This window comes from Aquimarina sp. MMG016 (genome assembly GCF_018100805.1).
GTDB lineage: Bacteria > Bacteroidota > Bacteroidia > Flavobacteriales > Flavobacteriaceae > Aquimarina.
This window is the reverse complement of record NZ_JAGJEA010000004.1, coordinates 1-461,373: the sequence shown is the minus strand read 5'-3', so window position 1 is coordinate 461,373 and position 461,373 is coordinate 1. Positions and strand designations below refer to the sequence as shown.

At 33.8% G+C, this 461,373-nt stretch carries 408 protein-coding genes, 3 tRNA genes, 1 other RNA gene and 3 pseudogenes (1 of these 415 only partly in view); 213 read left to right on the top strand and 202 right to left on the bottom strand.

What is annotated here, in order from left to right; genetic code table 11:
* The 5 genes from J8M14_RS11100 to J8M14_RS11080 all read left to right on the top strand — a co-directional run.
* Positions 1–7,197, top strand: the 3' portion of a protein-coding gene (locus J8M14_RS11100) for an FG-GAP-like repeat-containing protein (protein ID WP_211074683.1). The gene continues 1,368 nt to the left of window position 1, outside the view; 7,197 of the gene's 8,565 nt are visible here — the last part of the coding sequence; its start codon lies beyond the left edge, outside the window; the stop codon is at positions 7,195–7,197.
* Positions 7,198–7,370: 173 nt separating this feature from the next.
* Positions 7,371–9,902 (top strand): hypothetical protein, encoded by a 2,532-nt coding sequence (locus J8M14_RS11095; protein WP_211074682.1) that lies wholly within the window; start codon positions 7,371–7,373, stop codon positions 9,900–9,902.
* A gap of 373 nt (positions 9,903–10,275) precedes the next feature.
* The gene (locus J8M14_RS11090; protein WP_211074681.1) at positions 10,276–14,427 is read left to right on the top strand and encodes a M60 family peptidase N-terminal accessory domain-containing protein; all 4,152 of its coding nucleotides are present in this window, start codon (positions 10,276–10,278) and stop codon (positions 14,425–14,427) included.
* Positions 14,428–14,702: 275 nt separating this feature from the next.
* Entirely contained in the window at positions 14,703–19,736 is a 5,034-nt protein-coding gene (locus tag J8M14_RS11085; protein ID WP_211074680.1) for an immunoglobulin-like domain-containing protein, read from the top strand.
* 46 nt (positions 19,737–19,782) lie between these two features.
* The gene (locus J8M14_RS11080; RefSeq protein ID WP_211074679.1) at positions 19,783–20,481 is read left to right on the top strand and encodes a hypothetical protein; all 699 of its coding nucleotides are present in this window, start codon (positions 19,783–19,785) and stop codon (positions 20,479–20,481) included.
* A gap of 427 nt (positions 20,482–20,908) precedes the next feature.
* On the opposite strand, the gene J8M14_RS11075 is transcribed toward J8M14_RS11080, so the two are convergent.
* Complete coding sequence (locus J8M14_RS11075; protein WP_211074678.1) at positions 20,909–21,118, bottom strand: hypothetical protein; 210 nt, start codon at positions 21,116–21,118, stop codon at positions 20,909–20,911.
* A gap of 184 nt (positions 21,119–21,302) precedes the next feature.
* Here J8M14_RS11075 and J8M14_RS11070 point away from each other — a divergent pair, with 184 nt between their 5' ends.
* The 30 genes from J8M14_RS11070 to J8M14_RS10925 all read left to right on the top strand — a co-directional run bounded on the left by J8M14_RS11070 (position 21,303) and on the right by J8M14_RS10925 (position 63,956).
* On the top strand, positions 21,303–21,815 hold the full coding sequence (locus tag J8M14_RS11070) for a hypothetical protein (protein WP_211074677.1): 513 nt from the start codon (positions 21,303–21,305) through the stop codon (positions 21,813–21,815).
* 534 nt (positions 21,816–22,349) lie between these two features.
* On the top strand, positions 22,350–26,753 hold the full coding sequence (locus tag J8M14_RS11065) for a LamG domain-containing protein (protein WP_211074676.1): 4,404 nt from the start codon (positions 22,350–22,352) through the stop codon (positions 26,751–26,753).
* Positions 26,754–26,852: 99 nt separating this feature from the next.
* Positions 26,853–27,737 (top strand): T9SS type A sorting domain-containing protein, encoded by an 885-nt coding sequence (locus J8M14_RS11060; RefSeq protein WP_211074675.1) that lies wholly within the window; start codon positions 26,853–26,855, stop codon positions 27,735–27,737.
* Positions 27,738–27,916: 179 nt separating this feature from the next.
* Complete coding sequence (locus J8M14_RS11055) at positions 27,917–31,447, top strand: immunoglobulin-like domain-containing protein (protein WP_211074674.1); 3,531 nt, start codon at positions 27,917–27,919, stop codon at positions 31,445–31,447.
* A 316-nt stretch (positions 31,448–31,763) separates the two neighbouring features.
* Positions 31,764–34,271 carry a tail fiber domain-containing protein gene (locus J8M14_RS11050; RefSeq protein ID WP_211074673.1) on the top strand — a complete coding sequence of 836 codons (2,508 nt, stop codon included), beginning with the start codon at positions 31,764–31,766 and terminating at the stop codon, positions 34,269–34,271.
* A 2-nt stretch (positions 34,272–34,273) separates the two neighbouring features.
* On the top strand, positions 34,274–35,149 hold the full coding sequence (locus J8M14_RS11045) for a hemagglutinin protein (protein ID WP_211074672.1): 876 nt from the start codon (positions 34,274–34,276) through the stop codon (positions 35,147–35,149).
* Positions 35,150–35,418: 269 nt separating this feature from the next.
* Complete coding sequence (locus tag J8M14_RS11040) at positions 35,419–39,249, top strand: glycoside hydrolase (RefSeq protein WP_211074671.1); 3,831 nt, start codon at positions 35,419–35,421, stop codon at positions 39,247–39,249.
* Between the two features lie 1,051 nt (positions 39,250–40,300).
* A complete protein-coding gene (locus J8M14_RS11035) occupies positions 40,301–42,343 on the top strand; it encodes a sensor histidine kinase (protein WP_211074670.1) in 2,043 nt (680 codons plus the stop codon).
* 1 nt (position 42,344) lies between these two features.
* Positions 42,345–42,980 (top strand): response regulator transcription factor, encoded by a 636-nt coding sequence (locus J8M14_RS11030; RefSeq protein ID WP_211074669.1) that lies wholly within the window; start codon positions 42,345–42,347, stop codon positions 42,978–42,980.
* A 167-nt stretch (positions 42,981–43,147) separates the two neighbouring features.
* Positions 43,148–44,713 carry a hypothetical protein gene (locus J8M14_RS11025; protein ID WP_211074668.1) on the top strand — a complete coding sequence of 522 codons (1,566 nt, stop codon included), beginning with the start codon at positions 43,148–43,150 and terminating at the stop codon, positions 44,711–44,713.
* Positions 44,714–45,190: 477 nt separating this feature from the next.
* Positions 45,191–45,844, top strand: a complete 654-nt coding sequence (locus tag J8M14_RS11020) for a hypothetical protein (protein ID WP_211074667.1) — start codon at positions 45,191–45,193, stop codon at positions 45,842–45,844.
* The gene (locus J8M14_RS11015; protein ID WP_211074666.1) at positions 45,838–46,743 is read left to right on the top strand and encodes a hypothetical protein; all 906 of its coding nucleotides are present in this window, start codon (positions 45,838–45,840) and stop codon (positions 46,741–46,743) included. The genes J8M14_RS11020 and J8M14_RS11015 overlap by 7 nt, the downstream gene beginning before the upstream one ends.
* Positions 46,744–47,139: 396 nt before the next feature.
* Positions 47,140–48,522, top strand: coding sequence for a hypothetical protein (locus J8M14_RS11010; RefSeq protein ID WP_211074665.1), 1,383 nt, complete (start codon positions 47,140–47,142; stop codon positions 48,520–48,522).
* Between the two features lie 497 nt (positions 48,523–49,019).
* The gene (locus tag J8M14_RS11005) at positions 49,020–51,002 is read left to right on the top strand and encodes a type IV secretory system conjugative DNA transfer family protein (protein WP_211074664.1); all 1,983 of its coding nucleotides are present in this window, start codon (positions 49,020–49,022) and stop codon (positions 51,000–51,002) included.
* A gap of 13 nt (positions 51,003–51,015) precedes the next feature.
* Positions 51,016–51,621 (top strand): M23 family metallopeptidase, encoded by a 606-nt coding sequence (locus tag J8M14_RS11000; RefSeq protein WP_211074663.1) that lies wholly within the window; start codon positions 51,016–51,018, stop codon positions 51,619–51,621.
* A 14-nt stretch (positions 51,622–51,635) separates the two neighbouring features.
* On the top strand, positions 51,636–52,802 hold the full coding sequence (traM, locus tag J8M14_RS10995; RefSeq protein ID WP_211074662.1) for a conjugative transposon protein TraM: 1,167 nt from the start codon (positions 51,636–51,638) through the stop codon (positions 52,800–52,802).
* Position 52,803: 1 nt separating this feature from the next.
* Positions 52,804–55,152 carry a TraG family conjugative transposon ATPase gene (locus tag J8M14_RS10990; RefSeq protein ID WP_211074661.1) on the top strand — a complete coding sequence of 783 codons (2,349 nt, stop codon included), beginning with the start codon at positions 52,804–52,806 and terminating at the stop codon, positions 55,150–55,152.
* A 3-nt stretch (positions 55,153–55,155) separates the two neighbouring features.
* Complete coding sequence (locus tag J8M14_RS10985; protein WP_211074660.1) at positions 55,156–55,995, top strand: DUF4138 domain-containing protein; 840 nt, start codon at positions 55,156–55,158, stop codon at positions 55,993–55,995.
* A gap of 1 nt (position 55,996) precedes the next feature.
* The gene (locus J8M14_RS10980; RefSeq protein ID WP_211074659.1) at positions 55,997–56,506 is read left to right on the top strand and encodes a hypothetical protein; all 510 of its coding nucleotides are present in this window, start codon (positions 55,997–55,999) and stop codon (positions 56,504–56,506) included.
* Positions 56,507–56,526: 20 nt separating this feature from the next.
* Entirely contained in the window at positions 56,527–57,138 is a 612-nt protein-coding gene (locus J8M14_RS10975) for a hypothetical protein (RefSeq protein WP_211074658.1), read from the top strand.
* A gap of 21 nt (positions 57,139–57,159) precedes the next feature.
* A complete protein-coding gene (locus J8M14_RS10970; RefSeq protein ID WP_211074657.1) occupies positions 57,160–57,711 on the top strand; it encodes a hypothetical protein in 552 nt (183 codons plus the stop codon).
* Positions 57,712–57,744: 33 nt separating this feature from the next.
* Positions 57,745–58,317 carry a hypothetical protein gene (locus tag J8M14_RS10965; protein ID WP_211074656.1) on the top strand — a complete coding sequence of 191 codons (573 nt, stop codon included), beginning with the start codon at positions 57,745–57,747 and terminating at the stop codon, positions 58,315–58,317.
* On the top strand, positions 58,304–58,894 hold the full coding sequence (locus J8M14_RS10960; protein ID WP_211074655.1) for a hypothetical protein: 591 nt from the start codon (positions 58,304–58,306) through the stop codon (positions 58,892–58,894). The genes J8M14_RS10965 and J8M14_RS10960 overlap by 14 nt, the downstream gene beginning before the upstream one ends.
* A gap of 10 nt (positions 58,895–58,904) precedes the next feature.
* Entirely contained in the window at positions 58,905–59,786 is an 882-nt protein-coding gene (locus tag J8M14_RS10955; RefSeq protein WP_211074654.1) for a hypothetical protein, read from the top strand.
* A gap of 20 nt (positions 59,787–59,806) precedes the next feature.
* Positions 59,807–60,091, top strand: a complete 285-nt coding sequence (locus J8M14_RS10950; protein WP_211074653.1) for a hypothetical protein — start codon at positions 59,807–59,809, stop codon at positions 60,089–60,091.
* Between the two features lie 50 nt (positions 60,092–60,141).
* Positions 60,142–60,519: a hypothetical protein gene (locus J8M14_RS10945; protein ID WP_211074652.1), complete on the top strand. Its 378-nt coding sequence runs from the start codon at positions 60,142–60,144 to the stop codon at positions 60,517–60,519.
* Between the two features lie 138 nt (positions 60,520–60,657).
* Positions 60,658–61,290 (top strand): hypothetical protein, encoded by a 633-nt coding sequence (locus tag J8M14_RS10940; protein ID WP_211074651.1) that lies wholly within the window; start codon positions 60,658–60,660, stop codon positions 61,288–61,290.
* Positions 61,291–61,292: 2 nt separating this feature from the next.
* Entirely contained in the window at positions 61,293–61,745 is a 453-nt protein-coding gene (locus tag J8M14_RS10935) for a PH domain-containing protein (protein ID WP_211074650.1), read from the top strand.
* 104 nt (positions 61,746–61,849) lie between these two features.
* Positions 61,850–62,812: a hypothetical protein gene (locus J8M14_RS10930; protein ID WP_211074649.1), complete on the top strand. Its 963-nt coding sequence runs from the start codon at positions 61,850–61,852 to the stop codon at positions 62,810–62,812.
* Between the two features lie 220 nt (positions 62,813–63,032).
* Positions 63,033–63,956, top strand: coding sequence for a hypothetical protein (locus J8M14_RS10925; protein WP_211074648.1), 924 nt, complete (start codon positions 63,033–63,035; stop codon positions 63,954–63,956).
* 129 nt (positions 63,957–64,085) lie between these two features.
* On the opposite strand, the gene J8M14_RS10920 is transcribed toward J8M14_RS10925, so the two are convergent.
* Positions 64,086–64,757 carry a hypothetical protein gene (locus tag J8M14_RS10920; protein WP_211074647.1) on the bottom strand — a complete coding sequence of 224 codons (672 nt, stop codon included), beginning with the start codon at positions 64,755–64,757 and terminating at the stop codon, positions 64,086–64,088.
* Positions 64,758–65,293: 536 nt separating this feature from the next.
* On the opposite strand from J8M14_RS10920, the gene J8M14_RS10915 reads away from it, so the two are divergent.
* The 5 genes from J8M14_RS10915 to J8M14_RS10895 all read left to right on the top strand — a co-directional run bounded on the left by J8M14_RS10915 (position 65,294) and on the right by J8M14_RS10895 (position 70,756).
* The gene (locus J8M14_RS10915) at positions 65,294–66,532 is read left to right on the top strand and encodes a phage integrase SAM-like domain-containing protein (protein ID WP_211074646.1); all 1,239 of its coding nucleotides are present in this window, start codon (positions 65,294–65,296) and stop codon (positions 66,530–66,532) included.
* 6 nt (positions 66,533–66,538) lie between these two features.
* On the top strand, positions 66,539–67,624 hold the full coding sequence (locus J8M14_RS10910) for a hypothetical protein (RefSeq protein WP_211074645.1): 1,086 nt from the start codon (positions 66,539–66,541) through the stop codon (positions 67,622–67,624).
* Positions 67,625–67,717: 93 nt separating this feature from the next.
* Entirely contained in the window at positions 67,718–68,056 is a 339-nt protein-coding gene (locus J8M14_RS10905; RefSeq protein WP_211074644.1) for a helix-turn-helix domain-containing protein, read from the top strand.
* Complete coding sequence (locus tag J8M14_RS10900; RefSeq protein ID WP_211074643.1) at positions 68,053–68,994, top strand: BT4734/BF3469 family protein; 942 nt, start codon at positions 68,053–68,055, stop codon at positions 68,992–68,994. Before J8M14_RS10905 ends, J8M14_RS10900 begins: the two co-directional genes overlap by 4 nt.
* Complete coding sequence (locus J8M14_RS10895) at positions 68,954–70,756, top strand: DUF3987 domain-containing protein (RefSeq protein WP_211074642.1); 1,803 nt, start codon at positions 68,954–68,956, stop codon at positions 70,754–70,756. The genes J8M14_RS10900 and J8M14_RS10895 overlap by 41 nt, the downstream gene beginning before the upstream one ends.
* Positions 70,757–70,955: 199 nt before the next feature.
* Here the strand turns inward: J8M14_RS10895 and J8M14_RS10890 are convergent, their stop codons facing one another.
* Together J8M14_RS10890 and pafA are read right to left on the bottom strand one after the other, a co-directional pair.
* Complete coding sequence (locus J8M14_RS10890; protein WP_211074641.1) at positions 70,956–71,852, bottom strand: YihY/virulence factor BrkB family protein; 897 nt, start codon at positions 71,850–71,852, stop codon at positions 70,956–70,958.
* A 10-nt stretch (positions 71,853–71,862) separates the two neighbouring features.
* Positions 71,863–73,506 (bottom strand): alkaline phosphatase PafA, encoded by a 1,644-nt coding sequence (pafA, locus tag J8M14_RS10885; RefSeq protein WP_211074640.1) that lies wholly within the window; start codon positions 73,504–73,506, stop codon positions 71,863–71,865.
* Positions 73,507–73,662: 156 nt separating this feature from the next.
* Between pafA and J8M14_RS10880 the strand changes: the two genes are divergently transcribed.
* The 6 genes from J8M14_RS10880 to J8M14_RS10855 all read left to right on the top strand — a co-directional run bounded on the left by J8M14_RS10880 (position 73,663) and on the right by J8M14_RS10855 (position 83,281).
* The gene (locus tag J8M14_RS10880; RefSeq protein WP_211074639.1) at positions 73,663–75,114 is read left to right on the top strand and encodes a CotH kinase family protein; all 1,452 of its coding nucleotides are present in this window, start codon (positions 73,663–73,665) and stop codon (positions 75,112–75,114) included.
* A 157-nt stretch (positions 75,115–75,271) separates the two neighbouring features.
* A complete protein-coding gene (locus J8M14_RS10875) occupies positions 75,272–75,850 on the top strand; it encodes a hypothetical protein (protein WP_211074638.1) in 579 nt (192 codons plus the stop codon).
* A 45-nt stretch (positions 75,851–75,895) separates the two neighbouring features.
* Positions 75,896–77,119: a Pycsar system effector family protein gene (locus J8M14_RS10870; protein ID WP_211074637.1), complete on the top strand. Its 1,224-nt coding sequence runs from the start codon at positions 75,896–75,898 to the stop codon at positions 77,117–77,119.
* Positions 77,120–77,127: 8 nt separating this feature from the next.
* Positions 77,128–78,663 carry a GH3 auxin-responsive promoter family protein gene (locus J8M14_RS10865; RefSeq protein WP_211074636.1) on the top strand — a complete coding sequence of 512 codons (1,536 nt, stop codon included), beginning with the start codon at positions 77,128–77,130 and terminating at the stop codon, positions 78,661–78,663.
* Positions 78,664–78,668: 5 nt separating this feature from the next.
* Positions 78,669–82,379, top strand: coding sequence for a metallophosphoesterase (locus J8M14_RS10860; protein ID WP_211074635.1), 3,711 nt, complete (start codon positions 78,669–78,671; stop codon positions 82,377–82,379).
* Positions 82,380–82,387: 8 nt separating this feature from the next.
* Complete coding sequence (locus J8M14_RS10855; protein WP_211074634.1) at positions 82,388–83,281, top strand: DUF6268 family outer membrane beta-barrel protein; 894 nt, start codon at positions 82,388–82,390, stop codon at positions 83,279–83,281.
* Positions 83,282–83,285: 4 nt separating this feature from the next.
* On the opposite strand, the gene cls is transcribed toward J8M14_RS10855, so the two are convergent.
* Complete coding sequence (cls, locus tag J8M14_RS10850) at positions 83,286–84,707, bottom strand: cardiolipin synthase (RefSeq protein ID WP_211074633.1); 1,422 nt, start codon at positions 84,705–84,707, stop codon at positions 83,286–83,288.
* A 129-nt stretch (positions 84,708–84,836) separates the two neighbouring features.
* On the opposite strand from cls, the gene J8M14_RS10845 reads away from it, so the two are divergent.
* Entirely contained in the window at positions 84,837–85,253 is a 417-nt protein-coding gene (locus J8M14_RS10845; RefSeq protein WP_211074632.1) for an ArsC/Spx/MgsR family protein, read from the top strand.
* A gap of 368 nt (positions 85,254–85,621) precedes the next feature.
* On the opposite strand, the gene J8M14_RS10840 is transcribed toward J8M14_RS10845, so the two are convergent.
* Both J8M14_RS10840 and J8M14_RS10835 read right to left on the bottom strand, forming a co-directional pair.
* Entirely contained in the window at positions 85,622–85,804 is a 183-nt protein-coding gene (locus J8M14_RS10840; protein WP_211074631.1) for a hypothetical protein, read from the bottom strand.
* Between the two features lie 31 nt (positions 85,805–85,835).
* Positions 85,836–86,000 (bottom strand): DUF1328 family protein, encoded by a 165-nt coding sequence (locus J8M14_RS10835; RefSeq protein WP_211074630.1) that lies wholly within the window; start codon positions 85,998–86,000, stop codon positions 85,836–85,838.
* A 210-nt stretch (positions 86,001–86,210) separates the two neighbouring features.
* Here J8M14_RS10835 and J8M14_RS10830 point away from each other — a divergent pair, with 210 nt between their 5' ends.
* The 3 genes from J8M14_RS10830 (at position 86,211) to J8M14_RS10820 (ending at position 88,902) form a co-directional block, all read left to right on the top strand.
* Positions 86,211–87,254, top strand: a complete 1,044-nt coding sequence (locus J8M14_RS10830; RefSeq protein ID WP_211074629.1) for an AraC family transcriptional regulator — start codon at positions 86,211–86,213, stop codon at positions 87,252–87,254.
* A gap of 177 nt (positions 87,255–87,431) precedes the next feature.
* Positions 87,432–88,454, top strand: coding sequence for an AraC family transcriptional regulator (locus tag J8M14_RS10825; protein WP_211074628.1), 1,023 nt, complete (start codon positions 87,432–87,434; stop codon positions 88,452–88,454).
* 133 nt (positions 88,455–88,587) lie between these two features.
* Positions 88,588–88,902, top strand: coding sequence for a hypothetical protein (locus J8M14_RS10820; protein WP_211074627.1), 315 nt, complete (start codon positions 88,588–88,590; stop codon positions 88,900–88,902).
* Positions 88,903–88,908: 6 nt separating this feature from the next.
* On the opposite strand, the gene J8M14_RS10815 is transcribed toward J8M14_RS10820, so the two are convergent.
* The gene (locus tag J8M14_RS10815) at positions 88,909–89,610 is read right to left on the bottom strand and encodes an SOS response-associated peptidase family protein (RefSeq protein WP_211074626.1); all 702 of its coding nucleotides are present in this window, start codon (positions 89,608–89,610) and stop codon (positions 88,909–88,911) included.
* 242 nt (positions 89,611–89,852) lie between these two features.
* On the opposite strand from J8M14_RS10815, the gene J8M14_RS10810 reads away from it, so the two are divergent.
* Positions 89,853–90,863 (top strand): AraC family transcriptional regulator, encoded by a 1,011-nt coding sequence (locus J8M14_RS10810; RefSeq protein ID WP_211074625.1) that lies wholly within the window; start codon positions 89,853–89,855, stop codon positions 90,861–90,863.
* Positions 90,864–91,069: 206 nt separating this feature from the next.
* On the opposite strand, the gene J8M14_RS10805 is transcribed toward J8M14_RS10810, so the two are convergent.
* A complete protein-coding gene (locus tag J8M14_RS10805; protein WP_211074624.1) occupies positions 91,070–91,519 on the bottom strand; it encodes a PA2169 family four-helix-bundle protein in 450 nt (149 codons plus the stop codon).
* 378 nt (positions 91,520–91,897) lie between these two features.
* Here J8M14_RS10805 and J8M14_RS10800 point away from each other — a divergent pair, with 378 nt between their 5' ends.
* The 4 genes from J8M14_RS10800 to J8M14_RS10785 all read left to right on the top strand — a co-directional run bounded on the left by J8M14_RS10800 (position 91,898) and on the right by J8M14_RS10785 (position 93,047).
* Positions 91,898–92,110, top strand: coding sequence for a DUF2945 domain-containing protein (locus J8M14_RS10800; protein ID WP_211074623.1), 213 nt, complete (start codon positions 91,898–91,900; stop codon positions 92,108–92,110).
* A gap of 4 nt (positions 92,111–92,114) precedes the next feature.
* Complete coding sequence (locus J8M14_RS10795) at positions 92,115–92,345, top strand: hypothetical protein (protein WP_211074622.1); 231 nt, start codon at positions 92,115–92,117, stop codon at positions 92,343–92,345.
* A 45-nt stretch (positions 92,346–92,390) separates the two neighbouring features.
* On the top strand, positions 92,391–92,495 hold the full coding sequence (locus J8M14_RS10790; RefSeq protein WP_211074621.1) for a YqaE/Pmp3 family membrane protein: 105 nt from the start codon (positions 92,391–92,393) through the stop codon (positions 92,493–92,495).
* 207 nt (positions 92,496–92,702) lie between these two features.
* Positions 92,703–93,047, top strand: coding sequence for a hypothetical protein (locus J8M14_RS10785; protein ID WP_211074620.1), 345 nt, complete (start codon positions 92,703–92,705; stop codon positions 93,045–93,047).
* A gap of 24 nt (positions 93,048–93,071) precedes the next feature.
* On the opposite strand, the gene J8M14_RS10780 is transcribed toward J8M14_RS10785, so the two are convergent.
* The 5 genes from J8M14_RS10780 to J8M14_RS10760 all read right to left on the bottom strand — a co-directional run bounded on the left by J8M14_RS10780 (position 93,072) and on the right by J8M14_RS10760 (position 97,264).
* A complete protein-coding gene (locus tag J8M14_RS10780) occupies positions 93,072–94,103 on the bottom strand; it encodes an AI-2E family transporter (RefSeq protein WP_211074619.1) in 1,032 nt (343 codons plus the stop codon).
* Positions 94,104–94,137: 34 nt separating this feature from the next.
* The gene (locus J8M14_RS10775; protein ID WP_211074618.1) at positions 94,138–95,019 is read right to left on the bottom strand and encodes a mechanosensitive ion channel family protein; all 882 of its coding nucleotides are present in this window, start codon (positions 95,017–95,019) and stop codon (positions 94,138–94,140) included.
* A 16-nt stretch (positions 95,020–95,035) separates the two neighbouring features.
* Positions 95,036–96,133, bottom strand: coding sequence for a DNA topoisomerase IB (locus tag J8M14_RS10770; RefSeq protein ID WP_211074617.1), 1,098 nt, complete (start codon positions 96,131–96,133; stop codon positions 95,036–95,038).
* Between the two features lie 25 nt (positions 96,134–96,158).
* Positions 96,159–96,593, bottom strand: coding sequence for a hemerythrin domain-containing protein (locus tag J8M14_RS10765; protein ID WP_211074616.1), 435 nt, complete (start codon positions 96,591–96,593; stop codon positions 96,159–96,161).
* 89 nt (positions 96,594–96,682) lie between these two features.
* Positions 96,683–97,264, bottom strand: a complete 582-nt coding sequence (locus J8M14_RS10760; RefSeq protein WP_211074615.1) for a hypothetical protein — start codon at positions 97,262–97,264, stop codon at positions 96,683–96,685.
* Positions 97,265–97,590: 326 nt separating this feature from the next.
* On the opposite strand from J8M14_RS10760, the gene J8M14_RS10755 reads away from it, so the two are divergent.
* The 6 genes from J8M14_RS10755 to J8M14_RS10730 all read left to right on the top strand — a co-directional run bounded on the left by J8M14_RS10755 (position 97,591) and on the right by J8M14_RS10730 (position 102,662).
* Positions 97,591–98,310, top strand: a complete 720-nt coding sequence (locus J8M14_RS10755; RefSeq protein ID WP_211074614.1) for a flavodoxin family protein — start codon at positions 97,591–97,593, stop codon at positions 98,308–98,310.
* 9 nt (positions 98,311–98,319) lie between these two features.
* Positions 98,320–99,600, top strand: a complete 1,281-nt coding sequence (locus J8M14_RS10750) for a DUF2254 domain-containing protein (protein WP_211074613.1) — start codon at positions 98,320–98,322, stop codon at positions 99,598–99,600.
* A 22-nt stretch (positions 99,601–99,622) separates the two neighbouring features.
* Positions 99,623–100,225, top strand: a complete 603-nt coding sequence (locus J8M14_RS10745) for a DUF2652 domain-containing protein (protein ID WP_211074612.1) — start codon at positions 99,623–99,625, stop codon at positions 100,223–100,225.
* 150 nt (positions 100,226–100,375) lie between these two features.
* Positions 100,376–100,882: a DNA starvation/stationary phase protection protein gene (locus J8M14_RS10740; protein WP_211074611.1), complete on the top strand. Its 507-nt coding sequence runs from the start codon at positions 100,376–100,378 to the stop codon at positions 100,880–100,882.
* Positions 100,883–100,924: 42 nt separating this feature from the next.
* Entirely contained in the window at positions 100,925–101,392 is a 468-nt protein-coding gene (locus tag J8M14_RS10735; RefSeq protein ID WP_211074610.1) for a hypothetical protein, read from the top strand.
* A gap of 205 nt (positions 101,393–101,597) precedes the next feature.
* Positions 101,598–102,662: a response regulator transcription factor gene (locus J8M14_RS10730; RefSeq protein WP_211074609.1), complete on the top strand. Its 1,065-nt coding sequence runs from the start codon at positions 101,598–101,600 to the stop codon at positions 102,660–102,662.
* 2 nt (positions 102,663–102,664) lie between these two features.
* Here J8M14_RS10730 and J8M14_RS10725 read toward each other — a convergent pair whose 3' ends face one another.
* Genes J8M14_RS10725 through J8M14_RS10715 form a run of 3 tightly spaced genes read right to left on the bottom strand, consistent with a single transcriptional unit; the run spans position 102,665 to position 103,552 of the window.
* Complete coding sequence (locus J8M14_RS10725) at positions 102,665–102,868, bottom strand: DUF6327 family protein (RefSeq protein WP_211074608.1); 204 nt, start codon at positions 102,866–102,868, stop codon at positions 102,665–102,667.
* A 7-nt stretch (positions 102,869–102,875) separates the two neighbouring features.
* Positions 102,876–103,223, bottom strand: a complete 348-nt coding sequence (locus J8M14_RS10720) for a hypothetical protein (RefSeq protein WP_211074607.1) — start codon at positions 103,221–103,223, stop codon at positions 102,876–102,878.
* Complete coding sequence (locus tag J8M14_RS10715; protein ID WP_211074606.1) at positions 103,223–103,552, bottom strand: YtxH domain-containing protein; 330 nt, start codon at positions 103,550–103,552, stop codon at positions 103,223–103,225. Before J8M14_RS10715 ends, J8M14_RS10720 begins: the two co-directional genes overlap by 1 nt.
* A 280-nt stretch (positions 103,553–103,832) precedes the next feature.
* On the opposite strand from J8M14_RS10715, the gene J8M14_RS10710 reads away from it, so the two are divergent.
* The 5 genes from J8M14_RS10710 (at position 103,833) to J8M14_RS10690 (ending at position 107,903) form a co-directional block, all read left to right on the top strand.
* A complete protein-coding gene (locus tag J8M14_RS10710; RefSeq protein ID WP_211074605.1) occupies positions 103,833–103,985 on the top strand; it encodes a hypothetical protein in 153 nt (50 codons plus the stop codon).
* Positions 103,986–104,053: 68 nt separating this feature from the next.
* Positions 104,054–104,512, top strand: a complete 459-nt coding sequence (locus J8M14_RS10705; RefSeq protein ID WP_211074604.1) for a hypothetical protein — start codon at positions 104,054–104,056, stop codon at positions 104,510–104,512.
* Between the two features lie 42 nt (positions 104,513–104,554).
* The gene (locus tag J8M14_RS10700) at positions 104,555–106,294 is read left to right on the top strand and encodes a thiamine pyrophosphate-dependent enzyme (RefSeq protein WP_211074603.1); all 1,740 of its coding nucleotides are present in this window, start codon (positions 104,555–104,557) and stop codon (positions 106,292–106,294) included.
* A gap of 72 nt (positions 106,295–106,366) precedes the next feature.
* Positions 106,367–107,278: a mechanosensitive ion channel domain-containing protein gene (locus J8M14_RS10695; RefSeq protein WP_211074602.1), complete on the top strand. Its 912-nt coding sequence runs from the start codon at positions 106,367–106,369 to the stop codon at positions 107,276–107,278.
* 241 nt (positions 107,279–107,519) lie between these two features.
* Complete coding sequence (locus tag J8M14_RS10690) at positions 107,520–107,903, top strand: DoxX family protein (protein ID WP_211074601.1); 384 nt, start codon at positions 107,520–107,522, stop codon at positions 107,901–107,903.
* 458 nt (positions 107,904–108,361) lie between these two features.
* Here J8M14_RS10690 and J8M14_RS23390 read toward each other — a convergent pair whose 3' ends face one another.
* The 12 genes from J8M14_RS23390 to corA all read right to left on the bottom strand — a co-directional run bounded on the left by J8M14_RS23390 (position 108,362) and on the right by corA (position 116,110).
* The gene (locus tag J8M14_RS23390; RefSeq protein ID WP_348772841.1) at positions 108,362–108,778 is read right to left on the bottom strand and encodes a type 1 glutamine amidotransferase domain-containing protein; all 417 of its coding nucleotides are present in this window, start codon (positions 108,776–108,778) and stop codon (positions 108,362–108,364) included.
* A 107-nt stretch (positions 108,779–108,885) separates the two neighbouring features.
* On the bottom strand, positions 108,886–109,044 hold the full coding sequence (locus J8M14_RS23385; RefSeq protein WP_348772840.1) for a hypothetical protein: 159 nt from the start codon (positions 109,042–109,044) through the stop codon (positions 108,886–108,888).
* Positions 109,045–109,048: 4 nt separating this feature from the next.
* Positions 109,049–109,348: an HPF/RaiA family ribosome-associated protein gene (locus J8M14_RS10680; RefSeq protein WP_211074600.1), complete on the bottom strand. Its 300-nt coding sequence runs from the start codon at positions 109,346–109,348 to the stop codon at positions 109,049–109,051.
* 22 nt (positions 109,349–109,370) lie between these two features.
* Positions 109,371–110,207: a formate/nitrite transporter family protein gene (locus J8M14_RS10675; protein ID WP_211074599.1), complete on the bottom strand. Its 837-nt coding sequence runs from the start codon at positions 110,205–110,207 to the stop codon at positions 109,371–109,373.
* A 7-nt stretch (positions 110,208–110,214) separates the two neighbouring features.
* Complete coding sequence (locus J8M14_RS10670; RefSeq protein WP_211074598.1) at positions 110,215–110,655, bottom strand: nucleoside deaminase; 441 nt, start codon at positions 110,653–110,655, stop codon at positions 110,215–110,217.
* A 245-nt stretch (positions 110,656–110,900) separates the two neighbouring features.
* Positions 110,901–112,103 carry a GAF domain-containing sensor histidine kinase gene (locus J8M14_RS10665; RefSeq protein WP_211074597.1) on the bottom strand — a complete coding sequence of 401 codons (1,203 nt, stop codon included), beginning with the start codon at positions 112,101–112,103 and terminating at the stop codon, positions 110,901–110,903.
* A gap of 275 nt (positions 112,104–112,378) precedes the next feature.
* Complete coding sequence (locus tag J8M14_RS10660; protein ID WP_211074596.1) at positions 112,379–112,531, bottom strand: hypothetical protein; 153 nt, start codon at positions 112,529–112,531, stop codon at positions 112,379–112,381.
* A 259-nt stretch (positions 112,532–112,790) separates the two neighbouring features.
* Positions 112,791–112,919, bottom strand: coding sequence for a hypothetical protein (locus J8M14_RS23290; protein ID WP_282100254.1), 129 nt, complete (start codon positions 112,917–112,919; stop codon positions 112,791–112,793).
* Between the two features lie 813 nt (positions 112,920–113,732).
* Positions 113,733–113,981: a hypothetical protein gene (locus J8M14_RS10655; RefSeq protein ID WP_211074595.1), complete on the bottom strand. Its 249-nt coding sequence runs from the start codon at positions 113,979–113,981 to the stop codon at positions 113,733–113,735.
* Positions 113,982–113,990: 9 nt separating this feature from the next.
* Positions 113,991–114,488, bottom strand: coding sequence for a DNA starvation/stationary phase protection protein (locus J8M14_RS10650; protein WP_211074594.1), 498 nt, complete (start codon positions 114,486–114,488; stop codon positions 113,991–113,993).
* Between the two features lie 19 nt (positions 114,489–114,507).
* A complete protein-coding gene (locus tag J8M14_RS10645; protein WP_211074593.1) occupies positions 114,508–114,822 on the bottom strand; it encodes a LapA family protein in 315 nt (104 codons plus the stop codon).
* A gap of 199 nt (positions 114,823–115,021) precedes the next feature.
* On the bottom strand, positions 115,022–116,110 hold the full coding sequence (corA, locus tag J8M14_RS10640) for a magnesium/cobalt transporter CorA (RefSeq protein WP_211074592.1): 1,089 nt from the start codon (positions 116,108–116,110) through the stop codon (positions 115,022–115,024).
* A 115-nt stretch (positions 116,111–116,225) separates the two neighbouring features.
* Here corA and J8M14_RS10635 point away from each other — a divergent pair, with 115 nt between their 5' ends.
* Positions 116,226–116,747, top strand: coding sequence for a DUF3124 domain-containing protein (locus J8M14_RS10635; RefSeq protein ID WP_211074591.1), 522 nt, complete (start codon positions 116,226–116,228; stop codon positions 116,745–116,747).
* Positions 116,748–116,758: 11 nt separating this feature from the next.
* Here the strand turns inward: J8M14_RS10635 and J8M14_RS10630 are convergent, their stop codons facing one another.
* The 3 genes from J8M14_RS10630 to J8M14_RS10620 all read right to left on the bottom strand — a co-directional run bounded on the left by J8M14_RS10630 (position 116,759) and on the right by J8M14_RS10620 (position 118,533).
* Positions 116,759–117,178: a pyridoxamine 5'-phosphate oxidase family protein gene (locus J8M14_RS10630; RefSeq protein ID WP_211074590.1), complete on the bottom strand. Its 420-nt coding sequence runs from the start codon at positions 117,176–117,178 to the stop codon at positions 116,759–116,761.
* A gap of 661 nt (positions 117,179–117,839) precedes the next feature.
* Positions 117,840–117,913 (bottom strand) — tRNA-Arg (locus J8M14_RS10625).
* A gap of 122 nt (positions 117,914–118,035) precedes the next feature.
* Positions 118,036–118,533: a TlpA disulfide reductase family protein gene (locus tag J8M14_RS10620; RefSeq protein WP_211074589.1), complete on the bottom strand. Its 498-nt coding sequence runs from the start codon at positions 118,531–118,533 to the stop codon at positions 118,036–118,038.
* 68 nt (positions 118,534–118,601) lie between these two features.
* On the opposite strand from J8M14_RS10620, the gene J8M14_RS10615 reads away from it, so the two are divergent.
* Entirely contained in the window at positions 118,602–119,114 is a 513-nt protein-coding gene (locus tag J8M14_RS10615) for an adenine phosphoribosyltransferase (protein ID WP_211074588.1), read from the top strand.
* Between the two features lie 60 nt (positions 119,115–119,174).
* On the opposite strand, the gene J8M14_RS10610 is transcribed toward J8M14_RS10615, so the two are convergent.
* From J8M14_RS10610 to J8M14_RS10590, 5 genes are all read right to left on the bottom strand, one after another.
* The gene (locus J8M14_RS10610; protein WP_211074587.1) at positions 119,175–119,987 is read right to left on the bottom strand and encodes a hypothetical protein; all 813 of its coding nucleotides are present in this window, start codon (positions 119,985–119,987) and stop codon (positions 119,175–119,177) included.
* Between the two features lie 322 nt (positions 119,988–120,309).
* Positions 120,310–120,573, bottom strand: a complete 264-nt coding sequence (locus J8M14_RS10605; protein WP_211074586.1) for a hypothetical protein — start codon at positions 120,571–120,573, stop codon at positions 120,310–120,312.
* Between the two features lie 32 nt (positions 120,574–120,605).
* Entirely contained in the window at positions 120,606–121,070 is a 465-nt protein-coding gene (locus J8M14_RS10600; RefSeq protein WP_211074585.1) for a hypothetical protein, read from the bottom strand.
* Between the two features lie 135 nt (positions 121,071–121,205).
* Complete coding sequence (locus J8M14_RS10595) at positions 121,206–122,822, bottom strand: M56 family metallopeptidase (protein WP_211074584.1); 1,617 nt, start codon at positions 122,820–122,822, stop codon at positions 121,206–121,208.
* Positions 122,823–122,825: 3 nt separating this feature from the next.
* Positions 122,826–123,182: a BlaI/MecI/CopY family transcriptional regulator gene (locus J8M14_RS10590; protein ID WP_211074583.1), complete on the bottom strand. Its 357-nt coding sequence runs from the start codon at positions 123,180–123,182 to the stop codon at positions 122,826–122,828.
* A 181-nt stretch (positions 123,183–123,363) separates the two neighbouring features.
* Here J8M14_RS10590 and J8M14_RS10585 point away from each other — a divergent pair, with 181 nt between their 5' ends.
* Complete coding sequence (locus J8M14_RS10585; protein ID WP_211074582.1) at positions 123,364–124,317, top strand: calcium/sodium antiporter; 954 nt, start codon at positions 123,364–123,366, stop codon at positions 124,315–124,317.
* 103 nt (positions 124,318–124,420) lie between these two features.
* Here J8M14_RS10585 and J8M14_RS10580 read toward each other — a convergent pair whose 3' ends face one another.
* On the bottom strand, positions 124,421–125,446 hold the full coding sequence (locus tag J8M14_RS10580; RefSeq protein ID WP_211074581.1) for a glutamine synthetase beta-grasp domain-containing protein: 1,026 nt from the start codon (positions 125,444–125,446) through the stop codon (positions 124,421–124,423).
* Between the two features lie 219 nt (positions 125,447–125,665).
* On the opposite strand from J8M14_RS10580, the gene J8M14_RS10575 reads away from it, so the two are divergent.
* From J8M14_RS10575 to J8M14_RS10540, 8 genes are all read left to right on the top strand, one after another.
* A complete protein-coding gene (locus tag J8M14_RS10575; protein WP_211074580.1) occupies positions 125,666–127,852 on the top strand; it encodes a glutamine synthetase III in 2,187 nt (728 codons plus the stop codon).
* A 334-nt stretch (positions 127,853–128,186) separates the two neighbouring features.
* The gene (locus J8M14_RS10570; protein ID WP_211074579.1) at positions 128,187–129,725 is read left to right on the top strand and encodes a hypothetical protein; all 1,539 of its coding nucleotides are present in this window, start codon (positions 128,187–128,189) and stop codon (positions 129,723–129,725) included.
* 85 nt (positions 129,726–129,810) lie between these two features.
* The gene (locus J8M14_RS10565; protein WP_211074578.1) at positions 129,811–130,323 is read left to right on the top strand and encodes a hypothetical protein; all 513 of its coding nucleotides are present in this window, start codon (positions 129,811–129,813) and stop codon (positions 130,321–130,323) included.
* 15 nt (positions 130,324–130,338) lie between these two features.
* Positions 130,339–131,058 (top strand): CsgE family curli-type amyloid fiber assembly protein, encoded by a 720-nt coding sequence (locus J8M14_RS10560; RefSeq protein ID WP_211074577.1) that lies wholly within the window; start codon positions 130,339–130,341, stop codon positions 131,056–131,058.
* A gap of 6 nt (positions 131,059–131,064) precedes the next feature.
* The gene (locus J8M14_RS10555; RefSeq protein WP_348772839.1) at positions 131,065–131,469 is read left to right on the top strand and encodes a curli production assembly/transport component CsgF; all 405 of its coding nucleotides are present in this window, start codon (positions 131,065–131,067) and stop codon (positions 131,467–131,469) included.
* A gap of 6 nt (positions 131,470–131,475) precedes the next feature.
* Positions 131,476–132,951, top strand: coding sequence for a CsgG/HfaB family protein (locus J8M14_RS10550; RefSeq protein ID WP_211074576.1), 1,476 nt, complete (start codon positions 131,476–131,478; stop codon positions 132,949–132,951).
* A gap of 11 nt (positions 132,952–132,962) precedes the next feature.
* Positions 132,963–134,450, top strand: coding sequence for a carboxypeptidase regulatory-like domain-containing protein (locus J8M14_RS10545; RefSeq protein WP_211074575.1), 1,488 nt, complete (start codon positions 132,963–132,965; stop codon positions 134,448–134,450).
* A 67-nt stretch (positions 134,451–134,517) separates the two neighbouring features.
* Positions 134,518–135,699 carry an AIR synthase related protein gene (locus J8M14_RS10540; RefSeq protein ID WP_211074574.1) on the top strand — a complete coding sequence of 394 codons (1,182 nt, stop codon included), beginning with the start codon at positions 134,518–134,520 and terminating at the stop codon, positions 135,697–135,699.
* Between the two features lie 77 nt (positions 135,700–135,776).
* On the opposite strand, the gene J8M14_RS10535 is transcribed toward J8M14_RS10540, so the two are convergent.
* The 3 genes from J8M14_RS10535 to J8M14_RS10525 all read right to left on the bottom strand — a co-directional run bounded on the left by J8M14_RS10535 (position 135,777) and on the right by J8M14_RS10525 (position 136,999).
* Positions 135,777–136,274, bottom strand: coding sequence for a peptide-methionine (S)-S-oxide reductase (locus J8M14_RS10535; RefSeq protein ID WP_211074573.1), 498 nt, complete (start codon positions 136,272–136,274; stop codon positions 135,777–135,779).
* Positions 136,275–136,318: 44 nt separating this feature from the next.
* Entirely contained in the window at positions 136,319–136,516 is a 198-nt protein-coding gene (locus tag J8M14_RS10530; protein WP_211074572.1) for a hypothetical protein, read from the bottom strand.
* Between the two features lie 96 nt (positions 136,517–136,612).
* On the bottom strand, positions 136,613–136,999 hold the full coding sequence (locus J8M14_RS10525) for a hypothetical protein (protein ID WP_211074571.1): 387 nt from the start codon (positions 136,997–136,999) through the stop codon (positions 136,613–136,615).
* A gap of 119 nt (positions 137,000–137,118) precedes the next feature.
* On the opposite strand from J8M14_RS10525, the gene prfA reads away from it, so the two are divergent.
* The gene (prfA, locus tag J8M14_RS10520; protein ID WP_211074570.1) at positions 137,119–138,195 is read left to right on the top strand and encodes a peptide chain release factor 1; all 1,077 of its coding nucleotides are present in this window, start codon (positions 137,119–137,121) and stop codon (positions 138,193–138,195) included.
* A gap of 75 nt (positions 138,196–138,270) precedes the next feature.
* Here the strand turns inward: prfA and lgt are convergent, their stop codons facing one another.
* The 4 genes from lgt to folE (J8M14_RS10500) all read right to left on the bottom strand — a co-directional run bounded on the left by lgt (position 138,271) and on the right by folE (J8M14_RS10500) (position 141,789).
* Positions 138,271–139,212, bottom strand: coding sequence for a prolipoprotein diacylglyceryl transferase (lgt, locus tag J8M14_RS10515; RefSeq protein WP_211074569.1), 942 nt, complete (start codon positions 139,210–139,212; stop codon positions 138,271–138,273).
* Between the two features lie 94 nt (positions 139,213–139,306).
* Positions 139,307–139,573 (bottom strand): membrane protein insertion efficiency factor YidD, encoded by a 267-nt coding sequence (gene yidD, locus J8M14_RS10510; RefSeq protein ID WP_211074568.1) that lies wholly within the window; start codon positions 139,571–139,573, stop codon positions 139,307–139,309.
* Between the two features lie 6 nt (positions 139,574–139,579).
* Complete coding sequence (gene cysS, locus J8M14_RS10505; protein WP_211074567.1) at positions 139,580–141,076, bottom strand: cysteine--tRNA ligase; 1,497 nt, start codon at positions 141,074–141,076, stop codon at positions 139,580–139,582.
* Positions 141,077–141,111: 35 nt separating this feature from the next.
* Complete coding sequence (gene folE, locus J8M14_RS10500) at positions 141,112–141,789, bottom strand: GTP cyclohydrolase I FolE (RefSeq protein ID WP_211074566.1); 678 nt, start codon at positions 141,787–141,789, stop codon at positions 141,112–141,114.
* Between the two features lie 272 nt (positions 141,790–142,061).
* On the opposite strand from folE (J8M14_RS10500), the gene J8M14_RS10495 reads away from it, so the two are divergent.
* Positions 142,062–143,567 carry a T9SS type B sorting domain-containing protein gene (locus J8M14_RS10495; protein ID WP_211074565.1) on the top strand — a complete coding sequence of 502 codons (1,506 nt, stop codon included), beginning with the start codon at positions 142,062–142,064 and terminating at the stop codon, positions 143,565–143,567.
* Positions 143,568–143,625: 58 nt separating this feature from the next.
* On the opposite strand, the gene J8M14_RS10490 is transcribed toward J8M14_RS10495, so the two are convergent.
* Complete coding sequence (locus J8M14_RS10490) at positions 143,626–145,140, bottom strand: transporter (protein ID WP_211074564.1); 1,515 nt, start codon at positions 145,138–145,140, stop codon at positions 143,626–143,628.
* A gap of 32 nt (positions 145,141–145,172) precedes the next feature.
* Positions 145,173–146,255 carry a hypothetical protein gene (locus J8M14_RS10485; protein WP_211074563.1) on the bottom strand — a complete coding sequence of 361 codons (1,083 nt, stop codon included), beginning with the start codon at positions 146,253–146,255 and terminating at the stop codon, positions 145,173–145,175.
* Positions 146,256–146,354: 99 nt separating this feature from the next.
* Between J8M14_RS10485 and proS the strand changes: the two genes are divergently transcribed.
* The 4 genes from proS to rpsT all read left to right on the top strand — a co-directional run bounded on the left by proS (position 146,355) and on the right by rpsT (position 148,408).
* The gene (gene proS / locus J8M14_RS10480; RefSeq protein ID WP_211074562.1) at positions 146,355–147,833 is read left to right on the top strand and encodes a proline--tRNA ligase; all 1,479 of its coding nucleotides are present in this window, start codon (positions 146,355–146,357) and stop codon (positions 147,831–147,833) included.
* 79 nt (positions 147,834–147,912) lie between these two features.
* Positions 147,913–147,984: transfer RNA gene (locus J8M14_RS10475), tRNA-Glu, on the top strand.
* A 68-nt stretch (positions 147,985–148,052) separates the two neighbouring features.
* A tRNA-Glu gene (locus J8M14_RS10470) sits at positions 148,053–148,124 on the top strand.
* Positions 148,125–148,159: 35 nt separating this feature from the next.
* Complete coding sequence (rpsT, locus tag J8M14_RS10465; protein WP_211074561.1) at positions 148,160–148,408, top strand: 30S ribosomal protein S20; 249 nt, start codon at positions 148,160–148,162, stop codon at positions 148,406–148,408.
* A gap of 91 nt (positions 148,409–148,499) precedes the next feature.
* On the opposite strand, the gene J8M14_RS10460 is transcribed toward rpsT, so the two are convergent.
* From J8M14_RS10460 to J8M14_RS10450, 3 genes are all read right to left on the bottom strand, one after another.
* A complete protein-coding gene (locus J8M14_RS10460) occupies positions 148,500–149,741 on the bottom strand; it encodes a glycosyltransferase (RefSeq protein WP_211074560.1) in 1,242 nt (413 codons plus the stop codon).
* Between the two features lie 66 nt (positions 149,742–149,807).
* Positions 149,808–150,584 carry a C4-type zinc ribbon domain-containing protein gene (locus tag J8M14_RS10455; RefSeq protein WP_211074559.1) on the bottom strand — a complete coding sequence of 259 codons (777 nt, stop codon included), beginning with the start codon at positions 150,582–150,584 and terminating at the stop codon, positions 149,808–149,810.
* A gap of 3 nt (positions 150,585–150,587) precedes the next feature.
* A complete protein-coding gene (locus tag J8M14_RS10450; RefSeq protein WP_211074558.1) occupies positions 150,588–151,682 on the bottom strand; it encodes a Nif3-like dinuclear metal center hexameric protein in 1,095 nt (364 codons plus the stop codon).
* A gap of 81 nt (positions 151,683–151,763) precedes the next feature.
* Between J8M14_RS10450 and lpxK the strand changes: the two genes are divergently transcribed.
* A complete protein-coding gene (gene lpxK, locus J8M14_RS10445; protein ID WP_211074557.1) occupies positions 151,764–152,783 on the top strand; it encodes a tetraacyldisaccharide 4'-kinase in 1,020 nt (339 codons plus the stop codon).
* 88 nt (positions 152,784–152,871) lie between these two features.
* Here lpxK and J8M14_RS10440 read toward each other — a convergent pair whose 3' ends face one another.
* Genes J8M14_RS10440 through lipA form a run of 3 tightly spaced genes read right to left on the bottom strand, consistent with a single transcriptional unit; the run spans position 152,872 to position 157,030 of the window.
* Positions 152,872–155,094, bottom strand: a complete 2,223-nt coding sequence (locus J8M14_RS10440) for a response regulator (RefSeq protein WP_211074556.1) — start codon at positions 155,092–155,094, stop codon at positions 152,872–152,874.
* Positions 155,095–155,125: 31 nt separating this feature from the next.
* Positions 155,126–156,130 carry a type I glyceraldehyde-3-phosphate dehydrogenase gene (gene gap / locus J8M14_RS10435; protein ID WP_211074555.1) on the bottom strand — a complete coding sequence of 335 codons (1,005 nt, stop codon included), beginning with the start codon at positions 156,128–156,130 and terminating at the stop codon, positions 155,126–155,128.
* 27 nt (positions 156,131–156,157) lie between these two features.
* A complete protein-coding gene (gene lipA, locus J8M14_RS10430) occupies positions 156,158–157,030 on the bottom strand; it encodes a lipoyl synthase (protein ID WP_211074554.1) in 873 nt (290 codons plus the stop codon).
* A 478-nt stretch (positions 157,031–157,508) separates the two neighbouring features.
* On the opposite strand from lipA, the gene J8M14_RS10425 reads away from it, so the two are divergent.
* Positions 157,509–157,760 (top strand): hypothetical protein, encoded by a 252-nt coding sequence (locus J8M14_RS10425; protein WP_211074553.1) that lies wholly within the window; start codon positions 157,509–157,511, stop codon positions 157,758–157,760.
* 65 nt (positions 157,761–157,825) lie between these two features.
* Here J8M14_RS10425 and J8M14_RS10420 read toward each other — a convergent pair whose 3' ends face one another.
* From J8M14_RS10420 to J8M14_RS10405, 4 genes are all read right to left on the bottom strand, one after another.
* On the bottom strand, positions 157,826–158,401 hold the full coding sequence (locus tag J8M14_RS10420; protein ID WP_211074552.1) for a sigma-70 family RNA polymerase sigma factor: 576 nt from the start codon (positions 158,399–158,401) through the stop codon (positions 157,826–157,828).
* A gap of 41 nt (positions 158,402–158,442) precedes the next feature.
* Positions 158,443–158,649, bottom strand: coding sequence for a membrane or secreted protein (locus J8M14_RS10415; RefSeq protein ID WP_211074551.1), 207 nt, complete (start codon positions 158,647–158,649; stop codon positions 158,443–158,445).
* Positions 158,650–158,805: 156 nt separating this feature from the next.
* Entirely contained in the window at positions 158,806–159,819 is a 1,014-nt protein-coding gene (murB, locus tag J8M14_RS10410; RefSeq protein WP_211074550.1) for a UDP-N-acetylmuramate dehydrogenase, read from the bottom strand.
* Entirely contained in the window at positions 159,816–161,009 is a 1,194-nt protein-coding gene (locus J8M14_RS10405; RefSeq protein ID WP_211074549.1) for a pyridoxal phosphate-dependent aminotransferase, read from the bottom strand. Before J8M14_RS10405 ends, murB begins: the two co-directional genes overlap by 4 nt.
* A 219-nt stretch (positions 161,010–161,228) precedes the next feature.
* Here J8M14_RS10405 and J8M14_RS10400 point away from each other — a divergent pair, with 219 nt between their 5' ends.
* Positions 161,229–162,482: an aspartyl protease family protein gene (locus J8M14_RS10400; protein ID WP_211074548.1), complete on the top strand. Its 1,254-nt coding sequence runs from the start codon at positions 161,229–161,231 to the stop codon at positions 162,480–162,482.
* Positions 162,483–162,533: 51 nt separating this feature from the next.
* Here the strand turns inward: J8M14_RS10400 and J8M14_RS10395 are convergent, their stop codons facing one another.
* A complete protein-coding gene (locus tag J8M14_RS10395) occupies positions 162,534–162,941 on the bottom strand; it encodes a DUF1573 domain-containing protein (protein ID WP_211074547.1) in 408 nt (135 codons plus the stop codon).
* Positions 162,942–163,067: 126 nt separating this feature from the next.
* Between J8M14_RS10395 and J8M14_RS10390 the strand changes: the two genes are divergently transcribed.
* Positions 163,068–165,698, top strand: a complete 2,631-nt coding sequence (locus tag J8M14_RS10390) for a valine--tRNA ligase (RefSeq protein WP_211074546.1) — start codon at positions 163,068–163,070, stop codon at positions 165,696–165,698.
* A 61-nt stretch (positions 165,699–165,759) separates the two neighbouring features.
* Here the strand turns inward: J8M14_RS10390 and J8M14_RS10385 are convergent, their stop codons facing one another.
* The 6 genes from J8M14_RS10385 to rsfS form a co-directional block, all read right to left on the bottom strand.
* Positions 165,760–166,026, bottom strand: a complete 267-nt coding sequence (locus tag J8M14_RS10385) for an acyl-CoA-binding protein (RefSeq protein ID WP_211074545.1) — start codon at positions 166,024–166,026, stop codon at positions 165,760–165,762.
* Positions 166,027–166,031: 5 nt separating this feature from the next.
* Positions 166,032–166,679: a phosphatidylserine decarboxylase family protein gene (locus tag J8M14_RS10380; protein ID WP_211074544.1), complete on the bottom strand. Its 648-nt coding sequence runs from the start codon at positions 166,677–166,679 to the stop codon at positions 166,032–166,034.
* A complete protein-coding gene (locus J8M14_RS10375; RefSeq protein WP_211074543.1) occupies positions 166,669–167,472 on the bottom strand; it encodes a phosphatidate cytidylyltransferase in 804 nt (267 codons plus the stop codon). Before J8M14_RS10375 ends, J8M14_RS10380 begins: the two co-directional genes overlap by 11 nt.
* Position 167,473: 1 nt before the next feature.
* Complete coding sequence (locus J8M14_RS10370; RefSeq protein WP_211074542.1) at positions 167,474–168,085, bottom strand: LUD domain-containing protein; 612 nt, start codon at positions 168,083–168,085, stop codon at positions 167,474–167,476.
* 118 nt (positions 168,086–168,203) lie between these two features.
* Complete coding sequence (gene ftsH, locus J8M14_RS10365; protein WP_211074541.1) at positions 168,204–170,153, bottom strand: ATP-dependent zinc metalloprotease FtsH; 1,950 nt, start codon at positions 170,151–170,153, stop codon at positions 168,204–168,206.
* 14 nt (positions 170,154–170,167) lie between these two features.
* The gene (gene rsfS, locus J8M14_RS10360; protein ID WP_211074540.1) at positions 170,168–170,539 is read right to left on the bottom strand and encodes a ribosome silencing factor; all 372 of its coding nucleotides are present in this window, start codon (positions 170,537–170,539) and stop codon (positions 170,168–170,170) included.
* An 89-nt stretch (positions 170,540–170,628) separates the two neighbouring features.
* Here rsfS and J8M14_RS10355 point away from each other — a divergent pair, with 89 nt between their 5' ends.
* Complete coding sequence (locus J8M14_RS10355) at positions 170,629–171,360, top strand: biotin--[acetyl-CoA-carboxylase] ligase (protein WP_211074539.1); 732 nt, start codon at positions 170,629–170,631, stop codon at positions 171,358–171,360.
* Here the strand turns inward: J8M14_RS10355 and J8M14_RS10350 are convergent, their stop codons facing one another.
* Positions 171,361–171,753 carry an SRPBCC family protein gene (locus tag J8M14_RS10350; RefSeq protein ID WP_211074538.1) on the bottom strand — a complete coding sequence of 131 codons (393 nt, stop codon included), beginning with the start codon at positions 171,751–171,753 and terminating at the stop codon, positions 171,361–171,363.
* Positions 171,754–171,768: 15 nt separating this feature from the next.
* Positions 171,769–172,410 carry an orotate phosphoribosyltransferase gene (gene pyrE, locus J8M14_RS10345; protein WP_211074537.1) on the bottom strand — a complete coding sequence of 214 codons (642 nt, stop codon included), beginning with the start codon at positions 172,408–172,410 and terminating at the stop codon, positions 171,769–171,771.
* Between the two features lie 8 nt (positions 172,411–172,418).
* Here pyrE and J8M14_RS10340 point away from each other — a divergent pair, with 8 nt between their 5' ends.
* On the top strand, positions 172,419–173,027 hold the full coding sequence (locus tag J8M14_RS10340) for an NUDIX domain-containing protein (RefSeq protein WP_211074536.1): 609 nt from the start codon (positions 172,419–172,421) through the stop codon (positions 173,025–173,027).
* On the opposite strand, the gene J8M14_RS10335 is transcribed toward J8M14_RS10340, so the two are convergent.
* Positions 173,019–174,764 carry a M14 family metallopeptidase gene (locus tag J8M14_RS10335; protein WP_211074535.1) on the bottom strand — a complete coding sequence of 582 codons (1,746 nt, stop codon included), beginning with the start codon at positions 174,762–174,764 and terminating at the stop codon, positions 173,019–173,021. The two genes, J8M14_RS10340 and J8M14_RS10335, sit on opposite strands and share 9 nt — an antisense overlap.
* 141 nt (positions 174,765–174,905) lie before the next feature.
* Between J8M14_RS10335 and J8M14_RS10330 the strand changes: the two genes are divergently transcribed.
* On the top strand, positions 174,906–176,504 hold the full coding sequence (locus J8M14_RS10330) for a SulP family inorganic anion transporter (protein WP_211074534.1): 1,599 nt from the start codon (positions 174,906–174,908) through the stop codon (positions 176,502–176,504).
* A 235-nt stretch (positions 176,505–176,739) separates the two neighbouring features.
* On the opposite strand, the gene J8M14_RS10325 is transcribed toward J8M14_RS10330, so the two are convergent.
* The 7 genes from J8M14_RS10325 to J8M14_RS10295 form a co-directional block, all read right to left on the bottom strand.
* Positions 176,740–177,561, bottom strand: coding sequence for a class I SAM-dependent methyltransferase (locus J8M14_RS10325; RefSeq protein ID WP_211074533.1), 822 nt, complete (start codon positions 177,559–177,561; stop codon positions 176,740–176,742).
* Positions 177,562–177,779: 218 nt separating this feature from the next.
* Entirely contained in the window at positions 177,780–178,109 is a 330-nt protein-coding gene (locus tag J8M14_RS10320) for a hypothetical protein (RefSeq protein ID WP_211074532.1), read from the bottom strand.
* Positions 178,110–178,421: 312 nt separating this feature from the next.
* The gene (locus tag J8M14_RS10315) at positions 178,422–179,615 is read right to left on the bottom strand and encodes a DUF1501 domain-containing protein (RefSeq protein WP_211074531.1); all 1,194 of its coding nucleotides are present in this window, start codon (positions 179,613–179,615) and stop codon (positions 178,422–178,424) included.
* A 13-nt stretch (positions 179,616–179,628) separates the two neighbouring features.
* Positions 179,629–181,026, bottom strand: a complete 1,398-nt coding sequence (locus J8M14_RS10310) for a DUF1800 domain-containing protein (RefSeq protein ID WP_211074530.1) — start codon at positions 181,024–181,026, stop codon at positions 179,629–179,631.
* 54 nt (positions 181,027–181,080) lie between these two features.
* Complete coding sequence (locus J8M14_RS10305; RefSeq protein ID WP_211074529.1) at positions 181,081–181,473, bottom strand: VOC family protein; 393 nt, start codon at positions 181,471–181,473, stop codon at positions 181,081–181,083.
* Between the two features lie 6 nt (positions 181,474–181,479).
* Positions 181,480–181,935: a pantetheine-phosphate adenylyltransferase gene (coaD, locus tag J8M14_RS10300; RefSeq protein WP_211074528.1), complete on the bottom strand. Its 456-nt coding sequence runs from the start codon at positions 181,933–181,935 to the stop codon at positions 181,480–181,482.
* Between the two features lie 54 nt (positions 181,936–181,989).
* The gene (locus J8M14_RS10295) at positions 181,990–182,967 is read right to left on the bottom strand and encodes a D-alanine--D-alanine ligase (protein ID WP_211074527.1); all 978 of its coding nucleotides are present in this window, start codon (positions 182,965–182,967) and stop codon (positions 181,990–181,992) included.
* Between the two features lie 158 nt (positions 182,968–183,125).
* Between J8M14_RS10295 and J8M14_RS10290 the strand changes: the two genes are divergently transcribed.
* The 15 genes from J8M14_RS10290 (at position 183,126) to J8M14_RS10220 (ending at position 201,219) form a co-directional block, all read left to right on the top strand.
* Positions 183,126–183,647: a PASTA domain-containing protein gene (locus tag J8M14_RS10290; RefSeq protein WP_247672615.1), complete on the top strand. Its 522-nt coding sequence runs from the start codon at positions 183,126–183,128 to the stop codon at positions 183,645–183,647.
* 11 nt (positions 183,648–183,658) lie between these two features.
* Complete coding sequence (locus J8M14_RS10285; protein WP_247672614.1) at positions 183,659–184,702, top strand: RluA family pseudouridine synthase; 1,044 nt, start codon at positions 183,659–183,661, stop codon at positions 184,700–184,702.
* 228 nt (positions 184,703–184,930) lie between these two features.
* A complete protein-coding gene (locus J8M14_RS10280) occupies positions 184,931–185,122 on the top strand; it encodes a cold shock domain-containing protein (protein ID WP_066314082.1) in 192 nt (63 codons plus the stop codon).
* A gap of 157 nt (positions 185,123–185,279) precedes the next feature.
* Complete coding sequence (locus J8M14_RS10275) at positions 185,280–185,681, top strand: VOC family protein (protein ID WP_211074525.1); 402 nt, start codon at positions 185,280–185,282, stop codon at positions 185,679–185,681.
* Positions 185,682–185,773: 92 nt separating this feature from the next.
* Positions 185,774–186,535 (top strand): peroxide stress protein YaaA, encoded by a 762-nt coding sequence (yaaA, locus tag J8M14_RS10270; protein WP_211074524.1) that lies wholly within the window; start codon positions 185,774–185,776, stop codon positions 186,533–186,535.
* A 95-nt stretch (positions 186,536–186,630) separates the two neighbouring features.
* Entirely contained in the window at positions 186,631–187,134 is a 504-nt protein-coding gene (locus J8M14_RS10265; RefSeq protein WP_211074523.1) for a TRAP transporter small permease subunit, read from the top strand.
* The gene (locus tag J8M14_RS10260; protein WP_211074522.1) at positions 187,134–188,495 is read left to right on the top strand and encodes a TRAP transporter large permease subunit; all 1,362 of its coding nucleotides are present in this window, start codon (positions 187,134–187,136) and stop codon (positions 188,493–188,495) included. Before J8M14_RS10265 ends, J8M14_RS10260 begins: the two co-directional genes overlap by 1 nt.
* A 26-nt stretch (positions 188,496–188,521) precedes the next feature.
* Positions 188,522–189,652: a TRAP transporter substrate-binding protein gene (locus J8M14_RS10255; RefSeq protein ID WP_211074521.1), complete on the top strand. Its 1,131-nt coding sequence runs from the start codon at positions 188,522–188,524 to the stop codon at positions 189,650–189,652.
* A gap of 189 nt (positions 189,653–189,841) precedes the next feature.
* A complete protein-coding gene (locus J8M14_RS10250; protein ID WP_211074520.1) occupies positions 189,842–193,294 on the top strand; it encodes a pyruvate carboxylase in 3,453 nt (1,150 codons plus the stop codon).
* Positions 193,295–193,426: 132 nt separating this feature from the next.
* A complete protein-coding gene (locus J8M14_RS10245) occupies positions 193,427–194,149 on the top strand; it encodes a hypothetical protein (protein WP_211074519.1) in 723 nt (240 codons plus the stop codon).
* A 242-nt stretch (positions 194,150–194,391) separates the two neighbouring features.
* Positions 194,392–195,906: a lipase gene (locus J8M14_RS10240; RefSeq protein ID WP_211074518.1), complete on the top strand. Its 1,515-nt coding sequence runs from the start codon at positions 194,392–194,394 to the stop codon at positions 195,904–195,906.
* Entirely contained in the window at positions 195,896–197,182 is a 1,287-nt protein-coding gene (locus J8M14_RS10235; protein ID WP_211074517.1) for a GDSL-type esterase/lipase family protein, read from the top strand. The genes J8M14_RS10240 and J8M14_RS10235 overlap by 11 nt, the downstream gene beginning before the upstream one ends.
* On the top strand, positions 197,166–198,824 hold the full coding sequence (locus tag J8M14_RS10230; RefSeq protein ID WP_211074516.1) for an MBOAT family protein: 1,659 nt from the start codon (positions 197,166–197,168) through the stop codon (positions 198,822–198,824). Before J8M14_RS10235 ends, J8M14_RS10230 begins: the two co-directional genes overlap by 17 nt.
* 162 nt (positions 198,825–198,986) lie before the next feature.
* Positions 198,987–199,640, top strand: a complete 654-nt coding sequence (locus J8M14_RS10225; protein ID WP_211074515.1) for a uracil-DNA glycosylase family protein — start codon at positions 198,987–198,989, stop codon at positions 199,638–199,640.
* Positions 199,641–199,956: 316 nt separating this feature from the next.
* Positions 199,957–201,219, top strand: a complete 1,263-nt coding sequence (locus tag J8M14_RS10220; protein WP_211074514.1) for a hypothetical protein — start codon at positions 199,957–199,959, stop codon at positions 201,217–201,219.
* A 4-nt stretch (positions 201,220–201,223) separates the two neighbouring features.
* Here the strand turns inward: J8M14_RS10220 and J8M14_RS10215 are convergent, their stop codons facing one another.
* From J8M14_RS10215 to J8M14_RS10170, 10 genes are all read right to left on the bottom strand, one after another.
* On the bottom strand, positions 201,224–201,475 hold the full coding sequence (locus tag J8M14_RS10215) for a DUF6576 domain-containing protein (protein ID WP_211074513.1): 252 nt from the start codon (positions 201,473–201,475) through the stop codon (positions 201,224–201,226).
* Between the two features lie 95 nt (positions 201,476–201,570).
* A complete protein-coding gene (trpA, locus tag J8M14_RS10210; RefSeq protein ID WP_211074512.1) occupies positions 201,571–202,332 on the bottom strand; it encodes a tryptophan synthase subunit alpha in 762 nt (253 codons plus the stop codon).
* A gap of 59 nt (positions 202,333–202,391) precedes the next feature.
* Complete coding sequence (trpB, locus tag J8M14_RS10205) at positions 202,392–203,573, bottom strand: tryptophan synthase subunit beta (protein WP_211074511.1); 1,182 nt, start codon at positions 203,571–203,573, stop codon at positions 202,392–202,394.
* 126 nt (positions 203,574–203,699) lie between these two features.
* The gene (locus J8M14_RS10200) at positions 203,700–204,329 is read right to left on the bottom strand and encodes a phosphoribosylanthranilate isomerase (RefSeq protein ID WP_247672613.1); all 630 of its coding nucleotides are present in this window, start codon (positions 204,327–204,329) and stop codon (positions 203,700–203,702) included.
* Between the two features lie 17 nt (positions 204,330–204,346).
* Positions 204,347–205,132, bottom strand: a complete 786-nt coding sequence (gene trpC / locus J8M14_RS10195; RefSeq protein ID WP_211074509.1) for an indole-3-glycerol phosphate synthase TrpC — start codon at positions 205,130–205,132, stop codon at positions 204,347–204,349.
* Positions 205,133–205,225: 93 nt separating this feature from the next.
* Positions 205,226–206,224 carry an anthranilate phosphoribosyltransferase gene (gene trpD, locus J8M14_RS10190; RefSeq protein WP_211074508.1) on the bottom strand — a complete coding sequence of 333 codons (999 nt, stop codon included), beginning with the start codon at positions 206,222–206,224 and terminating at the stop codon, positions 205,226–205,228.
* A 91-nt stretch (positions 206,225–206,315) separates the two neighbouring features.
* Positions 206,316–206,885, bottom strand: a complete 570-nt coding sequence (locus J8M14_RS10185; RefSeq protein ID WP_211074507.1) for an aminodeoxychorismate/anthranilate synthase component II — start codon at positions 206,883–206,885, stop codon at positions 206,316–206,318.
* A 170-nt stretch (positions 206,886–207,055) separates the two neighbouring features.
* Positions 207,056–208,453, bottom strand: a complete 1,398-nt coding sequence (locus J8M14_RS10180; RefSeq protein ID WP_211074506.1) for an anthranilate synthase component I family protein — start codon at positions 208,451–208,453, stop codon at positions 207,056–207,058.
* 228 nt (positions 208,454–208,681) lie between these two features.
* Positions 208,682–209,248, bottom strand: coding sequence for a YceI family protein (locus J8M14_RS10175; RefSeq protein ID WP_211074505.1), 567 nt, complete (start codon positions 209,246–209,248; stop codon positions 208,682–208,684).
* A gap of 43 nt (positions 209,249–209,291) precedes the next feature.
* The gene (locus J8M14_RS10170; RefSeq protein ID WP_211074504.1) at positions 209,292–209,744 is read right to left on the bottom strand and encodes a MarR family transcriptional regulator; all 453 of its coding nucleotides are present in this window, start codon (positions 209,742–209,744) and stop codon (positions 209,292–209,294) included.
* 237 nt (positions 209,745–209,981) lie between these two features.
* Between J8M14_RS10170 and J8M14_RS10165 the strand changes: the two genes are divergently transcribed.
* The 4 genes from J8M14_RS10165 to J8M14_RS10150 all read left to right on the top strand — a co-directional run bounded on the left by J8M14_RS10165 (position 209,982) and on the right by J8M14_RS10150 (position 211,978).
* Complete coding sequence (locus J8M14_RS10165) at positions 209,982–210,503, top strand: TlpA family protein disulfide reductase (RefSeq protein WP_211074503.1); 522 nt, start codon at positions 209,982–209,984, stop codon at positions 210,501–210,503.
* Positions 210,504–210,516: 13 nt separating this feature from the next.
* Positions 210,517–211,143 (top strand): thioredoxin family protein, encoded by a 627-nt coding sequence (locus tag J8M14_RS10160; RefSeq protein ID WP_211074502.1) that lies wholly within the window; start codon positions 210,517–210,519, stop codon positions 211,141–211,143.
* A 109-nt stretch (positions 211,144–211,252) separates the two neighbouring features.
* Positions 211,253–211,567: a rhodanese-like domain-containing protein gene (locus J8M14_RS10155; RefSeq protein ID WP_211074501.1), complete on the top strand. Its 315-nt coding sequence runs from the start codon at positions 211,253–211,255 to the stop codon at positions 211,565–211,567.
* 9 nt (positions 211,568–211,576) lie between these two features.
* Complete coding sequence (locus tag J8M14_RS10150; protein ID WP_211074500.1) at positions 211,577–211,978, top strand: rhodanese-like domain-containing protein; 402 nt, start codon at positions 211,577–211,579, stop codon at positions 211,976–211,978.
* A gap of 19 nt (positions 211,979–211,997) precedes the next feature.
* On the opposite strand, the gene J8M14_RS10145 is transcribed toward J8M14_RS10150, so the two are convergent.
* On the bottom strand, positions 211,998–213,341 hold the full coding sequence (locus tag J8M14_RS10145; RefSeq protein WP_211074499.1) for a HAMP domain-containing sensor histidine kinase: 1,344 nt from the start codon (positions 213,339–213,341) through the stop codon (positions 211,998–212,000).
* A complete protein-coding gene (locus tag J8M14_RS10140) occupies positions 213,331–214,680 on the bottom strand; it encodes a sigma-54 dependent transcriptional regulator (RefSeq protein WP_211074498.1) in 1,350 nt (449 codons plus the stop codon). The genes J8M14_RS10145 and J8M14_RS10140 overlap by 11 nt, the downstream gene beginning before the upstream one ends.
* 205 nt (positions 214,681–214,885) lie before the next feature.
* Between J8M14_RS10140 and J8M14_RS10135 the strand changes: the two genes are divergently transcribed.
* From J8M14_RS10135 to J8M14_RS10090, 10 genes are all read left to right on the top strand, one after another.
* A complete protein-coding gene (locus J8M14_RS10135; protein ID WP_211074497.1) occupies positions 214,886–216,136 on the top strand; it encodes an HlyD family efflux transporter periplasmic adaptor subunit in 1,251 nt (416 codons plus the stop codon).
* A 24-nt stretch (positions 216,137–216,160) separates the two neighbouring features.
* On the top strand, positions 216,161–216,838 hold the full coding sequence (locus tag J8M14_RS10130; RefSeq protein ID WP_211074496.1) for an ABC transporter ATP-binding protein: 678 nt from the start codon (positions 216,161–216,163) through the stop codon (positions 216,836–216,838).
* Between the two features lie 50 nt (positions 216,839–216,888).
* The gene (locus J8M14_RS10125) at positions 216,889–219,288 is read left to right on the top strand and encodes an ABC transporter permease (protein WP_211074495.1); all 2,400 of its coding nucleotides are present in this window, start codon (positions 216,889–216,891) and stop codon (positions 219,286–219,288) included.
* Positions 219,289–219,316: 28 nt separating this feature from the next.
* Positions 219,317–221,722, top strand: a complete 2,406-nt coding sequence (locus J8M14_RS10120) for an ABC transporter permease (RefSeq protein WP_211074494.1) — start codon at positions 219,317–219,319, stop codon at positions 221,720–221,722.
* A gap of 64 nt (positions 221,723–221,786) precedes the next feature.
* Positions 221,787–224,219 (top strand): ABC transporter permease, encoded by a 2,433-nt coding sequence (locus J8M14_RS10115; protein ID WP_211074493.1) that lies wholly within the window; start codon positions 221,787–221,789, stop codon positions 224,217–224,219.
* 51 nt (positions 224,220–224,270) lie between these two features.
* A complete protein-coding gene (locus tag J8M14_RS10110; RefSeq protein WP_211074492.1) occupies positions 224,271–226,670 on the top strand; it encodes an ABC transporter permease in 2,400 nt (799 codons plus the stop codon).
* 194 nt (positions 226,671–226,864) lie between these two features.
* The gene (locus J8M14_RS10105) at positions 226,865–229,219 is read left to right on the top strand and encodes an ABC transporter permease (protein WP_211074491.1); all 2,355 of its coding nucleotides are present in this window, start codon (positions 226,865–226,867) and stop codon (positions 229,217–229,219) included.
* A gap of 39 nt (positions 229,220–229,258) precedes the next feature.
* Positions 229,259–230,002 (top strand): head GIN domain-containing protein, encoded by a 744-nt coding sequence (locus J8M14_RS10100; protein ID WP_211074490.1) that lies wholly within the window; start codon positions 229,259–229,261, stop codon positions 230,000–230,002.
* Positions 230,003–230,054: 52 nt separating this feature from the next.
* A complete protein-coding gene (locus J8M14_RS10095) occupies positions 230,055–230,723 on the top strand; it encodes an ABC transporter ATP-binding protein (RefSeq protein ID WP_211074489.1) in 669 nt (222 codons plus the stop codon).
* Positions 230,724–230,735: 12 nt separating this feature from the next.
* Positions 230,736–232,160, top strand: a complete 1,425-nt coding sequence (locus J8M14_RS10090) for a TolC family protein (RefSeq protein WP_211074488.1) — start codon at positions 230,736–230,738, stop codon at positions 232,158–232,160.
* A 128-nt stretch (positions 232,161–232,288) separates the two neighbouring features.
* Here J8M14_RS10090 and J8M14_RS10085 read toward each other — a convergent pair whose 3' ends face one another.
* Together J8M14_RS10085 and J8M14_RS10080 are read right to left on the bottom strand one after the other, a co-directional pair.
* Positions 232,289–238,192 carry a glycoside hydrolase family 9 protein gene (locus tag J8M14_RS10085; RefSeq protein ID WP_211074487.1) on the bottom strand — a complete coding sequence of 1,968 codons (5,904 nt, stop codon included), beginning with the start codon at positions 238,190–238,192 and terminating at the stop codon, positions 232,289–232,291.
* Between the two features lie 486 nt (positions 238,193–238,678).
* A complete protein-coding gene (locus J8M14_RS10080; RefSeq protein ID WP_211074486.1) occupies positions 238,679–242,548 on the bottom strand; it encodes a two-component regulator propeller domain-containing protein in 3,870 nt (1,289 codons plus the stop codon).
* 795 nt (positions 242,549–243,343) lie between these two features.
* Between J8M14_RS10080 and J8M14_RS10075 the strand changes: the two genes are divergently transcribed.
* From J8M14_RS10075 to J8M14_RS10015, 13 genes and pseudogenes are all read left to right on the top strand, one after another.
* Positions 243,344–245,068, top strand: a complete 1,725-nt coding sequence (locus tag J8M14_RS10075; RefSeq protein WP_211074485.1) for a carbohydrate-binding protein — start codon at positions 243,344–243,346, stop codon at positions 245,066–245,068.
* 229 nt (positions 245,069–245,297) lie between these two features.
* Positions 245,298–245,996 (top strand): GTP cyclohydrolase I FolE, encoded by a 699-nt coding sequence (gene folE / locus J8M14_RS10070; RefSeq protein WP_211074484.1) that lies wholly within the window; start codon positions 245,298–245,300, stop codon positions 245,994–245,996.
* A gap of 213 nt (positions 245,997–246,209) precedes the next feature.
* Positions 246,210–246,620, top strand: a complete 411-nt coding sequence (locus J8M14_RS10065) for a hypothetical protein (protein ID WP_211074483.1) — start codon at positions 246,210–246,212, stop codon at positions 246,618–246,620.
* Positions 246,621–246,659: 39 nt separating this feature from the next.
* A complete protein-coding gene (locus tag J8M14_RS10060) occupies positions 246,660–247,685 on the top strand; it encodes a ligase-associated DNA damage response exonuclease (RefSeq protein ID WP_211074482.1) in 1,026 nt (341 codons plus the stop codon).
* Positions 247,682–249,300, top strand: a pseudogene (locus J8M14_RS10055) (ATP-dependent DNA ligase). Before J8M14_RS10060 ends, J8M14_RS10055 begins: the two are co-directional and overlap by 4 nt.
* 4 nt (positions 249,301–249,304) lie before the next feature.
* Complete coding sequence (locus J8M14_RS10050) at positions 249,305–251,770, top strand: ligase-associated DNA damage response DEXH box helicase (protein ID WP_211074481.1); 2,466 nt, start codon at positions 249,305–249,307, stop codon at positions 251,768–251,770.
* Positions 251,771–251,781: 11 nt separating this feature from the next.
* A complete protein-coding gene (gene pdeM, locus J8M14_RS10045) occupies positions 251,782–252,423 on the top strand; it encodes a ligase-associated DNA damage response endonuclease PdeM (protein WP_211074480.1) in 642 nt (213 codons plus the stop codon).
* A gap of 89 nt (positions 252,424–252,512) precedes the next feature.
* Positions 252,513–252,653 (top strand): DUF2256 domain-containing protein, encoded by a 141-nt coding sequence (locus J8M14_RS10040; protein ID WP_211074479.1) that lies wholly within the window; start codon positions 252,513–252,515, stop codon positions 252,651–252,653.
* Entirely contained in the window at positions 252,647–253,948 is a 1,302-nt protein-coding gene (locus J8M14_RS10035; protein WP_211074478.1) for a DASH family cryptochrome, read from the top strand. The genes J8M14_RS10040 and J8M14_RS10035 overlap by 7 nt, the downstream gene beginning before the upstream one ends.
* Before the next feature lie 3 nt (positions 253,949–253,951).
* Positions 253,952–255,484: a cryptochrome/photolyase family protein gene (locus tag J8M14_RS10030; RefSeq protein WP_211074477.1), complete on the top strand. Its 1,533-nt coding sequence runs from the start codon at positions 253,952–253,954 to the stop codon at positions 255,482–255,484.
* A complete protein-coding gene (locus J8M14_RS10025; protein ID WP_211074476.1) occupies positions 255,474–256,964 on the top strand; it encodes a deoxyribodipyrimidine photo-lyase in 1,491 nt (496 codons plus the stop codon). Before J8M14_RS10030 ends, J8M14_RS10025 begins: the two co-directional genes overlap by 11 nt.
* Position 256,965: 1 nt before the next feature.
* On the top strand, positions 256,966–257,244 hold the full coding sequence (locus J8M14_RS10020; protein ID WP_211074475.1) for a TIGR03643 family protein: 279 nt from the start codon (positions 256,966–256,968) through the stop codon (positions 257,242–257,244).
* A gap of 3 nt (positions 257,245–257,247) precedes the next feature.
* Complete coding sequence (locus J8M14_RS10015; RefSeq protein ID WP_211074474.1) at positions 257,248–257,646, top strand: DUF2452 domain-containing protein; 399 nt, start codon at positions 257,248–257,250, stop codon at positions 257,644–257,646.
* Positions 257,647–257,831: 185 nt separating this feature from the next.
* On the opposite strand, the gene ssrA is transcribed toward J8M14_RS10015, so the two are convergent.
* Positions 257,832–258,231, bottom strand: a transfer-messenger RNA (tmRNA) gene (ssrA, locus tag J8M14_RS10010).
* 156 nt (positions 258,232–258,387) lie between these two features.
* On the opposite strand from ssrA, the gene J8M14_RS10005 reads away from it, so the two are divergent.
* The 3 genes from J8M14_RS10005 to J8M14_RS09995 all read left to right on the top strand — a co-directional run bounded on the left by J8M14_RS10005 (position 258,388) and on the right by J8M14_RS09995 (position 261,541).
* Positions 258,388–259,596, top strand: coding sequence for an NAD(P)-dependent oxidoreductase (locus J8M14_RS10005; RefSeq protein WP_211074473.1), 1,209 nt, complete (start codon positions 258,388–258,390; stop codon positions 259,594–259,596).
* A gap of 31 nt (positions 259,597–259,627) precedes the next feature.
* The gene (gene pyrF, locus J8M14_RS10000; protein WP_211074472.1) at positions 259,628–260,449 is read left to right on the top strand and encodes an orotidine-5'-phosphate decarboxylase; all 822 of its coding nucleotides are present in this window, start codon (positions 259,628–259,630) and stop codon (positions 260,447–260,449) included.
* Between the two features lie 306 nt (positions 260,450–260,755).
* On the top strand, positions 260,756–261,541 hold the full coding sequence (locus J8M14_RS09995) for a helical backbone metal receptor (protein WP_211074471.1): 786 nt from the start codon (positions 260,756–260,758) through the stop codon (positions 261,539–261,541).
* A 280-nt stretch (positions 261,542–261,821) separates the two neighbouring features.
* Here J8M14_RS09995 and J8M14_RS23380 read toward each other — a convergent pair whose 3' ends face one another.
* Positions 261,822–262,688: a VOC family protein gene (locus J8M14_RS23380; protein WP_348772838.1), complete on the bottom strand. Its 867-nt coding sequence runs from the start codon at positions 262,686–262,688 to the stop codon at positions 261,822–261,824.
* 12 nt (positions 262,689–262,700) lie between these two features.
* Complete coding sequence (locus tag J8M14_RS09980; RefSeq protein ID WP_211074469.1) at positions 262,701–263,258, bottom strand: SRPBCC family protein; 558 nt, start codon at positions 263,256–263,258, stop codon at positions 262,701–262,703.
* A 145-nt stretch (positions 263,259–263,403) separates the two neighbouring features.
* Between J8M14_RS09980 and J8M14_RS09975 the strand changes: the two genes are divergently transcribed.
* Entirely contained in the window at positions 263,404–264,519 is a 1,116-nt protein-coding gene (locus tag J8M14_RS09975; RefSeq protein WP_211074468.1) for an AraC family transcriptional regulator, read from the top strand.
* 3 nt (positions 264,520–264,522) lie between these two features.
* On the opposite strand, the gene J8M14_RS09970 is transcribed toward J8M14_RS09975, so the two are convergent.
* Complete coding sequence (locus tag J8M14_RS09970; protein ID WP_211074467.1) at positions 264,523–265,239, bottom strand: DUF4197 domain-containing protein; 717 nt, start codon at positions 265,237–265,239, stop codon at positions 264,523–264,525.
* 38 nt (positions 265,240–265,277) lie between these two features.
* On the opposite strand from J8M14_RS09970, the gene J8M14_RS09965 reads away from it, so the two are divergent.
* A complete protein-coding gene (locus J8M14_RS09965) occupies positions 265,278–266,234 on the top strand; it encodes an MBL fold metallo-hydrolase (RefSeq protein WP_211074466.1) in 957 nt (318 codons plus the stop codon).
* Here J8M14_RS09965 and purU read toward each other — a convergent pair.
* Positions 266,229–267,083 (bottom strand): formyltetrahydrofolate deformylase, encoded by an 855-nt coding sequence (gene purU, locus J8M14_RS09960; RefSeq protein ID WP_211074465.1) that lies wholly within the window; start codon positions 267,081–267,083, stop codon positions 266,229–266,231. The genes J8M14_RS09965 and purU overlap by 6 nt on opposite strands.
* Before the next feature lie 294 nt (positions 267,084–267,377).
* Here purU and J8M14_RS09955 point away from each other — a divergent pair, with 294 nt between their 5' ends.
* The 3 genes from J8M14_RS09955 (at position 267,378) to J8M14_RS09945 (ending at position 273,623) form a co-directional block, all read left to right on the top strand.
* A complete protein-coding gene (locus tag J8M14_RS09955; protein ID WP_211074464.1) occupies positions 267,378–270,812 on the top strand; it encodes a methylmalonyl-CoA mutase family protein in 3,435 nt (1,144 codons plus the stop codon).
* Positions 270,813–270,902: 90 nt separating this feature from the next.
* On the top strand, positions 270,903–272,021 hold the full coding sequence (locus J8M14_RS23375) for a sigma factor-like helix-turn-helix DNA-binding protein (RefSeq protein ID WP_211074463.1): 1,119 nt from the start codon (positions 270,903–270,905) through the stop codon (positions 272,019–272,021).
* Between the two features lie 93 nt (positions 272,022–272,114).
* Positions 272,115–273,623 (top strand): alanine/glycine:cation symporter family protein, encoded by a 1,509-nt coding sequence (locus J8M14_RS09945; protein WP_211074462.1) that lies wholly within the window; start codon positions 272,115–272,117, stop codon positions 273,621–273,623.
* A gap of 2 nt (positions 273,624–273,625) precedes the next feature.
* Here the strand turns inward: J8M14_RS09945 and J8M14_RS09940 are convergent, their stop codons facing one another.
* Positions 273,626–274,006 (bottom strand): hypothetical protein, encoded by a 381-nt coding sequence (locus tag J8M14_RS09940; RefSeq protein WP_211074461.1) that lies wholly within the window; start codon positions 274,004–274,006, stop codon positions 273,626–273,628.
* Between the two features lie 112 nt (positions 274,007–274,118).
* On the opposite strand from J8M14_RS09940, the gene J8M14_RS09935 reads away from it, so the two are divergent.
* Positions 274,119–274,571, top strand: coding sequence for an Lrp/AsnC family transcriptional regulator (locus J8M14_RS09935; RefSeq protein WP_211074460.1), 453 nt, complete (start codon positions 274,119–274,121; stop codon positions 274,569–274,571).
* A gap of 203 nt (positions 274,572–274,774) precedes the next feature.
* Complete coding sequence (locus J8M14_RS09930; RefSeq protein WP_211074459.1) at positions 274,775–276,190, top strand: hypothetical protein; 1,416 nt, start codon at positions 274,775–274,777, stop codon at positions 276,188–276,190.
* 629 nt (positions 276,191–276,819) lie between these two features.
* Here the strand turns inward: J8M14_RS09930 and J8M14_RS09925 are convergent.
* Positions 276,820–277,572 (bottom strand): DJ-1/PfpI family protein, encoded by a 753-nt coding sequence (locus tag J8M14_RS09925; RefSeq protein ID WP_211074458.1) that lies wholly within the window; start codon positions 277,570–277,572, stop codon positions 276,820–276,822.
* Positions 277,569–278,792 carry an MFS transporter gene (locus J8M14_RS09920; protein WP_211074457.1) on the bottom strand — a complete coding sequence of 408 codons (1,224 nt, stop codon included), beginning with the start codon at positions 278,790–278,792 and terminating at the stop codon, positions 277,569–277,571. Before J8M14_RS09920 ends, J8M14_RS09925 begins: the two co-directional genes overlap by 4 nt.
* A 135-nt stretch (positions 278,793–278,927) precedes the next feature.
* Here J8M14_RS09920 and J8M14_RS09915 point away from each other — a divergent pair, with 135 nt between their 5' ends.
* Complete coding sequence (locus J8M14_RS09915; protein WP_211074456.1) at positions 278,928–279,542, top strand: DUF1684 domain-containing protein; 615 nt, start codon at positions 278,928–278,930, stop codon at positions 279,540–279,542.
* Between the two features lie 60 nt (positions 279,543–279,602).
* Here the strand turns inward: J8M14_RS09915 and J8M14_RS09910 are convergent, their stop codons facing one another.
* From J8M14_RS09910 to J8M14_RS09895, 4 genes are all read right to left on the bottom strand, one after another.
* Entirely contained in the window at positions 279,603–280,700 is a 1,098-nt protein-coding gene (locus J8M14_RS09910; protein WP_211074455.1) for a porin, read from the bottom strand.
* Positions 280,701–280,960: 260 nt separating this feature from the next.
* Positions 280,961–281,299 carry a P-II family nitrogen regulator gene (locus J8M14_RS09905; RefSeq protein WP_211074454.1) on the bottom strand — a complete coding sequence of 113 codons (339 nt, stop codon included), beginning with the start codon at positions 281,297–281,299 and terminating at the stop codon, positions 280,961–280,963.
* Between the two features lie 33 nt (positions 281,300–281,332).
* Entirely contained in the window at positions 281,333–281,698 is a 366-nt protein-coding gene (gene crcB, locus J8M14_RS09900) for a fluoride efflux transporter CrcB (RefSeq protein ID WP_211074453.1), read from the bottom strand.
* A 96-nt stretch (positions 281,699–281,794) separates the two neighbouring features.
* On the bottom strand, positions 281,795–282,832 hold the full coding sequence (locus J8M14_RS09895) for a GyrI-like domain-containing protein (RefSeq protein ID WP_211074452.1): 1,038 nt from the start codon (positions 282,830–282,832) through the stop codon (positions 281,795–281,797).
* A 93-nt stretch (positions 282,833–282,925) separates the two neighbouring features.
* Here J8M14_RS09895 and J8M14_RS09890 point away from each other — a divergent pair, with 93 nt between their 5' ends.
* The gene (locus J8M14_RS09890) at positions 282,926–284,977 is read left to right on the top strand and encodes a dihydrofolate reductase (protein ID WP_211074451.1); all 2,052 of its coding nucleotides are present in this window, start codon (positions 282,926–282,928) and stop codon (positions 284,975–284,977) included.
* Positions 284,978–285,039: 62 nt separating this feature from the next.
* Here the strand turns inward: J8M14_RS09890 and J8M14_RS09885 are convergent, their stop codons facing one another.
* The 5 genes from J8M14_RS09885 to J8M14_RS09865 form a co-directional block, all read right to left on the bottom strand.
* On the bottom strand, positions 285,040–285,465 hold the full coding sequence (locus tag J8M14_RS09885; protein WP_211074450.1) for a hypothetical protein: 426 nt from the start codon (positions 285,463–285,465) through the stop codon (positions 285,040–285,042).
* 172 nt (positions 285,466–285,637) lie between these two features.
* Positions 285,638–286,264: a response regulator transcription factor gene (locus tag J8M14_RS09880; protein ID WP_211074449.1), complete on the bottom strand. Its 627-nt coding sequence runs from the start codon at positions 286,262–286,264 to the stop codon at positions 285,638–285,640.
* The gene (locus tag J8M14_RS09875; RefSeq protein WP_211074448.1) at positions 286,261–288,147 is read right to left on the bottom strand and encodes a sensor histidine kinase; all 1,887 of its coding nucleotides are present in this window, start codon (positions 288,145–288,147) and stop codon (positions 286,261–286,263) included. The genes J8M14_RS09880 and J8M14_RS09875 overlap by 4 nt, the downstream gene beginning before the upstream one ends.
* Positions 288,148–288,242: 95 nt before the next feature.
* A complete protein-coding gene (locus tag J8M14_RS09870; RefSeq protein ID WP_211074447.1) occupies positions 288,243–288,785 on the bottom strand; it encodes a hypothetical protein in 543 nt (180 codons plus the stop codon).
* A 99-nt stretch (positions 288,786–288,884) separates the two neighbouring features.
* Positions 288,885–289,379, bottom strand: coding sequence for a hypothetical protein (locus J8M14_RS09865; RefSeq protein ID WP_211074446.1), 495 nt, complete (start codon positions 289,377–289,379; stop codon positions 288,885–288,887).
* Positions 289,380–289,748: 369 nt separating this feature from the next.
* On the opposite strand from J8M14_RS09865, the gene J8M14_RS09860 reads away from it, so the two are divergent.
* The gene (locus J8M14_RS09860; RefSeq protein ID WP_211074445.1) at positions 289,749–290,135 is read left to right on the top strand and encodes a nucleoside triphosphate pyrophosphohydrolase family protein; all 387 of its coding nucleotides are present in this window, start codon (positions 289,749–289,751) and stop codon (positions 290,133–290,135) included.
* Between the two features lie 71 nt (positions 290,136–290,206).
* Here J8M14_RS09860 and J8M14_RS09855 read toward each other — a convergent pair whose 3' ends face one another.
* Entirely contained in the window at positions 290,207–291,274 is a 1,068-nt protein-coding gene (locus J8M14_RS09855) for a branched-chain amino acid aminotransferase (RefSeq protein WP_211074444.1), read from the bottom strand.
* A 168-nt stretch (positions 291,275–291,442) separates the two neighbouring features.
* Between J8M14_RS09855 and J8M14_RS09850 the strand changes: the two genes are divergently transcribed.
* From J8M14_RS09850 to J8M14_RS09840, 3 genes are all read left to right on the top strand, one after another.
* Positions 291,443–291,949, top strand: coding sequence for a DUF4920 domain-containing protein (locus J8M14_RS09850; RefSeq protein WP_211074443.1), 507 nt, complete (start codon positions 291,443–291,445; stop codon positions 291,947–291,949).
* Complete coding sequence (gene mnmD / locus J8M14_RS09845; RefSeq protein WP_211074442.1) at positions 291,949–292,635, top strand: tRNA (5-methylaminomethyl-2-thiouridine)(34)-methyltransferase MnmD; 687 nt, start codon at positions 291,949–291,951, stop codon at positions 292,633–292,635. Before J8M14_RS09850 ends, mnmD begins: the two co-directional genes overlap by 1 nt.
* A 102-nt stretch (positions 292,636–292,737) precedes the next feature.
* Complete coding sequence (locus J8M14_RS09840) at positions 292,738–293,640, top strand: TIGR01777 family oxidoreductase (RefSeq protein WP_211074441.1); 903 nt, start codon at positions 292,738–292,740, stop codon at positions 293,638–293,640.
* 69 nt (positions 293,641–293,709) lie between these two features.
* Here the strand turns inward: J8M14_RS09840 and J8M14_RS09835 are convergent, their stop codons facing one another.
* Positions 293,710–294,381, bottom strand: a complete 672-nt coding sequence (locus J8M14_RS09835) for a YceI family protein (protein WP_211074440.1) — start codon at positions 294,379–294,381, stop codon at positions 293,710–293,712.
* Between the two features lie 161 nt (positions 294,382–294,542).
* On the opposite strand from J8M14_RS09835, the gene J8M14_RS09830 reads away from it, so the two are divergent.
* The 13 genes from J8M14_RS09830 to J8M14_RS09770 all read left to right on the top strand — a co-directional run bounded on the left by J8M14_RS09830 (position 294,543) and on the right by J8M14_RS09770 (position 306,665).
* Positions 294,543–295,091, top strand: coding sequence for a nucleotide exchange factor GrpE (locus J8M14_RS09830; RefSeq protein ID WP_211074439.1), 549 nt, complete (start codon positions 294,543–294,545; stop codon positions 295,089–295,091).
* A gap of 4 nt (positions 295,092–295,095) precedes the next feature.
* Positions 295,096–296,211, top strand: a complete 1,116-nt coding sequence (dnaJ, locus tag J8M14_RS09825) for a molecular chaperone DnaJ (protein WP_211074438.1) — start codon at positions 295,096–295,098, stop codon at positions 296,209–296,211.
* Between the two features lie 240 nt (positions 296,212–296,451).
* The gene (locus J8M14_RS09820; RefSeq protein WP_211074437.1) at positions 296,452–297,378 is read left to right on the top strand and encodes an ABC transporter ATP-binding protein; all 927 of its coding nucleotides are present in this window, start codon (positions 296,452–296,454) and stop codon (positions 297,376–297,378) included.
* Complete coding sequence (locus tag J8M14_RS09815; RefSeq protein ID WP_211074436.1) at positions 297,371–298,669, top strand: ABC transporter permease; 1,299 nt, start codon at positions 297,371–297,373, stop codon at positions 298,667–298,669. The genes J8M14_RS09820 and J8M14_RS09815 overlap by 8 nt, the downstream gene beginning before the upstream one ends.
* Positions 298,670–298,673: 4 nt before the next feature.
* On the top strand, positions 298,674–299,567 hold the full coding sequence (locus J8M14_RS09810) for a mechanosensitive ion channel domain-containing protein (protein ID WP_247672611.1): 894 nt from the start codon (positions 298,674–298,676) through the stop codon (positions 299,565–299,567).
* A 25-nt stretch (positions 299,568–299,592) separates the two neighbouring features.
* The gene (locus J8M14_RS09805; protein ID WP_211074435.1) at positions 299,593–300,492 is read left to right on the top strand and encodes a hypothetical protein; all 900 of its coding nucleotides are present in this window, start codon (positions 299,593–299,595) and stop codon (positions 300,490–300,492) included.
* On the top strand, positions 300,492–301,655 hold the full coding sequence (locus J8M14_RS09800) for a sigma-54 dependent transcriptional regulator (protein WP_211074434.1): 1,164 nt from the start codon (positions 300,492–300,494) through the stop codon (positions 301,653–301,655). Before J8M14_RS09805 ends, J8M14_RS09800 begins: the two co-directional genes overlap by 1 nt.
* Positions 301,656–301,699: 44 nt before the next feature.
* Complete coding sequence (locus J8M14_RS09795) at positions 301,700–302,221, top strand: hypothetical protein (RefSeq protein ID WP_211074433.1); 522 nt, start codon at positions 301,700–301,702, stop codon at positions 302,219–302,221.
* 9 nt (positions 302,222–302,230) lie between these two features.
* Complete coding sequence (locus tag J8M14_RS09790; protein ID WP_211074432.1) at positions 302,231–302,746, top strand: hypothetical protein; 516 nt, start codon at positions 302,231–302,233, stop codon at positions 302,744–302,746.
* Positions 302,747–302,805: 59 nt separating this feature from the next.
* The gene (locus J8M14_RS09785) at positions 302,806–303,684 is read left to right on the top strand and encodes a PPK2 family polyphosphate kinase (RefSeq protein ID WP_211074431.1); all 879 of its coding nucleotides are present in this window, start codon (positions 302,806–302,808) and stop codon (positions 303,682–303,684) included.
* 92 nt (positions 303,685–303,776) lie between these two features.
* Positions 303,777–305,165 carry a M20/M25/M40 family metallo-hydrolase gene (locus J8M14_RS09780; protein ID WP_247672610.1) on the top strand — a complete coding sequence of 463 codons (1,389 nt, stop codon included), beginning with the start codon at positions 303,777–303,779 and terminating at the stop codon, positions 305,163–305,165.
* Positions 305,166–305,187: 22 nt separating this feature from the next.
* Positions 305,188–305,946: a peptidase E gene (locus J8M14_RS09775; RefSeq protein ID WP_211074429.1), complete on the top strand. Its 759-nt coding sequence runs from the start codon at positions 305,188–305,190 to the stop codon at positions 305,944–305,946.
* A gap of 23 nt (positions 305,947–305,969) precedes the next feature.
* Positions 305,970–306,665, top strand: a complete 696-nt coding sequence (locus J8M14_RS09770) for a cyclase family protein (RefSeq protein WP_211074428.1) — start codon at positions 305,970–305,972, stop codon at positions 306,663–306,665.
* An 8-nt stretch (positions 306,666–306,673) separates the two neighbouring features.
* Here J8M14_RS09770 and J8M14_RS09765 read toward each other — a convergent pair whose 3' ends face one another.
* Together J8M14_RS09765 and J8M14_RS09760 are read right to left on the bottom strand one after the other, a co-directional pair.
* A complete protein-coding gene (locus J8M14_RS09765) occupies positions 306,674–307,117 on the bottom strand; it encodes a hypothetical protein (protein WP_211074427.1) in 444 nt (147 codons plus the stop codon).
* Positions 307,118–307,226: 109 nt separating this feature from the next.
* Positions 307,227–307,592 carry a hypothetical protein gene (locus J8M14_RS09760; protein ID WP_211074426.1) on the bottom strand — a complete coding sequence of 122 codons (366 nt, stop codon included), beginning with the start codon at positions 307,590–307,592 and terminating at the stop codon, positions 307,227–307,229.
* Positions 307,593–307,688: 96 nt separating this feature from the next.
* Here J8M14_RS09760 and J8M14_RS09755 point away from each other — a divergent pair, with 96 nt between their 5' ends.
* From J8M14_RS09755 to J8M14_RS09730, 6 genes are all read left to right on the top strand, one after another.
* The gene (locus tag J8M14_RS09755) at positions 307,689–309,068 is read left to right on the top strand and encodes an MATE family efflux transporter (protein ID WP_211074425.1); all 1,380 of its coding nucleotides are present in this window, start codon (positions 307,689–307,691) and stop codon (positions 309,066–309,068) included.
* Positions 309,069–309,209: 141 nt separating this feature from the next.
* The gene (locus J8M14_RS09750) at positions 309,210–310,301 is read left to right on the top strand and encodes an OmpA family protein (protein WP_211074424.1); all 1,092 of its coding nucleotides are present in this window, start codon (positions 309,210–309,212) and stop codon (positions 310,299–310,301) included.
* 67 nt (positions 310,302–310,368) lie between these two features.
* Positions 310,369–310,599 carry a hypothetical protein gene (locus J8M14_RS09745; protein WP_211074423.1) on the top strand — a complete coding sequence of 77 codons (231 nt, stop codon included), beginning with the start codon at positions 310,369–310,371 and terminating at the stop codon, positions 310,597–310,599.
* 3 nt (positions 310,600–310,602) lie between these two features.
* A complete protein-coding gene (locus J8M14_RS09740) occupies positions 310,603–311,166 on the top strand; it encodes a phosphatase PAP2 family protein (RefSeq protein ID WP_211074422.1) in 564 nt (187 codons plus the stop codon).
* A gap of 109 nt (positions 311,167–311,275) precedes the next feature.
* Positions 311,276–311,692, top strand: a complete 417-nt coding sequence (locus tag J8M14_RS09735) for a hypothetical protein (RefSeq protein ID WP_211074421.1) — start codon at positions 311,276–311,278, stop codon at positions 311,690–311,692.
* 110 nt (positions 311,693–311,802) lie between these two features.
* Positions 311,803–315,045: a VIT domain-containing protein gene (locus J8M14_RS09730; RefSeq protein WP_211074420.1), complete on the top strand. Its 3,243-nt coding sequence runs from the start codon at positions 311,803–311,805 to the stop codon at positions 315,043–315,045.
* Here J8M14_RS09730 and J8M14_RS09725 read toward each other — a convergent pair whose 3' ends face one another.
* Positions 315,046–317,289, bottom strand: a complete 2,244-nt coding sequence (locus J8M14_RS09725) for a transglycosylase domain-containing protein (protein WP_211074419.1) — start codon at positions 317,287–317,289, stop codon at positions 315,046–315,048. It abuts the gene before it with no gap.
* Positions 317,290–317,748: 459 nt separating this feature from the next.
* Here J8M14_RS09725 and J8M14_RS09720 point away from each other — a divergent pair, with 459 nt between their 5' ends.
* Positions 317,749–318,033 (top strand): hypothetical protein, encoded by a 285-nt coding sequence (locus tag J8M14_RS09720; protein WP_211074418.1) that lies wholly within the window; start codon positions 317,749–317,751, stop codon positions 318,031–318,033.
* A 129-nt stretch (positions 318,034–318,162) separates the two neighbouring features.
* On the top strand, positions 318,163–318,597 hold the full coding sequence (locus J8M14_RS09715; protein ID WP_211074417.1) for a VOC family protein: 435 nt from the start codon (positions 318,163–318,165) through the stop codon (positions 318,595–318,597).
* A 62-nt stretch (positions 318,598–318,659) separates the two neighbouring features.
* On the opposite strand, the gene meaB is transcribed toward J8M14_RS09715, so the two are convergent.
* Positions 318,660–319,736: a methylmalonyl Co-A mutase-associated GTPase MeaB gene (gene meaB, locus J8M14_RS09710; protein WP_211074416.1), complete on the bottom strand. Its 1,077-nt coding sequence runs from the start codon at positions 319,734–319,736 to the stop codon at positions 318,660–318,662.
* 58 nt (positions 319,737–319,794) lie between these two features.
* Positions 319,795–320,349, bottom strand: coding sequence for a DUF2911 domain-containing protein (locus tag J8M14_RS09705; protein WP_211074415.1), 555 nt, complete (start codon positions 320,347–320,349; stop codon positions 319,795–319,797).
* Between the two features lie 90 nt (positions 320,350–320,439).
* On the opposite strand from J8M14_RS09705, the gene J8M14_RS09700 reads away from it, so the two are divergent.
* Positions 320,440–322,038 (top strand): NAD(P)/FAD-dependent oxidoreductase, encoded by a 1,599-nt coding sequence (locus J8M14_RS09700; RefSeq protein ID WP_211074414.1) that lies wholly within the window; start codon positions 320,440–320,442, stop codon positions 322,036–322,038.
* 15 nt (positions 322,039–322,053) lie between these two features.
* On the opposite strand, the gene J8M14_RS09695 is transcribed toward J8M14_RS09700, so the two are convergent.
* Positions 322,054–322,275: a hypothetical protein gene (locus tag J8M14_RS09695; protein WP_211074413.1), complete on the bottom strand. Its 222-nt coding sequence runs from the start codon at positions 322,273–322,275 to the stop codon at positions 322,054–322,056.
* Positions 322,276–322,580: 305 nt separating this feature from the next.
* Here J8M14_RS09695 and J8M14_RS09690 point away from each other — a divergent pair, with 305 nt between their 5' ends.
* The 4 genes from J8M14_RS09690 (at position 322,581) to J8M14_RS09675 (ending at position 326,106) form a co-directional block, all read left to right on the top strand.
* Positions 322,581–323,072 carry a sigma-70 family RNA polymerase sigma factor gene (locus J8M14_RS09690; RefSeq protein WP_211074412.1) on the top strand — a complete coding sequence of 164 codons (492 nt, stop codon included), beginning with the start codon at positions 322,581–322,583 and terminating at the stop codon, positions 323,070–323,072.
* On the top strand, positions 323,056–323,664 hold the full coding sequence (locus tag J8M14_RS09685) for a hypothetical protein (protein ID WP_211074411.1): 609 nt from the start codon (positions 323,056–323,058) through the stop codon (positions 323,662–323,664). The genes J8M14_RS09690 and J8M14_RS09685 overlap by 17 nt, the downstream gene beginning before the upstream one ends.
* The gene (locus J8M14_RS09680; RefSeq protein ID WP_211074410.1) at positions 323,648–325,051 is read left to right on the top strand and encodes a hypothetical protein; all 1,404 of its coding nucleotides are present in this window, start codon (positions 323,648–323,650) and stop codon (positions 325,049–325,051) included. Before J8M14_RS09685 ends, J8M14_RS09680 begins: the two co-directional genes overlap by 17 nt.
* A gap of 428 nt (positions 325,052–325,479) precedes the next feature.
* A complete protein-coding gene (locus tag J8M14_RS09675; protein ID WP_211074409.1) occupies positions 325,480–326,106 on the top strand; it encodes a hypothetical protein in 627 nt (208 codons plus the stop codon).
* 61 nt (positions 326,107–326,167) lie between these two features.
* On the opposite strand, the gene J8M14_RS09670 is transcribed toward J8M14_RS09675, so the two are convergent.
* A complete protein-coding gene (locus J8M14_RS09670; protein WP_211074408.1) occupies positions 326,168–326,545 on the bottom strand; it encodes a DUF6249 domain-containing protein in 378 nt (125 codons plus the stop codon).
* A 156-nt stretch (positions 326,546–326,701) separates the two neighbouring features.
* On the opposite strand from J8M14_RS09670, the gene J8M14_RS09665 reads away from it, so the two are divergent.
* The 4 genes from J8M14_RS09665 (at position 326,702) to J8M14_RS09650 (ending at position 329,774) form a co-directional block, all read left to right on the top strand.
* The gene (locus tag J8M14_RS09665) at positions 326,702–327,289 is read left to right on the top strand and encodes an RNA polymerase sigma factor (RefSeq protein WP_211074407.1); all 588 of its coding nucleotides are present in this window, start codon (positions 326,702–326,704) and stop codon (positions 327,287–327,289) included.
* On the top strand, positions 327,273–327,668 hold the full coding sequence (locus J8M14_RS09660) for a hypothetical protein (RefSeq protein ID WP_211074406.1): 396 nt from the start codon (positions 327,273–327,275) through the stop codon (positions 327,666–327,668). Before J8M14_RS09665 ends, J8M14_RS09660 begins: the two co-directional genes overlap by 17 nt.
* Before the next feature lie 82 nt (positions 327,669–327,750).
* Complete coding sequence (locus tag J8M14_RS09655) at positions 327,751–329,079, top strand: NAD(P)-binding domain-containing protein (RefSeq protein ID WP_211074405.1); 1,329 nt, start codon at positions 327,751–327,753, stop codon at positions 329,077–329,079.
* The gene (locus J8M14_RS09650; RefSeq protein ID WP_211074404.1) at positions 329,079–329,774 is read left to right on the top strand and encodes a peptidoglycan DD-metalloendopeptidase family protein; all 696 of its coding nucleotides are present in this window, start codon (positions 329,079–329,081) and stop codon (positions 329,772–329,774) included. Before J8M14_RS09655 ends, J8M14_RS09650 begins: the two co-directional genes overlap by 1 nt.
* An 18-nt stretch (positions 329,775–329,792) precedes the next feature.
* On the opposite strand, the gene J8M14_RS09645 is transcribed toward J8M14_RS09650, so the two are convergent.
* On the bottom strand, positions 329,793–330,371 hold the full coding sequence (locus J8M14_RS09645; RefSeq protein ID WP_211074403.1) for a DUF4377 domain-containing protein: 579 nt from the start codon (positions 330,369–330,371) through the stop codon (positions 329,793–329,795).
* A gap of 75 nt (positions 330,372–330,446) precedes the next feature.
* Between J8M14_RS09645 and J8M14_RS09640 the strand changes: the two genes are divergently transcribed.
* Positions 330,447–330,818 (top strand): PadR family transcriptional regulator, encoded by a 372-nt coding sequence (locus tag J8M14_RS09640; protein WP_247672609.1) that lies wholly within the window; start codon positions 330,447–330,449, stop codon positions 330,816–330,818.
* Complete coding sequence (locus J8M14_RS09635; protein WP_211074402.1) at positions 330,815–331,423, top strand: hypothetical protein; 609 nt, start codon at positions 330,815–330,817, stop codon at positions 331,421–331,423. The genes J8M14_RS09640 and J8M14_RS09635 overlap by 4 nt, the downstream gene beginning before the upstream one ends.
* A gap of 71 nt (positions 331,424–331,494) precedes the next feature.
* Here J8M14_RS09635 and secA read toward each other — a convergent pair whose 3' ends face one another.
* From secA to J8M14_RS09615, 4 genes are all read right to left on the bottom strand, one after another.
* On the bottom strand, positions 331,495–334,851 hold the full coding sequence (gene secA / locus J8M14_RS09630) for a preprotein translocase subunit SecA (protein ID WP_211074401.1): 3,357 nt from the start codon (positions 334,849–334,851) through the stop codon (positions 331,495–331,497).
* A 232-nt stretch (positions 334,852–335,083) separates the two neighbouring features.
* On the bottom strand, positions 335,084–335,305 hold the full coding sequence (locus J8M14_RS09625) for a DUF2795 domain-containing protein (RefSeq protein ID WP_006989959.1): 222 nt from the start codon (positions 335,303–335,305) through the stop codon (positions 335,084–335,086).
* A gap of 140 nt (positions 335,306–335,445) precedes the next feature.
* Positions 335,446–336,021 carry a cob(I)yrinic acid a,c-diamide adenosyltransferase gene (locus tag J8M14_RS09620; protein WP_211074400.1) on the bottom strand — a complete coding sequence of 192 codons (576 nt, stop codon included), beginning with the start codon at positions 336,019–336,021 and terminating at the stop codon, positions 335,446–335,448.
* Positions 336,022–336,189, bottom strand: coding sequence for a hypothetical protein (locus J8M14_RS09615; RefSeq protein WP_211074399.1), 168 nt, complete (start codon positions 336,187–336,189; stop codon positions 336,022–336,024).
* A gap of 248 nt (positions 336,190–336,437) precedes the next feature.
* On the opposite strand from J8M14_RS09615, the gene recR reads away from it, so the two are divergent.
* From recR to J8M14_RS09600, 3 genes are all read left to right on the top strand, one after another.
* A complete protein-coding gene (gene recR, locus J8M14_RS09610; protein WP_211074398.1) occupies positions 336,438–337,058 on the top strand; it encodes a recombination mediator RecR in 621 nt (206 codons plus the stop codon).
* Between the two features lie 27 nt (positions 337,059–337,085).
* On the top strand, positions 337,086–338,213 hold the full coding sequence (locus J8M14_RS09605; protein WP_211074725.1) for a glycosyltransferase family 2 protein: 1,128 nt from the start codon (positions 337,086–337,088) through the stop codon (positions 338,211–338,213).
* Between the two features lie 90 nt (positions 338,214–338,303).
* Positions 338,304–339,641 carry a dihydrolipoamide acetyltransferase family protein gene (locus J8M14_RS09600; RefSeq protein ID WP_211074397.1) on the top strand — a complete coding sequence of 446 codons (1,338 nt, stop codon included), beginning with the start codon at positions 338,304–338,306 and terminating at the stop codon, positions 339,639–339,641.
* A gap of 104 nt (positions 339,642–339,745) precedes the next feature.
* Here J8M14_RS09600 and J8M14_RS09595 read toward each other — a convergent pair whose 3' ends face one another.
* Genes J8M14_RS09595 through J8M14_RS09565 form a run of 7 tightly spaced genes read right to left on the bottom strand, consistent with a single transcriptional unit; the run spans position 339,746 to position 345,646 of the window.
* Complete coding sequence (locus J8M14_RS09595) at positions 339,746–340,375, bottom strand: glutaredoxin domain-containing protein (RefSeq protein WP_211074396.1); 630 nt, start codon at positions 340,373–340,375, stop codon at positions 339,746–339,748.
* 59 nt (positions 340,376–340,434) lie between these two features.
* Complete coding sequence (locus tag J8M14_RS09590; RefSeq protein WP_211074395.1) at positions 340,435–341,595, bottom strand: metal ABC transporter permease; 1,161 nt, start codon at positions 341,593–341,595, stop codon at positions 340,435–340,437.
* Positions 341,588–342,718: a metal ABC transporter permease gene (locus J8M14_RS09585; RefSeq protein ID WP_211074394.1), complete on the bottom strand. Its 1,131-nt coding sequence runs from the start codon at positions 342,716–342,718 to the stop codon at positions 341,588–341,590. Before J8M14_RS09585 ends, J8M14_RS09590 begins: the two co-directional genes overlap by 8 nt.
* Positions 342,719–342,720: 2 nt before the next feature.
* Positions 342,721–343,464, bottom strand: a complete 744-nt coding sequence (locus J8M14_RS09580; protein ID WP_211074393.1) for a metal ABC transporter ATP-binding protein — start codon at positions 343,462–343,464, stop codon at positions 342,721–342,723.
* A 20-nt stretch (positions 343,465–343,484) separates the two neighbouring features.
* Positions 343,485–343,856, bottom strand: a complete 372-nt coding sequence (locus J8M14_RS09575; RefSeq protein WP_211074392.1) for a four helix bundle protein — start codon at positions 343,854–343,856, stop codon at positions 343,485–343,487.
* Positions 343,857–343,897: 41 nt separating this feature from the next.
* A complete protein-coding gene (locus tag J8M14_RS09570) occupies positions 343,898–344,812 on the bottom strand; it encodes a zinc ABC transporter substrate-binding protein (RefSeq protein WP_211074391.1) in 915 nt (304 codons plus the stop codon).
* 39 nt (positions 344,813–344,851) lie between these two features.
* Complete coding sequence (locus J8M14_RS09565; protein ID WP_211074390.1) at positions 344,852–345,646, bottom strand: transporter; 795 nt, start codon at positions 345,644–345,646, stop codon at positions 344,852–344,854.
* Positions 345,647–345,697: 51 nt separating this feature from the next.
* On the opposite strand from J8M14_RS09565, the gene J8M14_RS09560 reads away from it, so the two are divergent.
* The 5 genes from J8M14_RS09560 to J8M14_RS09540 all read left to right on the top strand — a co-directional run bounded on the left by J8M14_RS09560 (position 345,698) and on the right by J8M14_RS09540 (position 349,471).
* A complete protein-coding gene (locus J8M14_RS09560) occupies positions 345,698–346,384 on the top strand; it encodes a metal-dependent transcriptional regulator (RefSeq protein ID WP_211074389.1) in 687 nt (228 codons plus the stop codon).
* 81 nt (positions 346,385–346,465) lie between these two features.
* A complete protein-coding gene (locus tag J8M14_RS09555; RefSeq protein ID WP_211074388.1) occupies positions 346,466–347,245 on the top strand; it encodes a 3'-5' exonuclease in 780 nt (259 codons plus the stop codon).
* A 24-nt stretch (positions 347,246–347,269) separates the two neighbouring features.
* On the top strand, positions 347,270–347,881 hold the full coding sequence (locus J8M14_RS09550; RefSeq protein WP_211074387.1) for a fumarylacetoacetate hydrolase family protein: 612 nt from the start codon (positions 347,270–347,272) through the stop codon (positions 347,879–347,881).
* Positions 347,882–348,220, top strand: a complete 339-nt coding sequence (locus J8M14_RS09545) for an Hpt domain-containing protein (RefSeq protein WP_211074386.1) — start codon at positions 347,882–347,884, stop codon at positions 348,218–348,220.
* Between the two features lie 3 nt (positions 348,221–348,223).
* Complete coding sequence (locus J8M14_RS09540) at positions 348,224–349,471, top strand: competence/damage-inducible protein A (protein ID WP_211074385.1); 1,248 nt, start codon at positions 348,224–348,226, stop codon at positions 349,469–349,471.
* A 2-nt stretch (positions 349,472–349,473) separates the two neighbouring features.
* Here J8M14_RS09540 and J8M14_RS09535 read toward each other — a convergent pair whose 3' ends face one another.
* From J8M14_RS09535 to J8M14_RS09525, 3 genes are all read right to left on the bottom strand, one after another.
* Positions 349,474–349,878 (bottom strand): hypothetical protein, encoded by a 405-nt coding sequence (locus tag J8M14_RS09535; RefSeq protein ID WP_211074384.1) that lies wholly within the window; start codon positions 349,876–349,878, stop codon positions 349,474–349,476.
* 70 nt (positions 349,879–349,948) lie between these two features.
* Positions 349,949–350,353, bottom strand: coding sequence for a hypothetical protein (locus J8M14_RS09530; RefSeq protein ID WP_211074383.1), 405 nt, complete (start codon positions 350,351–350,353; stop codon positions 349,949–349,951).
* Between the two features lie 130 nt (positions 350,354–350,483).
* On the bottom strand, positions 350,484–351,944 hold the full coding sequence (locus J8M14_RS09525) for a hypothetical protein (RefSeq protein WP_211074382.1): 1,461 nt from the start codon (positions 351,942–351,944) through the stop codon (positions 350,484–350,486).
* 346 nt (positions 351,945–352,290) lie between these two features.
* On the opposite strand from J8M14_RS09525, the gene rpmB reads away from it, so the two are divergent.
* From rpmB to J8M14_RS09500, 5 genes are all read left to right on the top strand, one after another.
* Complete coding sequence (rpmB, locus tag J8M14_RS09520) at positions 352,291–352,530, top strand: 50S ribosomal protein L28 (RefSeq protein ID WP_211074381.1); 240 nt, start codon at positions 352,291–352,293, stop codon at positions 352,528–352,530.
* Between the two features lie 29 nt (positions 352,531–352,559).
* On the top strand, positions 352,560–352,742 hold the full coding sequence (rpmG, locus tag J8M14_RS09515) for a 50S ribosomal protein L33 (protein WP_140595061.1): 183 nt from the start codon (positions 352,560–352,562) through the stop codon (positions 352,740–352,742).
* Positions 352,743–352,749: 7 nt separating this feature from the next.
* On the top strand, positions 352,750–352,902 hold the full coding sequence (locus J8M14_RS09510; RefSeq protein ID WP_201922289.1) for a DUF4295 domain-containing protein: 153 nt from the start codon (positions 352,750–352,752) through the stop codon (positions 352,900–352,902).
* Positions 352,903–353,021: 119 nt separating this feature from the next.
* Positions 353,022–353,975, top strand: coding sequence for a signal recognition particle-docking protein FtsY (ftsY, locus tag J8M14_RS09505; RefSeq protein ID WP_211074380.1), 954 nt, complete (start codon positions 353,022–353,024; stop codon positions 353,973–353,975).
* Between the two features lie 90 nt (positions 353,976–354,065).
* Positions 354,066–355,736 carry an amidase family protein gene (locus tag J8M14_RS09500; protein ID WP_211074379.1) on the top strand — a complete coding sequence of 557 codons (1,671 nt, stop codon included), beginning with the start codon at positions 354,066–354,068 and terminating at the stop codon, positions 355,734–355,736.
* Here the strand turns inward: J8M14_RS09500 and J8M14_RS09495 are convergent.
* Positions 355,733–356,833: a serine hydrolase domain-containing protein gene (locus J8M14_RS09495; protein ID WP_211074378.1), complete on the bottom strand. Its 1,101-nt coding sequence runs from the start codon at positions 356,831–356,833 to the stop codon at positions 355,733–355,735. The genes J8M14_RS09500 and J8M14_RS09495 overlap by 4 nt on opposite strands.
* A 141-nt stretch (positions 356,834–356,974) precedes the next feature.
* Here J8M14_RS09495 and rimO point away from each other — a divergent pair, with 141 nt between their 5' ends.
* Positions 356,975–358,276: a 30S ribosomal protein S12 methylthiotransferase RimO gene (gene rimO, locus J8M14_RS09490; protein ID WP_211074377.1), complete on the top strand. Its 1,302-nt coding sequence runs from the start codon at positions 356,975–356,977 to the stop codon at positions 358,274–358,276.
* Positions 358,277–358,294: 18 nt separating this feature from the next.
* Here the strand turns inward: rimO and J8M14_RS09485 are convergent, their stop codons facing one another.
* The 9 genes and pseudogenes from J8M14_RS09485 to J8M14_RS09445 all read right to left on the bottom strand — a co-directional run bounded on the left by J8M14_RS09485 (position 358,295) and on the right by J8M14_RS09445 (position 365,186).
* A complete protein-coding gene (locus J8M14_RS09485; protein ID WP_211074376.1) occupies positions 358,295–358,723 on the bottom strand; it encodes a response regulator in 429 nt (142 codons plus the stop codon).
* Positions 358,720–360,201, bottom strand: coding sequence for a PAS domain-containing sensor histidine kinase (locus J8M14_RS09480; protein WP_211074375.1), 1,482 nt, complete (start codon positions 360,199–360,201; stop codon positions 358,720–358,722). The genes J8M14_RS09485 and J8M14_RS09480 overlap by 4 nt, the downstream gene beginning before the upstream one ends.
* Before the next feature lie 553 nt (positions 360,202–360,754).
* Positions 360,755–361,690 (bottom strand): alpha/beta hydrolase, encoded by a 936-nt coding sequence (locus tag J8M14_RS09475; RefSeq protein ID WP_211074374.1) that lies wholly within the window; start codon positions 361,688–361,690, stop codon positions 360,755–360,757.
* A gap of 4 nt (positions 361,691–361,694) precedes the next feature.
* Entirely contained in the window at positions 361,695–362,267 is a 573-nt protein-coding gene (locus J8M14_RS09470) for an SdpI family protein (RefSeq protein WP_247672608.1), read from the bottom strand.
* A gap of 91 nt (positions 362,268–362,358) precedes the next feature.
* A pseudogene (locus J8M14_RS09465) lies at positions 362,359–362,610 on the bottom strand (autorepressor SdpR family transcription factor); the annotation flags it as partial.
* 108 nt (positions 362,611–362,718) lie between these two features.
* The gene (locus J8M14_RS09460; protein WP_211074371.1) at positions 362,719–363,495 is read right to left on the bottom strand and encodes a hypothetical protein; all 777 of its coding nucleotides are present in this window, start codon (positions 363,493–363,495) and stop codon (positions 362,719–362,721) included.
* Positions 363,496–363,547: 52 nt separating this feature from the next.
* Positions 363,548–363,934 carry a DUF1801 domain-containing protein gene (locus J8M14_RS09455; protein WP_211074370.1) on the bottom strand — a complete coding sequence of 129 codons (387 nt, stop codon included), beginning with the start codon at positions 363,932–363,934 and terminating at the stop codon, positions 363,548–363,550.
* Positions 363,934–364,482, bottom strand: a complete 549-nt coding sequence (locus J8M14_RS09450; RefSeq protein WP_211074369.1) for a hypothetical protein — start codon at positions 364,480–364,482, stop codon at positions 363,934–363,936. The genes J8M14_RS09455 and J8M14_RS09450 overlap by 1 nt, the downstream gene beginning before the upstream one ends.
* On the bottom strand, positions 364,479–365,186 hold the full coding sequence (locus tag J8M14_RS09445) for a hypothetical protein (RefSeq protein WP_211074368.1): 708 nt from the start codon (positions 365,184–365,186) through the stop codon (positions 364,479–364,481). The genes J8M14_RS09450 and J8M14_RS09445 overlap by 4 nt, the downstream gene beginning before the upstream one ends.
* Before the next feature lie 249 nt (positions 365,187–365,435).
* On the opposite strand from J8M14_RS09445, the gene J8M14_RS09440 reads away from it, so the two are divergent.
* Positions 365,436–366,506: a hypothetical protein gene (locus tag J8M14_RS09440; protein ID WP_211074367.1), complete on the top strand. Its 1,071-nt coding sequence runs from the start codon at positions 365,436–365,438 to the stop codon at positions 366,504–366,506.
* A gap of 13 nt (positions 366,507–366,519) precedes the next feature.
* Here J8M14_RS09440 and J8M14_RS09435 read toward each other — a convergent pair whose 3' ends face one another.
* The 6 genes from J8M14_RS09435 to J8M14_RS09410 form a co-directional block, all read right to left on the bottom strand.
* On the bottom strand, positions 366,520–367,353 hold the full coding sequence (locus tag J8M14_RS09435) for a glycosyltransferase (protein ID WP_211074366.1): 834 nt from the start codon (positions 367,351–367,353) through the stop codon (positions 366,520–366,522).
* Positions 367,354–367,357: 4 nt separating this feature from the next.
* Positions 367,358–367,981 carry an acetyltransferase gene (locus J8M14_RS09430; protein WP_211074365.1) on the bottom strand — a complete coding sequence of 208 codons (624 nt, stop codon included), beginning with the start codon at positions 367,979–367,981 and terminating at the stop codon, positions 367,358–367,360.
* A complete protein-coding gene (locus J8M14_RS09425; RefSeq protein WP_211074364.1) occupies positions 367,981–369,060 on the bottom strand; it encodes a DegT/DnrJ/EryC1/StrS family aminotransferase in 1,080 nt (359 codons plus the stop codon). The genes J8M14_RS09430 and J8M14_RS09425 overlap by 1 nt, the downstream gene beginning before the upstream one ends.
* 109 nt (positions 369,061–369,169) lie before the next feature.
* The gene (locus J8M14_RS09420; RefSeq protein WP_211074363.1) at positions 369,170–369,835 is read right to left on the bottom strand and encodes an outer membrane beta-barrel protein; all 666 of its coding nucleotides are present in this window, start codon (positions 369,833–369,835) and stop codon (positions 369,170–369,172) included.
* Positions 369,836–369,938: 103 nt separating this feature from the next.
* A complete protein-coding gene (locus tag J8M14_RS09415; RefSeq protein ID WP_211074362.1) occupies positions 369,939–372,101 on the bottom strand; it encodes a M3 family metallopeptidase in 2,163 nt (720 codons plus the stop codon).
* Between the two features lie 94 nt (positions 372,102–372,195).
* A complete protein-coding gene (locus J8M14_RS09410; RefSeq protein ID WP_211074361.1) occupies positions 372,196–374,676 on the bottom strand; it encodes a M14 family metallopeptidase in 2,481 nt (826 codons plus the stop codon).
* Between the two features lie 215 nt (positions 374,677–374,891).
* Between J8M14_RS09410 and bshC the strand changes: the two genes are divergently transcribed.
* On the top strand, positions 374,892–376,487 hold the full coding sequence (gene bshC, locus J8M14_RS09405) for a bacillithiol biosynthesis cysteine-adding enzyme BshC (RefSeq protein ID WP_211074360.1): 1,596 nt from the start codon (positions 374,892–374,894) through the stop codon (positions 376,485–376,487).
* 32 nt (positions 376,488–376,519) lie between these two features.
* Positions 376,520–377,539, top strand: coding sequence for a ThuA domain-containing protein (locus J8M14_RS09400; RefSeq protein WP_211074359.1), 1,020 nt, complete (start codon positions 376,520–376,522; stop codon positions 377,537–377,539).
* Between the two features lie 49 nt (positions 377,540–377,588).
* Here J8M14_RS09400 and J8M14_RS09395 read toward each other — a convergent pair whose 3' ends face one another.
* The 14 genes from J8M14_RS09395 to xerA all read right to left on the bottom strand — a co-directional run bounded on the left by J8M14_RS09395 (position 377,589) and on the right by xerA (position 389,914).
* Positions 377,589–377,837, bottom strand: a complete 249-nt coding sequence (locus J8M14_RS09395; protein ID WP_211074358.1) for a hypothetical protein — start codon at positions 377,835–377,837, stop codon at positions 377,589–377,591.
* 4 nt (positions 377,838–377,841) lie between these two features.
* Positions 377,842–378,237 (bottom strand): nuclear transport factor 2 family protein, encoded by a 396-nt coding sequence (locus J8M14_RS09390; RefSeq protein ID WP_211074357.1) that lies wholly within the window; start codon positions 378,235–378,237, stop codon positions 377,842–377,844.
* Between the two features lie 225 nt (positions 378,238–378,462).
* Positions 378,463–379,236 (bottom strand): hypothetical protein, encoded by a 774-nt coding sequence (locus J8M14_RS09385; RefSeq protein ID WP_211074356.1) that lies wholly within the window; start codon positions 379,234–379,236, stop codon positions 378,463–378,465.
* A 98-nt stretch (positions 379,237–379,334) separates the two neighbouring features.
* Complete coding sequence (locus J8M14_RS09380) at positions 379,335–380,039, bottom strand: tetratricopeptide repeat protein (protein WP_211074355.1); 705 nt, start codon at positions 380,037–380,039, stop codon at positions 379,335–379,337.
* 188 nt (positions 380,040–380,227) lie between these two features.
* Positions 380,228–380,608 carry a hypothetical protein gene (locus J8M14_RS09375; RefSeq protein WP_211074354.1) on the bottom strand — a complete coding sequence of 127 codons (381 nt, stop codon included), beginning with the start codon at positions 380,606–380,608 and terminating at the stop codon, positions 380,228–380,230.
* A 196-nt stretch (positions 380,609–380,804) separates the two neighbouring features.
* Positions 380,805–382,328: a S41 family peptidase gene (locus tag J8M14_RS09370; RefSeq protein WP_211074353.1), complete on the bottom strand. Its 1,524-nt coding sequence runs from the start codon at positions 382,326–382,328 to the stop codon at positions 380,805–380,807.
* A gap of 211 nt (positions 382,329–382,539) precedes the next feature.
* Positions 382,540–382,971: a hypothetical protein gene (locus tag J8M14_RS09365; protein WP_211074352.1), complete on the bottom strand. Its 432-nt coding sequence runs from the start codon at positions 382,969–382,971 to the stop codon at positions 382,540–382,542.
* Entirely contained in the window at positions 382,968–383,339 is a 372-nt protein-coding gene (locus tag J8M14_RS09360) for a hypothetical protein (protein WP_211074351.1), read from the bottom strand. Before J8M14_RS09360 ends, J8M14_RS09365 begins: the two co-directional genes overlap by 4 nt.
* Before the next feature lie 200 nt (positions 383,340–383,539).
* On the bottom strand, positions 383,540–384,622 hold the full coding sequence (locus J8M14_RS09355; RefSeq protein ID WP_211074350.1) for an FAD-dependent monooxygenase: 1,083 nt from the start codon (positions 384,620–384,622) through the stop codon (positions 383,540–383,542).
* Positions 384,623–384,688: 66 nt separating this feature from the next.
* Positions 384,689–385,225: a Crp/Fnr family transcriptional regulator gene (locus J8M14_RS09350; protein WP_211074349.1), complete on the bottom strand. Its 537-nt coding sequence runs from the start codon at positions 385,223–385,225 to the stop codon at positions 384,689–384,691.
* A 200-nt stretch (positions 385,226–385,425) separates the two neighbouring features.
* Positions 385,426–386,088, bottom strand: coding sequence for a DUF4145 domain-containing protein (locus tag J8M14_RS09345; protein ID WP_211074348.1), 663 nt, complete (start codon positions 386,086–386,088; stop codon positions 385,426–385,428).
* 6 nt (positions 386,089–386,094) lie between these two features.
* On the bottom strand, positions 386,095–387,267 hold the full coding sequence (locus J8M14_RS09340; protein WP_211074347.1) for a hypothetical protein: 1,173 nt from the start codon (positions 387,265–387,267) through the stop codon (positions 386,095–386,097).
* A 167-nt stretch (positions 387,268–387,434) separates the two neighbouring features.
* On the bottom strand, positions 387,435–388,172 hold the full coding sequence (locus tag J8M14_RS09335) for a DUF6882 domain-containing protein (protein ID WP_247672606.1): 738 nt from the start codon (positions 388,170–388,172) through the stop codon (positions 387,435–387,437).
* A 611-nt stretch (positions 388,173–388,783) separates the two neighbouring features.
* The gene (xerA, locus tag J8M14_RS09330; protein ID WP_247672605.1) at positions 388,784–389,914 is read right to left on the bottom strand and encodes a site-specific tyrosine recombinase/integron integrase; all 1,131 of its coding nucleotides are present in this window, start codon (positions 389,912–389,914) and stop codon (positions 388,784–388,786) included.
* A 125-nt stretch (positions 389,915–390,039) separates the two neighbouring features.
* On the opposite strand from xerA, the gene J8M14_RS09325 reads away from it, so the two are divergent.
* Both J8M14_RS09325 and J8M14_RS09320 read left to right on the top strand, forming a co-directional pair.
* Entirely contained in the window at positions 390,040–390,411 is a 372-nt protein-coding gene (locus J8M14_RS09325; protein WP_211074345.1) for a hypothetical protein, read from the top strand.
* A 77-nt stretch (positions 390,412–390,488) separates the two neighbouring features.
* Positions 390,489–391,004 carry a hypothetical protein gene (locus J8M14_RS09320; protein WP_211074344.1) on the top strand — a complete coding sequence of 172 codons (516 nt, stop codon included), beginning with the start codon at positions 390,489–390,491 and terminating at the stop codon, positions 391,002–391,004.
* A gap of 684 nt (positions 391,005–391,688) precedes the next feature.
* Here the strand turns inward: J8M14_RS09320 and J8M14_RS09315 are convergent.
* From J8M14_RS09315 to J8M14_RS09280, 8 genes are all read right to left on the bottom strand, one after another.
* Positions 391,689–393,122 (bottom strand): SUMF1/EgtB/PvdO family nonheme iron enzyme, encoded by a 1,434-nt coding sequence (locus J8M14_RS09315; RefSeq protein ID WP_211074343.1) that lies wholly within the window; start codon positions 393,120–393,122, stop codon positions 391,689–391,691.
* Between the two features lie 63 nt (positions 393,123–393,185).
* Entirely contained in the window at positions 393,186–394,208 is a 1,023-nt protein-coding gene (locus J8M14_RS09310) for an adenosine deaminase (RefSeq protein ID WP_211074342.1), read from the bottom strand.
* A 41-nt stretch (positions 394,209–394,249) separates the two neighbouring features.
* Positions 394,250–396,256 carry an excinuclease ABC subunit UvrB gene (uvrB, locus tag J8M14_RS09305; RefSeq protein WP_247672604.1) on the bottom strand — a complete coding sequence of 669 codons (2,007 nt, stop codon included), beginning with the start codon at positions 396,254–396,256 and terminating at the stop codon, positions 394,250–394,252.
* Positions 396,257–396,363: 107 nt separating this feature from the next.
* Positions 396,364–397,500, bottom strand: a complete 1,137-nt coding sequence (locus J8M14_RS09300; RefSeq protein WP_211074341.1) for a T9SS type B sorting domain-containing protein — start codon at positions 397,498–397,500, stop codon at positions 396,364–396,366.
* Between the two features lie 18 nt (positions 397,501–397,518).
* The gene (locus tag J8M14_RS09295; protein WP_211074340.1) at positions 397,519–398,844 is read right to left on the bottom strand and encodes a hypothetical protein; all 1,326 of its coding nucleotides are present in this window, start codon (positions 398,842–398,844) and stop codon (positions 397,519–397,521) included.
* Between the two features lie 89 nt (positions 398,845–398,933).
* Entirely contained in the window at positions 398,934–402,350 is a 3,417-nt protein-coding gene (locus J8M14_RS09290) for a T9SS type B sorting domain-containing protein (RefSeq protein WP_211074339.1), read from the bottom strand.
* A 171-nt stretch (positions 402,351–402,521) separates the two neighbouring features.
* Complete coding sequence (locus J8M14_RS09285; RefSeq protein WP_211074338.1) at positions 402,522–403,361, bottom strand: ABC transporter permease subunit; 840 nt, start codon at positions 403,359–403,361, stop codon at positions 402,522–402,524.
* Positions 403,362–403,365: 4 nt separating this feature from the next.
* Positions 403,366–404,265: an ABC transporter ATP-binding protein gene (locus J8M14_RS09280; protein ID WP_211074337.1), complete on the bottom strand. Its 900-nt coding sequence runs from the start codon at positions 404,263–404,265 to the stop codon at positions 403,366–403,368.
* A 298-nt stretch (positions 404,266–404,563) separates the two neighbouring features.
* Between J8M14_RS09280 and J8M14_RS09275 the strand changes: the two genes are divergently transcribed.
* Positions 404,564–405,631, top strand: a complete 1,068-nt coding sequence (locus tag J8M14_RS09275) for a hypothetical protein (protein ID WP_211074336.1) — start codon at positions 404,564–404,566, stop codon at positions 405,629–405,631.
* 89 nt (positions 405,632–405,720) lie between these two features.
* Here the strand turns inward: J8M14_RS09275 and J8M14_RS09270 are convergent, their stop codons facing one another.
* From J8M14_RS09270 to J8M14_RS09225, 10 genes and pseudogenes are all read right to left on the bottom strand, one after another.
* Positions 405,721–407,142: a hypothetical protein gene (locus J8M14_RS09270; protein ID WP_211074335.1), complete on the bottom strand. Its 1,422-nt coding sequence runs from the start codon at positions 407,140–407,142 to the stop codon at positions 405,721–405,723.
* Between the two features lie 329 nt (positions 407,143–407,471).
* Positions 407,472–408,530 (bottom strand): nucleoid-associated protein, encoded by a 1,059-nt coding sequence (locus J8M14_RS09265; RefSeq protein WP_211074334.1) that lies wholly within the window; start codon positions 408,528–408,530, stop codon positions 407,472–407,474.
* A 94-nt stretch (positions 408,531–408,624) separates the two neighbouring features.
* Positions 408,625–409,140, bottom strand: a complete 516-nt coding sequence (locus J8M14_RS09260) for a hypothetical protein (RefSeq protein ID WP_211074333.1) — start codon at positions 409,138–409,140, stop codon at positions 408,625–408,627.
* 45 nt (positions 409,141–409,185) lie between these two features.
* Positions 409,186–410,220 (bottom strand): COX15/CtaA family protein, encoded by a 1,035-nt coding sequence (locus tag J8M14_RS09255; protein ID WP_211074332.1) that lies wholly within the window; start codon positions 410,218–410,220, stop codon positions 409,186–409,188.
* Between the two features lie 5 nt (positions 410,221–410,225).
* Positions 410,226–411,665, bottom strand: a complete 1,440-nt coding sequence (locus tag J8M14_RS09250; RefSeq protein ID WP_211074331.1) for an HD domain-containing protein — start codon at positions 411,663–411,665, stop codon at positions 410,226–410,228.
* Positions 411,666–411,672: 7 nt separating this feature from the next.
* Positions 411,673–411,852: pseudogene (locus J8M14_RS09245) on the bottom strand (Sua5/YciO/YrdC/YwlC family protein); the annotation flags it as partial.
* A gap of 56 nt (positions 411,853–411,908) precedes the next feature.
* Positions 411,909–412,895, bottom strand: a complete 987-nt coding sequence (locus J8M14_RS09240; protein ID WP_211074330.1) for a glycosyltransferase — start codon at positions 412,893–412,895, stop codon at positions 411,909–411,911.
* Between the two features lie 212 nt (positions 412,896–413,107).
* Positions 413,108–413,677: an L-threonylcarbamoyladenylate synthase gene (locus J8M14_RS09235; RefSeq protein WP_211074329.1), complete on the bottom strand. Its 570-nt coding sequence runs from the start codon at positions 413,675–413,677 to the stop codon at positions 413,108–413,110.
* Positions 413,677–414,663, bottom strand: coding sequence for a glycosyltransferase (locus tag J8M14_RS09230; protein WP_211074328.1), 987 nt, complete (start codon positions 414,661–414,663; stop codon positions 413,677–413,679). Before J8M14_RS09230 ends, J8M14_RS09235 begins: the two co-directional genes overlap by 1 nt.
* A 24-nt stretch (positions 414,664–414,687) precedes the next feature.
* The gene (locus J8M14_RS09225) at positions 414,688–415,329 is read right to left on the bottom strand and encodes a class I SAM-dependent methyltransferase (RefSeq protein WP_211074327.1); all 642 of its coding nucleotides are present in this window, start codon (positions 415,327–415,329) and stop codon (positions 414,688–414,690) included.
* 108 nt (positions 415,330–415,437) lie between these two features.
* Between J8M14_RS09225 and J8M14_RS09220 the strand changes: the two genes are divergently transcribed.
* The 3 genes from J8M14_RS09220 (at position 415,438) to J8M14_RS09210 (ending at position 418,048) form a co-directional block, all read left to right on the top strand.
* Positions 415,438–416,388, top strand: coding sequence for a hypothetical protein (locus tag J8M14_RS09220; RefSeq protein WP_211074326.1), 951 nt, complete (start codon positions 415,438–415,440; stop codon positions 416,386–416,388).
* A gap of 10 nt (positions 416,389–416,398) precedes the next feature.
* Positions 416,399–417,199 (top strand): glycosyltransferase family 2 protein, encoded by an 801-nt coding sequence (locus J8M14_RS09215; protein ID WP_211074325.1) that lies wholly within the window; start codon positions 416,399–416,401, stop codon positions 417,197–417,199.
* A 72-nt stretch (positions 417,200–417,271) separates the two neighbouring features.
* Complete coding sequence (locus J8M14_RS09210; protein ID WP_211074324.1) at positions 417,272–418,048, top strand: lipopolysaccharide kinase InaA family protein; 777 nt, start codon at positions 417,272–417,274, stop codon at positions 418,046–418,048.
* 7 nt (positions 418,049–418,055) lie between these two features.
* Here J8M14_RS09210 and J8M14_RS09205 read toward each other — a convergent pair whose 3' ends face one another.
* Positions 418,056–418,817, bottom strand: a complete 762-nt coding sequence (locus J8M14_RS09205; RefSeq protein ID WP_211074323.1) for a glycosyltransferase family 2 protein — start codon at positions 418,815–418,817, stop codon at positions 418,056–418,058.
* A gap of 76 nt (positions 418,818–418,893) precedes the next feature.
* Here J8M14_RS09205 and J8M14_RS09200 point away from each other — a divergent pair, with 76 nt between their 5' ends.
* Positions 418,894–419,715, top strand: coding sequence for a glycosyltransferase family 2 protein (locus J8M14_RS09200; protein ID WP_211074322.1), 822 nt, complete (start codon positions 418,894–418,896; stop codon positions 419,713–419,715).
* Here the strand turns inward: J8M14_RS09200 and J8M14_RS09195 are convergent.
* Both J8M14_RS09195 and J8M14_RS09190 read right to left on the bottom strand, forming a co-directional pair.
* A complete protein-coding gene (locus J8M14_RS09195) occupies positions 419,684–420,775 on the bottom strand; it encodes a glycosyltransferase family 9 protein (protein ID WP_211074321.1) in 1,092 nt (363 codons plus the stop codon). The two genes, J8M14_RS09200 and J8M14_RS09195, sit on opposite strands and share 32 nt — an antisense overlap.
* Positions 420,776–420,846: 71 nt before the next feature.
* The gene (locus tag J8M14_RS09190; protein WP_211074320.1) at positions 420,847–421,662 is read right to left on the bottom strand and encodes a 2,3,4,5-tetrahydropyridine-2,6-dicarboxylate N-succinyltransferase; all 816 of its coding nucleotides are present in this window, start codon (positions 421,660–421,662) and stop codon (positions 420,847–420,849) included.
* A 127-nt stretch (positions 421,663–421,789) separates the two neighbouring features.
* Between J8M14_RS09190 and ruvX the strand changes: the two genes are divergently transcribed.
* From ruvX to yidC, 5 genes are all read left to right on the top strand, one after another.
* On the top strand, positions 421,790–422,200 hold the full coding sequence (ruvX, locus tag J8M14_RS09185) for a Holliday junction resolvase RuvX (RefSeq protein ID WP_211074319.1): 411 nt from the start codon (positions 421,790–421,792) through the stop codon (positions 422,198–422,200).
* Positions 422,201–422,224: 24 nt separating this feature from the next.
* Positions 422,225–422,815, top strand: coding sequence for a peptide deformylase (def, locus tag J8M14_RS09180; RefSeq protein WP_211074318.1), 591 nt, complete (start codon positions 422,225–422,227; stop codon positions 422,813–422,815).
* 89 nt (positions 422,816–422,904) lie between these two features.
* Entirely contained in the window at positions 422,905–423,333 is a 429-nt protein-coding gene (locus J8M14_RS09175; RefSeq protein ID WP_211074317.1) for a DUF5606 domain-containing protein, read from the top strand.
* 207 nt (positions 423,334–423,540) lie between these two features.
* On the top strand, positions 423,541–425,175 hold the full coding sequence (locus J8M14_RS09170) for a CTP synthase (protein WP_211074316.1): 1,635 nt from the start codon (positions 423,541–423,543) through the stop codon (positions 425,173–425,175).
* Between the two features lie 99 nt (positions 425,176–425,274).
* The gene (yidC, locus tag J8M14_RS09165) at positions 425,275–427,167 is read left to right on the top strand and encodes a membrane protein insertase YidC (protein WP_211074315.1); all 1,893 of its coding nucleotides are present in this window, start codon (positions 425,275–425,277) and stop codon (positions 427,165–427,167) included.
* A 55-nt stretch (positions 427,168–427,222) separates the two neighbouring features.
* Here the strand turns inward: yidC and J8M14_RS09160 are convergent, their stop codons facing one another.
* Positions 427,223–428,209 (bottom strand): fasciclin domain-containing protein, encoded by a 987-nt coding sequence (locus tag J8M14_RS09160; RefSeq protein ID WP_211074314.1) that lies wholly within the window; start codon positions 428,207–428,209, stop codon positions 427,223–427,225.
* Positions 428,210–428,481: 272 nt separating this feature from the next.
* On the opposite strand from J8M14_RS09160, the gene J8M14_RS09155 reads away from it, so the two are divergent.
* The 3 genes from J8M14_RS09155 (at position 428,482) to J8M14_RS09145 (ending at position 431,475) form a co-directional block, all read left to right on the top strand.
* A complete protein-coding gene (locus J8M14_RS09155) occupies positions 428,482–429,165 on the top strand; it encodes a hypothetical protein (RefSeq protein ID WP_211074313.1) in 684 nt (227 codons plus the stop codon).
* Positions 429,166–429,277: 112 nt separating this feature from the next.
* Positions 429,278–430,468 carry a tRNA 2-thiouridine(34) synthase MnmA gene (gene mnmA, locus J8M14_RS09150; RefSeq protein WP_211074312.1) on the top strand — a complete coding sequence of 397 codons (1,191 nt, stop codon included), beginning with the start codon at positions 429,278–429,280 and terminating at the stop codon, positions 430,466–430,468.
* Between the two features lie 62 nt (positions 430,469–430,530).
* Positions 430,531–431,475, top strand: coding sequence for a nitronate monooxygenase (locus J8M14_RS09145; RefSeq protein WP_211074311.1), 945 nt, complete (start codon positions 430,531–430,533; stop codon positions 431,473–431,475).
* 16 nt (positions 431,476–431,491) lie between these two features.
* Here the strand turns inward: J8M14_RS09145 and J8M14_RS09140 are convergent, their stop codons facing one another.
* Positions 431,492–432,775, bottom strand: coding sequence for a hypothetical protein (locus J8M14_RS09140; RefSeq protein WP_211074310.1), 1,284 nt, complete (start codon positions 432,773–432,775; stop codon positions 431,492–431,494).
* Positions 432,776–432,898: 123 nt separating this feature from the next.
* Here J8M14_RS09140 and mazG point away from each other — a divergent pair, with 123 nt between their 5' ends.
* A complete protein-coding gene (mazG, locus tag J8M14_RS09135) occupies positions 432,899–433,672 on the top strand; it encodes a nucleoside triphosphate pyrophosphohydrolase (protein ID WP_211074309.1) in 774 nt (257 codons plus the stop codon).
* A 73-nt stretch (positions 433,673–433,745) separates the two neighbouring features.
* Here mazG and J8M14_RS09130 read toward each other — a convergent pair whose 3' ends face one another.
* The 20 genes from J8M14_RS09130 to thrS form a co-directional block, all read right to left on the bottom strand.
* Complete coding sequence (locus tag J8M14_RS09130; RefSeq protein ID WP_211074308.1) at positions 433,746–437,192, bottom strand: starch-binding protein; 3,447 nt, start codon at positions 437,190–437,192, stop codon at positions 433,746–433,748.
* A gap of 305 nt (positions 437,193–437,497) precedes the next feature.
* On the bottom strand, positions 437,498–438,124 hold the full coding sequence (locus J8M14_RS09125; RefSeq protein ID WP_211074307.1) for a class I SAM-dependent methyltransferase: 627 nt from the start codon (positions 438,122–438,124) through the stop codon (positions 437,498–437,500).
* Positions 438,125–438,130: 6 nt separating this feature from the next.
* Entirely contained in the window at positions 438,131–440,176 is a 2,046-nt protein-coding gene (locus J8M14_RS09120) for a DUF349 domain-containing protein (protein ID WP_211074306.1), read from the bottom strand.
* Between the two features lie 142 nt (positions 440,177–440,318).
* On the bottom strand, positions 440,319–441,050 hold the full coding sequence (locus J8M14_RS09115; RefSeq protein WP_211074305.1) for a shikimate dehydrogenase: 732 nt from the start codon (positions 441,048–441,050) through the stop codon (positions 440,319–440,321).
* On the bottom strand, positions 441,047–442,075 hold the full coding sequence (locus J8M14_RS09110; protein ID WP_211074304.1) for a DUF368 domain-containing protein: 1,029 nt from the start codon (positions 442,073–442,075) through the stop codon (positions 441,047–441,049). Before J8M14_RS09110 ends, J8M14_RS09115 begins: the two co-directional genes overlap by 4 nt.
* A gap of 3 nt (positions 442,076–442,078) precedes the next feature.
* On the bottom strand, positions 442,079–442,999 hold the full coding sequence (locus tag J8M14_RS09105; RefSeq protein WP_211074303.1) for a DUF368 domain-containing protein: 921 nt from the start codon (positions 442,997–442,999) through the stop codon (positions 442,079–442,081).
* Positions 443,000–443,075: 76 nt separating this feature from the next.
* Positions 443,076–444,467: a tetratricopeptide repeat protein gene (locus J8M14_RS09100; RefSeq protein ID WP_211074302.1), complete on the bottom strand. Its 1,392-nt coding sequence runs from the start codon at positions 444,465–444,467 to the stop codon at positions 443,076–443,078.
* A gap of 328 nt (positions 444,468–444,795) precedes the next feature.
* Positions 444,796–445,995: an aspartate aminotransferase family protein gene (locus J8M14_RS09095; protein WP_211074301.1), complete on the bottom strand. Its 1,200-nt coding sequence runs from the start codon at positions 445,993–445,995 to the stop codon at positions 444,796–444,798.
* 33 nt (positions 445,996–446,028) lie between these two features.
* Complete coding sequence (locus tag J8M14_RS09090; protein ID WP_211074300.1) at positions 446,029–447,915, bottom strand: OstA-like protein; 1,887 nt, start codon at positions 447,913–447,915, stop codon at positions 446,029–446,031.
* Between the two features lie 123 nt (positions 447,916–448,038).
* Positions 448,039–449,310 carry an adenylosuccinate synthase gene (locus tag J8M14_RS09085; RefSeq protein ID WP_211074299.1) on the bottom strand — a complete coding sequence of 424 codons (1,272 nt, stop codon included), beginning with the start codon at positions 449,308–449,310 and terminating at the stop codon, positions 448,039–448,041.
* A complete protein-coding gene (locus tag J8M14_RS09080) occupies positions 449,310–449,777 on the bottom strand; it encodes a transcriptional repressor (protein WP_211074298.1) in 468 nt (155 codons plus the stop codon). The genes J8M14_RS09085 and J8M14_RS09080 overlap by 1 nt, the downstream gene beginning before the upstream one ends.
* Positions 449,778–449,807: 30 nt before the next feature.
* Positions 449,808–452,012, bottom strand: coding sequence for a RelA/SpoT family protein (locus J8M14_RS09075; protein ID WP_211074297.1), 2,205 nt, complete (start codon positions 452,010–452,012; stop codon positions 449,808–449,810).
* Positions 452,013–452,181: 169 nt separating this feature from the next.
* On the bottom strand, positions 452,182–453,414 hold the full coding sequence (locus tag J8M14_RS09070; protein ID WP_211074296.1) for a M48 family metallopeptidase: 1,233 nt from the start codon (positions 453,412–453,414) through the stop codon (positions 452,182–452,184).
* Between the two features lie 94 nt (positions 453,415–453,508).
* On the bottom strand, positions 453,509–454,315 hold the full coding sequence (locus J8M14_RS09065; protein WP_211074295.1) for an RNA methyltransferase: 807 nt from the start codon (positions 454,313–454,315) through the stop codon (positions 453,509–453,511).
* 41 nt (positions 454,316–454,356) lie between these two features.
* Positions 454,357–457,137, bottom strand: a complete 2,781-nt coding sequence (locus J8M14_RS09060) for an ATP-binding protein (RefSeq protein ID WP_211074294.1) — start codon at positions 457,135–457,137, stop codon at positions 454,357–454,359.
* 8 nt (positions 457,138–457,145) lie between these two features.
* Positions 457,146–457,550 carry a hypothetical protein gene (locus J8M14_RS09055; RefSeq protein ID WP_211074293.1) on the bottom strand — a complete coding sequence of 135 codons (405 nt, stop codon included), beginning with the start codon at positions 457,548–457,550 and terminating at the stop codon, positions 457,146–457,148.
* 172 nt (positions 457,551–457,722) lie between these two features.
* Positions 457,723–458,067 (bottom strand): 50S ribosomal protein L20, encoded by a 345-nt coding sequence (gene rplT, locus J8M14_RS09050; protein ID WP_211074292.1) that lies wholly within the window; start codon positions 458,065–458,067, stop codon positions 457,723–457,725.
* Between the two features lie 112 nt (positions 458,068–458,179).
* Entirely contained in the window at positions 458,180–458,377 is a 198-nt protein-coding gene (gene rpmI / locus J8M14_RS09045) for a 50S ribosomal protein L35 (RefSeq protein WP_027394180.1), read from the bottom strand.
* Positions 458,378–458,452: 75 nt separating this feature from the next.
* A complete protein-coding gene (infC, locus tag J8M14_RS09040) occupies positions 458,453–458,962 on the bottom strand; it encodes a translation initiation factor IF-3 (RefSeq protein WP_348772844.1) in 510 nt (169 codons plus the stop codon).
* 73 nt (positions 458,963–459,035) lie between these two features.
* Complete coding sequence (thrS, locus tag J8M14_RS09035) at positions 459,036–460,982, bottom strand: threonine--tRNA ligase (protein ID WP_211074291.1); 1,947 nt, start codon at positions 460,980–460,982, stop codon at positions 459,036–459,038.
* Positions 460,983–461,373: the final 391 nt, after the last annotated feature.

Here is a 461,373-nt window from a genome sequence, read left to right as displayed (position 1 = left end):
TATAAACGCCCTTTAGGGGGTTGCAATACCAATACCAATTTTACCTTTAAAGTACAAGCGATAGATCATAGTTTTACTGGGTCGGTTTTTTCTACCGAAGGAAGTTTTAGTATTGGAGATACGACAAAACCAACGATAATCACACAAGATATCACGGTACAATTAGATGCTTCGGGAACTATAACTATTACTCCAGCACAAATCGATAATGGTTCCTCAGATAATTGTGGTATTCAATCAATGAGTTTAGATACAACTACATTTAATAGTACAAATATAGGAACCAATACAGTTACGCTAACCGTAACCGATGTTAATGGTAATTCAGACTCTAAAACAGCGACGGTAACGGTACAAAATATATTTACAGAAGACACCACTATCAATATGCCAGGTGCTTATAATGGAGATGTAACCTGGGGAGATTATGATAATGATGGCGATTTAGATCTATTACTAACAGGTAAAAAAAGTATTTCTGGAGTTCCAGATCCTATCACAAAACTCTATACAAATAATGGAGGTGTTTTTACAGAGGTAACTTCTGCTAATCTAACTCCTGTCCAATGGGCAGCAGTAGATTGGGGCGACTATGATAATGATGGAGATTTAGACCTTCTCCTAACTGGTTTAACCTTTGGGAATATAAATGTAACAAAAATCTATACGAATGACAATGGTACATTTACAGAGTTAACTACGGCCAATCTTCCAGGAATATCTTATGGAGATGCAGCGTGGGGCGACTATGATAATGATGGAGATTTAGATATTGCTTTAACTGGATCAGGAATTTCAAAAATATACACCAATACTAACGGGGCATTTAAAGAGCTTTCTACTGCAAATCTATCTGGTGTAAGTGCTAGTGCTTTAGCCTGGGGTGATTATGACAATGATGGAGATTTGGATTTGTTGCTAACAGGCTCATTAGGCGGAACTACCCCAGTATCAAAAATATATACCAATACAGAAGGAAGTTTTACAGAACTTACTTCTGCAGGTTTGGTAGGAGTATATAATAGCGCAGTTGCTTGGGGTGATTATGACAATGACGGGGATTTAGATATTGTATTATCTGGATTAATGGGCAGTTTCTCAATATCTAAAATATATACCAATACAGGAGGTAATTTTGCAGAACTAACAGACTTACCTAGAACACAAGAAGGTTCTCTAGCTTGGGGCGATTATGATAGTGATGGAGATTTAGATATTTTAATAAGCGGAAGTTTAAGAACTGAAATATATGTTAATACTGCAGGTGTTTTTACACAGCTACTAGTAAAAAACTTACCTCAAATAGCAGGTAGTGATGCCACCTGGGGTGATTATGATAATGATGGCGATTTAGATATTGCATTAACTGGTTTTGCCACTACTTCATTAGTTTCAAAAATATTTACAAACAATAGTAGCATCGCTAATACGGCTCCAACGGCACCTACAAATCCTACAGCAGTAGTAAACGGGAACGAAGTAACCTTGAGTTGGACAGCTAGTACCGATACAGAAACACCAAACAACGGATTAAGTTATAATGTATATATAAAAGATGCTTCGGCAAGCTCTGCATACGAAGTTACCCCAATGGCACAAGAAAATGATGGATGGCGTAAACTTCCAGCTATAGGTAATTCAGGACAAGGTACTAATTACACCTATAAATTTCCGGCTGCCTGTGTGGCAAATTATATGTTTAAAGTACAGGCTATAGATCATAATTTTGCAGGATCCGCTTTTTCTGCAGAAGGAAGTTTTAGTACGGTAGATACCACCAACCCAACGGTAGTTACCCAAAACATCACTGTACAATTAGATGCTATAGGAACTATAACTATTACTCCAGCACAAATTGATAATGGTTCTTCAGATAATTGTGGGATTCAATCGATGAGCTTAGATGCTACTATTACTGCTACTACTATTACTTTTGATTGTACTCATATTGGAACAAATACAGTAACCTTGACGGTAACTGATGTGAATGGAAATTCAGACAGTCAAACCGCTATAGTTACTGTTGAAGATAATGCACCTCCTGTTTTTCCGTATACAGCAGGTGAAGGAACAATGGCGAAACCATTTGTTAGTTTAGCTCCTGAAGAAATAGGAGGAGTGCCAAGCGGTGTATATTATTTTGCATTCGATGGAATTACTTTTAGAGGTGCACTAGATGTTGATAGTGCCGGGAGAAGTTGGTTGATGATATTAAATTATGTGCACCAGGGAGGAGTCAATACTGATTTAGATGTAAAAAACACAGACGTTCCTCTGCTAGGTTCTTCAACTTTAGGAGATCATGAAGGAGGAACTGTAAATTGGGGACATATAGGGAATACATTAGCGGCAACTCTTGATTTTTCTGAAATGCGGTTTTACGGAGAAACTTCGGGGCATTCTCGTATCTTAAGTTTTACTACAGACTACATCTCTGCCTTGAACCATGTAAAAACAGGAATGGGGACTTTTGATGGTATTGAAAATAATTTTACTGCATTAGCTAACCATACGGCAAATCACCCAGGTGATGCCGTCAATGATTTTCCGAATTTAGGAGATTATGCACTTACCGAATATCCATTTTATAGAAGCGGATCAGCTGGATGGGGAATTCGAGGAAGAGGATTTCGATGGGAGATGGATGATTTTACCAATCATGGAGATAATAATACCATACATAGAGTATGGGCACGAGGAGATTTATCCCCTTCAGAAACTATAGAAAGTACTTTTGTAACCGTAATATTAGATGCGACTAATCAAGCTACAGTAGCCCCAGGAGATTTTGGATTGACCATACAAGAATCATGTTTAAATTCATTAACTCTAAGCAAAACCGATTTTAATTGTAATGATATTGGTTATAATACGGTACAACTAACAGCTACCGATATTAGCAATAATAACACTACCATAGATGTAACCGTTATTGTTAAAGAATTTGTACCTCCAGTAGCTAATTGTGTAGCTCCTTTTACTGTTCAATTAGATGCTACTGGAAAGGCTACTATCTCTGCTTCTGATATTAATAATGGTAGTACAGACAATTGTCAAATTGCATCTACTAGTATTGATATCACTGATTTTAATTGTACCCACGTTGGAGCAAACACCGTGACGTTAACGGTTACAGATACTAGTGGTAATATCAATACGTGTACTACAGTTGTCACTGTAGAAGATACTATTGCTCCTACTATAATTTGTCAAAACATTACAGTAGCATTAGATATTACAGGAAATGCAACAATTACCCCGGATCAAATTGATAACGGTTCTATCGATAATTGCGGAATAGCTACAATAACGCTTAGCAAGGATACTTTTGATTGTACAAATGTTGGAACAAATACCGTAAGCCTAATAGTAACCGATGTAAATGGAAATAGTAACTCTTGTGATAGCACAGTTACTATAGTAGATACTATACCTCCATTATTTCCTAGTGCTTGGGGAACAGGTACTCAAACAGACCCTTTTACAACAATCTCTCAGGATGTATTAAAAAACGTTCCTAGTGGAAGATATTACTTTAACTTCAATAACAGCACATTTTTAGCAGAACTCGATAATGACACTGATGGAGGTGGTTGGTTATTAGTGCTTAATTATGTGCGTGCCGCTGGCGAAAACCCAGATGTAGAAATACGAAATTTAAGCCTACCGTTGATTAATTCTTCTACATTAGGAGATAATGAAGTTGGTACTGCTAATTGGGGGCATATAGGAAACACATTGGCTTCTGCCATAAATTTTAATGAATTACGTTTTTATGCCAAAACAACCGGACACAATAGAGAAATCCATTTTAAAACCGAATACACAAATGCAATAAACTATGTAAAAACAGGTACAGGTAATTTTCATGGAATGAATAATGGAAACTTTACCGCACTTGCAGGACATACTTCTAATCTTCCACAAAGTATGAATGGAGGTTATAGTGATCAGGCAGACTTAGCTTTAACTAGCTTCCCGTTTTTTAGAGGAAATGCGTATCACTGGGGAATTAAAGGAGCAGGAAGACGTTGGGAGGTTGATGATTTTTCAATAAATGCAGAAAGTACCATTCATAGCGTATGGATACGCAGCAATGAAACACTTTCGTTCACTGCTCCTGTTGTAACAATTGGGTTGGATGCTACCGGAAATGTTACACTTACTCCTTCGGATTACAATTTAACTCCAATAGAAAATTGCGGAGGGACAATTATCCAAACCCTTAGCAAAGAAAACTTTGATTGTACAGAAATAGGAGAACATATTCTACAGTTAACTGCTACAGACGCAAGTGGAAACTCAAGTACTATTGACGTCAAAGTAATTATAGAAGACAAACTTGCACCAACAGTAATCACCCAAGATATCACTGTACAATTAGATGCTTCAGGAACTGTGAGTATTACAGCTGCTCAAATCGATAATGGTTCCTCAGATAACTGCGGAATTCAATCAATGAGTTCAGATACAACTTCTTTTGATTGCACCAATGTTGGAGCTAATACGGTAACCTTAACAATTACCGATGTCAATGGAAATTCAGCTTCAAATACGGCAACAGTAACTGTAGAAGATAAAGTTTCTCCAACAGTAATCACTCAAGATATCACAGTACAATTAGATGCTACAGGAAACGTAAATATAACTCCAGCGCAAATAGATAATAGTTCTTCAGATAACTGCGGAATTCAATCGATGAGTTTAGATATCACTTCATTTGATTGCAGCAATATTGGAACAAGCACCGTAACCTTAACGGTAACTGATGTCAATGGAAATGCAGATAGTCAAACTGCTACCGTAACGGTTGAGGATAAAATCAATCCAACTGTTATTACTCAAAACATCACCGTACAATTAGATGCTACAGGAAACTTAAATATCACACCTGCTCAAATCGATAATGGTTCTTCAGATAACTGCGGAATTCAATCCATGAGTTTAGATATCACTTCATTTGATTGCACAAATGTTGGAGCAAACACCGTAACCTTAACGGTAACTGATGTCAATGGAAATTCAGACAGTCAAACTGCTACAGTAACGGTTGAAGATAAAATCAATCCAACAGTTGTAGCTCAAGATATAACGGTACAATTAGATGCTACAGGAAACGTAAATATCACACCTGCTCAAATCGATAATGGTTCTTCAGATAATTGTGGCATTCAATCCATGAGTCTAGATATCACTTCTTTTGATTGTAACGATGTTGGAACAAATACAGTGAGTTTAACAGTTACTGATGTCAATGGAAATTCAGATACTAAGACCGCTACAATAACTGTTGAAGATAAAGTTGTGCCAACTGTTATTACTCAAAACATTACTATACAATTAGATGCTACAGGAAACGTAAGTATAACTAATACTCAAATAGATAACGGTTCCTCAGATAATTGTGGAATTCAATCCATGAGTTTAGATACAGCTTCATTCGATTGTACCAATGTTGGAGCAAACACGGTAACCTTAACGGTAACTGATATCAATGGAAATTCAGATACTAAAACTGCTACAGTAACTGTTGAAGATAAAGTTGTGCCAACTGTTATTACTCAAAACATCACCGTACAATTAGATGCTACAGGAAACGTAAGTATAACTAATACTCAAATAGATAACGGTTCCTCAGATAATTGTGGCATTCAATCCATGAGTATAGATACCGCTTCATTCGATTGTACCAATGTTGGTGTAAATACCGTAACCTTAACGGTAACTGATGTCAATGGTAATTCAGATAGTCAAACTGCTATAGTAACAGTGGAGGATATAATAGTTCCAACTGTTATTACTCAAAACATCACCGTACAATTAGATGCTTCTGGAAATATAAGTATCATACCTGCTCAAATCGATAATGGTTCTTCAGATAACTGTGGAATCCAATCCATGAGTTTAGATATCACTTCATTTGACTGTACCAATGTAGGTTTAAATACAGTAAACTTTACAGTAACTGATGTCAATGGTAATTCAGATACTAAAACCGCTACGGTAACAGTAGAAGATACTGTTGTACCAATAGTTGTCACACAGGATATCACCGTGCAATTAGATGCAGCAGGAAATGCGAGTATCACCCTAGCACAAATAAATAATGGTTCTTCAGACAATTGTGCTATTCAATCCATGAGTTTAGATACAACTTCATTTGATTGTACCAATGTCGGAGTTAATACAGTAATCCTAACGGTAACTGATGTCAATGGAAATTCAGCTTCAAATACAGCAATGGTTACTGTTGAAGATAAGGTTACTCCAACTGTGGTAACGCAAAACATAACAGTACAATTAGATGCTTCAGGAAATGCAAGTATTACTCCAGCACAGATAGATAATGGTTCCTTAGATAACTGTGGAATCGAATTAATGAGTTTAGATATCACTTCTTTTGATTGCACCAATATTGGAACCAATACCGTGATGTTAACGGTAACCGATGTCAATGGTAATTCAGATACTAAAACAGCAACGGTTACTGTTCAAGATATTATACAACCTGTTGTAGTTTGTCAGGACATAACGATTCAATTAGATGCTACCGGAAATGCAACCATTGCACCTGCTGATATTGATAATGGTTCTAGTGATGCCTGTGGAGTTGTTTTGACCTTAAGTAGAACTCAGTTTTCATTAGTAGATGTAGGAGTACAAACGGTAACCCTGATAGGAACCGATCCTTCCGGAAATACTAACCGTTGTACTGCATTGGTTACAGTCGAAGATAATATCCCACCTATTATTACGCTAATAGGTGATGATCCTCAAACTATTGTAAAGGGCTCCGGTTACGTTGAGTTGGGAGCAATTACTGACGATGGATCTGAAGTAATAATTGATAGCTCTGATTTTATAGATGCTACCGGTACCTATTACATCACATATAATGCTACGGATAGAAATGGTAACAACGCGGAGGAAATTGTTAGAACTGTAATAGTGACTAACCCTAATCCTATTTTGGAAGTATTTCCTAACCCTGCTTCTGACTATATAAGAGTTTTAAATTTTGAAAGTCTTGAAGGCATAGAGATGTACGATATGACCGGAAAGAAAATTCATCGATTTAATCAACAACAATTACAAGAAGATATAAAAGTCGACCATTTACCAAACGGAATATATTGGTTAAAAGGATATTTTTTTTCTAATGGATCTGTATATAAAAAGATAATGATTAAGCACTAACATATAAGACAGTAAGGTAAATAGATATTTATGATTTTATTAGGCTATCCATTTGCCGAACTAAAAACCTATTACATAAAACTTTTCAACTCACAAAAAATAAATAGGGTATATCTACACTTAGCTGTATTCCTAATAACGAACAATAAAATTTCAAAATAAATACTATAAAAATGAAAAAAATTACCCCTTTGATCCTTATGATGCTATCCGGTCTTTTTGGATTTTCACAATCTTTTAATTATCAAGCAGTAGTAAGAGATGCTGCTGGTGATCCTGTAAGTAATCAATCAATTGGTGTACAAGTACAAATATTAGAAGGTGCGGCACCGGATACCGTAGTATATACCGAAACCCATACGGTAACTTCTACAGCGCAAGGAGTGATTTCTTTGTCTGTTGGAGCCGGAACAACTTCAGATATGTTTAACGCAATCAATTGGAGTCAGCAAAACCAGTGGATTGGAATTGCGGTTGATGTAACAGGAGGAACTACTTATGCAAGCATAGGTGCTTCTAAGTTACAGCAAGTGCCCTATGCATTGTATGCTGCCTCATCTGGGGATCAAGCTTTGAGCACAACTAATAATGTGACTAGTAATGCCCCCGGTGAAACCACAACTGACGATTTTGTTTTTGGTAGTTCACAATTAGATAATAATACCAATACGTTTGATGATGATTATAGATTCTTTTTTGATAAAGGACAAGGTGCTTTTAGAGCGGGAACGGCTCGTGGAGATCAATGGGATGCTAGTAAAGTTGGATTTGCGTCTATCGCATTAGGATTTGATAATGAAGCGTCAGGAGGTCGATCTATCGCATTAGGATCCAATAATGTGGATAGTGGAATTGGAAGTATAACCATAGGAAATGATTTGATCAACGCACAGTCAAACCAGATTACTATTGGGTCTGGAAATACCATAGATCCTTCCGCTTCTGCTGGTATAGGAGCAACTAGCAGAATTTTTGTTATTGGAAATGGAAATGATATTAGTAGGAGCGATGCCTTGGTAATGCTAAAAAATGGAAGTACTACTCTTAATGGTCAATTGACGATTGATGGAGATAATGTAGGAGTGGGAGCAGCATATACATTACCAGCACAAGATGGAACAGCCAATCAGGTGATGAGTACAGATGGATCAGGAAATGTGTCCTGGATTAACCAACCTGCAATACCTACTACAGCATTTTCTACGTCTGCTAATGTGACTAGTAATGCTCCGGGAACCATTGCAACTGATGATTTTGTATTTGGAAGTACCCAATTAGATGATATCGAAAATAATGTAAGTGATGATGTTAGAATGTATTTTGATAAAAGCAAAGGAGCCTTTAGAGCAGGAAGTGCAGTAGCTTCAGATGGATTTTCGGGAGATTGGAATACTGGAAATACCGGATCATTTTCTGTTGCAATGGGTCGAGGAAATCTTGTACAAGGTACTGCTGCGACTGCTTTCGGTAGTTACAATAATGCTGGAGGAGAAAACGCCTTTTCTATAGGATTTAATAATTTAGCTTCTCGTCCTTCTACGGTTGCACTAGGTGCTAATAATAGTGTTTCTGGATTTTATGCGGTAGGTATAGGTCGAGGAACACAATCGACTACTTATGGACAACATACCATTGGATTATTTAGTGAATTTGTAAATGGAAGCGATGCTGCCTATGTAGCTACAGATCCACTATTCATTATAGGAAATGGAATTGACGATAGTAATAGAACCAATGCATTAGTAATGCGTAAAAATGGTAACACCACTTTAAACGGTCAATTAACCATTGATGGAGATAATCAAGGAGCGGGTACTTCATATACGCTACCAGCTCAAGATGGAACAGCAAGTCAGGTAATGAGTACCGATGGATCAGGAAATGTGTCCTGGACTACAGTAAACTCAGGAACTACACTACCAGCAGGAGGTAACAATGGAGATAAATTAACTACGGATGGCGCTGGAAATTATAGCTGGACAACGGATGCTGTAAATGATGCCGATGCAGACCCGAATAATGAAATCGAATTACCTACTGGCGGAACTAATGGACAAATCTTACGTACCGATGGTAGCGGTGGTTATAGTTGGGTAAACGATGCAGTGAATGATGCCGATAATGACCCCACCAATGAGATCGAACTACCAGCAGGGGGAACCAGTGGACAAGTATTAATTAGTAATGGTACCGGAGGATCACAATGGACATCTAATGTATCTGCTGCTACAGTCACTACTCCTGCATTAACTGTAACGGGGCTACCAAGTTTCTGTGCAGATCTAAGCGGAACACTGGTATTATCAGGAGCAGGTGGTTTTGTAAAAGTTCCTACGTGGACTACAAGCAATCCCTCAATAACCAACTTACACGATAATGGGAATCACTTTAATGAGGCTACAGGAGCTTTTACTGCACCTGTAAATGGATTATATTTCTTTTCTGCACAGATACGTTTTGATGGAGTTAATTCTGGTTTTTTTAGACTGCTCGTAGGAGTCGAAGGTGCATTAAGTTTAGATAATGGAATGCATGCTATTTCTGAAGGAGACGCTTCCACAAATTTTCATACCCTAAGTGTTAGCGGAGTATTGAAGTTATCTGCAGGAGAAAAAGTACACGTTAATGTTATTTCTAGCACTGACACTTCCTGGAGCTTGCAATCCGAAAGTGGATTTAGTGGATACTTGATCAGTAGACTATAGCTATAGAAATTGCTATAATTTCTAACATTTCTAACCACTCTTTTTATAAATTATAGAAGAGTGGTTTTTCTTTTTATTTCAATATACTCATCGTAACAGAATTTATTCATTTCACCTATAAGACTTATAAAAGATAAGACTTACGGAATTGTATGTATACATATTCCTTAAAGGTAATAAAACTCCAATATTTTTGGAATACCTAAATTTTAAACCTATGAACTCCTTAGTTTTTATCGCCTTTAGAAATACTTGTTTCATCTTTTTCAAAGCACCTCCAATTAATATTGAAAAAAAATAAAAATAGGGTAGTCGAATACTTAACTGTACTAGTAGTAAGATTACTAAACGCCTCTAACTAATAAACCTACTTATGAAACAAAATTACTTTGCTACCCCAGGTAAATTATTGTTCCCTTATGTGATTTTGATGCTTATGACTAACGTCCTTTGCGGCCAGGTAGTCCACTATCCTCTAGATGGTAATCTAGATGACACCTCCAATGGTGTAAGCGGAACGTTTATAGAATGGGTAAATGAGACCCCAACATCTTCAACACCTTCCTATGTTGCTACTCCTTCAGGAGGACAAGGAATTGATTTGGTAACGAACCAATATATGTTAATGGATGATTCCTTTCAATCTTTAATAGCAAGTGATGATTCCTTTGAATTAGACATTAATTTTCGATATACGTATACAAGTACTGGTAATGGACGTAAACCTATTTATGGCTCCAAACGCACAGGTAACGCTAGTGCTGGATTAGTACTAAATGCAGTTAGAAATAGTGCTACTACATTCAATATCTTTTTAGGGTTTTCAGACGGTAATTTTGATACTGCTGCTTTTTTTAGAGTGAATACCTCTCCTCTCAATACAAATGAGGAAATTAATCTAAGCTTAAAGATAGATTTTGAGGCAAGATCGTGGTTTTTTAAAGCCAATGATACCTATAATTTTGATTTTTTCGCTGAAGGTTTTGATATGAATCTGTTTAAGAATACCCTTCAAACTCTTCCAGCCTATATAGGTTGGCAAGAAGGTCATGGTTGGGATATGGATTTTCATAATTTTGATGGAACTATGATCATTGATCATTTTAAGTTGCACGTTCCAGCAAGACCTGCAGATATTGTTGCTTATAAGACAGCTTTGCAAGAAATGACGGATGATATTATGGGGAATATTACTTTAACTCAGGCAGAAAAAGATACCCATACCACTACAATTATTGTTAACTATCAAAATAGTTATAGTAACGCACAAACAGAGATAGATACTTATTTAGCCGCCTTTGAAGCTAATTTCGATGCATTATTTACTAACCGTGCCGCAACACCTAGTTTGTCAGGTTTATCGAATGAAGAGCGTATAGCTTACTTCTTAATGCAAGATATCTTTGATAATGAATTTGTAGCAGGAAATATGGCAAATATGGCTGGTATGAGTTTTAGGGAAGGAAATGTTTATCCTGGCCCAGTGAGTAGTACAGCACCTCGTGTAAATAACGCTCAGGTAGCAATAAATAGCACCTATAGTAAAGATCCAGGAATACAATTGGTAGATGGTCATCTAGGTGTAATAAGACCAACAGGGTATTATGCTGCACCAGGCGAATTAATAACCGTTACTGTTCCTGCAACTTTGGTGAATAGGGGAATAAAAATTATTGCCGGAGCGCATACAGATCAATCTTCTCTTGAAGGAATGCAACGTTTTCAGCGTATTTCTAAAGTCATTGAAATTACATCTACAACAACACAAATAGCGAATCCTTTTGGAGGCGCTTTATATTTAAAAATTCCTCAAGAGCTAAATGAAGGTTGGCAAACAGTAACCATAGATGGTGCTGTAAAATCGCCATATTTTAGAATGCTATCTGGGCAACCTCAAAATATAAACGAATGGATTACCGATATAAATAATGGGTATGTAAAATGGGTAGATATAGAGTCCGATAAAATGATGTTTACATTACCAACAAGTATGATTGGTGTTACAGACCTTACCGACATCATGTTAAAATGGGGTGAAATGATAGATTTAATTAATACCGTTGCAGGTAGGCCATTACATCCTGTTCGTGCAGAATATGTTCTAGCAGATTGTATAGGAGGAGTAGGTAGTGCTGGCTATCCTAAACTGATGCATGAAAATACGTATGATCAAGCATTACCATCTACATATTGGAGCCCACTACGTATTTTAGAAGAAGACTTTGTAGAAACCAACCAAGGATTTATTTTTCATGAGTTGGGACATAATATGTTATTCCCAATTCCAAACGGACACGCAGAAACCGTAGTACAAATGTTCTCGGTACCAAGCTATTTTGTATTAACCAATGATCTTGAAAAGTCAATTAGTTATGTAGAGGATGAAACCTATGGAAGAGATACTGGAGCTATTGCTTGGATGATTACGCCAGAATTTAGGAATAATATGCGTATGCAGGACGAACATGCAAAATATCAAGTTAGAGGTGGTGCAAAATGGTTTGATATCGTAGACCTGTTTAGTTGGGGAGATCTAGGAAAACTTAATAAATTCTTTTATGATAAATGGACAGTTGAAGGAGGCTCTCCACTCGGAGACACCTATGTGTTAGATTCAGACTATTTGCAAGCTGCAACAGAGCGAATAGGATTTAATATGACCCCTTTATTAAACTTTTGGGGTATGATTCCTTCAGCAGGAGAAATTGATACCTATGCAGCCTACTCTCAAAGTTGCGAAATTTATGATCGTTTGGTCTATTATCGTAATCTGGTTCCACAAACACAAAGCGATTTTTTACCTTGGAAAGACTTTTTGTTAGCAGAAGTTGATCCTTATCATCATGCAGAAATTAATGATATATATACAAATTATGATGCCCAAAATATAGGTGCTCAAATTATCGCTCAAATCGACTCCTTACTAGCAACGTATTATCCTAATGGAGCTTGCCAAACATTTCAAAATGATGTCAGTTTACGCGCCATTAATAGTCCAAACGCTTCAAAAACAATTTGTGGTGATATTTCAACACAATTACTAATAAGAAATAATGGAATAAATGATATAAGTGAGATTACAATTATGTATGGTGTTATTGGAGGTGAAACCCATAATCATACTTGGGATGGGATGCTACAATCTGATGAAGAAATAATTGTAAATCTATCTTCAATTTCAGTGGGAACCGGAAATTTTACATTAAATGTTGAAGTATCTATACCCAATGACGAGAATAATACCAATGATAACCTTTCACAAAACTTTAGTGCAAATGCATCAGGGGATTTTAATGTGATAAATTCTTTTGAAAATGTTGAGGATGAATTAATTGTTCAAAATGGTGTTTGGGAACGAGGTGTTCCAACGGGTTCTCTCTTAAATAATGCAGCAACAGGAACTCAGGTTTACGGTACTAATCTATCTGGTAATTATCCTGCAGATGCAAATGCAAGTTTGCAGTCATATTGTTACGATTTTACACAGATTGTTAATCCAGTACTTAAATTTCAAATGGCTTATGACCTTGAGGAAAATTGGGATTGGGCAAATGTTCAGTATTCGATAGATAGTGGGGTAACATGGGAAAATTTAGGAACTATAGATAGTCAGCCAAATTGGTATAATAGTAATAATGATGGCAGTGGGTTTGGTTGTCTAGATTGTCCAGGAGCGCAATGGACTGGAACAAATACAACGATGACATCGTACGGATATGATTTTACAGAAAACGCTGGCTTGGGAGAAACTGATCTTACTAATGAAGATAATATTATGTTTAGAATGACATTACACTCTGACAATATCTTTCATGAAGAAGGTATTGTTTTGGATGATTTTGTAGTTGAAGGCTTTCCAGTAAAGATTATATTGAGCCCTAAAGTATTCTTACAAGGCGCGGCAATGAATCCAAATGCAGGAGAAGAGTCTTTGATGCGTGATGATCTTAGAGTTGCAAACAGTATCCCAACGACAAGTCCTTATGGAGATGGAGCAACTTGTAATTCATCTATTTTCAATACAACAGGAGCGAATGCTATTGTAGACTGGGTATGGATAGAACTTCGGGATGCAACAGATAGTACCATTGTTATTGATAGTCAATCTGGTTTATTAGCACGTAATGGTAGTGTTGTGGGGGTAGATGGTATTTCAAATTTAGAATTTAACATCCCTAGTAAAGATTATTATATAGCTATTAAGCACCGTAATCACTTGAGTGTACTTTCGGCTACAACCTACTCTCTGTCATCCACTTCTATAATGGTAGATCTTTCTGCATCAACTAGTGTATTACAAGGCGGATCAAATGCAGTGATCGATATGGGTAACGGCATTTTTGCGATTCCTGTAGGAGATTATGATGGTAATGGTCAGGTACAAAATTCGGATATCAATCAGGTAATTCAATTGTTAGGAGGCTCTGGCTATAACAATGCAGATATGGATATGAACGGACAGATACAAAATACTGATATTAATAATTCTTTAAATCCAAATGTAGGTAGAGGAGAACAATTCTAAGCACCTGTCTATAAAGTGTTTAATTATTTTGTAGGGGTATTTGTAGGGGTAGTTTTTTAGCATATAGAACAACAATAAAATACTTTTACACCACCCAAATTTTAAAACCTTATAACCTATGGACTTCTTATTTCATTACTCTTTTTTTACTGCTATGAGATTCTTTATAGCGCCTCGTGTCGAAAAATTGCAACTAAAAATAGGGTATACTGAAAGTTACCTGTATTAGATACGAAACAACAATTAAACAATTAAATTTTATAAACCCCTTAATTATGAAAAAACTACTACTATTGTTATTGACATCTTTATGTTTTGTCTATAACGTACAAGCACAATGTGGTCCTGGAGAGGATGCACAAGCACCAGTATTTGGAAACGCTGGAGATGGAACCATGGCAAATCCGTTTAAAAACTTATTACAATCAACAGTAGGTAGTGTGCCTAGTGGTACCTACTATTTTAGTTTTAACGGGAGCACTTTTCAAGGAGCACTAGATAACGACACCGATGGCGGTGGTTGGCTAATGATATTAAATTATGTGCATTTGGCAGGAGATAATACGGATCTTACAATTAGAAATACAGACCTTCCGTTATTAGGTTCTTCGACTGTTGGAGACAACGAAGCAGGAACAGCTAATTGGGGACATATGGGAAACACATTAGCGGCAGCCATCGATTTTGAAGAAGTACGTTTTTATGGAGAAACCACAGGACATAACCGTGTGATAAACTTTAAAACGTCTTACACTAATGTGTTAACATATCTCAAAACGGGTTTAGGCAACTTTGCTAGCATTATGAATCCATCAAATTTTACTGCGCTTTCTGGACATACAGCTAATATACCAGCACAAGCTATAAATGCATTCTCAAGTCAAGGAGATAAAGCTTTAACAGAGTTTCCGTTTTTTCGTACTGGGCAATTTCATTGGGGAATTCGTGGAACAGGAAACCGCTGGGAAGTTGATGATAGTGCATTAAATAGCCAAAGTACAATTCACCGCGTTTGGGTTCGTGGCGATCTTTCACCAACAGCTACGACAACATTAACAACGGCTTTAGATGCTACAGGAAATATAACTATAAGTCCAACTGACTTTGGATTTACTATTACAGATAACTGTAGTGCTGAAGCCAATATTAACTTAAGTCTAAGTCAAACAGATTTTACCTGTGCAGATTTAGGAGATAATGTGATACAATTAACAGCTACAGACGATCAAAGTAATAGTGTAACAATAGATGTCACAGTAACTATTGTAGAATCACCTCCAATAATAACGTTACCTCCAACATTTCCGTTTTTTGAGGTAGCATTAGATAGTAATGGAGAAGTAACATTAGATTTAACAATATTAAACACAACCGTTACAGACGATTGTGGTATCGCAAGCACGACTATTAGTCAAACAGACTTTAATTGTGATAATATAGGATTTAATTCGGTAGCCATTTCGGCAACAGATGTACATGGAAATGTAACAAATGACAACTTGTTTTTTGTTCTTACAGATCCAGTACCACCAGTGATACAATGTGTAGCGCCTTTCTCTGTCGAGTTAGATGCCACAGGAAGTGTAACATTAGATCCAAATAGCTTATTAGCGAGTTTTACAGATAACTGCGGATTAGGAAATGTTACTTTAGACAAATCGGTATTTACGTGTGCAGATATTGGAGATAATTTGGTAACAGTAACGGCAAGTGATCAAGGTGGTAATGAAGCGACATGCACTGTAACAGTTACGGTAACTATTCCTTCTTGCCCTGGCAACTTAACACTAGAACCAGGTTTAGATTCATGTGGAGTTGTATATGATTACCCTTGTGCTTCAAATAGTACTTCTGGTCCCGTAAGTGGAACCTTATTAGCAGAAGGAACAACAACTACGTTTACCTATGATATCCCGAATAATACAGGTGGTATCGATAGCTGTAATTATACGGTTACCATTGATGATACGCAAGGACCAACATTTCTGGCTCAGAATCAAACGTTGATTTTGGATGCAGCAGGAACCGCTTCATTAACAGCAAACGATCTTGTAGGACCAGATCCTTTAGCTGCTGATTATACGGTGGATCAAACAGGAACCTTTAACAGAGAAGATATTTCAGCTACAGGTACAGAAATCATACTTGGTGATGATGAGGTTTCGGATGCATTACCTATTGGTTTTGAATTTGCATTTTATGGTAACCTTTATAATAATTTTTATATTTCTTCTAACGGATTTATCACATTTACAGACAATAGTGATGATGGTTGTTGTGAAGGGCAGGTACTTCCTGATACTTCTGTGCCAAACAATTTAATTGCTTTCGATTGGGATGATTATGATCCTACAGAAGGAGGAACTGTTCGTTACGAAACTATTGGTATGGCACCAAATCGTATTCTCATTATGGAGTTTGATAATATAGCACATATTGATGATATTACGCAAGGAAGTACCACACAAGTAAAACTCTTTGAAACAACCAATCGTATTGAAATTCATACAACTAATATTCCAGATGTAAGTAATATCAAAACACAAGGTCTTGAAAATATAGATGGTACAGCAGCAATTACAGTAACTGGGCGTAATGGAGATACATGGTCTGCTACAAATGATGTAGTTGCTTTTGTACCTGTTTCTGGAATTCTAGATGGTTGCGGTGTCGATACATTAATAGCTTCTCAAACAGATTTTGATTGTACAGATTTAGGAGCAAATATGGTAACACTTACCGCTACCGATCTTAATGGTAATGTTTCGCAGCAAGTGGCAACTGTTACTGTGACCACTACAGATACAACGGCACCAGTGATTACGCTAACAGGAGATAATCCCCAAGAAATCGAGCGGGGCGATATGTATGCAGAATTAGGGGCTAGCGCAGATGACGGATCCATGGTAATGATTGATGCATCTTCCGTAGATACAAATGAGGTAGGAATTTACAACGTAACTTACAATGCAAGAGATTTGTCTTGTAATGATGCCGTAGAGGTAATCAGAACTGTAAATGTGGTAGATACAACAGCACCTGTAATTACATTAACAGGAGCAAATCCACAAGTAATAGAATTAGGTGATGGATATGCAGAACTAGGAGCAACAGCGGATGATGGATCAGCAGTAGTAATCGATGCAAGTACATTTGTAGATGCAGTAGGAAGCTACGCTGTAACTTATAATGCTACAGATGCGTCAGGTAACAATGCAGTAGAAGTAATCAGAACGGTAAATGTAGTAGATACAACAGCACCTGTAATTACATTAACAGGAGCAAATCCACAAGTAATAGAATTAGGAACTGGATATAGTGAACTAGGAGCAACTACTAATGATGGTACAGCAGTAGTCATTGATGCAAGTGCATTTGTAGATGCAGTAGGAAATTATACAATTACATATGATGCTACAGATGCATCAGGAAATATAGCTGCCCAAGTAACTAGAACGGTGAATGTAGTAGATACAACAGCACCAATAATTACATTAACAGGAGCAAATCCACAAGTATTAGAATTAGGTGATGGGTATACAGAATTAGGAGCTGCTACAGATGATGGATCAGCAGTAGTTATTGATGTAAGTGCATTTGTAGATGCAGTAGGAAGCTACGCTGTAACTTATAACGCTACTGATGCTTCAGGTAACAATGCAGTAGAAGTAATCAGAACGGTAAATGTGGTAGACACAACAGTACCGGTAATTACATTAACCGGAGCAAATCCACAGACAATAGAATTAGGAGCTGGATATAGTGAACTAGGAGCAACTACTAATGATGGTACAGCTGTTGTGATTGATGCTTCTGCTTTTGTAGATGCAGTAGGTAACTATACGATAACTTATAATGCTACTGATGCATCTGGTAATACTGCTGTAGAAGTAACGAGAACTGTAAATGTGGTAGACACTACCGCTCCAATAATTACCTTGCTAGGAGATAATCCTCAGGTGATTGAATTAGGAGCAGGGTACACAGAATTAGGCGCAACAACAGATGATGGGTCTATAGTAGTAATTGATAATTCTGATTTTGCAGATGCTGTAGGCAACTATACGATAACTTATAATGCTATTGATGCATCAGGTAATACTGCTGTAGAAGTAACGAGAACTGTAAATGTGGTAGACACTACCGCTCCAATAATTACCTTGTTAGGTAGTAATCCTCAGGTGATTGAATTAGGATCTGGATATACAGAATTAGGCGCAACTGCGGATGATGGATCGGCTGTAGTAATTGATAATTCTGATTTTGTAGATGCTGTAGGCAACTATACGATAACTTATAATGCTATTGATGCATCAGGTAATACTGCTGTAGAAGTAACGAGAACCGTTACAGTAGTAGATACCACTGCTCCAGTAATCACGTTATTAGGAGATAATCCACAAACCATAGGAATAGGTGAAGGATACATAGAACTAGGAGCAGTTACAGATGACGGTTCAGCAATAGTAATTGACACATCAACTTTTGTAGATGCTTTAGGGAGCTATAGTATCACTTATAATGCAACAGATGCATCAGGAAATAATGCTGCAGAGGTTATCCGAATAGTCAATGTCATTGAAAGATGTCCTTTAGAAAATCTACCATTTGATAATTTCCAGGTACAAGCTTTAAGTGAAACCTGTACAGACAAAAATAATGGGATTATTACGATTGATACTATGGAATCCCAAAACTATATCGCGACGATTAATAACGAAATTTATGCGTTCACATCAAATCTTACAGTTAATGATCTTCCTCCGGGAACATACCCTGTATGTATTGCAATTGATGGGTTTTCTGATTGTGAACAATGTTTTGAATTAGTAATTGAAGAAGCTTCTATATTAAACGGTAGAACCAGTATAGATAACAATGACAGAGCTAGTCAGATTTTTGTGCAAATTGATTCAGGAACGGCTCCTTATACAGTAACGGTTAACAAAGAAGTGATCGGAGAATATGACACTAACAGTTTTGCGATACCGGTTCAAAATGGAGATGTAGTTGAGGTTGTATCCAGTCTCGCCTGTGAAGGAAAGCTGTCCAAAACGATAGAAGGATTTAAAGAAATCTCATTGTATCCTAATCCAACCAAAGCAAATGTAACAGTTACCATACCTGGTACAGGTAGTGATGCGATTGCCATTAATATTCATAATACATTAGGTGTGATGGTATCTTCAAAAATATATCCTATATCAGGAGGTAAAGTAGTATTGCCAATGGAGGATTTAGCTGTCGGAGTCTACTTTGTTAGTATTAATGATGCAACTTCTAAAGTATATAGAATCATAAAAGAGTAGCTATTATATAGCTAATTTGATTACATAATTTAAAATAATGAAACAGATGAAATACATATATATCCTAATATTCAGTTCGATACTTTTTATCTCTTGCAGTAATGAAGAGTTTCCTGAAAATGTTATCCAGATTCCTGATACAGAAAATAATATCCCTTCGATTCCAGGTTTGATATTTCCAACTAATAATTTAGAATGTACTAATTTTAATTTAGTATTTGAATGGAGTAGAATAATAGATATCGATGGAGATGCAATTGCTTATAAGATTGATTTGGCATATGATAATACATTTTCGAATATATTATTTTCGATAACAACCTCAGAGCCTACCTGGACTTTTAATCTTGAAAAAGGGACGACTTATTTCTGGAGAGTAAAGGCTATTGACAGCGAGCAAAATGAAAGTCAATACTCAGAGGTTCAATCTTTTTTTACAGAGCCTGATGCTGGGGTGAATACTATACCTTATGGCCCAGAAATCATATCTCCGGCTCTAAGAGCAACCGTGTCAGGGAGTACAGCAACTTTAGATTGGAATGCAATAGATATTGATCAAGATCCATTGTTGTTTGATGTATATTTTGGAGAAACCAATCCACCTTCGCTAGTAGCAGAAAATATAGAAGTATCTACTTTTGATGTTGCAGTCTCTGCTAACAAAACTTATTATTGGCGAGTTGTGGTTAAAGATGATCAACAAGGAGTTGCTATAGGCAGAGTGTGGGATTTTAGAACAAATTAATATCGCTTTGGCGAGCCATGTGTGTGAAGTAAAAACTACTCTTTCTATACTGTTGAAAGAGTAGTTTTTTGGATATTTCTATATAGCCAAACATCTATTTCAGATATACTTTTTACCTATTCATATAATAGCTCATAACCATTTCTGAGATGGTTTAGTCCTATGTCGCTAATAGGTAGGAACTATTACAGAGTTACCTCTGAGCTATGTTTAAGATAGTTCATAACTATTTCTGAGTTACCTCAGAGCTATGTTTCTAGTGGGTAGGAGCTATTTCCGAAATAGCCTTGACCCCTCAACAAGACTCTTTAATAGTATGACAGCAAGGGTTGATGGATATGACAAAGATCTGACAGAACCCTTTATAAGATGGCTTTGACCCCTCCTGGGTATGGGTATGAACCCTAATCAATATACCTCCTTATCATCAGAAAAATGGTAGTTTACCATTACGAACATACTTCTGAGGTATTTCTAACATAATGGCAACCCCTGCGTGAATATCATTATAATTGTTAAAATAATGAAGAATTGTCAATTTGTAAGGGTTGTTATAATGGTTTTGTTGTGTATGTAAATATTTGGTTGTGATATCGTTAAGGCTGAAATATGTTTTCAGTTTTTTTTGAAAATTCAAATAGTTGAAATTTTGGAACAACTCTTGACCAATATATGGCAGTAAAGTTGATATCACATTCAGCGATATTGATTGTTAGTATCCATTGTCTGGACGCATTCGATAGATACCAGGGGTTGTATTAAAGAAAGTGATGGTAGACTTTACAAAGTGAAATCAATTATTAATTAAAAACTTTTAAAGTATGTCATTAAAAAATTTAATCAACGTAAGTTTTACTGAGGAAGAAGTAACTGCGTTAACAGGACATTTAACAGGGATTGAGCAAATTCTTGAAGGAAAAACAGTGAATCTTACAGCAGAAGAGCGTACTAAGTATGGCCGTATTGCCAATCAGAATAAGCTGTTAGTGGATAAAGCAAAGAACTATATGAAACAACATCCTGATTGGATTCCGAGCTTTTTGGATAAAGACAGGTTTGATAGAGATTATGTAACTCGGGGGCAAGTAGAGGAGATGATTCAGTTATTAGAGAATTATACTCAGCAGCTGGTAGATACCAAAACATTATTAGATCACGATAATTATTCTAATGCGTTAAGTTTTCATAGAAAGATAAGATTTTTAGCAGAAGAAGATGAACCAGGATCTAAAACGGTTTATAATGATATGAAACTATTATTTAGGAGCCGTAGAGGGAATACTACCATATCCGCAGATGAAGGAGATACCACTTCAGAAGAAGAGGTTGCTTAATATTAATAATTCATGGAGTAAGAAGCCGCATTATGCGGCTTTTTTTATGCCTGTAATCTACTGATATAGCTAGAAAATAAGCTTTGTAGGGGTATTTGTAGGGGTAGTTTTTTAGCGTATAGAACAACAATAAAATACTTTTACACCACCCAAATCTAAAAACCTTATAACCTATGGACTTCTTATTTTATTACTCTTTTTTTACCACTATGAGATCCTTTATAGTGCCTCTTATCGAAAAATTGCAACTAAAAATAGGGTATATCAAAATTGAACTGTACTACCTATAATGAGATGATCTAGAATCACTTCATCACAAGAATAAAATTGAAATAATCATAAACTAATGCCCCTAGTATCATGAAAAAAATTACTCCTTTAGTATTTGTAACAATCTTTAATGAGTTCTTCAACAAGTTTCTGTTGATGCATAGCACTATATTTTCAAATAACAGATACCAATTAATTAAGCATTGATTACCGTAGAATATTAAGACCTACATATAAACCTCAAATTTAATCCCCTTTTTTATTATGAAACAATTTTATCAACAAGTAGTTGCCTTTAGAAAAGCATATTATATGATGCTGCTTCTATTAGCAGGAACCTTCAGTACTTTTGCGCAAATTATTTCTGAAGTCGAGCCAAATAATACTGTTACTAATGCTGTTGCAAGTTTACAATCTCGCATTTACCAACCATCTATCATTTCCGGAACCATATCTTCAGGTGATGATGACTACTGGTTAATTGGGTATGATTTTTCTATGAATTTTGGTGGAGACAATCGATGGTGGGTGTTTTTTGATGGAGACATCCCTGCTGGAATAACTGTAGAAAGAGGAGTCATTGGTAACCCTACAGGAGTGTATGCTGGAACAGAATCTACTTTTTTTGCGCCTCCTTTTTCCGAATGCGCTGCTTTTGAGTACACATCTTCTTTTACTGGTGCCTATACATATTTAAGAATACGATCAACGAATCCAACACCAACAGTTTATTCTATAGGAATTACAGAAAGACCACCAGCTGCTGATGCTTGTGGATTTCCAGGTGAACCCCGAGAAAATGTTATAGTGCCTTGTAATGCACCAACAATATCCGCACTTTCGGGTACTACACGGACAAGTGCTACCAGTCTACAATTAAATAGCTTTCCGGCTGTAAGTGATGCCGATGGTTATATTGTTCAAATTTCTGATAACAATACGTTTGTTCATCTATTTGATCAATACGATGAAGCCTATACAGGTACACCAAATACTGTATTTGGGGGTTCAGGAAATCAGGTAGTAGCAAACCTTACTTCTCCTGGCATAGTTAATGTGTCTGGCTTAAGTCAAGGTACGAATTATACGTTCAAAGTAACGCCGTATACAAACTGTTTGAGTTTACATAAAATGGGTACTGGTACCACAACTACTCCGTCTCAGACTTGTGGTGTCACTCCTTCCGCTCCAACAAGCGTTACAGCTATTTCACCATCATCAACCTCAATTACCTTACAATCGATTGGAGCAGCTTCTAGTGGAGCAACAGGTTATATAACCTACCTTAATGATACCAATACATTTATAGCACCAACTGCTATACCTACTACTAGCACTACTTATAATGGAACTGGGCAGCAAGCCATTTATGCAGGAAACACTACTGCTCCTAATACAACGATTAGCGGAACAGGGATTATATCAGGAAACACGTATTATATCAAAAGTTATTCATATGAAACGTGCGGTGGTATTAACTATATAGAAACAACAGGAGTAAGCACTTCACTAACTATCTGTGCAGGTGCTCCAACTTCTCCCACAGCACTTTCGCTAACAAATGCAAGTCATAGTTCTATAAACCTATCTTCAGTTTCTAATGTAGTCGATGCTGATGGATATATTGTACTAATGAATACAACTAATAGTTTTACAAATCCTGCTGATGGAGTATTGCCAAGTGCAAATACAGTGTATGCAGGAAGTGGTGAACAGGTAGTCTATGTGGGAACTTCTTCAACTATTAATACTTTAATCACCAACCTTGATAATAGTAATGGAGGAGTAACCTATTACTTCAAAGCATTTGCATACAGGAATTGTGCAGGAAGCGGTAATTTTGAGTCAACGGGTGTAGAAGCCAATGCAACAACACTGGGCGCGGTACAGACCATAGCAAGCGACGCTATCTTCTTTGAAGTTGGAGATACATTTATGGACTTCAAGTCTTTTACAAGTGCAGCTGGAGCAACGGGACATATAATCAAAATGAATACAACTAATTCTTTCACTACTCCAGTAGATGGAAGCGGATCTCTACCTGGCACTAGTACAACTTATGGTGGAGGTGAACAAGTTATTTATGCCGGAACATCGGTACTACCAAATATTCGAATTTCTGGATTATCGGCATCCACTACGTACTACTTCACGATTTACACGTATTCAACAATAGATGGTGCAATATTTTATAATACTGCAGCTTATGCATTTTCACAACAAAATATAAAGCCTAGCCCGACACTAACTTTTGATGACATCATAAAAACATACGGAGATGCAGCTTTTAATGCAAATGCTTCTACAAATTCAGCAGGAGATCTTACATATTCTTTAGTAAGTCAAACCAACGGAGGAAGTGCTGTATCTACTAACGGTACAGTTACTGTAGGTAATTCAGGGACTGTAACTATTCAGGTAGATCAAGCTGCAAATGCTAATTACAATCCTGGCACGGCGCAAGCTACCATGACCATTAATAAAGCGGACCCAATTATCCAGTTTGATCCTGTTTCTGTTTCTTTAGGTGCTCCAGATCAGATACTTTCAGCTACAGCTCAAATTGTGGGGTCAGGAGCAAGTGCTTCTACAGGTACCATTAGTTATACGATACAAGGAAGTGCACCAAATGGTAATACGTTATCTGGGGCAAATAATTCAATATGGACAGTAGGTGATGGAGGTACTTTCACTATTAGAGCTTCCATTACCGAAGATGCTAACTATACTATGAATACCAAGGATGCATTATTTACTGTAATTGCACCTGCACCTGCATTGCACTTTGAACAAGCAATAAATTTTACAGAATATGATTATTTATCTGTACCTGATGATAATTCATTAGATTTTACAAATCACTTTACCTATGAGGCATGGGTTAATTTTGATCAATTGAATGTGCTAAATGCTGGGTTTGGCTGGAGAGCGCTATTTGCAAAATCAAGATACACAGATAGCTATGGTCTAATGGTATATGCAGGTAATAAAACAATGCGTTTTTATCATCCTGGTTTTGGTGCAGGATTTACAGATTATATTTGGTCGTCTTTAACTTCTGGGAACTGGCATCATGTTGCTGTAAAGTTAGATGGTACCAATGATAAAGCATCTATTTTAATTGATGGTGTAGAAGTAGCCTTTAGTACAGGTGTAGGTGCATTATCTGCTAACACAGAACCATTGTTAATAGGAGCAAGTAGAAATGCAAATAGTGACCCTTATCCGTTTGACGGAGCAATGGATGACGTTAGATTTTGGAATGTAGCCAGAACAGATGCAGAAATTAATGACTATAAAAATGTAGAGCTTCAAGGCTCTGAAGAGGGACTTGTTTTGTATTATAACTTCAATGAAGGAACCATTAACAGCGATAATACAGGAATAACACAGGTACCCGACCAAAGTATTGCTGGGAATCATGCGACTTTCAATAGGTTTGCATTAACCGGAACAACAAGTAACTATGTAGATGGTTCTGAAATTGGATTTGTTACTCGTGTACCACAAACCATTACTTTCAATGCATTAACTGATAAAACCTTTGGAGATACAACATTTGATTTGACGGCGACTTCAAGTTCTGGTTTGCCTATACGCTATGAGAGTTCAGATACTTCGATAGCTACTATTTCTGGAAATACAGTAACGATTGTAGGCGCAGGAAGTATTACTATTACAGCTATACAAACTGGAGATCCTAGTTATTTGCCTGCACCGAATGCAGTGCAGAGTTTGACAGTAAATAAAGCTTCTCAAGTTATCACTTTTGATGCGTTGGCAGATGTAGCTTTTGGTGATGCAGATTTTGACCTTGCGGCAACCGGAGGAGCTTCAGGCAATACAGTTACATTTGTGAGCTCTGATACCAATGTGGTAACAATCTCCGGAAATACAGTAACGATAGTTGGCACCGGAACGGTAAGTATCACCGCTTCCCAGATCGGAAATGCTAATTACGATGCTGCCGCAGATGTGGTACAATCTCTTACTATAAATGCAGGTATGATAGTAATGACTCCAAAAATATACTTACAAGGAACGTTTACCAATCCAAATACTGGTGAAGAAACATTGATGCGTGATGATTTGCGTATAGCCGGAATGATCCCTACTACTAGTCCTTATGCTGATGGACTTACAATAGATGCAGCTGTATTGAATACTACAGGAACTAATGCAATCGTAGATTGGATTTGGGTAGAACTAAGAGATGCTGGTGATGCTTCAGTAATCATCGAAGGCAAATCCGCCTTGCTACAACGCGATGGGGATATTGTAGATACTGATGCAGTATCACCATTTTCTTTCGTTCAACAAGCTGATGATTACTATATAGCGTTCAAACATCGTAATCACTTAAGTGTACTTTCTGCTAATACCTATAGCTTATCATCGATGAATACGGTTGTAGATCTTTCTGCTTCTGTTACTTCTTTACAGGGCGGATCGAATGCAGTGATTGATATGGGTAGTGGGATCTTTTCGATTCCAGTAGGAGACCAAGATGAGAATGGGCAAGTACAAAACGCAGATATCAATGCCGTAATACAGTTATTGGGTGGATCAGGATACAATAAAGCAGATATGGATATGAATGGGCAGATCCAAAATTCGGATGTCAATACGCTTATGAATCCTAATCTTGGAAAAGGAGAACAGTTCTAAACTAATTAAAAACACCATGGATAGCGGGTTGTATACTACATAAATATAACACCTGCTAAAACCGGAAATGAAAAACACCTCTTTTAAAAATCCAGAAATATGAAACATATTAATTCAATAAAATCGACATGTCTATTCATAGTAACATTACTAGTTACTTCAATGAATGTGAAGGCTCAGGATATCCACTTTACGTTTGCTAATGCGCAAAAAACCATTGAAAATGGAGAGTACTACTATGAAGTAGATGTTATGATCCAAAGTTCAGAAGCTTTTAAATTAGGTTCGGGACAACTATACCTTACGTATAACCCAGAAGCTTTTGGAGAAAACATTTCCAAAGCAAGAGGCATTGAATACAATCATGAAGCTGGATACATTGTTGGAGAAAAATATACTTTTCCTGCATACAAAAGTTTTGTACAAAACGATAATACAAAGGCAAGAGTTTCTTTTGCTTTCCAACAAGGAGTCAGTGCCGAATCAATGACCAGAGAAAACGTAACCCCAACTCCACAACCTCTTTTTCATGTAAAAATGAAATATGTTGATCTTACTAAAGATCCTATGGTGGCTTTTGCAGAAGGTGACGTATATCAAAATCAATTTTTCACAGCCTGTGGCAGTATGCTTAAGAGTGGAGTAAAAGCTGGTTTCCCGGATTGTGCAAATCTACCGGGAGAACAATTACACCTAGATACATACGATTCTTCTGGAGCATCATTAAAACCTGCACCTATTGAAGAAGAGCTAAATACATTAAATCTATACCCAAATCCTGCCCAAGAATATTTTATAGTAAGAGGACTAGATGCTACCACCATGGATATAAATATCCTGGACATTAACGGTAAACTAATTAAACACATCCCGAATTATAACCTTGAGGATACTATTACAGTATCCGAATTACAGGCCGGTGTTTATTTCGTGCAGATACATGCAAAAGGAATACAGAAAAATTACAAACTAATACGCCAGTAACCTCATCCTTTTTTATTGCTTTTTTCCTATGAGACGATACAGTTTAGGTCTTTAATCGAAAAAATGAAAATAAAAATAGGGTATCCTAAAACTTAGCTGTACTAACCAATGAAGAAGGTAGTAAAACCGCTTAAATATAAATAAACCATAAAACCTATAACCCCTTAAATGTATATACAATGAAACAAAATTATTACAGATTTATTAAGAACTTAACCTTGGCACTAGCCCTTGTGTCAGGATTGATAAGTGTTCAGGCACAGGACATCAATTTTACCTTTGCCAACGCTCAAAACACCAATGATGGTGTAGATGACTTCTATGAAGTAGATGTGTTGATTTCTAGTACCGTAGATTTTAAACTAGGATCAGGACAGTTGTATATCAATTATAATACAGCTGCCTTTGGAACCAATGTTTCTGCTGGAGGAAATCTTGAATATACACAGCCTAATGGCTCTATTTTGGGAGCAGTAGTAGGTAACCCTCCTTTTCAGGTAACTGTATATAAAGATTTTATACAAAATGATAATGTGGATTCCAGAGTTTCTTTATCCTTTCAGCAAGGAGTAAGTGCAGGATCTATAGTTGCAAACAATGTAACTGCTACACCTACTCAGTTATTTCATTTAAAAATTAAATATGCTGATATTAGTCAGGATCCTATGATTACTTTTGAAACGGGTGCTGTATTCTTAGACCAATTCTTTACAGCTTGTGGTCCTAGTTCTGGAGGATTCCCTGATTGTACTAATAATCCGGGAACTCAATTGTTTAATGACACTTTTGATTCTTCCGGAGCAGAAATTGATACGACTCCACCTGTAATTACTCTTTTGGGTAATGCTACTGAGACTGTTGAGGCTGGTAGTACCTATACAGATGCAGGAGCAACTGCCAGTGATAATGTAGATGGAGATATTACCGCTAATATAGTAACAGTAAACCCGGTAAACACTTCAATACCTGGAGTATATACAGTAACATATAATGTAAGTGATGCTGTCGGAAATGCAGCAACAGAAGTAACCAGAGAGGTAACCGTAGTAGATACTACAGGGCCTACAATTGTGTTAAACGGTGCTGCTACCGTAACTGTAGAGGCAGGAAGCACATATACTGATGCCGGAGCAACAGCTAGCGATATCGTAGACGGAGACCTTACCGCAAGTATTGCGGTAGTAAATCCTGTAAATACATCGGTGCCTGGAGTGTATACCGTAACTTATAATGTAAGCGATGCAGCAATGAATGCTGCAGTAGAAGTGACCAGGGAAGTAACCGTAGCAGATACAACAATTCCTGTGATTACTTTAAATGGTGCAGCTACGATTACCGTTGAAGCCGGAAGCATTTATATGGACGCTGGTGCAACAGCTAATGATTCGTTTGATGGTGATATCACAGTAGATATCGTAACCGTAAATCCAGTGAATACAGCAATACCGGGAGTATATACAGTAACCTACAATGTAAGTGATGCAGCAATGAATGCCGCAGTAGAAGTGACCAGAGAAGTAACGGTAGCAGACACTCAAATTCCTGTAATAGCTTTAAATGGTTCAGCTACTGTGGCAGTAGAAGCAGGAAGTACTTATACTGATGCTGGAGCTACTGCCAGTGATTTTTTTGATGGAGATATTACTGCGAGTATTGTAGTTGTAAATCTAGTAAACACTGCGGTACCTGGAGTCTATACAGTAACCTATAATGTAAGTGATGCAGCAGGAAATGATGCTGTTGAAGTGACAAGAGAAGTAACTGTATCAGATACCACAGTTCCTGTGATTGCTTTAACTGGTTCAGCGACTGTAACGGTAGAGGCAGGAAGTACATATAACGATGCGGGTGCAACAGCTAGCGATTCTTTTGATGGAGATATCACAGCAGATATTGTAACTGTGAATCCAGTAAATACTGGAGTACCAGGAGTATATACAGTAACCTATAATGTGAGCGATGCAGCAGGAAATGATGCTGTAGAGGTAACCAGAGAAGTAACGGTAGCTGATACAACAGTTCCTGTGATTACGGTACTAGGTAGTCCGACAGAGGTTATTGAAGGGGGAAGTATTTATAACGATGCAGGAGCAACTGCTAGTGATTCTTTTGATGGCGATATTACAGCAAGCATCGTAACAGTAAATCCAGTTGATACTTCTGTGTTAACGAGCTACACTGTTACCTATAATGTAAGTGATGCAGCAGGAAATCCAGCTGTACAAAGAACCCGTACGGTAATAGTACAAGATAATACTGCACCTGTAATTACTTTAAATGGTGCCGCAGCAATCACTGTAGAAGCCGGAAGTACATATACTGATGCAGGTGCTACAGCAAGCGATTCATTTGATGGAGATGTTACAGCAGATATTGTAGTCATTAACCCGGTTAATACTGCAATACCAGGAGTATATACGGTAACCTATAATGTAAGTGATGCCAATAGTAATGATGCGATAGAGGTAACCAGAGAAGTAACCGTATCAGATACCACGATTCCGGTGATTGTTTTAACTGGTTCAGCTACGGTAACTGTTGAAGCAGGAGGTACTTATACCGATGCTGGTGCTACCGCTAGTGATTCATTTGATGGAGATATCACAGCAGATATCGTAACAGTTAACCCAGTGAATACAGCTGTACCGGGAGTATATACAATAACCTATAACGTTAGTGATGCAGCAGGAAACGACGCTGTTGAGGTTACTAGAGAGGTAACTGTATCAGATACAACAATCCCTGTGATTGCTTTAACTGGTTCAGCGACTATAACAGTAGAGGCAGGAGGAACCTATAGCGATGCCGGTGCAACAGCTAGCGATTCTTTTGATGGAGATATCACTGCAGATATCGTAACAGTAAATCCAGTGAATACTGCAGTACCAGGAATATATACAGTAACCTATAATGTAAGCGACGCGGCAGGAAATAATGCAGCACAAGTTACCAGAGAAGTAACTGTAGCTGATACAACAATACCAGTGATTACTTTAAATGGTGCAGCTGCTATCACCGTAGAAGCAGGAAGCACCTATACAGATGCAGGAGCGACAGCTAATGATTCATTTGAAGGAGATATTTCAGCAGATATTGTAGTAGTAAATCCTGTTAACACTTCGGTGCCAGGAGTATACACAGTAACGTATAATGTAAGTGATAACGAAGGTAATGATGCTGTTGAGGTAACCAGAGAAGTAACCGTTGCAGATACCACAGCTCCGATGATTACGTTGTTAGGCGCTAATCCTGTAGAAGTAGTTTTAGGAGAGCCATATACCGACGCCGGTGCTACCGCTACTGATTCATTTGATGGAGACCTTACTGCTAGTATTGTGGTGGTGAATCCTGTAGATACTTCTATCGTTGGTTCTTATACTGTAACGTATAATGTTACTGATGCTGCTAGTAATGCTGCAGTACAAGTAACAAGAACCGTAAATGTGGTACCACCATTAGGAATAGATGATAACAAGTTAGAATTGGTGAAGCTATATCCAAACCCGGTATCGGACAGATTTGCAATATCAGGAATCTCTGAGCCAGTAGATCTTGTTGAAGTCTATAGCATAGAAGGAAAGTTGATTAAGAGCATTAGTGAATATAACTCAGAAACCATTGACGCCTCAGAGTTTCAAGATGGTGTATATATAGTAAGAGTTACATTAGGCTCTGCCATAAAAACGATACAATTCTTAAAGAAAAAGTAATCACTTTTTTAAATGCGCAAATACTAAAATGTTTAGAGAAGTCACCAACCTGTTACTAGCAGGTTGGGACATTTCTAAAAGCCTTAAATCCCCATAATAAATGAAAAAGATGATAGCGAAATATAGGTTGAGTCTTACCCTGGTCGCTTTATATACCTCACTATTTCTTGGAATACTTGAAATACTAAAAGGATAAATAACAACATATCACGGAAATAAGGGGCCGTGATACGCAATAACAATGCGGGATATAGGGGTTGTATCATAGCAACCCCATATATCTAAAACTAAAAGAAACATTATAAACATATACAACATGAAAAAAATTATATGCTTTTTAATAGCTGTGGTATGTTATGGTATTGGGTTTTCTCAAAACTTTAATTATCAAGCAGTAGTAAGAGACGCTGCCGGTGATCCGGTAGTAAACCAATCAGTAGGCGTCTTAGTACGAATTATAGAAGGAAGTCCATCCGGTAGTGTAGTTTATAACGAAGTACATACTGTAACATCCAATGACCAAGGTGTGATTACATTCTTAGTAGGAGGAGGAACATCCGGAGCCAATTTTCAGGCAATCAATTGGAGTACACAAAACCAGTGGATTGATGTTCAGGTAGACATCACAGGAGGAACAACCTATACCCAAATTGGAACTTCAAAATTACAATTCGTTCCGTATGCTATGTATGCATTGAATAGTAACAACGCAACTAACGCCGGTCCTTTTGATTATACCAATAACGTCATCAGTAACAGCAACGGAGACATAACCACGGACGATTTTGTTTTCGGATCATCACAATTAGATAACAATGGTTCCTTTAATGCAGCCTTTGGAAATAGAATGTTCTTTGATAAAAGTAAAGCAGCATTTAGAGCAGGATATACATCACAAACTCAATGGGATGAAGCTAATGTAGGAACCTATTCTACAGCCTTTGGAGAAGGTGGTAGAGCCAGTGGAACCAATTCTTTTGCAGTAGGTCGTAATGCCAACGCTACTGGAAATGAATCATTTGCTTTCGGAACCAACGCAGGTGGTTTTGGAGATTTCTCAAGAGGTTTTGGTATAAATGCCAGAGCTAATGGGGTAAATTCTACTGCAATAGGAAGACAATTGAATGCAAATTCCATGGCCGAAATTCAATTAGGTCAATACAGTAATTTTGTTTCTGGTTCTTTAGATACTTGGGTGCCAACAGATCGTTTATTTGTAATTGGTAATGGTCAGGAAGATATCAACCTTGCCTTAAATAGTGATGCTTTGGTGATGCTGAAGAACGGTAATACTACGTTAAATGGTACTTTAACCATTGATGGAGATAATCAGGGAGCGGGAACAGCTTTTACTTTACCAGCACAAGACGGTACTGTCAATCAAATTATGCAAACGGATGGTTCTGGAAATGTAACTTGGGTAACTCCAGCGGCAGATGCCATTCCTAACGGAGGAAACAATGGAGAAGTCCTTTCTACCGATGGTTCAGGAGTATTATCCTGGATAAGCAATGATATATTACCCGCAGGAGGAACCAATGGATTTGTATTGAGTACAGATGGTTCGGGAAACTATTCTTGGGTAACTACCGATGATGCCGATGCAAGTGCTACCAATGAAATAGAATTACCTGTTGGAGGTAACAATGGTCAAGTACTGGCAACAGATGGTAGTGGTGTATATAGTTGGATAGATCAACCTGCATTACCAGTAACTGTGTTTTCTACGGTAAGTAATGTAACCAGCAATGCGCCTGGAGATATCGCTACAGATGATTTTGTATTTGGAAGTACACAATTGGATAATATTGCTGGAGCTGATGACAATTCCAGAATGTTTTATGATAAAAGTAGAGGAGCATTCAGAGCAGGAAATATGGTAGATGGTATCGGTGGTTTTGACGAAGCTAATTTAGGGCTATTCTCAGTTGGTTTTGGACAAGTAAATAGAGCAACCGGATGGTATTCTGCAACAATGGGTCTAAATAATACTTCATCTGGATTGGGTAGTTTAACTGCTGGAGATACGAACGTTGCTTCAGGAAGTCAATCAGTAGCACTCGGTAGTCGAAATACAGCCTCTGGAAATAACTCGATCGCTTTAGGAATTGGAAATACCGCCTCGGGATCAGGATCGGTAACTTTGGGTGGTAATCTTACTGCAGAGAGTGCCGGACAGATTAGTTTGGGATATTTAAATACGGCTGCAGCAGGAGATCCAAATGTTATCATAGATACAGATCGTTTATTTGTGATCGGTAATGGAGAATTTGATATGAATGGACCTGTTAATTCTGATGCGCTAGTAATGTTAAAGAATGGAAACACGGCTTTTTCAGGAAATGTCGGAATAGGAACCACAACACCAGAAACTACCTATGCATTAAATGTAAACGGAGATCTAAATTATACCGGAAACCTGACGAATATCTCAGATCGTCGTTACAAAAAGAATATTCAACCACTAAACAATAGTTTAGAAAAAATCGTACAAACCGAAGGTGTTCAATACGAGATGCGTAAAGATGAGTTTGCGGAGATAAATTTTGCGGACGGAACTCAATATGGTGTGATTGCTCAGGAAATCGAAAAGATTTTTCCAAATCTTGTAACCACAAACAAAGAAGGTTTTAAAAGTGTAAACTATACTGGATTAATACCTGTGTTGGTTGAAGCTATCAAGGAACAGCAAAAACTAATTGAAAAGCAAGAAACAGAAATCTCAGAATTAAAAGCAGAAACTTCTGGGATGTCTTCATTAGAAAAGCGTTTGCAAGCCTTAGAAGCTGTGATGAAAAGTCAGGTAACTTATAATAAGAACTAGGTATGAAGAAGATATTTCTAACTATCATAGCCATAGGTACTTTGATCAGTACCCAGGCACAAAGCATAGAAAGACAAGTAATCAGTTCAGGAGGGAACACCATCACTAACGGTGGTGTTACCCTTGATTTTACTATTGGAGAATTGGCAGTTACCACCATTACCGATGGAACTACTACACTCAACCAGGGATTCCAACAAGGAAACATTCAGTTAGCGATCAAGATCAACCCTATTGTGTTTTTACAGGGAGCAGCTATTAATCCAAATACAGGAGAAGAAAGTTTGATGCGTGATGACTTACGCGTGGCAACGGCAATTCCTACAACTTCACCTTATACAGATGCGGGAACAGCTAATGCAACTGTTTTTGATGTAACAGGAACAGACGCGATTGTAGACTGGGTTTGGGTAGAGTTACGTGATAAAAATGATGCGAACCAGGTATTGGCTTCACAATCTGCATTACTCCAACGTGATGGAAATATTGTTGGCACGGATGGGGTTTCTAACCTCGAATTTGATCTGGCCGCAGATAATTATTATGTAATGGTATCTCACCGTAATCACTTGGCAATCCTTTCAGCTAATACAGTGACATTATCCTCTACTGCGGCAACCTTAGATTTCAGTAGTTCTAATACTGTTGCACAAGGTGGCGCCAATGCAGTTATAGATTTAGGAACTGGTGTATTTGCTATGTTGGGTGGTGATTTTGACGAAAATGGACAGGTACAGAACTCTGATATTAATTCGGTGATATTATTATTAGGAGGATCAGGGTACTCATTAGCTGATATGGATATGAATGGACAGATTCAGAATACAGACATCAATAATGTGATGAACACAAACCTTGGTAAAGGAGAGCAGTTTTAATACTATAAAATGTAAAGCAGTATCTTGATTGATATCTATACATTTTCAACTTTATGTAAAAAAGACTTCTAAAAAATGAAGTTTGGATAATCATATGGAGCTTTTCGAAGTGGCTGGAAACTATAATTCGCTTCGAGAAGTTCAATATGATAGCTTGAAACCCTCATATAATTAGGATCTAAAATCTCGTAGGACATCTCAAACTGACCTTTAGAGCATTGTGTAACCACATTTCATTCAAATTGTTTGCTAACCCCAAATCTGACATTATGAAAAAAATTACTTTATCTATAGTGTTATTCTACAGTGCTATGACTATAGCACAGTTCAATCCTAATGCTCCCTGGATGCAGGGAATCCAACAGAAAAAGAGTGCTGGGAAAACCACTTTTTCTGAAATCCAACAAGCGTTTGATACGTATTGGAAAACACATGATAAGGATGCTAAAGGTAGTGGATACAAACCATTTAAACGATGGGAGCAATTATGGGGGAGACAGGTAAAAGCTGACGGCAGTCTTCCAACAGGAAAAGATATGTGGGAAGCCTGGGAGGCACATCAACGTTTTGGCGCCAGTGCTAAAAGTGCAAAGATGGCAGACCTTAGTAATTGGCAACCTATGGGTCCATATAATCACGTGCAGGCCAATGCACAACCCTCAGGACAAGGACGATTAAACGCTATAACTGTTGATCCAAATAATAGTAGTATTTGGTACGTAGGATCTCCAAACGGAGGACTCTGGAAAACCATAAATGCAGGATCTAATTGGACACCTATGACAGATAATTTGCCCAGATTAGGAGTCTCAGCTATTGCAGTAGATCATAACAATTCAAATATCGTTTATATTGCTACAGGCGATGATGATGCAGATCAAACTCCCACGATCGGAGTAATGAAATCTTTGGATGGCGGAGTCACCTGGAATCAAACAGGGTTAAATGTGAATACCCTCGGAAACATAACCCAACTGCACGAACTATTTATAGACCCTAATAATTCTAATAAATTGGTGTGTGCTACAAGCGATGGTGTTTTCACTTCTTCAGATGCCGGAGCCACCTGGTCGCAAACATTGAATGGAAATAATATTAAAGATTTACGATTAAAACCTGGAGATGCCAGCGTAGTATATGCAGTGAGTCTTACAGCATTCTTCCGTTCTGCAGATGGTGGTGGTAGCTTTACACAGGTAACTAATGGGGTACCAACCAATACATTCAGGATGGTTATCGACGTAACGCCCGCAAATCCTAACTATGTATACATTTTTAGCTCTGATGGGGCAGATAATCGTCAACACGGAATATATAGATCTACCGATAGCGGACAAAGCTTTACTACCAGAGAAGTAGATAGTTATACCTTGATCGGAAATGGCCAGGTTTGGTATAATATGGCGATGGGAGTTTCTGATACCAATGCAGATGAAATTTATGTGGGAGTCATGGACGTTTGGAAATCAACAAACGGTGGGCAAAGTTGGACCAAATTAAACCGCTGGGATCGTTTAACTGAAGCCTATACGCATGCTGATATTCATAGTATTCGTGTCGCAAACGGAAAAGTATTTGTCGCCTCAGATGGAGGGATATACTCAAGTGAAGATAACGGAGTCAATTTTACCCCACACTACCAGGATTTACAGATTGGAGAATTTTTTAATGTAGCTGTAGCCAAAGGTAACCCGGATAATATTGCCGGAGGATTACAAGACAATGGAGGTTTTGGAGTAGGAGTTAATGGAGAATACAGAGCATATCACCCTGGAGACGGTGTAAACAGCTTAATTACTCCTGCCGATGATAATACCTACTATGGATTTATTCAAAACGGTGGACGCTTATACATTTCTAATCGTGCAGATGGATTTGATACCTGGATTTCAAAACCTGGGGGAGCAGGTAATGGGGTTTGGGTAACACCGCTTTCTGCCGATAGTAATGGCGAGGTCTATGCTGCCTGGGATAACCTTTTTAAACTGAACAGAACAAACGAAAGCTGGGAGCAAGTCGGAGCGTGGAATGGCTATACGAATGTTTTAGAAATTGCACCTTCAGATCCTAACAGAATTGTGTCTTCAAGCCACCAGAACCTTCGAGTTAGTAGTGATGGAGGACAAACACTGGACTTTAATACCAATGTAGTAGGTAATTCTATAACAAGTATCGAGATCCATCAGGATAATGCTGATATTATGTGGATTACAACTGATGGGGATTATGCCAATAAAGGAATCTTTAAAACAACAGATGGAGGATATAACTGGACCAATATTACAGGTAACTTTCCTGTGGCTACAGAATACCCTGCAGAGATTGTACATCAGGGTAATCATCCATTGAATCCAATCTATGTTTCAACAGATTTAGGAGTATACCGTTTGGATGATAGTAGCCCGGATTGGGAGCCTTTTATGACGGGGCTTCCGAATACAAAAATTGAAGATCTCGAAATTAACTTAACCAACAATACGCTAACTGCAGGCACATATGGTAGAGGAATCTGGCGAACATCCATCCCAGTTCAATTATTAAATGATGATGTAGCTATTACTGCGATCACGAGTCCTAATAATTCGTCAAGAGGATGTGGAAGTGTTGTACCTCAAATTAGAGTACGAAGTAATGGCGAAAATGAAATCACAACGATCGATATTACGTATACCATCGACAGTGGAACAGCAAATAATTATACGTGGAATGGTTCCTTACTTTCTAATCAGGAAATAGCGATTGATTTACCTGAAATTACTCCTTCAGGAGGCGCGCATACGATTACCATTACAGTAAACATACCTAATGATGAAAATGCACAGAATAATCAAAGTGCTACTTCATTTACAATGAACGCTCCGGGAGAAGTCAATACTATAAATACCTTCGAAAATCAATCTGATGAATTAGTTGTAGAAAATAATGTTTGGGAAAGAGGGATTCCAAATGGAGGTACTTTGAATACCGTTTCGAGTGATACACAAGCGTATGGGACAAATCTGGGAGGTAATTATCCGGAGAATTCCAATGCTTTTCTGGTGACTCCGTGTTTTGATTTTACAACGATTCAGAATCCGGTATTAAAATTTCAAATGGCTTATGACCTTGAACGAAACTGGGACTGGGCCAATGTAGAATATTCTCTAAACGGAGGACAGTCCTGGGAAACATTGGGATCTGTCAATAGTCAACCCAATTGGTATAACAGCAGCCGTACAGAAGGTTCAGATTGTTTTGGCTGTCCTGGAGCACAATGGACAGGAACCAATGCAACAATGACCGAATACGGATATGATTTTGCTGCAAATGCATTGCTGGGAGAAACAGATCTCACCACAGCAGACAATATTTTGTTCAGAATAGGATTGCATTCTGATGCAGTAATAAATCAAGAAGGTCTAGTGATTGATGATTTGGTCATGGAAGGTATTCAAACCAGTAGTAAGATCAATCCGATCGTTTTTTTGCAAGGAGCAGCTACCAATCCTAATGTAGGAGAAGAAAGTTTAATGCGAGATGACCTTAGAGTAGCTTCAACGATACCTATTACATCACCCTATACAGATGCTGCAACAACGAGTGCAACTGTTTTTAATACTACGGGAACCAATGCCGTTGTAGACTGGGTTTGGGTAGAGCTGCGACAAGCAAGTGATGCTACCTTGGTAGTGGATGGTAAAAGTGGATTATTACAGCGTAACGGAACCATTGTAGACAGTAATGGAACCGACCCCATAAGTTTTAATGTTCCTTATGGCAATTATTTTGTGGCAGTAACCCACCGTAATCATTTAGGAATTGTATCTGCTACTACCTATGGATTAACTTCTACACCTGCGGATGTGGATTTAAGTTCAGCAGATTCAGTGGTTTTGGGCGGAACGAATGCAGTAATTTTATTGGCTAATGGTAAATATGCTATGATTTCGGGAGATCATGATAATAACGGCCAGGTACAAAACTCAGATATCAATGCAGTAATACAATTACTGGGAAATTCAGGATATCAGAACGCTGATATGGATATGAATGGTCAAATTCAAAATACTGATATCAACAATATGATGAATCCTAATCTTGGTAAAGGAGAGCAGTATTAGATATAATCTTTAAATACTTGAAAATGTTAGGTTGTAGATATATATTACGGAGATAAGGGGCTGTGATATTCCTAATTTACAACACTATAAACCACTCAAGAAATTGGGTGGTTTTTTAATGATGTACTACATACTTAATAGTGTTAGACAATAAGCTATTTTTACACAAACAAAAGGGGTTAAACTTTAATTTTATTGTGATAATTTGATTATAGAGTGACATAGGTAGGATTCATTTCATCTTTCTTGACAAAACTCCGCTTTAAGATTCACAAAAAGAATCACTTCACTTTATTCCAAAAAAGAAGCGAACTTCATTTCTGAAACTCACTTGTAATTCACATTTTTGTGATTTATTCGTGATCCGATCCCTCAGAATTCAAACTTTTTGATTTCCGTATTCAAGAATATTGAAGAGTACGTTAAGGAGTATTTACTTTAGAATAGTCTACTGTTTTAACAATTTCAGCTTTCCAGCCTCTTAACCAGAGATAGCGGTACTAAATACTTCTATACCTATTTTTAGTAAATCAAACATACAAGAAAACTTGGTAATCGTAAACTATTAAATTTTGAAGTTTTAGGTTACATATATTAATTAATTAGAATAATGACTTATTCGCTTACCACACTAACAGACTAAAATAACTATACTTTGTCAAGCTACTATAACAATGATTTTCTTCCTCGTAACAAAAAATGAAGATAATAATCATCTTTAATTTCAGGAAATAGTTAGAAAAATTTCACTTTTAAAGAGATTAAAGCTACAGTTTTTCAAATATATAAGTCATTCCAAATCATTTAAGATCATTGAGCTTATAATACCTATATTTTTAGCTCAATGTTACATTTGAAAAATGCATACCTAAAACCCAATTTCTTTTATGGAATCTATTGTTTTATTGAAAAATTATTGTAAAAAAAGTAAGTATTTCATTAGACCTTTGACTACTTAGGAACAAAATACAAAATATTGCTAATAAATAGAGTAGTCCTTCATATTATAGCTTATTTGATTTAATACTAGGTGATTATAATTTTAAAACCGATGATTTTTAACTTTTTACATAAAACAAGATTCCACATAAGTTTTCACATTCTTTTACTATTCTTTCCATGTCTTTTTTACGGTCAAGAATCATTGGATGAACATATTAATATAATTAATGACACGAATACTTCTACTAAATTAAAAATAGAAGCGTATGAACATATTTGCAATGTCACATTTCGTAAAGAAAATAAAACCCATATAACCTATGCCAGTCAATTTATAGATTTTGCTATCGATATAAAAGAGTTTGATAAAGCAACTTTTAGAACATTACAACTATATGATAGCTATTACAGAGAAAAAGAATTTGACAAAGGTTTACTTGCAGTTAATAAAATGCTTAACTACGAAGATCAGCTTACCATATCCAAGGATATCGCTGGGCTTTACCGCAGATTAGCAACTCATTCCTATTACAAGGAACATGATTTTAAAAAGGCTATAGAGTATTCTAACCAGGCTATTGCTAAATATAAACCCAAAGATTCCATTTTTATAAATGATGCAATCGTTTTTAGAGGACAAGCATATCATCTTGATGGAGAATCTATTAAAGCTATTCACGATTATGAAAAGGGAAAAGCTTTTTATGAAAGAAATAAAGATCTCGAAGGTATAGCCAGAACCAATCAAAATTTAGCCGCTCTTTTTGCCTTAAATGGTTTTTTTAAAGAAGCAGAAGAGGTAAATCAGAAAAACCTGGCATATTATCTTGAAAAGAAGAACTATTATAACGCCGCGAGAATTGCTTATAATATGTCGTTAAATGCAAGGAGTGATAAAAAAATTGATAAACAAGAAGAATATATTCTTAAAGCGGAAAAGTACATTAAACTATCCGAAAGAAAAATAAATGATGTCGCTGGGTTATTACCCTTGTTAGCCTCAGAACTATACGCTAAAAAGGGAAATCTTGAATTGGCGGTTCAATATATCCAAAAATTTGATACCCTAAATAGTAAAATTAGGAATAGTAGATTTGTTCAGGAACAGTATAATTTAGCCAAAATTTATATCGAAGAATTAAGGGAAAATTATGATGTAGCATTATCAATTCTTAAAAAACAAGATACGCTATATAAAGGAAATAGAATTACACATATTGGCATTCTTCATAAGAAATTATACTACAAATTGTATAAAGCAAAAGGTAATAATAGTAAAGCGCTAAAATATCTTGAAAAATATCGATATTTAAGAGATTCCATGTATAGTATCCAGAAAGAAAAAGCATTACTATATTATCAGGATCGATACGAATCCGAACGTAAAGATCGAAAAATTGCCAAAAAAGAAGCTAATATTCTGTTATTAGAAAAAGACAATACCATTAAAAACAACCTGATGATTTTTGGGGGAATAGGGCTTACACTCCTTTTTGGATTTTTCTATTCTGTAATTGCGAAGTTATATGCTGATAGAAAAAAGAAAATGCAGCAGAATTATTCTCAAAACCTAATCCTAACCCAGGAACAAGAACGTAAACGTATTGCTTCAGAACTACATGATGGTGTAGGACAACAGCTATTACTTATTAAAAACCAATCTATCCTTAACGACTTAGATGATATTAAAAATATTGCCAATCAAACCATTAGTGAAGTAAAATCAATTTTGTCCGACTTGCACCCTTACGAATTGAAGGAATTTGGTCTTACTACAGCAATATTCAATATTATGGAAAAGTTTGAAAAAAATTCTTCAATTTTTGTTTCATACGAAATCGAAAATATAGACAAACTATTTAATGACAAACAACAAATTAATATCTATAGAATCATACAAGAATCTGTAAATAATATCATAAAACATTCAGAAGCTACAGCAGCCAGAATAGACATAAATAAGTTCGAAAAACATATACAATTGATTATAAAAGATAATGGTAAAGGCTATGAAGTCTCTGAAGCATATAAAAGCCAAAAGAGTATCGGGTTAAAAACCATGCAAGAAAGAATTAACCTTTTAAAAGGTTCTATGAGTATCAATACCCAAAAAAACAAAGGAACTCAGATTGAATTTTTAATACCCGCATAAGATGAATAGATCCACTATATTTATTGCAGATGATCATCCTTTATTGCTAAAAGGGATGCACATCTTTTTAACAGACAAAGGCTTTGATGTTGTTGACACTTCTTCTGACGGATTATCGGCTTATAATAATATCATTAGGCTAAAACCAGAAATAGCATTGCTAGATATTCAGATGCCTAAATTGACCGGTATAGAGATTGCCCGAAAATGCCTTCAGAATAAAATCAATACCAAAATTATTCTGCTTACCCTGCATAAAAATGAAGAATTTTATTTCGAATCTAAAAATTTAAATGTGTATGGTTATTTATTGAAAGAGTTTGCACTTGAAGAAATAGAACACTGTCTAAAAAAAGTAAGTAAAAATGAAACTTATCAAGGAAAAGACATTCAAAAACTTCTCAATGTATCTGCAGATAGCTCTTCGGGTATATTAAAAAAATTAACCACTACAGAGCGAAAAGTCCTTTATCTCATTGCCAAAAACAAAACCTCAAAAGAAATAGCAGCAATGCTTTTTGTAACCATTAAAACTATTGAAAAACATCGAGCCAATATTAGAGTAAAACTTGGACTAGAAGCCAAAACGCATAGTCTTCTAATTTGGGTAAAAGAAAACTACAAGCTTTTTTTATAAGGTAAAAACGTAGGGTTAACACTAATTGTTTTTGTCTGTATTATCTATAAACTTTGTATCAATAGTTTTTACAACACTTGTTTAGTTAATGGAGAACTAATCAAACATACTACCCTTTACCCCCATAATAATGTTTCTGAGGTTCTCCATTTTTTATTTTATAGAAAATGGTACATACAGAAACACAAAAATTCTCAGAATCCGATTTATGGCAACTCCAAAGGCAATATTTCCAAGAAACTAATATAGATGCCTGGCAAGATGGTGATGTTCCTCATTATGCTACTAGTAACCCATATATGGCAGATACCTATGCAGAGTTGCTTATCGGTATTTTTAGAGATAGAAATCTTTTAAATGAATGCCAACAACCCATCTATATCGTCGAGCTAGGAACGGGCTCCGGACGTTTTTCTTTTCATTTGCTACAAACACTAAGCACTAAATTACATCAACTAGGAATCGACAAGATGCCTTTCATATATGTAATGACCGACTTTGTAGAAGAAACATTAGCATTTTGGGATCAACATCCAAAACTTCAATCTTTTTTTGAACAAGGAATATTAGACTATGCCCTATTCGATGTCGAAAAAGATACTATGTTGCATTTGGCAAAATCCAAGATCATAGTTGATCAAAATCAGGTAGAAGAACCTATAATCGCCATAGCTAATTATTTTTTTGACTCTATACCTCAAGACCTGTATTATTGTAATGAAGGAAACATCTCAAATGCACTGGTAAAACTTGAAGGACACGATTTTAATATTGACATGTCCACAAAAGAGATTATAGAAAATCTTGAAGCTACGTATATTCTGGAACCTGTAGCGTCCAATCCGTATGCCAATGATCGTCAAAATCAACTCTTAGAGTTTTATCAACACAACTTATCTGACAGTTATGTGTTATTCCCCCATATTGGGATTCGATGCATTGATCGACTAAAAAAACTATCAAAACAAGGACTGGTACTCATTACTGCAGATAAAGCTGCTCATGAACTGGATGATTGGCAATATCGATTACCCCCTTTTATTGCCAAGCACGGTAGTTTTTCGATCACAGCAAATTATCACGCTATTAAAGAACACTGTCATTTATCCTCTGGGAAAACACTATTTCCCGAACATCCTGTGTCTAATATTACCGTCGGACTATTGTTTTATGTAAATAATCCAGAGCAATACAAAGAATCTCAACAAGTATATCATAATAAAGTATTCGACTTTGGACCAGATGATTTCTTCAGTATAAAAAAACATATCGAAAAACAAATCCCCGAATTAGGCATCAAAGAATTATTTACCTATATCAGATTGAGCAACTATGATGCAAGGCTTTTTCAGCAATTCTTATTTCGATTTCAGGAGCTGTGTCAGGATTTTACCGATGAACAGCGACACTACACGCTGGAACTGGTGCATAAAGTATGGCAAGGGTATTACCCAATGAAAGAAGAGCAAAATATCCCGTATCAATTAGGGGAGCTACTTTATGAATTACGTTTTTATGAGCAAGCCATCGATTTTTTCAAACATTCTGAAGACATTTACGGTACTAATGAGAATACAATCTACTGTGTTGCGGTTTGTTATTATATAATGGAAGAGGATGAGACGTGTCTTTCCATTCTTGATGCGCTCATAAATAAAAAACCTGATTTTGAACCTGCCAAAACACTATACAATAACCTTACAGCAGCAACTCAACGCATCAGTTTAGTATAAAGAAGATATGAACACTATACATCTGTATCATAGAACTTTACGGTTTAGTCAAAACCTTTATTGACTAAAACAATTTATTTTTTACCAAAAAAAATTGCTCTGTAAAACAGAATACCAAAAAGTAGGGGTATCCCTAATTGACTGGCTCTCTAATAAAATAGATATTTATTTCAGAAATAATTCCCTAAAGAGAACTGTTAAAATAGAATAACAAAAATATTGAATACGTTAGAAAATTATTAAAAATTACAAAGAATCGTATCCAACCTAAAAAAACCGATCACATTTAAAAGATAATATTTATAACTAATGGAATCAAAATTCTTTTTTATAAAAACCATAAATTTTAAAACATATCGCTGATTTCCTTTATGTTCATACATCTCCTATTATACAGTAATGGTCATAAGTATTGACTTGCGATAAATCAATAAATTCATTTAAAAAATAATTATTCAAACTAAAATATTTAAGCTTATGGATGCTAAACACCATGATCCCGATAAAAATGCAATAAAATCTTTAAAGGAAAAAATTGCCGAATCTGAAAAGTTATATGCCGCTATTAAAGAAAGAGTAGAAAGTGCAACACTTGCAGGTGCCTCACAAGAGGTTCTCGAAAAATTAAATAAAAACAAAGTTGCCGCGGCTAACGCATTAGAGAGTATTAAAAGTAATAGTCAGATTGACCCTGATTCAAAAGAGTTCAAAGAGCAAGCTGGAGTAATCGCAAAATGTAATATCGATAATAACAATACTATTGAGAAACATTATAAAGATACGGCAGATAGTTTATCAGAAGAACTACAAAAAATATTTACTCAAGAAATACCTCAAAATCAGTATAACAAGTATCCTGGTAAATCAGATAATGAAATTAGAATGTTACAAGCAAGGGACTGTATCGGTAAATGTGCTGCTTTATTATGTTGCACAAATTCTCTGAATGAAGGTTATCATGGAATACGTAGCTTGATAAATTATTCTTTAAACCCGGAACTAGATGTAGCTACAATTGGTGAGATTCAGGATGATTTAAGTCGTGTAAAAAAGACATTAAAAGGGCTTACACAAGGAGAAAAATTCACAAAACTGGAAAAAGCAAAAAAAAAAATTTGGAGTTTTTGTTAGCATACAAATTAACCAATCCATCTGATGACATAAACGTGGCGAAACCAGAACTAAGTTCTGATGAAAATAATTTAGTCAATCAGCTAGGGCCATACTATAAAATAAAAGCTTCTTTAAGAGAAAAACAATGGGAAAATTTTTTTAAAGAAAATTCAAAAATACCATCTTCGATAATGGCTTGTGCCTGTTTTGGTTTAGGTTCAGTCACCGGAACAGTAACTACTAACATTGCTGCTAGATTGGCAGCCAGCGTACTTCCTCCTTTACTAGGTGGAGCTACTGCTTATTTCACTCATAATCTTACCAAAGAAAAAACAGCACAAGCTCTCCTTAGTTCAAGAAGGGGTGCCATAGCATTCAGTACTGGAGCAAGCATTCTTAATAAAGATTATAAATATCATGAAGCCAATAAAAATGTTCTAAGTAAACAAATTGCACAAAGAGCAAAACCAATAATTACCTCGCAACCTGAAAGCGTAAATTCAGATAGTAAAAATCTGGAAAGAACCAGTAATCAAGTTGTCAAAACCGAAAGTAAGTCAAAAGTATTAAAAGAGGGATCTTTAGCTGGTTTTTTAACACCAAGCAATGATGGAAGACTGTTAAAGATTGATGAAGAGTACATATTAAATAATGCAGATCGACTTGTTGACTTTGAGCTAACAGGGGCTTCAAAAAATACCATTGAACAATTAAAAGGAACCGATTTTATTAAAGTTAATAAAATTAACAAAGCATTTGACGCAAAGAATGAAGAAACTTCGAGTAAGGATACTATTACAAAGAAATCTGTCACTAATAGTGATGAAAACATTACAAAACCTGACGAAAAAGCAAGGGATCAAAAAAAAGATCGGAGAGGTAGAGGTATAGGTAAAGATACTGGAAAAGGAAGATAAATTCTAAAAGTAATTGATCCTAAGCTTAATAAAGAAACTTGGAGTTAAGTATATCTTTTCTATTAATGATCAACATCAAGCATTTTGAAGGAATCTTCAAAAAGCTTTTTTATATAAACTCCCAACATCTGAAAGCATAGATAAAATCTAGTTACTGATCGCCTTTTTCTAACATGATTTTTATGTTAGGGCTAAAGTAGCCGAGTAAACAAAAGTGAGGTGCTAGTATTCATTCTCAGTGACATCATTCTAGAAGAAACTAATAATTCCGCTTAACGCAATCCACTCCAAACTGAAAAAGTAGGGTTAACACTAATTGATTTACAGACATTTATAACCCATCTTTATTCAAGTTAAAAAATTCAATTATTTATTAATTTTTAAAATATATATGTTATGCCGGATCATAAAGACACACAAGATCTTGAACAAGGAACTCCTAGACGATCTGCTGATCAAAAACAGGGACAAAGACCAGCTCATGTCAATTCTCCAGTTTCACAAACCACTACATCAGAATCCAAAGATAGACATACGTTACAACGGCAACCAGGTTTTTACCGATTACTAAGACCTACGAATAATCGACAACTTAGCACGATTGTTCAAAGAAACTTAACACCACAAGATCAATCCCAGCAATCAGCAGAACAAACATGGTATTTACAATGTCTTACATCCGGAATGAAGTGGTTAGGTGATGCCTGTTGCTCGGCTACAAAAACCGCTGGAAACATATTAGAATGGACAGGTAATTTTAAAGAAGGACTACTAGAGTTTGGATATTCTAACGCTGATCATATCCTACAAATATTAGAAATACAAAAGGACTTGGATAAGCTTCACGAAACCATTAATGCTACTACAAACTCTGAAAATGAAATGGAAGCTGCAAAATTCTTAGAACTTACCATAGCGACCATATTGCTTAATGATGATATAAAGAGCGGCAAATACAAATTGAATCCGGCTGATCAGGAAATTATCAATAACTTATCTACTCATTATCTTACCTTATCAAAAGTAAACCAAAAAGAGTTCGAAAGTTGGATACACGAAAACCTCAAATTGGGTTCCGGAGTCGTTGCAGGAGTGCTCACCTACCTATCTGAAGAGAGTAATCAAGAGGATCTGGGGAATTTTGTAAAAAATATGTTACTGCCACCAATTGCAGGCATGGCCAGCTATTATGCTTACAAAAAAACAGGTAAGATCATTACACAAGGAGTTGTTCCTACAGCAAATGCCATAAGCGGAGCAAGATTATGGGCGAATTGGCTTAAAGATAGCTTAACCCATTATAAATCGGTATTAGAACAAAATACAGATCAAAAAGCAATAGATATAAAAGGAACGAGCCAAAAAAATCCTGATCTAAAAACGGCAAGTCCAAAAGCTACAGAATCAAAAGAAATAGATATAGAAATTGGAGATGTTAAACATAATAATACTACCAAAAAGTCAGCAGAAATAACAGCCGAACAAGGTCGCGATCTTCTTAATCCCAAGAAAACTGAGGATTTAACGGACCTTTCTGTGGACAAAGAAAATGGAATATTAGATCGTGTTGCACCAGCATCTCCCAGAAAATTAGATCCTAGTAAAGTATATCATGCAAGACAGGAGTTTTCAGGTTATAAAATTCATCCCACTGCGGACAAAGTTCTCAAAGTAATCGCAAATTTACCTGAGAACCTGGCTACGAACTTACATAATCGCTCTCAACAGCCAGAAGAAGCGAAAGAAAAGTCTATAAATATTAAATTAAAAACAACTTAAAGTTTTGAAATCTTTACTCAACCCTATTCTATGATCATAACCATGGGCTTTTTGAAGTAATCTTCAAAAAGCCTTATTTTTTATCTCAATTCTTACCGCCTAATCACTAATGACTTATAAGGCTTAGTTCCCCAACAATTTTTCTTCTTTTGAATATACTTTAATTGATACATAAATTTCGATCACTAACCTGATTTATATTCTTCATTGTTCATCTAGCTATACCTATTTTGATATCCAAAGTTCTCCATATTCCCGGTAACAAAAACTAAAAAATCCCTCATTTCAATCAATTTCAAATTGAAATAGTAGGGTTACCCCTAATTGATTCGCATCCTTTTATAAACCATCTTTACCATAACAAAATATAGCAAGATAAAGTCCCCAAATCAGAAGTCTATCTTTTGTAAAACTGACCTCGAAAAAAAGAAATATAAAAACTGATTTGTTTACTACAACAAATTATTTCTATACGAAAAGTTTAAAAATTTAAAACAATGAAAGACGGTAAATTATCCATAGACATACTGATCATTTTCGCCATTCTGATGTGCGTAGCATTACTATTATCTGATTTGTATGTTACCTATTTGGATGTTTTTAAAGATAATGGTTGGACACAGAATTTTATCAATAAATTTCTGATAAAACTTTATGATGCGGTACCCCTTTTTGAATATTCTATTTTTACCAGGTTGATATGCATCTTCTTATTTGCTTTTGCCTCTTTTGGATTTAGAGTAAAAAAGAAACCAGAAAGCGACATAGAACTGAAATACTATGTAATCGCATTAGTGATCAGTATTCTTTCATTTATCCTAATACCTCTATTAGGATCATCGATTACTATAAATCTTATCGTTAGCATTGCTTCATTTCTTGTATTTGCAGGAAGCTTTGTAAACCTTCGAAGAAGCTTTAGTTTCTATGGGCAAAAAGATGAATTCAACGAAAAGAATCAAATCTTCAAACAAGAAAAAGACGTAAAAGTAAATGAGTATTCAGTCAACTTCAAAACAGACAATGGGGTCATTAATGTAGTCAATCCATTTAGAGCGACCATGGTACTTGGTACACCTGGCTCGGGTAAATCATATTCTGTAGTAGAAGAATATATCAGACAACATATCCAAAAGCAGTTTACCATGATGGTTTACGACTTTAAGTTTCCATCATTAGCCAAAGAAACCTATGCATTTTTTCAATATTACAAAAATCAGTACAAAAAGGAGCCTAAGTTTAGTGTAGTTTCTCTTGATGATATTGAAAAATCAAATTTTGTAAATCCTATCAGTCCAGATCTGATTAGAAAGGCAGCAGATGCTATTGAAGCGGCTCAAACAGTATTGTATAATCTTAATAAAGAATGGATTACCAAAAAAGACTTTTTTGCCCAATCTGCCATATCCTACTTTGCATCTTGCATCTATTTCTTAAAAATATATGAACAAGGAAAATTTTGCACATTACCCCATGCCATTGCCCTTGCCTCTTGTCCTGATGAAAAAGTGTTTAAGATCTTTACGCAATACAAAGAACTCAAATTCTTTATGACTCCTTTTGCTGATGCCCTAGAAAAAGAAGCTTATGAGCAATTATCAGGACAAACGGCATCGGCAAGAATTCCATTATCACAATTAGCCACTAAAGAACTTTTCTGGGTGATGGGGAACAACGTATATCCGGAACTAAACATACCGCTTAGTGTAAATGACCCTGAGAATCCAACGATTATGATCCTGGCTAATTCTCCCGCTACTCAAACTACTAACTCACCCGCTTTAGGATTAATATCAACACAAATATTAAAAGAGATCAATCAACAGAAAAGACAACCTTGTTCAGTGATATTGGATGAGCTACCTACTATGTATTTTATGGGATTAGATAATCTTATAGCTACTGCCAGATCTAACAAAATCTCAACAACTATAGGAATGCAGGATCTGGAACAATTAAAAAGAGATTATGGAGACAAAATTGCCGAAACCATATTCAATATTGTCGGGAACATTTTTAGCGGTTCTGTAAGAAGTGACACTGCATCAAAGCTTCAGGAAATTTTTGGTAAGAAAAAGCAAAAATTAAAAAATATCTCTGTAGATACAGACTCCACCTCTTATAGCATTAACGAAAACTTAGAATACGCTATTCCGGTCGCTACTATTTCCCAGCTATCACAAGGAGAATTTGTAGGTGTAGTTGCCGACAATTTTGGAGAAGAAATCAATAGGAAAATTTTCAGAGGTAAAATCAAAATCGAAGATCGATATGATCAAATAAAATCTGAAATCCCAAAAGTAATTGAAGAAGAAAATATGGAAGCGCTACTTGATGGAAATTTTAATCGCATTGTAGATGAAATAGACATCCTCATCCATAATGAATTGATCAAACTAGAACAAGGAAACGAAATGTATGAGACCAACAATCATGGAGATTTTGAAAATAATATAAGCACTCCTATTACCGAAATATAACAGATCCAAAACAATGATAGCTATAGTATCCTACATAATCAAGAATAATAGAATTAATAGAAATCAACGTCTATTGATCATTATCACTTTTGTTATGATGCTTAATCCGAATATCAGTGTTGTTAATGCTCAAGAACAGCGAGTTGAAGGTCTCATCGCTGAAGACTCAAATAATCTTAAGTATACACCTCTGTTTTTCCCGATAAACAAAGATGATTTTATCAATATATCATCTCATTATGGATATAGATATCATCCCATTGATCATAAACAAAAAAAACATCTAGGTATAGATCTGGTGGCTAAAAAAGGAAAAGCGGTGTTTGCATCGGCAGATGGTATTGTCATAAAATCTGATTACCAAAAAGGATATGGCAATCGCATCATAATCTATCATATAGGAGGTGCCAAAACATTATACGCTCATTTATGGCGCAGTATAGTAAAACCGGGGCAGAAAGTTTCACAAGGACAACGTATCGGTTTTGTAGGAGCTACAGGAAAAGTTACCGGACCACACCTGCATTATGAGGTTTGGATTCAGGACAAAAAAATAAACCCTCTGGTTTTCTGGAAAAAAATGATGAATTCCAAAGGTCAGAAAATGGTTATGAATTAATTGACATTATAATTATGGATAAAAGAAAAAAAATTATTGTTGCGATTGTAGGTGTTCTCTTCTCAGGGATACTGGCAGGTTTTGTCAAACTCGTTGTATTCCCTACAAAAGAACCGAAAAGCAATGAGTTTAAACTAAAAATATCTACTCCTAAAGTCGATGATAACAAAATTGATAGAAAGTCTAAGCTACAGAAATATGCTCAGGAGGAGTTAGATTCTTTAGACCCTAATATTACGGATGCCGTAAAACTTCTTAATAATGACTCTCGTAACTCTCAAAACACGAAAGAGCTATCCATACAAGATCAGCTTAAAGAAGCCATATCAGGAGGTGGGTTAAATCCTCAGGAAGAAGCTACAATTCAAACTCAAAGTGCAAACGATGAGCTAAAGCAAATCTTAGAACTACAAGAAAAATTGTTATCAGAAACAAATACTCAAACTCCTCAACAATCGGTGAATAATGATGTAGAAGATATTCTGAAAACGTATGATCAATATATAGCAAATTACGGCCAACAATCACTTCCCCGTACTATTGATTCTGTGCAGAACATAGCAGCTCCAGGAGGCATCTCTAACGTAGCGCAGCAAGCCAGCCAAGGAATTATTGGAGCGGTACAAAACAAATTACCACAAAAAGACTATTTCCAGGGAGCGGTTTCTTCAAAATCTAATAAAACCACTAAAGATTTGATCCCTGCCGAAACGGTCGATCAGGGAGTCATTGTGAATGGAAGTACGATTGCCATACGTACAAAACAAGATGTAAGAATTCAGGAACCTTCAGTTTTTATACCCAAAGGATCTATTGTGTATGGAACTGTAAATATCTCTACCAATCGATTATTGATTGATATTACTAGTTATAAAAAAGGCAATAAACTATATGTATTAGACTTCAGTCTTTTTGATTTTGATGGCAGAGAAGGAATACATCTGGGTAACCGTACCTGGCCCAAGATTCCTTCAAAAGTGGCAAAAGACGTATATGATTATGCGTATCAACGAGGAACCCAAGCCGCTACTTTTGGTGGCAATAATGACATTCAACTTGACGAGGCTAAGGACGTTGCTATACTATCCGGTGCGAGAGAGTTAAGTAATGAAGTATTCGAAAAAAGAAGAGTATTCATGCCTAGAAAATACCATCTATGGTTTAATATAAAATCAGAGTAATATGAAGAGTGAGAACATAGATAAAGTATTTCCGTTGTATGCGGTAGAAAATGATTTGATTGTTTCCAAAAAAGGTGATATTACTGTTGGGTACAAGCTAAAACTCCCACAGGTATATTCTCTGGATAGAAATGCCATAGATAGAATTAATCAACTCTTTGACAAGATCATACGATCCATGCCGGAGAATACCATAATTCAAAAGCAAGACTATTTCTTTATTGATACTATCAAAGAGGCAATTGCCAAAGGAAAACAAATGCTATCCCGAAGCGATAATAAGTTCTTTTATGAGAAACCCACTTTAAGTCACGAATGTTATTTGTTTTTCACAAAAGATGCCAAGAAAAAAGTAAGCCTATCCAGCAACCCTAAACTATATGAAAAATACCTGGAAGAGGTAGATGACTTCCTAAGAGTAGTAAGTACCAATATATCATTTCTGGCTAAAGAAGAATTTTTTGAAGTTGACAAATTAGATTCAGATACTATTCTGGAAGTCATAGGGAAATATCTGTCGTTGTCTAACAAAGGCGAGCAGTCTCTTAAAGATCTATTTTTTGATGGAAAGTTAAGGGTTGGAGATAAGGTAGCTGAGATTTTTGCAATCACTTCGTATGATCAGCTACCGCTTTCACTTGAATCAACTAAAAAAAACATTGATTTCTCAACACAAAAGACAGATTTTCATATTCCATTTATTCAGCCTATTTGTCTGGGATTAGAATGTAACCATATTTACAACCAAGTCATTTATATAGACAAATCAGATGGGATATTTTCAAAATTAAAAACCAAACTTAACCAATTCAAAAGTTTGGCCATTCTATCCAAAGAAAATGAAGTAACCTACGATCAGATCAACGAACTTGTAAATAACGTGATTGAAAAAGAGTTACGGTTTGTAAATCAGCATTTTAATCTAATCATATGGAATAATACCGAAGAGGAACTCGAAAACAGCAAAAATCAATTGGAAAACTCCTTTAATGAACTCGGTATTATTCCCTACCAGATCAAACACGCCATCAAGGATATTTATCTTAATAATATTCCCGGTGCTACAGTAAATATACCTGAGAACTACAAATTCATAGGAATCTCTGAGCAAACCCCTATTCTATTCAATTTTGAAAGTTATTATGAAGGGAACAAAGATGGAATTCTTTTTTGCGATAGAAAAAATGGAGCTCCAGTGAGGCTTGATCTTTGGGATGAACCTTTAAAACGAGGGTTGATCGTAAACAGAAATCGACTAATTTTTGGTCCTTCGGGAACAGGAAAATCGTTTCTGATCAATCATATTGCCAGCCAATATTATGAACAAGGTCATCATATTGTTATGATCGATATTGGTAACTCCTATAAAAAACTATGTCAATTGGTAAACGGTCAATATTTTGCATATGACCTGGATTCCCCATTGCAGTTCAACCCATTTTATTTTAAACATATAGATGAGATAAACAATGAGAAAAAAGTGTTTCTTATTTCGCTGATCATCTTTTTATGGAAAGGTGATGACCCTTTCAAAAGAGAAGAAAAACAAATTATTGGACTCTATGTTGATGCCTATTACGATAGTTTTTCTAATGGTAACGACGAATTTCCCTGTCTTTCATCTTTCTACAAGTTTGTAGAAAACAACACTACTCTGGATGAAGAAGCTAAATATTTTGACAAAACCAGTTTTAAATTATCCCTTAGAGATTTTCATGATGGAAAATACGATCAAATCCTAAACTCCAGAGAACAAGTAGATCTAATTCAGGAAAGGTTTATAGTATTCGAAATGGATAATATAAAAGATCATCCGGTGCTATTTCCACTAGTTACTATGTTATGTATTGATGTGGTGATGAGTAAGATTAGAAAAATACCAGAAGTAAAAAAGTCCATTTTTATCGACGAATGCTGGAAGCCCATATCCTCTGGTGAAATGGCAGAGTTTATAAAGTACTTATACAAGACTGTAAGAAAATTTTATGGAGAAGTTGCCATTGCAACACAAGATGTAGAAGACATTTTAGATACTCCGGCCGGTCCAGCAATGATCAATAATACGGATACAATGATCCTTTTATCCCACAAAAAGAAAATGGCAACCAAAGATAAGTTTGCCCAGCATTTATCCTTTAGTGAATCTGATCTGGAGAAGCTATTCTCTACTGACAAAAGAGAAGTATTTATTAAAGTAGGAAGCGTGTCTAACGTATACAAAGTAACGGTTTCTCCAGAGCGATACGCTTGCTACTCCTCTAATGCAGACGAAAACAAATTCATATTCGATATGTATAAGAAAAAGAAAAATATGAAACTGGCTTTAAACGAATTTGTAGAAAAACAGTAAAACATGAAAAAGAGCATTTATATCATAGCGCTATTACTTATTAGTAATTATACTCTCCAAAGTCAAACAAATCTGACTCCTATAACGTACATAGATACCTTACAGGTCTCTGATATTAAAACCACACATCTATTATTTGACGATAATATCAAATATCTGGATTTAGGATCCCCCTATTTCGTAGCAGACACATTACAACAAATGGTAAAACTAAAGCATATTGGAGAAGAACTTATTGATCCAAAAAGTCAGTTATCCAACCTAACGGTTATTACCGACAAGGGAAACTACTACTCTATCACATTAAGATATGAACGATATGCAAATCTCGTAACATATGTGGTAAAAGAATCTGATCAAATCGTCCCCTCGTACAGAGAAGAAATAGAAACTGTAGAAAAAAAGACAGGCTATCTTCAATTGCTCTGTTCCAAAATGGAACATATTAATTCTAATGTTCTTATTAAAAACAAAAAAGGACAAGACCTGAATATTCTGGTAAATGGAATATTCTACAATCAAGATAAAATAGGAATACGAATAAAACTCCAGAATACTTCTACAATAGATTTTGATATCGACCAAATTCTATTTAGAACCAAGTTAGACAAAAGAATTTCTGCAGATTATCTATACCAGGAAAGAGTAATAAACCCAATTCATACGTGCAACACAGATTTGGAAATTACAGGTGAGGGAAACATAACTGTAGTCTTGCTATTTGACAAATTCATGCTTAACAAAAAAGAAAAACTCTCCATTGATGTTTTCGAAAAAAATGGAGGTAGATCAGCAATCATAAACATCCCTAGAAAAACTTTATTAAAACCAAGAATCATCTGATATGAGAACACTTTTTATAACAATACTATTATGCTTTGGAATAGCTAACAGCTTTGCACAACCGTATTTGGATTTCTTAACAGCGGGCTCAACATTAGCAGAAAAGCACTACGCCAATGAATCGGAAAAAAAATTTAGAGACTTACCTAGTGAAAGTGCCGTTACACTATTCATTACAGAATATATTGATAATCGATTTACAACTCGTAAACCCACATTAGGTTCTGCTTTTATAAATTATATCGATTACGAGACTATGTGTAATAACTACATCAATCCTTTTAAAAGATCAAAATGTACAGATCGGTATAATTATCTAAAAAACGCACATATCACTGTGGCTACTTTTCTGGTAGCAAACAGAACCACCCTACCTATGAATAATGGTATAAACGATCAGATCCGAGAGAAATATGTAAGTATTACCAATACCATACTTACAGAGCTAGAAATCATGAAAAAAGAAGCAGAGAAAAATGCTTTTCTCCTAAGCTTTTCAAGAGGGAGATAACAAAATTTAAATTATATACTATGAAAAAGAACATACTAATTATAGTGCTTTTTTTGATTACGATACACCTTGGATACGGTCAATTTTGGCATCACCATCATACTCATAATCGCATTAACAATGATGGGAAGACAAGAGGCAAATTAGGTTCATTAATCGGTACTACAGCAGGTAGGAATGCGTCCTTGGGAATTAATAATGGTGCTTTGGCTTCGGCATGGACAGCTCAAACCAGTAAACTGAATCTTCTTTATACTCGTAATCATTTTGACAGAAGAGATAATTTTGTTGCTCAATCTGCACAATCTTCTGCCTTAAGTCTTGCCACCTCAGCACTTAGTAGCTATCCGGGTTTACCTTATATGACATTTAACAAAAGAGAATATCTTAACAGACTTACCCTGGATAAATCGGTATTACTTACACTACAGCTATTGGATGCAAGTACCATTGCCTCTGGTAAACGACAGGAAGTCTACCGTCTGAGAAGCGAACTCATAAGAGAATTTTCTAAAAATGACAGAGACGCCAGAAAGATCATATTCTTTTCGGCCGCAGCTTTGGCTGTAACCAATTACGATCAATTTGCGGAGATCATTCGAGCGATGAAAGCTATAGAAATTACTTTCTGATACATATTAAACAAACAAAATATGAAACATATAATTCTTCTTATAACCGTTTTTATCGGTTGCAATAGTATAGCACAAGTATATCCAAATCTTACTGATTTAGGTTCCTTGTCAGGTTCCATAGCAAATACGGCATTGTATGCTACGCTTCGAAATCAACCTGATGGGATCATAAGAGAGTATAAGGAAAACATTGGGGAAATTACAAAAGAATTCATTTTCGCTGATCCATTTAGTTCCTATATAATAAATAGAGAAATTCAGAATGAAGCTAGAAGAATCACCTCCCGGTATTTAACATTAAGATTGGCAAACGGCCGTCTCCCCTTTTTCAGGTATTCCAGAAAACGTACGAACGAAAAAGATCTCAAAACGGTTTCTAAAATGATATTTAATGTACAGTCCGAAATAGCATCCAGAGGTAATCTTTTTACGAGGAGGGTGATTAAAGGAGAACACATTAATCTTTACCTCAATTCGATGGAAACCATGGAAAAGATAGACAGAATACTGGATATTATTGAAGATAATATTGGCCTTACGAATTCAATGAATACACTGGTTCCAAGATAATACTATGTAATAATAACAAGTAAAAGAAATCATATGCAAGATCTATATAAAAACATAAAATTTAAAGTGATCATGATTATCGCTATACTCATGATACAAGCTGGATATACGCAGATAGTAACAACTTCTTCGAGTACTCAAAATACTCAACATGAAGATATATTATCCCAAAGATCTTATAATGATATTAATAGCAGTAATGCAAAATTGTTGGCAACCACAGGAGCCACAACATTAAGTGATCAATTATTAGTGAATCGATGGGTGAATCAAAATAGAGAACTTATATCATATAATCCTACTTTGCTTTCTACCACTAACGCCATTATTTTTAGTGGATTCGTTGACGGAGTTAATTTTAATCCGGTTAGAGGATATAATAGCTATGGATATATACAAAGAAGATATAGTTTAATCAACCCAACCAAAGTAGCTACCAATCTTGTGATAAGGAGACGATTTCAGAAAAAATTTCTAAAGGAAAAAGAACTTATCCTCAATTATCTCAGACCAGACAATCCTATACCCGAAGGAGAAAGACAATTACTCATACTATCAGCTTTAGAAAAAGTAATCAATATCACTTTAGAAAATGAAGACTATTAATATCATTCTACTACTTTGTATCCTATGTTGGAGTTGGGAAATTGAAGGACAAAGTTCTTCATATTCTGAAACGATCCATGATGTAGTTGTTGCATCTCATAAAGGTATAATTGCTGCCTCTCTCGGGACCGAGATAAGCCTTTTACAAACCAAAAGAGCATGGTTAGATCGATTAGAACGAGTTCAAAGGGACATTTCCGATAGACGTGGTGCTTTAGGAAACTTTAGATCTGCTCCTGTTTTAGCAACGCTAGAATTTGTTTTACTGGATCTAAATCGCCAAATCACTCTTGTAGATCGAAAAATTCAAATTCAAAAATTCGCAACTCTCGGACTAAAACACGGGCTGTATAAACATGAATCTAATTTACGCCGCGAAAGAGAATATCTAAATAAACTAAACCAGCAAAATATCATGATCAAAACCGGGCTGATTAATGCAGGTGGAGCTGGATATAACTATACGGCTGCTATGAAATTATTAAAAAGAGCTATTGATATTAGAGCCAAAGTATTTGACATTGATAAGGACGTAAGCAATCTGATTACCGCAGGTGCTCTTTTATTCACACGATAAAAAAACAAAAATGGATTTAACACAAGCTATAGAACTTTTTCAAGACGCCTTATTTCTGGGAAAAAATGGGCTTCTAGGATTAGGAAGTTATATCTCCGAAATTATCAACTATGCGTATGCCCTTGCGGCTGTCATTATGATCATTTTGGTAGGATCTAAGGTGATGAAATATATGGTAAACCCTTCAAGCAATTTAGATCCATTCGTATTGGTAAGGCCAGTACTAGTGCTGGCAGCATTGTCTCTATATCAACCTCTGGTAGAGAATTTATTAGTAGTCCCTACCAATATTGTAATCGACATTACAGAAGAAGCTGCCGTCAAAGTTACCAGATCCTCCAACATTGTTGATTTTAATAATAGATTTCAGTTAAGTATGGAAAATGTGCAATCCACCGGTGGCGCTGGTGCGGGTATTTATGATATCCTCCAGGTAAATCCGTTTCTAGAGCTCATTCACCTTATTATTCTTTTTATTTCATCTATAGTTGCAGGATATATTTTGCTAAGACAATTGATCTTAAAAAGTATCTATTTTATTCTAGGAGTTTTTGTACTTCCATTCTCATTAATCCCTGGAAATCAAGACATCATAAAGAAATGGTTCCTAGGTTTTTTGTCTGTACTATTATGGATTCCCATACTTAACATATTAAAAACGATCATCGTCATTATTAATAACAATCTAGGAAGCGGATTTAGCAATGTATTACTATCAACTGCATTACAGGTGGTGATGATTTTTGCGGTGTTAAAAGTACCTCAGTATGCGAACATTTTAGTGGCATCAGGCAATGAAACGGATAGCAACTTTGGTTCTGGTATCATTACAAGCCCATTTAAGTTAGCTGCCAATAGAGCTTATAAAAGTGTGATAGGAGGAAAAAAATAACTAAATGAAATATATAAAACATGGAGTATAAAACCCCGAAAGTGTTAGAGAAAAAACCGGTAATTGCTGGACTTGACCTCAAGTCAGTAGTCATCCTTGTAGGCTGCATATTGTTATTTGTGTTTACTGTTTTTTCATCCTTTCTACTATCTCTGGTATTTATTGCCATAGGTATTGGATATGTACATATCAATAAGAAATATCCGAGAAAAGGGGAATTATCAACCTTGTTAAAATACAACTCAAGCACCAAGTGTGTACATATCAATCAACAGATCAAAACACTTATTAAAAGAAATGAATAATAATTTAACCGTAAAACTTTAACTCGATGTTTAACTACAAAATAAAAAAAATGTTACAATTAAAATTAAATCCAGAAAGTCTAAAAAAAATAAATGTACAATCTCTGAGATTACAGATTAGGAAGAAACAGCTCATATTGACTGCACTGCTGATTGTGTTTAATGTAGTATCTCTATTTGCCCAGGATGACGTCGCCGCAAAGGTTGGAGAATGGGGAGACCAGATTAAAACGATCCTAAATGCGGTGGTAGGCGTATTTTCTATTGCCGGAGGTTTTCTGATTTTTATCCAGTATATGCAAGGTAATGAACAGGCCCAGCGAAACTTTATCAGGTTTATTATCGGACTAGCCATTTTTGGTTTGGTAGCCTTGATTGCCAATGTATTCTTACCAGGAGCGAATACTGATGTAGATTGGGACGCATAATCCTCGGGCATCTAAAAACATAAAAAAACCTCTTTTTATTGCCCTGTTCCCCTGCCTGATTACCTTTTTAATTTCTGGTAACAGGTTGGGGGATTTATCAAAGATTCTAAAAAATTTATATAATTAAAATCCAATACTATGGAACTAAAAACATTAAAGGATATCCCAACCAGTTTTGCGCTGGCTAAAAGAGCCGTTTTTTTATGTTTAATTGTCTCAGTCATTGTATCAGCAGGGAGCCTGACATGGGCTTTTTTCACAGCTCAATCGATGAGAAAAACTGCTTATATACTTACTGAAGATGGACAAGCAGCATTGGTGCAAGGTATATATGGTGGTGAGATAGACGCTTATCGTAAGCCGGAGATTATGAACCATATCAAGATGTTTCATACTTCTTTTTGGGAAGTAGATCAATTCAATTACAAAAGAAAAGTCGACCAAGCACTTTATTTGGCAGGAAGGTCTGGCAAGCAACTTTATAAAACACTAGAGGCTAACGGACATTTTGCTAAATTATCTACTGAAAATTTACGACAAAAAATAGTAATTGATTCTATCAAGGTTAATGATAAGTCATCACCTTATCAAGGTAGATTTTATGGCAAGCTAAGAGTTTTACGAACCGATCAGAAAACAGAATCCGTCAACGAGATACGAGCCAAATTTGTATTATATAATGTCTCCAGAACTAACAAAAACCCGCACGGTCTTTTGATCGAAAATTACGATCTGGATTCAAGACCTGTACCTCCAAAAAACCCAATATAACTATGAATATCTCTGGTCAACAACTCGAATTTACCCAGGAAAAAATTCTCTGGAAAGGCACTCCCTCACAATGGACTAATTTTATGTTCTATATGCTCTGTATTCCGTTGCTAATTGTTTTTGGTTTGGGACTTATACTGGCAATTTGGAAATACTTTGAAACAAGGTATAATAAGCTGGAAGTCACTACGCAACGTATTATTGAACAACGTGGAATACTCTCCAGAACAACAGATGAATTAGAGCTTTACAGAGTTAAAGATCTTAAATATGACCAACCCTTCTTACTCCGTATTTTTGGACTCTCCAATATCATACTAAATACTACAGATCATTCTAATTCCACACTAATATTAAAAGGGTTAGATAATGGCAAAGAACTAAAGGAACAATTGAGAACCGCTATTGATATAAGAAGAGATCTTAAAGGAGTTCGTGAGGTAGATATTGCTTAGTAAAAGAATAACCTCATTACTATGTAAGGAGTAACATTATGAAATCTCATTTATATAAAATTTATCCCTAAAAATCTAGTACAACACAAAATAAAAAAAGAATCATGGCTAAGGAAGAAAATACAGCACAACAACCTTTAGATTCAGAAAAAGCATCCAAAAGTATTAAGTCACAGAAAAATGATCCATTTTCGAAATTAGACGATATATCCGCCAAAAGTGAAAAACTTCTAGCAGCAATACTTACAAATAACTTTAAAAACTCTTCTGAAAAAACAAATCAACAGGATGAAGAAACCACGGTAAAGGACGTGGAAAATAACAACGAACTCAACCAGTATGTTAATCGATTCTTAGATATCCAAGAAAACATAAATAATGTAAAGAATCCTAAAAAAAATAAAACATCTCATACAGGAAAAGCAATAAACCCTGTGGAAGAGCAGGAAAAAGAGCTTTCTGAAAATGAGAAACAAGTAAACTCAACTCGTCCGTCCTTATTTAGACTCGATGCAATAGCAGCAGCATTGGATCAGCTTTTGGATGATCTTTTCGAATATTTTGAAAAAAAATCAAAAAACACACAGAAAATTAAGGAAAAGCCGAAGGTTGTCAAGGGAATTATCGAAGAACCAAAACCAGAAAACACACTACAAAAGAATCATAATCAAGGTATAGAGCATATCTTAACTTTGATTAATACCTTAAAACAAGAAGTCACATCTTTAAAAGAACAAATAAGCAAAATAGAAGTACAAAAAAGAGCCAGTGACCTCGTCCTCGGTTCTGATGAAGATACCAACAACGAGCAACAAATAAGCGAGATAGCAAAAAATCTTGGTAATGGAGATTCAAAATTAACCAAAGTTGCTGAAAGTGCTGCTAAGAAAACAAAAGCCCAGGAAAAAGGAAAGAACATAGATTTTACAAAATTTATAAAAGTTCAAAATCGAAGAGTAAAGGCTGTCGAAAAAAACACGAGAAATATGGAAAAAATTAAAAACGGAAAGAAAGTTAAACCCAATATCAACGATAAGTATAAGGGCCCTAAACTAAAAAGAGCATAGACCACTAGGTTACCTCAACAAAATCTATCAATTATTGACAAGCATACATTGAACAATCATCCCTAATTAAATTCTAATCATTTATAATTAAGTATTCAAAAATGTAAAAAACTCAGCTATTTGTATAGTAAAACAAGTATAGATAGAAAGGAAAAACGAATACAATTATCAAATTTAATACGAACCTGTATGATAATCCTCTACAGTAACACATTTCAAGATGGCAAAGAAGAAAAAAGAAGATAGCAAAAAAACAGCTGGCACCACTATAAAAAAAGCAGATTTTAGTAGGCTGATCTCTCCAACCGTTACAAAAGATAAAATTATACCAAAAGTGTCTTCTGGCGATTCTAAAGATACAAAAGCAACTCAACCGAAATCTAAAATCCCTCAGGCTTTGGGTGATATTAGATTGGGAGGTTCGCATCCACAAAATGAACTTATTAAGTTTAAAATGGCCTATAATTTAACAGAGTCTCTCATTAAAGAATTGGATAAAATTCCCGATATAAAAGATAGTTATTCCTTGGGAGGAAGCTATGCGGCAGCTTTAAGAGGAACTTCCAGACCTCCTCAGGATGTAGATATTGATTTGCTAACTCCAGAAAGCTACCAAGCAAGCGTAGCATTGCTCCAAAAAACAACTGGGGCTAAATTAATCAAAGATGATCGCAGTATGGCTACTTTTAATTTTTTGAGACATTTTCAGCGTGAAAAATCTTCAAGAAAAATTGATATCACCTTGAAGATAGAACTGGCCAATATTGTGACTAAAAATATAAATAAAAATGTCAAAGAAGGCATGCAAATTGAACCTAGTACAACCGATCTTCATAGAGGTGTAAAAATACCTACTGTGCCGACAATGATTATCAATTGGATGGAAAGATATATCGAAGCCCAAAAAGCCACTTCCAAAGTAGATAAAGACAAAAGTAAAAATAAAAATGACCTAAGAAGTATTCGAGAAATTACACAAAAACATGGCATCACATATGAACAAGTAAAAGAATATATGAAGGTCGAGAAATCCGAATATAAAGCCATCTGGGATAAAGCAAACAAAGTAAAGAAATCAATTTCAAAAAATGCTAATCCCAAAAAATCGAATGTGAGTAAAAAGAGTGCGTCTTTTCGAAAATAACCTTTTGATTATGAGAAACACATAAAAAAAGTTCAATATTAACAAAACTCTGGATACATAACTGTTTTACTTTTAAAGGTAAAACAGTATCGTATCTGGAAGTAAAAAAATTATGCATCTTTCACAGCATTATTTTCCAATTTTGGGCTCTAACCATAAATATCCCATACACAGCAAAAAGAAAATATACACCCAGATTAGGTTTATAGGTTCTAAAGGGAAACTTTGTTGCTCTTCCGTTTTTGAGGACCGATTGAAGAATTTGCTATTTTTTAGAATTTTGTCATACAATGATTTTGCCTTCCACGCGATAGTGTCAGCCACGAAATAATCCAAAACAGATGTAGTATCTTGTTGTACTGATATCCTACTCCAACCCAATTTCTTAGGGTAGGTTATACCGGTCCATACATTAGGTATATCAATATCTTGTTGCATCGCTATTCGATATCCTTGGTTAATTCGTATCTCTGGTTTCGAAATGGAGGCCTTTAATGTAAATTCATAAGGTTGGTCTTTTATAGCTATCATTGGGCTCTCCTTCCAACTAACATCTACAACTTCCTTTTTACTAATAGTACTTATAAGTTCTGACCATAATTGCTGATACTCCCTTGTTTTTCCTTTTAAAAGGAGTTTATATGTACTTTCTAACACCATAGTCCCAACATTACCTTTACCAAGATATTTATATGCAGATATTATTTCACCAGTAGGATTTGTATGTATAACTTGTAATTGAAATTCATCTTGAAAAACAAAAGGATACTTTGCTATTTTGGTTTTGAGTATTTTAGCCACATTCGTCTCGGTACTTTTTTCTTTTACAAAATTGAAAGCTACTTCATCTTTTCTGGTAAAGCTCCGCTTTAAGATTCACAAAAAGAATCACTTCACTTTATTCCAAAAAAGAAGCGAGCTTCATTTCTGAAACTCGCTTGCAATTCACTTTTTTGTGATTCATTCGTTACCTCGGCAGGATTGGATTTCCTTTGAACTCCGTAGTATAAACCGAAAGCTCAAAATCTTCGATTTCTTATCTTTTTATTTTCATTTCGGTTTGAGAGCAAACTCTCACCTTATTCAAATAAAAAAGCTTACCATTTGGTAAGCTTTCCGTTCTTAAGTGACCTCGGCAGGATTCAAACCTGCAACCTCTTGAGCCGTAATCATGAGAATATAGTGTTGTTTATTATCTTGTTTTTTATAAATACTTTGATTATCAGTTAATTAATTTGTTTTTAGTAATGGTTGTTTATAGGTTTTATATGTTTAATTATTGATTTTGTGTGCAAATTTTGTGCAAATGAATTATGTTTGCACAAAAGAAAATCAGTATGAGTTATAACATTTCAATCTTTCTTGATACCAGACGATCTAAAAAGAGTGGTTTGTATCCTGTTAAACTTCGTGTTTATGCCACTACCTTAAAAAAGGTAAAGTTATATCCTCTTAGTATAGACCTTTCCGAAAAAGACTTTGAAAAAATATGGGAGCGTAATACAAGAGTTAGAGGTACGAATGAGGAGCTTAGAATAGAATTAAGTAGTATTGAAAATAGGGCTAAAGATGAAGCTAAGAAAATTAGTTTCTTCAATTTTGAAGATTTTGAAAGAAAAATGTTTAGAAGATCAACTGATGGCGATAATGTATTCTATCATTTTGATAAAGAGATTAAACGAAACCTTAGACGTAAAAAAATAAATACTGCGGATGGGCACAAGTACACCTTAAAGTCTTTAACTGATTTTTTGTTACACAAAAGTGGTAAGGTAGGAGATAGGTTTCCTTTCGGAATGATAACCCCAAATTGGTTAGAAGAATATGAAGAGTATATGTTGGAAAAGGGAAAGAGTGTAACAACAATTGCTATCTATTTACGGAATTTGAGGGTGGTTTTTAATCATGCGATAGATGATGGCGATATTAATAGGGATATCTATCCGTTTGGTGAGAAGAAATTTCAGATTTCTGAAGCAGGAAAAGTTAGAAAAGCTCTTAACCAACAACAATTATCAGTATTTTTTAATACGAAACCGAAAACTCCTGAACAGAAAAAAGCAAAAGATTTTTGGTTTTTTAGTTATGCTTGTAATGGAATGAATATGAAAGATATTGCATTGCTAAAGTATGCTGATTTTGATGGTAATTCCTTTCGTTATTATAGAGCTAAAACTTTTCAGAAGTCTAAACGAAAAACAAAAATCAATATTTACTTAAATGATTTTGCCAAAGAAATTATCAGAAAGTATGGAAATAAATCTGAGTCGGGATATGTTTTTCCAATATTGCAAAATAACATGTCAGCGGTAGAGATCACAAAACATATTAAAAACTTTAATCGTTTTGTTAATCAACACATTAAGAAAATAGCAAAAAAGAATAAGCTACCGGAGGACATCTCTTTTTATTGGGCGCGACACAGTTTCGCTACAAATGCAGTTCGAAAAGGTGCAAGTATGGAGTTTATAAGTGAAGCTTTAAACCATAGTGATCTAAAAGTTACCAAAGGATATTTTGCAGGCTTTGAAGATGAAGCTAAAAAAGAATTTGCTAAAAATTTAATGGATTTCTAACATTCTATGGCATATCCAAAAGAAGATATAATTAAGGAATTACAAAAGTTTAGTACTATAGCTGAACGGTTGGATTTCTTCAAAAATAGCAAAGAAAAATATTCTAATCTATTTGTTGATTCTACAGAAGAAGCAACGACCAGTTTACAAATCCCTATTGATATTTACAAGCTGTTTTTTGAACATGAAGAAAACACAATAGAATTTACATATTGGTTTTTACAATACAATGCATCTTTGATATTAGAAAACATAAAGAAAGAAAAATATATAATTCAAAAGCTAGAATCTCCTCTACGGGATAAAATTCTAAAAGGAGAATTAAAAAAGATTCAAGATATAGAAGATGGGGCAGAACAATTACTAGAGAATGGTTTTGTAGATATTTATGCTGAACAGATAGACTCAAACTACATTAGAGAAATCGAATATTTACGGATCAAAGCAGACTATTATAAGTCTAACTTTTTACCATCCATAGATTTAGATCCGGAAGTAGTTCATGTTTATGCCACTCACATCTATCTAAAGGACTTTTTAGAAAAAGAACTACAGCAATTTACAGGAAATATTCTGGATGTAATAGCATTGGAAAAACTAGAAAAAGAAGAAAAACCAATTGCTGTAGTTCAGGATAATGAAAATTTTGTAGGTTTCCACGGTGATCACGGATTACCTCCCTTTCGGAAACCTCGAGAACAAGGTCTGCCTATTTTTGAGAAATCTTCTATCATATCATTAGGCGATATTTTAAAGCCTTATTTTTCAGAAAAGGATTTTTACTATTTAGAAACTTTATTGGAAACAGCCAGCCCGCTTCCAAATAAAATATTTTTTCTTTCTGAAGGGAATAAGCTAGCAGATGTCTTTTGGCAATTGTACGAAAACAAACTAGTATTCAATTGTAATAAAATGCAGTTAGAACAATGGATAGCCTCTAATTTTCAATATTTAGAAAGAGGTAATGCCAAGGATTTTACCCTGAAATACCTAAATAAAATTATCTCTACAGATCATCAAACCTGTAAAAATCCAATCTTAGGGATTTATAACGACCTTTCTTCGAATAAAAAACTGTTAAAAGTTACTTAAAAAGAGGTGGGTTTTTATGGGGTAACGATTTACCCCCTTGATACCCTACAAAGCACTCCCATAAAATTGTGGTATAAAATTTAAAATACCGTTATGGAAGAATTATCATTTGATAAATTACCAAAAGCCGTTGCAAAACTTAGCAACGAAATAAGTGAGATCAAAAGAATCTTATTACAAAACAAAGAAGAAACACCAGAAAAAGATCAGTTGTTTAGTGTAAAGGAAGCAGCCACTTTTCTAGAGGTTTCAGCACCTACTATTTATGGGTATGTACAGCGCAAGCAAATTCCGGTGATGAAAAAACACAAAAAGCTCTACTTCTCAAAACTGGAGCTTATTGATTGGATTAAAACAGGAAGAAAAAAAACTATTGAAGAGATACAAAAAGAAGTAGATCGGTCATTAGCCACTAAAAAGAGAAGGTTATGATTAGTAGAAAGCATATCTTGTCCAAAACACATTACGGTATACATATATATGGATATATATTGAAGCAACATTTTCCAGAAGAAGAAATAGTACTATCGGTAAACAATTGTGATTGTAAACCTGTAAACAACCCTTTTTTACCTCAATATCGTGGTAGTTTGAAAATTAGTGTTGTAAACGGTAGTGGTGTTTACCAGGATCTAAAGGACAAGAGTTTTAAGGGAGATGTTTTTGATTTTGCACAGTTATATTTTAAAACTATTACACAAGATGAATTACTTATTCGTATTAATGATGTGCTGCATTTAGGACTGGAATCCAAAGTTTCTGATTATGACACGAGATTAGAACAAATCAATCATGCTTTGGACACAATCCCTGATCAGGAATGGAATCCAAGATTTAGTTATTTTTCAAAAAACCTTTATAATCTCTACGCAACTAAAACAGTAGGGATTTATGAGACCTATAAGATGATTACTGATCCGATTAGGAAATATCGAACAGATACAATTAGAAAGCTTGTTACAGAAGAAGAACAGAAGAAATATAAGAAAAGCTATTTTGATTTTGTCACTTTTTCAGGCACGTTTACACAACGAAATAATACCTCCTTAATAAAGTATTCAGAATTACTTACTGTAGATATAGATAATATAGACAGTGCAAATAATTTGCAAAAGATCAAAGTAGAACTTTTAGAGGATTCTTATTTTCCAACTGAGCTATTGTTTACCTCTCCTAGAGGTAAGGGATTGAAATGGATAATTAAAATATCATTGGAAGAAGTTACCCATTTAGAATATTTCCGAGCAGTTTCTAATTATCTAAAATTAGCTTATAATATACAGGTGGATGTTAGTGGTAGTGATGTCAGTAGAGCCTGCCTTTTATCATATGATCCAGAAGCCTACATCAACCCTAAATACATACTATAATACGATGGAAGAATTTGATGTTAAAGCATTTCTTAATATCCAAGAGAAGACTTTACCAAAAAGCATAAATACAACACCTGTTTATACTATTTCAGATACCAATGACGCAATAGAACTATTAATACAATGGATAGAAACTACAGGAACGGATATGACTTCTAACTATGAAGATTGGTTAAAAATAGGGTTTGCATTGGCAGATGAATTTGGACTGATAGGAGCATCTTACTACCATAGGATAAGTAAGTTTTATCCCAAGTATAAATATCAAGAATGTGAAAAACAGTATAAACGATGCCTAAAAGGAAAAAGGGTGGGAGTAACTATCGGAACACTTTTTCACTACGCCAAACAAGCTGGTTATGTGCAAAAAAAAATAAATTCATACAATACTATTAATAATGAAAAGAAAGAAGTAGTACTCCCAAAGAAAGAGTTAGCTGAGTTTTCAACCTTTATTTTTGATGAGCTACCAGAGTTTTTAAAGAAAGTAGGGCATACAGCTAGTAATTCAAAAGAAAGAGATATACTCCTCCTAGGTGCTTTGACATGTATCAGTGCTTGTTTACCCAATGTTTATGGAATCTATGATCGGTTCACTGTATATCCAAATCTTTTTCTGTTTGTTACAGCACCTGCTTCTTCGGGCAAAGGACGAGTTAATTTATGCAGAAGATTAGTCAATCCCATTCATATACAAAAAAGGAAAGAGACTAGCACTGAAAAAATACAATATGAAGTTGAACTCGCAGAGTATAATCTAAGTAAAAATAAAGATCAAACGCTCGTAAAACCCAATAAACCTCTGGAGAAAATGTTATTTATTCCAGCTAACAGCAGTGCTACAGGAACCTTTGAGTTATTGGCAAATAACGAAGGAGTAGGGTTAATCTTCGAAACTGAAGGAGACACCTTAGCCCAAACCTTTAAAAGCGAACACGGGAATTATAGTGATGGATTTAGAAAAGCATTTCATCACGAATCTATTAGCTATTATCGAAGAACAGACAGAGAATATGTGGATATTGAATGCCCTAAATTGTCTACTGTATTGACTGGAACACCAAATCAAGTAAGGACATTAATGCCGAATTCAGAAAATGGATTATTCAGTCGATTTATGTTTTACCATATGGATCGTCAACGGCAATGGAGAGATGTATTTGCTAATGACGATGAAGAAGAATTGGATTTAGTATTTGATAAATTAGGAGAGGAATTCACGATATTCTATTCACAATTAAGATTGATCTCTAACGGAGTAAAAGTTCATTTGAGCACTGAACAAGCAAGACGGTTTAATGAATTTTTCAGAAAAGAATATGATACCTTTTTATTTCTCCAAAAAAACGGAATGGAAGCTTCCTTGTTTAGATTAGGATTAATATGTTTTAGGATAGTAATGGTATTATCAGTATTACGAATGATGGAAACGGAAAATCTGGATACTGTAAAAGAATGTGAGCCAAGGGATTTTGAAATTGCATTATTTATAATCAAAACATTAATAGTGCATATGGAGAGTGTATTCTTATACCTTCCTAAAGAAAAACTAACGCTTCCTCGTCAGAAGAATATTAAAGAATGTTTTCTAGACGAATTACCATCGCAATTTACGACTCAAGGCTATCGTGATGTTTCAGAAAGATTAAAGATACCTCAAAAAAGTGCGGAACGGTATATTAAACAATTTGTAGAAAAAGGTTACCTGCAACGAAAATCTCACGGTAATTATCTTCACGTCTCTAAAAAAGAATTGTGAGGTTTTTAAGGCTTCCGAGGATATTGAGTGTTTATTATTAATTTCAAAAACTCAGAAACCTTAAAAACCTTAACATCCTAACATTCATTTTTTAAGTTTTTAAGCCCTTCTTTTAATAGCTCACCATTCCTTTTAGAAAAGAAGTATAGATTGAAAGAATTGTAGATATCCTAAATGACAGGAATAAGAATTTATAGGATTAATCAACTTTCTCCGCATAAGAGGCAGGTTGAATTCCTGCACCATATTTGGATGCGAGTATTCGTGTAAATTCTGCTCCAAAAAACAAAATAAGACTAGAATATGAGACCCATAATAGTATCAATATTACAGATCCCGCTGCTCCAAACGTGGATCCGGGATTTACCGTTCCAAAATAAATACCTAAGGCAGATTTGCCAATGCTAAACAGAATCGTTGTGATAAAAGCGCCCAACCAAACATCTTTCCACCTCATTGTAACATCAGGTAATATCTTAAACATGAAAGCGAATAATACAGTTGTAAGTAGTAAGGATAGCACAAAATTAATTACTTGTATCGCATATAAAATGAAATCTGGAAAATGTTGACTGATCCAATCTGTGGTAGCTGTAATTAGTGCCGTTAATACTAAAGAGGTCAGTAATAGAAATCCAATCATTAAGATCAGTCCAAGCGAAAAAATTCGATCTTTTATCATTTTTAAAATTTCGTTTTTTGGTTTTGGTTTCACTCTCCATATAGTATTTAAAGATTTTTGCAAGGCTATAAACATTCCTGTTGCTCCATAAAGTAGTGTAATTATACCAATGATAATCACCAAAGTAGATTGTTCTTGATCTACTGCGTTTTTAAGCATTACTTCTACTGTATTAGCTGCATCAATACCCAGAACTTCAGATATTTCTTTAATAATTTTACCTTTAACTTCTCTTTTTTCATAAAATAGTCCAGTGACCTGAATAATGATGATAAGTAAAGCTGGAAATGAAAACAACGAATAATAACTTACTGCAGCACTCATTTGGAACGGTTCATTAGAGCTCCAGTTTTTGTAAGTTGTGGTTAATATCCTAAAAAATGACTTTATGTTAATTGTTGTAGGTTTTTTCATAACGTAAAATTTAATCAAAAACTTCATTTAGAATGTTGCCTGAAGAAGCATTGGGTAAATTAATATCCAACAATGTGGCAATTGTCGGAGCTATATCTGATACAGTCGTTTTCTTAAAGGTTTTGCCTGGTTTGATACCTCGGCCATAAAATAATAATGGAATATGGGTGTCATAGTTATATCCACTCCCATGTGCAGATCCTGTTCTTGCGTATGCGATAACTCCTGGGTTTAAAATATAACAAACATCTCCGCTTCTTGTAAGATTAAATCCTTTTTGTATCAAACTTCCTATTCCTTCACTAAAACCTAAGGTTTGTAATTGTGTGCGGGTGTATACTTTAGCAATTTTATCTGATTGCAAGAGATGCTTTGCAATCCTTTGTTGAATTTCTTCTGCATCCAGAGCGTTTTTTTTAATGATTCTATAATTTAAAAAAACTTGATTATTGGTAATTGATTCAATAATACTATCTGTTTTATAAAAAGATTTGATATGATTTTTTAGCTCTAAATATACGGTTGCTTCCTTAAAGTATCCTGATGGTACTTTTATAGATTTTAGGTATTGAGGAACTTGCGTGGCTCCGTGATCCGATGTAAGAAAAACAGTGTATTGATTTTTACCTACTTTCTTATCTAAATTCAATAGCAAACGTTCTATGTCTTTATCTAGACGAAGATAGGTATCTTCGACTTCTTTAGAATTTACCCCAAAATTATGCCCAATGTAATCTGTACTCGAAAAACTGATTGTCAAAAAGTCTGTATTATTGTCTTTCCCTAATTCTTCTTCGGTTATGGATGCAACTGCAAAATCAATGGTTAAGCTGTTTCCAAATGGAGTATGCTTTATAATATCGTATTGACTATTAAATTCCTTAAGCCTTTGTAAATTATAAGGAAATATAGCTTTTTCTTTCCCTTTAAAACCTCTTTCAAATTGTGTGTCGTCAGGTCCACTTGAGGTATAAGAGTCAATTTCATATAGAGTATCCCAATCCTTAAAATAAGAATCAATAATGTTTGACTCGTTAAAATCTACAACCCACCGAGGTAGTTTATTCATATAGTATGAAGATGAAATCCAACTTCCTTGTCCTTTTCCTCTAAACCAATAAGCAGCATTGGCAGTATGCCCTCCAGAAAGGATTGCACCTCTGTCTTTGATCGCTATGCTAATCGTTTTACCTCGCATTTGAGTATGTAAACGATTTTGGTCAGCGATAGTAGTATTTTTCAGTTTGGTTGGCGACATTTTACCGTCAAAACTACTTGTGCCAACCGGAGAGACAGTGTTATCTTCAACGCAATATACTTTTTGTTTGCTTATTTTATTATACCAGGTATTACCAATAATTCCATGGTTTTTAGGAGTAGTACCTGTAAAAATGGAAGCATGTCCGGGAGCAGTAGTAGTAGGAATATAGTCAATATGATGATTTTTACAGGAAAAACCATCTTTAATCATTCTTTTAAACCCGCCTTCTCCAAATCGATCATAAAATCGAGTGAGATAATCATAACGCATTTGATCAACAACAATACCAACTACAAGTTTGGGTTTTATCTTTTTTTCACCATTTTCATTCCTTTGTTGAGTACTCGTAGAGAAAAAAAATAGTACGATGATACTTGTTACTCTAAAAATCATAAATTCAAAATCGTTATAAACTTCAAAATAGTCAAAAAGAAGATAAATTGATAGTGATTTATGAATACAGATAAAACTTATAGGGATTGAGTTACATTTTAGTGCTATTTTAATCGATATTCGTATTTTGAGAATAATGTTCACTAAAAAAACTCAATGAAGTTTAAAAAAGAGGTTCTTTTTTTATATGGTTTAACACTTTGCTGTTGCACTCAATTATTATCACAAGATATTGAGATGCTAACTCCGAAAAAAGAGCGTTATGGTATAGATCAAACACACAAAATTATTGTATGGAATTTTAGGATACTGGATACTTGGAATTCTAACAGCAATATGCTAAATATAAACTTTGAAGGAGGCTATGTGTTTTCTTCATCATTAGATAGTTTGTCATATGCAAAAAGTTATAGTGTAAACCACGGGAATGATATATTTAAACTATATATTACACAACTTCCGATTACTAAAATAACTATAGAAGAGGTTGTAAAAGACGATCCAAAGGTTTCTTCTCAATTTACATTTACTAACAAAGATAGTAGTAAGAATGCCTTAGCAGGTATAGAATTGCGAGGTAATATTTCTTTAAAATTTCCGAAGAAATCATATGATTTAGAGTTTTGGGAGGATGCAAAAGAAGAAATATCCATCGATAAACAATTTGGCAACCTTCGAGAGGATGATGATTGGATCTTAGATGGTTTGTATAATGAACCACTTCGTTTGCGATCTTATTTCTGCAATAAATTATGGTTGTCGATTCACAAACCTTCATACTTAAATCAAGAAGAAGATGCAAAAAGTGGCATTGACTTAATGTTTACAGAGGTTTTTTTGGATTCAAAATATATCGGAATATATGCGTTAACTGAACAAGTAGATCGAAAACTCTTACAACTCAAAAAACATAAAAAACGTAAAGTGAGAGGCGAGCTATTCAAGGCGGGAAGTCATAATGGTGCTCCAGCATACAAGATGGCACCAAAGTATAAAAATATTTTTCCACATTGGGCCGGTTACGAAATTGAATATCCTTTTTTGAATTATAAAGCGCAATGGAAAAACATTTATCGATTTACCAAGTTCGTGATTAAATCCAAAGATTCTACATTTAAGAAAAAAATAGCTCAAAAGTTTGATCTGGATAACGCAATAGACTACTTTTTATTTATTAATCTAATTCGAGCTACCGATAATTTAGGTAAAAACTTCTACGTGGCGCGGTACGACAAAAAAACGCCATACTTTAATGTTCCTTGGGACTTAGACGGTGTTTTAGGTACAATTCAAGATGGAAAAAGAATCCCAACTACAGATGATATTTTGAGTAACGGTTTGTTCGATCGTTTGCTAAAAGTAAATCCAGATAACTATCGACAACGCCTTAAAAATCGTTGGTTGAGTCTAAGAGAAGGAGCTTTTAGCGACCAAAATTTATTCAACACTTTAAGAGAAATATATAAACACTTCAATCAGAATAAAGTGTATGAAAGAGAGATGATGATATGGCCATCAGATGTTTCTATGTCAGAACATCTAGAATATATAGAATCGTGGTTGTCCAAACGATTAATTTTTTTAGACGACCATTTTGAAAATCTATGATAGTTTTAAAATATATTAATCAAAAGAGTTACTCTTTCTTTCATATGCATTAAGGTCTACAATAGGGTCTAATTATCTTGCTAAACATAAAATGCAAAGACCATTATTTACGAAAATGATAATTAATAGTCAATTAGTAGTTGCCTTAATCATATGTATGAACTTTTTCACAGATTCAAAAATATACGCTGAAAATAAAATAATTCCGGAGAATATTCTGAAGGAAGTTAATACTGCCTTATCGCATTATCCTGAATTAGGAAAAGTATACATTGAATTTAAATTCAAACCTTCATTGAATAAATCATTCATGAAAGCACAACCGAAATTCTCTACACTTTTAAAATCTAAAAGAAAAAGAAGGTATGTGATCCTTATGAGTAAAGTTTTTAAGATAGACGGATTAGAATTAAAAATCAAAGACGTTCCTTCAGATGTTTTAATAGGTTGGATTGGTCATGAACTTGGACATATCTTAGATTATCATGAGAGAAGTAGTCTGAATTTAATTGCTTTTGGTTTAAAATATTGGCTTTCTAAAAATTATATAAGAGAAGCAGAACGCGTGGCCGACACCTACGCAGTTTCACATAACATGAAGGACTATATATTGGAAACTAAAAGGTTTATACTTAACCATAGTTCGCTATCAGAAAAATATAAAGCACGAATCAAACAGTTGTATTTATCTCCCGATGAAATAATGTTATTAGTTAAAGAACAAGAGAAAGGTTAACTCATTTTGTTCTTACCTTAGATGAAACTAATTAATATAAGAAACATGGAATCAATACTAGAAAAAGCTGAAGGCTACATATTTAATCTTTTTAAAAATGACTTACCAAAGACATTTTTATATCACAATTTTTTACATACACAACGAGTGGTAGAAAGTGTCAAAGAGATTTGTGAAGCTTCTGACGTTAATGACGAAGAAAAAGAAATTTTAATCCTTTCGGCCTGGTTTCATGATGCTGGTTACATAAAGAGCACTGAAAACCACGAAGAGGAAAGTGTTTTAATTATTGAAGGTTTTTTTAGAGATCAGCCAATTGATAAAGCAAAAAAACAAAAAGCAGTTGCTTGCATAAGAGCCACAAAGTTTGATCAGGAGCCAACAACTAAGTTAGAAGAAATACTAAAAGATGCAGATAGTTCACACTTGGCAAAAGATTATTATAATGAAGTAAGTGAATTACTGAGGCAGGAGTATAGTTTACAAGGAATTGCAGACTATTCTTCTGTAGCGTGGAGAAAAGAGAACTTGAAGCTTTTTACTGAAGAGCACAAATATTACACCAGGTACGCAATTGAAAATTGGGAGCCCATTAAAAATAAAAACCTTTTAAAGATTGTAAAGAAAGGTAAAAAAAGAAAGAAGAAAAGGAAAAAAGAGGATTTAAAGGCTAAACTAAAAGCAAAGTATAAAAATGAAAGTCCCGAAAGAGGAATTCAAACGTTATATAGAGTTACCCTAAGAAATCATATTAAACTTAGTGATATAGCAGATACCAAAGCAAATATTCTACTTTCTGTAAATGCAATCATTATTTCGTTGGCGCTCGCTAATTTGATTCCAAAATTAGATGCTCCCTCAAATAGACATTTAATGATCCCTAGTTTGATATTAGTATTGTTTAGTGTGGCGGCTATCATCCTTTCTATTATGTCCACGCAACCAAAAGTTACCGGAGGAGAATTTACCAAGGAGCAAGTAAAAAATCGAAAAGTAAATTTATTATTCTTCGGAAATTTTTTCAAGATGCCTTACGATCGATATCAGGAAGCAATTGATGAGGTAATTAATGAGAAGGAATATGTGTACAAAATGTTAACCAAAGACCTCTATCTCCTTGGTGTAGTACTGCAAAGAAAATATAAGCTTTTGAAGATCACATATATAGTTTTTACCATCGGAATAATACTCTCGGTAATCGCATTTATTTTTGCTTTTGCCAACGTAGAACTTGCCGAAAAGGTAGCAGAACCAATTATTTCAAAATAAAAAACTTCATGGAAATTATAGGAAGTATTATTAAAGGAGCAATAAACTTGAAGGGAGCGCTAACTTCAGAACCGAATCATGTGGATGCGCAACAAAAAGTACTGGAGAAGTTGTTGAAAACAGCTTCCGGAACTGAATTTGGGATGAAGTACGATTTTGAGAGCATACTGAAGGCTAAAAATATTCAGGAAGAATTTGCAAGTAAGATTCCGTATTTCGACTATCATCAATTGTTAGAACAATGGTGGCACCGTGTCATTGACGGAGAAGAGAACGTTACCTGGCCTGGTAGTCCGGATTATTTTGCGTTAAGCTCCGGAACCACCGGAAAGAAAAGCAAACGTATTCCAGTCACCAATGATATGATTGAAGCGATTCGTAGTGCAGGAATCAAACAAGTGGAAGCGCTATCTAACTTTGATTTACCGGCATCTTTTTTCGAAAAAGGAATCATGATGTTAGGCAGTTCTACCGATCTACAAGAAAGAAACGGCCATCTGGAAGGTGAAATTAGTGGAATTAGTGCTAGTAACATTCCTTTTTGGTTCGAGGGTTATTATAAACCCGGAAAAGAAATAGCAAAGATTGATGATTGGGATAAGAGAGTACAAAGAATTGCGGAAAAAGCAAAGGATTGGGATATTGGTGCGTTAAGCGGAATCCCTTCTTGGATGGAATTAATGTTGCAAAAAGTAATTGATTACCATAAGGTTGAAACCATTCACGATATCTGGCCAAACCTGCAGGTGTACACTTCTGGAGGGGTTGCCTTTGCTCCCTATGAAAAAAGTTTTAATAGCTTGTTAAAGCATCCGATTAATGTCATCGATACATATTTGGCTTCAGAAGGTTTTATAGCGTATCAAGAACGCCCAGAAACTGATGCTATGAAGTTGATTACTGATAATGGAGTTTATTTTGAATTTGTTCCTTTTCAACCAGAATATATTAATCAAGATGGTTCCCTAAAACAAGATGCTCCGTCTATCACCCTTGCAGAAGTAGAACTAGATCAAGATTATGTATTACTGATAAGTACAGTTTCTGGAGCTTGGAGATATATAATCGGAGACACCATAGAATTTACTGATGTAGAATGTGCTGAAATAAGAATTACCGGAAGAACCAAGTTTTTCCTGAATGTTGTCGGATCACAGTTATCAGTAAATAAAATGAATACTGCCTTAAGAGAGTTAGAGGAAAAATTTGATATAGAAATACCAGAATTTACCCTTGCTGCTACCCGAATTAATGATGAATTTCATCACCATTGGTATTTAGGAACAGATAGTTCTGTTGATAATGAAACCTTATCGGATAAACTGGATGAGGTATTAAAAAATGCAAACAAAAATTATAAAGTAGCTCGCAGTAAAGCGCTAAAAGGAGTAAAAGTAACTACCGTTCCCGTAAAGGTTTTCTCAGAATGGAGCGGATCTCAAAAGAAAAAAGGTGGACAAGTTAAAATGGAACGAGTAATGTCTGAAGAAAAATTTGCAGAGTGGGAATCATTTGTTTCCGAAAATATTTCTACAATAAACTAATTATTATGAATTATAAGTATACTTTCATTGTTGTACTAACCTTACTTGTGTGGGGTTGTGCTTCATATGAACCAAAATATCGAGAATCTTTTGATGACACTGTGCAACCAGAGAATAATGAGATAGAAAAGACTTTCTATCTCATAGGAGATGCAGGATATGCAAAACCCGGACAAAGTACCCCCGCTCTGTTGGCACTAGAGAAATATTTAGAAGGACATAAAAAAAAAGGGAATTATACCATTTTTCTGGGTGATAATATCTATCCTGATGGGATGCCTAAAAAAGATAAAAAAGACAGACCGATCGCAGAGCATCGTCTGGATGTTCAGATAGATGCGGTAAAAAATTTTGATGGCCAGGTATACTTCATTCCTGGAAATCATGACTGGTATAACGAAGGCCTAAAAGGACTTGAAAGAGAGGAAAAGTATTTTGAAGATAAACTTGATGATAAAAAACTCTTTAAACCAAAAACAGGATGCGCTTTAGAAAGTATAGAAATCACAGAGAACATACAGCTAATTATTTTGGACTCTCAATGGTATCTCGAGGATTGGAATAAACATCCAACGATCAATGATAATTGTCCGGAGATAAAAACCAGAGAGGCCATGTTTTTAGAAGTAGAGAGTGAATTTAAAAAAAACCAGGACAAAACTATTTTATTTGCATTACATCATCCTTTATACACAAATGGTATTCACGGTGGTAAATATGCGCCAATAAAACATATCTACCCTTCACAAAAAAAGATTCCACTACCTGTTTTAGGCTCTTTGGCGATGCAGATTCGTACTAGCGGAGCTATTTCTACGCAGGATAATCAAAATAAACAGTACAAATCGCTAGTTCAGCGATTAGAAACATTGGCAAAAGGAGCTAACAAAATCATTTTTGCCTCAGGACATGAACATTCGTTGCAATATATAGAACACAACGGTATTAAACAGATTGTATCCGGAGCTGGTGCTAAAAATTCATATGCTGCTTTAAGTAACGATGGAATCTTTGCCTATGGTGGTCAAGGGTTTGTTAGATTGGATATGTATAAAGATGGATCTTCTTGGGCTTCTTATTTTGGAAGTAAAAACAATAAACCAGAATTACTTTTTAAAAAAGAAATTTATAAAAAAACACCCACTTATGATGTTGAGTCAATTCCTGGAGTTACTCAGCAGGTAGTTGAAGCGTCTGTATATGAAACAGAAGGAACCGACCGAACAGAGTTTTACGAGAGTATTTGGGGGGATCATTATAGAGAACTATATGGAACTAAAATAAAAGCAAAAGTTGCTGTTCTAGATACATTATATGGTGGATTAGAAGTAGTCCGAAAAGGAGGAGGGCACCAAACCCGTTCTATCCGATTACAAGATAAAGACGGAAAGCAATTTAATATGAGAGCGCTTAAGAAAAGTGGAATTAAATTTTTGCAATCCACGGTTTTTCAGAATAATTATGTAGAAGAATCTCTGGAAAACACGATTTCAGAAGATATTCTACTTGACTTTTATACGGCAGGGCATCCCTACATATTTACCGTAATTCCAGAACTTTCTGATGCTGTTGGTGTTTTTCACACCAACCCCAAACTTTATTACATACCTAAACAGAAGGCTCTTGGAAAATTTAATGCGGAATTTGGTAATGAATTATATATGATCGAAGAGAGACCGGAAGAGAACCATAAAGACTTAGCTTCTTTTGGTAAACCGGACGATATAGAGAGCACAGCCGATGTATATGAAAGGCTGCGAAGAGACGAAAAATATAAAATCGACGAACCGTCGTATATAAGAGCCAGAATTTTTGATATGCTAATTGGTGATTGGGATCGTCATCAAGATCAGTGGAGATGGGCAGAATACGAACTAGAGAATGGAGATCATATTTTTAAACCTATACCAAGAGATAGAGATCAGGCTTTTTCTAATTTTGATGGTGGATTTCTGGGAACTTTAAGAGGTTTGATGGGATTTGCTAATCAATTTCAGGTATATGATGATGAGTTAAAAGATGTAAAATGGATTAACTCCTCGGCAACCAGACTGGATAGAACCTTAATCAGAAATAGTGGAAGAGATGAATGGTTAAAACAAGCAAAATATATACAAGAAAATCTTACTGATAATGCTATTGAAAACGCTTTCAGGAATATTCCTCCCGAAGCTAAAGGAAAAGATCTAAATACTATAATAAAAAATCTAAAAGGAAGACGTAAAAATATCGTAGATATAGCTGATCGATATTATGATTGTTTAACGCGTCTTTCTATAGTAATGGGAACCGATAAAGATGATCTTGTAGAGATTTATCGGATGAAAAATGGTAAGACTAGAGTGAGAGTCTACAGAATAAAGGATGGCCTGAAAGGAGTAATGTTAAGTGATAAAACATTTGATAAAAAAGAGACCAAAGAAATTTGGATTTATGGATTGGATGATGATGATGTTTTTGAATCTACTGGTGAAGTTGATAATCCTATACGAATTAATATTGTTGGAGGACAGAATAACGATATCTATCGATTCAATAAAGGACATAAAATAGCTGTTTATGATCATAAAAGTAAACCTAATACTATCGAGAAAAAAGGTGGTGCAAAAATCCGCTTTACAGATAATTATCAGATCAATAATTTCGATAAGAATGAAGATGTGTTAACTACTTCTTCTGTATTACCGGTGATTGGTTTTAATCCGGATGACGGAATACGAATTGGTCCTATGGCAATTTTTACGATTAATGGCTTTCATCGTAATCCTTTTTCCAGTAAGCACACATTCTCTGGAGGATACTATTTTGCTACTCAGGGATTCGATATTGGCTACTCCGGAGAGTTTGCAGGAATATTAGGGAATTATAACTTACTAGTGGATGTAAGGTATACTAGCCCAAATTTTGCAGTGAATTTTTTTGGATTTGGAAATGAAACTGTAAATAATCAAGATGAATTAGATTTTGATTACAATCGAGTAAAATTAAGCACATATAGTACTGCACTGGGAGCAATTAAAAAAGGAAGATTAGGTAGTTATTTTGAATATAAAGGATCTATCGAAGGAATAAAAGTCGATGATACAAATGAGCGGTTTATTACACTAGAAGCTGGTCTGCCTAATCTTGAAGCCTTTGAGCGAAAATGGTTTGCCGGTTTAGATGGAACATATGGATATGAAAGCTATGATGTGACGGTAAACCCGACTAGAGGTATGAAATTCGAAATCAATGTAGGCGGAAGAATGAATGTGGATAATACGGACAGAACTTTTGGATATATAAAACCATATCTGGGCTTTTATAACGCTTTGAGTAGAAATAGAAAGCTGGTATTAAAAACAGCCGCTAAGGGGCAATTTAATATTGGAGAAAATTTTGAATTTTACCAAGGGGCACAACTAGGTGCTGACAATCTGTTAAGAGCTTATAGAACCGAACGTTTTACCGGGCAATCCGCACTGGTAGGAAGTGCTGATATTCGTTACAGTTTTAAACAATTCAAAACCAGTGTATTGCCCTTGCAGATAGGAATTTTTACAGGCATAGACACAGGAAGGGTTTGGATTTCTGATAATGATCAATCTGATAAATGGCATAGTAGTCTTGGCGGCGGATTCTGGATGAATAGTGCTGATGCTTTAAGCGCTACTTTTAATTTATTTACCGGAGAAGACGGAGCGAGATTTTCATTTTCTTTCGCTTTCAAATTTTAACTGAAATTATGAAAAAATATGTTTTATTCTTTTTAGTTCTAATTTCTGGCGTAGCTGTTCAATGTCAGGTGTCAGATCTTGCAAGAATAGAATATACTTTTTTTCCGCAAAGAGATAGTGATAATTCCTTTAGGAGATTACGAGTATTTGCTAAATATCCTATTAAACTAAATGAACAAGGCAGTTATTTAGTGCCTGGTATAGAATACAGAAACGTTAATTTTATTTATCGTGATGAAACCGATTTTGACACAAACGAATTAGAGCGTTTCAGTTCCTTTGAAGGCACTCTGGCATACACATTCAAATTAAAAAATAATTGGCGTTTTGCAGCACAAGCGGGAGCTATTGTTGCTTCCAACTTTGAGGGAGACGGGTTAAATAATGATGATGTGTTGTTCACTGGGTCTATCTATTTTGTTAAGGATCAAACTAAAGAAGTTATACCAAAACCTTGGCGACTAATTCTTGGGATTCGGTATTCTACTACCGCAGGAAGACCTTTTCCGTTACCCTTTGTAAATTATTATAGAGAATTTCGTCCGTATTGGTCCTTTGTTTTAGGAGTTCCAAAATCCAATATTAAAGTTCGTTTCAAAAGAAGAAATGCATTGCAAGCATTTGTGACATTAGATGGTTTTTTTGCCAACATTCAAAATAATAGAAGTTTTACGGATGTCGTGACTTCTGAGGAGCAAGTGGCTAATAATATTTCAATGACCATCGTATTGTCTGGGATTGGATATGAAAGGTACCTAACAGATCACTTTGTTTTATACACTTATACCGGTTTTACGCTCATTAATGATATAAGATTACGTAATGAAGATCAGGAAAATGTATCGACTATCAATGATAAAAATAGTTTTTACATCAGGGCTGGATTAAAATTTAAAATTTAGACAATTACAGCAGTGGGCTAAAGAATCTGGCAATTCCTTCTGAAAGCTTTCGTTTCAATGGACGATTTTTATAGGTTTCATATTCGAGTAAAACACCTTCATCGCAGTCTTCCATAAAATCTTTACAGATACTTTCTGCGATGGTTTTGTCGTAAATAAGGGCATTAGTTTCAAAATTATGTTCAAAACTTCTGTGATCGAAATTTCCAGAGCCTACGGAGGCAATTTCTCCATCCATAACAATTACCTTACTATGTAAGAAATCATCTTTTTGTTGATAGATTTCAATTCCTAAAAAGAGTAATTCTTCGAAAAATGACAGCATACTGTGTTTTGCTAACCACGAATCTGATTTTTTAGGCACAAGTAGTTTAATATTGACTCCGCTTAATGCAGCAATTCGTAAAGCTTCAAGCATAGCGCTGTTTGGAATAAAGTAAGGGTTAGAGATATAAATATACTCTTCTGCCAGATTGATCATTGATATATATTGTTGCATAATTGAAGGATGATCCGAATCTGGTCCCCCAGCTATAATCTGAATAGCTACATCGCCTTGCCCTTCAATTTCAGGGAGATAAGCGTTTTTCAATAGCAATTCCTGATCACTTGCAAAATAGTAGTCTTTGATAAATACACGATGTAGATGATCAACCGCTGGACCTTTTAAAAACAAATGAGTGTCATCCCAAATACCTAGTTCAGAATTGGGTTTGATGTATTTGTCAGAGATGTTAACACCGCCTGTGAAACCTACTTTTCCGTCTATTATTATAATTTTTCTATGATTTCGATAATTTAATGTGAACAAAAAACTTCCATAATGCAAGGGCATTATTGGAAATACTTTTGCACCTATATCTTTAAATTTTTTGATTGCCTTCTTACGCAAAGAGTAACTTCCTATTGCATCATATAAAATACGCACTTCAACACCACTTTCTAATTTTTCTTTTAAGAGTGAATAAAGTCTGTCGACTAACTCCCCTTCTTCAAAAATATAATATTGTAGATGTATGAATTTTTCTGCCTTTTTCAATTCTTCAAAAATAATTTCGAATGTTTTCTCGCCATTCTGTAGTACATTCACATCATTGCATGGTTGTGCAGCAAAATCCGAGCTATTTCGCATTAACTTAGATAGTTTTAAAGCTTTTTTGTTAGTGAACTCAACTTCTCGTTTTTTTGTTAATCGACTTCTAAAGTTTTCATCGTAAAGACGTCTTCTTACCGTCTGCTTTAACTTAAAAAATTTAAATCTCCTTCTGTTAATTCCAAAAACTATGTATAAGAGAATTCCAAAAAACGGAAATATTAAGACAATCAGAAGCCAGCTGAGAGATTTGGTTGGTCGTGATCCGTACAAGATTATATGCACAAAAGCAAGAAGATTGAGAATGGTATATAGACTAATAGCAATAATCATATGAGTATAAGTTTAATTTCATTTTGGTATTAGTACTTTAATTTTTTGAATGAGCTACCATTTATTTGGATCGGATCATCGCAGTAGTTGATAAAGGGATAATTTTCTAAAATTAAAAATTTAATTATTATGGGAGTTATTTCAACTGATAAAAATAAGATTACATTAATTTATAATTCCGAAGAATCTTTAGGTAAACAAACTTATAGTTATGTTAGTGCATCAAAAAAAAGTATTTTGGTTATTGATACAGCCAAAACTCAAATCTCTGGAACACAATGGTTAGAAATTGCTGAAAATCTCGGCCTTCATATTACTGATTTGATTCAGAAAAAGTATCCGAATTATCAGGGTTTGTATGATCCAGAAACATCTATGAGTACTCATGATTGGTTAAAGATTATTAAAAAGAATCCTCGTATCATAAGAAGGCCCATTTTAATTTTAGGGGAATCATTTTATCAAATTGAAAGTCCTTCGGATTTTGTGAAATTTATAGAACCAGACAGTGCTGGGGTATCTAGAAATCCAGCAGAAAAAAAGTGATTTCAAAGAATTTTACCATCACATTCTAAAATTGTTATTTTTTAATAACTCTTAGCTTAAATTGTTTTGGTGGTTATATGCGTGCTTAGTATTGCTTACCACGTTCTAAGGATTTTTTCTTTAATTACGATATCTTTTTTAAAGCCAAATCACGAAAATTTAATTTGTTAGATTAAAATATTCACAAAATAGATGCACATCATCAAAAACATGATAAAAAAGAAATTGATTGCAATCCGAACTATTTTTTTTAATTGAAAATTGCCCATTTATTCTTAGGATAAAGTTGATTAATGAGTTTAAAAAAAACAGGTAATGGCCTACCCTTATTACCTGTTCTTTAGAGCTGTTAATGTAGTGGATAACGATTAATTATCATCCGTAGCATCTTCAACAGCGTCTTTGACCTCTTCTGCTCCATCTTCCACTGCTTCTACAGTCTCTTCTACGGCATCTTCAATTTTTTCTCCAGTAGTCTTCTTTTCTCTACAACTTAATGTAGTTGCAACAATTAAGCACATTGCCGCAAATGATATGATTATTTTTTTCATAAAATTTAGTTTTAGTTAAAATTAGTTCCGCTTATGCTTTAAACCTTTTACCGAAAATAATTGATAAAAGAAATAATACGATAAAAACAAAAAATAAAATTTTAGCAATACCAGCAGCCCCTGCCGCAATACCACCAAACCCTAAAACTCCAGCAACTAGTGCTAAAATGATGAAAATTACTGTCCAACGTAACATATGATTATTATTTATTTAGTTTTTAAAACCTCTTCCTATAAGAGTGGTTTGATTTTCAAACCTTTACTATGGTAAATTTCTTCAAATACAAGGATATATATTAACTGTATCACTGGTTTTATTGACTCCATTACTTTTAAATATTAATTTTGATCAGATTCTTATTAAATAAGGGTATCTTTATTTAATAACAACTATTGACCAATATTAATGAAGAAAAAAATCGAGATAAAAGATGAGGATGTGAAGAGCATAATTGTCGATCTAGCCAGTAGTTTAGGCTGCGATTATGAAGAATCCCATCACGAAAGGTGCATGCGACTACCCGAAGAGTTTGGCTCTGGTTACATACGGTCTTTTCAATTTGATTTTGGGATAGGGGTAGTTGAAACAGATTATTTGTTGAAGAAAGACTTTCATTTCGAAATGAAAAAAGGTGTCGTACATCCATTAAAAATTATGTTTAACAGAGAGTCGAGTTTTAATTATAAGTTGCAAGATGATAAAGAATTTAGAGAGATAAGACGATTGGAGAATGTCATGCTTTCCAGCACTCCTAAAAATAACCACCTTTTTAAAATACCGGCGAATACACCAATTTGTATTTTCACACTTCAGATTAATCGAAAAAAGTTTGAAGAGAAGATAGAATCTTTTCTCCCTGATATGAATGATGATCTTATTGGGCTTTTTAGGGATGTAAATGGAATTAATGAATTTTATTATAAAAATTATTATAGTCTTGAGATTTCCAAGTTTATTTCAGAATTTACAGAATGTGAATTGACAGGATTTATGCGCCAAGTTTTTTTAGAGGGCAAAGCATATGAAATTTTAACCCACCAATTACAGCAATATCTGGATGATCTTAATCAGCCTGATAAGCGATTAATACTCAGACAAGCTACCGTAGAAAGTATTGAGCAAGCCGTTTCAATTATTAAAGAAGAAATAGAAACCATTGGTAACGTAGTCAACTTGGCTAAGCGAGTAGGCTTAAATCAAAATACACTCCAATCCGGTTTTAAACAGTTGTATAAAACCTCTGTAAACGAATTTATTAGAAATTATAGGATTGAGACTTCAAAAGATTTATTAGAATCAACAAGTCTTAATATTACCGAAATCACCTATAAGGTGGGTATTAATTCCAGAAGTTACTTTTCTAAACTCTTTAAGCAAAAATACGGCCTAACACCTAAACAGTATTTAGATCAAGTCAGAAATACTAAAGGTAGTTCGCAATCTGCATAAGGCTTTTTAAATCAGAAAAATAAGTCTGTTTAGAGTGTTTCTAAACCTTTTTTGACCATTTCTTGTGAGTATAAACTGATCAAAAGTGTTAGTATAAGTTTCAAAATTGTTAATCTGTTCACGCCAAATCTAATTTCTTTGTACAATTACTAAAGAAAAATAAGATTGAGTAGCAGCATGCAGAAAATTGAAATACGTAGTGTTGATGGTGCAGAGATTTTAGAACAATTAAACAATTATTTAAAAGGGAATTTAAAGCATCAGTGGGGAGAGTGTGTTCTAGAATTTGATAATGAATTCGGAAAAGGTATGATCAGAAGTATTGCTTTTGATTGGGGAGTAACCTTAGTTGATTACAATGTTAATTTTATAGAAGACACAAAAATTATTTTTAGTATCGAGGGTGCTAATCCTGTTGAGTTTGTTTTTGTTTCTGAAGGGAAACTAGAATATTTCAATAGTATTGATCAAGAATATCTTTCTATTGAGCGTTATCAGAATATTATTATATCCACTCAAAAACTGTCAAAGGAAACTTATATATTTCCGAAGACAGTATCGGTAAAGGTTAATTTTATCTATGTACTTCCAGTGGAGTACGCTAAGAAAAAAAATAGTAATTTATCGTTGCTAAGTCAGGGATTGTTATCCGTTTTTAATGGAGATAAAGATTCAGTACCTTTTAAACATCTTGGTAATTACAATCTCAAAATTGCGGATCAGATAAAACAACTCCAGGAAAGTCACGAAAGTGGTATCGTAAGAACGCTATCAATAGAAGGACAGCTCAATCTGATTATGGCAATGCAGTTGTTAGAACAACATAATTATGAGAATGATGCAGGACTACCGGAATCATTGAGTAAGGAAGATATTAAGAAAATCCATAAATTATCAGAGTATATCATTGATAACATTTCAGAACCTCTTTCTGTTAATACATTAGCTAGCCGAGCCGGGATAAGTTCAAAAAAACTACAGCTAGGATTTAAAGTTTTATATTCAAAATCTGTTAATGAATATATCAGGCAATTAAAATTGGAAATTTCCAGAGACCATATCAAGAATACTGACGATTCAATTTCTGAAATTGTATACAAAATAGGTCTCAAAAGTAGAAGTTATTTTTCAAAGATATTTTTTGAGCGATATGGAATCTTACCTACGGAATATAGAAAACGAATTAAAGTTAAAGAATAGCTGAATTTTCACTCTAATTTGGTATAGAAAAGTTTGTTTCTTCGGATTTATCTTATCTGGTTTCGTGTTTAAGGATAAATTGAGGAGTACCAACTTTTTTTTGAAATAACCCCACTCTAAAACCCAGAATTTAATGCAAAGGAAAAAAGCTATAGTACATCTAAAATTTAAAACTAGATTTTCTTTCGATAATGTTGTTAAAGTGACTCAGGAAAGACGAGAAATTCTAAAGAATACCAAAGGTTTGATTTCATTATTTTGCTTCTCTAATGACGAAACTAAAACCATTGGTGGAACGATGATATTTGATAATATTGAGCTAGCTCATCACTATTTAGGTAGGTTTATGACTGAAGGTTTAGGACCAAAATATGGTATAATTCCTATGACACTTAAAATAGAAGTAAGTACTATAACAGACGAAATTCAAGGTATTAATTGTAGTTAAAGAATATTACGGTATTGGTATGTCTTTGTAGTAAACTGGTGATAACATAGAATCGTAAGAAATATCGTTTTTAAAGAACTCTTTTGCAATTGGGTGAGCACAAAAATCCAAGTCTACTGGATTATTTAGGAGCAGATCTATTTCACTAATTTCTGAATCTGGATCCAACCAGGCTTTTTTAGATTCTTTAGCAATAAGTAAAGGCATTGTATCGTTCAGATTTTGAATGTCCTTTATAATTCCTTTTGCTTTAGTAGTTACTATAGAGCAAGTGATGAACCCGTCTTCTAAAGTGTTATAAATACCACCAAGATAAAAGGGCTTTTTAGAACTTAGGTATACATAATAGGGATAAAATGAACCATTATGTAGATGATAAATAAAAAAACCAGTGACGATTATGATACATCTTCTTTGATTATAAGCTTCAGAAAACATCCTAGTCTTAGAAAGATATTCTTTTGATATATTTAAAGTATTAAAAATCTTTTGAAAATCAGACCATTCATCTACATAGTTTTTAGGTAATAGTCCCCAAATCCCGTAGGATATAAAAGCTGGATTATCCATTGTAATTATAGATAATGTACACTCTTCGGAACCATCTAATATTGGAGAAGGTGAATGAAGTTTAGGAAATTTGTAGCTAATCCCAAACTCCTTTTCAATCAATTCTCTTTCTGCTATGTTAGAAATTTTCTTATACATCGTTTCCATATTACACTGCAAGTAAAAGAAATATAGCGAGTTAAATGATCTCTTATCATTTAAATAGTAACGCATTTGAACTGTATAAAATAATCAAATTCGGTTTTAACACGCTTTTGATCAATAAAGTTAATCAAAAATTCAAAAACGATAAGAGATTAAGTGTGTTTCTACTAATTTTGGATTGTAATATTAGGTGTAACTATTTAAGAATCAATGTTTTTAACTTCAATTAGAACATCATGGAAAATGTAAGAGGTAATGATTTAAAAGTATCATCTGCGTTAACTGCTATTAACAAATATCTTTTTGGAGAAATTGGTATAAATAAAGATATACAAACCCTTTCAATCAGTCCATTATTTGGTCGTGGACAGGTACGATATACAAAGTTACAAAATGGATTACAATCGTTTGATTTTAACCTTAATCTTCATGAAAATGTTGAAATTCCGGTTTGTTCAATGACAGAAAACTCTTTGCAGTTTGTATACTGTTTGGAAGGGTTTTGTGATCATCAATTCGAATCATTTGAACAAACAACCAGGATAGAGCAGTTTCAGACTGCTGTTATACATAGTGATAATGGGTTGTCAAGTAATTTGATCATTAAGAAAAACCGGCCTTTGATATTAAATATACTTTGTATTGACAAGCAGGAATATTTTGATAAATTTGGCCCTCAAAGCAATCAATTTAGTAAAACAATCAGAAACCTGCTAACGAGTATAAAAACAAAATCTAAACATTTTCATTTAGGAAACTATAATTTGAAAATTGCTGAACAACTGAAGTTATTGTTAGGAGTGGAGTATAATAATGAGATTTCTGAATTACTTTCTCAGAAAGGGAGATATTATTTAATTCTGGCAAAACATATTGAACAATTTCACGCGGAAATCGAAAACAAATCGAATACAAGTGGCCTACTTAAAAATGAGCTGACGGCAATCTCTGAGATCAGCGAGTACATAAAGAAGAACCCGGAAATTCAACATAGTATAAAGACCTTATGCTTACAATCCGGACTTTCTCCTGCGAAATTACAAGAAGGGTTTAAGTTCATGTTTGAAAGAACCGTCTCTGATTATGTGAGAAACGTACGTTTAGAAAAAGCAGAAAGACTTATCAAAACTACTGACTTAACTATATCCGAGGTTGTATACTCGGTAGGGTTGACTAGTAGAAGTTATTTCTGCAAAATTTTCAAAAAAAGATTCCATTACAGCCCAAAAGAGTATAAAATGAGATGATCTTTTTGTCATAAGAACTATTACTATTAAGTTTTTATAATCTTCATTTGGTTTTATCTGTCCATTTCTAATTAAAAATGATCAAAAACAGACTGTTAAAAAAAATTCAAGGAGGAAATTAGAAAAAAATCGCTTCTTTAAGTCCAAAATGGGATAATAGACGTAAAGAAGTGATCTTTTAGGAATATAACAATAAAAACTAATCTCTAGTTTAAATCCTCTAATCTCTTGATTGTAGATAGCCCGCTCTCAATTTTTTGTTTTTGCTTTGCTAAGATAGATTGTGTACTTGCCGGTAGTGAAGTTTCTGAAAGAACATCATTATATTCATCCACAGATGCTTTCTCTCCTCTAATGGCCTCTTCTAACATAGATTCTTCATTGTCAATTGATAGAAAGGACTTAACATCCATCCAGGCTCTATGTGCGCTCCCAGTAACACTACCACCTTTGTCCACATCTTGACTAAATGCTTTGATTTCATTTTTCAATTCATGACCAAAGTCATAGCGCTCTTGAGCTTTCTGATTAAAATAATTTTTTAGAGAGGAATGCTCTACATTTTCTGCAGCTTTTTTGAATCCTTTCTCTGCATCATACGTTTTTTCAAGTAAGTCGTTTAATTTGTTTCCAACGGTTTCAGAATACGTTGCCATAATTTATTAAGTTTTAAGTTTTACAGTATTTTATTAAGATGATACTGTTTTGCATCTTTTCATTCCATTTGATTTTTGGAAAATAATTGTCTAAAATTAATTTTTGTCTTGAACAGTCCTTTTGAGATAGATACTACTATGCCGAGAGCAAATCCACATACAAAAATTAGAAGTCTTTCTAGATCCATACGTAAGTTTTTCTAGACATTAAAATTACTTTATAAATGTAAAAAGAGATGGTTCTAATAAATCAAAAGTGAACTCATTTAATAATGCATTGTATTTGATAACTACATCCTTTTCAACGTTTTGAGTTAACATGTAATTCGATTGAACTAATACATAAGCTGGTTAAAACTCATCTTGGTAATAAAAATTATGATACGAAAAGGTACAAAAGTAAAATGGAGCTGGGGACAAGGTACAGCCACAGGAAAAGTGATTGATACGTATAAAAACAAAGTAACTAAAACCATTAAAGGTTCTGAGGTTACTCGAAATGGAGAAGAAGGTGATAAAGCATTATATATAGAGCAAGATGACGGAGATAAAGTCTTGAAGAATGAGAACGAAGTCACAAGGATAGATTAAAATAATGCTGGTCTTAAATTTTAGACTTACGATTAAAGAAAGAAACAAAGTAAAATGGAGTCAGGACAAAACCATTCTTTTTGGGACTGTTATCGAAACATATGCCTACAAAATCACTAAAGAACTAAAAAGAAAGTTCAACATAGATAAAAACGTAGCAAATATGGTTCTAAATATAAAGAGATCAGACGGTCTACATGTTCTGAAAAATGATACCGATGTATATCCACTATGATAAAACAACGGTATAATTAATAATGACCTTTTAAAAATTAATATAATGTCATTACTTATGATTATTCTTAATATTTTATTACCGCCACTTGCAGTTTTTCTAAAGCACGGTTTGGGAACAACCTTTTTAATCAGTCTACTTTTGACATAGATTGGATGGCTTCCAGGTGTTATTCATGCATTTATTGTTAACCAATAAAAGTTTCTGATGCAAACCAATGTTGGAATTACCCGTCTTTTGAGGATGATGTTTTTTGCAGAAAAAAAATATTAAAAAGCGGCTAACCGTGTTCAGATAGCAACTTTATCAAGGTTTTTAAACCATCAGAGTATATGTAGAAATAAATATACAAATGAGTTGAGCGAGGTATTTACTTATAACAACATCGATTTAAAAGTATCCCAGGTTGATAAAAATAAACTTAAGAGTATCATACCTGATTCTAAATTTTCTTTTGGAAAAAATCTACAGACTTCGTTGGTTCGTAGTTGTTTAAGCTATGATCAAAAAATAATTAAAAAATGTAACATTTGTTTGGAAGACAACTCGTTGCCTATAGATGTATTGGAAATATTAACTAGACTTAATACCTCCTTAATATTCAATGGTATAGAAGGAGATGATATCATTGAAGAACTTAGGAAAAAGGAATATGAGAAGGAGCAACTAAGATTTTTTAGGCTTCAGAGCGGTTATAGTTAGATTGTAAATGTTTTTTAATTGACTTTACAATCTTTCCTGTCCTGTATTATCGGCCTTGCCATATTCGGATTTGTAAATTTGTACAACTATTAAAAATAGACTAATTAATAATGGTCCAAAAATTAAGCCTATAAAACCAAATAAAGGAACTCCGACAATGACTCCAATAAGCGTTATTATGGGATGTACGTTATCTAACTTTTGTAAAACGTATAGTCGAACTAAGTTGTCAGAAAATCCAACAACAACCAGTCCGTATATTAAAATTCCCCATGCCTGAAAAACGTTTCCGATTGAGTGAGTAATTATGAATACAGGTAATATGCCAATAATAGTACCTACAAATGGAATCATAGATCCAACGATTACGATAACGAACCAGAATAATGGATCTTCGATACCGAATATCAGAAATCCAATAAGAGCGACTATTCCTTGTACAATAGCGACTAATGGAATACCCACTGCATTAGATCTAACCATTTTTTGGCTTTCATCTCCTATAATTTTTAAATTATCCTTGTTAATCGGAATATAATCAAAAAGCGATTCTCGCAACATTTTCCTATTGGTAAACATGTAATAAAGAAGAAAATACATAATTCCTATGGATACAAAGACATTAAAAGTCCCTCCTGCGAAACTTTGTAAGTTTTCTGTGGTCCAATCTGAAATAGCTTCAGCATCTAATTGTGAGCTGAGATCGTAACCAATCTGATTTTCCCAAGTATCTAGTCTTCCTTTAAGTGCTAAAATGACTTTTTCAAAATTCCCGGCAACACTTCCAATTTTATTACTTAACATTGAAATTAAACCAACCACTGGAACCAATATTCCTAAAAAAGATCCAATAAGTAACGTGACCGCAGCAAGATCAGGATGCCAACCTTTTCGGACTAGAAGTGCCATCCACTTTCGTAAAATGACATAAATAGTGATCGCTCCCAGGATACCCGATAGATATGGAAGGATTTCGATAAAGATAAGTCCACCAATTAAGAAAATAAGAAGTAACACAAAAACTTGCCGTACAACATTTGGGCTTATATTTTTCATTTATAATTTTTTGATTTTACGCTTTAAAAACATCTTATTTTTTTTCTTTCATTAAATTGAATTCCTTGGGAAAATCTAATGTACGTATCGGGAACGGTATATTGATGCCTTTTTCATCATACACCTCTTTGATCAACATCATGGTTTCACTCTTTGCTTTTGCTACTTCTAATGCTGAGGTAGAATTGATCCAAAAACGAAGCTCATAGTTAATGGAACTATCTCCAAACCCTCTCCATAAGAACAATACGTCATCTTTATTTTCTACAGCTTTAAAATTGTTAACAACGGTATCAATAGTGAGTTGCTGTACCTGTCTTAAGTCAGATTCGTATCCAACACCACATTCTAAAATAACTCTGGATTGCGATGTGGTAGAATAATTTTTAATAGGGTTTTCTACCACCAATTTATTGGGAATGTAAACTAAATTGTTATCTACTTGTTTAATGGTTACTGCTCTCAGGTCAATGTCGATTACCTCGCCTTCATAGTCATTGGTCTCTATCCAATCACCATATTTTAAATTTTTAATATAAGATAAGATAATACCCGAATAGGTATTAGCTAAAGCACCCTGTAATGCTAAACCAACGGCTAATCCTGCAACTCCCGCGCCAGCGAGTATGGTGTTTAACGCTTTTCCAAGATTCAATATACCTAAAATCAGAAAGAGTCCAAGAAGTATGACAACAATAGAAACTAATTTGGCGATCACTTTTTTCATGGAACGCTGTAAATTACTCCTGTCCAAAAGTTTTAAGATTAATTTACTTACGTATTTTGAAGCAATCAATGCTATGATAAAAACTACTATGGCTATGAGCAAGTTTGGTAAGTTGACAACAATGGCATCTAACCAGGATTCTAGTTTTGAAAGCATTTTATTCCAAGCTTCTACAAGTTGATCATACATGGTTTTATATTTTTTATTAATTATTAAGTTTTAAAAATTCTGGAGTATAGTTATTCAATATTTTTAAAATTGCCTGTTCGGTATTGGAGAAATATTTCTTTGGCACTATTTTGTTGTCTATTTGATCAAAATAATTATCGATGGTTCCATCTTCATAACCGGATATTATTGCAGGATGGACATAGTATTTACGACATACATTTCTGGTATTTCCTAAACCTTGCGCAGCGGCATCATAAGCTTTTAAGATATTCTTATGAATTTCTTTTTCATTATCAGTTATGCCTAATTCCATTAATTTTTCAAATGATATAGTGGTAGCTCCCCAAGTCCTGAAATCTTTGGCGGTAAATAATTCACCACCAATATTATGGAGATATTCATTTATCATACTACTCTCTACCGAATGTTTAATTCCTTGATCATCGTAATACTGAAATAATTCCCACCCCGGTATTTCTTCGCATCGATTCACCAAACGCATCAGTTTTTTATTCCTTAGGGTTACGGAATGTTTTTTGCCTTTTTTGCCCACAAATTGAAATTTCATTTTATCCTTTTCAACGTGCAGATGGCGAGTTCTCATAGTAGATAATCCGTATGTTTTATTTCTTTTAGCGTATTGCTCATTACCAATTCTAATATGAGTTTCTTCCATCAATCTTATGATAAGTGCAAGTACTTTTCTTTTGGGCCAGCCTTCTTGCTCTAAATCTTTATCAACTTGTTTGCGTATTTTAGGTAGTTGTTTTCCAAAATCAGACATTTTATAAAATTTAGTTTGATTTCGAATTGCTTTCCATAATGGATGATAGCGATATTGTTTTCTGTTCTTAAGATCCCTGCCTATAGCTTGTAAATGACCGTTGTCTAGAGCTGCTATGCGCACATTCTCCCAGGCAGGAGGAATGACCAAGCTTTCAATTCTTTTGATGTCTCGTTTGGTTGATAATATGTCCCCGTTAAGTAGATAGATAAAATCTTTTCCTTTTTTTTGTCTAAGGATGGTTAACTTATCGTCATTCACATATACAAGATCCAATTGATCAATAACTTTTTCAGGAGTTTTGATAATTTGTTTTAAAAATTTTGGATTTGTAATATTGGCTCCCATCTGCTATTATAAATTCCTCTCTAATTTATCTATTTTCTTTAATAAAAGCGGCATAATCCTTTGCGAGTGTTTCTTTTTGTTTGTTAGTCAAAACTTTCCCTGCCATCTGAAAAACCTCGTGTTCCTCTTCTTCTAAGTGTTGTACTACTTTTTCCTGGAGTTGTTTTGCAATTTTTAACCAAGCTGATGAGGAGTATTCTGTCTTCTCAAGTTCTTCGACTAATTCATCAATTTCGTGATGTTCTGCAATGCTGTGTCTGGATTTTTCTTGAGTTCTGTCACTATCAATTAAAGGGACATAAAAGTGGCGTTCTTCTCCATCAGCGTGTATAGCTAATTCTTTTTTTAGTTCTTTAAAAATTTCGTCTCTATTGGTTGTATCTCCAGACGTTTCTACCAGTTTATCAAGTAATGATCGCTGTATTTCGTGATCCTCTCTTAATACTTCAAAAATATTCATAATTTATTTTTTTAATAAAAATGACCTCTTCAATAATATCTAAAGAGGCCATTTCATCAACTAACCATATCTATCTGGAATTAGATATACTATTTAGTGAAAATCACTCTAGATTTTTTCAAGCCCGATTTAAACGTATTAATATCTTTTACATACTTATACTGATCATTGAAAACTCTATCTGGCTTTTTACCCATTATAATATGTTTAACATTAAGATCCGGTGCATTTAGAATAACTCTATCGGATACTCTTAGTTTTTTATCTCCCAATGTTTGATCTGTTTCTTTTAATTCTGAAATTACATACACCTTGTCGTTAGAAGCAATAATCTCTTTTATGTCAATAGAGTGTTCTTTACCAGTTACTTCAGCCTCTACAGTTAATGTCAATTCTTCCCTTTCTTCAGAGTTTGGCATATCTACATCTACATAGGGTACTTCAACTTCTACTTCTTCCATTACCACTACGACCTTAGGTACTTTTACTGTTTTCGTTTTAGTCCCTACATTCACGTCAGCCCAATCTACATCAAAGGTCGGTAGTTGACCTGCCTCTGTATCAACATCTACATCGACATCTACATCAGGTAATTTCGCTTCCTTTTTTTGTTGCACATCACAACTAGTTACTAAAAGGATGATCATAAATATTCCTGCAAGTTTTTTCATAATTAAAGGTTTTTTTAGTTTAAAAAAATAAAGGCTACTTATATTAACACATCACATTTGCCCTAATGATATTTTACGTTTTTGATTTTTAGTAGCCCATATCTTCAGTTTACATTATTTTGCAAATTAAAGGTAGATTTCAAGGATCGATAAACTGTGCGCATATACATTTATCCTTAACTGTTTTAAAAAGGAAGTCGTAATAAAAATTAAAAAGTGTTCTAATTATTGTTTGAGTTAACAATAATGGCGATTCCGCACGGAATGTTAAGATCAAATTCTGAAATTGAAAATCACGTTGTTTAATTTCAAAAACCTCTTAAATCATGCGCTCTTCAGAAAAAAAAGATTTTTCCAACCTCAAGGCTATTTATATTAATTGTACATTAAAAGATTCTTCTCAGCAGAGTCATACTGAAGGCCTGATGAATGTGTCAATGGATATTATGAAATCAGAAAACGTATCTGTGGAATATTTACGATTGGTAGATTATGATATTGCCTATGGCTTGATGCCGGATATGAAAGAAGAAGGTAAGGATAAAGACGATTGGCCTGAAATCTATGAAAAGATTATGGATGCAGATATTCTTATTATGGGAACACCGATATGGTTAGGAGAAAAATCATCTGTGGCCACGAAATTAATTGAGAGATTGTACGGAATGAGCGGAAAAATAAACGACAAAGGACAATATATTTATTATGGAAAAGTAGGAGGTTGTGTGATTACGGGTAATGAGGATGGGATCAAGCATTGTGCAATGGGTATTTTATATGCGTTACAACACTTAGGATATTCGATCCCACCACAAGCGGATTGTGGATGGATTGGTGAAGCAGGGCCTGGACCTAGTTATCTTGATGAAGAATCGAATGCTAAGAATAATGAATTCACCAGTAGAAATACTACTTTTATGACATATAATTTATTGCATCTTGCGAGTATATTAAAAAAGGAGAACGGCTTCCCTTCTTATGGGAATTCCAGATCCGCCTGGGACGATGGTACACGATGGAATTTTGAAAATCCCGAATACAGATAGTTTTTAAATATGAAAGTTGCGTTAAAGTTTTTGAAGAAATTAAAAAGCACCATTTTTAACAGTATAGCTTTTTATCCAGTGTTGATTAGCATAGCTTTCTTTTTATTAGCTATACTATTATTGTTTGTCGAAAATTTAGAAGTTGTTCACACTTTTAAAAAGAAAATTCCTTTCTTAATTGTTCAAGATCTTGAAACAGCAAGGACTATTTTATCTACACTTTTTGGAGGAATTTTATCGTTGACAGTTTTTAGTTTTACTATGGTAATGGTAGTTTTAAATCAGGCATCTACAAATTTTTCTCCTCGATTACTACCGGGTCTTATTTCTAACAAAAAACACCAAGTCATATTAGGATTTTATATCGGAACTTTACTGTACAGTATTATTGTATTGATGTCTCTAGGTGCTTATGGGTCAGACAAAAATGCTGTAGGGTTTTCTGTGATGATTTCTGCAGTTTTAGGCGCTTTTTGTGTTGGTCTTTTCGTCTATTTTATCCATAGTATTTCTCAGGCAATACAAATACATAATATTATAAATAGAATCTTTTATAAAAGTAGTGAATTAATACTAGGTGAAAAGAAACAACAAGAAGGCACTGAAATTGCATATCCAGAAATTTCTCGAGATAGTTGGAAAATAATTCGGAGTAATAAAACCGGATATTTTAGATCTTTTGATGTTTCTTTACTAGAAAATGCATTCAAGAAAAGAGGAAATGTTATTGAAATAATTCCATATGCTGATCAACATATTTGGAAAGACGATCCAGTTTTAAAAGTCAAGGGTCAACTGTGTGAAGATGAAATAAAACCCTTACAGCTTTGTTTATATATTTTATCTAATCGTCACGAAGATGATAGTGGCGTTGGTGGGATGATTAAATTAACTGAAGTAGCTGTAAAAGCACTCTCGCCTGGAGTAAATGATCCGGGTACGGCTATTAATGCCATTTCAAAACTTGGGCAATTATTATCCCAGGTATTGATGATCAAACCCAGAACTTTTGAAAAAATTCCTAAGTGCGAGATTTTAATAATTCATAATAAAATTCCAGCAAAAGAACTGATGCGAATCGTAATACAACCCATAAGAGAATACTCAAAAACAGATAGTTCGGTAGCCTACGAATTAATGTCTGCTTTGATTTATGTTTGGAATACAAAACAAATTTGTACGGATTATGTTACGGTCATATCTGATGAAATAAAAGCCTTACAGACCGATTTAAAAGTAAATATAAGTAATAATAAAGATCTAAAACGTATATTAGATTTAGTAGAATGATTTACAAAAATAATATAGAAGTATGGAAGCAGAACCAACATTAATATGTATCCCTGATATAAGTGGCTTTACTCGTTTTATGAGCTCTACAGATATAGAACTCAGTTCAAAGGTGATTCCATCTTTACTTAATAAAGTGATTTACGCCAATAAACTGGATCTAAGGGTTTCAGAAATTGAAGGTGATGCAATTCTCTTTTATAAAACAGGACGATTACCCACTTTTGCCGAATTGGTATATCAATGTAGGTTATTTTACACAGAATTTTATGAACAATTAAAAATATTACGTAAAAAATATAAGCACAAAAAAGGAGGAAATAAGATTCCCGAAATTTTGGGTTTAAAAATCGTACTTCATTATGGAAAACAAATAAGTGCTGTGCCCATTGGTAAAAATATCAAATTAATGGGAGAGGATGTTATAATTGCACACCGATTGCTTAAAAATAAAATTCCTATAGAAGAATATATTTTACTTTCAGAGGACCTACTTTCGGAATATAAAGAAGATACTATAGAGCGTAATTTTGGTTGGGGCGAACTACATGATCGGGAAACTGAATATCAACATATAGGAGAAGTCAATTATAGTTATATTGATTTGGCGCCTGTACTGGAATAAACTTTTTCTTCACTATTCACAATTGAGTTAAGATAAATAGTAAATGAGCAAAAAATGCCATTTTGCTCGTAATATATTTGTATTGAACAAAAAGAATCATACTTATTTGGTTCATTTTTCAATAAAAATATTAATCTAAAAAAAATTGCTATGAATTATTTGAATATGAATGAGAAAAAGCTTTTACCAGTCATATTAGAACTAAACATTTTATTGGCAGACTACAACTTATATTATCAAAAATTACGCGGATTCCACTGGAACATTCTTGGGAAGAATTTTTTTGATCTTCATGAAAAATTTGAAGAACTCTATAACGATGCCAAAATTAAAATTGATGAGATAGCAGAACGTGTATTAACCTTACAGCATCATCCTGTTAGTCAATTTCAAGAATATATAAAAATGGCTACTATTAAAGAAATAACTCCTTTGTTAAAGGATACTGAGATGGTAAAAGAATTGCTGGAAGATCATAGGAAATTACTTACCCAGATGCGGATTGTACTTACTCATGCTGATAAAGCTGGGGATGAAGGTACGATAGATATGATAGGAGCATATATTGGAGAATTAGAAAAATTGAGTTGGATGTTGCATGCGTGGTACAAAAATACTTCAGATCAATTCGATACAAGTATGATAAGAGAAGCATAATACTAATTATAAAAGAATTAATAACCATTTAAAATTTATAAAATGAAAACAATAAAAATTTTAATAACATTTGTTTTAACAATTACCTTAACTGGAGCAATGGCTCAAGAAAATAAACAGGTTTTAAAAACTAAAGTTACCAAGACTTATAATTTTAAAAAGGATGGTAAAACAATTCCTTATCGAGTAACGGTTTATAAAACTGCAAAGTCTAAGGTTATGTTGCAAGAATCTGATAAAGAAAAATTAAATCAAAGCAGAAAAACAGTGCCACAACAAGTGACAAAGTTAATATATGTAGACAACGATTTATATAGTGATTATGACAAATATATTGTGTTACGCTATACTCAGGATGCTAATGACAGCTTTGAGTTGAAGCCAACTGAAAGAGGTTTTAAGGTAATTGTCGATAAGAAAAATGTAGAGTATATTTTCGGAGAAGGATTATACTTTGTAAATAACGCCGACAGAGATTTTTTCTTTGTAGATGAATTTGATACTATTTAAGATTAGATTATAGACAATGTGTTAATAAAAAAGACTCCTTATTATAGGGAGTTTTTTTATGGAAAATCTGGAACGGAAGTATTATTTATAGCAGATTTGATGTATCTTAACATGAAATTATTAGTTTTTGGATTATAATTTAATAATTGTTTCACTTTTTTATTTGTAATTCAACAAGCAATCATTTTCACGTAATATTATCAATATGTATTTAGAAACACCAACCGCTATAGAAATTAATATTACAGCTCAAAGTACTGAGGGTACAGTTCGTCAAATTCAACAAGTAATTGGGGGTACAATAGAAGAAAGATGGGGAGAGTATGTTTTGACAGTTAATAATCTCAATGCCCATGGATCCATAAGATTTATTACTTTTGATTGGGGCGTAAACTTATTAGAATATGACATAACATTTCACAAAGATTACGTGTTGGTTATGGATACATCAGAGTATAATCCTATCCATTTTACATATTGTCTAGTTGGTCACTGTGGACACCGATTTGGGTATCAAAATGAAATTCGTACCCTTGAACAGTTTCAATCCGTAATTATTACAAGTCGAGATGGGGGGTATAATTATGGGTATTTTCCGAAAGACGAAAAATTAGAGATTAATGTGATCCAGATTGCCAGAACGAAGTATCTGAAAAAGAGATTAAATAATGTATCACAGCTTAACCAAAAACTGTATCAAGTATTTATGGATTCTGACCATGAGAATACCTTCGCCTATTTTGGAACTTTTAATTTGAAATTGGCTGATCAAATTTCGGCTTTGAGAAAGGTGAGACAAAAAGGAATGATTCGTATTCTTCAAATTGAAGGAATGGTTTATCAAATTCTCTCTATGCATATCCAACAACATGATCGTGCCATGAAAGAGGAAGTATTGCCTACTACATTGTTGAAACGCGAATTAAAAATTATAAGAAACTTAGCCAAAAAGATTATCAAAGATGTTTCTAAAGATTACTCGTTAGAACAATTAGAATTAGAAACTGGTTTAACCCAGGCCAAACTTCAGGAAGGTTTTAAGGTATTATATGCAAGAACGGTAACAGAATACATTCGCCACGTAAGATTACAAGCTGCTAGAGATTTAATTAAAACCACAGATATGAATATTTCTGAAATTGTTTACTCAATAGGATTCAGTAGTAGAAGTTATTTTTCAAAGATATTTAGAGAAAAATATGATATTAGCCCTAATGAGTTCAAGAATAAAACTACTCTACCAGTTGAAGAGGTGTCTAACGTCGCCTAAGATTACTTAAAAAGCCTTCTTATTAAATAAAATATACCATATTTTTTTATGGCGCTCAAAGCTGTTGATACCCATTGGTAAGGTTGAAGGTCTTCTTTTAACTCATATTTGAGTAATTTGATTTCTTCCATCGAAATTTTTCGCTGTAAATTAAGTTTTCGAAGATCTTGCTCAATCTCTTTGAAGGTTGTGTATGTTTTTTCCATGATGTTTTTAATCAAAAAATTCTTTAGACATTTTCTTGATAATATTTTTATCAATCTGTTTTCTTAGAAGATATCCTATTATTGTACAAATAAAAAGCATTACAGACATTAATAGACAAGCCAACGAAGTACTTCCTATGGTTTGTCCCAACCAAATTGCTCCAGCTACGGTTAGAAATATTAGACCTAAGAAAAGCAAGCCGCCAATAATAGCTAGCTTGCTTAAAAAGGAAAATGCTCTTGCTAGTTGTTGAAACGCTTTGAGCTTATAATACTCTTGAGAAGTTTTAATATAAGTTTCTCCAGAATCATATGCTTTGTTAGAAGTTTCGTTTAATGCGTCAATCACTCCCATTACGATTTCTGTAATTTTTTGTTCTTAGCTTTCAACTCACTTAATTTTTTTTCAAGAGAGCTAATTACATCATCTGCTTTATAACTTGCATCAGAAACTAGTGATTCGATTTTTGTATCTAGCGTTTCTCTTTGAGTAGATACGGTATCTGCTATCTGATTTTTTAAGTTAGAAGCCTCCCTTTGTAACTGATCTTTGGTTGCTTGCGCTTCATCTACTATTCTTCTTCTTGTGTTTACTCCCTTGTCTGGGGCAAATAGAATACCCAAAGTTGCACCAATAGCAGTCCCTGCTATTATTCCTAAAAATGTATTACTGTTATTACTCATCTTTTTAATGTTTTTAAATTCTATATTAATTTGATACAAATCTCTTTAAAAATATTCAGGTTGTTTAACTCAAATCATAGCCATGTTAACGTATATGAATTTTAGCAATAGAATTAATATTTATCTTAAATGCGTTCAGCCTTTTGCTTGTCTCAATCTATCTTTGAGTAACATAAAGGTCTTTAAGGAAGTGCAGAAAACTTAAGAATGGAGAAATTCTAGAATTTGTAAAAAAGAAACATATATATAAAATAAAGTTGAACTAAAAAAAATGAAAACTATGAAATTCGTAAAAGAAGATGATGAGCAAAGAAGGGACTATATTTTCCAAAAAAATACAAAAACAAAGTTAGGAGCAAAATTTATTATTATCGTTTTGGCTTTGTTAATTGCTGGTGTAGTTGTGTCTGGAATGTTCTTAGGTTACTTTTAAAACCTAGAAATACTCAAGGATCAATAAATATTGAAAATTCTCATAATTAAAGTTTAAAATAATATACAATGGCAAAAATAAAGCAAGTAACTCTTGATCGAGTTCCCGAATATGTAGAAGTTGATGATACCAAAACCAATGCAATTATTGTCAATACCGACATAGAATTTCATCCTATAGATATTTCTGGAAACATGGAATATTTATTACACGTCTTTGTGTACGATATCCATGGGATAAATGATGTTCCTGTTCTGATTCCTAATTGGGATGATAGCCAGATATCAAGAGTAGTTAGGAATGATCGAAAAGATGATTTTTTATGTAAAGAGAGTCAATTAATCCGATGTAGTGAGGTCAATGAGGAACAGATTACAATTAAAACACCGATGACCATAAAGTTAGGGAAACTTCAAGATAATACTTCTGTTTACACAAGGAAATTCAAAGTGTTTGCTACGTTGATTCCCGCTGTATATCGTGCATCAAAATGGTCTGAAGATTTTGAATCACAATTGGTATTTTAATACGAATCGCACAACAGTTAATGATGTAATAAAAATAAAAACATGAACGTATCAGAACAATTACTAAAAATATTACAAGATGAAGGAGTCAAGCACATTTTTGGAGTAGCTGGTGACGCCCTTAATCCTCTGGTAGATGCTATCGGAAAACAAGATATCATAGAATGGATCGGTGTTAACCACGAAGGCAATGCTTCATATGCTGCATTTGCACAGGGAGAGTTGAATGGTAATTTTGGTGTTTGTGCTAGTACGGTTGGACCAGGAGCTTTACATCTTATTAACGGCTTATACAATGCAAAAAAAGAACGGTCTCCGGTAATTGCAATAACAGGACAGATTCCAATTGAACATTTGGGGACAAATTATCATCAAGAAGCAGATCTCAAAAAGATTTATGACGATGTATGCAAATATCAAGCAATTATAAGATCGCCGGAAGAAGCACCTAGAGTAATCCTCCGAGCTATACGAATAGCAGTTAATCATCAATGTGTATGTAGAATCGAATTGCCTGCCGATATTGCACAGATGAAAGCAGAAAATAAGGATTACGTTCATACCGTTTTCAGGTCTAATAGTAATATTATTCCCAGTCAGGAGGAATTGAATAGTGCAGCAAAACTTATCAATGAATCCGAAAAAATTGGGATTTTGGCAGGAGTTGGGTGCAGAGAAGCCAGAGATGAAGTGGTTCGCTTTTCGGAGATGTTAAAAGCACCGATAACGCATACGCTAAGAGCTTCAGATGTATTTGATCATAAAATGGAGAATGTTGTTGGGTTAACAGGGTTAATTGGTAATCCTTCTGGTTATCAAGCAGTAATGGATTGTGACCTGTTGATAATGTTAGGTACAGACTTTCCGTATACTGATTTTCTTCCGGAAAACACTAAGACTATTCAAGTAGATCTTAGACCGGAGAATATTGGCAATCGCACGTCTGTGGTACTTGGGCTCCATAGTGATATTAAAAGCACTATTACATCACTTACGGGATTATGTGAAGAAAAGCAAGATGATAGATTTGTAAAGGAACTAACTGAAAAATTTAGAGATTGGAAAACTTCCAATAATCAAAAAGCAGATCCCTCTAGCGATATGGAGCCGCTTCACCCTCATATTTTTGCAAAGGGTGTTAGTGATATAGCTTCAGATGATGCTATTTTTACTATTGACACAGGTACAGCTGCCATCTGGGCTTCTAATTTTATGAACTTCCATGCCGATCGCCGGATCATTGGATCCTTTAATCACGGTTCTATGGCTGTAGGTTTACCGGCAGCGATAGGTGCACAGCTTCAATTTCCTAATAGAGAAGTTTGGGGGTTGATAGGTGATGGGGCTTTTAATATGTCATTACAAGACTTTTCTACGGCAGTGAATAATAATCTTCCAATAAAAATTATAGTCTTTAATAATTCGCAGCTAGGTTTTGTGAAAATTGAGATGGAAGAAGCTGGCTTAGCACCTAATTTTGATGCCTTAAAAGTGGATAATTTCAACTTTGCTGAATATGCGAAACTATGTGGAGGTGATGGAGTGAAAGTAGAGCACGCAAAAGATATTATGTCGGCGATACAGGAAGCAAAGAGATCCACCAAACCATTTATAATCGATGCAGTCGTGACAAATGCCGAGTTATCACTTCCTCCAAAAATAGGATTCGAAGAAGCGAAAGGTTTCGGGATTTCCAAAATAAAAGAAATTTTTAGAGCCTTTAATGGTGAAAAAGAACAATGGGAAAATATTAAACAGGAAATAGAAGCGTATTTCGATTAAAAATGCTTAATTCGTCAATATTTTGAAGAATAAAAGAGCTTAATCACTAACTAAATATCATATAAATTAAAAATGGAAAAATTAGGACTTACACAAGAAAACTGGGAACAATTCATTGCTTGGGTGTGGGACTTTTTGCCTGGTGTAATCTCAGCAATTGTTATTTTTTTTGTTGGGATATGGATAATCAATCTCTTCAGTAAGGGGTTGCGTAAATTTTTTAAGAAGAAAGATTACGATGAAACTTTAGAACGTTTCTTGTATGACCTCATTAATATTGGCCTAAAAATATTGTTGATTATATTAGTGGTTACTCAATTAGGAGTACAAACATCTTCACTGGTAGCTATATTGGGTGCAGCTGGTCTGGCTGTTGGATTAGCTTTGCAGGGCTCTTTATCTAATTTTGCAGGAGGTGTGATGATTTTATTTTTTAAGCCGTTCAAGATTGGGGATTTTATAGAGGCGCAAGGGGTATCTGGTACCGTAAAAGAAATTTCAATATTCAAAACTAAACTCAATACTTTTGGAAATCAATTAGCAATCATTCCAAACGGAAAGTTATCGAACGAGAATATCATTAACTACTCTTCAGAACCAACACGTCGCAACAATTTAGAAATAGGAATTTCGTATACCAGTAACATCAAGGAAGCGAAAAATATCCTTTTGGATCTTATTAATAGTCAAGAAGGTGTTATTCAAGATCCGGCACCAGAAGTGGTAGTTTCCAATTTAGGAGACAGTGCAGTTACATTATCACTCAGATATTGGGCTTCGTTAGAAGATTATTGGCGTATTCATTTTTATGCTGTTGAAGAAGCCAAGAAACGACTAGAAGACAAAGGTATTTCTTTACCGTTTCCTCAAAGAGAGGTGCACGTTTATAATAAAGACAGCCAAAATGCTAAAAAATCATCTTTTGGGACTGATAAAACGACTATCGATATAAATACTAAGGAAGAGAATAATGGAGAGCAATAGACTAAGCATAGTGAATGAAGATCAGCACGAAGCACAAGAAATAAAGGGTATAGTAAAGAAAAAGCTTCGCATATAGCAAATACTGATAATAGTAGTGAAAAAGGTGGTAGTGCTTCAAAATATGAAGATAGAACTAAAAAGAAGTTATACGATCAAGCGAAGAAAATTGGTATCGAAGGTGGATCTAAAATGAATAAAAAGCAACTTATCAGAGTATTAAGAAACAATTAAAGAATACATTATGAATTATGTAATTATAGCAATGCAAGTTATTGTTGGGCTTAGTATTTTAAATGTTTGGCTTGTTCAGAATAAAAAGCCAACAAAATGGAGGGGCGGTAAGGCCAAAACGATCTTTGAAGAGTTTAAAGCTTATGGATTACCAATCTGGTCATGTTATGTTATCGGGGATTTGAAAGTTATATTGGCAATCCTCTTAATAGCCTCAATTTGGTATCCCGTTATTAAAGAGCCAGCAGCGTTGGGATTGGCACTACTTTTATTGGGATCAATAGCTATGCATTTCAAAATCAAAGATCCATTGTATAAATCCTTTCCGGCATTTTTGTTTTTTTTAATGTGCACGTTGATTGCAGCGAGTAGTCATATTCAATTGATTTTTTAAGTGATAGTATTAATTATCAAATAATGGATACAGATATATTCATTCAACAATCCATAAATAAAGGCAGGAGCGGAAGCAAAAAGATTATCTCCGATTTTTATTCTAATTCCGAAACCAAGCAGTATTAATATTGCTAAACCTCCGGATGATATGATAATTAATATAGGAGAAAAGATATAACCGATGATAGGTCCAATGCTTCCTGTTAATTGTAGAATTCCTGCTAGAGGTCTTTTTTTTCTAAGCCAAAACGAATAAATTCATTGCTCATATGTACTGTGCTAAGACAAGTAATTCTATAGGAAAGGAACGATATGGAAAAGAAGAAGATAATTACAGTTATTGTATGCAAAGGGTGGGTAAAATTATACAAAAAACATTAGGTAAACCCATGGTTTGAAAGAATACTAGTTAAGCCTCTCAAAAAGAATAGGCGTTTTCTTGATCCAAATAAAACACTAATTTTGAAGCATCTCAAAAAAAAAATCGGCGACCTCTATAGAAGATGCAGGATTTTGTCCTGTAACTAAGTTTTCATCTTGCACAGAGTATGATTGCCAATCATCAGCTTTACTATATACACCTCCATTTTCTTTTAGCATATCTTCTACCAAAAACGGGACTTCATCAGTCAGTTCTACGGCTTTTTCTTCACTATTTGTGAAACCAGTAACCTTCTTTCTTTTAACTAAATATACACCGTCCGAAGTTTTCACATTCTTTAGAGCTGCTGGAGCGTGACAAACGAGGCCAGTCGGCTTTTTGTTTTCATAAAATGACTGAATTAAACGAATAGAATCTTTGTCATTAGAAAGATCCAAAAGAGGTCTGTTACCGCCTGGATAGAAAATACCATCATAGTCTTTTTCATCCACTTCAGAGAGTTTGATAGTTTTACTTAGTTTCTCTTTTAAGTCTTGATCTTTATGAAAGCGCTGAGTTGCTTCCGTTTGGTTTTCAGGTTTGTCACTACTAGGGTTGATTAGTGGGGTTGTCCTCCTTTTGGGGAAACTAGTGTAATGTCTACTCCTTTGTCCGCTAAATAATAATAGGGTGCGGCAAATTCTTCAATCCAGAAACTGGTTTTTTCTCCGGTATTTTCTAGCTTGTCATGTGATGTAAGTACAAATAGAAGTTTCATGTTTTTAATAAGTTTTCATTTTCTCTTTCCTTTTTTCTAACTGATCGTTGAGGTCGCGAATGGTTTCTATGATTGCTTCTTCATAACTTATTTTCTCAGATGAAGCATACAATCGTGGTCCCGGAGCACTTAATCTAATACCACAGATGTGTCCTGTGTCATCATCTCTGTTTTCTTTCTTAAAGAATATATCTCCGCGAATTACAAAAGGATATTTATTCGAAAGATTACTTAATTTTTTTTCTACAAATGATTCTAGACTATCACTTGCAGATACATTGGTGTATTCAAAAACTGTTTTCATTTATTTTTAACTTTTATATTTATTAATTATTTCCGTTGTATGCAAAAGCTTTGTATTTTAATAAAGCTACAAATACAACTCCACCTATAGCATTTCCTATAATTGCAACTCCTTGAAAGGATAGATAGTCTGTTATTGTAATTTTTTTTGATACAATTAACCCTGAAAACACCTCAATATTCCCTACAATAGAATGATGCAAGCCCATAGCGCCAATAACTGCTGTGATAATATAGATAACCAAAATTCTACTAATCGTACTATCCGAAGACGTGAGTAACCAAGATAACAATCCCATTAACCAGCCTGCTAATATCGCACTTACAAATATGACAGTTAGATCACTGTGAAGTACATGTTGTGAAACTTTTTCGACAATTTTTACATCGAAAATTCCTAATTTGGGACCAATCCAAATGGCGATTATGCTTATTAATATTCCTCCAAAAATATTACCGGTAAGTACTAATCCCCATAATCTGAAAAGATCTATTACTTTTGATTTTTTATTTAATACGGGTAATGTAAGTAAAGAGGTTTGCTCTGTAAATAACATGGATTTCCCTAAAACAACAAGAATAAATCCAACAGGATAAACCAGCGCGTTTATCTTCCATATTATGGCGCTATTTGTTTCATTAATGAAAAAAGCGGTCATTACACAGATTAGTAAAAAACTGAACCCAATTTCTAAGCCAGCGGAGAGCGAGCTCAATAGAATACTTGAGTTTGTTTTGTCATAAATGACTAATGCCTCCGAGACTTGTTCTCGCAAGATTTCGGAGTGTGACATAGGTGAATTTTCTTGCGCTTCACCATTAGTATTCTCATTAATTTTTAGGTTTTGATTTTCTACCATATCATTTTTACCAAACTGCTAATGCTTCGTTTCTAAGTAGCTGCGTCATATTAAATTCTCTATGTCTCTTTTCTTGGTCAAAGGAATAGAACATTTGGGTGTATATGAAGTTATGTTTTTTAGCATCTTCTGCTGAAACCCCAAAATAAATTGCCTTGAAACTTGCCCAATGGCAAGCCCCCAGGCACATCAAGCAAGGCTCACAACTAGTATATAAAATACAATCTGAAAGATTTTTGCTTTTTAAAACCTTACAAGCTTCTCGAATCGCCAAGATCTCTGCATGTTGCGTTGGGTCTTGTGTTTTTGAAACCTGATTATATGACTGTGCAATTACATGATCATCCTTTACTACTACTGCTCCAAACGAAGCTGCTCCATGAGTAATTTCACCCTTGTTTGCAAGGGCAATCGCTTGCTGCATAAAGTGAATATGTTTCTCCTGCATTATTTTTCTTTTACTTTCCCAACTACTACTAGATCAATAGGTTGGTATTCTGGTTTTAACTTTTTGTATAATCTTAGTTGTGGTTGTGTCAGGATGTCTCCTATATCCGAGCTTTCCATCGCATAATTTAAATTTTAACTAGGTTGTTTTTTGTTTAAATTTACTTGAAGTCTAGATAAAAGAGGTGCTATTATGGAAGATTGATTAACTCTAAACAAAAAATAGTATAAATATTTAGAGTTTTATTAGTTTTTTACAATAGAAAATGAGAATGTACTACCTTCTCCACTGGAAGATGAAACCTTTATTTCTCCACCTAGATTCGTAACAATTTTTTTTACAGTGGCTAACCCTATTCCTGTTCCTACATTACCATCGCGATCCGCTACACCAACTACTGAGAAAAGATCGAATATTTTATCTAGGTATTCTTTAGGTATGCCATCTCCATTATCATTAACAGAAAAATTGTAGAAGTCTTCACTTTCTGTAACGCCAATATTAATTAAGGGGTTTGGTTTCGAATTGTACTTTATACCGTTAGTGACTAAATTAATTAATATCTGCATCAGCGCAGCTTTATTCAAAATCAGCTCCTGACAATTATTTTGAATATTAAAAGTGACATTGTGATCTGTGTTTGTAATATTTTCAATCTCTTGTAAAAGTTTAACTAAGTTTATTTTTTCCTTTCTATGAGAAAATAGTTCATCACTTTTGTAGAATTTAAGAATCCCGTCAATATAATCTTTAAGAGAATAAGAAGAAGTTTTAAGGTATTCTAAGTATTGTAATGACTCATCATTTAAAAGATCTTTGTTGTCATCTTCCAATAACTCTGTGAGGGATATAATATTGGCAAGAGGCGATTTTAGATCGTGAGAAACTATACCAGCAAATTTTTTTAAATCGTCATTTCGTTTTTTTAACTTATCCTGAAGTTGTAATAATTTCAAATTTTGATAACGTTGTTCAAACAAGTTTACAACTTGTTTAGCCATAGCTAATAACGCATTTTTTTGTTCGACAGACAAACTACGAGGCTGTCTGTCATAAACACACAATGTACCTAATTTAAACCCTTCTACATCCACGAGAGGTGCGCCCGCATAAAAAATAGCGTCGTGATCTGTTACCAGCGGGTTACCAATAAAACGCTCATCTTTTCTAGAATCCTCTATAATTGTTAATTCTGCTTCAGAGTTAATAGCGTGACCACAAAAAGAAATTTCTCTAGGGGATTCATTAAAAGGTACGCCATGGTGTGATTTTAGAAAGTTTCTTTCTTTGTCTAATAATGTAATGAGAGATATGGGAGTGTCACAAATATATGACATTAATGAGGTTATGTTGTCATAACTCTCTTCTGGTAATGTGTCCAATAATTGATATTTTTCAACTGCTTTTTGTCGTTGTTTTTCGTTGTGGGGTAACTTAGGTGGTGTCATAATTGTAAAACTATAAAAAAAATAGAACCTGGAGTTAGGAAGTCTATTTAATATCTATAGAGCCGTATTTGTACTTAAAATTTCCCAATATGACATTTCTGCATAATTCGTGCATTTTCTATTATTTTTTTGTTTTTTCCAGTAATTGATTTCGTTTCTTAAGTTTTTTGCGTTCCTTGAAGTTGATGATATACCATTTTTAGAAGACATATTGTTATATACTTTAATTTTAGAAATAGTTAAATGATAAAAATGTCATGAGCAGATGTGCTCACTTAAATAGAGTGGACCATTGCATTGATGTTATGCTGCTTTACTAGTCGTTGAGTAAAAGCTTTATGCCCCTTTGGAGCTAGCAAGTGAAGTTTTCCTCGTTTCATCCCAGCCATAAAACTTAAGACTTTCCACTTTATGACTAATTTTTTCAAATTGGTGCTTTTCAAGGCTATGTCGGAATAATGTTTAGCTCCTCCATGGGTAGTGAATGATAGGTCGGCTCTTATTTTCTCATTATTTGATTTGCTAGTAAAGGCTTTGGGATTTTCAAATCCTTCAGCGATAGATTTAACGGTTATAGTTGGTTTTTTTTTCGACCCAAGAAAGTGCTTTGTATATATGTTTGTTTTTTTTCATAATTTCGATATATAATGTTCTTATTTTATGTGATTGATTCTCTTTGTTTTATGATCAGGTTGTGACCGCCTTTTTAGACTTGATTCCGACTTTAACCTTTTTACGAAGTCCTCTTAAATATGCCTTACTTCCAAAAAACTTCTTTCTCAGTCCAGGTCTTTGTATGTTGTTTCTATTTTTCATAATAGTTCTTTCTTGTTATATTGAATTACAAAATCAATGCTAATACTATTGCATATATAGCAACTGATACTGTAATTAATAGTGTTAATGATTTTATTAATTTTTTTTTGAATTTCATTTTAATTGGTGACTTTAGAAATTCTATTTTACCTGTGTATAGCATATTTGCTTGCACTTGGTAATTCTTTTAAGAATTTGAAAAAAGGATTAAAATAAATTTTAAAATATCTGTAATAAGTTTCCATAAGTAAATAATTTTTTAATGTTAATAATTTAGTTTTTAACTTTAGATAAAAGTTATTATTAATGCTATCATAAAAACAAAAGTTGAGACCACAGTCAATAGTATGAAAGCGCTTTTTCGTTTATTATTCAAAACGTATTTTTTTTTGATTAATAATTGATTTGTATGAAAGTCAACAACTAAAACTAAATGCAGGATGGCATCAGAAAAGATTGAAATGTTTTTTTAGGAAATATTGACTTCTCAATCACACTGTAGTAATATAAGTCCTGAGATAAATTTGTCAAGTGCTTTAACTGGGTTTAACTTTATTAAGCATTGTTTAACATAAATAATGTGAATAGCTGGATTTATTTGTTAAAAAAAATAACAATAAAAACATTATTTTTTTAGTTAAACTTCTGTAAAAATGTAAAAATGAGTGAATTTGATTCAATAAAAGTTGTTTTTTTGATTAAAATCGTCGTAAATTAGGTTGAATATGCTTAGTTCGATTGTCTGCTTAGAATAGAACGAATATCTTAATAAAGTCATAATTTTATTTCTGAATTCCTGGTACATTCATATCCTTAGTCAAAGAATTTGTAATCCAACATTAAAAGGGTAATATCAATTGGGTCTATTACAGATGGTAAAAATGCACCAGCAATGTCTCCCACGCTTAACCGGATATTAAATCGGACATATTTTTTTCTAGTGCAAGGCTTGTATCCCACTAGATGGACAAACCATTTTGTACCACCACCGCTAAGAACCAATCCAGCTTTGTGATTTTTTCTGGTTAGTGAGTTCGGTAATTTTTCAAAAGTTGTTTTCAAAAAAATACTTTATGATTTGGACCAGGCCGTAAACATCCAATGCCTTTTTTCTAATCTTCTCATAAACTGAGTAACAATTTCTTCGGTCACTGTATCTCCAGAATCCAACGCTGCATTTAAGACATCTAATAATGAATCGTGCAATATTCTAAAATCTTTTAGAACTTCTTTTACCATTCCTAATGGAGCTAAATCATCTTGAAGTTCCTTGATATCAGCTAGACCTAAATGTTGTTGTAAAGTGTATTTAGGTTTTAATCCAAATACTCTTATTCTTTCAGCTATAGTATCTGTTTGTAATTTTGCTTCATTGTATTCTACTTCAAACTGCTCGTGTAATTCAAAAAAATCTCCCCCTTCTACATTCCAATGAAATGTTCTTAATTTATGATAATGTACTATATAATTTGCTAGAAGTTTATTTAGCGCTACCACGATTTCGGCAGTTTCTAGATAAGTAAATCCTAGTTTTTTATATGTTTTTTCTTTCTTTAATGTATTGTCCATAATTTTATAATATTATATGTTATTTTTCTATCTGTCCTTCAGATAGTATAGTTTTAGATTCAGGCTCTGCTAACTTTTCTTTTTCTTTCACTAGTGTTTTTACTTTTTTCTGTGACTGGTCTCTTAATTTTTTTAGATGATAAATTGTAGGCATTATGGCTACCACTGTTATTAGTATTGCAATTGAAAATGTGGTGAATAATATCATTGACAACGAGGCCTGTGCTTCCCAAAAGAAAAGTTGAATTTCAACAACTTGAGAGTTTTGTAAGGTAAAAATGGTAATTGCAATTAAAAAGATTGCTGATATGGCTAGGGTGATTAATTTTTTCATTATTTTGATGTTAAAGCTTGTCAACTTTTGTATGTAAGCAGTTTTTAAACTTTTCCTCTGATTTTAAAGTAAATAAAAGTCCGTAAATATATTTAACACTATTGATGTTAATGTTAGCTCATATGCGATTTATGACTAAGGGAAGAAGAATGAGACGAGGTTTAGCTATTTAATAATGTTTAATCATTAAGAAATTATATTAAAGCCATTTTTTTCTTCTGAAAAAAACAAGAAGACCAACAAATAAAGTTATCATAATACCCCATAAGATATAATAGGCATTTTGGTATTTGAGCTCTGGCATGTATTCAAAATTCATCCCATAGACGCCTACTATAAAAGTTAGAGGAATAAAAATAGTAGCAATGATAGTCAACACTTTCATTATACCATTCATCTTATTGCTTATTGTGGTCATATACATATCCATAAGCCCCCAGATCATTTCTCGGTATACATCAATATTTTCATTAATATGAATGATATGGTCATTAAGATCTTTGAAGTAATCGATATGTTTTTCCTGAATAAAATCTGTTTCAGATTTTACAATTCGGCCAATGATCTCACGTAGCGGTAGAATACTTCTACGAATTCTAAGAATCTCTCTTTTTAATGATTGGATATCCTGAGTTATCATATCATCCGGTTGTTCAACAAAGAGTTGCTCTTCCAGAAGCTCTACTTTTTCTCCCAAATCCTCAATCACCACAAAGTAATTATCAAATATAGCATCAATAAGGGCAAAAGCGAGGTAATCTGCTTCAGAACCTCTAATTCGGCTCTTCGCATTGGCAATACGCATACGAACTGGATCAAAGATATCTTCTTCAGACTCTTGGAAGGTAATTACATATTCCTTGCCTAATACCATAGAAATATGCTCGATTACAAATTCTTTGTTTTTGTTGAAATACATCATTTTAAGTACTAAAAAAAGATAAGTATCATATTCATCGATCTTTGGACGTTGATCTGTATTTACTATATCTTCAATAATAAGTGGATGTAATCCATAATGTTGGCCTATTCGAGTAATTTCGTTTGTGTGGCTTAAACCATTAACATTGATCCAGGTAATATGTTCATTACTTTTGAAAGTAAAAGCCTCCTCGATATTATTCGTATCTTTAACCTCGAACATATTTTTGGTATAGTCCTGAATCTCAATTTTGGTCGATAAATGTTCTTTTTCACCTATATACACTACAGCCCCTGGTGCTTTTCCCAAACTTTTTGAGGATTTGGATACTTTTAGTTTTGGATGCAATGATTTTCTTTTTTTCATGTCTAGGAGAACTTTTCATGTAAAAATACCGAAAAGTATTTTGCTAAAGTTTTCATATAGCCCTTGTGTTCAAAAGAAATAAATGTAAATTCAGGTATTGTAACCAAAAACTACCATGAATTTCAAAAACTTTTTTTTCATCCTGTTGTCTATAGTCATTACATATTCTTGTACAAAACAAAATCCCAACAAGGAATTAAAACAGGGAATTTTAAAGGAGAATAAAATACCTGAGAGTGATGATGGATTTAGTTACCCTATTAAGAAAGAACTATATGTTCCTATCTATTCTGATATTTATAACAAAACAAAGGATTTTCGATTTCAGCTTACCGCTACACTTAGTATCAGAAATACAAGTCCGAGAGATTCTCTTTTTATAAAAAATGTAGATTACTATAATACTACGGGAGATTTTGTTCGCGCATATATCGAACAGCCAATCTATTTGAAACCTTTAGAGTCTATTGAATATGTAATTGAAGAAGAAGACACAGCTGGGGGAAGCGGTGCTAACTTTTTAATAACTTGGGGCGCCAATCAAACTATAGTTCCAATTTTTCAGGGTGTAATGGTTGGTGTTTCTGGTCAACAAGGATTTGCTTTTACCACTGAAAGTATCATAATATCTGAATAATAATGAATTTATCATAAATAGTCTTTGGTAAAAATATTATTAGATTCTCTATTTAAATCATCCCAATAATCTGCCTTTAAAATTTCAAATTTTATGGCAGTTAATGTATCTTTTTTTCTTTTCTTGGCATACACAATATCTTCTTCATTATATAATTCTTTTAACCTCTCCTGATCCTCAACGATTTCACTTTTACCGTATAAACTTAAAAAATAGGATGATTCTGGCTTGCTATAAATCAAAACAGCTTCATTAGAGATTAATAAATTTTGGTTGCAAACACTATATTTATCACTTAAGAACCATATATTCCCATTGTTATCAAATTCTTTAGTTTGTAATAATGAAGTATGAGGTGGTGAATACCCTAATTTGGTAATCAAAATAGCATTTTGTATTTCTTCTATAGTATTTCTTATATTGCTTTTCAATCTTTTTATTCAAAATAAATTATATTTTAAAATTACAAAATAGGAGTTGATTTAAAGATCAACTAAATATTAATTCTTCAAATAATAATTAATTGTTCTATTACTTTTCTCAAAAAAAAACAATCGTGTTAAGTAACAAGTGTTTGTTTTTATAATGGATAGAGATGTCTTGGTAGAATAAGAATGGGGAATTTAATTTCAAATGGAATGCTATGATTTGTACGCAGTATATCGTATTTTGTTAAGATAAAAACTTATGAGTTAAGAGCTTTTTTATAAACTTCTAAACATCTTTCCCCTGCTTTACGATGTCTACTATTTTAGCGAGATGTTTATTAAACCTTATAAACCCTTATTCTTTTTTTTAAAAAATAAGCAGGTCCGTTTAAATCTTTAAAACTACATAACCGAAGTAAAATCAAATTTGTTATTACATTAATAGAGTTTTTATAATTTATTCGATAATCAACAATTTTTTAGAAAACTCAAACTGAAAAGGTTCTGGAAAGAAATTGATGACGAGTTTATACTAATCTATTTTGATATATTCTTAAATAAATATTTTCAACAAGCTTATATTATATTAGAGGTTTTAGTGCAAATTTTGTGCAAATAAAAAAGAGTTGCAGTGATTTATTTCTACAACTCTTTGATAATGAAGTGACCTCGGCAGGATTCAAACCTGCAACCTCTTGAGCCGTAATCAAGTGCACTATTCAGTTATGCTACGAGGCCTTTTTGCGGGTGCAAATATAATTTAAATATATGTTACAAACCAAACTATTTTTGTCAAAATTTATAATGACCAAAATGTTAAAGGAAATGTACTATTTTTTTAAGAGAATTAATATGATTAACTATTGTAATATGTCTAAGTGTTTAACAATATTCTTATCAGTAGCCTTGGTAGCTTTAAACAGGTCGATCTTTCCAGAAGGGTTTATAATGATATATCTAGGTATCCAGCCTACATCCAGGAAATCACAGAAGGGACTTTTTTTCCATCCTTTTTTGATAAGGTAATGATCACCATATCCGATTTGGAATTTTTCAATTCCTTTTCTCCATTTGGTTTGTTCGTGATCTACCGTTAAAAAAACAAACTGTACACTTGGATAGGTTTTTTGTAATTCATTGACCTTGGGCATGCCAACGATACAATCTTTGCACCAGGAGGCCCATATATCTATAAAAACAACTTTGCCTTTATGTTTTTTCAATACAGACTCAAAAGTGATCTCATTGCCTTTAAGATCAACAAAAATATCTTGTAGAGATGCTTCATTGAACTCAGTTGGGGGAGGAGAGCACGAAATAATTAAGTTTCCTAGCAAGAAAAGTATGACAAACCTCATATTAGTTTTTTTTAACAGTTAGTAAACTAAATTGAAGTAAAAGTAGTATTTTTCTTTATTTTCGGGGCATGAAGATAAATGATTACATTCGAGATATTCCTGATTTTCCAAAACCAGGGATAGTGTTCAAAGATATCACGCCATTATTAGCGGACTCAAAAGCATTAGTGTATTGTGCAGATCGGTTAACAAGCTTTTGCCCAAAAGACATAAAAATTGATAAAGTTATCGGGATAGAATCCAGAGGCTTTATTATTGGCCCTATGATTGCTGAACGATTACAAGCTGGATTTGTTCCAGTAAGAAAAAAAGGAAAACTTCCTTATCGGGTAAAGTCCGTAAAGTATAGTTTAGAGTATGGAGAAGATACTCTAGAGATTCATGTTGATGCGATTAAACCAGGAGAGCATATTTTGATACATGATGATGTTCTGGCCACTGGCGGGACTGCTAAGGCGGTATGCGATTTGGTACAGCAGCTAGGTGGAGTAGTGGTGCAATGTAATTTTATTATGCAACTTGAGTTCTTAAATGGAAACGATAAATTAGATGTTCCTGTAGCTTCTCTTGTGGATTATTAATAAAATAAAAGCCTTCAATATTTGAAGGCTTTATAATCAAACTCCATTTATATACAATAACTACTTTTTTGTAGTAGCGATTATGGCACCGTCCTTGGCTTTGTCACCATAGATGCTTATTGCGGTTTTTGGTTTTAAGAAATCTACAACTTCTAACTTATCTGATTTGGCTAATTCATCTAAATGATCAAAGTCTGATTCATTACCGTCAATAATGATTAATTTTTCTATGTCAGGGTTGTCTATAAAATTAAATTTTTGTGATCTAGCGTTTTGGAATGGGTGAAGTGATTGGCCATTAAATATAAAATTTTGATCTTCATCAAAAGAAAAGGATTTCATCATTTGATCCTTAAATTTTTTAATATCAAAATGTCCTTGGAAGAATAAAGAATCCTTGTCTTTATCAAAATCGAAATCAAAAGCGAAATTATGTTTCTCCATCAGGCTGTCTAGATCAATTTTGGGATAACTAAATCCAGATTGATTTTTCCACGCCATAATATCGAACATTCCTGAATTGGTGATATAAAGATTATCATCTTTGTAGCCTAGTTCTATTTCAGAAATTGGAGTGTTTGACGAAGACGAATATTGACTTTTAGAGTCGCCTTTTTTAAGTATAATACTTAAACTGGTCATCTCATTGTTTTCGTTATATCCTACTTTTTTAATGACAAGTTCTATATCGTTTTCTGCAAAGAATATCTTTAAATCTTCTAATTCTTGCTCTGAAGTATTTTTGTTAATAATAGCAGTAATTTCATTGTCTTGAAAAGATACAGATGTTACGCCATTATTAAGTTCTGGGGTAAATGCTGTTAGGGGTAGCATACCTAGTACGCTCACACCTATAATGATCCATTTCTTCATACTAAATATATTTATTGGTTATTTAAGATGTTTTTATGATTCATCTTAATTACGAAGAATATTTAGTAGTGTTGCAAAAAGTTTATAAAGGGTGTGATATTCTAGCTTAAAGCCCTTTTGGTAACATATAGCCTCCAACCAAATATGAGTAATTGTAGTTTTGAAGCTTTGCTTAAATCTAAGCGCCTTTTAGTAAAACTAGGCAGTATGAGTTTGTTGATTTTAGCAATAACGGAGAATAGTTGTTTTTTCATAATGTAAAAATAAATAAACTTTAAAAAAATACATTACTTATTTTGTCTAGATGTTTTTATCTAATGAGTTAGGGTGTGGCAGTAATTATAAGGTTAGGTTTAAGATTATTTCTAAATTCAATAAAACAAGTAAAATGCCAATTGTATTCTTTCGAAAATTTAACTCCTTCTCTCATGCTTTTAATTTTTTTTGCATTTTTGAGCAAAATAATCCCTTCTTTGGTGTCTATATCGAATTTTAATAATGCTTCTTGAGAAGGGATGACTTCAACTCCTTGAAAAATATAATGTTGTCCAATAAGATCAGAATTTTTATAAGGGATGTCATCCATTAAATAAATACTTTCTTTCGTGGTATTATAGATTATTTTTTTACAAACTTTTTTTGTATAACATCTTCGAAGCGAAAGTATTCAACATCGATAAAACTAATTTCTTTGAATTTATTCTCTGAATCTAACTCTATTGCTATTGTAATTTTATGTATAGGTGTATCATTGTCTATATCCGTAAATGTACCTTGTTGACCATTGGGATCTGTATAATCGATATGAATTTTAGATATTTTATTTTCTTTATTATATGCTATAGCCTTAAGCTCTAAGATTACCTTAACTTCTTTCTTTGCTTTTCGGACAATTTCTTCTAATTCATTTTTTGTCGTAGAAGGCGTTATTGTATAGGTAAGATAATTTAGGGATTGATAATCTTTATCTTTATAAAAGTTAGGTTGGTCATTATTGAAACCTAACATTATTGGAGACATAAGTATTAGAAAAATAAATGGTTTCCAGGTTTTCTTGTATTTATTCTTCTTTTGGTATAGCATGATAATAAATTTTATACGGGTCATCCATAAAAGTCTCCAGTAATAGGGAATAGTTGTTATTTTATAAGGTAAAAGTAAATAAAAAAACTCGCTTGATTAGAGCGAGTTTTTAAGTGATTTCTATCACTGGATACTTTATTTCTTTTTGGTTATAATTTCTATAACTCCATTTTTGGCTTTTTCACCATATTTCTTAATAGCTTTTTCTCCTTTTAATACATTCATGGTTTCGATATTTTTAGAATCCAAAGCTTTCATTTCTTTTTTAGAAACTTCTTTGCCGTCTATTATAATTAGAGGTTCTTTTCCAGAATTTCCAGTAATAAAAGCAAAGGTTTTGTTATCGTTTGTGTGTATGTCAAAAACATTGTCAGAATCATTTTCGTGGATTTCTTCGATAATCACTTTTCCATTCTTGTCTTTTTTTCTAATAATTTTAGTGTTTGCATCATCTCCAATAAAAATGAATTCATGATTTTCATCATTGTCTGGGTGTATCTCTATGATTTCTGTTCTTTTTCCCGATTTTTCGCCTCCGTTTCCTACTACAAACGTACTTTTATGATTACTTTGACTAATATTTATCTTATCCTTTTTGCTATTATATGATATCGCTAAAGCAGCAATAGGATGTTCATCGTGTTGTACCGCATAATTAGTTTTGCTATTTTCAGAAGAAATATCGATACTAATTCCTGTAATCTCATTAGCATTATTTCGTTCTATTTTGCCAAATTTTATATCAACTTGATATTCGTTTTTGAATATTTTTTTGATTTTTTGAAGGTCTTCTTTTGAAGAATTTTTGTTTACAATAAACTCTATGGTATTACTCTGTGCTTTTGAAGAAGAAAAAACATACTCATTACTATCTGTTGATTCTCCTGGTTGGAACTTGGTAATTTCTTTGGTGTTAAAACTCCATAAGAACAATGAAATTAGAGGTAGAATTAAGAAGAGTTTCCATAGGTTTTTTCTTTCTGATGTTTGCTTGTTTAACATGACTATTCGTTTTTTGATTAATGATTGATAAAAATTATTGGTAATGGAAGAGTAATTGTTTGATGATACCTTTACCAATGTTAATTGATATTCTTTTTTTGATTGTACTATATCTACTGTTTCTCGATCGGCAATAAACTCTAAATTTTGTTCTAAAGATTTTTTATATATCCATGCAATTGGATTAATCCATTGAAAAACATGTAATAGATTAGCGATAAGCACATCTATGGTGTGATGTTGTACAGCATGTGTTTTTTCATGTTTAATGATCATTTCTAATTCATGATCAGAATGTAAAGAAGGATTGTATACTATAGATTTAAAAAATGAAAAAGGAGCTACGTCTTCTGAAGTCTTTATTAAATAAAAACCTCCATCTTTTTGTTTTCTACCATTAAGAAGCAGTCTTTTTAGGGATAATAGCTGAAGCCCAAAACGAATAGATAATAGAAGTACTCCAGCAGAATATATAATGAAGGCTAAATACCACCAATTAATTATACTAGAGGTGTTTTGGGTAGAAGGTATAACTGTATAGTCACCTAAAATATTTGGGTTTTGGATATTGACAAATTCTATATGCGTAAATTCAACGAAGGGTAATGATAAAGAAGAGATGATTCCGATAATTAAAAAATGTCTGTTTATCGTAAAGAAAGTATCTTTTCTCAAAAGAAAATAATATACAAGATAGAATATAACAAGTATTCCACTGGCTTTAAGAAGGTAAATTAAAAAAGCTTCCATTTCTTATTTTTTTTGTTCAATTACTTCTAAAATTTCGCGTAATTCATCTGCTGTGATCTTTTCTTCCTTGGCAAAGAAGGATACCATATTTTTATAAGAATCATTAAAATATTGCTTCATTGCTTTGCTAACAAATTTGTTTCGGTACTCTTCTTTGGTAACAATAGGGTAGTATTGATGGGTTTTTCCAAAAGCTTTATGATTAACATATCCTTTTTCTTCCAGATTACGAATTATAGTAGAAACTGTGTTATAGTGAACAGTGTTTTTTAATTCTGCCTGTACTTCTTTTGCAAAGGCTTTCTCCAGCTTCCATATAGCTTGCATGATTTCTTCTTCTTTGTTAGTAAGTTTTTCCATGAAAAAATTAAGTTTTGACCAAATGTATAACTATGATTTTAGTTTTACAACTATTTTTATAGTTATTTAACTATTTTTGTAGTTTTTGATAGATTTGTAAAATATTTTTAGTTAAAAAAAATATGGTAACATCTTAGACATAAAGAAGACTTATCCTATATTCGCAACCAAATATTATGCTATGATTCTAAGTGTGTTTTATGTACTGATTGGTCTTGTGCTTCTTGTAGTAGGAGGAGAATTTTTGGTTAGGTCTTCTGTAGCGTTGTCTTTTAGGCTGAAATTATCCAAAATGGTTATTGGACTCACAGTGGTTTCCTTTGCTACATCTGCTCCAGAGCTTTTGGTTAGTATACAAGCTGCCTTAGATGGTCTTTCAGATATTTCTTTGGGAAACGTGGTTGGCTCTAATATTGCTAATATTGGATTGGTGTTAGGAATTACTGCGATAATAGGCCCATTAGCCATTGATAAAGATTTTTATAAGTTCAATTGGCCTGTGATGGTGTTACTATCTTTGGTGTTGTACTTTTTTCTGAATAATGATGGTGTATTGACTCAATTAGAAGGTGTTATTCTATTTGCTTCATTATTGACTTACCTTTTTTTATTGATTAGAAGATCGCGAAAATTTGCTGACCTTACACTAGAGGAGGTAGATGATTCTTTACAAAAGACTTCTAATTTTAAAATTTTTGTTTGGCTTCTGATAGGTGCTGGAGCTTTATATTTTGGTTCTGAATTATTGGTAAAAGGAGCAGAAAATATAGCGCTAAAACTTGGAGTGAGTGAAGGTGTCATTGCAGTAACTCTTATTGCAGTAGGGACTAGTGTTCCTGAGCTTGCGGCTTCAGTGATAGCAGCATTAAAACAGGAAAAAGCAATTTCTTTGGGTAACCTTATAGGATCTAATATCTTTAATATAGCTTCAGTACTTGGAATCACAGCAATGATACAGCCTATAGCTGTAAAGGATGAAGCACTATTGAGTATAAATATTTATTGGATGCTGGCCTTTGCGGTAATTCTTCTTCCGTTAGCTTTTATACCAAAGAAAATGATTCTAAATCGTCCCAAAGGGCTTTTGATTTTTGTAGGGTACTGTGTTTTTGTGGCCTTGGTTTTTATAAAATAAGGTATTTAATATATTTTCCAATTGAATAAAAAAACACCTCTAAGAATTCTTAGAGGTGTTTTTTGCGTTTAACCAACATGGTTAGTTTGTGTTCTGGTATTTGTTAAGCATTTACTGCAGAAACGTCAGCTGTTTTAACAGTTTTTACAATTCTAGCAGCAATCTTATATGGGTCACCATTAGAAGCGGGACGACGATCTTCTAACCAACCTTTCCATCCGTTTTCTACAGTGATAATTGGTATTCTTATTGAGGCACCTCTATCAGAAACTCCATAAGAGAACTCATTGATAGATTGTGTTTCGTGCTCTCCAGTTAATCTTTGATCATTAAATTCACCATAAACAGCAATGTGTTCTTTAGTTACAGGTCTGAAAGCTTCACAAATAGTTTCATAAACTTCTTTAGAACCACAAGTTCTTAATACTTCATTAGAGAAGTTAGCGTGCATACCTGAACCATTCCAGTCTCCTTTAATTGGTTTCGGGTGATATTCTATATAATAACCATATTTTTCTGTAAGGCGATCTAATAAATAACGAGCTATCCATATTTCATCTCCAGCTTTCTTAGCACCTTTAGAGAATAATTGAAACTCCCACTGTCCACTAGCAACTTCTTGGTTAATACCTTCAAAGTTAAGTCCGGCATCAATACAAAGATCAGCATGTTCTTCTACAAAATCTCTTCCGTGAGTGTTTTTTCCACCTACAGAACAATAGTACATACCTTGTGGACCAGGATAACCGCCAACAGGGAACCCTAATGGAAGTTGAGTATTCTTATCCATGATAAAGTATTCTTGCTCAAAACCAAACCAGAAATCATTGTCATTATCATCAATAGTAGCTCTTGCATTAGACTCATGTGGAGTACCGTCTGCATTTAGAACTTCTGTCATTACTAAGTATCCATTTCTTCTAGTTGGATCAGGGTAGATAGCTACGGGCTTTAATAAGCAATCAGAAGATCCGCCTTCTGCCTGTCTTGTAGAACTACCGTCAAAAGACCACATAGGGCAATCTTCAAGCTTTCCGCTAAAATTTTCCTCAATTTTTGTTTTACTTCTTAGATTAGCAGTTGGTTTGTAACCATCCAACCAAATGTATTCTAATTTAGCTTTACTCATAATTAACACTTTATAGATTGAACTCTTAAGATGCCAAAATTAATTGATCTTTCTGTATAACCAAAAAAAACAGGGGGGTTATAGTTAACTTTATTATCATTTTTATTAACACCCTACTTTTTAGGGGGGTATTTTTAAAAATTATCAATTTTAAAAGATGATATTTCTCATATTGACAATAAAAACTTCTTATATATTTGTAATAAAACTAACTTCATTATGTCTACACTAAGATTTCAAGCTCTAAAAGAAACATTAAATCGTGATTCTGTGATAGTTGCTGAGACAGAACGTCGCTCTGTATTGTTTGGTGAAAATGTATTTAATCAGTCTACGATGATGCAGTCTTTAACTAAAGATGCATACAACAGTGTGATGGATGCAATAGAGCACGGTTCTAAAATTGATCGTAAGATTGCAGATCAGATTGCATCAGCTATGAAAGACTGGTCCTTATCAAAAGGAGTGACCCATTACACACACTGGTTTCAACCTCTTACTGGAGCTACTGCAGAAAAACATGATGCTTTTTTCGAAACCATAGGTAATGGTATGGCTATAGAAAGATTTGGAGGAGGTCAACTGGTACAGCAAGAGCCTGATGCATCTTCTTTTCCGCATGGAGGAATTCGTAACACTTTCGAAGCAAGAGGGTATACGGCTTGGGATCCAACGTCTCCAGCTTTTATTTATGGCACTACTTTATGTATTCCTACTGTTTTTGTAGCCTATACTGGTGAGGCATTAGACTATAAAACTCCATTATTGAGGGCATTACATGCTGTGGATCAGGCTGCTACCGGAGTGGCTAAATATTTTGATAAAAATGTGAAAAAAGTGAATGCATCTCTTGGGTGGGAGCAGGAATACTTTTTAATAGATAATGCATTGGCAGAATCACGTCCGGATATAGTGATGACCGGTAGAACGTTGTTAGGACATTCTTCAGCAAAAGGTCAGCAATTGGATGATCATTATTTTGGTAGCATTCCTACCAGAGCTTTAAATTTTATGATGGATTTAGAAGTGGAGTGTATGAAATTGGGTATTCCTGTAAAGACTCGTCATAATGAGGTGGCTCCCAATCAGTTTGAATTAGCTCCAATATATGAAGAAACAAATTTAGCAGTAGATCATAATTCCCTTTTAATGGATGTTATGAGTAAGGTAGCTGCAAGACATAAATTAAGAGTATTGTTGCATGAAAAACCTTTTGCAGGTGTTAACGGATCAGGAAAACATAATAATTGGTCTTTGTCAACAAATACAGGTGTTAATTTATTAGGACCTGGTAAAACTCCAATGAGTAATCTTCAGTTTTTGACATTTTTTATTAATACTATCAAAGCTATCAATGATAATGAAGAATTAATGAGGGCCGGGATTGCTTCTGCTAGTAATGATCATCGCCTAGGAGCTAATGAAGCACCACCAGCAATAATGTCTGTTTTTATCGGAGAGCAATTAACAGCTGTGCTCAAAGAGCTTGAGGGAGTTACCGATGGAAAACTTTCACCTCAGGAAAAGACAGATTTAAAATTGAATGTAGTTGGTAAGATACCGGAAATTTTGCTTGATAATACTGATCGTAATAGAACTTCTCCTTTTGCCTTCACAGGAAATAAATTCGAATTCAGGGCAGTTGGATCTAAAGCCAATTGTGCTAATCCAATGACTATTCTTAATACTATTGTTGCAAAACAATTAGTAGAATTTAAAAAAGAAGTTGATGTTTTGATAGATAAAAAAGACTTGAAAAAAGATGAAGCTGTATTTAATGTACTAAGAGAGTATATTAAAAAATCTAAGAATATTCTTTTTGAAGGAAATGGATATAGTGATGAGTGGGAAAAGGAAGCTAAGAAAAGAGGGTTAAGTAATAATAAAACTACTCCAGAGGCATTAAAAGCTAAGGTTTCTAAAGAGAATATTGCTCTTTTTGAAGAAATGGGAGTAATGAATAAAATTGAAGCTGAAGCTCGTTATGAAATCGAGATTGAAGAATATGTAATGCGTATCCAGATCGAAGGGCGTGTACTTGGAGATATTGCTCGCAATCATGTAATTCCCACAGCTATTAGGTATCAAAATATGCTGATTAATAATGTTTCGGGATTAAAGGATTTATATGAAAAAGACTTTAAGAAGTATGCAAAAGAACAAATGGAAATCATTGAAGAAATCTCAGAATATATAGGAAAGATTAATGCTAAAGTTAATGAAATGACTAATGAAAGAAGGAAAGCTAATAAACTAACAGATATAGAGAAAAAGGCTGCTGCTTATTGTAATGTTGTAAAACCTTTATTTGATCAAATTAGGTATGGATGTGATAAATTGGAGCTTTTGGTGGATGATGAATTATGGCCTCTTACTAAATATAGAGAACTTTTGTTTACTCGTTAAGTAAGAATTGACTTACTTAATTCATTTTAGTATAATTTTTAACAAAATAATAATAACTGTTAAAACATTGATAAAACCGTAGAGAATCTTATTTTTTACGGTTTTTCCGTAATGTATTTTATCGAATTCTTATGAAATATGTAAAATAGCTGCGGTATTTCCCTAAATTTGCCAATGTCAAGATGATTTTTTTAATTGACACTGCCCCCTAGAGTCCCCTATTAAGTTACATTTTGTTTACCTCGAGAATTATAGAAAGTAATTTCTATGTTCTTGCCTTATGCTCTGACTTTAAGTTATGGAAATTTATTAATCATTTTAATTTATAATACGTATGAAAAAAGTAATTCTTAGTGTAGTAACTTTACTCAGCGCGTCAATTATGATCGCTCAGTCTAATTCAAGCAACGTTAGCCAGACGGGGAATGATAATGCTGCTGATGTTACCCAGGTAGGAAGCAATAATGCTTCTATGACAATTCAGGAAGGTAATTCCAATAGTGCAATTGCAATCCAGGGTAGTGACCTATTCAATTCTAGAGATGGAATTGTAGAACAAACGCAAGTAGGGGATAAAAACTCTGCTACGGCACAACATGAAGAAGATTTAAATGAGGTTTACCAAGAGCAAATAGGTAATGGAAACTCTGCAAGTGCAACTCAAAATCTAGCATTTTTTGGAGGGTCTAACTTTACCAGTCAATCACAAGAAGGAAATAAAAACACTGGTGTAGTGTCTCAAGAAGGTACAGCAAATACTGCTTTCCAGATTCAGATAGGTGATGATAATGCTGCAACAACTGCTCAAGAAGGAGATTTTAACTTTAGTGGTATACTTCAAGATGGAGCTTCTAATGTTGCTACTATGGCTCAAGTTGGAACTTTTAACAATTCAGAACAATTTCAAGTTGGCGAGGCTAATATGGCAGAAGGAGAACAGTGGGGAGAAGGTAATTCTCTTCTTCAGGATCAAAGAGGTGGAGGTAACGTAGCAACTTCTTTACAGGGTAGTAGCTTTTTCGACTCTAGAGGAGGTCAAGTTCAACAAATACAAATAGGAGACGAGAATACAGCATTTGCTAATCACGAAGAAGATGACAATACTATTCTTCAAGGACAGGTAGGTGACGGTAACAGCGCTTCTGCTGCTCAAAACCTGGGTTCTTTTGGAGGTAATAACTTCTCTATTCAGGTTCAATTTGGTAATGGTAATATTGCAGAAGTATCTCAGAACGGAAGTAATAATAGCGGTGACCAAGATCAAAATGGTGATGAGAATTTAGCTGGTTCCTCTCAGAGTGGTACAGATAATACATCAGTACAAGCACAAAGTGGGATAGGTAACTTGGCAACTTCTATTCAAGGAAGTTTCTTCTTCGACTCTAGAGGAGGTGTAGTAGATCAGTCTCAATCAGGAGAAGAAAACACTGCATTTGCACAACACGAAGAGGATAACAATGTTATTACTCAGCTTCAAATAGGAAATGGTAACAGCGCTTCTGCTACCCAAAACCTTGAAGCTTTTGGTGGAGAAAACTTCTCACAACAATTCCAAGTAGGAAACGGAAACATTGGTGAGGTATCTCAAGAAGGAGATTTTGATGGTGGAGTATTTGAAGCAGTAGGAAATATTGCTAGTCAAATCCAATTGGGTGATAACAATACAGCTATTACAGATCAGAATGGAGCTGGTAATATAAGTGATATCCTTCAGGATGGAACTATGAACGTTGCTCTGGATACTCAGTTTGGAACTGATAACTTTACGTTTGTTACTCAGACAGGAGATATGAACACGAGTACAATATTACAGAACGGTTCAAATAACTCTGCTGTAGTGACTCAAACAGGTGGAGGAACAATCACACCATAAGAATTAAATTTTCACTAAATTTATGAAGAGTTATGTCTATGTAAAAATAGCATAGCTCTTCTCTTAGTTTTTAAAATTACTATGTATGAGGTATTATAAACAAATATGTTTTTCATTGTTTTTTATGTTTTGTGGGCTTTTAATATCTGCACAGGAAAAAAATGAAGAACAAGTTTTGCTATCTGATCAGAGCAAGTTTATTACGCTTTCTCAGGTAAATAATAATTTATTGCTAGCTAGTGATAGAACTGCTTCAGGAAACACGAATTCAGTTTTTATTCAACAAATTGGAGCGGATAATACCATTGTCTCAAACATCGTTGCAAAAACCTCTGATATTAAATTATTTCAAAACGGAAATAGCAATACTATAGAAATAGATGAATCTTCAAAAGAGATCAATAAGTTAATTACCCAGAATGGTAATAATAATTCAGTAATTGATTTTTCTTTTAATCCTGATATATCTACTAATTTAGAATTGATACAGAATGGAGATAATTTAACTTTTGAGAGATTCGGAAGCAATGAATTATCAAAGAATCTGAAATTTAATATGTCTGGCAATGCTAGAACTATTATTATCAGAAGTTTTTAACTGAGGTTTGTTACAATGAAGTTGAAACTACTTATACTTTTAACTTTTGTTTTTCAAGTGAGTTTTGCTCAGTTTACTAATACAGATGTAGTAGCTAAAATTAAAACTTCGGTTATAGATGATATTGTTGCGATAACAGCTACCGCAATTAATAGAACAGAAGTATATAAAAGTCTTACATATACTTTTTCTGTTTTTAGGACAGATGATCAAAATAATAAATCCAAGAATAGTCAGGATGGAAGATTTGCTTTAGAACCAAATGAAAACAAACAGTTGTCAATAACTTCAATTAATACAAATGAGAGTGATAAAATAGTAGTACTTTTACTTATTTATGAAGAAGATAAAATAATAGCCAAGGATCGTATAGCGTTTAATGAGGAAAAAAAGGCTAAGGATACCGAGCAAGAGGCTTCTGATGATGGTATAGAACTAAAAGGAATTGTAGTAGAAGAAACTAAAACCAAACCGGGAAAGGACTTTTACGATTTTTTTTATAACTCTTATACGTTGAATCAAATTAATGGAAGCAGGATAGTAGGGGTTTATGAAAAATTGAGTTTTGGGAGAACTACAATTATTCAGGTTAAAATTGGGGATAATGTTATTCACGAATTTATAGGGAAACCTGATTTGGAATATCTGGAACAGATGTCAAAAATTGCTATCAGAAAAGTATATAAATATTTTAAAGATCTAAAGAATCAAAAGAATGATATTTTTCAATACTAATAAATTATGATGAGGATAGTAATTACAATATTTATTGTTTTTGTATCATATAATTTTAGTTTCGGACAGGATTTGGTGTATCGACCTAAGAATCCTGCGTTTGGAGGTGATACATTTAATTATCAATGGTTACAAGGCTCTGCAGAGGCACAAAATGACTTTGCAGATCAAGGTCAGGATCGTGATGAAAGATCTGACCTAGAAAGGTTTACAGAGGGGCTTAACAATCAATTGCTAAGCCAGATTTCCAGAACTTTATTTAATGAGCAATTTGGCGATGAAGGTCTTACCGAAGGAACTTTTAGTTTTGGAAGTTTATTTGTCGAAATTTTTCCTTCTTCAGAGGGTTTGGTGATTAATATTCTGGATACCAACACCGGAGACCAATCCCAAGTAATAATTCCTAATTAATAATTAATGTATCATAAGTTTTATCAGGTAATTCTAGTAATTTCTTGCGCACTTTTACTAACTGGATGTGGAACATATTTTAATCAACCCATTACCATTGAGCAAGCCAGAATAGGAGAAGATACAAAGGTGTCTAAAACCTTAAGAAATATTCCTCCTCCCGTAGAACCTGTAGTGGTTGGTGTGTATAAATTTAGAGATCAAACAGGGCAGTATAAACCTACTGAAGCAGGTAATACTTTTAGTACCGCAGTTACCCAGGGCGCAACAACAATTTTAGTAAAAGCATTAGAAGATTCTAAGTGGTTTGTACCAATAGAACGAGAAAACCTTAGTAATCTCCTTAACGAACGTAATATTATACGTTCTACCAGAAAAGAATATAGAAAATCTAAAAACCCTAATGAACCACAATTGCCACCACTTCTATATGCAGGAATTATCCTGGAAGGAGGGATTGTTTCCTATGATTCTAATATTATTACAGGAGGATTGGGAGCAAGATATTTTGGAGTAGGTGGTTCTACACAATATAGACAGGATAGGATTACAATTTATCTTCGAGCAGTTTCCACATCTAGTGGTAAAATCTTAAAAACTGTTTACGTTTCTAAAACCATACTTTCACAAGCAATAGATGCTAATTTCTTTAGATATGTAAAGTTTAGAAGATTGCTGGAAGCAGAAACCGGGTTTACCAAAAATGAACCTGCACAGCTAGCAGTTTCTGAGGCCATAGAAAAAGCGGTTGAATCATTGATCGTTGAAGGTATCGAAGATAAGTTATGGGCGGTTAAGGCAAAACCAGAAGTGGTTAATGAGTTAGTAGCCGAATATAATGCCGAAAAAAATGAAGCTCAGAATACAGGGTTATATGAACGTTATTTTAAGGAAAGAAGAGGAAAAAAGTCAATTTTTGCTAATGGTGGTGTGGGATTGATCAGTGGCGATTATAATAATCCGGAACCGTCATACTCTATACGGTTAGGAGGTAAATGGTATTTTAATCCATATCTTAATATAAATGCCAGCATAAATAAATTTGAATTAAGAAATCAAAATGCGTTTTCAGAAGGATTTAACGCGGTAGACCTAAATGGAGAACTTACTTTATTGCCCTTTGAAAAACTATCACCTTTTCTTTTTGGTGGAATGGGAACTGTAAATACAGATGGTTTTGATAGGACATTTTTTAAGTTTCAATATGGAGGAGGAATTGAATACTTGCTGGAAGATCATATTGGGATTTCGGTTAATGCAACGCATAATGTATTGCTGGGGGATAAGTTGGATAATATTGCTCAGGGAAAAAGAGATGATCAATACTTCAATTTCTCTTTAGGACTAAATTGGTATTTTGATAATCCGTTAAACATGGATAAGAAACTTCGTAAACAAAAACGAAAAGAAGACAAAAAGCTTAGAAAGCTCAAAGAAAGAAATAGAAAAGTTATTAATGAGGGTGTAACTCCGCAAGGATAATATATTAAGTTGTGAAGCAATTTTTAAGTAAAATAATAGGTGTTTTTGTAGTGCTAGCTACAGTTTCTTGTAGTGAAGATACTATAGATCTTACAGGGTTTGGTTCTGTAAAAGGAATTGTGGTCAAGGCAGGAACTAATGAGCCTCTGGAAAATGTAAAAATTTCGACTAATCCGGGTACAAGTACTGTATTTACTGATGCTGATGGAGAATATCATATATTGAATGTTCCTTCAGGAAATTATTCGCTTTCTGCTCAGCGAGAAGGATTATTAGCAGAGTTCGAATCTATATCCGTAATTGCAAATAATGAGCTCGAAATAGTTTTTGAGATGGATATCGAAACCGCAGGTAATCGTCCTCCTGAGGCAGCCGTGTTGGATGCTCCAGCTGACAATGCTTCAGAACAACCGATCGAAGTTAAACTAGTATGGACTGGTAAAGACCCTGATGACGATACCCTTACATACACAGTAAGCCTTAGAAATGATGAGAATTCTGAAGTCGAGTTGTTCGAAAATATAACGGATACAACATATACCCTTACTAACCTTAATTATGGAGTAAAATATTTTTGGCAGGTAATTAGCAGTGATGATATTAACGATCCTGTAAATAGTGCTTCCTTTGCTTTTGAAACACAAAATGCTCCTAATAACAGGATTGTTTTTACTAGGCTGGTGGATGGTAATAGCGTGATTTATTCTGCAGATGAAGCTGGAGGAACTTTGATACAACTTACTTCTGAAACTAAAAATAGTTTTAGGCCAAGAAGAAATGTAAGTACAGGGAAGATTGCTTTTTTACAGTCTGTAGGTTCGCAAACACATTTGTTTACCATGAATGAGGATGGATCTAGAGTACAGCAAGTTACTTCTCAAGTCGGGGTGGCAGGGTTTAATTTAGAAGAAATCGATTTCTCTTGGGATGATAATGGATCTAAGCTATTATTTCCTAACCAAGATAAACTATATTCGATTAATATTGGAGGTAGTGGCCTAAGTTTGGTGTATCAAACTGCCAATGGAAATCTGATTACAGAAGTTGATAAAAATGAAAGAACAGGAATCATTGCTCTAAAAACTAATAATCTTGATGGGTATGAAGTAGAGATCTTTACAATTAATACTTCAGGTGTAGTTCAGGATACTGTATTGTCTGGTGTTTCTGGAGCGGCAGGTGGTGTTAATCTATCGGTAGATGGTTCACAACTTTTATATACTTATGATATTTCAGGCTTTGAAAGTACAGACTTCCGTCAACTAGATTCTCATATGTTTGTATATAATTTTGGCACGAATACTACAACTGATCTTTCGGTAGAAAAACCAGCAGGAACTAATGATTTGGATGCTCGTTTTTCGCCTAATGAAGTAACAGTGATCTATATCAATACTTCTAATGATGGTATTTCTGCAAGAAATATACAAACAAGTTCGATTACTGGAGAAGATAGAATAGGATTGATACCGAATGCCACAATGCCGGATTGGGAATAAGATAATTCTGAATTCTGAATTCTAAATTCTGAAATTGAACTATCTTTGCGCTTTAATTTTTTATACAATGAGCGAAGAAGTTAGCAAACGCTACGCACAACGTGGAGTTTCTGCATCAAAAGAAGATGTGCATAGTGCAATAAAAAACATCGATAAAGGTCTTTTTCCTAAAGCGTTTTGTAAGATCGTTCCTGATTACTTAACAGGAGACGAAGATTATTGCTTAATTATGCATGCTGATGGAGCAGGTACCAAATCTTCTTTGGCATATATGTATTGGAAAGAAACTGGTGATCTTTCTGTTTGGAAAGGAATAGCTCAAGATGCATTGATTATGAATATCGATGATTTATTGTGTGTTGGTGCTACGGATAATATTATGTTGTCTTCTACTATAGGAAGAAATAAAAACCTAATCCCGGGAGAAGTTATTTCTGCAATCATTAATGGAACTGAGGAGTTGCTTGAAGAGTTAAAAAGCTTTGGAGTAAGCATTCATTCTACAGGTGGAGAAACTGCTGATGTGGGAGACCTGGTGAGAACGATGATTGTAGATTCGACAGTTACGGCTCGTATGAAGAGAGGTGATGTAATAGATAATGCTAACATTAAAGCAGGAGATGTAATTGTAGGTTTAGCTTCTTTTGGACAGGCTACGTATGAAAAAGAGTATAATGGTGGAATGGGGAGTAATGGATTGACTTCTGCTCGTCATGATGTGTTTAGTAAAGTTCTTGCTGAGAAATATCCAGAGAGTTTTGATCCGTCCGTGCCTTCCGATCTAGTATATTCAGGTAAAACGCAACTAACTGATGATGTAGAGAATTCACCTATTGATGCAGGTAAATTAGTGTTGTCACCAACTAGAACATATGCTCCGATTATAAAAAAAATCCTTTCTAAGTATAATAGTGAAACTATACACGGGATGGTGCATTGCAGTGGTGGCGCACAGACTAAGATTTTACATTTTATAGATGAGTTACATGTCATAAAGGATAATTTATTTGATGTCCCTCCTTTGTTTAAATTAATCCAGGAGAATTCAGGTACCGATTGGAAAGAAATGTATCAGGTATTTAATATGGGGCATCGTATGGAATTGTATGTGTCTCCTGAAATTGCAGAAGAAATTATGGAGATTTCTAAAAGCTTTAATGTAGATGCTCAGATCGTTGGTCGAGTAGAAACATCTCCTGAAAAGAAACTTACGATACAAAGTGAGTTTGGAACGTATACTTATAACTAGCAATTTCATTATTTTTTTGATGAATTGTTGAAGATCTGTCACCTCAAGAAGAGTCGAAAGGTAGTTTCTTTATTGTACTAATTAGAATTATATTTCATCATTTTAGAATATTTGCTTTTTAGTAATTCTAGTTTGGGATGAATATATTTTTTGCAAAAAGGTTTTTCAGGATTTTTTTGATAATAATTTAAAAGCTCTTCTCTAGAGGGTTGAAATTCTTGAAAAGGTAAAACCTTTGTTATAATTGAATCATCGAACTCTCTTTGCAATTCCTCAATAAAACTTAAAGCTTGATTTTTACTGATTTCTTCAAAATAATATATAGCACTTCTATATTTATTTCTAAAACTATGATTCACGGTACTTTTATGAGTGTGTAAGTGAATTTCTATCAAGTGCTTTAAAGGTATGATTTTAGGATCGTATGATACAATAACAGCTTCAGAGAAATGCATACTTTCATCAGAACTTATGTGCCCTTGCTCAACATTTGCTATACCTTTTAAGGATTGGAAAACGGCTTCTGTACACCAATGACATCCACCGCCTAGTCCAATTTTCTTTATATCACTCATATTTCATAAAATTCGGCAATTATTATGAATAATGAACTTGGAATTTATGATTTCAATTCCTGATCCATTTCCAGGGTTTCTGCATCCGTGTCATCTTCTTTTTGCTGTACGAGTTCAATATCATTATCGTCATTAAATTTACCTTCTTTTTTGTTAAAGAATATTGGGACGGGTATTAGTGCAGCTATAACTATAAGAGATATTAAGGCAAATCGCCTCAATGCTTTTTTGATTTTTTTCATTTTATAAATGGTAATTGTCTCTAGCATCTTTACATAAAGATGTTAGTAGTTTTTAATATTTTTTGAAGACTGCCCTTAAAGGCAAAAGGATAAAATTTATCCTAAGTTAAAATGAAAAAAATCTTCTTCAGAAGATAAAGAAGTTTGTAGCGTAGCCAATTGTTGTAGCTTTTGAGCTAAAGAGATAAAAGAAGTGTATATTTTTAGCCTATTGGTTGTTAAGTCATTGTGTAGTGATGATAATGATAACAGGTCAGAATTATCTTTATAATAAAAATCCTGTCTAGTATACTTTTGTAATACTTTTTGAAGAGAAACAGTTTTTCGAGTTACCTCTTCTGCAGATACAACAAGTTCTGTAGTAATGGGTTTAGTTTGGGGCTTGGTGTAATTAGAGTATCCTCCAAAACTAAATAATACCGTAAATACAAAAAACCATTTGATGAACGGAAGATCACGATATGTTACAGTATTGATTTTCATAACTGGTTTCAAAAATACATATTTTAAATCAGAAAACCCGATTTAGTGTAGGGATAGCATATGGGCTTTTGTACAAAAAAGCTTACTTTTGTAAATTCTATGAATAGGATAGTTAGACTATGATTGATAAACTAAATATTGTAAAGCAACGATTTGATGAGGTTAGTGATTTGATCATTCAACCAGATATTATTGCAGATCAAAAAAGATACATAAAGCTCAATAAAGAATATAAAGATCTTAGGGCTTTGATGGATGAAAGGGATCGTTATATTGAACTTACTGATAATCAAAAAGAAGCCGAAGAGATCATTGCTGATGGTAGTGATGCCGAAATGGTAGAGATGGCTAAAATGCAGTTGGAAGAAGCTAAAGAGGAGCTACCGGGATTAGAAGAGAAAATCCGTTTTATGTTGGTGCCAAAAGATCCTGAAGACGCTAAAAACTGTGTGGTAGAAATACGTGCAGGAGCAGGAGGTGATGAAGCTAGTATTTTTGCAGGAGATCTATTTCGTATGTATACCAAATATTGCGAAGGCAAAGGTTGGAGTACGAGTGTAGTTGATCTTAATGAAGGAACGAGTGGTGGATATAAGGAGATCATTTTTGAAGTGAATGGAGAAGATGCCTATGGAACGATGAAGTTTGAAGCTGGTGTGCATCGAGTACAACGTGTGCCACAGACAGAAACTCAGGGTCGTGTGCATACAAGTGCTGCAACAGTTATGGTGCTGCCTGAAGCTGAAGAATTTGATGTAGAACTTGATATGACAGAAGTAAGAATCGAAAGAACTACTTCTACTGGGCCTGGTGGACAGTCAGTAAATACCACATATTCTGCAATTAAATTACATCACGAGCCTACAGGAATGATTGTAAGTTGTCAGGATCAAAAATCATCACATAAAAACCTGGAAAAGGCTTTAAAAGTATTAAGATCTAGATTGTATGATCTAGAGCTAGCCAAAAAACAAGCAGCTGATTCTGAGAAACGTAAAAGTATGGTTTCATCAGGAGACAGATCTGCTAAGATTAGGACATATAATTACCCTCAAGGTCGTGTAACTGATCATAGAATTGGATTAACCCTTTATGATCTAGGAAATATTATTGATGGAGATATCCAAAAAATTATAGATGAACTTCAATTAGTTGAAAATACTGAGAAACTGAAAGAATCTAATGAAGTATTCTAAAGAATAATAATATAGTAAGTAAAAAGCCGATTCTTTTTAGAATCGGCTTTTATATTTTTATACTAAAAAAAGAGTTTATTTACTTTCTTCTTCTGGTTTCTTTCTTAACGATTGAATCACAAAATAAAGTCCGACCAATACAAATGGTATGCTTAACCATTGACCTGTAGACAAAACATCACCAAACCTATCTTCAAAACCTCCTTGACTCTTTTTGACGTTTTCTACAAAAAACCGAACTATAAATATCAGCATCATGTACATCCCAAATAAAAATCCTCTATTCTGGCGTTTATCTGTTTTCCAATAAATCAACCATAATATAACGGATACAAATATATAGCCAAATGCTTCATACAATTGGGCTGGATGACTATAAGGGACTGCTTCTAACAAATTTGCAAATTGAGGGTCTTCTACAATAGCATTGTAGGCATCATTAACTTTTTTGACTCCTGTTCTTTGAATAGCTTCAGATTTTGAATAAAACTGTCTAACGAATTTTACCCCAAAAGAAGAATCTGTAGGTTGTCCAATAATTTCAGAGTTAAAGAAATTACCTAATCTAACAAAAATTCCACCAAATGCAGCGGGGATAGTTACTCTATCCATAATCCAAAGTGGGTGTTTATGTAGCACCTTTTTAGAGTAATAGTACATAGCAATAATGAATGCTATCGCTGCACCATGACTTGCCAATCCTTGAAAACCAGTAAACTCAAATTCTGGACTAAACCTAAAGGGTAATATAATTTCCCAAAGATTATTTTTATAAGAGTCCCAGTCATAAAAGAATACGTGTCCTAATCGAGCACCTAATAATGTCCCTATAACGGCATATATAAAGACGGAATCTAGTTTTTCCATCGAGATGTTCTCACGGATATAGATTTTTTTCATCAAATACCATCCTAAAGAAAATGCTACGACAAACATTAAGCTATAAAAACGAATCATGAAAAAACCAAGATCAATTCCTTCTATAGGATTCCAAACAATTTTTAGTGGAAGTAACATGTAAATAGATTATTTTTTTGCGAAAGTAAATATAGGTATTTAAATGAAGTAAGGATTATGAAAACAATAATAATGAGTAAACAGCCATGCTGAATTAGTTAACACTCTTTTCTTCATCATTTTCAGGCACAGGGTCATAGCCGCTGCCTCCCCACGGATGGCAGCTAAAGATTCTTTTGATAGCTAATCGCCCACCTCTAAATAGGCCATGTTTTTGCAATGCTTCTACAGTATAGTGAGAACAGGTAGGTTGATAACGACAAGTGGCTGGAGTTAATGGTGAAATAAGGTTTTGATATACTCTTACTAACCCTATAAAAGGTAAAACCAAAATTCTTTTTAAAGTTAATTTAGAAGCCAAAATATTTTAGTTCAAAGAAAAACTAGTGCCTTCTCGTCCATCCTTAAGTTGAATTCCCATTTCGAGTAATTCATCTCTGATCTTATCACTAGTTGCAAAATCTTTATTTGCTCTAGCCTCAGCTCGAAGCTTAATCAATAATTCTACTGTTCCAGAAAGTTTATCGCTAATATCAGAAGAAGCTTCGTTAATATTAACTAAGCCCAAAACGTCAAAAACAAAAGCATTCATTGTTTCATTTAATACATTAAGGTCACTTGCTGATACAGTCGCTTTTTCTTCTTTCACGGTATTGATGAATTTAACAGCGTCAAACAATTTAGCAATCAAAATAGGACTGTTAAAGTCATCATTCATAGCGCTGTAGCATTCTTGTTTCCATGCTTGAACATCAAAACCTCCAGTTGTTTTTCCGGTTTTTAGACCTGAGATAGCTTGAGTAGCATCCATTAATTTATAAAATCCTTTTTCAGAAGCTTCCAGAGCATCATTAGAGAAGTCCAGAATACTTCTGTAATGTGCCTGAAGCATAAAGAATCTAGCTACAGAAGGGGCAAAGGCTTTATTTAATTTATCCGTATCACCGCTAAATATCTCCGCCGGAGAAATTATGTTTCCGGTGGATTTAGACATTTTCTTCCCGTTAAGGGTTAGCATATTAGCGTGCATCCAATAATTTACAGGAGTTTTTCCACAAGCTGCTTCCCCTTGAGCAATTTCACATTCGTGATGTGGAAATTTTAGATCCATACCACCACCGTGAATATCAAATTGCTCACCAAGATATTTGGTACTCATCACAGTACATTCCAGGTGCCATCCCGGGAAACCATCACTCCAGGGAGAAGGCCAACGCATAATGTGCTGAGGTTCTGCTTTTTTCCAAAGTGCAAAATCCTGAGGATTTTTCTTATCGCTTTGAGCAGTTAGTTCGCGAGTATTAGCAATGAGATCTTCTATATTACGACCACTTAACTTTCCGTAGTGATTGGTTTCATTGAACTTTTTCACGTCAAAATATACCGATCCATTGGCTTCATAAGCAAAACCGTTATCGATAATCGTTTTGATGATTTCTATTTGTTCTACAATATGACCAGTCGCTGTTGGTTCAATACTCGGAGGAATATTATTAAACTTGGCCAGGATATTATGAAAGTCCAACGTATATCGCTGTACAATCTCCATAGGTTCTAATTGCTCTAAACGTGCTTTTTTAGAAACCTTATCTTCTCCTTCTTCCGCATCGTTTTCTAAATGTCCTGCATCTGTAATGTTGCGAACATAACGAACTTTATACCCTAGGTGTTTTAGATATCTATAGACTAAATCAAAAGATATAAACGTTCGGCAGTTACCTAAATGTACATTACTATAAACAGTAGGTCCACAAACATACATCCCTATATTACCTTCAGTAATAGGTTTGAATATTTCCTTTTGCCCTGAAATAGAATTATAAATGGTTAATTCGTGAGTTTTGTACAATGGTGTGGCTGCCATAATGGATCAATCTTAATATTTAGTTAGTAATTGGATTAAAAGGTAGTATCTAATTTGATATAATCCAAAAATTCTCGCCTTACCGAATCATCTTTGAACTTACCGCCAAACTCGCTAGTTACAGTGCTGCTTTCTATATCTCTAATTCCTCTGGAGTTTACACAAAGGTGCTTGGCATCAATTACGCAAGCCACATCTTTGGTACCTAAAACTACCTGAAGATGTTCCACAACTTGCATTGTTAAACGTTCCTGTACCTGAGGACGTTTTGCATAATAATCCACAATACGATTCATTTTTGATAAACCTACAACAGTTCCGTTAGATATATAAGCTACATGAGCTCTGCCAACAATGGGTAGTAAGTGATGTTCACAAGTAGAGTATACTGTGATATTTTTTTCTACCAGCATTTCTCCATACTTATAATTATTATCAAAAGTAGAAGCGTCTGGTCTTCTTTGGGGGTGTAATCCAGAAAAAATTTCGTTTACAAACATTTTAGCAACACGTAGTGGAGTACCTTTAAGACTATCATCAGTAAGATCTAGTCCTAGAGTTTCCATAATGTGTTTTACATCTTCCTTGATTAATGCAATTTTTTCTTTGTCACTAAGTTTAAATGCATCTTCTCTAAGAGGAGTGGTGGCGCTAGTAGCTACATGATTATCACCTAACGCTTCTATAGCTTCGAGGGCTTTATCTATCTTCACACAATTTGATTTAACAGGTTAAAATAATAGCTTCAGTATATGGAGCTCATATTTTAATCAATTCTTTTTTATTTTCCATTCAATAGCAGCTTACACCACTACCAATAATTGGGTGCAAAGATACGATTTTGTCGTTTTACTTGGTAAAAGCTATGTTAACTAATTGCAGATACTGTAAAAGTTTTCGCAATTGTTAGATAAGTTGTGTATATTTAACCACCTAATTAAGCTAGCTGAAGCACTAAAAATTAAATTTTTAACGTTATATCAGCATGATAAAACCATTGCCTCAAATCAGATTACTACTAATTTGTTTCCTTTTTAGTACCATTGGGTCGTACGCTCAATTGGATTTTGATGTCGCCTGTAGATCTGCAGAACCTTATTGTTCTAGTTCTGAGGTCGAACTTCCACCATTTATGAATATCATAGGTCAAGATATTGACTTTCAGGGATTAGGATGTCTGGATAGTACACGTAATAATTCGTGGTTATATATTCTTATAGATGAACCTGGGGAGTTGGTGTTTGAGATCTCTCAATGGGTAGATGCAGATGGGGATAATCGATTTGATCGTAATGAAACCCCGTTGGACGTTGATTTCATAGCCTGGGGGCCTTTTCCAACTTCTTTTGTGAATTGCGAAGAGGATCTGCCACGGGGATGTGATAATGATGGGGATATGGAAAATTTACGTCCCGAAGAATGTGAAAACAATATAGACTTTCCGGATTATTATATAGAAGATCAAGACAATACCGATATAATGGATTGTAGTTTTGCCAGAGAGTCTACAGAAACATTTACGATACCTAATGGACAAAATGGTGAGTACTATCTTATATTAATTACAAACTTCTCAGATCAATCTGGTGTCATAAATATGGAACAAACAAATGTTGGTGCAGATGGAGCAGGAACAACAGATTGTAGTATTCTGGATCCTGGTGTTGGCCCTGATATAGCGGTATGTGGTCCAGATGGTTTTCCGATAACTATAGAAGGAAGGTATCCTGGTGCAGTAACTTTTCAGTGGCAAAGAAGAGGTGTTATTGGAACTGATGCTGATCTTGTGGATGTTCCAGCTCCAGAAGGGACATTCCCTTTTTTGGAAATAAACTCTCCTGGAGTTTATCGTTTAATAGGACGAGATATTTTAGGAATTGAAGTCGAGGGTTCTCCGGATGAATTGGTTGTTGTAGATGTCTCTAATGCTATTGAGCAGGTATTACCAAGTGTTGCAGAAGAGTCATTTTCTGGGAGTTATACAATTACAACCGAATTAGTGACTTCTGCAGAAATACAAGCAAGTGATCTTACTGCTTTCGAGTATAGATTAGATATAGAATCCCCTTCTGGGAGCGGTACCTTTGTAGAATTTATCCCTTTTCAGTCTTCACCGGTATTTACAGGTGTTCCTGCAGGAGATTATCAGGTAGTTGCTAGGTATGCCAATTGCCCGGCCAGTGAGGTTACATCGGAGATTATCATGATTTTGGGGTATCCACAGTTTTTTAGCCCAAATGGTGATGGTACCAATGATACCTGGAATTTAATCAACCCTGAGGTGCTGACTCAGCCGGCTTTGATATATATATTTGATCGATATGGTAAATTGCTGAAACAGCTAACTCCTAATGGTCCTGGATGGGATGGTACGTATAATGGTAGAAATATGCCTTCATCAGCTTATTGGTTTAGAGTAGAGTTTAATGAACCTACTGATCCCAATATGAGGCGAAGGGTTTTTGCAGGTAATTTTTCTTTGATACGATAAATTAAAAAAGGAGTTGAAAGTTATTCAACTCCTTTTTTAATATTTAAACTTTTATTTTCTAAAGGTTTAAACCTAAAGTAAATGTTAGATTGTCTCTATAAGTGTTAACATTTCCTCCATTAATAAATCCTGAACCCGGATAGAATTGTTGTTGTCTATCTTGTTCAGAATAGTCATAAGCAACATCAAATTTTATTCTTCCGAAATTATATCCAAGACCAACTGAGTAACCTATTGTTTCGCCAGCAATTAATTCATCGGTGTAGGGGCTTTCTTCATAACTATATCCTCCTCTAAAGCTCCAGTTACCGTTTCTCCATTCACCACCAAGCCTTGCGGTAGAAGATCCTTGAAATGCTTGTTCAATTTGATTGTTTAATATTATAAAGTCATTATTGTTGTAGTCTGAGTCAAACTCCATGGTAGAATAGTCTTTATATGAATAATCAAGACTTATTAATCCACGCTTGCCAAATAATAAAGCAATACTACCGGTTACTTTTGCAGGGGTTCTTAAGGTGTATTCAGGAAAAACATTTACAACATTAGGATTGATAATAACTTCTCCATCTGTGTCACTAAACGTGTCTAATCTTTGAATTGTTTCCTCTTCTATATAATACCAGGTAGGAGATTCAAAAGAAGCACCTAACCGAAGCATTTTTGATACCTTGGCTATTCCTCCAATTTGTGCAGAAAACCCGCTACCGAGAGTGGAAAGTCGATTGGTAAATATGATTTCATTTACACCACTACCAGCATTATTATTGCCTTCAAAGAATTCTGTTACCCGATCATAATTAATGAAGTGAGAGCTCAAATTTACACCAATGTAAAAGTTTTTATGAATTTGCGCTCCACCGTTTATAGTCAGTTTTCCATTGAGACCGGTACTTTCGTGACGATATTCCTGATCAAAAGAATTACCAACAACATTGGGTGAATATGAAGCATTATCAAGATCATTTGGGTCATCAGGTTCAATGACAAATGCTTGAAATCCTAAAAATGCTTGCTGAGCACTAAATCCTTCATTTTCACCTAAGAAAGCATATAGATCGTTAATAGATTCACCTGCTTGTAGTGTTAATAGATCTAGTGGTATTCCTTGGGCTTCAGTAGTAAAATAGCTTGCTATTGAATTGTTACTTCTTCCCGTAATGAATATCTCATCAAAATTATTTGCTGTTTGATCATATGCAATTCCTAGTGCGAATCGATTGAGAGCAGAAGATTCATTATTGTTATTGTATACAAAAACACCTCCTACTTGATTAAAATTGGCATTAGAAGAATTTTCATTGCTGAAGTTATTGAAATAACTAGCGTCATTGTCTATTCCGGAAGCAGAAATTGTAATCGATCCCGAAGTATTTAAAAATACTGCAGATCCTGCCGGATTAATTTGCAAAGCGGATAAATCTCCACCCAGAGCACCAAAAGCTCCGCTCATTGCTCTATAGCGGGCAGTTCCCAAAATGTCTTGCTTAGAATATCGCAAAGCATCTGTAATATCTTGTGCATTCAAAAAAGTCAAAGAAAGTACCGCTATGAATAAAAATACTTTTTTCATATGTGTTGTATTCTAATTACTAAAAATGAATTTTAACCTCTTCCGCGACCACCTCTGGATCTGCCTCCTCCTCGTGATCCACTACTTCGGCCACCAGAACTTCTTCCTCGTGATACCCCGCTTCCTCTACTACGAGATCCTGAAGAAAAGTTTCGACTACCTGAACTACTCCTTGATCTGGAGCTATTGTTGTAGGATCTTGTTCTAGTACCTGAATTACTGTTGTAAGATCTAGTTCTACTGCCAGAATTATATGATCTGGTTCTAGCGCCAGAACTGTTTCTGTTTACCGAAGATCTAGACCTGGAATATGCGGAATTTCTGGTTCTCCTAGAGTTATCAGCAGATACACGCCTTCTGCTATAGTCACTTCTAGAGCGACTATAAGTACTTCTGGATCTGTTATTAATGTTATTTCTGCTTCTGCCGTATACATTGCGCGACCTGTAATTAGCTGCATAAGCATTTCTATAACCTCTGTTGTAAGCTACATATCTACCTCTTCCATATGGGTAACCATATCCATAACCATAAAATGGTGGGCACCAAATACCGCCGCCATACCAATTGTTCCAGCCCCATCCGGCATTCCAACCCCATCCGGCGTTCCATCCCCATCCAGCATTCCATCCCCAAGGGCCACCCCATCCTGCATTCCATCCCCATCCAGGGCCATACCAATTGTTCCATCCTCCCCATCCAAGACCCCATCCGGCATTCCATCCTGTGTTGTATACATTGACGCTGATGTCATCATAATCACTTCCCCAGGCGGGCTGTCCTGAATCATAGTTTAATGCGGTAGCAGTTGTATCTGCTTCATCATAACCTTCGCTAGCATATGAATCAATATCTGTGAAAATAGCTTCCTGTTCTACTAAATTGTCTATTTGAGCAGATTTTTCTGAAAAATAACTTGAATAAAAGTTAGATTTTTTGTCAGAGTTTCTTGGCCTTGTCGTAGTGTCTACATTTCTTCTGTCTTCATCATCTCCATATACACCATCATTGTATGGAACATATTCATATGATCCACAAGACGTCAACATTATTAAGCTGGCCAATAGAAAAAATCCTAAGGCGCCATTTATCTGAAAATAATTTTTAGGTCGCATATCTCCTTATTTTATTGTTGAACATTACAAATTTAGTTAGTTTTGCGCTAACTATTTTTTATTTAACAAAGCCACAATATTTGTGCCAAATAGCAGTTTATGAGCAAGAATCTAACAAAGCGTAGTGAAGATTATTCAAAATGGTATAATGAATTAGTCGTAAAGGCTGATTTAGCTGAGAATTCGGCGGTAAGGGGATGTATGGTAATCAAGCCTTATGGGTATGCTATTTGGGAAAAAATGCAGGCTGAATTAGATAGAAAGTTTAAGGAAACAGGTCATCAAAATGCTTATTTTCCACTTTTTGTTCCTAAAAGCTTGTTTGAAGCCGAAGAAAAAAATGCTGAAGGTTTTGCAAAAGAATGTGCTGTAGTGACACATTATAGATTGAAGACCGATCCTGATGATACTTCAAAATTAATAGTTGATCCTAATGCTAAGTTAGAAGAAGAGCTTATCGTTCGTCCAACTTCTGAAGCTATTATCTGGAATACCTATAAAGGTTGGATACAATCCTATCGTGATTTGCCTATTTTAGTGAATCAATGGGCAAACGTAGTGCGTTGGGAAATGAGAACTCGTCTTTTCTTGCGTACCGCGGAGTTTTTGTGGCAAGAAGGGCATACCGCTCATGAAACCAGATCAGAAGCGATTGCTGAAACGGAGCAAATGAATAATGTATATGCCGATTTTGTAGAAAACTTTATGGCTATTCCTGTTATTAAAGGTAGGAAGACTGAGAGTGAGCGTTTTGCTGGTGCAGAAGACACCTATTGTATAGAGGCTTTAATGCAGGATGGGAAAGCGCTGCAAGCGGGTACTTCACATTTCTTAGGTCAGAATTTTGCAAAAGCTTTTGATGTTAAATTCACTTCTAAAGAAGGAAAGCAAGATTATGTATGGGCGACTTCTTGGGGGGTTTCTACTCGTTTAATGGGAGCTTTGATTATGACTCATAGTGACGATAATGGATTGGTATTGCCACCTAATCTTGCTCCAATACAAGTTGTGATTGTTCCTATATATAAAGGTGAAGAGCAATTGGAACAAATTTCTGTCGTAGCTAATGAGCTGGTCACGGATTTAAGATCAAAAGGAATTTCGGTTAAATTTGATAACAGAGATACGCATAGGCCTGGAGCTAAATTTGCTCAGTATGAATTACAGGGAGTTCCACTTAGGATTGCCATTGGACCAAAAGACTTAGAGAAAGGAACTGTAGAATTGGCGAGAAGAGATATCTTAACAAAACAATTTGTAGCTAAAGAGGATGTAGTAGGAACAATTGAGTCTTTGTTAAAAGAAATTCAGGAAAGTTTGCATAATAAGGCTACACAATACAGGGATGAGCATATTACAGAGGTAAATTCTTTTGATGAATTTAAAGAAGTCTTAGAAAACAAAGGTGGTTTTATTTCTGCGCATTGGGATGGTACTCCTGAAACTGAAAATAAGATAAAAGAGTTAACTAAGGCAACTATACGTTGTATTCCTTTTGATGCAAAGGAGGAAAAAGGTGAATGTGTTTACACTGGTAAACCGTCTAAAGTAAGGGTGTTATTTGCTAAAGCATATTAATTTTAGAAAAAAATAAAATAACACTTGCGCCATTAAAAAATAGTTGTATTTTTGCATCCGCAATTAGACAAACAACTATGGCCCGTTCGTCTATCGGCTAGGACGCCAGGTTTTCATCCTGGTAAGAGGGGTTCGATTCCCCTACGGGCTACGAATTAAAAAATTAATTGCAAGTTTACAGTGAAAGCTATAAATTTGCAATCCTTGAAAAAGGAAAATGGCCCGTTCGTCTATCGGCTAGGACGCCAGGTTTTCATCCTGGTAAGAGGGGTTCGATTCCCCTACGGGCTACAAATTTTTAGAATAAAAAAATAATTAGCAAAAAGATGGCAAATCATAAGTCAGCATTAAAGAGAATTAGAAATAGTGAGACTAAACGTCTTAGAAATAGATATCAGCATAAAACTACACGTAATGCTATTAAGAAATTACGTGAAGCTGATAAGAAAGAAGCAGAGACGTTATTTCCTACTGTAATTTCTATGTTAGACAAGTTAGCTAAGAATAATGTTATTCATAAGAATAAAGCAGCTAACCTTAAGTCTCAATTAGCTAAACACGTAGCAGCGCTTTAATTAAGAGTTGTTTTTAAAGATAATTTAAGCTTTTCCAATTTTTGGAAGAGCTTTTTTTGTTCACTCTTTTTTTTAAAATTAAAACTTCATTTTAGCGTAACTTATTTTTTTCTTCTATCCATCGAGACATAAATTCTGTGCTGCGCATAGTGTGATAATGTAACATGTTTCCTATAAAGTTATTAGTGCGGTGTTCTTTTAGGTTAGACCGTAGTTGTTGGATGGTGTGTATGAGTATTGGCTCAAATTTCGCCTTTTGAAAACGAGTATTGATGATTTCTATGCCGTTTTGCTGTGATTGACTCCAGATGTTTTTGTCAGCATATAATTTGACTGCCGCTTTTGCAAATGAAGAGGGGTTATCTGTTGTGAAGCCATTCCAGTCAGATTCGTCACTCAGCATTCCTTCGGTTCCGATAGATGTTGTAACACTTGGAGTTCCGCAAAGCATGGCTTCGGCTAATTTTCCTTTGATTCCTGCACCAAAACGTAAAGGTGCTAGACAAACACGAGCATTTTGCATTACACTCCGAGCATTGTCTGTCCAGCCTTTGATAAGAAAACCATCTTTAGGGCTGTTTAATTGAGTTGCTTTTGGGGGAGGATATGCTCCATAGATGTGTAATTCTGCATCTGGAAGGTCTTCTTTAATTAATGGCCAAATGATTTCTTTTAGATATAGAGTACTATTCCAATTGGGCTCATGGCGAAAGTTTCCTATAGTGATGAAATGATTTCTTTTCTCAAACTCTGGCCAACTGTTTTTTGTTTCAAAAGTTATAGGATTTAATAAAAATGGTAAATATAATAATAAGCTTTCGTTGATTTTAAAAGTTTCTTTCAGGAGGTTTATTTCAAAATCTGATATTATTAATGAGAGGTCACACCTATATATGCTAGCGATTTCTCTCTTAGTGATATCATTGTTCAGTAGATAATTGAGGTTGAACTCTTCTTCTTGTTTAAAGCATTCTTGTCTAGTTTTTCTTAAGCAGTGAAGGTCTTCTGTGTTTAGTATTTTTAATGCATTGGGGTAGTGTTGTGTGACTCTCCATCCAAATTGTTCTTCTGTCATAAAACGATCAAAAATTACGATGTTTGGTTGTAAGTCTTTTATAAAGTCATCAAAACTGGAATTATTGAGTTCTATTGTGATTTTGGTTATGCCTATTTTTTCAAGATCAATCATATGGTCACTATCTGCAGCAGGACTGGCAAAGGTGATTTTCCAGTATTGTGATTTAAATAATTCAATGAGCTGAAGCATTCTGATTCCTGCAGCAGAAGAATTGGGTTCCGGCCAAACAGATCCTATGATTAAAATATGATTCATTAGTCAATACAATCAAAAAAGCCTCAGTATAAAACTGAGGCCATATATAATTTTAAAGTCTTTCTATTACAATTTAGCAAAAAGAGCTTCCATTTTTTCCTTTTGCTCTTTAGCAAGCTCTTGATCTACCAAGATTCTACCACTGTGCTCATCTGTGATTATTTTCTTGCGAGAAGCAATCTCCATCTGAACTTGTGGTGGAATAGTAAAAAATGATCCTCCAGAAGCTCCACGCTCGATAGGTACAACAGCTAATCCATTCTTTACATTTTTTCTAATTCTTTTATATGCTGTAACCAGTCTTTCTTCGATTTCTTTCTGGTAATCTTCTGACTTAGAAATAAGTGCCTGCTCTTCTTTTTCGGTTTCGGCTAAAATAGCATCTAGTTCACCTTTTTTATGAGAAAGGTGTTCGTTTCGTTCAGTAAGTTTACCTTTAGTCTGATCGATGATTTCGTTTTTCTGAACAATCTGAGCTTTGTGCTCTTTGATGTGTTTTTCTGCTAATTGAATTTCTAATTCCTGAAATTCAACTTCTTTGCTTAGAGAGTTATATTCACGATTATTACGTACATTTTTTTGTTGCTCTCCGTATTTTTTGATCAGCGCCTTGGCTTCTTCTATTAAATTTTTCTTGTTCTTGATACCTTCGTCAATAGTTTCAAGATCATTGTTTAATTTTTCTAGTCTTTTGTTTAATCCGGCTACTTCATCTTCAAGATCTTCTACTTCTAAAGGTAGTTCTCCACGTACGTTTCTGATCTCATCAACTCTAGAGTCAATTAATTGCAAATCATATAATGCTCTTAATTTTTGCTCAACAGTAACTTCTTTCTTTGCCATATTTTAAAAATATTGAATAGGATTGGTATTTATATCCGATAAAATGATTGCAAAATTACTGATTTTTTTTCTAAGATAACTAACAATTAAGTTTTTTGTGTATTGTTCGCTTTCATAATGTCCAATATCTGCTAAAATTAGTTTTCCTTCTGCTTCATAAAACTGATGATATTTTAGATCGGCGGTGATAAAAGTATCTGCGCCAGCGCGTTGAGCATTTTTGATAGCAAAACTACCGCTACCACCTAAAACGGCTACTTTTTTTATTGGCTTATTAAGTAAAGCAGAATGTCTTACACATCCGGTTTTAAAAGTTTTTTTTAGGTATGTTAGAAAATCTTGCTCCTCCATTTCTTCAGGTAGTTCTCCAATCATACCCATACCAATATTTTGATTTTTATTCTCTAAAGTAATAATCTCATAAGCGACTTCTTCATAAGAATGATTATCAAAAAGAGTTTTTAAGATTTTGCTTTCATTATGTTTTGGATATGTAACCTGGATTTGAGTTTCTTTTTCGTGATGTGTTTTTCCGATTTCTCCGATCGAAGGGTTTGCCTTTTCTGAAGCTTTGAATGTTCCTACTCCTTCTGAAGAGAAACTACAATTGTCATAGTTACCAATAGTCCCTGCTCCAGCTTCAAACAATTTTGTTCGTAATGATTCAGCTTCTGCTATCGGAGCAAAAGTGATTAGCTTTTTTATGTTTTCGCTTTGTGGAATAAGAATTTTTCGATTTAATAATCCCAATTGCTCACACATCATATCATTAACACCGTGCAATGCATTATCCAAAGCAGTGTGAATTGCAAAAATTGCAATATCATTTTTAATGGCTTTCATCACCACACGTTCTACATAATTGCTACCATTAAATTTTTTGATGCCTTTAAATACTATTGGATGGAAACTGACAATCATATTACATTGCTTTTCTATGGCTTCATCAATTATACTTTCTAAAGTATCCAGGGTTACTAAAATTCCTGTTACTTTAGTGTTTGGGTCTCCAACCAATAAACCAACATTATCAAAATCTTCTGCATAAGTGGATGGTGCCATAGCTTCAAGGTGTTGTATAACGTCTTTTATTTGCATTGCAATATGTTTTTCTATTAAAAATTGAATGTAAAAAAACTTTTGCCAATAATCAAAGTTTCGTTTTATACTTTTGTGAGCATGAATTTTATAAGAAAAATACTATTTCCTATAGTTCCTATATACTTTTTGGTAACCTGGTTGCGAAATAAAATGTATGATTTGGGAATTAAGAAATCTGTAAGTTATGATTTTCCGGTTATAGCTGTTGGTAATCTTAGCGTTGGAGGGACTGGTAAATCACCAATGGTAGAGTATTTGATTAGGTCGCTTAAGGATAAAGTTCAATTAGCTACCTTGAGTAGAGGCTATAAGAGGGAAACTAAAGGTTTTCAAGTGGTAAACACTTCTTCCAAGGCTATAGAAGTGGGAGATGAGCCACTACAGTTTAAAACTAAGTTTAATGAAGTTATAGTTGCAGTGGATGCTGATAGGCGCAATGGTATTGCTAGCCTAAGATCCTTGAACCCTCAGCCAGAAGTTATTATTCTGGATGATGCTTATCAACATCGTAAAGTAAAAGCGGGATTTTATATTTTGCTTACAACATACAATGATTTGTACTGTAATGATATTGTATTACCAACAGGGAATTTAAGAGAATCTCGCAAGGGCGCCAATAGAGCAAATATTGTTATAGTTACTAAATGTCCAAAAGATATTTCTTCTGAAGAAAAGATTGCTATTGGTAAGAGGCTTAAATTAGCCAATAATCAAACTTTGTTTTTTTCTTTTATTGATTACAGAAGCGATATAATGAATGCTGATGAAGTGATGCATATTGAATCACTCAAAGAGAAAACATTTACCTTGATTACTGGTATTGCTAACCCTAAACCTTTGGTTGATTATTATACTTCTTTAGGATTGAAGTTTGATCACATAGCTTTTCCAGATCATCATAATTTTACGGATAAAGAATTAGATGATTTAAAAACTAAAGAGTTTATCATTACCACTGAAAAGGATTATGTGAGATTAATGTCTCATTTGCCAAAGCAGATTCTATGGTATCAGCCTATACAGGCTCAGTTTATAGAGAATCATGAGGTTTTTGATAAAATGATATTTAGCTATATAAAAAAAAGAGACCTTAATTAAATAAGATCTCTTTTATATATTCTGGCTAACTCAAATCAAGCTTAAAAGAATAAGCTCTATTAGACTTCACCAATATTTGTGCCACAAATTAAGTTGTAGCTTGTTCTTTTGTAAAAGCTTTATGTAATTTTATGAAAAACTCCTCAGTTTTATAAGGTTTTGGTATGATGTCATCAAATCCATTATTATAAAATTCATCTAGGTTATCATCTAGAGTTACTGCAGTCAAAGCAATAATAGGTATCTCAGCATTGAATTCTCTAATTTGTCTGGTGGCTTCAATACCACTTATCCCAGGCATATGGATATCCATTAAGATTAAATCAAATGATTCACTTCTTACCTTATTAACGGCTATATCTCCATTATCCGCTACATCACACTTCATTCTATTTTTTTCTAAGATTTTTCTTGTGATCAATTGATTGATTTTGTTGTCTTCCACCACCAATACACGCTTGTCAATCATTACTTTATAGTCAATTTTTTTGGCTTCTTCTACATAATTAGCTGTAGGATCCTTATAAACTTCGAATGCTAAGTCAAATAAAAATTTAGATCCCTTACCCAATTCACTCTCTAGTTTAATTTCACTATTCATTAAACCAAGAAGGTTTTTTACAATGGATAGTCCCAATCCAGTACCACCAAATTTACGGTTTATTTGTACAGAGCCTTGAGTGAAGTTTTCGAATATTGTTTGTTGCTTTTTATCAGAAATACCTACTCCATTATCTCTAACTTCGAAATTAAGAAGAGCTTTGTCTTCATCCATACTGATAAGTTTTACTCGTATCCAAATATCTCCATTCTGAGTGAATTTGATTGAATTACCTATCAGATTGATAAGTATTTGAGAAATTTTAAGAGGATCGCCTTTTAGTTTAGTCGGAATAGATTTATCAAACTCATAATGAAGTTTATTGTTTCTGTCATTTGCAGATTTCCCTAAAGCTATTAATACATCATTTATACGTTTTTGAAGGTTAAATGAAGTGTTTTCCAGTTCAACTTTATTAGCTTCTAACTTATTTAGGTCTAGTATATTATTGATTAGTGAAAGTAGATATTCTCCTGAAAATTTAAGAGAATTAAGATGTTCTTTCTGGTTTGGTGTTGGGCTTTCTTCTAATAATAGATGTGTAAGCCCTGTTACCGCATAAAGAGGAGTTCTGAGTTCGTGAGTTATAGTTGATAAAAACTGTACTTTAGCCTCGCTTGCACGCTCCGCGTTTTCTTTAGCAAGTATAAGCTCTGTGTTTTTATTTTGTAATAACTCATTCGCTCTGGCTCTAAGATTATTGTTTTTATAAAGAGATAATGTTAGTAGCGAAAGTATGGTAATTAGTGCAATGCTTAAGATTGTCGTTAATCGTCCTAATTTTAGCGATTTCTGTTGTTGAATATTTTCTTCTGTCAATTCCTCAATAAGTACTTTGTCTTCGCCAATATTTAGTTTCATTCCGGCTTCTTGAGCAATAATTTCCTTATTGATATTAAACAAAGAATCTTTTATTTTTTCGTGTTCTTTTAGGTATTCTAATGAAGCTTGAAAGTCTTCTTTTTTTTCGGTTATTTGGCTATATAGCTTAAAGCATTCTGATTGTATATCTGGATACCCAAATTCTTTTCCGATTTGCATGGCAGTATTGTTGGTCTCCAATGCTTCATCTGGTAAGTCGAGTTCTAGTTGCGCTTTAGCTTTGTTGAGATATAGTTTTGCCTTACAATGGTGCTGATCCAGAGAATTTATAATTGGTAAACTGCTATTAAAATGTTCTATAGCTAACTCAGGTTGATTCTGAAAAAGAGCCAATCGCCCCAAGTTCAGTTTTACTGATCCTTCTAAGTTGTTTAGGGTATTATCATTTATTAATCTTGAAGCTTCTTGAAGGTGTCTGTTAGCTTGTTCATAGTTTTTTGTAGCTATAGCAATAGCGCCGGCTGTATTATAAGTACTAGCTAATGCGATTTCATCATTTTCTTCTTTTTGAATTTTTATGGCAAGTGATATTTGTTTTTCTGCATCATTAAAATCTCCAAGTTCTAAATATAATTCTGCCAGAACCCTACAGGTTTTGGCTCTATATTTTTTGTTTTGACTTTGAATCGCTAATTCCTTTGCAAAAATTATATTAGAAAGCGCTTTTTCTAAGTCTGTTCCTTTAATAGCGCTAGAAGCTTCTTTAAGATAGTTTTCTATAGAATCTTTAGCCTTGCTGTTTTTAGAGTCAGGAGTTTCTTGCGATTTTCCTGAAAAACAGAAGCTTAATAGTATGAGAGTAATTAAATATTTGATTTGGGTTGGCATTTTTCCACTTAAAATAACTCAACTAAGATAGTTATTTCTTACAAATGCTAATAATTAAATCAATTATTCTATTACTATAACCTATTTCATTATCATACCAACCTATGATTTTTACCATCTTTCCGATGACTGATGTCATTAAAGAGTCAAAAACACAAGAATATGGGTTTCCTATAATATCTATAGATACAATTGGATCTTCGGTATATGAAAGAATGCCTTCTAGAGACGTCTCTGAGGCTTTTTTGAAGCTGTTGTTGATTTCCTCAATTGTGGTTTCCCTTTTTACATTTAAAGTGATATCGGTAAGTGATCCATTAGGAACAGGTACTCTAATACCACATCCGCCAATAACATTACTTAATTCGGGAAAGATTTTAGTTAAGGCCTTTGCTGCACCTGTAGTAGTGGGTACTATGGATTGACTGGCGGCTCTTGCTCTTCTAAGGTCACGATGAGGTTGATCGTGTAAGCTTTGGTCAGTAGTATAGCTATGGACCGTAGTAATGTATGCTTGCTCAATTCCACAAAGATCATTAACGACCTTTATCATCGGGGCTGCATTATTGGTAGTACAAGAAGCATTAGAAACTATTTTTTCCGTACCATCCAGAATATCTTCGTTTACCCCGAGGACTACTGTTTTTATATTCTCATCGATTGGTGGGGCGGATAGAATTACTTTTTTAGCTCCAGCTATAATATGTTTGTTGGCCTCTTCTTTAGTTTTAAATTTTCCTGTGGCCTCTACTACAATATCTATATTTTGATGCTTCCAATTACAGTTTTCAGGATCCTTCTCATTACTTACTGTAATTGATCGATCTCCAATAAGTATGTGATTAGCGGTATGTGATATTTTTTGCTGTAATACTCCGTGGATACTATCGTATTTAAGGAGATGTGCTAAAGTTTTTGTATCTGCTAGGTCATTTATAGCTACAACTTCTATAAGGGGATGGTCAATTAATAACCTAAAGAGATTGCGTCCAATTCTACCAAAACCATTTATAGCTATTCTTATAGGAGTATTCATTCAATCTTTTTGATTGTATAAAAAATATTAAGTTAAATGTTTTTGAGCTTTATACGAAGATCTTACTAAAGCACCACTTTCTACATGTCTGAAGCCCATTTCTAAACCAATCTCTTCATATTTTTTGAACTGATCAGGAGTTATAAATTCTTTAACCGGTAAGTGCTTTTTGCTAGGTTGTAGGTATTGACCAATAGTTACAATATCCAGATTTACAGCTCTTAGATCTTTTAGTGTTTGTATAACTTCTTCTTCAGTTTCTCCAAGGCCAAGCATAATTCCACTTTTTGTGCGATTAATACCATTATCTTTTAGGTATTTCAAAACTTGTAAGCTTTGTTCATATTTTGCTTGAATTCTAACTTCCCGGGTTAGTCTTTTTACTGTTTCCATGTTATGAGAAACAACTTCTGGCTTAACCGCTATAATTCTGTCAATATTCTTAGTTTTACCTTGAAAATCAGGAATCAACGTCTCCAAAGTTGTTTCAGGATTCATTCTACGAATTGCTTGTATCGTTTCTGACCATATTATAGAGCCTCCATCTTGTAAATCATCTCTGTCGACGGAAGTAACAACAGCATGTTTTATATTCATAATTTTTATAGAACGTGCAACTTTTTCAGGTTCTTCCCAATCTACTGTTTCAGGTCTCCCGGTTTTTACACCACAGAAACCGCAAGAACGTGTACAGATATTACCTAAAATCATAAAAGTAGCCGTTCCCTCACTCCAGCATTCGCCCATATTTGGACAACTACCGGAAGTACATATAGTGTGTAAGTTGTACTTGTCTACCAAACCACGAAGTTCAGTATATTTTTTTCCTGTAGGCAGTTTGACACGTAACCATTTCGGTTTCCCTTTTGGCGGTGCTACAGTTGCAACATCATTGTTCATATCTGCAAAATTTTGAACAAAAGTACGAAGAAAGGGTATATTAATAATGAGTTTATTATAAACTTAGGATTTTCTTTTTTTAATTTTTAGTTTTTTTTTTGAAATTATAGATGTCTTATTAATGTTCACTAAGAATTAATACTCAGGACATAGTTTTTTAACAATAAAAGAAGGTGGGAGGTATTTGCTAATAATTCCGTAAGGGGAATTTTTATACTGTAAACAGAGGTGAAGTGTTAAATAATTGAATAAACTCTTTAAAAACAGTTGTTTCTGTAAACAATTGATGGTAAATTGTACAATATTTACTTGTCAAATAAGAATAAAAACTACGGTTAAACCATAATAAAGTTATGGTTTTATTATTGTTAATAGCTTTACTTTTTATATTTTTGGCATAATAATCTTAGAAAGATTATGGTAATATTAGCTTAACCCCATTTTTTATTTTTTAAAAAAAAGTTAAAAACCAAAATTTATGAGTACGCGTAAACCAATGTCTGAGGAAGAAGTTAGACAAGCAAAAAGGTTAGCAAAGGATAGGAAGCGAGTAGAGAGATGGTTATTGAAAAACCAAAAGTTTATCAATATCACAGGTATTGAAAAAGAAATTACAGCTCCTAAAGGATTAGTTCAGAAATTTATCAAATATGATAAAAAGATTAATGATAAATGGATCGATCCATTACATACAGTGATTAAAGAAATTTCTTCTTTTAAGCTTAAGTAAAGCTAATTTAACTTTTAGATAAACCTCCATCACATTTGGAGGTTTGTTTTTTCTATTTTAGAAATCTAACTTTTTGTTTTAGTATCGTTTATTATTTCGGCTAGTAATTTTTTAGCCCTAAGTAATTTCACTTTAATATTGTTTATAGGCTCTTCAAGAGTTTCAGAAATTTCTTTGTATGAAAGTTCTTGAAAATAACGAAGGTTTATAACCTCTTGGTAATGAGGTTTTAGTTGTTTGATAAATCTTAATAATTGTGCTAAATTTTGTTCAGTAATAAGTTTGTCTTCTGGGGTAGGGTTGTCATCTATAATCTTATAAACAGAATCATCAACCTCTGTTGTAGTCCTAGAACGAATTGAAGCATCTTTTTTTCTTAAAAGATCAATGTGTATATTTTTTGAAATTTGAATTAACCAAGTTTTGAAATTATACTCTTCTTTAAAAGTGTGGATTTTATCAAAGGCTCTTGAAAAACTTTGAATAGTTATATCTTCAGCTTCATACTCATTCAGAGTTCTTTTTAATTGAAAACCATAAACTTCATTCCAGAAAGTATCAAGAAGATAATTGAACGCCGATTGTTCACCTTCTTTAGCCTTTTTAATATATTTTGTTAGAGTTGAAGATTCTTTTTTCAAGGACTTATTTTCTTAAAGAATATCTTTTCTTTTACAGAGAATTATTTAGAATGTTCTTGTTCGTTACAGTTAGCGTATTGATCAGGGGTCTTACCACATAAAGAACAAGATTCTTCTTCTTTGTTAAGAAAAGGACTTTGGCTTGCACAAGTTCCTGCAAATTTTCCATCTTTTTTTGCCCATAGCTTAATTGCGATTCCTGCAAACGCTAATAAAAGTAAAACCACCGTAAGTAATAGAAGTTTCATATTGAAAGATTATCAAAATTAATTGCAAAGATACAAAGAATGAGAAGGTAAGAAGATTTTAGATACAAAAATTAACTATTCAGATATTGCTTTTTTTGAAGAAAAACCATAAAATAATAACTGGAATGAAAATATTTTAAATTTTGTTTTTAATTTTTATATAATATTGACTTCCGTTTCTAATTCTATAGAAAACTTATTCATTACTTCTTGTTGAATTTTTTTTGATATATCAAGTATTTCTTCACCAGATGCATTGTCATAATTTACAAGAACCAGTGCTTGTTTTTTGTGTACACCGGCATCTCCCCAGCGTTTTCCTTTAAAGCCGCATTGTTCAATAAGCCATCCTGCCGGAACCTTTATCGAGGTGTCATCAATTACATAATGAGGAATTTCTGGATATGAAGCTTGTAGTTTATTAAATACATTTGAAGAAATCACTGGGTTTTTGAAAAAACTACCACTATTCCCTATTTCCGAAGGGTCAGGAAGTTTACTTTTTCTTATTTGAATTACGGCTTCAGAAATATCTTTAATCGTTGGTGTTGATATGTTTTTTTCTGCTAAAGCATTTTCTATAGCGCCATAACTTTGATTAAGGATGTGATTTTTTGCGGTGAGCTTAAAAGTAACTTTGGTGATTACGTATTTATTTTTTGCTTTATTTTTAAAAATAGAATTTCGATAACCAAATTCACATTCTTTGCTAGAAAAAGTATGTTTCTTACCGCTTTTAAGACCTATAGCATCACAACTAATAAAAGTATCTTTTAATTCTACTCCATAGGCCCCTATGTTTTGTATTGGGGCACTGCCGACATAACCAGGTATTAGAGATAAATTTTCTAAGCCTCCATAATTATTCTGAATACAGTATTGTACAAAATCATGCCAGTTTTCTCCTGCTTGTGCAGATACTAAAACCGTATTATCGGGTTGTAGTTTTGATTCTATTCCCTTAATTGCAATATGCACAACTAATTTTTCGATGTTTTTAGTCAAAAGCATATTACTTCCTCCGCTTAAAATAAATATATCTTTATTGTTATATTTAGAAATTACCTGCAATAATTCATCTTCTGATGTGATTTTTATAAATTCATCAGCAGTAACGTCTATACCAAAAGTATTATACTCTTTAAGGGATTTGTTATACTCTATCTTCATGAATTAGTATATTTTTCTAAAGCTAACTTCAATATAGTAATTGCTTTTTTTAGGTCTCTTCTGTTTAAAACATATGCAATTCTTACTTGATTTTTACCTTCATTAGGGCTAGAATAAAATCCAGAAGCTGGTGCAAGCATCACAGTTTGCTTATCTACATCAAATTTGTCTAAGAGCCATTCTGCAAAATGATCAGTATCATTAATAGGTAACTCTGCTATGCAATAAAAAGCTCCATTAGGTATGGCAACCTTAACTCCAGGGATCTCTCTTAACCCTGATACTAAGGTGTCTCTTCGTTCTTTATATTTAGCAACCGTTTCTTTGTAATACGATTCTGGTGCTTCGAGTGCAGCTTCACTTGCTATTTGTGCAAAAGTTGGCGGACTTAATCTCGCTTGTGCAAATTTCATTGCAGTCTGTATAACGCTTTTGTTTTTACTTACCATACAGCCTATTCTAGCACCACACATACTGTATCGTTTAGACACAGAGTCTATAACAATAGCATGTTCATTTAGATCCCTTTCCTGAAGGATAGAATAATGATCAGAACCATCATATACAAAGTCTCGATATACTTCATCAGATATTAGGAATAAATCGTGTTTGATTGCTAATTCCGCAAGTTGTTGTATTTCTTCTTTACTATATAAATACCCTGTAGGATTACCTGGATTACAAATTAATATTGCTTTGGTTTTTGTGGTAATAAGTTTTTCAAATTCTTTTATAGCTGGTAACGCAAACCCTGTTTCAATTTTAGAAATTACAGGGACCACTTTAATTGTGGATTGTGTAGAAAAACTATAATAATTTGCATAAAATGGTTCCGGAACAATAATTTCATCTCCAGGATCGGTAATACTTCCCATTGTGAAAATTAAAGCTTCACTACCCCCGGTTGTGACTAAAATATCATCAGAAGATATAGTTATATCATGTTTTGCATAGAATCCGGCTAATTTTTTTCTAAAACTTTCAAAGCCGGCAGAATGACTATAGGCCAGCACATCAACCGTGTGATTTCGAACGGCTTCTAATGCTTCCGTCGGAGTTTTAATATCAGGTTGACCGATATTAAGATGATAAATATGCTTGCCTTCTTTTACAGCTTTTTCTGCAAAAGGAGCCAATTTGCGAATTGGAGATTCCGGCATAGCCTTACCTTTACTTGATACAACGGGCATTAAAGTTTGGTTTAAAATATAAAATAGCGGTAAATTTCTTAAATTATTTAAGAAATAGATGTCTAATCGACATTAATTTTCAACTATTTTTCTATATTTAGGAAAAAGGAGATTTTGTTATTGGATTTTTATCATTTCATTAATAATAGAGTTTTAATTCTATTATTGTTTCTTAATGTCACAGTTTTAGCTCAAGGTAGCTTTAAACTTCCTAATGGAGTGAAGAAAGATAAGATAAAGTTTGAACTTGCAAATAACCTTGTAATTATCCCCGTAAACCTTAATGGTGTTGATCTTTCTTTTATTCTGGATACTGGGGTGAACTCAACAATTATATTTAGTGCAGAAGATAGAGATTCATTAGAATTGCGTAACGCTACCAAAATTTATCTTAGAGGTCTTGGAAAAGGTGGGGCAGTAGAGGCTGTGAAATCTGTGGGGAATGATTTGAAAATAGGACAATCAAGAAGTAGGAATCATACGGTTTACTTGGTTTTTGATGAGACCATAAATTTTTCGCCACAAATGGGATTTCCTATCCATGGGGTTATAGGGTATGATTTTTTTAAGGATTTTATTTTAGATATAAGCTATTCAAATAGAGTCATAAAGATAAATAAACCTGGATTTTACACTTATAAAAAGTGTAGAAAATGCTATAGGACAAAACTAAGGTTTCCAGATAATAAGAGACCTTATATGGATGTTAAGCATATGTCTAAAAATGGACAAGTAAATCTAAATATGCTAATAGATTCTGGTTCTGGATCTGCACTATGGCTTTTTGAGAATGAAGAGTTGGGGATCAAAGTACCTGAGAATTCTTTTGAAGATTATTTGGGTAAAGGTTTTTCAGGTAATATATACGGAAGGAGATCTAAAATAAATAGTTTGGTAATTGGTGATTTTGTTTTAAGAAACGTTACTACTTCATTTCCGGATTCAATTAACTTAAAAAGAATATCCACAAAAGATAGACAAGGATCCATTGGAGGTAGTATATTAAGAAGGTTTAACTTGATTGTGGATTATCCTAATAAAAAAATATCGTTTAAGAAGAATGGCTATTTTGATAAGCCTTTTTTCTATAATATGAGTGGTCTTACGATACAGCATAATGGAATTAGAATTGATGAAGATTATGTAAAAAGAAGAGAGGATAATTCTTATGAGGTGAAAAATGTTACTATAAAGAAAGATGCTGTTTCTTTTGATAGAGAACTGTCAAGTTTTACTTACAGCCTACAGCCAAAATACGAGATTTTGGATATAAGACCTAATTCACCGGCAGAAATAGCGGGATTAAAAAAGGGAGATATTGTTCTAGAAGTTAATGGAAAAAAAGCTCATTATTATAAACTTTCCGACCTCAATGATCTTTTTTATTCTGAGGAAGGAAAGAAAATTAGAATTAAAATAGAAAGATTGGGTGTCCAAATGAAGTATACATTCTTTCTTAAAAAAGTGATATAAAAAAAGAGCTGTTTTTAAAACAGCTCCTTTTAGTTAAAGTAAGTATTTTACTTAGTTTTTCTTTTCAAGAACACTTTTATTAGTGTCTAAAACTGTTCCTTTAATTTTTATTGACATTGTAGGATTATCCGCGGCATTAGAATTTACAGTAACCGTTTTTCGAATAGGCCCCACTCTTTTGGTGTCATATTTTACTTCAATAATTCCAGTTTCTCCTGGAGCAATTGGTCCTTCAGGCTTTTTAGGAATAGTGCAGCCACAGCTAGAGTATACCTTAGAAATAACCAAAGGAGCATTTCCTGTATTTGTAAACTCAAACTGGCGAACGCCATCACTACCTTTAGCTATTTCGCCATAATCAATAACTTCAGTTTTAAATTTTATTTCTGCTTTGGCATCTTGGGCATTCAAATTAAATCCCAGAAAACCAATAAATAAAATCATTATAACTTTTTTCATAATGTAGGTTTTTATAATGTGTAAAAGTAGTTACTTTTTATCCAACTTCAAAATTGCAAAAGACTTTCAAGTTGTCGTATATAATAATTACTTTTGCACTCTAAAACTCAAAAACTAGACCAAAGTATGTCTTTAGCAGGAAAATATGATGCAAAATCGGTAGAAGATAAGTGGTATGATTACTGGACTCAGCATAATTACTTTCATTCAGAAATTGATGATAGAGAGGCGTATACTATCGTAATTCCACCGCCAAATGTTACTGGAGTCTTGCATATGGGACATATGCTTAATAATACAATACAGGATGTGTTGATTAGAAGAGCTCGCCTTAAGGGTTATAATGCTTGCTGGGTACCTGGTACTGATCATGCTTCTATAGCGACAGAAGCTAAGGTTGTTGCTAAGTTAAAGGAAGATGGGATCAATAAAAATGACCTCACTAGAGAAGAGTTTTTAGAACATGCTTGGGAATGGACACATAAACATGGGGGGATAATTCTGGAACAACTTAAAAAATTGGGAGCTTCTTGTGATTGGGAACGTACGGCTTTTACTATGGATGACAATTTGTCTGCTTCTGTGATCAAAGTTTTTGTAGACCTGTATAACAAAGGGTTGATTTATAGAGGGTATCGGATGGTGAACTGGGATCCGGAAGCGAAGACTACCCTATCTGATGAAGAAGTTATTTATGAGGAGAAACAGGGTAACTTATATTATTTAAAGTATAAAATTGAAGGAAGCGATGATACCCTTACTATTGCTACAACTCGTCCTGAAACTATTATGGGTGATACAGCGATATGTATTAACCCAAATGATGAACGTTTTGCTCATCTCAGAGGTAAAAAAGCTATTGTTCCCATTGCCAATCGATCGATTCCAATTATTGAAGACGAGTATGTAGATATGGAGTTTGGTACAGGGTGTCTTAAAGTAACACCTGCTCACGATCCGAATGATAAAGTGTTAGGTGATAAGCATAGCCTGGAAGTTATAGATATTTTTAATGATGATGCAACACTTAATACTTTTGGCTTGCATTATGAAGGAAAAGATCGTTTTGTAGCCCGTAAAGAAATTATAAAGGAGTTAGATGGTATTGGTGTTTTAGAAAAAACAGAGACACATCTTAATAAAGTGGGAACAAGCGAACGAACTAAGGCCGTTATAGAGCCTAAACTAAGTGATCAATGGTTCTTGAAAATGGAAGACCTTGCTAAACCTGCCTTGGAGGCAGTTATAGGTAAGGACGTGAATCTAGTTCCTGAAAAGTTTGTAAATACATATCGCCATTGGATGGAAAATGTTAGAGATTGGAATATATCTCGTCAATTGTGGTGGGGACATCAGATTCCTGCTTATTTCTATGGAGATGGAAAAGAAGATTTTGTTGTTGCAGAGAGTAGGGAGGAAGCGCTGATTTTAGCTAAAGAAAAAACTGGTAATAGTAATTTAATAGATACTGATCTAACTCAGGATCCAGATGCATTGGATACCTGGTTTTCTTCTTGGTTATGGCCAATGAGTGTATTCAATGGTATTTTGGAGCCCGAAAACGATGAAATTAATTATTATTATCCTACAAATGATTTGGTAACCGCTCCGGAAATTTTGTTTTTTTGGGTGGCTAGAATGATTATTGCTGGATATGAATACAGAAAGGAAAAACCATTTACTAATGTGTATCTTACAGGTATTGTAAGAGATAAGCAAAGACGGAAAATGTCTAAGTCTTTAGGTAATTCTCCTGATCCATTAGATTTAATTGATCAATATGGTGCTGATGGTATTCGAGTTGGAATGTTGTTGAGTTCTCCAGCTGGTAATGATTTAATGTTTGATGAAGACTTGTGTAAACAAGGTAGTGGTTTTGTAAATAAAATTTGGAACGCCTTTAGGTTAATAAAAGGTTGGAAAATTGATTCTAATATAGAACAACCTGAAGCATCTAAAATTGCAATAGAATGGTATCAATCAAGATTTCAACAGGCCTTATTAGAACTGGAAGATAGTTATGCTAAATATCGAATTAGTGATGCACTAATGACCACCTATAAGTTAGTATGGGATGATTTCTGTAGCTGGTTGTTAGAGATGATTAAGCCAGCTTTCGGTAGTCCTATTGATACTAAAACGTATAATGAGGTGATAGCTATTCTAGAAGATAATCTAAAGATTCTTCATCCTTTTGTGCCTTTTATTTCAGAGGAAATTTGGCAGCAGATTGCAGATAGAACTCCAAAAGAGGCATTAATTATTTCTAGTTGGCCTACATCAAAAGCGGTTAATGAAGGTTTGATTAAGGAATTCGATATAGCTTCAGAAGTAGTTTCTGGAATTAGAACTATTCGTAAAGAGAAGAATATTTCGTTTAAAGAAACTATAGAGTTATCAGTGCTAAATAGTGAAAAATTAAGTTCAACTTTTGATACCGTTATTAGTAAATTAGGTAATTTGTCTTCCTTAAATTATGTTGATGCAAAAGTGGATGGGGCTTTATCCTTTAGAGTTAAATCTAATGAGTATTTTATTCCAATTTCTGGGGCAATTAATGTGGAAGAAGAAATAAAGAAACTTACAGAAGAACTTACGTATACAGAGGGGTTTTTAAAGTCTGTTCAGAAAAAATTGCAGAACGAGCGTTTTGTTAATAATGCTCCTGAGCAAGTGATTGCTAATGAACGAAAGAAAGAAGCTGACGCTGAAGCCAAGATTGCTACTCTAAAATCTAGTTTAGCAAGTCTTTCTTAAGCTTAAGATATAGAATATTGTCCAAAAAAAAGAAAGCTTTGATGAATAGTCAAAGCTTTTTTTAATCTGTAATATGTTTATTGACTAGTTCGATATACTTTATTTTAGCTTCTAAGGCAGTAAGATTTTTAACCTGAAAAAGCGCATTCAGCTTAAAAGCATTTCTAAGTTCACTGTCGCCAGATGGAGTGTAAAAACCGTCAGTATGTGTAGCTTGTTTGTAGTGTGCGTAGAAATGTAACATAATATCCGGCGGAAGCTGTATTTGTGTGTTACAAGCACGATGATATGCTTTCTCGAAGGCAATATTTATTTCTTCTTCGGTCATAATAATTATACATGAGCTATAATGCTTTCTCCGCCTCTCACTTTTTGATCGAGAGAGACATTTATTTTAGTTCCAATAGGTAAAAACACATCAACTCTTGATCCAAATTTGATAAAACCGCTATCTGAGCCTTGAATAACTTTTTCACCTTCTTTGGCATAATTTACAATTCTTTTAGCTAATGCTCCGGCAATTTGTCTGTAGAGTATTTCTATGATATTGTTCTTAACAACAACCGTTGTTCTTTCGTTTTCTTCAGATGCCTTAGGGTGCCAGGCAACTAAATACTTACCTGGGTGATATTTACTAAAAGCTACTTCGCCATTAATAGGGTATCTGGTTACATGAACATTTATTGGAGACATAAATATAGAAACCTGAAGTCTATTTTCTTTAAAATACTCTTTTTCGAATACTTCTTCAATAACCACAACTTTTCCATCTACAGGAGCTACGACAGTATGTTCGTCTATTTGAGTTTTTCTTTTAGGGTTTCTGAAAAATTGTAGAATCAGAATTAGAAATGCTAAAGTAACCACAAATATGGAAATTATCCATTCTTGTAGTTGTATAGCTACATATGAAGCTACATTAATACCTAGAAAAAGTACTATGGCAACCGAGATGATTTTATATCCTTCTTTATGGAACATATTTTAAAATTTGTAAAAATGCATATAAAAATGGGCTGGCAAATATAATGCTATCTAAGCGATCAAAAATGCCTCCATGTCCAGGCATTATAGAGCCACTATCTTTTACTCCTGCTTGTCTTTTGAATTTAGATTGTATAAGATCACCCAGAGTACCAAAAATACTCATTATTATGCTTATAATCAACCAAACGTATATAGATAAAGTGTCGGAGAAAGTGGAAATAAGGTATCCTGCTAATAAAGAAAAAACAAAACCTCCGGCAAATCCCTCAATTGTTTTTTTAGGAGATATTCGTTCTAATAATTTATGTTTCCCAAAATTTTTGCCAACCAGATATGCAAAAGTATCATTAGTCCAGGCAATTAAAAAAGGTCCAGCTATTATTATAGGTTCATATTTTCCGTTATAGATTGGTATTAATGTTAAAAATATAATGGAAGTAATAAGATAGAAAATGCTTGTTAAGTATTTTCTTTTTTCGAACATGGGTATGATTCGTATAGTTACCAAATCCTTAACTAAAAAAACTTCTGTAACTATCGTAAGCATTAATACGGGAACAGTAATATACCATCTATCCTCAACAAATTGAAATAGAATGATGAATAGAATAAAGATGATGTATAACCTTTTATTTCTTAGATGGATTAATTTCTGAAATTCATAAATACATATAATACCGAAGATAAAGAACACACCAATAAAAGTGTATCTAGAAATAAAGATAGAAGCCAGTAATATCGATACATATAAAAATCCCGATAATGACCGTGTAAGTAATTCCTTCATATTATAAATCTTCCAACAGCAGCAAATATAGATTTTTTGAGCTACTTCCGTAACTTAAGAAGTCTTTTTCTTTTTGTGTTTCGAAGTTTTTAATAGTAGTGATATTTGAAGGAATTGAGTTTTTATTTTTTTCTTTTATTCCTTTTAGACCTTCTCCAATACTTTTAACCAGTTGACTGGTAGATGCTAATATTACAAAATTGTCTGGCAGTTCTGTTAGTTTTTTTTCTTTAAGCTGATTCGAAGAAACTAAAATAGAACCACTGTCGGCAATTAAATATTCGCAAGTAGCAAAAAAGAATGATCCCGAAATGTTTTTTACATAATTAAGGTTGTAACCAGAAAATTTATGTTCCAGCCCAATATCAAAACAGCATACGTCTGTTTCGTACCAATCATTTTCTAATAGAATTTTGTCAAAAGAATCTAAAACTTCATTTTCATTATCACAATACAAGAATTTACCGCCATTTCTTTTGAAATTAATCATAAAGCTTTCATCAACTGGTAGGTTGATTTCTGGCATGTACTTACTGCGATCTTCTACGTGTCGTTCTTTATTCTTTTGGTCTGATTTAGATTTTGAGGAAAATATTCTTCTAAATAGACTCATATTTAGTGCTACGATTCGGGATTACAATTTTACAATACCTTCAAAGATAAAAAAAATCTTAACCTAATATTCTGTTAGGTTAAGATTTTTCATTTTACAAGTAAAAACTATTTAGGTTTTATGAAGGTTCAACAACAGTTTCTTCTTCCTTTTTACCAAATGGTCTTTCTCCAAATATCTTCTCTAAGTTATCCTTAAAAATAACTTCTTTCTCTAATAATACTTCAGCAAGCTGAGTAAGTTTGTCTTTGTTATTCTCTAGCAATTCTATAGCTCTTTGATATTGAGTTTCTATAATATTAGAGATTTCTTTATCGATTAACTCACTAGTTTGCTCACTGTAAGGTTTAGTGAAATTATATTCACTTTGCCCTGAAGAATCATAATATGTAAGGTTCCCAACTTTATCATTTAATCCATAGACTGTAACCATAGCTCTGGCTTGTTTGGTTACTTTCTCTAAATCGCTTAATGCTCCGGTTGAGATCTCATCAAACATTACTTTCTCTGCAGCACGACCACCAAGTGCAGCACACATTTCATCTAGCATTTGATTTGGTCTTACAATTAGCCTTTCTTCCGGAAGATACCAAGCGGCACCTAATGATTGTCCACGAGGTACAATAGTTACTTTTACCAATGGAGCAGCGTGTTCCAACATCCAGCTTACAGTAGCGTGTCCGGCTTCATGAAATGCAATAGCTCTTTTTTCTTCAGGAGTAATAATTTTGTTCTTTTTCTCTAATCCACCAACAATTCTATCTACCGCATCTAAGAAATCTTGTTTTCCAACAGCTTTGTTGCCTTTTCTTGCTGCAATTAAAGCAGCTTCGTTACATACATTGGCGATATCTGCACCAGAAAACCCCGGAGTTTGTTTGGATAAAAAATCAGTATCTAAACCTTCTACTTTCTTAAGAGGTTTTAGATGTACTTCAAATATTTCTTTACGTTCTCTAACGTCAGGAAGGTCAACATAGATTTGTCTGTCAAAACGTCCAGCACGCATTAATGCTTTATCAAGTACATCAGCCCTGTTGGTAGCAGCAATAACAATAACGTTGGTATTGGTTCCAAAACCATCCATCTCAGTAAGGAGCTGGTTTAATGTGTTTTCTCTCTCGTCATTAGATCCTGAGAAATTACTTTTTCCTCTTGCTCTACCTATTGCGTCAATTTCATCAATAAATATAATAGCAGGAGATTTTTCTTTAGCTTGTTTGAATAAATCACGTACACGTGATGCACCAACACCTACAAACATCTCTACAAAGTCTGATCCTGATAAAGAAAAGAAAGGTACTTTTGCTTCTCCGGCAACCGCCTTAGCTAATAGTGTTTTTCCTGTTCCGGGAGGACCTACCAATAATGCTCCTTTAGGGATTTTACCACCAAGAGATGTATATTTTTCAGGATTTTTTAAGAAGTCTACTATTTCCTGAACTTCTTCTTTTGCTCCTTCTAGACCTGCAACATTTTCAAAAGAAACTTTTACTTCTGTATTTTGATCAAATAGCTTGGCTTTAGATTTTCCTATGTTAAAAATTTGTCCTCCAGCACCACCTCCGGCACCACCACTCATTCTACGCATAATAAATATCCATACCCCAATAATCAAAGCAAAGGGCAGGAGAGTAACAAAAATTTCTCCCCAGAAATTATTTTCAGTATCATAAATTACCTGAGTATCTAATCCATTATCTTCCTTAACTTTAGCAATTTCGTTTTCGAAGTTTTGTAAATCTCCAAACTCGAATTGATAATCAGGTTCACCAGGACCAACGGGTAATATAGATTTTGGCTTTTTGTTTTTGTGTTTTTCTAAAGCCTTTGCTTCTGGAGTCAGAAATACTTTTGCTTCTCTTCTATTCAGTATAACTACTTTTTCTACTTCTCCATTACTTAAAAAACTCTGAAAATCAGAAGGAGTTGTTTTTGGAGCAGATCCCCATCCACTTCCTCCCAGGAAATTAAGTGCTAAAAAACCAACAATAATTATTGCATAAATCCAATATGCACTGAATTTTGGTTTCTTATTAGGTTCTATTTTTTTATTGTCTTTTGCCATTTAGGTTTTCTCTTTTAATAATTTGTTTCAATCACAGTAGTCTTTGCATCTCCCCATAGTCCTTCAATATCATAGAATTCTCTTATATGTTTTTGGAAAACATGTACTACTACATTCACATAATCAATTAGCACCCATTCAGCATTTTCACTTCCTTCTACATGCCAGGGTTTGTCTTTTAATTCTTTACTTACAGTTTTCTGGACAGAATTAACGATTGCATTTACTTGGGTATTAGAAGTACCATTGCAGATAACAAAGTAACTACAGACTGTATTTTCGATCTCGCGTAAGTCTAAAATATTGATGTCATTACCTTTTACTTCTTCAATACCTTTTATGATTTGAGTGATTAATTGATCAGTACTGATTTCTTTTTTAGTCATGCATTTTTTTAATTTGTGTAAAGTTATTACTTTTTATCATTTTAATGTCTGTAATATCCGACATTTGTAAAACTTTTACACCTTATTACATGCATATAATCAAAGTTGATGCCATTGACTCTACAAATACGTTTTTAAAAGACTTAAATAGAGAAAAGAATCTGGTTACGTCGGTTTGTGTAACAGCTAATGAACAGAAAGCTGGTAAAGGTCAGATGGGTACAGTGTGGCAGAGTAATTATGCCGAAAACCTTACTTGTAGCGTGTTTATACCTGTTGAAGGATTAAAGTTAGAGGATCAATTTTTTGTTTCAATAGTAACATCTCTGGCAATATGTGATACCTTAAAAAATCTATTAATACCTAAAATATCCATAAAATGGCCTAACGACATTCTGTCAGATCGATTAAAGATTTGTGGAGTTTTAATAGAGAATTTGGTTAAGAATGGCAGATTGAGTGGTGCGATTATTGGTATCGGGTTGAATATAAATCAAATTAAATTCGATAACCTTCCTCAAGCGGGATCTCTAAAGTTAGTTTCTGGACAGAATTTTAATATTGAAGAGGTTTTAAATTTGTTATTAAAAAATATTGAAAATGGATTTTCAAAACTAAATCCTTTAAATTTCAAATACCTAAGAGATGAATATCATTCTTTGCTTTTTAGAAAAAATAAGCCCTCTACATTTTTAGATACAGAGGGCAATTCTTTTGTGGGTATTATCCAAGCAATTACCAATGAAGGAAAATTACAGGTTCTACTCGAAGACGAAATTCTCGAAGATTATGATCTTAAAGAAATCAAGCTATTATATTAATTATAGCTTTCCGATATTTTCGCTAAGTGTATTGATAAAGTTTTGAATAGGATTTTTAATCATCATAGACATCATAGCATTAAACTGACCATCAAAGGTTAGTTTTGTTGTGCTTTTTCCATCTTCAGTATTTGTGATGTCTGCTGTTAAAGTGAAAGGAAGTTTATCACTTGCAGCACCAAGTACAACTTGGCTTGATGGAGTATTTTCTTTTTGGTCTAGTACCAATTCCGGCATTCCTTTTAATTGAAAAAGAAATCTAGAATCACTAATTTTTTCGAATTTTTGTTTGCTTTCAGGCATTAGTTGTTCAAAATTTTCAACCTTAATTAAAAATTCAAAAACTTCTTCTGCTGTTTTATTTACAGTTACCGTAGGGCTTTCTAAGTTCATAATATTGTTTGATTATTAAATATTCCACTCTGCTGGATTAGTTCTCCAGCTTTGCAGTGTGTTTTTCTGGTCTTCAGTGATATAACTAGTATCCAGTGCTTGTTCCAGAAGGTTCTCATAATTACTTAAAGTGTGCAAAGATAGTGCCGCTTCTTCAAAATTTTGATCTGCAATATCAAATCCATAGTTAAAGATGGCTACCATGCCTTTTACGTGAGCATCAACTTCTTTAAGTGCTTTGACAGCATTTAGGCTACTTTTTCCAGTACTGATAAGATCCTCTACAACAACTACGTTTTTTCCGGTAGGTACAATGCCTTCTATTTGATTCTTTCTACCATGTTTTTTTGCTTCAGGACGAACATATATAAAAGGAAGGTTTAATTGCTCAGCAACTAACATACCAATTCCAATAGCTCCGGTAGCTACTCCTGCAATTACATCCGGTTTGCCATATTCTTCCTCAATAAACTTTGCAAGGTTCTCTCTCAGGTAGTTTCGGATTACTGGATAAGAAAGTGTAATGCGGTTATCACAGTAAATAGGAGACTTCCAGCCGGATGCCCATGTAAAGGGCTCTTGTGGTTGTAATTTAATTGCATTAATTTGCAACAATAGCTCAGCAGTTTTTTTTGCTGTATTTTTATCAAAAATCATAGTTGCAAATGTATAAAGTTTTTGTGAATAATACGCCTATTATTCTGTCTACAAAAAAGACTATTGAAGGTTATAAAACAATACCTGTCAAAGAAGTTGATTTTCCGAAAATTATACGAGATATTCTAGCTAAAGAAGGTGGGGATAAAGAACCAAAATATCATTTTTATCATAAAACTGAAGGTAAGTTGTTAGAACATTTGTATGCTAAACTGCCAGTGGTTTTAGCAGGTGGAGGTAAAGTATATAATGCGAAAAAAGAAATTTTATTTATTCATCGTAATGGTAAATGGGATCTACCAAAAGGCAAAGCTGAAAAGAAAGAAGATATGCAAACCACTGCAATTCGAGAAGTAGAAGAAGAGACAGGGGTAAATGGGTTAGAGGTTACAAAGTTTTTATATAAAACGTATCATGTTTTTAAAAGAAATCGAGAGTTCAGATTAAAGGTTACGTATTGGTTCGAGATGAAAACTGATTATGATGGTGAGTTAGTGCCACAAAAGAATGAAGGGATTATGAAAGTAAAATGGAAGGATAAGAAAAAAACAAAAAAAGCTTTGTTGGATTCTTATGCTAATATTAAGTTGTTATTTTCTCATGATTATTTATCTTAATACGCGATACACCGGATATCTAAAATGTGCCTTTTCATAATGATCTGATTGTTTATGAAGCCAATCCAGTTGTGCATACCAATTTTTAGAAAAAGTAGTATCTTTTTTCTTTTCCTCAAATTGTAAACGTAACTTATCATTGTTAATTAGTAACTCTGAAGCCTTGTCTTCCCATACATAAGGAGAGAACCCTTCTTTTTGTTGTAATATAGTGTCAAAGAAATTCCAGTTAAAAAAGGAATCTGGTGCTTGGGGTTCAAGAGTCTCTAATAAATATCTAAATCCTTTTTGGTTTGTAGGAACAATAATATCTCCTTTTCTAAAGGTTATATCTTCTTTACTTTTTTGTACAGAAGTAGTATGGTGAGGATAATGTCCTTCATAAGGTGTTTTTCGACTTTTGTAATCTTTAATATGATATACTTCCACAGAAATTGTGGAGTCTTTAGTCAAAGTTTTAAATTCAACCTGATTGAGTTGTAGTAATTCAATTACATTCCACCATCCTTGTGGGATAATGTATGCTTGCGGTATAGTAACTTCGGTTGTTGGAGTGAAATAGTTCTGGTAACTAACCTCTTCTGTGTATGGCTTGTTTTGATCATATTTTAAACGTTTAGCACCTGTAACTTTGCTATCGACATATTCTCCTTCATAGCCTTTGAACTTAAATTTGGTTACTTGAGTAGTATCAACTTCCCAGTTTACAGGATAGGTATTTTGCTTTGGTAATTCTGCAAAAGCTTTATTACGTAGTAATCTGATTTTTTTACCGTCTTTTTCTGTAATCGTAATCATAGATTTCATCAATTCATAAGTTCCTTCAACTCTTTGCTTATAGGGTTTTAGCATATGCGTTTCTACCATCATTCCCAAAGTGTTCCAGAGTGTTGTAAACCCCGTGGAATATCTTGGTGAATCCATAAATTGTATCCAGCCTTTATCAGGAGTGGTTCCCCATACGTTAACATAAGGAGTGATATCCCATTTTTTTGTAGAAAGTGAAGCTTCTAATTGTGGTTGCATTTCTTTGTGCAAATAATTACCTAGTTCACCACCGAGTTTATTATGCTGTGTAAACAAATGGGTTAATGTATATTGATAATCAGCTCCGTTACTCACATGGTTATCAATGAAAACATCTGGTTGTACTAAATGAAATATTTCTGCAAATGCATTAGCATTTTTGGTATCATTTTTTATGAAGTCACGATTAAGATCATAATTACGAGCATTACCTCTAAAACCATATTCTTTCGGTCCATTTTGATTGGTTCTGGTTCCAGAATTTCGGTTTAACGCACCGCCAATATTATATATTGGAATGGCTGCTAAAACTGTATTTTCAGGAACGTTAATATTGCCTTTTACGATATCTCTAAATAACAACATTGTAGCGTCGATGCCATCACTTTCTCCAGGGTGAATACCGTTATTGATCAATAGAACTTGCTTAGTTTGTCTTATTTTTTTAAAATCAAATACTTTATCCGGATTCAGAGTGACAAGGTGTAAAGGGTAGCCACTATCTGTCATTCCAATTTCCTGAATATTGATTTCTGGATAAGCTTCAGCAAGTTTTTTATAATAGGTAATCACTTCGGGGTAGGTTGGTGTTTCAGTTCCTTTACTTTTTTCAAAAGTAGTGGTGAAATCATAGTTTTTGTTACTCTTCTTTTCCGAGATATTACAGGAAATTATAAGGAGGGAGCTTAAGATAAATGTGATTTTTTGCATAAGAGATATGTATGATGGTCTAAATATAGTGAGTTTTCTGATTTTAGAATCTTCTACAACGTTTTAGTGTGAAATAGAATTCAGATCAGCTTGTACACCAGTAAAATAAACGTATTTTTGCACCCTCAAAATACCATAGCTATGACTGAGTTTGTAAAAAAGAGAGTGGCAAATGCCAAGAATGATATTTTATCAGGATTAACTGTTGCACTAGCATTAGTTCCGGAAGCTGTTGCTTTTGCGTTTGTAGCAGGTGTAGATCCATTGGTTGGGTTGTATGCAGCTTTTATGATTGGGTTGATTACCTCTGTTTTTGGAGGTAGACCCGGAATGATTTCAGGAGCAACCGGAGCGTTAGCAGTAGTTATGGTTAGTTTGGTTGCTGAAGGAAATGCTATGGGTGCCCCAGAAGAAGAACTTGGTCTATACTATTTGTTTGCAACCGTAATCCTTATGGGGTTTATACAAATGCTAGCGGGAGTTTTAAAACTAGGGAAGTTTGTACGTTTAATTCCTCATCCAGTGATGATGGGGTTCGTAAATGGATTGGCGATTGTAATCTTCCTTTCTCAATTAGGAATGTTTAAATCATTTCAGAATGGTGAAAAAGTGTGGATGCTAGGAACTGACTTATGGGTTATGTTGGCATTAGTGGGGCTAACTATGTTAATTATGTGGGGATTGCCAAAAATAAAGGCTACAGCTAAGTTACCAGAGGCACTTATTGGTATTATAGTAGTATCTGCAATCGTGATTTTAGGAAAACTAGATGTGGCTACAGTTGGTAGTTTTATTAGAGATGGTGGAGGAGAAGGTTTAAAAGGAGGTTTGCCACAGTTCCAATTTGATATCTTTAATAAAGTCCCAATGAATTGGGAAACATTTAAATTCATTGGTCCTTATGCATTAATATTGGCTGCGATTGGACTGATAGAATCATTAATGACTTTAAATCTTATTGATGAGTTGACTGAAACTCGCGGAAATTCTAACAGAGAATGCCTTGCTCAGGGAGGTGCGAATATTGTTACAGGCTTGTTCGGAGGAATGGGTGGTTGTGCAATGATTGGTCAATCTATTATTAATATCAAAGGTGGTGGACGTACCAGATTATCTGGTATTGTAGCAGCGGTGACATTGTTATTGTTTATTCTTTTTGCTTCTGGTTTAATAGAGCAAGTTCCTATAGCAGCTTTAGTTGGAGTGATGTTTATGGTGGTGATTGGTACATTTGCCTGGTCTAGTTTTAGAATCCTAAATAAAATTCCACTTACTGATGCTATTGTGTTGATTTCTGTTTCTTTATTAACTGTATTCTTTGATTTAGCCGTTGCTGTAATTGCTGGAGTAATTATGTCAGCATTAGCATTTGCCTGGGAAAATGCTAAAAAGATTAGAGCTAGGAAGCATGTAAAAGAAGATGGTACCAAAGTGTATGAAATATGGGGACCTCTGTTCTTTGGAAGCATACAGGCATTTAACGCTAAGTTTGATGTGGCCAATGATCCTGATAAAGTAGAAATTGACTTTATAGAATCACGAGTAAGTGATCATTCTGCATTAGAAGCAATATTTAATCTGGTTGGTAAGTATGAAGAAGCCGGTAAAAAAGTTAAAATAAAACACTTGAGTGAAGAATGTCAGGCTTTAATGATCAAAGCTTCTCCTAGATTAGCGAGCGTGATAGAGCACGATATTGATGATCCAAGATATCACGTAATGGCTAATGCTATGAAATAGGAAGTAGAGGGGTTTTCTTGGGGATGAAATAAAAAAAAGGGTACATCAAAAAACAATGTATCCTTTTTTAAGTAGGTAAAGTTAAGTCTTAAACTCGATAGGTTTTGGGGAATATTCACCAAATATAACTAAAAATATTTAACATTGTGGTTTTACAGTAAAAAAAATAATGTTTTATTATCGTTTTAATTATTAGATTGTTACCATAAATATCTTTTTAAGAGTATTGTTATAACTAAATCCTTTCTAAGATGTACATATTCTCATTAAGAATTTGAGATTTATTATCAATTTTACAGTCAGGAGCATAAAGCTTAGATAACTCGAATTCGTCTGTATATTCTTTTAAATGATATCCATCGATCTTTTCATAAAATGAATGTGTAGTAGTTTGATGCATAAATGAATCATTAGTGTCATTATGACTATCAAAATAGTGTAATAGACGTTGATATACTTCTGTGCTTTCTATTTCAGGAAGATATGATACGCTTCCTACTTGATCACCAGTTTCTTGTAGCTCTTTAAAAATCCTAAAAAGTTTATCAGTAGTGTTTTGATTTAAAAAGAATAAAACGCCTTCCAATACTATAAATGTTGGTTCTTTTTTTATTAAAGGTTTGATGATATTGATGATTTCTTCTTCAGTTTGAATGTTGAAATCTACACTTGCGTACTTAATATCCCTTTGAGGTAATTTTCCTTGGGTTATCCAAAGATCAATTCTTTCCTTTTTATAGTCTATAATATCTTTTTTATCAATTTCGATTGTAGAAACGTTATTCATCATCTGAAACTGGTACATACTGAAACCTGCTCCAAAATTAATTAAGGTGCCTCCATTATTAGCTTCAAAAAAAGATGTTAAGCTTTCATGAAAGAATCGATTCCTGAGGCTATGTAATATGGCCTCATGCTCCGAAACATTTTTTAGAATATCTGGGATCAAGGCATCGGTTGATGGATTATTCCATAGTTTGGCATATGTATCTTTGCTTACATCTTCATGATGTGATCTGTAAGTGGATACTACAAAAGCGGTTTCGTGAACTTGCATGAAATTGTTTTAATCGATTCTAGTATCTAAAGTATTAAAACAATATATTTTGTAGATTCTTTTGGTTTTACTTAAAGTAAGTTTTAAGTTAACTTTATGAATTTGAAAGTAAAACTATGGTTGTGGGAGGGAATGTTATTTGGCTTGTTAAAAAAAGAAACCTGTTTTATTACTAAAAACAGGTGCTATACATTTCTTGTGTTGCCAAAAAACTATGGTTATAATCCTGTAATTTGAGTAGTGTCCGTCATCATTGAATCTTTCTCTTTTCTATCATTATCTACCAATCTGGAATTTTCTTTATCGTCTGTAGAAAAACCGTTTTTAATCATTAAAGCCTTATAAAAATCAGATTTAGTTTTAATAGCTAACTTTTCAGTCTTTTTGATCTTAATATCAAAATTATTTACCGCGATTAAAGTCTCAAAGAAATCAACCTTTGTATTTTTCTTTACTTCTACAATTGATTCTTCAGAAGAAACAACCTCTTGAGCACTTAAATTAGAAAAAGAAAGTAAAATAATGATTGAAGTAATAATAGCTTTCATAGTTTGGGGCTTAATGAATTATCTATTTGATTTGCAACAAATTTATATTGAAAAAGTTATGTATAAAAATGTTTCTAAATCTTTTAGATGAAGTGATTTTTTAATTCGATGAAATACACAAATTTTACGGTTTAACCGTATTTTTAATATGGTATTTATTGTGATAATGGATGTTTTTGAGTCTTTTTTTGGATGTTTTTATGTCTAAAATGCCGATATGAAGTAAGTTATCTAATGTAGAATAAGGTTAGTTATTTGTTTTTGATAAAAATAATTATGTAAGATTATCCTAACAATAAGAAATGTATTTGTTTATATAAATTCTAATGTGCTGAATTTTTTGTGTAAAATCATTTTATCCTCTACTCCTAACCATTTATGTAGTATTGTAGCATATATCCTTCTAAAATCTATACTATATTTAATATCTCCATTATCATCCAGGTCAGATAAATTAGGAAGCTCGTTATAAACACCAGCTTTTTTGAGAGAACCTCCAATGGCAATTATATTGTTGGCAGCTCCGTGATCAGTACCTCGACTTCCATTTTGTTTAACTCTGCGACCAAATTCTGAGAAAGTCAGAATTAGTGTGTCTTTAAATCGATCATTTTTCTTAAGATCTTTTACCAAAGCTCCCACAGCTTCTGAATATATGTTAAGTAGCCTATCTTGACTATTTAATTGGTTCACATGGCTGTCAAAACCGCCTAAAGAGCTATAATATACTCTGGTCTTTAATCCCGAAACAATAAAATCAGCAATAGTTTTTAGGTTTTTAGCAAATGGATGGTTGGTATATTCTGTTGTGGTTTTATAAATCTTAGAGGTTTCATGAATGTACGAAGCTGAAGAATACGTGTCTAATAAGGTTTTGTATAAGTATCCTTGATTATCCTCATCTAGCATCTCATTTTTAGTATTAATAACTAAATTATTAAAAAAGGGCTCCCTGGTAGTTTTGTACAATTGATTCGGATCGGGAACAGCGATTCCGTTCATTGTATCTCCTTTTAGCGCTAAGGATAGAGAACTGTCGACTTCTATAGCTTGATACGGATGCTGGCAATTGGCATCGAGATACCTACCTACCCAACCGGTATTAAGATACTGATTGGCATCACTTGCTGTTTGCCAGATATCCGTACTTCTAAAATGTGATCGATTGGGATTGGGATATCCTACATTATTAATGATAGATACTTCTCCTAAATCATATAATGCTGCGATTGCTTTTAAATTATTATTAAAAGCCAGATCGTCAGTTATTTTTAGTGTCTGTTCTTTTTTCTTTGCAATTTCTGGTCTTAAACTATAATAAATGTCATTACTAACGGGGATAATACTGTTAAGGCCATCATTACCACCGGAGAGCTGAATGATAATAACATTTCTGTATCCTGATAATTGCTCAGGGCGTAGAAACTCCATTCCTTTTAAGAAGGAGGGGATTAATGTCATTCCCGAAGCGAAAACCGATTGTTTTAAAAAATTTCTTCTGTCCATGATTTTCAGGGTTTTAGCAGAGTTGGTATTCAGGTAAACTCAATAATTCAATTACAAAATTCTTAGTATCTGAAGGGTCTAATCCGGATATTACCTGTGTGGCAGTTCCTGATAATTCTGGCTGAAGTAAGAAATTGATCAGTTCCGTTTTGTCTTTTTGCTCTAAACCCGAAAGAAATACTTCCCAGTTTGGTTTTGCTTTTACTTTTTTTTGAAGTCTGGATTTTACTTTTTTATAGATTTGTTGTTTAATGATCATATTTTCGGGCATATCGCCTTTATCACTCCATTCAATAACTCCACTGTTTAAAATTACCGAAGCTAATTTTAATCGAAGCATTAGCGTAGAATTGTCAATCCAGGTTTTTCCTCCAGGCCAACCAGCAACATTGGGAGGAAAGAATAATATTTGATTTAGTTTTTTTTGTAAATAGAGTAATACTTTAGGGTCTTCATACTGAATTTGAAAAGGTTTACTTAGTCCTACAATCAACTCCACTGGGGATTTTATTTTAACTCCTATATGCTTAACATCATAAAACCAATCACTGCTCAGTATTTCTTTTAAAACAATTTTTAGATTATAACCAGAATTGTAAAAAACATTAGTAAGATGATCAATGTGTTTTGTATCTATTGTTTCATTAACAAAATAGATATATAATTTTTCTACAAGGTATCTGGCTGTTTGTTTCTTTTCTAACAAAATTTTTATAATATCTTCTCCAGTAAAATTACCGGTCTTTCCTAAAAACGTTTTGGAACCATAATCATGATGATTTTGTCTGAACACAAAAGTTCCATCTTTCTTAAAATTCCATCCAGTAAATGCTCTTGCAGCTTCCTTAATATCCCTTTCGGTATATCCGTTATCTCTTCCTAGGGTAAAAAGTTCCATAACCTCACGAGAAAAATTTTCGTTAGGTTGGTTTTTACGATTCTGTCTATTATTTAAGAATAGTAACATTGCAGGGGATTTTGATACCGACATCAACATATCTCCAAAATTGCCTAATGCATACTTTCTTATTAAATTATTAAGATGAAGGCAAGCTCTAGGAGTACGCAATCTGACTGCAAAATGATCGTGAAAAAATAATGTCATTTTTTCGCGTAGTATTTGATCTGTTGTTACAAGTTGTTTATACCAAAGAAGATTTAACTCATTCATTTTATCTCTTCGGAGTTTTTGTAGCTGTTTTCGTTCTTCGCGAGATAAGTCCTTGGGGTTTTTAAGCAAAGCTCCAAAATCCATAGACAAAGCGGTGTATTCTTTGCTTTTTGAAAACAATCCATTAATGATCTGGTTTTTAGAAAGCTTTCTAATAGTTTTTAACTCTGTAGAAGAGATTCCAAAACCTATTCTCCAATACAAATGCTGTATCTGTTTATCTGATAAGGAGGATGTCATAAATTACAGTATTTATAGTTTAGACTGTAGTATGACAGAAAGGTTTAAAGAGGGTTAATTTTTATGTTCAATTAAATCCCACTTATTTCCATATAAATCTTCAAAAACTACTACCGTGCCATAAGGCTCTTTTCTGGGTTCTTCTAGAAAGGAAATTCCTTTGGATTTCATATGGTTATAGTCTTTCCAAAAATCGTCAGTGTGTAGAAATAAGAATACTCGATTACCGCTTTGATTACCAATTGCTTTTTCTTGTTCGGGTGTTGCTGCTTGGGCAAGAAGAATGGAGGTTTCATTATTTTTTGAAGGAGAAATAATTACCCAGCGTTTAGTATTGTCCAGTTTTGTGTCTTCAATAAGTGTAAAATTTAACTTATCTACATAAAATTGAATTGCTTCGTCATAATCTTTGACCACTAAAGTGATGGCTCCTATTTTTCGAGACATAGTACATTATTTGGCAAGAACCGTATCTGGAACTAATCCTGTGACATCACCACCATTACGAAGAACATCACGAACAATGGAGGATGAGATATAACTTTTACCCGATGAAGTTAGTAAGAATACAGTTTCAATTTCAGACATCTTACGATTGGTATGTGCGATTGCTTTCTCGAACTCAAAATCTGCCGGGTTTCTAAGTCCCCTTAGAATAAAATTAGCATCTTGTTTTTTACAAAAATCTACAGTAAGTCCTTGGTAGGTCATTACTTTGATTTTTGGTTCCCCCTTAAAAGACTCTTCAATAAAGCGCTTTCGTTCTTCCAGAGAAAACATGTATTTCTTATCCGCATTAATACCAATAGCAATAATTACTTCATCAAAAAGAGTTAAGCTCCTTTCGATAATATCATAATGTCCTAAGGTGATGGGGTCAAATGATCCTGGAAAAACGGCTCTTCTCATATGTTTAGTGATTGGTGTGGTTACAAATATAAACTAAATTACGATTGTTACTTGTTACGAACCGATTGCTTCTTCAATGGTGTTGGTCAAAAGATCTTTTATTGTGATTCCAGCCGCTTTAGCCTGCTGAGGTAAAATACTCGCTTCACTAAATCCGGGGTTGGTATTCATTTCTATAAAATGAGGTTCACCGTCCTGAAATATATATTCGCTTCGAGAAAAACCTTTCATTTTCAGGATTTGATATACTTTTAGCGCTAAGTCTTTTACTTTTTTTTCTTCTTCCTTAGTTAACCTGGCAGGAGTGATTTCTTGAGATTTTCCTAAATATTTAGCTTCATAATCAAAGAATTCATTCTCTGATACAATTTCAGTAATAGGTAAAACGGTATCTTTCCCTTTATAGGTAATTACTCCTACAGAAACCTCGGTTCCGCTTAAAAAAGACTCGATAATAATTTCGTCATCTTCTTGATAAGCCAAATCAATAGCGGGGATCAGTTCTTCTTCAGTTTTAACTTTAGAAACCCCATAACTGCTTCCGGCTTTATTGGCTTTTACAAAACAAGGTAGCCCTACGGTGTTAATAATAGCTTTGGTGTCAACTGCATCTCCTTTGTTTAGAAAATAATTAGTTGCTGTTGGGATTCCATAAGGTTTTAAGGTGCTGATGCAGTCACGTTTATTAAAAGTAAGAGCTGCCTGATAGAAGTCACAAGCCGTTTGTGGTATGCCAATCAGCTCAAAATATGCCTGCAATAAACCATCCTCCCCGGGAGTTCCATGAACAATATTAAATGCAGCGTCAAAAGTGATTGTAGAACCATTCAGCGTTAATGAAAAATCATTTTTGTCAATTGTATGTTTTTGATCATTATCATCAACATAAAACCATTCTTTTTTGGTAATATGTACTCGAAAAGGTTGATACAAATCTCGATCAATATATTTATAAACTACATTTCCACTTTGGATAGATATATCAAACTCACTAGAGTATCCACCCATCAGAATGGCAATATTTTTCTTCATGTAACTGGGATTTATCAACAAAAATATCATTTATCTCATAACAAATCTGTAAAACTCTTCGTTTTTATATCTTTGTCCACATTATGAATAGATTTATCAATTTTTTTAAGGGTCTTTTTAAATTCGTTTACAGTAAAACGTTCCTTATTCAAGTCGTTTTGGCAGTAGCACTGACCGTGATTTTATGTTTCCTTGCTTTAGAATGGTTGGATAGTACTACAAATCATGATCAACGTATTGTAGTACCCAGTCTAAGTAAAAAACCTATAGATGAGGCTCAGGCGTTACTAGAAGAAAAAGACTTAAGATTAAAAGTCAGAGAAGATTCTGCAAGTTTTAATCCGGATTACCCTAAATATTCTATCATAGAGCAAAACCCTGCGCCTGGAAGTATGGTAAAAGAAAATCGTAAAATTTATGTTACGTTAAATCCATCGGGATATCGAAAAATAGAAGTTCCTAATGTTGTACAGCAAACCAGAAGACAAGCAGAACCTTTGCTAGTTGCTTCAGGCTTTAAGATTGGTAAAATAACATATCAGCCTAATATGTCTGATCAGGTTTTAGAACTTAGGTATAAAGGAAAGACACTAAAGCCTGGAACTATGCTGATGAAAACCTCTACAATTGATCTGGTAGTCGGGGATGGAAGCGGAAGAAGAATTAATCTTAATCAATAAATAAGATTATTTTGGAAGAAAATATTGAAGCTGGAGATTTTGATACTAATGAAGATGATCTCTACGAGCATTATCGTTTTGTAGCGGGTGCAGGGCAGGTTCCACTTAGGGTAGATAAGTTTTTAATGAATTTTGTTGAAAATGCTACTCGTAATAAAATCCAGCAGGCTGCTAAAGCAGGAAGTGTTTTTGTAAATGATATTGCAGTAAAATCGAATCATAAGGTAAAGCCTAATGACGTAGTTAGAGTGTTGTTTTCTCACCCACCTTATGAGAATTTGTTAACCCCTGAGAATATTCCTCTTGATATTGTGTATGAAGATGATGCTCTGTTAGTGGTTAATAAACCAGCTGGGATGGTAGTGCATCCAGGTCACGGTAATTATTCGGGTACGTTGATTAATGCATTGATCTATCATTTTGATAATTTACCTAATAATAGTAGTGATCGTCCTGGCTTAGTACATCGAATCGATAAAGATACCAGTGGACTATTGGTGATAGCTAAAACAGAAGAAGCGATGACACATCTGGCTAAACAGTTTTTTGATAAAACTAGTGAGCGAGAATATGTAGCTATAGTTTGGGGTAATATCGAAGAAGAGGAAGGAACGATTGAGGGTAATATTGGTCGTCACCCAAAAAATAGATTGCAGAACACAGTTTTTGAAGGTGATGAAGAAGATAAAGGAAAACCTGCTGTTACGCATTATAAAGTGATTGAACGACTGGGATATGTTACCCTGGTTTCTTGTCGTCTAGAGACTGGTAGAACTCACCAGATTCGTGTGCATATGAAATATATCGGCCATACATTATTTAACGATGAACGATATGGAGGTGAGAAAATTCTAAAAGGAACTACATTTACTAAATATAAGCAGTTTGTAGATAATTGTTTTAAAATATTACCTCGACAAGCCTTGCACGCCAGAACACTAGGTTTTGTACATCCAATTACAGGGAAAAAGATGCATTTCGAAACGACTATTCCGGATGATATGCAACAATGTGTGGAGCGATGGAGAAACTACGCTAAAAATCAATTAGAGTAAGCATCGGTACACTTTAAAGTATTTTAATATTACTATAAACTTACTGAATTATAGGGTGATAGTTTATATTACTAAAGGTTTTAGGTATAACTTGATGGATTTACAATCAGTTTTTTCTTGTTAAATTAGTGTGATTAAATATTAAATTAATGTTACTAAAAACTTTATTTTGAAATAAATAGGGATTCCTGTTAAAATAATAGTACCTTCGCGCTTTAATATTTTATAATGAATAAAGGAACAGTAAAATTTTTCAATGATTCCAAAGGATTTGGTTTCATTACAGAAGAAGGATCAAACAAAGATCACTTTGTACACATCTCTGGATTAATCGACGAAGTTCGTGAAGGAGATGAAGTTGAGTTTGACCTAAAAGAAGGTAAAAAAGGATTAAACGCAGTAAATGTTAAAGTGATTTAATATATACGAATTAATTTTTTTAGTACAAGCCTGTTCGCAATGAACAGGCTTTTTTCGTTTTTAATAAATCTTTTCGATAAGAGTATAAATAAGAAATAACTACCAATGTTCGATTTATTGATAATCTGGTGTAATTTGAATTATAAAATATATCAAGATGAAAGTTAAACGAACTGGATTCATTCTTTATGTAAAAAAGTACCAGGAGTGTATTGAATTTTATAAAAATATTCTGGAGTTGCAGGTTGTATTCAAAAATGAGTCACTTACTTGTTTTGATTTGTTTGGAACGTATTTGATGATAGAGATTGAAGATCGAGAAGAGTTTTTAAACTTAGAGAGTAATCATAAAAAAGCTTTTGGTTGTATTAGGATTAATGTGGATAAGGTCAAAGAATTCTCACAACATCTTAAAGCAAAAAATATCAAGGTTGATTATCAAGAGCACAGTTGGGGTACAATTGCTAAGTTCCTTGATCCTGATGGTAATCTATTGGCTTTTAAAGATGAAGAGGGTTTTGCAAAGCAAATAGAGACATATAAACAAAACTCTAAATAGCTTTTACCAATACCTACATAGATAAAGAAATAGATTGCGATATTTTTATTATCCATACACTATTGTATTTTTGAAATATAAAAATCACACGCATGAAAATTGTAGTATCACCGGCTAAGTCTTTGGATTTTGAAACTCAGTTGCCGACTAAACAATATACAGAACCTTCTTTTTTAGCTGAATCCGAAAAGCTAAATACAGCACTTAAGAAAAAAACACCTAAGAAGCTTTCTGCATTAATGGGGATAAGTGATAATTTGGCGCAGCTTAATTGGCAACGTAATCAGGAGTTTCACCTTCCTTTTACAACAGAAAACGCACGACAAGCGGTATATGCTTTTAATGGAGATGTATATACAGGATTGGATGCTTATACCATCCCCGAAGATAAATTAGATGTGTTACAAGATAAGCTAAGAATACTATCCGGTTTATATGGAATCCTAAAACCTTTGGATCTCATTCAACCCTATAGATTAGAAATGGGAACCAAGCTTAAGGTAGGCCGAAAAAATAATTTATATGAGTTTTGGAAAAAAACGGTAACTGAGCAACTTAATGAAGAGTTAGAAGATGATGAGTTGTTTGTGAACCTGGCAAGCAATGAATACTTCAGTGTGATTGATACCAAAACGTTAAAAGTTCCGGTAATTACTCCCCAGTTTAAGGATTGGAAAGGAGACAAATTGAAGATGATTAGTTTCTTTGCTAAAAAAGCCCGCGGAATGATGGTTCGTTATATTATTGATACTGGAGCAGAAACCATTGAAGATCTAAAAGGGTTTAACTACGAAGGATATGGTTTTAGTGAAGAATATACTACTAAATCTAATGAATTAGTTTTTGTGAGATAATCCTGAATTCTAATTCTTGTTTCCCCATTATTACTATTGCATAAAATGTGTCTAATTTTACTATCTTCATCCCTTAGATAGATACAAATTATTAGATGCAAAAAATTATCAGTACCCTTGATTGGATTGGTGAAAAAGTAGGTGCTCTCGTAAGTTGGGTTGCTGCATTGTTGGCAGTCGTAATCGGTTTAGATGTAATTATTCGGTATGTATTTCAGTTCACCTATGTTTGGATGATTGAAATAGAAATATACCTTTTCGGGATGATGTTTTTATTGGCTTCTGGCTACACTTTTAAATATGAAAACCACGTTCGGGTAGATATTTTTTATACTAAACTTTCTAAAAAAGGAAAAGCCTGGGTTAATCTTTTAGGAGGCACTTGTTTGCTCATTCCATGGTGTTATGTAGTAATTGTTTCTTCTTGGTATTACGCGTTGTCATCTTTTATGATTGGTGAGAGTTCTCCCCAACCTGGGGGATTACCCGCCTTATATATCTTAAAGTTTTGTATCACTATAGGGTTTACATTATTATTGCTTCAAGGGATATCCCACATATTAAAATCTGTTCAAATCATTTTTAATAAAGATAGTTAATGGAATATTTAGCAATTGTACTGTTCGCTATCATCTTTATTTTGATTCTTAGAGGATATCCGGTGGCTTTTACATTAGGAGGGATCTCTGTAGCTTTTGCATTCGCTGTGTCGATTTTTGCGCCAGAAGTATTTCAGATGTCTACATTTTACCTATTGCCTTCCAGAATCATGGGAGTTGTAAACAATTATGTCTTGATGGCTGTTCCTCTATTTGTTTTTATGGGAATAATGTTAGAAAAATCTGGATTAGCACAAAGTCTTTTAGAGACTATGGCGATGATGTTTGGTCAGGTAAGAGGTGGGTTAGCAATTTCTGTAGTAATTGTAGGAGCCTTGTTAGCAGCTTCTACAGGGATTGTTGGTGCTACAGTAGTGACGATGGGACTCATCAGTTTACCTACTATGTTGAAGAGAGGATATAAAACAGAATTAGCAACTGGAGTAATAGCTTCTTCCGGAACTTTAGGACAGATAATTCCACCTTCCATAGTATTGGTACTATTGGCAGATACAATTAATAGTTCTTCTCGTGGGGCCGCTTCGGTCGATGTGGGCGCATTGTTTTCTGCAGCATTGTTTCCCGGTTTGATCTTGGTAGGATTGTATATTCTGTATATTTTAATAAAATCATATATGCATAAAGAAGATGCACCTAGTATTCCACCAGAAGAAATTAGAGAGTTTAGAGGTGAAAATTTTGTGCCTAAGATTTTAAAAGTATTGTTTCTGCCCATTCTATTAATTGTATTAGTGTTGGGGTCTATTTTTACCGGAGTTGCTTCTCCAACAGAAGCTTCTGCAATTGGAGCAATTGGAGCGACTGTACTAACAATAATTCAAAAGAAGTTTTCTTTCAAAATCCTAAAAGAAGTAGCACAAGAAACTACCAAGCTAACTACAATGGTATTCTTTATACTGTTAGGAGCTACTACATTTACTTTAGTATTTAGGACATTGGGTGGGGATGCGTATTTACAAGAATTGATATTATCTTCTAACCTAACTCCATTGATGTTTTTATTGTTAGTGATGGTGGTAATTTTTATTGCAGGTTTCTTTATTGATTTTATCGAAATTGTGTTTATCATAGTTCCTGTAGTAACACCGGTATTTAATGCATTAGGGATGGATATGCTTTGGGTAGGAGTGTTGATTGCTTTAAATTTACAGACATCGTTTTTGACACCTCCTTTTGGATTTGCATTGTTTTATCTAAAAGGTGTAGCTCCCGAAAGGGTAAAAACTAGTCAGATATATCGAGGAATCATACCTTTTATTATCATACAATTAATCATTGTAGGTATCGTAGTATTTTTTCCGGAATTGATTTTTTTTAAAATAAACATAACCCTCTTTTAAGGGGTGATTAATACTATTTCAATCTCATGAACTCATTCAGAGCTTATATACATAAAACCAAAAAAACAGTTGCTTTACTTAGTCTAAGTTTACTGTTTATTTCATGCTTGGGAGAACCACCGGCTAGTATGAATCCTGCGTCCTATGATGTGACGAAACCAGATAAAGTGTTTCATTGGAAAATGACTACTACTTGGCCACCAAATTTCCCGGTTGTCGGAGAAGTTGCAGAAAAATATGCCGAGTGGGTGGATGAATTGTCTAATGGACAAATTAAAATCAAAGTATATGGAGGAGGAGAGCTAGTGCCACCATTAGAAGCTTTTGATGCAGTATCACAGGGAACGATCGAAATGGGATGTGGAGCAGCGTATTATTGGTCCGGAAAAACTCCTGCAGCCCAGTTTTTTGCAGCAGTGCCTTTCGGTATGAATAGTCAACAGATTACCTCTTGGTTAGAAGTAGGAGGGGGATATGAATTATGGAAAAAAACCTATGCACAATTCAACCTTGTGCCTTTTATGGGTGGAAATACCGGAGTACAAATGGGAGGGTGGTTTAATCGCGAAATTAATTCCGTAGAAGATTTTAAAGGATTGAAGATGCGCCTTCCGGGTATTGGAGGGAAAGTGCTGGAAAAAGCTGGTGGAGCAGCCGTGTTAGTTGCTGGGAGCGAGATTTATACTAGTTTAGAGAGAGGAGTGATTGATGCTACTGAATGGATAGGTCCATATCATGATTATAAAATGGGATTTCATAAAATTGCCAAATATTATTACACACCAGGATGGCACGAAACAGGGTCTCAGCTAGAGTTTTTTATTAATAAAAATCTTCACGATGGCCTGCCTCCGCATCTACAAGCAATATTACAAGCTGCAGCTAAACGTGCGCAAGTATGGGTATTATCTGAATTTGATAAACAGAACGGAATTTATTTAGACAAATTAATAAATGAAGAGAATGTTGAGGTTCGAGAATTCTCCAAAGAGACATTGGATGCATTGCGGGGATATACTGATGAAGCTTTGAAGGAGATGATAGGAGACGATCCATTGTCTAAAGAAGTGTATGAAAGCTACTCCAGCTTTCAGAAAAGAATCTCTAAATGGTCCGAGGTTACTGAGAAGGCTTATTATAATAAAATTCAGAAATAGTGTATTTATACTGTCACATTCACATTCTAAAAGCCTTTATATATAAGATCAGGTAATTGATCATTGTAGTTTTTGATATTTAAATAATATTGAGTAAGTTGTTAATAGATAAAATTGCAAAGCAATTTTCTTATCTATATCTTCGCAGCGAATGTTCGCTGAAAATCACTTAAACACAAAATTTATACTATGCAAATCAAAAAGGTTTTAGTCGCTAATCGAGGAGAAATAGCAATCAGGATTTTTAGGGCCTGTACTGAGATCGGATTACAAACCGTTGGAGTTTATACATACGAAGATCGATATTCTTTACATAGATATAAAGCTGATGAAGCCTATCAGATTGGAGAGGATAATGAACCACTAAAACCATATTTGAATATTGAAGCGATTATCAAGGTTGCTAAGGAGAATAATGTAGATGCTATCCATCCTGGTTACGGTTTTCTTTCAGAAAATGCAGATTTTGCAGAACAATGTAAGAACAACGATATCATTTTTATTGGACCCAAAGTATCAGTACTTCGTTCCTTAGGAGATAAAATAATGGCGAAAGAAGTTGCTATAGCTAATGATATTCCAATTATTCAAAGTAATAAAGAAGATCTTACAGATGTAAAAATAGCTATAAAAGAAGCCAAAAGGATAGGATTTCCGGTAATGCTTAAAGCCGCCTCAGGAGGAGGAGGTCGAGGAATGCGAGTGATTAGAACGGAAGAAGAATTAGAAAAAGCCTATCCAGAATCGCAGAGAGAAGCCTTAAATGCATTTGGAGACGATACCGTATTTTTAGAAAAATTCGTAGAAAATCCTAAGCATATAGAAATTCAGATTGTAGCTGATCACCATGGTAATATGGTGCACCTTTTTGAGCGGGATTGTTCGGTGCAAAGACGTTATCAAAAAGTAATCGAGTATGCTCCATCTTTTGGTGTATCTCAGGAGATTCTTGATAATTTATATCAATATGCCTTAACCATTTGTAAAGCGGTAGATTATAATAACATAGGTACCGTAGAATTTTTGGTGGATGATGACGGAAGTATATATTTTATTGAAGTAAACCCACGGGTACAGGTAGAACATACAGTTACGGAGATTGTAACTGGTATAGATTTGATCAAAACTCAGGTGTTTATTGCCGGTGGATATAAATTATCAGATCAACAGATTAAAATTGAAAGTCAGGAAAGCCTTAAAATTAATGGTTTCGCTGTGCAGTGTAGAATTACTACAGAGGATCCTGAGAACAATTTTAAACCAGATTATGGTACAATTACTACTTATCGTAGTGCTTCGGGGTTTGGTATTCGTTTAGATGCTGGTAGTGTATATCAGGGAGTTACCATTTCACCATTCTTTGATTCGATGTTAGTAAAAGTGTCTGCTAATAGTAGAACATTAGATGGTGCTTGCAGAAAAATGCGAAGAGCACTTTCAGAATTCAGGATTCGAGGCGTGAAAACCAATATGCCTTTTTTAGATAATATCCTTAAGCACGAGACTTTTAGAAAAGGACAAGTAACAGTAAACTTCATTAGGGATACTAAAGAACTTTTTAAAATAAGAGAATCTCGTAACCGAGCAACCAAACTAGCTAACTTTTTGGGTGATATCATTGTTAATGGCAATCCGGATGTTAAGAAAACAGATCCTACAAAAACGTTTGTTGTGCCGACAGTTCCTAAATATGATGCAACTGCAGATTATACCAAAGGAACCAAAAACCTATTGACAGAGTTAGGACCAGAGAAATTTGCAGAGTGGTTAAAGAATGAGAAAAAAGTGCATTTTACAGACACAACCATGCGTGATGCACATCAGAGTTTATTGGCAACTCGTATGCGTACCTATGATATGCTCAAGGTTGCAGAAGGATTTGCCAAAAACCACCCAGAGATCTTTAGTATGGAAGTATGGGGAGGAGCAACCTTTGATGTATGTCTAAGATTCTTAAGAGAAAATCCTTGGGAGAGACTTCGATTACTGCGTAAAGCCATGCCTAATTTGTTATTGCAGATGTTGATTCGCGGGTCAAATGGTGTTGGGTATACAGCCTATCCGGATAATTTAATTGGTAAGTTTGTAGAACAATCCTGGGAAAATGGGGTAGATGTGTTTAGGATTTTTGATTCCCTTAACTGGATGGACTCTATTGCGCCTTGTATTGAGCATGTACGTACTCGAACTAATGGTTTAGCAGAAGGTTCTTTGTGTTATACAGGAGATATTTTAGACCCAAAACGAACAAAATATACACTGGACTATTATGTTCAGTTAGCTAAGGATATTGAAAATGCAGGAGCTCATATTCTCGGAATAAAAGATATGGCAGGGTTACTAAAACCTTATGCTGCGTATGAGTTAGTTTCTGCTTTAAAATCTGAAATTAATATTCCGATACATTTACATACACACGATACTTCTTCGGTACAATCTGCAACTTATCTTAAAGCGATTGAGGCAGGAGTAGATGTTGTAGATGTAGCTTTAGGAGGGCTTTCGGGCTTAACAGCTCAGCCTAACTTTAATGCAGTAATGGAAATGCTAAAATTCCACGAACGTGAAAACAAAATGGATATTCAGAAACTAAATGAATATTCCAATTATTGGGAAGCTGCAAGAGAATATTATTATGTTTTTGAATCCGGTCTTAAGGCAGGAACAGGAGAAGTCTATCAACATGAAATTCCGGGAGGTCAATATTCTAACCTAAAACCACAAGCCCAAGGATTAGGTCTCGCGGATCGTTTCCACGAAATTACCAAGATGTATGGAGAGGTGAATGAGCTTTTTGGAGATATTGTAAAAGTAACACCAAGCTCCAAGGTGGTAGGAGATATGGCTCAGTATCTGGTGAGTAATAATTTGACTATTGAAGATGTAAAAGAACGAGGAGAAACGATATCTTTTCCTCAATCTGTGGTAAGTTTATTCAAAGGAGAATTAGGACAACCAGTAGGAGGCTTCCCTAAAGATCTACAGAAATCTGTATTGAAAGATCAGAAACCTTTTACCAATAGACCTAATGCACATCTGGAGCCTGTTGATTTTGAGGAAGAATTTAAGGATTTTGAAAAAGTCTTCAAAAAAGGAATGGGAAGAGCATTAGATATTACAGACTTTCTTTCTTATAAATTGTATCCAAAAGTATTTACAGGAGCGTATAACCATCATGTTAAGTATGGTAATGTGATGAATATACCCACTAAGAATTTCTTTTATGGGATGACTCCGGGAGAAGAAATAATTGTGGAGTTAGATCAAGGGAAAATATTGTTATTTGAGTTAATATCTATAGGAGAGCCTCATGAAGATGGCAAGGTTACTGTATTCTTTAAGGTGAATGGTCAAACCAGAAATGTTGAGATTCAGGATAATTCAATTAAGGTAGATAAGGTAGTTCATGCTAAAGTAGATAAAACAGATGCTAAACAGATTGGCGCACCTTTACAAGGATCTTTATCTTCTGTATTGGTAAAGACTGGTCAGGAAGTCAAAAAGAATGATCCGCTATTTATTATCGAAGCCATGAAAATGGAAACTACCATAACTGCTAACGAAGATGCCGTGATTAAGAAAATAGTGCTTAAATCGGGAACTATGGTAGAAGCTGATGATTTGGTAATTACATTAAAGTAATTTTGTCATTCCTGCGTAGGCAGGAATCCATAATATTAAATACTTCAAGAGACCTGTCTGGTTTTTAAATGCCGAAATGAATTTGGTAGATACCTGGCAGGTTTTTTTAGTCTTTTCACTATTTTTGCCCTTATGCCATATTTCTTAATTATTGCTTTACAAGGTTTTTGCGTGTATCACGCTATTAAAAACAGAAACGAATATTATTGGTTTTTTGTAATCATTTTTTTACCTGTTCTCGGAAGTCTCGTTTATCTTTTTACCCAAGTATTTAACAAAAGAGATCTGAATGTGGTTCAGAATGAAATCGTAAATGTTATTAATCCTACCAAAAAGATTAATGATTTACAAAAACGGTTAGATTTTGCAGATACATTTCAGAATAGAGTGAATCTGGCTGATGCTTGGATGGAAGCTGGTGATTATCAAAAAGCTTTAGTTGAATATGAAAAAGCATTAAACGATAACTATGACAAAGATTTTGGAGTGGTTAAAAAAATGATTGAAGGATATTATCAAACTTCACAATACGAAAAAGTTGTTTTCTGTGCAGAAAAGATAGTATCGAAACCAGAATTCAAAGGCTCCAGAAGCCAATTCCTGTATGGTTTAGCATTGGATAAAGAAGGAGAATCAGAACAAGCAGAAGAAAACCTAAGAGCAATCGATCAACGCTATTCTAATTATGCAGAACGATATAGACTAGCACAGTTTTTAGTTGAAAAAGAAAAAGTTGAAGATGCTAAAGAAATTTTGTTAGAGATTGTTTCAGAATCTCAACATATGTCAAAACCTAATCGTAATAAGTATCGAAACGTAGTGAATGATGTAAATAAGTTACTAGCTTCACTGTAATTTTATAAATAAACGATGGGTAGAAAGGATATCCTTTTTTAAGTGTTTCCCTGAGCGTAGTCGAAAGGTTTTTTATAGTGAAAAAGATATAGTGGATAGCCTGGGCTCGATTTTTTTAAATCGGGACGCCCTATAAAATTAGACTTATTATTTGCAAAAAATCAATACTTGAGTTAACAAAACCCTTACAGTTTCCAAAATCTTTCTATTTTTACTAAAAAGTAACTATATCCCTGGAAATATTGCAAGTAAAGCCTATTTACATATCACTTTTTATTTTATTCATACTGGGAGCATTATTTGGATTGATGTTTCTAAGTGAAAAAGGAGCTATTAAAAAAGCTCAAACACAGGATGATGGTTTTGCCTACGAAGGAGTTTTATTAAAATATCCTACTTATAAAACTTTTTTAGGACTAGAGAAAGACTCATCCCTTACCCGGGAGGATGTTCTTAAGGTAACAGAGATTGTCACTCCATTAGAGATCGAAACTGAAGAAGCCGAAGTAATTGATGAAAGTAATGTAATAGAAGAGAAAATAAAAGAGCTTCCGGATTTTTCTAAGATTGACACTACTCAGCTGGTTAGGATTAGATACCCTGATAGCAATCCTGATTTTGCTAATGAGTTAAGAAAGAAGTTATCTTCTAGAGATTGTCGTATTATTCATTATGGAGATTCTCAGATTGAAGGAGATAGAATCACTGCCTATTTACGTAACAGACTGCAGCGCATGTATGGTGGCAGTGGTCCTGGATTTCTTCCTGTTAAACCGGTGTATCGACAAATCAGTGCTGTAGTAGAACCTAGTGGAAATTGGGAGCGATATGCGTTTTTTGATCCAACTAAAAAGAAGTTTAAGCACAGGAAATATGGAACGTATCTTTCTGTATCAAGATTTACAGAGTATCAGAAAATACTTCCGGATAGTACAACTTTGGATTCGTTACCTTTAGTAAAAGCCACGATTAAGGTTGGTAAGTCTGATGACACCTATATGAAGTTCAGGAGATTTTCCAGAATAGGATTGCATTACGGTAATTGTAAGTTTCCTATTAAGATCTCAGTTTATAACGATGGTAACTTGATTCAACAAGATAGTTTAATTGCAGATGGAAAGTATCATCAATACAAAATTAAAACATCAACAACACCTACTAACTTACAGATTGAATTAGAAAGTAAGGTCAGTGCAGATTTTTATGGGTTAACGCTAGACGGAGGATCAAGAGTGCAAATCGATAATGTGGCAATGCGTGGTGCTTCAGGAACTATTTTTGCCAATTCTGATGCTAACACCTATAGTCGGATGGTGAGACAGCTAAAACCTAAGATTGTGATCATGCAATACGGAGGGAATACAATGCCGTATCTTAAAGATTCTACTGATGTCAAAAAATATACGAATCGTATAAAGAGCCAGGTAAATTGGATCAGAAGACGTACAAAAAATGTAAGCTTTATATTTATCGGACCTACCGATATGTGTCAGCCTGTAAATGGAAAAATGGAGACCTACCCATTATTGCCATACCTCAATGCTAAATTAATGGAAACTTGCCTTAGCAATGATGTTGCTTATTGGAGTATGTATGATGCTATGGGTGGAAAAGGATCTATGCCATTATGGGTAGATGAGAAACTTACAGCCAAAGATTATATGCATTTTACCTGGAAAGGAACCAAAATTATTTCAGAATTATTTTTTACAGCCCTATACCTTGACCTTAAAGAACCTGATGACAATGAAGTGTAGAAAATTACTTATTCTTTTATGGCTTATAACGATTCCTTTAATGGCACAAACCTATGTGCTGGATACCATTCAGGACGACTATACCTTTGTAAATTGGAAAGCCAATAAAATCAAAATGGCAGAAACCTCTCCGGCTTTTAAGAAGTTATTTCATAAATTAGATACTATTGTCAAAGGAGGAGAGGAGGATCTTCATATTTTTCATATTGGAGGCTCTCATATCCAAGCTGATATTTATTCGAATCGATTGAGATCTTATCTGAACACAATGAGTCCAACTTCTAAAGGGCAACGTGGTTTCATTTATCCATTTAGTATAGCAAAAACCAATAATCCAGGTAATTATAAAATAGAGTTTGATGGTGAGTGGAAAGGATATCGATGTTCTGTTCGAAAAGATAGTGTAGCCTGGGGCCTGTCAGGTATTACTGCGGTTTTTAAAGACTCTATTGCTAATGTTAAGGTTACTCCTAATGGTAACAATTATCACGGAAAAATGTACAATTTTAATAGAATCCGAGTATTCTATGATAATTGGAGTGAAGACTATCAGATTGCGTTTAAGGAGGATTCTTTAGTTACCGATATTAAAGAGAATAAAGAAGCACATTATATCGAATTTGGTTTTAATAAAACGGTAGAGGAAATTGAGTTTTGTATAAGAAGGGTTGTGGATTCAGTTGATACAGAGTTCTTAATGATGGGTATAGAATTAATGAATGATAATAAAGGAGTTCAATATACTTCTATTGGAGTTAATGGTGCTAGTTTTGCATACTATGATCGCTGCCGTTATTTTGATGATCAACTACTATTGTATACACCAGACTTGTTTATCGTTTCTGTAGGAACCAATGATGCATATCATCCTGATTTTGATCCTGAAAAATATAAAGAATATTATGAAGAGTTGATCAAGTTGGTACAAAAAGCAAATCCGGATTGCGCAGTATTGCTTACTGTACCTAACGATTCATACTACCAGAAAAAATTTCCAAACCCTAGAACACGGGTTGCTAAAAAGATTATTTATGAAGTTGCAAAGAAGTATAAGATGGCGGTTTGGGATTTTTACGAAATTATGGGAGGGTTTAATTCCTCTAAAGATTGGTATAATAATAAATTAATGCCTAGAGATCGTATCCATTTTACGGTTATGGGATATCGTATAAAGGCAGATTTACTGCTACAAGCTTTAGCACACTCATGGGAAAACGAGTTGCAATTGGAACCAAATTCTATTTTGAATCAGATTATTAATGAACAGACTGATTGATATATTTTCTTTTTCTGAAGATTCACCCTTGATATTTACTCAGGCAGATTTTTGGATATTTTTCGCGGTTATATACTTTATATACGCTATTCTGTATAATAAAAAAAGTTTGCGCAGCGCATACCTCTTCGCAATAAGTATTCTTTTTTATTATAAAACAAGTGGTCTTTTTATTGGTATACTGCTGTTTAGTACGATAAATGATTTCTTTTTAGGTAAAGCTATTTATAAAAGTAAGTCTGTCATTTTTCAAAAATCCCTAGTTGCTATAAGCGTAATTATTAATCTGGGGACACTGTGTTATTTTAAATATGCATATTTCTTTACAGAATCCTATAATTACCTGTTTAATACCAAGTATGAGGTTATCAACTATCTTGCGCAATGGGCCAATACCTGGGGAGAAGTTGATTATTTTACAGTGGATAAGATTATTCTTCCGGTAGGGATTTCATTTTATACATTCCAGACTATTAGTTATAGTGTAGATATCTATAGAAAGCAGATCAAACCACTGAATTCCATCATAGATTTTGGGTTCTTTGTTAGTTTCTTCCCACAATTAGTAGCAGGTCCAATTGTAAGAGCTTCGGACTTTGTGCCTCAGATCAGAAAGAATATTAATATCACCAAAGAAGATTTCGGAAGAGCTTCTTTTATGATCTTAAAAGGGTTGATTAAGAAAATGCTTTTTGCGGATTATATTGCAGCCAATTTTATGGATCGGGTTTTTGATGCTCCAGAGATGTATTCCGGGTTTTCTAATATCATGGCGATGTTTGGGTATTCATTACAGATCTATGGAGATTTCTCGGGGTATACAGATATTGCGATAGGATTGGCTTTATTAATGGGGTTCAAATTACCTGTCAATTTCAATTCACCGTATAAAGCGATTCACTGTGGAGATTTCTGGAGACGTTGGCATATTTCATTATCTAGTTGGCTAAAAGACTATTTGTATATTCCAATAGGAGGTAATCGAAACGGAAGTATTTTTTCGTATTCTTTTATCTTGGTTTTTACATTTTTAGGAGTATTTGCGATGTCAGATTACGCTACAGCTCTACTTGCAGTTTCTATTGTAGGGGTGATGTTGATAATTACCGTATTTTCTTCTAAAATAGCTTGGCATTTTAACCGTAACGTCAATATTATGATCACAATGCTGGTAGGAGGTCTATGGCACGGAGCATCGTGGAAATTTGTAATTTGGGGAGGACTCAATGGTATCGGAATTGTTACTTATAAATATTGGCGTAAGATCAGTCCATATGAGGAATCCAAAGCCTGGTATGCACTACTATGGCGTATTGCATTGACTTTTGTGTTTATCACTTTTACCAGAATTTATTTTAGAGGTAATAGTATGGACCATATAGATCGTTTTTATCAGCAGGTAGTGACAAATATGGATTGGCAGAATGCTTTAGCAGTATTATGGGAGTATCGGATTGTATTTATAGTAATGCTTATCGGTTATATCACTCATTGGTTGCCGTATAGTACTAAAGGTTGGGCAGAAGACTTATTTATAAAAAGTAACTTCTTTATTAAAGCTTTGGTTGCAATTGTAGTAGCTATCATTTGTTATCAGACGTATGCAGCCGATTTCCAGCCGTTTATTTATTTTCAATTTTAGTTAGAAAGCAGTTTGGGCGTTTCCTGTCTTGCAGACAGGTCGGGCTTTCGGCAGTCGCTATCAGAGATGAGCTCCAACAAAGCCTCAATCCCTAACGCAAAATCAAAAAATATCTTTCTATCTTAGTTCGTAATATGTAATTCGTAACTTTTAATTCATAATTTGTTTCAGCACATTCACCCATACGAACCTTTTTTTCCTGAAGGAGCTACCAAGCTTATAGTAGGAACACTCCCTCCACCTAGATTTACCACACGAGAACTTAATGATAGAGATGTGGATTTCTGTTACGGAAGTAGTAACGGATTATTATGGCCAGTTTTAGATCGAATTTTTAGTTTAAATCTGAAATTTGAAACAACACAAGAAGCAGCAAATCAACGAAAAAACTTCTTGACCTCACGCAGAATAGGAGTTTGTGATATCGTACATAGTTGCGAACGTCAAAAGATTGATGCCTCTGATTTGGGAATGCAAAATATTAAACTAAGAGATCTGGTGGGGTATCTATGTAAGTATCCCAAAATAGATACTTTAATATTCACAGGAGGAAATAGTAAAAACGGACCGGAATATTTTTTTAGAAGACATCTCAAAGAGTATGATTTAAAACTGGAACTGATTTCAAATCAAATTCCTAGAATCCATAAGTTTGTTTTGAAGGATAGGATAATTCAAACAGTATCTCTAACGGCACCTTCTGGAGCGGCAAATAGAGCTATTGGTAGTTTACAGACATATAAAGATTTAAAAGATAAAAACCCTGAATTTAATACTCTTGACTTTAGAATTATGCAATATAGAGAGTTTTTTTGACGGCTTTGATATATCTAAACATACAGAATGAGTCTTGAATTGGGTAATGTTATAAAATGAATATCAGTTTTTGCTCACGATTAGCAAGTGTTTTCTAAGTAAATGATATAAAATTGATTTTAGGATGGAGTCCAAATTAGTTTTTTATTATTAAGAAAAATCTTGCATTGTAAGGTATTAATGCTTTTTTTTGCTTCTTGATTTAAATGAGCTAGTTGTATTAAAACGTTAGCTTATTGATACCCCCAAATCTCCTTTTTTACAACACCTCTTATTTAGCGAAGGCAATTGTATATAGTTACCACGATATTTCGTTATGAGAATTCATAGTTTAATTGCTTTTTGTTGTTGGCTATCTTATAGTTATTCGCAACAGATAGATGCTAATTTTTCGAGAAATGGACTACTTGTTTTTAAGGAATTAGGAATGGTTTCGTCTCATGTTATAGATTTTGACGTCCTAGAAGAAAACAAAATTAATGTCCTATACGAATCAGATGCAAAGAAAAAATTAGTGCGTCTTCATAACAATGGAGCAAAGGATATCGAATTCAATATAACCAGGGGTAATTTAGATAATGAAAATACTATACCTGTGGCTATTAGTTCTAAGCTAGATGGTGGTGTTTTAGTTTTATCCAATCTTTGGGACAGAAATAAATGGATGGTCTCCATAAGTAATTTTTATGAAAATGGAAGTATTGATGAAGGTTTTGGTAGTAGAGGAGTGTATAAAAAAAACATCTTAAATAATCTGGATGATAATTATGGTCAGCATATTTATGTTTCATCAAAGGATGAAATAATTGTTGTAGCTAAAGTCAGAGAGTTTAATCCCATACAACAGAATGAAAAAATAGCAATCCTGAAAGTTTCTGATGTTGGGGAGACCTTGTTTTCTAATGTATATGATGATCATTATTTTACACTCAATTGCTCGACAATGAAAGATGATCATTTATTGTTGGCATATTCCGAATCTATAGACAATGGATTAGAACAATCTACATATTTAGTAGGGCTTGATAGCGATCAAATGACAAGCAATAATCTTGATTGCTTTATCATGGATGAAGATTATCAATCATTTGATCATATCGTTGCCGCAAATATGAGTTTATATACTTCTTATATTCAAGATCCTTCTGATAATTTGTATCAGGTTCGTAAATATAATAGCAGCGGAAATCTTGATGAGTCATTTAATGATTCGGGAGAAATGAGTTTTAGTGCGGACATTTATAACTCTGAATTTGTTGTAAATGATGTAGGAGAGGTATTTGTTGTATCTACAAGTTTAGATAATGAGTTCGAAATATTGATAAAGAAAATACTAAATGACGGCAGTCCTGATATAACTTTTGGAGATAATGGGGAAGCCTCTGTTTTTCTAAAATATCCAATTATTGATCTTAATAAAATAAGACTGGCAGAAAAAAATGGACTATATGTATCAGGCGCAATGAGAATCGAAGGTGATTCATATGGTTTTATTGCCAGGTTTAAATTAAATCTTGCACAACAACTAAAAAAGGAAAGGTTAGAGAAATTTCTGGACGGGTTATTTAGTAAAGAGTAAATATCTATTTGGACAATTCTTTTAATCTCTCTTTTTCAAGCTTTGTGAGGTTATCAACCCCCTGTTTGTTAATTTTATCCAATAAAACGTTCAATTCCTTTTCTTTTTCAATTTTAACCGCATTATAGCGGTCATCTATATCAAGTAATCCTTCCGGCCTTTGCTGCAGGTCTTTCTTGAACTGTAAAAAGCCTGGTCTTAACCATTTAATGACTATAAGAACAATTATTATGGCTGCTATTAATGTAATTGACATTTTGTTTATTAATAAAGTTGACCGCATCGTGACAATTATACGATGTCTAAAGTATACGAATATGATGAATTTTTAATTTCTAAAACCTACAAATATTATCGTATTTTCCCTATAAATTCGTGAATTGTATGTATCCCATTTTTTGAAATATGTTTGATAAAAGCCGACCCTATAATAGCACCTTTGGCAGTTTTTGTAGCTTGAGTAAACGTTTCATTGTTACTAATACCAAACCCAACAATCTGAGAAGCTTTTAGGTTCATATTTGCAATGCGTTCAAAATAAGCCTCTTGTGTATTTCCAAACCCTGAGGTTGATCCCGTGACACTTGCCGAACTTACCATATAGATAAAACCATTAGAGACACTATCAATAAATCGAATTCTTTCTTCTGATGTTTGAGGTGTGATCAGGAATACATTAATTAATCCATATTTTTCAAAAGTCTCCTGGTATTGTTCGTGATATTCAGCCACCGGTAAATCCGGTATGATCAATCCATCAATACCAATTTCCTGGCACTTGGCACAAAAGGCTTCTACGCCATATTGCATCATTGGATTAAAATATCCCATAATGATTAGTGGAATGTCTACTGATTTACGAATATCAGCTAGTTGTTCAAATAACAATTTGGTGGTCATTCCATTTTTAAGAGCTGCTGTAGAACTTTCCTGTATGGTAGGTCCATCAGCCAATGGATCACTAAATGGTAATCCGATTTCTATCATATCCACACCACTTTTTTCTAAATCCTGAATGATCTTTTTAGTGTCATGTAAAGAAGGATATCCAGCCGTAAAATAGATGGATAATAGTTTTTTATTTTGCTCAAGAGCTGCGTTGATTCTGTTCATTAATATTGTTTTTATGTCATTTCCGCGAAGGCGGAAATAGATAAAATAATTTAGCTGTATTACAATTTAAAATAATCAATATATGTGTTTAAGTCTTTATCTCCTCGTCCGGACAAACTGATCACAACAATATCATCTGGTTTAAACTTTTTATCATTAAATATCGCCAAAGCATGTGATGTTTCGATTGCCGGAATAATACCTTCTAGTTGAGATAACTCTAGTCCTGCAGTCATTGCATCATCATCTGTTACCGAAAAGAATTCCCCTCGTCCTGTTTTATATAAGTGAGAGTGTAGAGGACCTACTCCTGGATAATCCAATCCGGCAGAAATAGAATAGGGTTCTGTGATTTGTCCATCCGGTGTTTGCATAAGTAGCGTTTTACATCCGTGGATAATTCCTTCTTTTCCTAATTGCGAAGTAGCTGCACTTTCTCCACTATTAACTCCTTTTCCGGCAGCTTCTACAGCGATTATGCCCACATCAGGTTCGTCTAAGAAATGGTAGTAAGTTCCCGCAGCATTACTTCCTCCACCGATACATGCAACTACGTAATCAGGGTTTTCTCTTCCTTCTTTTTCTTTTAATTGCCATTTAATTTCTTCAGAAATGATAGACTGAAATCGGGTTACCATATCCGGGTAGGGATGAGGTCCGATAGCGGAACCAATAATGTAGTGTGTGTCTACAGGATTGTTGATCCAGTCTCTTATTGCTTCATTGGTAGCATCTTTGAGAGTTTTACTTCCGGATTTTGCCGGTCTCACTTCTGCACCCAGCATTTTCATACGTGCCACATTTGGAGCCTGGCGTTTGATATCAATTTCTCCCATATATACAATACACTTGATGCCCATTAGCGCACAAACCGTTGCGGTGGCTACGCCATGTTGTCCGGCTCCGGTTTCTGCAATAATTCTGTTTTTACCAAGTTTTTTTGCTACTAGAATCTGACCAATTGTATTGTTTACTTTGTGTGCACCGGTATGATTAAGATCTTCTCGTTTTAGATATACCTTGGTATTGTGTTTTTCTGAAAGACGTTTAGCATAATATAATGGAGATGGACGTCCTACATAATCTCTTAATAATTGATCAAACTCTTCTTTAAAAGAAGGTTCATTCATGATATCCAGATAGGTAGATCGCAGTTCTTCTACATTAGGATATAGCATTTCAGGAATGTAGGCTCCTCCAAAATCACCATAATATCCTTTTTCGTTTACTTGATAGCTCATTTTTTTGTTTTTTTGGGCGTGACCCACCGCGGCGGGTCGGGCTATTCGCTGTATCTTTTTTAACTTGTTCTCGATACACTCCGTTAAGACGGAGCACTCGAACTGAATTAAAAAAGGATGCCGCTTCTATCCCTCACGCATATTATTCAGTAATTTTTTAAATGTTGATAAATCATTTATGTTTTTTAATCCTGGTTCTATTTCAAATTTACTATTTACATCAATAGCGTGTAAATATTTGGATTCCGGCCTACGCCAGAATGACAAAATGGATTCTATTTCCTGTAACCCAATTCCACCACTTAAGATGAATGAAGTAGTGGAGTTATAGTTTTTTAAAACACTCCAATCAAAAGTAAATCCATTACCTCCTTTTGCTTTTCCTTTGGTGTCAAAAAGAAAATAATCTACAATATCCTCATAGGGTTTGAGTATCTCAAAATCAAATTCATCCTTAATAGAGAATACCTTCCACACTTCGACAGGCTCAGTGTGACGATGTAAGATTGCTTTTAGTTCTATACAAAATCCTGGTGTTTCATTTCCGTGTAACTGAACTGCTTTAAAATTATATTTTTTTATTTTTTCAACTACAAAATCAATAGATGCATCTACAAAAACTCCTACTTTTTTTATTGAATCCGGTATCTTCGGAATATCATTTTCAAAATTACGAGGAGATTTTTCATAGAAAATGAAACCAAGATAGTCCGGTTGCAATGCTGCAATGGCTTCTATATTTTCTTGATATTTCATTCCGCATACTTTTAGTCTCATCTTTGAAGCATTTTTATAAATTCGATTGCGTTTGCACCGGGATTTTCAGTTTTCATGAAGTTTTCTCCAATCAAAAAGCCTTTATAGTCATACTGCTGTAAATCTTTAATAGCTTCAATACTACTGATACCACTTTCTGAAACTTTTACGAAATCATCAGGAATGTGTTTGCTAAGTTCTTTACTTACATCGGTACTAACTTCAAAAGTTTTGAGATTTCGGTTATTAACTCCCAGCATATCTAATGAAGGCATTACGGATTTTTCCAGTTCTTCCAGATTGTGTACTTCCAATAGCACATCTAATGATAAGTTCTGTGCAAATTCTGATAACGATTTGATCTCATCTCTGGATAATACTGCAGCTATTAATAGTATCACATCTGCACCATACGCTTTGGCTTCTAACAATTGATATTCATCGATGATGAATTCCTTACGCAGTAAAGGCATTTTTGCGGCAGCTCTGGCTAACAATAGATCATCCAGAGATCCTCCAAAGTATTTTCCATCAGTTAAAACAGACATGCCACAAACCCCGGCTTCTTGATATCCTACTGCAACATCTTGTACACTTACTTTCTGGTTAATAACCGATTTTGAAGGAGATCTTCGCTTATGTTCAGCAATAATTCCTGTATCACTATTTCGTAAAGCATCTGCCAAAGAGTTTCCTTTTCGATCAAATAAAACAGAGTTTTCTAATTGATGAACTGGGATTAAACTTTTTCGAAGTGCTACTTCTTTGTATTTATCAGCTACTATTTTGTCTAGTATGTTCATGTTTCTTTTTTGGTTTCCTCTCCCTCGAGGGAGAGGATTAAGGTGAGGGTGTTTACCCCTCATCCTAGCCTTCTCCCCAAGGAGAAGGGACTTTTAATTCATTCTACTCAGTTCCTGTACTTTTTTCAATGCTTCCAGTCCTTTTCCGGAAAGCAATGATTCTTTCGCTTTTTCGAACCCTTGTTTTGGTGCTAAGCCTTCGACTGTGGCTATTGCCATACCGGCATTAGCGCATACCACGTTGTTCTGGGCTTCAGTACCTTTTCCATTTAGAATATTCATAAAAATATTAGCAGATTCCTCAATAGAATCTCCGCCAACGATTTCCTCCATTTTTAAAGCAGATACGCCAAAATCCTCTGGTGTTAGCATTCCTTCGGTATTATTGGATATCGTTTTGGTACTTCCGGTAAGAGATATTTCATCATATCCGTCTAAGGCGTGGATAATGGTAAAGTTTTTATCTGTGTTTTGATATAGATACCCGTACATTCTAGCTAGTTCTAAATTAAAAACACCTACGATTTGATTTTTTGGAAAGGCTGGATTCACCATAGGACCTAACATATTAAAAAATGTTTTTACACCTAATTCCCTCCGTATGGGTGCTACATTTTTCATAGCAGGGTGAAATAAGGGAGCATGCAAAACGCAGATTCCGGCTTCATCAATACTTCGTTTCAGGAAATCTTTATCATTACTGAATTTGATGCCTAAATGTTCCATGACATTAGAACTACCGCATTTAGAAGAAACTCCATAATTACCGTGTTTGGTGACTTTAATTCCTGCTCCGGCAGAAACAAAGGAAGATAGTGTAGAGATGTTAAAAGTGTCTTTTCCGTCTCCACCGGTACCACAAAGATCGATTGGGTTGTATTCACTCAAATCCACAGCTACACAAAGTTCTAGTAAAGCATCTCTAAACCCTTCTAATTCTTCTACTGTGATACTACGCATCATGTACACGGTAAGAAATGAGGCAATCTGGCTTTGATTATAAGCACCTTTAGATATATTTACCAAAACGCCTTTAGCCTCTTCTTTAGAAATTGTCTCGTGATTGATTAATCTGTTTAATAAATTTTTCATAGGCCCCTCACCCCAGCTCTCTCACCAAAAGGTAAAGGGAGCTTTGTTGGGTTATTATTTACATTAATATTCATTTTCTTTGTTTCTTGGATTAATTATTGACCCAGTTTTCTAACATTTTTTTTCCATCAGGAGTCAAGACAGATTCCGGATGAAATTGTACACCTCTAACATCTAATTCTTTATGTCGTAGTGACATGATTTGTCCGTTTTTATCAAATGAGGTTGCCTCTATACAAGAAGGTAAATCAGTATCTGATACTACCCAGGAGTGGTATCGTCCTACATCAAAAGTTTCATCAAGTCCTTTAAAAAGCGGTTCGTCTGATACAGATAGCTTTACTTCTGTAGCAACACCATGGTATACTTCGTCTAGATTGATGAGACTACCTCCAAAAACTTCTCCAATTGCTTGTTGACCTAAACAAACTCCAAAAATACTTTTGGTATCTGCATAGGTTTTGATAATGTTTTTTAGCAGTCCCGCTTCATCAGGAATTCCGGGTCCCGGTGAAAGTAATATTTTATGGAAAGGGGCTACCTCTTCTAATGTTAGTTGGTCATTTCGTTTTACGATTACTTCACAACCTAAGTCTTCGAGGTAATGGACCAGGTTATAAACAAACGAATCGTAATTATCTATTACTAATACTTTTTTCATCTTCTTTTATTTTTAGTTTCAAAGTCCAAGAGTTGTACAGCTTCTGAGTTTTCTCTTATTTGACTTCGATTCTTGGCTACTTGTAACTGATATTTTGTGTTAGGGATAGCAGCAAGCTACCATGTAGCGCGGATAGCCCGACCCACGCTAAGGCGTGGGAAACACCCTAATCATATTTCTTCAGCTAGTTTTAATGCTTTGGTTAATGCTCCTAGTTTATTGTATACTTCTTGTAATTCATTTTCTTCGTTGGATTCGTTGACCAATCCAGCTCCTGCCTGCCAATGTAACTCATGATTTTTGCTTAAAAAAGTTCTAATCATAATGGCGTGGTTAAAGTTTCCGGAGAAATCCATAAAACCAATAGCTCCACCATAAAAGTCTCGATTTACAGTTTCATATTTTTCTATAAGCTGCATTGCCATATGTTTTGGAGCACCACTCAGAGTTCCGGCTGGAAAAGTATCGGCAACTACTTGCATAGTGGTGGTATCTTTATGTTTTTTGCCGGTTACTTTACTTACTAAGTGAATCACATGTGAGTAAAATTGAACCTCTCTGTAGGTGTCTACGGTTACATCACTTCCATTACGGCTTAAATCGTTACGCGCAAGATCTACCAACATCACGTGTTCGGCATTTTCTTTTTCATCTGCAGATAGTTTTTTAGCTAACTCCGCGTCTTGCTCATCATTTCCGGTGCGTTTAAAGGTTCCTGCGATTGGGTGGATTTCAGCTATTTCATCTTTAACAACCAATTGTGCCTCTGGTGAACTACCGAATATTTTAAAATCCCCATAATCAAAATAGAATAGGTAAGGAGATGGATTGATACTTCGTAATGCTCTATAGACATTAAATTCATCGCCTTTAAACTTCTGCGAAAAACGTTTTGATAAAACTAATTGAAAAACATCACCATGTTGACAATGTTTCTTAGCTAAAGCTACATGTTCTTTATATTGTTCGTCATCTAAGTTAGAAGTGGTTTCGTCAATGGTTGTAAAGTTATAAGATGCAAAGTTTTTTACATTAAGTAGGGATTCTATTTCTGCAATGTTGCTTTCTGAGTCATAGCAATGTGCAAAAATATAGGCTTCATTATTAAAGTGATTGATTGCAATAATGTTTTGATATACGGTATATTGCATATCCGGGATATCCAAAGCTCCTTCCTTTTTGGAAATCGAAATGTCTTCAAAATATCGAACGGCATCATACGAGATATATCCAAACAGTCCGTTGTTTATAAATTTAAAATTACTTTTAGAAGTCTGGAATTTTTGTCCAAATTCTTCTATGATAAGCGGAATATTCGTTTCCTTGGTTATAGGGGTTTCTCTATTGGTTTTATCAGGAAAAGATTCGTGGATGGTTTCGTTTTCAATCTTAATAGTAGCAATAGGATTACAGCAGATATAGGAAAAACTGTTTTCGTTTCCGCGATAATCACTACTTTCCAGGAGTAAGCTATTGGGAAATCTATCTCTAATTTTTAGGTAAACGCTTACCGGAGTAATCGTATCCGCAAGAATCTGTTTGAAATGTGTGGTTAATGTATAACTCATGTTACATTTTGATATTTATAATTTATAAAACCCCTTTGTTTGTTGAACAAAAAAAGGCTTGTCGTGATTTGACAAGCCTTTGATATGTTTACTTAACTATATGACAGGATCTATCTCACGACGTTTTCGTTATAAGATGACCACCACCAAGTATTTGTTAAGATTAAATTCATTTTTAATTTCTTGAGTTCAAATATATAAATTAATTATAATTCAAAAAATAAAAAATTACATTTTTAAATTTACAGCTAATTCAAACTCATCATAGATAGTTTTATCTCCTAAATTATCGAAGAAACTACCTGATCCGTATTTGATATCGTATTTAGTTCTATCTACGCTTAATGTAGTTGAAGCAGTAGATCCGTTAACAGCAAGGTTAAAAGTAATTGGGTTAGTTTTTCCTTTGATTGTAAGATCACCAGCTATTTTATAGCCTTTGTCAGTTTTTTTAGCTTTGCTCACGACCAATTTAGCAGTTTTATGATTTTTAATACCAAAAAAATCATCAGAACTAAGATGTCCTTCTAATTTTTCTTTTCCTTTTCCTGCTTCAAGGTCAGTAACTTTCAATGTAGTCATATCTACTATAAACTCACCTCCTGTGATATTCTCACCATCAAAAATAAGGTGCCCTGATGATAGATTTAATGTTCCTGAGTGCTCTCCGGTTACTTTTTTGCCAACCCAGTTGATAGAGCTTTCTGAAGCTTTGATCTCTTTTTTCTGTGCTGTAACAGATGTTGTAACAATAATAGCTAGGGCTAAGGTTAGTGATTTAAGTCTAGTTTTCATGATTTAAAAATTTTAAATTAATGGTTTATGTTAATAATTTGATTTATGTTCTTAGTTTATTTAATAGCTTGTTAAGTAAGGTTAAATCTTCCTCGGTCAAATTGGCGGTAAGTTCATTTTCGAATTTATTCATAGTTGGACTTACTTCGCTTAAAAAATCCAAACCTTTATTAGTTATAGTAATTTCTACTTTTCTTCTATTTGACGAGCAAATTACACGAGATACATATTCTTTTTTAATCAATTTATCGACTAATCGAGTTGTATTACTCATCTTACTCACCATGCGTTCTTGAATGGTGGATAGATTGGCAGGTTTCCCTTTTTGACCTTTTAAAATCCGCAATACATTGAATTGTTGGATAGAAATATCATATTGTTTTAAGGCAGCACTAATTTTGTCACTTATCCAATTTTCAGTGTATAGCAAATTAACAATTACCTTACGTGATAAAGGAAGCTGAACTTGTGTTTTTATGATATCTTCTATTCTCAATTGTATTTACAATATTTGTATATACAAATGTATGGTTTGTTTTGTTTCAGAAATTATAAATTGGTATTAATTCTTTGTTAAAGTTAAATTTCGGCTAATGTTAAGTAGTATTATTGCGATCAAATAGTAATACTATTAAATAAGGGATTACTAAAAATTTTAGAAAAATTTTTGATAAAAAACAGAAACCTTGTTAATTTTCTTTTGGAGAGCTAAGGGTTTTGATAAATTAGTACTATGCCTAAAAGGTTGATATATATAGGATTAATTATTTTTTTTGCTGGTTGTAAGGGAGAACAAAAAGTGGCACTAGAGGCTTCAGAGGTTTTTGCAAGCAAAGGTGTAGAAATTCCTATGTATGATTTTGAGAGTTTTAAGCCGTTGCTAAATATTAATGATGGGAAAACTAGGATTATTAATTTTTGGGCAACCTGGTGTAAACCTTGTGTGGCAGAATTACCTTATTTTGAATTAATAAATAGCCGATATCCGAAGGATGAAGTAGAGGTAATATTGGTAAGTTTAGATCTTCCTAAGCATGTGGAGTCTAAATTAATTCCATTTATTCAAAGACAAAATATCCAAAGCAGAGTATTGCTTTTAGATGATCCTGACGCTAATAGTTGGATTCCTAAGGTTAATAGCGAATGGTCAGGTTCAATACCAGCAACAATTATTTATAAAGGAGGAACAAGTAATTTTTATGAAAGGTCTTTTACCTATAATGAGCTGGAAAAAGAATTGAAAAAAATATTATAAAAACTTAAAATATATGAAAACTTTAAAAATTTTAGTTGGAGTAGCTTTTATAATTGCTATTAGTGCTTTTGCAATAGATAAGGTTTCAAGCCCAAAAATTGATGATGGTTATAAAATTGGAGATGTAGCTACTGATTTTAAATTAAAAAATATTGATGATGCTATGATATCACTGGCGGACTATAAGGAGGCCAAAGGTTTTATAGTAATTTTTACTTGTAATCATTGTCCGTATTCTGTAGCTTATGAAGATAGGATTATAGGATTAGATAAAAAATTTAAATCGCAGGGTTATCCGGTTATTGCTATTAACCCTAATAACCCTAAGGCATATCCTGATGATAGTTTTGATAATATGAAGGTCAGAGCTAAAGAAAAAGGATTCACTTTTCCATATTTATTTGATGATGGACAAATGATATATCCTCAATACGGTGCAACCAAAACTCCTCACGTTTACGTTTTAGAAAAAACTGCACAGGGAAATCTAGTACGATACATTGGTGCTATTGATAACAATTATAAGGACGCTTCATCTGCTAATGAAAAATATGTGGAAGATGCGGTAAATGCTTTACTAAAAGGAGAAAAAGTTCCTGTAGAAGTTACTAAGGCTATTGGGTGCAGTATTAAAGCTTAATTTTTTAATGAATTAATAATTGTATCCTGTTATACAATTTAATCTAGGACTCTTATATTTGTAAGGAATACAAATTATAAGAGTCCAATTTTTATATACAAATTTTAGAATGGCAGAAGATATCACACAAGAAGAATGGCAAGAACTTATCGTTAAAGATGATAACGCAGTAATCCTGGATGTAAGAACAGAAGAAGAAGTAGAAGATGGTTTTATACCTAATATGCTTAATATCGATATCCGTCAGGGACAAGGTTTTCTTGATGAAGTAGAGAAGTTGGACAAATCCAAAAATTACTATGTGTATTGTCGTTCAGGTGCCAGAAGTGCCCAAGCCTGTTCACTAATGAACCAAATGGGGTTCGAAACTACCTATAATTTAATTGGAGGCTTTATGAATTGGGATGGCGAAATAGCAGAATAATTTTATACTATGAAGATTAAACCATTTTTATTGATAGCTTTTATTTCTTTAGCTTTTTTAAGTTGTAAGGAGAAACAAACAGAAGGAGATTCTGTAGTAGAATTAATTACAGTAGAAGAAATGGATTCGTTGTTGGATATGGGAAAAGTTCAGTTAATTGATGTACGTACGCCCAAAGAATACAATGAAGGTCATATTGAAGGAGCAACGAATATAGACTTCAGAGATGAAAATTTTAAAGACCTTATTGATAAAGCAGATAAGTCTAAACCTGTAGCTGTATATTGTGGCCGTGGAGGTCGAAGCGGTAAATGTTCTACATATATGAAAAAGGCGGGTTTTACTAAGATTTATGATCTCGATGGAGGAATTACTGAATGGAAGTTTAAAGGAAAAAAGGTGGTAAAATAAAGAGGAGTTCATTGAGCTTTTAAAATACCAAACTAATTACGGTTCCTTCGTCCTCTGCGCTATTCACAAGTATTTTACCTTTGTGAAGTAACATAATTTGTTTACTTAGACTTAGCCCAATACCACTTCCTGTAGCTTTACTAGTAAAAAACGGAATAAAAATATTCTCCATAATCTCAGGAGGAATACCAGAGCCATTATCATACACCTTAATTACAATGTTTTTGTTTGGAGTTTGCTCTGCAATAACTTTTATATGAGGTTTTGGTTTATTTTTACAAGCATCTACAGCGTTTAGGATAAGATTGATAAGCACTTGCTCAATAAGATGGCTATCTATATCTAATATTAATTTAGGAGTTTTGATACTAAAATCTATAGCGATATTTTTTACATCCAAGGATGGTTGCATTAAAAGCTTTACAGTATCAAATAGCTCAGAAACTTTCTTTTTCTCCAGATTAAGATGTGTTACTTTACTAAGGCTACGATAAGTTTTGGCAAATTTCAGTAAACCTTCACTCCGATTTTTAATAGTTTTTATACCTGCATTTACGTCTTCCAGCTCTATTTGATTTAATTCAGGTTCATCAAGAGCAAGTTGTAAATGAGTCTGAAGTGTATCTGCCAAAGATGAAATAGGAGCAATAGAATTCATAATTTCATGAGTCATTACACTTAGTAATTTCTTCCAGGCCTCGGATTCATTTTTATTTAGAGTATCATCAATGTTCTGAAGAACAATTAATTTAAAAGGGTCATCTTCAACTTGAAAAACGGTATCAGAAATTAGAACTTTTAATTTTTCATTTTGAACCGCAATAGTAATAGAATTAGGTTCTTTGTGATAAGTTTCAAAAACCGCATCATATAAATCAGGTTTTCTTTTTTCTACAAAACGAATGTTTTTAAACGATGGAAAATCTAAAGTTTCTCTAAATGAATCATTAGACCATAATACATCTCCGGTTTCTAGATTATAAGCTATAATACCAATATCAACCATTTCCAGAATTTTCTGAAGATAGACATATTGTGCTTCGTTCTTAGTATTAATCTCTTTAATCGTACGGTTTACCTCATTAAACCCTTTGTAGAGCTGTCTTATATCTTTTGGTCCTCTATCTTCTGGAAACCATCTGGAGAAATCACGATACTTAACCGCTTCAAAAAAATCATCCATGACCACAAATCTACGTTTGATAAATACGTAAGTGGTATATCCAAAATATAAAATAACACAACTAGCTACAGCTATTCCTGCTGCATGTTCTTTATCTATAGTATAGAGTAGGGTTAAAATAAGGAATACTAAAAAAAGAATCCTTAAAAAGAGTCTGAAAATGTAGCCTTTATAGTTCATGTTTGTCCAATCTTCTATATAAAGCTGCTCTGGTGATTCCTAATTCTTTAGCAGATTTAGAGACATTTCCTTTGTTTTTTTCTAATACAGTGAGAATTGCATTTTTTTCAATACTGTCTAAATTCATTGTTGTAGTTACTGAAGTTGTATTAGTTTGTCTCTCTATCGAAGAAAATACCAAATCTTCTGCTTTTAATACATTTCCGTCAGTCATGATAACCGCACGTTCCAGAACATATTGAAGCTCTCTAACATTGCCAGGGAAATCATGTTTCTTAAGTTTTGAAATAAACCCTGAATCTAAAGAAAAAGGACTTTTATTATACTTATCCGCATAGATTGAAATAAAATGTTTTGCCAGCAAGGTGATATCTGTTCCGCGATCACGCAGCGGAGGCATAATAATATCAACTGTATTTATTCGATAAATTAAATCCTTTCTGAATTTTTTCTCATCTGCAAGTATTTTTGGATCTATATTAGTTGCACAGATTAATCTGATATCGATAGAAATAGATTGATTAGAACCTAGAGGGGTAACTTGCCTGTTTTGCAATACGGTTAATAATCGTACTTGTTGTCCTAAACCGATATTACCAATTTCATCTAGGAATAAAGTACCACCATTAGCGGCTTCAAAACGTCCAATTCTGTCTTCTTTGGCATCTGTAAAAGCCCCTTTTTTATAACCAAATAATTCACTTTCGAATAATGTAGATGTCAATGCGCCTACATCAACTTTTACAAAAGGTTGATCTCTTCTATTAGAATTATCGTGTATGGCCTTTGCTATTAGATCTTTACCTGTGCCATTTTCTCCAAGAATCAACACATTAGCATCTGTTGGCGCTACTTTTTTAAGCTTTACAAAAACATCTTTTATTGCATCACTTTCCCCAAGAATTTGATTATTATTAGAATGTATTACCGTTTGAGTGTTAGTTTTAGACTTTCTTTTTCCTAGCAATGAGGCTATGGTGTTAATAATTTTTTCATTCTTCCAGGGTTTTACCAAAAAGTCTGAGGCACCTTCTTTTAGCGCACGAATTGCTAAATCAATGTCCGCATATGCAGTAATTAAAACAACTTCGGGATCAGGTTTTTGCTTTTTGATTTTATTAAGCCAAAAAATACCTTCATTACCAGTATTTACTAAACCATTAAAATTCATATCAAGAATGATGATATCAAATTTTTTACCCTCTATTTGCGCACCTATATTACTTGGATTTTTTTCGATGACTACTTCTTTTACCAAAGGTTTTAGTAAAAGACGTAATGCGGTCAGAATGTCTAGATCGTCATCTATAACTAAAATTGTAGCTTCTTTTAATACCATTAATACAATATTACAATATTATATTCAGCTAATAAAAATTAGAAAAAAGAAAATATCTAGATGTTAAGTGTATTGTTTTCGAACAGAAAGTGTATCAAAACCGAACACTTTTATTTCTCTTAAATCTTTCTGTTTATTGATAATGAGTGTGTTATGTTTTTGGCATCATCTTCACTATATAATTGATGTAACCAAAAAACCAGATATGGACGTTCCAATTCAAAAGAAACAATTTTCAAAATCACGCATAGCAATGTTAATTGGCGGTTTATTAATCCTAGCACTTATCATTTTTGTAGTAGTAAAATCATCAGGAGGTTCTAAATTAAATGTAGAAAAAGAACGTATAGCCATTAACACCGTTAGAAATGATGTCTTTCAGGAAAATATTCCAGTAAACGGAATTGTTTTGCCAATTACAACTATTTATCTGGATGCTTTAGAAGGAGGCCGAGTAGAAGAAAAATTTGTAGAAGATGGGGCTATTATGAAAAAAGGAGAACCAATCTTGAGATTATCGAACACAGATTTGGAACTGAGTCTTATCAATCAGGAAACATCAGTATATAATCTATTAACCCAGATGCAGATTTCTCAAAATGCTGCACGTCAAAATACAATCAACAGACGTAATCAATTTACAGATGTTGAGAATAGTTTAATTGAAGCTAAGCGTGTATATGAGCTGAACCAGAAACTGTATAAAAAAGGAGCAATTGGTCGTCAGGATTATGAGTCATCAGAAAACGACTATAACTACCAAAAGCAGCGTATGCAATTGGCAAAACAAGTACTTAGTCAGGATTCTATCTCAACAAAACAAGAATTAAACCAAGCTAGAAGTTCGTATACAAGAACGCAAAATGCTTTAGAGTTAATGCGTAAAAAAGTTGGAGATTTAGTAGTTAGGGCTCCCATTGATGGTCAATTAACTTCTTTGGACGCAGAAATAGGTCAATCTAAAACTAAAGGTGAACGTTTAGGACAGGTAGATGTATTAAGCGGATTTAAAGTGCGTGTTGATATCGATGAACACTATATTTCCAGAATCTATAATGGTCAAAAAGGAACTGTTATCTTAAATAATAAACCTTATATCCTGGTTATTAAAAAAGTATTTACACAGGTTAATAACGGGCGTTTTCAGGTAGATATGCATTTTGAAGGCGATGTACCTGAAGGTATCCGTCGTGGTCAGAACCTACAAATCCGAGTGGCATTAAGTGCAGAAAAACAGGCATTATTAGTAGATAAGGGCGGGTTTTTCCAGAAAACAGGAGGTAATTGGATTTTTAAAGTGAGTGAAGGCGGAGATATAGCTTACAAAGTAAACATTCGATTAGGAAGTCAAAACACAGAATATTATGAAGTAGTTGAAGGATTGAATCCAGGTGATAGAGTAGTCACATCTAGCTATGATAGTTTTGGAGACGTAGAAGAATTAATATTAAAATAAGAATCAATTAAAAAACTGAATATAATGATACAGATTACTGACTTAGAGAAATTTTACAGAACTGAAGAAGTACAAACCATTGCATTAAACAAGTTGTCTTTTAATGTTAAAGAAGGAGAGTTTGTTGCAATAATGGGGCCATCAGGTTGTGGAAAATCAACCTTATTGAACATCTTAGGCCTATTAGATGATCCGGATGGAGGAAGTTTCAAGTTTAATGGTCAAGAAGTTGCTGGTTATAATGAGCGTAAGCGGTCAGATTTACGAAAACATAATGTAGGATTTGTTTTTCAGAGTTTTAACCTAATTGATGAGCTTACTGTTTTTGAAAACGTAGAATTGCCATTGATTTATACCGGGGTAAAGCCAGCTGAACGCAAAAAAAGAGTTGAAGAGGTGTTAGAAAAAATGCAAATTATGCACAGACGTAACCACTTTCCACAGCAATTGTCAGGTGGACAGCAACAACGTGTAGCTGTGGCAAGAGCGGTGGTTAATAATCCAAAGTTAATTCTGGCAGATGAACCAACAGGAAACCTGGACAGTACTAATGGTAATGAAGTGATGGATTTACTAATTGAACTAAATGAGGCAGGTACTACAATTATTATGGTAACACATAGTGAACATGATGCTAAGTATAGCCATCGTATTATAAGAATGTTAGACGGACAAAAAGTGACAGAAAATATATTGATGTAATCGAGAGAGGGCATTTATCAATCAAAATCAAATCAATAAATCAATCAATTATGTTTAGGAATTACATCAAAATAGCGTTTAGAAATCTTCTTAAAAACAAGATATATTCTATTATTAACATTTCTGGTCTTGCAATAGGCATGGCGGTGACCATAATGATAGGATTGTGGATTGCAGATGAATTGAGTTACAATAATTATTTTGAAAACAAAGCAAAGATTGCTCAGGTTTTTCAAAGTCAGACATTCAATGGTAATGTTGGAACAGGACCTGCAATACCAAGACCTTTGGAGTTTGAACTGCGTGAAAACTATAATGATAATTTTAAGCATATCATAATGTCATCCTGGACACAACCTAGGTATTTAAGATATGGTGAAAAAAGTATTTATAGAGAGGGTAATTTTATGCAAGAACCTGCTTCTGATGTATTAAATCTCAAAATTCTTAAAGGTGAAAAATATGGATTGAAAGAAAAGAATTCAATAATGCTTTCTAAGTCCACTTCAGAAACATTATTCGGCACTGAAAACCCATTAGGTAAGATTATAAAAGTAAATAATACAGATGATTTGTTGGTTACTGCTGTATATGAGGATATACCGGTTAACAATGCTTTTAATGACACTGATTATATAATTCCTTGGAAGCATTATATTACCACGCAAGAGTGGTTAACAAGAGCGGCAGATTCTTGGGGGAACAATTCTTTTCAACTTTTTGTACAAATCAATGACAATACTACCATGGATATTGTTACATCTAAAATAAAGGATGCAAAGAAAAATGCTAATGAAGAAACAGCAGAGTTCAATCCTCAGCTGTTTTTATTACCTATGAAAGATTGGCATTTACGTTCTAATTTTGAAAACGGTGTTCAAACAGGCGGACGTATCGAAAATGTTTGGCTATTTGGTGTTATAGGTTTGTTTGTATTATTACTTGCGTGTATAAACTTTGTGAATTTAAGTACTGCACGGTCAGAGAAACGTGCAACAGAAGTAGGAATAAGAAAATCAATAGGTTCTAAAAGAGGTCAACTTATTTTTCAGTTTTTAAGTGAATCTTTTTTAGTTGTTGTCTTCTCTTTTGTTTTAGCTATTGCCATTGTTTTACTGTTTTTAAATGGTTTTAATAATTTAGCAAGTAAAGAAATTGTTTTTCCGTGGCTTAGTCTTCAATTCTGGGGTGTTTCTTTCGTGTTTATTTTGCTAACCGCATTTCTGTCAGGTAGCTACCCTGCATTATATTTATCTTCATTCAATCCTGTCTCTGTATTAAAAGGAACATTCAAAGCAGGTCGTTTTGCAGCACTTCCCAGAAAAATATTGGTAGTTACGCAATTCACTGTCTCTATAGCTCTCATTATTGGAACTTTGGTTGTAATGAATCAAATACAACATAGTAAAGATAGACCCATCGGTTATAATAAAGAAGGATTGATACAAGTTCCGGTAATGAGTGATGAATTCCTTGGTAAGGCTGATCTTATGAGAAATCAGTTCATAGCTTCTGGTGCGGCAATAGAAATGGCAACAACTAGCAGTCCTACCACCAATGTTTGGTCTAATAGAAGTGGGTATACTTGGGAAGGGAAACCAGAAGATTTTCAAGAAGATTTCGCCTATACTTCGGTATCATATGAATTTAATAAAGCACTAGATGTAGAATTAATAGCTGGTAGAGGTTTTTCAAGAGAGTTTGCAAGTGATTCTAATGCCGTAATTCTTAATGAAACTGCCATAAAATATATGGGATTGAAGGATCCCGTTGGTAAATATATTAGAGATACTGATACTGAAAATCCGGATCCACCACTTAAAATTATTGGAGTGATTAAGGATATGATTGTTCAATCTCCATATAGCCCAGTAAAACAAGCTATGTATGTTTTTGATAATGACGAGAATGCCAGTTTTTATAATCTACGTCTCAATCCTGATAAAAGTGTAAGCAGTAGTTTGGAGTTAGTAGAAGATACTTTTAAAAAGAATTTTCCAAACCTTCCATTTGATTATCAGTTTGTTGATCAGGAATATGCTAAAAAGTTTAAAGCAGAGGAACGTATTGCTAGTTTAGCAAAAGTATTTACCGGATTAGCCATATTTATAAGTCTTTTAGGTTTATTCGGACTTGCTTCTTTTGTGGCAGAACAACGTACCAAAGAAATAGGTGTCCGTAAAATTCTTGGTGCTTCACTTAGTAACTTGTGGATGTTACTTTCTAAAGATTTTATCAAACTAGTTGTTATTGCACTCTTTATAGCAGGCCCCATTGCGTATTATATGATGAGTCAATGGTTACAAAAATTCTCTTATCGAACTGATATCTCCTGGAACATCTTTCTAATAGCAGGTTTAGGTGCATTAATTATAACTGTTATTACGATTAGTATACAAGCTATCAAATCAGTAACAGCAAACCCCGTAGATTCATTACGAACAGAATAAATCAACATCAATCAAAAAATGAACAGTCATGATCAGGAATTATTTTAAAATAGCGCTAAGAAATCTGTCAAAAAATAAGATTTATTCCTTTATCAATATATCCGGATTGGCTATTGGTATGGCCGCAACTATGCTAATTGGATTATGGATATTTGATGAGCTTAGTCATAATAGCTATTTTGAAAATAAAGTAACTGTAGCTCAGGTATTTCAGCATGAGTCTGCTAACGATATTGTTGATACAGGTCCTGCGATACCCAGACCTTTGGAATTTGCATTACGAGAAGGCTATAATGATAATTTTAAACACATTATCATGTCCTCTTGGGAACAACCCAGGTATATTCGTTTTGGAGAAACTAATATTTATAGACGTGGTAATGCTATGCAGGAAGGTGCTCCGGAGATGCTGAACTTAAAGATTACTGAAGGTGTAAGAGATGGTTTAAAAGAGAAGAATTCAATTATGTTATCAGCATCATCAGCAAAAACATTGTTTGGGACTGATGCAGCTGTTGGTAAAATTGTAAAAGTCAATAATCAGGACGACTTAGTTATTACTGCAGTTTATGAAGATATCCCGGATAATAATTCATTTAATGAAATGGATTACTTAATACCTTGGAAATACTACATCACTACACAGGCCTGGTTAGAGAGAGCAAAAACTGCTTGGGGAAATAATTCATTTCAGATGTTTGTGCAGATTAACGATAATACCACGATGGAAGCTGTTACCGCCAAAATCATTGATGTTAAGAAAAATGCTTCCCCTGGAGAAGCAGAATTTAATCCACAAATATTCTTATTTCCGATGAAAGATTGGCACCTGAGAAATAATTTTGAAAATGGTGTTCAAACTGGAGGACGTATAGAAAATGTTTGGTTGTTTGGGATTATTGGGATATTCATTTTGTTACTTGCTTGTATCAACTTTGTTAATTTAAGTACAGCACGTTCAGAAAAACGTGCTACAGAAGTTGGTATAAGAAAATCAATAGGTTCCCAAAGAGGGCAGTTAATATTTCAGTTTTTAAGTGAATCTTTCCTAATTGTATTTTTATCCTTTTTCCTGGCTATTGTGATTGTTATGTTAAGCCTAAATGGATTTAACAATCTAGCTAGTAAAGCCATTGTTTTTCCGTGGGTAAATCCTTTGTTTTGGCTAATATCGTTAGTATTTATTTTTGTCACTGCATTTTTATCGGGCAGTTATCCAGCGTTATATTTATCATCTTTCAATCCGGTTACAGTCTTAAAAGGTACTTTTAGAGTTGGTCGTTTTGCAGCACTTCCCAGGAAAATATTGGTTGTTACACAGTTTACGGTGTCTATTGCGCTCATCATAGGAACACTTGTCGTGATGAATCAAATCCAGTATAGTAAAGACAGACCAACAGGTTACAATAAAGAAGGCTTGATTCAAATACCTGTAATGAGTAGCGAATTTTCAGGTAAGGCGGATATGATTCGAAATCAATTTATCGCTTCTGGTGGAGCTATAGAAATGGCCACGACCAGCAGTCCTACTACTGATGTATGGTCTAATCGATCGGGCTACACTTGGGAGGGGAAACCTGTTGGTTTTCAAGAAGATTTGGCATATACAGATGTATCCTATGAATTTGTGGAAACATTGGGTGCAAAAATAATTGCAGGAAGAGGTTTTTCTCGAGATTTTCCAACAGATTCTCTAGGTGTTATTCTTAATAAAACAGCTGTAGAGTATATGGGGATCAAAAATCCAATAGGTAAATTGATAAGGGACTCGGATATAGATGATCCTGATCCGATGCCTCCTCTTAAAATCATCGGGGTTATAGATGATATTATTATGCAATCACCATATAGCCCTGTAAAACAATCAATGTATGTGTTTGATAGATATGGTAATATTTCTTTTTATAACGTTAGGTTAAACCCGGAAAAGAGTATTAGTAAAAACTTAGAAATTATTGAAGGGGTATTTAAAACAAACTTCCCTAATGTTCCATTTGATTATCAGTTTGTTGATCAGGAATATGCTAAAAAGTTTAAAGCAGAGGAACGTATTGCTAGTTTAGCAAAAGTATTTACCGGATTAGCCATATTTATAAGTCTTTTAGGTTTATTCGGACTTGCTTCTTTTGTGGCAGAACAACGTACCAAAGAAATAGGTGTACGTAAAATTCTTGGTGCTTCACTTAGTAACTTGTGGATGTTACTTTCTAAAGATTTTATCAAACTAGTTGTTATTGCACTCTTTATAGCAGGTCCCATTGCGTATTATATGATGAGTCAATGGTTACAAAAATTCTCTTATCGAACTGATATCTCCTGGAACATCTTTCTAATAGCAGGTTTAGGTGCATTAATTATAACTGTTATTACGATTAGTATACAAGCTATCAAATCAGTAACAGCAAATCCTGTGGATTCATTAAGAACAGAATAAATCAATCAAATCAACTTGTCCGCATTAGACGGATCAAAAAACGAATAATTTTAAATAGAGCATTATGATCAGGAATTATTTTAAAATAGCGTGGAGGAATTTATTAAAGAATAAGGGGTTTACTATTATTAATATTACTGGATTGTCATTGGGCATTGGTTGCTTTATTATGATCACCATGTTTGTGATGGATGAATTAAGTTATGATCGATACAATGAAAAAGCAGATCGTATTTATAGAATTAATTCTGATATCATTTTTGGCGGTACCGAAATGAGCATGGCTATAACTTCAGATCCTATGGGTGAGGTTTTAAAAAATGATTATCCGGAAGTAGAAGAATATGTAAGATTATATGCTTCTCAAGGATCAAAGTTAATAAAAAAAGGAAGTGAATTTATAAACGAGGTAGCTGTAACTCACGCAGATTCTACATTGTTTAATGTTTTTACATTACCAGCATTAGCTGGTGATACCAAAACAGCACTTAATGAACCTAATACTGTTGTTATTACAGCAACTGCTGCCATACGTTATTTCGGAGGAGTTGATAAGGCTCTGGGTCAAATGTTAGAAACGGATGATAACGATCGAACCCTGTATAAAGTAACAGCTGTTATTGAGGATGTGCCCAAGAATTCTCATTTCAATTTTGATTTCTTCTTTTCTATGGATAACGTCAACTATGATTTCGGAAATTATTTAAGTCATAATTTTCATACATATATAGTATTAAAAGAAGAAACAGATTATAAAGCATTCAATACTAATTTTAAGGAGGTTATTAATAAATATGTACTTCCACAAGCATCTCAATTTATTCAAGTTGATAATTGGGAACAGTTTGAAGCAAGTGGTAATAAATTAGAGTATGCTTTAATGCCTCTCACAGATATTCATTTACATTCTTCAAGACGGGTAGAATTAGGTGCAAATGGTAATATACAATATGTTTATATTTTTTCTGCTACTGCGATATTCATATTGCTAATAGCTTGTATTAATTTTATGAATCTTACAACTGCCCGATCTTCTGGTAGAGCTAAAGAAGTAGGTATTCGTAAAGTATTGGGCACAGAAAAGAAATCACTTATTTGGCAATTCTTAACTGAATCTACCTTGATTTCAGTTTTAGCACTTGGTATAGCTTTAGTATTTGTATGGTTATCACTAGGCTGGTTTAATGAGATTTCAGGAAAAGAATTGTTAATTAATTCGTTGTTTAGTCCACGGTTTTTAATTTTCATTATTGCATTACCTCTTTTTGTAGGAGTGTTAGCGGGCATATATCCTGCATTTTTTCTCTCTTCATTTCGACCGATTACAGTGCTGAAAGGAAAGGTAGCATCTGGTCATAAAAAAAATGTCTTAAGAAATTTTTTGGTAGTTTTTCAATTTGCCACTTCAATTATATTAATAGTAGGCACCATTGTCATCTATAAACAATTGGACCATATCCAGACAGCGAATTTAGGATTTGACAAAGACCAGGTCCTGATTGTTGAAAATTCAGGATTACCTAGGGAAACAAGGCAATATCTTAAAACTGAAATAGAACAATTAACCGAAGTGAAATCAGCTTCATTTGCTGGATATTTACCTGTTTCTGGGTCTTCACGTTCGGATAATACCTTTTCTACAGAAACTGTAATGACGGAATCTAATGGATTTAATATGCAGTATTGGGATGTTGATTATGAATATGTTAAAACTATGGGGATGGAAATAATAGAAGGGCGAAATTTTTCGCGCACCTTTGGTGCTGATTCAACGGCTATCATATTAAATGAAACAGCCGTTAAATTAGCTGGTTTTAAGAATCCTATAGGTAAGAAAGTATATACAATTGATCAGAATAATAATCAGATAACACATACCATTATTGGTGTGGTTAAGAATTTCAATTTTGAATCCCTTAGGCAAAACGTAGGAGCTTTAAGTTTTAAGCTGGGCAATAATAGCTGGGTCACAGCTTTTAGGTTTAACGCTACTGAAGTGAGTGGCCTGGTTGATGTCATTCAAGAAAAATATAAAGCAGCTGCTTCAGGAATGCCATTTAAATACAACTTCTTAGATGAATCTTTTGATAGTATGTACCGGCAAGAAAGACGTGTAGGTACTGTTGCACTAATTTTTGCATTACTTGCTATTGTAATTGCCTGCTTAGGGTTATTTGGTTTAGCAACATACATTGCGGAGCAACGTACTAAAGAAATTGGGGTGCGAAAAGTATTAGGTGCTTCCGTAAGCAATATTGTAAAGATGCTATCAACAGATTTTGTGAAATTGGTCTTACTTGCTTTTATAATTGCAACACCTATTGCCTGGTGGTTTATGAATAAATGGCTTCAGGATTTTGCGTTTAGAATTGATCTTAATTGGTGGACTTTTGGGCTAACTGGGGTTTTAGCTTTGATAATAGCCTTGGTAACTTTAAGTTTTCAGGCGATTAAAGCTGCAATTGCGAATCCAGTAAACTCATTACGAACAGAATAAATCAATCAAATGAATTTGTCTGTCTTAGGCGGATCAAAAAAATAAAGTATTATGATCAGGTATTATATTAAAATAGCGTGGAGAAACCTAACCAAGAACAAGGTGTATTCATTTATCAACATTTTTGGATTAGCACTTGGTCTTGCTGTAACTATGGTTATAGGGCTTTGGATTGCCGACGAGTTTGATTATGATAATCATTTTAAAAATAAAGAGCGCATTGCTCGAGTGATGCAACATCAGACAGTGAACGGCACAATTCATTCTAATGAAACCGTTCCCCTAGCTTTAGAATTTCAATTGCGAGAGAATTTTGGTGATGTTTTTAAATATATAGTAATGTCATCACGAAACAATGGTCGTTACCTGAGCTTAGAGGAAAAGGTTATCTCTAGTAGAGGTAGATTTATGCAGGCAGATGCTCCTACGCTATTAAATCTACAAATGATAGAAGGAACAAAAGATGGCTTAAAAGACAAGAATACAATTCTCATATCAGAAACCACTTCTAAAAAGCTATTTGGAAAAGAAAGTCCTTTAGGGAAGTTTATTGTGTCAAATAATGAATACACAATGGTAGTACGTGGAGTTTACAAAGATATTCCTAATAATAACAGCTTTAGTGGAATGCATTTTATTATGCCTTTTAAGCATTGGATATCTACTCGATGGGATTGGTTAGAAAATCCAGAGACTAATTGGGACTACAATTCTTTTGATGTATTTGTAGAGCTATCTAAAAATACTGATTTAAAGGCAATTAATACTCGTATTGAAAATGTAAAAAGGGATAATGATCCAAGAGGGGATAAATTTAATCCTAGATTGTTCGTTTTCCCTATGACTGATTGGTATCTGCATTCTACTTTTGAAAATGGTGTACAAGTAGGTGGGCGTATTAATAATGTTTGGTTATTTGGAATTATAGGCTTATTTGTACTAATTCTGGCCTGTATAAATTTTATGAATTTAAGTACTGCTCGATCACAAAAGCGAGCACTTGAGGTGGGTATAAGAAAATCTGTTGGCTCAACACAAAAACAACTTATAAATCAATTTTTAGCAGAATCATTTTTAGTTGTATTGTTCGCTTTTGGAATTGCAATTTGTATTGTTTTACTATCCCTTGATGCTTTTAATGAATTGGCTGATAAAGAGGTAGTCTTTCCATGGTCAAATCTGATTTTTTGGGGAGTGTCGATAGTTTTTGTTATATGTACTGCTTTACTTTCTGGAAGTTATCCAGCGCTCTATCTATCTTCTTTTAAACCTATAAAAGTACTTAAGGGTGCTTTTAATATAGGTAAGGCAGCAGTGCTTCCACGCAAGGTACTTGTCGTTACTCAATTTACAGTTTCTATAGCGCTGGTTATTGGAACATTAATCGTGAAAAAACAAATTGATTTTAGTAAAGATAGACCAGTAGGTATTGATAAATCTCAATTGATTCAAATTCCTACTTCTAGCCAAGATTTTTTAGATAAGTATGAATTAATGCGTAATGTATTTTTAAAATCAGGTGCAGTAGCAGATATGTCTTGGGGTAGTAGCCCATCAACACAAATCTGGAATAAATCATCAGGATATGATTGGGATGGTAAACCGCTAGGGTTTGAAGAAAGTTTTGCACAAATGGCCGTTTCATATGATTATATTGACGCAGTGGGAATGAAAATAACTGAAGGACGTTCTTTTTCCAGGGAATTTGCCACGGATTCTAATGCAGTAATACTAAATGAAACTGCAGTAGCATATATGGGGCTAAAAAATCCTATCGGGAAATACATACGGTATCTTGAGCCAGGCCCTAACGACAGGCCAATGCAAATTATAGGGGTTGTTGAAGATGTGATTAATGAATCTGCTTATAAGCCTGTATCACCACAGATGTACCAATTTGGTCATGGGTATGGAGGATTTTATCATGTTCGCCTTAATCCTAATCAATCCACTGGTGCAAATCTCGCTGTAATTAAGAAGGTTTTCAAATCTAATTTTCCTAATCTTCCCTTCAGCTATAATTTTGTAGATGAAAGATATGCGTTGATGTTTGCTGCGGAAGAAAGGATCGCGAACCTTTCGAGCATATTTACAATTCTCGCTATATTTATTAGTTGTCTGGGATTATTCGGTCTAACATCTTTTATGACAGAGCAGCGAACAAAAGAAATAGGTATTCGTAAAGTGCTTGGAGCCGAAGTACGCAACCTTTGGATGCTGTTATCCAAAGATTTTATTATACTGGTTCTGATTGCACTATGTATTGCAGCACCACTAGCATACTATTTTATGAGTGATTGGATAGATAAGTTTGAATATCGTACGGATATTTCGTTAGGAGTTTTCATTCTCGCAGGTCTGGGAGCTATTTTTATAACAATCACTACAGTAAGCTTTCAGTCCATTAAAGCCGCTACTTCAAATCCAGTAAACTCATTACGAACAGAATAAATAAATTCATTGATTTTAGAAGAAAGAATTATGATTGTAAAGTGTTCGATTACGAACAAGAAGTGTATCAAAATCGAACACATTTATTTTTAATAAAAATATCAAATAATTGATTATTAGGGATTTATATATCCGGCATCATCTTCTCTATATAATTCACACAATTAATTAATTCAATCAAAAAACGAACTATAATGATCACTAATTATATAAAAATAGCCTTCCGAAGTTTACTTAAAAACAAAGGGTACAGTTTCCTCAATATTTTTGGATTAGCGATAGGTATTACTTGTGCTAGTCTTATCTTTCTTTGGGTAGAAGATGAGTTAAGTTTTAATGACTCATTTGAGAACCAAGAACAAGTATATTATGTGCCTACCAATCAGGAATATGAAGGAGAGTGGCGTACGTTTTATTCTACTCCGGGACCTTTAGCTCAAGTGATGAAAGATGAAATCCCGGGCGTTATAAGAGCAACACGTTCTAGTAGCGAAGAGCGAACATTTTCTATTGGAGATAATTCCATAAATAGAACAGGTCGATATGCAGATGAAGATTTTCTACACATCTTTAGTCTGAATTTTATTGAGGGTACTATTGAAGAAGCTTTTAAAAACCCTGAAGCCATTGTACTAACTCAAGAAGTTGTCGAACAGCTTTTTGGCAAGAATACAAAAGCATTAGGAAAAGTAGTAAAGGTCAATAATAAAGATAATTACCTTGTTAGTGGTGTTATTGAAAATCTTCCTAAAAACGTATCATTTCCTTTTGATTGGGTTGCTCCTTTTGAAAGATATCGAGATGGTGCAGAATGGATGACAGAGTATGGGAGTAATTTTTCAGATACTTTTGTAGAACTATCGCCAGAAACTAATTTTGAAGCAGTAGATAAGAAAGTTCGTGAGATATTGCCAATTAAGAATCCAAATAGTAATACTTATGGATTTTTACATATCATCAAGGATTGGCATCTAAGATCTAAGTTTGAAGGAGGAAAGGTAGTTGGCGGAAGAATAACATATGTTCGTTTATTTTCAATTATAGCTATAATCATATTGTTAATAGCTTGTATCAATTTTATGAACCTTTCCACGGCCAGAAGCGAGAAAAGAGCTAATGAGGTTGGCGTACGAAAAGCTATGGGGTCTAGTCGTTCGCGATTAATGGTGCAGTTTGTGGCCGAAGCGTTAGTGATGGCGTTTTTTGCTTCAGTAGTGAGTATTTTACTATTGTTTTTGTTATTACCACAATTCAATCTATTAATTGAAAAAGATTTGGTTTTAGGTTTGGCAAACCCTCTTCATATCACCGTATTATTAGGTATTACAGTAATTTGTGGTGTATTTGCAGGTTTGTATCCTGCATTCTATTTATCATCTTTTAGACCAGTAGAAGTGTTAAAAGGGATAAAAGTTACTAGTGGTTCAGCATCATTTATTCGCAAAGGATTAGTGGTTGGGCAATTTACTATATCTATTGTATTTATCATTAGCACCATATTGGTATATCAACAGATTCAATATGCTAAAAACAGAGAGCTTGGTTATGATAAAGATCAGTTGATTTCTATGCGTATTAATAAGGAAATGATTGACAAGTTTTCAGTAATCCAACAAGATTTGATTAAAACTGGTTTTGTACATAATGCAGCTTTGTGTAATTCACAAATTTTGTCAGGTGGTAATAATGGTTCCGGGTTTATCTGGAAAGGAGGTACAGATACAGAAGATGTATTGCTTTCATTTAGACATATAACCGAAAGCTTTTTTGATACAGCCGGGATGGAGATTATAGAAGGAAGAGGTTTCAGTAAGAATGTGGATGCAGATAGTACCCATGTTATGATTTCTCAATCATTGGCAAAGCTAATGGATACTGAAAGCGTTATAGGTAATACTATTAGTCGTGATGAAGATTCTTATGAAATCATAGGAGTAGTGAAGGATTATCTTTATGGGGATATGTATGACACTAGCGACCCGGTATTATTTATTAATAATCCATATTATGCACGATATATGTATGTAAAAACTAAGGCGGGAGTTCCTGTAAATCAAGCTGTAGCTGGAGTTGAAACAGTGATGAAAAAACATAATCCGGGTTTTCCTTTTGAATATACTTTTATTGACGAGGCGTTTGATGCTAAGTTCAAAAATGAGCAATTAGTTGGTGAACTATCCCAAATCTTTGCATTGCTGGCTATACTTATTTCTTGTTTAGGTCTCTTTGGTTTAGCAGCGTATACAGCAGAACAACGTAGTAAAGAAATCGGTGTAAGAAAAGTATTGGGAGCAAGTGTAACCGGTATCGTAAAATTATTATCCAAAGACTTCTTAAAACTGGTATTCATATCAATTTTGGTCGCAGTTCCTATAGCATGGTTAGCCATGAGTAATTGGTTACAAGATTTTGCATACAGAATCGAGATGAACTGGTGGGTTTTTATCATTGCAGGTATTGTCGCCATTATTATTGCATTGGTAACCGTAAGTTTTCAAGCCATTAAAGCGGCAATTGCAAACCCTGTAAATAGTCTAAAAACAGAATAATAAACCTGTCCGCCTCAGGCGGATTAAAACACATCAATCATGAAATATTTAAAATTCTATGCAGTGATCATTTTTATTGGTACTGCACAATTAGTAACAGCTCAAACTAAAAAAACAGTCAACTCTTTTGAAAAAGTAATTATTAGTCCGCATATCGAGACTACTTTTGTCAAAGGTGATGAGGAATCGGTAACGATCGAACAAAGCTCTGTATCAGAAGACAAAATAAACATTGAAGTAAAAGGGAATGTACTTCGTGTTTATCTGGACGATGCTAAGGAAACTACCAAAAATAAAACGGTTGTGAAAAATGGCATCAAAAGAAAAGTTCCTATTTATAAAGGAAAAGTTTTGACCATCACGGTTACATATAAAAATATAAATAATCTTTCATTACGAGGAGAACAATCTACATTGTGTAAAAGTGATATAGTTGGTAATAAATTCAAACTAAAGATTTATGGTGAATCCCGAGTAGTTTTTAATAAGGTTACTTTGCAGGATTTTGATGTTTCCATGTATGGCGAAAGTACTTTAAAAGTTAAAGATGGAACTATCAACAATCAGGAAATAACCGCATATGGCGAAGGTGTTATAGATCTTATGGATGTAGATAATAAAACTTCTAGACTCAAAGCTTTTGGAGAAACCGAATTTAAAATTAATGCTTCCGATCATATTAAACTTACCGCTTTTGGGGAAGCAGTACTGCGCTATAAAGGAAACCCCACAATCAAAAAAGGTTTAAATATTGGAGATGTAGAAATTTCTCAAATAGATTAACCAAATTAAAAATCAACCTGTCTGCCTCAGGCGGATCAAAAAACGAACAATTATGATTTTAAAACTAAATAATGCCTCGAGAGTAATCAACTCAGGAAGTAAGAAAATAGCATTGCTTGATACTATCAATTTAGATGTCCAAGAAGGAGAGTTTATCTCACTCATGGGACCATCAGGCTCAGGAAAGTCTACATTATTAAATTGTATCGGGATGCTGGATAATTTTACAGATGGCAGCTATACATTTTTAGATGAATCAGTGCATACGATGAAAGAAAAGCAGCGATCTAAGCTCTATAAAGAGTATATAGGGTTTGTGTTTCAGGCCTATCATTTAATTGATGAACTTACAGTTTATGAAAACATAGAAACACCTCTATTATATAAGAGTGTAAAGTCATCAGAACGTAAGGCTCTTGTAGCTGATATTTTAGATCGTTTTAATATTGTAGGTAAAAAAGATCTTTTTCCTGCTCAACTAAGTGGTGGACAACAACAATTGGTTGGTATAGCCAGAGCTTTAATTAGCAAACCAAAATTAATTCTGGCAGATGAACCTACCGGAAACCTCAATTCTAAACAAGGCGAAGAAATTATGGAACTCTTTTCAGAACTCAATAAAGAAGGAGTTACCATTATTCAGGCTACACATTCTGAGAGCAATGCAGCCTATGGTTCACGAATTATTAATCTTTTAGACGGGCGTATCGTCTCTGAGTAATTTTTAATAAACATGTTTTTAAAAAAGATATACAGTATCACTTTTGTGATCCTCCTACATAATATTGGGTTTTCACAAAACGAAACAAGTAAAACCTATACCTTAAACCAATGCATTACTATTGCTTTAGAAAATAATCTGGATTTAAAATCTTCGGTTTTAAGTGCCAATACAGCTAAGGTAAATTATAGGCAGTCCAAAGCTAATTTGTTGCCAACCTTAAATGGGTTTTATAACATAGGTGTTAATAACGGAAGAAGTATAAACCCATTTACCAATGACTTTGTTAATCAGGAATTAACTTTTTCTAATGCGCGATTGAATCTAGATGCCACTGTTTTTAATGGATTTAGGTTAATTAATACAGTACTCCAGCAACGATTAAATAAGCAAGCTTCAGATATGGAGATTGAGGAAGCCCGGCAGACGTTGATTCTGAATGTGACCTTGGCTTATCTTCAGGTACTTAATAGCAGGGATGTATTAGCATTGGCAAAAAAACGATTAGAGGCAACCAATAGGCAACTAAAAATACAAGAAGATTTATATAACGAGGAAGTGGGCAACCCCGCTGATTACGCAGATATAAAAGGCCAAATGACCATTGATCAAACCAGCATTCTAGTTGCAGAAAGTGATTTAAACAATGCAAAGCTAAGCCTCACCAGGCTACTAAACCTGGATACTAATATTTCGGTTGATGCAACAGACGTTTTACTGGATTTTGATAGTTATGTGCTTTCATCAGATGAGGTATTTAATGACGCAGTTAACAACTTAGCTACATTTAAGGCAAGAGAATTAAGGGTTAAAGCTGCCAAAAAAGGAGTACACGTCGCAAGAGCACAATTTGTTCCCGAGATTTCATTCTTTGGACAATTAAATACTAACTACTCCAGTGTCGCAGAAACCTTTACAGAGATAGGGGCAAATATTGAGGAGACAGGTGATTTTGTAAATATTAATAATCAAGAAATTCCCGTGCTTACTAATGAAACACAGTTTAGTGGAGAAAAAATTGAATATCTTGATCAATTCGATAATAACCTGAATGCTGTAGTAGGGGTGGCGGTAGATATCCCTCTGTTTAATGGGTTTAGAGCAAAAAATAATGTAGCTCTAGAAAAGATTAGAGCAGAAGAATCTCTAATAGCACTGGAACAGACAGAACTGGAGGTTAAAAATGCAATTGATCAAGTACATTTTGATATGGAAACAGCATACAAAAGACACCAAAGTCTCGTTGAACAGGTAGCTGCTTTTAAAGAATCTTTTCGTGTAAATGAGATACGTTTTAATAATGGGGTATCTAACTTCTTAGCATATATCACCAGTAAGAATAATCTGGAGAATGCCAAAACCAACCTTACTAATGCCAAATACGAATATCTGCTTAGAGTTAAAGTTTTAGAGTTTTATAGAGGAAATGTGTTTTAGCTTGAGTTCCATAATAGAAAATCATGTCGGTTTAATATTATCTATGAACTATTTTCATGGACACTAAAAAAAGGGTTGTTTTTGACAACCCTTTTTCAATTTATTTTTTCTAAGTTTTCTTTGTGGAATTACATTTTGATCACCTTTATCATTTTATTAGATTTAGATGAGGTTATTTTAAGAAAATACATTCCACTAGGCACGTTTTCAACTGTTTTCAGAATAATCATATTCCCTTCGATAGTAACATTAGTTTTCATAATATTACCTCTGTAATCTAACAGAGTTGTAGAAGCACTTTTAGAAATATCTAGTGACTTGACTCTAATTTCATCAATAAACGGATTGGGATATACTCTACTCGTAATGATGTTTTGTCCTAAATTTGCATTATTGTCAATTGGTGCACGATTAGAAGAGCAATTGGGAGCAGTGGCAGAATTAGAAAAATAAATACTAAATGATCCTGTCATAGAAACCATTACAAAATCATCGCCTACATAACTAACATAGTAATCACCGTCCAAACCTGTAAATCCAGTTCCTGAAAGGCTAAGGCTAGGTTGTGCGCTGGCAAAAGTATGTGTTGCAGATGACAAAAGGTTATTCCACCAATTGGGCACTCCTGTACTAGTTTGCATGGACAATTGCCATAAACCATTATTAGTTAAATCCCAATTCATAGTAAAATTAGTTACTGATGATAAATCAGGTCCACTAGTACCTAATACATAAATATTATTATAGCTAGCCTGTCGTGAAGATAAAGGATTAGCTATTGGAGTTCCGAACGAACAATCCGATGACCCTCCACCGTTTACCGTTATTACTGTAGTCTTTTGTTGAGAACCCCCATTTCCATCAGATACTGTAAGTCTGGCAGTATATTGACCTGCATTGGTATATGTGTGATTTACGGTTAGTCCTGTGCCTGAAGTGTTATCACCAAAATCCCAGGAATATGTCAATGCATCACCATCGGGGTCTGAAGAACCTTCAGCACTAAAATTAACTACTAAAGGAGCTTGACCACTAGTTGGTGTAGCGTTAATAATGGCTATTGGATTTTGATTACCACCACCATCATTACAAATAAAGTTATCTGCAGGACTTAATATTCTTTCTTTGATGAATGTCCCCGAAGTGGAAGTGTTATTCCAACTACCGGAACTACATGCTCCTGGATTTAATGCTGCGGACACTTCGGCTTTATCGGCAAAACTCCAATTAATCCAACTGATCTTCTTATCCTGCATCCAATTGATCCAATTTTGCGTTTCATCTAGAAATGGCCCTCCATCTCCACTTGCCTGACTAGTCCCAAATTCAGTTACGAATAATGCCAAACCTGCATTTAAAGCAACTTCTCCTTTTGATCGTAACCAACCTGTATGAGTTCCAGAATAGAAGTGTAACGCATACATCAAATTGTCAAAATTTAAAGGATCACCTGCTGCAATATCTACATCCTGACTCCAGGTTGGAGTACCCACAATGATGATGGTATTAGGATCATTAGCCCGTATTCTCGGAATGATATCATTAGCATAGGATTTTACCGTTGCCCAATTTACACCATTAGGCTCATTAGCTATCTCATAAAGCACATGTTTTTTACCATTATGTTTAGAAGACATATATGACCAAAAGTCTCTGGATGCATTAAGATTTGCATTAGGATCTCCAGGGTTCAGTACGTGCCAATCTATCATACAATAGATTCCTCTTTCTGCACATTCATCAACCATATTGTCAATCCAGTTTTTCCAATAATCGGGATTGTTTACATACCCACCTTCTTCGACATACATCGCTATTCTGTAGATATCAATACCCCAATCTTGCACTAAAGCATCCAAAGAACTTTCGTTATAACAGTTTTCAAACCATTGTGGTCCGTGAGTGCTCATTCCTCGAAGTTGAACTGCATTACCACATTCATTAACCATCTGATTTCCTGACACGCTTAACATACCATTAATAGCAACAGGTGAACCTGCAGGATACCCACCGGTATTTCCATCATTTTTAAATGAAGCAGAAATAGTCTGATCCGTAAGTACATTATCAAAAGTATAACTGCTCACAGCTCCTACTGAAACATCATTTACATTTACAGATTCAATAGAATATCCCGAATCAGGTGTAATAGTATAAGTCTGGCTTTCTCCTTTAGCTAATATTGTTTGTCCGGCAGGAGAAATACTTCCTCCATTACCTGAAGTGGCTGTAATTGTTACATTTTCCACACTATTCATTTCAAAGCTTGCTTCAATATTGTGGTCACTAGTCACATTTGAGAATGTATAAGTTTCAACAGCTCCAACAGAAGAACCATCTACAAGTACATCTTTGATAGAGTATCCTGTATCGGCAGTAATGGTAAAAGTACGATCACTATTTTCAGGTACCTCAATATTACCATTAGGAGAAATGCTTCCTCCATTTTCTGCAGATGAAGAAATAGTATATGTAGTACCACAATCTGCACCTGATCCTGATGTGTTACGAATCTCAGGAGCTAGATGAGGTATCAGTTTATCCATCTTCCACTGGTTAATACTGCTCCAGTCATCAGCTAAGATTCCTCCGGTATCACCAGAATTTGGGTTCCAGCACCAAAAGCTCCAGGAATACCCTTTTTCACCCATAAAAGCTAGATAAGTGTCAAACCAAACTTCATCTACTCCACCTTGAGTTTTAATTCCGAATTCTCCGGCAAACATTGGTGAAACATTTTGAGTATGCAAATAATTGAAATTAGCCTCCCAAATTGCAGGCATATTACTGGGGAAAGAAGGATCATTGAACCAGGTTTGAGGAAATACCGTTGGTCCATATTCATGAGGTGAATATACTAACTTTGAAGGGTCAGAAATCCTCACAGGATATTGGGCAGCTCCTTTTAGGTTTCCACCCCACCAATAAGTCTCACCTTCAAATTCTTCTACACCTTCTACCATAATCAAGACATTCGGATTAGCTGCCAATACTGCATTCCCACATTCTTCGGCTGCAAGTCTCCAGTCATTTACAATTGTGCCTGTTCCCCATTGAGATCCATTACCGAATTTACCATGTGGTTCATTATTAAGATCCATTGCTACAACAGCATCTTTGTTTTTATATCTGTCAGCAAGGAAAACCCAGTCGGATATCCACTTTTCATGTGGGGTTTGGTTCGTATACCAAAGTTCTTCGGAGATATACCCATCCGGCTGCCTGGAATGATTATCTAATATAATCTTCAAATTCAATTCCTGACAATAATCAACGATCAGGTCTAATAGATCTAATGGATTGGTCAATGTTCCTTCAACTTCATTTAGCATACGACCAGTATAAGGATCAGGTACTGGGGCAGTACTAATACCACTCATTGTAGCTCCTGGCTCCAGGATAGCATTCGACCAAGGAATCCTTACGGAATTGAATCCTAAATCTTTAATTTGTATCAACATACTCTTACAATCACGACTCCATAATCCGTGAGGCGCTTTATTAGAAGTTTCAAAACCAAACCAGTTAATACCCGTCAGTCTAACTACATTACCTTGTTCATCATATAATTTATTTCCAGATGCGCTTAGATATGTGCCATCGCATGAACCACCACCATCACTATTAGTAGCTGTAATCGTAACAACATAAGAATTTTCTGCATTATTACTATCAGTTACAGTTAGCGTTGCAGCATAGCTGCCCGATGTTGTATATGTATGTGATGGGGAGATACCACCGCCGACACTGCCATCTCCAAAATCCCAGCTATATGTTAGGTTATCTCCATCAGGATCAGACGACCCACTAGCATCAAAAACTACGGTTAAAGGAATTGTTCCGGAAGTTGGATTAGCAGAAGCATTAGCAATCGGTACCTGATTGCCGTCGATGGTTTCTTTAAAACTTGCTGTTATAGTAGCATTAGATTGTATATTTGTGAAAGTATATTCCGTAAGGACACCAACAGAGTTTCCGTTAACGACTACATCCTCTATTTCGAATCCATTATTAGGTGTAATTGTAAAAGTACGATTACTTCCTTGAGTTACAGAAATAGTGCCTGCAGGAGAAATATTTCCTCCTGATTGTGCGGAAGCCACAATAGTATAACTGGGAACGGTTGATCCAGGTTCATTACCTCCAACCAGTACACCATCATCATAAATGGGGATATTAGATATTGGTTTTGTACTTGACGTTAGCTCTGAACCTGACCAATCATTACTCAAGTCAAACGGTACACCATTATTAACTCTTATCTGTATTTGTGCTTCTTTGGCATTATGGCTATAACCAGCAGGAGCTATTAATACATCATTAGCCCATGTAATTTCTACATAATAGATGTTTGCAGAATCATCAAAGACTGTAGGACCAGAGAAACTGGCACCTCCCTCTCCAAAAGAAAGAGAAATGTTATAATCATTAATAGAATATCCTGCTGCTACGGATTCAGAAATATTCATATAATAACGTACTGAAGCCCCGGTTAAGGGTTTTGCCGGCCATGCGGAATAATTACTCACATCCATTGAGATGGTTGCACTTGTAGCATTTTGGCTGTTGATCTTGGAATTGGCAAATATTTCTTCACGATTAGGGACTTCATCTACAGGGAAATTAGGTAATGGATTTCCTCCATATACCTGTTGCATTCTTGCAATAGCTCCCTGAAAACAAGCGTTGTAATCTACAGCAACTTCATTTTCCTGAAAATCAGAAGTCACATCAGTATGTTGATCATCTGCCGCTCCCGGTCCTCCGACCAAAGCTCCATATAACGTATGAGTTGCGGGTACAGGATTACCACGATCTGTACCTTCCCAGGATCCATGTGTAGTTCTATGATGTGGGTTTTTTGGAGGGTTGTTTCCAAAACCAATTACGTAACTTCGATTATCTGGATTATCACCAAGCGCATAATTAATTTGACGCTCAGCGAAATTGAGATATTTACTTTTATTAGGAGTAGCAACATTATCAGCATAGATAAATGCAGTCAAGGCAGCATTAGCTGAATGCCTAAGAGATCCCCATTGAAATAACCAAGCCTGTCCTCCAGGAGAGTAAGAAATTTGATCTGTCCAATAATCTAAATGACGTTCTGCATCTGTTTTGTATTTTTCCTTGTCAGTAAGCATGGATAAAATGACAAAGCTTCCATATGACTTGTCTTCCCAGACCAAACTCCAAAGAAAGTCAACCGGTCTGCCTTGTGGGTTATTGATCATATTATCATATTCAGTCTCTGCTTTTTGTAAATAAGTAATATCTCCTGTAGCCTTATATAACCATAAAGCTCCCCATACTAATTCATCATAGTAGTTTCCCGAAGGATAACAACAACCTGCCGGGATAGCATCCGTATAGAACCCACGGTATTGATCTCCAAAATCATAAAGTGATTTGGCGTGTTCAATTAACTTTGCACTATAAGCAGGGTCACTGTCTTTAAAAAGTATACTAGTAGAGGCTAGAGCTGCTGCAGTCTCACAAACAACATCTGTACCTGGTTGTGCAGCTGTTACTTTATAAGCTTTCCTGTTGGTAAAGAGTTCGGTTAACTCAGCTGCTGCCCATACCGAATGATCTGAGGATTTATCGGATACCTGAGCCACAAATTCTGTGGGGCCAGTATGGCATTTCATTAAATAATCAGCAACCCAACGAATGTTATTTTTAAATATTTCGTCTTGATTAGTTTGCGTGTAGGCTTGCTCATATTCTAGATATCCCCAATTAAGAGCTGTTACCGAAAATGCCATAGGAAGACCAAATTTAATATGATCACCTGCGTCATGCCAACCTCCAGATAAATCTATTCCTTCGGCTTTACCGTCATTTACGTTTGCGTCTCCACGCCATGATACACGATTCCAATCGGGTAATTTACCAGACTGTTGAGCTTCATAAAAGAAGAGCGATTTTTGCAATACTTCTCCATAATTATAACTCTGAGAATTACCCGTTGCCATAATAAATAGAAGTATGAGAAAAGCAAATACTTTTCTAAAATTTGAGTTTTTCATTGGAATTAAGTTTAAGATTTGTGTTAAATAGATCTTAAAATTAATTCATCATATGATTCGGGTCTTTGATTAAATTAGAAAATAGTGGGATTAAAATCTTAGTTTAACTATTGTCTCATATTGGTATTATTGTCTCAAAAAGCTTAGGAAGTTTAATAAATACATAAAAATACAAGCCAAATATTTTGAATTATATATTGAGTCTAGGTTTCTATGTGTTAGAATGAGAGAATTTAGTTGCTGAAAAGTTTACTATTTGGATACTATAGTAATGCATAGTTTTAAAGCCTAATGAGCTAAATATTTTTTTTTATATGGGATATTTAGATCTTGTTGAGGGTATGTATAGGTATTTCAGAGTATTAGAAAATCCTATTTTATTAGTAAAGACAGAAAAATGATATTTATTTCTTTTTTAATAGGGTGAGGGGAATGGCTTAACGAAAATACTTAGAACCTTAAAGGCGTAAATGAACAAAGAGATCTCTATTTACTATGAATAAATTCGCTAGGAGATTTTCCATACATTTCTTTAAAACATTTGGTGAAATAACCAGGATCATTAAAACCTACGATATAGGCAATTTCAGAAATATTATATTCTGTATTTAGCAAAAGCCCTAATGATTTAGATAAGCGTCTGTTTCTGATAAGTATACTAACAGAAAGATTAGTTAGAGTTTTTACCTTTTTGTAAAGTTGAGATCGACTAAGGTTCATATATTCGGCAAGACTATCGGGACCAAAGGTGTCATCTTTCAATTGCGTGTCTATAATTTCATATAATTGAATCATAAAAGGAGATTTGTCTTGGTGCGGGATAACTTTTTCATCGAACCATATGTCTTCTGATAAGAAATCTCCTAATAATTCTGATGTAGCATATAATTCAAGGTCTTTTATTTTTTCACTAATATCTGGAGCAGCAACTATCTGTTCTGGATGAAATGCATCAGCAGATACAGGGATACTTATACTATACAGTGTACTGTTTTTTCCAAAAGAAAGATTAAAGTTACCTAAATGTACAGATATCAATTGTTTCCCTAAAGCTACTGCATATTGTGTTTCTAATATATGTTTTTCATTTAAGCTCCCTGAACCAAACTTTTTCTTAGCTAAATTAGATATGCCTGTATGCTCAATGGTGATTTTTGCGAATTGCCAATGATCATTAACCGTTTCAGATATATCGAGATTATTTGTTGATTCACCACGGTACAATTTAAGTGCTATCTTGATATTTCCATTTTTTGGAGTGTTCGAAATAGAGTGTGAGATTAAAGAATACAGGATTTTTTCTAGTTTGTCAATATCAAAATATACTTCTGCAGCATCAATATCAGTATGAAATAAGAAATTCATATGTTGTTTATCTACTCTATAAGTAAATGTGTTTATTAATAACTGACAATATTGAACAATATCATATTTTGCTACACGCAATTGCATCGAGGCCGAATCGAATGTAGAAATATCAGTCAATTGTTTTATCATTCGTATAACTCTTCTGGTGTTTTGATTGATTAAATTAAAATATGTTAATCTGGTTTTTGGGGGGATTTCTTCATTTTTAGATATTAATTTCTGTAAGGTTCCTCTAATCGTGTTAAACGGAGCTTCTAAATCCTTTGAGATTTCTTCATAGAATTTAATTTTTAGTGAATCAATTTGTTCTTTATAGTTTAATCGCATTTGTTGAAGCTTCTTATTACTTCTTTGTTTTTCTTTTCTAATCCCAAGCCATCTGTATATAAATATTAATGAAAAAAGGAACATAAAGTAGATTGACAATGCCCAGGTTGTTTTCCACCAGGGTGAACGTATCTCAAAATTCATTAGCACCTTAGGTGTTGTCCAGTGATTATGGCCGATAGAAGCTTTAACAATAAACTGATAATTTCCAGAAGGTAAATTTGAATAGGTAGCCTCATTAATATGTTTTGCGAAATTCCAGTTTCTATCAAAACCTTCTAATCTATAGGCGTACTGTAATTGGCGGGCGTGATCAAAATTAACTCCCTCATAGTTAAAACGAATATAATTTTGATCATGATTAAATTTTGCATTTCTAATACCATTAGAATCGACCTCATAGAGAAGTCGTGAATCATTATCATAGTTAATACTAATACCAGTAAGTATTAATGGTATTTTTGGGTTATCTATTTTTAGAGAATTAGGTCTAAGGGTAAGCAATCCCTGAAAACCGCCAAAGTATAAGATTCCGTCATTTCCAACGGTGAATGCTCCTGCAAAAAACTCGTTTTCACCAAAGGCATCAGATGCTATAAAAGAGTATACATTGCTGTTTTGATTGAGTTTTGCTACACTGTATTTAGTAGCAATCCATAACTCTCCATAAACATCTGAGGTAATGCCTGTAATAGATTTATTCATTAATCCGTCTCTGGATGTAATAATTTTAAAAGAAGAGTTTTTAGGGTCAAAACGGTTTAAACCATTCTCAGTCCCAATCCAAAGGATACCTTTATCATCCTTGTGAAGTACTCGTACTTTATCGTGGCTTAATTCGCTGTTTTTAGTGTTATACGTATGAAATTCGTTTTTATCAGTAGAGAATTTTGTTAGACCAGCTACGCTACCAATCCAAATATCATCTTTCTTATCAATTTCTATAGTATATACCCAGTCGTCACTTAGTGCATCTTCCCAGTTAAGATAATTAGCTTTATAACGAGTTACTTTCCCACTTGCTTTATGAAACTTATTTAATCCCCCGCCATGGATTGCCAGCCAAAGATTACCTTTCTTATCCTCTTTGATAGATCTGACATCATTACCTGAAATGGTGTTCTCATCTTCAGGGTCGAATCGATAAGTTCTAAAACTTTGAGAAGCCGGTATATATTCTTGTAACCCTCCTTCATAAGTACCAATCCATATACTACCCTTACGATCTTCAAATATGGAGAATACAGTACCTTTACCTAATGAAGAAGTATCTTTTTCGTCAAAAGCGAAATGTTGCAGAACACTTTTATTCTTGTCCCAAAGATCAATCCCAGAAGTATAATATCCTATCCAAATTCGACCTTTAGAATCTTCTAATACAGAAGATACACAGTTTTTGCTTAACTGGATTTGACTATACTTATCAGTATTATAAGTGTTGAAAGGCATATCTTTTAAAACCTGACTTATTCCTCCTTGAACAATTCCAATCCATATGTTTCCTTGGTTATCCTGAAAAATTGTTTTTACAGCTGGTGTAGATACATTCCATTCATTTAATGGATTTATTTCATATGAAGTAAAATTATTACTATTACCATTTTTTAAGTATACACCAGAATGATTCCCAATCCAGATATTCTCTTTGTTATCTTTAAACAAGGTTTCTATACTATTTGGATTTCCTGGTAAGGTGATCTTGGATAAATGATGGGATACAACATCTATCTTGTATAATGCACCATTATTAAAGCCGACCCAAAGGAAGTCATTATCCAATAAAAGCGCTCCTATTTTTTGATTATCTAATTGAATAGACGCCAGTAGATCATTAAAACTGGCCATATGATTGGTTTGTGGATTAAAATAACTTAAACCACCGTTATCATATCCTAGCCATAAATTCCCTTTAGAATCTGGTGCAACAACCCTAATATGTGAGGCATTGTTTTGTCTATTACTATTTTGATAAATAGCTTTTTCATAAACAACCATTTCTTCCTCATCAAACAATCCCTTAAGAGCATTATGAAAGACTATTTGATTAGGAAACAAAGAATCTTTTAAACGAGTTAGTTCGGATAATTTTTCAGGTGGGAAGTGATCTTTGTCTAATTTTGTTAAAGTTTTGTCATCAATTAGAAAGCTAGTTTCATAAAAATATCTTTTGAAATTATTCGATTTAGGCCGAAAAAGATTTAATCCCATAACTGTTCCTACCCAAAGTTGATTATTGATATCCTCTTTTATTGAAGTTACATAAGGATGACTAAGACTGTTGTCTTGATAAGGTTTATGATTAAAACGCTCAAAAGTTTCATTTTCTGTATTGTATTTGAGAAGTCCTTGATGTTCTGTACCTATCCATAGTGTACCTTTATGATCTACCAAAAGTGCAGTTATGCTATTGTCGCTTATACTACTTGAATCTTTTGGATGGTGACGAAAAACTTTAAATTCATTACCACCAAATCGATTTAGTCCATCCGTAGTGCCAACCCACAAAAAACCATCAGGTGTTTGAGCAAATGAAGTTATATTATTATTAGATAAGCCCTCTTTTTTAGTGTATCTTTTAAAGTTTAAATCTGGTACTTGCCCTATTACTTCAAAGAACAGCAATAAAAAAACTACACAACAATTAATAAATTTGGTGGTCATTGGGGTACTATTTGATACTTAAATTTACGAATAAAATCCGCTATGATTTAATTTAACGTATTGATAATTAGAGAAAAGAACGAAAATTTGATCTATGATGAAATGTTTAGAAAATGTTTTGTAGACATTTACAATAGAAGAACCGATTTTTGCTACTTAAAAATATTCAAATAGAAATAGCTAAAAGTGACATTTATAAACTAATTAGCCTAAGTTGTAGTTACTTTCTTTAATGAAACTATTATTTTTAATGATGATGAATAATTAGCAAATAAAGTTAATTATAAAATTCAATACTCGCTCAACTTCAATTCATAAAACCCCTATTCTTGTATATCAATAGTTCTATAAAATATTAATCAAATTTAGGGGAAAAATTACATCTTTACATTTAACGACAAAAATAAAGGTTGTGATATATTAAAACTACTACAACATTACCTATACAAATATTACAAAAGTATATAAATCAGCTCTTTGTCTTGTTTTTTTAATACTGTGAGACACGCTTTTTAAAGGGTGTATCTATAAGAATAAAAATATACTTGCTTTTTTGTCTTTTGTATATTTTTTGTTGTGTTTTATTTTGATGAATCTACATTTTTCTTGTCTAAATTTGATAAAACCTCAATAAAAATGTTAAGTAATTGATTTTTTAAAGAATTAATATTTAAAAGAAAACAATCTCAATCTATCATTTTTATTGAGTGTGTCGGATTTAAGGAAATTGAATTTGCTATCTGGCATATTGATATGCATTGTCCTTGTTACTACTAACCTAATCACACAATCGATATGAAAACAATTAAAACCTTACTATTTTTTACTTTTTTTATGATGTTAAGTCCAGTAGCTACTTCCCAAAGCTGGAACTTGGTTTGGCAAGATGAATTTACTAATGGAATTAGTCCGGACTGGGTATTTGAGACCGGAAACGGTTCTTCAGGATGGGGTAACAATGAGCTGCAATTTTATAGACGAGAAAATGCTACTATAGAAAATGGTAGTTTGGTTATCACAGCCAAAAAAGAAAATTTTGGAGGGTATGGATATACTTCTGCAAGAATGAAAACTCAAGGCAGACGAAAATTCAAATATGGTAAAATAGAAGCAAGAATAGCTTTGCCATCTGGGCAGGGACTATGGCCAGCTTTTTGGATGTTAGGAAGTGATATTTCTGCTGTAGGCTGGCCCGCCTGCGGAGAAATAGATATTATGGAACACGTCAATAATGAACCAGATGTTCACGGCACTATACATTGGCAAGATAATAACAATAATTATGCATCTTATGGAGGGCATACAGCGGTAAACGTAAATGATTACCATGTATATTCTATAGAATGGAATGAGAATAACATTAGGTGGTTTATAGATGGAACAGAATATCACATAGTAGATATAAGTAATGGGGTTAATGGAACAAGTGAGTTTCATAATGATTATTTTCTACTACTAAATATGGCTGTAGGTGGTAATTGGCCTGGGTTTTCTGTTGATGAGAGTAGGCTTCCGGCACGTATGTATGTCGATTATGTACGTGTATATCAAGCCAGTGCTAATCCTCCACCAACAGGAGTTGCTATTATCTATGAGCATTGCTCATATGGCGGATATGCTATTGGTCTTGGTGAAGGTAATTACACCAGAACACAGTTGATAGGGTTGGGTATAAAAGATGATGATATTTCCTCTGTAAAAGTGCAATCTGGTTACCAAACTACGCTTTATTTTGATGATAACTTTACAGGAACATCCGTTACCAAAACTATAGATGATAGTTGTCTTGTAGATGATGGTTTTAATGATCAGGTAACTTCTATTATTATATCCAAATCAAATGGTGGATCAAGTACTTTTATAGAAGCAGAAAATTATACCTCTATGTTTGGTGTTCAGAACGAAAATTGTTCAGAAGGAGGTCAAAATGTAGGGTATATAGATACAGGAGATTGGATGGCATATAATAATATCAACTTTCCGACTTCTGGGAGTTATACTATTGAATATCGTGTAGCAAGTACAATTAATGGTGCTAAATTATCAACAGATATTAATGCAGGCGCAACGGTTTTAGGACAAGTAAATATTCCAAATACTGGAGGATGGCAAAATTGGACTACTGTGTCTCATATTGTTAATGTAAATGCAGGAACATATCCATTGGGAATTTATGCGGCATCAGGTGGATGGAATATCAACTGGATTAAAATTACCAAACAAAATAACGCTCGATCTTTTGACTCTGCTTCAACTTATAGTACAAAACCAGATGAAGAAAGAAAGAGAATAAGTACTACTTCAATATATCCAAATCCTTTTACAGATATCATCCAATTTAATTTTGATACAGATAATGCGAATATTATTGTTTTTGATGCTTTAGGACGTAAAGTAATGACTTCAAAATATATTAAGTCAGGCAAATCCATTGACCTTTCTTACCTTGAAAAAGGAATGTATTCGATCACTATAGAAAAAGATGGAGTTAAAGAGATAAAATATATAATAAAACAATAATTCATAGAGATATGTAAAGGAACATCTTGTTATTTATTATCGTCTTGCAATACTTAAATATGCATAAAGTTTATAGTGTTATGTTAATTTTTGTTTAACTATTATCAATTATAGTTAAACATTTTTGTAGATTTGAAATAGAAGAAAAAGTTTAAACACTTAATTTTAGTATAATAGACTCTTTTTAAGTGCTTGGATTAAGCAAACTTTAAGTTAACAAAAAGAATAGATGGAATTGAAAACTAAAACTTTAATGCGACCTAATGGCCATCGTTTGAATGGTTTTTCTATAGAAGAAATTGGAGATGATCATATCAGTACAGGTATAGAAACACCTATGAAGCAGGATGCTTTTGATATTTCTGACACTGATAAAAAAGAACGTATTACTCAACTATTTGCTGAGATCATGGATGTAATGGGGCTCGATCTAACCGATGATTCACTGAGAGGAACTCCTGCCAGAGTAGCAAAAATGTATATAGATGAAATTTTCTCTGGATTAAATCCTAAGAATAAGCCAAAAGTAGCGTTGTTTGATAATAAATATCAATACAATCAGATGCTGGTAGAAAAAAATATTACTTTTTATTCTAACTGCGAACATCATTTTGTTCCTATAATAGGGAAAGCCCATATTGCTTATATCTCTTCTGGAAAAGTAATTGGATTATCTAAGCTAAATAGAATTGTTCAATATTTTGCAAAACGTCCTCAGGTACAAGAACGGTTAACAAATCAGATTGCCTTGGAGTTAAAACAGATTTTGGATACAGAAGATGTAGCTGTAATTATAGATGCCAAACACTTGTGTGTATCTTCTAGAGGAATAAAAGATGATACATCAGCGACAGTAACAGCATATTACGGAGGTGTTTTTAATACATCTGATAAAATAGCTGAGTTACAAAACTATCTTAAGGATTAAAACTAATCCTTAGACTAATAGCTTATGTTCGGACTGTTTAAGAAAAATCCAGGGTAGAGGTTTTACATAAGAAGTACGAGAAATTGATGTCTAAATAAGATGAACTTTCTAGTATTAACCGTGCCGAAAGTGATAAAAAAATATGTTTAAGCAAAAGATATTCATAAACAAATAGAAATGATTCAAAAACAGTAAGTTCATATACTTTTTTTAATGAATGTAGAAATCTTAAAACTGCTCTTTGATTTTGGATTATTAGTATTAATCTGGTTAGTACAGCGAATAATTTACCCAAGTTTTACTTACTACCAAAAGAACAATCTTGTTAAATGGCATAAAGAGTATACACTTAGACTTGGCTATATTGTTATATTTTTAATGATAGGGCAATTGATTTTGTCTGTTGTTTGGGTTTTTAGAGAATTCTCTCTATTAAGAGTGATTAACTTAGGATTGATAATAACAATCTGGTTATTAACATTTTTACAATTTGTACCATTACATCTCAAAATTTCATCCAATATGATCAATGATACTATATTAAAACAATTAGTACATCTCAATTGGTCGCGTACATTGTTATGGACACTAGTCTTTATTTTAAGTTGTATTGATATGGGGTAGTTATCTTTAATAAGTATCTTTAAGAAGAAAAGTGATACAATGAATATACCCTTACTTGTTTTTAATGATAAAGGAATTTATTGTGAGGTTGCCGACGTATATATTGATCCCTGGAAACCTGTTGATAAAGCTATCATTACTCATGGTCATGCAGATCATAGCCGGTGGGGACATAAACAATATATTACTCAACATACCAATATTCCTATAATTAAGCATAGACTTGGCGATATCGTAGTGACTGGAAAAAAATACAATGAAACCTTTATGATCAATAATGTAAAGTTTTCCTTTCACCCTGCAGGTCATATCATTGGTAGCTCACAGATTAGAGTAGAACATAAAGGCGAAGTATGGGTTTTTACTGGCGATTATAAAATTGAAGATGATGGTATTTCTGTACCCTATGAACCCGTAAGGTGCCATACTTTTATCACCGAATGTACCTTTGGTCTACCAGCATTTAAATGGGCTCCACAAACTGAAGTTTTTGAGGATATTAATTCCTGGTGGTCAAGAAATCAAAAAGAACAAAAAACCTCTATTCTTTTTGGATATTCCTTGGGTAAAGCACAACGATTATTAAAATATTTGGACCCTACTATCGGTAAAATTTACACTCACGGTGCAATTGAAAATATGACTGAAGTTCTTCGTTCAATAGTAGATTTTCCAGAAACTATATTAATAACTCGAGATACTACAAAAGAAGAATTGAAAGGAAACATAGTATTGGCTCCTCCCAGTGCACACGGGAGTACTTGGATTCGTAAAATGGTTCCATATGTTACTGCTTCAGCAAGTGGATGGATGGCTTTTAGGGGGGCTCGTAGGCGTAGAGCAATAGATAAAGGGTTTATATTATCTGATCATTGTGATTGGCAAGGATTATTACAAGCAATCGAAGCTACAGGAGCAGAAAAGATAATAAGTACACATGGATATACAGATATTTTTTCGAGATACCTTAGAGAATTAGGATATGATGCTAGGACAGAACAAACGCAATATGAAGGAGAATTAGTAGAGGTGGAAAAAAACAAAGGAAGCGAGGTTTCTGAATGAAAAAATTTGCTGACCTTATAAAGATACTGGATAGCACCAATAAAACGAATGACAAAGTAGCTGCATTAACTTCATATTTCCAAAATGCATCTGATCCTGATAAAGTTTGGACTATTGCCATTCTTTCTCATCGTCGTCCACCAAGACCGGTAACTACAACTTTACTTAGAAGTTGGGCAGCAGAATTAGCCAATATTCCATTATGGTTGTTCGAAGAGTCTTATCATATTGTTGGAGATCTGGCAGAAACTATAGCCTTGGTTATTCCAGTTTCAAAACGGAGTACAGAAAAGTCACTTACTCAGTTTTTAAATCAAATGATTGCTCTTAAAAAAAAGATGAAGATGATAAAAAAGCATATGTGTTAGAAAATTGGAAAGTGCTCAATTATTATGAACGATTCGTATTTACAAAATTAATTACAGGAGGATTTAGAATTGGAGTAAGTCAAAAACTGATGACCAAAGCTTTATCAAAGGCAACTGGAATTGATGAGGATATTCTAGCCTATAAACTTATGGGTAACTGGAATCCAGAAACTATTTCATTTAAGGATTTGGTCTTAGAAGAAAAAGCTTCTGATTTTCTATCAAAACCTTACCCATTCTACTTAGCATATGCAATCGAAGGAGAAGTTGCCAGTTTAGGTAATGTTCTAGATTGGAGCGTAGAACATAAATGGGATGGAATTCGATCTCAGGTAATTATCAGAGATCATAAATTATTTGTTTGGAGCCGTGGAGAAGAATTAGTAACAGATAAATACCCAGAGTTTTACTCTTTTGTAGATCAAATTCCTGATGGAACTGTACTCGATGGTGAGATTTTACCATTTCCGAATGGAAGTATTGGTACATTTAATGACTTACAAACCCGAATTGGCCGAAAAAATGTTTCTAAAGCTTTGTTGGCTAAAACTCCAGTAATTCTTAAGGTATATGATATGTTAGAGTGGAAAGGAAAAGATATTAGAAATATGCCTTTTTCTGAAAGAAGAGAGTTACTAGAGTGCATGTATGAAAATATTTATGATTATAAATCTAATCAGGAATACACGGATTTGTTTCCTCTTCAGCTATCTGAGAAAATGACTTTTAATTCCTGGGAAGATGTTACAAAAGAACGATCTCGTTCACGTGAGATGAAAAGTGAAGGATTAATGCTTAAAAGAAAAGATTCTCCTTATCGAGTTGGACGAAAAAAAGGAGATTGGTGGAAATGGAAAGTAGATCCACTAACTATTGATGCAGTACTTACATACGCTATGCGCGGACACGGTAGAAGATCAAATCTTTTTACCGATTATACATTTGCACTTTGGAACAGAGAGAATAATGAATTAGTAACTTTTGCAAAAGCATATTCTGGTTTAACTGACGCAGAATTTAGAAAAGTTGATGCCTGGATTAAGAAAAATACGTTAGAACGTTTTGGTCCTGTACGAAGTGTAACTCCAGCATTGGTATTTGAGATTGCTTTTGAGGGAATTGCTTTATCAAAACGACATAAAAGTGGAATTGCAACCCGATTTCCTCGTATTTTGAGATGGAGACAAGATAAAAAAATAGAAGAGGCTAATACTCTGGAAGACCTAAAAGCTATGATTACTTCTTAACCCTATGAATAGAAAAGAACTCTATACTATTGCAGAAAATTGGTTCGAAAATCAATTCTGGAAGCCTTTTCCTTTTCAGAGACAAACATGGAGTGCTTTTTTGCAAGGAAAAAATGGGTTATTAAATGCTCCAACAGGTAGTGGAAAAACATATGCTTTATGGATACCTATTGTTTTAGATTATATCAAAAGAAACCCTGAATACACCTCAAAACATAAAAAAGGACTAAAAGCTATCTGGATCACTCCATTGAAAGCACTTTCCGTAGAAATAAAACAAGCAACAGAACGTTTTGTAGAGGAATTGGGAGTGCCCCTTACTGTTGGTATTCGTACCGGAGATACTTCTCAAAAAGAAAGAGCGGCACAAAAAAGAACAATGCCTGATTTATTAATCACTACTCCAGAAAGTCTACAGTTATTATTGGCATCCAAAGGGTATGATAAAACCTTCAAAGATGTTACTGCAGTAGTAATAGATGAATGGCATGAACTTTTAGGTAGTAAACGAGGTGTACAAATGGAGTTAGCATTATCACGACTCAGAATTGTATCTAATTCGTTACGTATATGGGGGATATCTGCAACCATAGGTAACCTGGAACAGGCCCGTGAAGTTTTGCTGGGCACCTCTTTGGATGCGATAGAAAATTCTGTATTGATAAAAGCGAATATCATTAAAAAGATTAAAGTTAAATCCATAATTCCTAAAGAAATGGAAACATTTCCTTGGAGAGGGCATTTAGGATTGCATTTACTCGAAGAGGTAATCCCTATTATTGGGCAAAGCAAAACGACCTTACTTTTTACCAATACAAGAGCACAATGCGAGATCTGGTTTCAGAAAATATTGGAAAGGTATCCAGAATTTGCAGGAGAAATAGCAATGCATCACGGTAGTATCAATAAAGAAACTCGTTTGTGGGTTGAGCATGCGATTCGTAATGAATCACTTAAGGCGGTAGTATGTACATCTAGCCTTGATCTTGGAGTAGATTTTGCTCCTGTTGAAACCATTATTCAGATAGGTGGTCCAAAAGGCGTAGCTCGTTTTCTACAACGTGCCGGGAGAAGTGGTCATCAACCAGGAAAAGAAAGTGTAATTTACTTTTTGCCAACTCATGCAATAGAATTAGTGGAAGCATCAGCACTACAAAAAGCGGTACAACATAAAATTGTGGAAGATCGCGTTCCATATCTTAATAGTTTTGATGTATTAGTTCAATACCTAACTACGTTAGCCGTTTCTGATGGTTTTTATCCTGATCAGATTTTTTCAGAAGTTAAAGGCACATTCTGTTTTCAATCTATAACCGAAGAACAGTTTCAATGGGTTTTAAATTTCATAACATTGGGTAGTCAAAGCCTACAGAGTTATGATGAATATAAAAAAGTTGATATTGAACCAGATGGACGGTTCAAAGTAAATAGTCGTTCTGTAGCAATGAGACATCGTTTACAAATAGGAACCATTGTTAGCGATGCTGTCTTGACAGTCAAGTACATGAAAGGAGGATATCTGGGATCTATTGAAGAATGGTTTATTTCTAAATTAAAACCTGGAGATGTATTTACTTTTGCTGGTCGCAATCTAGAACTTTTTCGAGTTAAGAATATGCAAGTTTTGGTTAGGAAATCAAAACAAAAAACTTCTAAAGTCCCGAGTTGGATGGGCGGTCGTATGAGTTTTTCTTCAGAAATGAGTAACTTATTAAGGGAAGAGCTTTATATTTCGTCTTCTGCAAATCCTAAAGTGTCTAAAGAGTTAAAAGCACTCACTCATATTTTTGATCGACAAAAAAAGGAAAGCATTGTTCCTGGGCCTGATGAATTTTTGATAGAAACTTTTAAAACTCGAGATGGGCACCATGCCGTTTTTTATCCTTTTGAAGGAAGATTTGTTCACGAGGCATTAGGAAGTTTGATAGCATACCGTATAAGTTTGCTTGCACCAATAAGTTTTTCCATTGCATTTAATGATTACGGTTTTGAATTATTATCTGACCAAGAGATTGATATGCAACAGGTATTGGATAATAATTTATTTACTACAGCATATTTGAGTAAAGATTTACGAAAAAGCTTGAATGCTACAGAGATGGCAAGGCGTAAATTTAGAGACATCGCTGTAATTTCTGGATTGGTATTTACCGGATATCCAGACAAATTATTGAAAAGTAAACACTTACAGTCTAGTTCACAATTACTTTTTAATGTTTTTAAGGATTATGAATCAAGCAATTTGTTATATCAGCAGTCATTTATAGAAACTTTTGAACACCAGCTACAAGAAGGGAGACTACAATTAGCTATGGAACGTATTGGTAAGCAAACCATAACCTGGAAACGATGCAAAAAACCTACACCATTTTCCTTTCCTATTATTACTGATAGGTTACGAGAAAAATTATCCTCGGAGAAATTGGTAGATCGTATTAGAAAAATGACTATTCAGCTAGAAAAATCATAGCTTTGATACGTATGATAAAAACAGAAACGATTAATATTAATAAAGAAACCTTTACGCTTCACCCTAGTGGTGCAATGTACTGGAAAGAAAAAAAAATGCTATTGATTGCCGATGTACACTTAGGAAAAGTAACTCATTTTAGAAAACATGGCAGTGCGATACCCTTATCCGCAATACAATATAATTTTCATCAACTAGATAGTGTTTTATTGGATTTTAAGCCTGAAGTACTTTGCTTTTTGGGTGATCTATTTCATAGTTATATAAATTCTGAGTGGCAGTTATTTACTACCTGGATCAAGAATATTACCCCAAAAGTTGTACTTGTAACGGGCAATCACGACATCATTTCACCTTCAAAGTATGAGGAAATCAATATAAATGTAACAGCTGAATGGTTGATCGACTCAATACTACTAACACATATTCCAGAAATACGCGAACATACGTTTAATATCTCAGGACATATTCATCCTGGTATACGATTAAAAGGTTTAGGAAAGCAATCTATATCAGTTCCTTGTTTTATTAAGAAAAAAAACCAAATGATTCTACCTGCTTTTGGAACTTTTACAGGAAAATATATCATCTCACCCAATAAAGAAGATCAAGCGTTTGTTATCACTAAAGACGAGGTGATTCGGATAGATTAAATCTATAATTTTCAATTATAATCTGTTAAACATTTCATAGTAACTTCTTTTTTGTTTAATGATTTTGTAAATTCGTTAAACGTTTTTACATGAAAAAGTTTCACTTACCTCAGAAGACTTGTGCTGTATGTCAAAGACCTTTTACCTGGCGCAAAAAATGGGAGAAAGTTTGGGATGAAGTAAAGTATTGTAGTGAGAGATGTAGGAGAAACAAAAAAGAGCAATGGTAGATACTGGATTGGTTTGGTTTAGAAATGATTTAAGAATTCAAGATAATACATCTTTGTGCAAAGCAGTATCAAATCATGAAAAAGTAATCGCAATTTATTTTTTTGACCCTCGACATTATGAAACTAATGGATATGGTTTTAAGAAAACCGAAAAATACAGAGCTAAATTCTTGTTAGAAACGGTAAATGATCTTAAAAAGAATCTTGAGCAGTTAAATATCTCTTTATTCTTATATCATCAACATCCAGAAGATGTATTGCCTCAATTTCTTGAAGGTAGAAATATTTCTAAAATATATCTGCAAAAGGAATGGACCCAGGAAGAATCAGATATTTTAAATACTGTAAAAAAATCAACAGCACGTTACCATCTAGAATGGTTAGAAAATTATGATCAATTTCTATTTCACCCAGATGATGTCCCCTTTGAAATTGATCAGATACCTCAAGTTTTTACCAATTTCAGAAAAAAATGTGAAAAATTAGCTGCTATAAGACCTTCAGTTTATCTAGCTACTCTATCTCCTGAAAATAAAGCAGAAAACAATACCAATATTCCACAACTTGTTGATTTGGGTTACCAGGAATTCAGAATTGATTCAAGGTCTGCATTTCCCTTTAAGGGAGGTGAAAATCAGGCTTTACTTAGAATTGATGAATACTTCTGGCAGTCCAAGAAACTTTCATATTACAAGAAAACCCGTAATGGCCTTGTCGGTGAAAACTATAGTTCAAAGCTTTCGGCTTGGTTAGCCAATGGCAGTATTTCTAGCAGAACTATTTATAATGAGGTAAAAAAATATGAACAACAGGTAGATAAAAATGATTCCACGTATTGGTTAATTTTTGAACTCATCTGGCGAGATTTTTTTAAATATATCTCACTGAAGCATAGAAATAACATTTTCAAAATAGATGGCATTCTTAATAAGGAATACGAATGGAAAATTGATAAAAAATTGATAGAACGTTGGGTCAATGGTGAAACTTCTGAGCCTTTTGTGAATGCTAATATGATTGAACTTAAAAATACAGGCTGGATGAGTAATCGAGGTAGACAAAATGTAGCTTCTTATTTTGCTAAAGAGTTAAAATTAGATTGGAGAATAGGAGCGGCATATTTTGAATCTTTGCTTATAGATTATGATGTGCATAGTAATTACGGTAATTGGTTATATGTATCGGGTGTAGGTAACGATCCCAGAGATCGAAAATTTAATGTACAACTACAATCTGAGAGATATGATCCCCAATACAAATTTCAGAACCTCTGGCTTCAACCTACTTTATTCTAATTTATGATATTACGACTAGTACTTGGCGATCAACTAAATCATCATCATTCTTGGTATAAAGAAACTAATGGTAATGTGCTTTATTTTATGGCCGAAATGCGCCAGGAGACAGATTATACAACTCATCATATCCAAAAAGTTATTGCTTTTTTTCAGAGTATGCGCAATTTTACTATTTGGTTGAGGTATAAAGATTGTAATGTAACATATTTTGAGCTAGATCATAAAGATAATGCACAGGATTTAGTTTTAAATCTTAAGAAAATAATTCGAAAAAATAGTATTACCAAATTCGAATATCAACTTCCGGATGAGTATCGTTTAGATAAACAACTAAAAGATTTTTGTGAAACACTTGAGATAGAATCCCAATCTTTTGATACAGAACATTTTTTGACATCCAGAACCGACCTTGCTAATTTTTTTAAAGGCAAAAAGCAGTTCACTATGGAGTATTTCTATCGCTATATGAGAAAGCGTTATGATGTCATGATGATTACAGATAAAGATCCCGAAGGTGGAAAATGGAATTTTGATCAAAGTAATCGTAAAAAATGGAATGGTACTCCTCCTATTCCTAAAGAACTAAAGTTTCAAAAAGATGTTTCTACACTTTTAAAACTCGTCAAAGATTGCGAAGTGAAAACTATGGGAAATGTCGATCCTGAAAACTTTAATTGGCCTACCACAAGAGAGGAAGGTCTAAGCGTACTGGATTACTTTTGCAAACATCTACTAATTCATTTTGGTGACTACCAAGACGCAATGCATACTGATGAAAAATTTCTTTTTCATAGTAGACTTTCTTTTGCGATGAACGCCAAACTATTGCATCCTAAAGAAGTGATAGAAACTGTAATTGGTTATTGGAGAGAACGTCAAGATGAAATTGATATTTCTCAAGTCGAAGGTTTCGTTCGTCAGATTTTAGGCTGGCGAGAATATATGAGAGGTATTTACTGGATGAAGATGCCAGAGTATAAACAGGTCAATCATTTAAATAATAAAAATGCACTTCCTGATTTTTATTGGACAGCAAATACTAAGATGAATTGTCTTAATCAATCTATAAAGCAAAGTATGGATGATGCTTATGCTCATCATATTCAACGGTTAATGATCACTGGTAACTATGCATTATTAACACAAACACATCCTGATGAAGTAGATAAATGGTATCTAGGAGTCTACATTGATGCTATCGAATGGGTAGAGATTACCAATACACGAGGAATGAGTCAATTTGCAGACGGAGGTATTGTAGCTACCAAACCTTATGTTTCTAGCGGTAGTTATATCAATAAAATGAGCACATATTGCAAAGGGTGTTTCTATAAAGTTTCTAAAAAAACAGAACAGGATGCCTGTCCTTTTAATTCATTGTATTGGAATTTTTTGGATGAAAAGCGAGAATATTTTAAGAATAATCAACGAATGAGTATAATGATGAATTTACTGGATAAAATGGATGTCGAAAAACTTGAAGCTCTAAAAACTAGGGCCAATGCTATAATTGAAAACCCTAATGACTATTAGCAAGAAAGAACATATCAATATTGTATGGTTTAAGCGAGATCTTAGATTGCAGGATAATGAAGCAATTCATAACGCAATAACATCTGGTAAACCTACTCTTTTATTATATGTTTTTGAAACCTCTTTAAAAAACGACAAACATTATAGTGATCGCCATTGGAATTTTATAAAACAATCTTTAGAAGACATAAATAGACAACTTCTCCCTTTTAATACTAAAGTATTGACGGTATCCTCGGAGGTTTTGAAAACCTTTGGTACGCTACAGCAATTTTGGAAAATAGGTACTGTTTTTTCACATCAAGAAACGGGTATCAAAGCTACCTATAATCGTGATAAGAACTTCAAATCTTTTTGCAAAAACAACTTGATTACTTGGATAGAAAACAGCAATAATGGGATTCTTAGAGGATTAAAAAATAGAAGTACTTGGCGAGATGATTGCGAACGTTATATGACAAAACCTCTGCTTGAATTTAATCCCAATGAGAAGAGTTTTATTCCATTAGAGACTATTAACGAAGTAGAGCGTGTTTTTAAATTAGAAAATCTTGAAACCCTCGAAAATATTAACTTTCAAAACGGCGGAACCACAACTGCAATTAAATATTTAGAATCTTTTTTCTATAAAGGAAGATATAAGAACTATAGTTTTCATATTTCAAAACCAGAATTGGCACGCAAAGGTTGCAGTCGTTTATCTCCATATATTGCTTGGGGTAATATTTCTATTAGACAAGTATGGCAATATACAATGGAGTTTAGGAAAATATCTAATAGTAAGAAACAGGTTGATGCATTTGCTTCAAGATTACATTGGCAAGTACATTTTGTACAAAAATTTGAAATGGAAGATATCATGGAGTTTGAAAGCATCAATAAGGGGTATCATAAACTTAAGAAAAGTATTTCTAAAGAATACCAAGCTGCCTGGAAAGATGGAAAAACAGGATATCCACTCATAGATGCCTGTATGCGTTGCTTGAGAGAGACTGGATATATTAATTTTAGAATGCGTGCTATGGTAGTATCTTTTTTTGTACACAATTTATGGCAACCTTGGCAAGAAGCAAGTACGTATTTGTCAAGTATGTTTTTGGATTTTGAGCCTGGTATACATTTTCCACAATTGCAAATGCAAGCTGGAGAAACTGGTATTAATACACTAAGAATTTATAATCCAATCAAGAACAGTGTTGAACACGATCCACAGGGTGTCTTTATCAAAAAGTGGGTTCCAGAGCTTCGCAATATTCCTATAGAATTCATTCATGAACCTTATAAGATGACACTTTTGGATCAAAAGTTTAATAATGTAACCATAGGAGAAGATTATCCATTCCCCATTGTAGATATGAATAGTACACGAAAAAAAGCAAGTGACACCCTATGGAATATGAAAGATGATACTCTGGTAAAGAAAGAGAGTTATCGTATACTTAAAAAACATACATTACCCAATAGAAAAAACCTAAAATAGGATGAAGAAAGAATTATCAATACGGAATATTGACAGAATTATTGAAATGGCCTGGGAAGACAGGACTCCTTTTGATGCAATTTTAATACAATTCGGATTAAAAGAACAAGAAGTTATTGAGCTTATGCGTCGTGAAATGAGGCCTTCAAGTTTTAAAATGTGGCGGAAACGTGTTCAAGGCAGAAAAACTAAACATCTTAAGAGGCGAGTGTTTGAAGATGGAAGATTTAAGTGCTCTCGTCAACGGCAAATCACTCATAATAAAATCTCAAAACGATAACCGATGCAAAATAAAAAACCTGATAATGTGGTGTATAATGAAAAAGAAAAACGTTATGATGCTGCTTTAAAACCATATGCCACCAGTGTAGGTGCTCCTGTAATCACTACTAAAGATACTATAGCTTGGAAAAATACTAATATCCATAAGGTCAATAAACAGGTAAAAGCAAAATATGATGAACTTAAAGCAGAATATGATGCTTTAATGGAGCAATTTGAATATAATAATCTAGTATACAATGCTAAGTTTAATTTTGAACCAATTGTTGGTGAGGTATATTACTTGTATAAAAATAAAAAAGAAGAACCTTTTTTGTCTATTATATCTCCTTCAGAATGTAGTTTTAAATATTTAGGTAGTTTTAGATTAAATGCTGATAAGATGTGGGAGAGTTTGTGAAAAATTTCAGTATCTGTTGTTTGAAAAAAATAAAGTGAATATCATTTGAATGAAAATTCTTTTTTTTATTGTCAATGTTTGTTGTTCAGTATTGGTGCTAACTATTGCCATTTTTAGCTTAAGAGCCAGGTGGTGCGTTGACCGAATCCCCCGGATACACAAAATCCTGCCATTTGGCAGGATTGCAGTGGAGTCGGAGGGATTCGAACCCTCGTCCAAACAAGTAATACAACAGCTTTCTACACGTTTAGTTTTTGTTTAATTTTCGTCGATAAGAAAGACCAAAAACCGCCAACCTATCGCTTATTCTTAATTAAGTTTCGAAATTATATCAAGATCCTATAATTTCTAGGTTTACTTTTACGATACCTCATAATCAATCGCCGTAAACCAAGGCTCTTGAGAGGTATCCTGCTTGTCCGCCTTGCGGACCGAGGCATTATCCTACTATAAATTCAGATTATGCAGCTAGGGCGTAGTTATTCTCGCCGTTTAAAAAAGTGAAATAGATATTAACGAGCATTAATCTCATAGCTCGACGTGCTTACCATCCTATTAATCTCGCTGTCAAAACCAGTCGACCCCGAATTTAATTGATAGTTTGTGGTATATAGTTTAAAAGTTACACTAACCTGAAACCCAAAACTTGGAACCAGAAACCTGAAATGGTTGGCAAAGATAGCTATAATTGTCATATCTTTAGCCGCAATTTTAAATCAACAAAATATATACCAAAACCTTATGACGAAGTTCGGTATTATCAAAGAACGCAAAAATCCGCCAGATCGTCGCGTTGTTTTCTCTCCTGAAGGTCTTAAAAAGGCAAAATCAATGTTTCCAGAAGCTTCATTTATAGTAGAAAACTCAGATATTCGGGTTTTTCATGATGAGGAGTACGAAAAGGCTGGATTTGCAGTTACTGACAATATATCAGATGCTGATGTATTACTAGGGGTAAAAGAAGTGCCGATATCAGAATTAATACCTAATAAAAAGTATTTTTTCTTTTCACATACCATCAAAAAACAACCTTATAATCGAGACTTGTTGAAAGTTGTTTTAGAGAAAAACATAGAGCTATATGATCACGAAGTAATTATAGGTAAGCATGGGTTTAGACTAATTGGTTTTGGAAGATATGCTGGTATCGTTGGTGCGTATAATGGTTTTAGAGCGTTAGGGCTAAGAACGGGAGGTTTCGAACTTCCTAAGGCAGAAACATTATCAGATCAAAAAGCACTGGAATCAGAGTTGACTCAAATTGAGTTACCGAATATAAAGATCGTATTGACAGGAAAAGGTAAGGTAGGAGGAGGCGCCAAAGAAATTTTGGATGCTATGAAGATCAAAGAAGTAGGAGTAGATGCATATCTAAATCAGACTTTTGATGAGCCGGTTTATGTACAGATTGATGTTTTGGATTATAATAAGCGTAGTGATGATATCGTAAAAGATAAAAATGATTTTTATACGAATCCACAGGAGTATGTTAGTGATTTTATGAGATTTGCCAAAGTAAGTGATATGTATATTGCTGGTCATTTTTTTGGAGATGGAGCCCCTTTTCTTTACACGAGAGAAGATGCTAAGTCCGAAGATTTTAAGATTATGGTAGTAGCAGATATTTCTTGTGATATTGATGGTCCGGTAGCAACCACAATCAGGCCTTCTACTATTGCTGATCCAATTTATGGATATCATCCGGATAGAGAAGAGGAAGTGGATTATATGGATCCTGAGGCAATTGTGGTTATGGCAGTTGATAATTTACCTTGTGAATTGCCTAGAGATGCAAGTGAAGGTTTTGGAGAGATGTTTTTGGAACATGTGATACCTGCATTTTTTAATAATGATGCAGATGGAGTATTGGATCGTGGAAGAATGACTCAGAATGGCAAACTCACAGAAAGGTATAAGTATCTCAAGGATTATGTAGATGGAAAAGAATAATTTCTATTAAATAAAATTGTATTAAAACAGTATGACAACTCAAGAGCTGGTAGCGCAGATATATAAAAAGAATTCTTTTTTGTGCATAGGATTAGATGTAGATCTTAATAAAATCCCGGAGCATTTATTAGAAGAAGAAGACCCTATTTTTGAATTTAATAGAGCAATAATTGATGCTACTCATCATCTGGCAGTTGCGTATAAACCGAATACTGCGTTTTATGAGGCCTATGGATTGAAAGGCTGGAAGTCTTTAGAAAAAACTATCAACTATCTAAATACCAATTATCCTGAAGTATTTACCATTGCTGATGCTAAACGTGGAGATATTGGCAATACCAGTACGATGTATGCTAAAGCTTTTTTTGAAGATCTGGAATTTGATTCTGTTACGATTGCCCCATATATGGGTAAGGACTCGGTAGAGCCTTTTTTGGCTTTTGAAAATAAACATACAATACTTTTGGCATTGACTTCTAATCAGGGAGCTTTTGATTTTCAGACTAAGGATGTAGAAGGAAAAGAATTGTATAAACAAGTGCTTGAAGTGTCAAAATCTTATAAAAATGCTGAAAATCTAATGTATGTTGTTGGAGCCACAAAAGCAGAATATTTGGCTGATATCAGAAAGATTATTCCGGATAGTTTTTTATTGGTTCCGGGTGTTGGAGCACAAGGTGGAAACTTACAAGAAGTATGTAAGTATGGACTAAACAATCAGGTGGGATTATTGATCAACTCGTCCAGAGGAATTATTTATGCATCTAATGATGAAAATTATGATAAAGCAGCAGCTAAAAAAGCGTTAGAACTTCAGATTGATATGAAGAAGATCTTGGAAGAAAAGAAATAAAAAATGAGCATTTCATTTAGAAATGCTCATTTTTCCTACAAAGAATAGAATTATCTTCTATTTGCGTTAAAAACTTGTCTTGCATATCCATATAAACCATATGCAATACAACTTACAAAAAATGCGATTAAACCATAAACAATAACGTTTAGTAAAATTGAATTCATAGCCCTAAATTTTTAAATTATATATCTGTAATATAGGTTTTTTTAACAGAAAATCCTATTATAAATACTTAATTTTTAAGGATTTATGATTTTGTTAAGCCTTGTATTTTACTTGTAAATAATAGATTATACTCTGAATATGTGGATAACAGACCAATTAGGAGAAAATTTTGAATTAAATAGCGTTCCAAAACGTATTGTTTCATTAGTTCCGTCTCAAACAGAACTACTTGTACATTTAGGTCTAATTGATAAAATTGTAGGAATTACAAAGTTCTGTGTACATCCAAGCGAGTTAAGAAAACATAAAACAATTGTTGGGGGAACTAAAGATGTGCATTACCATAAAATTGATAAACTTAATCCAGATATCATTTTATGTAATAAAGAAGAAAATACTAAGGAAATAGTAGAAAGATTAGGTGCAAAGTATCCTGTTCATGTTTCAGATATTTTTACCATTGAAGATGCCATAGAAATGATTGGACAATATGGAGAAATCTTTAATGTTCGAAATACTGCTAAGACTTTAATTGTTGAAATAAAATCAAAACTAACTTCTTTTCAAAGTGTTGTTGATACTATACCTAAAAAACGTGTAGCTTATTTTATGTGGAGAAAACCATGGATGGTGGTTGCAGGAAGTACATTTATAAATCATTTGATAGAGATCAACGGTTTTGAGAATGTTTTTAAAAATAGAAGTCGTTATCCTGAAATATCTGAAGAAGAAATTTTACACATGGATAATGTGGATATGGTTTTGTTGTCCTCAGAACCATTTCCTTTTTCAGAAAAACATATTATCGAAATCAAAAAGCTACTTCCTAATAGCGTAGAGGTGAAACTTGTAGACGGAGAATATTTTTCCTGGTATGGATCTAGACTAGCAGATGCTTTTGGTTATTTTAGGTCACTACATTGACTAATTCTGAAGTTTTTTTATTTGATGAAGAATTTGATTAGCTTTTTTATGAATAGCATCACTTTTATCTTTATCCTTTAGGGCCACTTGATAAGAGTTTTTCATCAACTTACAATACTTGTCTTCTAATTTTTGAAGCTGTGTTTTATGTTTTAACCAACCTAACATTATAATCCCTTTACGATATAAATACAAAATTACAGAGAAACGGATTAGACGTTTCTTAATTAGGAGTTAAGGTTGTACTAAAGTATTAAAAGGAGCCGATTGGCTCCCTTTTTTAATGTTGATCAAATAATATTGGATTTCCATCGGGGTCTGTAATCATAAATGAAGCAATCCCTTCCTTTTCATCCATACCATTAACTGACAAAACCGGAATCTTATACTCAGTTGCTTTTTTGTGAATTTCCCGAACACTTTTAGGGTTAAAAGTCATTGTATTTTTGGTAAACATACCTTGGAATAATCCAATTTTAGAAGTTCCATTCTTCAAAATAACCCAATTTTGATCTAAATTTCCATCAACTATCTTAAAACCTATGCTTTCATAGAAATCTTTAGAAGCTTTAATGTTTTTTACTGCCAATGATATAGAAAATGTACCGAGTTTCTGTTCGTCAGATGCGACTAGATGCCAAGTATATGATCTTCTTTTTTTCCAGTTTCCATTGGTATCAATATCATAAGAAGTTGTAGTAAGTTCAGAGTCATTAAGAGTTGAGAGATGTCCGTGAGTATTTTTTTCTCCTGTTGGAGGAATAAATTCTTGGATCAATTTAGTCTCTATATCATTTTTCTGTGTCATAGGTCCGATGCCAATAGTCCCATCAGATCCATATTGTACTACAATACCGTGGTTGTTTTCAAAATCCCAATATTGACGAAATTCCCAAAAAACTCCTTGCTTTTTTCCATTGATTAATCCATAAAGTGTTCCTTTGATGCTTTGTTTGCCAATTCCCCATTCCCAATCCATACCATATTGATCAAAGGGTTCATTCTTGCTTTTATAATTTGTATTGTTAGTTATCCAGATTCCAATAGATTGTTCCATGTTTTTTTGAAACCAGTCTGGTACTTTTTGTTGACTTAAAACAATAGTTGTATTGAATAAGAAAAGAATGCTTATAATACTTGTTTTCATATTTAATATATATTAGTTATTATTATTTTCGGCTAGTCGCTGCCAGTTGTCTAATAAGAATTCGGTGTCTTCTTCTGCTTGTTTACTTCCCATAGATAAAAAATAACCACTCAGAAAAGGGTTATTGAATTCATAAGCAAAATCCATAGATAATTTAGTTTTGTTAGGAGCTATAGAATCTACCTTCCAGATCCCGGATAAAGATTTTAGTGGAAAAGGATAATCTTCTCTTTGGGTATTCACCTCGAATTTGTAAGCTTCTCCGGGTTTCCAGAATGTACAGGTTTCTTCCCAGCTAGAACCGTCTGGAGCACTACAAACTCTTTTCATTCCTAAACCTTCTCCTTCTACTATCTCCACGTGATCGATGTTTGGAGCGGTTACCTTATGATAATTACCAACATCCGAGATCGTTTTCCAAACTTTGTCCTTTGGAGCGTTAACAATTCGTTCTGCAATAAAATGCTGCTCTCCTTTAGCTTTAGGGTATTGTACAAAACCATATATCAATATGATTACAATATCCAGCACCAAGAAAAGAGCAATTCCTTTTAAAATCTTACGTACCATAATTATTTATTTTTGAAGTAAAAGTACCCCGTAAATCCCTCGAAATCCAATGAAATAAGGTGCTGTCAATTAATTGAAACTCTTTTCATACGGATTGTGTAATTAAGTACTTTTCCATGTAATTAAGGAGTACTATTTTTATGCTATGAACAGTATTGAACCTTTTGCATTTGTCATTACTTTTTTACTCGGTGGAGTAATTCTTTTAGGATGTTTTATTATTATGGTAATTCTTAAGAGTATATCACTAAAGTATTCCAGGTATTTTTTGGCAGTATCACTTTTTGGTTTGGTTCAGCACTTGGTTACTTATTTATTGTTTACTACTCAGCTTATTAAACAATGGCCACATCTTTTTGGAGTCGGATATCCGTTATTGTTTTTAGTGGGAACTACTTTTTATCTGTTTATAAAGAGTTATGGGGTTCCTTCTTTTAAGCTTTCAAAAATCGATTATTTGCATTTCCTGCCCTTTACAGTCATGTTTATCTATTATTTGCCCAGATATTTTGATACGACTGAAGAAAAACTCAGTATAATCAAATATTACTATGATATTCTACCAGAAAGTGGAGTATCATTTTCTAATTGGTTTATGTCCAGTTTACATTTGTTATTACTGCTGGGGTATTCTTTAGTGTCTTTGTTTTTGTTGTATAAAAAAGATAGGAAAAATGGTATACTGCTGAAGCGATTCAGTTTACTTCTAATCATACTTTCAGCTTTTGAAATCGTATTACAAACAGGGTTTTTGCTAACAGGGGCTTCAGCAATAACTTCAGAGATTATACTTTCGAGTTTAATGTCGGTAACAATATTACTTTTAGGATATTGGATTGTAGATATAAAACAAGTATTACCGGTTTTAGAGGGAAAGAAATATAAAACCTCTCCCTTATCTAAGATTCAATCTAAAACTATTCAAAAAGAAATTAAGACTTATATTGAAACCGACCGGCCATTTCTGAATGCTAACCTAAAAATAGCTGATGTTGCAAGTGCTATTAATATTCCTTCGCACCATATATCACAGGTTTTGAATGAAGAAATGAACACCAATTTCTATGAAATGATCAATTATCATCGTATAGAAAAAGCAAAAGAAATGCTCTGTTCCGGAGCATTGGAGAAATTATCGGTACAAGCTATTGGACAAGAATGTGGCTTTAGTAGTAAGACTAGTTTTTATAGAGCCTTTAAAAAAGCAACTTTAAAAACCCCTACAGCATATATTAAAGAAGTATCAAATTCTCCTCAATAGCTATTATCTGTCTTGAAGTGCAAATACTCTTCTCAATAAGTCAGTAGTTCTGGAGCTTAATTTGGTTCTGATTTCGCCTTCTTCGACCGCAATCATCTTGTATACGCCTTTAAGCGCTTCTCCTGTGACATAATCTGTAAGATCAGGATTAACATTGCTGGTAAAAGGTATAGCGTTGTATTTATTAATAATATTAGCCCAGATTTGATCTGCTCCTACTTTTGAGAAAGATTTCTTGATTACCGGATTAAATTTTTGATAAAGAGCATTATTGGTTTTTCCTTGTAAATATTGTGTAGCGGCATCATTATTACCTAATAAGATTTGCTTAGCATCTGCAAAGGTGATTTGTTTTACTGCATTAACAAATATCGGTGTAGCTTCTTTTACAGCATCTTCTGCAGCTCTATTCATTACTTTAAGACCTTCGTCAGCTAAGTTGTCTAATCCAACATCTCTTAATGCCTTATCTACTTTACGTAATTCTTCGGGAAGTATGATTTTTACCAATTCGTTTCTGTAAAAACCGTCTTTTTGAGTAAGTTTAGTAACCTGCTTATCAATCCCTTTATCTAATGCCTGCCTCAAACCATTGGCAATATCTGTATTGCTTATTCCGATTGTACTACCGGTTTGTTGAGGAAGACTTTCTACTACTTGTTGAAGTTCAGCACAACCTGATATGGCTATGATGGTAAGTATGATGATAATTTTTTTCATAATTTCTTGCTAGATTTGAGTGTTATATCTTATAATATATGAATTCAAATTTAGTTTTTTTACTATTATCTCTTTTGATTATTTCTTGTAAAAATGAAAAAGAATCGATTAAAAACCAATCTGCTCCACAAAATAAAGTAGGACAGTATATAACTATATTAGGTATAGCCCAGGATGGTGGGTTTCCACATATAAATAATCCTCAGGAGTTTTTGGCGGTTCATAAAGGTGTTCGAAAAAAAGAACTGGTAGTATCTCTAGGTCTTATTGATCATAGCGAAAACAAGAAGTATTTGTTTGAAGCTACACCTGATATGCCGGAACAATTAGCAAATTTAGAAAACCAACACCTAAAAAATAATACAATTATCGATGGAGTATTCTTAACACATGCACATATTGGGCACTATACGGGCTTGATGCATTTTGGCAGAGAGGCAATGGGTGCTAAAAATATTCCTGTATATGCAATGCCAAGAATGAAATCGTTTTTAGAAAATAATGGGCCTTGGAATCAATTGATTTCTTTACATAATGTCGAAATTAACCTTCTTAAAGCTGATGCTACAATTACTTTAACTAAAGCTATAAAGGTTACTCCATTTATAGTCCCACATCGAGACGAATATTCCGAAACCGTTGGTTATAAACTTGAAGGAAGTAAGGCTTCTGCATTATTTATTCCGGATATAAATAAATGGTCTCTATGGGAAAAGAATATTGTAGATGAAGTTAAGAAAGTGGATTATGCATTTATTGATGCTACTTTTTTTGAGGATGGCGAAATTCCAAGACCGATGTCAGAAGTTCCGCATCCTTTTATCAGTGAAACCGTAGCGTTGTTTAAAAATGAAACTAAAAAAGTAAAGTCAAAAATTATATTTATTCATTTTAATCATTCTAATCCTGCAATTCAGAAAGATTATCCAGAAAGGTTAAAGCTTCAAAAACAAGGTTTTCGTTTTGCAAATACCGGAGATGTATTTCCGTTATGAAAAAATCACCGTTTTGTTATTATAAACCAATACTTTTCTTTCGAGATGATGTTTTATAGCTCTTGATAATACTATTTTTTCCAGGTCACGACCTTTTAGAATAAAATCCTGAACATTATGAATATGAGATACGCGAACGATTTCCTGCTCTATAATTGGCCCTTCATCAAGATCTGAAGTTACATAATGACTAGTTGCTCCAATGATTTTTACTCCCCTTTCATAAGCAGAATGGTAAGGTTTGGCTCCTGGAAATGCAGGTAAAAACGAATGATGAATATTAATGATTTTATGCGGAAACTGATCTACAAAATCAGCGGATAAAATTTGCATATACCTAGCTAAAACTATAAAATCTACTTTATGTTCTTTTAATAATGCAATTTGTTCAACTTCTGCCTGTTTTTTATTCTCTTTAGAAACAGGAATATGTTTAAAAGGAACATTAAAAGCATCGGCAATCGGCTTAAGATCTGCATGATTACTTATGATAATTGGGATTTTTACTTTTAATTCACCTGAAGCATATCTTCCTAAAATATCATATAAACAGTGATCATATTTAGATACGAAAAGTGCCATTTTAGGTTTCTTTTCTGTATTATACATTTCCCAATGCATATTGTAGTTTTCTGCTACTCGAGTATTAAAAGTCTCTTTGAATAAAGCTAGTTTTTCTTCATCCTGATCAAATTCGCATTCTAGACGCATAAAAAATTCGCCTAGCTCACGATCCACATGTTGTTCTATATAAACAGTATTACCTTTTTTGGCTAAAATGAAGTTGGTTACTGTAGCAATAATTCCTTTTTTGTCAGGGCAGTTGATTAATAAAGTAGTCTTTTTCACGTGGTGGTTTGATTAAGTTTTCGTATTCCAAATGATAAACTTACTATTATTGAAATTATTTTTCCAATTATTTAGACTGAAGGTTTATGATTTAGTCTAGTTTTTATTTGATTCCAAAAGTAATGCCCATATCTATACATTATTTTTAAAAAACTAATTAGAATTAACACTAAATTTGAACAATAAATAATAAAACCCTTGATTGGGTTGAGTAAATTATATAATTCTAAAAAAACAATCGTTTTTGCTGCATATTTCGTAAATTAGCAGCATTAAAATCACTTTTTATTGTCAATGGAACAAATTGCACCATACACCCCAAAAAATAAAGTTAGAATTGTAACTGCAGCATCATTATTTGATGGTCACGATGCAGCAATCAATATTATGCGTCGTATTATTCAGTCTACCGGAGTAGAAGTAATTCATCTAGGACATGATCGAAGTGTAGAAGAGGTGGTGAATTGTGCGATTCAGGAAGATGCTAACGCCATTGCCATGACTTCGTACCAAGGTGGTCATAATGAGTATTTTAAATACATGTATGATTTATTGAAAGAGAAAGGTGCAAGTCATATTAAGATTTTTGGCGGTGGTGGCGGAGTAATCCTTCCGGAAGAGATCAAAGATCTCATGGATTATGGAATTACTCGTATTTATTCTCCTGATGATGGAAGAGAGTTAGGTTTACAAGGAATGATCAATGATTTGGTAAAGCAGGCAGATTTCCCAATCGGGAATAACCTTAATGGAGAATCTGATCATTTAGCTGAAAAAGAAATAGGCTCTATTGCACGTGTAATTTCTGCTGCTGAGAATTTTCCAGAGGTTGCTAAGGTTACTTTAGAAGAAATCCATAATAAAAATAAAACTTCTAAAACACCGGTTCTTGGTATCACAGGTACAGGAGGAGCAGGTAAATCTTCTTTGGTTGATGAATTGGTTCGTCGATTTTTAATTGATTTTCCTGAGAAAACGCTAGGAATTATATCCGTTGACCCTTCTAAGCGTAAAACAGGGGGAGCTTTACTTGGAGATCGTATTCGTATGAATGCTATCAACTCTCCAAGAGTATATATGCGTTCTTTGGCGACTCGTCAATCTAATCTGGCTTTATCAAAATATGTGGCCGAGGCTATTGAGGTTCTAAAGGCTGCAGAATTTGATATGATTATTTTGGAAACTTCGGGTATCGGACAATCGGATACCGAGATTCTAGAACATAGCGATACGTCTTTGTATGTGATGACACCGGAATTTGGTGCAGCAACGCAACTAGAAAAGATTGATATGCTTGATTTTGCAGATCTAGTTGCCATTAATAAGTTTGATAAAAGAGGTTCGCTGGATGCTTTGCGTGATGTGAAAAAGCAGTATATGCGTAATCATAACCTATGGGATACTCCACAGGAAGAGTTGCCAGTGTATGGTACGATTGCTTCTCAATTTAATGATCCAGGGATGAATACGCTGTATAAAGCCATTATGGATAAGGTGGTGGAGAAGACGGAAGCAGATCTGAAATCAGATTTCCATATTTCTAAAGAAATGTCTGAAAAGATATTTGTAATTCCACCAAGCAGAACCCGATATTTATCTGAGATCTCGGAGAATAACCGAGCTTATGATAAAACAGCAAATACTCAAGTAGAAGTTGCTCAGAAGTTATATGGGATTTATAAAACAATTTGTAGTGTTGCTGATATCGATTTTATAAGTCTTTCTAAAAACGGGATTGATGAAGAAAGCTTACGAAAAGCAAAGAATGATGATAATGCTGATTTTCTAAAACTATTATTAGCTGAATTTGATAGAGTAAAACTAAACCTGGATCCATATAATTGGGAAATTATAACGGGTTGGGCAAAAAAGGTTAAGAAATATAAAGATCCTATCTATTCTTTTAAAGTTAGAGATAAAGAAATTAAAATTGAAACACACACTGAGTCCTTATCACATACTCAGATCCCAAAGGTAGCATTACCAAAGTATCAAGCCTGGGGAGATATCCTAAAATGGTCGTTACAAGAAAATGTTCCAGGAGAGTTTCCTTTTGCTTCGGGATTATATCCGTTTAAACGTACAGGAGAAGACCCAACACGTATGTTTGCAGGAGAAGGTGGTCCGGAAAGAACAAACAGACGTTTTCATTATGTGAGTTTAGGGATGCCAGCAAAGAGATTATCTACTGCTTTTGATTCGGTAACTTTGTATGGTAACGATCCAGATCATAGACCTGATATTTATGGTAAAATTGGTAATGCAGGAGTATCCATTTGTTGTCTGGATGATGCTAAGAAATTGTATTCCGGTTTTGACTTAACTCATGCAATGACGTCTGTGAGTATGACCATCAATGGTCCTGCGCCAATGTTGTTAGGGTTCTTTATGAATGCAGCTATCGATCAGAACTGCGAAAAATACATTAAAGAGAATGGTTTAGAAGCTGAGATAGAAGCCAAAATCAAGAAAATATATAAAGATAAAGGCGTAGAACGCCCGAAATACCAAGGTGATTTACCGGAAGGTAATGATGGTTTAGGATTAGTGCTACTGGGAGTTACCGGAGATCAGGTGTTGCCGGAAGAAGTGTATAATGAAATCAAAGCAACTACTTTAAATACCGTTCGAGGAACTGTACAGGCAGATATTCTTAAAGAAGATCAAGCTCAGAATACCTGTATTTTCTCTACTGAATTTGCTTTGCGTTTGATGGGTGATGTACAGGAGTATTTCATCGAAAAACAAGTTCGTAATTTTTATTCGGTATCAATTTCAGGATATCATATTGCAGAAGCCGGAGCTAATCCAATTACACAGTTAGCATTAACATTGGCTAATGGTTTCACTTACGTGGAATATTATCTAAGCCGTGGAATGGATATTAATAAATTTGGACCAAATTTATCTTTCTTTTTTTCTAACGGTATCGACCCTGAATATGCAGTGATTGGTCGTGTAGCTCGTAAAATTTGGGCGAAAGCTTTGAAAAATAAATATGGAGCCAATCCAAGAGCTCAAATGCTAAAATATCATATTCAAACTTCTGGTCGCTCATTACATGCTCAGGAGATTGATTTTAATGATATTCGTACAACTTTACAAGCATTGTATGCGATTTATGATAATTGTAATTCACTACATACCAACGCCTATGATGAAGCGATTACAACACCGACAGAAGAATCTGTGCGCAGAGCAATGGCGATACAGTTGATTATTAATAAAGAATTAGGACTGGCTAAAAATGAAAATCCAATCCAGGGATCATTTATTATCGAAGAATTAACAGATTTGGTCGAGGAAGCTGTATTAACAGAATTTGATAGAATTACAGAAAGAGGAGGCGTATTAGGAGCTATGGAAACGATGTATCAACGTAGTAAGATACAGGAAGAAAGTTTGTATTATGAAACGCTAAAGCATACAGGAGAATTCCCAATCATTGGAGTGAATACATTCTTAAGTTCTAAAGGTTCGCCTACGGTAACTCCGGGAGAAGTGATCAGAGCTACTGAAGAGGAGAAGCAATATCAAATCACTATGCTTAATGAATTGCATAAAGGCAATACGGATGAAACCGAAGAATTACTAAAAGATTTACAACATAAAGCAGTAAATAACCAAAACGTTTTTGAGGCATTAATGGAAGTCTGTAAAAAATGTTCTTTGGGTCAGATTACTTCTTCTTTATTTGAAGTTGGTGGACAGTATAGGCGTAACATGTAATTCAAAAAGAGATTATAGAATAAAATCCCGTTGAAATACGGGATTTTTCATTTCTAGGAGTTTCTTTATCTTTAGCAATAAATGTAATCCGTGTCTCTTACTATAGAATATACTGTAACTACGATAGTTTGCCTTATTTCGGCAGTGGTGATCCAGCGTATTTTTAGTAAAGAAAAACTTCGAGGAGCTGATCAAAAAGCTATAGAAGGAATTAAATGGTTTGGTCTCGCCATATTCGTATGGGGATTGGGAGCTATCGTTAATTTAGTTTTGGTAGTTGGGTTAAAATGGGCGGCGACCAATAAAACCCTCATTTACTTTGGAGTTTTAGTATCATTGGCAAATTCTCTGTTTATAATTTTGTCGCTTCCTTCTATAGAACATCAAAAGAAACCAGGGATTGTTGTTAGGTTAGTAGAACGATTTAGCATTCGGGAGTTTGTAAGTCTTTATTGCGGTGTTTTAGGAATGATTGCATTTGTATTTATCGCATCGTCTTATGGCAATGAGGAAATTAGTAATAATTTTATTTGGTTGATCGATATCCCTATTTCTATTTTGGTAGCTGTTTCTTTGTTATTTGAGTTAAATAAAGCTTTTGTAGGTCGAAACATGAAATTTATGTACTTACCCACATTTGTATTGTTTGTTCTTATTGTCATAGCAGTTTCCCATAGAATGATACCTCAGGATAGAGCATTGCAGTTTATTGATCAGGAATTTTGGAGTACATTAGGAAGCATAACCGCAATATCCTTTAAGTTTCTATTTATTCTGTTGTTTTCTATTTTGTTATATAGTTGGAAATTTCTTTCAGAAAAGGAGCAACAACAGAGTTTAGCTCAGAAATTAGAAATCCAGAAATCAAAGCTCAAAAAAGAAAATGAACAACTAATATTAGCAAATGAAAGTCATCTGGATACCATCAGAACATTAAAAAATAGACTGGAGACACTTCAGGAAACCTCTAAGATTGAGCTTTCAGAACGTCAAAAAGAGGTTTTGGGGTATCTGGCTCACTATGGAGATCATAAATCATATACAGAAATCGCCCAGGAAATGCATATCAGCACCGATGGGTTTCAAACTCATATTCATCAGATCAAAAAGATGCTAAACATCAGCGGAGCTGGAGGCAAGGAACAATTGATCGCTTTTGCGAAAGCTAATAATTTTCTAAAGTATGTCTCTCTAAAAGACAATACGTAACCCTATGGTTAACCATTCTCAATTTAAAATTTGAATACTGGTTAACCTTTTACGATACCGATTTTTAGGGCAATTTGCTCAAAAAATCTAAAGATGTTATTTACTCTTATTATTTCAGAACAAAATTTTGATGAACGCATAAATCAAGCTTTTGGTGATGCAACGAGTTGGTTTGTGGATGCTATTCTAGCCGAAATCCCCATTACTGAATCTGTTGGTATCCCTTGGGTTTTAATTGTTTTGTTTGGAGGTGCACTATACTTCACCCTGTATTTCAGGTTTGTTAATATCAGAAGTTTTTTTACAGCAATACAGGTAGTTCGAGGTAAATATGATGCTTTAGAAAATGGCAGTCAGGAGAAAAGTACTACGGTTAAAGGAGAAGTAAGTCATTTTCAAGCATTAACTACTGCTGTTTCTGCTACCGTCGGATTGGGTAATATTGCAGGAGTAGCCATTGCACTGTCAATTGGAGGAGCTGGAGCAACGTTCTGGATGATACTTATAGGTGTATTAGGGATGTCTTCAAAATTTGTAGAATGCACATTAGGGGTTAAATATCGCGAAGTAGATGATGAAGGAAAAGTGTTTGGCGGGCCTATGTATTATTTAAGTAAAGGATTAGGTGAGAAAGGGTATACCAAATTAGGCAAAGTGTTGGCTGCACTATTTGCCGTAATGTGTATTGGTGGTTCTTTTGGAGGAGGGAACATGTTTCAGATTAATCAGGCGTATAAATTATTTGAGCATGTCATTATTCCTAAAACTTCTGTGATGCATGGTCAAGGCTGGGTTTTTGGAGTTATCATAGCTATATTAGTGGGAGTTGTTATTATCGGTGGAATCAAAAAAATCGCAAGTGTTACCGATAAAATCGTTCCAGTAATGGTATTGATGTATATACTTGCTGTTTTCATCATTTTAGGAATCAATATTTCTGCAATTCCTGAAGCCTTTGGAGCGATTTGGGACGGAGCATTCGATCCAGAAGGAGTCCTGGGAGGTTTTGTGGGCGTACTTATCCAGGGATTCAGACGTGGCGCTTTTAGCAATGAAGCGGGAATAGGTAGTGCCTCTATTGCTCACAGTGCCGTGAAGACCAATTTTCCAGCTAGTGAAGGACTTGTAGCTTTATTGGAACCTTTTATTGATACTGTGCTGGTGTGTACAATGACTGCTTTGGCTTTAATTATAACTGGACAAGTTGATACCGGTACCGAAATTGATTTTGAACAAGGAGTGTTACTCACATCGGCAGCATTAGAAAGTGGCGTTTCCTGGTTTCCATATTTATTGACTTTAGCCGTAGTACTTTTCGCTTTCTCCTCTATGATTTCCTGGTCATATTACGGATATCAATCCTGGAGTTACCTTTTCGGAAAGGACAAACGTTCAGAATATCTATATAAGTTTATATTTTGTTGTTTTACCGTGATTGGAGCTGCAGCTACATTAGATGCAGTTACCGATTTTAGTGATGCTATGATCTTTGCCATGATGGTACCAAACATGATCGGGTTATTTATGTTGAGTAGTAAAGTGATGGATGAGCTAAGAAGATATAAGAAGCGTATTTCTAAGATTACTGAGAAAAGTAACTAAAACTATAAAGTCATCATCCAATTACGTTGTAACCGTTTGAATTTCCTTAGCTCTTTACGAAGAACAGGAAGAAAATCTTTTCCATTACTTTCTACTTGTTCCAGACGTTCGCAATTTTTATAAATCCTATTCGTAAGTCGTATTAAGGAATTAGCTTGTTTTATTCTATCATCCTGAAAGGTTTGATTCTCAGCAGTAATAATTTTTGTAGCTAAGGAATCTGATTGTCGGATAATATCACCGGTAAAATAAATGTGAGGATTTTCTGTGTTATTTTGTAATGGTGCCAGGTCATGAACCAGGTATTGCGAAATATCTCTTGATAAAGTAAATATTTCAACAGCCTTTTTGTAAAGTCTTTTATTTCGAGGTTGATATTCCATAACAATTTCCTATTCAAAAATAATAGTATTTTGGGTATTTTTTCTTTTGAAATTAAGGTTAATTGGTTAATTTGCTTTAATATTAAAGTTTTAATTTGTTTTTATATTTAAAATGAAAGTTGATTCTACAAATTGGGAAATATTACAATGTTTACAGGATAATGCGCGCTTATCTAATGCAGAAATTGGGCGAATGGTGGGGTTGAGTTCTCCCGCAGTTGCAGAAAGGATTAAGAAGATGGAAGATTATGGAATTCTGGAAGGATATAAAGCTGAGGTTTCTTACACCAAAACTGGATATCAGCTTAAGGCAGTTATCACCTTAAAAGCATTTATGGGACGATTAAAACCTTTTATGATCAAAGTCACAGAATTTAGAGAAGTATTGAACTGTTATCGTATTACTGGTAATGAAAACATCATAATGGAAGTAGTTTTGCGAGACCAAATACATCTTCAGGAGTTTATAGACAGGTTAATTACTTATGGAGAAGTAAAAACACATATTATACTCTCTAATTTGATCGAAAACAATCCAATAAAAGATAAAAATGACCTAAATTAGGGTGAGTTTTACTGTTTTTGGCATAGGATTTGATGTTATTAAGATGACGATTCATCTGGATCTTGTGTGAGGACATTAGTTAATATAGGGAAACTAAAGAGAGTACAGGGGATAGATAAAAAACGCCTGATCCTACAGGCGTTTTTTGGTTTAGTAGTGATCGTAGATATTTTTTGGTATCTTATATAAACAAAAAAATTATTGTGCAATTATTTTTTTCAAAGAAGTATATCATTTTGTTTGTTCTTTGCGTGAGCTTATTTAGCTACGGGCAGGACACTTTAATGCTTAAAAAAGGAATCATTGTAGACTCATTATTGGTTCCTGAAACAGAAAGTACTTTTACAATCTATTTACCCAAAGCTTTTGATATGAATAAAACCTGGCCTCTATTGCTAGGTTTTGATTCTAATAATAAGGCACGCAATCTTACTGAAATTTATAAGGTAGCTGCAGAAGAATTAGGGTATGTGGTTGCAGTTACCAATTTTTCTAAAGAACATACTATAAAAGAAAAAATGAATTATGTTTCGGTTTTTATGAACCACATTTTTTCACTTTTTCCAATTCAGAGAGGTAGAGTGTATGTGACGGCAATAAAGGATGATGCTAAGCTCGTTAGCCTGCTTCCGATTATTTATCCTAAAGAAATATTTGGTGTTATTGCAGTTGAAGACAGCTATTATTATGATAATAGAGTGCAAATGGGTAAGAATTTTACTCATTTTGGGTTGGTGAATATAAATAATTATAGGTATAAAGATTTTCGTAATAATTTAAGGTACTTAAAACGAAAAGCAATTCCTGCTTATCTTCTTACTTATGAAGGTGAGTTACCTGATCAAAATTTGATCAAAAATGCATTAACAACATTTACACTACAGTCTATGTTGAAGGGAAGAACACATAAAGACAGCGTTTGGGTTCAAGAACAATATCAAAAAGATTTAAGACAAGTTAAGATTTATCAAAGTTCACAGGAATACCTTTTGGCCTATGAGGAGGTAAAGAGAATACGTAATCTTTATCGTTTGTTTTTTCAGACGGATAGCCTCAAGGAGAAAGAAAAAGAGATTCGAAAGATCCCCGGATATAAAAAACAAAGGAAGCTTAGAAATAAGTTTAATTCTAAGGAAAACATTTTGAGAGAAACTTTTCTTTGGTCAATAGAAGAAGATGTAGAAGTTATAGCATATGATAACCTAGGGTGGTGGCAATATCAGATGTCAGAAATGGATACTTTAATAAAAAGTAAAGAAAGGTATGCAAGTGCTATGGGATACAGAGTAAAAGGGTATGTCAAATATTTGGTTAATGAGCTTAAAACAACCTTGCCAAAAAAAGAAATTAATGTAGAAAAAAGAATGTTTCTTAATATTCTAAGTACAATAATTGATAAAAAAGATTTTGAGTCATATCGAACAGTGATTTCGTTAAGCGCACAAGATCAGGATTATAATACAGCGTTATTTTATTTAAATGAATTACTTCAGAATGGCTATAAAGATATAGATGCACTGTACACTATAGAGGGTACATTAGCATTAAAACTCTCTAAGGAGTATAACGGATTGATAAAAAAACACCTCGGTACGGCTAGGTATTTCTTCCCTAAATAAGGTTAAAACAACTTTATTTGTGTATTTCATCGATTTTTTATGTTTTTTATCGTTATTTTTTTTGGTGTTATGATTTTTTTGTTCTACTTTTACTTCAACTTAAAAAAATACTTGATGTATCGCCAAAAACTAACATTTTAAGCTGTGTGACGATACGGAATTAAAATATTAGTTTGGAATACGTCAGGGACAAATTAGGTGTGAGGACATTAGTCTGAAAGACCCCAAATCCGGAAGCTAAAGAGAGTACATAATTTGCCCCCAAAACTATAAAAGCGTCTACCCCAATATAGACGCTTTTTTTTGGCATTAAATTTAATAAGCATTAAGGCGGCTAATGTGTTTTCTTTCAGTTTGATACCAAATGTTATAAATTTGTGTATTTCGTCGATTTTATTTGCTTTTAACCTTTGTTTTTTAGTATATTAGAAATGTTGTTAAAACATTGATGTTCTATAAAATTATTGTTTCATCGGTTATGACGATAATATGATGCATAATAATTTTGAGGACATCAAGGACAAATTAAGTATGAGGACATTGGTTTAAGATCCCGAATCTAGAAACTGAAGAGAGTACCTAATTTAACCCCAAAATAAAAAGGCGTTCCCTGTGGAACGCTTTTTCGTCTATTTGCTTATAACTAAATGAGGGATATCATCAAGTTTCCAGTCTATAACCAGTCCTCCAGCTAGAGATCTGGCTATTTTGGCTCCATATAAATATTCGCATAGGTATAATGCTGCCTCAAAACTTTTAGCTCCACCAGCAGAAGTAATATATTTTCCATCGTGTACAAATAATACATCTTTTCTGATATCCAGATCAGGAAACATAGCACGCATGTTGTCTATATCACTAGGGAAAGTGGTAGAAACTTTATCATTCAATATTCCTGCCTTAGCCAATACAAAAGCTCCATCGCAATGCGAAGTCATATACAAAGCAGTTTTGTCAACTTCTTTTACAAAATTTATCATTGCTTCGTCATCTAAATCGGTATCCAAATGATGCTCCGCACTTGGCACAACAAGAATATCTATAGTTGGAAGTGAATCTTTGATATAATTATAATCCGGAATAATTTTCACACCTTCAAAGGTAATGATGGGATCATCAGTGTTAGCAACCGTAAAAACATTCATCTGTTTGATATTTTCGCGATATTGAGTATGCTGAAAAATATCAAAAGGAGCAGTAAACTCGGTATTATAAGTGCCATCCATGATTAGAAAAGCTACGTTATAGTGATTTGGTTTTAGTTTGGGGAACTTTTTCTCTTTTTTGGATGCTATTGGTGGAGGAAGTTTTCGTTCTATTGGTTTTTGTTCAATACATCCTATAGCTATTATGGCGATTATAATAAAGTATAATTTTTTCATGGCGTAACGTTAAATACTTTTTGTTTAGTTAATCTTCGTTTTACTATAAATAATAATAATGTTCCCAAACCGGCAATGAGGGTCATAAAGATCCAGCTGTTATCATATCCAAAATTAGCAATCAATTGCATTCCGGAATTATGCCCAAAAATATGAGCAACCGAAAAGGACATACTATATAATCCCATGTATGCTCCTTGTCTTCCTCTTTTTGCTCTTTCTAGTGCAAATGCATTTCCAAAAGGGAAAGCCACCATTTCGCCAAAAGTCGCTATGATCATTCCTATAACCAGAATTCCTGACCAAGGAGTTAATAATAATAATACAAAACTAATTGCGGTAAATATAAAACCGTTAATTACATTTCCTATAGCGGAGAGGTTGGTTTTCTCAAGATAGGCAATCAATGGCATTTCGAAGAAAAAGATCAAAGCTCCGTTCAAAGCTAAAATCAGCCCTATATTTTCTTCAGATATTGAATGTATTTCTTTGTAATATAATGGTACTGTAGAAAAATATTGCACAAAAATAAATCCAAATAATACTAATGCAATCAAAAAGAGTATATAGAGTCCATCACGATGCGCAGGAACAGGATTCTCAACCGGAACTTCCTTATCAAGTATTTTTGCTTTTTTAGGATGAAGCGTTTGTATCATTACAATCCCTGCGATTACACAAGTGATTCCATCTACCCAAAACAATCCGCTATACCCTATAGTGGCAATGATAAGACCTCCAAGCGCTGGACCAGCAGAGAAACCGAGGTTAATCGCCAGACGGATAAAAGTTAATGAACGTGTCTTGTTCTCTGGCTTGCTATAAGCGCTTAGTGCAACAAAAAAAGCTGGTCTGGCAGCGTCAGCAATAGCGATAAGAACAAAAAAACCGATGCAAATACTCCAAAAGCTTGAGAAATATTGAATAATCATAAAAGAAACTCCCGTTAGGAATAAAGAGCCCATGATAACTTTATAGTATCCGATTTGATCACTTAATTTTCCTCCTAACCATGCTCCGCAGAAAGAACCCAAGCCAAAACTGGTCATAATCCATCCTACCTGTTGTAATGAAAAACATAAATCATCAGTAAGGTATAAAGATAAGAAAGGAATTACCATTGCACCGGCTCTATTTATCAAAGTAATTAGAGCTAACCACCAGATTTCTTTTGATAAACCGGAAAAAGAATTGATATAATGAGTAATGAATTTATGCAATGGAGTTTTGATTGGTGTTTTATGATCAAAAATACCAGTAAAAGTAGTGTTTTATGTAAAAAAATAAATACAATTTTTTGTAAATTAATGAGTTAATCAATTAAGCTTTGTACTTTTGCAAAAAAATGGGGATCAGTGTATCGGTTATTATTTGTATTCATTTTTTTTATAGGAAATATTATTGCTCAGGATTCTGTAGCAATAAAACAAGTATTGTCTTTTCAACAAGAACTGGATAAGAAGTTTGCTTCAGAAGAAACATCACCATTAACCCCAAAGGATTTAAAAGTATTTAAAGGATTGAAGTTTTTTGATATTGATACATCATATAGTGTACTGGCTACATTTGTTCGTACACCACATGAGACTCCTTTTATAATGCAAACGACTACAAATAGGGAGCCTATATATGTAAAATATGGCGAAGCTCATTTTGTACTTCACGAAAAGGAATGGATACTAAATATCTATCAAAACCAAGGATTAAAAACACAAACAGAATACGAAGATTATCTCTTTCTTCCATTTACAGATTTAACTAACGGAAAATCTACTTATGAAGGTGGAAGGTTTATGGATCTAAGAATTCCTGAAGGAGATACAGTTTTAATAGACTTTAATACAGCTTATAATCCTTATTGCGCTTATAATGATCGTTATTCTTGTCCGATACCTCCACAAGAGAATCATCTAGAACTGGAAATCCCTGTAGGTGTAAAAAAGTATAATAAATATTCTGAAAATGAATAAAGCGCACAGAAACTGCACGCTTTATCTTTAAACAAACAATATATTAAAACTTCTAATATATTAGAATTTATAGATTGCACCAAGTACGAAAGAAGAAAGGCTCTTTGTTGCGTCTCCATCGTTATCTGTAAAGAAATCTTCTGAAGTGGAATCTAATCTTAATTCAGGTTTAAAAGTAAGATTTCCTACGTCATAACTTCCGGTAAGAGTAGCAGCAATTACATCACCATCACCTTCAGCGTCAAGTCCTACTACATCAATTAATCCGTTATTGTAAACTGAGAAATACTCTCCTCTTAATCCTAAAGTAAACTTCTCAGTAGCTTTAAACTGAGGGTATAATGCTACACCATAAAATCCTGATGCATCGCCGTCTTCTTGTGGTTCAGTAGAAAGGTATGTAGCGTTTACTCCTAAATAGAATTTTTCAGCAAGGTCCCATCCGGTAGTAAGATCAGCCTGAAATGTTGGTCCAACAGCACCTGGCTCACCTTCATTACCATATCTAAAGTTTAAATACGCGCTACCATTATCAACAGCATATCCCACTTGTGCTCCAACAATATAAGTGTCAAACGGGTTGTTTTCTGTATAATCCGTAGGATTCATAACGGCTAACATTGCTGACCATTTATCACTAATTGCAAAATCAGCCTTAAGACCAGTATGAGAAAAAGGACCGTAAGAGAACATATATGATGTAGAATAGTTGAAATTTCCAGTTGGAGAAATTACTTCATATCCAAGGAAAGTATTAAAATTACCAAAAGTAAGTTTAAACTTTTCAGTTACATTCCAATACGCATATAATTGATTTACAATTTGTGCAGAATCTGTTGAATTAAATACAGCATCTTCACCTCTTTGACCAAATACAAGATCAGCTACAAATCCTACTTTTTCTCCTTCGTATCCAGCAATAACATTGGCCATACCTAGTGCAAAACCAGATTCGTTTGCGAATGAAGTTGCAGGAGCAGAAGAGTTGTCGTTCTGACTACCGAAGTTGTATCTGAAGTATCCATCTACAGATCCACTTAATGAGAAATTATCGAACCATTTTTTTTCTTCTTCTTGTGCAATTGTGGTGAAGCTAACTAAAGCTAATGCAACAAGACATACTTTTTTAAAAAGATTTGTTACGGTTTTTGTTTTCATAATAAACATTAATTATTGAAATTGTTTTTAATTGAAGGTGTAAAACTATGTTAAAACAATTTCAAAGCCATAAAAAATAGGGTGGTGTGCTGAATTTTTATGCATTTTTGATTTTATACCCTCAAAAAATTAGGGTTTAATGTTTATATTGATGTTTTTTTAAGAATTTAAAAGTGAAGTTTTTTAGTTTTTATTAGGTTTTAAGGAAAAGTACTAAAGTAATGATCACATCATTTATTTATGAATTCCTTTTTAGGGTTTTAATTTAAAGCTTCATTGCCTTGTTCCCCAGTTCTAATTCGATATGTATTTCTTATTTCTGAAACAAATATTTTACCATCACCAATATCTCCAGTTTTAGCGGATTCAATAATTGCTTGGATGGTCTTTTCTTCAAACTCATCAGATACCACGATAGATATATATCTGCGTTGTATATCAGAAGTACTGTAACTAATACCTCTATAGACATGTCCTTTTTTTTCGTTTCCAACTCCAGTTACATCCCAGTATGTAAAGAAATTTACTTCGACTTCGTGTAAGGCGTCTTTTACGGCTTTGAATCTGGATTTACGGATAATAGCTTCTATTTTTTTCATTCTGGATATAAACTTTTAGGGTAATAAGTATATTTATTTTGTTAGGAATATACCTAAAAATACGGCAAATAATCCTAGTATAAAAGAACCGACAGTGTAAATAAGAAAATTCCAAAGGTCACCACTCTTTAGCATTATATGATTTTCATATGCAAAAGATGAGAAAGTTGTGAATCCTCCACAGAATCCCGTTGCTAATAATAGGATCGTGTTTTGTGATAAAGAATTGTTTTTTAGAGACAGACCTAAAATGATACCTATAAGTAGACTGCCAATTACATTTACAGTTAATGTTCCATACGGAATATTATATTTTTCTAGGTTAAGGAATTTGCTAATGAGATATCGTGCTACGCTCCCTGAGCCACCTCCTATAAAAACGAGTAGTATTTGTTTCACAATGTTAAAAATATATCAGTTTTAAGATAAAAAAACCTGCATTTTACTTTCATAAATATAGTAAAATGCAGGTAATGATATTTTGAATCGATTAATCTATTTTATAGGAATATAAATTTCTGTAATCCACTGTGCAGGGTTAGGTTGTAATCCCGGATCAGTCTTATATACTTCAAAAGCTGGTGATTCTGAGTTAGGTTCTAAATTATTTTCTGCAATATATTTATAACCGGCTTCCCAGGCTTCTTTTAAGTTGCTGTAATCACCTAAAAGTATAGTTTTTACAACTTTTTGTTTTGGTAATTCTCCACACTGAATATTACTATCTTTAGGCATAACTACTTTTTCTCTGGTTGGGATGCCCGTAGAATAAATAGCCGTACCCTGCTCTTGATTAAACTCATTATATATCGTAAAAGGCATACCAGTTTGTGGTAATTCATTTTGCCTCATATAGGAATTCACAGTAGGGAGCATTTGACCCATTTTTTGAGAAATCTCTGCAATAGGAGATGCTGTGGCGCTGTACATATAGTAACCACCTGCATGCTCGGTTATACCATCGACATTAACAGAATATTCTTTCATTTTTTCTTGTGCAAAAGCATCCAGTTTTTCTAATCCTTTTTTATACATAGCCTTCAGGTTTTGAGTAAGGCTACTATCTTGGGTTAGAAAGAACATTTTTTCCATAAACCCCTGTTTCCCTTTCATTCCCCAAGTGACTTTAGTTTTTTTATCTTCAATTTTTTCAAATTTCCAGTATACATCACTAGAAGTTTCTCCCATTACAGGGACTACCATAGAGAATTTTTGATCAATACCTGTAAAAGGCGTAGTCTTTATAGTTTCCATTTTTCCGTCTCCCTGGATTTCACTTTTCCAATTGTAGTAAGCACCTTCACCACTTGTTTTTTCAGGATATTCCATGATCATGTCATCAGAGTCATCCATCCAAGGCCCCCACTTTTCCCAGGTTTTATATTCATTTATGGTTGCATAAAGTAATTCATCAGGAGCATCTATTACTCTGCTTTCTTCTGCTTGAAAGTTACCATCTATGGTAGCAACATAGATTCCGCCACCAACAAGCATCAGTAATAAAAGAAAAAATAAATATTTGATGATTTTCATGTCGATTAGTTTAGATTGTTTATACTGCTAATATAAACAATTTTAACATCCTTTTATTTTATTACATTTGCTGAGAACAATTAAACACTCAATATGAAACTTAACAAAATATTAGTCTTTATAGCAGCTGGGAGCTTTTTAGTTGCTTGTAAAAAAGACCCAAAAGTTCAAGATCAAACAAATCAGAAAGAACAGATAGAGAAAGTTACAGAAGGAAAATTTGACTATGTTGTAGAGCAGTTTGCAGATCTTAAAATTCTTAGGTATCAGATTCCTGGATGGGAAACTCTTTCGCTTAAAGAACAAAAACTGGTATATTATTTAACTCAGGCTGGTTTAAGTGGTAGAGATATTATGTGGGATCAGAATTATCGCCATAATTTAACGATTAGAAAAGCATTAGAAAAAATCTATACTTCATATGAAGGAGATAAGGATTCAAAGGATTGGAAAGCTTTTGAAACTTACCTTAAACGTGTTTGGTTCTCTAACGGTATTCATCATCATTATAGTAATGACAAAATCAAGCCAGAATTTAGTAAAGACTATTTTGATTCATTATTAACAGCGACAAACACTAAACTTTCTAAAGAAGCATATGCGGTGATTTTTGATAATCAGGACGCTAAGAAAGTAAATCAGGCTAAAGGGATTGACAATGTCGCAGAATCTGCAGTGAACTTTTATGGTCCTGGTGTTACCAATGCTGATGTAGCATCTTTTTATGGTGAAATGAAGCAACCTAATCCTAAAAAACCTTTATCATTTGGTTTGAACTCCCAATTAGTAAAAGAAAACGGTGAGCTGAAAGAGCGTGTTTATAAATCAGGAGGTTTATATGGAGCTGCTATTGATGAAATTATTAAGTGGCTGGAAAAAGCGCAGGGAGTTGCTGAGAATAAAGCACAAGGAGATGCAATAGGATTATTGATACAATATTATAAGACAGGTGATTTACAGACTTGGGATGATTATAATGTAGCTTGGACGGCTGCGACAGAAGGTAATATTGATTATATTAACAGTTTTATCGAGGTGTATAATGACCCATTAGGGTATAGAGGATCTTATGAAACTATCGTACAGATCAAAGATTTTGATATGTCAAAGAAAATGGCTGTATTATCTGAAAATGCTCAATGGTTTGAAGATAATTCTCCATTAATGAATGAGCATAAGAAAAAGAATGTTGTCGGTGTTACCTATAAAGTAGTAACAGTAGCGGGAGAGGCTGGAGATGCTTCACCAAGTACTCCAATAGGTGTGAACCTACCTAATGCTAATTGGATTAGAGCTGAGGTTGGTTCTAAATCGGTATCATTAGGAAATATTATAGGTGCATACAACAATGCTGGTAGTTCTGGTCGTCTTAAAGAATTTGTACACGATGATGAAGAATATCAACTAGAAAAAGAATATGGTCAATTGGCCGATAAGTTGCATACTGCATTACATGAGGTGGTAGGTCATGCATCAGGTCAATTAAACCCTGGTGTAGGTGAAACTAAAGAAACACTTAAAAACTACGCTTCTACAATGGAGGAGGGGCGTGCAGATTTAGTAGGATTGTATTACCTAATGGATCCTAAGCTACAAGAATTAGGGTTGGTTGAAGATTGGGAGAAAGTAGGTAAAGCTGCTTACGACGGATATATTCGTAACGGATTAATGACTCAATTGATACGATTGAATCTTGGTGATGATGTAGAAGAAGCACATATGCGTAATCGTCAGTGGGTGAGTGCCTGGGCTTTTGAACAAGGAGCTAAAGATAATGTAATCGAAAAGGTAACTAAAGAAGGAAAGACGTATTATAATATTAATGATTATCAAAAGTTACGTGAGATTTTTGGTCTTTTGTTAAGAGAGACCCAGCGTATCAAATCTGAAGGTGATTATAAAGCAGCGGAAGAACTGGTAGAAGGTTACGGAGTAAAAGTGGATCAAGCTATTCATGCTGAGGTACTAAAACGTAATGAACAATTCACATCTGCACCGTATAGTGGATTTGTAAATCCAGTACTAGTTCCTAAGATGGATGATAATGGAGGGATCATGGAGATTAATGTGGTACAACCAAAAGATTTTGTAACTCAGATGTTGGAGTATAGTAAAACTTATGGGTTCTTGCCTGAAGTTAATTAATTGGTGGATTAAAAAATATTTGCTTTTAAGAGCCTCGTTTTTTTAAACGAGGCTCTTTATTTCTATAGCTTCTTTAGTTCAAATAAATTTTCAAGAATAGGAGTAGCCATGGTGAATGTGGCTAATGTTAGTGAAGAAAAGAAAGGATCATATTCTCCTATTAATCTACTTAAGTCACCTAATGCAAACACCCATATTGCGAATGCTATCACTGAGATAATGATCTGAAACCAAGGTGTGTCTAAAATATTAGATTGATCTTTTAGTCCAAAATATTTATAGAAAGGGGTCAAAATCAACCCTATAATAAATAAAGTCAAAAAACCTTGTACACCATTTTCGATCGCAAACTTGTTAAAAACTAAGTAAAAGGCTACGATCTCTCCTGGAATGTATTTAATCACTTTCTGAAAATAACCATCAGGTTTAAGGTTCGTTTCTTTTACTTTATCTTTTTGGGTTATAACCCTTGGGAGTATTGTATTCATAATCTTTAAATTTTAAATGATTTTAACTTTTAAAGCATAATTAGGATTTATGGTGTAGGAACAATCAGAGTGTATTTTGTTATTAAATTATTTATCTCAAATCTACACCAGAATTAGATGTAAAAAAATACCCGATCAAGGGTATTCTGCAGATGAGTGTTGTTATAATTTTCTAAAAATCATATTTTTTCTCGATTGCATAACGCAATAGTTCACCTTTACCTTTAAGGCCAAGTTTACGAATAATGTTTTTACGATGTGTTTCTACGGTAGATACAGAATTAAACCTAATCGCAGCAATCTCTGAAGAAGTTTTTCCTTGTCCAATTAAGGTAAGGATTTCTCTTTCACTTTTAGATAGTACCTGTTTTTTCTTTTGTTGAGTAGTGTCTTCTGAGAGGAAAGATGGATCAATAGATGCATCAAAATAGGTATTGCCTTTCATTACTTCCTGGATGGCAGTAAGTACTTCTTCTAAGGGAGAGTTTTTTAATAAATATCCAGAAGCACCTGCAGCAATCATTTGTCGAACAGCATCTTCCTGATCAAACATCGAAAAAGCAATTACTTTTATATGTGGCAATTCTTTTTTAATGATTTTGGTTGCAGCGATACCATCAATTTTTGGCATACGGATATCCATTAATACAACTTTGGGTTGCTTTAATCTTACGACTTCTAATAATTCTTCACCATCATTAACCATCCCTACGATACTAATCTCTTCTTCGTATTTAAGAAGCAGATGAATTCCGTCGATTAAAGACTGATGGTCTTCGGCTATAGCTACAGTTATCATATCGGTATGTTTATGATGATATTGGTTCCTTTACCAATGGTAGAGTCAATTTCAAAAGTACCTTCCATATGTTCTATTCGTTTTTCGATATTTCGTAACCCCATACCATCTTTTTCCGGAAGTATTTTATTGTCGAATCCCTTACCATTATCTTCTATGATGATATTTAGTAAAGAATCGTGATTAGTTAATGAAATATGTATTTCAGAAGCATTAGCATGTTTTATAATATTAGTTATCAATTCCTGAATGATTCTAAATATTGAGATTTCCAGACTATTATCTAATCTCTCATCTAATCCAAAATCTTGGACTTCGATTTTTAGGTTTTTACCATTAGATACTTTTTTTGCTAAACTTTTAATGGCGGGAAGTAAACCTTGATTAGCCATAACACCACTATTCTTCTCATGAGCTATAGATCGCACTTTTTGATAAGCTTCTTCAAGGAGAGTATTGGTTTTGGAATATAATTCTTCAATGTTTTCTGCTTTTGAATTGCTTCTATTTTTTAGAAGGTGATTAAAATGAAGTTTTACTGTAGCAAGTGTACTCCCTAAATTGTCGTGTAAGTCATTTGCCAATCGTTGTCGCTCTTTTTCCTGGCCGGATATCATAGCATCGATGGTAGCGAGCTCCTGCTCTTTGAGTACTTTTTCTGTTTTTTGAACCTGAATCTCTCGCTCTTGTTCTGCAATACGTTGTTTGCGTTTGGTGTTTTTATAAATCAGGAAAGCTATAACACAAACAGAAATTAAGCCACCAGCTAAGCTAGAAGCTATGATTTTGTTCTTGGTGGCTTTTTTTTTATTAATTATGCTTTCATTTTTCTGTTCAGCAATTTCGGACTCCATTTGGATAGAATCTAATCGTCTTTTTGTTTGGGAAATCTTTGTGCTATCCGAAAATCGTTTAAACTGCTTCGCAAAGTAATATGCAGAATCATAATTGTTTTCTAAAAAATATATGGAGTCTAAATCTTTGCTAATTTTCATAAATCTATAGTTATTACGAATTTGGGATGTGTCTTTCCAAGCTTTATATAACCACTTCTTCGCTTTTTGCCGATTAGAGTCTAGTATGTATGTTCTGGCAATATTATATTTATAGGTTCCTTGTATCAAAGAATTTTCTGGGCAAGAACAAATTTTCATTGCTAAGTGGTGATAAAACCTAGCGGAATCCTGATTTTTTTTGTGTTCGGCGCAAGCAATACCTTTATAAGTATAAGCATTTACAAGCCTCGAAGTGTTTTTAATTGCTTTTGATGATTTTAGATACTTGTCTGCATATAAAATCGTGGAATCACTCTCCTTTTTGTGATGGAAGTAGTTAGTCAGTGCATAATAGTAACTATTTAGATAAAATTCATTATTTAACTTATTTACAAATTCTTTATAACTGTCTATCCATTTTTTTGCTCTATCCTTATAATCATTTTCTCCTAATAGAGATAAACCTTGCATATAAAGAAAATTCTTATAATAGGGTATATCTATTTTTTGGGAGATTTCCAGAGCTTTTATATAGTGTTCATAACTCTTAAAGTAGTTTTTGTTGATTTCATAATTAAAACCGAGCCATAAATTATAATGAAATTCTTGTGTTTTGGTAAATTTTTCATTAGCGTGGTTTTTTGCTTTTTTTAGCCAATAAAGGCTCGAACGCATTTGGAATTGTCGTGCATAAATTTTACTAAGAAAAAGACAATAATCGGTATTAATAATATTGTCTTTAAAGGACTTTTCTAATTCTAGCTTTGCTTCTTCATATTTTCCTTTTTGGAAAAGGAGTTCTGCCTGATTTAAGGAATACTCTTTTTCCTGAGCAAAGGAAAAAGGTATAATACTAAAGAGTAGTGTTACGAAGAGTAGGTAACGCATTGATGAAAATTAATTTATCTGCAAAGTGGTTAAATTAAATATATAAAAAAATACCCGTTTAAGGGTATTTTAATCGTTTTAGTATGATGTCTAATCTATATGATTCCTCCTCCAGGTGGTATTGTGCAACTATCAAATTCTAGTTCAGTATTACTGCTATGTTCCAATTGAAGATGATTCTCAGCAAATTCTAGATGTTTTTGAATTTCTTCTCTATTATTAAAAGATCTAATTGAGGAAACAAGTTCCATAGGTTTTTTATTATCTATATATTTAAAGTGAGCTATAGGTTTTTTGAGAGATACATAATTTTCTAACTCTAATTGAGGGTATGGTTCAGATCCCGTATTTTGATTATTTACTTTCAATTGAACTAAATCAGTTTGATTGGGTAAGCCGGATATTTTTAGATAAATAAACTTATAATATTTTAAGCCAGAATTAGAGTTGTAATCCACATTGAAAGCTATGTGTAAAATGTTACCTAGATATAATGTAGGTATAATAGAATCGATATTTATCCCTCTATCTTGTGTCTTAACCGGTATTATCAAATGTAAAATACTTCGATCGTGCGGTTCTATAGGAACTGTTATTATTCTCTCAGGTTTTGGGTAGAAATTAAATGGAAGTTTCATAGTTTATAAAATTTTAAAGATTCATTATTTAGTTAAATCAAACTTCCTTAAAAAAATATGGCAAAACCATACCCAATATAGGGGATATTTCCTTTTTTTTTAGTTAGGGGGAATGGTACAACTATCTTTTCCATCTACATCCAAATCAAGGCTAAGATCAGGTAAGACTATATCTGCTTTGTCCACTATAAATGGTTTGTCTTTTGAAACGTCCATCCTAAAAACATCTCCTTTCCAATTTGGGTAATCTTGTAGACCATATTCTCCAGGTTTTCTGTCCGTAATAAACCAGTTATTTCTTAATTTGGATTTTAATACAATCATTTCGATTTTTTCATTATTGTAAGCTCCTTCAATTTGGATGCATAAAAATTTAATATTATTTGGGCCAATATAATTTCTATTACATTGAGCTTTAAAATTTAATATTAAAATCTCATTATTTTCACCCTTGAAATTGTAAAAAGCTTGTATGTATGCAGAAGCATAATCAACATCAAAAGGTATAAAGGCTCTCATAAAGGTATCACCTGGCTTATCGTTAGGGATAGAGATTGGGGCATTATTTTTGGGAATAAAATGAAAATGTTTCATAGTTATGTTATTTAAAAGTGAAATTAGGTGTTTTCCCTTTTGTGATCGAAAATGATCAAAAGGAAATAAATACCAATACTAAAAGATACTAGCGGCTAAAACAATTATTTGATTGAAAACTAGGGGTAATACGGTTTATTCTGGTTGCAAATACACTTTAAGAGTAAAAAGCAATATAATAAAGATAATAAAACCGATGAGAATAAAAAGACTGCCTTTATAATATTTGCGGTGTAGTTTGATGTCTTTGCGATAGCTAAATATCATTAAAATGATAAATGCTACTACAAAACATCCTGCAAATATTAACTGACCGGTACTAAACATTTTTACTATTTTTACGCAAAGATAAATGATAAAAAAATAAGGATGAAAGATAAAATTGCTGCAGTACAAGAATTTCATACAGCTTTTGAGATTGGATATAAAAATGACCCAATTGCTGACCTCGGAAAGGCTAAGAATACACTCCGATTTAATTTGATGAAAGAAGAAAACGAAGAATACTTTGAGGCAGCACAGAATAACGATTTAGTAGAAGTGGCTGATGCATTAGGTGATATGTTATATATTCTATGTGGAACTATTATTGAGCACGGAATGCAGCATAAAATCGAAGAGGTGTTTAATGAAATTCAGCGCAGTAATATGAGTAAGTTGGGAGAAAATGGTCAACCTATTTATCGTGAAGATGGTAAAGTACTGAAAGGCCCGAATTACTTTAAACCAAATATTAAAGAGATTTTAGATCGATAACCTAAGTAACTAAAAACTCCGGAACATTGTCCGGAGTTTTTTTATATGAATTCGTAATTCTTAATTCAGAATTATACTTTATATCTCCATCCAAAAGCATCTTCAGCTTGGTTATACTGGATATCCATTAAAGCTTTTTTGAAATGATCAGCATAGGAATTTTCTTGTTTTTCTAATTCATAATGTTCTCCTTTATATCCAAAAGCTTTAACTGGGCTTACCACCGCAGCGGTACCTGCTCCAAATATCTCTTTAAGGCTTCCGTCTTTAGCAGCTTCTACAATTTCACTAACTTTAACAGGTCTAACTTCGACCTTGATACCATCTTTTTCAGCAAGTGAGATCAGACTTTTACGAGTAACACCATCTAAAATACGATCACTAATAGGAGCGGTAAGCAAAGTATCATTTACTCTAAAGAATACATTCATAGTACCAGCTTCTTCCATATATTCGTGAGAATTAGAATCTGTCCATATCACCTGTTGGTACCCTTGCTCTTTAGCAAGCTTAGTTGGATAGAATTGACCAGCATAGTTTCCGGCAGCTTTGGCATATCCAAAACCACCACTTGCGGAACGACTAAATTTTTCTGCGACCAATACGCTAACATCACCGCTATAATATGACTGAGCTGGAGAGCATATAATCATAAAACGATACTCGTCAGCCTCAGAGGCAGAAACACTTGGTTGAGTAGCAATGACAAATGGTCGTATATACAATGAATTACCAAATCCTGGTTTGATCCATTCATTATCTAATTTTAGTAGTGTGTTTAACCCTTCGAAGAAATAATCTTCTGGGAATTCGGGCATTGCCAGGCGCTCAGCAGATTTATTAATACGCTTATAGTTTTCATCTGGTCTAAACAAAAACGTATCTCCATTATCATCTTTATACGCCTTCATTCCTTCAAAAACGGCTTGACCATAATGAAAAACACGCGCAGAAGGATCTAAAGTCATAGGTCCATAGGGGATAATCTTTGGAGTTTGCCATTCACCATTGACATAATCACAGACAAACATATGATCTGTAAATACCTTTCCGAAATTAAGGTTTTCAAAATCTACTTGTCCGATTTTGGACTCACTTACCTTTGTAACTTCTACTGTCTGAGAGATTGTACTTTTCATTCTGATTTTAAAATTTTGAAGGATAGAAGATCTACTATCCTAATAGTTTGTCTGTAAATCAGTGTAAAACTTATGTAATCCACTATTTGTCACAAAAATACCGTTTTCTTATGAAATAAGAATTCTAAAAATCCTTAATTTCGCAAAACGATAGTATAATAAACAAAAATGAAAAAAAACATACTTTTTTTTGCAGGATTGCTACTCTTGTTAGCTTGTAACTCATCAACCAAACAAGGAAAATCGTTCTCTGTTTCGGATATCGTAAATGAAAACTATAATAGTTTAGGTGGTGAAGTGATTTCTAAAGATATTTTATATCAAAACTCAATAGCTTCAACTTATGAAAACCTTAAAGAAGGAGATACTATTTCTGTCGCTTTTTCAAGTACGGTAAATGATGTTTGTAAAGCTAAAGGGTGTTGGATGAAAGTGGCTTTGGGTAACAATAAAGAAACTATGGTAAAGTTTAAGGATTATGGTTTTTTTGTACCAAAAGATATAGAAAAAGATACTGTTATTGTTCAAGGCAAAGCTTTTGTTAGCGAAATGTCAGTAGAAGATCAACGTCATTTCGCAAGTGATGCCGGTAAATCAGAAGAAGAAATAGCAGCTATAACCACTCCAAAGAAAACATATTCTTTTATCGCAGATGGTGTTTTGATTAAAAACTAATGCAAGACAAATTAAAACGTGAAATTATTACTACCGGAGATGGATCAACTACGATTCATTTACCGGACTGGAATGAACAGTATCATTCTAAACACGGAGCCATCAATGAGGCAAAACACGTTTTTATTGAAAGTGGATTTAACCATATTCTAAAATCAAAAGTGTTAAACCCGTTATATATTCTAGAAATTGGTTTTGGTACAGGTCTTAATGCATTTATTACTTTTTTGGAAGCTGAAAAAATTAATCAAAAAGTCAATTATACAGGAGTAGAGGCATATCCGGTAGCTTTTGAAGAAGCAAAGCTTATGAACTATGCTGAAACACTTTTAGCAAAAGAAAAAGAAGAGGTTTTTAAGATAATGCACGAATCCGAATGGGAAAAACTAATTCTGATCACTGAAGACTATGAACTTACAAAGCGTCAGCAGTTTTTTGCGGATATAGAAGATAAAAATAGCTTCAATCTTATCTATTTTGATGCTTTTGGTGCGAGAGTACAACCAGAACTTTGGACTACTGCTATCTTTCAGAAAATGTATAATGCCCTTAAAAAAGGTGGTGCATTAGTAACTTATGCAGCAAAAGGAAGCGTTAGAAGAGCAATGCAAGAGGTAGGTTTTATGGTAGAAAGACTTCCCGGTCCGCCAGGTAAGAGAGAGATGCTTCGAGCAACTAAGTTATAATATATTAATTGGGAGTAAAACTATCTTTAACGATTGTTAAACCTATAATAAAGCAATAGGTTTTGTTCTAATGTGATGGTATTTTGCACTAAACTTTAAGTAATGCGAGTTTTAATTACAGGCGCTACAGGCCTTATTGGTCAGGAAATAGTAAAGTTATGTCATCAATCTAATATTGATGTGAATTATCTTACTACCAATAAAAAAAAACTCAATAAAGATACTAATTATAAAGGCTTTTTGTGGAGCCCTCAAAGAGGAGAGATCGATACCAAGTGTTTTAATGATGTTGAGGTTATTATTAATCTGGTTGGCGCCACTGTTGCTAAACGTTGGACATCATCCTACAAAAAAGAAATTTTAGAAAGTAGAACAGTAAGTGCTAATTTACTATTTGCTTCGCTTAAGTCAAGAAAACATAATATTCGGCATATTGTGTCCGCAAGTGCTATAGGGATTTATCCTGATTCTTTTCAGAAATACTATATGGAAGATTCTCCAGAACGTGATACTAGTTTTTTAGGACAAGTAGTTACTCAATGGGAAGAAGCAGTTAATCAGTTTAAGACTATAGATATTGAGGTTGGGATACTTCGAATTGGATTGGTATTGTCTGAGAAGGGAGGGGCGTTCCCAAAAATCGTAAAACCTATCCAAATAGGTGCTGGAGCTTTCTTTGGTAATGGTAAACAATGGCAAAGTTGGATTCATGTGGAAGATCTGGCAAAAATGTTTCTTTTTGCAATTCAGGAAGAATTAACAGGGGTTTTTAATGCAGTTGCGCCAAATCCTGTTTCTAATAAAAAAATGACGAATATAATAGCTGAAACACTTAATAAAAGGATTATTCTTCCCGGAATACCAAAATTTATGATGAGATTGATCTTAGGGGAGATGCACTCATTGTTGTTTTCTAGCCAGCGAGTATGTAGCAAAAGAGTAGGTGAGTTGGGTTTTACTTTTAAATATGACAATATAGAGTCTGCAATGGAAGACTTGATCTAAAATTTATAAAAAAAAACCGATACTAATAATGTATCGGTTCTTTACTCTTTCTGAATTAATTCAAAGTTGTTAAGCCTTATTAGCTTTTACAGTAATTTTTAGCTCTATGTCATCATTGATGAACTTATCACCAATATCGGTAAAGATAGATTTTGAAGCATAATTTACTTTCCAATCCGTACGATTGATTGTGAAAACTTCTGTATTTAAAGTCATCGCGTCACCTTCGATAGTTGTGGTAGCAGGAAAAGAAATATTCTTTTTGATTCCTTTTATAGTAAGATTACCTTCTAAATATATTTTCCCATCTTTTTCAGTAACTCCTGTTAGTTCAAAAGTGGCATTCGGAAATTTAGCTACATTAAAAAAATGATCTTCTTTTCCTTCTCCTTCCCCTTTAAGATGCCCTTCAAGGCTAGTTTTCTCATCACCCTCGAGATCAGTTACAGTGATTGAAGTCATATCGACAGTAAAGGATCCACTCTCAATCTTATCTTCTTTAACCTCTACTGATCCACCAGAAACTTTAATAGTTCCAGTATGTTTTTCGGTAGGTTTAGAACCTATCCATTCGATAATACTAGAAGCAGGGTCAATAGTATAAGTAATTGCTGCAGCTGGAGCTTCTTTTACTTCCTCGGCAGCACTAGCTTCTGTTTCATTCTTTTTTTCTCCTTTACAAGAAAAGGCTGTGATGACAAGTGCCGTGATTGCCAATGTGCTTACTAATTTGATTTTCATACGAAATAGTTTTGGTTAAAATAAGTTTCAAAATTATTTTTTTATGAAATAAACACTCTTAAATATATACTAAAATATTCTCGTGACATTATGACATTAATTCAAAAATGGCAGTACTTTTGCTGTTCCAAAAAGAAAACTTATTAAAAGGTACTAGTTACATGAGTAAGAAAAACAAAAATACTGAAGATGTAAAGGATCAAGTTGAAGAAGTACTTGATACACCTGTAGAAGAAGCAGAGTCTAAAACAGAAGAGGTTGATGCAGAAACACAGCTTAAGGAAGAATTAGAAAAAGAAAAGGATAAATTTTTAAGACTTTTTGCCGAATTCGAAAACTATAAAAAACGAACTTCCAAAGAGCGTATAGAATTATTCAAGACAGCAAGTCAGGATGTGATACAGTCTATGTTGCCGGTATTGGATGATTTTGATCGTGGTATGAAGGAAATCGAAAAATCTGAAGATAAAGATTTGATTAAAGGTGTGGAGTTAATCCATAATAAATTGAAAGAAACTTTAAAGAGTAAAGGTTTGTCAGAAGTTGAAGTTGCTGCCGGAGATGCTTTTAATGCGGATGATCACGAAGCAATTACTCAGATTCCTGCTCCAAGTGAGGATTTAAAAGGAAAAATTGTAGACGTTATAGAAAAAGGTTATAAACTAGGAGATAAAGTAATTCGTTTCCCAAAGGTTGTAACCGGACAATAATATTATGAAGGAAGATTTTTACGATATACTGGGCATAAGTAAAAATGCTACAGAGGCAGAAATTAAAAAAGCTTATCGAAAGAAGGCTATCGAATATCACCCTGATAAAAACCCGGGAGATAAGACTGCTGAAGAAAAGTTTAAGAAAGCTGCAGAAGCTTATGAGGTTTTAAGTGACCCCGATAAAAAAGCACGTTATGATCAATTTGGTCATCAGGCATTTGAAGGAGGTGGCGGCTTCGGTGGCGGAGGAATGAATATGGATGACATATTCAGTCAGTTTGGAGATATCTTCGGTGGCGGAGGTTTTGGTGGTTTCGGAGGTTTTGGCGGTGGAGGCCGAGGACAACGTCGCGTAAAGGGAAGTAATCTTCGTATCCGTGTTAAACTTACTTTAGAAGAAATTGCAAACGGAGTAGAGAAGAAGATTAAAGTAAAGCGTAAGATACAAGCTCCTGGAACAACTTATAAAAGTTGTGGAACCTGTAATGGAACCGGGCAAGTAACCAGAATTACCAATACAATTCTTGGTAGAATGCAAACTTCTTCTCCTTGTTCTACTTGTGGAGGTGCTGGTCAAAGTATTGATTACAGACCTTCTGATGCTGATGCTCAGGGATTAAAGGTTTCAGAAGAAACCGTAAGTATCAAGATTCCTGCTGGAGTAGAAGATGGAATGCAGCTTAAGGTTTCAGGAAAAGGTAACGAAGCTCCTGGAAATGGCATTTCGGGAGATCTTTTAGTAGCTATTGAAGAATTGGATCATCCAGATTTACAGCGAGAAGGCGATAATCTGCATTATGACTTATATGTCAGTTTTTCTGAAGCTGCTCTAGGCGCTTCCAGAGAGATTGATACGGTTTCCGGAAAAGTCCGTATCAAAATTGAAGAAGGAGTACAAAGTGGAAAAATTCTCCGTTTAAGAGGTAAAGGTATACCAAGTCTTAATGGCTACGGAAAAGGAGACTTATTAGTACATGTAAATGTATGGACTCCTAAGACACTTAATAAAGAACAGCGCGAGTTTTTCGAGAAAATGGCTCAAGATGACCATTTTGCACCAAAACCAGATAGTGGTGACAAATCATTTTTCGAAAAAGTGAAAGACATGTTTTCTTAATAAAAACTTAATTGATTTTACTTATAGTGTAATCATTTGTCTTTATTAACTATTGATTAGGAAAAATTTGTATATTTGAAACATCACTAGCGCATTTAGTGATAATTTTTCTTTTTCATAGCAATTTTTTTCCCATCCTTTATATTCGTATTAAGGGTGGGTTTTGTTTTTTGTAACATTATTAGTATAAGTTTTTAACTTTTCGTATCATTCAGGTTTAATAAAACTACGACTATATTTATGGCCAATCTTTTAGAGGTACAACACGTAAGCAAGCGCTTTGGGACATTTACAGCGTTACAAGATGTGTCTATCCAAGTGCCTAAAGGAAGTATTTTTGGACTACTAGGTCCAAATGGAGCTGGTAAAACCACATTAATCAGAATTGTAAATCAGATCACACTTCCGGATGAAGGAAGTGTATCTCTTGATGGTCATGCTTTACAAGCACATCATATTAAAGATATTGGGTATCTGCCAGAAGAAAGAGGATTGTATAAATCTATGAAGGTTGGTGAGCAAGCACTGTACTTGGCTCAACTCAAAGGTCTTAGTAAAAAAGAAGCCAAAGAACGTCTCAGGTATTGGTTTGATAAATTTGATATTACTCATTGGTGGGATAAAAAGATCCAGGAGCTTTCTAAAGGAATGGCTCAGAAAGTACAGTTTATTGTAACTGTACTTCATAGACCCAAGCTTTTGATATTTGATGAGCCATTTAGTGGTTTTGACCCTATCAATGCTAATGTTATTAAAGATGAAATCCTTCAGCTTAGAGATGAGGGGGCGACAGTAATTTTTTCTACTCATCGTATGGAAAGTGTAGAAGAACTCTGTGATCACATAGCTTTGATTAATAAATCTCAAAAAATATTAGAAGGCAAGGTTTCAGAAATAAAAAGACAATATAAGTCTAATACTTTTGAAGTAGGGCTGTTGGAAGCTAATAATGGATTGTTAGATACACTAAAAGATAAGTTCCAAGTAAGTTCTGCTGATTTTAAAACTATAGATGATCAGTTAAAACTTAAGATTACTTTGGATAAAGAGGCTTCATCAAATGATTTACTATCCTATTTATCTGATAAAGCACAAGTGCTTCGATTTAATGAAGTGATTCCTAGTGTTAACGAAATATTCATTAAAACTATTACAGAAAATGAGTAACCTAAAATTGATTATAAAAAGAGAATTTATTGCTCGTGTTCGTAATAGAACATTTATAGTGATGACTTTTTTAAGTCCATTGATTTTTGTCGGGATGATTTCGTTGATTGCTTGGCTAACAACGCTTAACAATGATGAGGTTCGTAAAGTGGCTTTTGTTGATGAAACAGGTTTTTTTGCATCGGATCTTAAAGATTCTGACAATACCAAGTATCTTGATTATAGCGATTTAGATCTAAATGATGCTAAGGATTCTGTAGTGCTCAAAAAACTTGATGGGCTACTGTATATCCCTAAAAAAGAATCTAATGCAGAATTAGCATCGTCCATACAGTTTTATGCAGATGAGTCTCCAAATCTGTCCATAATTAATAAAGTTGAAAAAATAATAGCAGATAAGCTAACTAACAGTAATTATAAAAATAAAGGCCTTGATCTTGGTATGATTGAGGATGCCAAAGCTAGAGTAAATATCCGTATAGAAAATTTCTCAGGAGAGAAGACATCAAAAATGTCTAATTATGTCAAGATGGCTTTTGGTGGAGCTGCAGGATATTTTTTAATGATGTTTATTATCATTTATGGTAATATGGTGATGAGATCGGTAATAGAGGAAAAAGCCAATCGTATAATCGAAATCATTATTTCTTCTGTAAAACCTATCCAATTGATGATGGGTAAGATTTTGGGAACATCTTTAGCAGGAATATCCCAGTTTTTTATATGGGTTATTCTGGGGGGAGTTTTGTTGACAGTTGCGACATCTTTCTTTGGAGTGGAGCCACAACCTGTCGGTTTGGATCAATCTATAGCGCTACAAAAAACTAGTCAAGAAGAAATTCAATTAATTCTTCAAGATATATTAAAACTTCCATTGTTAACATTAGTATTATCTTTTTTAGTGTACTTTATTGGAGGCTATTTCTTATACAGTGCTATTTATGCAGCAATCGGAGCAGCAGTAGATAGTGAAACAGATTCTCAGCAATTTATGTTACCAATTATATTACCTTTAATGTTAGGTATTTATGTTGGCTTTTTTGCAGTAATCGAAAATCCTCATGGTACAGTTTCGACTGTATTCTCCATGATACCATTAACATCGCCAATTGTGATGTTAATGCGTATACCATTCGGGGTGCCATGGTGGGAAGTAGCAATTTCTATGTTATTATTGTTTGGAAGTATTATTTTTATCATATGGTTTGCTGCTAAAATTTATAGAATAGGTATTCTCATGTATGGCAAAAAACCTACCTATAAAGAATTATTTAAGTGGTTAAAATACTAAAGTAATGATGCAGGAAGAACAATTTACAGATCAGGCAAAAGACTTTATTCAAAAAGATGTTTGGGGGTCGATTCAGGATTTTCTAGAATATGAAATATTTCATTTTGGTACTGAACACCCTATTGTGCTTACTGTTGGTCTTTTGATATTTGTAATAATAGTTTTTATTGCGACCTCTACGATTCTTAAACTTACTAAAAGAGTAGTCACCAAGAAACTAAAAAGTGAAGATAAGCTTAAGTTTGAGTCCGTATTCTCATTCGCAAAATATTTTGTTTATATCATTGTTATTTTTGGGGCATTAGATGGTATAGGCTTTAATATTACCGCTGTGTTTGCTGCTTCAGCAGCATTGTTGGTTGGTGTTGGATTGGCACTTCAGACTTTCGTGCAGGACATCCTTTCTGGAATTTTTATTTTTGTTGATCAAACAGTTCATGCCGGGGATATTATAGAAATTGATGGTAAGGTAGGTAGAGTTGAAGAAATTAAATTGAGAACTACTAGGGCGGTAACTATCGATAATAAGGTATTAATTATACCAAACCACAAGTATATGTCCTCTTCTTTGTATAATTGGACTCAAAATGGTACCTTGACAAGAGAATCAGTTGCGGTAGGTGTAGCTTATGGTAGTGATACGCAATTGGTAAAAGAGCTCTTAATCAAGGCTGCAATGTCTAATGAAAATGTATTAAAAAATCCACCTCCATTGGTTTTATTTACTGATTTTGCAGATAGTTCCTTAAATTTTAAATTAGTTTTTACAATAAATGATAGTTTTCAAGCTTCCGTTCCAAAAAGTGAAATAAGGTTTGAGATTGATCGTTTGTTTAGAGAACATAATATTAGCATTCCATTCCCACAACGAGAAGTAACGATTCTTAAACCAGAATAAGAAGATGAATGCATAAGCCCCAAATATGAATAAATACCATCTGATTATAGTATACCTTTTCTTGTGTGCTTTTAGTGTAATATATTCACAAGGTACAGATCTAGCCAGGATTGAATATGCATATATTCCTCAAGAAAAAAGTAATAACGACTACAACAGATTCAGAGTATCTGCCACTTACCCTATCGAAATGGACCAAAGCGGCACCTATTTTGTTATAGGCGCTCAGTATCGGTTTCATAATTTAAATATCAATGATAATCTTTTGGTAGATAATCAGGATAAGATAGATGATTTTCATACCGCTGGTTTGGATATAGGTTATACCTTTAAAATGGGAGATTACTGGCGCTTTGGGGCTAGGTTTGGAGCCAGAATTTCTTCTAATTTTGAAGGATCCGGACTTTTAGGAGAAGATTTTAGATATACAGGAGCGGTATATTTTATAAGAAGTAAAGAAAGAACTCAAGTCCCTTTAAAAACTAGATTAGTACTAGGAGTACGCTATTCTACTCCGGCGAGTATTAATTTTCCCCTTCCCATCATTAATTATTTTAATAGATTTCACCCTGATTGGTCTTATTCTATTGGAACTCCTAAAACAAGTATTAAATATTTTTTAAATAAAAAAAATACCCTTCAGGCTTTTGTTGGCTTAGATCGATTTTATGCTAATTTGCAGAACGACAGAGTTTTTGAGGATGAGAATGGGAACGTGCAAGTCGCAGAAAATGTATCTATGTTAAATATTATTGGTGCTATGGGGTATGAATATTATTTTACGGAACACATTTTGTTCTTCGTATACGGAGGATATACAATTAATAATGAAATTCGTTTGCGAAATAATGATCAGGAAAATGTTTTGATCATAAATGATGAAAACACATTTTATTTACGAAGCGGAATTAAACTAAAAATATAATGGCAAAAATATTAGTAATTGAAGACGAAGCAGCTATTCGAAGGGTATTAGTGAAAATTCTATCGGAAGAAAGCGATAAATACGAAGTTTTTGAAGCAGAAGATGGATTATCCGGTATCGAAAAAATAAAAGGAGAAGATTATGATCTTATTCTTTGTGATATCAAAATGCCTAAGATGGATGGGGTTGAGGTATTAGAAGCAGTAAAAAAGATAAAACCAGAAATTCCTATTGTGATGATCTCGGGTCACGGAGATTTAGATACTGCTGTTAATACTATGAGGTTAGGTGCTTTTGATTACATTTCTAAACCGCCAGATTTAAACAGATTATTGAATACAGTTCGTAATGCTTTGGATAGAAAGGAACTTGTGGTGGAGAATAAAATGCTAAAGAAAAAAGTTTCTAAGAACTATGAGATGATAGGTGAGTCTAAAGCTATTTCTGATATCAAAGATATTATCGAAAAAGTAGCGGCTACTGATGCCAGAGTGCTTATCACTGGTCCTAATGGAACAGGAAAAGAATTGGTAGCTCATTGGATCCATCAAAAGAGTGAGCGATCTAAAGGACCGATGATCGAAGTCAATTGTGCTGCAATTCCTGGAGAATTAATAGAAAGTGAACTTTTTGGACACGTAAAAGGTGCTTTTACATCTGCCAATAAAGATCGAGCGGGAAAGTTTGAAGCTGCGAATACTGGTACTATATTTTTGGATGAGATTGGAGATATGAGTCTTTCGGCGCAGGCAAAAGTACTTAGAGCTCTACAAGAAAATAAAATACAACGTGTAGGTAGCGATAAAGATATCAAAGTAAATGTCCGGGTAGTTGCTGCGACGAATAAGGATTTAAAAAAAGAAATTGCAGATAATAAATTTAGAGAGGATCTGTACCACAGATTGGCGGTGATTTTAGTAAAAGTTCCGCCTTTAAATGATCGTAGAGAAGATATTCCGTTATTGATAGATTATTTTGCAAAAAAAATATCAACTGAGCAAGGATCTACTCCTAAGACATTTTCGGATAAAGCCGTCAAACAACTACAGCAATATGACTGGACAGGAAATATCCGAGAATTACGTAATGTAGTGGAACGATTGATTATTCTTGGAGGCAATGAAGTGAGTGAGGAGGATGTTAAACTATTTGCAGCTAAGTAATTAGAATCCTTATATTGCGGCCAAAAGTAAGACAAGCCCCAAATATGAAAAAACTTTTGTTTCCGATTATAGCAATGTTTTTTGCTATGCATATTTCTGCGCAATATGATCCCAGTGCTATCAATTATGGTTTGGTAGCGATTAAAAGCTTTGGTTTTACTAATGAAGTTGGACTAGGTGCCAGGATGGAATACGCTCCTAATTGTTATACCACCTATATGGGGGAATATAATCGTTTGTTTTCTATTGGAGCCGATGAAGAAGTTGAAGGGTATAATGAACTTGCTCTTGGGGTGAACCTAATTCTATTTAACTGGTATCCTACTACAATAACTGCTGGTATGGGGTATGTAGGTAATGATTCTAGTGTTTTTGAAGATATAGAAGATGATGCTTTTATAGCATTTAGAACCGGAAATTTTAATCACGGAGCTCAGATCAAACTAAGAGCATTACATCAGATATCTATACCAGTTCATATCTTTGCAGAGTTAAATATTAAAAGTTTGGGAAGACGTTATGATACTTTTTTAATAGGGTTTAGTTATGATTTTGAAGCGAGATAATTTGGTTACATGAAGAAAATTCTATTGCTACTTATTTTTATATCATCATCAAATGTATTTTCTCAGTACGAAAGAGGAAGTGTTGATTTTGGTGTTGGTGCAGTAATTAGTGTTGGTCTTCAGGAAGAAGTGGGGTTTGATGTAAGGTTTCAGTATACATCTTCAGATAGGATTACAAGTTATATTGCAGAATATAATCGTTATTTCATAAAGGAATTCGAAAATACAGAAGTATACAACGAGTTTGCAGTAGTGTATAATTTACGCTTCATACACTATAATCCGATAAGTATTACCGCGGGTATTGGGTATGTAGGTAATGATTATATGGTATTGAGTAGAGCAGAGGACACTTCTAATCTCTTTTTTACCACAGGAACATTTAATCACGGAGCAGTATTAAAACTAAGAGGATTATATAATATTACTACTCCAATCGATATTTTTGCTGAATTAAATTTAAAAAGCTTTGGGAGAAGATATGATACTTTCGCTTTTGGGTTAACCTATTCCTTAGGAATATAAGTTTTCTTTCTACGAATTGAAAACTTTAGTATCTTAACAAACTCAACACATATGTATAGATGAAAAAGATCAATCATGAAGACTTTAGAGTCTCGAACACCATTGAATTATCCAAAATCCCTACTACCTATAATCTGGAAGCAGACGAAAAGAAAATCGAAAAAGAACTGGAAAAAGTTCGAGAAAAGCTAGGTAAATTTCAGGATACCATATACGCACACGATAAATATGCTGTACTGATTTGTTTACAGGGGATGGATACTGCCGGGAAGGATAGTCTAATTCGTGAGGTGTTTAAAGATTTTAATACTAGAGGAATTGTAGTCCATAGTTTTAAAGTGCCTACAGAACTAGAACTTGGACATGATTATTTATGGAGGCATTATATTGCTTTACCACAACGAGGTAGATTTTCGGTTTTTAATAGGACACATTATGAAAATGTTTTGGTAACCAGAGTACATCCTGAATATATTTTAGGTGAAAACCTTCCGGATGTGAATGCTATAGAAGATATTAATGATAAATTCTGGGATAAGCGTTTTGAGCAAATCCGAAATTTTGAAAAACACATTGCCGAAAACGGTACTCTTATTTATAAATTTTATTTACACCTTTCTAAAGAAGAACAAAAAAACAGATTGCTTAGAAGGTTAGAAAGGAGAGAAAAGAACTGGAAATTCTCTAAAGCAGATCTCAAAGAAAGAAAACTTTGGAATGAATATCAATACTGTTATCAAGATGCAATCAATAAAACATCATTGCCACACGCACCTTGGTATGTGATTCCAGCTGATGATAAGCCTACGGCTAGATATATTGTGGCTAGAACATTGTACAATACCTTAAAAAAGTTTGATGATATCAGAGAACCTGAATTGGATGAAGAAACCAAAGCTAATCTGGATTTATACAAAGAGCAGTTAGAAAAAGAATAAATCGTTCCTAATAAAGTTAAAACTAAGTTATAACAAAGTAACTCTAATACTAGAATAGCTAGTTTTAAGCTTAATTATTAAATAATAATATGTTGAAGAATATCACTGTCATCATTTTTGTAATCTTTTCATGGCAAAGCTTTTCACAGAACTCTACAGCAAAGGAAGATTCTATTATGCTAAAGAAAATATACAATACAGCTTTGCTAAATGGTAAAAGCTATCAATGGTTAGACTATTTATCAAATCAAATAGGAGCACGTCTTTCAGGATCTATTAATGCCCAAAAAGCGGTCGAATGGGGTGAAACAGAACTTAAGGAGTTAGGCCTCGATAAAGTTTGGTTGCAATCTGTAATGGTTCCTAAATGGACTCGTGGGGTAACTGAATTTGCCTATATCGAAACTTCTCCCGGTACAACAACTAATGTACCCATTTGTGCTTTGGGGGGTTCTGTTCCTACACCTATAGGAGGGATTAAAAACCCAATCGTAGAAGTTCAAGGAATAGAAGATCTAAGAAAATTAGGGACTTCAGAAATAGAAGGGAAAATAGTATTTTTTAACAGGCCAATGCAAGCAGATTTGATAAATACATTTGAAGCATACGGTGGGTGTGTGGATCAGCGATACTCTGGAGCCGCAGAAGCGGCTAAATTTGGAGCTGTTGGGGTAATTGTACGTTCTATGAATCTTAGACTAGATGATTTTCCGCATACAGGAACAATGAGTTATGGTGATTTAACAGATCTTGAAAAAATACCTGCTGCTGCTATTAGTACTAATGGTGCTGATTTATTAAGTTCTATGTTAAAACTGAACCCAAAGATCAAGTTTCATATGAATATGAATTGCCGTACCTGGAAAGATGTAGAATCATTTAATGTAATTGGTGAAATCACTGGTAGCGAATTCCCTAATGAATATATGATTGTTGGGGGGCATTTGGATTCCTGGGATTTAGGAGATGGTTCTCATGATGATGGGGCAGGAGTTGTACAATCTATGGAAGTTTTGCGATTATTCAAAGAAGTAGGATATAAACCAAAACGTTCTATTCGAGTTGTACTTTTTATGAACGAAGAAAATGGACTTCGTGGTGGCAAGAAATATGCAAAAGTTGCTAAGAGTAAGAAGGAAAATCATGTGTTTGCCTTAGAGAGTGATGCCGGTGGATTTACTCCAAGAGGATTTTCTTTTGATTGTAATGATACTAATTTCAAGCAGGTACTAAGTTGGAAATCGCTTTTCGAACCTTATCTGATTCATTACTTCGTGAAAGGTGGTAGTGGAGCAGATATTGGGCCACTTAAAAATGAAAAAATTGTATTAGCAGGCTTACGACCTGACTCTCAGCGTTATTTTGATTATCACCACGCTAAGAATGATACTTTTGACGCTATAAATAAAAGGGAACTAGAATTAGGAGCAGCTACAATGACCAGTCTGGTGTATCTTTTTGATACATATGGGGTGAAATAATTTATTATCCAAAATAGAATTCATGAGAACCTTTTTATCGATTATATTACTATTCTTTTTTCATACTGCAGTTAGCCAAGATGTAAAACCATCTGATAAAAAACTTTTTGTGTATGGAGGGCAGGTTAATAAACAGTTTATAAAATACACCGCAAAATTGACCGGTAAGAAAAAGCCTAAAATATGTTTTTTGCCTACTGCAACAGGTGATAGTGAACGCTATATGAATTACTGGTATCGATTATGTTCTGATTTAGAAGTTGAGCCACATGTATTGAAGGTTTGGATAAACTCTTATAGTCAGAAAAAGTCTTTCGAAGAAATATTAGCAAGCATGGATGCTATTATTGTAGGAGGAGGAAATACTTTGAATATGCTAGCCATTTGGAAGGCTCAAAAAATAGATGCGGCACTTAAGAATGCTTATGATAAGGGAATTGTGTTAGCAGGAGGAAGTGCAGGATCTTTATGTTGGTTTAATGGCGGTACTACTGACTCCAGGCCAAAAGAGTTAAGTATTGTTAGAGGATTAAATCTTATTAATTATAGTCATTGTCCACACTACAACTCTGAAGAATCTAGAAGACCTTTATATCACGATAATATTCTAAAAGATGTACTTAGTGATGGTTATGCCTGTGATGATAAATCTGGAATTCTTTTTGTAAATGGAAAGGTAAATAAAGCTTTGTCCATCGATAAAGAGAATAATTCATATTGGGTATTTAAAAAAGATGGAAAAATTATTGAAGAAAAGATAGAAGCTGAAATTATAGAGTAAATTCTCCTAATTAGACTTTTCTTATGACAGAGATCATTGACCTAAGTCAAGAAATATATTCAGGGATGCCTGTTTATAAAGGACTTCCTGAAGTGAAGATGAGTGTGTATGCTTCTCATGAAGAATGGGATGGTATTGCAGATAGTGATACTGTAACCCCCAGTGTGTACAAACTGGAATTGGGAGAGCATACAGGTACTCATGTGGATTCCATTAGCCATATGGCACGTGAGTATAAATCTCAGACCATAGATATAATGCCGCTATCTATGTTTTATACAGAAGGAATCTGTTTAGATTTTTCACATAAGGGCTGTAGAGAATTAATACATGTTTCAGAAATAGAAGAAGCTTGTACCAAAGCAAATCTTGAGATCAAAAAAGAGGATACTGTATTAATCTATACGGATCATTACCGAAGAACCTATGGGACTAAAGATTGGCCCAATGGTCCGGGAATTACTGCGGATGCTGCGAGATGGTTAGGTAACAAAGAAATCTCGGGTTTTGGGGTTGAAACCATGTCTCCTGGTATCCCAGGAGTTTCTAATAAAGAAGTACATCGTATTTGCGGTGAACTTGGTTTTACACATTATGAAAATATGATCAACCTACATAAATTAATAGGGCGGGGACGTTTTCGTTTTATTGGGTTACCTCTTAAAATCCGAGGAGGAACAGGTTCACCGGTGAGAGCAGTTGCGGTTTTTGAAAACTAAACCAATACCTATTCAACCTTATTATAGTTTTCAGAACGGGAATACGTACCATCTTTATTCAATTCTATTTGTTGATATGATTTTTCCCCCATTACCAATTCAAAAACAAAAACTTTAGTAGTATCTACAATTTTCATCATAGGTCCTGATGCATACTCCAGACGCTCTTGCAGCATTCCATCTTTTACTTCATAAGTACCATAGCCAAACCATTCATTATTATCCGCCGGATCAAAACGAGTCCACATTACCTTGCCTTTACTATACATTTTAATCTGACGATAACCATTTTGATTTAGAACAGTATCAGATACCTCGTTATGATCATAAAGAAATTGATGCTGTAGCTCCCAAACACCTTCTAGGTTATAGGGTTCGACTAATGGGTTATTTTCTTCTGTTATTGAAAGAAGAGAAAATATTCCTAATAAAGTTAAAACAAGTGTTTTCATTATTGATGAGGTTTTAAGGATGGACATCAATAAGTTACGAAAATTTTGTGAGACTGCTTTTTTTTTAAACAATTTTATCCTTCTTTTAAGAATGTTTTATGCTAAAGGTTTAGCAACTAAAATTGCCATCACAAAACACAAATAAATATACAACTGCCATGATGCCAACCAGGATATTTAGGATTGGTATACTTGCAAAAATAATAGCCGTTAGATATTTTTTTCTTACAAATAAAATCCAACATAATACTATACCAATACAAGTTATTATAGGGTAAGTTATGATACTAGATACAAGGGTTATATTAGGAACACTATTTTCAGAACCTGGACTATCAAACATCATGGCAGAAAACATAATCATTAATAATGAAGGAAGTATTAACAATCCAAAGATAGAGCTAGCGATAATTAGATAAATTCTTGTTTTATTACGTTTTTTTATTTCTTTTTCTGAGGTAATGGCTGCTGACATCAATTTTGTTTGAATAACAATAACAACGTTAAATATACGATAAGAATATTTTAGTTTATAAAGGTTCTAATACCTTTGCGTCTTCAAAAAGGTAAGATGCTTCATCAGTACACAAAAGAATTTAGGTATAATTTAAAACTTGCAGCACCCGTTATGCTAGGTATGCTCGGGCATACTTTTGTAGGATTGATCGACAATATTATGGTAGGGCAGTTGGGTACTGCAGAACTTGCTGCGGTATCCCTGGGTAATAGTTTTATGTTTATAGCTATGTCTCTTGGTATTGGGTTCTCTACAGCAATTACACCATTAGTTGCTGAAGCAGACGGGGAGAATAATTTTAAGAGTGGTAAATCGGCATTCAAACATGGATTATTTTTATGTACTACTTTGGGGGTTGTGTTATTTCTTGGGATTCTCGCAGCGAAACCATTAATGTATTTAATGAAACAACCCATTGAAGTGGTAGAATTGGCGATTCCTTATCTAGATTTGGTAGCTTTTTCACTGATTCCTTTAATAGTTTTTCAGGCATTTAAACAGTTTTCTGATGGGTTGTCTATGACCAGGTATCCAATGTATGCTACTTTGGTTGCCAATGTAGTTAATGTAGTCCTTAATTATCTTTTGATTTTTGGAAAATTTGGTTTTCCGCAATTAGGAATCGTTGGAGCAGCAGTTGGGACGTTAGCTTCAAGATTTATTATGGTGATATTTTTATGGATTTTCCTTCGAAATAAGGAAAAATCAAAGGCATTTGTTACTAATATAAAATTCTTCACTTTAGAAAACAGAATGCTGAAGAAAATTTTGGCTTTAGGCTTTCCTTCATCATTACAAATGTTTTTTGAAGTAGCTATTTTCACGGCAGCTATCTGGTTATCGGGTATTTTAGGTAAAAATCCTCAGGCTGCGAATCAAATTGCTTTAAATTTAGCCTCAATGACTTTTATGGTAGCAATGGGCTTAAGTGTAGCAGCTATGGTAAGAGTTGGCAATCAAAAAGGACTTCAGCAATTCAAAGAATTAAGAAGAATAGCAATATCTATTTTTTTACTCACATTTTTGATAGAAACTATTTTTGCAATATTCTTTATCCTGTTTAATGAAATGCTTCCTGAAATTTACCTGGATGTAAAAGATGTTAAGAATCTAGCGGATAATACAGAAGTAATAAGTATTGCTGCTAAATTATTGGTTATTGCTGCATTATTTCAGATTTCTGATGGAATTCAGGTTACAGTACTAGGAGCGTTAAGAGGAATGCAAGACGTAAAAATCCCGACAGTAATTACATTTATTGCATATTGGGTAATAGGTTTTCCTATAAGTTATTATCTGGGATTATATACTGAGTATAAAAGTTCCGGAATCTGGATAGGGCTTCTGGCTGGCTTAACAGCTTCAGCAATATTATTATATATTCGATTTAATTACTTAACAAAAGACTTGATTCTAAAGAAGAGTTCTATGTAGCATTTTGAAATAATAGTTGTATAAATTTTTGAGGTATTAATTTCTGCTGTTCAATATACTTTTTTAAGAGTGGTATCGTTTTTGGTATATTATGAAATAATTAACTATATTTCGTCTTAACACTAACACAATAAAAAAGAAATGAAAAGCCCTAAATCCAAATCTTATTCCCTTATTATTGCGATATGCGTTATTGCTTTTAGTTATAAAGGTTTAGCTCAGAATTTAACACATACTACTAACCAAAACCTCGTTCCTAATCCAAGTTTTGAAAAAACTAATGCTGCGGTAAAAAGGTTAAATCATGCAATGAGGAATTTTGGTGTGATGTCGGATTGGAAGGCATTGGTAAATTCACCGGATGTACATCATCCTGCTGTGGATGATGTAAAGTTTATGCATAGATCCCCAAATTTTCTTAAACAATTTGGATCACAGGAACCCAGAACAGGAGAGGGAAAAGTAGGACTTTATATTGCAGGAGGCCAACATAAAGAAGGTATTATTACTAAACTAAAAAGCAAATTATCTGCCGGTAAGTATTATTATTTTCAGATGTATGTTTCTCTTGGAGAAGGAGTTTCCAAGTCTTGTACATCATCAATAGGATCATATTTTACTGCAATTAAACCTAAAATAACACCTACATCAAAATTGAGGTTAAGTATCGAATCTTCAGAAGTCGTATGTGACACTCAGGTTTGGACAAAGGTTTGTGGTGTTTATAAAGCTAAGGGAACAGAGAAGTATGTTTCTTTAGGGTATTTTTCAGATGCTCCTAAAGGCAAATCTAGAAAAGGATCGGGAGGATTCAGTGAAGCATATTACTATATCGATGATGTATTACTTATGGAAATGCAAGACCCTAAAGGTTTGAACCCTAGAACTATTTGCGGTATGGCTTTGGATTTCTCTGATATTGAGTTTCTCGAAGGAGAAAGCGAAGCTTATGATGACATCAAAAAAGCCTTGGATTCATATATTCAATATGTAAATGTATTTAAGGTAAATAAAATAACTATTACTGGTCATGCAGATGATGCAGGTTCGTCTTTTGAAAATGAGATTATGTCTGCTGTGAGGGCAAGTAATGTTAAAGCATATATGGTGGAAAAAGGAGTTGACGAATCTTTAATAGAAACCGTTTTCGCCGGAGATACGCAACCTGCCAACATTGATGGTTCTGACATAGATGTTACTACTAATAATAGAATCTCTATAAATATTGAATAATCAATTTTTATAAGGTTTAGCTAAAAAACTTGTTACCTTTGAACAAAAGTAACCACAAGTATTTGATATGAGTTTTCCAAAATTCTTATTAGGAGATAATACTGATTATCCCGAAGCTATTTTTGTAGTCCATACAGAGTTTCCTAGATTTATTATTAATCTTGCCAATGACGAGGTGGAATGGCTGGAGGAGTTTGATCAGCATGATCAAAAAGAGCTGGAAAGCGAAGCCGAAAACCTTTTTAAAGCTGCTAATGATTTCTATGATCGTGAAATCGAACGATACGATAAAGAATAAATAATGGAAGAACTCATTCAATTAGATAAAGACCTGTTTATATATCTCAATAACCTTGGTACAACAACTTGGGATGGATTTTGGTTATTTATGACCAACAAGTTTTATCAGATTCCTTTGTATCTTGTGTTATTATATTTTTTCTATAAACATTTTGGTGTTAGAGGTACTGTTATCACACTTGTTATTGTTGCCCTTTTGATTACAGCCTCAGATCAACTTGCTAATTTGTTTAAATATGTACTTTTTAAACGCCCCAGACCATGCAGAGCAGAAGGAGTAGAAGAGTTTACAAGATTTGTCGCGGGACATTGCGGCAGATACGGGTATTTCTCGGCTCATGCAGCAAGTTCGATGGCTTTAGCCTTTTTTACAGGATTGGCATTGCAGAAGCATCTTAAATATATCTTTCCCTTCATGGTGGTATGGGCAATTGTAGTGGGGTATAGTAGAATTTATTTGGGGGTTCATTATCCAGGAGATGTGATCACCGGTATGGCTTTTGGTATTCTTTTAGGATTCGGTGCTTATAAGCTGCATACTCTTTTGGTTAAAAAGTACGGTTAGAGTGAGTTCATAAAGAGCTATACATTACTCATTTTCTGATATTTTATAATTTTTGTTGTTTTATGGGACTCATACTTCTATACTATTACATCTAGTAAATTGAATACTCGTGACTGATAAAAAAATATACAGATATTCCAATGTTGAGTTGATTGATCTCATAAAAAATGGCATTAATAAAGGCGACATCAAAAAAGCAAAATCAGAACTAGAATCACGAAATTTAACCCCAAAGCAACAAACTAAACTCGAGTCTGAATATATAAAACATAAGGAATTCCAGGATAGACGCAAACAAGCTTCTTTGACTACAAGTGAATGGATGTCTTTTTTCTTTTTATCATCTTTTATTCCTAAACCAAGATGGAGGGATGATCATTTTTCTAAATCCGAATTAGAACGTTACAGAAAGTATGGTTTTGAAACAAAAGAAAGGGAAGCTCAAAAAGCTAAACTATATGGAAGTTTTTTCTGGATTTTAATGATAATTTGCTCAACACTTGTTTATGGTTATCTCACAGTATAGAAATAGCATTGGAAACACCTACCCCTAATGACAACAACAAAATTAATGGCATAAAACTTGATCATAATATAACACACTATCCCTTCCATCTAACTTCAAAACTATGATTTATGAGAAAATTATATTCTTTCATTGTAACCGTATTTTTCTTTTGTGCAGCTTTTTCACAAGATATACCAGTACTTCAGGTAGATGATAAACCATTAGGGTTATCTTCTTTAGATATTAAAGTAGAGGTAATAGGTAATATAGCAACTACTACCTATGACATGCTTTTTTATAACCCAACGAATACTGTTTTAGAGGGAGAGCTATCATTTCCGTTAGGAGAAGGGCAAAATGTTTCCAGGTTTGCACTAGATGTTAATGGAAAACTTAGAGAGGCAGTGGTAGTAGAAAAAGAGTTGGGTAGAATAGCATTTGAAGCTGTGGTAAGAAGAAGAGTGGATCCAGCTTTATTAGAAAAAGGAACAGGTAACAACTACAAGGCAAGGATTTATCCTATTCCTTCAAGAGGACATAAAAGAGTTGTGTTAGCTTATGAACAAGAGTTGGTTTTTGATAATGATGCACATTATTACAATTTGCCTTTACAGTTTAAAAACAAACTAGAAAATTTTACCTTGGAGATATCGGTTTTTGATCAGAAAATTAAGCCTGTCATAGAAAAAGGTAATATATCAGGATTGGAGTTTTCTGATTGGAAGAAAAATTACACTACAAAAGTTTCTAAGAAAGGTTATGTGCCCAATGAGAATATTTTAGTCAAAATACCTTTGGAAATAGATAGTAAGAAACTTATGGTTTCGGGTGAATATTTTTATATATATAAGAATGTTGTACCAGAAAAAAGGTTGAGGAAGAAACCTAGTAAAATCACATTATATTGGGATGCTTCACTTTCTATGAAAAAACGAGATCTAAAAAAAGAAATTGAGTTTTTGGATACTTGTTTCTTATACTTTCAGAATGTAGCAGTTCGATTAGTGACGTTTAGTGATATAAAGCAGTCTGATACTATATTTAAAATTAAAAATGGTAACTGGAAGGATTTGAAAGTGGCAATACAACAAACGGTTTATGACGGAGGAACTTCATATAAAACATTGTTTAAAAGTAAAGAACAATCAGAAATGGGATTATTGTTTTCTGATGGAATCCCCAGTTTGAGCATATTTGAACTGGATTCAAGTATTCCGATATTTGCAGTAAATAGTGTTGTCAAAGCTAACCATTCGGCATTAAAGAATAGCGCTGAAAATATAAATGGTACATACGTCAATCTCACAACAAAGTCCATAAAGGAAGCGTTCAAGGATATAAAATTTGAAGCATTTAAATTCCTGGGGTATGAATCTTCTACAAAAGGTACGGAGATCTATCCTTTTACACCTACTGCCGTATCGTATGATTTTTCTATAACGGGTAAGAACTTTGTAAAAGGGCAACGTATACAGTTAAATTTTGGATATAGTAATGAAGTTACGCAAAGTGTTACTGTCGATCTTGATGACAACCCTGGTTCTGATGTTGATATCAGAAGAATATGGGGGCAGAAAAAATTAGATTATCTGGAGAAAGATACCAAGAAGAATAAAGATAAAATTACTGTTTTAGGAAAAGCATATAGCTTGGTTACGGATTATACTTCATTAATAGTTTTGGAAGAAATCAGGGATTACATAAGATATAAGATCACCCCACCAGCAGAATTGTTAGAAGAATATAATAGAATTCTGGCTACAGAAAATAATGTAAAAGAAGGTTTGATACAGAGAACTGCATCTTCTGAGGAACCTACAGAAAGCAGAGAAACGCCTATAAATCAAAACTTTGAAATCATTGCTGATGAAAGGAGAGTAGCAGCAAAGCGTGAAGCAATAAGAAGACCTGTTGAACCAGGACTGTTAAGGTCAGAGGAACCTGAATTAGAAGAGGAAATCATAGAAGTAGAAGCCGTAGAAGATGTAGATGCTGGTTATGAGGATGTTTCGTCCGTTCCCTTTGCTGTTATTGAACAAGTGCCTGTGTTTCCGGGATGTGAACCTTATACATCAAATGAAGAAAGAAAAAACTGTTTTTCCCAGAATGTACGAAGCATAGTAAGTAGAAGCTTTAATACTCAGCTTGGGGGCGAACTGGGTTTGCCTTCTGGTGTTCAAAGAATATATGCAAGATTTACCGTAAATAGAAAAGGAGAAGTAAGCGATATAAAGGCTAGAGCTTCTCAGCCTCAACTAGAAGAGGAAGCAATAAGGGTTTTAAGATTATTACCTGTTATGACACCGGGTAGACAAAGAAATATGGCTGTAGATGTACAATATACCTTGCCTATTGTTTTTAATGTTGATGATTCAGGAACATTTTCTACTCCCATAGTATCTGTTTCCCCATATACCCCACCAACTCCATCGTTCAGAAAATATTCTGGAGATCTTACTGTAAAAGATAGGATGGTTAATACGAAATATATCATTGAATTACGAAAGGCAAAGACTTTACAAGAGGCTTATCAAATGTATCTAATGCAACGCAATAATTATTTAGAAACTCCTGCCTATTTTGTGGATGTATCTAATCATTTTCGGGATACATATAATGAGAATATATATTCATCCAGAATTTTATCGAATATACCCGAAACAGATTTTGATAATTACGAATTGTTAAAAGTATACGGTTATCAATTGCAGGTGAATCAGCAATATGAATTAGCGGAATTTATCTTTGAGCGAGTGCTGGATTTAAGATCAGAAGATTCGCAATCATACAGAGATTTGGCTTTGGCTTATAAAAACACAGGTAAGTGCCAGGAAGCTTTAGATTTATTATATAGTATTGTCTCAGGTGAAATTTATAAGAATACTGAAAGACGGGTTTTTAAAGGGATAGCAGATATTGCTAAACATGAAGTGAGAACCCTTATTAAGGAGCACAAAAATGATTTAGATCTTAGTAAAATTGATAAAGAACTTTTGGAACCAGTGGATTTTGATATTAGAATTACTACGGATTGGAATCATAATGATACTGATATAGATTTACATATTATTGATCCTAACTTAGAAGAGTGTTATTATAGTCATAATAAGACAAGTATTGGGGGTAAAATGTCTCAGGATATGACTCAAGGGTTTGGTCCGGAAGAATTCACATTAAAAGATGCCATAAAAGGCGCGTATTATATTAAAGTGAAATATTATGGGGATCGCTATCAAAAGTTGGAGAATCCAACGTTTATGAAGGTAACTATTTTTAAAAAATATGGTACAAAGAAAGAAACCAAGGAAACCAAAGTCATCAGATTAACTAAACAAGATGATGAAGAGATAGTGGCAAAAGTGGAGTTTTAGCTACTCTTTTCTAAACTTCTTCTTTTTCTTCTTTTTGCTAAAAATACGTTTAAGCAGATTGTCTCGTTTTTCAGGTTTACAGTCGAGGTCTTTTAATATCTCTTCAGAAGGTGCTGTGAATGTACTTTTAGTATATTTATCAAAACTACTGTCCTGATTCATTTTCTGGTACAGTTTAGCAAAAATTGGTAATGCTGTATTTGCTCCTTGGCCCATAGCTGTTGTTTTAAACCCTATATTGTAATTATCATTACCCACCCAGGTTACTGTCACCAGGTTTGGGGTGAGTCCCACAAACCAACCGTCTTTGTTATCCTGTGTAGTTCCCGTTTTACCGGCAATATCATTTTTTAAGTTATATGTGGTTCTAAGTCGAGTAGCGGTTCCTTCATTGACAGTGGATTTCATCATTTCCAATAGTACTTGCCTGGTATAATTACTAAAGGTGATACTGTCGGACACCTTAGGTTCAAAAGAAGCAATCAGATTCCCTTTTTTATCCTCAATTTTGGTAATATAATAGGGTTGTATAGGTTTTCCTTCATTCACATAACTAGCGTATGCTCCAGCCAATTCTTTTAATTTGATACCATCTGTTCCAAGTGCCATTGCAGGCTTTTCAGACAGTTCTGAGGTGATTCCTAGTTTTCGAACTTGTTCTGTTACTGCCGGAATTCCAACTTTGTTTAATACTTTGACAGCAATAGTATTGACTGAAGTGCTCAATGCTTTTTCTAAGGTGAAATTAAGATATGGATCTTCTTCAGAGGATGAGTTTTTTGGTGTCCAATCATCTAGGTTGGTATAGGTAATTTCTTTGGTAGAAAAATAAGTACAAGGCTTCATGCCATTTTCGATAGCTGTAGTATATACAAATGGTTTAAAAGTAGAACCGACTTGTCTTTCGCTTTGCGAAACATGATCATATTTAAAATATCGATAATCAATTCCACCTATATATGCTTGTACTGCTCCGGTTGAGGGTTCTATAGCAATCATCCCGGTATTTAGAAATTTTAGATAGTGTTTCAAGCTATCCAGAGTAGTCATTTTTTTGGTAATATTTTCTTCCCATTCAAAAAGTTCTATATCCTTCTTTTTAGAAAGAGAATCTTGGATTTGATCTTCAGTAAGACCTTGCTCCTTATAGTTTTTATAGATGTTAAGTTCTTTGATCGCGTTTTGAATAAGTTGAGTATTACTTTTCCAGGGGGGAGTACTACCATAAGATGCTTCATATGCTTTTTGCAAAACCTGCATATGTTCTTTCATTGCTTCTTCTGCCAGCGATTGCATTTTGTAATCCAAAGTAGTATGAATAATTAATCCATCATTGTATATGTCGTATACCGTGCTATCCGGTTTTTTGTGCTTTTCCAGAATATGAGAAAGTTCTTTTTTTACTTGTTCCCTAAAATAAGGAGCTAAACCCAGGTCGTGATTAAAATATTGATAATCCAAAACAATAGGTTGACCCATCGTTTGATCCGCACGTTTAGAACTTAGATATTTATATTTTACCATCTGCTGTAACACCACATCTCTACGCAGTTGACTTCTTTCCGGAAAAAGCCGAGGGTTATAGCTATGATTAGCTTTTAATGAACCAACTAAAGTAGTAGCTTCTGATAAATTAAGTTGACTTGTGTGTTTATTAAAGAATTTTTGAGCTGCACTCTCAATTCCGTATGTATTATCAGGAAAAGGAACTGTGTTGAAATACATAGTCAGGATTTCCTTTTTAGAATAAATGTCTTCCATTCTTTTGGCTATAAAGGATTCCTTTACTTTATTAACCACAGTACTAAATATTTTGTACTTCTTTCTTCCGAAGAGATTTTTAGCCAATTGCAAAGTAATTGTACTTCCTCCTCCTGAAGATTTGTTACCCATCAGAATGGTTTTGAAAAAAACTCGCAGTAAACTGGTATTGTCTACCCCGTCGTGTTCATAGAATCGGATATCTTCTGTAGCGACTAGCGCATCAACTAGATGTTGAGGTAAATCATCATAAGTAATTGGTTGACGATCATAAATATAATACTTGCCAATTAAGTGACCATCTTTATCCAGTACTTGCGTAGCTTCAGCTTGTTTTAAAGAACTTAGTTCATCTTTGGTAGGTAGCTCTCCCCAAAAACCAAGATAGATACTAACATAAAACATAAGGAATAGCAGAAAGATTCCTCCTGAAGCAATAAGAGAAAACTTCATCCATTTCTTTCGTAAAATATTCTTAATCATATCACGATATTGATATAGATAACGCCTAAAATGTAAAATTATTAAATAGTTGTGGCCTTATGACTTCTTCTGGAATTCCTAATACAATATACACTAAACTTTTTTGGTTAAAATCTAAATCCATAAAATGTATTTTGTACTAAAAAAAGGAATTGTAAATGTCCAAAAAAAGTTTAGAGAATAAGTATAGCGTAGTAGAAAAGTATTAGATTTTTTTACTTGTCAAAAAAATCGAAAAAATATATAAATTTAAAGTTGATTTATGAAAAATTTCATTTTTTTTAATTAGACTTGTAATAGCATATTACCATAAGTGGAATGATACTGAACCCGATAGAAAATCACCTAGGGTAAATTAAAATAAATTACCCTAAGGTTTGTAATAGAGAGTGGAACCCAGAAGTATATCTTTTATCTGGGATGTTTTAGAAATATACAACTAACTAAATCTGCAAACCCATGAGAAGAGTAATTGTTGACTACAAAAAACTGAATAAAAACATTTTAAACCTTTTAGTGAATAAGTTTCCTGATGGATATAATGATAGAGATATTGTTTCTTTCAGAAACCAGCATAACGAAGCCATCGAAGCTGTAGAGGTAAAAACATCAGATACCTGTTATTTGGTTAAGATCAGTAAACGTCTTGCTGACACTATGCAAAGTTATGACTATGATAATCCTGCTGTTGATGTTCCTGAAGGTGTGAGCAAAGATCAGGTGGGTGAGATAGGTGACAAGTAACTAGGAGTGCACCATAAATTCAAAGATATTGGCATATAATATTAGACATTAAGGTTTTTTCTATACAATTATTTGTGCTTATTTTTAGAGTAATTATATCTATGAATATTGATCTATATTTCAAAAAATATGAACTCTGAAAATGAAGAAAAATCCTTAGTAAATTTAGGTGGATTAAGTTTAAAAACAGTCGTTAGAACTAAAGATTATAATGCTTCAAGAGATTTCTATCACCAAATCTTAAACCTGAAAATAGTTGAGGAATATAGTAGTGAGAATAGAGGGTGTGTTTTTAGATTTGGTCATAAAGATAATAATGCTTTTATAGAAATATCTGAAATAAAAGAAGGTCATTACTACTATAATTCATCTTTCAGTAAGGAAGTAGCTAATGATAAAATAGATCTGCAGTTAAAAACAACGGATATAATGCGTTGGGTAAATCACCTGGAAGGAAAATGGGAAACCATAGGTCCGGTTGATCGTCCCTGGGGTTCTCGTTATTTATATTTAAGAGATCCCGATGGTTTGCAAATTATTATTTATGAAGAGAAGGAAATATAATTGGTAAGAACTAATTAAAATAACCACTAATTAATCAGAACCAAGTATTTTATTATACTAAATCAGTCTTTGCTTAACTCCAATAGATACCTTGCCGCAGCAAAAGGAGTAATCTTATGTTGTTGTATGGCTTTAATTTGTGTTGCAAGAGCTTCTTTGATTTTTGGGTTATTATAAAAAGAACTTTTTAATTGCTCCTCGATAGTTTGTAATAACCAAAACTTATTTTGCTCCATACGATTTTTATCAAAAAATCCATTTTTTGAAGTAATGTCAAGATATTTCAGGATCAATTCCCAGATGTCCTCGATCCCTATATTTTTTAGAGCACTACAGGTTAATACTTCTGGAGACCAACTACTTTCTGCGAGTGGATATAGGTGTAAAGCTTTTCTGAATTGATTTTTGGCTTCTCGAGCTCGTTTCTCATTATCACCATCTGCTTTATTGATAACTATAGCATCCGCCATTTCGATAATACCTCGTTTGATACCTTGTAATTCATCACCAGCTCCGGCAAGTTTTAGTAGTAAAAAGAAATCTACCATACTATGTACTGCGGTTTCGCTTTGACCAACACCCACAGTTTCTATGATGATTACATCATAACCGGCAGCTTCGCATAAAATAATAGACTCCCGGGTTTTCTGTGCTACTCCACCCAATGAACTTCCGGATGGAGAAGGACGAATAAAAGCCTCTTTTGATCGAACTAAAGATTCCATACGGGTTTTATCACCAAGGATACTTCCTCTAGAGATAGTACTGCTAGGATCTACTGCAAGAACAGCCACTTTTTTACCTTTCTGTATTAGTATATTTCCTAAAGCTTCAATAAATGTGCTTTTTCCAACTCCAGGTACTCCAGTGATTCCAATCCTTACAGAATTGTTAGCATAAGGAAGACATTTTTCAATAAGTTGCTGTGCTTTTGACCAATGATTCTTTTGGGTGCTTTCTATTAATGTAATGCCTTTACTTAACGCAGTAGCATCTTTGGTAAGAATTGACTTAAATATAGTATCTACAGATATATTTTTCTGTTGTAGTTTTTTAAACCGACCAATAGCTTGGTCATTAGTACTGGAAGGTACTTTAGGAGACTGGATATTGCTATGTTCAGAATGATCTTTAGACACAAAAAAGCTTTATACAAAGGTATAATCATTTTTTGAAACACAGTAGCCCATATTCCTCTTATACTTTGATAGGAACCGCAACTGCAGTTCTATCCCAGGATAGGTACATAATGGTGAAGTCATTAGCGTTTTCGAAATAAATAGAGAATTGCTCCACAACATTCAATAAAGGTTGTACCGGGACCTCTACGGTTAATACATCATATTCTGGTTCGCGAGCAATAGTTCCATCAAAATTAACGCCCCAATCATATTCTTCTGCATTAAAAATGACCTTCCAGGAGTCTGAACTGGGAATGGTCCATAAAGTGTAAGTACCTGCCCTTAATTCACTTCCATCTATGAATATGTTTTTATCTGTGGTAAAGGTAGTCGCTTCATTAGCTCCTGTTCTCCATACTTCTCCGTAGGGGACTAGGTCGCCAAAAATCTCTCTTTTCTTTTTATATGGTCGATTATAGAATACAGTAAAAGTTGCATCTTTTGCCGTATGAGTGATCGTTTCTTCTGGGCTGTGTTGCTTGGTTATTTGTTTCATAACCATCAATCCGATAAATCCAATAATAATAATTCCTAATGCTACGAGTATAGTTCTTTTTAAAAATCGTGTCATACAAGTATTTTTTAATTATTTCTAAAGATAATTTATTTGAATGTTAATTAAACACATATTTATGTACTTTTGAGCCATTACTACAAATTCATGGTTGAAAAATCCTTTAAGAAATTTACTTCAGATATTACTTTTGATAAAGATACGTATGTGATTATAGGCTCCGGAATTGGAGGATTAACAACAGCAGTTTTTTTAGCAAAGGCAGGAAAGAAAGTTGTTATTTTAGAGCAACATTATACTCCAGGAGGATTCACGCATACCTTTAAGCGTCGTAAAGGATTAGTCTGGGATGTTGGTGTGCATTATGTAGGTAATATGCATGAAGAGTCTAAACTGAAGAGTATCTTTAATTATTTGTCAAATAATAAGTTAGAATGGGATCCCATGGGAGATCCTTATGATGTGGCGCATATAGGGGATAGAAAATTTGAATTTGTAAGTGGGGTAGAGAATTTCAGGAAAAAGTTTTATGAATATTTTCCTAATGATAAATCTGCTATTGATTCTTATATAGAGTTATTACAGAAATCAACAAAAAAAAGCCTTTTGTATTTTGTGCAGAAAGCATTTCCGTTTCCATTAAGTGTACTTTTAGGACCTTTATTCAGGAGAATTCATAGATCGATATCTCATAAAACAACATATGAGGTATTGAGTAGTATCACGGATAATCAAGAGCTTATAGCAGCATTATGTGCACAATGTGGTAATTATGGGTTATCTCCTAAAGAAAGTAGTTTTGCAGCACATTGTATTGTGATTAATCATTTCATTGATGGGGGTAATTATCCCAGAGGTGGAGCTAATCGTATCCATGAAACAATCATAGAACATTTAGAAACATTAGGTGTATCGGTTTATATCAATGCTAAAGTTGAGAAAATCATCACCTTAGGAAAAACTATAAAAGGATTGACAATTAATGGTCAGTTATTTGATTGTGAAAATGTTATCAGTAATGCAGGCGCATACAATACTTTCAATCATTTGCTTGATGCTGATGTTTTACAAAAAAAACATAAGAATTTTGGTAAGATAGAATCTTCTACCTGTCATTTATGCTTATATGTTGGGCTAAATAAAAGCGATGCAGATTTAGGATTACCAAAATATAATATTTGGTGGTATGCTGATAAGGATACAGATAAAATTCTGAACGATAAAGAGAATTTGTCAGATAAGAAACTATCATTTGCATATATTTCTTTTCCGTCTGCCAAAGATAGTTTATGGCCAACTGAGCATCCTGATACTGCTACCATCCAGCTCATTGGAAGAGCCTGGTATAAGGATTTTAATAAATTCGAAGATCAACCTTGGTTAAATAGAGGTGATGAATATGATGAGATTAAGGAAGATTTTAAAAATAAAGGATTAGCTCTTCTATTTGAGTTGTATCCCCAATTAAAAGAGCATATTATCCATGCTGAGGTATCTTCGCCGGTCTCTACAAAGAAATTTAGTAATTATCAAAAAGGAGAGATCTATGGTGTGACTCATGCTCCTCAACGTTTTAAAACAAGAGTATTGCGTCCACGAACCCATATCAAGGGTTTATATCTTACCGGACAAGATATCACCTTGGTCGGTGTCGGTGGGGCTATGGCAAGTGGAATACTTACGGCTTCTACTATTGTTAAGTGGAACATGAGTAAACAGTTTAAAGAAATTATGTCCAAATATTAATTACTTTACATTTCACTAACCTGCGGCTTTAAGAAGGTTCATTACATTTATAGCACATACGTTTCTTAGCGAAGTCAAAGACTTAAATGCTGATTCCGGGTAGAGGCGATTTTCAATTAATACATCAATATGTTTGATTACTTTTTTGGTGCAATCCATATTCTTTTCGATTAAACGGTAGACTCCTTCAATTTCTTCATTTTTGACAAGGTTGTCATTTTTAATTGTTTTATACATTTTTAATAGGTTTTTGGTTAACAAAAAGTTGATCTGCTATGTAGTACTTATTTTAGGCTGAAGCTTACTTTTTGAATAGTTAATTTTTTATTAATAATTTGATATTCAGTTAATTGTGTAATTAAAAGTATTTTTATTTCTAATTTTGCAACATTTATAGATAGAATTTCGTCTATATAGAGAGAATAGCAATTGAAACCGGTTTTAATTGTCATAGAGAAGTAATCACTAACCAAATAAGTTAAAGAAGTTTGTTACAAAGCGAGCTAATAGAACAATGTAGGGCTAACGATCGTAGAGCACAAATGAAGCTTTATAATAAGTACTGTGATGGTATGTATTATGTAGCGTTACGTTTCCTTAAAGATCCTTTTGAGGCAGAAGAAGCTATGCAGGAATCTTTTATAAAAGCTTTTACAAGGCTTCATCAATTTACTGGTGATGTGACTTTTGGTGCATGGTTAAAGCGTATCGTAATAAATAAGAGTATAGATATGCTTAAAGCAAAAAAAATGAATATGGTTGCTATAAATGAGCAGGTGATGAGTACTGTAGAAGAACATAACGATTGGTCCGTTTCTGATTCCGTTACAGTCGACGAAGTAAAAAAGGCAATTGAGACATTGCCTGAAAAATATAAGTATGCAGTTATGCTATTTTTAATTGAAGGTTATGATCATAATGAGATCAGCGAAATATTAGATATCACCCCGGTTTCCTCCAGAACATTAGTGCATAGAGGAAAAAAACAATTACAAGATCAATTAAAACATTTAAGAGATGGCACAGGATATTAGAGAACTGTTAAAGCAGGATAAGCAGATTCCTTCTGAGCGTATTAGAGAAGGGCATCAGCAACGTTTTATGGATCGATTAGAGAAAGAACTTCCTAAACAAAAAAGAGGTTTTGATTATTCCTGGATTAGGATTGCTGCTAGTGTAGTTGTGATTTTATCAGTCTCTTTTATGGCTTTTAATCAATTCGGAAATGATAAGGGAACAACAGAAGTAGTAAATTCAACAGAAAGCCCGGTAAAAAATTCTACGGTAGTTTTAACTAAGCAGTCTTCATCTGTGGCTGAGATATATCCAGATTATGAACAAGTAGAAAATACGGTATTTACCACAGTTAAGTTTTATTTATCTCAGATTAAAATTGATGATACAAATAGAGAACTGGTAGAGAGTTTTATGAAACGATTAGAAAATTTGGATAAAGAATATCAAAGACTTAATGAAGAGTTTTTAAAAGTAGGTCCAAATATGCAAAGTATAGAAGCAATGAAAGAGAATTTGACAATGAGGCTTACTCTTTTGACAAGATTGCAAGAGAAACTAAAAGAATTAGAAAAAATTGAAAATGAAAATTACAATGAAATACAAGCTTAATGTTGTCGCCCTTGGCATATTATGTTGTGCAAGTGTGTTTGCACAGGATAAACAGAGCAAGTTAAGCGAAAAATTTTCAGTAAATAAAGATGTTACTGTAAACCTTAATACTACTCATACTGATATTGTTTTTGAAACCTGGAATAAAAATACCGTAGAAGTCCAAGCCTATTTAGAAGGAGACAACCTAACCGAAGAGAATGGAAAGCGTATTCTCGATAGCTGGCAAGTAGATGTATTAGGTAATAGTAGAGAAGTTACTATTAATTCTGTAGCAGGCAATCCTTGGGGAGGAAATATAACCGCGTCTAGTGTAAGAATGGGAGAGAGGGGACAGGAGTTAAAGATGTTGGCACCTATGATTAAAGATTTGTTAGGACCACTTATGGAGAATGTAGCCAATAACCCTATGCCCAGTGCTCTTTCTCAAAACTTAGCTAGTATCAACTTTGATTACAATAAGTATCAGGAGAATGAAGAAGAGTATATTCAGCAATGGGAAAACCAGATGCAAGAAAAATATGGAGATGATTTTAAGGTTGCAATGGAAGATTGGGGAAAGCAATTCGAGAAGAATGTAGAAAAAATAGTTCCTCAAATGGAAATTAAGGTTGAAGCTTGGGGTAACCGGGTAGGTAATGATATGGACGCCTGGGGACAACAATTCGGGAGAGAAATGCAAGCTTGGGCGGCTCAGTTTATTAGGGATTTTGAGAGTCAACAGCAAAGAGGTAATGTCACAGTTTATAGATATAACTCTTCTACTAACAAAAAAGGGACTAGCAATATGACGAAAAGAATAAAAGTCAAAGTGCCTAAAGATGCTAAGCTTAGACTTAATATTCGTCACGGAGATGTGCGATTGGCGGAGCGATCTAATAATGTCAGAGCATCTCTTTCGCATACTAAATTAGAGGCTAATATTATTGATGGCGATCAGACTTTTATTAAAGCATCGTATTCTCCTATACTCGTCCGTCAATGGAATAATGGCCGATTGGTAATTAATTATGTAAAGAATTGTAGGATAGAAAATGCAAAAAACCTTCAGGTTAATTCTGACTCCAGTAATATTTTTATACAGCAGTTGGACGAAAATGGAGCGATAACCGGAAGTTTTGGCGCTATTACTATTGCTAATCTTGGAGAATCCTTTTCGACTTTGGATCTGGCTGTAGTGAATAGTGATTTCAAACTCAAGTTACCAAAAGCAGCATTTAATTTTACTTATAGTGGTGCTCAAAGTCTGATTTCATTACCTAAGACTTTAAAAACTAATGCGAGAAGAAATTTTGGAAATGTATTTATCAATGGTTTTCAGGATACTCGTAATACGGATAAGGCAATAACAATCAATGCTAAATATAGTGAGATAATATTGCAATAGATTTTTTATAGCAAAGTGTTAATTGTAAAAAAGCTCTATAGTCTTCATTTAGATTATAGAGCTTTTTATGGTTAATATAACTAACCTGTAATGTTAAATTTGATATAAATTTTACAGATGTCCCTTATGTTATTGTTAAAGGTTTTTAGAGATTTTTTGTAGGCTAATATCAGATTATTGATTCTTTTGTCTAAGATATTATGTATTTAATCTATGTTTTAGGATTTTTAAAAATATAAAACATTGAAAATCAATATTTTAATACTTATAAAGGGTGAAATTAACATTTTTTGTGTCATTGGTCGAAAATCAACCTCATTTGATCTAAAAATCAGGAATTTACTTTAAGCAACGATAATTTAATATTATTATTGTGTGGTAAAACCGTAATAAGTTTACTCTTAACTACAAAAGATAAATTAAAAGAAATGAGAACTTTAGCAACTATTTTTAGCTTACTATTCTTTATCAATGTTAATGCAAATATCGATGATGATGCATTAAGAATTGAAAGAGAAGGTTTAGTTGTTAGTGTTGTTGATTTTCAAGAAGGAGATAAATTAAAGCTTTTTGAATTTGAGTCTGGAGAACATATTTTGTCTAAAACCAGTGATCAGATTGATCTTAGTATGTTACCTGCAGGTAAATATTTATTAGAAAATAGTAAAGGTAAGTCTGTTGTTATAGAAAGAACAGATGAAGAATTATTATTAGAGAAAGCATTGGATGATTCTTATGTAGTTGAGCGTGATAGTAAAATGGTTGAGGTTGAAGATGTGGCTTTAGAAGAAGAATTAGAAAGTTTTTACAGTAATTCTGATGATAATCTTTTAGCTATAGAAAGAGAAGGTGACCTTATAACGATCGTTGATTTTAAAGAAGGTGATCAAATTAAACTATTCGAAGTAAAAAACACAGTTCATATCTTAACTAAAACTCAAGGTTTTGTAGACTTAAGTCAATTACCAGCTGGAGTATATTTTATTGAAAATAATGAAGGAGATGCAGTAGTAGTAGAAAAATTTGTGGATAACGGTCAGGTTGCAGATATGTAAGAACTGAATAAAAATATTTTAAAAACCCATCGAACTTCGATGGGTTTTTTAGTTCTTGATGTTATTGACTTTTTTTATCCAATTGATTCTCTTTATCTAGGTTCTTGGTCATATTAAAACCAATAAATAAACCTACTCCTGCCATTAAGAATATAGTTCCTGGATATGCAATTTCATCTTCTACTCCCATAGATATATTAAGAATTCCGGCAATAAAAATTCCAACGCCAATCCCCATTAGTAATAAGGATAGATTTAGGATAAACACTTTCCAGACAGGTGTTACTCGTTTTGTTTTACTACTATAAAATATAGAAGCATCCGCTCCTTTATCTATAAGAGCCAGACGTTCTTTATTCCTGGCAGTTACGAATAAATAGAAGATTCCAAAGATGCTTCCGAAAATAATTAAAGGTATTAGTACTTCTGCTGCGTGCATAATTTTAATTTTTAAAAGGTTAAACTTAACTATTCGTTTTTCTTCTATGACAGTAGATAATTCGATCTGGTTACAAAAAAGTAAGAAAAAATATTTTTTGTACTTTTTAGCATATAAAATGTAACCATAGTTAAATTGGTGTCGTCCTACCTGTAAATGAACCATCAATCAGATCAATATTATATAGATAAAGTACTTGCCGGAGAGGTAAATGCTTTTTCAGAATTAGTGGAGCGCTATCAGAGTTTAGTGCATACTGTGGTTTTGCGTATGGTTAAGAATAAGGAACAGGCAGAAGAAGTGGCGCAAGATACTTTTGTAAAAGCATATCAATCTTTGAGTAAATACAGAGGAGATGCTAAATTTTCTACCTGGTTGTATACTATTGCTTATCGCAAAAGCCTGGATGCCATAAAAGCTGCAAAACGTATGATGGCATCAGAAATTATTGAGGATATTAGTGAGGGGGAAATGGAGTTGGTTAATGATGCTTTGGGGTATTTGCAGAATAAAGAAAGAAAACAAATCATATCAGATAGTATAATGAAGCTTCCAGAAGATGAAGCAGCCATAATTACTTTATATTATTTTGAAGAAAAAAGCGTAAAAGAAATAGTTGAGATCATAGGTTTAACAGCAGATAATGTGAAAATTAAGTTGTATCGAAGCAGAAAAAAACTATATTCGATATTAAAATATTACATTTTGCCAGAAATAAGTGCAGAAAATGGAAGAGCGATATAATGACATAGAAAAATTAGTAAAAGAGGCAGGATTGGAACATCCTTCTTCGGATTTTTTAAACAATGTGATGAATCAAGTAGAAACTTCTACTATTGAAGAATCAATAGTTTATAAACCTCTGATTTCCAAAAAAGCTTGGATCGTTATTGCATCAATTGTGTTTAGCTGTCTAAGTCTTTTGCTTTTTATGTCAGGAGAAGGAGAATCTATGTTTGATAAAATAAACCTTACACCAATTGCTTTTGAAGGCTTTAAAAGCCCTCTTTCCGGACTTACACTTGATAAGACAACAAGCTACGGGATAATATTTTTAATACTATTGTTCTTTGTACAAGTGACCATGCTGAAACGAAGAATAGATAAAACATTCTCTTTATAGTGGTTATAAAATTTTATTAAACAAAAATATTTTTAAAAATCCAATACATTCTCTATTTTACATACCAAATTAATAATGAGGTATGCAAAAGCGAATCTGTATCATAGGAGCTGGTCCTAGTGGTATTACAGCACTCAAGAATTTAAAAGATAAAGATCTTGAGGTAGTTTGCTATGATCGTAATAATGAGGTTGGAGGAAATTGGATCTACTCTGAGGATGAAAGTCATTCTAGTGTTTTTGAAACTACTCATATTATTAGTTCTAAGACTCTATCACAATATGAAGATTATACTTTTGATGATTTTGATAAAACTGTAGCTGATTACCCTTCTCACGATGAGTTAAGAAGGTATTTTCAAGCGTATGCAAAACAATTTGATCTTTATCCTTATATAGAATTTGGAACTTCGGTGAAACACTGTGATCGGGTTAAAGCAAACGAATGGAAGATCACCATTGTTCAGGAAGGTAAAGAAAGAATAGAAACCTTTACAGATTTAGTAGTTTGTAATGGGCATCATTCTGTTCCCAGAATGCCTGAATACCCTGGAGAATTTGCAGGTCAGTTCATGCATTCTCATCATTATAAAAAAGCAGCTCCATTTGCGGATAAACGTATTCTGGTAATTGGCGGCGGTAATTCTGCTTGTGATGTTGCTGTAGAAACTAGTAGGGTAAGTAAAAAAACTAGTATTAGTTGGAGAAGGGGGTATCGCATTATTCCTAAATTCTTTTTTGGATTACCATCTGATATAGTTGGAGCTCGTTCATCCTGGTTACCGATTAAGATTAGAAGCTGGTTTAATGATCGGTTATTGAGTATCTTGCTGGGAAAGAATAAATTATATGGTCTACAAGAGGTAAAAACCAAATTCGGGCAGACGCATCCTACTATAAATGACGAATTATTGTATAAAATTAGACATGGTAAAGTGCATCCTAAGGTAGATATCGAGAGCTTAAAGGGAAATACCGTGCATTTTAAGGATGGCACCACGGAGGATGTAGATGTAATTATTGCTTGTACAGGTTATGTTTTGAAACATACCTTTTTTGATGAATCTTTTGTGAATTATAGTGATGGTCCTGTTCCTTTGTATCTAAAAATGTTTCATCCAGAATATCACGATCTATTTTTTGTAGGGATGTTCCAGCCGCTAGGCTGTATTTGGCCGGGATCAGAGTTACAAAGTAAAATTCTAGCTAACTATTTGACTGATCAGTGGAAAATGCCTTCTAATATTAAAAATTTGTGCCAAAGAGAAGTTACACATCCTCATTATAAACAAATTGATACACCAAGACATACGATTACTGTAGATTATCATGCGTTTAGAAAAGCACTATTGAAACAATTGCCGAAGCATTGGAAATCTAAAGAACCAAAATCCATTTCACAAAGCGCTTAATGAATACAATTCAGTTTCCAAATTTTTTAGAAAATTTATCATCAGAGTTTGTTCCTGTAGTTTCTTCAGAGTTTTCTAAAGAAGATTATATAGCTATTGATTTATCTGAAAATAATAAGGAGTTAGATAAGATAGATGTTTCTTCTTCAGAAGCATTTGAGGGCTATATAGAGAGTTATTTAGTAAAAAGTAGAGCAAAGGTAGCCTATGGAGGTTATAATGAAACTAGAGAGATTTATCGCAGAAGCACACACTTTAATCAACAAAACCCCGAAACCGAACGTAATATTCATTTAGGATTAGATATTTGGTGTGAGGCAGGGACAGAAATATTAGCCCCTTTGGATGGTATAGTACATAGCTTTAAAAATAATACGAATTACGGAGATTATGGTCCAACAATTATTTTGGAACATACAATTCAGGATATTACTTTTTATACATTATACGGGCACTTAAGTACAGCGTCGCTTTCTAGTATTAAAGTAGGTCAGAAGGTTGTAAAAGGTCAGGTTATCGCGGCTTTAGGGAGCGCAGAAGTAAATGGAGATTATGCTCCCCATTTACATTTTCAGATTATCAAAGATATGCAGGGTAACACAGGTGATTATCCTGGGGTGGCTAATAAAAAAAGACTCATATATTACTTAGATAATTGTCCGAATCCCAATTTACTATTGAAAATCGCAACTTAAAACCTTTTAGAAGTAAACTTATTCGTTTAAGATTTCTTTTAAAATATATACATCACTTTCCCCGTGAGTAAACACACCTGTTATTTGCTCTTTATTAGTGACTTTTTCGGATAATTCGTTGCATAAGTTTCCGCAATCAATGTGGATCGAAGAATTGATTATCGAGTAATTGTTGTCTTGATTTACAAATACCCAATTGTCAAAAGTTTCATCAGTTTGATTTAGTGTTAATCTAACTTTAAACTCAGTATCGGATGAAACGGGCGTTTTAGAGATCACTTCTAATAGGTCAATTCTTGTATTTGAGGCATCTTGTGGTGGGTTTTCCAATAGGGTTTTGCTTACTTTTAAATCGTATATAAAACCTAGTTCGTATTCAAAACCAACGATTCCATCAAAATTAGGTTGAAAATTATTCTGACCAATTTGATTTCTTTCCTCAACTAATAATACAGTTCCTAATCCGCCAAAAAAGAACCCGTTGGTAGTAGTTTTATAATGATTTACTTTTAAAGTGGTAATTTCTATAATTTCCTCATCATTGCTGCAAGAAATTAAAAAAAGAAGCGTAGTTAACAGGAGAAACGTATTTTTCATCATTATGGTTTTTTATAAGATTAGAAAACGTAAAAAGGTTGCTTATAGTTTTAAAAAAAATAAATACATAGAATTATGATGTATTGTTTTTTTATGTATATTTACCCTATGTATTCTAAAGAATTATTAAAAGGAACGCTTTCTGTGATTATTCTGAATTTACTTTCAGAAAAAGGTAGAATGTATGGTTATGAGATTTTTCAGCAGGTAAAAGAACGCTCTGACGGTAAAATTTTACTGAAAGATGGATCATTATATCCGGCTTTACAAAAAATGAAGAAAGACGGCTTACTATCTTGCGAGGAGGAGTATATAGGTAAAAGAGTCAGGAAGTATTATTTGTTAACATCAAAAGGAGAAAAGGAGAAGGTGGATTATATAGAAGAGCTAAAGGATTTTATGGCTACACTGAATAAAGTTATTTTTCCTCAATTGGATGCGATATGAAGCTAACAAAAGAACAAGAAGATAAAATTTGTGATTTTGTGGACTCACAAGGTTTACAATTACAATCGCTAAGAGATGATATATTGGATCATCTATGTTGTGTTATAGAAAATGAATTAAGAAGAGGCAAATCATTTGAAAAATCATTGCAGGATGCTCTGTTGGAACTCGCTCCTAATGGTTTGATAGATATGGAACGCAAAACGATTTTTTTATTAAACTCAAAACGAATAATTATGATGAAAAAACTTATGTATTTAATCGGTTTTATTGGATCAGTGGTTTTAACTGTTGGTGTAACTTTTAAGTTGCTGTATTATCCATATGCCAATAAGCTTCTTACCATAGGCTTCTTATTACTTCTGCTGGTTTATGTACCATTATTAACAATAGATAAATACAAGGTTGCTATAGGGAAAGCGCTTTCAGAGCGGTTAAAAATAATTTTAGGCTTTACGGCTGGAATTCTATTGGGCTTATCTGTATTGTTTAAAGTTATGCACTTTTGGGGAGCAGAAATATTGCTGTTGGCAGGGGCGGTTATTTTTGCAGTTGGTTATTTGCCGTTTTTATTCTTCACAATGTATAAGAGATCTATTGCTTAGCGTAATAATTACGAATAAAAAAACTCGAAGCTACAGACTTCGAGTTTTTAGTTTTTGTATTGATTTTAACTTTATTCGTTAACAAGCACCCATTCTCCTTTTTCGATTAAAGGGATTGCTTGTTTGTATTTTACTGTTTTGTTTTCTCCACTCATTACATGTTTGATAGTCACTCTATCATTACGACCAATTTTTGGTTGCTCACGTACTATAGTTTCTGTAACCTGCGGACGCTGTTGTGTTTGTCCGGCAGCTCTGCTTTGAGCAGCGCGCTCATCCATATTTGGGATTTCTTCTTTAGAAGTTTCCAGGTTTTCTTTTCTGCGTACCTGACGAGCTTCAGAAATATCCTGAGTATTACCGGTTGGCAATTCTCCTTTGAATAAGAAAGAGATTACATCTTTATTCACCTCTTCGATCATCACTTTGAACAATTCAAAAGCTTCAAATTTATAGATCAATAAAGGATCTTTTTGTTCATGAACAGCTAATTGCACACTTTGTTTTAACTCATCCATTTTACGTAGATGTGTCTTCCACGCATCATCAATAATAGCTAGAGTGATGTTTTTCTCAAAGTCAGTAATCAATTGCTTTCCTTCGGACTCATATGCTTTTTGAAGATCAGTAGCTACATTTAGACTCTTAACACCATCTGTAAATGGTACTAAAATCCTTTCATATTTGCTAGATGGATCTTCGTATACTTGCTTGATCACAGGATATGCAGTTTCGGCATTACGTTTCATTTTATCCTGATAATGCTCATATGCAGCTTTATAAACTTCTCCTGCAATTTTCTGAGGATCCATTTTTTCGAATTCCTCTGTAGTGATAGGACTGCTCATCGAGAAATAACGAATTAGTTCAAATTCAAAGTTTTTAAAGTCCTGAGCAGCTTTATTTCCTTCAGTAATCACTTCGGCAGTGTCGTAGATCATATTTGCAAGATCTACGCGAAGACGCTCTCCGAATAATGCGTGATAACGACGTTTGTAAACTACTTCACGCTGAGCGTTCATTACATCATCATATTCTAGTAATCGTTTACGAACTCCAAAGTTATTTTCTTCAACTTTTTTCTGGGCCCTTTCAATAGATTTAGAAATCATCGAATGCTGAATTACTTCACCTTCTTTCAGTCCCATTCTATCCATCATCTTAGCAATACGCTCTGATCCAAATAAACGCATCAGATTATCTTCCAGAGAAACATAAAACTGAGAACTTCCCGGATCTCCCTGACGACCTGCACGACCACGTAACTGTCTATCTACACGACGAGAATCGTGACGCTCTGTACCAATAATTGCCAACCCACCAGCAGCTTTTACTTCGTCTGATAATTTGATATCCGTTCCTCGACCCGCCATATTGGTAGCAATAGTAACTACTCCTGGGTTACCTGCTTCAGCTACAATATCAGCTTCTTTTTTATGAAGCTTAGCATTAAGTACGTTGTGCGGTACTTTTCTAATGGTAAGCATTCTACCCAGCAATTCTGAAATTTCTACAGAAGTGGTACCAATAAGAACTGGTCTTCCGGCACGAGATAACTCTGTAACTTGCTCAATAACCGCATTATATTTTTCTCGTTTGGTTTTGTAAACCAAATCTTCCATATCTTTTCTAGCGATCGGTCTATTGGTAGGAATTTCTACAACATCTAATTTATAGATTTCCCATAGTTCTCCAGCTTCAGTTACCGCAGTACCGGTCATACCGGATAGTTTACCGTACATTCTGAAGTAGTTCTGTAGCGTTACAGTGGCAAAAGTTTGAGTGGCATCTTCTATCTTTACATTTTCCTTAGCTTCGATCGCTTGGTGTAATCCATCGCTATAACGACGACCATCCATAATACGACCAGTCTGCTCATCAACAATTTTTACCTTATTGTCCATTACCACATATTCTACATCTTTTTCGAATAATGAATATGCTTTTAATAACTGACGAAGTGTATGAATGCGTTCACTTTTTACACTATACTCTCTAAAAAGGTCTTCTTTCTTTTCAGCTTCTTCTTCTTTGGATAATCCAAGATCTTCGATCTTGGCGATTTCCATACCAATCTGTGGTAATACAAAGAAATCCGGATCATCTTTACCAGATAGATAATCTACACCTTTATCCGTAAGGTCAATCTGGTTATTTTTTTCTTCAATCACATAATATAGATCTGCATCAATCTTATGCATTTCTCTATTGTTATCTTGCATATAGAAGTTCTCAGTTTTTTGAAGAAGCATTTTTACCCCTTCTTCACTTAAAAACTTGATTAATGCTTTATTTTTTGGGATTCCACGATATACTTGTAGTAATTTGAATCCTCCTTCTTTACTATCACCTTCTTTGATAAGTTTTTTGGCTTCAGCTAAAACAGTAGTGAGATATTTTTGCTGCACCGAAACGATATCAGCGATTTTTGGTTTTAACTCATCAAACTCATGAATATCTCCTTTTGGTATAGGACCTGAGATAATCAAAGGTGTACGAGCATCATCAATTAACACAGAATCGACCTCATCAATGATAGCATAGTTATGTGGTCGTTGTACCAAATCTTCTGGAGCGTGAGACATATTATCACGTAAGTAGTCAAAACCAAATTCATTATTAGTTCCGTACGTGATATCGGCATTGTATGCAGCTCTACGTTCTGCAGAATTAGGTCTATGGTTATCGATACAGTCTACTGTAAATCCATGGAACTGAAATATTGGAGCCATCCATTCGCTATCACGTCTTGCCAAATAATCATTTACTGTAACCAGGTGAACTCCGTTGCCTGATAATGCATTTAGATATACCGGAAGGGTAGCAACCAGTGTTTTACCTTCACCTGTTTGCATTTCGGCTACTTTTCCTTCATGCAGCGCGATACCACCAATAAGCTGTACATCATAATGGACCATGTCCCACTTTACTTCCTTACCCGCAGCATCCCAGCTGGTGGCCCAAATCGATTGCTCTCCATCTAGGGTAATATGCTCTTTGGTTCCAGAAAGTTCTCGGTCATAAGCAGAAGCAGTAACTTCTATAGACTCATTAGTAGCAAATCGCTTAGCAGTTTCTTTTACAACCGCAAAAGCTTCAGGAAGAATTTCGTTTAGTGTTTTTTCTGTAACCTCATAAGCTTCTTCCTTTAACTTATCGATTTCACCATAGATATCTTCTTTTTGATCAATATCTTCAGTAGTATTGGCTTCTTCTTTAAGTTTTTCGATTTTCGTATTGATTTCTTCGCGAGCCTGGTTTATTCTATTTTTAAACTCAGTGGTTTTTGCACGAAGCTCATCGTGAGAAAGACCTTCAATTGCCTTTTCTGCTTTTTTGATCAATTCAACTTTTGGTTGAATCTCTTTTATATCTTTTTGGGACTTATCCCCAACAAATACTTTTAATACAGAATCTAAAATTCCCATAATTTATGGTTACGTGTTTAATGAGATTTCATTCTAAAATGAAACTAAGTTTTTAAGCTTCTTTTGTAGCAATATTTAACTCACTCATATATTTGCGAGTTATTACTATCTCAGGGACCTAACGGTCATATTATACAATAATTTTTCAGGTAGTAAAACCACCTGAAAAGCGGCGTAATTTACGCAAAAAAAAAGCCTCTTGCGAGACTTTTAATACTATTTCAATGTTTTTTTAATATTCATCCTCATTCCAAAGATAATCTTCGTCAGTAGGATAATCAGGCCATATTTCTTCTATCGAATCGTACGAATCGCCTTCGTCTTCTATTGATTGCAAATTCTCTACAACCTCAAGAGGCGCTCCGGTACGAATTGCATAATCAATCAATTCATCTTTAGTAGCCGGCCAGGGAGCATCGCTTAGGTAGGATGCTAGTTCTAAAGTCCAATACATATCGCTTACTGGTTTTTATTTTTTGCAAAAATAATTTTTTAGTTCAAAAAGTCAAGTAAAAAATTAATTATTTAAACAATAATTATAAGAACGTAATTTTATAGGGGTTCCTTTTGTTAATTTATATGCTTTAAAAAATATCATGAATTTTTTTGAGGAATCCACTTAATTTCTTCAGCTTGTAGATCGTTGGACAACTTTCGTGCCAACACAAATAGATAGTCAGATAGTCTGTTTAGGTACTGTAAAGTGGTCTCTTCAAAGGGTTCTAATTCATATAAGGCAGTCGCCAAACGCTCAGCTCTTCTGCATACACAACGGGCAATATGACAGAATGACACGGTTTGATGCCCACCAGGCAGGACAAAATGTGTCATTGGTGGTAAAGTATCATTCATTCGATCGATTTCTTTTTCTAGCAATTCGATATCTTCGATAGCAATTGTAGGGATATTCAATCTTTTTTGTCCACTTTTTAAAATTGCCTTCTCCGGATCGGTAGCAAGTACTGCACCTACAGTAAATAATTTGTCTTGTATAGTAACTAATACTTTTTTGCTTAGTTCATCAATGTTCTGATCTCTAATGAGTCCAATATGAGAGTTTAGCTCATCTACAGTGCCGTAGCTATCGATACGGATATGATGTTTTGGCACTCGAGTTCCGCCAAATAGCGCTGTGGTGCCCTTGTCACCTGTTTTAGTATATATTTTCATTTATTTCCTTTTCTTCTTTTTAAAATAATTTTTTCTAAAATCACGCCCATCACGGTTATATAATTTCTTCTTGTTGCGTTTAGAATTCCACACTACAATAGCAAATAGGATCGCAATTCCTATGATGGCTAAAATGACCTGATTTTCCTCTGATAATGAATCAAACATTAGCTTAGCATTTATTTTAAAGTAAAAATAGTGAAATAGTATATGAGTTTTTGAGTATGTAAGTATTTTAGTAAAAGTCTTTGGTAAAAATGGTTGTCATGATCTTAAGTTCGAAATTTTTTATTACTTATTTATATAGAAACAAGCAATGTTTGGTAGACTAAGATGTTTTTTACTATTTCTAAAAACTCAAAGACTCACAGCTCCATCTCTAAAAACTCACCACTATTTATTACATTTGTATCCCTATGGAATTCTCTTCGAAATTATTAGAAAATGCGGTGTATGAGATGTCTCAATTGCCTGGTATTGGTAAACGAACGGCATTAAGATTAGTTTTGCATTTATTACGTCAACCTGAAGCTCAAACAGAACATTTAGTAAAGGCTTTAGGTACATTGCGTCTGGATATTAAATTTTGTAAGAAATGTCATAGTATTAGTGATATAGAAGTTTGTGATATCTGTAGTAATCCTAATCGAATTCAGGATGTAGTATGTGTAGTAGAAGATATCAGAGATGTAATGGCTATAGAGAGTACTGGACAGTATAGAGGATTATATCATGTTTTGGGTGGTAAAATAAGTCCTCTGGATGGTATCGGTCCTCATGACCTTAAAATTGCTTCTTTAGTCGAAAAAATAAAATCAGGAGAGGTACAGGAATTGATTTTTGCACTAAGTGCTACGATGGAAGGTGATACTACTAATTTTTATATATATAAACAATTAGAAGGAATAAAGATCAAAACATCGACTATTGCTCGTGGGATTGGTGTCAATGATGAATTAGAATATGCAGATGAGGTCACACTAGGTAGAAGTATAGTAAATCGTATCCCTTTTGAAAATGCTCTGAAGAGCTCATAATTTGTTCCATCTAAAAAAACTAATAGACTGAAACTATCCGTAATCATTCTTAATTACAATGTTCGTTATTTCTTGGAGCAATGTATTTATAGTGTTCAAGAAGCAATAATGTCTTTAGATTCAGAAATCATTGTAGTAGATAATAATTCTAAAGATGATAGTTGTGCAATGATAAAGAATCATTTTCCTGACGTCATACTTGTGGAAAATAAAGAAAATTTAGGTTTTGCTAAAGCTAATAATCAAGGTGTGGAAATGGCTAAAGGAGAATATGTGTGTATTCTTAATCCTGATACTGTAGTGGCATCGGATACTTTTCTAAAAATGATTAAAAAAGTTGAACAATTGCCTGAATTTGGTTTAGTAGGACCAAGATTAATCGATGGAACTGGAAATTTTTTACCGGAGAGTAAACGTAATATTCCTTCACCACTGACATCTTTTAGAAGGCTGTTTGGGATTAAGTTTGGTAAAGTAAAAAGTTACTATGCAGATCATATTGAGGAAACCGGTATAGGAGATGTGGATATTCTTGTAGGTGCTTTTTTTATGTCAAAACGGGATGCATACTTATCAATTGATGGTTTTGATGAAGACTACTTTATGTACGGAGAAGATATTGATCTGTCTTATAAAATGAAGAAAATAGGATTACAGAATTATTATTTAGGAGATATAACTGCGATACATTATAAAGGAGAGAGTACAGATAGAAACTCAGTTTATATTAGACGGTTTTACGGAGCGATGAGACTATTCTATAAAAAACACTTTAAGAGTAATGTTGTTTTTGATGTTTTAGTTTCAGTAGCGATTCGTTTTTTGTCTGTTATACACTCATTACGTAGTCATAGTAAAGGAAAAAGAATAATCGATCAGTATTTTTTAGTTTCTGAAAATGATAGTATCGCAGATAAAATTTCGATTAAATTGAATACTCCGGTGGTAAAAGTTACTCTAGAATCTATTCCAAATTTGGGAGATCGGAATATCGAGATTATCTTTGATAACGATTATATCACATATAGCCAGATCATTAATCAAATGCAATTGCTTAAAAATGATCGGTTTACTTTTAAAATAAGACCGAAAAATTGCAACTATATTGTGGGTAGTGATTTTAGTGATGGAAAAGGGGAGGTAGTGATATTTTAAATAAACTTTAATAGAGAAAAATTAATTTTAAAGTTTAATTTTAATTAATTTCGCAAAAATTACAACATATAAATACTTTTGATTAAGGATATGGCAAAATTTGAGCTTAAACTTCCAAAAATGGGTGAGAGTGTTGCAGAAGCAACAATAACAACTTGGTTAAAAGAAGTTGGAGATACTATCGAACTAGATGATGCAGTAGTAGAAATTGCAACAGATAAGGTAGATAGTGAAGTGCCTAGCGAGGTAGAAGGTGTGCTATTAGAAAGACTTTTTGAAGTAGACGATGTAGTGCAAGTAGGACAAACTATAGCTATTATTGAAACCGAAGGTGAAGGTGTTGTAGATTCGACTCCTACAGAAACTATGACTAAAGTAGAAGCAGTTCCCGTAGAAGCTGCTGTAATAGAAACTGAAGTAGCCGTTGCTACTGAAGCGGTTGCAGGCAGTGTAGCAGATTTTTCGGGAAGTAGTAAATTCTATTCTCCATTAGTAAAGAATATTGCAACCGCAGAAGGTATTTCTTTAACAGAATTAGAGGCAATTAAAGGTACAGGAAAAGATGGTCGTGTAACTAAGAATGATATTCTGCAATTTGTAGAAGATCGTAAAAATGGTAAAGTAGAGACTCAGTCTGCAAAAGTGGAAGTAAAGAGTACTCCGGTAGCTGCTCCTGTTAAAAAGGAGGCTCCAAAAGCGGCACCTGTTGTAGCTTCTGGAGAAGATGAGATTATAGAAATGACCAGAATGGGTAAATTGATTGCTCATCACATGGTAGAGTCTGTACAAACATCTGCTCACGTGCAATCTTTTATTGAAGCTGATGTTACTAATATCTGGAACTGGAGAAAGAAAGTTAAAGGTGATTTTATGAAGAGAGAAGGAGAAAACCTTACTTTCACTCCGATCTTTATGGAAGCTGTGGCTAAAGCTATTAAGGACTTTCCGATGATCAATATTTCTGTATCTGGTGATACTATTATTAAAAAGAAAAATATCAACTTGGGTATGGCAGCGGCTTTACCTGATGGTAATTTAATAGTTCCTGTAATCAAAAATGCAGATCAATTGAATTTGGTGGGGATGACTAAAGCCGTAAATGATTTGGCGAACCGTGCACGAAACAATGCTTTAAAACCAGATGATATTCAGGATGGAACTTATACAGTCACTAATGTAGGAACCTTTGGCAGTATTATGGGGACACCAATTATTAATCAACCGCAAGTAGCTATCTTGGCATTAGGAGCAATACGTAAAGTTCCTGCTGTAATTGAAACTCCAGAAGGTGATTTCATAGGAATACGTTATAAGATGTTCTTATCACATTCTTATGATCATAGAGTAGTTAATGGAGCTTTAGGAGGGCAATTTGTGCAACGCGTAAAAGATTATCTAGAAGCTTTTGACGCGAATAGAGAATTCTAAACATCTTATTTGGTAAATATATGAACCACACCAATTTGGTGTGGTTTTTTTGTATGTATGTTTTTTAAGGGAAAGTGAAATTAAAACTTCGTTATTGTAGTTTTTTACTTAGGTTTATTGGAAGCTAATTCTACAAATCCATCTAGGTTATCAATAGGATAGTACAATTTTCCACTTATTATTCCAAGAGGAGCTGCTACCATACTTTTGTTGTAACCATCTTTATCTAATAGTTCCCAAAGGTAATCTCGATAACGGTTTTTGGTGTCAATATTAACTTCTCTGAATTTGATATACTTTGCTTGTAACTTTGAGATTAATAGCTCACATTTTTTACAATCTTTTTTAGTGAATACAATATGCTCTGCTCTCATAATTGAAGATACTGGTGCTTCTTTTTTCGGCCCTTTGCTACGATCGACCTGCATGGTTTCGAGTTCATCGTTTACAATTAAATTATAAGTATAGCTTGATTCTACGTCGGTCAAAGGAATTAAAATAAGCATTTGGGATTTGCTTTTCGCAGGAATTTTTTTGATGATAGGGCGTTGAGCACTTTTACGATACCCAGTGGGGTTTACTTTTAAGAATACGCTTTTTTCGCTATCCGTATCATTCTGAACATATAAAATAGTTCGTTTTTTTAGGATTTCTTCCACAAGACGAACTGGTTTTTCCTGAGCCACTAAAGTGTATGAGATCAATAGAATAAAAGTGTAAAGTGTCTTTTTCATAACTTCAAGGATTATGGAAGTATAAATATAAGAGAAAAAATAGTTAGACTATGATTGGATTAACCTCTGAATAAAAAGAATCGATCTTTCATATTCTCGATCTCAGAGTTTTTGTTAGTAACGATGTAATCAATAGCTTCAGTGGTAAAGTTTTTGCCTTTTTCTGTCAATGAAACAATATCATTGTCAATGGTGATCATATTATTTTTTAATGCCAAATTCAAAACAGATTTAGAACGTACTTTTTGCCAATTGATATGCTCATTAAGATGCTTCACATGGCGTTCTTCCTCTTCTTGATGATTTCCTAAATGTAGTAGAAAAGTTAATAAAGAGACTTCGATACGTTGTTGTTTCTGTCGATATAATACAGAGAATAATCCTTTATTTGGCGCAAATAAGTATACCAATAAGAATATCAATCCTAAAACAGTAGTCATGGATCCTGAAATAGAAGTGTCTAACCCATGTGCCACCCAATAGCCACCTATTGCACTTCCTACTCCAAAAAGTATTGCTAAGAGTAACATTTTCTTTAAATCATTTGTTAAAAGATATGCCGTAGCGGCAGGGGCAATCATTAAAGCAATAACCAGAATAGCGCCAACTGCATCAAAAGCACCTACTGTGGTAATTGAAGAAACGGTCATCAAGCCGTAATGCATGATCACTGGAGAGAGTCCTAAAGCTGAAGCAAGCCCAGCATCAAAAGTACTTACTTTGAGTTCTTTGAAAAAAGCAAAAAGTAATCCCACGGTAATCAATAATATGGTTCCAATAATCCATAGTGATTTTGGACCAACATCTGTTCCTCCAATAATTAATCTGTCAAAAGGAGCAAAAGCAAGTTCTCCTAATAACACAGCATCTACATCAAGATGAATATCATTGGCATTTTTAGCAATAAGAATAATACCAATACTAAACATTGCAGGAAAAACTAACCCGATAGCGGTGTCTTCTTTTACTAATCCGGTTTTTTGAATAAACTCTACTAATACAACAGTAAGTACGCCACTTGCTGCTGCCATAATAATCAATAGAGGAGAAGATAAGTCGTGTGTAATAAAGAAACCAATGACAATACCAGGTAATATAGAATGGCTAATAGCATCAGTAATTAAAGCCATTTTACGTAACACCAAAAACGTTCCGGGAATAGCACAGGCAATAGCTACAAGGCTTGCAATCAATTGTATTTCGATTTGTGCACTACTCATTCTCGTCTTTGATTAATTGATCATATAAATTAGCTGCGGTATGATATCCTGATTCCGTCATAGACCACATGTTTCCTTGTATAGTGACATAATCTTTATCCTCTAGCTTTTGTAAAGATTTTCTAGTAAATCCTTGAAAATTATTGAGAATCTTAATGGCATGTGGATGCGAAATATCGTTATGTGTTTTAGCGATATTGTACATGAAAGATAAGGTTTTATGCAACTGAAGATCATTTCGGTTTTTTCTAAAACGTATTTCTCTAAATAACAATCCACGCCCTGGAGAAAATATAAATGAAAACATTACAAAAATTCCCGCAACCAATACAATTACCGGTCCAGTTGAAAGATTGCTATTGCTTGCACTAATGGCAGTGCCTACTACTCCTGAAAGTGCTCCGAAAATTGATGCAAGAATCACCATTACTCCTAAACTATTTGTCCATTGTCGCGCCGCCGCCGCCGGAGCTAAAAGCATTGCACTCATTAATACCACACCTACGGTTTGTAATCCCAGAACAATAGCCACTACAATAAATGAAGTGATTAGGATGTCTAAAAATTTAACATTGAAGCCTAAGGTTTTGGTGTAATCAGCATCAAATAATAATAACTTAAGCTCTTTCCAGAATAGTAATAAAACAATGAGGCTAATTCCAGTAACAATAACCATTAACCAGACATCGCTTTCTAGTAAAGTTGCGGCCTGTCCAAAGAGGTAACTTTCTAATCCAGCTTGATTGGCGTTAGGCATTTTTTGGATATAAGTAAGCAATAACATTCCGAATCCAAAGAATAGAGATAAAATTAACCCAAGAGCTGTATCAGATTTAAGATGAGTTTTTTTTATAATTCCTCTAATCCAAAAGGTTCCAATCAATCCGCTGATTAATGCTCCTAATAAGAAAGCAGAACTGTTTTTAGTACCCATGATCAAAAAAGCAATGGCGATTCCTGGTAAAGCGGCGTGTGAGATTGCGTCTCCAAGTAGGCTTTGCTTTCGTAATACTGCAAAACTACCCAACATACCACAAATAGCACCTAATACAGCTGTTCCTAACGTAATGGTACGTAGGGTGTAATCTGAAAAGACAAGTTCTATGTATTCTTGAAAATCCATTATTATTGATTAACTGCTACTTTATAATTAATCCCGTAAGTCTTAGTTAAATTATCGTCATTAAAAATATCTTTAACCGGACCTGTTGCTATCTTTTTTACGTTCAGAAATGTAACCCAATCAAAATATTCGGGCACTGTTTGTAAATCGTGATGTACTACAATCACAGTTTTACGTGCTTTACGTAACTCTTTTAAGATGTTGATGATTGCTTTTTCAGTAGTTGCATCAACTCCTTGAAAAGGTTCATCCATAAAATAGATTGCCGCATTTTGAACCAAAGCCCTTGCTAAAAATATTCGTTGTTGCTGTCCTCCAGAAAGTTGACTAATCTGCCGGCTTTTAAAAGCTAACATTCCTACTTTTTCTAAAGCTTCTAAGGCGGCTTTTTTTTGCTTTTGTCCTGGACGCTTTATCCAGCCTAAGCTTCCATAGGTACCCATCATTACTACATCAAGTGCTGTTGTGGGAAAATCCCAGTCTACACTTCCTTTCTGAGGAACATAAGCAACTAGTGAGCGTTGTTTTTTATAAGGTTTTCCGTAAATCTGAACACTTCCCGCAATAGGTGTGATGATATCTAAAATCGATTTGATCAAAGTTGACTTACCTGCTCCATTTGGTCCTACAATAGCCATAAGAACCCCCTCAGGAATTGCAAGGTCAATATCCCATAATACCGGCTTATAGTTATAAGCTACAGTAAGATCATCTATCTGAACAGCGATATCTTTTTTTATAGTCATTAGCGAGTGGTAGTTAGTAGTTAGCGGGACTTATTTTTGATATGTTTTTGTAAACTCGTAATCATTTTTGAAAGCTCTGCTAACTGAATTCTTCCAAACTTATCTTGATCTTTTAATATGTATTTTCTTCTGTATGCAATGGTAGAGCAAACTACACATTCTCTAGTAGAATCTAAAGCTATTTGAAGGTATCTATTAAATTGGGCATCAGAAGAACCGGCACCTTCAGAAATGTTTAAAGCTATAGCATTTGCTGCTCTAATAAATTGAGAGGCTAAAATATATTGTTCTTTTCTAGGAAACTGTTCACATGTTTCATAAACAAAGTCAATGAAATCTAATGACTTTTGATAAACTATTAAATTTTCAAAATTAAACTTTACTTCCTCCATGACAATAATTTAACTAACCTCTAACTACTAAAAACTAACTACTACTTAAGCGCATTTACGATTGTATTGACATTGTATTCAAACATTCCTATATACGTACCTTCAATAGTCCCAGCGTTACCAAGAGCGTCAGAATATAAAGTTCCACCAATAACAACTTCATGGTCTTTTGATTTTACGGCAGCTTGTAGTGCTTCGATCGTGCGTTTTGGAACAGAGCTTTCTACAAAAATAGCCTTCACTTCTTTTTCGATAATGAAATTAGCCAATTTCTGAACGTCTTTTACTCCTGCTTCAGTAGCGGTAGATAGGCCTTGCAATCCTACAACATCAAAGTCATAGGCTTTTCCAAAATAACTAAAAGCATCGTGTGCTGTCACCAAAATTCGTTTCTCTTTGGGCAATGAAGCAATGATACCTTCCAGTCTTGTTTCTAATGTGTTCAGTTTCTCTAAATAAGCTTTTCCATTAACTTCAAAAGTTTCTGCATTTTTTGGGTCTATTGCTGCAAGTTTTTTAATAATAAAAGAAGTAATCAATTTCCAATTTTCTACGCTAAACCAAATATGTGGATCATAGTTAGAAGCAAAATAATCAGATCCAATTAATGTTTTTTTGTCTAAACTTTCACCAATAGCAATAGTTTTGGTTTTTTGACCTCCCATTTTTTCAAATACTTCTACTAATTTTCCTTCCAGGTGTAAACCGTTGTAGAAGATTACATCAGCATTTACCAACTTTGTAACATCTCCTTCACTGGCTTTATATAGGTGCGGATCTACACCACTCCCCATCAATCCTTCAACTTCGATTACATCTCCTCCTATATTTTTAACTAGGTCTGTGATCATTGAGGTAGTAGTAACTACATTAAGTTTTTGGTTTTTGTCTTTTGCTTCCTGTTTACAGGAGAATAAAGCTAAAGAGATGATAAAGACAATTAATATATGTTTCATTTTATGTTTTTAATAATTATTTTTTTCGGTTTATGATAATTAATTTGGTAATCTAATACTTATTCCGGCAGCTAGTAAAAGATTTTGCCCCTTTGTAATACCTGATCCAACAGTAGCATCTAATTGTATTGAATCACTTAATAAGTATGTTAACCCAGCATCCCAGAGATGATTAGCTCTATTGTCTTCTGGTAGATCTCCGTATAATTCTGCATATACTCCTAAATTGTCTGTTATACTATATCCATATACCAGTGTATATACATATGCAGCTTCTGGAGAATCATTACCCCATTCAGCACCTAGATTATATGCCAGACTTGATTTGTCACTTAGCGTATGTGCAAAAGAAAATCTAAAATCTACTCCAGTGGTTTCTGGCCTGAAATCAGTACCCGCACTAAATGGAAGGTATAGGTGTCCTAGTAATCCTATTTCCGGAAGTAGTCCTTTTTCTTCAGTAATTCCCACTTTAGCTCCTAATAATAGTGGAGATAAGCCACTAGCAATATTATCTTGTTCGGTTCTGTTGATTTCAGTTCTAACTTCTGCAAAATCCCAACCTACCCGAAATTCTAGATTGTCTAATAGACCATATCGTAAGAGTGTTGTGTTAAAAGTGGTAGTTTTTTCTGTAAAAGCATTATTGCCTGAATCTTCAAAAAAAGCGCCAGTTTCGATTTGTAAATATCCTTTAGGCATCACGGTCGGAGATTCTGTAGCATCTGGACGATCTGTAATTAAAACCCCTAAAGAAGATTGTTCTTGAGAAAAGACAGTATAAAAACCAAGAAAGGCTAAAAAAGTAAATAAGGTTATTCTATGTATTTGCATTAGGTTTAGTACTTTTGTTTTATTATTTCAGCAAAACTAAAAAAGTTAGCTATGACTAACAAATTAAATTTGAATAATTTAACAAAGAGTGAGGAAGATTACTTAAAAGCTCTTTTTCAATTGCTTATAGAAGATGGTGCTACCAAGGTAGGTAACAATCAACTGGCTGAGTATTTAAAAGTTTCTCCTGCATCTACAAACAACATGGTCAAGAAGTTAAAAACTAAGGGTTATGTGGTAAGTGAAAAATATGGTAAACTCGATTTAACTGAGGAAGGAAAGCCTATTGCCGTGAGATTAATCCGTAAGCATCGATTATGGGAGACTTTTTTGTGCAATTACTTAAATTTCACCTGGGATGAAGTGCATGATGTAGCAGAGCAATTAGAACATATTAAATCTCAAAAGTTAATCGATGAACTGGATCGTTTTATGGACTTTCCTCAAAAGGATCCTCATGGAGAAATTATACCTAATGCTGATGGAGAGTATTTTGTTCTACCAAAAATTACTTTGTCATCTCTTGAAGAAGGAGATACTTGTCAATTAGTAGCGGTTAATGATGGTTCTGTGACTTTTCTGAAATATGTTTCTGAAATTGGACTAGCTTTAAGTAGCGAAATAAAGATTGTGGAAATTAGAGAATTTGATAAATCAATACGTATTGAATTTAATAATGCTATAGAAACAGTAACTAAAAAATTTGCAGATAATGTATTCGTTAAGAAGCTTGTATAGTTTTTATAAATGTTAAAATAGAGTTAGGCTATAAGAATGTTAAATAATAGCAGTTATCTTTGAGTATCACACAAACAATTTATGGAGCTTAAATTAAAAAGACCGATATGTTTTTTTGATCTTGAAACTACCGGTATAAATATTTCTAAAGATCGAATTGTAGAGATTTCCATTCTCAAAATATTTCCAAATGGCACCCAGGAAAGTAAAACCTGGTTGGTTAATCCTGAAATGCCAATTCCTCCTGAAACTACAGCTGTTCACGGTATAGATGATGCTAAGGTAGCAAATGAACCTACTTTTAAAGAATTAGCTAATAAGGTTAATGAAATGATAAAAGGGTGTGACTTGGGAGGTTTTAATTCTAATCGTTTTGATATTCCTTTATTGGCAGAAGAATTGCTTAGAGCTGATATTGATTTTGATATGAAAAACGCTGTAGCTATTGATGTACAGACTATTTATCATAAAATGGAAAAGAGAACATTATCTGCAGCCTATAAGTTTTATTGTGATAAAAACTTAGAAGATGCACATTCTGCAGAAGCGGATACTATGGCTACCTATGAAGTGCTAAAAGCGCAATTGGATCGATACCCTGAACTAGAGAATGATACTAAATTTTTAGCAGAATTCAGTTCTAGAAAGCAATTTGCAGATTTTGCCGGATTTATTGCTTATGATGATAATGGAAAAGAAGTTTTTTCTTTCGGAAAACATAAGGGTAAGTTGGTAGAAAAAGTTATGGAAGATGAGCCTGGGTATTTTGGATGGTTACAGAATGCTGATTTTCCTTTGTATACAAAAAAAGTACTTACCGCAGTAAGATTGCGTAAGTTAAATAATAGTCTCAAGTTATAATCCAATAGAAATAATCAGCCACTTATGAAGCTCATCTGCATAGGTCGTAATTATACAGATCATATAGAAGAATTAGAAAACGAAAAACCAACAGATCCTGTAGTTTTTTTAAAGCCCGATACCGCTATTCTTCTAAAAAAACAACCTTTTTTTATTCCTGATTTTTCAAATGATATACATCATGAAGTTGAAATCTTGGTTAAAATCAAAAAGGTAGGAAAATACATTGACAGAAAGTTTGCACACAAATATTATGATGAAATTAGTCTTGGAATAGATTTTACAGCTAGAGATTTACAAAGTAAATTAAAGTCGAAAGGTTTACCCTGGGAGAAAGCAAAAGCTTTTGATGGAGCAGCTGTTATTGGTCAATGGACATCAAAGGAATTATATAATGATGTTGATAATATTGATTTTCGGTTAGAAAAAAATGACGAGATAGTTCAACAAGGAAATACTAAATTCATGTTATGGAAAATAGATGAATTGATAGAATATGTCTCTAAATATTTTACTTTAAAGATAGGAGATATTATATTTACAGGAACACCAGCAGGTGTTGGAGCTGTAAAACCAGACGATATCCTTGATGGGTATATTAATAATAAACAACTTTTTTCAATAAAAATAAAATAGATGGGCAAAGGATATAGTTTAAAAAATGTAAATGAATTATCAGGCGGTGATGATGAGTTTATAGCTGTATTGGTACAAACGTTTTTAGAAGAAATACCACCAGATCTTGATAGTATGATAAAAGCTGTAGATGATGATAATCCAGCTATGGCTTATCAATACGCTCATAAAATGAAACCTAATCTTCAATTATTTGATATCGATTTATTGGCTCAGATCAAGAAAGTAGAATCCTGGTCAAAATCTAATAAAGACAAAGAACAAATAAAACCTACCCTAGATCATATTGAGGCTACAGTTAATGGGGCTATTCAGGATCTTAAGGATGATTTTCAATAAAATATGCTTGCAGAAATAATTACTATTGGTGACGAAATTCTTATTGGTCAGATTATAGATTCTAATTCTGCATTTATAGGAAAGGAGTTGAATAAAATAGGGGTTGATGTTCATCAAATAACTTCTATAAGAGATGATAAGCAGCATATATTAAATGCTCTGGAAGAGGCTCGTAATAGAGTAGATGTAATTATTATAACAGGAGGATTAGGGCCCACAAAAGATGATATTACCAAACATACTCTATGCGAATATTTTGAAGATACTTTAGTGCAAAATGAGAAAGTGCTTAAGCATATCGAAGAATTATTTGCTAAATATATTTCCACTCCAATTTCTGACGTTAATAGACAGCAGGCGTTAGTGCCTAGGACATCAAAGGTGTTAATGAATCTTTATGGTACTGCCCCAGGGATGTGGTTAGAGAAAGAGAATAAGGTTTTTGTATCTATGCCAGGAGTGCCATATGAGATGAAAGGATTAATGAAGAATGAAGTACTTCCAGGGTTAATAAAAAAGTTCGATAGACCATATATTATTCATAAAACTGTTCTTACCTATGGTATGGGTGAAAGTGCAATAGCTGAGAAGATAGAGGATTGGGAAGATAATTTGCCATCATTTATTAAATTAGCATACTTACCTAATTTAGGAAGAGTGCGATTAAGACTTTCTGGTCGGGGAACAGATAAAAAGCTTATTGAAGATACTATTGAAGCTAGAGTGGCTGAACTTCATAATATTATAGGAGACATTATTGTTGGTTATGAAGAAGATGAATCTATAGAGCAGCAAATAGGTAAGTTGTTAATTCAGAAAAGAAAAACAATAGCAGTTGCTGAAAGTTGTACAGGAGGTAAAATTGCACAATCGTTTACTGAAAATGCAGGGTCTTCTGCATATTTTAATGGCGGGGCAGTTACTTATGCTACTCAATCTAAAGTTGATATTCTTGGTGTAGATCCTAATATCATTGAAAAATATACCGTGACCAGTTCGGAGGTAGCTGAAGCGATGGCGCTTTCAGCAAAGGAGAAGTTTAAATCAGATTATGCGATTAGTACTACTGGTAATGCCGGTCCATCAAAAGGAGATGGGGATGTTGAGGTGGGGACTGTTTTTATTGCTATCGCTGGTCCAGAAGGTGTGTTTTCAGAAAAATTTGTTTTTAGCAATCTTAGAGAGCGTGTTATAGGAAAAGCTGTTAGTAAGTCTTTTGAACTTTTGCTTAAGGAATTAACTAAAAACTAAATTTAATCACGTATAATTAGTTGATCAACCCAATTTATTGCTTCTTCAAGGCTGTAAAAAATTTCAGTAGGAACATTAACTAGAAAGTTTCTTTCCATCTCTGCAATATCATTACTTACTTTATTATAAATAACTGCAGAATACCCTTTTAAATTTGGAAATAAAGGAACAGATTTGAAGTGTGCAGTGGGTTCAAAGGAATATGAGTTTACTCTATTAGAAATATACACAAAAGGTGTTTTATTACCGTAATATTTTTTGCAAAGTCGAAATAATACAGCAGCTTTGTCGAAATTCATGACAGTCTCATCTTTAATTTCTGTAACTACGAAGTTTTTATAAAAATATACCACCCCAATATCAAGATCATATTTCTTGATAAGGGCTCTGTTAATTTTTTGAACCATAATATATAAAAGTTGGTATCACTAAGATAGGGCATTGTAAGTTAATATTCAACGAGTATAAAAACGTTTGTCAAGGATCTTCAGAAATTAACTCTTCTGCCCAGAGAATAGCATCTCCCAGGTTATTAAAAAGACTTGTTGGGATATCACTGAATTTTTTCTCTAGTTGTGCGACCTTATTATTAATAGTGTCGTAGGTAACAATAGCATATCCTTTTAGATTAGGGAAATGTTCACTTGCACCATAGAGACGAGTTGGGGTAAACGAATAGGAATGAATTCTATTAGAGATGTATACATATGGGACCTTCTTTTTATAGTGTGTATCAATTAGTTGGTATAGTTTATTTCCGCTTTCAAAGTCAAGACTCATGCCTTCTCCGACTTCACCTATAATAAAGTTTTCATAAAAATAAAATGATCCAATATCAAGATCGTGTTTGTTTTTAAATTTTTTATCTATGTCAATGACCATGTAACAAGAATATTAATTGGTCTAAAATACAATATTATCACATAAGATTCAATTGTTGAAAATATCGTCAGTAACAGGAAGCGGTTATAGTAACCATAACCGCATTCCTATTCCATAATGAAGGGATGATTTAATTTTTTTTGCTATCTGAATCAGTCTTAGTATCATCTATAATGCTTGCGCTGATGGAGTATGCAAAATCTAATTTTACCACACCATCAAAATAAGGAGCTTTCATGTCTATATAAGTATCACCTAGATATCCGAATTTTTGTGCAGGTTTGCCACCGATCTTTGCATTATAGTAATTTGCATGAGCGTGACAACTCATGCAGTTTGTTCGTGTGCCTACCTTATTTGTTATAATAGTGCCATTGTCGTTTATTTTAGCATAGTTGTCTGACCCACCATTACTTAATACTTTGCTGTCAAAAGGAGCTTCTAAAAAAGGGTTAAAGGAGTATATGGGTTCTCCAATGCTTTTCCCTCCTGTGTATGGCTGAGCGGGATTGACCATGCTGTAAGCAACAGACATCGCATAATGTCTGGAAGCGCCTTTAAGTTCAGAAGGTCTTGCAGATGCTATCTTGGGATTACTGGGGAAGCAAGGGTCACTATCGTTTGCACTCCACCAAAATGTTTGCCAGGTCCATCTAGTGGTTTCTCTAGTGGCTACATGCATTCCAACCAGAATTGCATAATCACCGGCTTTAGCATTGTAGCCGTCTTTTTGTTTGTTTACATAATCTGCCATTTTCTGATCAATGGAGAAATGTATGAAATCATTTAGGTTATATGTGTGATTATCTAGGTTTCCTTCACAACCTATATCAATAGTAGGATTTCCTTTAGCTTTATTATTAATATCTACATACACACAGGCATTCCAAATTTTTTCTGGAAAAGGAATGGTGTCAGGTTTATCTATTCCTCGCCAGGCTTCCATTTGATAGATTCCGTTGTTGGCAACCGCAGTATCTTTGCTTATAATTTTGTATGTAGGTTTGATGGTGATAGCTTTATTAGGAAAACGAACAGAATCTCCTTCTCTTTGCATATTGTCTAACACACTTTGTAAAAATATTTTCTCTTTTATTGCATAATGGGCTGCAGCCGGATCATAATATACCGTTTCTACTGTTTTGGTATCTGGTAAGATTTCGAATTTATGGAATTGAGTGGGGGTTTCCATAGTAGCACGTATTCGCTTTGTGCTTTGTGCTTTAGTTTTCGAACTTAATTTAGCTTTAATCTCTTCGGGAGTTGTCCAGGTTTCGTAAACTCGTAAAGTATCTTTTTTATAAACTTCATTTGTTTTTTGTGTGAGGCCGATCCATATGCCCCAACCGTGATTATAAATTTTTGCAAGATCATTATCTGCAATCCATTGATCTATTATCTTTTCCTTTTCAGGGAAATTAAAACCGGGAACATTTACTTTTGGAAAAGGTACAGGTCTGTATGATGTATTATAAGTTTCACCTTCTTGAACTTCTTCTACAGGCTGAACATTGGGTTTTGATTCTTTTTTGCAACTAAATGATATAAAGTAAATAACTATTAATAACGAATAAATAAGTAGCTTTTTCATAATTAAGTTGATTTGATGGTTATTTCATTATATGTACATATATGCTTTTGTGTTTTTTACATCTGTATTTGATAAAAAAACGGATCACTGTTAGATGATCCGCTCTATTTACTACTTAATTACCCCATATCAAGTAGTTAGCTACTTTTATGAAAACTAACTGATGTAAAAGTACTGTGATATGGGTATTTTTAAAATAGGTAAAAACACCTGTTTTTTACTTTTTAAGGCGTAAGATGAAAAAACTTAAAAAAGAAGAAAAAATTTACAAAACTATTATTGGTGGTTCGGTAAATAATTCGTTAATTTGCACCCTGTTTTGAAATAATACCAAAATTAAGAAGAGATGTCTAGAGTTTGCGAGCTTACAGGAAAAAAAGCAATGGTTGGGAACAATGTTTCTCACGCGATGAATAAAACAAAGCGTAAATTCAATGCGAATTTAATTAAAAAGCGTTTTTATATTCCGGAAGAAGATCGTTGGGTAACATTAAAAGTGTCTACTGCAGCATTAAAAAATATAAATAAGAATGGGATCTCTGCTGTTTTAAAAGAAGCAAGAGCAAAAGGTTTTTTAACTAAATAATCCAATCCCCTTTTTAAAAAGATACTACAATGGCGAAGAAAGGTAACAGAGTTCAGGTAATTTTAGAATGTACGGAGCATAAAGCTTCTGGTCAACCTGGTACATCAAGATATATTACAACAAAAAATAAGAAGAACACTCCTGATAGAATAGAATTAAAGAAATTTAATCCTATCCTAAAGAAAATGACTGTTCATAAAGAAATAAAATAATTAAGCAATGGCAAAGAAATCAGTAGCATCGTTACAGACAGGATCAAAGAGATTAACGAAAGCCATCAAAATGGTAAAATCTCCAAAGACAGGAGCTTATACTTTTGTAGAGTCAATTATGGCACCAGAGGCTGTAAACGACTTTTTAAAGCAAAAGTAATTCGTGCAAAATATTATGAAGAAGCCATTTCAATTTTATTGGAATGGCTCTTTCTTTTTATATATTTATCAAGTCGAAAGAATTTCGAGTTTTTTGAATTATTGTATTGAACAAAGTAAATGAGTCTTTTTAAAAAAATATTTTCTTCAGAGAAAAAAGAAACACTGGATAAAGGGTTAGAAAAATCCAAAACTAGCTTTTTTTCCAAGCTTAGTAAAGCAGTAGCAGGTAAATCTAAAGTTGATGATGAGGTTTTAGATGAACTTGAAGAGGTTTTAGTGACTAGTGATGTTGGTGTAAAAACTACAATTAAAGTTATAGAGAGAATAGAAAATCGAGTGTCTAAAGATAAATACTTGGGGACTGATGAGCTAAATCAAATCTTAAGAGAAGAGATTGCAGGATTATTATCAGAAACTAATGTAGGAGAAGCCACGGATTTTGAAGTTCCAAAAGATAAGAAACCTTATGTTTTAATGGTTGTTGGTGTTAATGGAGTTGGTAAAACTACCACGATAGGTAAGTTGGCACATCAATTCAAGAATAAAGGTTTAAAAGTAGTTTTGGGAGCTGCAGATACCTTTAGAGCGGCAGCTATAGATCAATTACAGGTGTGGGCGGATCGTGTAGATGTTCCTATTGTAAAACAAGATATGGGCAGTGATCCTGCTTCTGTGGCCTTTGATACTTTACAATCTGGAGTTAATCAGGACGCGGATGTTATTATTATAGATACTGCAGGTAGATTGCATAATAAAGTGAATCTAATGAACGAGTTGACTAAGGTGAAGAGGGTTATGCAAAAAGTGATAGGAGATGCTCCTCACGATGTTTTGTTAGTGTTGGATGGTTCTACTGGTCAGAACGCTTTTGAGCAAGCTAAGCAATTTACTGCGGCGACTGAGGTAACCTCGTTGGCAGTTACTAAGCTTGACGGAACTGCTAAAGGAGGTGTAGTTATCGGAATTAGTGATCAATTTCAGATTCCTGTAAAATATATTGGAGTAGGAGAAGGTATTGAAGATCTTCAGGTGTTCAATAAATATGAATTTGTAGATTCGTTTTTTAAGTAAAACTGTTACAGAATAGTTAAAAAGGGTGTTGTGAATAAATTACAACACCCTTTTTTTATATTTTTCAATTTCGATTAATCCAATATTACTATGAGAAAAATACTTTTTGTCCTGTTCATGATCTTTATTTTAATATCATGTAAGAAAGAAAAGAAAGCACAATTACCAAAAGAAAAACAACCCAGAGTAGTTTGGCAATCATATGATGAAACCCAGGATTTGGCTGCTACTCAAAAGCTGGAAAAAGATAGAATGCATCTTAAGCTGGTTAATTCTAAAGTTCTCGATAAAAATGATATTTGGAAAATATTAGAACCTGAATTAGATTATTTCACAGAAGAAAAATATAATAGTTTAAAGGAGTTCATCTTAGAAAAAGATATTCCTTCAATTCAGCAAAATGTTAAAGATGGTAAGCTTACTTATGAAGAGTTGACACTGTTTTATATATATCGAATCAGAAAATATGAGAGTGATAATGGTTTGTCCTTAAATGCAGTAATATCACTAAATCCTGAGGTGGTAAATCAAGCGAGATCGTTAGATGAAGCTGATAAATCAACAATTGACATTAATTCAGTATATGGAATGCCAATTTTATTGAAGGATAATATCAATACAAAAAAAATGCTTACTACAGCTGGGGCAATAGCATTTCAAAATAATAGTACTGAGAATGCATTTATAACGAACAGGTTGTTATTGAATAACGCATTGATTTTAGGTAAAGCAAATCTTAGTGAATGGGCGTATTTTCTATGTTCAGGATGTCCTGTTGGGTATAGTGCAATAGGAGGACAAACACTAAATCCTTATGGTAGAATGGTTTTCGAAACAGGAGGTTCTAGTTCAGGAAGTGGTGTTGCAGTAGCTGCTAATTTTTGTGTTGCAGCGGTAGGTACAGAAACCAGTGGTTCTATCTTGTCTCCATCTAGTCAAAATTCTGTAGTTGGTTTAAAACCTACTATTGGTATGTTAAGTAGAACAGGTATAGTACCTATATCAAGTACTCTGGATACTCCTGGTCCTATGACTAAAAGTGTGGTTGATAATGCTATTTTATTCAATGCAATGCTTGGCAAAGATATCTTGGATAAGTCTTCTATAGCTGCAGGAGGAAACTTTGTACCCGCAACAATAACAGCAACTTTAGAAAAAAAACGCTTTGGAGTAATCAAAGAATATCTTAAAGATCCTTTGTATAAAGCTGCGGTAGATAACATAGTAGCTGTCGGTGGGGAAGTAGTAGAAATAGAGCCAGAGCAAACCCAGTTACCAGGATTTCTTACTATTCTTAATATAGATATGAAAAATGATCTCCCAGAGTATATTAAAAAGCATGCTGGGAATGATGTGAAAATAAAAAACATAGAAGATGCTATTGCATTTAACCAAAAAGATACTTTGATAAGAATTCCTTATGGACAACAATTGTTTGAAGGAATTATCAAAGATGAAACAACACCAGAAGAATTATATAAGATTAAAGAAGACTTGCAGAAGGTAGCTCGTAATTATTTTGATCAACATATAGAGAAGCATAACTTGGATGCCGTATTATCAATTAACAATTATCATGCAGGCTATGCTGCTGTAGCTAAATACCCTGCATTAACCGTACCCATGGGGTATACAGATAAAGGAGAGCCCAAAGGGCTAACATTTATCGCTAAGTCTTTTTCTGAAGCTAAATTATTACAAATAGGATATGCCTATGAGAAATTAACAAAAGAACGTAAGTCTCCAGAAAAATATAACTAATTTATAAGAAGATTAATCTTTTCCCATAGCTCATTATCGAAACTCGATGGACCTAGTAAGGTTTCTCCTGAATCATCACCCATTCTGACAATGACCAGATTTTGGGATGGGACAACATATAATTTTTGATCATTTGCTCCTAATCCGGCAATAAGATCGTCAGGAGCGTTCGGTATTAATTCTCCTGCAAACTCGGTTTCTAAAGATGGGGCTCTAAAGCTGTTTTTACCATTCAACCACCATAAATACCCGTAAGAAAGATTTAGATCTTGAGAAGTGTTGATCATATCGTTAAAATAAATTTGATCGGTAAGAATATCTTCTTTTTCCCAAGTTCCTTTGTTTAGGTTGAGTAAACCAAAACGAGCCATACTCCTTGCTGTGCTATAATAAATATTTAGGTAACCAAAGCTTACCCAGGAACCTTGCATTCCAATTTTGTTTTTCAATTTTAAATCGAAATAATTTTCAAAAGGTTGATTTACTGCTCCTGATATAATATCTGTCATTAGGGTGTATGAGGCATTATGATAATACCAAAAACTACCAGATTCATTAAGATACGTTAGGCAATCTATATCTGTACAATTCAGATTGGTAACGTTATAATCAAGTCCTGTAGTCATAGTTAAATGATTTCTTACAGTAATTGCATTTTCTTGATCTGTAGTGATATCTGCCCATCCACTTCCTAAATATGTAGATGAAGTTTTGTTGATGTCCAAAAAGTCTTCTTGTTGTGCTATTCCTGCCGTAAAAGCAGTAAGTGTTTTTCCTGCGGAAAACCAAGGGTTGTTATCTGTTGCAGTTGTGCCATTGAAGTATTGTTCTATAACAATTCTTCCGTTCTTGAGAATGATGAACGCCTTAGTTCCTTTAGCTTCTAGAAAATCATATAGTAATTGTTCTTCATTAGGATTCCATCCTAAATCTACAACAGAAATGGTTTCCCAGTTACTAGAGTTTATGGGTGGAAAATATAATGCAGAAGAGTCAATAGGAGTTGGCTCTGTTATGATATTACCTGAAGTTTCGTCTGAACAAGAAATGGTAATACTCAGAAATACTAACACAAATAAGGTAATTATGCTTTTCATAATCTTGGGGTTTTGGAGAATTGGACTCTGTAATATACAAAAGGTTTAACCAAAGAGAAATTTTAACATATAGAGTTAGTGATATTTATGGCTTACACTAAGACTATTCATTGTATCTTTGCAAACCTTTATCCGGAAGATATGAGAACAAAGACTTTAAAGAAGAATAAAATCAATGTAGTTACATTAGGATGTAGTAAAAATGTCTATGATAGTGAGGTGTTGATGGGACAACTTCGTGCCAACAATAAAGAAGTGGTTCACGAAGAAGAAGGTAACATCGTAGTGATTAACACTTGCGGTTTTATTGCTAATGCAAAAGAAGAGTCTGTAAATACTATTCTGGAGTACGTTCAGAAAAAGGAAGAAGGAGTTGTAGATAAAGTTTTTGTTACTGGATGTTTGTCTGAGCGTTATAAGCCTGACCTCGAAGAAGAAATCCCTGATGTAGATAAATATTTTGGAACAACTGAACTTCCGGGATTGTTAAAAGCATTGGGAGCGGATTATAAACACGAATTAATTGGTGAACGGTTAACGACTACTCCTAAAAATTATGCATATTTAAAAATAGCAGAAGGTTGTGATCGACCTTGCTCGTTTTGTGCAATACCTTTGATGAGGGGTAAACATAAATCGACTCCCATAGAAGATTTGGTTACAGAAGCTGAAAAGTTAGCTGCTGATGGAGTTAAAGAATTGGTACTAATTGCTCAAGATTTAACATATTACGGGTTGGATTTATATAAAGAGCGAAAACTAGCTGATTTGCTTAGAAAATTGGTTAAGGTAGAAGGAATTGAGTGGATTCGATTACATTATGCTTTTCCTACAGGTTTTCCTATGGATGTTTTAGAAGTAATGAATCAAGAGCCTAAAATCTGTAATTATATAGATATCCCACTTCAGCATATATCTGATCCTATTTTAAAATCCATGCGTAGAGGAACCACCAAAGCTAAAACAACTAAACTTCTAAAGGAGTTTAGAGAAGCTGTTCCTGAAATGACAATTCGTACAACGCTTATCGTAGGGTATCCCGGTGAGACAGAAGAAGATTTTGAAACGCTGAGAGAGTGGGTTCGCGAAATGCGATTTGAGCGATTAGGATGTTTTACATATTCTCATGAAGAAAATACCCATGCTTTTAATTTAGAAGATGATGTTCCAGAAGAAATAAAAATTCAGCGAGCTAATGAGATTATGGAGATCCAATCTCAAATTTCCTGGGAATTGAACCAACAAAAAATAGGACAGGAATTCAAGGTGGTAATTGATCGTAAAGAAGGGCAATATTTTATTGGTAGAACAGAATTTGATTCTCCTGATGTAGATAATGAGGTATTAATTGATGCTTCTAGGTTTTATTTAAAGACCGGAGAATACACTAACGTAAAAATTTACGAGGCGGAGGATTTTGATCTATATGGAGAGGTTATATAATTCTCTAAAATTAAAATCTCATGTAATAGGAAAATAAGAATCAATAGTGCTTTCTAATTTCTCTACAGTTAGTGGTTTTTTTAAAAACATATTAATTTCGGGTATCTGATTTGCCGCAAATTCGTCATCAGGATTCGCACTTGTAGTAAGCATAGCTATAACGATTCTTTCTTTTTGCTCTTTAGGAAGTTTTTTATATTCATTTATAAAATCCCATCCATTCATTCCAGGCATGTTAATATCTAAGAAAATAATACCAGGGCGAGGGTATTTTTCAGCAGGGTTTTTGGACATTCCTTTTAGGTAGCTTAAAGCTTCAATAACAGAATTATTTACTTTTATTGCCACATCAATATCAGCGCGTTTTATGACTTTTTTATTAATGAAATTGGTAATTCTATCGTCATCCACTAGTATTATGCAATCTAAGCCGGTTACTTTTTTCATGATTTTTGAAGATTTGAATTAATTGTAAAATAGAATATACTCCCTTTACCTGGTTCTGATTCTACCCATATATCTCCATCATGAAGGTCTATAATCTTTTTGCAGTGAGATAACCCTATTCCAGATCCAGGATACTCTTCTTTGGAATTTAGTTGCTGAAAAATTGTAAAAATCTTATTAGTAAATTTCATATCTATTCCAATCCCATTATCTTGGATTTTAAATTGCCACATTTTTTTTTGGTTTTCAGAAGAAATTTTAATCAAAGTAGGGCTGTCTATTTTTCTAAATTTAATAGCATTACTAATTAAATTTTGAAATAATAGTCTTAATTCTGTTTTGTAACCCTTTATTAATGGTAATGAATCAATTTCAAATTTTACGTTGGCTTCAGAAATTGAAGATGCTAGATCCTTGATAACATTGTCTAAAATGTCGTTACAATTTATGTCTTCTATTTCTGATTTTTGACCTAATCGACTATAGTCTAATAAGGCAGTAATCAATTGTTTCATTCGCTCAGTGGATTCATTAAGAAAGGCAAAAGATTCTCGACCTTCATCATCTAAAATATTTGAATACTCTTCAGTTAATATTTCTGTTAATCCGGTTATGGATTTAAGTGGTTCTTGAAGGTCATGAGAAGCTATAAAAGTGAATTGCTCTAGTTCTTTATTTTTGTTTTCTAATTTCTTCGTGTATTTTGCAGAAGCCTCTTCTGCTTTTTTTCTGGAGGTGATATCAATTACCGAAGCTAGTACCATTTTACCATCATTGGTTTCAATAGGATTGAGTCCTATCTCTACTGGAAATCTATTTTTGTCTCTATCAATGGCATATAAATCTCTACCGGCTCCCATAGATCTAATTTCAGGATTTTTTGAAAATTCTTTTCGATATTTTGGGTGGTTATCTCTTACTTCAGATGGAAGTAATATTTCTATTTTTTGACCAAGTAGTTCATCGCGATGGTATCTAAATAATTTTTCGGTTTGTGTATTTACTAGTTTTATAACTCCTTTTTTATCAACTAATATCATAGCGCTTGGAGCAGATTCTACAACTAAACGAAACCGTTCTTCTGCTTTTTTTCTTTCAGAAATATCGATGACGGATGCAAGAACTAGGTTGCCATCAACTGTTATGATTGGGTTAAGGCCTATTTCAACAGGAAACTCTGTTTTATCTTTCCTTATGGCAAATAAGTCCCGACCGATTCCCATCATACGAGCCTGAGGGTTTTTGAAAAAAGAGTGCATATATCCTGGATGGTACCCTTTGAATCTGGCAGGAATTAATATTTCTATTTTTTGTCCAATGATCTCAGATCTTTCATACTGAAATAATTTTTCGACGAAAGAATTAGTATACACAATCTTACCTTGTTCATTAACCAGGATCAATGCGTTAGGTGAAGCATCGACCATCAGCTGAAAAGTGAGTTCGTTGTGTTTGGGTGTATTATTCGATGTACTCATCAATAATTAGTTTAAATTTTTTAGAAAAACTGACTATAAACTATTTTGATGTGTTTACATTTCGAAGATAGTAAAATTATGTTGAAGTTAAGGGAATTTTCCTTTATAGGAACCTCTTTTTTAGAAAACAAAAAGAGGACATCCAGTCCGGATATCCTCATGAATTTTGTAATAGACTCTTAATTTTTTTGGCTAACTCAAATTATAACAGAGAACTATTGTTTGCTAAATCGGGGGCAAAATTACATTAAAAAATGTCTGTAAAATCATAATATCTTACAATTAATTAGTTCTAACAGCTTTGTAACCAGTGTTAGGTGTATAAGATTTGTATTGTTAAGTGAGAAATACTTAGAATTGTATGATGATTCAATATATTATATACATAATTATTTTACTTTTCGTGCTTTTATTGAAGAATCATCATTGGATAGTTTTTGTTAAATATTAAAATAATTAACAATTTGATAATATTAGGGTGTTAAAAACATAAATGATTGTAAAATTCTAAACAAACGAAGCTTTTTTTAATAAATATTGATTTTTTATTTGGTTATTCCTTGATGAATTCAAGAATTGGCTTTAGTAAATTTTCGTGTAATGGTAGTTCCGGATTGTTATACGTTAATAAGTTTTTGTTAGGATCGGCTTCAGCTTTTTTTAATATGTGGTTCATTTTTTCAATAATTAATAATTTACTTTTTTTATTTGCATCAGCCATTTTTTTTGCTTCATCTACCGTGATTTGTAAATCTGTTGTGCCTTGAACCACCAAAATAGGTATGTCTAACTTGTTCAGTTCTTTCTGTGGATTTTGATTAATAAAAGATATTAGGTAATCCTGGATTTGTGGACGAAAAATAGTGTTTAGAAACTGCGGAATGCTATCTACTTTTTTACCATTTTTTATGGAGTCCAAAATAGGAAAAGCAGCTCCGGTTACAAATTCAGGTTGATTTGAAAGTTGGCGTTTAATAGTATTATAACCAGAGTCACTTAATCCGGCTAGAGATATAAATTTATGAATCTTTGCTTTCTGAGCAGCTAAAATACCAACTAAAGCTCCCTGGCTATGCCCTGCAATAAGTATTTGATCAAACTCTTTTTGTAAATAGTTGATGCAAGAAATCGCATCGTTTACAAAATGACCAAATCGTAGATCTCTTTCGGTAAATGACTCGTTTCTACTTTTTCCTACTCCTCTTTTATCATATCTCAAAGAAGCAATCCCGTTATCAGAAAGTGCTTCTGCAAGCATTTTTAGACTGTTATTTACATATTCTTGATTTCCTGCATAGGAGTTACCGTTTCGATCTGTATTACCAGAACCAGAAATAAATAGTACTATTGTTTTAGCATTATTGTTCGGATTAATTAATGTACCATGTAATATGAGATTATCAGTTTTGATTTCAATCTCGTTTTGGGCATATAAAATAGTTAAAGACAGAAATGAGAATAATAATAGTGTTAATATTGGTTTTTTCATCTAATTATGATTTTGGTTGTAATTTCTTGTAAATAGAGTAAGAGTGTATAACCGGGATAAGAATGAGCAGGAGTATAATTCCTAGTGATATTATCCAGGCTATTGGTTGTAACCTAGATATGATATTGACCAATATGATTAAAAAACCTCCAATAAACCATATAATGCTCCCAATATGATGAGTTCGTCTCCATACGGTTTCACTCTCTAAGGTCCAAGGAGTTCTAATACCGATAAAGTAATTGGGTTTTAGGCTTCTGAAATAATTTCCAAGTAAAATAAATAATAAACCCAATATAATACTTATGTAGTTCTTGAAATTAGAAATACTGTGAACGTTTATATATACTATCAAAATAAAAATCATTGCGATGATCACAGTCATTATAAAACGAAGATGATGATATTTGTTACCCATTTCTGAAATCCTCTTTTTAGGGTCAATATAAATTGCTGCCAAAAACATAAGGTAGGTTAAAATAGGAATGATAATCATTATACTCATCAGGTCGTTCTTACCACCCCATCTATCAGGTTCTCCATATATGTTATAATGCATTGGTATGCGATCGGGCATAATTTTCCAACTAAATATCAGATAAAGGATCGGTGATAGTATCAGAATCCAAAAAGGAATCTCCCTTCGTATTTGAAACTTCATGTTTTACTTCTTTTAAATTATAAATCCACTGAAATAATTCGTCTAAAACAGAGGTGTTGATGGAGTATATAACAAACTGTCCCTTTTTTATAGAAAGGATAAGTTCTGCTCTTTTAAGGATATCAAGGTGATGGGAGATACTAGGTTTAGATATCTTGAAATATTCTGCAATTTCTCCAGCGTTAAGGTCCTTTTCTTTAAGAAGAGTGAGAATTTCTCTTCGTGTCTTATCATTTAAAGCTTTAAAAACCGCATTCATATATTTAGGTATTTATACAAATATCTAAATATTATTTTGAAAATCAAGTGTTTTTCTGCAAAAACTAAAATTATGACGTTTTATAAATTTGAAAATCAAACATATATATTAATTTTCAGGAATACCCAACACATATAAAATCTGACTAGGTTTTCCTTTTGTAGTGCCGATTTCCCAATCAAAATGGTTGCTATTATCTAATTCTGAAGTCATCTTTTGAAGTTCTTTTGTTGTATACGTTCTGAATACAGAAATCACTCCATCCCATAAAATGAATAAAGGAAGGATTGGTATGATATAGGTAAATAATAATCTATCAAGTCTAAATGGTTTAATAAAAGGAGTCATTAATATAACCGAAATAGGGGATAGCAGCATAGGAACTAAACTTTTAATATCTCGTTGCTGTGCTTCAAAAATTCCTATAGGTTGATTAGTATCTACTGCATTCTGAAGGATGGCTTTTGCTTCACTAGGTCTAAAATGATGTAAGGATAAGAATTGTGTTCTAAAACCTTTTAGGTCGATTGGAACATTCATTGCATCCACGGGATCATTTATGTAATCAAAAGATCTGGGTAACTTAGCTTTTGTTCTTTTAAAAGCTGCAGTATTTGGGTAATAGTCTGATAATGTAATTTTTAAATCTGGATTGTCCTGAACTAGATGTTGGACAAGTTTTAACCATCCTCCGCCACCTCCAGAAGCCAAATCAATGATTCTATTGGTTCCCGAATTTTGAATTCCTTTATTAAGAATGGGAACGATACTTTTATAAATGTCGAATGTGTTAGCACCGAATTGTAAAAAATCAGTCATATAGTTTCGGATATTCTTGGGAAACCATTGAAGATCTTCAAATTCGAAAGCGTGTATTCGTTTCATCTCGAATCATTTATATGTAAAAATAAATAAATTGGTTTATAAGTTAAATCACTTATTGATATTTGTCTGCAGCATAGTGATATGAGTCATTTATCATACTTTCTAACACATTCATATCGATATCAGAAAGTTGCTTAACATACAAACAGGATTTTCCGATTTTATGCTTGCCTAGCTTGGATAAAAATTCTTCATATCTATCAAAACCAGCCATTATATATATCGATATGTTTTGTGATCGAGAAGAAAAACCGGTTAATAGCCAATCACCCTCGGTGCCACTTTCATACCTATAATGATAACTACCAAAACCTACAATGCTATTTCTCCATATCCTAGGCTCTTCTTTAGAAACTTTTTTCATCAAATCTAAAAGTGTTTGACAATCCTGTTTTCTTTGGTCATTTTTTATATCATTTAAGTATTCCTCGATATCCATTACTGCTGTATTTTATGTGAAATGTCATTTTTTGAATCGTCTAAAATGCTTAAAACTTTTCTAACTCTAGATCTGATAGAGGCACTTTCTGTTTGCATAGCTCTTTTGCATAAAGATCGGAGTTCAGATTCATATTCTGGGATATGTTTAGAGACTTCATATAAGCCTTGATATGACCAGGCCCGTACAAATTTATTATCGTCATTAAGACATTTTCTTACAAACTGATCTACAGGATTAACAGTATTTTTTGTAATATGAATTTTTGGTAACAATTGTAGAATATGCAATTTTGCTCCCCAATTCTTTAGTTGATTAATTGAACTTAGTAATTGATCTGCTAGACTTTCGGATAAACTTTTTTTACCATCATAATGATGTTTGATGATCCAGGTTGTTGCAGTTTGTAACTCAGTTTGCCCGTATGTAATCTCAATCAGGATATCAAAAAACGTATTATCATCAGCATATTGATCATAGCAATTGATAAGATATTCGATATGTTTACCATCCCAGTTGTTTAATATCTTGACAAGTTGGTTTTTCATTTGTCTTTTAATGCATTATTTGACTCATTTAAGATAGTGAGTTTTTGCCATATTTTTCGACTTAAGCCAGTTGTTAACACTTCAATTTCATTAACTGCTCTTACTACAGCTTCATCGGGTAAACTTTGTGAATATAAAGCAGCTACCTTGCCAATCAATGCTGTTGCTTCAGAGCAATAGTCCAAATATCGCTGAAGTTCAAACTTGGTAAGCGTTCGTTTAGGAGAGTTTTCAGTTGCGGATTGTGGGGAGTCATTTACATAAGGGTCTTTGGTTAACTGGTGCATATCAATGACATGAGCTATTACACGTAATTCATTAAGTGATTTTAACGCTCGTTTGGTTTTTAATCTGGATTCTAATGAAACCAAAAAGAAAATAGCAGCTCCTAATAGTATTATATCATTAAAAATAGCTTCAGAGACTGCAACCACGTTAGCAAGTGTGGTGTTTTCAAGCTTTAGGTCAATATAAGTTATACTATATAGTAAACCTCCTAAACCTGTAGCAATAATAACATATGAGAATATTCTTAGCGGAATGTTTGGGGAAGAAATCCAATGAATATTTTGTTTACTTTCCTGTGCAGCTGTCAAAAACTGAAGACAAACTTCTTTTAAACTTGAATTAGGAAATCGATCTGAGATACGTTTTTCTAATAAGTCTATTGTTTTAATGATTTTCTCTGGCTGGAGATACATCATAGATACATTTATTTTTTATTAGTCTATAACAAACTTACTATTTTATTTGTCATGGAATGGGTTTGATAAAATTGGTTGAAAATAACTAATTGAAATTCAATTGGTTTTGGAAGGATTTCAGAGTGTTATATAGTTTGATTTTTTCTCTATATCACTATATAATTTGTGTAAATAAGTTTATTTTTGTCTTCGAAAAATTAAGTCATTTATATGGGTGGTCTTTTTTCACTCTATATTAGGTTTTAAATTATGAATCAAGAAAAAATATCTAAGATTTTTATAGTGCTATTTATGGCTATTATAATAGTTCCTTTAGCGTGTTTTATATTGAGAATTAAAATAGAACCAATAAATAAGAATGATAAAAAGATAAGCCTAAATTTCGCTAGAAATTTTCCGTTAAAATCAGACTTATTTGATGCTTTTGCGGTAATCAAATCCGATGTTTTTGATACAAATCCTATTCCAGGAAGAGCTATAGACATGAAAAATGGATGGAAGTTTTTAGGGAATGATTTTAGTAATGCTTTGTCAGAGTCTAAAGGTTTAGTGGTATTTACTAAATCTGAACTGGTAAAATTAAAAAAGAGCTTAGAAAACCGTCAAAAGTGGTTAAATGATAGAGGTATTAAGTTTTATGTAGCTATAGCCCCTAATAAACATAGTGTTTATGGAGATATGATTCCTATTGCTAAAGCTTCTAACAATACAAAAAGAGAACAAGTAGATTCTATTTGTAATGTATTAGGAATAAATTATATTGATCTAGGAGCAAAATTTCCTAAAAATAGTAAGATCCGATTATATCATAGGACCGATACTCATTGGAATGATTATGGTGGTTTTTTTGCACATGAGTCTACAATGGAATTGATTAAAAAAGATTTTAAAGATTCTAAGTTCAATACATTTACATTAGATGACATGGATATGAGGGTAACAATTGATCCTATTGGCGATCTTAATCAGATGTTACAGCTTAAAAAAAATGAAGAATATATTCGTTTAGATTTTAAAGAACCAGAACAAGCTATCCAGTTAGAAAAACAATTACAGGTTCCCAGAGATTATCATAAAAATCCATTGTTCTATGAAACCAGATATAAGAATGATATTAATGACTTAAAAGTATTAGTTTTTAATGATTCATTTTTTGGCTACTATAGTAAATATCTAAAGGAAAATTTTGGTAGCTCCGTTTTTATCTGGAATTATAAGTTTGATAAAGAAATTATTGAAAAAGAAAAACCGGATATTCTGTATCACGAAATTTTAGAAAGAGATGTAGATTTTTTAATAGACAATTATATACCTCGTTAAGTGACTCTAATTTTTAACGATCCCTAAAATATGTTTTTATTCTTTTCCATTTGGTTTTAAGTTTATTTTCTTTTCGTAATATATATTCAAGATCTTTTTTATAAATCATTTTGTTATTATCCAGAATTGTTACTATATCTGAATCAAACAGTTTAGAGGATGTAAGTAAATCAATAGCATTTATTGTTCCCTGTAATCTTTTTATATCACTTTTAGAAGACCATACACTACTATCGTGTATTCTGTAAACCGCCATGCTATCTGCTAATTTCTTAGCTTTTTTGTTTTTTATAGAGATCATGTATAGAGACCAATCTCCAAGAGGAGTTTTAAAGAACCAATCCGGAATCTCAAAGTTATTCCGTAACATTACTGTTGGAGTATGCATGAAGTTGCCTTGAGCAATATCATTGATAGTGCTTGTGTTTGGAACCTTTCGTGTAATAGTATCTTCTCTAAGTTTATTATTTTCTAAAACCTGTGCTTCATGATAACAAATATGATACTCCGGGTTAGTGTCTAAGAAGTCAACTTGCTTTTGTATTTTTAATGGATCAGTCCAATAATCATCTCCTTCGCAAAGAGCAATGTATTCTCCGGTGCAACTTTTTAAAGTATCAATAAAATTAGGCATCATGCCTATGTTTTTATCTCTAATCTTGAGATTGAATTTATCAGGGTAGGTCTTTTTATATTCGAGAAGAATCTCTTTGGTGCTATCCGTAGAGTTATCCTCTCCAATTACTATTTCATAAGAATGATCTGTCTCTTGCATCAAGATGCCTTCAATAGTATTCTTTATAAATTGTTCATGATTATATGTTATAATAGCAATCGAAACTTTCATGTAGTTAGTTCTGTTTTAAAATTTTTCCGGGATTGCCTACAATCATAGTTCCCGATGGAACATCTTTTGTAACAACCGAACCTGCACCAATAATTACATTATCTCCGATCTTAATTTTAGGCAATATAATAGCTCCTGCACCAATACTTGTTTGATTACCTACAAGAACGTGGCCCAGTAATATAGCTCCGGGAGAGATATCACAAAAACTACCAATAGTAACATCGTGGTGTATCATTGCTTTGGTGTTAATTAAAGTTCCTTTTCCTATTTGAACACTATTACTAATAAATACACCTTGCATGATATTACAACCATCACTAATTATAACTTCATAATTTCCAATAATGGCATTTGATGCGATAATAGATTTGTAGATACCTCCTTTTTCTTCAAATAGTTTAACAACTCTTTTTCTAGCGATGGGATTACCAATGGCTGATAAAAAATAAGGATCCTTTTCAAAATTTAGAGAATCTATTGAATGTATTATTGGGTATTTGTCAAATAGGTAATCTTCTGATGGTTTTGAAACATTATCAAAAAAACTAACTTTTGAAGTATCTTCTTTAGATTCTATAATTTCTAAAACCTCTTTAGCATGACCTTTAGCACCTATAACTATCATTATTCAACTTGTTTTATAGTATCACAAATCATGGTGACCTCCTCCATGGATAATTCAGAATACAAAGGTAAACAAAGAATTCTACCTGATATTTTTTCGGAGATAGGCATAGGTTTTTTATGTTCTAGGTAAGGTAATTTGTTCAATGATGGATAAAAATATCTTCTAGGAAAAACCTCTTTTTTTTCTAAAGATTCTAATGTGGCTAACAAAAGTTCTTCGGTTTTAAATAGAACTGGCAGATATGAATAGTTCATACTCGCGCCATCTCTTATTTTCATAAATGTTAAGAAATCTGTGTTTTGAAGCTGTTCCTTATAGCATTCACTGAGAGCTTTTCTTTTGTTAATAATGGTGTCCATATACGGTAATACAGAAAGTCCCATAGCGGCTTGCATTTCGGAAGCTTTCGCATTAATTCCCAAGCCGTGATATTCTAATGGTCCATTATGCCCGAAATTATGATGATAATATAAAGTGTCAAAAAGTGTTTTGTCATTTGCGAAAATTGCACCTCCTTCTCCAGTGTGAAATAACTTGGTAGAGTGAAAACTTGTAGTGCTAACATCTCCATATTCGAAGATAGATTTATCTTTATACGTAACGGCAAAACAATGTGCGGCATCATAGATCACCTTTAGATGATATTTTTTTGCAATTTTATCGATGGTCTCAACATCACAAGGGTTCCCAAAAACATGTGTTGCTAAAATGGCTTCTGTTTTATCAGTTATAGCAGCTTCTATTTTAGAAGGGTCTATTGTGAGGGTATCTTCTTCGATATCTACAAAAACGGGAGTACACCCTTCCCAAACAATAGAGGATGTAGTGGCTACATAGCTAAAAGGAGTAGTAATAACTTCTCCCTTAATGCCTAAAACCTTTAAAGCAATTTGTAACGGCAGTGTGCCATTGGTAGTAATAAAGAAATTAGAGGTATTTAGATAAGTTGCTAATTTTTCTTCTAATTCTAATAGTAATTCCCCTCTATTTGTAACCCATTTTTTATCCCAGGCTCTTTGCAGAATCTTTTGATATTCGTCAATTGGAGGTAAAAATGTTTTGGTTACATTGATCATTTAATTTCAATTTGATTAATAGATAGAATATCTTATAAAAGTAAAAGATACAAATTAACTGCTTTTATTGTAAAAAGGTATAAGGTATCTGAAATGAATGTTAAATATTTTAAAGTCTTTTTACTACTCCTAATGAAAAACTCAAAGTCTCAGTTTTAAAATCTGAGGTATCTTTGAATAAAGTAGTAAGTCCTTGGTTATATTGTGATATGAGTTGGATTGCATACTTTTGATTGATATTATATTCAACTCCAATTCCTAATTTTCCGCTAGAAATATATCTTTTATCTGTAAATTGTTCACCAGGCGCAAATTCTCTATTACCATTAATTATGAATTGGTTGATAATTCCAATATCAGCTAAAACTTTAATTTTTAAGAATGACAAGTAGTATCTAACGCTCAAAGGTATTTCTATATATCTGAGATTAATTTTGTATGGACCTTGTAAGAAACTTTGCCCTGGTGAAAAAGGAGCTAAGCCGTCATAGTATATAGCGGTAAAATCGTAATTAGAATAGCTAATCCCAGAATTAATAGAAAAGTTATTATTAAATTCATATTCAATACTCGTACCTATACTATAATTTATTTTGTCGTAATCTGTTAAGAATCCAAAAAATTGGGATTTGTAAATATAATCAGGACCTAAGTTTTTGTTTAAAGAGTAAAATATTCCCGCTCTGAACTCACCAGGAATTGTTTTTGATTCTTCTTGGGCAAAAGAGTTAGAAAATATTGAAATAAATAGAATAAATAAAATACCTTTTTTCATGTTTGATTGATTTTTGATTGAAGCCGCAAAACTATAAAAAAAGAGTACATATATCTGTAGGAAACTAAAGAATATATGTACTCTAAAAAAAAGTTTATATTACTTACTTAACCGGAAATCCTCTATCCTTCATCAACGCTTCAATCTTAGCGTCTCGACCTCTGAATTTACGATATGCTTCCGCGGGATCCATCGCATTACGAGGTGCAAAAAGGTATTTTACCAGTTTAGCTGCTACTTCTTTATCATAAAACCCTCCCGGAGCCTCTGCAAAAGCCTCTGCAGCATCAGAAGTCAATACATCTGCCCACATATATCCATAATATGCCGTAGCATATCCTTCACCAGAAAATACGTGACCGAAATGTGGTGTACGATGACGCATCACTAGTTCTTTTGGCATATTTAGCTCTGATAGAGTTTCTTTTTCGAACTGATCTACATCAATATTAATAGGATCTGCCAAATGAAATTTCATATCCATTAAAGCAGAAGCTAAATATTCTGTAGTGGCAAAACCTTGGTTAAAGGTAGCTGCTTTTTTAACCTTATCAACTAATGTTTTTGGCATAGGTTCTCCAGTTTTATAATGTACTAAATACTTGTCGATTACTTTATCTGTAGCTAACCAGCGTTCTAATAATTGAGACTGAAATTCTGTATAATCTCTTACCCCTCCATTTAATGTAGGATACCTCACTTCTGAAGAAAAGAAATGCAAAGCGTGACCAAATTCGTGGAAGAACGTTTCTGCATCATCCCAGGAAACTAAAACAGGTTCTCCCGGAGCTGGTTTAACAAAGTTAGAATTATTAGATCCCAAAACGGTTTTCTTACCATCAAAAGTAGTATGACTTCGATATGTATTAGCCCAGGCTCCGGAGCGTTTTCCTGTTCTGGCAAAAGGATCCAGGTACCACAATCCAATATGTTCTCCAGAATTTTTATCGTTTACTTCCCAGACTTTTACATCAGAATGAAAAACAGGTACTTTACCATCTTCAACCGGAGTGAACTTATAACCAAACAATTCTCCAGCAACAAAAAACATAGCTTCTCTTAAGTTATCCAGCTGTAAGTATTGCTTAACTTCATCAGAATCTAAATCATATTTCTTTTTACGAACCTTTTCTGCATAATATCTATAATCCCATGGTTCGATTGAAAATCGATTTCCATTTGCATCTGCAATAGCTTGCATATCCGCAACTTCTTCTTTTACACGGGCAATAGCAGCAGGCCAAACAGCATTCATCAGTTTCATGGCATTCTCTGGATTTTTAGCCATACGGTTTTGTAGTCGCCAATCCGCATAGTTATCATAACCTAGTAAACCTACTCGTTCCTTTCTTAGTTTTAAAATTTTGGCAATGTTCTCGTTATTGTCTTTATCATCTCCATTGTCTCCACGAGAGTAGTAGTTTCTCCATACTTTTTCCCGGATATCTCGTTCTGTAGAATATTTAAGAAACGGATCCATAGAAGACCTGGTATTGGTTACTGCATACTTACCTTCTTGTCCACGATCTGTGGCAGCTTTTGCATAAGACTTAATCAAAGGCTCAGACAAACCACCTAATTGATCTTTTGTAAGATAAGTTACATAGCCTTCCTCATCTGCTAATATATTATTAGAGAAGTTTGTGTATAATTCTGATAATTCTTTATTGATTGCTGCATAACGTTTCTTTTGTTCTTCATCTAATTCAGCGCCATTCATTGCAAAACTTTCATAAGTTAATTGAACTACACGTTGTTGATCACCTTCTAGAGGTGTTTTTAACGAGTTGTCATATACTGTTTTAATACGTTGAAATAACTTCTCATTCTGAGAGATTTTGGATTGAAATTCTGATAGTTTGGGAGCCATTTCTTTTTGAATTTCTCTAAACTCTGGAGAAGACATATTACTGCTTAAAATTCCGTAATACGTAAAAACTCTATTTAAATCTTGTCCTGATCTTTCCATTTCCACAATGGTATTTTCAAAAGTGGGAAATTCGGGATTATTAGCAATTTTGTCAATTTCTTTCAGATTGAGTTCCATTCCTTTTTCTAAAGCGGGTTTGATGTCTTCTACCTTCATTTTATCAAAAGCTGGAGTGCCTCCATAAGGGCCGGTCCATTCTGCTAATAAAATGTTATCCGTTATTTCGGGTTCTGATGTTGTTTTCACTGTGTCTTTCTTTTTATTACAACTGGCAAAAACAATGACAATAATTAATGCCAAAATTTTTAGAATTTCTGAAATGTGTTTTGTTTTCATTATGTTTGAGTATTTGAGTTTGTTAGTATTTGAGTGTATGAGTATTTTTTCGATAACTCACCTCTCACAGCGAAGCGTTCTCATAACTCACTGACTAAATCCTAAACTTATGGTTATTAGCAAAGAAAATAGCATTGACAAAAAACAGTTTACCATTTTCCCAGAAGGATCTGAATAGTGGATTGTCTACCATATATATAACACTACCATCACCTATTCTTGCTTCTCCAAAGACTAATGAGTTGTTCAATCCATCAAAAGCATCTTTGCCAGAAAAACCAGAAACGCTCTCCGGGGTTTCGATATAAGCTATGTTATAGCCATCTTGCAAGAATTTATAAGATGAACTTCCTAGTTTCAGACTAAAATAGGTGTCACTATAACCAAATGCCATGGGATGCGAGGAGTCTACTTTAGTTTTATAAATACTTCCGGTGATGAAATCTTTTACACTTTTACGTTCACGCTGATCATAAGGAGTTAGATTACCGATAGAATCTTTTTTCTTTTCTTCGGGTTTATTGCTTTTTAAATCAAAACCATCTTTACCCGAAAAAGCATTTACCGCATTAGCAATTGCAATTACTTTTCCACCACTGCTAACCCATTTTTGAATTTTTTCTAAAGCACTTTTATCCAGATACCCATTATAATATCCGTTAGGCATAATTAATACATCATATTTTCTGAGATCTACTCTTTTAAAATAATCAGTATCTATAGAAGTAATTGGAAATTTTAATTGTTGCTCAAAGAAATGCCAAATCTCGCCATAACTTAATGATGAAATATAATTACCTTTTAAAACTGCAATACGTTGATTATTGATCAACTTTACTTCTGGAGAACCGAAGTCGATACCATTAGAAGAAAAGCTTGTAGTAGTTGTATATAGCTTTCGATTGTGTTTATTAGCAATATCAATTACAGTTTTATCATATTCCTTAGTCTTGCGGTTATCACTTTTGGTAATCACTAAACTTCCTTTTTTGAAACTGTTTCCATTATTCGAAAAATCTTTCTCACTAAAACGAACCCTAATATTATGCTGAAGTAAATCTGCCATAAAAGCTGCATCATCCAAACTATTCCATTTAGTGATGTAACCGGCTCCAGAAGCATTTGCAGCATTGTTGATTATGTTTTGTTTTTTACTACCGTTGGTTGGAATCAATGAGGTTGAGGCAATAGCTTCTAATCCATAAGCGTGAGGAATACTCCAGGCTGTAATATCATAAGTAAGAGGATTACTTAACTTAGCATTGGGCTCAAAAAGTACTTTAACCATTTTGCCTTTGGGTTGATTAGTATTTACTACCAAAGCTCCGTTAGCATTTATAGACCCTTGTTTATTTTTTCTGAAATCAAATCCCGAAACTTTAGTAGAATTTGTGAATCCATATTTGATTTCGTGTTTATCCAGCAATCGGGTTAATGCTTCAATTTTATCAGCTTCGCCATTCAATACATAGCTTTTGTATTTTAATCCAGAATTATTAAAGAATTTTTTGAATTCAGAATTCAACTTTGCTGCATTTTTAGAAGAAATTTCTACTGTAGATAAACCTGTAGTTGTGTGATGAAGTGCACGGTCTTTTAGCGTTAACACATATCCTTCATCAGTTTGGATTCCTAATCCAGCCCTTCCGTGACCTGCTTGTTCATAAGTCATCCCAATAGCTCCCATAAAAGTAGGGTAGGTGTCACCATAACTAGGATACAATAAATCAAAACGTTCTCTGGTAAAAAACAGCCAACCTTCAGCATCAAAATATCTAGCATGGTTTTTACCAATTTGAGTTTGGAAATCACGTTGCCATGGTGTTATAATTTCGTGAAACGGCTCTGCTGCGGGAGCAAAATAATAAGGCTCGTTAATGCCTTGTTCATGAAAGTCTACATGAATATGTGGCATCCATTTGTTATACGCTTTAAGCCGTTGAGCGGATTCTACTTGTGTTGCCCATGCCCAATCACGGTTTAGGTCAAAAAGATAATGGTTTGGTCTTCCACCAGGCCAGGGCTCATTATGTTCAGTAGCATTTTGATCTATGTTGTAAGGTGTTGCCTTAGTCTGATTATACCAATTAGCATATCGATCACGACCATCAGGATTGATACAAGGATCCATAATCACCACAGTGTTTTGTAACCAATCCGCTTTTTTGGTAATCAATTCATATACAGTCTGCATAGCAGATTCTGTACTAGAAGCTTCATTTCCGTGTACATTATAACTTAACCAGACAATAGCAACCTGTGGATTGGCAGTTCCCTCTGCGATACCAATATTTTTCAGGTTATCTAATCTTATATTTTCAATATTTGCTAAGTTTTCTTTTGTAGAAACAATAGCATAGGTCAGAGGTCTATGTTCATTAGTTTTACCATAATTATGATATGTTACCATATCAGAAGTATTAGCAACATGAGTAAAATAATTCACAACATCACCGTGACGTGTAAATCGATCACCAATTTCATAACCTAAGAATTCTGCCGGAGATTGTAATTTGTTTTGTGAATACGTTAGCAACGAAGTTGCGACGAAGAGCGTAAAGAATAGTTTTTTCATTAATAAATTGAATTTTTAAAAAGGTAAAATACCGAGTTAAATTTAGGTTATAATTGAGATTAACTAAAATTTAGGATATGAAATAACCCATATTTATAAATTTCGGTATGAAGTTAAAACCCGGTAGGATAAATCAAAGCCGACTATTAAAAAAAATATAAAAAGGTAGATCAAATGGCAATCTGATGTATATTTAGCCTTCAAAATGATTATATATGCCAAGTGACTGTATTCCGTTTAAGGAAACTAATTATTTTTCATCATTAATTTGCGATTATTTAGAAGAAAAAGTAGAACTGCAACCATTCTATAATCGTTTTCCGAAGTTAGAGAATTTTAAAGCTCAGATAGAGGAGAAACAACAATCTTTTTCGGATGCTAAGCGAGAGGTGCTTGTTAAATCATTGCATAATCAATATCAAGGTTTCTCGGTTTCTGATCTTACCATAGAACATATAGAATTACTAAAAAAGAATACCACATTTACAGTAACCACAGGACATCAATTAAATCTTTTTACCGGACCACTGTACTTTTTGTATAAAATTATCTCTACAATAAATCTTACGAAATTTTTAAAAGAAAAATATCCTGAATATAATTTTGTGCCTATATATTGGATGGCTACAGAAGATCATGATTTTGACGAAATCAATTATTTTAATCTGTTTGGTAAAAAAATACAATGGAATCGAAACGATGGTGGAGTAGTAGGTGTTTTTGATACTAAAGGATTAGATAAAGTTTTTGAGGTTTTTTCTTCTGCTATAGGTTCTGGACAAAATGCAGAACAGCTAAAGTCACTTTTTCAACAAGCTTATCTTAACCGTAATACATTGGCTGATGCAACCAGATATCTTGCTAATGAATTGTTTGGTGAATATGGTTTAGTCATTGTAGATGGAGATGATAAGGATCTAAAAAGGCTTTTTATACCATATGTACAAAAAGAGCTAAGCGATCAAGTTTCTTATCATAAAGTATCCCCTAAAGCTGAAAAACTACAAAATGAAGGATATAAGATACAGGTAAATCCTAGGGAGATTAACCTTTTTTATTTGGCTGAAGGACTACGTGAACGAATCATCGAAAAGGAAGGAAGATATTTTGTAAACGAAACTAATATCTCCTGGAGTAAGAGTGAAATACTAAAAGAACTCTCTGAATTCCCTGATAGGTTTAGTCCTAATGTCATGATGAGACCACTATATCAAGAGGTGATTTTACCCAATCTCTGTTATATTGGAGGAGGAGGGGAGCTGGCATATTGGCTAGAGCTCAAAGATTATTTTGAAACTGTAGAAGTTCCGTTTCCCATGTTGTTACTTCGTAATTCCGCACTTATTCAAACTAAAAAACAAGCCGAAAAGATTAAGAAGTTAGGTGTTACTGATACAGAACTGTTTCTTAAGCAACACGAGTTGATCAATCGCAAAGTAAGGCAGATATCCAATATTGATATCAATTTTGATCCGCAACGTAAACACCTCCAGGAGCAGTTTCAGGGAATGTATGAACTAGCAGAGCAAACCGATATAACCTTTCTAAATGCTGTAAAAGCACAAGAAATAAAGCAGCTTAAAGGGCTGAATATGTTGGAAAAACGATTACTGAAAGCCCAGAGAATAAAACTGAGTGATCAAGTAAAACGTTTGACTACTATTCAGAATGAGTTATTCCCGAATCAGAGTTTACAAGAAAGGAGTACTAATTTCTCTGAGATGTATCTGGAGTATGGAAAAGAACTTATTCCTTTTTTGGTAGAACATTTAGATCCTTTACAAGGAGAATTTATAATTTTAAAGCAATGATTTACGTTATAGAGTAACAAACTCTTAACGTCATGAAAACACAAATTCTCTTAACAACCTTATGTCATTTTTTGGTATTCTCACTTTTTGCTCAGGATAAGGTTCTTGTATTCACTAAAACCAATGGTTTTCAGCACCCTTCAATTGGAGCTGGAGTAACTATGATTATCGATCTAGGAAATGCAAACGGGCTTTGGACAACCGACCAAACTGATAATGCTAATGATTTTAATGCTAGTAATCTAGCACAATATAGTGCTGTTATATGGTGTAATACTAGTGGTAATAACTTATTAAATACATCACAGCAGCAGGCTTTTGAAGATTTTATAGCTGCGGGAGGTGGGTTTTTAGGAATCCATGCGGCAACAGATACCTATCGAGATCGCAGCTGGACATTTTATAATGAACTGGTTGGGGCAATTGTACAAACTAGCCCAAACCACACAAGCAATAATTTTAATGCAGATATGACAGTGGTGAATTCGCATCCCTCTGTAGATTTTCTAGGCAATGTTGGAGATACCTGGAATAAATCTGAAGAATATTATTATTGGAAGAATAATGGGGGACAATTATTTGCCGGTAATATTGATTTATTAGAAGTAGAGTCTACAGGTAATAATGATTATGATGAAGCCAGACCAATCTCCTGGTATAAAGAATACGGAGGGGGTAGATCATTTTATACGGCATTAGGTCATAACTCAAGTGATTATACTAGCAATACCAACTTTATAAAACATATCGAAGAAGGAATTAAATATGTAATAGGTAATACACTTAGTGTTGGTGATTTTGGTATGAAAAAGGATCTTACTATTAGTCCAAATCCTGTGATTGATATTTTTCAGATTGCCGACCTAAGTGGGGTTAAAAATAACAAGTCGTTATCGATTTATAATATTGACGGTCAAGAAGTCTACAATTCTAAAATTGATTCCGGAATAGAGGTCGCTAATATCAATATAGAAAAATTATCACGAGGATTTTATCTGGGGTTATTAAAATCAGGAAATCAAGAACAAACATTTAAATTTATTAAAATTTAAATACTTTATTGTAAAATCTTGTCTATCTACATATTATAATGATATTTAATTATTTAGATTCAAGGTTTTTAAGTTGCTCTTGAATATGAAGAAGTTTAATTCTTTTTTTGATATAATCTTTATCCAAGAAATCTAATCTTCTTTGAATTTCATTGGAAAACTTTTCAGGATTTTTAGCATTATGTTTTTCTATAGTGTGATTTTTGAATAATCGTAATTTGGCCTTACACGAATCACAAATAGAATAACTGTATAACAAGTCGTTACCATTTTTACCACAATTGAAACATGCTTTCATAGCATTAGTTTTTATGATTCTGTATTAAAGCTGTGTATACGGCAGGAATGTCCCACCCTTCTTTAATCTTACCATCAACGATACGCCAGACTACAATGGCATCAATTTCCATCTGTTGATCTTCAAATACCATAGAGTTTTTGACATGTGTAACAACCAATTCATCTCCAACTGGAGTAATTGATATTGGGTTTACCTTAAAAGTACCTTCTGTTTTTGTTGCCATTTTTTTAAAAAAGCCCATAAAACCTTCAAGACCTATATAGTCCCCTTGTAATTCCGGAAGTTCAGGGTTAAAATAATGCCAAACAGCGTCTTCTGCTAATATATCAGAGACTTCGGCTATATTTTCAGAGTTAAAATTTTGTAATATAGAAATATTAGGATGTTCTGCGATCATAATACTAATCCTTTTGAGTTGAAATGTTTAGCTAATTTCAACAAAAGTTCATTCTCATACTATGATTTTGGTCAGTAGGGTTTGTATTTTATTATAGGTAATGTCTCAGCTTTAGTTAGTATGAGAATTAAAATTACTCAATTTCTGATTAAGCACCAAAATCAGCATTAGTTACAGCTTTATTACCCTTTCATATTATAAGTGTCAATGTATAAAAATACAAGGCTATCTGACGTGGAATGACTTTACCCAAGTATAACCGGATCCACTCATTATTTCATTTCCTAGTTCAACATCTGCTATGAATAAATCTGCAGGAAGTAGATCCTCTTTTATTGAATGTGCGATCAATTTTATTAAATCGAATTCTGCTTTTAATTTGTTAGTCTTTGAACGAAAAGATAAAGAAATCCATGTATTCGAATGAATACCAGATGAATCTCCCCAGTTTTTATCAGTCCAAATTTCCCATTCGATATCATCGATTTTCACTTCGCCATATTTTTCCCCGGCAGGTTTAAAATGCTTTTCAGTTGCATAAGTCCATATCATAAATTCAGCAACAATACTAGATTTGTTGGGTTCTATAATCTTTGATGGTGAATTCACCATCCACATTGTAGTAGCTAAATTATGTTGACCATTTGTTACAGTTTCTATATCATACGAAATTTTTAGGCTTGCTTTAGTGTTTACGTCTAAGGGGAATCGATCATTAATGTATGGTAAAGGATCCCAAGGAGATCTTCCTACTTTGATTTGAGGATAAGCGTAAATTACTTTTTTTGTTGAATGAGATTGCCAAAATCCATCATCCTGATTTGAAGGCCATTGCCAGGACCAACCATATTGCACTTTATTATTGACTATTTTTTTTTCAAGACATTGACTCCAAGGAAAATCTTTAGCAGCGTGTTTATTCCAAACGTTATTTACTAAAACCCCAGTATAAGTAACCTTAGAAAAATAGTCTTCGCAACCTAAAGTGGTGGAATTCACTTTTATTTTTTGGTTAATAGGGGTATCGCTATCTCTACAAGATATTGTCAAAAACAAAATTATTAATACACCAATGTTTTTTATCATTTATTTCATATTTATTCTTTTCTCTCAATTTTATTTAGTAATTCTTTAGCCTCTATAATTCCATATTTAGATGCTTCTACTAAAAACTTTCTGGCATTTATTGTGTCGTTTAAATGGTAATATGCTTCTCCTATCCAGTTTAATGCATTGGGTAATTCATAATCATATTTAATTGCTTGTTTCAAATCTTTTATAGCAAGTTCATAACTTTTTAAATACACATAAGAAATCCCTCTCTCAAATTTAATCTCGTGTTTTCGAACATAATAGTCAGATTCGGCTTCTTTTTTATTTGGAAAATTGATCACTAAGTAAATACTATCAGATTTAATTGCTCCTTTTGTCTTAAGTGCCTTGTTATAAAATTCCAGGGAGCTTTTGTAATCTTTAAGCCGCTTATAGTTGTTCCCAATATTCATTAATGCAATTGTATTATCAGAGTCGTACTTTAAAATTTGTTTGTAATCCTCAATTGCTCCGCTATAATTTTTAAGAACTGACTTATCCGCTCCACGATTTAATAGTGCGGGTTTAAAATCTGGTTTTTTCGCAATCGCTTTGTCCAGATATGATATTGCCTCAGTGTATTTTCCTTTTTCTTCTAATTCATAAGCCAAATTATAATACTGTTCAGTTGTTTTTAAGTCGCAAGAACTGCAAATAATAGAAATTAGTATTATGTAGATTAGGTTTTTTGGTTGTTCGTTAAGATACATGGTTTACACAAGTTAAAGATTAGGTGTTTTTTATTATACTCCACTTGTGATTAAAGTAAACATTACATCATCTATGTAACCAGCAATTTTTAAAAAGTAATTTATATCAATGTCAACCTCCGTTTTGGATAACCCTTTTTTTGCTTTCGCTGTTATTTTTTTCCCAATAAGTTTAGTCATTTGAGAGTTTAGAACGATACTAGAGGTAATGTCTGATTCCTCAATTCTTCACATTTAAAAAATGCTCCTATAATTTTTTTATGATATGTATTTAGATCAAAATCTGGATCATCATCTAAATGATGCTTATCTTTTGTTTTATGTAATAGCGAAGCCAGTAGGTTTACTTTATTTTTAAAAGACAACTCAGCAGTAATTATTTCTCCAATTTCTCGGTCAACATTCAGTTTTTCGATTATAGTATCCGTAATACTATCTTCTAAAGATTGAAAATTCATTGATATTAAACCTATAGCAGCTTGTAGTTCACTTGGAAAATCATATGTTTTTCCATAATCGGAAGAAGATGAAGTTTCTTCAAAATTAAATGGGTTTTTCTGTTGCTTCATAAATTCATATAAGAACCTTAACTAGAAATGAGAATTTTATTTAAGATTACACCTAACGGTATCGGCTATGAGTAGTTGCGCGGGTTAGCACTTAACTTTGCAAGTACACACCAAGCTGAAAATCCGCGAGAATTTTCAGGATAAGCCTGTAATAGCAATTGTTTATAGCCAATGTTGGCAAACGTATTTTATTCGGTTATTTTTTTCCTTTTTTTATTAATGTCATAACAAATTCCAACTGCGCATCTTTCAAGTCTAAATGGTCTTGCATTGTAGGTCGTATTTCATAATCAGGAATTGTTCCCCTACCTATGTATTTTGAATCTGTGCTATTCATTATATAATTTACTAAAGGTATATTTATCTCAATTTTGGAATTCGGCAGTTTTAGATTAGCAAAGTCTCCGCCATTTCCACCGTGGTAATCTCCTCCAGATTCTTCTCCGATAAATGTAGCCAAACCATTAATGTGCATTGCTGATGTGAATTCTGCAGTCGTGGACGCACTTCTTCCATTCATTAAAATATATGTATTTCCTTTGAATTTTATACCATTAGGTTGTTGAATTAATAAACCTTTATTAACTTCTGACTTGGTCGCAAATCTTCCATTTGGCAACTTATATACGAGTTTTTGATTATACTTATACCAATCTAGATTCTTATCTGTGTGCTTAAATATAAAAGTAGTATCTGAAATTCCTGAAGATGTATATAGTGAATCAAAATAAACTGTAGGTCTATTTATAAAATGATTGAACAAATATCTTCCAAGAATATCCGAACCACCTCCATTATCTCTTACATCAATAATTAAGTTTTCAATTTTTTCTTTGTCAAATTCTTCGAAGGCATTTGAAATAATTTCTTCAAAATCTCGAGAACCAAAATCACCAACCTTTAGCATTCCTATATTATCTGATAATATTTCATACCGAACTGGTTTTTTACGATTCTGTTCTTCCACTTTTATGTGGTAAGCCATATATTTTTTGATTTGAGAATTCTTTGACTTTCTATATTTTTTATGATTTTTATTCCACTCTTTGAAAGTTACTGCTTTTAGATTTTTTTTAAATATTTTCCCATCAGTACTTTCCAGTTCAACTATAAAAGTTTCTGGTCTATCAATTAGTAAGTGATACCAAAACTGAAAATCTATACCTACTTCTAATCTACTATGCTTATTTGTCAAAATGTTTCCATCAGAAGAAAAGTGTGAAATAAGAGTTTGATATATATCCTCAATACTTTGGTGATTAATACTAATTATTTTAGTTCCTGGTGGCAGTTTGGCGTCAAAGGACAAATCAGAACCTACATAAGCATTTACTGGTTCAAATTCCCACCTTAACCATAAAGGAAAAAACTTACCTTTACTTGTAACCTCATTTAAACTTCCTGATTCTGGAACTGCTAATGTATGCTGACACTTTATTTGAGAAATGACAGAACTTATTTTTCTGTATAATTCGCCATAACTTGTTACGTCATTACTTTCACTTTTTATCTCATTAATGGATTTATTAAACTCATCTTTGGATATATATTGAAATAAACTCGGATGTAATTTTTCTAAACCAGTTCGCAATACTTCGACATCTTTTGATACTTCTTCTGAAGTAAACGTTTTATCAAAAATTGAATTCGTTTCTGATTGTCCTCGTATATGAGTATTTACAAGAAACAGAACAATTAGAATATTTAGTTTTACTTTCATAGTTTCAATTTCTGATTCGTTCGCTATATGTTCGTTTAATATATGTGTCGTAGCAGGGTAAAATGTTACCCAGCTTTTCGATTTTTCTGCGCATTGGTTGCTAACTTTTACTTTCAGCAAGCATTGCGCCATACCAAAAATACAAGAACCATTCGATGGATCACTTATCTGCTATGATCACATATATCGTGTTGGCGGTAGTTTTTTATTCTTATTTCTCCATTCTGATTAGCGTCCGTACTCCGTTTATCATAATCATCGATGCTTTTCCAGTTTCGATGAAATATTTTAATTCAGTTCCGTTTTCAAGTTCCACAAGTCCAAGTGTTAAAGAATCATCCTTATATCCTTTAAAATCTCCGTAACCTTTGTCTTTCGCATTAACCAAATTTCCACTACTTTCAATTCCATTCTCGTTCGTTATCAATTTTTGAGAAGTCAAAATGCTATAGTTTTCAGAATCAATAACGGTCGAACAGATAATCATTTCATTTTCTGTCAAGTTAAGATTTAGTCCAGAATATGGAAAGTCAGAATTCGTTTCATAGAATTTTGTCCATTTAAAATCATTATATGGTTTTATAGTACTTCGTTTAATAGAAGCAATTGAAATATTATGTTTGGATTTGTCGCTTTTTCTCAACCTCTTTTTTCTTTAGCCCTCAAGTCTCTTAAAAAAGTTAGAAACTTTATACTTTTATTACACTCAGGGCAGTATTTTGTTTTTTGAATAGATGGATTCTCTACAGATGATATAAATTTAAAATTTTCATATCCGATTCTTCTATTACCTAATAAGCCTAAATATTCTGATTTATATGAACCGAAATCAACATCACAAAAATTGCATAATTGCAATTCGAGTCCATCATAAATCTCATAAACAGTATATTTATGTATTCCGTCTTTGAAGTGATTAATTTCCTCTTCTAACCCTCCACAATCATCACAAGGGGCAAATTCCTTTACCTCAAGATTTGAATAGCATATTGGACATTGTTCTTTTTTCATTTGCTCAAATTACCGCCAACGGTCTCGCATAACGCACTTTGCGCCAAGGTTCGACTAAGTTAATTAAATCTAACTGGATTTTCCGCTCCATTATTTATTTCCGAGGAAACCTAAATTAAGCAATTTGTGTTATGCGTTGTTAGGCACAGTATTTTCTTTCTATAAAAACTGTTAATGTTAGTTCTTTAAAGCGATTCTAATCAATTAATTCCCAGGACAAATTTCTTTGCTTTAGGCATTACAAAAGGAGCTACTATTTTTAAGACTTGTATATTTTTTCGTAAAAGTCTCGATCTTTGATTATCACCAGCCAATACCATTGTTAGACTGTTAATACCACTCACTGTTTTCTCTATATAGGGTCTTCTAACTGCATCAAATTCTTTAAATCGATTATTGTGTATTAATTCTGAAAGAACATAAGCATCTTCAATCCCTAAATTCATTCCCCTAGCACCTACTGGAGAATGCAAGTGAGCTGCATCACCAATAATTCCAATATTATCCCAAGTCAACTTTTGAGCAATTTTATGATGAATTCTAAATTTAGATTCCCATAGTATGTTCCCAATTTTTGAATTTTTAGGCATATAATTTAAAATGGAATTCATTCTACCGGCTACTCTCCACACATTATCATAAAGCCTAATCATTAAAACACTTCCTTCAGGGAAAAAACGAACGTGTCCTTCGTTTCCATCTATATCCATATCTATTTCTACATCATATAGCTCCCATTCTTCATCATATCTAAGACCATCATAGCGAACTCCAGATAATTTTCTAACATTACTTTGACCACCATCTGCACCTATTAAATAATCATATGCTATTTCATACTCTGTAGAATTTGAATTTATGATAGCGCTATGCTGGTTATTATCTTTTTTTATTGATTTGAACTCGGTATTATATTCTACATTAATGTTTCTTTTTAATGCTTCTTCTAAAAGAATTTCTTCTGAATCTTTCTGTGGTTGAATAAGCATAAATGGATATTTGTGATTAACTTTTCTAAAATCATTTTTTATGATATGCTTATCACCTTTCCAAATGTTTATTGCGTGCATTTTATATCCATTATCTAGAAATTTACTTGTAATTCCAGATGATTCGAGGAGCTCTAACGTTCTTGGATTTACTCCTAGTGCTTTTGAATACGCACTAATTTTCTCTTTTTTGTCTATAACCCTTGGATTATATCCTAGTTCATTTAAAAAGATTGCTAATGAAAGTCCAGAAGGACCAGCTCCAATTATTAATATTTCTTTGTTTTTATTCATTTTTTAATGCTGTTATTGAATACAAACAAAAATATATAGATTGCGTTTATGAAACATTGATTCAAATCAAGACTTTTCAAGTCTAGATAATGTCTCTGGCGTCATTCTCAAATAAGAAGCAATATGCTTTTTAGGAATTTCTTGAAATAAATGAGGGCTTCTTTGGAATACTTTTTCAAATCTTTCTTTTGGTGTAAACATCAATAAGTCTCTTTCTCTTTCTAATTGCTGTACAACCATTTGCTCTAAAATACTGGTCCATAATAGTTGATTATCAGTATTGTGGTTGATTAATTTGGTATGAGTTTTTTTAGTTATGAATTTTAATTTTGTTTCTTTTATAGCTTGAATACAAAAGTCGGAAGGCTTTTCGGATATAAAACTATCTAACGAGGCTGTGAAATTATTTTTGTATCCAAAACGAATAATATGTTCGTTATTTTCGCTTATAACAGATATTTTGATGCTACCTGAAATAACGTAATATAAATTGGTGTCAATTGATTTGGCAACTTTTAAAAATTGATTTCTTTTTAATAGAATTTCTCCATCCCATAAATCTCCCTCTTCAATTATATTATGTAGCTTTTTTATCAAATCCATATTTTTATTTTAATAAAGGGTATTGGAATATTATTTAAATGAGCTATTCCCATATTGTGCCTAACGGTCTCGGCTATGAGTAGTTGCGTTTTGTTTTTCGATTTTATTCAGTTAGGATTGAATAGGATAAAAGTAAGAAAAGTTCCTTGTCTTAACCAACTATAGCAATTACTTATAGCCATTGTTGTAGGCAGTTTTTATTACATTTCGTTTCTATACTGTTCAGTCAGAAGTTCCATTTCTATCCAATGAAGAGTGACTTTAATTAGTAATTTCAAATCTTCAATATCCTTGGTCTCCCATTTTCTAACGTAATGAGCTTCGTCATTTCCTAACCAAGTAGCTCTTTGAGCCATTTCTTTGACATTTACATTGTCAATATCATCTTTAATACATTTACCTAAAAATTTGGATTTTATATTTTCCTCATTTTCAGGGTTCTTTTTTATCAAATAATCTTTGATTAAAAATTCAAGAGCTTTCCGAAAGCCAATACCAGCAATATGGTGAAGGTTTAAAGATTCTGCTTTAGATGCTTGATTAAAGATTTCTACAAAATTGGATGATAGTTCTTTTATGTTTTCGGAAAAATTTGCTTCGACGAATGTACCAACAGAGGTTGATTTTAATTTAAACTGCCAAGTATTTCCACTAACTAACTCATTTTTATAAATCCCAATGAATGTTCTCCCACAATCAGAATCAGGACAACGAAAAATGATTTCTAAAATATCATCTTTAACATAAGCCTGATAGATTCGAGGTGTAATTTTTTTATGACAAAATGGACATTCATTTGGTTCAGTATCATATCCAATTTGCGTTGTACCTCCTGTAAATTTTGTAGCTTGAATTACTCCCATAGTTTTTTATACCTTAATTTTTGGTTTTAAAGTGTTATCAATAAATTGATTTGGTTTCCATTTTCTATTAATAATTCTATCTAATAAAAACGCATCTCCTAAAGCTAAACCTGTCGCAACTGCGGTTCCAATTCCACCAGCACCAAGTAAGTCCAAAGTAATTCCAATTCCCTCAAATATTACAAATCTTGCAGTTTTTGTAGGTAACTTATCTGAAAGGTCTTTAGAAATAACTGCTTTGTGATATTCTCCTAATAAATTTCCGTCTTCTGGAATTTTACTCAACCATTCTCTAAATTTATCCGATTTATCAAATATTTTCAGAAGTTCTTTTTCAGTCAAAATTCCATTGACAAATGCACTTCCTAATGATGTGCAGTTTGCTAATGAATATTCTTTAAATAGGTTTAATTCAGTTTCAGATTTAGCTCTTTTTGTTATTATATCTCTCAGTTCAGCTTCTATAAACTTTGAATAAAGTTCGGATGTGACCATTTCACTATTTAAATCAGAAGCTATTTGTATGTCTCCTTTGGATTCTGACATTGATAAAAAGAAACCACTATAGTCAATTTCGTATTCGACATCAGGATTACTCTTTTTGTGAACTTTATTAAGTGCTTCAAGGTCAATGTTTGTTTCTAATGAATATGCATCAAAAGGTCCAAAATTTCCATCTTTAATGATTTCAATTTCTATTTTTTCGGGTAGTTCAAAATTTGGTACTATCGAATTAAAATAAATTGGTAATGTCTTAGAAATAAGTTCTGCATTATTAAAATCAGCGATTATATTTTCCCGTACTTCCTTTCCATATTTGTACGGTTGGATTAGTTCAGAAAACTCTGATGAAAATTTTAAGTTCTTTTTGCTGTCTTTTACTTGTTCCCTATTTATTTGATACAGAATAGAATCTAATTTTTCATTTTGAGAAGAAAAGGTATCAATATTATATTTTCCACCAGGAAAAATCATAGAACCTAAATGATTTTCTTTAAAACGAATCTCCAATCTCCCAGAATTAATGAATTCTTTTATTAAGTTTTCACCTAATGTGGTAAACATTAATTTAAGTTCTTCTCTATGGGCAATAACAATAACTTTTCCATAAAATAGTATAGTATCGATTATAAATCCGATATCATTTTTTTTGTCTTTTATGCAGATTCTGTCAAACATTCGGTGAGTTTCTTAAATTGCCTACAACGTGTTTGTGTATGATTTCGTTGCGTGTTTCAGCAACTAAATTAGTAAACTAAAACGAACCAGAGGAAATTCCGAAGGAATTTCCAAGTAGGCTAGGACTAGCAATGAATTATACACGTTGTTGTGCTTTAGTGCTTTGTTCATTCGTTTATTTCCTTAATTTCAAAATAGCATCTTTCACACACTAATTTTATTTCAGCGAACTCCATTGATTCGTCATTCCAACCATCTGTTTTAAGTCGCTCTTTTTCGCATTCAGAACACCAAGCTTGGAAATCATCTTCTTCGTCTAATTCCATTCCACGATAAGTCTCAAAAGCCTCTTCAAATCCAGTTTTTTGTACAGTATTCAAATGTTGGCAAATAAATGCTTTTCTTATTTTTCCGTGAACGCTACATTCAATTAATTCACTCTCAATTTTTTCGACTTCTTCTTTCGTTATTTGTTCAGTTAGAAGAAAGTACTTTTCTAAATGTTCTGAAATGACTCGATAAGTTCCAATTCCTCCAATTATGTCAAATGCAATAGAAGTCAATTCCCAACCAGTATATTTGTCTCCGTCAAAGTGAGCTTTTGTCAGGTTTTCATAGTTTTTCTTTTCTCCGAATTCTTTAATTTTTAAGGTTCTGAATTTTCTCGGTTCAACAGAATCTTCATTTGCCCAAGACCACATCCAACTATTTGTATTCAGCGAGAATGTTCCAACAGGAATATATTTGAAATAAATTTCTTTGTCTTCACTATACAATCTTAATGTTTCGCTAGACTGATTATAAAACCAATTTTCAAAATTATCCGTATCAAATTTTTCTCTGAATTTAGGTTGGCTTTCTTGAAGTTTGTCGATTGCTTTTTGAGCGTATTTTTCGTATTTCAATGGTCTAAATATCAATTCGATTCGGTTTTTTCAGCATTAAGCACAACGCTTGATGTATGAATCGGGGCGTGCAAAAAAGCCTTGACCCATCGATCCAACTGCGCTTGTTTTTGATTTCTTATGCAAACCTATTAAAAATAAGCGCCATTGCAAATAAAAAATCCCCTTGGAATAAGCGAAAATTGCCCTGATTTCATACATCTTGTTATGGCGCGTACCACTTTTACAAGCCTGTACTTTGCAAACACATCGCAGCGAAGTGATGATCACTTGCGGACTACTCCGCAAACTTTTTCATTCTTCCTGCGATCGCTTTGCTGCCTTTGGACTTATGACCTTACCGAACCAAAATTGCGATGACCCGATTTTCGTCCGCCGTTGATCAGCCCAAAAAAGCGATTTTTTTGCACGAAACACTCCGTAACACTCCGAAATTCAAGATTTTTCCATCGCTTTTTTCCTCGATCCGGCATAAACCACCACAAAGAGACAAAGTTCACTGGACTGGCGTTCGTCCACTGTTGCGTTTTGATTGCGTTTTGCTTTTCAGATCCAGAGTATGCTCCATAACAATGTTATAATAGCAATTGCTATTATATTCCATGTATTTTTCACAAATCTAATGGATTTTTGATCGATTTGAAATTACTTATAGCCACCTGAGTATATATTTCAGTGGTTTTGGTGCTGCTATGCCCTAAAAGTGTTTGAATATACCTTAAATCTGTGCCGTTTTCTAACAAATGTGTGGCAAAACTATGCCTTAACATATGTGGGGTAATTCGTCTGTTTATCTTTGATTTTTCTGCTGCTTTTACTACTATTTCTTTAATACTACTGCCACTATATTGACTTCCTTTTACCCCTTCAAAGAGATATTCTTTTGGTTTCCATTCTTTATAATATACCCTTAGATCTTTTAATACAGTTTCTGATAATAACGAGAAGCGATCCTTATTATTCTTGGCATTTTTAATATGAATCAGCATTCGTTTACTATCTATATCTTCAATTTTAAGGTCTAGTAATTCACTTCTACGCAATCCGGCAGAATATAACAGGCTTACGATACAACGGTGTTTTATATTATTAGTATTGGCAATCATAGCAAGAATTTCTTCTTTAGAAAGTACTTGTGGGAGTTTCTGCTGTTTTCTGGGCCTCTCGATACTATAAAAACGATTCGGCATCCCCAGAACAACTTCATAATAAAACTTTATACTATTGATGGATTGGTTGATATAACTATTGGATTTGTTTTGGTGAATAAGCAGTTGTAGATAGCTTCTTACCTCTTGCTCAGATAATTCCATAATATCCTTATCAGGATAGTGATTTATAAACTTTTCGAATAGCGAAATATAGATTTTGCAGGTGTTTAAGGCATATCTTTTTAATTCTAATTTTAACAAATATTCTTCAGGAACGTATTTATAAGTGGTAGTTTTAGCTCTTTTTCTATACCAGTTTATGTCTACAGGTTCGTTATCTCGTAGTATTTTCTCTTTAAAAAAAGAATTTCCATTAATCCAGGCTACTCCTCTAAATTTTTCAAAGATTTGATCGAGATTTTCTTTGGTATTATTGATGTATACCATAGCAAATTCCTTACTCCATCTAGGAGCGGGGAGTTCTTTAATCAATGCTTGGATTACTTTATCTGGATGAAACTGTAATCCAATCATCCTTTGGTTATTGATCAATAAATGCTTTAGGGTGATATGTTTTGTTAAGGATTGCATACCCCCAAATATCAATAGAAGAAATGTATTGATCAAAAATAGCCGTAGAATTATACGTATAATAAACGTATAATTCTACGGGTAACATTTTTCATCTAACAGACACTTATTATAAAGGAAAATATATGAGTGTTGTTTGTTTACATTGTCAGGAAGAGATTATAGGAAGGATAGATAAAAAATTTTGTACACCGTATTGTAAATCGGCGTATCACTATCAAAAGAATAGCGAGAACGAGGACTCATTATTCAAAAAAATTGATAAGCAATTAAAGAAAAATAGAAAAATATTAAAAAGTTATAATAAGGCCGGACAGGCAAAGGTTCGTAAGGAAAAATTAATACAAGCAGGTTTTGACCTTGGATTTTTTACCCATTACTGGAAAAACAAAAAGGGACAGGTGTATTTATTCTGTTATGAATATGGCTTTCTGGAACTAAGTGATCAACATAAAAAGAAGTACCTTCTGATTACCTGGCAGTCCTATATGTCATAAGTTTTTTTCGATTAGAAATAACTGTCGGCATCAAAATTGTAGGATTAGTATCATAACCTTTCAAAAAAAACAACCTTATGAGTAATATAACAAACAACCGTTTATCAGTACCAAAAAATCCTGAGCTTATAAAAGAAGCAATTGCTAAATTGCAGGAGATTAATGATATGTTACCGTTTTTGACCGGGCTTACCAAAGAAGAAAGGATTGGGTTGTTAAAGATGAAAAACACGAATAAACTCTTTGTTAGAGATGCATTGGACTGTGCTAAAAAGAACCCTAATGTACTGCCAGCTTATATTGATATCGATGAATTCGAAAAAGATATTGTGCTTTATGACGAATTGGATGAACTGATCCTAAGTTTTGAGGTAACATTACGTAAGCTTAGGGATACCCGAATGCTTGCCGGTTCTGAAGCTTATCAAAGTGCTTTATCGATCTATAAAATGTGTAAAACTGCTAGTCAGGCCGGAGTAGCAGGGGCCAAATCCTTATATGATTATCTTAAAATAAGATTTAAAGGCCAGGGATTTAAAAGAGCTAGAGAAGAACATCAGGAAACAAAGTTCCGGATAGTGAAACCCGGATAAACTACAGTTGTCTTATAGCTTACCATATTATCTATCCGAATGCCTTTGCGTTCGGGTTTTTATTTTAAATATTTGATAAACAATTGTTTGTGTTGATTTTGGTTGGCGTGCCCGGTCATTGCAATACCTAATACGAGCCTTATAGCTTCGGTAAACCTAGTGCTGCACATAGGTCACCCGAGGTATAAGGTTGGTTATACCATGCTAAAAGATAGGAACTACCTACTTTTATGGGTGCTGCAATTTACCTCCAAGGGTTAATTAATTAACCCTTGGAGGTAAATTGTATTAACCTTTAGGGGTTAATGATACCTACCCTGGGTTCCCTGACCTACCCCTCGAGGTATCTTAATTTACCTTTTGGGGTGAAATGAAATAAAATTTAAATAAATGAAATGAGTTATGACAGGTTGAAACTATGTTGCTTATAAATCTGACTTCGACTGTTAGTACGCTGATTATATAAATGCTTTCTAACCATTACTGTTAATCTGCCACCTCTAGCACTTCGACTTCGCTTAGCATAAGCTAAGTTGAGGGGTAATTTTTAGTTGTAAAACAAGGTCTCGACTCCGCTCGACCGGACAGCTCTTTTTTAGATGTCTCATTATAAGTTTACTGTTAATCGAACTCAGGTGATAAGTGTTTTAGCTGGTTGGGAAGATAATAGCCATAAACATTGTATTACTTCTTTTCTGCAGATCTTCCGGCACGATAACCGTATGCAATATATCTCGGTCCGCCTGACCATGCACCATAATATCGATACCCAATTGGAGAATGTGGATTGAAATCAGAATAACCGGTACCTATCTGATAATACCCACCACCACGATACCCAAAGCCACCGATTTCATGATCACTTTTTGGCCAGTCGTCATTCGTAGCATTTCCAAAATCCAGTTTTCCATCGCCGTGGCTTCCCTTAAATGCTCTTCCGATAGGATTACCTATGGTGATTACTTTTTCCCATAAGCTTCCGCTTAGATCCATAACCCAATAATATGAGGCGCCGTATATCGGGCGAGTAGCATCAGTAAGCTTACTTTCATCATAGGTGTTAGAGAAGGCAAGCTCCGCATCTGGATTGACATATCGTTCTAAGTCATCATAGGTATTGGTTCCCCATACAAACTCTGCATCAATAGGCTTAGAAGGTCCTCTGGCTGCTTTTTCATATTCTAATTCGGTAATCGGTCTTAGGGCGGCCCAATCACTATAGGCCAGACCATCTGTAAAACTGATATAATTCATAGGTCGAGTAGGGGTGTCAGCAATATACTTGCCATCGATACATCGTATTCCGCCTCGTTTTTTATAATAATCTCTACCACCGATGGGCGCCCTTTGGTAGGTCCAGCCATCCGGTAGTGTATTTAGAAAATCTGTGTATTGCCCTTGCGTTACTTCATATTTCATAATATAGAAAGCATTATAGCCTTTGGGGAACTCATCAGGAATGGGACCTTTTTGATCTCCGTTGTATTTTGCTTCCTTACTCCAATAATATAATGCATTATCTTCTGGGCCAACTGTTAAAGCTTTTTCTGAAGATATAGTGACCAAACCTTTAGGCTCTCCATTAGCATCACTTTTGTATAAAGCAGCTCTTTTGATCGCTGCTTTATCAGGACTACCTATGGTAAAAGACCCTTGTGGGATATATACCATTTCGAGACCATGAACAGAGAGTCCTCTTAATTTGTTTCTATCAATTTTCTGATGGGTAGTATCCATAAGTACCTGGACTTTATAGTTTACATCTCCTCGATATGTTTTTGATGGGTAAATAAAGAATCCTAAACTGTCATTGGATACTTTGATAGTAGGAGAAGAGGATTCTCCTGACCTGTTTTTTAGTATTCGATGCCCGTTAGGAAGGAGTTTTACATGAGTATCCCAATAGCCATTAAATTTCATAAACACCCATACAGCGTCATGGTTCTTTTTATTGTTCCATGCATTCTTCCATCGGATGTCAAAAATTACACTTACCGGAGTTGCTAATACATCACCTCGATCTATAGCTCTAACATTACTAATCGTAAGATCAGAAGCAAACAAAGTTTTGGTATTTAATAACAAGATTAATATCAAAAGTAAGCTAACGTTTTTCATCTGATATGTTATTAATAAGTAGTACATATATGATCAAATATTCTTTGTTAGAAGTATTTTCTTTTATGAGTTATTTTCAAAATATACTTCAATTTGTGTGATCATTTTTTTCTTTTCACTTTCTGGTAACCAACTAGCCTTAAAGCTGTTTATTACTAATTCGGTAATGTCTCTTTTAGAAAGGTCAAGTGCTTCTGCAATGCCCAGATAGTTTTCGTTCATATAGCCTCCAAAATACGCAGGATCATCAGAATTGACAGTGACTAATAGGTTTTTATCCATCATTTTGGTTATCGGATGGTCTTTTAGATCTTGGACTACTTTTAATTCCAGATTGGATAAAGGACAAAGTGTAAGCGGTATTTGTCGTTTAGCCAATTCTTCTACCAATTGATTATCATCCAGGCAGCGATTACCGTGATCAATCCGAGTTACCTTAAGTAAATCTAAGGCCTCCCAGATATATTCGGCAGGTCCTTCTTCTCCGGCATGTGCTACTGTGATAAAGCCTTTTTCTCTGGCTTTGGCAAATACACGTTCGAATTTAGAAGGAGGGTTCCCTAATTCAGAAGAATCCAAACCTACTGCTGAGATCCAATCTCTATAGGGTAATGCTTGTTCTAAGGTTTTAAAAGCAGAAGCCTCATCGAGATGTCGTAAAAAAGACATAATTAATTGATAACTGATGCCTAACTTTTCTTTGCCATCTTCCAGCGCATTATAAATACCTTTAATAACAGTATCAAAAGAAATCCCTCGATCGGTATGAGTCTGAGGGTCAAAGAAGATTTCGACATGCACCACGTTTTGCTCATGTACTTTGGTCAGATATGCCCAGGTAAGGTCATAAAAATCTTGTACGGTAATCAAAACGTTGGCCCCTGCATAATAGATATCCAGAAATTCCTGAAGATTATTAAAGCGATATGCATTCTTTAGTTCTTCAACAGATTTGTAAGGTATTTTCTTATCATTACGTTTGGCAATTTCGAACATTAATTCGGGCTCAAAAGTTCCTTCGATATGCAAATGGAGCTCAGCTTTAGGTATTCCGGCTATAAACTTTTCAATTGAAATGTTATCCATAGTAGTTGACTTTTTTGAATACTCTATATTATCTTTTATCGTTAGACTTTTTGATCTTGTACCTTGCCTTGCAGCATTTTGATTTCATCACGTAATCGTGCAGCAGTCATAAAATCTAGTTCCTTGGCAGCTTTTTCCATCTCCTTGCGTACATTCCTGATCCTGGTTTCTAGTTGTTCTTTGGTATAATAAGCGGTTTCTTCCTCAGCTGCTTTCAGGGTAGGAGCAGTCTCGAATGTATATGGCTCTGCCTTCTTACCGGCTAATGCATTGTCCAGCGATTTTTTGATCGCTTTAGGAGTGATGCCGTGTTTGGTGTTATAGGCAATCTGCTTTTCGCGGCGATAATTAGTCGCGTCTATAGTTTTCTGCATGCTGTCTGTAATTTTATCAGCATACATGATGGCTTTTCCGTTCACATTTCGCGCAGCTCTACCTACCGTTTGTACCAAGGATCGTTTGTTCCTAAGAAACCCTTCTTTATCTGCATCCAGAATGGCGACTAAAGACACTTCGGGGAGATCCAATCCTTCACGAAGTAAGTTTACTCCTATCAGTACATCAAAGATACCTTTACGCAAATCCTGCATGATCTCTACACGTTCCAGGGTATCCACATCACTGTGGATATACCTACAACGAACATCAATACGAGTTAGGTATTTAGCAAGCTCCTCTGCCATTCTTTTAGTAAGTGTAGTCACTAGTATACGTTCGTCTACTTCAATACGTTGCTGCATTTCTTCAACCAGGTCATCGATTTGATTTAAACTGGGACGAACTTCGATTACAGGATCTAATAAACCCGTGGGTCTAATGATTTGTTCTACAAAAGTTCCTTCGCTTTTCTGCAATTCATAATCTGCAGGGGTAGCACTTATATATAATACTTGATTCTGGATGACTTCAAACTCTTCGAATTTTAATGGTCGGTTATCCATTGCAGCAGGAAGCCTAAAACCATATTCTACCAAATTTTCTTTACGGGATCGGTCACCACCATACATAGCATGTACCTGCGGAATGGTAACGTGACTTTCGTCAACAATCATCAGGTAATCATCCGGAAAATAATCCAATAAGCAGAATGGGCGCGTTCCGGGAGCTCTGCCATCCAGATACCTGGAGTAGTTTTCAATACCAGAACAATACCCCAATTCTTTGATCATTTCCAGATCAAAATTAGTACGCTCCTCCAGTCGTTTAGCTTCTAGTGGTTTTCCGATCTCTTTAAAATATTCAACCTGCTTTCCTAAGTCTAATGCTATTTGGTCAATAGCTCCATTGAGTACTTCAGGAGAAGTTACAAACATATTAGCAGGATAGATATTCAGGCGATCATACTTCTCAATAACTGCATTAGTTTGTACATCAAATGCCTCAATTTCTTCGATTTCATCTCCAAAGAAATGTACACGAAATGCATCATCCGCATAACTCGGAAAAATATCTACCGTATCTCCTTTTATTCTAAAATTCCCGTGTTTGAATTCTGCTTCAGTTCTAGAATATAAGCTTTGAACCAATTTGTGTAATAACGCTGTTCTAGATACAAATTGTCCTTGAGTTATAGAGATTATATTTTTTTGAAACTCGACAGGATTACCAATACCATACAAGCAGGATACTGAAGCCACTACTAACACATCTCTACGTCCGGAGAGTAGGGAGGAAGTAGCGCTTAATCGAAGTTTTTCGATTTCATCATTTATGGATAAGTCTTTTTCTATATAGGTTCCAGAAGTTGGAATATATGCTTCAGGCTGATAATAATCATAATAGGAGACAAAGTACTCCACAGCATTATTAGGAAAAAATTGCTTGAACTCAGAAAATAATTGTGCAGCCAGGGTTTTATTATGGGCTAAAACTAGGGTCGGGCGTTGAACCTTTTCAATCACATTGGCTGCGGTAAAGGTTTTTCCTGATCCGGTGACTCCAAGCAAAGTCTGGTATCTCTCATTAGATTCAATACCTTGTACGAGTTGTTTAATAGCTTCTGGTTGATCCCCCGTAGGTTGGTACTCTGATTCAATTTTGAATTTCATAAATATACGCCGTCTTTATTCTTTTTCAGAATAAAGATAGGTAATACCATAATGCACTACAAGCGTTTAGCATTCCTTAACATCTGAGTATTTGTTTTTAGATCTTACTATCGAATTAAGGTAAAGCTTCCGCTAATGATTCTCCCATCATCTAATTGCACTCGATACCAATATTGGCTGGAAGGTAAAAGTCTGCCATTATAGGTACCATCCCATCCGCTACCACCTGGACGTATTTGTTTTAACAGTTTACCATTACGGTCAAAAATGTACACTAAGGAATTTGCTATGGCATCTGCTGATACTCCAGTAACTCCCCATGTTTCATTAGTGCCATCTCCATTAGGAGTAAAAAAGTCAGGAAATCCTATTACTGATATATCCTGAGTAGTTTCGGGAAGACAGCCATTTTTATCTCTTACATATATCGTATGAAATCCAGCAGGGACATTAGTAAATACTGGGCTATCCTGATATGTTCTGATATTACCACCGCTAAATACAATAGCATATTCATAATCACCAATACTTTGTGGGGCAATAACCACGGTCACTGAATTGTTAGTGCCTCCATCATTGATGATAGGTTCACTAAGTATTGCAGGACCGGAAGCGGTTACCGTTACTGTTCGCTCTTTAGAACAATTCGTGATACGACTTGTAACCAGAACAGTATAGGTGCCTGCCTGAGTTATGTCAATATTCTCAGTAGTTTCTCCTGTAGACCATAGATAATCAAAATCATTAGTATCATTTCCTGATTGAAGTACACTAGAATTGATATTTACATTTTCGCCTAAACATACAAAAGCGTTAACTTGTTCTTCAATATCCGGTCGCCGATTTAGAAATAGTGATACTTCATTAATTCCAAAACATTGATTGCTATTGTCCTCTACTCTGGCATAAACAATATCTTGCCCCTGGGTATAAAAGGTAGTATTGGTATAGGTAGTAATAAGATTTTGTTCGCTTAAAGCATCTTCTAGTGTTTCATAATAAGCAACACTTAGGTTAGTACTCCCAATAGGTAATATATCATTATCTGCTTGGGTAAGATCAAAGGTTCTAAAACCATCTTCTGTGCCATCATCATCACAGGCCAGTAAATCGGCATTGCGAGCAGAAGTAGTACTTACTTGTAGATCAAGCGAGGTAACCCTAAAACAATCTGTAATATTATTATTTACACGAACGAATAGTTGTTGATTAGGTTGTGTATTTTGGTATGAATTAGTATTCATAATTTCAGGAACTCCTGCTTATGCTGCTGCTTGATCTTCAAAAAAAAGTATGGATCGATCATTGACTCCTCCGGTAATCTGATCAAAAGCTTCATTAAGATTAAATAAAGAGGTACCTGTTGGAGATGTCGGATCATCACATTGTACCAAATTTATAGCATTTGCGATTGGTAAAGGGTTTACTTGTAAGTCAAAACTAGTTGTGCTAACACAAAGCAAAGAAGAAACATCTTGTACTCGAACAAAAATTGTCTGGGGGTTAGCTGTATTTGTATAAGGTGTGTTTTTATCAATAATTCCTGTTCCTGCATCGGCATCGGCTTGAGATATATGATAGGTTATCGTATTGGTCAAAGGGTCTAATCCATTAAGAATTTCATTATCCTTATTACTAAGTAAAAAAGATACAAACCCATTGGTATCATTACCATCATCATCATTATCACAAGTTACAAAATCTGTAGGGTCAGCGATTGGCGGCCCGGGGAGCGTAATTAATACAAAGGTGTCCACGATAAAACATTCGGTAATCGTATTTTCTATACGGACATATATAGTTTCATTGTTTTGAGTACTTAAATAGGGATTTGTTAAGGCATTGTCACCTATACTGGCATCCGCTTCAGAGTTGTGATATGATATCACAGTATTGGTTTGTGTTCCTAATATTGCTGCAGTATTGCTGTCGAGGTCAAAGTTGGTCACTCCATCATTGCGATCCCCTACAATGTCACATTCTGTGATATCAAGATTCACGGTAGGATCAGTATTATTTGTGGGGCTATCAGGAAGTAATGCGGTTCCTGTAAACTGTAAATCAAAACCTCCGTTCTGCGAGAAATTATCAATCAGGATATAATATTCCTCACCAGCAATAGCATCTATTGCTCTTACAAATCCGTTACCTAAGGCTCCTGGTCCTTCGCTTAAATCAACTTCTGTATCATTAAGTCCGGTTGGTGTCGGTACCCCAGCTGCAGGCGGGTTAGTGGATGAACATCGTATAGAACTGCCCAGATTCGTACAAGTAACATTAGGCCCATAGACCGCAAAATCGTAATCCTCATTTGGACTATTAGACTCTGGTGTTATCGTAAATGCTAATGTTCCGGATTGTACAATATTTACACGAATCCATAAACTTTGACTTTCTACAAAACCACAGTCCGGTGCATTATTACCGGGCAATGCAAAGTCATTTATACCCGTGCCATTAGAGTTTAACTCCAAATTCGTATTTCCACAAATGATAATAGTATTAATACAATCCGTCGGCTCGTTTTGAGAATAACCAGTATAAAATATAATAAGAGATAATAAGAAAAAGTGTATTGTTTTTTTCATTCGCAACGGTTGTGTCCGCGAATATACTAATAATTAACCGGTAAGTTTTTTACACCAAACCCTACAAAAACATTCATCTAATCCATTAATTATCGAATCAAAGCAAAGCTTCCGCTAATGATTCTCCCATCATCTAATTGCACTCGATACCAATATTGGCTGGAAGGTAAAAGTCTGCCATTATAGGTGCCATCCCATCCGCTACCACCTGGACGTATTTGTTTTAGGAGTTTGCCATTACGGTCAAAAATGTACACTAAGGAATTTGCTATGGCATCTGCTGATACTCCGGTAACTCCCCATGTTTCATTAGTGCCATCTCCATTAGGAGTAAAAAAGTCAGGAAATCCTATTACAGATATATTTTGAGTTACCTCTCCACATCCATTTTTATCCCTCACATATACAATATGAAATCCAGGAGGCACATCGACAAAGATATTACTGTCTTGATACGTTCTTATGCTGCTACCGTTAAATGCAATAGCATATTCATAATCTCCAACACTGGCTTCTTCAATAACAACAGTGACTGTATTTCTAGACTCTCCATCAGTAATGATAGGATCAAGTAGAATAGCAGGTCCAGAAGTAGTTACTGTCACCGTTCGCTCTTTGGAGCAATTGGTAATACGACTTGTTACAAGAACAGTATAAGTTCCTGCTTGGGATATAGTTATACTTTCTGTAGTTTCTCCTGTAGACCAAAGATAATCAAAATCATTAGGGTCATTGCCGGGTTGTTGCAAACCGGAATTGATATCCGTAGTTTCATTTTGACAGATAAAAACACCCGCTTGTTCTTCGATATCCGGTTGACGATTTAGAAATAAGGATACTTCATTAATCCCAAAACATTGATTGCTATTGTCTTCGACCCTTGCATAAATAATATCTTGTCCCTGGGTATAAAAGGTAGTATTGGTATAGGTAGTAATAGGGTTTTGTTCGCTAAACGCATTGTCTTGCGTCTCATAATAAGTAACACTTAGATTAGTACTGCCAATAGGCAATATATCATTATCTGCTTGTGTAAGATCAAATATTCTAAAACCGTCTTCTACATCATCATCATCACATGCCAGTAAATCAACATCATTAGCAGAAGTAGTGCTGACTTGGAGATTAAGTGTGGTAATCCTAAAGCAATCTGTGATATTATTATTTACACGAACGTATAGTTGTTGATTAGGTTGTGTATTTTGATATGAATTAGTATTTGTAATTTCAGGAGTTCCTGCTTCTGCTGAAGCCTGATCTTCAAAAAACAATATCGATCGATCACTAACTCCTCCGGTAATTTGATCAAAAGCTTCATTTAGATTAAATAAAGAAGTATCTGATGGAGTAGCTGGGTCATCACATTGGACTAAAGTAGAAGTATTTGCTTCAGGTAGTAAATTAATAGCGACTGCTATGTCTAAGGTATCAAAACAATCTGTATTGGTATTATTTTCTATCCTGGCATATATAGTAGGGGTAGTATTAGATAATACAGCATTGGTAGGATCTGCGATAAGGTCTGTATTGGTTTCTGCTCCAATCAAAGTGTTGTGATATGTTATCGTAAATTCTAATGGGTCTTGAGAACCGTAGATAGCACTATTTAAAGTAGTCAAGTCAAAATTGACCATTCCGTTAGTGTCATCTCCGTCATCATCATTATCACAGATAATTATAGGTTCGACTGTAGTTGTAGTTGCGGCATCAAAAATTTCTACCTGAAAACTTGTGGTGTTATAACAGTCAGTATTATCTATGTTTTCTATTCTGACGGCTATGGTTTGTGGGTTGTTTTCTGTAGTAAAATTAACCGGTAAAGGATTGTTGTCCGCATCTGCATCTGCGATTGATCTAAAATATCGTACCTGGAATTGAGTAGGATCCTGAGTACCGATAATGATATTATCGTATACTGATAGATCAAGATCGACTACACCATTAAGATTAGGATTACAAATGGTCTCATCTGCAGGGGTGTTTGAAACCGAAGGAACTTCGAAGAATGTAGCATTAGCAACACCAATTAACGGACAACTACCATCATTGAGGTCTACTTCTAGTCGGTAATTTGCGGTAGTTGTAATGTCCAGGAAATTAGTAGTAGTTGAGATCTGAACATTGTCTATAAACCAAGTATATGTTGCTCCCGGGATATCCTGATAAGATAATCTATAAGTTTCTCCCTCGCAGAAATTAATATTTACATTATTAGCATCGCCATTATTAATAATATCAATAGTCTGTGCAAAGATAGATTGTATAAAAGGAGGTAGGCCTAAATATGATTGCCTTGTGCCATCTACATTAACTAATAAACCACGTTCTGTATAATTTACATTAGGAGCTAATGCTTCTGGATTATCAATAATTCCAAGATAATCTCCAAACCCATTATTAAAATCTAATAACGCTCTATATATTTTTCCATCAGGTCCTAATTGTAATGCTCCTGCACTAAAATTAGAGAGCTCTTGCCCATTTTCATTACGTATTCTGGTTCCGCTTGCAGCTATTTGGGCATCAGGCAAGGATAAATCGAATTGTAGCATAAATCCATCACCTTCACCATCAATTCCTGAACCAATAGAAGTATATAATCGCTGACCGCTTTGTGAAAACTCAACTCCATAAGGACCATCACCATTATAGAGCTCCAGCTCGTTACTTACGATACCTGTTGCGTTATCAAAATCATATAATAGCACTTTTCCAGGGCCATCCGTTGCAGCAATTGTGGCAAATCCATAATGCGCCAGCGCTAATTTATCACCTTCAGGAGAGGCTTTTAAATACCCTAATGCATTACGACGATATCCCGATACGGGGACTGTAACTCCGATCTGAGATGTAGTTGGGGTAGGATTGACCCCGGTATCATCTACCTTAAAAGCATAATACGTATCTGAAAAATGTGTGATCACCCAAAAGGAGTCACAGTCATCACTTTTGACAGCAGTAATTTTTTCTGAACACTTATATAAACTTTCTAATTGATCTGTGGTGTCATATGTAACCAGAGGAATATTTTTTTGTCCCTGAACAACAGCGCCGTTTCCTCCATCTAAGGTCATATCTACAATAGAATATTGTAACCCATCATTGACTCCGTCTCCATCTGATGTTGCTGGATTACCATCTGCATTGTCATGATGAGGTTCATCTACAGTAAAGACTATGTAGATATTAGGAGTATTAGGTTGTGGTACAATAAGTGCCGAAGAAGTACTGGATTCATCTCCCTTAAGCCCAGTACCATTTTGCATTATATCATGATTACGTGTATAGATAATAGACCCGTCTGTATAAAATAATAAGGAACCCGTAGCATCAGATATTGTGGTGCATCCCTCTAAAGTAGATAATCTACCATCAGTAAGCGCTGTAGGCGGCGTAGTGCCAAAATTTATTCCGGCTCTATCACCAAAATACCAATTATTAGCTTCTCCCTGACTATATGCAGTTATACCAGAAAGGAAAAACAAAATTGTATATACATATCTCATACATTCATTTCTTTAATTAATTTATAGGTAATTAATTAAAAGATTAAGGGCGTATGAAACTCCCGGATAAGGTTTGTTTCATATCTAAAATGTAAACGTAACTTTAGAAAAGTAATTGTTTACAGTATAGAAGTGATTTTTACTCACTAAGCCCCTAAGAACTCAAAGATATTATAAATCTCTCTTTTTCAATAATCGATAAGAAAGATAAACGAAAATTGTTGTCCAGATGAGTACTATAAGAATTTCGTACCAATGTGTGGTATAGTCTTTTTCAAAACCACCACCAAGTTGATTTGCTGCAGATTGTATCGCTTTAAACCGGGTTACTGGCTCTTTTATCAAATTGTTCATACTATCCAGCGGTAAAAAAGGAATAATATGATCTACAAAATCAGTATTAAATTTCCATTTAAATAACCCCGAAATTAGCCTAAAACCTCCTTCAATAAGTTGCCAGAATATTAAGAAACCTAATGCAAAAGCAGATCTTTTGATGAGGATACCCAAAAACATACAGAATGAAAAGAAACCTACAAGTTTAATGAAGTATGCAAAAATATAGGTGAGATCAGAGAAAATTATAGAGGGTTCATTGTAATCAGAAAAAATCAATCCTAATATGAGCGAAACCGCAAAAAGGAAAATAGTAGAAATAATCGAAAACACCACCACAGTTAGAAACTTAGATGCCAAAAACTCTTTTTTACTAAGTCCGTCGATGAGGTTCTGCTTTAGTGTTCTGTTACTATATTCATTAGACATAATGGATACTATAACAATAGCCAGAAAAAGCTTTAACCAGGCAGCAACCCAAGAGTTAAAGTGCCAGATGTATGGGAAATTGAATATGCCCTGATCCGCGATTCTAAATTTTATATTACCAAAATTAAATTCGTATGAAGCGATCAGTGTAATTAAGGTGATCAATACAAAATATGTAATTGTCAATATTTTTGCTGACCTATTATATCGTAGTTTATGAAATTCTATGCTGAGTAATCGTAACATCTGTCTAGTTTTGGTTGTTGGTTAATTGTAAGAATTGTTCTTCCAGGCTTTCTTTTCTCTTTACAAGATGAGTAAGTGTTATGCCCGCATCGAATAATTGTTTGTTGAGCGTATCAGCATCAAGTTCTTGTTTCAGGAAAACAATAAGTTTATTGTCTTCTTCTTTGATATTACCAAAAGCAGCATTTTTAGATAACCATTCTTTTAAGGTTCCGTTTTGATTACTTTTTAGTTCAAAGAACCCATGACTTGCGTTCATCTCATCTACTGGACCAGAGTACAACTTAACTCCTTGTCGAATAATCACTACATGACTACATACTTTTTCTACTTCATCCAATAAATGGGAAGCCAAAAGAATAGTAGTACCTTGCGAAGCAATTTTCTTGATGATCTCTCTAATCTGATGGATTCCCTGTGGATCTAAACCATTAGTAGGTTCATCAAGGATCAGGATTTCGGGATCATTTAACAGTGCAGAAGCGATAGCTAATCGTTGTTTCATGCCTAATGAGAAGGTTCTAAATTTACTGTCTTTGCGATCCAGTAATCCTACGATCTCTAGTTTTTCTTCTATTTTATCATCAGCGACCTCTTTGATCTTACAAACCAATTTTAGGTTTTGAGCTGCGGTCATATAAGGATAAAAATTAGGACGCTCAATAATAGCACCTACCTTTTTTAAGGCTTCATGTGTTGAAGTATTGCCATCGAACCAAGTAAAATCTCCTGAAGTTTTATTGACAACGTTTAGTACAATCCCCAGTGTAGTAGATTTACCACTACCATTAGGGCCTAAAATTCCGTAGACATTTCCTTTCTTAATGGTAAACGAAAGATCTTTTACCGCTGTGATTGGCCCGAATCTTTTGGTAAGATTAGTAAGGGTTAATATGGTTTCCAATGCTAATTATTTTTGGTGGTTATATTAAACTAGACGATGAGTGTAGGTTTTTGTTACAAGAATAGTTAGTGAGTTTGTGAGTGGTTGAGTACGTGAGCGCGAGATATCGGTGCAATATATAAGCTTTGTGCTATGAGAATGATCAAATGCTAGAAGTTGATTTTACTTGTGTTTGATGTATTTGAGTAAAAAGAATATTATAAACTTTATCTCTTTATGAATTTGTTTATCTGAAACTTTTCTACTTTATGAATTTGTTTTAAATCTTGTAACTTGCCATTAGAAATGAATTTGAGGTATGGAAGAAAAGTTAATGTCAAAGAAAAAGCCAACGTATCCTATAAATGATGATCTGGATGCATATTTAAAGGAGTGTAATCGTAAGATCAAAATCCCTGTGTTTTATGATGATCTTTTGCGTTTTTCGGGTTCGATTGTGGTGTATGATAGTAATGATGAAGATACATTGTGGGTACGAGTATATTATGAAGAACACGAACGACCAGAAATCGAATCCAGCCTTAAAAAAGTATATACCATTCTACATTCTGATGGTAATGAAGACGCTATAGAATTCTTGAATATTGATGCGATCGATTATTGTACGTTTGGAAATTCTAAACCGTTTAGGGTTAAAGTGAGAAATATTCTGAATGATAACTACACTTATATTTATGTCAAAAAAGCTGATGCTTCTCGTATCTATGGGTTAGAGTTAGAGCATATGTTTTCTCCTAACCGAATTAACTTTTTAGTATATAAAAATACATTGATCGAAGAACACATTGCCGGAATCCCTGGAGATGTGTTTATCAAAGATTTTCTACCCGACTTGAGTGATCAGGCAAAAGCTCAGATTGCCAAGGAGTTTGTGAAGTTTAATGAACGTTGCCAAATGCGTTTGTTAGGAGATATGCGATCTTATAACTATGTGATTATCCCGATACACGATTTTGATCATGTAGAATATAAGATCAGAGCGATAGATTTTGATCAGCAATGTTTTGAAGGTAAACTAAAGGTATATCAGCCACAATTCTTTAAAGAGAATTTTACAATGGTAGATGTGGTCATGAATAAGTTACAACCCAATTCTATAGAACAGTATAAAAAGGAGGAGCGCTCCATTTTAGCAAAACGTATCCTAAACTCCAGGTCGCGCTACGAAACCTTGATCGATTGTATGTGTAAGGATCATATTTCTACAGAAGAAAACCTAAAAGAACTCAGAGAACATTTATACAATTTTACGTTGGATCTAAAATTCAGACGTAGTAAATCTATGGGAGAAGTCCTTAAAACTGCCATGGATTTCGTAAAACGTAATTATGAGAATGTGAATATGAAACGATTGATGGAGGGATAGTCGTTAGAGCTGAGGGCGCTTCGCTTTGAGTGGTGAGTATGTGAGATTAAGTATTTACTCAAAAACTCACATACTCAGTAACTCACATACTATTTTATTTTTTTCTCTAGCTCGATATTTTTCTTTTTCAATGCTATTACTTCTTTTTGCAGCTGTGCTGTCTTTTTATTTTGCTCAATCATATATAAGGTAAGTTCTTCTATTTTTTCCAGCAATTTTTTGTTCATTTCTCCCAGTTGGATGCCATTTTCTGCTACTTCTGCTGCAGAAGGGATGTTTTGTAAATGTCCTTTTTCTACGATATGGTTTTCTACTTCTTGCAATGTTGGTAGGTTATAATCACTTTCAAAAACATAGTCAGGCCATCCTATAAGGTCTATTTTTACCTCTTTGGCGTGGATATTACCGTTTACGGCTAGTTTGGAGTCTGGGGTGGTTGTTCCTATTCCAATGTTTCCTCCAAATGGATTAATAAGCAAATCAAATTTTGCGGCGGTTGTGGTTTGCTGTGTTTGAATTACTGCCTTTAGATTGGTGTTATCTACTCCAAACCTAAGGCTTGCATCATTACCATTGTTATCAGCTCTTATTATAAGTCCGCTATTAGGTAATGTTATTGCATTGGATAAATCGGCATTTTTTAAAATTTCTAATTTACCAGATGGATTTGTAGTTCCTATACCCACATTGCCTGAATTAGGTTGTAGTACTAACCTACCACCTCTATAAACTCTTACGTGTTCATAATTATTGTTTTCATCATTGGTAGATATTTGTAAGTAGTTATTACTACCATTATATTTCATATATGCACCTGATTGATTGGTATTTGTTCCCCCAGGATATTCATTCCAACGAATTGTTCCACTATCTTCTTGATTTATGGAGTTGTTGTGTAAAATTATATCACCTTCAAAGGCAGATATATTCCCATTTACTTGTAGTTTCTCGGTAGGGTTTGTTGTTCCTATTCCTACATTACCATTAGAGTTTATAATCATTCTATCTATACCACCAGTTCTAAAATAGTGGTTATTTATTCCAGCTCCTGTAGCACTTCTTCCATAATAAGAATTTGTCCCATTCCAGAAAAGAAGTTGTGTAAAAGTACCCGAACCTGTTTCTCCTAGTATAGCATTACCAGAACTTAAAGCAATTCCATCATCAGAAGGAGCTGAAATATGAAATCTTTTTTTCGGATTCGAAGTTCCAATACCAAATTTTCCGTCACCATTCATTCTCGCTCTTTCTATACCACCACTCAAAAAAAGGATTTTATATTTATTATTCTCATTTTCTCCAGCATCTAAAGTTATGTTATCAAATCTAGATTTGAATAACCAAGTTCCAGGAAAAGTTCCTCCAAAACTTTGAATTCTATTAGACCCCCCATTTGCACTAGGAAATTGTAATTGGTACAATCCCATATTTAAATCTTGTGTTTGTGTTTGACCTTTTAATAAAGAAGAGAAAGATATTAAAATCAGAAATGTTAATACGTGTTTAATCATAATAAAGTTTATTTAACGTCAATTTTTTACCCTAACTGATAACAATCTTTTATTATCACGAATAGGATGTATACTTCATAGTGCCGTTTATAGATAAAATGTTACCCCATTTCATAAAAAAAAATTAACCATTGGGGAAAAATCAGCCGCGAAGATACTGGATTTAGATCTTTTGACTTAAAAGAATAGTGATAAAATTTAAAAATAGTTGTTGAGTATGTGAGAAGTAGAGAGGTGAGTCAATGAAAACGCTTTGCTTTGAGAGGAAAGTATGTGAGTTTAAGATATTTTCTCAAAAACTCACATACTCAAACACTCATAAACTTTAACTACGTTTTCTGCTCCTTATTAAAATAGACCAAGTAATAATACATCTGTTTTTCTTCGTCCCAGCCTTTTTCTACAAACTTCTCTGCAGATTCGGGATTAATGAAATCCATCTTGATCTGTACATTGGTGTCCAGATTAATCACATTCTTGATTTTTTTGCGAGCTGCAGTAACTGCATTATTTGCAATAGGGAAGGAGGTAAGGTCTTCAATCTGGTATTTTGGAGCTTTTTCTGTCTTGTAATGCTTAAATTCAGGAATCAGATCAGGATTATCAATCACCTCGTTTAAGAAAGCAGATTCTTCGAATTCGTCATTCTTAGCAAAGTGATTTACCGCACGGTTCATAAACATTACTTCTTCCTTTTTGTCTTCTGCCGGTAGTACTACATCTTTGGCAAAATCTTGGCAAAATTTCATATACTTTTTGGTATAGAAATTTTCATCCGCAAAAGCTTCTACACCTAAGAAATGCTCTAACCAATATTTAGTGTCATATCGATTAGAATCCACAGAAAGAATCTTATATCCCTCTTCTTTTTTATGATTAAAAATCAAACAGCCTTTATCTAACTTATTCAAATTAACTCCCTGCTGGATTAATAGTTCCAAATCACTTCCTTGTTCTTCGAATTGTAAGAAATCGTGTTTTAATTCAGATTTAAAAATACCTAAAGCTGATACTTTTTCGTTATCAATAGCCACATTATCCAGATAAGTTACATACACTTCACCACTTTTGATATGTGGATGTTGTGATTGTTCATATAATAAAGAAGCAATTCTCTTAGATTTTTCATGTACCGAAGAAGGGTTATCAAAAATCTCAGAAACAATTTTATATAGAGGATTAAACTCTACATCTACTTCATTAGCAAACTGAAAGTAGTTTTCCTCTTTTTCTCTAAAAGGCTTAAAGAAGTATTCCTTTAGTAATGCAGTCAATTCATCATTTAGCGCATAAGGAGACTCTGATAAGAATATATTTTCGTTTCTGCTTTTGTTTCCGATTCTATGAACCGAAAGGGATTCAATCTGGGTGCTGTATAGGTTGATCATGACATCCTTGTCATTCCTGCGTAAGCAGGAATCTGTTTAATTATAGTTAGTTATATGGTTTCCCGCCTTCGCGGAAAAGATAAATTATTTTATTTTAATTCCAATTCTCATCAAACCCTAAGTCATCATATTCATCAAGGTTTAAAAATTCATTATCATTTCCTTCGTCAAAACTTCCTGATTCATCAGCTTTAAATTCTTTGTCTGGTGCAGCATCAGGGATTTGACCATGAATAAACATTACGTTAGGATATTCCATTCCGTTTTCGTATTCTGCGATTTCTGCTAATTCTACCAAAAAGGTCCACATACTTAAAAAGTCATAAATATAGATCAGTTTAGGAGATGCTTCATGGACCACATCGATTAAGGTGGTTTCATTCATTAATCGAACAGGTTCACTACCATCACTCATGTCAAAAAGTGAAATTTCTTCTCCCTGGTTCCATTGTTCATCACTAACGTAAAATGATGCCATTTCTGTACCATCAAACCCAAAGGATTGGGTAATCACATTATGAAACTGCTCTAAAGTAGCATCTTGCTCTATTTCGATATCTCTAAACACATCTTCTTCTGTATCCAGAATAACTCTGAAACGGTAAATCATGTTATACTAATTTGGATTTGCAAAGATACAAGCTAAAATCTGAATTCAGATTTTAGAATTCGGTTTTTTAAGTTTAAAAACTTCTAAAAGAATAAAAAATTGTACACCGAATAATAAAGAAGCTAATACCAAATGCAAGGGCTGTGTTAGAAAAGGAAAATCAAAATAATACATAATAATACCGCTAAGCGCTTCTAAACCAATAAATATCAGTACCCAGTTCAGTTTAGATAGTCCTAGTTGTAATTTTTTATGTTGAAGAAATAGCCAAGCATTTACTAAAACTACCAGTACCGAAAATGATCTATGAATATAAAATGTTATTGTAGGAGGATTTAACCACTCAGATTTAGCTAGTTCTCCTATAGCTTTTACTTGCTCATCTACATGTTGACGTACTTGGGTCCCCAAAGCTACTTGGACTAACGTGAGAATAACAGAAAAGATAAAAACACCTTTAAATGTGTTGGTAAATGTTCTTGAGGTCTCTTTTTTTCTGGTTAAAAACAGTATATATAATAGGATCGCCAGAATGACAAAAGCCATAACCATATGAATTGTTATTCTGAAGGGTAGTAAATTAGAATCTACAACAACTTTTCCTAGCCAAGCCTGAAAACCCATAGCCAAAATAGTAATGGTGGTAAAAACAGGAATCTGTTTTCTTGTTTTCCAATACGTAAATGAAATTAAAAACATGATAAGCATAGGAATTCCTGAAAGCACGGTGACTAGACGGTTAATATATTCGATCCAGGTATGCCATACATTAAACTTTGCATAATCATGTTTTGTATAGCCTTTCCAATTCGTTGGGTTATAGGTTTCTGTAGAAACAAAATCTTTTGGAGCAATTCTTAGTTCTTCATTAACGATGACTATAAACCCTTTTTTATACTCAACATTTGGCTGCCATTGTATCTGTGCTTCTTCTGTAGGAGGAATATAATATCCAAAACACTTTGGCCAATCCGGACATCCCATTCCGGATCCGGTCATTCTTACCACAGCACCTGCTATTATAATCAGGTAAATGAATACGAGGGAAGTAATGACAAGTGGTCTGAAATATTTTTTCATGTTTTTTATTTATGAAGATTCTTAGTAATTTTCAACCCTAATTCTCCTCCTTTCTTAATCATAAACTGATATGCTGCTTTGTGTTCATTAGGTATTTCACCCTCTAGAATAGCTTCTTTTATAGCCTCTTTTATGATTCCGATTTCTCGTGAAGGTTTAATGTTGAAGGTTTCCATAATTTCCTCACCAGTAACCGGTGGTTGGAAATTACGAATATGATCCCGTTCTTCAACTTCAATCATCTTTTGGCGAACAATCTTAAAATTGTTATGGTATTTCTTAAAACGTTTTGGGTTTTTGGTCGTAATATCTGCTTCGCAAAGCGTCATCAATTCTTCAATATAATCTCCGGCATCAAAAACCAATCTGCGAACTGCAGAATCCGTAACTCCTGAAGCAATCACAATAGGACGAGAACTCATTAATACCATTTTCTGAACAAACTTCATCTTTTCATTCAGAGGCATTTTTAGACGCTTAAATAATTTAAAAACCATTTTAGAGCCCACAAATTCGTGACCGTGAAATGTCCATCCTACTTTTTTGCTAAATTTTTTAGTGGGAGCCTTGCCTATATCATGTAGTAAAGCAGCCCAGCGTAACCATAGATCATCTGTGTTTTCAGAAATATTGTCAACTACTTCTAGTGTATGGTAAAAATTATCTTTGTGTTTTTGACCTTCGATCTCATCAATACCTTTTAAGGCAACTAATTCGGGTAAAATATATGGAAGAAGTCCTGTAGTCTCCAATAATTTAAAGCCAACTGAAGGTCTGTCACTTAATAATATTTTATGAAGCTCATCAACAATTCGTTCTTTGGTGATGATCTTAATGCGATCTTTATTCTTAGAGATTGCTCTTAATGATTTGTCTTCAATTTTAAAATTCAACTGCGTTGCGAATCGAATGGCTCTCATCATTCTGAGTGGATCATCAGAATAGGTGACATCAGGATCCAGAGGAGTGCGAATGATTTTTGACTTCAAATCTTCTAATCCATCAAAAGGATCGAGAATATCTCCAAAATGATCTTTAGCTAAGTTTAGCGCCAATGCATTGATGGTAAAATCTCTTCTATTTTGGTCATCTTCCAGAGTTCCATTTTCTACCATTGGATTACGACTATCTTCGGTATAAGATTCCTTGCGTGCTCCAACAAATTCAACTTCGATTTCGTCGGATCTTAGCATCGCAGTACCATAGGTTTTAAAAACCTGAACTTTAGGATTATTTGGTAAAAGTCTGGAAACTTCTTTGGCGAGTTCTATTCCACTGCCGACAGCTACAATATCAATATCCTTGGCGTTTCCTCTTTGTAGTATATAGTCTCTTACAAACCCTCCAATGACATAGCTATCAAGATTTAGATTGGCTGCTGCTTGAGTAATTGTTTTAAAAATAGGGTGTTGTAGTGCTTCTTTATAATTTTTAGCTTCGGACATGAACGATTTACTTCCTGATAATTTTCACAGTGCTATCACCTCCTATTTTGATAATCGAAGAAGGTTTAGCACCTTTATTTTGCAGTGGCAAATTTACAACATAGTCTACGCCTTCCAAAATCTCTTTACTTATTTCTTTTAGGTTATTTGGCGTAGGTTTACCACTAATATTTGCTGAAGTAGAAACAAAATAAGCTATTTTAGAATTGTAAATGCTTTTCTATTTCTACTGGTGATCTTCCACTAATTAAATTCGGGGACAGTATTTTTTGATGCTATGTACTTAGGATTTTCTGGATTCAGCTTTTCCCCCTGCATAACTTTTTTATAAAGCTTAAGATAAGATTCGGTCATTACTTTAGAATTAAAGTACTTAACAGCATATTCATGACATCGTCTGGGATTGTAATCAAACTCTCTTATGGCTTTTGCTATTTCGTCCGAGTTAGAACCTGTAAATCCTACTTCTGGTGTGATTAACTCTTTTAAAGACCCATTTTTAGTTCCAAAAACTGCGCAGCCAGCATACATACTTTCGGTAATAGCTATCCCAAATGGTTCGTGCCATATTACAGGAAAAACAAGAGCTTTTGAATTTTGTGCAACCTTCATTTTAACATCGTTCTCTACCATGCCAAGAAAAATGATGTTTGGATTTAATATGTACTTTAACCCTCTTTTGATATTACGATATGTCAATCTATCTCCTCCCATTACATGAAGTTTTTCTCCTGATTTTAAGGCTATTTTTGTTGCGCCAAATAGGTTTTTTATTTTCCAAGAGGCCTTAGCAAGAAAATGAAGGTATTTTCTCTCTCCATCCAAAATGGGATCAGGATAATCATCCCAATCAATACCGTTGTATACGTATGAATTAGAACCATATCTATTAGCGTGATTCTTGGAAACAAAAACCATATTGTTATCTAATACTTGATTAGGAGGAGGGTTACCTTCCATAGTAAAGAGATATGGTTTATCTAAATTTTTTCCGGATGAATGAAATAAATGTACCACATCTATCTCTTGAGGAATCTGATCTTTTATATCTTTTGTTTCATCAAAATTAATTACAGTTGCAAAATCACTATGAGATCCCTTTTTTGCTAAAAAATATACTTTGTGCCCCATTTTAGCTAATTCTTTTCCTAGGCCCCATATTACGCGTTCTGTACCTCCATATTTTTTAACTGGTAGTACAGCAGTTTTATCTTCTATAAGTATATTCATTATGTGGTTTTTAGTTTTTATATAATATAGATTGTAATCCAAAAACAATAATAAATCTTAATTTTTCAGAAATAGTATCTAATGACTTTTCTTCAATTTTAAAATTCAACTAAATTGTAAATCGGACAGCTCTCATCGTTCTTAATGAATCATCAAAAGATGATATAAGGATTCTGAGAGAGCAATGATTTTTAGTTTCGGACATGAACAATTTACTTCCTAATAATTTTTACAGTACTATCTCCTCCTATTTTGATAATTGAAGAAGGTTTAACACCTTTATTTTGTAACGGCAAATTTACTATATGGTCTACGCCTTCCAAAATCTCTTTACTTATTTCTTTTAGGTTGTTTGGCGTAGGTTTACCACTAATATTTGCTGAAGTAGAAACGATTGGTCTCTTGAATTTTCGAATTAATCTTCCGCAAAAAGGATCTCTAACCACACGTATACCTAAAGTATTGTCATCAGCGATAATATTCTCTGCTACTCGCAGTGGCCTGTCATAGATTATAGTCGTAGCCTTTTTGGCATATTTAAGTATGTCATACGCTACTTCTGGAACTTCTTCAACATATTGCTGAAGCATTTTAAAATCACTAACTAAACAGATCATAGATTTACTCTCTTCTCTTTGTTTTAGAGCAAATATTTTGTCGATAGCTTCTGCGTTTGTTGCATCACAACCGATTCCCCATACCGTATCAGTGGGATAGAGGATAAGTCCTCCTCGTTTTAGGGTTGTGAGTGCTTTTTCCATTTCTACTTGTTGATCTGCCATTAGATAAATTTTGGTATTATATTCTCTGCTTCTATATATTCTGGAATTTCAGAATTCAGTTTTTCTCCAGAGAGTACTTTGTCATAAAGTTTTATGTACTCTTCTGTCATTATCTTTGAATTAAAGTTGTTAACTGCATATTCATAACATATTTTGGGATTATAATCAAACTCTTTTATAGCTTTTGCAAGTTCATTTGAATTGTTACTGGTGTAGCCAACTTGTGGAGTTATAAGTTCTTCTAAGGATCCATTTTTACTTCCAAAAACTGCGCAGCCAGCATACAGGCTTTCTATAATAGCCAATCCGAAAGGTTCGTGCCATATTACAGGAAATATTAGTCCTTTGGAATTTTTCATAATGTTCATTTTGGTAGAATTATCCACCATTCCTCTAAATATAATATTAGGATTAAGAATATATTTAAAACCTCTTTTGAAATTTCGAAATGTCCATCTATCTCCTCCTAAAATATGAAGTTTGTTGTCTGATTTTATCGCGATTTTTGCAGCACCAAAAACATTTTTTATTTTCCAGGGAGCTCTTCCAAGGAAATGTAGATATTTTCTTTCTTGATTTAATACGGGTTTTGGATAATCGCTCCAATCCAATCCATTATAAACAAATGTATTAGAATTGTATCTTTTTGCCTGGTTTTTAGATATAAAAACTGTATTGATATCAATTAATTGATTGATACCAGGATTACCGTGCATTGTGATTAAAAATGGTTTGTTAATATTTTCATCTATAGCATGATTGAGATGAACTATGTCAATATCGCCCGGAATCTGATCATTAATAGTTTTCTTATCGTCAAAAGGGATTATTTTAGCAAAATCTGAAGAAGACTCTTTATTAACCAGAAAAGATACCTTGTGTCCTAGTTTGACAAGTTCATTTCCTAAGCCCCATATAACGCGCTCTGTACCACCATATTTTGTTGCGGGTATTTTGGCAGATTTATCTACGATAAGTATTTTCATAAGCTAGTATTAATATGAGAAATACTATTTTTTTACAACAGTTGCATATTGCAAATACCACATATCCATAGCAGTAAACAAAAATGGAATGTTGTAGAAGTATGGCTTTATAGATTTGGTTCTGTTAATTCCTTTATGAGTAATTATTTTGTATCCAAGCCTTTTATACATATTAGCAATACTTTTGCCTGTAAAAAATCGTAAATGAGTTTTGTCCATAACTCCATTATCCTTGTATTCCCAATTTTTATTAATCACTAGACTCTTTAGAGCACTGTGATATCTAATATTAGGTATAGAGCTTATAATGACGCCGTTATCCGATAGTTTACTTTTTATTTTTTCCAATACCCAATATGGATCCACCAAATGTTCCAAAACATCATTGAAATATATGGCATCAAAATAATTGTCAGGGAGGTCGTCAATCAATTTTTCGCACTCACCAATAAAAACTTTATCCAGTACTTTTTCTGCTTTTTTACCATGCTCCGGCATTAGCTCAATTCCCCAGGTTTCAGCATTGTATTTTTCCTTAATATAACCCGAAAAAGCTCCTTCTCCACATCCAATATCTAATACTGTTTTAGAACCTTTAGGGAGAAAAGTAAGCATTTCATGCCTAGTATTATTGTAATAATTATCAGGTTTATTATGGTAATCCATTTAAGTAATTATTTTTCAATTAAAGAAAATTATAGCAAGTAAGTTTTGATTTCAAATATAGTCTTGTTTTAAGTATTAAATTCTTAATATTGTATTATATAACTATATATGAAAATCACATTAATCAGCTTAGATAACTGGGGGTTTAATCAATTTATTGCTAAAGAATTAGAACGCAAAAACATTGAGGTTAACCAAATAAATTTTTATCAACTACGCTACCAATACCCTACTTTCTTTCACAAGATTTTCAATTTCTTCACAAAACTTTTTTTTAAATATAATATAAAAAAGAAGTTTCTAGAGAAAAAAATTCTTAATGAATTGAATGCAAATGGGCACCAAGATAAAATTTTAATTATAAAAGGTGACTTTTTAAATCCGGATTTTATCAAAAAGATAAAGCCGTATACAGATCATCTGCTTGGGTTTTTTAATGACAACTACAGAAGATCGCCTAAAATATCAAAGATTTATGATGTTTTTGATAAGGCTTATTCTTTTGAGAAAGAGGATGTTGAACGTTTTGGTTTTTCGTTTATAACTAATTTCATTTATAAAGAAAATAGCCATGCAAGTAACTCTAATGATTATCAAATATTTAACATTAGCTCATCAGGAAAACGGGATAAAGTGATACAAAATATTGCTTTAGCATTAGATAAAATAAATATTGCATACAAGATTGTAATAGTAGGTAAAAATTCAGAAAGCGATAAGACTACTAAAATTGAATATTCTAGAAATACCATGGATCTGAATAAAGTAGAACAGTTTATTTCTCAATCAAATGTTTTGTTAGATGTGCATAGAGAAAATCAGGCAGGTTTGACTTTTAGGGTTTTTGAGAGTATTGGGTTTTCTAAAAAATTGATTACTACTAATAAGGATATCATTACGTATGATTTTTATAACCCTAATAATATTTTGGTAGTTGATAAAGATAATATAGAAATACCAAAATCTTTTTTTGAAACTCCATATGAGCAAATCCCGAAAGAGATATACAAAAGGTATACTTTATCTTTTTGGGTTGATGAGGTTTTTGGATTAAAGTAAATATAAATAGATGAATAATTACCCAAGTGTTACCTTGTTAATTTCTACATATAACTGGCCAGAAGCTTTGGATTTGGTGCTAAAGAGTGTGTTGAATCAGTCTGTAATACCGGATGAGGTAGTAATAGCAGATGATGGTTCTAAAGATGAAACTAAGGAGTTGATAAATGGTTATAAGAACATATTTCCTATTCCTTTGCGCCATATTTGGCACGAAGACAATGGATTTACTAAAACAATAATACTAAATAAAGCAATTGCAACAATTAGATCTGAGTATATTATACAGATAGATGGTGATATTATTTTACATAAACATTTTGTGAAAAATCATCTTGAAAATTGTAATAAGAACTTGTTTTTATTTGGATCAAGGGTAACTTTAACCAAAGAAAAGTCAGAAAGAATACTTTCTCAAAAAAAATCTAATTTAAACTTATTTTCTAGCGGTTTGAAGAAAAGAATGAGAGCATTATACCTGCCTTTTGTTTATAAAACTAGAAAACCAGAAAAATCAGTGACAGGCAAATTGAGAGGAGCAAATATGTCTTATTGGAAAGATGATGCTATTGCAATTAACGGATATAATGAAGATTATCTGGGATGGGGGTTCGAAGATTACGATTTTGGCTTGCGATTGACTTTTTTAGGTAAAATGCCAAAGCGACTGAAGTTTACCGGAATTTGCTTTCATATTTATCATAAACCATCTATTCTTGAAAATCCTGATAAGGGTAATAAAATTCAGAATAAAACGGTTTCGGAGAGAATTATTAGATGCCAGAATGGTATTGATAAGTATCTGACTTAAATGTCATAATGAATTGGTAATTCTCTATATGCTATGCTAAAATAAATATCTTTGTTCCTTATTTTTTGAACTATGCCAGGTCAATTACATATTCACAATTCTTATAAAGATGTAAAAAAAGAAATCAAAAATGCTGTTGAAAATTTTGATAGTTATGCCGATATTCTTGGAGATGCAGAACGAAATGTAATCAAGATTATACCTTTACAAGGTAAAAATCTTACGATTAAATCTTTTAAAATACCTAATCTAATCAACCAAATTGCATATCGTTTTTTTAGAAAATCTAAAGCAGAACGTTCATTTATGTATGCTAACCAGTTGCTTGATTTGGGTGTTTTAACACCTTTTCCGGTGGCTTATGAAGTTCAGACTACTTTATTTTTATTTAAAAGAAGTTATTATGTCAGTGAGTTAGTGGATTGTGATCTGACTTATCGAGAATTAACAACAGATTTTAATATACCTGATCACGAAGAGATTCTCAGAGCTTTTACTAGATTTACGTACAAGCTTCATGAAAACGGAATAAATTTTTTAGATCACTCCCCCGGGAATACATTGATTAAAAGAGTTGATAAAGATTATGAGTTCTATCTTGTGGATTTAAACCGGATGGAGTTTGGTGAAATGGATTTCGAAACACGTATCAAAAACTTTGCCCGATTAACAATTCACGAATCAATGATTAAGGTAATGAGTAATGAATATGCTAAATGCACAGGAGAAGATGAATCAAAAATCTTTAATCTGATGTGGCAATATACACAGGAGTTTCAGAATAGATATCACGGTAAACGTAAGCTGAAGCGTAAGATCTTTTTTTGGAAAAAGAAGTATAGAGATTAGTAGATAGTTATGATTTATTTTTCTTGATTAACTCTCTTAATTTAGTGTACTTCAGGAATGTAATATTTGCGGTTTGTATACAAATAACAAAACCATTCAAACCATCTAGAAAACCTAATCTTAAAAAATAAGATTTAAAAAAAGCCCAACTTGGATTCAATATGATTTTCCAAATAGGTGCTTTTTTTCCTAACTTATAATAAGAATTAGCAGAGATAGTTGAGAATTTGTCTGTGCTTAGATTAAATTCTTGATAATTAGTATAATTCCAGTGTAGGATATCGCCTTTCAGCTTTGCTGAAGATTTCTGATTAAATAATGTATAAGAATCGTGAGGATTAATTCCTTGCCATTCTCCTTTTCCTTTTTTAAAAGCCCTTAGTTTTTTATCCGGATACCAATCAGAGTATTTGATCCATTGCCCGCAGAAATTATTATACCGATTCATATAGTAACCATCGAGTTTCCAATTAGATTTCAGTTTAAGTAGAGACTCTTGAAGTTTTGGAGATAATGCTTCATCTGCATCCAGAGAGATAATATAATCGTGTGTTGCCTGAGTAATGGCAAAATTTTTCTGTTCTATATATCCTAAGAATTTCTGCTTAACGAATTTTGTATTAAATGCTTTGCAAATCTCTTCTGTGCGATCAGTAGAAAAAGAATCCACAACCACAATCTCATCAGCTACGCCAGCCAAAGAAGAAAGACAACGTTCTATTTTCTGTTCTTCATTGTAGGTAATAATAACAGCTGAGAGTTTGATCATCTGAATATTTTAAGAAATTGATTGATATCTATTGTTTTTATGAAGGTATCGTGCAAAAATAGTTATTTTTACCACAATGCAATTACCAGAAGTCACCGTAATCATTAGTACCTATAACCAATCAGAATGGTTGAGGAAAGTCTTGTTGGGTTATGAGTGTCAAAGTTTTAAAAACTTCGAAATAATTATAGCTGATGACGGTTCATCAACAGATACTAAAAAAGTTATAGAAGCATTTTCTAAAGCGTCTAGCTTTAAAATAAAACATGTTTGGCATGAGGATAAAGGTTTTAGAAAAACCGTAATACTTAATAAAGCAGTTTTGCAATCAGAAGCTGATTATCTTTTGTTTACTGATGGAGATTGTATTCCTCGCTGGGATTTTGTTGAGACCCATGTAAGGTTAAGAGAAAAAGGTTGGTTCCTGTCCGGAGGGTATTTTAAATTACCAAAATCAATTTCTGAACTAATTTCAAAAGAAGATATACAGGATCAAAGAAGCTTTGATGTAAAATGGTTAAAAAGTAAAGGGCTAAAGTCTTCTTTTAAGTTAAATAAATTAACCTCTACAGGAGTTAAAGAACGTTTTTTAAATTTCATTACACCAACTAAAGCCACTTGGGATGGAATGAATGTTTCTGGTTGGAAAAAAGATGTGTTAGCTGTTAATGGTTTTGATGAAAGAATGCAATACGGTGGAGAAGATCGGGAAATAGGTGAACGGTTATTCAATATGGGGATCAAGGCGAAACAAATTAGATATAGTGCTATTTGTTTACATCTTTATCATGAAAGAGGTTATGTTAAACCTGAAATGATTGAGAAAAATAATGTAATCCGAAAGATGACCAAAAAGAATAAAGTGATCAGAACCCCTTTTGGGATTGAAAAGAATTAATCTCTAAGTTGTTCAAGTACGTTTGCAATTTTGGGATAATTACATCTGATGAAAATTCTTTATACAACTCCAGTGCTTGATTTTTCATGTCTTTTGGAGATTTGTTTCCATATAATTCAGGTTTTACATCAATAAGGTGTATGGAGTCATTATCGATACCGTCCTCAAACATATTCCAGTCCTTCTTTATAATCCAGGGAGAAAAAATAGTAAATGTAGGCTTGTTTAATGCTTTAGCCATGTTCACAGCACCGCCTTCATTACCTATTAGTGCATCACAATGCGAAAGAATAGCGATAAACCCTCTGAGACTTCTCCCGAATACATCAAAATGAATATTTCTTTGCGTTTTTAAATTAGTAAAGTTATATATGGTTCGTGCATCTTTTTCCTGGCTAGGAATGTAGTTAAATAAAATATTAGCTCCTGTGATCGCAACAATTTTATCAATCACTTCTGCCATATATTTAAAAGGTAGCGTTTTTCTCATGTCGCTACCCAAAACACTAATCATTATTAAAGGGGTCTTGTCAGAAATACCATTAGACTCCAGGTATTCGGAGGCTTTATCTTTTTCTTCCTGGGTTAAGAATATTTTGGGCTTTATAATTTCGGTGGCAATTCGATTTTCCGGAATGACCAGGCGTAATCTGTTTTCTATGGCAATACTAGCATTAGTAATAGGTTCAGATTTTCTATGTATAGTTTTTGTGTATAAAAATTGAGTATACCATTTATACATAGAGATTTTTTCTGAAGCTCCAGAGAATAATGAAATTAGATTACTCTCTAATTTTCCGTAGGCATCAATAACAAGATCGTATTTAGAGCTTCGTATTTTTTTTAAAAACGAGTAAAATTCTTTTTTACTATCTCGATATTCGTTTTTAAACTCAATAATATGATCAAAAAAAGGATTTTCCTGTATAACTGGTTTTGTGCTAGAATTCACAAGATAATCAATAGTCGCATTAGGATGCTCTTTTCGTAATGCTTCGCAAATAATAGTGCTGGTGAGTACATCACCAATCATTTTTTGTTGAATGACTAATATTTTCATTGGACTATCAATTAAAAATAATTGAGCTTGTCTGTTGCCGGAGACAAGCTCAATATATGTATTTCTTCAACCTAAACAGCTACATCATATTCGCGAAGTGCATCATTAAGTGAAGTTTTCTTATCAGTACTTTCTTTTCGTTTACCAATGATCAATGCACAAGGTACATTATATTCTCCGGCAGCGAATTTTTTAGTATAACTTCCTGGAATTACAACTGATCCAGAAGGTACAACACCTTTTCTTTCTACTGGAGTATCTCCTGTAACATCAATAATTTTGGTAGATGCCGTAAGTACAACATTAGCTCCTAAAACAGCTTCTTTTTCTACTCGTACACCTTCAACTACAATACATCGTGATCCTATAAAGGCATTATCTTCAATAATAACCGGAGCAGCTTGTAATGGCTCTAATACTCCGCCGATACCTACACCACCACTAAGGTGGACATTCTTACCGATCTGAGCGCAACTACCTACTGTAGCCCAAGTGTCTACCATAGTTCCTTCATCTACATAAGCTCCGATATTCACATAACTAGGCATTAAGATAGTACCAGGTGAAATGTATGCTCCGTGGCGAGCTACTGCATTAGGTACTACTCTTATTCCTTTGGCTTCATATCCTTTTTTTAATGGAATTTTGTCGTGGTATTCAAAAATTCCTGCTTCCAGAGTTTCCATTTTTTGGATAGGAAAATAAAGGACAACCCCTTTCTTTACCCATTCATTTACTTGCCATCCGTTTTCAACAGGTTCTGCAACCCTAAGTTCTCCAGCATCCAGGAGGCTTACAACTTCTCTTATGGCGTTTTGAGTCTGTGGTTCTTTTAGAAGTTCCCGGTTATCCCAGGCATTTTCTATGGTTTCTTTTAGTTGGTTCATGAATTAAAAAAATTTTGGTAAAGATAATAGCTTAGTTCGAAAAAAGTAGGGTTAAACCATATTTTAGGAAAGCATTAATAAATAATGTGGTTTTATAATAAAATCATACTTTTGCAGAAAAGTTCTTATGGCAAGAATTCTAGCAATAGATTATGGTGGTAAACGATGCGGGATAGCTGTTACGGATGAATCTCAGATTATAGCTTCCGGATTAACTACGGTTGATACTAAAGATCTATTATCCTGGCTAAAAGATTATGTTGCTCAAGAAGCAGTGGAGCTTTTTATAGTAGGAGAACCGAAAAGGTTGCACGGAGAGGCTTCAGAAAGTGAAAAATTAATTCAGCCTTTTTTAGAAAAATTAACAAACGAGCTTCCTGAAATTCCAATAAAGAGAATAGACGAACGTTTTACTTCTAAAATGGCTTTTGATACTATGCTTGCCAGCGGGATTTCGAAAAAGAAAAGAAGAAATAAGGCATTAGTAGATCAGATTAGTGCAACGATTATACTTCAGGACTATTTGTATAATCAATAATAATATAAATAAGTAATTTAGAATATGATACTTCCAATTGTCGCTTACGGAGATCCGGTATTGAAGAAAAAAGCAAAAGATATTACTAAAGATTATCCAAAGTTTTCTGAGCTTTTGGAAAACATGTTTGAGACTATGTATAATGCTCAAGGGGTTGGATTGGCAGCACCACAGATTGGTTTGCCAATTAGGGTATTTATAGTCGATACAGAGCCTTTTGCGGACGATGATGAATTAACAGAAGAGGAAAGCAGCCAATTGAAGGATTTCAGAAAAGTATTTATTAATGCTACTATTCTTGAAGAAACAGGAGACGAATGGGCATTTACAGAAGGTTGTTTGAGTATTCCTGATATCAGAGAAGATGTGTTTCGTAATGAGACGATTAAGATAAAATACCTGGATGAGAACTTTGTAGAGCATACCGAAACCTATGATGGATTAGCGGCAAGGGTGATCCAGCATGAGTATGATCATATTGAAGGTGTTTTGTTTACGGATAAATTGTCGAGTTTAAAAAAACGACTTATTAAGGGTAAACTCGCAAATATCTCAAAAGGTAAAATTAGTGCTGATTATCGTATGCGTTTTCCCTTAGCGAAAAAAGTAAGATAGTTTTTGAGTATACTTTTAAATTTTATGTTGGCTATTGTTTGATTTTTTAAAACGAACTATAGATATTTGCCAACTTTCAAAAGAAAATTATGAGCTTAGATAAAATATTAGCAATTTCAGGTAAGCCTGGTTTATATGAGTTGAAAACACAAACAAGAAGCGGTTTTCTTGCAGAATCATTAATAGACGGTAAGAAGATTTCTGTAAGCATAAGACATAATGTAAGTGTGCTTAGCGAAATTGCAATTTATACATTCACTGAAGAAGTTCCTTTAAGAGAAATTTTTAAAAAAATTCAAGAGAAAGAAAATGGTGAGAAAGCAATAAGTCACAAAGAATCTAAAAACAAATTAGAAGCATATTTTAGCGAAGTCTTGCCTGATTATGATGAAGATAGAGTGTATGCCAGTGATATGAAAAAAGTGATTCAGTGGTATAATATTTTGCAATCTAAAGGTTTTACAGATTTCTCAGAACCTGAAGAAGGAGATGATAAAACTTCTGAGGAAGAGGAATAGATCGATTAATATAAAGAATAGAAATCCTGTCGAGAGACGGGATTTTGTTTTTTAAACAAAGATTAATAATTCATATTCGGTTTTTTAGACTGTTGAAGAATTCTGAATAAGTTCCAATAATATTGCGCGATTTTCAATACTTGGTTTCAGTACTTCTTTGTATTTTTGCGCAAAATTTAAGCACAACATTCAAAATATTTAGTTTACATGGCTAATACCAAATATGTTTTTGTTACAGGAGGTGTTTCTTCCTCGTTAGGAAAAGGAATCATAGCAGCCTCTCTGGCAAAACTATTACAGGCAAGGGGATATAGGGTAACTATACAGAAGTTAGATCCTTACATAAATGTTGATCCCGGAACCTTAAATCCTTATGAGCATGGTGAATGTTATGTAACTGATGATGGTGCGGAGACGGATTTAGATCTTGGACACTATGAACGTTTTTTAAATGTATCTACTTCACAAGCAAATAATGTTACTACAGGAAGAATCTATCAAAGCGTTATTGAAAAAGAACGTAAAGGAGAATTTCTAGGAAAAACAGTTCAGGTAGTTCCTCATATTACTAACGAAATTAAAGAGAGAATCCAAATACTTGGAAAAAGTGGGGATTATGATATCGTGATTACTGAGATTGGAGGAACTGTAGGAGATATTGAATCATTACCCTATATAGAAGCTGTTCGTCAGTTAAAATGGGAGCTTGGAGATACTAATGCTTTGGTCATCCATTTAACATTAATACCATATCTTTCTGCAGCTGGAGAGCTTAAAACAAAGCCTACTCAGCATAGTGTAAAAACATTGATGGAAAGTGGTATCAAAGCAGATATTTTGGTTTGTAGAACAGAGCATGAGTTATCTGATGATTTACGTAGAAAATTAGCGCTTTTTTGTAATGTTAGAAAAGAAGCTGTAATTCAATCTATTGATGCATCTACAATATATGATGTACCTAACTTAATGTTAGAGGAAGGCTTGGATGCCGTGGTTTTAAAACAATTACTGCTTAATGATGATAATGCACCGGATTTAGAAAAATGGAATAACTTTTTGCACAGACATAAGAACCCAAAACATGAGGTTACTATTGGATTAATTGGTAAATATGTAGAATTACAAGATTCCTATAAATCGATATTAGAAGCTTTTATACACGCAGGAGCAGAAAATGAAGTAAAAGTAAATGTTGTTAGCATACATTCAGAATATATCGATGATGCAACTATCGAAAAGAAGATTGCTCATCTTGATGGAATATTGGTAGCTCCAGGTTTTGGAGAGCGAGGTATAGAAGGAAAAATTAAAGCAGTACAATTTGCCAGAGAAAATGGTTTACCATTTTTTGGAATATGTTTAGGAATGCAAATGGCTGTAATCGAATATGCCCGAAATGTTTTAGGACTTAAAGATGCTAGTTCTACTGAGGTTAATGAAAATACCTCTAATCCGGTTATTAATTTAATGGAAGAACAAAAGAGTATCACTGATATGGGAGGTACGATGAGATTAGGAGCCTGGGATTGCGAATTGGTAGATGACAGTAAGGTTTTTGAAGCTTATGGGAAATCTTTAATAGCAGAACGTCACCGCCATCGTTATGAATATAATAATGACTATAAAGAACAATTAGAAAATGCTGGACTTAAAACAGCTGGTATTAATCCAAAAACCGGATTGGTTGAAATTATAGAGCTACCGAGTCACCCTTGGTTTGTTGGAGTACAATATCATCCGGAATATAAAAGTACAGTGGCTAATCCACATCCTTTATTTATGGCTTTTGTTAAAGCTGCTGTAGAATATTCAAAAAATAATAAAAGTGCCAAAGTGTCATAAATATACGGATTGGCTAGATAATTGACATCAAAATAATAATATATAATTCTAAAAGCCTTTCTGAGTCGTCAGATAAAGGCTTTTTACACGTAATCATACATGGAAGAAAAGAAATTTGACCTTAACTCGATAATTGGATATGCACTTATTTTCGGAATCATATTATGGATATTCTATCTAAACCAACCAACTCCGGAAGAAATTGAAGCTGAAAAAGCAAAAAAAGAGCAGGTAGAAGCTGAGAAAAATACTGAAAAAGATAATAAAACAGCGGATTTTGTTGCAGAAAATCAGGCAATTGTAGCTAATCCTGGGGATTCCCTTGCATTGGCTAATGCAAAATCTCAATTAGGAGCTTTTGCATATTCTGCTAGTCTGCCTTCTGCTAAAGATGAATTCACTAAAATAGAGAATGAAGTATTAAGTCTAAAGATAAATAATAGAGGAGGATATATTTCGGAAGCTTTGCTTAAGAACTTTAAAACCTATGACTCTGTTCCTGTTTATTTAATTAAAGATGGTAAAAACGCTTCTTTTAATCTCCATTTTGGAACTACTGATAATCGAATCTTAAATACAAAAGATCTATTCTTTGAACCTACAATTTCTAAAAGCGGAGAGAATACTATCCTATCAATGAAGCTAAAAGTTTCAGATACTAAGTTTTTAGAATATAGATATGAGTTAAAGCCTAACGATTATATGTTAGATTTTACAATTCGATCACAAGGATTACAACAAGTAATTAATAGTAGTCAAGAAATCAATCTGGATTGGAAATTACAAGCTATCAGGCATGCTAAAAGTGCTACCTATGAGAATCGATATACAGATATACATTATGAATATGAAGGAGATAAAGATGATTTTACCGGGCAAGGAGAGTTCTCTGATGATAAAGAAGAAGATGTAAGTTGGGTTGGATTTAAGCAACACTTCTTTACATCTATCCTTTTAACTGATACTCCTTTTAAAACAGCTTCTTTTGCTTCCAAAAATATTGCTGGTCATACAGAATTAGATGATAAAGATATTAAGGTAACTAAAGAATTTTCGGCATCAATGCCTCTGGAATTACAAGGTGGAGAACTAAACTATGCTATGGATTGGTATTACGGTCCTACGGATTATAAAATTCTTAATTCATATAAGCGTAATCTAGACGAAATTGTTCCTCTTGGTTGGGGTATATTTGGGGTTATCAATAGATATTTATTTATCCCATTTTTTGCATTCTTAAGTAGTTTCTTGCCTTATGGTATTGCGATTGTGGTAATGACCATTATCGTGCGAATTGTATTGTCTCCGGTTACTTATAAGTCCTATCTATCTCAAGCTAAAATGAAAGTTTTACGTCCAGAGATTACAGAAATTAATGAGAAGTATAAAGACAATGCCATGAAGAAGCAGCAGGAGACTATGGCTTTATATGGTAAAGCGGGTGTGAATCCTATGAGTGGTTGTTTGCCAGCTCTGATGCAGATTCCGGTGTTTTATGCATTATTTAATTTCTTCCCTAGTGCATTTCAATTAAGACAAAAGAGTTTCTTATGGGCTGATGATTTATCTAGTTATGATACAATTGCTAAACTACCTTTTGAGATACCTTTTTATGGTGATCATATTAGTTTATTCCCAATATTAGCTTCGATAGCCATATTTATCTATATGATGATGACTACAGGGCAAACGATGCAGACCCAACAGCCAGGTATGCCTAATATGAAATTTATAATGTATCTGTCTCCACTAATGATGTTGGTGTTCTTTAATAATTATGCAAGTGGATTATCATTGTATTACTTCATTTCTAACCTGATTACTATCGGTATTATGTTAGTGATTAAGAATGTAATTATTGATGAAGATAAAATCCACGCTAAGATTCAGGAGAATAAGAAAAAACCTAAAAAGCAAGGTAAGTTCCAGAAAAAGATGAAAGAATTAATGGAGCAAGCAGAGCAGCAACAAAAAGCTAAAGCTAAGAAGTAAATAGTAACAAAAAATGCCTGTTGTAAAGCAGGCATTTTTTTTGCATTATTATTGATTACAAAGGCCTGCCAATAAGCAGTACATTGTCGATCACGTGTATAACACCGTTAGCCGCTTGAACATTAGTAGTAATTATAGAACTTTCGATAACAGGATCAGAACCATCAGAAACAGTTTTATTTGTTGCATCTATTAATATTCCTCCTCCTAAAGTAGTTTCTTCTCCATCAGCTAAATCAGCTTCTCTAAGATTTTTTCCAGAAATCACATGAGTGTTTAAGGCAGTTTCTAAAGTGGCTTTCTGGATATCCCCAGGAACATTCCAGGTATCTTCAGTTGCTAACAAAGCATCAAATGCAGCATTATTAGGAGCAAATACTGTAAATGGACCATCACCTTGTAAAGTTGTTACATAGGTAAAGTCATGGGCAGTCAGTGCTTCTTCTAATCTCGAAAAATTAGGATCGGCAGTTACAAAAGTAGTAACATCTGGCAATCCTATTACGGCATCTACAATATGTATAATACCATTAGTAGCTTCAATATTTGCAGTAGTTACTGTAGAAATTCCATTAAACTGAACTCCAGAAGAAGTGTTAAAGTACAAATTCAGGTTGGTATCATCAACAGGACCTGGAGACAAAGTCGATCTGTATCCAGCTCCATCACCTGATTCAAGATCAGAGGATCTAACTTCACCAGAGATTACATGATTTAAAAGAATAGCCTGTAAGAGATCTGTTGGGACATCGCTAAGGTCAGTATTAAAACCATTATCAGTCAGAAACTTTTCAAAAGCATCATTGGTTGGAGCTAGAACGGTATATGGTCCATCTCCGCCTAAAACTGTGGCCAGATCACCATCAGCAACACCTAAAGCTGCCACCAAACTGGATAAATCAGCAGTAGTTTGTGCAGTTTCAACAATATCTAAAACAACTGGTGGTGTAATAATATTATCATCATCATCACTACAAGATGTTGTGCCGAATACTAAAGCAGCAACAATGGCGGCTTTAGAAAAAATTGAAATAAATCTCATGTTTTTGAGTTTTAAAAGTTAAAATTTGTTCAATCTGAAGAACGATATTTTCAAATTGATATTTTTGTATTTCGAGTTAAAGAAACGTTAATGACTTTGGTTTTAACAGCAATCAAGACGTTTTTGTGAAACATTAATGTTTTTTTTGTAAGATTTCTCGATGTAGTATTTAAAAGTTTATGCAAGTATAGAATTTATTTTGAATTAATATTTGGTATACTTTTTGAAAAAGTGCTATTTTGAAAACTATGACCTAAAAAACAAACCAAATAATGCGAGGTGTACTTTTATTTTGTGTTTTTATTTTGAATTCATTTCTAGTTATCGGACAAGAGTATAATGCTTTTGATGCTGAAGGAAAAAGACATGGGAAATGGAAGAAAAAGTATGAAAACAGTAAACAGATCAGATATGAAGGAACTTTTGAGCATGGAAAGGAAGTAGGGGAGTTTAAGTTCTACAAGCCTAGTAGCGGAGAACAGCCAACTGCAATCAAGACATTCTCTAAGAATAGTGATACTGTAATAGTAAAATATTTTACAGCAAAAGGAGGACTTGTTAGCGAAGGAAAAATGATAGGAAAGAATAGAGTAGGAGTTTGGCAATATTATCATAACGGTTCTGATAAGATTATGATGGTTGAACATTATAAAACAGGTAAGTTGGAAGGTGAGCAATTGACATATTTCGAAAATGGAAAACTTACCGAAAAGACACATTATACAAACGGGAAGAGAAATGGTAAACGAATAATTTATTCCGAAGAAGGTATTGTTATTAAGGAGTTTACCTATGAAAATGATCAATTACACGGGCAAACCAAATATTATGACACTAGCGGCAATCTAATTATAGAGGGTAATTATAAGAGAGATCGTAAAGATGGTATCTGGAGTTATTATAAAGATGGTAAGCTTGATGAGCGCAAACTATTTCCTTTACAAAAAAGAGGATAGTATTGGTATCAATTTATAAAATTGAAGTATAGATAAAACCTTATAGCAATACGAAAGTGTTGCTTTTTTTATTTACTATTTTTGCAATGAATTTTGATAGGAAGAAGTAAAAATGAGTAATAGAGTTATTGTAGGATTGTCAGGTGGAGTAGATTCCAGTGTAGCCGCATATTTGTTAAAAGAGCAAGGGTATGAGGTAATTGGCTTGTTTATGAAGAACTGGCACGACGATTCTGTAACTATTTCTGATGAATGCCCTTGGCTGGACGATAGTAATGATGCTTTATTAGTGGCAGAGAAATTAGGGATTCCGTTTCAGACCGTTGATCTTAGTGAACAATATAAAGAGCGTATTGTAGACTATATGTTTAATGAGTATGAAAAAGGGCGTACTCCTAATCCTGATGTATTATGTAATCGCGAGATCAAGTTTGATGTTTTTCTAAAAATAGCTTTATCTCTAGGCGCTGATTATGTGGCTACAGGACATTATTGCAGAAAAGAAACAATTGCTAAGGATGGCAAGGAAGTACATCGTTTATTAGCAGGAAAAGATCCTAATAAAGATCAATCCTACTTTTTATGTCAATTATCTCAGGAACAATTATCTAAAACACTTTTTCCGGTTGGAGAACTATTAAAACCTGAAGTTAGAGAAATAGCCGCAAGTCAAGATTTAGTAACAGCAGATAAAAAGGACTCTCAAGGATTATGCTTTATTGGAAAAGTTCGTTTACCTGAATTCCTTCAGCAAAAGCTACAGCCTAAACAAGGTAATATTATAGAAATACCTGCTGGAGAAGAGAAATATCACAAAGAAATACCTGATTTTAGTTCAAAACTTGAAGAATTAGAGTTTCTTTCAACAAAATATAGATATGCTATTGATGAAGGGAAAGTAGTGGGACAACATCAAGGAGCTCATTATTATACTAAGGGGCAACGAAAAGGTTTGGCTGTAGGAGGAACACCTGAACCTCTTTTTGTTATAGAAACCGATGTAGAAACCAATACTATTTATACTGGTCAAGGAAAAAATCATCCTGGTTTATATCGTAAAGCATTGTTTATATCTAATGAAGAACTACATTGGGTACGAGAGGACCTAAGACTTCAGGTAGATCAGGAAATGGAAGTAATGGCCAGGATACGATATAGACAACCTCTGGATAAAGCTAGGCTGTATCAGGTAGATTCAGGGATGTATGTGGTTTTTGACAATAACCAGAGTGCGATAACCGAAGGACAATTTGTGGCTTGGTATCTGGAAGATGAGTTGGTTGGGTCTGGAGTAATTTCTTAAAAAATACGATATGAGACCTGCCAGGTTTTAAAAACCTGGCAGGTCTTTTAATAATAGTTTTAATGAATAAAATCAAAGAACTTTTTAATATACAATATCCTATCATCCAAGGTGGTATGATTTGGGCAAGCGGATGGAAACTTGCGAGTGCGGTTAGTAATTCAGGTGGATTAGGCCTTATTGGGGCAGGTTCCATGTATCCGGATGTTTTAAGAGAGCATATACAAAAATGTAAAAAAGCAACCAATAAGCCTTTTGGAGTCAATGTGCCAATGTTATATCCTAATATTGAGGAGATTATACAGATTATTATAGAAGAAGGAGTAAAAATAGTATTTACATCGGCAGGAAATCCTAAGACATATACTACGTATCTCAAAGAACAAGGAATCACTGTTGTACATGTGGTTAGTAGCCTAAAATTTGCTTTAAAAGCCCAGGATGCAGGTGTAGATGCTGTAGTAGCTGAAGGTTTTGAAGCTGGAGGACATAATGGAAGAGATGAAACTACTACCTTGACTTTGATTCCAATGGTCAAAGAAAAGATTAATATACCATTGATTGCTGCGGGGGGAATTGCTACTGGCGCAGCCATGTATGCTGTTATGGCATTGGGAGCTGATGCAGTTCAGGTAGGTAGCCGATTTGTGGCTAGTGATGAAGCTTCTTCTCACGAGGATTTTAAGAAAATGGTAGTTGACGCCAAAGAAGGTGATACACATCTCACACTAAAAGAATTAGCTCCGGTTAGGATGCTGAAGAATAAATTTTATCAAGATGTGGCAGAGTTGTATTCCAAAGGGCCTTCTTTAGAAGAGCTAAAAACACTGTTAGGTCGCGCTAGAGCAAAACGTGGTATGTTTGAAGGCGATCTCGAAGAGGGAGAACTAGAAATAGGTCAAGTTTCAGGGCTTATTCATGATATTAAACCAGTAGCTAATATTATAGAAGATATGGTTGCAGAATTTAAAGCTACTCATAAGCAGATGAATGCATTTAATTTATAGAGTCTTTAAGGATAGGTTATAGGAGTTCAATAATATGCCTTTCGCAAAGCTCTAAAGTATTGTATAAACGTAGTTGCTTTGATACTTCTTTAGCCTTTTTAAGAAAAGTATTAGAATTGAAGATCTTATCAGTCGCATTTTTCAATGAGGTCACTCTGGGGCGTTCAGTTTTTAAATCGATACTTACTCCGCTATGATCTAATCTTGCACAGATTTCGTTTTTACCTTCATTAATTCCAGCAGTAATCATTGGTACTCCATACTTTAAGCTAATTAAAGAACTCCCATATCCTCCGTTAGTTATGAAAAGATTTGTAAGTGGCATTATTGTATCATAATTGATGTAATTTTCTATAAAGATGTTGTCTTGAGGATACCTTTTTTTTAAGTCTTTTGTACCATTATGAGCAGTAGCTACGAGTATATTGTAGTCCGAATCTTTGAATGCTTCTAGAGCCGGTATAGTTAGTTTGTTATTGTTTTTTTCTATAGTTCCTTGTGATATTAGAATTGTTTTTTTAGAAATGTCTAGAATATTTTTCCAGTCTTTATCATTTTCTGAAAGCTGTTTTTTACTCCAAACTTCTAGTGCTCCGATATACTTTACTGAATCTGGCATATAATTTCTTGGGAAATCAATTTCTGGAATACCGTTTTGTAGAAATATGCTTGATTTTAAAGGGGAGGCATCAAAAATATTATAATCTTCAGGAGGAAGGCCTAAGGATTGTAATAATTGATTGTAAGCATCTTTGGTTTCGCTGAAAACCATTTTATCTGCCATTAACTTAATAAAATTCTGTTTTCTTTTTCCAATAAAGGTAGTTGCCGGTTGATGACCTAAGCCATATTGTGGAATATCTGGAGCAGAAAGTGCTAAAGGAACCACTCCTATGCTTGCAACAGGGACTTCTAATTTATCTTTTATAATTGGACCAGGGAATGTATTATCGCATACCAGGATATCAAACGTAAAAGATTTATAGATTTTTTCAACATCTATATAATAATCTTTCATTCTATTGATAAACAAGTTAATGATATCAAACTTGATATGAGCAATCCCTTTTAATTTTTTGCGCTCAGGGTAAGCTTCATCGAGTTCTTTTATATTTATTTCTTTCGCTTGTTGGAATGGAAGATATGGAATTCCCATTTGATTAAGCTTAGTCGAATAATCTTTTCCTGTATACCAGCGCACATCATATCCTTTTTCTTTAAGATAAAAAGCTAATTGGGTCATAGGATTAAAATGTCCATCTGCAGGAATGCAGGCAAAGAGAATCTTTTTGTTGGGCATCAATGGTTATTCTTAGAATTTTTATTGAATTGCTAAAGGTATAATTTTTTTCTATTATGATTAGTTTTTAATGTTCTGAAGATGTATACATTTGATAATCCTTATTTTTGAAAAAAATCATCAATGAATTCCAGGAAAGATCAACTCAAAGCTTTTGATAGACTATTAACTATTATGGATGAATTGCGAGAGCAATGTCCTTGGGATAAAAAGCAAACACTGCAATCACTTCGTCACTTAACCATAGAGGAAACATACGAATTGGGGGATGCAATATTGGATAATGATCTTAATGAGGTGAAGAAAGAACTTGGGGATTTATTATTACATATTGTTTTTTATGCTCGTATTGGAAGTGAAACTAAGGACTTTGATATTGCAGATGTAGCCAATGAAATTTGCGAGAAATTGATTAGTAGACATCCACATATTTATAGTGATGTAGAAGTTAATGATGAAGAAGATGTAAAACGTAATTGGGAAAACCTGAAACTGAAAGAAGGGAAAAAAAGTGTTCTGGAAGGAGTACCAAAATCTTTACCATCTTTAGTAAAAGCAAGTAGAATACAAGATAAGGTAGCAGGAGTAGGATTTGATTGGGAAGAGCCGCAACAGGTTTTTGAAAAACTAAAGGAAGAATTAGAAGAACTACAACATGAAGTTAAAGTTCAAGATCAGGAAAAAATAGAATCTGAATTTGGTGATGTTATGTTCTCAATGATCAACTATGCCAGATTTCTTAATGTAAACCCTGAAGATGCTCTGGAACGAACTAATAAGAAGTTTATAAAGAGATTTCAATACTTAGAGCAAAAAGCGAAAGGAATGAATAAAAACCTAAGGGACATGACACTAGCAGAGATGGATGTGTTTTGGGAAGAGGCGAAGAAGCTTTAAAACAAAAAAATCACCCTTTAGAAGCTATTTTCCAAAGGGTGATTTTAGATATAATTAGGGGCGATCCTTATTTCTAGTTTTTAATTAGTTTTCTCATTTGAACTTGATTATCAATGCGTATTCTACAGAAATAAATTCCACTGGCACGTAACTGATCATTTTTACTTAATTCGTAGGAATGTTTTCCTTTACTCACATTATTTTCATAAATCGTTTCTACAGCTCCATATACATTAATAATCTGAATTTGAATTCTACTATCATCTCTATCAGTGTACCATTCTATTTTTGAGTTATCATCAAGAGGGTTTGGATAGATAGTAATGTTGCTGTTAAGCACATCTTCTTTGATAGCGCTACCTGATCGGTTAGCATTAGGTTTAGTGTCATACCAAATGCCATTGTAATACCATCCATCTTTACATCTATTTAAATCTGGAGTCTGTGAATTTCCATTATCGCTGAAAATGATATTTGTACAATTTGTATTTGCAAAAGTATAACTATACCAACCATCAAAGTCAGAAACCATAGTCTCTCCAGGCCATTGTGTGGTTAATCCGGAAGGAGTAACATTCCAGAAATAAATTTCAGGAGAGGTATAAGTATCAGATTTAAAATATATGGTTAACTCCTGTGATTGTTCTGGGTTGCTATCATACCAAGTTCCATTGTAATACCATCCATCACCGCAACGAGTTAAATCCGGAGTTTGGTTAGCACCATTATCATTAAAGATAAGACTAGTACAATTAACACCATTTAAAGTATATGAGAACCAACCATTTCCAATATCGGCCATAGTCTCTCCTGGCCAGGAAGTTCCAAGGGTAGTGGGAGTAGTATTCCAAAAATAGATATTAGGATTGTTCAATGAACCTTTGTAATATACGGTCATTGAATTGCCAACAGGTGTAAAAGAAAAGGTATTACTAACTACATTAGAGGTTAAACCTTCAGCATCATATGCAATAGCTTTAATAGTTGTGTTTTCTGATACTATTATAGCTGAATTGTATAACAAAGATGAGGTAGATGGCTCTGAACCATCGGTGGTGTAATAGATATTGATTCCATTTGGATTATCATCAGAAGCGTTTAGTGTAACAGGAACTGTTTCTCCCTCTACAAATGTTCCTCCGGAGGGAGACATTCTTACGGTAGGAGGGGTATTAGTAGTAATATCAGGGTTAGTATCATACCAAGTACCGTTTAGATACCATCCGTCTCGATTTCTAGATAGATCGGGAGTTTTATTACTTCCATTATCACTAAAAAGAAGATTAGTGCTTTGTACACCTTCAAAAATATATTCATACCAATCAGAATTATCAACTCTGGTCATTTGAGGACCGGGCCAATTGCTTGGAGGTAGTACATCAGGGGATTCATTCCAGTAATGAACGTTTACTTGCGACCAGTTTACGGGCTTTTTAAAATATACCTTCAAGCCTTCAATTGGCCCTATCCTATAATTTTTGGTTGTAACTTCAGAAGGAACTCCGTCCTTATCATAGGCAATAGCTTTAATAGTCGTGGTTTCTGTAATGGTAAAGGCACCGTTGTACTGGGTAGTACTTCTACTTGGAGTTGAGCCATCTGTAGTGTAATGTATTGCATATGGAGAGCCAGCTCCGCCAACACCTTCTATAGTAATCTGTATAGGATTTTCTGATTGGGTATTATTTGGGTTAATAATAGCTACTGGATTGGTTGGACCATTGACACAGCCTTCAAAAAAACCACCGCCACAATTTCCGATCAGACCAGGGCCATTGAGTACATATATTCCAGCTGATCCCGAAGTAACGCTAAAGTTAAGATTTCCATTAGATACAACAGCTTCTCTGCCAGTAACTGCATCTCTGTATATTCCATTAGTCATTCCGGAAATAGAGAAAGAAGCACCACCATCTTTTGCAAGTCCAACTGCTACTTCACTGTTTTGATGTGTTCTGCGATAAGCAACAGCATTTCCAGGAGCGTCTTTCCAGCTCCAACTACCTTTCTGTAGTGCAGGAACTGCTTTACGAATAGCATTTAGTTTTTTGATATGTTGATAGATTTTATGACTTGATGCTTGATCGATGACATCACCATAATAAGCTCTTCCAGTTTCATCAATGGATTTTTCAATACCCGAAGCGTCGTGGATATCATTAAATTCTCCTGCTTTAAACCTCATTTCTGTTCCATAATATACTGTGGGAATTCCACGCCATGTAAACATGAAATTCATACAAGCTGCCAGGTTTTCATCAGAACCTCCATATCTTCTGTTCCAATCATTGTTTGGACCAAAATCGTGGTTGTCTAGCCAGGTTACAAGCGTAGATGGATCACTATATAAATTATCATATCGTGCAGCTGCTTTTACTGTAGGAAAAGATTGGCCTTCTTCGAAGGTGCCATGAAATGTTGCTTCACCAAAAAAATCAATAACTGCTAAATCTAAAGGCTCAGAATTATTTACTGCACCTCTCCATGTATAGTAATGAGGATTGGTTTCTTCAACCGGATGTAATTCGTGACGTTTTTGAGCTACTTCTCCGAAAATGAATAGATCTGGATTTACGGCTTTAAAAGCGTCATAAAAATAAATGATGTCTTCTCGACTCATATGCTTTACAGTATCCCAACGGAATGCATCTACGCCCATATTAATGAATGTAGTATATGCATTTACCAGATAATCTCTTACCACTTGACTTCCTGTATTAAGATCAGGTGTGTCTCCTGCAAGAGCTCTATTTTGTAGGTTTTCTACATCATCAAAGCCTTGTGCAAAACCATTTCCCGAATGATGATACCAATCCGGATCTGAAGTGTCTACATAATTTTCCTTACTAGGGAAATTAAATGCAGCTAAATTTTGATTAAATGGAGGAGGCATTTTTTCCAAATTTGCTCTACTCCAAATCAGTCCATCATCTGGATTAGGGGTTAATCCGTCGTATTCCCAATTGGGATTATCATCTGCATACCAGGTAGCGGTAGGATCAGTATTGTATTTTATCTCAGCAACATCTTTTATTCCGAATCTCCCCGAATGGTTAGTAACAATATCCAAAACGATTTTCATATCTCTGGCATGAATTTCATTTATCAAATCCTGAAATGTAGCTCCCGGCGATTCCAATCTGGGGTCTACTTTAGTAAAGTCCCAGGCGTGATAACCGTGATAATCTAATGGGCTCCGGTTGTGAACTATTGGTGTAATCCAAATTGCAGTAAAACCTAAATCTTTTATATAATCTAGTTTTTGGATCAACCCCTTAAAATCCCCTCTCCAAGTCACATCATTAGGATCTGTAATTGTTGGGTTAATATCTGGATCAGGGTTGTATGAAGACCATTCTGTTGGGGCATTGTTATTAGTGTCTCCATCAAAAAACCGAGAAGTCATTAAAAAATAAATAGTTTCTTCTCTGAAATCAGTTTGTGAATTAGAAGATAAAGGTGCAAGGTAAAGAATTCCGGTGCCTATTATGCTTAATAAGCTGAGTAATAATTTTTTCATTAGTGTTAGCTTGTGTTTATGTGATTTTATAATAAATAAAATGCACATTGTAATTAAGATTGTGTTAGTGTGAATTAAATAACATTTTGTTTACATAAAATTTATTTTTTTAATGATTTTATTGATCATATGGTAATTTAGGTAAATTCTTACAAGCGTTTTATGGAGCTAATAATCGAAAACGTTTTCGTGTTAACAAGTAAGTAAGATTGTGTTATTTTTTACTAGTAAAAAAAATAATGTTTGATTCTGAAAAAAAAGAATTAATTAAGGCTCGTAAAAAACATACTATTGGCTTAAAAATCTTATTTACTGAAGATTATAACGTCTTTTTTTATTTCTATTTTTTGAAAATCGTAATTAGTGGCAATCCACTGTAGTGTTTCTGTAGTATAAAAAAAAACGTGTGTAGGGTCATTTTTATACCACCAGGAATTAAAATCTATGGATTCATTAAAAAGCTTGGTTTTGCAATATAAAACCCCATCAGGATTCAATAATGAATGTAACAATTTAAATTCCTTTGCAGGATTATAGAAATGTTCCATTACTTCACAGCAGATAATGTAATTATATTTTTTCGTCAGAGTATTATGAGAAGGGGCAAAAAAAGGATCATAAGTAGTTATGTTATATCCTTTTTTCCTTAATAATGAGGTGATTACAGGGCCACTTCCAGAGCCAAAGTCTAATCCATTGTGGTTCGGTTTATGATTGCATAATACCGTTTGGATAATTGGTGCAACAAAATCTTGATACCCTTTATCGCTTATGTCGTTATTATGAAGAAGGTATCTCTCTTTTTCATCTTCGGGAGATAAAAAAAATGAAGAATGTAATGAAATACCTTTGCACGTAATACACCTATGATAAATTCTATTGTGGACTTCAGAAAATGATTTAGTTTCTGAATCACAAAGTGAACATTTCATAAGGAATTATAGTTGTTTGATTTTTTTAAGTTTGGCCTTCCATAGTTCTAGATTTTCTCTATGCTTAGCTATATTTTTTTGCACATCTATGACTAATGGGTTATCATCTTTGGCATTTTTGAAAAATTGAAGGTTATTTTCTAATTGACGAATTTCTCCATTAACTTCATCGATCTTTTTCCTAATAAAACTCTGCTCATTTCTTAGAGCTCTATCATCACTTTGATTAGAAAGGGTACTTAGTTTATTTTCGTATTTGATCATTTCAGTTTCCTGACGACTTAGATTGAGTTGTTGAAAAAGACTATCTAAAACTTTGTTGTATTCGGATTCTATATTTTTCTTTTTGAAAGGTACTCTACCTAAAGTTTTCCAGATAGCAATGTTTTCTTTAATCGTTTTTAGATCTGCCTCAGGATCACCAGAGAGCTTCGTGTTTTTTAGGGTTTCTATATGTTCTTGTTTCTTTTCTAGTGAAGCAATCTCTTCTTTATTGGCTTCATTTCTTTCTGCGTGTAAACGATCAAAATAAGAGTTACAAGCATCTTTAAATCTTTTCCAGATTCTATCACTGTCTTTACGTGGTACGTGACCAATTTTCTTCCAATCTGATTGAATTTTCTTCATCAGAGGAGTAGTAACACTATAGTCATCACTATCCTTGTTATCCTCAGCTATTTTGATCAATTCCATCTTTCTATTAAGATTTTCGAACTGCTCTTTTTTAAGCCCTTTATAAAAAGCATTTTTACTGCGGTTAAAATCTCTCACCGCGGTTTTAAATTGACTCCAGGTTTCTTCATTTACGCTGTGAGGAACTTTTCCTGCTTTAAAGAATTCCTCTCTAAGTGCTTCTATTTCCTTAATTTTTTGTTGCCAACCACTATGATTTTTAGGATGGTCAGAACCAACTTCGATTAATTTGGCAATGATTCCCTGTTTAACTTCGAGATTTTTTTCAAAAACTTTATCAAGATCTTTAAAATATGCCTGGCGGTTCTCATGAATCTGTTTAGTTAATGAACTAAACTTCTCCCAGATGGGTTCTCTATATTCTTTTTCTACAGGACCCAAATCTTCTTTCCACATTTTGTGTAGTAACTGTAATTCTCTAAATGCTCTATTTACATCTGTTTCTTGGGCAAGTTCTGTAGCGCGCTCAATAATTTTAAGCTTTTGTTCTAAATTATGTTTAAAATCAAGATCTCTAAACTCTCGATTTAAGTGCAGGAAGTCATAAAAATTTTCAGTATGGTGATGATAAGTATTCCAGACTGTATTGTATTTATCTCTTGGTATAGCTCCTGCATTACGCCATCTTTCTTGTATACTTTTAAAATGGTTATATGTAGTATTAATGTTTTCGTCTACATTAAGTAACCCTTTAAGTTCTTCTATTAATTCTAATCTTCTTTTTAGATTTTCCTGAAGGTCTTTTTTTAGGTTTTGATAGTAGGCATTGCGTTTTTCTTTATAATCAAAATATAAAGAATTGAATTCTTTTTTTATGGGAGTAGAGTAGTAGAAATCTATAATATCACCGCCATCTGCTAAGAACTCTTCTTTCTTTTGTTCTACTTCTTCATTGAATTTTTCGTTAAACTCAGATTTGATTTCTTCAACATGTTCTTTGATAGCCAGAATTTTTTCATTTTTGATTAAAAGACGTAATTCTTTGACTAATTCTTCCTTGTTCATCGAATGATAATCCTTCTTCTCGATATCGTGTCGTTCTAAGGTAGTTTCGCATTCACTATCTTTGGCAACTGCTTCATCCATCTGGTTTTGGATATGATCTTCAGGCTCTGATGTAGCTTTTGTATCAGGTTCTTTTTCAATACTAGCTTCTTTTACAACTTCCTGCGATTCAGATGTTGTAGCTTCCACTGGTGTATCATTAGCTTCAGGATTATTGGTTTCTTTTTTTTCTAGGACAGAATCTTCTAAGTTATGTGGCTGATCTGTATTAGAATTTTCTGAGGTTGTTTCCAGAATATCTGTTTTATTATCCTTCTCTCCATCTGCTTTTTGCAGGTTATCACGTGTTGACATTATGTAAACGTTTTTGTTTGTCTGAGCTCTAATCTATGACTAAGATACTAACATATTATATAACCTCAAAGAGATTAAGGGGTTTTAGGAATTACTTAGAAGGGGTCTAAGTAAGAATTTTATGACAATGATGTAGTGGGTATTAGGAGTTCCAGATTTCCCAAGCATTTTCTGCCTGTAAAATTAACATTTTCAATCCATTAGATACTTTAGCGCCTTTTTGTAATCCTTTTTTCATAAAAGCAGTTTCATCAGGATTATATATCAAGTCATAAAGTACATGATTTTTAGTAATATATTCATATGGAATTTGTGGGTGATTTTCAATATTAGGGTGAGTACCTAATGGAGTGCAGTTAATGATTAGCTTATGAGAATTTATGATGTCTTCAGTAAGATCACCGTAACTCATCTCATTAAAATCCGGGTTTCTGGATATGAAACTAAAGGCAATACCTAGTTGTGTTAAGGAATATGCGATGGCTTTAGAAGCTCCTCCAGTACCCAAAATTATGGCTTTTTTTATGTTGTTGTTAAGCAGCGGTTTTAGAGATTCAGTAAAACCATAATAATCACTATTATATCCAACTAACCTTTGATTGCTACTAAATTTTATAACATTCACCGCCCCAATTTCTTTAGCAATTGGATCTAATTCATCCAGATAAGAAATGATCTCTTCTTTATAAGGTATAGTAACATTAAGACCTTTGATATTTGAATTTTTAAAGATTTCTTTTACTTCATTAATTTGCTTAATATCAAAATTGTTATACTCGCAATTCAAGTTTTCTTTTTCGAACTTGTCTGCGAAATAACCTTTGGAAAATGAATAACCTATATCTCTACCTAATAAACCGTATGTTTTTTTCATTTTGAAGTTTTTAGAGTCTGTTTTCCGTACCATTCTAACCATAAAACGATACCAATACCCACTAAAATAAAAAAGACTCCTACATAAGTTTCTGTAATCATTACATCAGGAAGGTAGCGGTCGTAATTATCCAAAATAGGGTTCCCTTCAGTATCAATAAGCGGATTACCCAAGGTGTCAACTTTAAATATTTTATTTTTCCAGGGCCAAACAACGCCTAATGACCCAGCAATAAATCCAATAATAGCTGCAAAGGTTGCATTTTTGTAACGTTTTAAGACATAACCCAAAAAGTGTGATAAGGTAACTAAACCAGTCAATGATCCTAAACTAAATACTACCAGAACTTTTAGTAACCTAATTCTCTTGGAGTTTTCTAGAAATGAAAAGTCCCATTGGGCAATATCTGTAATTGTATCGTATAATGCATTTACCGAGTCTACCAGCAATAATACATAGTTTCCGAATAATATTAAGATAAATGAGCCGGATAATCCTGGTAATGTCATCCCAGAAACCCCAACAATACCACAAAAAAAGACAAACCATAGATTATCATTTTCTCTGGCAGGTTCTAATAAGCTAATGCTAACTCCAGCGATTATACCTATAACTATAAGACAGATATTTCGCCTGCTCCAATCGTTAAAATCTTTAACGATATAGTAGATTGACCCTATGATCATACCGAAAAAAGCTGCCCAGACATATAATTCATAATGGATAATCAGATAATCTAAAATTTTAGAAACACTAAAGTAGCTGATTAGCATCCCTAAGATCAGCAATCCTAAAAATCGACCATTAATATATCTCCAAAAACTTTTGAATCTAAAATTTATAAAGAGCTTAAAGGCTTTAAAATTTATTTTTTGTAGTGAATAAATAAATTCTTCATAGAAACCTGCAACAAACGCAACTACACCACCAGACACGCCGGGTACTTTGTTCGCAGCACCCATAGCAAGACCTTTAATGACAAGAAAAAGTTTATCGGTAAAGGTACGGGTACTTTGTTGCATCATATATTAACTTTCTTTTTTTACAGCAAGACGCTCTAATATTAGTATCGTCATAAAACCTAATACCATTAATCCAATAGCGATTAGTGTTTGTGGATCTCCTTCAAATTGATTCGGAAATATTGACTCCTCACTCACAGTAACGATTTTGTCTCCAAATTGTTTGGTTTCTAAAATATTTTTCCAAGGCCATATTTTATTTAAAGACCCTAAAATAAATCCTGTAAGCAATGCAAGAGTAGTATTTTCATAGTTCTTGAATAACCATTTTAGAATTCGGGAAAAAGATAATATACCTATAATTGCACCTAAACCAACTGTTGCAATTTTTTTTATGTCAAAATTATGTACAGCTTCACTAATAGTTCCATAAGCACCTAGTAAAACTAAAATAAAAGCTCCCGAAATACCAGGTAGTATCATGGCGCATATGGCTAAGGCTCCTGAAAAAAACAAAAATAAATACCCTGTATTATCACTAAGAGGAGGTAGTGTGGTTAAATAATAGGCAAGGATAGCCGATCCTGTTAATGCAATAATAGTTATACCTCTCCATCTTTTTATTTGTTTACCCACAAATAATATACTTGCTAATACTAATCCAAAAAAGAATGACCAGATTAGTACTGGATGATGTTCTAATAGATAATGAGAGAGGTTCATTACTGTAAATATGCTAAATACTATCCCCAATAGTAATGCAAGAAGAAAACTGCCATTTAGTTTTTTCCAAAAAGGAAGAATTCCTTCATTTTTTAAAACTTTAAGTAGCGATAAATCAATATTACTAATAGTAGTTATTAGTTCTTCATATATACCAGAAATAAAAGCTATTGTTCCTCCTGAGACTCCTGGAACTACATCTGCAGCTCCCATAGCTAATCCTTTTGCAGAAATTATGAGGTAGTCCTTAAGACTTCTTTGCATCCTTAATGTTTTAGATATTTTTTAATCAAAACAAATGTATACAACTTAATATAAAAAAAACATTCTCTTTTTAAAATTATTTGTATTCTGAAATTATGTTTTGAACTAAAGTAAGATTGAATACTTTTTCAAAAAGCTCTTCTAAAACAATATGGTATTCATAATCAAATTCTAACGCCTTTCTTAAATGGTGTTCTCCTTTTTGTAATTCTTGTTTTTCATAGAATAGTCCAGCTAATCGATATTGTATTTCGGCATTCTCGGGATAAAACTCTATGGCTTGGTATAAATTTTGGATTGCTGCGCCAGGTTCTCCTAAAAAGCGAAGAATATCGGAGCGGTTTAACCAGGTTTCTAATTCATAGTTTCCTAATTCTAATGCTTTTCTGTAACCACGTTCTGCTTCTTCAAAAAATGCCAATCGATTATTTATTTTCGCATATCTTTTCCAGTATAAAACATTTTCGCCATCAATGTTGATTGCTTTATTTGTATAATAAAGTGCTTTTTGATAATTACGTTTGCGCATATAAAAATCAGTAATTGCTATCCAACCTTTATCTAAAAGTGGGTCTTCGTGTACCGTTTTAGAATAATGTTGTATTGCTAAATCGTCACTACCTAATTTCTCAAAACATTTTCCTATTCTTAATAAAGCAAAAGAAGTTGGGTCATCCAATTCTAGTGTAATTCGATAGTTCTCTATAGCTTCATTGTATCGTTTCAGCTTTTCAAGTACCTTTCCTTTTTCTAGATAAGCTCCAATAAAATATTCGTCACTTATAATGGCAAAATCAAATGCAGCTAATGCCTTTTCGTATTCTTTTAAATCAAAATATTGCTTACCTACCTGGTGCCAGGCGACCTCACAATATGGGTTTTTATCCAAGAACATATTCAGATACTCAATAGCTTCTTCATGTTGTTCTAAGAAGTCAAAGCAATAAATGATATTGTATAATGCAGAATAATCTTGATCGTCTGCTTCGAGACATCTCATAAAGTTGATTTTTGCATTTTCAAAATCATCCATAAAAAGATATTCCATCCCAAGTAGAGAATACACATCTGCCTCATCATTAGTGTAATTCAAAGCCATATGTAAAAGCTCAATGGCTTTTATGTGTTCATTCTGCTTAGATAGGATATTAGCTTTCTGTATGTATACTTCTTCATTTTCCGGTTCAATGGCGTGCAACTGAGCTAAAAGCTTATCAGCCTTATCTAGTCTATCCTCAAAAACCAATACTTCTACTTCTAGAAGCTTTAGATTTACAGAAGATGGGTGCTGAGAAAGACCTAAAGAAATAGCTTTTTTAGCCTTAGCTATCTTTCCGTTTTCCAAATAATGATGTATAATAGATTCAAACTCATCAGAATCAAAAAATTTAACATCATTAGATCTCAACATAGATTCATATCTAGTAATTGAGAAATTGTTTTCCTCTCCTTCGTGGTTAAATTTCATACACGTTGATTATAGATGCTTAATAAATCATATAAACAATGCAAACACTTCTTTTGTTTTCCCCAACAAGTAAGAGTAGTATTAAACTCCATTTACTTAATTTATTATAGCATTATTGATTTCCTCTGTATTAAAATTACAAATGAAATTGAATCAATAGACTTTAGAAATCAATTGTTTTTAACAAACTAATTAACAAAATGTGTACCACTTCATAACGAAGAAATTAACATTTTGATATTTTATAAGCCACTATATTTTATCGAATTTGTGAATGGGAAGAATTGTTACTCACTAATATACAGTTTTTTACTGAATTTTCCTCGTTTTATGATTTAAAATTACTGTCTGCATTAATCTGGCCTAATACATCAAGAATAATACGACAACCTTCCCTAATCTCTTGTTCTGATATGGTTAGAGGGGGTGTAATGCGTACTGCGGTAGGTTCAAATAGAAGCCAGAAAAGAATTAAACCTTGATCTTGACTCCTTAAAATTAGCTCATTTGTTATTTCTGGAGAGGGAGTTGTGAATGCTAACATTAATCCTAATCCTCTGATTTCTTTAATCAAAGGGTGTACTAGTAATGATCTAAAAAGTTTTTCTTTTTCTAGAGTCTCTGCCATTACGTCACTTTCAGTAATTTCTTGTAGGGTTGCCAAAGCGGCAGATGCTATGACAGGATTGCCTCCAAATGTAGTAATGTGCCCTAGTTTTGGATTGTCTTGTAATGTATCCATCAATGCCGTAGAGGCCGTAAAGGCTCCAATGGGGAGTCCTCCTCCCATACCTTTACCCATGGCCACAATGTCTGGAACAATATCATAATTCTGAAACCCAAACAGTTTACCGGTCCTGCCAAACCCAGGTTGGATTTCATCCAAAATTAGCATAGCGCCTACTTGATTACAACGTTCTCTAACCTTTTTTAAGTAATCGTTTTTTGGTTCTATGAATCCGGCACCTCCTTGAATGGTTTCCAAAATCACAGCAGCTGTTTTTTTGGTAATTTGTTTTAGGTCTTCGGTATTATTGAAGGAAATAAAACTAACATCCGGAATCAAAGGCCTGAAAGCTTGTTTGCGTTCTTCATATCCCATAACACTCATAGATCCCATAGTATTACCATGATATGCAAGTTTAGCAGCGATAATTTGACTCCTTCCGGTTACTCGACGAGCCAATTTTATAGATCCTTCTATAGCTTCTGTACCTGAATTAGTCAAATATGTTTTTTCCAAAGGATCAGGGAGGTGAGACGCTAATAATTTAGTGAGTTCTACAGCTGGTTGCTGAATATATTCTCCATAAACCATAACGTGTAAATACTTGTCTAATTGATCTTTTACAGCGTTGATAACTCTGGGGTGTCGATGACCTAAGCTACAAGCAGAGACACCAGCTACAAAATCTAAGTATTTTTTACCGTCTGATCCAAAGATGTAACTTCCTTCGGCATGTGAGATTTCCATGGCTAAAGGATGTGGCGTAGTCTGTGCCTGATATTTGAAAAAATCTTCTTTCAAAAGAGTTGGTCATTAATGTAATATAAGAATATATTAATTGTCTGAAATACTTTTAGTATTGTCCTTAGGTTTAAGCTTGGTGTTTTTTAAAGTTGTAACCGTAATACTATCTCGTTCTCGCGCAGAACGGCTGAGATTAGGATCCACAAAAGAAGTTTTTTTGGTATTGGATTTCTTTTTTTGCTTAACCTGATCGTTTATAATTTCTTTCTTCTTAGGAATAGAGTCCAACTCCTCATTTGTTTCTCTGAGTTCGGCATCTTTAAGTTCTTGTTCCAGAAGTCGTGAACCTTCGGATTTGTTTTCTTCTAATCGTTTTATGGTTTCTTCATCAAAGAAGTCTGCTTCATCTTTTGGAAGAGGGATACCTGTTATTTTAGTCAGTTTTGGAGGATTTTCTCCTCTAAATAAGTCAGCTTTGCTATTAATACGTTCATCTCCACGCCAATTAAACCCAGATAGTTCTCGGGCATTTTCCGGCAGGTCAGATTCACGATATAGTACACCATCTACATTTTGATAGTAGTATACATCTTCGATTTCTCTATCATTAAGTAATAAGGTGATTTTACTTGATAGTACTTTATTAATTCCGATAAGTTTTAATTCTCCCTCGCTTTCACGTTGATAAAATATCGTTTCTGTGTTTTTATCAATATCCACTTTATAGATTTCATTATCCTTAAACAATCCATATAACGTTTGCCCTTTTACCTGATTATATCCTGCTTTTAGAGTGTCTTCCTGAGCCAGAAAAGCATTTTGGTAAACTACTAAAGAATCTAGTTTTTCGGTTTCGGTATTAGAAATAATTTTGATAGTATCACCAGTCATTTGGTTTTTTTGTGCCCAAAGAATAGGCCTGCCTATCATTTTAGTGTGTCCTGTAGTCTGATCAACATTGATGGAATCACTTTTTCCACTCATATTACTTTTATATATTCTTACATCATAAAAACCGTGCATGATACGTTTTTCAGGTTTACCTGTAACCATTAACGTATCACTATGGATGTAGATAGAATCTTTTTCTTGTAATGTTGCTGCCAAAGCTCTTTTGGTAATAAAAACCGAATCTTTGTCTTTAAAAACTTCAGCATAATGACCTGTGATAACACTACTATTGGCGGTATCTAAGACCTTAATATTATTTGTTGCTGATGCAAATTGAATGGCACTATTATAAAATATACTATCTCCAAAGACTGTGCGATTATCATAATCAATTCTGGAATTTTTTATTGCATATCCTGTTTTAACCTCTGTATCATAAAAACCGCGTTCGCAATATAAAGTACTTTCTTTTCCTTTAACGGTGGAAGGTCCATACAAATACGTATGTCCATTTTCTTTATAATAATCGAGACGATCAGAATCTATAGTGTTTTCTGGGTTTACAACTTTAACGTCAGTATTGAAGGAAAACATTCCTCTATCCATAAAATATCGACCTATCTTACTGGTTAACGTGTTTGTCTTGGTGGAATCTTTTACCGTTCCTCCACTGCGATAATAAGCCTGCTGGCGAATTCGATCAAAGAATAAAGTATCTGTTCTTAAGGTGTTTTGTGTCGTTTCCATAAAAACATTATCCCGAGCGTAAGCAAATTGAGTATTACCATTATATTCTGCATATTTACTGGTCATGGTTAATGTGTCACCTTGTTTTATTTTCACATTCCCCAATGCTTTGACAAACTTATCCTCACCATAATGAATTGCTTGGTCACACCAGATTTCTATTCCTTCATGTTCTATATAGACTTGTTTGTTTACCTTGGCAAGTATAGTAGCTCCAGGGAAACGATCTTGATTTTTTATCGTACGGTCCGACTGAACTTTGATTTTTTTACTTTCCTGAGCTAATGTAGCAGAGGAAAATAATAGTATAAAAATGATATATAGATATGTGTTTTTCAAATGTCTCAGATTTGTACGCAAAATAACGAAAATTGTACCTAATGATTGTATATGTTTATAAAAAGAATCCCCAAGTAATATAAGTACTTGGGGATTTTGGTTTTGTTGCAGATATATTATTTGTTATCTATGTATAGTTTGCGTTCTATCTGGTCCTACGGAAACAATAGTTATAGGTGTTTCAAGTTCTTTTTCTAAGAATTCGATATACTCATTCAATTCTTTCGGGAACTGTGCTTTATCATTCATTTTAGTCAAATCTTCTGACCAACCTTTCATCTCAGTATAGATAGGAGTCACGTTTTCGGGCTCGACATTATAGGGTAGATGATTGATAGTTTCTCCTTTATATTTATAGGCAGTACATACTTTTAGTGTTTTGAAACCACTAAGAACATCACCTTTCATCATCATTAGTTGTGTTACACCATTTACGTGAACTGCATATTTTAAAGCTACAAGATCCAACCATCCACATCTTCTTGCTCTTCCTGTTGTAGCACCAAATTCGTTCCCTACACGACCCATAGTTTCTCCATCTTCATCAAATAATTCAGTAGGGAAGGGGCCACTACCCACACGAGTTGTGTACGCTTTGAAAATACCAAATACATCTTTGATTTTATTAGGAGCAATACCTAAACCAGTACAAGCTCCTGCAGCTGTAGTATTGGATGAAGTTACAAAAGGATATGTTCCAAAATCTATATCTAACAATGATCCTTGTGCACCTTCTGCCAGGATTGTTTTTCCATCTTTTTGCGCTTGGTGTAGATATTCTTCGCTATCAATAAAAGTAAGCGTCTTTAATAACTTTACAGCTTCAAAGAATTCAACTTCGAGTTCTTCGAGGTCATATTCAATTTTAGCATCGTAGAAGTCGATCATCGCCTCGTGTTTATTGGCTAATGCACGATAACGCTCTTTCCAATCACTTAATTCTAAGTCACCAACACGAATACCGTTTCTGCCAGTTTTATCCATGTATGTAGGACCGATTCCTTTTAAGGTAGAGCCTATTTTGGCCTTTCCTTTGGAAGCTTCTGATGCTGCATCCAGGATTCTATGTGTAGGAAGTATTAAATGTGCTTTTCTGGAAATTAAAAGTTTAGAACGATAGTCTAAATTAAATTTATCCAGATTGTCTAATTCTTTTTTGAAAATAACAGGATCGATAACAACCCCGTTTCCGACCAAGTTAATAGCTTTATCGTGAAAAATACCACTTGGGATCGTATGTAATACGTGTTTGATTCCATCGAATTCTAGTGTGTGCCCAGCATTGGGGCCTCCTTGAAATCGTGCAATAATATCATAATCTTTTGTAAGAACGTCTACAATTTTTCCTTTACCCTCGTCTCCCCATTGAAGACCAAGCAATAAATTTACTGCCATTAGTTGTCGTGATTAGTTGGTTTCTTTTTAGTTCCGTAGAAATATAATGAATGATTTGTAATATCTACATCAAAAATTTCTTCTATTGTTTTTTTTATGGATTGAATTCTTGGATCGCAAAATTCTAATACTTCTCCAGAATCTGTAAGTATTAAGTGGTCATGCTGTCTGTCAAAATATGATTTTTCATACTGAGCCTGACTTTGCCCAAACTGATGTTTTCTAACAAGCTTGCAATCTAATAAAAGTTCAATTGTATTATATAATGTAGCTCGGCTAACACGATAGTTTTTGTTTTTCATTTTGATGTATAATGATTCTATATCAAAATGTTCATCACTTTCATAAATTTCTTGGAGAATAGCATATCGTTCAGGTGTTTTTCTGTGTCCATTTTCTTCTAAGAAGCTGGTAAACACATTTTTAACGATATTTTGATCATTCTGTGTGGTTGCTCGAGTACTCATACGCTTAAAAAAGCAAAGTTACATGTTTTTTTATTCTCTGACTACTTTATCAATACCACTTATTTTGGAAAGATTTTTCATTACGGTTTTGAGTATGTCTTTGTTTTTAACACCAACAGTAATTCTTCCTATAAAAACACCATCGTTAGTGTCGAAATTCATGTTGTACATGGCTAGATGCATATTGTTGGAAATAATTTGAGTAACCTCATTTACGACACCAATATTATCAATACCGTTAAGTTTAATAACAGCTTTAAATTCTTCCTGACTAGAATCAATCCATTTAGCAAGCATTATACGGTATGCATAATTACTTTGTAATTGCAATGCATTAGGACAATTCTTCTTATGTACTTTGATTCCTTCATTTACTGTAATAAATCCAAAAACGTCATCACCGGGAATTGGATTGCAACAATTAGAAAGCTTGTATTCTAGTTTTTCGGAATCTTTGCCAAAAACCAGTAGGTCATACTTAGATGTTATTTCTTCTTTGTTTACATCTTTAGCATTATTTCTACGCATTCGGGTTTTGATAAAGTTCATAAAGACATTACTACGAGTTGTAGCAAAATCTTTAATTTTATGATTATCAATTGTTCCGATTCCTACACGATAGAAAAGATCTAAACTTGTTTTTAGTTTAAAAAATAGTACAAGCTCATTTACTACTTTCTCATTCATTGTTATTTTCTGAGAACGAAGCTTACGTTTTAGAATTGCTTTTCCGTCTTCGGCGATTTGTTTCTTTTCGTCTCGTAATGCAGATTTAATTCTAGCTCTTGCTCTTGCGGTTGTAGCATAATCTAACCAACTGGACGAGGGTTTGGATTTAGAAGAAGTAATAATTTCTACCTGATCACCACTTTTAAGTTCGTGGCTAAGAGGGACTAATTTTCCATTTACTCTGGTTCCTCGGGTTCTAAGTCCAATTTCAGTATGGACACTAAATCCAAAATCTAAAGCAGTGGCGCCTTTAGGTAATGATTTAAGATCTCCTTCGGGAGTAAAAACAAAAATTTCTTTAGCGTATAGGTTAAGCTTAAATTCTTCTACAAAATCTACGGCATTAGACTCTGAATTTTCCAATGCTTCTTGAAGTTTATTTAGCCATCCATCTAAGCCTTGATCTTGTTTTTCTTCTTTGTTTTTATATTTATAATGAGCGGCATATCCTTTTTCGGCAATCTCGTGCATGCGCTCACTCCGGATTTGTACTTCTACCCATTGGCTGTCCGGTCCTACAACAGTGATGTGTAGTGCTTCATAACCAGTAGTTTTTGGTTGAGTAATCCAATCTCTTAATCGAGTAGGGTTAGGTCGATAAAAATCTGTAACTACTGTATAAATTTTCCAGGCAATGAATTTTTCGTTTGGGATATCAGATTTATATATAATTCTAACAGCAAACTTGTCGTATACTTCATCAAAAGTGATGTTTTGTTTCACCATTTTTCGTCGGATCGAAAAAATGGATTTCGGGCGTCCTTGAATTTCATAATTCAAACCTTCTTTGTCAAGCCCTTCTTTTATTTTATCAGAAAACCTTTTGATATATGCGTCCTGCTCTTCTTTACTTTCATTAATTTTTTCCAGTATATCTTTATATACTTCGGGTTCAGTATATTTTAAACCTAGATCTTCGAGCTCGGTTTTTATGTTGTATAATCCAATTCTATGGGCTAAAGGAGCATAAATATATAATGTTTCCGAAGCAATTTTGACTTGTTTATCCGGTCGCATTGCGTCCATAGTTTGCATATTGTGCAGACGATCTGCAATCTTAATGATAATAACGCGAACATCATCATTAAGAGTAAGTAGCATTTTTCTGAAGTTTTCTGCTTGAAGCGAAATATCTTTATCCTTTTTTAAAGAAGAAATTTTAGTTAAACCGTCAACAATTCTGGCAACCGTTTCTCCGAACATTTGTTCTAAGTCTACTAAAGTGTATTCTGTGTCTTCTACTACATCATGAAGTAATGCAGCAGCAATAGATGTAGCATCTAATCCAATTTCGCTAGCTACAATTTTGGCCACTGCTATAGGGTGGAAAATATAAGCTTCTCCACTTTTACGACGTTGGTCTTTGTGGGCGTCTACCGCAATATCGAATGCTTGACGTATTAGTTTTTTATCTTCAGTACTAAGATCTCGATAGCTAATACGAAGCAATTCTTTGTATTGCTTTGCAATTTGTTTGTTTTCTTTTTCTATAGCAGCTTCGGTCATAACACAAAGTTTTCTTAGAAAGCCCTATTTAATATCGTGTGTGTTCCCTTTTTATAATATTGACAAAAATTATGCCTAACATTAATAATTGCTTATTTCATAAGTATATGTCAATAATAATTAAAAGTACAACTAAGAATTGTAATGACCAAGCCTTATAGATAAGGATTTATTCTCTTAAGTTTTTAATTCTTTGTAAAAGTGTTGGGTGAGAGTAATGTATGAATACCATAGCAGGATGAGGAGTCAAATTGCTTAGGTTATTTTTGGAAAGCTTTTTAAGACTATTGATAAGTGCTTCGCTATTATATGTGTTTTTTGCATAATCATCTGCTTGATACTCAAATGCTCTGGAAACCACATTCATTATCAATCCTGTTACTTCAGAAATTGGACTATATAAGATTCCAAATGCAACTAAACCAATATGAAATGAAGGTACTTCAACTTTTAAAGCTTCAGAAAGCAGTGGATTAGCAATAAATAAAGATAAAAACCATAATGTAACCCCGGTAAGCAATACAGATAAAAGAAGATTAATGATTACATGTTTTTTCTTATAATGTCCTACTTCATGAGCTAAAACTGCAACGATTTCTTCTTTGCTAAGGTCTTTTACTAAAGTATCATATAAGGTGATTCTTTTTTCAGTACCGAAGCCTGAAAAATAGGCATTGGCTTTTGTACTTCTTTTAGAACCATCAATTACGAAAATATCTTTTAACTGAAAACCAACCTTTTTAGAATATGCTTCTATAGTATCCCTAAGTTCTCCTGGTTCTAAAGGAGTCTGCTTGTTGAATATAGGTACAATAAGTTTTGCATAAAACATATTCATAGCCATAGTAAAGATAGATATCAATACCCAAGCGTATATCCAAAAGTTTTTTCCGGTAATGGTATAAAACCATATAATCAAGGCCAGAAGACCACCACCAACAATAATCATCATAATGATGCTTTTTATTCGATCGATGAAAAAGGTTTTGATTGTTGTTTTGTTAAACCCGAACTTTTCCTCGATAACAAAAGTTCTGTAATAAGAGGAAGGAATAGATAATATGTCACTCCCGATCATTATTATTCCAAAAAATACTAGACCGACGACTATAGTATTGTCAGAAAAACTTCTAGCTATGTTATCAATAAATGCAAACCCATCCAGAAAGAAAAATAGTAACATAATGCATAATGAAATGCTTGAAGAAACCATTTTAAATTTATAATTAGCCTTTTTATAGGCTATTGATTTCTCATATTCATCCTTTGGGTAAACATCCAAAAGTTCGTTAGGAATATTGTCACTATAATGCCTGGCATTAAGGATGTCTAGCAATGAATCTATTAAAAAGACAATTACGATAATGGCTATTAATAAGTAAAACAGGGAATTTGGAGTCATTTGTCTCTAGCAATTAGTAGTTCTTGGTTTGGGCACGTAGGAAGGGGTAAGGTAATGATTTTTAATTTATTTATAATATATTTTTAACCTTTAATTAATGAAAATTACGCTGTCGTTTTGCTTCAAATATCATTATTCCTGCTGCAACCGAAACATTCATTGAATCTATGACTCCACTCATGGGGATTTTAATATTTTGAGTGGTATTGTCTAACCATTCGTTACTTAAACCTGTAGCCTCTGTACCAACGACAATTGCAGATGGTTTAGTATAATCCAGAGTACAATAATTTTTGGAAGCTTGTAATGCGGCTCCATAAATATTTATTTTATGTGCTTGGAGAAAATGAATTATTTCTTGAGTAGTTCCAGTAGCAATAGTATTTGTGAATATACATCCAACACTGGAACGAATGATATTAGGATTATACATGTCAGTTTTAGGGTTAGCAATAAAAACAGCATCCACCTGAGCTGCGTCAGCGGTTCTCAGTAAAGCTCCTATATTACCGGGTTTCTCTGGTGCTTCAGCAACTAAGATTAAAGGTTTTTTTGAGGTGATTGAAAAATGTTCAATATTCAAATCTTTGGTTTTTGCGATAGCTAGTAAGCCTTCAGTCGTAGTTCTGTATGCTATTTTCTGATAGATATCAGCTGTGATTTCAAATATTTCAATATCTTCTTTAGAGTAATTTATTAAACCCAAAACTTCATCATATTTCATGATTGATGAACAGTAATATATTTGAGTTATTTGATAATTTCCTTTTTGAGCAAGAGTGATTTCTCGTTTACCTTCAATAAGAAAGCACTTTTCTTTTTTACGAATTCTAGATTTTTCTTTGAGTTGATTCAGAAATTTTATTCTATTATTCTGAAGACTTGTGATCTGATTTTGCATATTAGCAAATATACTAAGAGATAAGAAAAACTATTTGTCTTTTACATATTTAAAGAAGCTGAGTCCTTAACGAATTGTTTTATCTCCTCGATGATGTGTGGGTATGTTTGATCTAATTGTTTGGCTAGTTCTGGGACCTGGTAAAACCCTGATTTTTTTACACTTAAATGTTCAATTTTTTCTAATATCTTAGCTTCATTGTTTAAACCAATGGTTTTAAAACTAGATTTTAACTTATGTGCAAATTGTTTTGAATTCTCTAGATCTTCATTTTCTATAGCGTATATAAGCTTTTTATAATCATTTGGAGTATCTTCAATAAAAATTTGTAAAACATTTTTTATGATATCTTGGTCATTATCAAAGGTTTCTTTTAAGAACGAAAGATCGCAATACTTTTTATTATTTGTAGGTTCTTGTATAACAGTATTTGGTACTTTTTTAAGAGTATTAACATCTTTTGGGAGTGTTGATCTTAGACTGAATAATATTTCTTCTAGTTCTTTTTCGCTTACAGGTTTGGTTAAATAAAAATTCATCCCTGAATCTATAGCTCTTTTTTTAGATTCAGGAAAAACATCAGCAGAACAAGCTATTATTGGCGTTTGACTAATATTAGGATTTTTTGATTTTCTAATAATTTCAGCTGCTTCAGGACCATCCATTACTGGCATATGCATATCCATTAGTATTAAGTCATAAGAATTGTTATCCAGTTTTTCTAAAGCAATTTTACCATTTTCTGCAATATCTGTTTTTATATTCCAATTGGAGAACAGCTGTTGCATGAAAAATTGATTCATCTTATTATCTTCCACAATTAGGACATTCATTCCGGAGATGTAATCAGCGTTTTTCTCTAATGTAGAATCATCTTTACTAATTTCTGATGAAGTAAGCTTACTCTTAGCATATTGTATTGAAAAATTAAAATTGGATCCTGCTCCTGGTTTACTGTCAGCTCTCAGAGTGCTATTATGTAATTCTATAAGTTGTTTGGAGATAGATAATCCAAGCCCTGTTCCTTCTATTTTGTCTTTGCCTGGCTTGTGTACTTGATAAAAACTTTCGAAAATAGTATCCAGTTTATCTTTTGGAATACCAACCCCGGTATCCTTTACGGTGAAATCAATAAAGGTATAATTATAATCAGATTTTAGTTGCTTTACCTGAATTACTATTTCACCTTTGTGTGTAAATTTAATAGCATTCCCTAGTAAATTAGTAAGAATCTGATTTAGCCTAAGTTGATCTCCAATTATAAATTTAGGTATTGAAGAATCGATTTCCATTCTAAAGTTTAGGCCTTTTTCTTCAGCTTTTATTCTAAAGCCTCGTGAAACATTTTTTATTAATTCATAGATGTTAAAATCAGTCTTGTGTAGAGAAAGTTTACCTGCTTCGATTTTACTAAAATCTAATACATCATTTATTAAAACCAAAAGATTTTCTGCAGAAAACTGAATTCCATCCAAGTTCTTCATATCCATATCAGGGTTGCTGAAATCACTTTTTTGTAGAATTCCTGTAAGTCCCAATATTACATTAAGTGGGGTTCTGATTTCGTGACTCATGTTGGATAAGAAAATGGATTTAGCCTTTGCAGACTTCTCGGCTAATACTTTAGCTTCTCTTATTTCATTATCAATAATTTTTTTATTAGTAATATCCCTAAAGAATGCATTAAATAGATAATCATATTTGGTTTTAATGGCTACAATCGTAAGTTCTACATAAATCAAAGAACCATCTCTTCGATTAACAGAAGTTTCCACCCTTCTATTAATTAGTTGGTCATCGCCTGTTTTAATGTAGTTTCTAAAACTATTTCTAAGCTGTTCTCTTAATTTACTTGGTACTAATGAATATATACTCTCTCCTATAGTTTCTTCTCTGCTTAATTCTAAAATGTTTTCAGCTTGCTTATTCCAGTTTAGCACTGTTCCTAGGCTATTAACAAGTATTACCCCATCCATTGCTGTCTCCAGGATGGTGGTTTTTAGATGCTCACTGTGTTTTAATTCTTCCTGGACATTTTTTCTTTCTATGATTTCTTTAGTAAGTCTCTCGTTAATTTCTTCCAAGCTGTATAATTGCTTTTGAAGCATTTTAAGCATCTGCTGTTTACTTGGAAAATTGATCAGATCCTTAGCCAGTATTTCCTCCGGAATAACGTTTAGAGTAGCTGTATAAGAATCTAGTAAATGGTAGGATTGAAAATGCTTTTTATAGATTAATAGGTAGATATTAGTAATTGCATTTATTCCTAAGCTATCTTTGATTCTTGAAAAAATTGTATTAGAAAATTCTAAAAGGTTTTTTCTTTCCTTTATGAGATTAATAGTTTTAAAATCATAAGGAGTGTCTAGATAGTATTTTATTTCGGCAATTTTAGGATCATTGTAGCTGCCAACCAATTCTGATGATTTTTCGAGCACTTGAGAAAGAAAGACCCTGCATATGGCCAGTTCTTGTTCTCTTAGTGGTTGAAATATTAATCTAAAGTTCTCTAGGTCTAGTAAAAGAGGATGTTTCTGGAAGACAAGATCCCTTATCAATTGTTTGGTTGGTCTGTTTGTAACGTTTTTTTCTGTGAGATGCTCCTCAAGTAAGAGGTAAATTTCTGGTAAAGATTCAGTTTTTTCGGCACCCGGAAGCGATTTAAAAACTTTCAACTTAGTTTTTAAATTTGTAGCTTTTGAAGGAACTTCTATCTCCTTCCATAAAAAATCAACAAGATCAATGATTTCTTTTTCTTCTTGACTTTTTGGTAGGTTAAGCTTGTTAGGTTTTAATAGTTTTTTAAACCAATCAGTTGCCATTTTTTGGGTTATATTTTACTAGCTTTATATATCTTATAGAAACCTAATGCTGATAGCCCCCATGTTAGAATCAATGCAATGAACCAGATGTAATTGCCTGCAGTTTCGCCAAAAAGATTCTTAAAAATATTATAGTTAAAAATATGAGCGATCTGCATATGTAAGTGCCCTAAAGCCATTACAACAAACCCCCAAGCTAATATGGTCATTCCAGAACCGAATTTACCTCCTTTTAGCCTTGTAGCAGTTAGAAAACTAAAAATAAGTGCTATTGCAAGAAAAGGCATTTCTAAAAGGCCAAAAATTTCTTGCGCTCCTAGTTCTTGAGTAGAATGAGATGTATGCTCTTGAGCTAAAAGTACTTGACTAGTTAATAACAATACTCCCGTAAGTAATGGGTAGCTTTTTTTCATAGCAGTTAGGTTTTGTTAAAAATAAGTAAAATAAACTAGAAAACTACGTTTTTAACGGATTAAAAGTATGTTTTTATCGATAAAATGCATTTTTACTAGCAGAAAGCCATAAAAAAATCCCGCGGTTAGGCGGGATTTTATATAAGTGAGATTCTGTTTTATTATAAAAGAGTTACTTTACTTTATCTACAATAGCTTTAAAAGCTTCTGGGTTGTTCATCGCTAAATCTGCAAGAACCTTACGGTTTAATTCGATATTATTAGCTTTTACTTTTCCCATAAATTGAGAGTAAGACATACCGTGTAAACGAGCACCCGCATTAATACGAGTAATCCATAAAGCACGGAAAGTTCTCTTCTTATTTCTACGGTCTCTATAAGCGTATGACATTGCTTTGTCAACCGCATTTTTTGCTACTGTCCAAACGTTTTTACGACGTCCAAAGTAACCTTTTGCCTGCTTAAGAACTTTTTTTCTTCTAGCTCTTTTAGCAACTGAATTTACTGATCTTGGCATAATTTAAATTTTTTAGTAGTAGGCGATTCAATAATTCTGAATTTTGAATTTTGAATTCTTTTTAAATGGCCTAACTCCTGGGTTTATAATAATTTTAACCTGATTAAAGGGATTACTTTAAACGTAATTGCTCTTTAATACTATTTTCATCGCTTTTATGCACTAATGTAGAGTGCGTCAAAGCTAGCTTACGCTTTTTAGATTTTTTTGTCAAAATATGACTCTTAAAAGCGTGCTTTCTTTTGATTTTACCAGTACCGGTAAGCTTGAAACGCTTCTTAGCACTGGATTTTGTTTTCATTTTAGGCATTGTATCCTTGTTTTTATAATCTCACTTATTATCTTCAATAATTTCCAATTGTAGAAATTATATGTTTCTCTTGGTTTACTTTTTAGGAGCGATGAACATGATCATTCGCTTACCTTCAAGTTTCGGCATTTGTTCTACTTTACCATATTCCTCTAATTCTTGAGCAAGTCTAAGTAATAGAATTTGACCTTGATCCTTATATATAATAGAACGTCCTTTAAAAAATACGTAAGCTTTTAGCTTGGCACCTTCACTTAAAAACTTAATAGCATGTTTTTTCTTAAACTCATAATCATGCTCGTCAGTATTTGGTCCAAATCTAATTTCTTTAATAATAACTTTAGTAGCTTTTGACTTTAAAGCTTTATCTCTCTTCTTCTGTTCATAAAGGAATTTTTTATAATCCATGATTTTACAAACAGGAGGTACGGCTTTTGGTGAGATCTCTACAAGATCTAGTCCTTGCTCTTCAGCTAGTTCCATTGCTTTTTTAGTAGGGTATACACCTACTTCGACGTTGTCACCAACAAGACGCACTTCATCAACACGAATTTTATGGTTGATTCTGTGAGCATCTTCTTTAATTACTCTTAGTGGTTTTTGAGACCTTCTTCTTCTTATTGCTATGACTTAAAATTTTAAATTAAACTTATTTATGCTATCCGTTAAACGGTTTAAGGGTTCTGCTAATTTCTTCTTTTACTATTTCATTAAATTGATCTATACTTATAGATCCTAAATCTTCTCCACCATGTTTACGAACTGATATGGTATTATCTCTCTCTTCTTGCTCTCCTACAATGATGATATAAGGAAACTTATTCATTTCCGCCTCTCTGATCTTTTTACCAATCGTTTCATTACGGTGATCCGCAAGGGCGCGAATTTCGTTATTTTCTAACAAATTTAAAACTTTTTCAGCGTATTTTTCATATTTCTCACTGATAGAGAGTATAATAGCCTGCTCAGGCATTAGCCATAAAGGAAAGTTACCTCCTGTATGCTCTAGCAATATAGCAATAAATCGCTCCATACTACCAAATGGAGCTCTATGAATCATTACTGGTCTATGTAATTCATTATCGCTTCCTTTATAAGTAAGGTCAAAACGTTCAGGGAGATTATAATCTACTTGTATTGTTCCTAATTGCCAGCTACGTCCCAATGCATCTTTTACCATAAAGTCTAACTTAGGGCCGTAAAAAGCAGCTTCTCCACTTTCTATAATATAATCTAAGCCTTTGTCTTTTGCAGCACTAATAATAGCATTCTCTGCTTTTTCCCAATTAGCAACATCTCCAATATATTTTTCTGGTTTATCTAAGTCTCTTACAGATACCTGAGCTGTAAAGTTTTCAAAACCTAGAGAACCAAAAACATAAAGTACAAGATCAATTACTTTCTTAAATTCAAGATCTAATTGGTCTGGAGTACAAAAAATATGGGCGTCATCTTGTGTAAAGCCTCTTACACGAGTCAATCCATGAAGTTCGCCACTTTGTTCATATCGGTATACAGTTCCAAACTCCGCATATCGTTTAGGAAGATCTCTATATGAAAAAGGTTCACTATTATATATTTCGCAATGGTGAGGACAGTTCATTGGTTTTAATAAAAATTCTTCACCTTCTGCTGGAGTATTTATTGGTTGGAAGCTATCTTCTCCATATTTGGCATAATGCCCAGAAGTAACATATAATTCCTTTTGCCCTATATGTGGTGTCATTACCATTTCGTAACCTGCTTTCTTTTGTGCTTTCTTCAGGAAATTTTCTAATCGTTCACGTAGCGCAGCACCTTTAGGGAGCCATAGGGGTAATCCTTGGCCAACTCTTTGTGAAAAAGTAAATAACCCTAATTCTTTACCTAATTTCCTATGATCACGTTTTTTGGCTTCTTCTAGCAGCTCAAGATATTCTTTAAGTTCTTTTTGTTTCGGGAAAGAAGTCCCATATACTCTGGTTAGTTGTTTGTTGTTTTCATCACCTCGCCAATATGCTCCGGCAACGCTCATAATTTTCACAGCTTTAATAATTCCTGTGTTAGGAATATGTCCTCCGCGACATAAATCTGTAAATGTATCGTGATCACAGAATGTTATAGTTCCATCTTCTAGATTTTCTATAAGTTCTGTTTTATATTCATTACCCTCTTCTTTATATTTAGCAAGAGCGTCCGCTTTAGAGACAGATTTCATTTTAAAATCATGTTTTCCTCTTGCGATTTCCAACATTTTGTCTTCAATGGTTTTAAAATCCTTTTCAGAGATAGTATGATCACCAAGGTCCACATCATAATAGAAACCATTTTCTATTGCTGGTCCAATGGATAATTTGACACCAGGGTACAATTCTTCTAATGCTTGTGCCAAAACATGAGATGAGGAGTGTCTGAAAGCAGTTTTTCCTTCATCGTCTCTCCATGTATATAAGACAAGACTACCATCAGTGGTTAATTCGGTCGAGGTTTCGATAGTAGTTCCGTTAAACTTTGCAGAAATAACATTTCTTGCAAAACCTTCGCTAATATCTTTTGCTACATCCATAGCAGTAACTATGTTATTGTATTCTCTAACCGAACCATCTGGTAACGTAATCTTGATCATATTTTTCTAATTAAAGGGGCAAAGATAATACGATAATAAAACCCATACAATAATATAGTATACTTAATTAATTAAATTCTACTTTCTAGTTATGTTGTTGTTTTAGGGATTCAGGATATTCTAGAATATCCTGACCACGCTTTCCGCTATATCTTATATCGCCATTTGTTAAAGCGATATAAGGATGCCGCTTCAATCGTTATCCCGACTTAATTATATATAATGTTTTTTTTAATTTTTTCAGGTTTGTAAAGTGTATGTTATCAGGCTGTTGAGTTGGGGTTAGAAAATAGTTTTAAAAAATATTGATTAATGTGTTGTCAGAAAGAAAAAGGGTTGTATGTTTGCACCCGCTTACCAAAAGGGGTGAGCAGGCACAAAACGGGATATT

What these genes read in the sequence shown, in the direction of transcription:
- J8M14_RS11095 (WP_211074682.1), top strand. Translation starts at nt 7,371, where the DNA reads ATGAAAAAAATTACCCCTTTGATCCTTATGATGCTATCCGGTCTTTTT.
- J8M14_RS11090 (WP_211074681.1), top strand. Translation starts at nt 10,276, where the DNA reads ATGAAACAAAATTACTTTGCTACCCCAGGTAAATTATTGTTCCCTTAT.
- J8M14_RS11085 (WP_211074680.1), top strand. Translation starts at nt 14,703, where the DNA reads ATGAAAAAACTACTACTATTGTTATTGACATCTTTATGTTTTGTCTAT.
- J8M14_RS11080 (WP_211074679.1), top strand. Translation starts at nt 19,783, where the DNA reads ATGAAATACATATATATCCTAATATTCAGTTCGATACTTTTTATCTCT.
- J8M14_RS11070 (WP_211074677.1), top strand. Translation starts at nt 21,303, where the DNA reads ATGTCATTAAAAAATTTAATCAACGTAAGTTTTACTGAGGAAGAAGTA.
- J8M14_RS11065 (WP_211074676.1), top strand. Translation starts at nt 22,350, where the DNA reads ATGAAACAATTTTATCAACAAGTAGTTGCCTTTAGAAAAGCATATTAT.
- J8M14_RS11060 (WP_211074675.1), top strand. Translation starts at nt 26,853, where the DNA reads ATGAAACATATTAATTCAATAAAATCGACATGTCTATTCATAGTAACA.
- J8M14_RS11055 (WP_211074674.1), top strand. Translation starts at nt 27,917, where the DNA reads ATGAAACAAAATTATTACAGATTTATTAAGAACTTAACCTTGGCACTA.
- J8M14_RS11050 (WP_211074673.1), top strand. Translation starts at nt 31,764, where the DNA reads ATGAAAAAAATTATATGCTTTTTAATAGCTGTGGTATGTTATGGTATT.
- J8M14_RS11045 (WP_211074672.1), top strand. Translation starts at nt 34,274, where the DNA reads ATGAAGAAGATATTTCTAACTATCATAGCCATAGGTACTTTGATCAGT.
- J8M14_RS11040 (WP_211074671.1), top strand. Translation starts at nt 35,419, where the DNA reads ATGAAAAAAATTACTTTATCTATAGTGTTATTCTACAGTGCTATGACT.
- J8M14_RS11035 (WP_211074670.1), top strand. Translation starts at nt 40,301, where the DNA reads ATGATTTTTAACTTTTTACATAAAACAAGATTCCACATAAGTTTTCAC.
- J8M14_RS11030 (WP_211074669.1), top strand. Translation starts at nt 42,345, where the DNA reads ATGAATAGATCCACTATATTTATTGCAGATGATCATCCTTTATTGCTA.
- J8M14_RS11025 (WP_211074668.1), top strand. Translation starts at nt 43,148, where the DNA reads ATGGTACATACAGAAACACAAAAATTCTCAGAATCCGATTTATGGCAA.
- J8M14_RS11020 (WP_211074667.1), top strand. Translation starts at nt 45,191, where the DNA reads ATGGATGCTAAACACCATGATCCCGATAAAAATGCAATAAAATCTTTA.
- J8M14_RS11010 (WP_211074665.1), top strand. Translation starts at nt 47,140, where the DNA reads ATGCCGGATCATAAAGACACACAAGATCTTGAACAAGGAACTCCTAGA.
- J8M14_RS11005 (WP_211074664.1), top strand. Translation starts at nt 49,020, where the DNA reads ATGAAAGACGGTAAATTATCCATAGACATACTGATCATTTTCGCCATT.
- J8M14_RS11000 (WP_211074663.1), top strand. Translation starts at nt 51,016, where the DNA reads ATGATAGCTATAGTATCCTACATAATCAAGAATAATAGAATTAATAGA.
- traM (WP_211074662.1), top strand. Translation starts at nt 51,636, where the DNA reads ATGGATAAAAGAAAAAAAATTATTGTTGCGATTGTAGGTGTTCTCTTC.
- J8M14_RS10990 (WP_211074661.1), top strand. Translation starts at nt 52,804, where the DNA reads ATGAAGAGTGAGAACATAGATAAAGTATTTCCGTTGTATGCGGTAGAA.
- J8M14_RS10985 (WP_211074660.1), top strand. Translation starts at nt 55,156, where the DNA reads ATGAAAAAGAGCATTTATATCATAGCGCTATTACTTATTAGTAATTAT.
- J8M14_RS10980 (WP_211074659.1), top strand. Translation starts at nt 55,997, where the DNA reads ATGAGAACACTTTTTATAACAATACTATTATGCTTTGGAATAGCTAAC.
- J8M14_RS10975 (WP_211074658.1), top strand. Translation starts at nt 56,527, where the DNA reads ATGAAAAAGAACATACTAATTATAGTGCTTTTTTTGATTACGATACAC.
- J8M14_RS10970 (WP_211074657.1), top strand. Translation starts at nt 57,160, where the DNA reads ATGAAACATATAATTCTTCTTATAACCGTTTTTATCGGTTGCAATAGT.
- J8M14_RS10965 (WP_211074656.1), top strand. Translation starts at nt 57,745, where the DNA reads ATGCAAGATCTATATAAAAACATAAAATTTAAAGTGATCATGATTATC.
- J8M14_RS10960 (WP_211074655.1), top strand. Translation starts at nt 58,304, where the DNA reads ATGAAGACTATTAATATCATTCTACTACTTTGTATCCTATGTTGGAGT.
- J8M14_RS10955 (WP_211074654.1), top strand. Translation starts at nt 58,905, where the DNA reads ATGGATTTAACACAAGCTATAGAACTTTTTCAAGACGCCTTATTTCTG.
- J8M14_RS10950 (WP_211074653.1), top strand. Translation starts at nt 59,807, where the DNA reads ATGGAGTATAAAACCCCGAAAGTGTTAGAGAAAAAACCGGTAATTGCT.
- J8M14_RS10945 (WP_211074652.1), top strand. Translation starts at nt 60,142, where the DNA reads ATGTTACAATTAAAATTAAATCCAGAAAGTCTAAAAAAAATAAATGTA.
- J8M14_RS10940 (WP_211074651.1), top strand. Translation starts at nt 60,658, where the DNA reads ATGGAACTAAAAACATTAAAGGATATCCCAACCAGTTTTGCGCTGGCT.
- J8M14_RS10935 (WP_211074650.1), top strand. Translation starts at nt 61,293, where the DNA reads ATGAATATCTCTGGTCAACAACTCGAATTTACCCAGGAAAAAATTCTC.
- J8M14_RS10930 (WP_211074649.1), top strand. Translation starts at nt 61,850, where the DNA reads ATGGCTAAGGAAGAAAATACAGCACAACAACCTTTAGATTCAGAAAAA.
- J8M14_RS10925 (WP_211074648.1), top strand. Translation starts at nt 63,033, where the DNA reads ATGGCAAAGAAGAAAAAAGAAGATAGCAAAAAAACAGCTGGCACCACT.
- J8M14_RS10915 (WP_211074646.1), top strand. Translation starts at nt 65,294, where the DNA reads ATGAGTTATAACATTTCAATCTTTCTTGATACCAGACGATCTAAAAAG.
- J8M14_RS10910 (WP_211074645.1), top strand. Translation starts at nt 66,539, where the DNA reads ATGGCATATCCAAAAGAAGATATAATTAAGGAATTACAAAAGTTTAGT.
- J8M14_RS10905 (WP_211074644.1), top strand. Translation starts at nt 67,718, where the DNA reads ATGGAAGAATTATCATTTGATAAATTACCAAAAGCCGTTGCAAAACTT.
- J8M14_RS10900 (WP_211074643.1), top strand. Translation starts at nt 68,053, where the DNA reads ATGATTAGTAGAAAGCATATCTTGTCCAAAACACATTACGGTATACAT.
- J8M14_RS10895 (WP_211074642.1), top strand. Translation starts at nt 68,954, where the DNA reads ATGATCCAGAAGCCTACATCAACCCTAAATACATACTATAATACGATG.
- J8M14_RS10890 (WP_211074641.1), bottom strand. Translation starts at nt 71,852, where the DNA reads ATGAAAAAACCTACAACAATTAACATAAAGTCATTTTTTAGGATATTA.
- pafA (WP_211074640.1), bottom strand. Translation starts at nt 73,506, where the DNA reads ATGATTTTTAGAGTAACAAGTATCATCGTACTATTTTTTTTCTCTACG.
- J8M14_RS10880 (WP_211074639.1), top strand. Translation starts at nt 73,663, where the DNA reads ATGAAGTTTAAAAAAGAGGTTCTTTTTTTATATGGTTTAACACTTTGC.
- J8M14_RS10875 (WP_211074638.1), top strand. Translation starts at nt 75,272, where the DNA reads ATGAACTTTTTCACAGATTCAAAAATATACGCTGAAAATAAAATAATT.
- J8M14_RS10870 (WP_211074637.1), top strand. Translation starts at nt 75,896, where the DNA reads ATGGAATCAATACTAGAAAAAGCTGAAGGCTACATATTTAATCTTTTT.
- J8M14_RS10865 (WP_211074636.1), top strand. Translation starts at nt 77,128, where the DNA reads ATGGAAATTATAGGAAGTATTATTAAAGGAGCAATAAACTTGAAGGGA.
- J8M14_RS10860 (WP_211074635.1), top strand. Translation starts at nt 78,669, where the DNA reads ATGAATTATAAGTATACTTTCATTGTTGTACTAACCTTACTTGTGTGG.
- J8M14_RS10855 (WP_211074634.1), top strand. Translation starts at nt 82,388, where the DNA reads ATGAAAAAATATGTTTTATTCTTTTTAGTTCTAATTTCTGGCGTAGCT.
- cls (WP_211074633.1), bottom strand. Translation starts at nt 84,707, where the DNA reads ATGATTATTGCTATTAGTCTATATACCATTCTCAATCTTCTTGCTTTT.
- J8M14_RS10845 (WP_211074632.1), top strand. Translation starts at nt 84,837, where the DNA reads ATGGGAGTTATTTCAACTGATAAAAATAAGATTACATTAATTTATAAT.
- J8M14_RS10840 (WP_211074631.1), bottom strand. Translation starts at nt 85,804, where the DNA reads ATGAAAAAAATAATCATATCATTTGCGGCAATGTGCTTAATTGTTGCA.
- J8M14_RS10835 (WP_211074630.1), bottom strand. Translation starts at nt 86,000, where the DNA reads ATGTTACGTTGGACAGTAATTTTCATCATTTTAGCACTAGTTGCTGGA.
- J8M14_RS10830 (WP_211074629.1), top strand. Translation starts at nt 86,211, where the DNA reads ATGAAGAAAAAAATCGAGATAAAAGATGAGGATGTGAAGAGCATAATT.
- J8M14_RS10825 (WP_211074628.1), top strand. Translation starts at nt 87,432, where the DNA reads ATGCAGAAAATTGAAATACGTAGTGTTGATGGTGCAGAGATTTTAGAA.
- J8M14_RS10820 (WP_211074627.1), top strand. Translation starts at nt 88,588, where the DNA reads ATGCAAAGGAAAAAAGCTATAGTACATCTAAAATTTAAAACTAGATTT.
- J8M14_RS10815 (WP_211074626.1), bottom strand. Translation starts at nt 89,610, where the DNA reads ATGTATAAGAAAATTTCTAACATAGCAGAAAGAGAATTGATTGAAAAG.
- J8M14_RS10810 (WP_211074625.1), top strand. Translation starts at nt 89,853, where the DNA reads ATGGAAAATGTAAGAGGTAATGATTTAAAAGTATCATCTGCGTTAACT.
- J8M14_RS10805 (WP_211074624.1), bottom strand. Translation starts at nt 91,519, where the DNA reads ATGGCAACGTATTCTGAAACCGTTGGAAACAAATTAAACGACTTACTT.
- J8M14_RS10800 (WP_211074623.1), top strand. Translation starts at nt 91,898, where the DNA reads ATGATACGAAAAGGTACAAAAGTAAAATGGAGCTGGGGACAAGGTACA.
- J8M14_RS10795 (WP_211074622.1), top strand. Translation starts at nt 92,115, where the DNA reads ATGCTGGTCTTAAATTTTAGACTTACGATTAAAGAAAGAAACAAAGTA.
- J8M14_RS10790 (WP_211074621.1), top strand. Translation starts at nt 92,391, where the DNA reads ATGTCATTACTTATGATTATTCTTAATATTTTATTACCGCCACTTGCA.
- J8M14_RS10780 (WP_211074619.1), bottom strand. Translation starts at nt 94,103, where the DNA reads ATGAAAAATATAAGCCCAAATGTTGTACGGCAAGTTTTTGTGTTACTT.
- J8M14_RS10775 (WP_211074618.1), bottom strand. Translation starts at nt 95,019, where the DNA reads ATGTATGATCAACTTGTAGAAGCTTGGAATAAAATGCTTTCAAAACTA.
- J8M14_RS10770 (WP_211074617.1), bottom strand. Translation starts at nt 96,133, where the DNA reads ATGGGAGCCAATATTACAAATCCAAAATTTTTAAAACAAATTATCAAA.
- J8M14_RS10765 (WP_211074616.1), bottom strand. Translation starts at nt 96,593, where the DNA reads ATGAATATTTTTGAAGTATTAAGAGAGGATCACGAAATACAGCGATCA.
- J8M14_RS10760 (WP_211074615.1), bottom strand. Translation starts at nt 97,264, where the DNA reads ATGAAAAAACTTGCAGGAATATTTATGATCATCCTTTTAGTAACTAGT.
- J8M14_RS10755 (WP_211074614.1), top strand. Translation starts at nt 97,591, where the DNA reads ATGCGCTCTTCAGAAAAAAAAGATTTTTCCAACCTCAAGGCTATTTAT.
- J8M14_RS10750 (WP_211074613.1), top strand. Translation starts at nt 98,320, where the DNA reads ATGAAAGTTGCGTTAAAGTTTTTGAAGAAATTAAAAAGCACCATTTTT.
- J8M14_RS10745 (WP_211074612.1), top strand. Translation starts at nt 99,623, where the DNA reads ATGGAAGCAGAACCAACATTAATATGTATCCCTGATATAAGTGGCTTT.
- J8M14_RS10740 (WP_211074611.1), top strand. Translation starts at nt 100,376, where the DNA reads ATGAATTATTTGAATATGAATGAGAAAAAGCTTTTACCAGTCATATTA.
- J8M14_RS10735 (WP_211074610.1), top strand. Translation starts at nt 100,925, where the DNA reads ATGAAAACAATAAAAATTTTAATAACATTTGTTTTAACAATTACCTTA.
- J8M14_RS10730 (WP_211074609.1), top strand. Translation starts at nt 101,598, where the DNA reads ATGTATTTAGAAACACCAACCGCTATAGAAATTAATATTACAGCTCAA.
- J8M14_RS10725 (WP_211074608.1), bottom strand. Translation starts at nt 102,868, where the DNA reads ATGGAAAAAACATACACAACCTTCAAAGAGATTGAGCAAGATCTTCGA.
- J8M14_RS10720 (WP_211074607.1), bottom strand. Translation starts at nt 103,223, where the DNA reads ATGGGAGTGATTGACGCATTAAACGAAACTTCTAACAAAGCATATGAT.
- J8M14_RS10715 (WP_211074606.1), bottom strand. Translation starts at nt 103,552, where the DNA reads ATGAGTAATAACAGTAATACATTTTTAGGAATAATAGCAGGGACTGCT.
- J8M14_RS10710 (WP_211074605.1), top strand. Translation starts at nt 103,833, where the DNA reads ATGAAATTCGTAAAAGAAGATGATGAGCAAAGAAGGGACTATATTTTC.
- J8M14_RS10705 (WP_211074604.1), top strand. Translation starts at nt 104,054, where the DNA reads ATGGCAAAAATAAAGCAAGTAACTCTTGATCGAGTTCCCGAATATGTA.
- J8M14_RS10700 (WP_211074603.1), top strand. Translation starts at nt 104,555, where the DNA reads ATGAACGTATCAGAACAATTACTAAAAATATTACAAGATGAAGGAGTC.
- J8M14_RS10695 (WP_211074602.1), top strand. Translation starts at nt 106,367, where the DNA reads ATGGAAAAATTAGGACTTACACAAGAAAACTGGGAACAATTCATTGCT.
- J8M14_RS10690 (WP_211074601.1), top strand. Translation starts at nt 107,520, where the DNA reads ATGAATTATGTAATTATAGCAATGCAAGTTATTGTTGGGCTTAGTATT.
- J8M14_RS23385 (WP_348772840.1), bottom strand. Translation starts at nt 109,044, where the DNA reads ATGAAACTTCTATTTGTACTTACATCACATGACAAGCTAGAAAATACC.
- J8M14_RS10680 (WP_211074600.1), bottom strand. Translation starts at nt 109,348, where the DNA reads ATGAAAACAGTTTTTGAATACACCAATGTATCTGCAAGTGATAGTCTA.
- J8M14_RS10675 (WP_211074599.1), bottom strand. Translation starts at nt 110,207, where the DNA reads ATGGTAGAAAATCAAAACCTAAAAATTAATGAGAATACTAATGGTGAA.
- J8M14_RS10670 (WP_211074598.1), bottom strand. Translation starts at nt 110,655, where the DNA reads ATGCAGGAGAAACATATTCACTTTATGCAGCAAGCGATTGCCCTTGCA.
- J8M14_RS10665 (WP_211074597.1), bottom strand. Translation starts at nt 112,103, where the DNA reads ATGACACCACCTAAGTTACCCCACAACGAAAAACAACGACAAAAAGCA.
- J8M14_RS23290 (WP_282100254.1), bottom strand. Translation starts at nt 112,919, where the DNA reads ATGAAAAATAGAAACAACATACAAAGACCTGGACTGAGAAAGAAGTTT.
- J8M14_RS10650 (WP_211074594.1), bottom strand. Translation starts at nt 114,488, where the DNA reads ATGGACAATACATTAAAGAAAGAAAAAACATATAAAAAACTAGGATTT.
- J8M14_RS10645 (WP_211074593.1), bottom strand. Translation starts at nt 114,822, where the DNA reads ATGAAAAAATTAATCACCCTAGCCATATCAGCAATCTTTTTAATTGCA.
- corA (WP_211074592.1), bottom strand. Translation starts at nt 116,110, where the DNA reads ATGAAAAAAAGAAAATCATTGCATCCAAAACTAAAAGTATCCAAATCC.
- J8M14_RS10635 (WP_211074591.1), top strand. Translation starts at nt 116,226, where the DNA reads ATGAATTTCAAAAACTTTTTTTTCATCCTGTTGTCTATAGTCATTACA.
- J8M14_RS10620 (WP_211074589.1), bottom strand. Translation starts at nt 118,533, where the DNA reads ATGAGGTTTGTCATACTTTTCTTGCTAGGAAACTTAATTATTTCGTGC.
- J8M14_RS10615 (WP_211074588.1), top strand. Translation starts at nt 118,602, where the DNA reads ATGAAGATAAATGATTACATTCGAGATATTCCTGATTTTCCAAAACCA.
- J8M14_RS10610 (WP_211074587.1), bottom strand. Translation starts at nt 119,987, where the DNA reads ATGAAGAAATGGATCATTATAGGTGTGAGCGTACTAGGTATGCTACCC.
- J8M14_RS10605 (WP_211074586.1), bottom strand. Translation starts at nt 120,573, where the DNA reads ATGGATGACATCCCTTATAAAAATTCTGATCTTATTGGACAACATTAT.
- J8M14_RS10600 (WP_211074585.1), bottom strand. Translation starts at nt 121,070, where the DNA reads ATGCTATACCAAAAGAAGAATAAATACAAGAAAACCTGGAAACCATTT.
- J8M14_RS10595 (WP_211074584.1), bottom strand. Translation starts at nt 122,822, where the DNA reads ATGGAAGCTTTTTTAATTTACCTTCTTAAAGCCAGTGGAATACTTGTT.
- J8M14_RS10590 (WP_211074583.1), bottom strand. Translation starts at nt 123,182, where the DNA reads ATGGAAAAACTTACTAACAAAGAAGAAGAAATCATGCAAGCTATATGG.
- J8M14_RS10585 (WP_211074582.1), top strand. Translation starts at nt 123,364, where the DNA reads ATGATTCTAAGTGTGTTTTATGTACTGATTGGTCTTGTGCTTCTTGTA.
- J8M14_RS10580 (WP_211074581.1), bottom strand. Translation starts at nt 125,446, where the DNA reads ATGAGTAAAGCTAAATTAGAATACATTTGGTTGGATGGTTACAAACCA.
- J8M14_RS10575 (WP_211074580.1), top strand. Translation starts at nt 125,666, where the DNA reads ATGTCTACACTAAGATTTCAAGCTCTAAAAGAAACATTAAATCGTGAT.
- J8M14_RS10570 (WP_211074579.1), top strand. Translation starts at nt 128,187, where the DNA reads ATGAAAAAAGTAATTCTTAGTGTAGTAACTTTACTCAGCGCGTCAATT.
- J8M14_RS10565 (WP_211074578.1), top strand. Translation starts at nt 129,811, where the DNA reads ATGAGGTATTATAAACAAATATGTTTTTCATTGTTTTTTATGTTTTGT.
- J8M14_RS10560 (WP_211074577.1), top strand. Translation starts at nt 130,339, where the DNA reads ATGAAGTTGAAACTACTTATACTTTTAACTTTTGTTTTTCAAGTGAGT.
- J8M14_RS10555 (WP_348772839.1), top strand. Translation starts at nt 131,065, where the DNA reads ATGATGAGGATAGTAATTACAATATTTATTGTTTTTGTATCATATAAT.
- J8M14_RS10550 (WP_211074576.1), top strand. Translation starts at nt 131,476, where the DNA reads ATGTATCATAAGTTTTATCAGGTAATTCTAGTAATTTCTTGCGCACTT.
- J8M14_RS10540 (WP_211074574.1), top strand. Translation starts at nt 134,518, where the DNA reads ATGAGCGAAGAAGTTAGCAAACGCTACGCACAACGTGGAGTTTCTGCA.
- J8M14_RS10535 (WP_211074573.1), bottom strand. Translation starts at nt 136,274, where the DNA reads ATGAGTGATATAAAGAAAATTGGACTAGGCGGTGGATGTCATTGGTGT.
- J8M14_RS10530 (WP_211074572.1), bottom strand. Translation starts at nt 136,516, where the DNA reads ATGAAAAAAATCAAAAAAGCATTGAGGCGATTTGCCTTAATATCTCTT.
- J8M14_RS10525 (WP_211074571.1), bottom strand. Translation starts at nt 136,999, where the DNA reads ATGAAAATCAATACTGTAACATATCGTGATCTTCCGTTCATCAAATGG.
- prfA (WP_211074570.1), top strand. Translation starts at nt 137,119, where the DNA reads ATGATTGATAAACTAAATATTGTAAAGCAACGATTTGATGAGGTTAGT.
- lgt (WP_211074569.1), bottom strand. Translation starts at nt 139,212, where the DNA reads ATGTTACTTCCACTAAAAATTGTTTGGAATCCTATAGAAGGAATTGAT.
- cysS (WP_211074567.1), bottom strand. Translation starts at nt 141,076, where the DNA reads ATGGCAGCCACACCATTGTACAAAACTCACGAATTAACCATTTATAAT.
- J8M14_RS10495 (WP_211074565.1), top strand. Translation starts at nt 142,062, where the DNA reads ATGATAAAACCATTGCCTCAAATCAGATTACTACTAATTTGTTTCCTT.
- J8M14_RS10490 (WP_211074564.1), bottom strand. Translation starts at nt 145,140, where the DNA reads ATGAAAAAAGTATTTTTATTCATAGCGGTACTTTCTTTGACTTTTTTG.
- J8M14_RS10485 (WP_211074563.1), bottom strand. Translation starts at nt 146,255, where the DNA reads ATGCGACCTAAAAATTATTTTCAGATAAATGGCGCCTTAGGATTTTTT.
- proS (WP_211074562.1), top strand. Translation starts at nt 146,355, where the DNA reads ATGAGCAAGAATCTAACAAAGCGTAGTGAAGATTATTCAAAATGGTAT.
- rpsT (WP_211074561.1), top strand. Translation starts at nt 148,160, where the DNA reads ATGGCAAATCATAAGTCAGCATTAAAGAGAATTAGAAATAGTGAGACT.
- J8M14_RS10460 (WP_211074560.1), bottom strand. Translation starts at nt 149,741, where the DNA reads ATGAATCATATTTTAATCATAGGATCTGTTTGGCCGGAACCCAATTCT.
- J8M14_RS10455 (WP_211074559.1), bottom strand. Translation starts at nt 150,584, where the DNA reads ATGGCAAAGAAAGAAGTTACTGTTGAGCAAAAATTAAGAGCATTATAT.
- J8M14_RS10450 (WP_211074558.1), bottom strand. Translation starts at nt 151,682, where the DNA reads ATGCAAATAAAAGACGTTATACAACACCTTGAAGCTATGGCACCATCC.
- lpxK (WP_211074557.1), top strand. Translation starts at nt 151,764, where the DNA reads ATGAATTTTATAAGAAAAATACTATTTCCTATAGTTCCTATATACTTT.
- J8M14_RS10440 (WP_211074556.1), bottom strand. Translation starts at nt 155,094, where the DNA reads ATGCCAACCCAAATCAAATATTTAATTACTCTCATACTATTAAGCTTC.
- gap (WP_211074555.1), bottom strand. Translation starts at nt 156,130, where the DNA reads ATGAATACTCCTATAAGAATAGCTATAAATGGTTTTGGTAGAATTGGA.
- lipA (WP_211074554.1), bottom strand. Translation starts at nt 157,030, where the DNA reads ATGAACAATGATGTTGCAACTGTAGCACCGCCAAAAGGGAAACCGAAA.
- J8M14_RS10425 (WP_211074553.1), top strand. Translation starts at nt 157,509, where the DNA reads ATGAGTACGCGTAAACCAATGTCTGAGGAAGAAGTTAGACAAGCAAAA.
- J8M14_RS10415 (WP_211074551.1), bottom strand. Translation starts at nt 158,649, where the DNA reads ATGAAACTTCTATTACTTACGGTGGTTTTACTTTTATTAGCGTTTGCA.
- murB (WP_211074550.1), bottom strand. Translation starts at nt 159,819, where the DNA reads ATGAAGATAGAGTATAACAAATCCCTTAAAGAGTATAATACTTTTGGT.
- J8M14_RS10405 (WP_211074549.1), bottom strand. Translation starts at nt 161,009, where the DNA reads ATGCCCGTTGTATCAAGTAAAGGTAAGGCTATGCCGGAATCTCCAATT.
- J8M14_RS10395 (WP_211074547.1), bottom strand. Translation starts at nt 162,941, where the DNA reads ATGAAAAAAGTTATAATGATTTTATTTATTGGTTTTCTGGGATTTAAT.
- J8M14_RS10390 (WP_211074546.1), top strand. Translation starts at nt 163,068, where the DNA reads ATGTCTTTAGCAGGAAAATATGATGCAAAATCGGTAGAAGATAAGTGG.
- J8M14_RS10385 (WP_211074545.1), bottom strand. Translation starts at nt 166,026, where the DNA reads ATGACCGAAGAAGAAATAAATATTGCCTTCGAGAAAGCATATCATCGT.
- J8M14_RS10380 (WP_211074544.1), bottom strand. Translation starts at nt 166,679, where the DNA reads ATGTTCCATAAAGAAGGATATAAAATCATCTCGGTTGCCATAGTACTT.
- J8M14_RS10375 (WP_211074543.1), bottom strand. Translation starts at nt 167,472, where the DNA reads ATGAAGGAATTACTTACACGGTCATTATCGGGATTTTTATATGTATCG.
- J8M14_RS10370 (WP_211074542.1), bottom strand. Translation starts at nt 168,085, where the DNA reads ATGAGTCTATTTAGAAGAATATTTTCCTCAAAATCTAAATCAGACCAA.
- ftsH (WP_211074541.1), bottom strand. Translation starts at nt 170,153, where the DNA reads ATGGCAAAAGACAATAAAAAAATAGAACCTAATAAGAAACCAAAATTC.
- rsfS (WP_211074540.1), bottom strand. Translation starts at nt 170,539, where the DNA reads ATGACTAAAAAAGAAATCAGTACTGATCAATTAATCACTCAAATCATA.
- J8M14_RS10355 (WP_211074539.1), top strand. Translation starts at nt 170,629, where the DNA reads ATGCATATAATCAAAGTTGATGCCATTGACTCTACAAATACGTTTTTA.
- J8M14_RS10350 (WP_211074538.1), bottom strand. Translation starts at nt 171,753, where the DNA reads ATGAACTTAGAAAGCCCTACGGTAACTGTAAATAAAACAGCAGAAGAA.
- pyrE (WP_211074537.1), bottom strand. Translation starts at nt 172,410, where the DNA reads ATGATTTTTGATAAAAATACAGCAAAAAAAACTGCTGAGCTATTGTTG.
- J8M14_RS10340 (WP_211074536.1), top strand. Translation starts at nt 172,419, where the DNA reads ATGTATAAAGTTTTTGTGAATAATACGCCTATTATTCTGTCTACAAAA.
- J8M14_RS10335 (WP_211074535.1), bottom strand. Translation starts at nt 174,764, where the DNA reads ATGCAAAAAATCACATTTATCTTAAGCTCCCTCCTTATAATTTCCTGT.
- J8M14_RS10330 (WP_211074534.1), top strand. Translation starts at nt 174,906, where the DNA reads ATGACTGAGTTTGTAAAAAAGAGAGTGGCAAATGCCAAGAATGATATT.
- J8M14_RS10325 (WP_211074533.1), bottom strand. Translation starts at nt 177,561, where the DNA reads ATGCAAGTTCACGAAACCGCTTTTGTAGTATCCACTTACAGATCACAT.
- J8M14_RS10320 (WP_211074532.1), bottom strand. Translation starts at nt 178,109, where the DNA reads ATGAAAGCTATTATTACTTCAATCATTATTTTACTTTCTTTTTCTAAT.
- J8M14_RS10315 (WP_211074531.1), bottom strand. Translation starts at nt 179,615, where the DNA reads ATGGACAGAAGAAATTTTTTAAAACAATCGGTTTTCGCTTCGGGAATG.
- J8M14_RS10310 (WP_211074530.1), bottom strand. Translation starts at nt 181,026, where the DNA reads ATGACATCCTCCTTATCAGATAAACAGATACAGCATTTGTATTGGAGA.
- J8M14_RS10305 (WP_211074529.1), bottom strand. Translation starts at nt 181,473, where the DNA reads ATGTCTCGAAAAATAGGAGCCATCACTTTAGTGGTCAAAGATTATGAC.
- coaD (WP_211074528.1), bottom strand. Translation starts at nt 181,935, where the DNA reads ATGAGAAGAGCCGTTTTTCCAGGATCATTTGACCCCATCACCTTAGGA.
- J8M14_RS10295 (WP_211074527.1), bottom strand. Translation starts at nt 182,967, where the DNA reads ATGAAGAAAAATATTGCCATTCTGATGGGTGGATACTCTAGTGAGTTT.
- J8M14_RS10280 (WP_066314082.1), top strand. Translation starts at nt 184,931, where the DNA reads ATGAATAAAGGAACAGTAAAATTTTTCAATGATTCCAAAGGATTTGGT.
- J8M14_RS10275 (WP_211074525.1), top strand. Translation starts at nt 185,280, where the DNA reads ATGAAAGTTAAACGAACTGGATTCATTCTTTATGTAAAAAAGTACCAG.
- yaaA (WP_211074524.1), top strand. Translation starts at nt 185,774, where the DNA reads ATGAAAATTGTAGTATCACCGGCTAAGTCTTTGGATTTTGAAACTCAG.
- J8M14_RS10265 (WP_211074523.1), top strand. Translation starts at nt 186,631, where the DNA reads ATGCAAAAAATTATCAGTACCCTTGATTGGATTGGTGAAAAAGTAGGT.
- J8M14_RS10260 (WP_211074522.1), top strand. Translation starts at nt 187,134, where the DNA reads ATGGAATATTTAGCAATTGTACTGTTCGCTATCATCTTTATTTTGATT.
- J8M14_RS10255 (WP_211074521.1), top strand. Translation starts at nt 188,522, where the DNA reads ATGAACTCATTCAGAGCTTATATACATAAAACCAAAAAAACAGTTGCT.
- J8M14_RS10250 (WP_211074520.1), top strand. Translation starts at nt 189,842, where the DNA reads ATGCAAATCAAAAAGGTTTTAGTCGCTAATCGAGGAGAAATAGCAATC.
- J8M14_RS10245 (WP_211074519.1), top strand. Translation starts at nt 193,427, where the DNA reads ATGCCATATTTCTTAATTATTGCTTTACAAGGTTTTTGCGTGTATCAC.
- J8M14_RS10235 (WP_211074517.1), top strand. Translation starts at nt 195,896, where the DNA reads ATGAAGTGTAGAAAATTACTTATTCTTTTATGGCTTATAACGATTCCT.
- J8M14_RS10230 (WP_211074516.1), top strand. Translation starts at nt 197,166, where the DNA reads ATGAACAGACTGATTGATATATTTTCTTTTTCTGAAGATTCACCCTTG.
- J8M14_RS10220 (WP_211074514.1), top strand. Translation starts at nt 199,957, where the DNA reads ATGAGAATTCATAGTTTAATTGCTTTTTGTTGTTGGCTATCTTATAGT.
- J8M14_RS10215 (WP_211074513.1), bottom strand. Translation starts at nt 201,475, where the DNA reads ATGTCAATTACATTAATAGCAGCCATAATAATTGTTCTTATAGTCATT.
- trpA (WP_211074512.1), bottom strand. Translation starts at nt 202,332, where the DNA reads ATGAACAGAATCAACGCAGCTCTTGAGCAAAATAAAAAACTATTATCC.
- trpB (WP_211074511.1), bottom strand. Translation starts at nt 203,573, where the DNA reads ATGAGCTATCAAGTAAACGAAAAAGGATATTATGGTGATTTTGGAGGA.
- J8M14_RS10200 (WP_247672613.1), bottom strand. Translation starts at nt 204,329, where the DNA reads ATGAAATATCAAGAAAATATAGAAGCCATTGCAGCATTGCAACCGGAC.
- trpC (WP_211074509.1), bottom strand. Translation starts at nt 205,132, where the DNA reads ATGAACATACTAGACAAAATAGTAGCTGATAAATACAAAGAAGTAGCA.
- trpD (WP_211074508.1), bottom strand. Translation starts at nt 206,224, where the DNA reads ATGAAAAATTTATTAAACAGATTAATCAATCACGAGACAATTTCTAAA.
- J8M14_RS10185 (WP_211074507.1), bottom strand. Translation starts at nt 206,885, where the DNA reads ATGAAAAAAGTATTAGTAATAGATAATTACGATTCGTTTGTTTATAAC.
- J8M14_RS10180 (WP_211074506.1), bottom strand. Translation starts at nt 208,453, where the DNA reads ATGAGTTATACATTAACCACACATTTCAAACAGATTCTTGCGGATACG.
- J8M14_RS10175 (WP_211074505.1), bottom strand. Translation starts at nt 209,248, where the DNA reads ATGAAAACTAGACTTAAATCACTAACCTTAGCCCTAGCTATTATTGTT.
- J8M14_RS10165 (WP_211074503.1), top strand. Translation starts at nt 209,982, where the DNA reads ATGCCTAAAAGGTTGATATATATAGGATTAATTATTTTTTTTGCTGGT.
- J8M14_RS10160 (WP_211074502.1), top strand. Translation starts at nt 210,517, where the DNA reads ATGAAAACTTTAAAAATTTTAGTTGGAGTAGCTTTTATAATTGCTATT.
- J8M14_RS10155 (WP_211074501.1), top strand. Translation starts at nt 211,253, where the DNA reads ATGGCAGAAGATATCACACAAGAAGAATGGCAAGAACTTATCGTTAAA.
- J8M14_RS10150 (WP_211074500.1), top strand. Translation starts at nt 211,577, where the DNA reads ATGAAGATTAAACCATTTTTATTGATAGCTTTTATTTCTTTAGCTTTT.
- J8M14_RS10145 (WP_211074499.1), bottom strand. Translation starts at nt 213,341, where the DNA reads ATGAACTATAAAGGCTACATTTTCAGACTCTTTTTAAGGATTCTTTTT.
- J8M14_RS10140 (WP_211074498.1), bottom strand. Translation starts at nt 214,680, where the DNA reads ATGGTATTAAAAGAAGCTACAATTTTAGTTATAGATGACGATCTAGAC.
- J8M14_RS10135 (WP_211074497.1), top strand. Translation starts at nt 214,886, where the DNA reads ATGGACGTTCCAATTCAAAAGAAACAATTTTCAAAATCACGCATAGCA.
- J8M14_RS10130 (WP_211074496.1), top strand. Translation starts at nt 216,161, where the DNA reads ATGATACAGATTACTGACTTAGAGAAATTTTACAGAACTGAAGAAGTA.
- J8M14_RS10125 (WP_211074495.1), top strand. Translation starts at nt 216,889, where the DNA reads ATGTTTAGGAATTACATCAAAATAGCGTTTAGAAATCTTCTTAAAAAC.
- J8M14_RS10120 (WP_211074494.1), top strand. Translation starts at nt 219,317, where the DNA reads ATGATCAGGAATTATTTTAAAATAGCGCTAAGAAATCTGTCAAAAAAT.
- J8M14_RS10115 (WP_211074493.1), top strand. Translation starts at nt 221,787, where the DNA reads ATGATCAGGAATTATTTTAAAATAGCGTGGAGGAATTTATTAAAGAAT.
- J8M14_RS10110 (WP_211074492.1), top strand. Translation starts at nt 224,271, where the DNA reads ATGATCAGGTATTATATTAAAATAGCGTGGAGAAACCTAACCAAGAAC.
- J8M14_RS10105 (WP_211074491.1), top strand. Translation starts at nt 226,865, where the DNA reads ATGATCACTAATTATATAAAAATAGCCTTCCGAAGTTTACTTAAAAAC.
- J8M14_RS10100 (WP_211074490.1), top strand. Translation starts at nt 229,259, where the DNA reads ATGAAATATTTAAAATTCTATGCAGTGATCATTTTTATTGGTACTGCA.
- J8M14_RS10095 (WP_211074489.1), top strand. Translation starts at nt 230,055, where the DNA reads ATGATTTTAAAACTAAATAATGCCTCGAGAGTAATCAACTCAGGAAGT.
- J8M14_RS10090 (WP_211074488.1), top strand. Translation starts at nt 230,736, where the DNA reads ATGTTTTTAAAAAAGATATACAGTATCACTTTTGTGATCCTCCTACAT.
- J8M14_RS10085 (WP_211074487.1), bottom strand. Translation starts at nt 238,192, where the DNA reads ATGAAAAACTCAAATTTTAGAAAAGTATTTGCTTTTCTCATACTTCTA.
- J8M14_RS10080 (WP_211074486.1), bottom strand. Translation starts at nt 242,548, where the DNA reads ATGACCACCAAATTTATTAATTGTTGTGTAGTTTTTTTATTGCTGTTC.
- J8M14_RS10075 (WP_211074485.1), top strand. Translation starts at nt 243,344, where the DNA reads ATGAAAACAATTAAAACCTTACTATTTTTTACTTTTTTTATGATGTTA.
- folE (WP_211074484.1), top strand. Translation starts at nt 245,298, where the DNA reads ATGGAATTGAAAACTAAAACTTTAATGCGACCTAATGGCCATCGTTTG.
- J8M14_RS10065 (WP_211074483.1), top strand. Translation starts at nt 246,210, where the DNA reads ATGAATGTAGAAATCTTAAAACTGCTCTTTGATTTTGGATTATTAGTA.
- J8M14_RS10060 (WP_211074482.1), top strand. Translation starts at nt 246,660, where the DNA reads ATGAATATACCCTTACTTGTTTTTAATGATAAAGGAATTTATTGTGAG.
- J8M14_RS10050 (WP_211074481.1), top strand. Translation starts at nt 249,305, where the DNA reads ATGAATAGAAAAGAACTCTATACTATTGCAGAAAATTGGTTCGAAAAT.
- pdeM (WP_211074480.1), top strand. Translation starts at nt 251,782, where the DNA reads ATGATAAAAACAGAAACGATTAATATTAATAAAGAAACCTTTACGCTT.
- J8M14_RS10040 (WP_211074479.1), top strand. Translation starts at nt 252,513, where the DNA reads ATGAAAAAGTTTCACTTACCTCAGAAGACTTGTGCTGTATGTCAAAGA.
- J8M14_RS10035 (WP_211074478.1), top strand. Translation starts at nt 252,647, where the DNA reads ATGGTAGATACTGGATTGGTTTGGTTTAGAAATGATTTAAGAATTCAA.
- J8M14_RS10030 (WP_211074477.1), top strand. Translation starts at nt 253,952, where the DNA reads ATGATATTACGACTAGTACTTGGCGATCAACTAAATCATCATCATTCT.
- J8M14_RS10025 (WP_211074476.1), top strand. Translation starts at nt 255,474, where the DNA reads ATGACTATTAGCAAGAAAGAACATATCAATATTGTATGGTTTAAGCGA.
- J8M14_RS10020 (WP_211074475.1), top strand. Translation starts at nt 256,966, where the DNA reads ATGAAGAAAGAATTATCAATACGGAATATTGACAGAATTATTGAAATG.
- J8M14_RS10015 (WP_211074474.1), top strand. Translation starts at nt 257,248, where the DNA reads ATGCAAAATAAAAAACCTGATAATGTGGTGTATAATGAAAAAGAAAAA.
- J8M14_RS10005 (WP_211074473.1), top strand. Translation starts at nt 258,388, where the DNA reads ATGACGAAGTTCGGTATTATCAAAGAACGCAAAAATCCGCCAGATCGT.
- pyrF (WP_211074472.1), top strand. Translation starts at nt 259,628, where the DNA reads ATGACAACTCAAGAGCTGGTAGCGCAGATATATAAAAAGAATTCTTTT.
- J8M14_RS09995 (WP_211074471.1), top strand. Translation starts at nt 260,756, where the DNA reads ATGTGGATAACAGACCAATTAGGAGAAAATTTTGAATTAAATAGCGTT.
- J8M14_RS23380 (WP_348772838.1), bottom strand. Translation starts at nt 262,688, where the DNA reads ATGAAAACAAGTATTATAAGCATTCTTTTCTTATTCAATACAACTATT.
- J8M14_RS09980 (WP_211074469.1), bottom strand. Translation starts at nt 263,258, where the DNA reads ATGGTACGTAAGATTTTAAAAGGAATTGCTCTTTTCTTGGTGCTGGAT.
- J8M14_RS09975 (WP_211074468.1), top strand. Translation starts at nt 263,404, where the DNA reads ATGAACAGTATTGAACCTTTTGCATTTGTCATTACTTTTTTACTCGGT.
- J8M14_RS09970 (WP_211074467.1), bottom strand. Translation starts at nt 265,239, where the DNA reads ATGAAAAAAATTATCATCATACTTACCATCATAGCCATATCAGGTTGT.
- J8M14_RS09965 (WP_211074466.1), top strand. Translation starts at nt 265,278, where the DNA reads ATGAATTCAAATTTAGTTTTTTTACTATTATCTCTTTTGATTATTTCT.
- J8M14_RS09955 (WP_211074464.1), top strand. Translation starts at nt 267,378, where the DNA reads ATGGAACAAATTGCACCATACACCCCAAAAAATAAAGTTAGAATTGTA.
- J8M14_RS09945 (WP_211074462.1), top strand. Translation starts at nt 272,115, where the DNA reads ATGTTATTTACTCTTATTATTTCAGAACAAAATTTTGATGAACGCATA.
- J8M14_RS09940 (WP_211074461.1), bottom strand. Translation starts at nt 274,006, where the DNA reads ATGGAATATCAACCTCGAAATAAAAGACTTTACAAAAAGGCTGTTGAA.
- J8M14_RS09935 (WP_211074460.1), top strand. Translation starts at nt 274,119, where the DNA reads ATGAAAGTTGATTCTACAAATTGGGAAATATTACAATGTTTACAGGAT.
- J8M14_RS09925 (WP_211074458.1), bottom strand. Translation starts at nt 277,572, where the DNA reads ATGAAAAAATTATACTTTATTATAATCGCCATAATAGCTATAGGATGT.
- J8M14_RS09910 (WP_211074455.1), bottom strand. Translation starts at nt 280,700, where the DNA reads ATGAAAACAAAAACCGTAACAAATCTTTTTAAAAAAGTATGTCTTGTT.
- J8M14_RS09905 (WP_211074454.1), bottom strand. Translation starts at nt 281,299, where the DNA reads ATGAAAAAAATAGAAGCTATTATCCGTAAATCCAGATTCAAAGCCGTA.
- J8M14_RS09895 (WP_211074452.1), bottom strand. Translation starts at nt 282,832, where the DNA reads ATGAAAATCATCAAATATTTATTTTTTCTTTTATTACTGATGCTTGTT.
- J8M14_RS09890 (WP_211074451.1), top strand. Translation starts at nt 282,926, where the DNA reads ATGAAACTTAACAAAATATTAGTCTTTATAGCAGCTGGGAGCTTTTTA.
- J8M14_RS09885 (WP_211074450.1), bottom strand. Translation starts at nt 285,465, where the DNA reads ATGAATACAATACTCCCAAGGGTTATAACCCAAAAAGATAAAGTAAAA.
- J8M14_RS09880 (WP_211074449.1), bottom strand. Translation starts at nt 286,264, where the DNA reads ATGATAACTGTAGCTATAGCCGAAGACCATCAGTCTTTAATCGACGGA.
- J8M14_RS09875 (WP_211074448.1), bottom strand. Translation starts at nt 288,147, where the DNA reads ATGCGTTACCTACTCTTCGTAACACTACTCTTTAGTATTATACCTTTT.
- J8M14_RS09870 (WP_211074447.1), bottom strand. Translation starts at nt 288,785, where the DNA reads ATGAAACTTCCATTTAATTTCTACCCAAAACCTGAGAGAATAATAACA.
- J8M14_RS09865 (WP_211074446.1), bottom strand. Translation starts at nt 289,379, where the DNA reads ATGAAACATTTTCATTTTATTCCCAAAAATAATGCCCCAATCTCTATC.
- J8M14_RS09860 (WP_211074445.1), top strand. Translation starts at nt 289,749, where the DNA reads ATGAAAGATAAAATTGCTGCAGTACAAGAATTTCATACAGCTTTTGAG.
- J8M14_RS09855 (WP_211074444.1), bottom strand. Translation starts at nt 291,274, where the DNA reads ATGAAAAGTACAATCTCTCAGACAGTAGAAGTTACAAAGGTAAGTGAG.
- J8M14_RS09850 (WP_211074443.1), top strand. Translation starts at nt 291,443, where the DNA reads ATGAAAAAAAACATACTTTTTTTTGCAGGATTGCTACTCTTGTTAGCT.
- mnmD (WP_211074442.1), top strand. Translation starts at nt 291,949, where the DNA reads ATGCAAGACAAATTAAAACGTGAAATTATTACTACCGGAGATGGATCA.
- J8M14_RS09840 (WP_211074441.1), top strand. Translation starts at nt 292,738, where the DNA reads ATGCGAGTTTTAATTACAGGCGCTACAGGCCTTATTGGTCAGGAAATA.
- J8M14_RS09835 (WP_211074440.1), bottom strand. Translation starts at nt 294,381, where the DNA reads ATGAAAATCAAATTAGTAAGCACATTGGCAATCACGGCACTTGTCATC.
- J8M14_RS09830 (WP_211074439.1), top strand. Translation starts at nt 294,543, where the DNA reads ATGAGTAAGAAAAACAAAAATACTGAAGATGTAAAGGATCAAGTTGAA.
- dnaJ (WP_211074438.1), top strand. Translation starts at nt 295,096, where the DNA reads ATGAAGGAAGATTTTTACGATATACTGGGCATAAGTAAAAATGCTACA.
- J8M14_RS09820 (WP_211074437.1), top strand. Translation starts at nt 296,452, where the DNA reads ATGGCCAATCTTTTAGAGGTACAACACGTAAGCAAGCGCTTTGGGACA.
- J8M14_RS09815 (WP_211074436.1), top strand. Translation starts at nt 297,371, where the DNA reads ATGAGTAACCTAAAATTGATTATAAAAAGAGAATTTATTGCTCGTGTT.
- J8M14_RS09810 (WP_247672611.1), top strand. Translation starts at nt 298,674, where the DNA reads ATGATGCAGGAAGAACAATTTACAGATCAGGCAAAAGACTTTATTCAA.
- J8M14_RS09805 (WP_211074435.1), top strand. Translation starts at nt 299,593, where the DNA reads ATGAATAAATACCATCTGATTATAGTATACCTTTTCTTGTGTGCTTTT.
- J8M14_RS09800 (WP_211074434.1), top strand. Translation starts at nt 300,492, where the DNA reads ATGGCAAAAATATTAGTAATTGAAGACGAAGCAGCTATTCGAAGGGTA.
- J8M14_RS09795 (WP_211074433.1), top strand. Translation starts at nt 301,700, where the DNA reads ATGAAAAAACTTTTGTTTCCGATTATAGCAATGTTTTTTGCTATGCAT.
- J8M14_RS09790 (WP_211074432.1), top strand. Translation starts at nt 302,231, where the DNA reads ATGAAGAAAATTCTATTGCTACTTATTTTTATATCATCATCAAATGTA.
- J8M14_RS09785 (WP_211074431.1), top strand. Translation starts at nt 302,806, where the DNA reads ATGAAAAAGATCAATCATGAAGACTTTAGAGTCTCGAACACCATTGAA.
- J8M14_RS09775 (WP_211074429.1), top strand. Translation starts at nt 305,188, where the DNA reads ATGAGAACCTTTTTATCGATTATATTACTATTCTTTTTTCATACTGCA.
- J8M14_RS09770 (WP_211074428.1), top strand. Translation starts at nt 305,970, where the DNA reads ATGACAGAGATCATTGACCTAAGTCAAGAAATATATTCAGGGATGCCT.
- J8M14_RS09765 (WP_211074427.1), bottom strand. Translation starts at nt 307,117, where the DNA reads ATGAAAACACTTGTTTTAACTTTATTAGGAATATTTTCTCTTCTTTCA.
- J8M14_RS09760 (WP_211074426.1), bottom strand. Translation starts at nt 307,592, where the DNA reads ATGTCAGCAGCCATTACCTCAGAAAAAGAAATAAAAAAACGTAATAAA.
- J8M14_RS09755 (WP_211074425.1), top strand. Translation starts at nt 307,689, where the DNA reads ATGCTTCATCAGTACACAAAAGAATTTAGGTATAATTTAAAACTTGCA.
- J8M14_RS09750 (WP_211074424.1), top strand. Translation starts at nt 309,210, where the DNA reads ATGAAAAGCCCTAAATCCAAATCTTATTCCCTTATTATTGCGATATGC.
- J8M14_RS09745 (WP_211074423.1), top strand. Translation starts at nt 310,369, where the DNA reads ATGAGTTTTCCAAAATTCTTATTAGGAGATAATACTGATTATCCCGAA.
- J8M14_RS09740 (WP_211074422.1), top strand. Translation starts at nt 310,603, where the DNA reads ATGGAAGAACTCATTCAATTAGATAAAGACCTGTTTATATATCTCAAT.
- J8M14_RS09730 (WP_211074420.1), top strand. Translation starts at nt 311,803, where the DNA reads ATGAGAAAATTATATTCTTTCATTGTAACCGTATTTTTCTTTTGTGCA.
- J8M14_RS09725 (WP_211074419.1), bottom strand. Translation starts at nt 317,289, where the DNA reads ATGATTAAGAATATTTTACGAAAGAAATGGATGAAGTTTTCTCTTATT.
- J8M14_RS09720 (WP_211074418.1), top strand. Translation starts at nt 317,749, where the DNA reads ATGAGAAGAGTAATTGTTGACTACAAAAAACTGAATAAAAACATTTTA.
- J8M14_RS09715 (WP_211074417.1), top strand. Translation starts at nt 318,163, where the DNA reads ATGAACTCTGAAAATGAAGAAAAATCCTTAGTAAATTTAGGTGGATTA.
- J8M14_RS09705 (WP_211074415.1), bottom strand. Translation starts at nt 320,349, where the DNA reads ATGACACGATTTTTAAAAAGAACTATACTCGTAGCATTAGGAATTATT.
- J8M14_RS09700 (WP_211074414.1), top strand. Translation starts at nt 320,440, where the DNA reads ATGGTTGAAAAATCCTTTAAGAAATTTACTTCAGATATTACTTTTGAT.
- J8M14_RS09695 (WP_211074413.1), bottom strand. Translation starts at nt 322,275, where the DNA reads ATGTATAAAACAATTAAAAATGACAACCTTGTCAAAAATGAAGAAATT.
- J8M14_RS09690 (WP_211074412.1), top strand. Translation starts at nt 322,581, where the DNA reads ATGAAGCTTTATAATAAGTACTGTGATGGTATGTATTATGTAGCGTTA.
- J8M14_RS09685 (WP_211074411.1), top strand. Translation starts at nt 323,056, where the DNA reads ATGGCACAGGATATTAGAGAACTGTTAAAGCAGGATAAGCAGATTCCT.
- J8M14_RS09680 (WP_211074410.1), top strand. Translation starts at nt 323,648, where the DNA reads ATGAAATACAAGCTTAATGTTGTCGCCCTTGGCATATTATGTTGTGCA.
- J8M14_RS09675 (WP_211074409.1), top strand. Translation starts at nt 325,480, where the DNA reads ATGAGAACTTTAGCAACTATTTTTAGCTTACTATTCTTTATCAATGTT.
- J8M14_RS09670 (WP_211074408.1), bottom strand. Translation starts at nt 326,545, where the DNA reads ATGCACGCAGCAGAAGTACTAATACCTTTAATTATTTTCGGAAGCATC.
- J8M14_RS09665 (WP_211074407.1), top strand. Translation starts at nt 326,702, where the DNA reads ATGAACCATCAATCAGATCAATATTATATAGATAAAGTACTTGCCGGA.
- J8M14_RS09660 (WP_211074406.1), top strand. Translation starts at nt 327,273, where the DNA reads ATGGAAGAGCGATATAATGACATAGAAAAATTAGTAAAAGAGGCAGGA.
- J8M14_RS09655 (WP_211074405.1), top strand. Translation starts at nt 327,751, where the DNA reads ATGCAAAAGCGAATCTGTATCATAGGAGCTGGTCCTAGTGGTATTACA.
- J8M14_RS09650 (WP_211074404.1), top strand. Translation starts at nt 329,079, where the DNA reads ATGAATACAATTCAGTTTCCAAATTTTTTAGAAAATTTATCATCAGAG.
- J8M14_RS09645 (WP_211074403.1), bottom strand. Translation starts at nt 330,371, where the DNA reads ATGAAAAATACGTTTCTCCTGTTAACTACGCTTCTTTTTTTAATTTCT.
- J8M14_RS09640 (WP_247672609.1), top strand. Translation starts at nt 330,447, where the DNA reads ATGATGTATTGTTTTTTTATGTATATTTACCCTATGTATTCTAAAGAA.
- J8M14_RS09635 (WP_211074402.1), top strand. Translation starts at nt 330,815, where the DNA reads ATGAAGCTAACAAAAGAACAAGAAGATAAAATTTGTGATTTTGTGGAC.
- secA (WP_211074401.1), bottom strand. Translation starts at nt 334,851, where the DNA reads ATGGGAATTTTAGATTCTGTATTAAAAGTATTTGTTGGGGATAAGTCC.
- J8M14_RS09625 (WP_006989959.1), bottom strand. Translation starts at nt 335,305, where the DNA reads ATGTATTGGACTTTAGAACTAGCATCCTACCTAAGCGATGCTCCCTGG.
- J8M14_RS09620 (WP_211074400.1), bottom strand. Translation starts at nt 336,021, where the DNA reads ATGAAAATATATACTAAAACAGGTGACAAGGGCACCACAGCGCTATTT.
- J8M14_RS09615 (WP_211074399.1), bottom strand. Translation starts at nt 336,189, where the DNA reads ATGTTTGATTCATTATCAGAGGAAAATCAGGTCATTTTAGCCATCATA.
- recR (WP_211074398.1), top strand. Translation starts at nt 336,438, where the DNA reads ATGGAATTCTCTTCGAAATTATTAGAAAATGCGGTGTATGAGATGTCT.
- J8M14_RS09600 (WP_211074397.1), top strand. Translation starts at nt 338,304, where the DNA reads ATGGCAAAATTTGAGCTTAAACTTCCAAAAATGGGTGAGAGTGTTGCA.
- J8M14_RS09595 (WP_211074396.1), bottom strand. Translation starts at nt 340,375, where the DNA reads ATGAAAAAGACACTTTACACTTTTATTCTATTGATCTCATACACTTTA.
- J8M14_RS09590 (WP_211074395.1), bottom strand. Translation starts at nt 341,595, where the DNA reads ATGAGTAGTGCACAAATCGAAATACAATTGATTGCAAGCCTTGTAGCT.
- J8M14_RS09585 (WP_211074394.1), bottom strand. Translation starts at nt 342,718, where the DNA reads ATGGATTTTCAAGAATACATAGAACTTGTCTTTTCAGATTACACCCTA.
- J8M14_RS09580 (WP_211074393.1), bottom strand. Translation starts at nt 343,464, where the DNA reads ATGACTATAAAAAAAGATATCGCTGTTCAGATAGATGATCTTACTGTA.
- J8M14_RS09575 (WP_211074392.1), bottom strand. Translation starts at nt 343,856, where the DNA reads ATGGAGGAAGTAAAGTTTAATTTTGAAAATTTAATAGTTTATCAAAAG.
- J8M14_RS09570 (WP_211074391.1), bottom strand. Translation starts at nt 344,812, where the DNA reads ATGAAACATATATTAATTGTCTTTATCATCTCTTTAGCTTTATTCTCC.
- J8M14_RS09565 (WP_211074390.1), bottom strand. Translation starts at nt 345,646, where the DNA reads ATGCAAATACATAGAATAACCTTATTTACTTTTTTAGCCTTTCTTGGT.
- J8M14_RS09560 (WP_211074389.1), top strand. Translation starts at nt 345,698, where the DNA reads ATGACTAACAAATTAAATTTGAATAATTTAACAAAGAGTGAGGAAGAT.
- J8M14_RS09555 (WP_211074388.1), top strand. Translation starts at nt 346,466, where the DNA reads ATGGAGCTTAAATTAAAAAGACCGATATGTTTTTTTGATCTTGAAACT.
- J8M14_RS09550 (WP_211074387.1), top strand. Translation starts at nt 347,270, where the DNA reads ATGAAGCTCATCTGCATAGGTCGTAATTATACAGATCATATAGAAGAA.
- J8M14_RS09545 (WP_211074386.1), top strand. Translation starts at nt 347,882, where the DNA reads ATGGGCAAAGGATATAGTTTAAAAAATGTAAATGAATTATCAGGCGGT.
- J8M14_RS09540 (WP_211074385.1), top strand. Translation starts at nt 348,224, where the DNA reads ATGCTTGCAGAAATAATTACTATTGGTGACGAAATTCTTATTGGTCAG.
- J8M14_RS09535 (WP_211074384.1), bottom strand. Translation starts at nt 349,878, where the DNA reads ATGGTTCAAAAAATTAACAGAGCCCTTATCAAGAAATATGATCTTGAT.
- J8M14_RS09530 (WP_211074383.1), bottom strand. Translation starts at nt 350,353, where the DNA reads ATGGTCATTGACATAGATAAAAAATTTAAAAACAAACACGATCTTGAT.
- J8M14_RS09525 (WP_211074382.1), bottom strand. Translation starts at nt 351,944, where the DNA reads ATGAAAAAGCTACTTATTTATTCGTTATTAATAGTTATTTACTTTATA.
- rpmB (WP_211074381.1), top strand. Translation starts at nt 352,291, where the DNA reads ATGTCTAGAGTTTGCGAGCTTACAGGAAAAAAAGCAATGGTTGGGAAC.
- rpmG (WP_140595061.1), top strand. Translation starts at nt 352,560, where the DNA reads ATGGCGAAGAAAGGTAACAGAGTTCAGGTAATTTTAGAATGTACGGAG.
- J8M14_RS09510 (WP_201922289.1), top strand. Translation starts at nt 352,750, where the DNA reads ATGGCAAAGAAATCAGTAGCATCGTTACAGACAGGATCAAAGAGATTA.
- ftsY (WP_211074380.1), top strand. Translation starts at nt 353,022, where the DNA reads ATGAGTCTTTTTAAAAAAATATTTTCTTCAGAGAAAAAAGAAACACTG.
- J8M14_RS09500 (WP_211074379.1), top strand. Translation starts at nt 354,066, where the DNA reads ATGAGAAAAATACTTTTTGTCCTGTTCATGATCTTTATTTTAATATCA.
- J8M14_RS09495 (WP_211074378.1), bottom strand. Translation starts at nt 356,833, where the DNA reads ATGAAAAGCATAATTACCTTATTTGTGTTAGTATTTCTGAGTATTACC.
- rimO (WP_211074377.1), top strand. Translation starts at nt 356,975, where the DNA reads ATGAGAACAAAGACTTTAAAGAAGAATAAAATCAATGTAGTTACATTA.
- J8M14_RS09485 (WP_211074376.1), bottom strand. Translation starts at nt 358,723, where the DNA reads ATGAAAAAAGTAACCGGCTTAGATTGCATAATACTAGTGGATGACGAT.
- J8M14_RS09480 (WP_211074375.1), bottom strand. Translation starts at nt 360,201, where the DNA reads ATGAGTACATCGAATAATACACCCAAACACAACGAACTCACTTTTCAG.
- J8M14_RS09475 (WP_211074374.1), bottom strand. Translation starts at nt 361,690, where the DNA reads ATGAAAAAACCAATATTAACACTATTATTATTCTCATTTCTGTCTTTA.
- J8M14_RS09470 (WP_247672608.1), bottom strand. Translation starts at nt 362,267, where the DNA reads ATGCCCGATCGCATACCAATGCATTATAACATATATGGAGAACCTGAT.
- J8M14_RS09460 (WP_211074371.1), bottom strand. Translation starts at nt 363,495, where the DNA reads ATGAAACGAATACACGCTTTCGAATTTGAAGATCTTCAATGGTTTCCC.
- J8M14_RS09455 (WP_211074370.1), bottom strand. Translation starts at nt 363,934, where the DNA reads ATGGATATCGAGGAATACTTAAATGATATAAAAAATGACCAAAGAAAA.
- J8M14_RS09450 (WP_211074369.1), bottom strand. Translation starts at nt 364,482, where the DNA reads ATGAAAAACCAACTTGTCAAGATATTAAACAACTGGGATGGTAAACAT.
- J8M14_RS09445 (WP_211074368.1), bottom strand. Translation starts at nt 365,186, where the DNA reads ATGATGTATCTCCAGCCAGAGAAAATCATTAAAACAATAGACTTATTA.
- J8M14_RS09440 (WP_211074367.1), top strand. Translation starts at nt 365,436, where the DNA reads ATGAATCAAGAAAAAATATCTAAGATTTTTATAGTGCTATTTATGGCT.
- J8M14_RS09435 (WP_211074366.1), bottom strand. Translation starts at nt 367,353, where the DNA reads ATGAAAGTTTCGATTGCTATTATAACATATAATCATGAACAATTTATA.
- J8M14_RS09430 (WP_211074365.1), bottom strand. Translation starts at nt 367,981, where the DNA reads ATGATAGTTATAGGTGCTAAAGGTCATGCTAAAGAGGTTTTAGAAATT.
- J8M14_RS09425 (WP_211074364.1), bottom strand. Translation starts at nt 369,060, where the DNA reads ATGATCAATGTAACCAAAACATTTTTACCTCCAATTGACGAATATCAA.
- J8M14_RS09420 (WP_211074363.1), bottom strand. Translation starts at nt 369,835, where the DNA reads ATGAAAAAAGGTATTTTATTTATTCTATTTATTTCAATATTTTCTAAC.
- J8M14_RS09415 (WP_211074362.1), bottom strand. Translation starts at nt 372,101, where the DNA reads ATGAAAACAAAACACATTTCAGAAATTCTAAAAATTTTGGCATTAATT.
- J8M14_RS09410 (WP_211074361.1), bottom strand. Translation starts at nt 374,676, where the DNA reads ATGAAAAAACTATTCTTTACGCTCTTCGTCGCAACTTCGTTGCTAACG.
- bshC (WP_211074360.1), top strand. Translation starts at nt 374,892, where the DNA reads ATGCCAAGTGACTGTATTCCGTTTAAGGAAACTAATTATTTTTCATCA.
- J8M14_RS09400 (WP_211074359.1), top strand. Translation starts at nt 376,520, where the DNA reads ATGAAAACACAAATTCTCTTAACAACCTTATGTCATTTTTTGGTATTC.
- J8M14_RS09395 (WP_211074358.1), bottom strand. Translation starts at nt 377,837, where the DNA reads ATGAAAGCATGTTTCAATTGTGGTAAAAATGGTAACGACTTGTTATAC.
- J8M14_RS09390 (WP_211074357.1), bottom strand. Translation starts at nt 378,237, where the DNA reads ATGATCGCAGAACATCCTAATATTTCTATATTACAAAATTTTAACTCT.
- J8M14_RS09380 (WP_211074355.1), bottom strand. Translation starts at nt 380,039, where the DNA reads ATGTATCTTAACGAACAACCAAAAAACCTAATCTACATAATACTAATT.
- J8M14_RS09375 (WP_211074354.1), bottom strand. Translation starts at nt 380,608, where the DNA reads ATGAAGCAACAGAAAAACCCATTTAATTTTGAAGAAACTTCATCTTCT.
- J8M14_RS09370 (WP_211074353.1), bottom strand. Translation starts at nt 382,328, where the DNA reads ATGAAAGTAAAACTAAATATTCTAATTGTTCTGTTTCTTGTAAATACT.
- J8M14_RS09360 (WP_211074351.1), bottom strand. Translation starts at nt 383,339, where the DNA reads ATGAAAAAAGAACAATGTCCAATATGCTATTCAAATCTTGAGGTAAAG.
- J8M14_RS09355 (WP_211074350.1), bottom strand. Translation starts at nt 384,622, where the DNA reads ATGAATAAAAACAAAGAAATATTAATAATTGGAGCTGGTCCTTCTGGA.
- J8M14_RS09350 (WP_211074349.1), bottom strand. Translation starts at nt 385,225, where the DNA reads ATGGATTTGATAAAAAAGCTACATAATATAATTGAAGAGGGAGATTTA.
- J8M14_RS09345 (WP_211074348.1), bottom strand. Translation starts at nt 386,088, where the DNA reads ATGGGAGTAATTCAAGCTACAAAATTTACAGGAGGTACAACGCAAATT.
- J8M14_RS09340 (WP_211074347.1), bottom strand. Translation starts at nt 387,267, where the DNA reads ATGTTTGACAGAATCTGCATAAAAGACAAAAAAAATGATATCGGATTT.
- xerA (WP_247672605.1), bottom strand. Translation starts at nt 389,914, where the DNA reads ATGCAATCCTTAACAAAACATATCACCCTAAAGCATTTATTGATCAAT.
- J8M14_RS09325 (WP_211074345.1), top strand. Translation starts at nt 390,040, where the DNA reads ATGAGTGTTGTTTGTTTACATTGTCAGGAAGAGATTATAGGAAGGATA.
- J8M14_RS09320 (WP_211074344.1), top strand. Translation starts at nt 390,489, where the DNA reads ATGAGTAATATAACAAACAACCGTTTATCAGTACCAAAAAATCCTGAG.
- J8M14_RS09315 (WP_211074343.1), bottom strand. Translation starts at nt 393,122, where the DNA reads ATGAAAAACGTTAGCTTACTTTTGATATTAATCTTGTTATTAAATACC.
- J8M14_RS09310 (WP_211074342.1), bottom strand. Translation starts at nt 394,208, where the DNA reads ATGGATAACATTTCAATTGAAAAGTTTATAGCCGGAATACCTAAAGCT.
- uvrB (WP_247672604.1), bottom strand. Translation starts at nt 396,256, where the DNA reads ATGAAATTCAAAATTGAATCAGAGTACCAACCTACGGGGGATCAACCA.
- J8M14_RS09300 (WP_211074341.1), bottom strand. Translation starts at nt 397,500, where the DNA reads ATGAATACTAATTCATACCAAAATACACAACCTAATCAACAACTATTC.
- J8M14_RS09295 (WP_211074340.1), bottom strand. Translation starts at nt 398,844, where the DNA reads ATGAAAAAAACAATACACTTTTTCTTATTATCTCTTATTATATTTTAT.
- J8M14_RS09290 (WP_211074339.1), bottom strand. Translation starts at nt 402,350, where the DNA reads ATGAGATATGTATATACAATTTTGTTTTTCCTTTCTGGTATAACTGCA.
- J8M14_RS09285 (WP_211074338.1), bottom strand. Translation starts at nt 403,361, where the DNA reads ATGTTACGATTACTCAGCATAGAATTTCATAAACTACGATATAATAGG.
- J8M14_RS09275 (WP_211074336.1), top strand. Translation starts at nt 404,564, where the DNA reads ATGGAAGAAAAGTTAATGTCAAAGAAAAAGCCAACGTATCCTATAAAT.
- J8M14_RS09270 (WP_211074335.1), bottom strand. Translation starts at nt 407,142, where the DNA reads ATGATTAAACACGTATTAACATTTCTGATTTTAATATCTTTCTCTTCT.
- J8M14_RS09265 (WP_211074334.1), bottom strand. Translation starts at nt 408,530, where the DNA reads ATGATCAACCTATACAGCACCCAGATTGAATCCCTTTCGGTTCATAGA.
- J8M14_RS09260 (WP_211074333.1), bottom strand. Translation starts at nt 409,140, where the DNA reads ATGATTTACCGTTTCAGAGTTATTCTGGATACAGAAGAAGATGTGTTT.
- J8M14_RS09255 (WP_211074332.1), bottom strand. Translation starts at nt 410,220, where the DNA reads ATGAAAAAATATTTCAGACCACTTGTCATTACTTCCCTCGTATTCATT.
- J8M14_RS09250 (WP_211074331.1), bottom strand. Translation starts at nt 411,665, where the DNA reads ATGTCCGAAGCTAAAAATTATAAAGAAGCACTACAACACCCTATTTTT.
- J8M14_RS09240 (WP_211074330.1), bottom strand. Translation starts at nt 412,895, where the DNA reads ATGAATATACTTATAGAAGATAAAACTGCTGTACTACCAGTTAAAAAA.
- J8M14_RS09235 (WP_211074329.1), bottom strand. Translation starts at nt 413,677, where the DNA reads ATGGCAGATCAACAAGTAGAAATGGAAAAAGCACTCACAACCCTAAAA.
- J8M14_RS09230 (WP_211074328.1), bottom strand. Translation starts at nt 414,663, where the DNA reads ATGAAAATACTTATCGTAGATAAATCTGCCAAAATACCCGCAACAAAA.
- J8M14_RS09225 (WP_211074327.1), bottom strand. Translation starts at nt 415,329, where the DNA reads ATGGATTACCATAATAAACCTGATAATTATTACAATAATACTAGGCAT.
- J8M14_RS09220 (WP_211074326.1), top strand. Translation starts at nt 415,438, where the DNA reads ATGAAAATCACATTAATCAGCTTAGATAACTGGGGGTTTAATCAATTT.
- J8M14_RS09215 (WP_211074325.1), top strand. Translation starts at nt 416,399, where the DNA reads ATGAATAATTACCCAAGTGTTACCTTGTTAATTTCTACATATAACTGG.
- J8M14_RS09210 (WP_211074324.1), top strand. Translation starts at nt 417,272, where the DNA reads ATGCCAGGTCAATTACATATTCACAATTCTTATAAAGATGTAAAAAAA.
- J8M14_RS09205 (WP_211074323.1), bottom strand. Translation starts at nt 418,817, where the DNA reads ATGATCAAACTCTCAGCTGTTATTATTACCTACAATGAAGAACAGAAA.
- J8M14_RS09200 (WP_211074322.1), top strand. Translation starts at nt 418,894, where the DNA reads ATGCAATTACCAGAAGTCACCGTAATCATTAGTACCTATAACCAATCA.
- J8M14_RS09195 (WP_211074321.1), bottom strand. Translation starts at nt 420,775, where the DNA reads ATGAAAATATTAGTCATTCAACAAAAAATGATTGGTGATGTACTCACC.
- J8M14_RS09190 (WP_211074320.1), bottom strand. Translation starts at nt 421,662, where the DNA reads ATGAACCAACTAAAAGAAACCATAGAAAATGCCTGGGATAACCGGGAA.
- ruvX (WP_211074319.1), top strand. Translation starts at nt 421,790, where the DNA reads ATGGCAAGAATTCTAGCAATAGATTATGGTGGTAAACGATGCGGGATA.
- def (WP_211074318.1), top strand. Translation starts at nt 422,225, where the DNA reads ATGATACTTCCAATTGTCGCTTACGGAGATCCGGTATTGAAGAAAAAA.
- J8M14_RS09175 (WP_211074317.1), top strand. Translation starts at nt 422,905, where the DNA reads ATGAGCTTAGATAAAATATTAGCAATTTCAGGTAAGCCTGGTTTATAT.
- J8M14_RS09170 (WP_211074316.1), top strand. Translation starts at nt 423,541, where the DNA reads ATGGCTAATACCAAATATGTTTTTGTTACAGGAGGTGTTTCTTCCTCG.
- yidC (WP_211074315.1), top strand. Translation starts at nt 425,275, where the DNA reads ATGGAAGAAAAGAAATTTGACCTTAACTCGATAATTGGATATGCACTT.
- J8M14_RS09160 (WP_211074314.1), bottom strand. Translation starts at nt 428,209, where the DNA reads ATGAGATTTATTTCAATTTTTTCTAAAGCCGCCATTGTTGCTGCTTTA.
- J8M14_RS09155 (WP_211074313.1), top strand. Translation starts at nt 428,482, where the DNA reads ATGCGAGGTGTACTTTTATTTTGTGTTTTTATTTTGAATTCATTTCTA.
- mnmA (WP_211074312.1), top strand. Translation starts at nt 429,278, where the DNA reads ATGAGTAATAGAGTTATTGTAGGATTGTCAGGTGGAGTAGATTCCAGT.
- J8M14_RS09145 (WP_211074311.1), top strand. Translation starts at nt 430,531, where the DNA reads ATGAATAAAATCAAAGAACTTTTTAATATACAATATCCTATCATCCAA.
- J8M14_RS09140 (WP_211074310.1), bottom strand. Translation starts at nt 432,775, where the DNA reads ATGCCCAACAAAAAGATTCTCTTTGCCTGCATTCCTGCAGATGGACAT.
- mazG (WP_211074309.1), top strand. Translation starts at nt 432,899, where the DNA reads ATGAATTCCAGGAAAGATCAACTCAAAGCTTTTGATAGACTATTAACT.
- J8M14_RS09130 (WP_211074308.1), bottom strand. Translation starts at nt 437,192, where the DNA reads ATGAAAAAATTATTACTCAGCTTATTAAGCATAATAGGCACCGGAATT.
- J8M14_RS09125 (WP_211074307.1), bottom strand. Translation starts at nt 438,124, where the DNA reads ATGAAATGTTCACTTTGTGATTCAGAAACTAAATCATTTTCTGAAGTC.
- J8M14_RS09120 (WP_211074306.1), bottom strand. Translation starts at nt 440,176, where the DNA reads ATGTCAACACGTGATAACCTGCAAAAAGCAGATGGAGAGAAGGATAAT.
- J8M14_RS09115 (WP_211074305.1), bottom strand. Translation starts at nt 441,050, where the DNA reads ATGAAAAAAACATACGGTTTATTAGGTAGAGATATAGGTTATTCATTT.
- J8M14_RS09110 (WP_211074304.1), bottom strand. Translation starts at nt 442,075, where the DNA reads ATGATGCAACAAAGTACCCGTACCTTTACCGATAAACTTTTTCTTGTC.
- J8M14_RS09105 (WP_211074303.1), bottom strand. Translation starts at nt 442,999, where the DNA reads ATGCAAAGAAGTCTTAAGGACTACCTCATAATTTCTGCAAAAGGATTA.
- J8M14_RS09100 (WP_211074302.1), bottom strand. Translation starts at nt 444,467, where the DNA reads ATGAAATTTAACCACGAAGGAGAGGAAAACAATTTCTCAATTACTAGA.
- J8M14_RS09085 (WP_211074299.1), bottom strand. Translation starts at nt 449,310, where the DNA reads ATGGCAGTAAATTTATTGCTTGGTCTTCAATGGGGAGACGAGGGTAAA.
- J8M14_RS09080 (WP_211074298.1), bottom strand. Translation starts at nt 449,777, where the DNA reads ATGAGTACTCGAGCAACCACACAGAATGATCAAAATATCGTTAAAAAT.
- J8M14_RS09075 (WP_211074297.1), bottom strand. Translation starts at nt 452,012, where the DNA reads ATGACCGAAGCTGCTATAGAAAAAGAAAACAAACAAATTGCAAAGCAA.
- J8M14_RS09070 (WP_211074296.1), bottom strand. Translation starts at nt 453,414, where the DNA reads ATGACTCCAAATTCCCTGTTTTACTTATTAATAGCCATTATCGTAATT.
- J8M14_RS09065 (WP_211074295.1), bottom strand. Translation starts at nt 454,315, where the DNA reads ATGCAAAATCAGATCACAAGTCTTCAGAATAATAGAATAAAATTTCTG.
- J8M14_RS09060 (WP_211074294.1), bottom strand. Translation starts at nt 457,137, where the DNA reads ATGGCAACTGATTGGTTTAAAAAACTATTAAAACCTAACAAGCTTAAC.
- J8M14_RS09055 (WP_211074293.1), bottom strand. Translation starts at nt 457,550, where the DNA reads ATGAAAAAAAGCTACCCATTACTTACGGGAGTATTGTTATTAACTAGT.
- rplT (WP_211074292.1), bottom strand. Translation starts at nt 458,067, where the DNA reads ATGCCAAGATCAGTAAATTCAGTTGCTAAAAGAGCTAGAAGAAAAAAA.
- rpmI (WP_027394180.1), bottom strand. Translation starts at nt 458,377, where the DNA reads ATGCCTAAAATGAAAACAAAATCCAGTGCTAAGAAGCGTTTCAAGCTT.
- thrS (WP_211074291.1), bottom strand. Translation starts at nt 460,982, where the DNA reads ATGATCAAGATTACGTTACCAGATGGTTCGGTTAGAGAATACAATAAC.